Origin of the sequence: Lederbergia galactosidilytica, assembly GCF_017873565.1 — a bacterium.
Classification (GTDB): domain Bacteria; phylum Bacillota; class Bacilli; order Bacillales; family Bacillaceae_C; genus Lederbergia; species Lederbergia galactosidilytica.
Map to the genome: position 1 here is coordinate 1 of NZ_JAGGKH010000001.1, position 461,373 is coordinate 461,373.

The window sequence follows — 461,373 nt, forward strand, 5'->3', positions numbered from 1 at the left end:
TTTGAGATAGTTTTCCTTCTCAATTGCTGGCAATGGTCTATGACCATTTATCCATGATTTATTGACGTTCGTTTCGTTCAGTTTTCAAAGATCAAGTTCTTGTCCGCCGTCTCAGCAGCGACTTTCTTATCATAACATCGTTCGTTTTCGAAGTCAAGGTTTTTTTAAACTTTTTTTTCGAATGTTGTCCTTATTTGTTTTTCTTTGTCTCTTAAGGACGTTTTATACTATACCATGGATTTTTTTGATATGCAACCTATTTTATAAAAAAACTTTTAGTTTTTTATTATTCATCAATAGGCTTTTCTTTAAAACTACGAATTTCTTCACTATTCTTCCTTATTATAATAGATTCTCTAAATCTTTATTCATATTTATCGTGCGAATTACATATATATTATTAATCCATTTTTAGTAGGTGAAATGATGCTATCCTATGTTGGTCTTTACACTGCAATTATTACAGCTGTATATTTATTTGCTTATTCTTATATTGAAGCATTACGAATATCAAATGCGGAAGAGAAAGTCTATGGAGGTACTTTTATCTTTTCTTCTATTATGGCGTTTGTTTTTTCTCGCTTTACATATCTTTTCATCTAACTAAAACAAACTATATATACGAGATTTTCCCCTATCTCTTCGTTCAAGAGGAGATGGGGATTCTTTTTGTCATTTCAATTCCTTGCTTTTTCTTAATATTAATATGATAATATCGAATTACATTGAAAACGTTATGCTTACATTAGAAAAATAGAGGAGAGGTTTATTTGTTGGATCTTATTGATTCGGAACTTTTGATTAAGTTAGTAATATCTGCCTTACTAGGTTTAGTGATTGGATTAGAACGGGAGCTTAAAAGTAAGCCACTTGGATTGAAGACTAGTCTCGTGATTTCCATCATTAGTTGTTTATTAACAATCGTATCAATTGAATCAGCTTATCTACTACCTGGAAGAGACGATATAATGATACGTATGGATCCGCTTCGTTTAGCTGCTCAAATTGTTTCAGGAATCGGTTTTCTAGGTGCTGGAGTAATTCTGAGGAGGGGTAATGATCATATTTCCGGATTAACTACCGCGGCGATGGTGTGGGGTGCTGCTGGAATCGGTATTGCTGTAGGTGCAGGTTTTTATACCGAAGCTGTAGCCGGGGTAATTCTTCTTATTATCAGTGTGGAACTTATACCTTTTGCCCTCGCAAAGCTGGGACCTAAGAGTTTAACAAAAAGAGATTTAATTATAAAGATCACTGTCTCTCAACAAGAAAGTATCGAGAAAATTGTTAAAAAAATTCAAGAGGATAAAATTTCAGTCACACATATACGTATTAAAGACATTAAGGATAGCTCCATGCATATGTTAGAGTTAAAAACTAGAGTAAATGGCAAACGACCTGTCACTGATATCTATTATACAATCGCTAAGATGAAAGATGTTTATGCAATTGAAATTGTAAGTTAGGACTTGATTTTTTTGTAAAACTTACTATAATAAGTATTGGAGTTACCAATTGGGGCATTAGCTCAGCTGGGAGAGTGTCACACTGGCAGTGTGAAGGTCAGCGGTTCGAACCCGCTATGCTCCATAAGTTTTTAAGCTTGCCAGAGTGAAGGTGAGTGAAAAACAAGTGACAAGCTCGTCACTAATAGAGGATTTTTGAGAAGGCCTGTTCTAAACAGGTCTTTTTCTATGCATTTTTTAAGATGCTCTTATATCAACACGTCTTTATATTAAATGATACAGATTTGATTATTTTATTACTCACCGGGCCCACCTCAAATCCTTGTCGGGATTATTTTTATTCTGCCAGCTCTATATTTGAAGTTACGTCAAATTTAACATAATCAACATCAATCTAATCTAGATCTATGCGGACTCTTTAAAGCTGCGGATCAATATTGTGGACCCAGCCTTTAACGTCTTCAAAGAAGCCATCTTTCCAAATTGTAAATTTTACTCTTTGGTTGTTTGCTATGGCTTCCTGGATAGTTTGGCCGAATTCTTCCCATTGTTGCTCATCAATAATAGGTTTCTTTTCTTCATCAAGGCTTTTCCGCCAATCTAAAATACATTCCACGTGTTCCGGCAACATCATGCGACTGGATTCCCACATTAGGTTGTGGCCGGCTGTTAGCATTAAAAGACAAGTGATCCATCGTGCAGGACTAAAGATGCCACGGGGATATGGTGCAGTGAAGAATCCTAAAAAAGCTATGTATAACAAGGTTTATACTACTTCAAAGATTTTAGGTTCTAGATTACATAATGTTTTTAAAACTACATAGTAACTCAACTAAAAATTATTTGTAGAGTATATGGCATCCTTTTACTGAAAACGACCATTAAATGCCACTGCAATAGCTCCTATGTATATGAATATCCTTACAAATTCAATAGGGAACAAATTATGACTTGCCTTTGCCCAAACCTCCCACCTCCCCAACCAAAGCTGACAGAATTTTATGCTTCGCAGAAAAGCAGTCTCACACGAACTTTTTCGTTGACTTCACATTGCTTAAATCTGTCACAATAAGCTGTTTTATAATGACAATGCAAAGTGCTCAGTCATGATTCGTTCCCCCTTGGAACATGCCTTTAATCTAATTATATCGATTGCAATAATTGTTAGTTTTGTCCTTCGCGTCCCTTCAACCTTATAGCCAGTTCTTTGAAATCATCCACCTTACCTAGTCCAGGATACACCCCCAACTAAACAAGGAAATTGCGTTTGCTCTTTTTTCAGTTCCCGAAAGTTAAGAAAGCGATCGCCAGTGAAAATCACCTCATCTGGCGAAAGTTCCAAGCAGTTCAAAGGTTTACAGCCAGTCTGCAAACGTAGAAATTGTTGCGCTTCTTCGGCAGTCTGTGCAAAAATAAAGGCCCACTTCTGTCTAGCTAGTTTAAGAGAAAAAATTTTAATTTGATTGAAACCCAGATAATTTATTTTCATTAATCTCGCTAACGTCTCTGAATCCGGCTGGACTTGAGATAAAACTACATCATCCTGTTCTAGGCTAATCTTCCTCTCTTGAAGTAAGCAAAAGATAGAATGAGCAAGAAGAGATTCCTCATACTTAATCGCATCTTCATATAAAGCTTTAATCGTGGACATCGCGAATTCCCCCCGTAAATTCATTATAGTTGGCCATCACAGTACCAACAGGACCATTACGATTTTTTGAAATAATCAGTTCCAAATGTTTCTCTTCTGAATCCCGGTCATAATAACGATCTCTATAGAGAAAAATGATCACATCGGCATCTTGCTCGACACTCCCGGATTCACGAATATCCGACATCATCGGCCGTTTATTTTGCCTCTGTTCCACAGCCCGATTTAATTGGGCCAACAATAGCACTGGACAATTCATTTCCTTCGCCATTCCCTTTAACCGCTTCGTAATTTCTGTTACCTGCATATGGGCATTTCCGCCATAATGATGTTCCGGTCGAATCAATGTTAAATAGTCAATCAACACCAATGGTTGTTTGTTTGGATTTTCATGGATCAATTTTCTTATCTTCGCACGCATTTCAGCGACCGTTTGTCCTGCCCCATCAAAAATCTGGATATTCGTTTCCGACACATGTCCAATTAACTCCGGCCATTGCTGTTTTTGAGCTTGGGAGAGATACTGATGCGGATTCCGCAATTTCAAGCGATTAATCGTGCCTGTAGAAGCGATCAGTCTTTGAATCAAGCTCTTATTAGGCATTTCTAGTGAAAAAATAATCGGTAACCCCTCATGCCAGCCTGCTTGTTTGGCAAAATGAAGCATGACATCCGTTTTTCCCATCGAAGGCCTTGCTGCCACGACCGTAAGCTCTCCCGCTTGAAAGCCATTGGTCATTTGGTCCAAGCGCTTTATTCCCGTCAACATTCCTTTGATTTGTTTTTCCTCTTGCCAAGGAGCTTCGTAAAGATCTACTAACCCAGTACTAATTGGCAAATAATCATCGATTTTCGTTTCATTGATTTGGTCTAATGCATGGATCACTTTTTGGATCTCCCAGTCCTCCTCTTTGGCAATGGTTAAAATATTGCTTTTCTCTCTTTCCTTCCATTTTTCCAAGACCAACCATTCATATTCTTCGAATTTCTTCACATTCGTGCAGGATTGTAAGTCATGGAGATAGGAGATGCCGCCACATGGTTCCATATCAACCGTGGTTGAAAGTGTGACAAGGTCAACTAGCTTGCCTTGTTGATGTCTCATCTGCATTTGTTTGTATAAGGCTTGGTGGCGTGGATCGGCAAAATGTTCAGCTTTGATCATCGTGTCCCCGATTAAGTAATTTTCTTTCATCATGCAGCCAAGTAAAGCTTTTTCAGCAGTCATCCACTTCTTCCCCTTCCGAAGGATTATGTTGATAAGGCGTTGGATAATCCGGCTTCCACGCCTGTTTGCCTGAATATTCCCTTTGTTGCTCATACTCTCTGTCTAGAGCGATCACATCCTCGATTGTTTTCACATTGTGATAACGCCATTTCTTTAAAATCCCGTATGTATAACGCCAACTTCGATTACCACTAGCTAAGGAAATTTTCATGGCCTTAATCACAAGTCTCTCTCCGAAATTCTCGATCGCATCTATCAGTTCCTCAGCCATATAAGGACTTAACATGCCAAAGTTCTGTTGATAAAAATCAACCACATTTTCACCACCACCATGATCTATCCTTTTCCATTCTAGTTCTTGTTCTTGTTCTTTATCTTGTTCTTCTTCTTCTTCTTTTTCTTGTCCCCGCAACGTGCCCGTATCGGCGTACGACTCGTACAATTCGCGAATTCGGTCTTGTTTCACATGCTCTCCAACAAAGGTGATTAGACTTCGATCCTTAACCTTACTCAATTCACTCATTACACAGTCTTCCACAGGCTTACCACCGCGGTTAAAGTTGTATTTTCCCCAATTTCTGATCGCCAGCTCCCTTGTTTTCGGATTATACTTCATCAATTTATGCCGCTGAATCAAACGTTCAAAAATATTATTCACTGCCTCCATAGAATAGCCTGTATCAAATGCCATCTGCTTCTTTGTAATGGAGTAGATACCGATTTGCGTTGTATTAGCATTTGTCAATAAATATAGAAATAAATATTTATCTTCCGGTGTCATCTCCTCCACCACTTTCGGATCATCCCAAAATCCAATATTAATCATGCGAAATTTCGCCATCATCACTCTTCCTTTCCATCTAACTATAAATTTATGTAACAACAACCTAGAAGGCTAAAGTCGCAACTTCCTGTTGTCCTCAATATGCATATATAGTGTTTGATCATAATTGGACACCTTTTTGCAAAAAAATTGATTAAATTCCTGCGTTTCTCATGGGACCATATCTTCGAAAACAAATTGCGGACTATAAGGAAGATTATTTAAATAAAAATGTTTGGCGGAAAAGTTTTTTATTATCAGCTTTAGCTTTTGATAATTAGTCTATTTTCAAAGCCTTCACACTAGGCCGATATTGTTTTGTCCTTCGCCTTTGGCCCGGGCGGTGTACTAAATAAGAGAAGCTTGCATTTTCTCCTATTAAAACGAAAAAACGACCATCCGCAATAGGGAGGTCGCTTTTAAACTCAATTGCCTGTTCGTATTTTTCTAAGAATATTTTTGTAAACTTTAATTAAGAATCCCATTATATCCCAGTCAAACTAGTAGAAGTCCATTGATATCGGGAGTTCTGGGGAATTATAGAAAATGATTAAGATGCCTATTCATTGGTAATGACACTCTGACATAAGTCATCCAAATAAAAACTGAATACCCTCTAGTAACCTATAATGTCATGATTCACTTGTTAATCAATGAAGAGATGTAAGTTGGTTTGCATTTTGGGAATGAACCCGAAGAGACAAATCATGCCTCAGCTAATCAAAATTTTCATTTTACATATTTACATTTTCTATACAAGGGAGAATTAATAAATAATGTTTCTCATCCTTGATTATCATCATATTTTTGTTAATTGCTTTTTCATTGTAAACCGATTTTTATCTCAGTTTATAAAAAGTACCCTATAGGTAGACTTTTTAGCCTACTCTATAGGGTCAATTTTAATGGACTCACAGGATTTTAAATAACATTATGCTCTGTTTTTCGTTGTCCCATGCAGGATTGCACTTAGAATAAGGACAACGACAATGGCTCCTATAATAGCAGGGATAATGGCAAAGTCAGCTATAATAGGTCCCCATGAACCAAGAAGTAGTGTACCTAACCACGAACCAACAATACCTGCTACGATATTACCAATTATCCCACCTGGTACATTACGTCCAACGATTAATCCGGCTAACCACCCGATGACACCACCAACAATAAGCGTCCATAGAATACTCATTATTTTTTCCTCCTTCATTTGCTTAGTATTGTCATATTTATTTTTTTACCCTTTTCTTGAAAAACAAAACAAAACGGACTTGAAGGTCAACTGGGTAACAAGACAAAAGTTTATGAAAATGGTGTATATATAAAGTATACATTTTGATCCAATGGGGATAATAAATGGTCATAAAATTGATCTGAAGAGTAGAATAAGAAATTATGAGTCCAATAATGATAAACAGCTTATTCTCATCAAATATTTTTGGAAAAGTGTGTCTAACCCCGGGAATGTTATCCAGCATGTATTCGATCTACCGTTGACTTATGTTTGCCTTTCCACCCAGCTAATTGCTGTTGAGGAATTTATCTTTTTAATTTCTTTCCTAAAATACCCTCTTATCAACTCTTTCTCTATAAAAAATGAAGCCTCCTAAAGGTTTATACAACCTAAGAGAAGGCTTCATCATAACCGTGCTAAGCGCCAAAATAATTCTGAACTTTAACTATATTCTTTGGAAATAATATGCAGAAAATAGGTTTACGATCACTATTTACTGCCCCCAAAGAGTGCTTTTATCCCAAGGAAAATCAAGATAAAGCCAAATACGAGTAATGCTATAGCGCCTATATACTCTAATATATTTACTATCGGACCTCCTAAAAAGGAAAATCCACCTGAGTCAGCTACGAGAAACAAAGCTAACCCTGACACCATCGCTGCGAAATACAGTAATGCCCGATGCATGTTTATTCCTCCATTCCATAAAGTTACTAAAGTGTTGCCCAAAATTTATAAGTAGCCCTAATATTTCGTTGGATTATTCCGGTATTCTTTACCTTCCTTTCGTTTAGTTCGATTATCTATCCTCTACTATAATTAATTCAAAATTGTTCTAAAACGTACGGGATAATGCCTATCTTTTGGAAAGTGTGCTTCTAACCTAATTCGTTTATACTTTAACTACCTCTACTAAAGCAGGTGGATTTAACATAATGGTTAGCGACTAAAGGATGCTATTCAGGTTACAGCCTTCTCAAAGCTCCTAAGTTGAAGCATGCCAAATTTAGCTAAATAGACTTTATCATTTTAAGAGATTTGACCTATTTTGTGCCCTATAAAAAGCAAAGTATCCAGAGTTTAGCAGTGCAAACAACTTTGCTATTATATGATTGCTCATAAAAAGCCCAGTGCTAGCCGGGCTTTTATTGTTACCTCACTCTTAACTTTTGGCCAATATAAATTTTATCTATATCCTTGAGGTTATTCCAGGATTTTATTTGATTTTGGTTGCTGCCATATTGAATGGCTAGTTTAGACACAGTATCTCCTGGTTTCACAGTATAATAGATGACTTTTGATTTTGCAGAGGGAGATCCGGGTAATTGAATCGTTTGACTAACTTGAATCAGATTGGGATTTTTAATCCCGTTGAGTTCAGCAAGTTTTTTTATTGTAGTTCCGTATTTGTGTGCAATCTTACTTAGGGTATCCCCTGCTTGTACAGTGTAAGTGTGTGTAGTATCTTCGGATTTACTCACCGGCTTTTTAGTAGCGTGTGGATCCTTTTTTGGCAAGAAATCAAAATAAGCTTCATTCATATCGACATGGCCCGAAATACCGACAACTTGTCCTATATTACTGTATTGCCACATCTGATATGAACCTTTATACGTGCATCTCGACGCCCACTGTGCCACCCACTTATCAAACCGATCTAATTTTCCACTTTTGAGGGAACCATTTAACCAGCTTAAACTGGCGTACAGTGATACGTAATACCCTGCATCCTCAATAGCTTTTAGCCATGTATAACAAAGATCGATCAGTGTCTCATTCGAAGGCATGCCCCGTTTGCGTTTATAATTATCCGCGTCTTCCATGTCAAAAGCGATTGGATATGTTGGATTTTTCCCTTTCAATAACCGCAAAGCATGAGCAACTTCACTCTTTGCTTCATTTATATCCATCGCATAGCTATAAAGATAGGCTCCCCACGGAAGGCCGATACGCTCACATTCCTTCACATTGCGCTCAAAATATCGATCATCTTGACTTCGTAAGTCATTGCCAAATCCCATCCGGAGCATCGCAAATTCAATTCCATCCTCCTTTACTTTGTCCCAATCAATCTTTCCTTGGTGTGCAGATACATCAATCCCTCTTTTAACCAATTTTCCGTCTCCTCTTATTGTTTATTTTATGCATTATCACTTACCTTCTAAATATAAAAAGGGCCCTGAAAAGGACTCTTTTATCAAAGTTGTTTATTTAAACATTCAGCATCCAGATCTATTCAAGGCTATTTATTCCCCTACCATTCTTGAAAGATGTTTAGAATCGATTCAGGACATTCCGGATAAGATCATTATTGTAGATACAGTTCGAAGGATCGGACAAAAGAAATCGCACAGGAATGGACTCCTCATGTTTTTGACTACAAATGGATAGATGATTTCTCCCCAACTCGTAACTACTCCTTTGACCAAGCCACCATGGACTATATCATGTGGCTAGATGCAGATGATATTCTTTTAGCAGAGGATCGCCAAAAAATTCTTGAATTAAAACAATCCCTTGATCCATCCGTTGATGCGGTTTTGATGATCTATCATACTTTGTTCGATGAGAATCATAACGTTATATCAAGTGTCCGACGGTTCCGATTGGTGAAACGTGGCAAACCATTCAGGTGGTATGGGTACGTCACAAGGATTTAAAAACAAAGGTACATGGATAGCGATATCGTCGTGACACATAAGATAGATGGACAAGATACGCTATCAGAGCGAAACCTTAAAATCTATGAAAAAATGATCCATAAAGCAAAAAATGCTCCTTAGTGATGTCTTTCATTATGCACGAGAGTTACAAATGCATCACAAGTTTGAGAAAGCGATCAAGTTTTACCATCAGGTTTTGGCATGGAAAGAAATTGAAGTAAAACCACGGTTATGTTTGTGTATAATCAATTGGCAACTTGTTACGACCATGTTGCCAAGCGAGACAAAGAAAGGGAGATGACGTTAAAACGTTTGAATATGATGTGCCTCGTCCGGAATTTTGTTGTCGTTTGGCGGAACAGTTTACGCAAAAGATCGGTATGCTCAAGCTGCATTCTGGTATAAATTAATCCTAGATGTACCACTAAACAATCCCTGGGCCATCTCAAATAAACCATTTCGGACATGGCTTCCTCATAAACAACTCGGTCTTTGTTATTTCAAATTAGGGGACTACAAACAATCCCTGCAGCATAACAAAATGACGCTTACTTACAAGCCCAACGACAAAGATATCCAGCAGAATATTCGGTTACTTGAGGGATTATAAAGGAAGTTGATAAACAGTCAAAAAATCAAAAAAAGTGAAGTAGAAAAGAAAGTGATGAGCATTGGCGATTGGGTTTTACAAGAGTCTGGGAGCTGAATTTATTAGACATCTACGAATGATATTAGATAATTGTAATGTATGTTGTTTACCTCCATGCCTTCAAACTTTTATCCTTTAACAACTACTCTCCCGTTTCAAATTGTGAGAGTATTTATACTAAAATTGTGGTTTTTGGAGTGATTTATCCCGCATTAACGGGCAGTTATCCCCCCACTTCAATGGCTTAAGAGAAGACGGAGAAGCATAGGTGGGGGATAAACTGTCCGTAAAAGCCCGATTGGTTCAGGCCTGCAGGAAGTGGGTCACAAAGATGGTGCAACAGGATGGTGCCAACTTAGCCTTTGATCCTTATTAATCAGTGGAGGATGTAAGAAAACCCCCACTGATTGAAGCTTCATTTTATGTCATGGTTTTCAAATATATGCTACTCCCCTGTTGTAAAAGCTCATACATATGAATTTCCTTCAGAATAGACTGATTAAGAAAGAAGGTGTAAGAATGAACGGTTACAATTATTGTTTACCTTGCAATTCCAATCATTGCAGCTATCCAATTGGTAAGTTTGCCTTTGCAACATCGGAGGAGCTTGAAACTTTTAATTTAGAAGATGGTGGAGGTGATTTTACAATCCTCTCTATCCCCGAATTCTTTGCTGCTAGGGAGATTATTAAGTTAGATGCATTTGTACAATTGAATTTGGAAAACTCAACAACTCCACCTGGTGAAGACAGTGTTTACAATATAGCATTATTATTAAAAAGGAATGATGATGTGATAGCGTTTTCCCGTGAGCTTGATAGAAGTTTCACAAGTCCTGATCTTTTTTTAGCGCTTTCGTGGGTTGATACTCCACCTCCTGGACCTCAAAAATATGAGCTTGAATTATCGATTGTTGGTACACAGTATGAAGTTATTAGAGCTCAAAATCGCTCCCTAACAGCTACTCTCTATACTCCTAGAAATGTACTGCCTTCGATAAATAATTAGAACTCTTTTATATACTTGGATGTTGCTAGAGACATAAAATAAGAATTTTTATCAGGTTTTATTATCTTATGTTATTAACTCTAATGGAAGCTTCGTAACTTTTTTATATACGTTGCGACTTTATTTTAAATCCACAGCAGGATGATAAATACTCACTAAACTTTTTAGAAAAATGTGAGTTTACACCAGTCTGAATGTCCAATCCAAATAACATACTTTTTAATCTATTATGATTGAAAGCTGGCCAGCTTTCATATGACTTAAGAAGCGAGTGTGTGTATGTGTAATTCGAAGATGAATATTTTCAAGAACCGGATAGCATTTGATCTTTCTTTCTTCGTGGAGTAGTCTGTAAATTTTGTGCCTTCCAACTCATAATTTAAAGACACTATGCAAACCATACTGGCCCTTCCCTGTTGTAACTGTAGCTGCACTTTTGCAGTAGGGACACTTTTTTATTGATTGTAAAAATTCAAACGCTTCTTTTAATCGCTATCAGTGGTTAATTAAAGCTTTACCATGGGGCTTGGAAAGGTTTCTTCTTTTTATTTAGAAGCCGCAACTCTGCTTCCTATAAAAAAGATTATCACCTACTTAACAAAAGTTGCCAAAGCGGTAATAATCTTACATTCACTTTTATCAAGCATTTAATGTTCACGCAATTTTGTTACAGATTTGCTATCCTTTCTTTTATTTTTATAAAAACCCAATACTAATACAAGGACGATTAAAAAAACAAGGACTATATATTCAAAGGACTCTTCCATCCCTATTAGTTGATCCTTCATCAGCATTTCACCTGCGACCCATGCGAGAATAGCGGACCCGATATAACTGATCCATGTGTACTTGTCCATTATTTTTACAATCAGCTTAGAATAGAATATCATTACTGGAATACTAATGGCCACTCCTAAGACAAGGATAAAAGTTTGTCCATCTGCAGCCCCTGCAATAGCCACAACATTATCTAAACTCATCACAGCATCAGCTAGTATGATCGTGCCAATTGCTTTCAGTAAACTCGTTTGCGTAGAGATCTGGTTATTTTTCTGGTCATCCCCCACTAACACTTTATAGGCAATCCATAGAAGTAATGTCCCAGCGATGATATGCACAAATGGGATTTCCAGTAATTGGACAATGATTATCGCAAAGAGAATACGTAGCACCACAGCGCCAACAATTCCCCCATAAATAGCTTTATTCTGTTGCTCTTTAGACAGTTTTCTCGTTGCCATCGCAATCACAATCGCATTGTCGCCAGAAAGGATAATATCAATCGCGATAATTTTTAATAAAGCAATCCACGCTGCAGCTGTGAAGGTTACTTGCAGCATCGTAAGTCCATTGTCAATCATTGGGACCCTTCTCTCTTAAAGATTTTCTTAAGGCCTATCCTATACACATTACTAAATTATTATATCATACCTATTTGAAAATCTAGATTTATCTAAGTAAAGCATAAGCTCCTTGGATATGGATGCGGTTAAAGGCGCGACATCCTGTCTCAGCGTCATCCTCCCACGCCTCCTGCGAGCCTTCGACAAGCAAATGATTTGCGGCAAAGAAAATCTGGTTTTGACTTTAATTGTCTCTGGTAATGTGGCCTCCTGTTGCTAGGCGCTAGATCTGGACCCAACTCTAGCCAATTTTATATCATATCTTTTTAAAAAATGTGAGTTTGCCCCAGATAGTATGTCCAATCCAATTGCCATGCTATTTAATATATTATATGGAAAGCTGGCCGGCTTTACTTTAAGAAAAGGAGCGGATGTGTCCGTGTATTTTGAAGATGAATATTTCCAAGGGCCAGAAACTCGTAGAAGAAATCCAAGAAGACGGAGACCAGTTCGTTTAGAATGTGAATGCCAAGCTGTTTCCTCTAATGAGGACCAATGGGGATATGGGTGTGGATGCGAGCGGAAGTGCAAGGATAAAAATCGACATGAATGTGATCACTGTTCATGCAAAAATAGCCACCATAAATCAAGGGAATGTCATTGTAAGGATGACCACCATAAATCAAAGGAATGCCATTGCAAGGATGACCACCATAAATCAAAGGAATGCCATGGCCAAGACAAACACGATAAATGCGAAGGGTGTGTTTGTAAACAATTGAAGCATTTATCTCCGCAGACATTCGTAAATGTATATACACCTGCTTATAGCTTTTACTGTGTTAGATTCATTAGTTTTGATCAAAAAACATGTTGCGCTTACTTTGACAATAATGGTACTACCCTAGTAGTTGATTGCCAAGATATAAATGCACTTGAATTTCCAAATTATTGTTATGGCGTTGGTAATCCACCTCCAAACGGTCCTGCTCAACAAAATCGTGGAAATCCACAGTAATCTTTGAAGGGAGTATATGAAGAGGCTGGGACAAAACCCCTTCTGAGATGAAAAAGCTGGTGAAATTTTACGACGAGTAAAATTTCATCAGCTTTGATTATTTTTTGAATAAAAATTAGGACCACTTCTGATAAATAAAGTTGATGACATCCTTTCGAATCGTAAACGAGAAGCTTTAATTACGTACGGGATGTATATAAAGGAACAAAAGAAGAAATACCAACAGAACAAGTTTAATTCAGCAAACTGGCAGTATGATGAGGAAAATGATGTGTATACATGTCCAAATCTGCAACGTCCCCTATTCAAATATCCCTCAGTCTGCACAGATAAAACTGGCTTCACGTGTGAATTTAAGGTATATGAATGCGAAAACTGTTCAGGATGCCCATTTCGTTCATCGTGCACGAAAGTGAAAGAAGAAAACCATCGAAAGCTAATTGTGAACAAGAAATGGAAACAACAAAAAAAATATGTCAGAACAAAGCTTTCAGATAAAAAAACAGGCTCTATTTATCGTCAACGAAAAATAGACGTAGAACCAGTTTTTGGATTTTGAAGGCGAATTTGCGTTTTACTCGATTTTCCGTTCGAGGGGAAATCGAAGGTTGAAAACGAAATGGGCTTTGCATTAACGGCAGTGAATTTAAGAAAATTCACTGCCAACCACCATGATTTAGATGCAAAAATAGAGAAAGGTGAATTTGAGCGTACTAAAAATCATCTTTCTCATTATTTGAAGCTAGTTATGTCCCAACCTTTTAAAATAATGCATGTTCAAGAAAATGGTAAAAAAGGACCCAGCGACGCCTACGATAATGGTCTGCCAACAATGCTAACATTAGTAGGCCTGTACATCCCATGATACATGAGAACAAGGGAAAGCTTCCCTGAATCCGCACCGCACGAAAGAAAAGCAATATTTTTTCTAAAGAGCGAAGAAACACCCCAACGAACTTGCGCGTGCTGTAGTCGACGCTCGACACATGATGTGTCGGTACTTAATCGGAGACCATTTATCCAGATATGTCATTTTTTACGTTGGCCAACAGGACGCAGGTCTTTGATCATAGTTTTCGAACATCCTCTTATAAGATGTAATTATCATCGTTTTCACTAGACTCTTTGTCCAAGCAATCTGTGATTTTTTTCATACATTATTAACAAAGACTGGCCAGCTTTATATTTTATAAATGGAGTGATAAATATATGTGTTTTGATGATGATATCATGGAAGAAGCCGAATGTAATTCCTGTGCCAAATGGAAAGACAAAAAGGGCAAAAATGATCGCGCATGCAAAGGGTGTGCTTGTAACCAATTAAAGCGCCTATCCCCACAGACATTCGTAAATGTATTTACACCTGCTAATTATTGGTACTGTCTCAGATTCATTAGCTTTGACAAAAAATCATGTTGCGCTTACTTTGATTATTATGGTAGTAGCCTAGTAGTTGATTGCCAAGATATAAATGCACTTGAATTTCCAAATTATTGTTCCTTTTATCCTACTCAACCACCAATGAGTCCGCCTCAAGAAAATCGTGGAAAACCACAGTAACCTAGGAATTTTTTTAAAAAATTCTTCCCTAGCGGAGAAACTTTTTTGGAAAAGGGGCAGAGTTACGACAGTAGATTTCTATTTATAACATAACTCATGATTGATTTTTGAACTGCCCCCTGTCAAGTAGACAGTGGAAATAATAAAAACTAATCTAAGCGGCTTTAGCTCTGTATTCCATGGGACTATGGCCGTTTAGTCGTTTTTGATATCTTTCGTGGTTATAGAAATAGATGTAGTCATTTACGGCTTGAGAAAGTTCTTCAAACGTCTCAAATTTATGTAAATAATACTTCTCTGATTTTATCGTTTCCCAAAAAGATTCCATGGGCCCATTATCAATACATCTGCCTACCCGTGACATACTTTGGGTCATCTCTGCTTTATCTATTCTTCGTCTAAATCCATTTGAGGTGTACTGGAACCCACGGTCACTATGGATAAGTGGATGTTCATCCATGTAAAAAGTTAGTGGCTTGGTCAAGCGTATCAAATACAAATTTATTGTTATTAGAATGTCCAAAAATATAACTGACAATGGAACCATCATAAAGATCTCGAATCGCGCTTAAATAAGCTTTCTCTGATAAACCATATTTAAATTCAGTGACCCACTTTTCATTTGGGTTATCAGCTGTAAATTCCCAACTCAACACATTTTCGGCGACGTGTTGAAGGTTAGAACGCTGATATTGTTTTTTCTTCACTCTAATAACAGAATGTAAACTAACAACTTTCATTAAGCGATAAAAATCCTCTTGTGATTGAGTGGCTCCTTAAACTTTCGATTCATTTGGAGTGTCATCTGATGATAACCGAAAGATGCCATCCGTTTTTCAAGGAGGTCTATCATCGCTTCGATAACGGCTTCATTAAGAACGTCTTGGAAGTAGGGGTTCGATTTAACCACTTATAGTAAGCCGCTCTTGAGATACCAGCGATTTTACACAGTAAGAGAATGCTTAGGTCTCCCTCCACATGAAGCTCCTGAATAGCGACATACCTATCCTCGAATCGGATTCGGCTTACCTTCGCCTCCTTTCGATCTCCTCTAACTTTTTTAAAAATAAATTCTCAGCACATAAACGTTCATTTTCTCGTGCTAACCTCTTCATCTCACGTTGAATTTTTTCATCAGGTGTGAGCTGATCTTCCTCTTTATTCCTACCACGTCACTTTTGGAGGACAAAACGGCATGATATTTCATACTTTTTGACAACCTCAAGAGTATTTACTAGAAAGATAATCATTGATGGCTGAAAGTTCTAATTCTTTGGTGCACTTTTTCCAAGTTGAAGATTCCTTAAGACCTTCAGAACCATATGTATCAAATTGGTATTTCCATTTTCTTATTGTAACCTCACTCACCTTATACTTTTTAACAATCTAGATAAGGTAGAAGTACCTGCTTCCCACATTTTTATGACTTCTAATTTTATTTCTGGAGGAAACGCTCTTTTGGACATAAAAATACTCCCCATTCGGTAGTCAGATTTTTATTTTTTAATCTGTCTACCTTAAGGGGAGCATATCACCTTGAGAAGCCCCCTTTATGCCATTTCTGGACATTTCCATGTCCATCTAGGAAGCTTTTTAAGATTCATTGCAGGAAAGTTAACATCGCCTGCTTGGACAATTCTTTAATGCCTCTTTACGTTGTCCAACGCATACCATGCTTTACTTTCGCATCGGCAAAGACTCTATCAATCGTTTCTTTGCGTCAAGCATAGATTTCTTTCACATCCTTTTGGTGACGGAGATGATCTGCCTCTTCTACATAGCCTTCCCTAATATGACGCTGAATTAGTTTTTGATGGTTTTGACTCTACGTACACTGTAAGAGCAATGGACAGCTTACGCATTGAGAAGGATTTGATTTGTTTTGGCAATATCCCTCTTTCATAGTTGTCGAATAGGATAATACCTGTCCTTGCGGACAGATATAGCAGTCATAATATTCATCATATGTATATTCATTTTACGTATATATTCTTTCTTTGTTTTAGGATGTGTAAGGAAGGGCAGCGTGATCTCATATTCTATTAGGTAGTGTTTTACAGGCTGCATCTGCAGCGACAGCAGTATGCTTTCGTACTTTTTCAATAATCTTTTCCACTAACGGCTTAAGGATATGGCTGTCATGAACATTACTAGGTGTAACGATGACTCCTAAGATAAATCCCTTTTTGTCAGTACGCGAATTGTTTGGTTCGCTCATCCTTCACATAATGGCGCCTTCGGGGTCATCTTAATGAGAACGACCGGGTCAATACTTGGACGGCCTAATGAGGAATAAAGACCTCCGACCAATGGATAAACGAAGTAGAAATCAATTGCAGCGTCCAATTTGCGAACTAAATGGTCTTGAGGAACAAATTGTTCAATCGTAAGGATTTCTAATTAGTCGCGTTCATGAATTTGATTTCTAGTCATCATTTTTCTATCACCTTAAGTTTAATGTTACTTTCCATCATAGAAATGAATGTGTACTTAGAAAGGAAAAATTTAATACTTTATTGGCATGGAGAAACATCCGCTCACCACGCGGAAAGCGAGCGGTAAGCTTCGGAAAACCTGCTCTATCCAATATAAAAATAAAAAGACTGTAAACAACTCGTTATTTTAGAGTTTGTCTACAGTCTGAGAGCTCCTGAACATACAGGAGCCCCTCATGAGTTAACTAAATAACGCTGTTTTTTGTGATAAGACAAATAGATTATTAGGGGGTAGGGGGACTAACCTCAATTCCAATTATTTTATTACAAGAAACGATAAATATACTATCGTCAGTAATAGTTGGATTTGAAAACGTCGCCAAGCAGGTGTCACTGTCTAAAGATAAAAGTCTTCCGCCATTTAAACTATTATTATCCGTTCCTTCAATAAAAATATCATCTATTAGTGAATTTGGCTGTAAAGAACGCAATACATCACAGAACAGTCCATCACATTTACTGCATCTCTTATAACTCATTTTGTCCCTCCCTTCTATTCAGTTACTCTATTATATGTATCTTTAAAGCCATCGTGTGGGTAGGGGCTTTAGTTCCACACTTGTCTTAGCCCTATGATAGTCAAACTCAAAATTGTTAAGATTAGGTCCAATCAGGAAAAAAGGCTACAATCATTCTTTATTAAAAATCAACATTCATGATAGATCCTTCACTTAAAAAATAGGAGTTTGCACCAGACTGTCTGTCCAATCAATTGACATGCTTTTTAATATACTATAGTAGAAAGCCGTCCAGCTTTATTAAGCACTAGGTAACACCCTTTCGTTAGAAGAAACTCCTTATCATCTAAGATCCATTTTCGTTCGGCTAATGATAGGTACCTGCCCATGTAGGTGCCTTTTTTAAAAATTAAACTCAGGATTTTCCTCAACCTATTCCATTTAACAAATCAAAACCTTTTTCAATGCATTTCCGCTTTTCTTCTAAAATAAAAAATGTGGAAAGATTTTCACTCCGAATTTTCAGAACGTTTTCTTGATGCCTCTAAACAACCGCCTTCAGCTTTTCGTATAAAAATGGGAGTTTACACCAGACTGTATGTCCAATCCAAATGAAGGGTTCTTCAATATATTATTATTGGAAGCTGACCCAGTTTCACTATAGAAAAGGAGCGATGTATCATGTATTACGAAGATGAATATTTCCAAGGGGCTGAGACTTGCAGACGAAGAAGAAGAAATCCTGAAGTGGACTTTTTTGAATGTGAATGCCAAGACGTTTCTCCTTCTTGGGATTATGATCCACATTGTGGATGTTATAGTGAAGATGCTGAACATTGCGGAAATTGTTATAAAAAAGAATGTAGATGCGGCAAAAATAAGGATACTATGAACAACAGTGATTTAAAACAATTTGTATTTAGTGAGCCTCTTAATAGGCCAGTTGATAATCCTATACAAATTCGTAGAGGAGAAGAAGAAGTTTTAGCAAAGATTGAGGTTTGTCCGAAACATGACAAACATTATTGCAGTAAATTTCGCAATTTAGTTTGGTTGGCGGCTACAGTAGGGTGGAGAGGCAACTTTAATAATGAAGATTTGACAATAGAGTTCCGGATTCGAAGAGGATCTAGATTTGGAGAAATTATATTTGCAACAAGAGATGGCGTCGGTGTAGACATTGGTGAACTTCGAGGACAAACGACGAGCTTTAATCACGTAGACCGTGGTAGAAAAACTTGCGAGTATCATGATACCGAATATTTCTTGACCGCAGAATTAATTAGAAGTGAAGAAGCTAACGATAGAGCACGCATTATTGGCCCTATCGTCTTCACAGGAGCAGTAATCGACTAAAGTATATTTGCTTATAGTAAGCTTCTCATACCAGCAAGGACATATTTCCTATTTCTCAAATAGGTCTGGTAATCGTTTAAATATATTTTTCGTTGGGAAATGCTGGATAACCATTCATATTGAATTTAATCTTCCATCTCCCAATAAACACTATATTTTGGATGTAACGGATAAAAGTTAGAACATAACTTTTGTATGTCTCATAAACATTGTCTATGGATAATCATTACAGCTTTACCGCGGATGGGTATGGAAAAGGTTTCTTCTTTTGGAGAAACCTTCTTTTTTTAAAGAGAGCAGTCCCATTTAGAACTTCCCTTTCGATATGAGAGCAATGACGATCAAATAGAAATATGGACGACTTAAAACTTGCAATTGTGAATTTATTATTCATAGGGACTATTTTATCCCTAATTCATGATTTTCAATCAACCTTTAACGTATGGCTTGTCCCTTTTGTAGGAAGTGCTCCTATTATGTAAAATTTTTGACTGGACTAGTTGGATTCGAACCAACGATCACGAAGTCAAAGTCTGTTACCATACCACTTGTTTATAGTCCAACAATTCCCCTTTAAAGGGGATAAGTATTATTGATAACGGTTTTGTCGATTTTGTTGTTGAGATGAATTTTGTTGTACTTGAGATGTAGCTTGTGCTTGCTGAACTTGTTGTTGAGCCTGTTGAATCTGCTGTTGGGCTTGTTTAAAATATCACCATGCTTAACCTTTGCAAATTCAGAGTAATTTATACAAAAATAATTCTTCTTGTTTGTAATAAAAACCGCAAGAAATTCCAAACTAAATATAAAACTTTCCTAAAATAAAAATTTGATAAGTAGATATTGAAATTTTTATAATTGATCAAGGTAATTGATGAATGTAGTAATAGCATTGATTTCTCTTCTCTTTCATACTTTGCATATTCATCATTGATTCCATACAGAGTAAATATATGTTTTTATCAAGCACATTTCCCCAACCCTTTTTTATTTAATAAATACTTGAATCAATTTCATAATTGCTCTTTTTAAAAATACAAACAAGGGCAGAATTCGCAATTTGTATTTCAAAAAACAGAAATTATGCAGCTTGAATTTGGTTCAAACGAGCACCGATTCGATCGGCAGCGAGTTTTGAAGCATTGTAAACTAACACTAGTAAGTCGAAGTGAACTTTCGCGCGTTTCCCTGTCCGATAACGGACGTTGTTCAGTTGAAAGAACCCTTTTAGATAAGCATTAACGCGTTCCACTGCGGTCCTGCGATTGAAAAGGTTCTTCCATGCTTTTGAACCGCGGGCCGGTGCACTTATTTCCGTAAATCTGTGGTGACTTTGACTTTGTACACTTTTTGGCAGACGCCTTCGTTCGCGAGCGGAAATCTACGCACTCCTTTGGCCGTGTATATTTTAACGTTTCATACTTGGCATCATAGTTATCGTAACGATAAGAATGCTCACGGAAACAAGTTGGAGCGAAATGTTCATCAAACCCGATGGGCTCAGGTTCATTCCGCTTATTATAAGCGATGATAGATCGGTGTCCCATACGATGTACTTGTTCGTAGATTGCTTCAAAATCGTAACCGGCGTCCATCGTATACATCAGCTTGATAAGTGGAAGTCTGTCTTTGATTCCCTTCAACAGCGGGATGGCTGCCTTTCCGTCATTCAGGCTTCCGGAAGAAAATAGGGACTGCAGAATATATTGGCTGGACGTACCCACTGCCAAATGCCCTTTATAGCCAAACCAGAACACGTTCTGACCCTCACTGTTTTTCTTGACACCCCATTTGGGGTTTTGCGGAACTTCAGCACGAAGCCGGGCAAGTGGTTCATCCAACTGTGCTTCGATTTTCTTTTCGTATAGTGGGAGATTTGCTTCCTGTTCTGCCTGTTCGATCAGCCATTGTTCGCGTTCTTCCTTCTTTTTACGACTGCGTTTCTTGGGTCCTTCCTTTGTTTTTTCCTGTTTCGCCGGCGCTTTATCACGCGCTTCGAAGTGAGTGGCGTCAATCGCCACTGTATCATCTTCGATAAATCCTTCCGAGATGGCGTCCAGGATAATCGTCTCTTGGACTTTTTCCAAAACATCAGTTTCACTGAGCTTTTGTCCATCTTGAACGAAAGGTCGTTGTTCAATTGCTTGATGAGATCTTTGATTGTCGGAATGCGCTCGATGTAACGCGCAAAAATACTAACAACCATTGCGCCGTAATTCAATTCAGTAGGCGCACCCAAGTGTGATTTCTTGTTGATTTCGTAGAAGATTGCATCCAAATCGATGGCAGCCATAATCTCTTCATATTTTTGGGTAGGTTCCATCTCGTATAATTCTTCGATGCTAAATAGACTTTGTTGCCGTATAATGGTCATAGGGAATACTCCTCCAGTCTTTTTGGGATGTTTTGGTCGACTACCATTATACAAGACTTGGGGAGGTACTTCCTTTTTTGTGTCTATAAACCCTTGGGGGACAAGGGCTAGGAATTATGAAATTCATTCACTTTGTTGATTTTGTTCGAATCAACCATAAATAGCATTTACAACTTAGAAATGATTAATATTAAATTAATATTGGCAATTTGTGTTCCCTGAACCCTACCACGTATTAATGTTGAGAGAAATACAAAAAAAGAAAAAGCCATTCCCCTTGGATTTGTCATAATATATTAGTTATTTGCAAAGAATAAGAGCAAGCAAATAAGGAATGTGGCGGTTGATTGGAAACAAACTCGTAAAGCTCTAATTAACCAAAATTAGTTATATCAATAATCGAGGTGAATGGATAAGAGGAAGTCTAAAGAAAGCTTTGAAAAGTTGATAGAACTTTAGAGCACATCATAGGTACGAGTCGGAGCATATGGATCAATCTTTTGAAAATCTTATCATACATAAGGAGATACTCTGTGACGAGGTTTATGTTCCATTAAATCTGGAAAGGGTATGGAATCAGATACGCTAGAAATATTCTACAATTCTTCATAACGATCTTCATTGATCGGGCACTTTTCTTGCATAAAAAGGCGCCTATTCTCTATTTGTTTTTCGGAAGATCTCTTAATCAATCTTTTTGGGGAATCAAGACTAAAATGAAAAGTTTATAGAAGAAATAAGGCTTCTTATTTTGTTTATTTGAACACAAAGTGGAAACGACAATTGCGGCGCCCTTATGTACAGTATGATTTTTGACCGTAGTCATCGTTAATAGAGAAACAAAAATAGCCTATTTTCTATCTTCGTTTACTTATTATCTTCATTCACTGTAAACAACGATAGGACTTGGATAGGCTTAAACCTTAGCTTCAGCCTTTCAAGAAAAATCGTACCCACATAGGCTCCAAGTCAAATCCCTAAGTTTCAATTATATTACAAAGTGATTAAATACTACTCCACTTAACCTAACATTCTTCTTATAATGATAGGTAAGCTTTTAAAGTATCGTCGGCCTTTATTTGAAAACGCTAGCATGAAGTGTGTTTTTTACTAGAGTCTTCCAGAACCAGTTCACACAGGCTGCCACGTTGTTGGCGTGAATTTAGGCCAACAGGGCGTTGGTCAGAACAGCATCGCGACGTAAAGGTCGGACCAGGCGAAGGAACTGTACATTGATCACAAAGGCTTTGCGACCGGATATCGTGCATTTAGATTTGATCCATATCTATTGAACCCTCTAGTATATGTTTAATTTGATTCAAAATGGTTATGTTGATAATAATCTTTGAACGATTGGGGTTAAAAGCGCAGTGAATTTTTTAAATTTGACCATTGAATTGATTATTGGCTTTATCATGTTATTTATTCTCGTGAAGATACTTGGTAAAACCATTATCAATCAAATTACACCTTTTACCTTTATCGGTGCCATTGTTTTTGGGGAGTTATTAGGAAATGCCCTATACGACGAAAAAGTGGGAATCCAATATGTCGTTTTTTCGATGATTCTATGGGCATCTATGTTGTTATTCTTTGAAGTACTTAGCCAAAAGTCCTTAAAAATCCGTCTTATCTCTGAGGATAAGCCATCTGTATTAATCCAGAATGGAATCATCAATCGAGAGCAGTTAAAGAAAAATCGCATGAATCTCAATCAACTTCAAAGTTTATTAAGACAGTCAGAAACTTTTTCCATTCGAGAAGTCGCTTACTGCTATTTGGAGTCCAATGGTGCGATCAGTATTTTGAAAAAATCACAGAAGCAGAAGGTGCAGCAAAAGGACCTTAACCTTCCACCCCAACCTATTTTTGTTCCCGTTACATTAATTAGAGATGGGGAATTATTGGTAGATGAATTAGTGGAAATCGGCAAAAGTAAACAATGGCTCACAACTCAACTGAAAACAAACGGAATTCATGATTCTCGCCATGTATTTATTGCGGAGTGGTTAGAAGGCGATGGTTTATTTGTCCAAACATTTGAGCAGGTAAACGGTACGAACGAATAGTCCTGCCTTCATCCATCTCTTTGTTATCAGCTGAATCATGTTCTATATTAGCATCATTGTGGGTTTCGTCATTTCCCCCGCATGCTGTTCATACAACAGCAATGAATAACGCGATAATACCTAAAAATTAATTTCTTATTCATCCTTTCCCTCCTGCCGCAAAGGGGTTCGCCAAAATATTCACCCGGCCGCCCACCATAGATTTTGAATCATTTTTCTGCAATTTTTTGAAAAAGATTGATCCAAACGGGATCATTGCGATAAAGGATTACAGATCCATTTTGGGCGGTTCCTCAAGCCATCCCTTGGACATCATGAGAATAACACCTTCTAGTGTGTATTCAAATACATCCTTTGCCTGTACCCCTGTTTTTGCTATCAAATCATTTCGCCACAACAAGGCACCACTAAAGCCTTGGCCGCCCAGATTCATACCGCCTAAAAGATAATTACAAAACATCATGAGTCTATCTGAAAATGGAGCGATCGTTGAATTGGTGACTGTTCCTCCCGGTGTAGCCGGGGGTTGAATTTTGCAGTAGGATATCCCCATCTTCTTTTAAAATTTCTTTAGAAAGTTCCATGCCTTTTGTAAAATATTTTTGCACTTCCTTATCTTTCGCACATTGTGCAAAGCCTTTCAGTAATTGCATCCCCATAATATTGGACTCAAACGATCGATATAGTACGCCAAACTCAACGATATTTAATGGTCGCCTATTCCCCAGAATATTGGTGCCTTTCATGTATTGTTTATCCGTTATGAAATCCATTGCCTTTGGCATGGTGACATAATTCGGACGTGGTAGTATCGACTTTTTCAGAAGATATTGTGTAAACAGATTATAATACGTTTCTGTTATTTCAGTAAGTTGTTGATAAAAATGAATGATGTCTTCTCGATAAGATATTGTTAAATGAAGTGCGTACAACCCCGTACTAATTTCCTTCAGAACTCTGCTCAACATTATATCAAAACCATTTTCCCATAACTTTGACGCCCCTAGATTGACATCCTCTTTGGCGAAGCCTTCCGGACATGCCGCCCCTTCATTTTCAAACATAGACTTCATTTCGATAACCTTTGGATGAAGTTGTTCCAACAAGCCTGACATAAGATTTTTGACTTCCTCATCATCGGCTTTCTCAATGAAATATTCCAACATTCGTAAAATAAGTGTTTTTTTATTGTATGTCAACCATAGTGAACCAAGTTCAGCGGCACTCATTTTGGGTTGATTCGTCAATATATAAACCTCCAAATATTTTAAATTCGTGTTCAAAAAGGAGGATAAAAAGGACCAAGAAGTTCGAGGCGGCGCAGCCTTCGAGCAGCGGAATGTACGCATTTAGGTACATGAGCAGCGGAGAAGCAAGCCAACGAAGAAATTCGCAGTGTCATTTTTACCGGACTTTTTGAACATCCTCTTTTAAACGTATTTTTACCGGCACACCGACATTTATTCACTTTTCAAGGGGATCGTCCTTTATCCAGTAACCTTGCCGTTCCAGCATCTCAAAATGCTTGAGTTTTCCTTATATCACACCGTCCTTATTGCCAAAAAGTGAAACATTTTTCACTTCTTTTTAAAAATAAAGGTTCTAAAAGGAAAGGTTTAGGACTTGACATATTTTCGGAAGCAGTAATGTCTTTGGTAATTGAAATTGTCCATAATCTATTCGATTGAGGATCGAATCTATACAATGGAAAGTGCCCTCGCCAAATAGTGGCAGGGTTTCTTAATGGAATCATTTTATTTTAAAACTATTCTGAACTCCTTCTTTTCAAGTAGGCAGCAGAAATAATAATAAAAAAATACCATATAATCACCCGTATGATCAATAACCTTTCTTCCATATGGGAGACTTAGGTATGGTTGAACAATAACTTCTTCTATATCAAAAAAATTACTGATACAATTATCGACTTGATCAAACATTATAACATCTCCAATTATAAAATACTTTTTTACCCTACCCCAAAACACATAAGGCGAAACTCCAATCCGTGAAATTTCTCTTCCATCCCCACTAATTAAAGGAGCAGAGGATAAGATCTAACATGACAATGGCAACAGCTTTCTGATCTATGCCTCGCAGGACGGCCATTACTCAAAAAATGCAGAAGGGGCTTGCTTAACGGGATAATAGAATGAACTGCTAAGTTCGCCCCCTCTCGGCGCAGCGCTTTTCTGACCAACATGCTGTTGTCCTAAATTGAGAGTTTCTGACTGGATAAAGGAAAAAGGCGGCTATTTATGAGCGACAGCCCTCTTCCCTCTATAAGTAGACAACATGATGTCAAAGGACGCTATCATTGTACTATACACATACAGATACTTTTAATTTAATCCCTCATGAGGGTAGTAATCTCCCAGCTCAAGGCTTTAAGAATACGGAGGCACATTGGTGTGAGTTCATCTGCGCAAAATTACCCTTTTCTGCGCCAAAGAGAATAACCAAGTTTTTTCATATTCAATGTTGTCAGAAGCAAGCTAAGATATTTACCATTCATTTAAATTAAAGATTATATAATAATGATTATCCTTATCAATTAAGATATTCCTTTTAATCATGATTATCATTATCAATTAGAAAATGATTTTCTCATTTACAATTGACTCACCGACCATTTTCCAGTACCATTTATATTGTAATAATTATCAAAAAATAAAATTTGTAAAATGCATTTTTTAAAGAGAAATGGAGGCTGACACAAATATGAAGACAGAAGCAGCACAAGCATTGAAGAGTCATAAACCACTCTTAAGGGCAAAACTTTGGGATAGGATGAAAGTGAATGCAGAACTAATTGCAGCGATTGTATGTGGAGTATTCATTTTTCTCGGATGGTTACTTCAACGTGACGGTTTTGAAGTGTCGTCTATCCTATTATTTCTACTCGCTTTTATCATCGGTGGCTTCGCAAAAGCGAAGGAAGGTATTGAAGCAACGATTGCCAATAAAGAGCTTAATGTTGAGATGCTGATGATTCTAGCGGCCATTGGATCCTCTATTATTGGTTATTGGACTGAAGGGGCCATCTTAATCTTTATCTTTGCTTTAAGTGGAGCACTAGAGACGTATACAATGAACAAAAGTCATAAGGAAATTTCCTCATTAATGGAGCTTCAACCTGAAGAGGCATTACGCGTTACGAATGGAATAGAGGAACATGTGAATACCTCAGAATTAATGATTGGTGACTTGATTTTGGTCAAACCAGGAGAACGAGTGCCTTCCGATGGAAAAATTATCAAGGGAATGACGACCATTGATGAAGCGGCCATTACAGGGGAGTCCATTCCTGTTTCAAAAGGTAAGCAGGATGAGGTGTTTGCTGGAACAGTCAATTTAAACGGCTCGATCACCGTTCAAATTACAAAACCAGCGAATGAAACTTTATTCCAAAAGATTATTGAGTTAGTTCAATCTGCCCAGAGCGAAAAAGCTCCATCTCAGCTATTTATCGAAAGATTTGAAGGGACTTATGTAAAGGTTGTCCTAGTTGTAGTAGCCATGATGATGTTCCTTCCCCATTATCTATTGAATTGGAGCTGGGTGGAAACCTTTTACCGTGCGATGGTTTTACTAGTAGTGGCATCTCCTTGTGCCCTTGTCGCCTCCATTATGCCCGCAACCTTATCGGCGATTTCCAATGGTGCTCGGCACGGAATTCTTTTTAAAGGTGGCGTTCATTTAGAAAATTTAAGCCATTTACAAGCCATTGCCTTTGACAAAACAGGCACGCTGACAAATGGAAAGCCAGAGGTGACAGATTTTATCGTCCAAAAAGGGTTTTTAAACGAAGATGTCCTACGAATCGTTGCATCGATTGAAAGCCATTCCAATCACCCACTTGCCAAAGCTATAGTCGTATATGCACAGGAAAAATTGGAGAATAATCTTATTCATCCAGAAAGTATTGAGGATTTACCTGGCTGGGGGGTTAAAGCAATCATTGATCAAGTAGAGTGGAAAATTGGCAAAGCCGGGTTTGTGAAAGAAGAAGATGCTAAACAATCTGCTGAGAAGCTAGCTGGTGAGGGGAAAACCGTTGTCTTCGTACAAAAAGCTGAAAAGTTAGTGGCATGTATTGGCCTGATGGATCAGGTTAGGAAGGACACCCCGCTGGCTGTTGATCGTTTAAAAACGCAAGGGATTTATACGATCATGTTGACTGGTGATAGCACCAAAACAGCCAAAGTTATTTCCGATGCTAGTCATGTAAATGAATACATCGCCGAATGTTTACCAGAAAACAAGGTAGAACATGTAAAGCAACTGAAAGCAAAGCATGGAAATGTTGCGATGGTTGGCGATGGGATCAATGATGCCCCTGCACTTGCAACCGCAAATTTAGGCATCGCTATGGGAGGCGGAACCGATGTAGCACTTGAGACAGCAGATATTGTCCTAATGACAAATGATTTACCGAAAATTTCTGGAGCCATTCACCTATCCAAAAGGATGAATAGAATTATCAAACAGAACATCATTTTTTCAATCAGTATCATTATCCTTCTTATTACCTCGAATTTCTTACAAGTAGTGGATTTACCGTTAGGTGTCATCGGTCATGAAGGTAGTACCATTTTAGTCATTTTAAATAGTCTAAGGCTACTAAAATAAGCAATACAAAACTGATTGGGGAGTACTCCTTAATCAGTTTTTGTGTTAATACAAGTCCCTTTTTACTTCTTAGTGACCACAAACTTAGCAGCCTCGGATTCTACTATTATCCTTACGGCCTATTATTTTTTAACAGTTTTTGAACATTACCATGCGTAGCCTATACAACCTATGTGATAACTCCTGTTTTCCGATTACAATTAATTTTTGGTCTATCACTGAATCATCCTCCCTTTCACAGCCCTTATATTACAGAAAGGAAAGATTGGCCATACAGGTTTTAAATTTAATCTTGCCCGAAACTAAAAGCATTTGAAAGCCAATAATAACTAAATTTTTGGACATGATAATTTTTTGAGGAGGTTATAGAATGAATAAAAAGATTCATCTTACTTCGGGTGAAATTGCTTCTTTATGGACAGGCTATATGAATGATAGTATGTCCAAATGTATTTTAAGTTTTATGCTAAAGTACATTGAAGATCCTGATATAAAACCTGTCGTGCAATATGCTTATGATATTTCAAGCAATCATCTAGAGCAATTGGTCACTATTTTTGAAAACGAGCAATACGCCATTCCCAATGGTTTTACCGAACAAGACGTTAAGATAAGCGCCCCTTGGCTATTTACGGACTTGTTTTGTTTAACCTATGTGAATCATATGGCTAAAGTAGGAATGCTAGCATATAGTGGTTTTGTTTCTATGAGTTATCGGGAAGATATCTGTCATTATTTTTCACAGGGCTTAAGCGAAATCAATCATCTTTATACTGAATCATTAAAAATTGCTCTTTCCAAAGGGGTTAGCGCCAGACATCCATATATTGAAGTTCCAAAGGAAACGGATTATGTTGACAGTAAGCGGTATTTGAGTGGTTTAAATCCCTTTAGTGGAAAACGATCCTTAAACTCCGTTGAAATTAGCCATTTGTATATGAATATCCTTACCAATTCAATGGGAATTAAATTATGCCTTGCCTTTGCCCAAACCTCCCCATCTAAGGATGTACAGGATTTTATGCTTCGTGGGAAAGAAATTTCACAAAAACATATTAAAATTTTTGTGGACACCCTTTTGAAAGATAATATCGAAGCTCCACAGGTACCTGATGTCAGTGTAAGTGATTCAACAGCACAAACATTTTCGGACAAATTGATGATGTTTCATATGTCTCTAATAAGTGCGTCAGGAATAGGAAACTATGCAACGGCCGCGGCTGCAAGTCAGAGAACCGATTTAATCTTAAATTACGAACGTTTGTCATTAGAAATTGCCAAACTAGCTAAAAACGGGGCAGATATTATGATTCAACATAATTGGCTGGAACAGCCTCCCGGGACTACAGATCGGGAAAAATTGGCGAGGAGTAAGGAAAAAAGCTGATCCTATTGGTCAGCTTTTTGTTAGTATTCCCACCAATAAACCTAAAGAGGTCTTAATATCGGAAGACTATTACGTTCAGAAAGCGTGCAAATCATTGTTAATTTTGATGATAAGTGTTCCGCGGTTAGCCAGTCTTCCCAAGTACCTATAAGCTTGAGACAATGTCTGGATGGCCGATATTTAATGAATACGCAAGTGGATAAAATTCCTAACTTCCCATTCCCCCATATCCTAATATACGAATCAAGGTTATATACAGGCCAACTATTTAACCATGACTGAGTTTCTTTCCGAATTATGGTTCTCCGAATTAAGCAATGCAGAATATAGAAGCCCTCTCATACACCTTCCTATCGCATAAACTGCCAGTAAAAACCCTCATTCCCATGCATCATCATAAATTGTAGGTTATATTGTCCCTCCATTTTATTTTCACTACTCACATGCGTATCCCAGATTTCCAATTCGCACTCTAACATGGCGTCATTTCCCTTATATGTTCTAATTCACGTAAAGTTACGTCTAATATTTATATACCATGAAAAAATTCTTTTGTAACCCGCGTGTCTATGTAGTATTTCATTAATTTTATTAATGTTTTTAACAGAAGAGTGATATCTTAAATGTATGCTCCGGGAAACATCAAATAATAAATAGACAATAGGCTAATTGTAGTCTTTCCGATTCTTTTGTATGACGAAGAAGAGGATTTTGGCAGAAGACGTAGACCGAATAGAAATGTCGCCTTAGAGTGTAGTTGCTATGTTTTAGGTGATACTATGCGTAATCCAGAATGTGGTTGCGGACGTGAGGATCCCGACAGAATTGAAAAGCATATTTATCATCACATTGTAGGGGATAACCAACAACACCATAAACAAGTCCCAGATAAAAAGGGGGCGGTAAAGGCTGTGCATGTCACCAATTGAAAAATACTGCTCTTAATACTGAAGTGGTTATTTTTCTAGAAGGTACCACTGGTCCTATTACGGGTGTGTTATTTATTAGTTATGATCCAACAACTGACTGCGCTACCTTTAGTCTACCTGGTGGACCGGGAATACCGGGACCGGGACCGGGACTGGGACCAACACCAACAGCAAACACTTTAGTAGTTGATTGCAAGAAGATCGCAGCTCTTCTTTACCACTAGCGTTACTTCTGCTTTATTTGGGTATTAAAATAAATCCTTCGCCAGCTAAAAGGCTTCTTCCTTAGGAGAAGCCTTCTTTTTGTATAAAAGACTTTGCCAAGCCTTTCATGATATGTTACACTAAATCCCAATAGGCCTATTATTAAATTTAAATACTATGTAAGTTTTTTTAGAAGGAGTCTGTCACCAAGGGGAAATTATGTTCTTTGGTAGATAGACTCTTTTTGTGTTTTTTCATTTTTATTGAGAGGGAGGCCTGGTATCCAACGAAAAAGCTACTTTTTAATGTATATGTAGAACAAATAAAATGATCCTAATTAGATCAATTCGTCACCATTTTTGAAAAGAAGGGGGAAATCTTTGTGATCATTGGGTTTTAACGATCATCTTGTTATTAGTTCTCTTGCTTCCTTTTACGAAGTTCGTAGAACGCAATCTCGAAGTATTCTTGTTTATTATGGGAGTCCTATCTGTCTTAGTCAGCCAAGTAATGGATTGGCCGCTCATTAAGGAAGCATTACTCCATCCAATCAACATTACAATCGCCGTATTAGTTGCAGGACTTCTGTTCCACTGGTTTAAAGCCCCGCTTGAAAAAGGAATCCTTGGGATGAGCAATGCGAAGCCATATCGTTTGTTTATTGCCTTACTTGTCATTATCCTCGGACTGCTTTCAAGCCTAATTACAGCGATTGTTGCTGCTGTAATTCTTGTATCAGTCATTAGCGTACTCAAGCTGGATCGAAAATCGGAAATTAGACTTGTCATCCTCGCCTGCTATGCAATAGGAATGGGGGCTGTATTAACACCCATTGGTGAACCATTATCAACCATTGTTGTAGGGAGTTTATATGAAAGCTTTCTTTATTTGTTTAAATTAGTTGGGGTCTATGTGATCCCAGGTGTTATTGTTTTCGGGATCTTAGCCGCGTTTATGATCAAGCCCAAAGGGAAATCAACCAAAAATAAGAACCAGGCTCATGGTGAAACAGAAACGAATGATGAGTCTGTATCTGAACAAGAGTCCTATATGGAAATTGTTGTCCGCAGTTTAAAGATTTATATTTTCGTTATGGCCTTGACGTTTTTGGGGGCAGTTTCCAGCCTTTTATCGAGAAATTCCTGCTTGATTTAAGTCCACTTGCCCTATACTGGATTAATATGATTTCTGCTGTCCTAGACAATGCTACCTTAGCTGCAGCTGAAATAAGTCCAGCCATGAGTGAACCAACCATTAAGGCCATATTGCTCGGGCTTCTTGTTAGCGGAGGAATGCTTATTCCAGGAAATATTCCGAATATCATCGCCGCCGGAAAGCTGAAAATTACAAGTTTGCAATATGCAAAATTTGCTTTCCCTGTTCGTTTGATTGCCATGGCAGCTTACTTCATTGTAATCCTGATAACCGGTTAATTAATTCTTGGATCTGTAGATGCCTAGGAGTTGCTGTTTTAGCAGAGGCTCCTAGGCATCTTTGTTCATTTTATAGATAAGATTAAAGGATTGAATATAGCTTGCCAGTTATTAGTTTAGTTTTATAAAGAGATTGGCTTGGAAAAACTTCTATCAGCCTGGATAAGCTATTAGCTCAAATAAAAAAACAGCCCCCAAAGGAGACTGTTCATAAATTCTTATAATCTCTTTTCAAGTTCAGCCTTTTTATCTTCAAAACCTGGCTTTCCAAGCAAAGCAAACATATTCACTTTGTAGGCTTCAACTCCTGGTTGGTCAAAAGGATTAACACCAAGCAGGTAGCCACTAATCGCACAAGCTTTTTCAAAGAAGTAAGCAAGATAACCGAAAGTATAGGCATCCATTTCCGGAATTTCAACAACTAGATTCGGCACTCCACCATCTGTATGAGCAAGCAAAGTTCCTTCGAATGCTTTATCATTCACAAAATCAATTGTTTTGCCTTCTAGATAATTCAAACCATCTAGATCAATTTCTTCGCCTTCAATTATAAGTTCGTGGCGAGCATTTTTTACTTTAATGACGGTCTCAAATATGTCACGACGCCCTTCTTGTACATATTGACCAAGAGAGTGAAGATCTGTTGAGAAATTAGCAGAAGAAGGATAAATACCTTTTTGATCTTTCCCTTCACTTTCGCCGAATAATTGTTTCCACCATTCTGCGAAATATTGCAGACCAGGCTCATAATTGATTAACATCTCAATTGTTTTCCCTTTATTGTATAAAACATTGCGGATTGCAGCATATTGGTAAGCTGCGTTTTCTTTTAGATTAGGCGAGCTAAATGCCTCACGAGCGTCTGCTGCCCCTTTCATCATCGCTTCAATATCCGCTCCACTTACAGCAATCGGCAATAAACCAACAGCCGTTAGAACAGAATAACGTCCACCTACATCATCAGGAATCACGAAAGTTTCATAACCTTCTTCATTCGCTAATGTTTTCAGTGCTCCTTTTTCACGATCAGTTGTAGCGAAGATACGAGTTTTCGCTTCTTCCGCTCCATATTTTGCTTCTAATAATTTCCGGAAAACCCGAAAAGCGATTGCTGGTTCTGTAGTTGTTCCAGATTTTGAAATGACATTAATGGAAAAATCTTTCCCATCCAATAAATCCATTACATCACGCATATATGTAGAGCTAATGCTATTTCCTACAAATAATACTTGCGGTGTTTCTCTTTTTTCTTTAGGCAGTTCATTGTAAAAACTATGGTTGAGCATTTCAATCGCAGCACGTGCCCCAAGATAGGATCCACCAATTCCAATGACTAGCAGAACATCACTATCTTCTTTTATTTTTGCGGCTGCTTTTTGAATCCGGGCGAATTCTTCACGATCATAATCAACAGGCAAATCAATCCATCCTAGAAAATCAGAGCCTGCACCTGTTTTATCCTGTAGCTGTGTATGGGCTGTTTCCACCGCCGCTTGCAAATAATCGACCTCATGTTGTCCAAAAAATGCAAGGGCCTTGGAATAATCAAAATGAATATGTCCCATGCTAAAACCCCTCCCTATAGATACATTATTCCTTAACTTTAGCCGAATAAAGAGTAATTTTCAAGTATCTTGACGAAAAACAGCAACTTGATCATTAAAAAAGCTATTTTATCAAATTAATGCCCCTATCCGGGAAAATTCAATCTATAGAGGAATTGGAGCCTCATGATTTTCTTCTTAACGGGCTAGGAGCGTTAAGGGCTGGAACTTTCCCCCTGCAATTTTTAGATGGCGGACGTTAGAGTCGAAAGCCGTTCCCTTGCGAATTTCTTCTTAACCAACTAGTAACGTTTGGCTCAAAGCTTGCGTTCTCCTCATTTTCTATCAAGATTAAAAAGTAAAACCCCAAACTCAGTAAATGAATGTTCATGCTCACTGGGTTTGAGGTTTCTCCTCTGATTAGAATTTAAATCATACTTCCTTCTTTGGTTCAGGAACATTTAGCCAACAGAATGTAGCTCAGAACGTCGTTGCACAAGGACGGCGTGTTCTGTTCTTCCGCTTAATAGCCTAAGCGGCCGTCTTTCGCTTTTCTTTAGACCCAGCCTCTGAATCTTGAGGCTTCGGCGGTGTTACGTAGTCCGACCATATAAGCTGCTAAGCGCATGTTGATTTTCCGGGTTTCTGCTGTGTGGTATACATTTTCGAAGGCTTCAATGAGTTTGGAAGTTAGTTTTTCATTGACTTCTTCTTCTGTCCAATAATATCCTTGGTTGTTTTGTACCCATTCAAAGTAAGAAACAGTGACACCACCTGCACTCGCCAATACATCTGGCACGAGTAGTACACCTTTTTCAGTCAAAATACGGGTTGCCTCTTCAGTTGTCGGCCCGTTCGCCGCTTCCACAACGATTGATGCTTTAATATTCGGCGCATTTTCCGCTGTGATTTGATTAGCAACAGCCGCCGGTACAATAATATCGCAATCCAATTCAAATAGTTCTTTATTGGAAATTGTATTTTCAAATAAGGTTGTGACTGTCCCGAAACTATCACGACGATCTAGTAAATAATCGATATCTAGTCCATCTGGGTCATGCAAGGCTCCATACGCATCGGAAATCCCCACAATTTTCGCTCCAGCATCATAAAGGAATTTCGAAAGGAAACTACCTGCATTACCAAATCCTTGAATGACGATACGGGCATCTTGTAATTTTAAACCTCGTTTTCTTGCTGCCTCTTCAATACAAATTGTTACACCTTGGGCTGTTGCCTTTTCTCTTCCTTGTGAACCCCCGAGTACAATCGGTTTACCTGTAATAAAGCCAGGAGAGTCATTTTCACGCAAATGACTATATTCATCCATCATCCATGCCATAATTTGTGAGTTTGTAAATACATCTGGCGCTGGAATGTCTTTTGTTGGACCAACAATTTGACTAATAGCTCGAACATATCCGCGACTTAGGCGCTCAATTTCACTCATCGACATTGTCCGTGGATCACAAACGATTCCACCTTTTCCTCCACCATATGGAAGATTTACAATCCCGCATTTGATTGTCATCCACATCGACATTGCTTTTACTTCTTCTTCATTTACATCTGGATGAAAGCGGACGCCCCCTTTAGTGGGACCAACAGAATCATTGTGTTGGGCACGAAACCCTGTAAACACTTTGATAGACCCGTCATCCATACGAACCGGAATTCTCACAGTCATCATTCTCATTGGTTCTTTTAACAGTTCATACATTTCTTCGCCAAAGCCAAGTTTGTGGAGACCATCTTTGATAACCTCTTGAGTTGATGTAAATAAGTTAAGATTTTCCACCATCGTTTTATTTCGCCTCTTTATTCATTAATCAATTTATCTTACATTCAAACACGACTGTCATATCATTTCATCATTATGATTACATAAAAACATTTGTATTTCTAATTATTAGGGGTACGACATTTTCATTTTTACATAAAAGATGGAATAGGTCCAAGCGAACGCTTCCAATGCTTTTTCGTTTTTAAAAATATCATGATAGGTTGGATACTTAAGAAAATCCTCGATCGTTTACAGAAATATCTTTTCTCATCTGTTTAATAAGAACTCTATTTTTCCCCTCTCTGCGACGATTTTTATGAAGTTAGCCAGTGATATATTTCCTTATTCCATCCTATTTGTATGCGATGACCCCTCCCCATTCATTCATAATTCCATGCCTCTTCATATTACCATATTCTCCTCGCATTGGAATAGGTCTATTCAATAGGAACAAAAAGAAATATGCATGTTGTTGATCTGTGATTCATCACCCGGGCAACAGGCACCGCTGCTAGGAGAAAGATAACTCTGAAAGGGAGATTAATTGTTGAATTACGCAATGTTTCTGGAGGCAACGACTTAGCTACCACCACTATTACGATGCGATTATTTTTAGGTTCATAGACCATTTCTAAAAAATACCTTTACAGGAACTAGACAATGTTTTGCTTCATAGAACTCTCTATGAATACACTATTTCAGAAGCCGCAAGATTTTGACTCTATAAACTCCAACGAGCTGCTTTCATTGCGGACAATAGCAAGCAAAGAATCTTTCTCGCTTTGGATAAAAATTAAGTTAGCCTGTCACTATAAATTTATAATAGGCATTATCCGAAAAGGAGGATGTCCTATTGATCAGACATCCTCCATCATTCACTTATTTCTTTAGTAAATCTTTATTATCAGATTGCTTAATCCATTCTTGCAGTTTATCTTTTAATGTATTGAATCCTTCGCCACTTGTTTCAGCTGTGGAAACATTTGCAGGTTTACTTGGCTTCACTACTTTTGGCTTAGCTGGCGGCTCCTCTGTTGCTTTAATAGAGAGGCTAATTTTGCCATTGTCTGCGTTCACTTCTAAAACTTTCACATTCACTTCATCCCCAACAGATAGAAATTCGTGAATATCTTTTACAAAGCCATGTTTAATTTCTGAAATATGGACAAGCCCTTGTGTTTGGTCATCTAAGGCCACAAAAGCACCATAAGGTTGAATACCTGTTACTTTTCCTGTCAATACTGTGCCTGGTTCATATTTTGTCGTCATGGAAACACTCCCAATTTTCATATAATATCTTCTATTTTACGCAATTTTATATTTTAACATAGATTTTTATCCAAATCAAAATATACGCTTCGCCACTATTTTCTTTTCCCGTTATTTCCTTGCTTAAACCTCGTTTAAAAATTTTAGTTCGGGTAAACTAAGAAAAGCAGAAATGTCTCTCTGGCTGATTCAATATGAGGATAAGAATGGAGGTGAGTGGATGACAACCCTGTTCTCTAAACATTCCGCCCATATAAATAATATTGATCTCTACTATGAATCTTATCACCAGCAGCACGCACATGAAGTTCCAACCATTTTATTAATTCATGGGTTTCTCTCTTCAACTTTTAGTTTTCGCAAATTAGCTCCACTTCTGGCTAATGATTTTCATGTTATCACCGTCGATTTTCCTCCGTTTGGGAAAAGTGGGAGACCTTCTTCTTTTCATTATTCTTATCAAAATATCGCCCATACTCTTTGGCTCTTATTAGATCAGTTCGATTATTCATCTTTAATTGGCATCGGCCACTCCATGGGCGGTCAATTAATCTTTAATATGATGCATCAAAGACCGAATCGTATCCAAAAAGGGATTTTTCTTTGTAGCTCTGGATATTTATCAAGAATAAAGCCACCATACACTTATTTATCGTACTTACCTTTTTTTGAAAAGGTCATTAAACGTCAGCTCGGAAAAACTGGCGTATTAGGCAACTTACATCAGGTCGTATATGACAAAAATATGATTGATGATGAGATGATCCGTGGCTATTCCGAACCTTTTGAAGATGATAAAATGTTTCGTGCCTTTAAAAAAATGATGCGGCACTGGGAGGGGGACTTGCCTTCTGAAATTTTGCAAACCATTCAAGTACCTTGCTTGTTTATTTGGGGAGAAAATGATCGTGTCGTTCCAATGAAGACAGGGAAGCGGCTAGCGCAAGACCTACCCAACTCTCAGTTTATTTCTTTGCCACACACTGGCCACCTGCTTCCCGAAGAAAAGCCGTGGGAAGTATATCAGCATATAAAAGATTTTATCGATATTGCTGATAGGAAGCGGTGACATGTAAAAAGGAAGATCAATCGGACTTTTGAAACAATCTCTTTCAAAATAAATTAAAAATCGCTAGAATAGAAAGAGACATAAGTGTGCTGAGGAGGAAAAGCAATGTACAAGTTAAATGAAAAAGCCGACAGAATCAATACCTCCTCCCTAAAATGGGATGGAATGAAACCGGCCTTCGGAAATAATGAACTTCTACCAATGTGGGTAGCGGATATGGATTTTAGTCCACCTATAGCTGTAATTGAAAAGTTAAAAGAAAGAATCGACCACGGAGTATTTGGCTACACAATTGCCAATGAAAATACAGCTCAGGCCATCGTAGATTGGACAAGCAAACGACATGGCTGGGAGATCCAACCGGAATGGATTTTATACAGTCCTGGTGTTGTCCCTTCCATTGGGATGGCCATTCAAGCTTTTACCGAAGTAGGGGATAAAGTTTTATTACAATCCCCTGTATACACACCTTTTTTCAACATGATTGAGAATAATATGAGAGAAGTTGTCAACTCTCCTTTAAAATTAGTAAATGGCCGTTATGAAATAGATTTTGCTGATTTTGAGGAAAAATTAAAATCTGGTGTAAAACTCTTTTTATTATGTAGTCCCCATAATCCTGGCGGTCGTGTATGGAGCAAAGAGGAATTAACAAAAATTGCTGAGCTTTGTAAGCAGTATGGCGTATTGATTGCGGCGGATGAAATTCATGCTGATATTACCTTTGCGCCACATCAGCATTTTCCATTAACATCGCTAGATCCGTCTTATCAAGATTTTGTAGTAACATTTATGGCACCAAGCAAAACCTTCAATCTTGCTGGTTTACAAGCATCATTCCTCGTTGTTCCAAATCAGGAGATGCGCAAAAAACTCATATTGATTCAACAAACAGTGAATCTTACAAGCTTAAACACATTCGGAATGATCGCCATGGAAGCAGCTTATCGTGATGGAGAAGAATGGTTAAATGAATGTATCGATTATATTGAAGAAAATATAAATCTTATTGATGAAGTCATTTCCCAATCCATCCCAGAGCTTGAAGTAATGAGACCAGAAGGAAGCTATTTAGTTTGGATTGATTGTCGTAAAACTGGTTTAAATGATAAACAATTACGAGATACCCTTTTAGAAAAAGCCAAATTAGCCGTAAACTTTGGTGCTTCTTATGGAAAAGGTGGAGAAGGTTTCATTCGCTTAAACCCTGCCTGCCACCGCTCGATTGTGGAAGAAGGATTAAATCGATTAAAATTAGCGTTTGAATCATGATTATCATCTTGTCATAGTAAAATTCCATGAAAATCACTAGTCCTTTTAGAAAATCAAAGCACCCAATTCATTATGTGGGTGCTTTTTCATACTTTCGCTTGTGAATACTTTTTAAATGACATGACCATAGGACAAGGTCGAGCATATGGCCTGGTGTATCCCGCGACAGGAACATGTTAGAACGGTGAAGACATGAGGTCCTAGCGTCTCTAGTCATTCCTCATACACCCGCTTGTACCTCTGTTTTATCATTCTTTTTCCGTCGCAGGTTGCTTATCTTTTGTGATTTCCCCACAAGCAATTCGTTCGCCCGAATTTCCTGCTGGCTGGCTCATCCCGTCGTCTGCGTCTTCATGAATCACGATCGATGTACCATCCACTGTATAGAGGGAGCCATTCCCTTCTTTAAATTTAATTCCTTCGGCTACAAAGTCTACTTTTGCTTTTCCATCTTCATCTACCATTAAGTTAGGAAGATCCCCTGCATGTGGACCTTTCGGGTTCAATAATCCATGCTCTTTATCATCTGGATTAAAATGATCCCCGGCTGAAAGAAAATTCGGAGGTTCGCATTTCCATTGATCATGAATATGCATCGCATGTTCACCAGGTGGGAGTCCTTCTAAATCAACCTTGATCTTTATCCCACCCGCTTGATCATCCAATGTCACTTTTCCTAAACTATCACCATCCCGATTAATTACATCCACTTCCAACTTTTTCGGTGGTGTGCCACTTTCACAAGCAATAAGCAGAAAACAAAATAGAAAAGGGAAAATTTTTTTCACGTATACCCCTCCAAAAAAAGAAGTCATTGTTCGTCATTATTGCCATCGTAAAAATGAAATATCCTTTTCGGAGAGAAGTTCTTACGATTACTTAAAAAATAGCACCACCAAATGTTTTAATTAAAGTCTTATTATAATGTCACCCAGTAACATAGGGTGAAAGAAAAGGATAAATACACAGGGGATATACCTCCTAAGTTTCTTCAACTAAATCTCCCGTTCGTGCAATACATTAGCTTTTGTTTTTCTGGAGTAAATCTATTATGTAAAAAAGTTGGGTTACAATAAATGAACCAATGAGAATTAAAAGTAATCCTATAACCATATCGACTTCACCAGCTGAATCAGGACCGATTAATGATGGGATAATAAAGATGAATGATACTATACCTATCATTATAGCTAGCAAAAAAATACTTATATAACGTCCCAATACTTCCCCTCCCGTATATAAAAAATCGTCTCCACTTATCGTAGAATGACCCATTTGCTTAATCAATACATATCTCTAATTTCGGAACTAACTCTTTTTAGTTATGGAAAAAATCTTTGATTGCCAAACAACGTAATATGAAGAGAATTGAGCAACTGTTCGTCTTCAGCACTTGCATCAGCTTGGGAGGAATACCCGCTCTGGATGTTTCTGTTTAATTGTCCCACATATACTTGTTGCAATTAAAGTAATTTTCACTTAATAGTCGTGGTAAAAAAATGAGGTCAATAAGAGATCAAATCAATAAAAAAGTACACCACTACTATTTAAGTGATGTACCGATTTTATTATTGGGACGAAACATTAAAGACAAATTACTGCTCTCATCATAAAAATTTACACTCACTTGTCTTTAATTTTACACATAGGGGCAGTTTTTTATGAATGTTGATTTTTCTGTTCTTCCTTCAACCGCTCTTCTAATTCCTTCGCCTTTGCTTCTTGTTTCTTGGAAATCTTTTTGAAAAAGAAAACAACTAAGCCCGCCACGATAACGACAAGGACTAATTGGATAAAAGCAGGAATATATTCAGTTTTATCCTCCGGAAAATACATTGGGATAATATTCAACACAAAAAAGTGAAAGATTGATAACAAAGGAAACATCCTTTCTCATTGCTTAGGAAAATATCAGATCCTAGCTTGTGGATTATAAATAGTAGGTATTTCAGTGTTCAGCGCCTGCAAACTTTCGGGCCCTCCTGTGATACTTCAACATCCATCTGCTTTAAACTCATGCTGTTTCCTATATCTCGTCCAAGCCCCTCTAAAGTTTGTACGCCGCTAATGGCCACCATATGCTTTTGTTATAAGTATGACTCTATTTATTATATCAAAGCAGTCCACCAAGAACCAATGATCATCTTCGACAAATATGTGAAAACCGCCATATTGCTATGGCGGTTACTGTTAACAAACATTTTTTTAAAACAAAAAAGATTTAGTCCTTAATAATATCAATACTTTCAATCACAACATCTTCCACTGGCTTGTCACCAGGTTGTGTTTCAACGTTTGCAATTTTATCTACGACATCCATACCTTCAATTACCTGACCAAATACAGTATGACGGTGATCTAAATGAGGTGTACCACCTTTTTCCATATAGGCATTAATAATTTCCTCTGGAAAACCAGCTTTCTCCAGTTGTGGTTTAAAGCCAGGATCCATATGATTATTTTGGACAATAAAGAATTGGCTTCCGTTTGTATTTGGGCCAGCATTCGCCATGGAAAGCGCTCCGCGAAGATTAAACAGATCTAATGTGAATTCATCTTCAAAAGAGTCTCCATAAATACTTTCTCCACCCATTCCAGTACCTGTCGGGTCGCCCCCTTGGATCATAAAGTCAGGAATGACACGATGGAAAATAATGCCATTATAATACCCGTCTTTCGCATGGGTCACAAAGTTTTCAACTGTTTTTGGCGCTTGTTTCGGGAAAAGTTTTATCTTAATAGAGCCCTGATTCGTATTCATTTGCACGACTTTCTCATCTTCTGCTACTTCTACTGATAATTGTGGATATACTTGTTGATCTGTCATCTCTTCATCTCCTTATATTCGAACCCTGTTCATATGTATATTTCCTTCAAGATGTTACTTTACAGGATTTCCCATTAAATCGCAACAAGTGCGCTATATTGATCGAAATTCAAATATTTTTAGATAGAAAACGGCAAAAGAAGATTTTCTCATGTTTTTACTAAAGCAAATTAAGAAAAATGAAAACCTCCTCAAATTATGTTACTTTACAAATGGGAGGAGAATTCAAATGAGTGAACAACAATTAAGAGGAAAAACGGCGATCGTAACGGGAGCAAGCAGTGGAATCGGAGCTGCGATTGCTAAGGAACTGATGAAAGCTGGGGCCAATGTTGTCCTTGCTGCAAGAAACGAGCAAAAGCTTGCGGAAATAACGGCGGAGATTGAACAAAAAGAAAAGTTTCTCTGTATAAAGGCAGACATGACGAAGCAACAAGATGTCGATGCCCTAGCAGAACGCACGAAAGCAAAATTCGGAAAAGTCGATATCCTTGTCAATAATGCCGGGATGATGGGATCAAGCTCTGTTGTCAATGGTGCGGTTGCTGATTGGGAGCAAATGATTGATATTAATATTAAAGGTGTTCTTTATGGTATTCATTCTGTGCTACCTGAAATGGTAGAGAGAGGAAATGGCCATATCGTGAATATCGGTTCTGAATCAGGCTTTGAGGTTGAGAAGAGGCTTACAGTATACTGTGCCACGAAGTTTGCTGTACGTGCGCTTTCTACAGGCTTGGAAAAAGAACTGGCTAAAACAGGTGTACGTGTGACCAATATCTCTCCAGGTATGGTGGAAACACCACTAAGCTCTATGAGTCCCTTTGAAGAGGACAGAAAAAAACTGAAAGCAACGGACATTGCTCAAGCGGTTATTTATGCCGTGACCCAACCAGATTATGTGAATGTAAATGAAATTACGGTTAGACCAGTGTAATAGCTTTTTATTTGGGCTACTGGTCACATTAGAACCAGCTCCATTGAACTTTCACAAAAATTTAGCCCGCTTTCTTTTTATCCCAGAATCTTTCATAATAGAATAAGTAGGAAACAGGAAGGAGATTGGCTATGAATCTTGGTGATATTATCGTAACTAATAAAAAAACGGGGAAATATATCGGGGAAATTACGGCTATTCAAGGAGATATGTTAACAGTCCGAATTTTAGCGGTACTGAATCATCCTCGCCAAGGGGATCTACATAATCCGCTGCAAGCAGATGTCCCCTTTTTTCATGAACGCAAAGCTTTGGCATATCGTGAACAAACAAATATACAAGCGCGGATTGCTAAGGCTTATGAAGGAGAAATTCCCGACTACAAAGACTCTTTAAAAAAAGCCTTCCAAGCTTATAAAGAGAAGCTTGAAACGGAACCAGAAGAGGCTTATAACAAACTAGCTTTACAAGCATTAGATAGTATCGCTAAAGAATATACATTGATGTATTCCATCACATTTGATTAATGCCCAGTATTGGGCATTTTTTCGTTGGAAACAGAAATAACAGGAGTCGAGTATTCGAATGATCATGTAGAAAATATGAAATGATACTCCTGCAAGAGAATAAGATAAGGCCTCGATGAGACCACCCCAGTGCGCAATGAAGGATCAAATGCTAAGTAAGTTTGTGACCTACAACCTATAGGTCTAGCCCGTAAAAAACGAGCATACTTCATTTCGCGGCATTCAAAAACAATTTCTCGTCCCACATTTTTTCCCATTCCCCCAGGAATCAACATCAAAAAGAAAGGCAAGGCTTATTGAATTATTTTATCATTGTACTATAATATTATTTAGTGTTACGAAATAAATATTATCAGGAAGGTGTTAATATTAGTATTGCAAAGCGAAATTTGCTGATCATGTGGTTTTGTAACTTTTTAGTTGCGGCAAGCATGACGATGGTCGTCCCATTTATTTCTTTATATATTGAAACTTTCGGAGATTTTAGTGATGAGTATGTGCAAAGATGGGCGGGTTTAGTTTTTGGGGTAACATTTATAAGTGCTTTTCTTTTTTCTCCTCTTTGGGGGAAAATTGGTGATAAATACGGATTTAAGCCGATTCTCCTCATTACAGGATTTGGAATTGCTTTATCCGTTTTTATTATGGGAATTGTAAGTAATGTGATTGGACTCTTCATCCTACGAATGTTCATGGGGATTGTAACTGGCTTTATCCCTACGTCCATTGCATTGATTTCGAAGCAGACGCCCAAAAGTGAAGCTGGTAAAACACTTGGGACATTACAAATGGGGAATGTTTCAGGTAGCCTTTTTGGTCCTTTGCTTGGAGGTTTAATGGCGGATACCTTTGGTTTTCAATATACATTCATCCTAACCTCAATTGGTGTGGCGATTGCTTCAACTGTTGTTCTTTTTGGAATACGAGAGATTAAGCAAACAGAAGAAGAACTTAAAAATATAAAACCACATACAAGTAAAGATGTAATAAAATTGATCTTTAATCGAAAATTGCTGATTATGGTGATGCTTGTTGCCTTGCTCATTCAAATCGGTAATTTCAGCATTCAACCGCTTTTAGCCTTGTATGTCAGTGATCTGACAAAAGCAACCAGTGTCGCATTTCTATCGGGTATGGCCTTTTCCGCCACTGGTTTTGGAAACTTACTTCTTACCCGCCAATGGGGAAAATTAGGAGACTCTATCGGCTTTGAAAAAGTTTTACTCATTCTACTGGTACTCGCGTCAATCTTAATTGTTCCTCAAGCATTCGTCTCTGAACTTTGGCAGCTTGTCCTCTTAAGATTTTTATATGGTATGGCTGTTGGCGGTATGCTCCCTTGTATTACAGCTTATATTCGTCTTGAAGCGCCGCTCGATATGCAAGGAGAAGTGCTAGGTTATAATCAAAGTTTCCGTTTTTTAGGCAATGTAATTGGCCCAGCATTGGGAGGTTTTGTCGCAGGCTTCGGAGGAATTTCCAGCGTCTTTTATGTAACAGGCAGTTTATTTCTCGTTGGCTTTGTTCTGCTATTCGTTAGCTTAAAACATACCGAGCAAAAGAATTTAAGTGAGAGTTTTTAATACTTCCTATCTAAACAAAAAATTTGCTCTCCCTGTAGCACATGGACAGTTTACTTTTTTGATCGCCCGCAGTTTATGTTTGAAACCTCAACAGGATAGCAAACAATTGTTTTTCGGCTCGTACTTCCAGGATTACATGGAAGTATTTTTTGTATGTTGAAAAACACGTTTATCCTGATTTCCCTACTAGTAATTATGAACATTTTGTGAATAATACAATTATACAATTTGTTTCTACCTATTTAATAACTAAATATAAGTTTTTGCTTTCCTAAGTTTATTTTGTGAAAGAAAACCAATTCTACGTTATACTCACATTAAATGCTTTGGATCGAAGCCGTGAAAAGGAGGATTTTATTTTGTCATTATTGCATTTTTCGATCATCGCACCACTCATCCTTGCAATTTTTATTCCTTTTTTCTATAAGAAGGTAAAAGCAATACATACTGGGTGGTTGATTGTTTGGCTACCAGCCCTATTATTTATTTACTTTATCCAATTCCTTCCCCAAATTCAAAACGAAGGGGCCATTAAGAAAACTGTTGAATGGATTCCCTCATTAGGAATTAATTTTACTGCCTATGTGGATGGGCTTGGGTTATTATTCGCCCTTTTAATTACCGGGATTGGTACGCTGGTTGTCCTATATTCTGTTTTCTATCTCGATAAGAAAAAGGAGAATTTAGGGCATTTTTATGTGTATCTCTTGATGTTTATGGCGGCTATGCTGGGTGTTGTCCTCAGCGATAATTTAATTGTGCTCTATGTATTTTGGGAGTTGACTTCTTTTTCTTCTTTCCTCTTAATTGGCTTTTGGAATCATAAGGAACGTTCCCGCTATGGCGCGCAAAAATCCATGCTGCTCACTGTATTTGGCGGGCTTTCGATGCTTGGTGGTTTCACGATTCTTTCTCTACTAACGGAATCATTCAGTATTCGTGAAATTATAAGTCAAGCAGGCTCCATTTCAACAGAACCACTCTTTATTGTTGCATTAATACTCGTTCTACTAGGAGCTTTTACCAAATCGGCTCAGTTTCCATTTCATATTTGGTTACCAGATGCCATGGAAGCCCCCACACCTGTCAGTGCTTACTTGCATTCTGCAACAATGGTTAAAGCCGGCATTTATCTTGTCGCGAGAATGAGTCCTGTCTTTGCAGAGCAAGGAATCTGGTTATGGTTAGTCGGTGGAATTGGATTAGTCACCCTCTTTTGGGGTTCTTTTAACGCCGTCAAACAAACGGATTTAAAAGCGATTCTTGCATTCTCGACGATCAGTCAACTAGGTATGATTATGTCTATGTTAGGAGTAGGGGCTGCTGCTCTACATTATGACTTTTTACGTGAAAATTTTTATATGGGAGCCACGGTTGCGGCTGTCTTCCACTTGATTAATCATGCGACGTTTAAAGGTAGTTTGTTTATGGTTGCGGGAATTGTGGATCATGAAACAGGCACACGCGATATTCGTAAATTGGGTGGGCTTATGCAGCTTATGCCGATCACAGCTACAATCGCCTTTATAGGAACTTTTTCAATGGCTGGTCTTCCGCCTTTCAATGGATTCCTAAGTAAAGAGATGTTTTTTACAAGTATGATCAATGTCTTACACTTGGATATTTTCAACCTTGAGACTTGGGGCGTTCTCTTCCCTGTCATTGCCTGGATTGCTAGTATTTTTACTTTTATTTATAGTATGATGCTCTTTTTCAAAACTTTTACTGGAAAGCGAAAAGAAGAACATTTGAAGAAAAAGCCACATGAGGCCCCGATTGGAATGTTGATTCCTCCAATCATTCTAGCCGCACTCGTGATTTTCTTTGGTTTTTTTCCAAATGTCCTGTCACAATCTTTGCTAGGACCGGTCGCATCCTCGATCTTACCAAGCTTAATGGATGCCGGACATGAGATGGATATTCATATTCAATTTTGGCATGGATTTAAACCGGAATTATTTATGACCATTGGTGTTATATTCTTCGGCATTATTTTATATAAAACGATGGAAAAATGGACACCTATATATGGAAAAATCCCTTCTTTTTTCGCCTTAAATTATGTGTATGATGCTGGTTTAAAACAATCGGAAAAGGGAGCGAATAGACTTACAAATTTCTATATGAATGGTTCGATCCGTCATTACATGATCTATATTTTCATCTCCTTTATCGGGTTATTAACCTATGCGATTGTAAGAAACCAAGCCTTTTTGCTTGATACGGCCGATCTTGCGCCGATTGGCATATATGAACTCGTTTTGAGCTTGATTATTGTTGCGGCTTCCATCACGATTTTAATCGCAAAATCAAGACTTACTTCGATCATCGCTCTAGGGGCTGTAGGCTATACGGTTGCCCTTTTCTTCCTGTTATTTAGAGCACCTGATCTTGTGTTAACACAATTGGTGATTGAGACAGTTTCGGTCGCATTATTTCTACTGGCTTTCTATCACTTACCAAAATTAAACAGGAAGGAAGAACGAATGAGCTTTAAGTTAACGAATGCGATTGTCGCGCTTGGTGTAGGTGTCATCGTCACGTTGATTGCTTTATCAGCCCATAGCCAGAAATTGTTTGACTCAATTTCAAAATATTACATTGAAAACACAGCGGAAAAAGCCGGAGGCGGGAATATGGTCAATGTCATTCTCGTCGATTTCCGTGGCTTTGATACGATGTTTGAAATTGCCGTTTTAGGTATTGCCGCATTAGGAATATATGGCATGATTAAATTACGTCTTTCAAGGAGGAGAAATGAATGAAGACGAATGACCTTATTCTACAAACAACGACGAAAATAGCCGTTTTTATCATTTTGCTCTTTTCCCTCCATATCTTTTTCGCAGGTCATTATTATCCAGGTGGAGGATTTGTCGGCGGCTTATTAACTTCTGGCGCCCTTGTCTTGCTCCTGCTTGCGTTTGATATCAAAACAGTGGCAAATAGTTTGCCCTTCAATTTCCGGATTATGATTGCAACCGGCTTGCTTTTTGCCATCGGGACAGGAGCAGGCGCCCTATTTTTTAACGTCCCTTTTCTTACACATGCTTTTGACTATTTCAACCTGCCTTTACTTGGGAAGACTTCGTTACACACAGCCGTACTTTTTGATATCGGGGTTTACCTATGTGTTGTGGGAGCAACGATGACCATTATTCAAACGATTGGGGGAAGTGAATAATGGAGATTTTAATGGCGATTTTGATCGGTTTGCTTTTTGCTAGTGCCGTTTACTTAATGCTTTCTAAAAGCTTGCTGCGCATTATTATTGGAACAGGCCTTTTAAGTCATGGCGCTCACCTGTTACTGCTGACGATGGCGGGTTTAAAGCGAGGAAGTGTGCCATTATTAGGGGAACAGGCGGAATCCTATGCAGATCCGATTCCCCAAGCCCTTATATTAACGGCGATTGTTATTAGTTTTGGGGTGACGGCCTTTTTCCTCGTTCTCGCCTATCGGGCCTACCAAGAACTAGGTACAGATAATATTGATGAGATGAGAGGTTCTAAAAACAATGATTAATTTATTAATACTACCGATAATCATCCCATTATTGACGGCTGCGATTTTGCTTTTCTTTGCCAAAAAAATTGCTATACAGCGTTGGATTTCCACCATCTCCTTGATGGCTACGCTTGTCGTATCGCTATTTTTAATTCATAAGATTGATCAAAATGGTATTCAGACCTTAGACATTGGCAGCTGGCCAGCTCCATTTGGGATTACCCTTGTCTCAGATATGCTCTCAGCATTACTCGTCACAACGGCTACCTTGGTCGCTCTAGGCTGTGTTCTTTATTCGTTCTACTCGATTGGAAAAGGACGAGAAAATTACTACTATTATGCGATCGTCCAATTTCTATTAGTTGGGGTCAATGGAGCCTTTACAACCGGCGATATTTTTAATATGTTTGTCTTTTTCGAAGTGATGCTTATGGCATCTTATGTGCTACTTGTGATTGGCGGAACAAAAATTCAGTTACGGGAATCGATTAAATATATTTTAGTGAATGTCACATCTTCTGCCCTATTCGTCATTACGGTTGGCTATCTGTATTCAATCGTAGGGACTTTGAATATGGCGCATATTTCTGAAAGAATTGCTGAGGTGAATCAACCCGGTATTTTAACTGTAATTGCCATTCTTTTTCTAATTGTCTTTGGCTTAAAAGGAGCGATTTTTCCGCTATTCTTTTGGCTTCCAGGGTCATACTATGCACCACCTGCACCGATTATGGCTTTGTTTGGCGCATTATTAACAAAGGTTGGCGTGTATTCAATCTTACGTACCTATACGTTATTCTTCTACCATGATACAGGCTTTACACATCAACTATTAGCCGTCTTATCCATTTTGACCGTTATCCTAGGATCGATTGCTGCTATTGCCTTTAAGGATATGAAAAAAATCGTTATCTACAATATTATTGTGGCGATTGGCGTCATTACATACGGAATTGCGATGATGAATGCAGATGGTTTATCAGGTGCCGTTTTTTATGTAATACATGATATGATCATTAAAGCTGTGCTTTTCCTATTAGTCGGGATTATCATCAAAATAACGGGCTCAGTCGACTATCGCAAATTTACAGGCCTGATCAATCATTACCCTTTGCTTGGCTGGACATTTTTTATCGCCGTCTTAGCCTTGGCCGGGATCCCACCACTTAGTGGCTTTGTTGGAAAGCTCTTGATCGCACGTAGCGGCTTTGCAACTGGAGATGTGTTTGGGGCGATCGTGATTCTACTATCAAGCCTGTTGGTGCTTTATTCACTCATGAGAGTCTTTCTAAATGGTTTTTGGGGAGACCCAAGCGGCAGTAGCAAAAAGCCAGAAGTGGCAGTTGGCAAGCTCCTTGTTCCGGCCATCGGCCTCACCATTGTCGCTATCTGTTTCGGAATCTTTTCAGAAGGGGTCTACCATTATATTAGTCAAGCCACAGAGGTTTTAATGAATCCAGATATCTATATTCAAGCCGTTTTAGGAAAAAGCTAAACGCCCATAAAGACTGCTTATGGGCGATATTGATTAGACGAACCTTCTGTCGGCGTTGCCGTAGTACGATCGCTTTCTAAACTAGGTTCAAAGGAGGTTTTTTAGTGGCATTTCAAATTTTATTAAATTTTTTCATGGCATTTCTCTGGATGTTTTTTGAAAGCTCCTTCCAATTAAACACCTTTTTAATTGGCTATTTACTCGGACTCCTCATTATATTTATTATGAGACGGTTCTTTCCAGGCAGATTTTATTTAGCCAAAGTGTTTGCGATTATAAAATTGGTCCTTATTTTTATAAGAGAATTACTCCTTTCCAATATAGCTGTTTTAAAGGTTGTATTAAGTCCTAAGCTATCGATACGTCCAGGGATTTTCGCTTTACAAACAGAGCTCCGATCTGATTGGGAGATCACATTGCTTTCCCATTTGATCACATTAACACCGGGGACATTGGTCGTGAAATTGTCAGAGGACAACAAAACTTTGTACATTCATGCGATTGATATCGAGGAAGTGGATGATGCGATCAATAGTATTAAACAATCCTTTGAGAAGGCTATTATGGAGGTGAGTCGCTAATGTTAGATATCGTCTTAAAAATTGGATTAATTGGTTGTAGCTTATCTTCTGCTATCCTGCTTATACGTGTGATCAAGGGGCCGTCTGTACCTGATAGAGTGGTCTCACTGGATGCAATGGGAATCAATTTAGCGGCCATTACCGCACTTGCCTCGATGATTTACCATACAACGGCGTTTCTTGATGCCATTCTTTTGTTTGGAATCCTCTCCTTTATTGGGACAGTGGCATTCTCGAAGTTTCTTGAGAAAGGAGAGATTATTGAAAATGAACGTCGTCATTGAATGGATTATTGCTATTTTCGTCCTACTTGGGACCTTCCTGAGCTTGGTCTCTGCTTTTGGGGTATTACGCCTTCCCGATGTATATACGCGAAATCACGCTGCCTCTAAATCGACGACATTAGGAGTACTTTGTACACTTCTAGGGACACTGATTTTCTTTTATACAAGTGATGGAGTTATTCAATCTCGTGTTTTACTTGGTATCCTCTTTATTTTCATTACCTCTCCTGTTGCTGGCCACTTAATCAGCCGTGCCGCTTACGAAACAGGTGTTGATTTATCAAACTATAGTGTACGAGATGATATAGCGAGAGATAAGAAAAAATAATTTAGGAAGTGCTCTTGGAAAACGATGAAGCGTTCGTTCCTGACGACCATTTCATCGTTTTTTTTCAATTGTTTGCATAGCTTTTAATAGGAGTGAGAAGACTTGCTCTCATTACATTCATTTCTTCGGCATAATCGCAATTGTACATCTCGAAACACAAATGAGTTTATCTTCCTCATTGCGAATTTTCACATCCCAGACCATCGTACTTTTTCCTTGATGAAGCACCTCAGCGGTGGCTATAACTTGTCCACTTTGCTTTGCCCGAATATGGTTTGCATTAATTTCTAAGCCGAAGCAAACTTCCTTTTCTAGATCAATGAGCTGAGCAGCTCCATAACTTGCAACCGTTTCTGCCAGTGCCACAGACGCTCCTCCATGCAAATAACCAAAAGGTTGAATTGTCCGTTCATCAACTGGCATTGTCGCAACGATTTTCCCTTTGCCTACTTCTAGGAAATGGATCCCTAAGTTTTCAATCATTGTTTGTTTTTCCATTCTCAATCACCTCTCTACTCATTGTACTTTTTTTCCGCAAAATAAAAACCCCCAAGGTTTTTGGGGGAATACCTATCGAATTGATTCTTATTAATATCCGTATGGACCACCGCCACCATATGGGCCATAACCCGGAGCACCGCCATACGGAACACCAGGCCCATATCCATATGGTACAGGGCGCGGCGGATAAGGTGGTGGATAAGGATAATATGGACGCGGTCGGAGAAAAGCACTGGCAAGGCCGCCACCAAGAAGACCACCAACAAACCCACCAATAAGAGGACCGCCAAAGAAAAAACGTTGGTCTTGATAAGGTGCTGGCATTCTATAATAATTTCTCATTATTTTAGCTACCTCCTTTGTCTATAAAGAACGAATCTATTCAGCGAGGTCTTCATCTTTTTAAAATAGAGCGGAGACTGAATGGACTCCTTCTCTTCTTTATATGCGACAAAAGCGGAGGTGGACTGGGCATTGCCCTATCTATAAAATTATCGCAGCTAGCCAGCCAAATAAAATAAGCGGAATATTATAGTGTAGAAAAGTAGGTACACAAGAATCCCAAATATGATTATGTTGTAAATCCGCATTTAATCCAGCTGTTGGACCTAATGTACTGTCAGAAGCAGGTGAACCAGCGTCTCCTAAAGCTGCAGCTGTTCCGACAATACAAATGGTCGCCATCGGACTGAACCCTAACTCAAGCGATAATGGGACAAAAATCGATGCTATAATCGGGATCGTTGAAAATGAAGAACCAATTCCCATCGTCACAATTAAACCAACGACAAGCATAAGCAAAGCACCAATCGATTTATGGTTGCCGATTAGGTTGGACGCATTCTGCACAAGACTTTCGACATGCCCAGTCTGTTCCAATACTTCCGCAAACCCAGAGGCCGCAATCATTGTAAATCCAATGAATGCCATCATTTGCATTCCCTTTGTAAATAAAACATCTGATTGGCTCCAAGAAATGGAACGACTTAAGTACAGAACGGTTATACCTGAAATAGCACCAAAAACCATCGAATCTGTGACAATTTGGACAACCATCGTAACTATAATCGCGACAAAGGAAAAAATGACTCCCCACGTTTGATATTCTTCTCCTTCATCCTCTGTTGAGATGGCAGAGGATTGATATTGCCGAGGTTTTCGATAAGAAATAAAAACCGCAAAAAGCAGGCCAAAAACCATCCCAATTACAGGAATAAGCATCGGCATAGCAATATCAGCGATTTGAACATCCAATCCATTTTTGGCAATATTATCAACTAATATTTGTTGAAACAATTGGCCGAACCCTACTGGTAGTAATATATATGGTGCTGTTAACCCAAAAGTAAGCACACAAGCAATTAACCGCCGATCCAATTGCAATTCATTCATAATATGAAGCAAAGGCGGGATGAGCAACGGAATAAAAGCAATATGGATGGGAATAAGATTTTGTGAGAAACATGCAATGATGAAAATCACAAAAACAATTAAAGTCTTCGACAAAGCTTTTCTCCGAGAATCGCCTTCTTTTCCCACTACTTTTAATACCTTTTCCACAAGCCATTTTGGTAATCCAGCATGGGAAATCGCCACAGCAAATCCACCTAATAAGGCATAGCTAAGAGCAATATTCGCCCCTCCGCCTACTCCAGCTGTAAAGGCACCGACGGTTTCGTTCACCCCTAATCCCCCGACAATCCCTCCAGTAAAAGCGCCGATAACCAGCGCGAATACTACATTGACCCTACATAAACTTAAAACTAGCATCACTGTGACAGCAATAATAACAGCATTCATAAAACAACCTTCTTTATCTTTTTTCTTTAGTCTGCTAAATTGGTAGAGTAATAAAATACAAAACTAAGATTACCCTTTTTCATTCATTTTGTCAATGGAAAAAGCCGGATGCTTCTATTTTAAAATAGGTGTAAGGTAATTGAATACGTTGATTTCCTTTACAGGCAATATTGGGAGTCCCGTTCTAGGAGCTGCCTTTCTTCCCCCTCCCCATTCAAAAAGGTCGTAAGAAAGGAAGGACATTTCGCCAAACTATTCTTACGACCTGATCTTTTCATAGGGGAAAGAGTTAATTTCACCGCTAGTATTAAGTTAGTTATTCTCTATATTATGATTTTCAACAAGCAGGGCAAGAGTACGGACCATAACACCAGTAGCACCTGCAGGGCCTAGTGAATGAGCTTTATTAGTAGTCGCTGTTCCCGCAATATCAAGATGAACCCATGGTGTCCCTTCAGCAAATTCACCAATAAAGGCGCCCCCCATAATGGCATGGCCTTCTCTTCCAGGCGAATTATTTAAATCCGCAATTGTGCTTGAACGCACCCGTTTTTTATCTTGTTCTGTATAAGGCAGACGCCAAATGAATTCCCTAGTCTCTTTGGAAGCAACCAATACTTCTTCAAATAATGCTTCATGATTCGTTAAAGCACCTGTTTTATCTAATCCTAAAGCGACAATAACTCCTCCTGTTAATGTTGCAACATCAATTAGATAATTAGCTCCATGTTGCTTGGCATAAGTCATGGCATCCGCTAAAACCAGTCTACCTTCCGCATCTGTATTTAATACTTCAATCGTTTTACCATTCATAGAGGTAATCACATCATCAGGCTTCATAGCGTTACCACTAATCATATTATCTGTAGCTGGAATAACGGCCACAACATTCTGCTTTGGACGAACTTTCCCGATCGCTTCCATTGCTCCTAAAACGGCAGCCGCTCCTCCCATATCTGTTTTCATCCCGACAATACCTGTTTTAGGTTTCAAAGAGTAGCCTCCTGTATCAAAGGTCACTCCTTTGCCCACTAAACCAATCACATCTTCCCACTCTTGCTTACCTTGATATTTCAACACAATCATATGAGGTGGCTCAACTGATCCTTGATTGACGGCAAGAAGCGCTCCCATCCCTAGCTTCTCAATTTCTTCCTTCTCTAATATTTCTACTTCCAACTCCACCTCTTCAGCTAAATTCCTCGCGTAAGTAGCTAAATCAGCAGCTGTTAATAAATTTCCTGGTGTATTGACTAGTGTTCTCGCAGAATTGGTCGCTTCCCCATAAATCTGTCCAACATTTAAATAAGACTCTATTTCTGTCGATGGATCTTCTGCGTACACATTAATATTTTCAATTTCTACTTCAGGTTCATTAGATTGCTGCTTATACCCTTTAAACGCATAAGTGGATAATGAATAAGCCTCACCAAAAGCTAGGGCAGCTTCATTCACATCGATTTTCGAACTTGTAAACGAATCTAAATCAATCCCAAAAGAATAAATACGCAAATCCTGAATTTTTTTACTAGCTAGACCAATAGCAGTTTTCATATCTTCATCCGCTTTGGGCTTTCCCAATCCAACAAATAATAGACGCTTAACCGCGATTTTTCCAAATGTATGTATAAGTGAAAGAACCTCATGTTTCGCTGATATATCACCAGATTTCACTAGATCTGTTAATTGACCATTCAATGACTCATCAAGCGCTTTAAGCTTTCCTGCAAATTTCTCTGGCTGATCCCAAAGCCCAATCACCAAACACTCCTGCTGACTAACAAACGGATCTTCATGTTTTACTGTAAACATCTCTACCTACCTCCTTTATATTTCATTATACCGAAGGATTGGATCAGGTTGAATTAGAAACTCTTACTACCAATAAGAATTCCCTGAACTATGCTATTACGGTTCTTTTTGCTTGATCGAGACAGCTACACAACTCGCCGTCCGGTTTTCTTTCAATTTCGGGGACAGCCTCCCACTTCGCTCACTCCGTTTTTCTTCCCCCGTTGGATTTCAGGCTATGCGCCATTACGTTTTTTCCACGACTCTCCGTTATCATTACGAGCGGGCTCCTAACCCTTGCTGTTTTGACTAATCCCCCTCATTATCGTTACGAGCGAGCATAGGACTCTTGCACTTTTCCCACCACTCCCAATTAACGCAACGGTCTAAGATTTCACTTGTTACAGCTAATCATGTATTAGAACCTTGCTATTTTTCTACAAAATATACTACCTCTTATCCCCCTCAGCATTTATAATTCTTTCTGGGAATATTTTATGGTATGATAAGTAAAACTTCATTTAGCAGGTTTTCTTTTAGCTCCGAGCAATCCGAGGCAAATTTAGCTATTTTCCTCACCTTATTCGTACCGTGTAACCAATTGTTAGGCCGTCTGATTAAATGGACTGCCACTTATAATTCTTGGTTGTTCCTAGAGTTCTTGAAGTAAGATTTTACTTAGGATTCGGGATAGATTGAAACCGCCTACTGTGTTCATTTTTGGAAAGGATGTCATGGATGAGTCTCCTTAATAATTATCCACTTTGGATTGCGATTTCTGCCATTTTTTTCGCGCAGTTTGTCAAGGTCCCATTACAATTTATTATGACTAGAAAACTAAATTGGAAATTACTTACTTCCACTGGGGGAATGCCTAGTTCCCATTCCGCGGGAGTGACGGCTTTAACGACTAGTGTGGCAATTGATTCTGGCCTTGATTCCACCTTGTTTGCCATTTCTGCCGTTTTCGCCACAATTGTTATGTACGACGCGACAGGTGTTCGCCGACAAGCTGGTGAACAAGCAGCAGTCATTAATCGTTTACGAATTGATTTTCAAAAGATGATTTCTGATGTACATGCTTGGCAAGGTAGAACGGCTAAGCAGAAACAGGAGGAATTTCAACATTTAAAGGAATTACTTGGCCATAAACCAGTGGAAGTATTCTTTGGTGGATTAACGGGGATTATATGGGCTATCGCCATTTATAATCTGTTTGAGTTATTATAAAATAAAAAAATATCACTTGTAAAAGACATTACTGGAAATTATCGTACTCTTCAGACGCTCGTTTTCCCTACACTGCCTAAATCACCTACTATAGTTTTACTAAAAAAGGATCTGTCTTCCCCCTTTTTACGGGAAATGACAGATCCTTTTGCATATGAATTTTATTTATATTTTTTTAAGAAATTTTGGCGGAATACTTGAATCGCTTCTTCTTCATTCAAGGATTTTAAGGTTTCTTCCGTCAATTTCCCATCGCCTTCTTCAACAATAAATACTTCTACTGTTTGCTTTCCCCATTCATTATAAACGTCATCTACTGTCTGATAATACAAATCAATTTTATTGCCCTTGATTTTTGACCCTGTATCCGCCACCACTCCATAGCCATAACCTGGAATAAATAAAATGGTCCCAAGTGGAAAGACATCTGTATCAGCCGCAATTGTAGAGTAGACATCTCTTTTTACCTGAACACCAGAATACGTAATACCATACGAAGGATGATCTGGCTCTTTTCCTGTCGATTCTACCCCGGCCGTATAACCAGTTGCGACCACTTCTTTACTCGGATATTTCGACCAATCTTGCTTATCAAGGTCTTCTAACTGATGCAAATCCCTAAGAATATTTCCATGATATGTATCAGGTTCTTCACTTTCCTCTTCAATTTCATCTTCTATTTCTCTCATTGCTGACATCGATTGCCCTCTGTATTCTTCAGGGCTAGGCGCTGATTGGGTTGTCCACATCATCGCTAATGATTTCATTTGTAAACCAGTTAAGAATTCAATTGTCGTGATCAGTGCTAATGAAAATAAAAGCACCATACATATTCTCTTAATAAATAATTTCATCTTTATTTCATAACACTCCTCTCAAACTATATCATTTCCCAGTTTGAGAGGTTTTAATCATAATATGGACAAAAGATGCAGTTCTAAAAATTGGTAAAAAACGCTAGAGCATTGTCTCAGCCCTTATTCGCACCGTTGAGTGAAGATTCTTTAGCTAGTAAAATCGTCATTTTTGTTCCCTTGCCAACAGAGGATTCTACCTGTATATCTCCACCATGCAACTCCACAATTCCCTTTGCAATACTCATTCCCAATCCAAGTCCATCTTTTTTATCATTCGTATTAGTTCCACGATAATAACGATCAAATAAATTCTCAACGAATTCTTCATCCATCCCTTTCCCATCATCTTCTACTTGAATACGAACCAATTCATTATCAGACAAAATCCTGACCGTAACATGAGTATGCGGAGGATTATGTTTAATCGCATTATAAATCAGATTGTCTAACACTCTTGTAAACCACTTTGGATCCAATTTAATAAAGAGTTCTCGGCCGGTTCCTATAAAATTCAGGGAAAAGCGCGCAAGTGTGAGATCTTCTTTGAATTTCCTCGTGGTTTTCTTCACATATTGATTTAACTCAATCTTTTGTTTCTCCAAATGGATTCCACTATTTTTCAGTTGAAAGACCAAAGAAAAATCATTGACTAACTGGAGGATATAGTCGCCTTTGTCACGAATCACTTTCCCGATTTCTTCCAGTTCCTGCGCAGAGAATTCGTATTTATTGCTTTCTAACATATGCCCATAACCTTGGATCGTTGAGAGGGGCGTACGCAGATCATGGGAAATTCCTGCCATCCATTCTTCTCTTGTCTGCTCAAGCCTATTCCTTTCCACCTCTGCTTGATTCAATTTTTCGGCCATCCGATAAAAGGATTGAAAAACCTCTTGATATAAGCGATAGCGGTATTTCGTTTTTCCTTTTTTCTTGAACAAACGTTTCTTTTCTTTCTCTGTCAATACTTCATGATATTGTTGTTTTTCCATTCGTTCTAACCAATTGACAAACAAGATTAAAGGTCGTCCATAACGATACCCATTCCAAACTGAAATAAGAATCGTGACAAGCAAGCTAACTAAAATAGAGATGATTAAAATTTGCATATCTTGATCGGAAAATAACCAAACCGGCTTCTGTCCTTCTTTACCAGGTAAATGCAGGACCCATGACACACCAGTAGCTGAATCATTATACACTTTTACATGTGTGGAATGCTTCCCGGGTTCATAGATGCGCCCCATTAATTCCAAAGGATTCAATTTTTGATCTTCTTGCTTCCCGATCAGCTGAACCGATTCTCCCTTTTCAAAGATTTGCAAATATCCGTCCAATTTCTGTAGCTCTGCTTTTAAAGCAGGTAAAGCATTTTCTGCCACTTTGCCATCTTGGCCAAACTTCGTAAACCATTCTTTTAACAATTCCTTATCATTGTGCTGGAAGCCAAAAAGATAATAATGTTTCCCATAATACCAAGAATCATAATAGGTTCGAACCGGATAATGCTCAATTTCTCGCGTTTCTTCAATAAAAAGTAGCTCATTCACCGTATAAGACGTTGGTAAGGTTTTGGGTGCATGATCAGAATAAATGACATGGCCGTCCTTATTAATAATTTGCACCCACATATCGTTTTCCGCTAATAAATCAGACCATTTTCGGTCTAGTTTGACTGTACCCTCTTCAAACACAGCAACAGTTGGAATCGCCTCGACAATACCATCAGCTGTATTCGTATTTAATTCATCTTTTGTTATTAAGTTAGCAACTAAAATAAGTAAAAAAACAAATAAAAAAAAGACCAAGATTAATAAAACGATAAACTGAAGTGAAAAATGAAAGGCAATTCTTCTTTGTAGCTTCATGATTGAGTTTCCTTCACCAGTTTATAACCGAGCCCTCGAACAGTGAGGAGGAAGATTGGATTGCTAGGGTCTGGTTCAATCCGCTCACGAATTCTGCGAATATGAACCATCACTGTATTATCATCAGCCATATGCTCATAACCCCACACCGCTGTAAAAAGTTGTTCCTTTGATAAAACTCGGTTTGGATGTTTACAAAAATAAAGTAATAATAAATAAACTTGTGCTGGACATGGCACGACCTTCCCATTGACAATTAGATCCCCTGTTTCTTCATCCAAGATAAAATGGCCAAAATCATGTCGCTTTTTATGATGCCGAATAGGAGAGGTACGTGCATCTAGTTTTCTTCTTAATTGGGCTTTAATGCGAGCAACAATTTCCAGCGGATTAAATGGCTTTGTCACATAATCATCTCCGCCTTTATCAAATCCTGTTAAAACATCAAAATCTGTTACCCTTGCCGTTAAAAATAAAATATATGCATCAGAATACTCGCGAATCTTTTCACATAAATCAAAACCATTTGCATCAGGAAGCATGACATCAAGCACAATAAAATCGATTGCTTCTTTGCGCACCCACCCCATTGCTTCCTCGCCTGTCTCTGCTTTATATATATGGGTAAATCCTTCTTTTCTTAATACCATTTCAACCATCTGCATGATTGCGACTTCATCATCCACTAATAAAATCGAACTATCCTTCATAAGCCTCACTCCTCTTTCCAATCGTAGCATAAGAACCTTTCTAACAGTTAAACAAGTTATCGGGAAAATTAAGGCAATCGTAAGGTTTAGGTTGCTTCCTAGTTAATTCCTTTTTATATAATAAAACCATCATCAAACATCAAGGGAGATTTATCATGGAAAATAAAAAGATCAGGGTTCAAGCTATTGATGGGATTCGTGGATTTAGCTTGTTAGGGATTTTATTAGCAAATTTGCTTATTTTTCAGTATGGCTTTTGGGGAAAAGATGAAATGGCATTCTTCTCTCTTTCCTCTGCGGATTCCTTTATGAATTCCTTTTTACGAATTTTCGTGGAAGAAAGTTTTATGCCAATTTTCACCTTTCTATTTGGCTACTCAATGATTATGCTGAAAGATAGTTTGGAAGCAAAAGGGCTTAAGGTAAAAAGATATTTTGTCCGCAGAGCTATATTTTTGCTTGTGCTAGGTGGCTTACATGCAACATTTTTATGGGAAGGGGATATTTTAACTTTTTATGGGATGATGAGTTTTTTCCTTTTACTATTTCTTAAACGAAAGCAAACAACGATTCTTGTATGGGGGATTCTGCTTTCTAGTTTATTAGTCTTAATTTTAGGAGCTAGTGCTATTGTTGGTGACGAGGAAGTAGAACTTATTTCTCCACAAAACTTAGCTACATATATTGAAAAAACAAATGATATTTACGGTACAGGCACCTATCAAGAAATCACATACCACCGTAATAATGAAGACCCTTTAGGGGATGAAGCTTACCTCTTTATCGTTGCAGTTTTATTTTCGCCAATTTTCACTGCACCAATGTTTCTATTTGGCATGTATGCAGCAAAACGAAAACTCTTTTTCAATCCATTAAGGGAAAAAAAGCTTTACCAATATGCGGCAGCCATTTTGATTCCTATTGGGCTCGCCTTAAAAACGATTAATCACCTCTTCCCAGAATCAAGCTGGGCTGAATTAGCGATTACTGTTGGCGGACCATTGCTTGCAGTCGGCTATATTTTCGGTATGGCACTTCTATACTGTCAAAATGGGTCAAAAGAGCTTCGCAAGCTATTTGAAAGTGTCGGAAAATTGTCTATGACGAATTATATTTTGCAAACAGTGATTTGTACGACCATTTTCTATGGCTATGGTCTTGGACAATTTACTAAAATGGGGATCGGCTTTAGTATCCTTGTTGGTCTTGCCATTTTCGGCTTGCAAATGTGTATAAGTCGCTATTATTTAACCCATTTCCGTTCTGGTCCACTCGAAAAAGTGAATCGCATTTGGACTTATTTTTCTTGGAGCGGGAGACCGAGGAAACGTAAAAAGAAAATGAAAGCCGCTTAAAATACAAGGGATAACGTCATTGTGGAAAAACAGAAAAATTTCTAATCAGGATGGGACTTCCCAAAAGTCAAAATCGCCTGCATGATCTACAGGACGTAGGTCATGCAGGCATTATGTCGTACAGGATCTTTTTGTTGTGAGCCTGCCGCTGGATAAGCGCATTTAACTTGACCTTATGCTCCAACCTTAGGCTAACATAAAATTGGTCATAAAGGTGTTAGGATGTGCAAGGTTGTATTAGTCCAGATGCCACAACAGGACATTGCGCTTTGAGCCTGCCGCTTGATGAGCGCGAACGACCTTTAAGCCTTCTTGAGGTCTTCAGCCATTATTACTTCTCGTTGGCCCGTTGCTTTTTGGTTATGTAAAATCTTATTGGACAACATCCTATTAATGAAATTGTTTATTATTTAAGAGGGAGATGAATAGGTGAATACTGACTCTATATCTATAAGAAAAATGAAGCATAGTGATTTTGGAATAATGGCGCAATGGTTGAGTACAAAAGAGGTGAAGAATTTTATGGAGATATAAATTCCCCTTTTACATTGCAACAGGTTAAGGATAAATATGAACCAAGAGGAACTGGAGCAATTCCCGTTATTCCATATATCGCCGAGTTAGATCACACCCCTATAGGTTTTATGCAACAGTATCGGTTAAGTGAGGTAGAACAAGAAGAATTTGGCTATCGCGCAAATCTCACTATATATGGAATTGATCAATTTATTGGTTTTCCTAAACTAAACTTTTTAACAGAGGAATTGGAACACTAATGGTGAAGAAATTTATTAATTATATAGCACAACAGCCAAATGTCGATCTTATTATTTTAGATACCGATGTGTCTAATATTAGAGCTATAAAATGTTATGAAAAATGTGGGTTTATTAAAAAGAAGAAAATTAATAAGGGGGCCAATTGGTTAATGGAATATAAAATTAGTTAAAATAAAAAACGGGGCCGCTATTGCCATTGCAGCCTAGCCTACATTTGATAAAGCCTTTTGCTCCCCCATTCACATCAAAAAATAGGATTTTAAAAGGATCAATTAGCCCTTTGCAGTCCGTTTATTTGCTTATCCAACTGCGATCTAAGCGTTAGTCAAATTCTTACTCGTCGGCTATTCTCTAGCTATCTTATAATCTCAAGTGCTAGAAAAATACTAGTAGCTGGTTTATGAATGAACGGATGTAGGCATAACAATAAATCGCTATACCATCCTGACCATCAGTTTAATAGGCCTCCGTTCATTCATAATATTAAAACATTCGGTAGCCTTTTGCCCTGAGTATCCGCATCGTAAAACCGGATAAAATCGCCCCAACAAGTCCAGCACAAAGTATCGTAATATCAGCTGGTGCTAGATTTGCCAAATTCTTCCCTAATTGTGAGAAAGCTGTTTTACTATTAGTGAAATATTGACTAATTGGCAATGTATTTATAATCAATAAGGCGATAATCGGATAGACAAGGGCCATTACCCACGTCATACGCAAAAGCATATTTAGGATAAATCCAATCCCAAAAAAGAGAACAAAGAAAAGTAACATTGAAATAATTAACACTGGCAAACTCATGGATGGCACAGATATTTCCCCCTTATTTTACACTATATTTCAGTTTACTGAATCTAGCAAAACGCGTCAATTGGAATTACTTCCAAAATCGCATAAGCGAAAAATATCGTACGATTTTGGTCACAGGATAGAGGATTTTTTGGAATGGCTTAATAGAATGGAATAAAGGATAGTGATTTTAACAAAGAAAAGGCAGAAGCACGCTAGCATTCTGCCCTTTTCCTTTTTGCTTATTTAAATACGTTAAATTTACCTTTTTTCATTGTTAGTGGTACTCCACCAATCATCAGCAATGCACGGTTATCAATCATCTTCTTCATGAAAGAAGCTTTTGTTCCAGTTACCTTTTTACCAAAGACAACACCAATTGCATCATCATCACCAAGAGAGCATACTGTTCCTTTGTTATCGAAGCTGAATGACTGAAGATCTGAATTCCCGCTGATCAGTTTTGCCAGATTGCTTGCTAACAATTCTCCCTGTTGCATTGAGATTTGCGCAGTTGGTGGGAATGGACGATTAATTTCTTCGTTGATAATCAAAGCACAGTCACCAATGATAAAGATATCTTCATATCCTGGTGCACGCAAATACGGATCTACTTTGACACGGCCACGCATATTTTCAAATCCAGATTCTTCAATAATCGGATTTCCTCGAACCCCGGCAGCCCATACAACTGTTTGAGCTTTAATTTCTTCTGTCTCGTCCTCACCTTTTGCTACGATGATTCCTTCTGGTGTCGCTTCTTTAATGGCTGTTCCAATACGGAATTCAACACCTTTTTTCTGTAGGTTTGCCATCGCATATTGGACAAGCTCTGGATCAAATCCTGGTAAAGCAGATGGAGCAGCTTCTACACAAATGATTTTGACTAGTTTTTGATCAATATCATATTCTTTGCAAAGCTCAGGAATACGATTACCAAGTTCACCCAAAAACTCAATTCCTGTAAACCCTGCGCCACCGACTACGATCGTTAAGCGTTCTGGGTCTTTTTCTCCCTCTACTTTATACGTCGCAAATTGGTATTCAATATGCTCGCGAATTTGTCTAGCTGCATTCACGTTCACAATTGAAAAAGCATATTTGTCTAAGCCTTGAATACCGAATGTTTCAGGAGCCGCACCAAGAGCGACAACTAAATAATCATAAGAAAGTTCTTCATCTTCTAGGATCACTTTTTTCGCTTCGGGCTCAATTTTAGTTACAGTCTTTTGGATAAAATTTACTTTCCCTGGATTAATCACGTTTGAAATATCATAGCGCACTCGATCATGATGAAGTGTTCCAGCAGAAGCTTCATGAAGCCATGTTGTTTCATAATGATAGTCATTCTTGTTTACTAATACGATATCCGCATCGTTATTTCCAAGCTGCTTTTGCAATCGAGTTACGGTCATAAGTCCACCGTATCCGGCACCTAACACTACAATTTTTGGCCTGTTCATATTATATCCCTTCCTCTTTTACATCTTATTAATGGGACGTTCAAAAAGTTTGGTAAAAATGACACTGCGAATTTCTTTTTTGCATGTTTCAACATTAATGTCTCAGAACTACAAAAAACTCCATTCATCCTGTACAAATTTTATTGCTTGAAACAGCATTCTTTCTGAAATTCTCACTTCTTTTTAATCTTCTTTTTGAACACTCACTAGAGCATGTACGAAATATATGTGATTCTATTCACGTACCACACTAGAAGCCCAGAATGTTGTCACAAATTATTAACATTAGTCTCAATTACATTATATGCTTTTATTCACCTTTTTCAAGCAGTTATTTTTATCCAGCCATTTTTTTATTATTTCGACTCTATCTATTGTACTATCTAGCTAATTCGATATTATGTAACACTAGCAACATGTGGTATGATAGGAAAGATGAATTTTCTTAAGTTTACAGGAGGGATTTTCTGTGAAAGAAGATCAACAAATATATGATATTACGATTTTAGGTGGTGGACCAGCAGGCATGTTCACTGCATTTTATGCCGGCTTACGTGATTCGAGCGTGAAGGTGATTGAAAGCTTACCACAATTAGGTGGACAGCTTTCGACGCTTTACCCTGAAAAATATATATACGATGTTGCAGGCTTTCCTAAAATTAAAGCTCATGATCTTGTGCAAAATCTTAAAGAACAAATGGCCATGTTTTCTCCAACTGTGTGTCTCAGTCAATCAGTTTCAAATCTTGAAAAATTAGAAGATGGAACTTTTAAATTAACAACTGACGAAGAGATTCATTATTCCAAATCCGTGATTATCACTGCGGGAATTGGCGCTTTCCAACCACGTCGTCTGGAATTTGACAGTGCCATCCCATTTGAGGGTAAGAACCTGCATTATTTCGTCGATGATATGCAACAATTTAAAGGGCAACGTGTAGCCATTTTAGGTGGCGGTGACTCTGCAGTTGACTGGGCCTTAATGCTTGAACCAATTGCTGAAAAAGTTAGCCTAATTCACCGGAGAGATAAATTCCGTGCCCATGAAAGTAGTGTAACCCAGTTACAAAACTCCAAAGTCGAAATATTAACACCTTTCGTGGCATCTGATCTTATTTGTGATGAAATCGCCATCCGCGGACTTGAGCTTGAGGAGGTTAGGGGCGATCGTAAGCATACGCTTGAATTCGATTCACTTATCTGTAATTATGGCTTTATTTCTTCCTTGGGCCCAATCAAAGAATGGGGATTAGAAATCGAAAAAAACTCGATTGTTGTGAACAGTCGAATGGAAACAAATATTCCAGGCATCTATGCTGCTGGCGATATTACTACTTATCCTGGTAAAGTAAAACTAATTGCTACTGGTTTCGGAGAAGCCCCAACAGCCGTTAGCAATGCCAAAGCTTATATTGATCCAAAAGCTCGTCTGCAACCTATGCATAGTACGTCTTTATTTGAATAGAAAAAAGGATTGCTTCTATCCCAAGCTAGAAGCAATCCTTTTTTATCATTTTCCGACAAAAGACTCCCTCTTCAATTTTGTGCAGGGCATAGCCCAAAAATATTTGGGAGATGAATGTCGGTTGGGGTAGCCAGAACGCACGTTTGCGTGGTACAATATTCCTGTAAGTTGTTCTTTAAAAACTGAAGATATGAGGTTGTGACAGGAAAAACGTCTGTCACGTAAAATCTTCAACGTTCTATCGCCTCCACGCATTCCGAAGTTGCGAAAACCAAGCTAAAGTAGGGTGCGTGGCGAGTCAACGTACAGGATATATAAAGCTTTCACCGTAGGGACTACGGGTAGAGCCTGCTAAAATAACCGAGGGATGCCTTGGTGTTCGCAGGAATCTCCCACTTCAAATTTCGTTAGAAATTAAGTGGTGAGTAGTTCAATATATGTATTTATAAATAAATTCCTCAAAGAGATTCATTTCAGAAACCGCTTGGAACTCGAAATGGATATTGAACAAACATCAAGGCTAACCCCAAAAGAATATAAAAAACCATTCATTTCCAATCCTGTTGATCATTGGTCCTGATCCTCCCAACATCGCTTCATGTTTGTCACTGCATTTATTCTGCTTCTTTAAATCATTTAATCGCCTCTACAGCAAAAAACACCTCTTAATGGCTTCAATCCATCAAGAGGTGAATAATATTAAGTCAATATTTGCAAATTATACATTATCCATCAAGGACAGCGTGCCATCCTTTTAACACTTCTCTGGAGTTCCTTCGACTTTAGCTGTGCGGAAAGATGAACCACAACCACAAGAAACTAGAGCATTCGGATTTTCGATAGTGAAGCCGCCGCCCATCATGGACTGCTTATAATCAATCACAGTTCCCGTCACAATTGGCGCACTTTCTTCATCAACTACGACTGGGATATCATGAGCAACAAAGAAATGATCTGACTCAACCTTCTCATGGTCTAAGCTCATTCCATAAGAAAGGCCGCTACATCCACCACCATTGATGGAAAAGCGAAAATAAGCATCTTCTTCCCCATTATGCTTCATCATATCTTTAATTTGCAATGCCGCCGCTTCAGTAAGCTTAATAATTTCACTCATTATTTGCACCCCCATCTCCGTCTGTTTGTGCTTCTGATCCTTTAAGTATATACCTCTTAATCCATATTCTCAACCAATGCAATTGGTTTAAAACATCGGATTTTCTTCAATATATTGGTAAATAGCTTTAACAAGCGATTCTGGAGAATCTCCTGTTACCACCTCTCCATTTACGAGCGCATACAAAGATTCGGCACATAAATCGCAATGATCTAGGCAGCCATATTCAATAATATCTAGATTGGGATCTTCCTCTAAAATTTGTAAAGCCTCATAACTTCCCATCCCAAGATTACTAATACAGAATTCAATAATCGGATTCACACTATCACCTCATCCACATTATTATCGTACTCGCATTCGTCCCATTAGTCAAAAATCTAACTAAGATTTAATCAGTTCAACTGTAAAGAAAGTTTTAGGATAACCATTATCTAGAAAAAATACACTTCCTCCATAAATAGAAGCAAAAAACAATTCGCTCTTTTCCCCTTTCCCTATTTATTAAAACGGTTTATTTTTCTTGAGAAACTCAAGATGGATGGTTGTATATCCCTGCTGAATTCGGTATACTTTACCATGGGATTAACCATGCATATCGAACTATTTTTCCTTTAAAACTTCATTTATGAAAAGCCTTTATTACGAAAAAAATCTAAAGCGTTTTATGATGAAGCATACTACATCAGCCTTCATCTATCTTTCTTCAAAAATGGATATATTTTACTCACAAGTAGCTGGCAAAAGGAGATATTTTTATGAAAAAATTAGTACTGCTCGGTGGAGGATATGGAAATATGCGCATGCTTCGGGAGCTTCTGCCTAACCATCTCCCCGAAGATTGGACGATAACTTTAATTGACAAAGTCCCTTACCATTCTTTAAAAACCGAATATTACGCCCTCGCAGCTGGAACTGTGTCAGATCATGATGTACGCGTCCCTTTCCCTAATGAGTCGAAGTTAAATTTGCATTACGGAGAGGTAACCAAAATTGATTTGGAAGCAAAGTTAGTACACTTGGCTAATTCGGAACCGGTTTCTTATGACCAATTAGTTATTGGGCTTGGCTGTGAAGATAAATATCATAATATCCCTGGGGCAGATCTCTACACATATAGTATTCAATCAATTGGAAAAGCTCGTGATACATACCAAAAATTGAATAATTTATCAGCCAATTCCATTGTAAGCATTGTCGGTGGGGGATTAAGTGGCATTGAGCTTGCAAGTGAACTAAGGGAAAGCCGTCCAGATCTAGCGATTAAGCTTTTTGACCGTGGTAAAACTGTTCTTTCCTCCTTTCCAGAAAGGATTAGTCTCTATGTACAAAATTGGTTTGCATCAAATGGGGTTGAAGTGATCAATGAAGCGAATATTACAAAGGTAGAAGAAGGCGTTCTCTACAATAATGATCAACCTGTTTCAACAGATGTGATTGTTTGGACAGCTGGAATCCAACCAAATAAAATTGTGCAGACCATGGATATCGAAAAAGACCGGCAAGGACGAGCAATCCTCACACCATATCATAATCTTCTCCAACACGAAGATGTTTATGTAGTTGGCGATTGTGCCAGTCTTCCTCATGCACCAAGTGCACAACTTGCCGAGGGACAAGCAGAACAAATTGTAGAGGTCATGCGAAAAAGATGGAATGGACAAGCATTACCAGAAGAAATGCCTTCGATCAAATTAAAAGGCACACTTGGCTCTTTAGGTAAGAAAAAAGGATTTGGGATGATGGCAGATAGACCGATCACAGGAAGAATTGCCCGGATTTTAAAATCAGGCGTTCTCTGGATGTATAAATTTCATAAGGGATAAAGAGGCTGGGACAAAAGTGTTTTCGCTTGAGGAAAGTCCGAACTATTAGCGCGAAAATAACCCACTCCGGAAATATACTTCGCTTCCGAAGGCCTACAGGATGTGGGTCATGCAGGCGTTTAGTGGAGGTGAAGCAACAGGAAGTTGCGCTTTGAGCCTGCCGCCAGGACGGCGCGAACTTAGCCTGCTTTCCCTGTGTCAAGCCTCCTTAGGCTTCCTTCCGGGGGCTTGTCGAACTCTTACTTCCCGCAGGAGTCTACGTATATTTCCTCCGCTAAGGTAATGCAATATTCGCTTTTGAGGCTTAGCATTTTAGTTATGTCCTAGCCTCTTCCCTTTCTTTCCTTATATGGCGAAATAAGGTGGCATATTTTTTGCTGCTTCGATAACCTAATTCCTGATTTGAAACTTTATTATCCTTAATCCCTATCCCTCTCATCATCATTCACTTCTCTTAGTTCCATTCCCTAGATTTTTTCTCTAAATCTGATTATAATGATAGATAGGAAAGGAGTCGATCACAATGAACGAAGATACAATGTTAGATCAAGTTCAAGTAGTCTTAGATAAATTACGCCCTTTTCTCCTTCGAGATGGTGGCGATTGTGAACTCGTTGATGTAGATGAAGGGATTGTAAAACTCCGTTTGCTAGGTGCATGTGGAACATGTCCAAGTTCGACAATCACTCTAAAAGCTGGTATTGAGCGTGCTTTAATTGAAGAAGTACCTGGTGTATTAGAAGTGGAGCAAGTATTTTAACAAAAAGCCCTAAAAATATCTGCTTAGTATGGATAAACGGCTTACTACAGATTGTCTAGTTGTAACGCCGTCCTGATCTACGGCCGTTTTAGGCATATTAGCGTTTTTCCACAAGCGAACATTTATAAAGCTAGCAATAGTAAAAAAGCTTTTCGCGCTGACGTATACTTTTGCTTGTCAGCGCCAAGCTTATTCAACGATCATTCTTTTATAAACCGGCCATAATGGTCCGGTTTTTTTAATTTTTCCTAACTTGCCTCTTAAGTGAAATAACTTAAGACAAAAAAATTAGATCTAGGATTTTTGGCTTAGATTATTTTCAAAGCGCTCGTTACTTATAATCTATTATATATTCAGCCATTCAATCGGAGGCATTTCACCAGTTTGTTGATTGGCTAGATGAAAAAACTCTCTTAAAAAAACTTCATATTCTTGGGCATTGCGAATATAGCGATCAAGCTTTTCTTCTAACTGCTTTTTTGAGGCTTCTGAAGGACTTAAAAAGTAATTCTCTACACTTAGAAAATAAGGTAGTGGAAATAACAAACGCCCATAGATCATCCTCCATGAGAACTTAGATAAAGGAGCGATTGATTGATATCCTTGCAAAAACTTTGTTATCAATGGCTTATAAGAGCGTTGATGCAGAAAATAACATTCACGAATCCATTCTGCAATATCCCTTGCCCTGTGGTCGACTACCCAATCAAAAGGATTCCGTATCGCTATTTGGCTAGAATCCCAAGTACTTTCCCCAAAGCTTTGGTGGCAAATTGTTCGTTGATCTGATTGCCCAAATGATTCATCAAGCTCCGTATCTTTTACATATTGAATGGCATTTTCACAAATTCCTAAGTAATAAGGAAATGATTCAACAAATAGTTGATTAAATCGTTCCTCACTTGGTTCTCGAACAAGTCCTGACCACACTTTTTCCATTTGTTCTAAACGCTGGATCCAAAACTCTTTCCATTGTCCCTCACGGTTTAATTGGGTAATCGGGCTTTGCAAATATCTCCCACGTTCATGAAATCTTGCCAATTGCCTTCCCCGATTTTTTCGATTGGAACTATTGACATAATGGTTATGCAACACGACATAATCCTGTTCATTAAGTGTAATCAAAAATTTTTGATCATTTGCCGGTACGAATGTTGAAACTTTTTTATCCCCAATCTTTGCCATATGCTCTGACATCTCATATAATTCTAATAACGCTTCTTCTTGCCACTGGGTAACTTGAACCGTGCTATATACAGAACCTTCAACAAGGTAATACATTTGATCGCCTATTCGTCTGGAGGTTTCGGGGTGAATATCGAAATAATTTCGCAAAATGTCTTCTGACATGCTACATCCCTCTTTTTACCTGATCTAACTTATTTATATGTGCGATAACCTCATTTTATGGGTGTAAGAATAAAGTGATATTAAACTTAATCGCAAATCAACATTCCGATCTTTTGGGGTAAAAATGTGTGAACTCTTTTTTAATCATCTTATTCAGAATAGAAAGGATGCTAAATCATGGACCAAACTAGAAAAGTTGGAAAAACCGAAGAGACTGCACGTCGTTTATTAGCAGAAAGAGGAGTAAAGATTAAGGATATTGCCGAATTAGTGATGTATCTTCAAAAAAAATATCATCCCGATCTTCAATTAGAGGATTGTATTGAAAATATTGAACGTGTTCTTCAAAAACGGGAAGTACAAAATGCGGTATTAACAGGAATACAATTGGATAAATTGGCAGAAAAGGGACTATTAGATGAACCCTTACAACAAATTATCGCTGATGATGAAAGTTTATATGGGGTGGATGAAATCTTAGCCTTCTCGATTGTCAATGTCTATGGTTCAATTGGTTTTACAAATTACGGCTATATTGACAAGCAAAAACCAGGCATTTTAGAAAGATTAAATGATCATTCTACTGGTGAATGTCATACTTTCCTTGATGATATTGTCGGAGCTATCGCTGCAGCTGCTTCTAGTCGCTTAGCTCATAGTAGTAAAGGTGAACAATAGGAAAAAATGCAAGGTAAGTAAAAAAATAAAGGATAAACGGCTAAGGCTACCACATTCTACGGTAATGCCGTATTATTCCTCAGCTAATACTATAGTTATCTTATATAGGCTCTATAATAAATAACGTTGGTGAAAGAAAATCACCTTCTCAGAAATTCTGGGAAGGTGATGGAAATTCACGAAGACACCTGTGGGAAGTAGAGTGAAGGTGAATTCCCGCAGTGGCGTAGTCAAAAGATGAGGATCAAAGGCTAAAGAGCTCGCCGTCCTGGCGAAACGCCTTTGTGACTCACATCCTGTGAGCCTCACCCACTCCCCACGGTAAGCGAAGTGAATTTCTGTAGCGATATATAGGAATGGCCCTTCCATTAAAAAGAAAAAAAGACTGTTTAGAGAGAATGATGTTCTTCTCTAACCAGTCAGATCGCCTTCATTCAATTCGGCTAAAATTCTTCACCAACGTTATTTGACAAATAAAGGTCGAAAACAGGTTGTTTTCTGTTTTCGACTTTTTTTCTATTTATTCAATTTCCAATCTGCTAATGAATCGAGCACATATGTAGGCTGTACCATTTTTTCAATCAACATATCTCTTGTCGTTACACCTGTGTGAACGAGAAGCGTATCCAAGCCTGCTTGGATACCTGCCAAAATATCTGTATCATAATTGTCCCCCACCATTAAAGTGCCTTCCTTGCTTGTCCCAAGTTCCGTGAGCGCCTGCTCGACGATAATGGAATGTGGCTTACCAATAAAAATCGGCTCTGTTTGCGTTGACACTGAAATAACAGAAGTTAAGGCACCATTTCCAGGAAGCAAGCCTCTTTCTGATGGCAATGCGATGTCACCGTTAGTAGAGATGAACATTGCACCATTTCGTACAGCTAAACATGCTTTCGCTAATTTCTCATAGGTAATCTCGCGATCAAGGCCAATTACAACCGCATCTGCCTTTTCCTCAACTAATTGGAAGCCTTTTTCTGTTAGTGCTGAATGTAGTCCTTCTCCGCCAATTGCGTATACAGAAGCTCCTGGCTTTTTTTCATGTAGAAAATTAGCTGTTGCCATCGAGGTGGTAAATACTTGCTCAGCACTCGTAGCCAATCCAAAGTCTTCTAGCACTTGAGCGAATTGTTCAGGACGCTTCGAAGAATTATTTGTTACAAACAAATAAGGGATCCCATGCTCCTTTAATTTTTCAACAAACTGTAAAGCTTCTTCAATTTTCTCTAAACCACGATACATCGTACCGTCAAGATCAATCAAATATCCTTCATAATGTTTCAAATTGAAAACTCCTTTTCTCCCTGTCCCTAATCATTTTTTAAAAGCAGAAATTGGCCCTAATTCATGAACTAAATAATTTCTTATTGCATGAGGAAAAGTCGCTAATTGCTCCCCTTGCCTAACAATATTTTCAATGAGCGTAGTATGATCAACAGCTTCATATTGTTGAACAAGTATTTTGCGGCAAGCAATCACTTGTTTAAGAATATCAGAGAAGTTGGCAGTAATTACCTGCTCATCCGTTAAAATATCAACGATATCTTCATAACTACCTGGATCCCTCATAATAAAGCCATCAATCATGGCATTCCCTGTATCTAATATGGCTTCAATGATTGTATGAGCAATTCGCTCTAATGCCGCTTTTTCAAGATCTGTTTCCCAATGTTGTTGAGTTTTCAACAATTCCAATTGCTTTTCCATAAATAGCAAACGTTCCTCTATTTTTTCACGATCAACAAAATACATCCCTTTTTCCCTCCTGATTGTACTCCTCTTACATTTAGCTAGTATTACCCAAGAATCGGTGTTATGACTGGTATGTACTTTTAGCCGGTCTCTTTTAAAAATATAAAGGCTGGTTCTTACTCCAGCATCTTCAGCCTGAGGTGCCACCACACCAATGCTATTGGCCAACATATTGATAAGAACAGCGTTGCTGCAACTAGCCCAGGCGGACGCTTTGCGTACTTCTTAATTTTAGCAGATGAAAGATGGAATGGTCCAATCGATGCATGCTCCCAAAACATCAGGGAAACCTATTTTAAAATACATGGAAAGGCGGTTGGAAAATTTGGCATCGAAGGATCGGGAAAAAGATGAACTCACAGGTATCCCTTATAAGGATGTCTCGAATGTCGAGACACAGCAAAATTTCCTTACAGCGGAAGAATTCCCTGAAGGGGGATACGGAGCAGCAGAAGGTAAAAATACACCTGTCGAAAACAAATCAACCCCTTGGAAAAAAGGGCAACGTAAATATAGTGCTTTTAACTATGAATTTAAATCAATGCACCAAAATCTCCCACGGCAATTCCCGGGCGCCCATCCAACTCATGATGATCCTGATACAGACACACAAACACCATATGAAGATAGTTAATTTAAAATAGTGAGGACTGTATGTTGGAATTAGCTTTAGGAATATCAACTCAAGGTAAATAACCTGAACCAATGAAAGGAAAATACACCTTTCTTTGGTTCGGAATATTTGCTTGTCGCAGTCCAACAGGATGGTGGTCAGAACGGCGTCACGAGTACATGGATCTATTAATTAGTGCAGACAAAGCGACTGGACGTCGCGCTTTGAGTCTGCCGCCAAGGACGCGTAGCTTTAACCGGTTATCATACAAGACGCTGGCACTTTTCTTATTTATCAACTTTTTTCAAGACAAAATAAGCACAACCAAAATTACAATACTCATAAAGATATTCGTCCAAGGAACCAATTTTACTTTCATGCGCTGCCTTTTGGTTGCGGTCAGAGAAGAAGCCTTTTAATCGCAACTGGCCATATCCCCAGTCTCCAACAATAAAATCATATTTCGCTAATATATCACTAAACCGCTCTTTAAAGGCCTCTTCTTGAAACCCGTCACGGAATTCACTAATCAACTCATATTTCCGATTATTAATTATTAACACACTATGTCCCTCCACAATTTAGAACTGTCTATCTTGATTATAGCTTAATCCCCAACAATTACTAAGAAAAAAATATATTTTCTGAGCACGCTAATAGAAGAGGTTCAAAAAGTGGATCAAATTGATGAACAGTTGGTTAAGTTCGTGCTCTTCTAACCAAGCCTTTATAACCTAGATTTACAAGCACCATAAAAGTGTATTTCTAAGATGGAACCGCTGCTGATTACCAAAATGGCCGATGTAAAAGTCACTACGATGCAAAACCGTTCATGGAAAAAAAGCGACTTTCCAGTGTGCGAAACGAATTTAAAGAAACTACGCTGTCTCGAATTTTCGTCATACAAGGATCTATTGCATTGCTAACAGGGCATCGCGTTTTTAGCTCAACTGGTCCTTTTCATCCCCCTTTTTGAACATACAACTAATAAATGAGGAGGTGTTGAAATGAAAGCAAAATGGCCGCTTCTCCTTTTAACTGCTACTCTTGCTGCATGTGGCAATAATATTGCAGAAAAAGATGATTTTTATCCAAAAAGTGGCAATAACATTAATGCAGAGGAACAAACAGATATTTATAATGAGGAGGCCTCTGATGAACAATTTGGCTTTGTCCGTCAAGTGAAAAGCCCAACCCCTGCTAATCCAAACGATGCGAAAACAATTCAATGGATGGACCGAGAGAAGGCAGCACTCCATATTAGCGAGTTACTTGTTGTCTTACCTCATGTATCAGATGCAAGTGTCGTTGTGACAGATCAAGAAGTCTTGGTTGCTTATACAACAGACACTGAAGATGAAAAGGGGCGCTTTGAAACAGCTGATCAGGTGAAAAAATCCGTTTTAAATTATGTCCCAAGATGGTATCACGTTTATGTAACGGATGATCCAGCTTTACGGCAGGATGTAGAAAATATTGGTTCTATGACAACACAATCACCTACTAAAGATCGCTCAGTTAAATTGGTGGTCGAAAGCATGCTTGAACGTTCTCCTCAAGGTCGAGCTATGGGTGAAGGTGAAAATGCCAATGGTGAAAAAAGTGGCGAAACAAATAATCATTTAGAGAAAACAAAATACAATCAACAATCCAATGATCATAAATAAGTATCATGGATTTTAATCTAGGGGGGCTTTTCCCCCCTAGTAATAAAGTTGAAAGGAGGGGATCATGTGAAAAAGATATTTCCCTGGATCATCATCTTCTTTTGTTTTTTGGGCATCGAAGAAGTTAAGGCAAAGGAACTGAATCAGGAAGAAATCTATCAACAAAGAATGAACTTATACAAAAAGACCGAAGCCCTTACCTCTATACCATGGTATTATCTAGCTGCCGTTGACCAATTTGAAAGAAGTATTCGGGATGTACGGGACGATTTACCTGACCCTCCAGCAATCATTGGTTACTATCTACCGCCTGAACAGTGGGCTGGCCCTCTTAATCCTAATCCACAAGATACCAATCCAATTACAATCGAACTTTTCAGTGGCGTAGGAAAAGACGGGAATGGAGATGGTAAAATTGAGCAAACCAATGAAGAAGATTTGCTCTATACATTAGCCCATTTTTTACGTTCTTATGGAGTGGATGATCAATCTTTTCGATTGGCACTTTGGGATTACTACAAAAGAGATCAAACTGTTCGGTCCATTATGACGAACGCAAAAATTTACCGAACCTTCGGCAAAGTAGATTTGCGTGAAAAAGCTTTTCCTCTGCCCAAAGGCTATAACTACACATATAAAAACACATGGGGTGACCGCCGCGGTTGGGGCGGACGAAGAATCCATGAGGGCACAGATATTTTTGCTGGATATGGCACACCAGTGCGGGCCATTGCTTATGGAGTAGTAGAATTAAAAGGCTGGAATAAATATGGAGGCTGGCGTGTAGGAATCCGTGATGTAAATAATACGTATCATTACTACGCTCATTTAAATGGCTTTTCCAAAGATTTAAAAATTGGTGATGTTGTCAAACCAGGTGATGTGATTGGAAGTGTTGGTAGCTCAGGTTATGGACCACCGGGAACTTCCGGAAAATTCCCTCCTCATCTTCATTTCGGAATGTATAAAGATAATGGCATTCGGGAATGGTCCTTTGACCCTTTCCCCCATTTAAAAATATGGGAACGTTACTAAAAAATGCAAGGCACCTGTCTATCGGCGACATGCAAATGTTCTGAACCAAGGAAAGGTGTTTTTCCTTTCAGGGGTTCAGGTTATGAAGCAGAACATCGGCTAAGTTTGCGCCCTCGTGGCGCAACGCCGATGGACTCGCTCCTACGAGCCTCAAGCCGATGGCACCTAGAGCTAGACATTAGAAAAGCGAAAGGCGCCTGTTTAAATGACGAACGGCTAATGGCGTTCCTTCCTGGTGGCAGTCTCAAATCGCGCTGTCCTGTTGCACCGTCTGCACTAGTACATCCTGCGTCACAACGTCGTTTTGGCCCATATCCTTTTGAGACAAATGAAAAGAGGAGTTTGGACATTCCTATCCAACTCCCCTATTTGTAAAAACCCCTTATATTTGTGCCCTTTTTTTTCGCCGATCGAGCATAAAAAAGAAAAGAAAAACACAGATGCCAACAGTGAGCAATCCAAATATTGTTTTTTCTGTCCATCCAATGACGATATATCCCAAACAAGAAATGATTGCTGCAGATATTGCATAAGGTAACTGAGTTAATACATGATCCATTAAGTTACATCCTGCGCCTGTAGCCGATAAAATCGTTGTATCGGAAATCGGTGAACAATGATCACCCATTACAGCCCCAGCTAAGACGGCAGCCAATCCTGGTAAGAAGAGAGCCATATCTGTGACCGCAATAATTTGTCCAGCTATTGGCAGCAAAATCCCAAATGCTCCCCATGATGTGCCTGTTGCAAACGCCATAACAGCTGCACCTAAAAATAAGATTACCGGTAGGAAAATAGGATTTAAATTCGATCTTTCAACCAAACCACCCAAATATAAGCCTGTTCCTAATTGTTCAATTAAATCAATAATCACCCATGCAAATAATAAAATCATCACCGCCGATAACATTGACTGTACACCTGATTTAAAGGCTTTAACCATCCAATTAGCCTGAAGAGCATTATGTTTAAACACTTGCCGGTAAAAGGAAAGCATTCCAACAACTAATCCCAATAGACCGCCAACAACTAACGCAAGGGCTACATCCGCATTACCGAAAATATCCATCAAGCTTGCTTTTCCGGTAGTTTCATGTAAGCCACTAATAATAATCGCAGAAAGGGTTCCAACAAAAAGAGCAATAATCGGCCAGATCAAGTCACGCACTTTTCCTTTATCACTTACTGGTAAATTTTCTTTCACTTCACCGGAAATGACTTTGTCTGGATCATATAAAACTCCCGTCGCAATCGCTCGTTCCTCATGCTTTTTCATACTTCCATAATCCAAGCCGCGAATGGCAATAATAAACACAAAAAGCAGGCTTGTCCACACATATAAATTCATAGGGATCATCTCGATAAAAGCAGTAAAAGCAGATATATCATCCAGCCCATGTGAAGCTAATACAGTAGCAATGATTCCAATAATAAAGGCGCCCCAACTCGAAATTGGTGAGATGACACAAATTGGAGCAGATGTTGAGTCAATAATATAGGCAAGCTTAGTTCTTGATATTTGATGTCGATCTGTAATTGGACGAGCAACTTGTCCAACGGCCAATGCATTGAAATAGTCATCAATGAAAATAATAACACCTAGAAAAGCTGCTAATAATTGCGCCCCTGCTCGTGATTTCACTTTCGTTGTTGCCCATTCTCCAAAAGCTCGGCTCCCCCCTGTCATATTAATCAAGGAGGTAATTACTCCTAGTAACAATAAGAATAAAATTAGGTTAATATTCCATGAGTTTAAGCCCTCTGCCTCAAGAAAAACTCCTTTTACAGCGGACCAAAAAATCAAGAAGGTTTCACTGATACTTCCTTTCCCTAATAATAAAGCTGATGCTATAATTCCTGTACCTAAGGAAAGCAATACCCTTTTCGTTAAAATCACCATTACAATCGCAAGGATTGGTGGGATAATTGATAAAATAGAATGTTCCATTTATGTTCTCCTCTTCTTCAAATCTTTATGGGAAACCCAATTACAGTTTCTACCACTATAATAAACAACCACACACCTTTATAAAGGTAATGTCAATGAAGCAAGAGCTAGGATCATATTTAATTGAATTGTTGAATGGAGTATCATTTATTCAAACAATCCCTGGCGTTGGAGCTTCTTCCCATTTCTGAAAACAAAATAAAAAGAGCAATGATAGAGGACTACCATTACTCTTGTATTGGGTAACTCCATCGTGATCTGTAGCTCCCCATATTCAGCGAAATAGGATGTTCAAAAAGGCTAATAAAAAGTGAACACACACTAAAAAACGCTAAAATATGAGAGTGTTACTTTTTTTCAAAGCAACACCAATCAAAACTTGGTTGACACAAGTTCGACTTCGGCAAAAGACCCTTTCACATATGTTCATCGTTGTCATCCTCAAATATGTTACTGATGCCTTTTGCGCCTCTACCTCATCCGACTTGATAAGGTTCTATTTAATTATCTTTTTAATAGTATATCACTATAGCATTGTCCTTGGCAAACGTAATCCCAATTACAGAACAAACTAATATTTACCATTATTCTACTCCGTTGGTTGTGATTTTGGTAACTCAATCGAAGGATTTAACCCTTGCCCCTCATTATAAAACTGTGGGACATCACCTGGATAGTATCCCATCGCAATTGGTACATCTTGTTTTACAACAGCCGTTTCCGTTCCAAAGGGGATAATGATTTGCACATTTACCTCTACAGCCACTATGACTGTAATAAAAATATTATTAATAGGATAATGCTCAACCTTATGTTCAGCATTTGTCTGCACATTCCCTACAGAGGAGAAACGAATAGGAATTTTCGGACCCAAATTACCTAATAAAGCATTATTAGTTGCTTGCCCAAGTGGGAAAGAATAGGAAATCCCTTCTTCCTCATTTAATTTATCATAATCAATTTCAATTCCCGTTTCCATTTCCAGTGGCTCCAAATTGCCCCTTTCCGCTTCATTCAAATTTAATTGAATCTCTTTTGACAATTCTGCTTGAATCTCGTTAATCACATCTGTCCGATATTGTACGGTTGTCCGACCATTTCCATCTGGAACCATTTCCGTCACTTCTGAAAGATCCTTTACCTCAGGAAGAACATCTTTCACCGCTTTGGTAACTACCATCGGCGCAATTTTCCCTGTTTGTGACTCCGCATAACTGATTAAAGTTGGTTTAATTCCCTTATTCACAATCCATAATCCCAATACTGTTGAAAAAACAAAAAAAACAAAAGATAGCAATAGTACATATCGAAAGGGTAATGGACCCCGTTGCCTATGTTTTGCACGAAATCGAGCCAAAAGAATCCCTCCTCTCGTCAATATATGCACAAGAGAAAGGATTTAGCGCAAATCCATCTAATTTTCCAATCTATTTTTTGCCATTTAACTCATTTTTAATAAGGCATCCTTTCCAATCATTCCCACTGTAATCCCTAATGTTTCCGCTTCCACTGTCACTGATTCTAATGGGGCATGCAGTAATTGATCAATCGTTTTGACTCCGACTGCACGCCCAGCAATTATTTTTCGATCCACTAACTTATTATTTAACAAACCAACATCAAGTGCCCCACACATGATATAGCCCTTATCATTAGAAATCGTCAGCAATGTTGTTTTGGGCAGCGAGACAGATGTAGCTATAAAAGTCTTGCCAGCAATTATTAAAGGCTCAATCGACACCATCTTTATCACCCCTTCTCATAGTTATATGTATGAGAAATGCGTGAATTAGTTGAACCCAAAATACCTGCTCAACCTATAGGCGATAACTCTCCATAGCTAAATCCAATCACCGAGAAATCTTCTTTAATTTCCAAGCCATAATATCACGCAAAAATTCTGGCATAAAATATGTTTTATCAGGTGAACGTTTAATACCAGGGAAGTATTTTCCAAATGTAAATAAGTCCACAGTGCCTAGCTTATACAACCGCTCGGGATTAATCGGTGCCCCATTAATGAGTACTTGTAATTCTTCCTTATCCACTTCAATTCCTCGGTAGACAAATTTTCCCATAACCTTGCCGCGAAATCCTAGTCCAATCACTTCAACCTCTGGCCAATCTTCTCTTTCTGCTTCGAGAATGATCTCCTTTAACTCAGCTCCAGAAATTTCAACTGTACAAGGATTAATCGGATGGGGGAGCATCTGATGCAAATGGAATTTTGTCACTCTTCCCTTTTGTAAATCTGTTAAAACCAAACCAGAATTAATGATTGTGCATTCTGCATCACACCACTCATGAACAGCATCACAAAGTAATGACGCAAGCTCTGATGGTTCGGTCCATGAATATACAAGTGGTTTATTGATTATTGTCACAGTCTCATCTAACTGTGTTTTGCCAATATCCATATAATGCTGGATGATTTTTTCTTCGTTTTGCACAGCTGACAAAAACCGGGATTCAAATAGCTGCGCTTTTATCAATGGGCGAGTTTGTTGTAGGAGATCTACTTGTAGTTGCGCGTAGCCAACAAATCGGCCGTGTTTCCCAGCTGCCGCCATCATCGTCTGATTTACCTTTTCCCCTTCCATAAAATAATGATGGGTATGTGAGCCTAAAATTAAATCAATTTGTGGAAATAATTCCGACAGTTTATTATCATCATGAATACCTAAATGTGATAAAACGATCAAAACGTCTGTTTCTTCCTTCATCCGATTTAATTGGATTTCAAGTTCTGTGAAGGGCTCAGTCAACTCCCAACCAAGTAAGTTGTATAACTGTTGATAATAAGTTGTCACAGCCGTTACACCCATTTTTGTTCCTTTTCTTGTTTCATAAATTTTATAGGGCAGACACCATTCAGGACGAACTTGCTCAGCTTCGTACAAATTAGCGACCAGCACGTCAAATTCAGCTTCTTTATATAATTCTGCTAGATCTTCATGCCCGAACGTAATCCCTTCGTTATTGCCAATTGTCACGGCATGATATCCAGTCTCATTTAACAACTCTGTATTTCCTTTTCCCTTTGTTCCTTCTGTGAAGGGATGCCAGCGATCAGAGAAATCGCCAATATCAAATAGGAAAACTTCCTCTCCAGCCGCCTTATGTAATTGTTGCTTCTCTAGCAAAAACGATTGGATTCTTGGCCAATATTCAAAATGGCTATGTACATCATTCGTATGGTAAATATGAATCCTTTCAATCATTCGTCCACTTCCTAGCTAGCTTAAAAATAATTAATAAAAACTATAGCAAATATCAACATAAATTGAAAGACAAGTCTTTTTAAATAAAAGCATGTCGCCTTTATAGGCCAAAGGCACTTCGTGTTGTTTCTAACGCCGTTTTGAATCCTTTTACGAGATATAATCGCCCTTGTCAAACTCAACTCTGTTCTATCACTACCATTTGCACTGATCCTTCCTTATACATTATAACATCGATGAACTTGTCTCTACGAATCTCTCATTTTTAACACTTAGAACTATAATCTGAATATGAATTGATGGTGGAAATGTTCTAACTATCTTAGATTGCCAATAGACTATAACAATAGGTTGGAAAAAGTTGGTGAGAAAAATTTATGGAAGAAACCAAATATTTCTCTGTTACAGGTATGCACTGTGCTGCATGTGCAACGAGAATTGAAAAGACCATCTCTAAGATAGATGGTGTAAAAGATATTCATGTTAATCTTGCAACAGAAAAAGGACGAGTTACCTTTTACAAAAAGCGGACAAACCTTAAAGAAATCTTCGACAAAATTCGCAAAATTGGCTTTGAGGCCAAAGCCATCGCAAAACTCTCTACAGAAGGCAATCCATACAAAGAAATTAAAAAACTACAACAGAGATTTTTCTTATCTGCTCTACTGACTATCCCGCTTGCTTGGGCAATGTTTGATCATTTTACATGGGCTTCATTCATCCAAGTTCCCGCTCTTCTAACAGAGCCTTTATTGCAATTAATCCTTACCATTCCGATTCAGTTTATCATTGGTTTTCCGTTTTATGAACGCGCATGGAAGGCGGTAAAAAGCGGACATGCTAATATGGATGTACTAGTTGTCCTAAGTACTTCCGCCGCCTTTTTCTATAGTCATTATCTAACGTTTACAACATTACAATCAACCATGCCGCCCCCTGTTTTATATTTTGAAACAAGTGCTTTTATCATTACTTTTATATTATTAGGAAAGTTACTTGAAGCGAAGACAAAATTAAAAACAACGGAAGCACTCAAAAACCTTTATCAATTACAAACGAAAACAGCTACTCTTTATGAAAATGGTAGAGAATTCCCTTCACCGGTTCAACAACTGGTCCCTGGTGATATTTTAATTATTAAAGCCGGGGAAAAAATACCGATTGATGGGGAAGTCATCTTCGGCTCAACCATGGTGAATGAGTCTTTATTAACGGGAGAAAGTATTCCTGTTGAGAAAGCCATGGGTTCCCCTGTCTATGCAGGAACAATCAATCACCATGGCTTATTAAGAGTGAAAGTAACGACGAAAGAAAGTGAAACAACATTATCGCAAATTATTCAAATTGTCGAAGAGGCCCAAAACTCCAAAGCTCCGATCCAACAGACTGCTGACCAAATAACAGCGATCTTTGTGCCCATTGTGCTTATTATTGCAACGATGACATTCTTAATATGGTATTTATCTTTACAACCGGATCAATTGGGGACTGCTTTGGAGAAGACGATTGCTGTATTGATTATTGCTTGCCCATGCGCACTTGGCTTAGCTACACCTACCTCTGTTATGGTTGGCAGTGGACGGGCTGCCCAAATGGGAATTTTATTTAAAGAAGGAAAAAACCTAGAAGTATTAGGGAAATGCCGCACAATTATTTTAGATAAAACAGGCACTCTGACGGAAGGGAAGCCACATGTAACAAATATCCAGATTGATTCTCAACAACAGGAAGAAGTATTAAAGCTAGTAGGAGCTGTAGAACAAGGGTTTAATCATCCAATCGCAAAAGCGATCGTTAGCCATGTACAATCCATTCTCCCCTCCCTGCCAACTGCTGAACAAGTACAAACGATTCCTGGGCATGGCGTAGAAGCAAAAGTGCTTGGAAAAAAAGTAGTCATTGCTAACCCTTCCTATCAACTTCATTCTTTATCGAATAACCAAAAGCAACAAGTGAAAAAGCTGGAGTCAGCAGGAAAAACTGTGATGATTATTTGGATTGATACTCATTTCGCTGGGATTATTGCTGTGGCTGATCAATTAAGAAATTCTTCTGCGCCAGCTGTCGCACGTTTAAAACGATTAGGACTAAAACCAATATTATTAACAGGTGACAATCCATACACCGGTATGGCAGTTGCCAAACAAGTAGGCATCCAAAAACTGCAAACAGGTTTAAGTCCCATCGATAAAGCGCACATTATCCAGAGCTTACAGAAGAAGGGCGAAAAAGTCATTATGGTTGGAGACGGCATGAACGATGCACCTGCTCTCGCTGTTGCTGATATTGGGATTGCCATTGGTAGTGGCTCAGATATCGCTATCGAATCCGGAGATGTCACCATCATTCAAGGGGACCTCCACCGTCTCGTTGATGCCATTCAAATCAGTAAAAAAACGATGACCAATATCAAGCAAAACTTTCTTTGGGCTTTTCTCTATAATCTCGTCATGATCCCCTTTGCCATGCTTGGTCTTTTAGCTCCTTGGCTCGCCGGAGCTGCTATGGCATTTAGCTCCGTGTCTGTCGTTTTAAATGCGTTAAGATTGAAAAAGCTTAAGCTTCATTGAGGAAACTTTTTCCATTCATTCGTAAAAACAGTCTGCCTGGATTAATTCAGACAGACTATTTTTTTAATGACCCACAATTAAAGGGGTTAGCTCAAAAGTCGAAAATCGCCGAAAAGATTCCCTTGCAGTGGGCCTACAGGACATAGGTCATGCAGGCGTTGCGCTAGGATAGCGCGCATTTAGTCTGCGTACTTAGAGCTTCAGCCTCAGACCAACACGGAATTGGTCATAAAGGCATGTACAAGGATGTATTTTGACGGAGCAACACGTTGTTCTCCTCCCTCTTTTTCGTGACGGTCATCAGTAGGACCCTTAGATGTTGCGCTTTAAGCCTGCCGCTAGAGAAGCTGATACTATTTTCCCGTTGGCATGTCGCCATTTGTGGCGATTTTCTAGAAATGTATTCCTTAATAGAAAATGAATTGAAACTCATTCATTTTCCTTGCTTTTTTGGTTAGGTAGAATCCCTTCTTAATATAATCAGCTCTCTGTATTTATTTTCCTTTGTATGTAATTTTATTTATAATGGCCACCAATTTTTGCGGCCCTCTCACTCGCCTGTCCAGCAGCTGTTAAAGATGAGGCTCTAAATAAAGCCGTACGTCCATATTTATCCCACACAGTGTCAAACGCATTGTTTAAGCTTTCTTTTAACAAATAATTATTGAATAGGTCAAATTGATAATTGTTTGATGGTTGCAGATTTGAAAGACTAACTCCAAGACTCCTTATTGGCTCATTGTCCCAAAACTGTTGTAAAAGATTAAAGGCAGCCTTAAAAATGTCTAGATCATAATCAGTGGCAAAGGGCAAAGTGGTCTGCCGATGAAATCCCGTAGGATAGTCAAAATTAGCTCCCCTCACTCCACAAGTTATTGTAGTGCCCATATATCCCTTTAATCGGCACCTCCTAGCTACCTCTGTACAAAGCTCCAATAATACTACTTTAATTTCATCTAAATCGTTATAATCTCTCGGCAATGTCATATGATGGCCGACAGCCTTTTGCTGATCATGTGTTTTTACAGTGACAGGCGAATAATCTATCCCGTTGGCCGATCTCCATAATACTTCCCCGTTAATCCCCCATCGCTTTCTTAATAGTTTAACCGGGAAATTAGCTAACCCACCAATTGTAGTGATCCCCATCCCATTTAGATGTCTCTTCATCTTACTACCGACCCCAAACATCTTTCCGACAGAAAGTTTCCAAAGTTTATCGATATTATTTTGATCTAATCGAAAAATCCCATCCTTATTCTTTTTGGCGAAATTATCACAAGCCATTTTAGCAAGAATTTTATTGGGTCCTATTCCTACCCTTGCATAAATGCCTGTGTCCATCATTATTTTTGCTTGCACCTTTTTAGCTATTTCAAACTGATCACCAAATAACGCCCGGCTACCTGTTACATCCATAAATTGTTCATCAATACTAAAAGGCTCAACAAGATCAGTAAACTGTTCCATGATTTTGCTAATTTGTATCGATACATCGATATAAAGTTGCATATGCGGACGCACTACTTGAACTTCAGGACATTTATATAAAGCTGATCCTAAAGTTTCTGCAGTCGTGATGCCATGCTTCTTTGCTAACGGACATGCGGCCAGTACAATTCCACTTCGACGTTCTGGATCTCCCGCTACAATCACAGGTTGATGTTGCAGAGAACTATCCCTTACCTTTTCCACGGAGGCATAAAATGATTGCATATCCACAAGGAAAATTATTCTTTGCATCATACAGCCTTCTTTCCAACTGATAAGATGTTTTCCATTTTAAAAGTGCGAAATTGCCTTTTGCTATAGCAATACGCTTTTATAAACGTATTTGTAATGGCCAAAACCTTGATAGTCCGTTGAGATAAGTGATTTTGACTATCTATATAGATAATTTGTATTGGAGTTTTATGATTACATGCTCTTTTCAATAGATTATTCATGAGCGACAACCCCCGAACGTTTGTTTTTATATATTATACACAAACATGCGTTCTTTATTCAATGGAAAAATATCCCAGAATATTTCAAATCACGATGCTGAAATGAAGCAGATCTTCGTTCCATCCAGCATTAATCTAAAAGATGAGATGTAACGGTTCTAAATTAGCGAGAATAATGGGAAAGGTTAAAAATAGAAAAGACGGCTTTGCTGGTTATAGACGTTCAAAATGCTATGTTTGCCAAAACCAACCCAAAATACGAGGGAGAAAGCCTCCTTAAAAATCTTCAGGACGTAATGAATAAGACACATCCTGATAATATGCCCGTCTTTTTTATTCAACATAATGATGAAGAATTCATAAGTGGAACACCGCTTTGGGAAATTCATTCTTTAATTGTTCCCCATGAAGGAGATATTGTCATCCAAAAGCATACATCTGATTCCTTTCATAAAACCGAGCTTCTGGAAAAACTTGTATCAAAGCAAAGCCAAAATCTTATTGTCGTTGGAAATCAGAATGAATATTATACCGATGCTACGATTCTCCATGCATTTAGTCTTGGCGATCATGTTACACTTATCAAAGATGTCCACCGAACATGGAATTCAAATATCTTAGCTGCTCAATAGATCATTGATCATCACAATCAGGTGTTGGGTAATGAAAGATATGCAATTTCCTGACTAAAGAATAGTCGCCAAAAACGGTGACACCCTTTCAGAAAGCATGCCACCGTTTTTGGCGATTTTCTGAGCATTTATTCAACAATAGAAAAAGTAGTGAGGTTTATTCATTTTTCTTGCTTTGTTATTGAAAACTGATTGGACAATTCTTTTTATTTATCCACGCATTTTCTTAAGCAACTGATTATTTTGTGAGGCTGTACCTGTATAATTCTTAATCCCATACTTAGCTGCTAACTTTTTACGATTCGCAAAAGAAGCATCGACCTTGATGGAATTGAGATAATCGACAATACTGCTAGTCTTTTGGTCTCCTTTAGGTTTGCTTGTAGGTTTAGGAGCAGCTCCATTCCGCATTTTATTAAGAAGCTGTGTGTTTTGCGCTGAAGTTCCTGTATAATTTTTGATCCCATATTGATTAGCTAACTTTTTACGATTTGCAAAAGATGCATCGTCCTTGATGGAATTGAGATAATCGACAATACTGCTAGTCTTTTGGTCTCCTTTAGGTTTGCTTGTAGGTTTAGGAGCAGCTCCATTCCGCATTTTATTAAGAAGCTGTGTGTTTTGCGCTGAAGTTCCTGTATAATTTTTGATCCCATATTGATTAGCTAACTTTTTACGATTTGCAAAAGATGCATCGATTTTCTTACTGTTAAGATAGTCCACAATACTGTTACCTTTATATTCGTTCGTCTTTGGCTTTTCTGGACTAGGTGTTGGTGTAGATGTAGCTGGCTTTTTACCATTTCGCATAGCATTTAATAGTTCAAGATTTTTAGCGATAGATAAGTCATACCCAGATATCCCATATTCCTTGGCAAGCTTTTTTCGATTCGTGGTACTTGAATCAATTCCTTTACTGTTAAGATAGTCTACAATCGAGTTTCCTTTGTATTCAGTCGATGATGGTTTTGTCACGACAACCGACCCTACCTCTTGTGTAGGAACATGAACGCCTGTGCTCCCTTTCACCAATCCGATAAAGTCATTCCAATCAATCCCCTTGGAACCATGTCTAAGGTTCTGTGGACAATCCTTTCCACTCCAACGATTATGTTGTACTACATTTCCAATAGGGATGCTATGTTGCTTCATAAGATACTTAACAAGCTCAGCCGCATTTTTGACTGCCTTTTTAAAATTACCATCCGAATTCACACAGATTTCAATCGCAATCGATTCCATATTCCCTTTTCCTTGACCATCCCCTGCATGCCAACACTGCACATTATCAAGAAACGATTGAATAATCTCCTTATCATCGACTTGGTAATGCCATGATGCCAGGCGACTATTTCCTTTAGACTGTAAATTAGCATGGGATTGAGCATTAGCTCCTTTTACCGTATTAGCTGTTTCGTGGATAGTGATGTAGTTACATGGATTTCCGACTCCTGATGTAAGGGAGCGAACGGCTACTAATTGTTTCTTAATTGAAACCATCAATATCCTCTCCTTTCTTTATAAGATGCGGTTTAAGTATCATTCGTACAGGCTTATAACCTGTAAAATTGAAAAAAGAGCAAGGCCTATTTAAGCCTTGCTCATTAAGTAAGATTGTTGTACTTACCTTTTTGTTTTCGATCTATCTATAGCATGTATACTCGGAACGCGACACTAATTCCTTCAATCGCAATTAATGATCTTACTTCTTTAATTTATCGATATGGTCAAAAATGGCATAGAAAAAGTCGCCAAGGCTGCTAGCGACTTTCCTTTTTTCATGATTTAAGCAATCCAACAGATCGTTATGATTTCATTTAATCTAAAGCTACGAGTCTTCCTCTTTCCTCAAAAATACGTATCAGATTGGGAAGTCATTAATCTATTAATACAACCGCGGTATGTTTAGACATCATAGAAAAGACGAACTTCAAAAGTTCGCCTCCTCCACTAAAGAAAATCTGCCTTGCATAAATTTGTATTAACCAATCGAACCTTCCATTTCAAACTTGATTAGACGGTTCATTTCAACAGCATATTCCATTGGTAGTTCTTTTGTAAATGGTTCAATGAAGCCCATAACGATCATTTCAGTTGCTTCTTGTTCGCTAATTCCACGGCTCATGAGATAGAAAAGCTGTTCTTCAGAAACTTTCGATACTTTCGCCTCATGCTCCAATGAAATATTGTCATTCAAGATTTCATTGTATGGAATTGTATCTGAAGTAGATTTGTCATCCATGATGATCGTATCACACTCAATTGTTGAACGAGCACCATCCGCTTTACGGCCAAAATGGACAATCCCACGGTATGATACTTTTCCACCATGTTGAGAGATAGATTTAGAAACAATGGAAGAAGATGTATTTGGCGCTAAATGCATCATTTTCGCACCAGCATCTTGGTGTTGGCCTTTACCAGCCATTGCGATCGAAAGTGTCATACCACGTGCACCTTCTCCCATCAATAGCACGGATGGATATTTCATAGTTAATTTAGAACCGATATTACCATCGATCCATTCCATTGTCGCATTTTCATGACAAACTGCACGCTTTGTAACTAGGTTATACACGTTATTTGCCCAGTTTTGAATAGTCGTATAACGGCAATAACCACCTTTTTTCACAATGATCTCTACAACAGCACTATGAAGGGAGTTCGTTGTGTAAACAGGCGCTGTACAACCTTCTACATAGTGGACAGATGCCCCTTCATCCACGATGATCAGTGTACGCTCAAATTGCCCCATGTTTTCCGAGTTAATACGGAAATAAGCTTGAAGTGGTGTATCTACTTTTACACCTGGTGGAACATAAATGAAAGATCCCCCAGACCAAACAGCAGAATTCAATGCAGAGAATTTGTTATCTGCTGGTGGAATAACTGTTGCCCAGTGCTCACGGAAAATATCCTCATTTTCCTTAAGCGCGGAATCGGTATCCTTAAAGACAATTCCCATCTCTTCAAGGTCTTCTTTCATATTGTGGTATACAACTTCTGATTCATATTGAGCAGAAACCCCAGCCAAATATTTTTGCTCGGCTTCCGGAATTCCTAGCTTATCAAAAGTTTGCTTGATTTCTTCAGGAACTTCATCCCAAGACCGTTCAGTATGTTCAGATGGTTTTACATAATACGTAATTTCATCAAAATTCAACCCACTTAAATCTCCGCCCCATTGAGGCATTGGCTTTTGGTAAAATTGCTCAAGAGATTTTAAGCGAAATTCTAACATCCACTCTGGCTCTTCTTTCATTCTGGAGATTTCTTCTACGATCTCTTTCGTTAATCCCCGTTCTGAACGAAAAATGGAAACGTCTTTGTCACGGAAACCATATTTATAATCGCCAATCAACGGTGCTTTTTTCGCCATTCTTCATTCCTCCATTCTAGAAATTAGACCTGCAAAATACAGGTTCAAAGGCTTTGAGAATTACAGGTAGTCATAATGCAAGTGGAGCGATGGATCATCGTAATTTGCCATGCCACAAACATTACGAACCTAGCCTCTACTATTTAGCAAGAAAAACTTACTGAATATTTATTCATTTAATCCTTTTTCCATTGCCTTCCACGCAAGTGTGGCACATTTAATTCGGGCCGGAAACTTGGAGACGCCTTGCAAGGCCTCCATATCGCCAAGATCAAGATCTTCTTCATCATATTCCTTGCCCTGAATCATTTCAGAAAAAACATGGGAGAGCTTATAAGCTGTTTCCACATCTTTTCCAATAATCGTTTGCGTCATCATGGAGGCAGATGCCATTGAAATGGAACAGCCTTCCCCTTCAAACTTGGCATCTGTCACCTTGCCATCCTCAACCTTCATGGTAAGATGAATTCGATCTCCACATGTTGGATTATTCATGTCAATAGTGAGATTTCCATCCTCTAGGCTGCCTTTATTACGCGGATTTTTGTAATGATCCATTATGACTTGTCGGTAGAGTTGATCAAGATTACTAAAAGACATTCGTGAAATACTCCTTTGTTTTGACTAAGCCATCTACAAGCCTGTCAATGTCTTGTTCCGTGTTATATAAATAAAAGCTCGCTCTTGCTGTTGCTGAAACATCTAACCATTTCATCAAGGGTTGTGCACAATGATGACCTGCTCGAACTGCAATTCCTTCCGCATCTAGAACAGTAGCTACATCATGAGGGTGAACATCATCCAAATTGAAAGTGATCACTCCAGCACGTTGTTCAGCTTGTTCTGGTCCATAGATTTTTAATCCTGCTACAGAAGACATTTTTTCCATACCATAGGCAGCTAAACGATGCTCATACGCGAGAATTTCATCTGGACCAATCTCATTAAGAAAGTCGATTGCTGCTCCAAGCCCAATCGCGCCCGCAATAATCGGTGTTCCTGCTTCAAATTTCCATGGAAGCTCCTTCCATGTTGACTCTTGAAGCCCAACAAAGTCAATCATCTCACCACCGAATTCCACCGGCTCCATATCCTCTAGCAATTCTTTTTTGCCGTACAATACACCAATGCCTGTAGGACCGCACATTTTATGAGCAGAGAAGGCAAAGAAGTCGCAGTTTAAATCCTGTACATCTATTTTCATATGAGGAGCGCTTTGCGCACCATCCACTACCATAATCGCTCCATTTTGATGAGCAATGGCAGCCAATTCTTTAATCGGATTAATTGTCCCTAATACATTGGAAACATGCATAATTGAAACAATTTTTGTCTTCGATGTGATGGTATTCTGCGCATCCTCAAGATCAATTGTCCCATCTTTTTGTAAGGGAATATATTTTAAAACTGCTTTTTTCTCTTTCGCAACCTGTTGCCATGGAATAATGTTACTGTGATGCTCCATATAGGAAATCACAATTTCATCACCTTCTTCAAGATTCGCTCTACCGAAACTTGCTGCAACAGTATTTAAAGAAGTCGTTGTTCCCCTTGTAAAAATAACTTCTTCAGTCGATGGGGCATTGATAAATTTCCGAACCTTTTCTCGTGCTCCCTCATATTGATCGGTTGCACGGGTGCCCAATGTATGGACTCCCCGATGCACATTCGAATTATACTCACGGTAATAACGATCCAGTGCTTCAATCACTTGCACCGGTTTTTGTGAGGTCGCAGCACTATCCAGGTACACAAGCGGGTGTCCGTTGACTTCTTGATCGAGAATCGGGAAGTATTGGCGAACCTCTGAATATTTCATTACTTAACTTTCCTCTCGATGATCGCTGTTAATTGATTTTTAACAGATTCAATAGGCAATTTCTCCACCACAGGTGCAAGGAAACCATGAATGATCAAGCGTTCCGCATCTGCTTTAGAGATTCCGCGACTCATAAGATAGTAAAGTTGCATTTCATCTACACGGCCAACGGAAGCAGCATGTCCCGCCATTACATCATCTTCATCAATCAGAAGAATTGGGTTTGCATCTCCACGGGCTTTTTCACTTAGCATTAAAACACGTGATTCTTGCTCCGCATTAGCGCCTGATGCACCTTTTTCAATTTTTCCAATTCCATTAAAGATAGAAGATGAAGAATCCTTCATCACACCGTGCTTCAGAATGAAACCTTCTGTCTCTTTTCCGTGGTGAACAATACTTGTAGTAAAGTTTTGTGTTTGCTTACCTGTTCCTACTACAACGGTTTTCGCGTTACTATTGGAACCATCCCCAATTAGGTCTGTTATATTCTCAAAGATGGTATCTCCATCATTCATCATCCCTAATGCCCAATCTAGTGTTGCGTCACGTCCTGTAATACCACGACGGTTCACATAAGTTGTGGAACCTTTTGCAAGTGTATCAACAGCACCATAAACGACTTTGGCATTGTTTCCAGCTACAACTTCAGAGATGATATTGAAAATACCGTTCGTCTCATCTGTAACAGAAAGATAGTTTTCGACATAGGTAACCGAACTATTATCATCCGCTACAACAAGCACATGATTAAACATAGCCGCTTCCTGATCATCAAAAATAAACACAGATTGAATCGGTTCTTTTACTTCGACATTTTTAGGAACATAAAGGAATGCTCCACCATTCATTAGAGCCGCATGAAGAGCTGTTAATTTATGTTCGTCGACCTTTACAGCATCCTTCATATAATATTTTTGCAAAAGCTCGCCATGTTCTTTGGCAGCAGTCTCGATATCTGTGAAAATAACACCTTGATCCTTCAATTCATCAGAAAGAGTCAAATAGGAAGCTGTTTGATTATGTTGAACATATAAATTTTTATTCGCATTTTCGACATGAACAACATTTTTTGCAATTTCAGGCAGGTCATTTAAAGATTGAATTACTTTTCCCTCTGCCTGATGCTTATTAAAATCCGTAAGATTCCATTTAGTGATTCTTGTTTTATCGGGTCTTGGCATCGGTATTTCATCCGCAAGCGCCAATGCTTTTAATCTAAGATCTGTTAACCAAGCAGGCTCGCCTTTTTCAGTCGAGAAGGAGCGGATGTAGTCTTGATCGATTGCCATTTTCGTATCAATTGTCATTATGATCCTCCTAACACTTATGCTTCTTGACCAACTGTTTCGTCTTCAATTCCTAGTTCTTCTTTAATCCAATCGTAACCTTGTGCTTCTAGTTTTTGTGCAAGTTCTGGACCACCAGATTTTACAACACGACCTTGCATCATTACATGCACTTTGTCAGGAGTGATATAATTTAGAAGACGTTGATAGTGAGTAATGATCATGCAGCCGAAATCACTTGAGCGCATTTCATTAATCCCTTTAGAAACAATTTTTAATGCGTCAATATCAAGACCAGAATCAATCTCATCAAGGATCGCAATGGCCGGTTGAATCATCATTAATTGTAGGATTTCATTACGTTTCTTTTCCCCACCAGAGAATCCTTCATTTAAATAGCGTTGCGCCATATCAGGATCCATCTCTAGTAATTCCATCTTGCTATCCATTTCTTTAATAAACTTCATTAAGGAAATTTCGTTTCCTTCTTCACGACGTGCATTAATGGAAGAACGAAGGAAATCGGCATTCGTTACACCGCTGATTTCACTTGGGTATTGCATTGCTAAGAAAAGTCCCGCAAGCGCACGCTCATCAACTTCCATTTCTAATACATCTTTTCCGTCTAAATGTATAGATCCTTTTGTTACCTCATATTTTGGATGGCCCATAATTGCGGATGCCAATGTTGATTTTCCTGTCCCGTTAGGACCCATAACTGCGTGAATTTCTCCACCCTTTATTTCTAGGTTTACCCCTTTTAAAATCTCTTTACCTTCGATCTCCACATGAAGATCTTTAATTACTAATGTTGAAGCCATGATCATACCTCCGTATCGAGATTGTGATTTTCTTATTTGAATGAGTATTTCTTCTCTTTTACTCCTATCCCATCTTAAACCATTTTAAAATTATTATCAACTAGGGGAGTTTTTCCTTCCGTTTTACTTTCCATAAAAAAAGCAGATAAAAAAGGTTGGCAAATAAAATGCCAACCTTATTAATCTAGGTTTATACGTTTATTTTGTTCATTTAGATGGTTTCTTAAACATGAATTTTCCGTTCTAAATCCGATGCTACTCTTTGAGAACGCAAGTAGTCTTTTTCTCGTTTTTTCTCAATCGTCATACGAATGTCATGTTTTCTTTTGTAAATTTCGTAGCCAACTCCATGCGCCGCATGCATCGCTTTTTCCATACCATCTGTGTACTCAAACTTTAAGGGATTAATTAGGAACCAATCCTTTCATTTTTTGACCTTCATAAAGTAAGTTCAAAAAGGGGCAAAAATCGAACTGGATCTGCTAAGTTTTTGACTTCCGCGATCCCCTTAAGGAGTTTGCGGTTAGGTAAAAAATCTTATCCTATAAAACAGACTTATAAGTAATGACTCCTATTCGCCATAGGATATGTCGCAACTTAGCCAAGATTTTACCTTCCAGTAATTTCCAATTTTACCGGACTTTTTGAACGACCCTATAAGGTCATTTTTTAATTACCCTTTTCACGTTCCCTATTATAAACGAAAAAAAACAAATAATAAAATAGAAAATACTAAAATGTTCAAGCCGTTTCCCGTATGCCATCAAGGTTAAACCACATTTTTGTGCAAAAATGTTCATTTACCAAACTCTACCGAAAGCACTAGATAAAAGAACAAAAAGTCCCGAATGACTTGAGGACTTTTTGACTTGGATAAAATTATTTTAATTTTTCGTAAAGATAAGGTACAGAGTGAAAAGCATAAATTTTGTTTTGAACTTCTCCTTCGTTCAGTTGAATCAGACAAGGAACACTTTCAATTGAAAATCGTTTAGCTATTTCCGGCAAATAGTTCAAATCTGCTTTTTTAAATGGCGGTTCCTTTATCATTTGTTCTACAATTCCCAACATTTTCCCAGCCACTTGGCAAGTTCCGCATAAAGGGGTGTAAAAATATAAGATCACTGATTCTCTTTTTTCTATTGCTTTGATTATTTCATCCTTTGTACATTCTTTCATGAAATCATCCTTTTGGAGAATGGCACACTCGTGTTTGAAAGATAAGTACCTTCTCTTTTAAAAAATATAAAGAGGCTAGGGCATAAGTGTTTTACCAAAGAAAAAACCGAACTACCATCGTGGAAATAACCCGCTGCAAAAATTCCCTTCGCTAGGTAGTGCAGTGTTCGTCTTTAGAGTTAAACATTTTCATTATGTCCCAGCCTCTTATAACGGTATGCGATCAATTAAGAAAGGCAAACCCTGCTTTGAAGGGCTGACTTTTTATTCTTCACTCGTCATTTCCGCATATTTTTCTGCGGTCATAAGTTTGTCCATTTCACTTTTATCTGATGGTTCAATGACAATCATCCATGCTTTTTCATACGGTGATTCGTTCACAAATTCAGGATTATCATCTAGCTCCGTGTTGACTTCAAGCACTTTCCCACTGAGCGGTGAATAAAGCTCAGAAACGGTTTTAACCGATTCTACACTTCCAAATGGTTCATTCGCTGTTACCTCGTCTCCTACTTCAGGAAGTTCTACAAATACGATATCACCTAATTCATCTTGAGCAAATTCCGTAATACCGATTCTTACTCGTTCGCCTTCTTCTTTTACCCATTCATGTTCATCTGAATAGCGTAATTCCTTTGGTATATTCATCTCGATCCCTCCAAGTGCTATCGCTAATAATAGTAATGTACAAAAAGACGTTTATGAAATCAAGAAGATCTGTTTGATCAAGCTGATTTCAATCCATCTGTTCTACGAAAAAACCGTTCATTTACTTGGCCCAAGTATTGTTGAATTCCTCTTCTTTAAATCCAACAGTCACAGACTGACCATCTGTTACAATCGGCCTTTTGATTAACATGCCATCACTAGAAAGTATTTTCAGTAATTCATCTTGTGAAGCTGTTCCAACCTTGTCTTTCAACCCAAGCTCCCGATATTTTTTCCCACTTGTATTAAAAAACTTTTTTAATGGTAAACCACTTGTTTGATATAATTGCGCTAATTCATCCTGGGATGGAGTTTGCTCGACAATATGTATTTCTTCATATTCTAATCCATGCTCATCTAGCCATTTTTTAGCATTTCGGCATGTCCCACATTTTGGATACCAATAAAAACGTAAGGCCACTCATATCTCTCCAATCCAAATATAATTGCACTGATTATAACATACAATTGTGATTCATACAGAATGTAAGCTTTTGAGTAATCACTTAGAAGAATGCTTCAAGAATTTAGTCAAAGTCAGACTAAGTAAAGGAGGGGTGGGACAACAGTGTTTTTTCGTAACCTACACATGGAAAATGATAAAACAGGTTCCCGCTTATACTAGGCGGTGAGTGACGGCACTTCGGTTTCATGATGAAGTGTGCTTCCCTTCTTTTTTACTCATAATGTGATGGATAGAAATCTTTTAGCTAGGCTCTACCCCTTTTCCACAAAAAAAACGAACTACTAATTGCATATAATCCTTGCCGTAAGTACATTTCGGTATGATAATACACCGTCCGTCTTTGATGCTTACCATTTAAAAATGTCCCAACTCTTAAAAAAACACCAAGATGAGGATACTCTCCAAACGGATAAGTACACTCATCTTCGTGCTGTTTTCAAAATTATACAATATAACGTTCAGCAGCAATTAAATGATCAGCCGCTTCTCGTTTCTTGGCAATGCTATTAATGGGTGTATGACGAATTAATTTGCGCAAGGCAGAATTCATCATTCGGAAAGTATCCCCTTCCTCAATAGCCGCTAAACTTTCCCTAGCCAATTGCTCGACCTTCGCAATTGCATTTTGGCAAAAGATTTCAGTGTAAAGAAGTTTCTGCTTATTTTTTTCCACACCTGTCTTTGTGATCGCTTTTTCAGTCCGAACGACAACTGATTCCATTGCATAGGCCAATGAAACAACATCTGCCATTTTACTTAAAATCTCCTGCTCTTGCTCCAGTTTAGGACCAAATTTTTGAGCACCTAATCCGGCAATCATTAAAGCAACCTTTTTTGTTCCAGTAACGAAGTATCTTTCCTGCTCCAATGGTTCATCCCCAGGCTCTTCAGGCATTAACATCATTAGTTCCTCCTGTAAGTTTTGGGCCTTTTCCAATAAAGGGAGCTCCCCTTTAAAAGCCATTTTTAAAAATGTTCCTGGAACAAGTAAGCGGTTAATCTCGTTGGTTCCTTCAAATATTCGATTGATCCGCGAATCTCGATAAGCTCTTTCAATCTCGTACTCTTCCATATAGCCATAGCCTCCGTGAATTTGCACCCCTTCATCCACGACATGATCCAATACTTCTGAAGCGAAAAATTTATTTAAGGAACATTCAATCGCATATTCGCGAATCGCTTCTGCCACTTTACTACCGTCCTTCACTTCTTCCTCTGTTAATTGACTCATTTTTTCCTCAAACAAGCCAACCGTTCGATAAACAGAGCTTTCTGCTGCATAAAGTTCCGCACCCAATGTTCCAAATTTCTCTTTTGTTAAGTTAAATTGGGAGATCGGTGTTTGAAATTGTTTTCGTTGATTAGCATATTTTAATGTAATTTCTAGAGCACGCTTAGAGCCACCAACAGCCCCGACCCCAAGCTTATACCGACCAATATTTAAGATATTAAAAGCAATCCGGTGCCCCTTCCCTGCTTCACCTAAAAGATTCTCTACAGGCACCTCGGCATCTTCTAAGATCAATGTTCGTGTAGATGAACTTTTTATCCCCATTTTCTTTTCTTCCGGCCCAGTAGATACACCCGAAAAATCACGTTCAACGATAAAAGCGGAGAAATGCTCTCCATCAATTTTGGCATAGACAATAAAGACATCAGCAAAGGCAGAATTGGTAATCCATTGCTTTTCGCCATTTAAAAGATAATGAGTTCCAGCTTCGTTCAATCTTGCCGTTGTTTTCGCCCCTAACGCGTCTGAACCTGAGCCTGGTTCTGTTAAAGCATAAGCCGCTAATTTCTCACCTGTCGCAAGTGCTGGTAGATAGGCTTGTTTTTGCTCTTCATTACCAAACAAAACGATCGGTAATGAGCCAATCCCAACATGGGCACCATGTGAAATCGAAAATCCACCAGCTTGTGACATCGCTTCGGCAATTAAAGAAGAACTGATTTTATCTAATCCTAAGCCACCATAATCCTCAGGAACATCAGCTCCTAAAAGGCCGAGTTCCCCTGCTTTTTTTAGCAATTGAACTGAACGATCAAACTCATGTTTCTCTAAATATTCGACTTGTGGCAAAACCTCTTTCTTAACAAAATCATCGCTTGTTTTATAAATCATTTTATGTTCATCTGTATAATCTTCTGGAGTAAATAATTGTTCAGGAGTCAGTTCTTCGATTAGAAAGGCTCCGCCTTTCACGATTTTTTCAACTTTATTTCCCATGCCATTTCCTCCTTAGATAAGTAAAACTTTTTATCAGCTATTCTCAGCCGGTGTGCCAATTTGCTTTTCTAGGTTTCTCACTATTCGTTAATTGGGGATTAGTTCAAACACGCCTGCTGCACCCATCCCTCCGCCAATGCACATTGTTACGACGCCAAATTGAACATTACGTCGTTTCATTTCATGGATAAGCGATAAAGTTAATTTTGCTCCTGTACACCCCAGTGGATGCCCGAGAGCAATCGCACCACCATTCACGTTGACAATTTGTTCATCTATTCCTAAACCACGAATGACCTGGATTGCTTGTGAGGCAAAGGCTTCATTTAATTCAAATAATCCAATATCCGCTAATTCTAGTCCAGCCAGTTTCAACGCTTTTGGAACAGCTTCAATCGGTCCAATCCCCATCACTTCTGGTGGGACCCCCGCCACTGCAAAGGAACGAAATTTAGCGAGCGGTTGTAATTCAAGTGCTTTCGCTTTTTCATAATCCATAACCATCACTGCCGCAGCGCCATCACTCATTTGTGAAGAATTTCCAGCTGTCACCGTTCCTTTGACAGAAAACGCTGGACGGAGGGTCGCTAGCACCTCTAAATTCGTATCTGCTCGAACTCCCTCATCCTCAGTGAATAAAATTGTTTTTTCTTGAAGCTTATAATTTGCATCGACCGTTCGTGAAGTCACTTCAACCGGAATAATTTCTTCCGCAAATTTCCCTTCTTCTATCGCTTTCGCTGCTTTTTGATGACTTTGAACGGCAAAAGCATCCTGCTCCTCTCGAGTAATTCCGTATTGATTTGCGACTTCCTCTGCTGTATGCCCCATGCTCATATAATATTCGGGAGCCGTTTCGGCAATTTTGCGATTTGGTCGTACGACATGCCCCATCATTGGTACTAGACTCATTGATTCAGCCCCACCAGCAATGATCGTGTCAGCATGCCCTAACATAATCCTTTCAGCAGCATAGGCAATAGATTGTAGACCTGATGAACAATAGCGATTAATTGTAATCGCTGGAACTGTTTCAGGTAAACCTGCCAATGCTCCAATATATCTGGCCATATTCATCCCTTGTTCTGCTTCAGGCATCGCACAACCAATAATCAAATCATCAATCTTCCCATCATAATTACCTGCTCGTTTCAATGTTTCTTTTACAACTAAAGCACCGAGATCATCTGGACGCGTAGACATTAGGGTCCCTTTTTTTGCCCTCCCCACCGGAGTTCTGGCCCCGGCAACAATCACAGCCTCTTGCATATTATTCCTCCTCATATCTCAATAAAATGGAGCAAATTCGCCTAGCAAATGCTTTATGGGTTTCGTAAAGTCACTACCTATGAATCTATCAATTTCTTAGTGGCTTTCCCTTCATTAACATATGTTGCATTCGCTGTTGAGACTTTGGCTCTGACACAAGTTGGATGAAAGCTTCCCTTTCAATATTTAATAAATATTGTTCATCCACCATTGTCCCGTACGGAAGATTCCCTCCTGCAATGACATATGCTAGTTTTTTGGCGATTTTCATATCATGTTCTGAAATATATCCAGATAGCCTCATCGCTTCCGCCCCCACTAGTAAGGCTGCATAACCTGTTTCGCCTGTAACAGGTATTTTCTCTGGTTCGGACGGTCGATAGCCTTGTTCATATAAAGCCAACACTCTTTGTTTGGCATCCCATAGCAAATGATCATTATTTACACTAATGCCATCCATTTGTGACAAAAAGTTATTTTCAATTGCTTCTTCCGCTGACGTTGAGACTTTCGCCATCGCGATCGTTTCAAAAACGCGATTTGCGACTGCTTGTAAGTCCACCTCAACTCCCTTAGGAATGTTTCTTAATATTTTCAGGTATAACTCCTTATTGCCACCGCCCCCTGGAATTAGACCGACGCCAGTTTCCACTAGGCCAATATACGTTTCCATCGAGGCCTGAATATGTGCAGCAGGTAGACTCACTTCAGCTCCACCACCAAGTGTCATGCCAAATGGGGCGATAACGACCGGTTTTTCACTATATTTAATCCGCAGCATTGCTTCTTGAAATTTCCGCACAACAAGGTCGACTTCAAACACATCGTCATCTTGAGCCGCCATTAAAATCATCGCAAGATTAGCACCTACACAAAAGTTTTTACCTTGATTACCAATCACGAGACCTTTATAATTTTTCTCCACTTCATCAATGGCAGAATGAATCATTTGAATAATATCGAAGCCAATCGCATTATTGGGAGATTGAAACTCCAACAACAGGACTTCGTCTCCAATATCCATTAAATTAGCGCCGCTGTTTTTCTTCATGATCTTTCCTTGCTGTTTTAGCAAGCGTAAATCAATTTCTTTCGGATTCTTTGCAATGGCTCGATATTCGCCCTGTTTATAAAAGCTACGTTCTCCTTGTTCTTCACGATAAAAAGAGGAATGTCCTGCTGCCAACATTGTTTGAATCCATTGCGGAACAGGGATCTTTTCCTTCTCCATTTTTTTCGCTGCTCTTTCGACCCCAATCGCGTCCCATAATTCAAAGGGACCGCTCTTCCAACCAAACCCCCATTTCATTGCCTGATCGATCGCCACCAAATCATCAGCAATCTCTCCAACCAATTCAGCAGAAATAGCTAGAACAGGCGCGATAATTTTCCAGAGAAATTGTCCTGCAGGGTCATCAGAATAAAGCAAGGCTTTTAAGCGGTTCTCAAGCCCCTTTGCTTGTTTCGCCATTTCTAATCCAGTTGTTCTTAATTTTTTACGTGGCTCATATTGAAATGTTTCCGGATTTAACTCCAAAATCTCTTTCCCTTTTTTCCAATAAAATCCTTTCCCTGCCTTACTCCCAATTAAATCGTGTTTTTGCATTTCCTTCATAAATTCCGGCACGGTAAAGACTTGTTTTTCCGCCCCTTCAACCTGGTCATAAACATTTTGCGCAACATGGATAAATGTATCAAGCCCGACCACATCAAGGGTTCGGAAAGTAGCACTTTTTGGCCGCCCAATCAATGTCCCTGTAATGGAATCTACTTCTCCGATACTTAACCCTGCTGCGCGCATTTCTCGGACAGTTACAAGCAAACCATAGGTGCCAATTCGATTGGCGATAAAATTCGGGGTATCCTTCGCTTCCACGACCCCTTTGCCAAGAATATCCTCCCCGAAGCATTTTATAAAATTCAGGACATCCTGATTTGTATCCCTAGTGGGAATCACTTCAAGCAATTTCAAATAACGCGGAGGGTTAAAAAAATGAGTACCTAAGAAATGCGCACGAAAATCATCAGAACGCCCATCTGTCATTGCTTCAACCGAAATTCCTGATGTATTGGAACTGACAATACTTCCCGTACAGCGATGTTTGTCAACCAAAGCTAATACCTGTTTTTTTACTTCTAGGTTTTCAACAACCACTTCAATAATCCAATCGACTTCCGCTAATTTTTCGAGATCATCTTCCATATTTCCAGGAGTAATGAATGACAATCGTTTCTTATGGGTAAGAGGAGCTGGCTTTTCCTTTAATAATCTCTTCAATGCCGTATTAGCCAGCTGATTACGATCCCCATTCTCCTCTTTAGGCACAATATCTAATAATAAAGTGGGTATCCCCACATTTGCCAAATGAGCTGCAATTCCCGCCCCCATTACACCTGAACCAATGACAGCCGCCTTATTAATTCGGTAGGTCAAAAAACATTCCTCCTTATTTTTGAATGAATGGTCATTCATTATTTAGCCAAAAAAATAAAAAGAATGATGATCTAGTTGATACTATCAATATAGCGAAAATTGTATCCGCTTGCAACAGGAATTTATTATTCTATTTCCGTTAGATCTATTCGACTCTTTATGACTAATTGGGAAAATCTAACACTCCCCTAGTTTAGATCTACAATAGATAGAAAAATTCTTTAATCCCATATATATGCCGATTGCGTAACGCCATAGTACTATTACCCGACTTACAGATTAGATTATAGCTATATTACTTAATTTTAAAACTCTCCTCTATTTAATACATAATTATGCAAATAGCAAGACAAACTATATATGTCAAAATAAAGGAGGCAAAAGATCATGATGCAAAATCAACCAATGAACCAGCAAAACCAGCAACCAATAATGCCCCAGCCACCTCATGTCATTACCACAAAAGATTTTTCCTATATCAATGACATGCTTGCTTGGAATTTGCTTGCTATGAAAAAAGCTCATCATGCGGCATCCCATTGCCAGGATCAGAAAATCAAAAATAAGTTAGAAGCTTGTGGGCAGATGCATCAACGTCATTATATGAAAATTTTAAGCCACTTAGAAGAAAAACAACAAAATAATTCTATTACCCAATAGAAAGGCCAAGCACGCGTTTAACGACGCATAAACTTTCAAGTGCGATGAATCCAAAAGGTGAATCGCTGTTAACTTATCGGAAAGAAGCACCGAAAATTTGGTGGGCACTGAGGCTAGATCCAACACTAGCTAACCTTTGTAATTTTTTAGCTTTTAAAAACAGAAAGGAGTTTCCTTCATGCAAAATCAAAATATGCAGCAAATCAAAAATCCAAGTACTGAAGTTCCTAAAACACCGCAAATGAATGAACGTGATTTTTTAAATGATATTTTAAGTCAAGAAAAATATATGACAAATGCTTATTCGGTTGCTTTAAATGAGGCTAGTCACCAACATCTTTATGGAGATTTATTAGAAATTTTTAATGAAACACAAAATATGCAACATGACTTGTTTAATTTAATGTTTGAAAAAGGTTGGTATAAATTAGAAGCTGAACAAGCACAAAAAATCCAGCAATCCTTTCAGCAACATCAAGGATACACAAATCAATTTCCTTACCAAGGGAATATTCAATAACAGCTTATAATAGGACAGACTTAATAAAAGGTCTGTTCTTTTTTTGCCCAAAATGTTAACTAGACTTTACATATAGTGAAATTTACTTTACAATAACAATAATGATGTTAAGTTTATTTAACATAAGGAGGAACAGTTTGTGTCCATGGAAAATCGTGTAAAGGAGTTGCGTGCCAGATTCAACTACTCGCAAACAGACCTAGCCAAACGTGTAGGAGTAACACGCCAAACCATCGCGGCCATTGAAAAGGGTGATTATGCGCCTTCATTACTATTAGGTTTATCAATTTGTAAAGTTTTTAATTTGCCAATGGAAGAAGTCTTCTGGCTAAAAGAAAAGGAGGAATCTAAATGAGGTCATCCACTTTATCGATGTTTTTAAGCTTACTTATGCTATTTTTTGCTGGATGGGTGCTCGCAGTGTTGTATGATGCTTATGCTCAGTTTGCCAAAATTATAAACGAGGATATCGCACCACCTTGGGAAGTGTCTGTATCTGTTTGGCCATTTTTATTATTCTTACTCTATAGTCTCGCATTATTCTTCTTTTATCGCTATAAAAAGAATAAAAAAGAGAAAATTTCTTTATGGTTCCCTTTGCAGTTTTCAGAAGAAGATGAGCGTGAACAAGCTATCTCAGGTATAGCTTGTCGAAAAGCTTTTATTTCCACCTGGATTTCTGCACCAATTGCTGCTTCTGCTCTCGTATTCTATCCATTATTCGAAGAACAGTTTCGCTATTACCCGATCTTGATTGTACTGCTAATCCCTACGATTCAAATACTGACCTACTTTTTTCATATTCGAAAAATTTAAGGTAGTACTTAGTAAACTAGTCATATATTAAATGAAACTGAATGATAAAAGGTGGTTATCCATTTGTTTAAAAATCAAAACGAGCAAATCCGCTCAGGCTGGATTATCCTTATCGGACTTATCGCGATGTATATTTTTCAAAGTATTTTTTCCATTCCTGGGATTATTCTATTGGCGGTAACGGAACTTACCAATCAGTCCGCTACGATTACGGTCGATATTATGACAGCGTATGAGAATCGGCCATGGATCTTGTTACTCACCCAAGGTGGCGGAACAATCGGAGGCATCATTGCCACACTATTATTATGGAAATTTCTGAATCGGCAACCGATAAAAGAGCTAGGATTTAAAGGGTCATGGAAAGACTTTATTTTTGGCCTTTTCCTTGGAGCCATTTCTATTACACTAATTTTCTTTCTATTAATGGCAACAGGTGATATAAAACTTTTGAATTTAATATCACAGCCAGACTTTAATTCTTTTACAATGAGTTTTCTTATCATGTTTATCCTAGTTGGATTTTTTGAAGAAATGTTCTTTCGAGGATACGTCATTAAGACGATGGCCTCACGTCAAAATAAAAAATGGGTCATCTATCTTGTCTCAGCTGTTGTCTTTAGTATTGCCCATGGGGCCAATCCTAATGTAAGTATCATTGGTTTACTCAATATTGTCGTTGTCGGTCTATTATTTGCCTATATGTATGAACGTACCAATAGTTTATGGTTGCCGATCGGGTACCATATCACATGGAATTATTTCCAGGGAAGTGTTTTTGGCTTTGCGGTTAGCGGTATTTCCCCTCATGGTATCTACCAAATCGATGTTACAGATGGGAACCCACTCTTAACAGGTGGTGCCTTTGGGCTTGAAGGCGGACTGCTTGCCACAATCTTTATTCTTGTAGGTTTTGTCATTACTTGGTTATATACAAAAAACCGCCACATAGAAACGAAGAAACATAGACTATAGAAAAAAGCTGTCTAATAAGTCCTTGCAGACTTACTAGACAGCTTTTTTAGGCTAGCTAAACTTTCGGTGTCTGCTTGCGTAAGTCAACATCGATTCACCCTTCGGTGTCTAGCTATAGGCGGTAGGGGCTCGTGGTCAAATAACCTGGAATTCCGGAAGGGAAAGAACACCCTTCCAGGATTCCAGAACATTTGCTTGTCGCCCCTAAGCAACCGCCTTCCGCTTTTCTCTGTCTAGCTATAGGCGGTAGGGGCTCGTGGTCAAATAACCTGGAATTCCGGAAGGGAAGAACACCCTTCCAGGATTCCAGAACAGTTGCTTGTCGCCCCTAAGCAACCGCCCTTCGCTTTTCGTAGTTCATCGTGTTTCCTTTGTCTCAGGCCAACAGGATGTTGGTCAGAACGGCGTTGCGACGTACAGGACGTACTAGTGCAGGCGAAACGACAGGACGTCGTGCTTTGAGTCTGCCGCCAGGACGGCGCGCCTTTAGCCGTTCAACCTTATTATCCAAGTTTGTACGTCGCTAAACGGGCGCTTGCGCTTTTCCATTATTCTTCATCAGATGCAAACATATATCGCTTATAATGGTACCGTACAGACAGCACAATCCCAATTACCATCATATTCGCCAATAACCCACTTCCTCCATAACTAATAAATGGAAGCGGAATTCCGGTGATCGGCATTAAGCCAATTGTCATGCCAATATTTTGGAATACGTGAAAAGCGATCATGGCTACAACACCCGCACAAATATACGAGTAAAATGGATTTTTTGTATCTAATCCCGTTTTGGTAATTTGGTAAATTAACAAGAAAAAGAGACTAATCACGATACTTGCCCCAACAAAGCCGAATTCTTCTCCAATCGTAGTAAAAATAAAATCAGAATGACTTTCAGGCATGTACACTTCCCCGTTATAAAACCCTTTTCCGACCGTCATTCCAGAACCAATCGACTGTAAAGCATTCACAAGCTGATATCCTTCATCTGTGCGAAAATTCCACGGGTCTAACCAAGAATATATGCGCTTATATTGGTGTGGCTCCAATATCCCTTGTAAAAGTTCATGATAATAAACCGCAATATACAAGAGGGCACTTCCAATTACCCCAGAAACGGCGAACAACGGAACTAAAATCTTCCAAGAGATCCCCGACACTAAAATTACCGCCAATAAAATCGCAATAAACACAAGCGCTGTTCCTAAGTCAGGTTGTTTCAGAATTAATAAGGCTGGAACACCTGTCACCGCGCCCAACTTGATTAATAGCCAGAAATCGGACTTAAGCGTTTTGTGGACAAATTTCACATGATGACCAGATGTTACTTTGGCCAATACCATAATTAAAAAGATTTTCATAAATTCAGCAGGTTGAATTAAACCAGCACCCGGGATCTGATACCAGCTACGTGCACCGTTTCTTTCCGGAGCTAAAAAGAACTCCTTTGATAACCCTAAGGCATCAATGGCCAAAAGACCAAATAAGGAAAATGCGCAGATCCCATAAGCATACCAAGAGATTTTCTTCATCTGATCGGAGTCTAATCTCATCACAATATAAGCCGCGACAGATCCTAACACATACCATTGAATTTGTTTAGGCACGAAATTCACTTTATACTGCCCTGTTTTTTGTGCACTATAAATGGCAATTAGACTAACTAACGCCATAAGCATTAATGTTAAAATAATACCGTAATCTATTTTAGGAATCACTTTTTTTGATGATGTCATAATCTCTTCCTCTTTTTTCTAGTTCAGAACTCCATCTTATCATTATACTGAAAAACAAGCGATTAAAAAAGGAACAAATTTTGGACTTTTTGTTTCTGAGTCGAGATATTTGAATTATAAGGGCCACCATACGTACAATATAGAAAAGCAGAAGCGCCTGTTTAGCGACAAACTGGAGGTTAAATGATAACGGCTAATTTGCGACATCCTATCGCTTCGTCTGCACTAGTACATCTTTGTACGTAGCACTGTTCAGACCAACATTTTGTACACCATGAGCTTGGAAAGCGGATGAATATTGACTTCGCACTCAGAAACCGAAAGTTTGCTAGTCGCTAGGCACTGAAGCTAGATATATATTTCTTATCTTTTAGAAAATTGGAGGTTATCTGAATGGAAAATATACAAAGTCAGGAAAAGTTTGAACTAGTTATTTCAAGTGAAAAACCCGTTATTGTTAAATTTGAAGCTGGCTGGTGTCCAGATTGCAAACGACTGGATATGTTTATTGGCGATATCATCGAAGAAAACCAGCAATTCACTTGGTATCAAATCGATCGTGATCAATTCCCAGAGCTAGCAGATCAATATCAGGTAATGGGAATTCCGAGTCTATTGATTTTCCAAAATGGTGAAAAGCTTGCTCACTTACACAGTGCCAATGCTAAGACACCTGAAGAGGTTACAGCATTCTTAGAAGAAAATAAATAATTTCAGCCTTTCCTACTTTAAAGGAGAAGCTGGGACAAAAGTGTTTTTATTAATAAAAAAACGAACTACTAAAGCCCCTTTTTCGTGGAAAAGGGGCTTTAGAGTGTAGACAAAAGGGTTGGAAATCAAAATGAATTCCAACCCTTTTGCTATTCATACAGGATCATTCTATGAAAAAGAACCATAAATGCTCTCCTTATGGTTTCTATTACGCCATGGTTGGCGTAATCCAAGTCCAGCTGGCCAGCTTCTTAAGATGTAAGGCAGCAAAAGTCAGCATCGCCTGCATGGGCATTTTTTTAAGTCCCCTAAGGGTTGTCCATCGCATGCCATGCTTTTCTTTTGCATCGGCAAAGACACGCTCAATCGTCTTTTTACGAACAACCTTCTTCTCAAACTTTCTTTTATTCGCGCTGGCTTTCGCATGGGTCGAATCAATAAAGACATGGTCGGGGCTGAGAAGCCCGCGGAAAGCGTCCGCTCGCAGCGGAAATCAACCTTTCTAGTTTTATCTCTATTTTAAAAGAAAAAAGACGCCAAGGATTTCTATTCATTACATGAGTATATAGATGCGGAGAACATTTCACTCATGAAACCGAAGTGTCTCGCTCACACCGCCTTTTTCTTTTTCCATGCTTAGGTTGTGAGTATTCTCTCATGCTAATTTTTTATTGCCCTTTCCTCCTCCTGTTTGAGTGTGGAAATTTAGGGTAAATTAGGAGAAAGACATAAAAAAGGAAAGGAGCTTCCTTATGCTTTGGACAATCATTGGCCTTCTCGTCATCCTCTGGGTTTTGGGATTGGTCACGAAGGTTGGCGGTGCCCTTATTCACATTTTACTTGTGCTTGCCGTCATTGTATTTGTCATTAATCTATTTAGAGGACGAGCGAGTTAGCTTCATTGCCTAGTTAAGGAAAGTTCCAATCGTGAGTTGGGACTTTCCTTTTTTGTGGAAAGGTGCGAAGCTACGCTAAAAGATTTAGATTTCTATTCATTACTAAGGAGTAATTAGATGGGAAGTCCACTTTATCATGATATCGAAGGCGGCCCGCCTATGTACAAGCGAACCTATCTTATCTTTTCCATGCTTAGGTTGTGGAATTCTCTCATGCTAATTTTTTATATTTATAAAATGATCTTCCTTTTATTTTTTTGAGCAATAATTCGCCAAAAACAGTATATTTGTATAATATTAAAATTAAGAAAAATACAAAATATTACATTTTTGCGTATTCTTTTTTCGTCATTTCTTCCTAAAATTCTTCTAATTTTATCTTTACCACTTTAACGTTGTAACGCTTTTCACCACTCTCGAAAAAAATGTAAACTTTATATATTTGTAACTTTTGTGAAATAAAAAAAGTTATTGTAATACAATCTATTCTATTATAGAATACTTAGTAATAAACTTATGAAAAAGAATATTTTGATATATTTCTTTTTAAAGAGAATGTTCAAAGAATTTGGTAAAAAAGTGGCACTTGCCCGAAGATGATCATAACGACACTCTTTGTCGAACGCCGGAGTTAATGCATTTGCAGATATGCTCCTTTTTACTTTTTTTGAACTAGCATCTAAAGAGACATCCATCTCAAATTGTCTGAATTTATAGATTGGAAAGAAAAAATAATAAAATATTTGAAGGTGTGTATGAAATGAATATGCTCGAAGTGAAAAACCTAAAGACAGGGTTTGATATAGACGGAAAAATCTACAATGCTGTTGATGATGTCTCATTTTCCGTGAAACCTCGACAAATTGTTGGGATTGTCGGTGAATCGGGTTGCGGAAAAAGCGTCATGTCCCTTTCTATCATGAATTTACTTCCGAAAGGCATTGGGCAAATTACAGGTGGAGAGATTATTTTTGATGGAAAAAATATTGAAGGTTTAGCCGACAATCAGATGAATTCGATTAGAGGAAAAGACATCAGTATGATTTTCCAAGAACCAATGACATCCTTGAATCCAGTGTTCACCATTGGATTTCAAATAGAAGAAATATTATTAAATCACCAAAAAGTAACGAAAAGCGAAGCACGGACAAAGGCAATTGAGTTATTAAAAAAGGTTGGGATTCCGAGAGCTGAGACGGTTGTTGATGAATTCCCACACCAGCTTTCAGGTGGAATGCGGCAAAGGGTAATGATTGCCATCGCCATCGCCTGTCAACCGAAGCTTTTGATTGCAGACGAACCAACGACAGCTCTTGATGTTACAGTACAAGCCCAAATTCTTGATTTGCTAAGTGGCATTCAAGAAGAAAATGATATGTCGATTATTTTAATTACACATGACCTAGGTGTTGTCGCGGAAATGTGTGATGAAGTAATTGTTATGTATGCAGGTAAAATTGTTGAGCGGACAGATGCTGATCGCCTCTTCTATAACCCTCAGCATCCATATACGAAATTATTAATGGCCGCTATTCCGCGAATCGAAGAGGAAGTTGAAGAGCTTGCGACAATTAAAGGAATCGTCCCTTCCTTAAAAAATATGCCACAGTCGGGCTGCCGTTTTGTTGATAGATGCCCATTTGCAAAACCTGATTGTAAAACGATCTCCCCTCAACTTGCAGAGGTGGAGCAAGGACATGAGGTTTCTTGCTTATTATATGAAAGTAGCTATCCAAAAGAGAGTGTGAGGTAATCATATGAGCCATACATCGAACAAGCAAGATAAGAAAAATCTATTAGAAGTAGAAAATTTAAAAACCTACTACCCTATTAAAGGTGGCTTTTTTAGAAAAACAGTTGGAAATGTCAAAGCAGTAGACAATGTTTCTTTTACAATCCGAAACGGTGAAACACTTGGATTAGTTGGGGAATCAGGTTGCGGAAAATCCACCACAGGTCGTACGATTTTAAGACTTTTAAATCCAACCGATGGCAAGATAATCTTTAACGGTCAGGATATTACGACTTTAGGCGGTAAATCATTAAGAGAAATACGAAAAGATATTCAAATGGTGTTCCAAGATCCATACGCGACATTGAATCCAATGCAAATGATTGGAAATGTTATATCTGAACCGATTATGAACTACACAAATAAATCCCAAAAAGCTCTGAAAAATGAAGTGTTAGAATTATTAAACAAAGTGGGACTACCTGAGGATGCCTATTACAAATACGCCCATGAATTTTCCGGTGGACAAAGGCAGCGGATTGGAATCGCCAGAGCTCTAGCTCTTAGACCAAAATTAATCATTGCCGATGAGCCTGTTTCCGCATTAGACGTATCCGTGCAATCTCAAGTTCTGAATCTTTTGAAAGAACTACAAGAAGAATTCGATTTAACCTTCTTATTTATTGCCCATGATTTAAGTGTCATCAAACATATGAGTGATCGAATTGGGGTCATGTACTTAGGGAATATAATAGAAATTGGTGATAAAGACAGTGTCTATGCTGAGCCACTTCACCCTTACACACAGGCATTAATCTCAGCTATTCCTTCACCCGATCCTCGAAAAAAGAAAGAGCGTATCATTTTACAAGGGGATGTACCAAGTCCGGCGAATCCTCCAAAAGGTTGCCCATTCCATCCGAGATGCCCGAAAGCATTCGCGGAATGTGCCTTAACCAAACCAGCATTAAAGGAGGTGAAGCCAGGGCATCGAGTAGCCTGCCACTTATATAATTAATTATTACTTTACAATTCTATGAAAATAAAAATTAATGGAGGGGAATCTCATGAGAAAGTCCGTATTATGGTCTTTAGTCGTATTATTGACCATGTCCTTATTTTTGGCAGCATGTGGTGGCCAAACAGAAGGAAAAAAAGAAGAAACGAACAATGAGGGTAATAGTGATAAGCAAGCGGAAGAAAGTTCAGAACCTAAAGAAGGCGGAGTCGTCACATTTGGGACCGACCAAGCTGCGGAAGGTATCTATGATCCAGCCTACTCAAAGAGTATCGTAGATAGCTATATTCAAGAGTTTATGATAGATAAAATCTTTAAGGTGACTGATGAATTAGAATATGTACCAAATTTTGCTAACTGGGAGATTAGTGATGATAAGCTTACTTATACGTTTACGTTTGAAAAAGGCATAAAATGGCATAATGGGGAAGAATTAACTGTTGATGACTGGGTGTTTGCACTTGAAACAATGGCAGACCCTGAATATACTGGTGAACGTTTTAACTATGTAGAGGGCGTTAAGGGAGCAAAAGCGAAAAAAGAAGGAAAAGCTGACTCCATTGAAGGAATCGAAGTAGTAGACCCATACACAGTCAAAATCACTTTTGAAGAAGTGAAAATTAACAACTTAGAAAACCTTTGGCCTACTCCAATGCCAAAGAAACATTATGAAGGTATTGCTATCAAAGATTTACAAGAGTCCAAACAAGTGCGTGAAGAACCCGTTGGCTTAGGGCCATTCAAAGTGAAAAAAGTTGTTGAGGGCGAATACACCGAATTAGAACGCTTTGATGAATATTGGCAAGGCAAGCCATTACTTGATGGTGTGGTTGTAAAAACGATTGATCCATCCCTAGCAACTGGTGCGTTTGAAAATGGCGAAATTGATATCATGGATATTCGACCACAAGATGTCGAAGACCTATCTAAATTAGAGAATGTCCGAATTGAAGAAACAAAAGGTGTCGGCTATTCCTATATTGGCCTTCGCTTTGGCCATCGTGATAATGAAACACGTAAAAATATCGATGATGTCGATAAATTTAAATCTAAAGAATTGCGTCAAGCTTTAGTGCATGCCATTGACCGCCAAGCGATGATTGATGCCTTCTTAGCAGGGAAAGCCACAGTATCAAATACGGTTATTCCAAGTGTATTCTGGACGGCTGCTGATGAATCAGAATTAAATCAATATGAATATGACCCTGAAAAAGCAAAAGAACTTTTAGATAAAGCAGGTTATAAGGATGTTGATGGCGATGGATTTGTCGAAGATCCAGATGGTGAGCCATTTAAGATTTCATTTGGGCATTATGCTGGACCAGCCGCTTTTGAAGGTCGTTCACAAGCGATCATGCAAGCATGGAATGATATTGGGGTCAAAACAGAACTTGCAACAGGCTCTCTGATTGAGTTTAACCTATACAATGAAATGAAGCGAAATGATGATGAAGTATTAGATGCCTTCTTCGGCTCCTGGAGCATGGGTACTGACCCAGATCCATCTGGTTTATGGGGGATTGATGCAGAATGGAACTTCAATCGTTGGGTAGATGACGAAAACCAAAAATTATTGGATGAAGCCTTAAGTGAAAAAGCATTCGATCAAGAATACCGCAAACAAGTGTATATCGATTGGCAAAAACATTTCAATGAAGAAGTCCCAACTGTTCCATTATGGGAAAACCTAGATCTTTATGGAATTAACGAACGCCTCCAAGGTGTTCATATAAATGCGGAAGGCTTCCAAACTGACACTCATAAATGGTATACAACGGAATAGATTTGACTTGTTAGAGATTCATTCAAAGATTATGGGTTCCCAATTGGGGACCCGATCTTTGTTAAACTTTATAGATAAGGAGAAAGTCACATGCTTCAATACTCACTTCGCCGAATACTTGCCATGATCCCATTATTGCTCCTTATTTCGTTCGTGGTGTTCACCTTGGCATTAATGATGCCGGGAGATCCATTTTCTGGCGAAATTGATCCTTCGAATACTAACCCACAATATATTGAGGAAATGAAAGAAAAATTAGGTTATAATGATCCCATTTACGTACAATACGGCCGATGGATCTCGAATTTAGTACAGGGAGATTTGGGAAAATCATTCATATATAAAAAGCCCGTGGCTGAAGTAATTGCCCAGCGAATCCCGAACACTTTATTTTTAGCCATTACTTCTTTAATTTTTACGTATATTTTTGCTTTTGCAATGGGGTTATTCGCCGGGAGAAAGCCATATACATTAGGAGATAATTTGGTTGCTACGTATAATTATTTAGGATTGGCCATTCCATCGTTTGTCGCAGGTATAGTGGCCATTTACTTTTTCTCCTTTAAACTAGGCTGGTTCCCCTTCAGCGGTTCAGTGGCCGTTGGTCTGGAATCGGGAACATGGAACTATTATTTAAGTAAGATTCATCACGTCTTATTACCTGCACTCGTCTTAGGTTTAATGGGAACAGCCTCCTATACACAATTTTTGCGAAATGACATTATCGAGAATAGTCGCAAAGATTATGTCAGAACTGCAAGAGCAAAAGGAACAAAAGAATCGAAAATTTACAATCAACACATTCTAAGAAATTCAATTATTCCACTTGTCACCTTTTTAGGTTTCGATATCGCCACTTTAATTGGTGGTGCCGTCATTACAGAAACCATTTTTACGTATCCTGGGGTGGGGCAACTTTTCTTGGAATCTGTGGAAAGAAGAGATTATGCCGTGATGATGTCGATCACCATGCTGCTTTCATTTTTAACCCTGTTTGGGAATTTAATCGCCGATCTACTTTATGGTATTGTCGATCCGCGGATTAGGTTAGATTGAGGAGGGGAAACATATGGAAATCGTAACAAATACAAATAATAATAATATCATTACACCGAAAAAAAGCCCCTCCCCTTGGGCCATTGCAAGAAAAAAGTTCATAAAAAATAAATTAGCCATGATCAGCTTAATTTTTTTAGTATTGGTGATCATTGTTTCCTTTTCAGCACCATTACTAACAACCCAGGATATTGTCCGGATTGATTACATGAAGATCAGCCAACCCCCATCTAGTGAAAACTGGCTTGGCACAGATACAAATGGACGTGATATGTTTGCCAGAATGCTTTATGCAGGGCGAGCCTCGCTAATAGTCGGATTAAGTTGTATGTTTTTAATTACCTTTGTTGGAACTGTCATTGGCTCCATTGCGGGGTATTTCGGTGGCATCATCGACACCATTTTAATGCGGTTTACTGACTTTGTTCTAACCTTTCCATTTATGATTTTTGTGATTGTATTGAACTCCATCTTTATTGGAAAAATTAACGGTTTATGGACATTGATTCTCGTTATTTCCGCTTTGAGTTGGGGTGGGGTTGCCCGGATTGTTCGCAGTCGTGTCCTTGCTGAAAAAGAAAATGAATATATTCTAGCTTCTGAATCGATCGGTGGTAAGCCATCTAAAGTGATTATCAAGCACTTGCTCCCGAATGTCGCTTCCACCATTATTGTCCAAGCTACATTATTAATGGCCACCACAATCGTAGCCGAGTCCGGACTGAGTTTCTTAGGCTTTGGTGTTCCGCCTGATACTCCGAGCTGGGGAAATATGTTAGCAGAAGCACGAAATTCTGATGTTCTTCGCAATCGACCTTGGATGTGGGTTCCACCTGCAACAATGATTACATTAGTGATTCTATCAATCAATTTTATCGGAGAAGGGCTCAAAGATGCTTTGAATCCGAAATCAAGAAGATAAACAAATGAGCTTTCACAGGTCAGCATCACTCCTGTAAAAGCTCATTTTTCTTCTTTTATTTGTTATTTATTAGCATCCAGGATGAAGTCTCCTTACCCGCCCATCCCCTGAAAGTATGGGTATTTCCTTTATCTCATGAAAAAATTTAAATTTATACTTTTTTAAATAGGCATTTTCGCCTTTATTCACCCGGTGGCTCCGACAAATTGACTTTGATATAGGTCAGCGTAAAATCCATTCTGTGCAATTAATTCATCATGGGTTCCTTTTTCAATAATGTCCCCTTCATTCATGACCAAAATTAAATCTGCATCACGAATTGTAGAAAGGCGATGAGCAATAACGAAACTTGTTCTTCCTTCCATCAAGCGATTCATTGCTTTTTGGATATTCATCTCTGTCCGGGTGTCGACACTACTTGTCGCCTCATCTAAGATTAAAATTTTCGGATCAGCTAATATGGCACGCGCAATCGTGATAAGTTGTCTCTGTCCTTGCGAAATATTGGAGGCATCTTCTCCAAGTACTGTGTCATATCCATCAGGTAAAGTACGAATAAACTCATCAGCATAAGCACTTTGCGCCGCTTGTACGACCGCTTTTTCAGTCGCCCCTTCTCGACCATAGGCAATATTTTCATGAATGGTCCCTTTAAATAGCCAAGTATCCTGTAGAACCATGGCAAATAATGATCTTGCTTGTTCTCTTGATAACTCTGCAATATCCTTCCCATCAATGAGGATTTTCCCTTGGTCAATTTCATAAAAACGCATCAACAAATTAATAATCGTTGTTTTTCCTGCTCCCGTCGGTCCTACAATGGCAATGGTTTGGCCCGATTCAACTTCTAACGTCAAATCTTGGATAATCGTTTTCTCTTGCTCATAACCGAATTGCACATGTTCAAAGCTGATTCGTCCTTCTAACGCAGCAAGATTCACCTTAGCTGGTTCTTCTTGTCTTTCCTCTTCCTCATCTAAAAGATTGAAAATCCGCTCAGCTGAAGCAAGGGCAGTCTGAATCATATTGGCAATTCCGGCCGCCTGTGCCATCGGTTGTGATAACTGTTGAGAATATTGGATAAATGCTTGCACATCCCCTACTTGAATATTCCCACTTAACACGCGAATTCCACCAACAATACTGACAAACACATAACCGAGATTACCGACAAAAGTCATTAGTGGCATCATAATCCCACTAATAAACTGTGCCTTCCATCCAGATTCGTATAGCCGGTCATTCATTTGCTCAAAATCGCGGATTGCCTTTTGTTCATAACCAAAACCTTTAACAACTTGATGACCGGAAAACATCTCTTCAATATGACCATTTACATTGCCGAGCTCTGTTTGCTGTTGAACAAAATGCTTTTGTGAGCGAGAAGCAATCATTTGAACAACTAAAGCACTTAATGGAAATGTAATCAGTACAACTAAAGTAAGTAACGGACTGATCACTAACATCATAATAATCGTTCCGATGATCATAATCGCGGAAGTAATCAGTTGTGATAATGCCTGTTGAATCGAATTATTAATATTATCGATATCATTAATTGCGCGGCTCAACACATCTCCATGGGGATGCTGATCATAATATCTAAGTGGCAAACGGGTTAATTTTTCATTCACTTCTTTTCGCAATTCTGCCGTTGTCTTCTGTGAGATACCAGCCATCATAAACTGTTGAAAATAAGAAAAAATGGCAGATAATATATACAGCCCTAGTAAAATAAATACTAACTTTGCAATAAATGGAAAATCAACGCCAACTCCATTTTTTATGCTAGCAAAAATGGAGGATGTTGCGTCACCAAGAAACTTGGGACTTATTACATTAAATAATGTGGCAAATATAGCCGCAATTGCTACAAAAATAATTTGAACTTTTCGTGGCTTTAAATAAGCACTTAATCGAAACAGTGTTTTTTTAAATTCTTTCGGCTTTTCTCCATGCATTCCTTGCCTATGTGCTGGTCCCCGTTTTCGCATAGATGTTGGACGATCACTTTTTTCACTCATGCCCCTTCCACCCCGATTCCTTGTGATGCAGCAATTTCCCGATAAATATGGTTTTGTACTATTAACTCATCATGAGTTCCAACACCTGCTATTTTTCCATCATTCAAAACGATGATTTGATCCGCTTGAATAACAGTGCTCACTCTTTGCGCTACCATAATAATCGTACTTTCCCCTTGCATCTGACTTAATCCAGCTCTCAATTTTGCATCTGTTTTATAATCTAATGCTGAAAAACTATCATCGAATAAATAAATTTCCGGCTTGCGAATGAAAGCACGGGCAATAGACAATCGCTGTTTCTGTCCTCCAGAAAAATTTGCCCCACCCTGTTCCACTTTCGCATGCAGCCCATCTTCTTGTTTAAAAACAAAATCTGCGGCCTGTGCAATTTCAAGAGCTTCTTTCATTTCCTGCTCTGTTGCCTTTTCCTTACCGAACTGAAGATTCTCTGCAATCGAGCCACTAAATAAGGTTGCTTGCTGGGGAACATAGCCTATTTTTTGCCGTAGCTCTGCTTGTGACATCTCTCTCACATCTACGCCATCAATAACAATCTCTCCTCCTTCTGCATCATAAAATCGGGGGATTAATTTAAGCAAAGTTGATTTCCCAGCTCCTGTACTGCCGATAATCGCGGTTGTTTCTCCTGGTTTCGCTTGAAAGGAGACATGGCTTAAAACAGGTTTCTCAGCTCCTTCATAACGAAAGCTAACATTTCGGAATTCTACATATCCATGTGATTCCGTGCTTTTTGCTGATTGGGGATCTTCAATTTCTTTCTCCATCGCAAGCACTTCATTAATTCTCTTCACTGAGGCTTGAGCACGTGGGATCATGATAAAACCCATCGAAAGCATAACAAGTGACATAAGAATCATCATTGCATATTGTAAGAAAGCCATTAAGTTACCTACTTGCATCATGCCTTCATCAATCCGAATCGCACCAAACCACACAATGGCGATATTAGTAAAGTTCATAATAATCATCATAACTGGAAATAAAACGGCCATCATTTGATTTACTTTAATTCCCGTATCACGAAAGTCTTCATTCGCTTGATTGAATCTGCTTTTTTCGAAATTTACTTTATTAAAAGCACGCACAACCCGAATCCCAGTTAAATTTTCCCGCACGATCAAGTTAAGACGATCTGTTTTCTTCTGCAAGGAGACAAATAAAGGAATCGCCTTTTTTGAAATAACAAGAATCACGATCACTAAGATAGGGAGTGCACCTAAAAAAACGAGTGATAAGCCTGGATCTCTTGTCACCGCTAAAATGATTCCCCCTACAAGCATGAGTGGAGCTCGCGTCATCATGCGCAACACCATATTTAACACATCTTGTACTTGTTTTACATCATTTGTCGATCTTGTGATTAAGGAAGCTGGTCCAATTTTATCAAAGGCCTGTAAAGAAAAATCCTCTACTTGGACAAATAAACTTCTTCTCACATCTCGACCAAAGCCTTGGGCTGTCTGTGATGCGAAATATGACACGCCGACTGTAATCAGAACAGCTATTAAGGCAGCGACAATCATCAATAGACCAATTTTGATAATATAAGAAATATCCCCTTTAACAATTCCAATATCAACTACATTAGCCATTAAAGTTGGTAATAGTAATTCTAGTAGAATGCCAACTAATGTTAAAAATATGACCGCACTAATCTGCCATTTATAAGATTTCAAATGCCTGAACACGTTTACAATCACTTCCTTAAAATAATCTATTTTTATCGTATGGTTTCTATAGCCTTTGGTCAATGATTTTGTTACTCTCTCGGCAAAATTAGAATAAACAAAAAGACTAGCAGCCATGTAGAAGATATCTGAAAGTGAATAATCAGAAAGAGAAGCTGAGGAATTTCGTTGATTTGCTTAAGGCGGACACATTTCGCGCGGGTATATGGTCACTTTAGACGACTTTAAAGTCAACCAACTGTTACTATTCATAATTCATTACAGTTCTTCCATTCAAGCGGTGAAACTCTTAGGGATATACAATGGTAGAGATCTATGCCCTATCAGATGGAGCAAGATTGACTCAAAGCTAGCAACGAGTGAAACTTTATTTGGACAAGTATTTCCTTAGTAAACAAAAATGAGGCTGAGATAAAAATGTTTTCTCCAAAGAAAAAACGAACGATTAAGTGCATATAACCCGCTTCGGAAATGCATCGCTCGTCTTTGCTGCTTAAACATTTTAATTATTTCTCAGCCTCTTTTTCTTATGCCTCCATAGCGGCACAAGATGAACGAATAATCAATTGATGGGGAATAATAATTCTTTTTACAGGTTCTTTTGAGTTTTCTATTTTTTCAATTAGGCTTTTGGCAGCTTCATAGCCTAATGAAAATATATTAATATCGACTGAAGTTAGCGGCGGTTGAGTCATTCGTGCTAGAAATACATTATTAAAACTTACGATCGATATTTCTTTCGTCACCGCAATGCCTAAATCCTCCAACATGTGTAATACACCTAATGTCATCAAATCATCAGTGACAACTAAAGCAGTTGGACGGTTTTTTAATTTTAATAAAGCATCAATCGCTTCTTGTCCCCCCTCTTTCAGAAACTCCCCATGAACAATATAAGAATCTATTGGTTCTATCCCCGCCTCTTTCAATGCTGCTTTATAGCCAAGCAAACGGTCAACTGTAACAACTAAATCCTGGTTTCCACCAATAAAAGCAATCCTTTTATGGTGAAGCCCTAATAAATATTCAGTTACCTCTTTGGCTGCTTGAAAATTATCATTATCAATATGTGTAACACGGTCTTCCAATTGATAGGGCTTACCAATTACGACAAACGGAAAGCCATAATCCATTAGATAGCTCATTAATCTATCTTCAACATGAGAGTTTAATAGAACTAATCCATCTACTCTCTTTCCTTGGACCATTTGCACAACTTCTTGGAATATTTCATCTTTCGTCTTTCCAGTCGTCATTTGTAAAGCGTATGTCTTATTATGCGCACCTTCACTTAATCCTTGAAGCACGCTTGAAAAAAATGGATTTTGAAAAATAACATCTACTGATTCAGGCATCACAAGCCCTAGAACATGAGTTGATTGATTTGCCAGACTTCTTGCAATTAAATTAGGATGATATCCAAGTTCATCCATTGCTCTATTGACCCTTTTCTTTGTCTCTATACTAATTCTCGGACTATCGGCAATGACTCTAGAAACAGTTGATGGAGCAACATTTGCATGCTTGGCTACATCTTTGATTGTAATAGGCATATTCTACCCACTTTCGACTTGCGCAATCGCTTGCACGGTTTTATATATAATTATATCGCTTTTGCCTGGACTGTCAATATTCAACTAAATTTAACTTCCCGTATTCCTTGTGACAGTTAAGTTTGGCCCATGGTGTCGAATCCACCCATATCAAAAGCTTTGGATAAGGTGGAGGTCGTATAGTAGAGGTTGATCTCCTTTCTGTTTGGGGAACCATGAGTCATTTCAGCATGTATGTAGTTTTTCATGAATCATTGTTTTGGTCTCCCCTGATAGCTGAAAGGAAATCTCATTTAGCGGTTTGATAAATCCTTTAAGTGTTGGGGATCAAAGCCAAGAAGCTTATAAGGAAACAACATCCCTAAAAAAAGAGGAGCCTCCACAAAAGCCAATTCATTGGCCTTAGCGGATAGCTCCTTATTTTAGGAATCATATTCTTATTTTTTAGTACTTAATGATGAATGTGCCTTTCCTTCTAACCGTTCACAAGATGAGCGGATAACCAATTGATGAGGAATGATAATTCTCTTTACAGGTTCTTTTGGATCTTCAATTTTAAGGATTAGGTTTTTCGCCGCTTCATAACCTAATGAAAAAATATTAATATCAACAGATGTTAAAGGCGGTTGGGTCATCTGGGCAAGAAACACATTATTAAAGCTAACAATTGACATTTGCTCTGCTACAGAAATTTCCATTTTATCAAGCATATGCAGGACACCCAGTGTCATTAAATCATCGGTGACAACTAAGGCAGTAGGGGGTTCTGCTAATTTGAGCAATTCATCAATTGCCTCTTCGCCCCCTTCCTTTAAGAACTCAGCATGGACAATATATGAATCGCGTAGCTCGATACTAGCCTCACGTAATGCCTTTTCATATCCAAGCAAACGATCAACGGTCACAACCAAATCACGATGTCCCCCTATAAACGCTATTCTTTCATGGTTTAAACCTAGTAGATATTCTGTGACCTCCTTGGCAGCCCGGAAATTATCATTATCAATATGTGTAATTTGTTCCTCATGCTTATATGGTTTTCCTATTACAACAAAAGGAAAATCACAATTCATTAAATAGGACATTAACCTGTCTTCTACATGGGAGTTTAGTAGAATTAGCCCATCAACTCGTCTCCCTTGCACCATTTGGACAACCTCTTGAAAAATTTCGTCCTTCGTTTTTCCTGTTGTCATTTGTAAGGCGAAACTCTTTTCGTAAGCCCTTGCACTAAGTCCCTGGAGAACACTAGAAAAGAAAGGATTTTGAAAAATAACATCAGCCGATTCAGGCATCACGAGACCAATTACACTAGTTGATTTACTCGCAAGGCTCCTCGCAATGAGGTTAGGATGATACCCAAGTTCCTTCATTGCTTTTCTTACCCTTTTTTTTGTTTTCTCACTAATTCTTGGATGATCAGCGATGACTCTAGAAACAGTCGATGGAGCAACATTTGCATGCTTAGCAACATCTTTAATGGTTATAGCCATGCTACCCCTACTTTCATTTTCTTTCTAAATATATAATACAATAACCACCTTCCCAAGTCTCATATTTTTTTCTATCCTTTATTGGCTCCTGCTTTCAATCCTTCTACTAAATGATTTTGGAAAATAAAAAACAGAATAGTTATTGGTAAAGCAACTAAGACAGCACCAGCAGCGAATGTTGTAAATTCTGTATTTCCTCTCCCTGTTACCATTTCAAAAAGACCAATAGCCAATGTCTTTTTGCTACTTGTACGGAGAACAAGCCGTGCGAAAATAAAATCCATCCAAGGACCAATAAAATTATTTACAGCAATAAAAACAAGAATTGGTTTTGATAAAGGCATCATAATTTTATAAAAAATTGTTACATGACTTGCTCCATCAATTTTTGCTGCTTCTTCCAAACTACGTGGTAAACCGTCAAAATACCCCTTCACTAACCAGGCCCCAAAAGGTATCGACCCCCCGGCATAAACTAAAATTAATCCCCAATGATTATCAAGTAGATCCAACTGCAAGAGCAATATATAAATGGCAATCATCCCCATAAACCCAGGAAACATTTGGAGCACAAGCATCATCATTAAGCCTTGCCTTCTTCCTGGAAAACGGAACCTTGAAAAAGCATAAGCAGCTGTTACAACTAATACAGTAGAAATAACCATATTCCAAAAAGCAATTTTTAAAGTATTCTTATACCAGATCAGATAATCTGTTTCCTGGAATAAATAAGTGTAATGTCTAAAGGACAATGATTCTGGGATCAATTTCGTAGAAAAAAGTGAATCCCCGGGATTCATCGACCCAGTTATCACCCAAACAACTGGATACAAAACAAATATAGCGGTAATGATTAAAATAGAATAAATGAAACCACTCGTTAATTTCTTTCTTAAGGACATGTTGATCATGACATCATATCCTCCTCTTTAAATGCTCTAGTGTTTCTAAAATTAATAATAGAGAAGGTTGCAATCACAATAAAGATTAAGATCGATACAGCCGATGCAACGGCAAATTGATTATTATCAAGGGTTAGTTTATAAATCCAACTAATTAAAATATCTGTTGAACCAGCATATGTATAATTCATATTGACTGGTCCTCCTTCCGTCATCAGATAAATTAAGTTGAAGTTATTAAAATTACCGGCAAATTGCATAATCGCAAGTGGAGCCGTTGAAAACATAATTAACGGCATTGTAATTTTCCAAAACTTCTGGAATGAAGAGGCTCCATCTACTTCCGCTGCCTCATATAATTCCTTATCAATATTAGTCATAACTCCACTCATTAATATCATCCAGAACGGAAAACCAAACCACATATTAACAACAACCAATGTGATCTTAGCTAGCATGGGGTCAGACAACCACGGTATCGCTGAATCGATGATGCCTATATCCATTAACATCCGGTTAATCGGTCCAAATTGGCCGTTAAAAATATTCCGCATAATTAAGATCGATACAAATTGCGGGATCGCCCACGGTAAAATAAAAATACTCCTCCAAAATTTCTTGAATCTAATATTTTTTTGACTAATCAGGACTGCGAAAATTAGGCCAATAAAAAAGGTCGTTATTGTAGCTAAAATCGCCCAAACAATTGTCCAACCAAACACACCATAAAAGGTTGTACTCCAAGTCTTCATTTGAAACAGTTTCACGAAGGTCCCAAAGCCAACCCAATCAACTAAATGTTTTGGCGGCAAATGATTAGGAGCAGAATAATTCGTAAAGGCAATTAAAATCCCAAATAATAAAGGCAATATCGTTAGGAATGAAGTAAATAGTACTGATGGTGTTAATAACAAGTATGGGAAGCCATTTTCCCAAATATTTTTAAACATCTCTTTAGCGTTATTGGGCTTAATCCCTAATTCCTTTTTCTTGGCCACCTTATAGGCGTCACGGATATTTAAATAGTAAAACCAGATTAGCAGTAAAAAAGAAATCAAGAACAAAATTCCTTCGATTAAAAGAAAAATAGAATGGTCGCCTTGAACAATCTCAAAACCTTCTCGTGATTGTGGCGTATCTCCTAAAGTTGTTAACCCCCACATTGCCCATTGAAATGGAACAGTCCAAAAAATTAATAAATAAGCTTCGATCGCTAAAAATGCTAACCCTTTTACAAACTGTCGATTGTAGATCTGTCCCAAGCCCATAAATAAAGTAGATAATAAGACCGCTCTGATAGGTTTGGTAAAGTATCGCTTTTTGTCAGGAAAATTAGGGTTAGTTTGGTTTTCAGACTGTCTTTCTTCATTCATTTGTTGCAGTAAGGCACTCATACTTATCCCTCATTTCAATACTGAGACTGGGACGTAAATGTTTTCTCCAAAGACAAACCGAACGACTATATCCATATAACTTACTCGGGAAATATATTTCGTTTTCCTCGGGCGGCTGGTGAGCCTCCACGTGCTAGCGCACCCCGAGAGCTCACCGCTGCCTTTTCGAGAAACATGAGGTTCTACTGTCGGCGTTGGTCATAAGACGTGACCAATGCCGATCCCCACAGGAGTCTACGTATATTTCCTACGCTATGATAATACTTCGTTCATCTTTGCTGTTTAGCATTTTAATTATGGCCCAGCCTCGCTATTTTCTTTCATTATTTTTGTGAATCAATACCATCCTTGATTTGTTGAACCCCTTTATCTAAGGCTGCTTGTATCTCAGCTTCACCATTCCATATAGCTGTGAATGCCACTTCCATAGCCCCCCATACATGTTGCATTTCAGGAATATTCGGCATGGAAACAGAATATTGTGCTTGTTCCAGAAATGCCAGCATATTAGGATCTTCCTTTATCTTTTCGTTTTCTAGCAACTCATTGGAAGGCGGTAATTGACTTGTCATTTCAAAACGCTTTAACAACATTTCATCACTTGTTGCATAGTGAGCGAATAATGTGGCAGCTTTTGGATACTCACTATATGAGTTGACAAAGAAAGCTTTAATACCCGAAAAAGTTGTTGGTACTTCTCCATTCTCTAATGTCGGCATTGTCTTTACCCCAAAATTCACTCCCGAATCAAGATGCCCTTTCAATGCCCAAGGACCTGAAATATAATACAAGAGCTTACCTTCATCGAAAAAGGAAGTCATCACATCTCCTGTAATATCCTCTTTTTTCAACGGCAAAAGATCATCATGAATCTGTGTGAGTAATTCAGCAGCTTTTACAGCCCCCTCATTATTTAGGCCTATATCTTCCGGATTTGTATTATCATTTCCAAAAACATATCCACCGTTTCCACCAACAAATCCATACATAAAGTAAAAATCACTTGGGGGGAACATAAAACCATAAGAACCTTCATGTTCTTTCATAAATTCATTTGATTGCTCTATTAATTCCTCCATAGTTTCCGCTGGTTTAAAACCCATTTCATCTAAAAGATCTTTGTTATAATAAAGAGCTGTCGTTTCAATTGCGAGTGGATAGCCGAAAGTCGTCATTTCACCATCAGACATAGCAGAAACCCCATTAAAGGCTCCTTCCATAAATCTCTCTTTATATTCGTCAGCAAAATAATTATCATAAATCAGTCCTGCTGTATTCATATTTCCCACATGGTCATGGGCTCCCATAAATACATCGCCACCTAAACCAGCCGGTCCATCTGTCTGCAATTTACCTGGAGCATCTGTATGGGATACATCTTCATATGTTATGGGAATATCAAACTCTTTCGTAAATTCCTCCGCGACATATTCAATCCATTCGCCCTCTTCATCGCCATTCCCCCAAACAATTAATTCTGCTCCTTCTTCTGGCTCTAACTCAGCTATTTCTGTTGTTGTATTTTCTTCTGTTTCTTCTTGCTTACTCGTATTTTGAGTATTTTCTTCCTTTGTACTACCTGGTTTGCTACACGCAGCAAGCACGATCACAAACATAGCCATAACAGCCAGATAAATAAATTTTTTCATGATATTTTCACCCTTTTTTATATTTTTTATATAAACGAATCAATTTCATAATAGAGATTTTAGTAAATTCGAACGACGTTGATTTACACTTCGGGCCGACGCTTTCCCGAGGAGTGTGCTGAGCTCCCCTGCTATATGCTCCTGCGCAATCTCACCAATCCGCCAATTCCCCAAGAGTCGCCACCTTCCGCTCCAATCAACTGAGTTAAGGGAAATACATTAGCTAACAATTTAGGCCCCTTTAATAAAACCGTTCGTGTGTTTACAATCCATTTTGAAACTGATTCAAACATCAGATAGGTGTAGATCGATCTAGATATTTAATCCCTTTTTAATTTTCATCTAAAATAATGGTTGAGTATGGTGGTAACATTATTTTCACTGTCTTCCGACCCTTTTTAATCTCTACCTGATCATCTGATTGGTAAAATAAGCTTGAGAAACCGTTTTCCTTTTCATGCAATGAAAAACTTTGATTTTCTTTCGTTAGATTATGAAGAACAAGGACGGAATCCTTTTCCGTGCTACGTTTAAATACAACCAGACCAGCTTGTTTAGTAAAAGCTCTCTCGATTTCGCCACTGATTAATGCTGGCTCTGTCCGACGTGCTTGAATCATATTTCGATAATGATTGTACATCGAATTCGGATCTTCAATTTGCGCTTCAACTGCTTTTTTCTCAAAATCTTTATTATGTTTTAGAGCTCTCCAACTCGTTTGCTCGGGAACATCCTGTTCATTAGACCAAATGAACGGTTCTCTAATTTCTTCATCTGGCTTCGACCCTTCAAGTCCTGTCTCTTCCCCATAATAAATAAATGGATTACCGGGAAGCGTTAACAATAAAGATGCAGCCATTTTTGCTTGATCTTGATTACCTTTTACCTCTGTCATTACTCGAGGCATATCATGATTTGTAATAAAAGTAGAATCAATATATTCACCAGCAGATATTTCCCGAAAGAATTCTCTTGTTCTTACTAGTGAAGATACAATTCCAACATCTTTTTCGGCTTGAACAGATTCCAATATTTTCTCAGCTAAGTCAAAATTAAAGGCAGATGTTAAGCCACCATCCAAATATGGTGCAACAACTGTCGCATTATCCCAAACCTCACCGACTAACACAACTTCAGGATTAATTTGTTCTAACTCTTGGCGAAATTCGCGCCACCATTCATGATTTTTTTCTTCAGCTTGGTCACTATCAGAGGGCGAATAAATATGCTTAGCAGCATCCAATCTAAATCCATCTACTCCGATTTCCTCTAACCAAAATGTAGCAATCTCTTTGATCTCCTTTCGCACTGCTGGAGAATCAAAATTCAGGTCTGGCATACCATCCCAGAAGATTCCTTCATATTTTTCTTCCGCACCATGCCATACTTGCTGGCCCCATTCTCCTTTTTCAAGAAGATTTGTATTTTCATCTGCCCAAACATAGTAATCTCGATATTTTGCATCACCTGTTAATGCCTTTTGAAACCATGGGTGCTGATTGCTAGTATGATTGATGACTAAATCAATGATGACATTGATATCCCTTTTATGTGCTTGAGCAACAAATTGCTTCATATCTGCTAAACTCCCATAGTCAGGATGTATGTCTATGTAATCTGTTACATCGTAACCATGATAACTAGGTGATGGTTGGACAGGCATCAACCAAATCCCCTCAATCCCTAAATCAGCTAAGTAATCTAATTTTTCTGTGGCCCCCTTCAGATCACCTATCCCATCTGAATTGGAGTCCGCAAAAGATCTCACAAAAATTTCATAGTAGATCCCATAGGGCTTGATATTTAGCCATTCTTTCTTTTCTTGCTGAAAAGTCGTTTTCTCTTTTTCGGTGCAACCGCTCATAAAGATAACGGTAAAAATAACGGTGAACAAAGCCACTTTTCTTAAGGGGAGAAAGATCAACTTACCAACTCCTTTTTCAAGAGATTACGTAAGGTCAATTGGGAAAAAGCTTGCGCAAACGCTTCCATCAATTTCACTTTAATTATATTTCATTCGTAAATTCTGTCAATAGATTTTTAGAAAATTTCTATTTTTTCGTTGACAACCACTTTAAATATAGTCTAGATTATAGGTAAATAGACAGTTATTTATCAAAGGGGGAGAGATTTTGAATAAGCAAGCTATTATACATAGACCAACAGATCAACATGCATACGTTTGCGCTGATAACAGTGTAAATATTATGATCCAAACGCAAAAAGGAGATTGTAAGGGGATTCATTTTATTCACGGGGATCCTTATGACTGGGAAGAGAAGAAATGGAAAAATAAAAAGATAGCGATGCGAAAGACAGGGACAGATCAACTTTATGATTATTGGCAAGTTACAATCAAACCAGCTTCCCATCGGTTACGATATGGTTTTAAACTAAATGATGGAGAAAATCCACTCTACTTTGGCGAAGGCGGCTTTTCAGCTCAAGAACCGAATGATATTGCCTTTTATTTTTGTATACCATATGTTCATGTCTCTGATGCCTTCCAAGCGCCGGCATGGGTAAAAAATACAGTTTGGTATCAAATTTTTCCTGAGCGATTTGCTAACGGAAATACTGAAAACGATCCCAAAGATACTCTTGCTTGGGGAAGCAGTGAACCAACAGCGGACAATTTCTTTGGCGGGGATTTACAAGGAGTCATTGAGCAAATTTCCTATTTAAAAGAGCTAGGTATTACAGGGCTTTATTTTACGCCAATCTTTAAAGCTTATTCGAATCATAAGTATGACACAATCGATTATCTAGAAATCGATCCACAATTTGGTGACAAGGAAACTCTTAAACAATTAATAAAAGTTTGCCATGATAATGGCATAAAAGTAATGCTTGATGCCGTTTTTAACCATTCTGGATTTTATTTTCCGTTATTTCAAGATGTCGTTGAAAAAGGGGAGAAATCTAAATATAAGGATTGGTTCCATATCCATGATTTTCCATTAATCTTTGAACCAAAACCAAATTATGATACCTTTGCTTTTACCCCTTTTATGCCCAAGTTAAATACTCAAAATGAGGAGGTTAGAAACTATTTATTAAATGTTGGGCGTTATTGGGTAGAAGAATTTGATATTGATGGTTGGAGACTTGATGTAGCAAACGAAGTAGATCATGGATTTTGGCGAGATTTTCATAAAGTAGTAAAAGGAATTAAACCGGATTTATACATTTTAGGTGAAATTTGGCATGATGCCATGCCTTGGCTACGCGGGGATCAGTTTGATGCTGTCATGAATTATCCATTCACTCGAAACATACTCGATTTATTCGCTAAAGAAAGCATTGATCGTAAAACTTTTGCTGAAAACATGACAGCCGTTATCCATATGTATCCTGCTAGTATCCATACAAACGCCTTTAATTTAGTCGGCAGTCATGATACACCTCGTATTTTGCATGAATGTTCTGGTGACAAACGGAAGGTTCAGCAAATTTTTACTTTCCTGTTAACTTTCATTGGAACACCGTGTATTTACTATGGCGATGAAATCGGAATTGATGGTGATGGAGATCCTGGTTGTAGAAAATGTATGATATGGGATGAGGAGCAACAAGATCGGCATATGCTTGAACATGTACGAAAATTGATTACACTGCGTAAAAATCATCCTTTACTTGCTAACGAAGGGAATCTCTCATTTTTACCTGTGGAAATGAACTCACACTGCTTTGCCTTTATGAAGGAAAAGCAAGACAAAACAATTATTGTCATTTTTAATCTATCTGATCAAGAGGAGCAATTCACACTACCTGCTCATCAAAATCGGCAAATGCCGATTGATTTATGGACTGGAAATAAAGTAAAAGATAAGAAAATCCCTCTCGAAGCAAGAGGCTTTTCTATTTTGGAATTTTAGCTCTATAGCAATTCAGATAAAAGAAAAACCTCCTTTCAGAGAGTTCTCTAGAAAGGAGGTGTCTTTATTTATTATTCGGCTTTTAACAACTCATCTGCCTGCTCTGTAGATATATCCTTAATAATGCTGATTTCACTAACTAAAGCTTTATGCGCATCACTTAATAATTGCTTTTCTGTTGAATTAAGCGGCTTTTCTTTTTGTCGATATAAGAGGTCTTGGACGACTTGGGCAGAATTTTGCATTTCTCCCGATTTTAACAATTCCATATTCCGCTTATATCGCTCTTTCCATGGCAATTCACCAAGTGGTTGTTCATGATGGAAATTCTTCATGATTGTTCTAGCTGTCTGAAGATCAACCACAGATCGGATACCAACTTTAGCTAAATTCGCTCGTGGCAACATAATGTTCAAATTCATGATTGGAATAGAAATAGCACAATATTCCACCATGTGACCCTGTATTTCTTTCATTTCAATCCCTTGAATAACCCCAGCCCCATGCATCGGATAAAATACCTTGTCACCAATATCAAACAAAATGATCCACTCCTGTATTTGTTCTATTTATATTATATCATCAATCAAACAAATACGCAAATTTACTATTTTAACACGAATATTTTACACAAGTCAATAGTTTTCACTTACTTTTCTAAACAAAAATAGACGAATGTGCATTCGCCTATTTTTACTCATACGCGGTTATCGAATATTTCATCATATACGAGGGTTTATCTTCGAATTCCCCAAAAATCCCTGTTAAACGGGCACCAATTTATGCTTCAGAGTATAATTGAAGGGGAGCCGTCTGCCCGACTGTATTAGAATAAAAACAAATGGGGAGTTATTAGCTTGCCCCTTTTTCATCTTTAATCCTAATCTCTTCCATTTCTCTAAGTTCTCGCAAATAGGAATTAACATCTAAACCTGATTCAATGAAATTTGTTCCCATATGTTCAATTTGTTGAATAGCACCAACATCAAATTCTGAGCGGGATTCAGGACCGCCTGGAGCCTCTAATTTATATAGCGCTTGCAAATTTTTCCCTTTGAACTTTTCCAATCTTTCTCCCGATAACATCTCATCAATATCCTGATCTACAAATAAATGGTTAAATGGGGCATGGATAGGTGATTCCCCTAAAATACCAATATACTCATCAGAATATAAGAATTTCAAGACCTCCATCGCCTCCTCTTTATGCTCGCTTGGCTCTGTAATGCCAAATGCCCATCCTCCAGCTAACGGACCAATATTGGGGGCAGCTTCCCATTGAGGATATGTGACCAAATCAAAATTCAAATCTTCTGGTGTTGCCATATCAATCCATAACGCTCTCATTGCCAATGTTCTTGATTCAATCCACGGGTCCTCTCCCTCAGGAATTTCATTTCCTGGTGTATGATAAACTTTATCTACCATTTCTAGCCATTGCTTCACATAAGGATTTTCCGTCCATAATACCTCTTCTGTTTCAGGATCAATTAATTGTGTCCTTCCAATGATTTGGCTCATAGGCAAATGCCCGTTTCCGGTAATATCAAGCCCTTGATATTGAACTCCATTCCTTTCACCTGTTACTTGATTAGCAAGGGAGATAACTTCCTCCCAAGTCATCCCATCAGTAGGATACTCAACCCCAAATAAATCAAAAATATCTTTATTATATTGCAATGCATAACGATCTGCCATAAAAGGTAATAGCCAAATCTCTCCATTTGCCCACGATTTCCACTCATCTAAATGACCTGGATCATAGCGTGATAAATCAAAGTCATGTTTTTCCAGTAAATCGGTCATATCATAATTCAATTCATATTCCTTCAAAAGAGCAACATGGTATTGTCGATGGGCAAAGATAATATCAGGAACAGTTTGAGCAGTCAGAGCTTCTTCAATCCATTCTTTATTGCCTGTATCCCCACCGATATTTTTCACAGTAATATGGGGAAATTGCTTTTCCACCTTCTCTTTAATATTAGCAAAACCTTGGCCCCAATCATCCCACATCATAAACGTCAAAGTGACCTCCTCATTGTTAGCGCCTTCATTTGAATTAGAAATAGGTTTTTTCTCACTATTTTTATTACATCCAACTAATATAAATAGGATCATTACAAAAAATATAGCAGGCTTCAAAATTTGTTTTTCTCTTAACATTTTTGTCCCCTCCATATTCACAACTGCCTAAGTATTTTATTCTACTCCCATTCTTAGAAGAAGGTTCTTAAAAAACCCCCACTTTCAATTCCTTTAGCTCATAAAAGTCTTGAAGTGAGGGTTTTATTGAATCTTATTTATGATAACCTGAGACATATTACTAATTTGACCTAGTTTTTATGCAGAACAGTTTCAGTAATCTTACTTATATTTTGGTAGCCAATCTCCATGCGCTTCAATTAAATCATCACAAAGTGCGACAATATCATCAATCGATAATTCTGCTGAAGTATGTGGATCTAGCATCGCAGCTTGGTAAATATGTTCTTTTTTCTGAGTGATAGCGGCTTCAATGGTCAATAACTGTGTATTGATATTCGTTCTATTTAAAGCTGCCAATTGTTCTGGCAAATCCCCTACATATGTCGGTGTAACGCCACTACGATCTACGAGACACGGAACTTCTACTACTGCTTTTTCAGGTAAGTTACTAATTAAGCGACCAGTATTTAGAACATTCCCGCCAATTTTATAAGGAACATTCGTCTCCATTGCTTCTATAATATAAGAACCATATTCATGTGTTCTCTCATGCTGTAATTGTTTATCATGCACAAGATCATCACGCATATTTTTCCAACCTTCGATTTGATTCACACAACGGCGTGGATATTCATCAAGTGGAATATTAAATTTCTCAATTAATTCTGGGTAACGCTCTTTAATAAAATATGGATGGTATTCCGCATTATGTTCGGATGATTCGGTTATATAGTAACCAAATTGCTTCATCAACTCAAACCGAACCATATCATCATGTTTTGACTGTTGTTTTTCGGCAGCTCGTTTTTTAATTTCTGGATAAAGATCTTCGCCATTACGAGTAATTTCTAATAACCAAGCCATATGATTAATTCCGGCAATTTTCCATTGTATATTGTCTGTTGGCATATCTAAAGACTTTAGAAGTCCTGGTGCACAAACTTGAACACTATGACAAAGCCCGACAGTTTTAATGCCACCATAACGTAGCATTGTCCCTGTTAGGACAGCCATTGGATTCGTGTAATTAAGGAACCATGCATCTGGACAAACTTCCTGCATATCCTCTGCAAAATCAAGCATAACAGGAATCGTTCTTAAATTTCTAAAGATCCCGCCAATCCCAACAGTGTCCGCAATGGTTTGACGAAGACCATATTTTTTCGGCACCTCAAAGTCTGTAATCGTACAAGGATCATAACCACCAACCTGAATCGCATTTATGACATATTTAGCACCTCGAAGCGCCTCTTTTCTGTCTGTATACGCTTTTATTTCGACTGTGGAATTTGTTGTATTCTTTAAATTATTCAACATTGCCTCTGAATCTTTTAATCTCGCTTCATCGATATCAAATAGAGCAAACTCAAACCCTTGAATACTCGGAACCAACATACAATCCCCAAGAACATTTTTCGCAAAAACAGTACTTCCTGCACCTAAAAAAGTAATTTTCGACATATTCTGCATGCCTCCTTATGATATAAAACAGCAACTTATTGCTACATCGATACATATGATTAAAAGCGCCTTCATATGATTACTTATATCATAGATTGGATTACATAAACTTACAATGGTAAAAAGAGACGAATTACGGGTAAAATATTGCTCGATAATTCAATAAGTATTTTAAACGCAATGTATAAATACATGACTTCTTCAAAAAATAGAAGGAAAATAAAATGGGAGTGACTATAATGGATGTAAAAAGAGTGAAACAAATATTGTCCTCTTCCGCTGAAATTGACGTAGAGTATAATGGAGTGTCTGTTTGGATTGATAGTCTCAATGAAGAAGATCAAACCGCAATGGTTCATTTACAGGGCCCACTTGAAGAAACATCAACTGTAGAGATTACTGAATTAAAAGAGGTATGATCGATTTGCGACTAGGACAAAAATACGAACAAGTGTGTAGCATTTTCGCTACACTAGCCTATTTGCATGTTTTCGTTCAGTCCCAGTCGCAATAGATTAATCTTGAAGAAACTCCTGAATATCATTCGGTAAGATAGCAGTCTCTAATGGATACCAATAATAAGTGTTCCCATCAAATAGGAGACTATATTTGTAAGCAATCGGGCTCTCCCCTATATAAAAGACCATTTCATAATAATCTGGATCACCTTTTTCTGTATTTGGTTCGAAATTCGGCTGATCTTGACTGTTTGTTAATAACTGTATAAGTCGCTCAACTTCCACCTTATTCTTCCATTCTGCTCTTTGGATGATCCCTTCAGGAGTATACAGTTGGTAAATCTCGACTCTTCGTACTTGATCAATTGGTAATTGTTTAAAATCCCACCGATCGGCAACTTCCTCCCCCATCCCGTATAATTGATATCCATTGATCTCCTCACTTACTTTGACAGCTATAATATTGGGGTTCTCTTTAACTGCGAATACCTCTGTCCCTTTCTCATGGAAAGCAGCATCTCCATCTTTACTTTTATAATTTGGATTATTCACATTGTCTGCAATTTTGAATTTTACTGTACCTAGTTTTTCACCTATATAGGATTCATCCGCTAAAACCCCAGAATAATTTCTATCATAATGTACTCCATCCCATTTAATAAAATCGGCCCAATCAATAATAGTCTCCCTCGTTAATGGATCATGGCGACAGCCCACTAAGAAAAGGATGAAAATAATCAATATCCATAATCCCCCACGTTTCATTTGAAGCCCCCCTTTCTTAATTAGCGTATTGTCAAATAATCTATAGTAAAAAGTTAATAACCCCTTGATTTATAGGGGAATGAATGCAAAAAACTTGCCACCCCCTGAATTTTAAGGTTTGATGAGGTTACCACACGACACCAAAATCCCTAAAATAGGAAGTGACAAGTTGTACCCTCAATTATTAACTTATTTACTCGAATTTATCAAGTATCAAGATCAAATGATTCGTACTTTACAAACTCTTCTTATTGCAACAGTTCTAGTAAAGCTACATATGGATAGGCAGTCCCACGGAATTTATACACTTTCAATCCAAACCAAAGTTATTTGCAATCCACCCATGATGCCGCCGTATTGAATAAATTCCAATCCTCTCCATTTTTCAATGGTATGATATTGTATTTATGACTTGTTATTGCTATATTCATCATAAGATTTGCTAATAAATTAAGAGAGGTGGGTGAATCTTTGGTACTTGAACATGTCGGAAAAAAACACGAATCATTTGGTTTTCGCTTTCAAGGGGATCATCAAAATGAAATAGTTGGCATTCATACACTTGGCTGGGAAAATGTCAAATCGACTGACTATCATTGGGATGGAATTACTCGGAGAGAGGTAGGGAAATATGTATTCCAATACACCTTATCAGGCCGGGGCATGATCGAAATGGATGGAAAACTCTATCCTTTAACTTCCGGAAAAGCTTTTCTAGTGGCATTACCAAGTCGGCATCGTTATTTCTTACCTAATGACAGTGAGCATTGGGAATTTATTTATATTACCTTATATGGAAAAGAAGCCGAAAAGGCATTTCGATTTATCCACGAGGAAAAAGGCCGAGTAATCAACTTTCCGCCTGAATCAGAACTTATCCAATTATTATTATCCATTTATCAAAAAGCCGTAGACAAGGACATAACGGATGCCTTTCAAGCTTCTGCATTAAGTTATGCTTTTATGATGGAACTTTATCGCTTTGCTCGTAATTTAGGTGCACCTGTTCAGCAATGGCCTGAACAAATTGTCAAAGCTGCTTTATTTGCCCAGAACCATTATGACAAACCCATTGGGCTGGATGATTTAGTGGAAGCATCTGGATTATCCAAATATCATTTTACCCGGCTTTTTCATAAAACCACCTCCATGACACCGTTAAACTATCTAACAAAAATTCGCCTTGATAAGGCGATGGGATGGCTTCGCAGCTCTGATAAGTCTATTCAAGAGATTGCTAGATTGGTTGGCTACTCCAACGGCAACTATTTCAGCAAAGTGTTTCATAAACGCATTGGAATGTCTCCCGGTCAATTTCGCGAAAGCAAATATACTGTTCCTGTTGATCATATTGTTGTAGATTAACTTTTTCAATAGACAAAACAAATTGAGGTGAAACATGAAAACAAAACCAATTTATGTTGCAGTCCCCATCAAGTCAAAATTGGAGCATTTATGGACAGCGTCCCAAGATCCAAAGAAGCATGAGCAATGGGATTTGCGCTTTAGTTCTATTACTTATTTGCCTAAAAAGGATGATGAACCTCAGTATTTTACATACGAAACAAAAATTGGATTTGGGATACGGATTGCCGGTTGGGGAAAAAGCACGGGCGAGGTCCAGAGCAAGGATGGATCACGGACTTCAGCTTTACATTTCGGTACAGATCAAGCGATTAGTATCATTCGAGAAGGCCGCGGATATTGGAAATATCAACCAAATCAAGATTCTATCGACTTTATTACTCAATATGATTATAAAGTAAATGGTGGAACATTAGGAAAAGGATTTGATCGATTTATTTTTCGTCCTTTGATGGGATGGGCAACTGCCTTAAGCTTTGATGTGCTAAAGAGATGGTTAGAAAAGGAAGAAACACCTTCTTCTCAATATTTACGCTTTTTTTCCGGGTGGATCATCACATTTCTATTCTTTTTTATTTGGATGTACCACGGATTAGTGCCAAAAATGATCCACATCCATCCAGAAGAGATTAGCATGATGACGAATATAATCCCGCTCCGTACTGAAGTTGCCAAGACACTGACAGCGATGATTGGGATAGGTGAGGTTATCTTTGGCTTTTGTTTGCTCATTGCCCGCCAAAAAAGATTATGGTACAGCCTGCAAATGATTGCTTTTCCGATTTTAGCCATCTCTGCCATTATAGCCAATCCGGATTATTTAGCACATCCTTTTAGCCCTCTCACCTTTCATCTTGCATTAGTTACTTTATCTGTGCTCGGTTTTCTCTTACATAAGGATTTTCCTACGGCTAAAAGTTGCAAACGTACAAAATGAGGTGTCTACATGTCAATTTATAAACATGTCGTTGGCGATGACTTTCAGTATTTACATCCCATGCTGCAAAAACGATATCAAATTCCTTTCGAGGCAAGAGGAATCATGGGCCATATCCAAGGCGGTCCTAAATGGTTATTCCCATTATTTTGGCTCGGAATCAAATACAAATTGCTGTTTCCAGAACGCGGTGAAAACATCCCTTTTTCAATCAAAAATACCCGATTGAAGGGTCCTCATGGTGAGGAACAAATTCATTGGGAACGCATTTTCCATTTTGGCTCTAAAAAAAGATTTTTTAATGCAACAATGAGCCTTGACGAAGAACGAATGATTATTAAGGATTATCTTGGAGAACCTAGCTTATTTTACTCTGATCTAGCGTTCACTGTTTCGAAAGACGGCAGTTTACAAATCAAATCACAAAATCAAAAACTGATCTTAGGTAAATTCGAGATACCACTACCAAAAATGTTTCAAGCTTTAGCGATTGTTAAGGAAAGTTATTTAGATGATCAAGAGATTTTTCATATTTCAGTTACGGTGACTAACACGCTAATCGGAACGGTATTCGCTTATGAAGGAGATTTCAACACTCATGAAGATACGCCCATTTATCCTTATTCATAGTCTTTTATTTCTTTTGATCACCATTTTTAGTATACAACCATGGCCTTCCCTCATGTTGACAATTGCCCAAATTCTATATGTTCCAATTTTATTGCAATTTATCAGCACTCGTCATGATTGGTTTAACAAGCGATATTATTATTTTGCAATTCCAACGTATGCGGCTGTGGCCATCCTACAATGGACAGACCAAACGGCATGGGATGGTTGGCTAGCAGCTATTTATTTTCTCTTTACAATCATCGTTGCAATCTATGGGATAAGTCGATTTTTAAAAAGAGGCTTCATTCATTTAGAAGAGTTTTCCATCGATTTGGGACTGGTTTATTTGGCAATGGGGGGAGGATGGTTTTTGGCCTATGAAGCGGGATGGGACACAGGCTTTTCAGCCATCCTCACTTGGCTAACTGCCATTCATTTCCACTATTCCGCCTTCCTATTGCCCATCTTTATCGGCTTCTTAGGAAGAAAATCAAAGCAAAAGGTCTATCCTTGGATTTGCTTGATCTTATTAGCTTCACCACTTATCGTAGCCATCGGAATCACTTTTTCGCGTTGGATTGAGCTTGTTTCAGTCATTCTTTATATCGTTGGCATTTTCGGCGTGATCTACCTATCTTTTAAATGTGAATTTCAAAACATTTGGCAAAAATGGCTTGTAGGTATTTCTTTTCTTTCACTAGCCGTTACGATTAGTTTTTCTCTAATATATGCTTATGGGAATTTATCCCAGTGGTTCATTATTGATATTGATTTTATGCTTCGTTTCCATGGTTTTCTGAACTGCTTTGTGTTTGCTCTGCTTGGGCTAATCGGATGGTCGCTCCATGTTCCAGAACCGAGAACAAGGCCATTATCTTTTCCGATTAGCCAGATACGCGGAGGATTGGTGATTGGGGAACAACTCCTTGAAAAAGTTAAACAAGCTGGAAAAACTCCGAACTACTATGGGCTTGTCGAAGATATGAGTGTCTATGAGCTGAATAAACAAACAATTCCTCCTCCAATTATTCATTTTTATGAACGCACAATGGATTATCAATTATCTGCAACAATTAAATGGGCGAGCTGGTTTAAACCATGTGCTGCACTCTACCGAATAGGGAGTCAATTGATGCAACAAATTAATTTGCCACTTCATCAGCAGGAAGTAAATATGACAGGAGGAATTTGGGGAATTCAGCAAGAATTAGATGGTCGAACCGCTCCCCGCGCTTGGGTACGAAAAATCGAAGACAATATCGTATTTGTTGCTCTTTATTCTGAGCATAGAACAAATGAAAAAAACTATATGAATATTGCGCTTCCCTTGCCGTGGTCTACTATGATCGGAATATTAGATGTAAGGCAACTCGGGACAAAACTACAATTAACAAGCAAAAGAGCGCAAAGCCAGTCTGATGCCGGTATTTATCTTGCTTGGAAAAAGCATTTATTTAAATTGCCTTTAGAAGAGGAGTTTCATATCGGCGAAAGTAAAAAGGGAAAATTGCGAGCCCATCATAAAATGTGGTTTTTGGGACTTCCATTCCTAACAATAAATTATCGTATTATGAAAAAAAATGAGGGTTAACCCAAGGGGCCCTCATTTTTTTATGAACGAATATTTTCTTCCATTTCATGATGGATTCTTTTCATTTCCTTGATAAACTCATTTTTCTTCACATTTCTGTTTTTGGCAATCTCATAAAACTTCTTCCCCATCTTCTGTTCGTTCACAATATCTACCAAGGCGCTATTACTCAATTTTGCTATAATCGCAGCTCTCATGAGTTGCTGTGTTTTCAAACTGTTGTCTTGCTGAATCTTTTTCAGCTCTTCGATTGAAAGCGAGGAATAGCCAGCAATAAATATTAAAATCTCCTCTTCATTTTCCTTATAAAACTTTTTTATTTTCTCATGCTTGGCTTTCATTTTTTTATGCTTAGCCTTCATTTTCTTCAGATCAACGCCAAAATGACTAGCTGTTTTCTCCCAAGATCCGCTTTTTTGATAGTGATTCAGCACATCTTCAATATCTTTTTTGGCAAAATATGCAATCCCTTTTGCATGATAAATATCTTTTTTCGCATATCCTTTATCAATTAAAGTCTGAAATTCCCCTTTATCCATTTTAAAATGGCTCGATCCATGGGCAAGAACCCCCCCAGCCGTTGTAGTCATTGCAACAGAAAGGCAAAGCACCATCACCAAAGTTTTTAACTTTAACAAATCCGAACACTCCCTTTTTATCATTTCGCCTGTTAGTGTAACCAAAAAAGGGAAATTCATGATCGACTTTGATTGATTTGGCTTAAAGTGTTCCCTGCCCCGGACCATATTAGAACAATATAATGGGCGTTTATTAATTTTTGCTACCAAACAGCTTCATAGCTGTTCATCAGATGACCTAAAATCAATCCCCGCCATTATGTATGGGATAGCCAATTTGATAAATTCCTCTGGCGGTTGCTTAGAAGCTCTTCTCCATTCTACAGAAGCTCCATACATTCCCCAACTTAGCATGACAGCAGTAATTTTTAAAGCCCCATTCTCTTCATTATGGTGCCGTTTCAACAGCATTTTATAAAAAATAATTTCAAGCTGTTCTCTAATAATCCGAGCAATCGTATCTTCATAACCGCGATGACAGCGATTAGATAAGGATTTTTGAAAATCCGTGATTGCTTTGAAAATGTTAACAAGCGCTTCTTCATTCAATTCTTTATTTTGATAAGCATCACAATCTAAATTAACTAATAATACCTCTGATAGTGCCTTTTCTAACAAATCATATATATCATCAAAATGATAATAGAAAGTGGCACGATTAATCATAGCTTCTACGGTAATATCCTTAACAGTAATATCTTTAAATTCCTTTTCTCCTGAAAGTTCAATGAAAGAATCCATAATTAATTTGCGCGTCCGCAGAACTCTAGGATCGGTTTTTGATTGAGTCATTTAGTTACCACCCCTACTTTTTAAACAATTTCTTCTTTCTGTTGTATAAACAACAAATCCATAGAACTATTGGTGTTACTCCTATTTATTATGGCTTACAATTCAGTTGTAAGGCAAATAGGATGGCATAACTTTGCTAGAACGAATGAAATAATGCAATTTTTTTAGATATTGTAGGAGGAATAAAGATGATTAAAATAGGTATCATTACTGGAAGTACAAGAGATTCTAGAGTAAATATCCAAGTTGCAGAATGGGTAAAATCCATTGCAGAGCAAAGAACGGACGCTGAATTTGAGTTGGTAGATATTAAAGATTACAACCTGCCAAAATTTAATGAACCCATACCTGCCATTATGTCCCAAGATTATCAAGCCCCTGAAGCGAAAGTTTGGTCGAAAAAGATTCAAGAACTTGATGGTTTTGTTTTTGTTACTCCAGAATACAACAAAGCTATTACTTCAGGCTTAAAAGATGCTATCGATTACCTATATGTTGAATGGAATCATAAAGCGGCCGGGATTGTAAGTTATGGTTCTACACTTGGAGTTACAGCAGCGAATAATTTACGATTAATATTAACTGTACCAAAAGTTGCCACAGTAGGCACCCAACCAGCACTTAGTCTTTTTACTGACTTTGAAGAAATGACAACCTTTAAACCAGCGCCCTTCCATGAAGAAACTGTTCAGACCATGTTGAATGAAGTTGTAGCCTGGTCCACAGCATTAAAAACAATTAGATCATAATTAAGAAATGTAGAGCGAGGTATTTCCTCGCTTATCTTATAAAGGAGGAGAAATGCATTGAACAACCATAATAATATGATGTGCGATGTAGAAACAGGTGTCTGTGGAGTAGCTGGGGAAGAGGAAATGGAAATGATTGATTTTAATCAACGAGAAAAATCGATTCATCTTTATTATGTAACAGATCCGATCTGTTCACATTGTTGGGCGATTGAACCGGTTCTTCGCCGTTTTGTCGAACAGTATGGTGATTATTTTAATTTTCATACAGTCATGGGTGGCTTGCTGGAAAAATGGCATGATGGACCCATCGATCCTGCCAACGGCATTTTTAAGCCAGCCGATGTTGCTGGTCACTGGAGAGAAGTTGGGGAGCACTCAAGAATGCCGATTGACGGTTCTTTAATGATTGATAATCCCGTTCAATCTTCCTACCCACCCTCACGTGTATTTAAGGTGATTCAAAAAAATCATCATGATGCCAAGGCATACGAATATTTACGCCGGGCAAGAGAAGCACTCTTTGCATTCAATCAAAATATTGCCGAAACATCCGTGCTGATTGAAATCGTCAATAAACTTGGTCTTGATGGAGAAGCGATCGTCAATGAAGCTGAACTACCTATTGGCCAGCAACTATTAAACGAAGATTTTAATTTAGCTAGAAGCTTAGGTGTCAGAGGCTTTCCTAGCATTATTATGATCAATAGTGAAAATAAAGGTGTAAAAATAGTAGGTGGTCGTCCACTTGAATACTATGTTGATGGGCTAAAACAGGTTCTTAAGACAGGGGAATTGCCGGCAAAACCACAACCTTCTCTTTCTAGCTTGCTTGAAAAAGAAAAGCTGCTTTTTTCTAAAGAAATTGAAGTAATGTACGATATAGAACGAGCAGATGTGAATTCCTTTATTGAAAAAGAACTTTCATTAGATCATTATCAAGCGAAGGAAATTCTGGGTGAGGCTTATTTTACAACTACTAAATAAATACAAAAGCAATCTAGCCCCTGTGTTTTCAGGGGCTAGACATTAAACCTTGTTATTTCATTTAATCATTTAACTGCTTCAAGTTTTCAATCCGGAATGTTGTTGCACCTATCCATTTAGTAAATGGAAAAAATTCCATTTTTGATTCCCCATCCTCATCCATACTAAATCCTGGATCCATATGATCAATTTCGATAACGGTATTCCCGTCCTCTATATCCACACTTTTAATCCTATAACCATGAGTTTTCCCATTTGGATGTGTAATGACTATAGTATTCCCTAGCGCATCATCTGGTACGGAAGCTTCGGTAATAAATGCATTCTTAGAATCACCTGCCGCCTGGCGTTTAACACCCATAATTGTCCCATTAACAGGTCCCTCATCTGTTATTGCGACATTGCCTTTTTTAAGCGATGTACCGCCAACGAGGTACATGTCTTGTACCTCTCCGTCTTTTAAACGAATCATTCCCATTTTACCTTTCAAGGTTATATCATCGACAATAAACTCTTGATTGGAATCAGGTAAACTGACGATAATATCCGTTATATCTCCGTAAGTCACTTTCACGGCGATAGCTCCTTCACTAGCTTGATCTGGCGCCAATTTTTCTATGTTTTCGATACGCGGATTGGCTCCGTCTGCATAAGGTTCCATCGCCGTAACAAAGTGGCTGGTCAAATCGTTCCCTTCCCGTCTAAGCACCATTTTAGGCATCATATATTTGACAGCTTGGTTATTCGTATCCATGGTAGTTCCGTGTAATCGTGTTGCTCTTAATGACGGAGACTTCCCAAGAAACAATTGGTTTTCTCCTGGTTCGACTATTCCAGTAATCTTCATATTTGCCTTTGTCTGCCCCTCTTCTTCTGTTACTAACGTTACATCATACCTTCCATCTGTTAAATCAGCCTGTTTGACATCACGTACGTAAATATATCCATAGTAATGCCCCTCTGCATTTCCTTTGTCCATTTCCGTTTCAGGTTCATGTACCTCAACATCCTCCGGCAATAGATAGGGGCCATAGTCCCTTAATGAAATGTCCGTTTCAAATTCAGCATCATGGTTCGCATCGCCTTGTAAAGTGTACTCATGGCGATCGCCTCCAGAAACACGGAATAGATCAAGTACATAGCCTTCATTATTTTCAACGCCTGGAAATTGAATAAACCATGGCTCCCGGCTAAATTCATCTGTTTGTGAGTAGGCTGTATCATAATTAGCCCGCATAATCTGTACCTGATCGTTCTCAGCTGCAAAAACATCTATATTCCCACCGTGTTCCGCTTGACCAGATGTATTTGCATCTTCACTATCCACTACTACCGTATTATGGGCCAAAGTAGAGTTCGTCCATTGCCGATAAAACGTATGGGTATAACCAATATCTGGCAACAGCTCCTGCCCCTTAGCAAAAAGGGTAAGATTTAGAGGGTCATAATGATGATGACCGTAATTCGGTTGAAATGTGAGATACAATTGTGCTGGATTTTCTTCAGAAACACGCGCTAACCTTGTGATCCCAGATGCAGGCAATAAAAATGATGTTGAATCTAGCTGCGGATTGGTTGATTTCGCAAAAGCCCAAGTATCTTGTGTAGGGAAGTATTTACCGTTGGGATAGACGAGCAATTCTGAAATTTCCTTTGAATTCATTAACGCAGGGTATTTCTCCCTCATATCCAAATTTATTAATCTCTCTCCCAAACGTGGAGAAATATACCCTTTCGGATCAGTCCACCCTTCGAGTTCATCAATCACTTGGTTAATCCCTTCTGTAGACTGATCATGATATGAGAGGGTTGTTTCTTTGAAAAATCCATCAAATAAATACGTATTCATTACAAAGTTTTCAGACCATTCTACCGCTTCATGAATATAATTGGGACTATTTAATGCCTTGCCTAAAGTAGTTAACCCTAATGCGTTTTGATATTCCATATTGTGAGATAGAACCGGGAAAGTACGATAAAACTCAATAGACGGTTCAAACATATCCTTTATTAGTTTAGCTTCTACATCCTCCCCAACTTCCTTACTTAATACTTGAAAGGCATTTGTTTTATTAACAATCTCATACGCATTGACTAATGGACGAAAATTACTTAATTCAGCTGCCGCCCACCGATACCATGTTCCTCCCCACCAATGATACGGGGGACCAACATTAGGATCGACGGGTTGGGTTTGCCAAGGATAATCGTTTGTCGGTACATATCCTTCATAAACTTGTGCAAATCTGTATAGTAATCGGGCCGCCCCAAGTGGATCTTCCTTCGCCACTTTCTCTAGTTGACCAAGAACATAATCCTTTCGCTGATACCAAAGATGTGCAGAAATGAAGTAACGTTTACCACTCTTATCTTCATAGTAAGGGTATTCTATTGTTTCTCCCTTTTTATTGGTGACAGTTATTACTTGGTCTTCTAGATATTGCTCATTCGGGTAAGTTAGATCTGAATAAGACGACGTTAACTGATCAGGTTTATTAGCATTCCATTTATATAATTTATCAGGGTGTAACTCGGGATGATCAGGTAATCCGGCAAACCTAAATCCAGTCTTATCTGGAATAATATCTAATAGTTTCTTAACTTTTTCTGTGGGCTGCTCCGATGATACTTTCGTTTTTTCGCCCTCAGTAGGTTTGTCTGTTTGAAATAAAGTTTCACCCGCGCTAATTAAGCTATGACGGTCAAAGCTTACAATCATATACCTTGTTTTCTTTCCTTCTCGATTGATAACCATTTGTAATTGATACAATCCGTTCTCCACTGGTTTCGGATGTTGAAAGGCTACCTTTAACAACTCTTTTTCCATGTCTATCTGAAAGTCATGGATCTGTTGCCACCTTGATGAGGGAGACTTCCAGTTTAATTGAATGGTTGTCTTTTTCGGATTTAAATCCTTTCGTTTAAAAGACAATACTTTATCAGTTATGCCTTTGTATTTAAGAGAAAACTGTTGGGGCTCCCATAAAATAGGCGAATCCGACTCTCTCTCATTATTAGGGAGACTTCCCATATACATGCTTCCTAGTCGATCTTCATCAGTCACATTGGCATAAAAAGTTGCATTATTATTACCTGTGTAATGGATACTGGATGTTCGAATCGGCACCCAAGAACTAAGGGGTTTTGTTCCCATTTCATGCTGCACAATTGCATTAAAACGCCATTCATCTCCTGAAGTTACTTTCTCAACTCCTAGTGAATTAAGGGGAACAGTAATTTCAGCAGTCATATTTCTATCTGTTGACTGGATTTTGGTTTGAATATCTTGAGGAATTTCCAAATTAGGTCCCCAATTATTTACATATTCCGGAGTTATATTTCTTACTTTAAGAGGGATACGAAAATATTGCTCACCTGTAGCAGAAGGGCTTAAGATCACATCAAAGTTGACAAGAGAAGTCACCTTATCCTTACTTGTATAATCAAGGCCAATATACAACCTTTCCTCATCATAAGCAAATTTCACTTTTGTATCTGCCTCTACAGATTCATTATGATAGATAGTTACAAATCCGGATAAACTATTTATTGTTTTCCATACCGCATCATCCAAACTCCCATCAATCTTCGGACCTTGGCTAATTTTAGGAATGACTCCCCATTTATTTAAATGACTTGAAATCACTTCCCCTTTTTCTTTAGTATTAGCCATTACACTATTTGAAGCTTGGCCGGCTCCACCTAAAAAGACAGTTAGGAAACACATGAAAACAATCATCAAAAAAATTTGCTTACGTTTCCTATACAATGCTCTCCCACCTTCAACGTATTTTTTCAACGAAGATCTGTACTATCTAAGGTGAAGTTAAAATTGAATAGTCTTTACAATTCTCTTTCTAAGATTGGCACTTCAAATGCAGTATATTTTTTTACTCGCTCATCAGCCTCGATGGTTGCTTTGGTCGCTGCTAAAATATCTTGATGTGTGATCCCAATCTGTTCCCCTTTGATTCGTCGTAAAAAGTCTTCCGTTATTTTTTCCTTTACAATATCCAGTTCCACACGTTTAGCCTGGTTTTCATGAGTTACTAAGAACATAAGATTTTCGTTAGTAATCAATGGATCTCCTGATAGACGCAACTCAGCATATCCTTTCGTACCGACAACAAAGACACGACCATCTCCATAAGTTTCACTCGCTTCCGGTGTATGCCAATCTGCATAAAGCTGTGCGAGGATATTTCCTTTAAGCAATACTTGCACGCTGGCGGTATCATAAAAACTAGGGTACTCCGGTAAAATATTTTTGCTTATTATTCCATCTAAATCAACGACTTCCACACCGGTTAACCAGCGCAGTAAATCGAAATCATGTACAAAAAGATCAATCACTAATCCCCCACACTGTTCCTTGGAAAAATGCCATTCTGGACGGGTTGAAGGTCTTAATTTATGGGGTTTGCGTATGCCAATGTTCACAATCTGTCCTAACTCTCCATTCTCCAAATACCTTTTTAATGTGCGCAAGGCCGGTTGATAGCGTTCCGTTAAAAGCATACCAACTTCAATATTAGTTTGATTTATGATCGCTTGTAATCGCTTATAGTCTTGCCTGTTCGTAACAGCAGGTTTATCAACCATAATATGTTTTCCGCGCTCTGCACAGAGTTCAATAATATCGATTTTTTGGTTATTAATTGCAGAACTTCCCACAATAGCAACTCGTTGGTCGAGTAGGGTTTCTTTATCTTCTACAATAGGTAGATTGTATTTATTCGCCACGGATGCAAGCAATGCTTTATTTTCTTTTTCATAAATACCAACACATTCATACCCAAGTCCCAACATTTCCTCAATAAAGATACCAATATGTTCATGTTGACACCCAATGATTGAAAAAGCTCTTTTATCCATTTTGATCTCCTCACATATTATTTTTGTTAATAAGATCGGCAAGGTATATCTGCTAAAAAGTTTTGTGGAAGAGATGTTTCTCTCACACAAAGAAATAAGTTATCAAGCGGAATAAACTAATGTTCCAGCTTTATAGGTTTGTAGTATCTTCACTTGCTTCTCCTTCCATTTGAAAACAACTAAATCAGCAGGTGTTCCTTTTACAAGACCAGCTTGGGTGGGAAGCTTCATAAATGTAGCAGGGCGAATAGACGCCATCTCCCATGCTTCTTTTAAAGTACATAGTTTAGCTCTAGTAAGATGTGTAATTCCATCTTTTAACATTTTTACTGAACCAGCCAATAGATTAGGGTTTTCTTGCAAATAAAGCTTGCCCTCAGAAGTTAGCACGACCTTTCCACCAATATGTGTTTCATACTCACCAGGTTCCAGTCCACTTAGGTAGACTGCATCACTAACTAATAAAGACTGAACACCTTTTGTTCGTAACACTACTTTGAGGAAGGAGTCTGGTAGGTGGAATCCATCGGCAATAATACATGTCCAAAGATCATCCTGTGCCAATTGCTCCCATATATAATTTGGGTGACGTGGGAGCATAACATGGGCACCATTACCTAAATGTGTTGAAAGCTTTGCTCCAGCTCTAACCGCTTTTTGTATTTGTTCGATAGTTGCGGCTGTATGCCCAATCGAAACAGTAACATCATTTTCTACACATTTTGCGATAAATTCAATGGAACTTGGCCATTCAGGTGAAATAGTAATCATTTTAATCATCCCGTTAGCAGCTTTTTGCCATGTCTGAAAAAGCTGCCAGTTAGGAGGTTTAATATATTCCTTCCCATGTGCGCCCCTTGGCCCGTCTTCTGGGGAAATAAACGGCCCTTCAAGATGGATTCCCGCTAGACAATCATTTACGTGTTGATTGTCTTTACTCGCCTTTGCAATAACTTCTACTGCCCTTTGGATAGCATTATCACTATTCGTGATAATCGTAGGAGTATATGTTGTGATCCCCTCCTTCCAAAGGGAACTCGTAATCTGTTCAACAAGTTTTTCTGAAATTGGTAGAGTATTAAAATCATCACCACCATGGCCATTAATTTGTAAATCAACAAGTCCTGGAGCAATATACGGAAGCGAAACCTCCTCTTGTTTCGGTATAGAATGGATTTCACTAATTTTCCCTGCTTCTAATGTTACTAATATCCGTTCATCCGTAGCATAATGGATTCCTTCGATCACTGTTTTCACTTTACCGTCAGTCGCTTCCATAGGCATCCACATCCAAATAAAGCACACAATTTGCATGACGACGCAAAATGGTTGCCGGATTTTCAGTTGAAATGGGGTTGTGTAATGTTGCTTGCACTGCATTCCTCTTCGTTTCTCCAGGAACGATGCAATATAAAAAACTTCCTGCCATTAATGTAGGTATCGTTAAAGTAAGTGCATGTGTCGGCACATCCTCTAATGTTGAGAAACACCCATCATTTACTTGTTGCTGACGTGAAATCTCATCCAACCGCACCGCTTTAATGGATTGCGAATCCGCAAAGTCTGCTACAGGTGGATCATTGAAAGCAATATGTCCATTCTCACCAATGCCTAGGCAAACAATATCGACTGGAGCTTCTCTTAAAAGTTCACTATACCTTTCGCATTCTTTTGTTACTTCATTGGAACTATCAATTAAATGGATTGTCCCTGGTTTAACAATGTCGAAAAGCTGATCTGTTAAAAATCTACTAAATCTTTGTGGTGCTTCGGTTGATAAGCCAATATATTCATCCATATGAAAAACTGTAACACGACTCCAATCAATATCTGGAGCTTTTCTTAATGTTTCAAGAAATTCATTTTGAGACGGAGCTGATGCGAATATCAACCGAATGATGTCTTTCACTTGTAAAAGTTCTTTCATTTTAGCTATAACATCAACTGCTGCAGCCCGCCCCATTGTTTTTCTATTTTCATATACCTTGACGATTAAATTTTCAGCTTTTTCCTTTCTAATAGGATAGATAGGTAAATTCAATGTTTAGATAACTCCTTTCTCTCTTGTTTTTAAATACTGCTTTTATCCGATCAACTGGTAGTTCTTTCCCCCATTTCATGATTGCCAGGTAAAATAAGAACGGTAAGCGGGGGATTAATTGCCAATACATCTCCCATTTATTCAATGGAGAAATTCCCTTCCCTAAAATCAAGTTAACATTCGCTTTATAAAGTGATCGTTTTTCCACTTAAACGACTTGCATTTGCCGCTTCCAAAAATCTCGTAATTTCCAATGTTTCCTCATAAGAAATAGCTGATTTTCCAGTATTAAAAAATGAGATAATTTGCTCCAAAAGGGTGGCATAATATGGTTTTTCATAAGCCGATATATCAACAAACTCTGTCCCCTCTTCCGTATGGATCAATGCGCCAAATGAGTTATTCCCCTTACGATTTCCCCGAACAGATCCAATTTTTCCATCTGCCCATTCGCCAATAATTAAATCGTGGTCTGTGCTCGTTATTACGGTTACTTTTTGACAACCGCTGCCAAATACACGATAAAGCATTTCCACAGTATGAATGCCATACCAGAATAGACCATGATGAGGTTCAATGGCTAACGGACCATAACAATCCATCCCGATCCAATTTTTCCCCTTAGTTTTCTCAAGCACAGCTGAGAGGCCTGCAGCATAGCGAAGAGCCGAGCAACTCATGATGGGGGTTTGATATTGTTTCGCTAATTGCTGAATCTCTCTTGCCTCCTCTGTTGTTGTCGCAAATGGCTTATCAATAAATGTTGGCTTTTTGAAGCTGACAATTTTTCTAAACTGTTCTAAGTGAACTCTTCCATCCACAGATTCTAGTAATATCGCATCACTTTTATCTGCAACTTCCTCTGGGGTTTGGACTATTTCAATCCCGTAATCATCTCGCAATTCATTTGTAAATCCTTCCACACGGGTATAGCTTAACTCCATATCTGAAGATCCACCGGGATAAGCCACAGCCACTTCTCCTCCTGGGACATGAAAAACATTCTTAGAATCATTCAATAGTTTAGTAAAAGCAATAACATGTGAGGTATCTAGTCCAATCATGCCAATCTTAATCGTATTCATGCAGCTATTCCTCCTTAAATGATTTCGATGGAATTACTTCCTTTATGACTTACCTTCACTTCTTTTCCGGTCCTTGCCGACTCATATATAGCTAAAATTAGATCGACAGCTTTACGTGCTTCCTCACCAGAAACAAGCGGATCACGATTTTCGTTTACTGCTTGGATCATATCATCGACATAGATGTAATGCCCTTGACTGGAAATCGCTTTTGGATCATTGCTTCCACCTTCGGTATTACTCACTTGTGGTATTGATTCATTATTATCCATAAAATCCCACTGTTTAAAACCACTATCCGCAAAGGTAATAGAACCTTTTTCACCATGCACTTCGAACCGAGTTTCTTGCCCCGGATAAACAGACGTCGTTCCTTGGATGACGCCAAAAGCGCCGTTTTTATATTTCACCGCCACTACCGCAGTATCTTCTACTTCAATATTACGAATTAATGGAGCGGAATAAGCAAAAACAGATTCTACATCGCCCACCATCCATTGAATAAGATCGACGCCATGTACACCTTGATTCATTAATGCTCCACCACCATCTAATTCCCAAGTCCCTCTCCAGCCAGCACTCTCGTAATATTCTGGGCTACGATAATATTTTAGATAGGCATCAGCGAGTACGAGCTTGCCAAGCTTTCCTTCTTGAATGGCTTTCTTAGTTTTAATAGCTGCCTCTAACGTTCTTCTTTGATAAACAGCCCCTAATTTTACGTTAAAATTTTTACAAGCTTCAATCATTTTCGTCATTTTTTCTCGAGTTATATCCAGCGGTTTCTCGCATAATACATGAATCCCAGCCTTTGCAGCTGCAATAGTCACATCTGCATGCATTCCACTTGGCACACAGACAGATACGATATCAATGTCTACATCTGCAAACATCTTTTCATAGTCTGTATACGTCTGGTCGACATTATACTCACTCGCCAACTTAACTGCCTGTTCTTGATCGATATCACAAATAGCTACTAGTTTCGCGTCAGTATGTGCCGCAATCGCCCTGGCATGAGAGGTCGAGATCACCCCTGCACCTACAATCGCAAAGTTTGTTTTATTCTTCATTTTCATCACCCTTTATTTAATGATTAAAATCACTTGATCCCTCTAGAAAGCAGAGGGATCTTAACCTTACTGCAATTAATTTAACTCTGCTTCTTGCATTCTATTGTAAGCCTCTTCATATATGTCTATTAATTCTTGTACACCTAAATCTTCTATTTCTTGCACATAGGCATCCCATTCACTTAAATCTCGTTTTCCAATGATAAATTTAGCAATTTCTTCATCACGATGCTTCGTAATGGCTTCTCCTTGAATGGCTATGACCTTTTGTTCTTCCTCTGAAAACGCAGGAACTGGGACAATCGGTGCATCGTATTGTGGATTTTCTTTATACGCTTGTTTTACTTCATCACTAAACAGGACCATATGAGAATCATAATCAAACCATGAATAGGTTGAATATAAGGATATCCCTGTCTCTGTACGTAGTTCTGATGGGCTTGGATAGTCTTCAATCCACTTTTTCTCCCCATCTTCTTCTACATATGTTTCCCCTTCAATTCCCCAGCTTAAAGCATCTTTCCCTTCCTCAGAAAAGGTCCAGTCAATAAATTGAATAACTGTATCTGTATGTTCAGAATTTACTGCAATGGAATATCCTCTTTGTTGCGTATGTGCTGAATAATCTAATTGTGGGCCTTCAGAGAAACCGGCTGGAGGTGGCATATTAACTAACGTATAGTCTTCATTTTCTTTACGGTTTGCGACATTAAACATATCAATTCTTGAAATATAGTCTTGTGTAATAAAGGATGTGTTGGTAGACATTAATTCTTGCCATCCCGCTACATCTAGCGATAAGAAGTCTTGAGGTATTAAACCTTCTTGATAAAACTTATTAAGATACTCTAGCATGACACGATAATTTTCCTCGAGAGGTCCGTAACGCCACTCATCTTTTTTGCTATCATAGTAGTAATTCCAATCTGTTCCAAAGTTTGCTGCGAAGTTTCGGATCTTGTCTGTGCCATTACGGAAACCGAGTGGATAACTTTCTGGATAGATTTTCTTCAATTCTTGTAAAACGGTGTGAAGCTCATCCCAATTATTAGGTATCTCTAAATCATGCTCAGCAAAAATATCTTTCCGGTACAACCAAAGCATTCGATTCGTTTCCCCAATCCCAATATTAGGTGAAACATACATTTTTCCATCGTGGGAAAGAGCTGCTCTAGCTGCATCTGGAAATTGATCCATCCAAGCTTGTAAATTAGGCATGTTCTTAATATGATCCAATAAATTGACTAAAGCTCCTTGTGAACCGTATTTATTCCCTGTCGCGTAATCTGGCATACCGATTAAGTCTGGCAATTCCCCTGAAGCAATTACAAGATTTAAAGACTCATTATAAGGTTCTGCAGCGATGGTAATATCCATATTCATATTACCGCCATCTTCCATTAAGTCCCATACCAGCCAATCTTCATCAGTCGGCCAGCTTGGGTGTTCATTCGTATAAAATGTAATCGTTGGCCTATCTTTATTTGAAGCCAATTCAGTAGTAGATGAATCATCTGAGCAACCTATCATTAGGCCAGGAACAAACACCATCATAATTATAAAAGAAATCACCTTTTTCATTGGTTAAGCTCCTTTAAAATGTAAATTCACTTGCAGTGAACCGATTTTAGCATCAAATCCGAACAGCGTTGATTTTACGCTTCAGGTCGACGCTTCCCGAGAGGCCAGCAGGGTGCAAGCCACACAGGCAATGCAACGTACAGGAAGTATAAGTGCAGCAGGCGAAGCAACAGAGTGTTACGCTTTGAGCCTGTCGCCAGATGAGCGCGTATTGAGCCTGTGTTCTTTGACGGTGAGCTTCCTCGTCGCTATATGTTCCTGTAGGAACCTCAACTGTCACGCTAATCCCCCAGGATTCGCCATCATCCGCTTCATTTTTGTGTATCTTTATTCGATATTCCATCCACTTAAGAACTTAATTCCAAGTAATTTCTTTCTCCTTTCGTTAGCTCTCTAAGAGGTAGAGAGGGCTAAGCTGTAACTAGTTTAACTCCACTTCTTGCATTCTCTTATAAGCCCCTTCATATATTTCTATTAATTCTTGCACACCTAAATCTTCTATTTCCTTCACATACGCATCCCATTCTCCCAAATCCCGTTTACCAATGATAAATTTAGCAATTTCTTGATCTCGATGCTTTTTAATCGCTTCCCCTTTAATCGCCATGATTTCCTGCTCTTCCGGGGTAAAGGATGGTACAGGCACGATTGGTGCATCATATTGAGGAGATTCCTCATAAGCCTGCTTTACATCATCACTAAATAAAATCATATGGGCATCATAATCAAACCAAGAATAAGTTGAATATGTGGACAACCCGGTATCAATTCGTAGCTCCGCTGGGCTTGTATAATCCTTCATCCACTTCTTTTCACCATTTTCTTCGGTGTAAGTTTCCCCTTCAATGCCCCAACTCAACTTACCTCTTCCATCTTCGGAAAATGTCCAATCAATGAATTCGATCGCTTTATCGATATGTTTAGAGTTTACCGCCACCGAGAATCCGCCATCATTTGTATGGGCAGAATAGTTTAATTGTTCCTCACCAGGAGAACCAGCCGGTGGTGCCATATGTTTGATCGTATAATCAGGATTGGATTCACGATTAGTAATGTTAAATTCATCAATTCTGCCAATATAATCTTGTGTAATAAATGATGTATCAGTAGATATCAATTCCTGCCATCCCGCTGTATCTGTTGATAAGAAATCTGGTGGTATTAATTTCTCTTGATAAAACTTATTGAAATACTCGATCATTCCGCGATAGCTCTCTTCCATTGGCCCATATCGCCATTCATCCTTCGCTTCATCATAATAATAATCCCAATTCGTCCCAAAATTAGATGCGAAGTTAACCAATTTGTCTGTGCCATTACGGAAACCGAATGGATAGCTTTCTGGATAGATTGATTTTAACTCCTGTAAAACTTTGTAAAGTTCATCCCAGTTATTAGGTGTTTTTAAACCATGTTCCTCGAAAACATCCTGACGATACATCCACAACATCCGATTGGTTTCCCCAATTCCAGTATTAGGTGATACATACATCTTTCCATCATGTGAAAGTGCCCTTCTTGCCTCATCTGGAAATTGTTCCATCCATGCTTGTAAGTTAGGCATTTTATCAATATGGTCTAATAAATTTACTAAAGCCCCATCAGCCCCATATTCATTAGGCGTTCCATAATTCGTCATTCGCATAATATCAGGTAAATCCCCAGAAGCTATTACAAGATTTAAAGACTCTCCATAAGGTTCCGCAGCAATCGTCAGTTCAAGATCCATATTGACTTCATCCTCTATGATGTCCCATACGATCCAATCTTCATTTGTCGGCCAACTTGGGTGTTCATTCGTATATAATTTTATCGTCGGTCTATCTTCAGCAGCTCCAGAATCGGCAGTTTTATCTGCGGACGAATTCGCATCACCAGATGAATTGCTTGAGCAGGCTACTAACATCGTGAACACAAACAACAATATTACGAAATAAGAAATCAATTTATTCATCCGTGAATCCCCTTTCAATTTCCTTTGCTTTAAAAACTAATAATATCTGTTGTTCTTAAGCATCTTTCATATACCATGCCAAATGCTTCCTTCCAATCATTTCATCTAAACCAAACATGACTCTATTAATCTTTTAATGAACCAATCATCACTCCTTTAACAAAGTATTTTTGGAGAAATGGATATAATAAAAGGATTGGAAGCGTTGAAACAAGGATCGTTGCATATTGAATAGATTCTTGAATCACCACTGCATCTGTTCCTGACACTGAAGCCATTTCTTCCACAAGCACCATATTTCTCAGGATGATTTGCAATGGATAAAGGGCATTATCCCTTAGGTATAAAAGTGGCAGCATAAAGTTATTCCAAATGCCCACTGCATAAAACAAACCAATTGTTGCTAACACTGGCTTAGATAATGGTAAAACAATCCGAATAAAGATCCCGATATCATTTAACCCATCGATTTTAGCGGATTCCTCTAGTTCACTCGGTATTGTGGCCGAAAAGAAGGTTCTCATAATAATTAGATTCCAGGTAGATACGGCTCCTGGCAGTACCATCGCCCAAACCGTATCCATTAAACCTAAATTTTTAACGATAAGAAAAGTTGGAATCATTCCACCGCTAAATAAAATGGTAAAGACAATCATAAGCATAAAACCCTTACGAAAAATCATTCTTTTCTTTGATAATGCATAGGCTCCCATTGCCGTAATAATTAACGATATGACTGTTCCTAACGTTACATAAATAAGCGTATTTAAGTATCCTGTACCAATTCTGGAGTCACTTAAGACATGTACATAGTTTTTTAATGTTAAATCCTTTGGGATTAAATTAACATCTCCTCTCATAACATGAACATCTCCACTTAATGAGACAGCAATCATATGAAGGAATGGATAAATTGTAACCAAGGCAACTCCTAATAAAATAATGACATTCACTATGGTAAACGTCGTGATTTTTCTTCTACTTTTCATTTATAACCCCTCCTTACCAGAGACTTTCTTGGCCAGATTTCTTTGAAAAATAATTGGCAGCAAATAAGAAAATAAAACTTATAACACCTAGAAATAAACCGATTGCTGTAGCATAGCTGTAATTCCCATGAACTAATCCAACACGATAAACGTAGGTAGAAATAATATCTGCCGTCTCATAGGTAACCGGGTTGTAAAGTAAAAAGACCTTTTCAAACCCTATTTCTAATACTTGACCAATATTTAAAATTCCCACTATGAAAATCGCAGGTAATATCCCAGGAATCGTAATATACCTTAATTTTGCAAATCTACCTGCACCATCTATTTCAGCTGCCTCATATAATTGAGGGTTAATCCCTGTTAATGCAGCTAAAAAAATAATCGTTTCCCAGCCCATATGCTGCCAAATTTCCGATGAGACAAAAATGGTACGAAATAATTCAGGGGTAATCATCCAATTGATTGAATCGATCCCTAAATGAGAGATCATTCGATTGACTACTCCATCCGCAGAAAGAAAAACAACAATCATACTTGCAACAACAACATTGGAGATAAAATGAGGTAAGTAGCTAACGGTTTGGACAAAGCGTTTAAAAAACATATTTTTCACTTCATTCAATAAAAGAGCAAAGATAATTGGAATGGGGAATCCAAAAATAAATTTATAAAGCCCTAATAAAAAAGTGTTGCGTAATAAAACGAAAAAATCCGGACTCTCAAAAAACATCTTGAAATATTTTAGTCCAACCCATTCACTATTCCACACACCAGTAAATAGGTTATAATCTTTAAATGAAATAATAATCCCGAACATCGGTGCATAATGGAAAATTAAGTAGTAAAGTAAGCAAGGCGCAAAGAGAATTAATAAATATTTACTATCATTTAGCTTTTTCATAAAAGATTTTCGCTTTTTCACTTTGACTTTTGCCTTCACAGCCAGCTTATTTGTTTCTACAGTGCCTAAGCCCTTCATAAACCTCTACCTCCTTTTATAATTATAAAAATTTAACTTTCGACAGAAAACGCTTTCAATTGAACTAACCTACTATGAGCTTAGTAATCGATTACTATATATTTTAATAGTAATCGATTACTAAAAAGGCGGGTATTATGTTGATTTAGTTATTTGAAAAGAAATACTTTATCTAAAACTTTTGTAGATTGACGCTCGATCACTTTCGGTTGTAAGATAATATCCACTTGTTTAGTTTCTTCTCCATCTAATTGATCCAGTAGAAGATTACATGCCATCCTTCCCATCTCATAATCTGGTTGTTGGATTGTTGTTAAAGGAGGTGTCATCATCTGGGAAAATTCAATGTTATCAAAGCCGATAACAGACATTTGCTGAGGAACCTTTATCCCTTGGTTAGCTAATTCATTCATCACGCCAAATGCAGTCATATCATTACAAACAAATATAGCTGTCGGTAAATCAGAACATTGTAATAATTTTTTAGTTAGGTCAATACCATTTTTAAACTCATAGTTTCTTTCAGATATTTCCTCTTCCCTTGAAGCAATTTGAATCCATTCCCTTTCGACTTCAATTTCGTATTTTTCCAACGCCTGCTGGTAACCTTCATATATACTAAGTCGACTTGGCCTGGTTAATGGGGAACTTATAAACGCAATTTTTCTATGGCCTTTTTCTATTAAATGCTCTGTTGCCAAAAAACCCCCTTTTCTAAAATCAAATTGAATTTGACTACTTTCCAATCCCTCAATTGTTTGGTCAAATGCTACAACATTTAGCCCTTTTTGAACTAAAGCTTCAACCAATTCTTTATTAGAAGAAATGGATGAAACAATTAACCCCCTTACCTGTTTTTCAAATAGTGTTTTTAAATATTCCTCTTCCAGTTCTGAGCTGCGATGAGAGTTACATAAAAGCACATGATAACCTCTACTCCTAGCAATATCTTCAATTCCTAAAACAATGGAAGAATAAAAAGGATTAGTAATCGAGGGGATGATTACACCTATAGTCATGCTATTATTTGTTTTCAATTGTCTGCCAATCATATTAGGTATATAATTTAATTCCTTTGCTACTTCCTTTATTCTCTCTTTTAACTCGTTACTAACTGGATAGTTACTATTGCTTAAAACACGTGAAACCGTAGCTGTCGAAGTTTTTGCTTTTCTAGCTATATCATAAATGGTTGTCTGTTTTTTCATTTCTTCCTCACCTTAAAAGTAATCGATTTCTGTAAACATTTCTAATCCCTATTTGAAACTTAGAATATTCTTCGGAATTAAACAATCTGAGTAATATAAACCCCTTAACGTTTTTCCTTCTGTTCATCAAATAACAAATTCGGTTTGAGAACAAAGAAATCCCAATAACATTCATGCTGTAACAACAAAGTCAATTTAAAATATCTAGTTCATATCTCGCTCCATTTAACTAAATTAACACAAGGTTCTGATATCTTCAAAAATAGCTTCTCTATTCTTACCACAATTTCTCTGTGTTATTAATTTACTGGAGGAACTTCTAGAAGACAAGTCTTTTAAATGTCTTTTTATGACCTTTAACTGTCTTTTAATCACTGAACTTTTGAAAAGTTAGTTTATTAATAGTCTACTTAGCTTTGTTTACTGCTATTTATCAGGATTTGTTTATTGAGGTCATTTGCAAGCAATCTCCATCTTTGGTTTCTTCATGTTAATTCAAGGATGAAAATCGATGTCTACGTTTTTTCAAAGTGTCTAAGATCTCTGACACTTGATTTAGAGCAAAAAATAAAGCATAAAGTTTCCAAACGGAAATTTTATGCTTAGATTCTTATAAAAATATAAAAAAAACCACCAAAATATGTATTTGGTGGAGACGGAGGGAGTCGAACCCTCGTCCAGAAATATCGCCACTTAAGCGTCTACGAGTGTAGTCGATATATTATTGTTTCGCAACTTCTTCAGCCTATCGACAGGCTTCCAAAGTGCTAGCCTGATTCATCTCTTCCTTGGCCCCCAGGCGGAGAGCTTCCGGCGTATCCCACTAAGAGTGAGTCCCTTACCCTACCACATGGGCGATGGAGGGAGGAACCGCATTAGGCCTTAATTAGGCAGCTAGTGCGAAGTTATTGTTTTCTTTGCCAGTTATTATTGGCGTTGACGTTTTGACGAGGCCGATCCCCTCGACTCGCAACCTAAGCTCAAACTATCCCTGTCGAATCCGTAACGTCCCCATTATAATATGGAATGAGGAGATAATCTCCGGCTCCAATCCAAGCGGGAACTCGAAATAGATAAAGCCAATTGCTTACGTTTCTTATTATAACACATCAACACAAAACATCAAGGATTCACGATTGCCAATATTTGCTGCCTACGAATCAGCTCACTTAAAGATCTGCTCAAGCTCAAATGTTACATGATCGAAAAGAAAGGATTGGACAATCTCAGGATGTTTATAAGTATTTGTTTCAGTTACTTCATTTTCTTCAAAATAGTCAATCGTAATGTCACGATTGAATCGATTGACAATCATGCTATTTCACCTTATAGCGATATTAGCTAATGAACCACAAATTGACAAACATATAATCCTTTATAGATCTACTCCCTCAGAATCAGCTTTCACTTTGTATTTCGCGTCTTTTCGGATCCACATCCACAAAAGACTGAAACCAACAGCACCGAACATTGCGATCCCTGTGCTTACTTGATACATCATTTGCGGCCCAAATGTTCCAAACAACCAGCCACCAAAAAATCCGGCAATAATCCCTGAAATGCCTCCCCATGTAAGGGCATAGACGGCTTGTCCACTTGCCCGTAATTCAACAGGGATCAATTCAGCCGTTAATGTCGTTCCTATGTAATAATAACCACCAAAACTAATACTATGAAGCATTTGAATAAAGATAATTTGCACTGGTGATACCGCAATCGACATAAGGTACCAGCGAAACACAAATAATAAACTGACAACAATCAAACAGCCAATCATAACTGGGATATTTCGTTTTAAATAGCGATCAAACAATAGAAATACAGGCACTTCAAAAATAGCGGTCAAAAAGGCGGCCCAACCAATTAGAACAACAGATCCTCCTAATTGGTCAATATATAAAGAATTGAAAGTTTGATTCATCGAATTTGGCACTGAAATCAAAACCCCTAATAAAACAAACACTAGAAAGTATTTATTTCCAAATAAAGCTTGTCCATATCCGCCTTTTGCTATTTTCTTTGTCCCTTCTACTTTTCCAGTTGGCAGCTTAATCGTAAACAAAATCGTTAGAAACAACATGGCACTATAAACGATCCAAAGATTATCAATCCCAATCCAATCAATTAATGGACTAACTGCAACAGCCAATAGTGCCCAGCCTAGGGAGCCCCATAGTCGAAACGAGCCAAATTTATAGCTTGTCCCTTCAATTGTGTTCAAGATCAAACTATTGCTTTGTGAAAATAATGGAGTTTGGAAAAGAAAAAAACAAAGCATTGCAATAAACGCCCATACCATTGAATCAAATTGAAAAACAAATTGCACTATAATTAAGTTACCTATCAGCATAATCACTAAAATACGGCGAATATTCTGTAGGCGATCACTCCAATATCCCCAGAAAGGATTGGCAAAGATTGAAACGAACGGTCCACCGGCCATAAGCATGCCAATGGCCATTTTATTAAACCCTGCACTTTGAAAATAAAGTGGAAAAAAAGAAAGTAAAATTGAAATAGAACCGTAAAGAAAAAAATTAAACAGTTTAACATGATTTAGAGTACTTTTGTTTACTACATTTACATGAGCCAAGCAAATGTTCCTTTCCAAATTGGAATTATTTTGCAGCCAGTAGCCCCTTAAAGAGAAGCTACCAGCTTATCTTATAATGAAATAGCGGTCGACATTGATTTTTCCATTACTTCTGCTGCGGAAACTTCTTCCCCTCGTCGATCTGATAGATAAATGGCTTCACTTATTAACATTGTTTGCAAGGCAATATTTGCCGTTGGTAAAAGCTTTACTCTTCCCTGCAGTGCTGCGATCCAATGCTGCTGCGATGAATCATAGGCATCTTCATTTTCTCTTAGACGATGGCGGCGAATATCCATCGCGTTAAGGTCAACAGTACTATTCAAATCAAGATCGCTTACTGTCGAGAAAAAACTAAATGGTGTTGCTTCTCCTCCAGCTCTCATGGAAGGCAAACGAATACCACCTAAAGAACCTAAAACACTAGATGCTTCAAAATCCCCCATATGAGCTGACCATGCTTCCCTTATATCAAGGGTTAACCCATCTGCAAATTTCACGAACCCTAGCGCTAATTCCTCCACATCAAATTGACTTTCCGCTCTTCTCACTGGATCCATTTCCATTTCTTGATAAACCTTCCCGGAAATTCTAGTCGGTATCGGGCTATCTAACAAATATAACATTTGTGCAATATGGTACACGCCCATATCAATTAGCGCCCCACCAGTTGCCGTTGCTTTATTCGTAAAAAACTTAGTCCCATACCCATCCACAAATGGTCGTCCTCTTCTTCGAAAACCATTAGAACGTGCATGATAAAGTTTTCCTAGTTTTCCATCATCAATTAAAGCTTTCGCTGCCTTTGTTTCTTTTTGATAAAGCGTTCCCAATTGAATATGCAACATTTTTCCGGTTTCTTTTGCTGTTTCTACCATTGCATTTCCATCAAAATAAGTGCCAGCGATCGGCTTTTCACAGTAAACATGCTTACCAGCCTTTAATGCAGCGATCGAAATCGGTGCATGAAAATTATTATGCAGGCAAACATCCACAGCTTCAATATCATCTCTTGCTAATAGATCGCGGAAGTCTGTATACACATGTTTAATTTTATATTTAGCGGCAACTCTTCTTGCTTCTTGCTCATTTTGGTCACATATTGCAACGACCTCTACATCTTCTATCGCCTCATATAACGCCAAATGTCTTTTACCAATTTGCCCTACTCCGATGATGCCAATTCGAATCTCCCGCATAGTCCCCCTCCATTTTCCATTATGCTTCATGCTACTCTTCCGTTTTTTTAATCAATCGTTTCACTGCACCTAATAACCATTCGATTTCGATATATTGATGTTTCTCTGCATTATGTTCAACACTCCAATATCCATCATATCCACAATCTTTTAACATCCTAATTATACTTTCTCCATTTTCGGCTGTAGCTGTTCTCGCATCAAAATGTGTATGACAAACCCATGGAGCAATCATTTCATCTCCAATACTCTCATCCTCTTGCCAGCGCCCAATATGTAATAAAATGCCAAAATTTGGATGATGAACAGCTTCAGCGATTTTCTTTAAGTTTTTCGGACTTAATGAAGGACCTGTATGATTTTCTGGGCCAATCTTATAACCTAGATTAGCTGCCCGATCACAGAATTCCTTGTAGCGTTTTACAATATATTCAAATTGCTCTTCTTCCATCCCCATTGCAAAATCTGGATGTGAGCCGAAATGTCCCCCTGTATCAATCCGAATTGTTTTAGCTCCAAGTATTTCACCGACTTTTAAATGTTTCAGGGCATTTTGATAAAGAATTTCGCGTTTTGCTTGATCTGGATCCCATATATGTGCCCCATCAATTGCATAATTTGCTAAAGTCATTTCTCTCTCATCTAATGCTTCACGAACCTTTTTTATATACTCTTCCTCGGGAACCTCAAAACTACGATTGGCAAACTGCCCATTCCAAAAATCAACTGTATCCAAACCATATCGATATTTAACCGCTTCCAAATATCCGAAAATATCCATTTTCCCTTCATACATCGTATTTCTAAATGAATATCCCCCAATGGATAATTTCATAGATAAATAGCCTCCCTTGTCAGTTAATGCTAATCTTATTTTACCATTATTTTCAAACTACTCCATATTTTTGTTTTATTCTCCATAAATGCATTAAGCCGCTATTGGCTGAAGTTTGCATAATTGTAACTTAAGAGATAGATTCAACAAAAAAAGTTGTCCAGCATTAGTTTATGCGCTGTCCAACTTTTTCATCACTAAAAAAACTTTAATTTTCCCATCAAGGTTGAGAGGGAAGGGAGAAATCCTTATCCTCCCTATTTACACATCTTGCACATTTATGGGCTTATCATTACATTTTTTGCCGTTCGCGAAAAGCCCTTTCGATATCTCGTTTCGCTTCTTTTCGTTTTAAATCTTCGCGTTTATCATATTTCTTTTTCCCTTTGGCGAGTCCAATTAATACTTTTGCATAGCCATTTTTTATATAAATTTTTAGCGGGATGATCGAGTAGCCTTGTTCTTTTGACTCTCCAATTAATTTACTGATTTCTTTACGATGCAATAATAATTTTCTTGTACGCAAAGGGTCATGATTATAGCGATTCCCTTGTTCATATGGACTAATATGGACATTATGTAAGAATAATTCACCATTATGAATCCGTGCAAAGGAGTCTTTTAAATTGACCCTCCCAGCCCGAATGGATTTAATTTCTGTCCCCTGTAAAACCATTCCAGCTTCGTAAGTTTCCTCAATAAAATAATCATGGCGCGCCTTTTTATTTTGCGCAATTAGTTTTCCTTCCCCTTTAGGCATTATCTCCCCCCCTTTAGAATGTGTGTATTTGTTTCTTTATTATACACGAAGAAGAAAAAGGGTAGAAGTCACTCCCCCTACATCGCTATCGACTCTTCTTGCCTGCTTTTTTGCTTTTATTACGATAAGCTTTTTTCTTCTTTTTCCGTGGCGGTCTTGTAGACCATTCTTCATCAGATTGGCTTCCCTGTGGCCCCTTAGATTTATTTCCCTTTTTCAATTTAAGGATTTGTGGTTTTGTTTCACCATCCTGCTTAGGTCGCCTCTGTTTCATTCCCACAATTTCAAAATCAATATCATGTTCATCTTTATTAACTTTGATTACCCGGACAGTAATCTCATCACCAATGCGGTAGACACTTCCTGTTCTTTCCCCTATCATGGCTAAATGTCGTTCATCATAATGATAGTAATCATCTGTCATATAACTTACATGAACAAGACCTTCAATTGTATTAGGCAACTCGACAAATAAACCGAAGTTGGTAATGGAACTAATAATTCCATCAAATTCTTCCCCAATCTTGTCTTCCATATATTCTGCTTTTTTCATTTCATCTGTATCTCGTTCCGCCTCAACGGCACGACGTTCTCTCTTAGATGTATGATCCGCAATATCTGAAAGCTCTGCATTCCATTTTTCTCGTGTTTGCTCATCCAATTTTCCTTCAAATAAATACGTTCGGATCAAACGGTGAACGATTAAATCAGGATAACGGCGGATAGGCGATGTAAAATGAGTGTAGAACTTCGTTGATAAACCGAAATGGCCAATGCTTTCTGGATCATATTTCGCTTGTTGCATCGAGCGTAGCATAACTGTGGAAATCACCATTTCTTCTGGTTTCCCTTTAACTGTCTCAATGATTTCTTGAAGAGCACGTGGGTGTACAGAATTTGCCGTTCCACGGACAATCAATCCAAAATTTGTAATAAACTCAAAGAATCTTTGCAGTTTATCTTCTTTTGGATCTTCATGAATCCGATAAATAAATGGAACATCCATCCAATGGAAACGCTCTGCCACTGTTTCATTAGCAATTAACATAAATTCTTCAATGATCCGTTCTCCAATCGATCGTTCACGTATCACTACATCAGTCGGTTTTCCATCCTCATCCACTAAAACCTTAGCCTCTTTAAAATCAAAATCAATGGCTCCGCGCTTCATTCGTTTCTTTTGTAAAACACCTTGAAGCTCTTCCATCAACTCAAACATCGGGACAAGGGGTTCATATTTCTCCCGTAATTCTTCATCTTTCTCGATTAAAATACGGTTCACAGCTTCGTAGGTCATTCGCTCTGTCGTCTTAATTAATCCGGGAAAGATCTCATGGCTCACTACTTCCCCCTGACCATCAATTTCCATTTCACAAGAGATTGTAAAGCGGTCGACTTGTGGATTTAGTGAACAAATACCATTAGATAAACGATGGGGAATCATTGGAATCACACGATCTACTAAATAAACACTTGTACCGCGCTCATAAGCTTCCCGATCAATCGCGTCTCCCTCACGAACATAGTAACTCACATCAGCAATATGCACACCTAATTTATAATGACCATTTTCTAAACGGGTTAAGGTGACTGCATCATCTAAATCCTTAGCATCTGCTCCATCAATTGTCACAATCGCTTGATCCCGTAAATCGCGCCGATTGGGAATATCCTCTTCATCAACAACATCCGGTATTTGGTTAGCTTGTTCCATGACCTCTTCTGGGAAAGCCAGCGGGAGTTCATGCTGGTGGATAATCGATAAGATATCAATACCCGGATCATTTTTATGCCCAAGAATTTCAGTGATTTCTCCTTCAGCATTTTTCCGATCTTCAGGGAATGTTGTAATATGGACAACAACCTTATGACCATCGATCGCCCCCATGCTCTTATTTTTTGGAATAAAAATATCGTCGGCAATCTTTTTATCATCGGGAATCACAAAGCCAAAATATTTAGATTCAGAGTATGTTCCGACAACTTTTTCAGAACCACGTTTTAAAATTCGAACGACTGTACCTTCCCGTCGTGTTCCTTTGCTTTCGTTTGCAATCCGGACCAAAACATGATCCCCATGCATAGCACCATTCTTCTCATGAGGTGGAATGAAGACATCATCAAGGCTTTTATCATCTGGAACTAAAAAAGCAAAACCTTTCGAATGCCCTGACAAAGTTCCCCGCATCAAATTCATCTTTTCTGGTAAACCATAGCGATTACTTCTTGTTCTCACTACCATACCTTGCTCTTCCATATAAACAAGGGCCTTTACAAGACTTTTAAAATCTTCAGCCTCTGTAACTTGTAAATCCTCTTCGATCTCACTAACAGTGAGCGGTTTTGCTTTTTCCTGCAGATAATCTAATACTTTATCTATAAAAATCTGTCTATTCTCATCCATTTCCAAGCCCTCCTTGGTCACCTACTCCGTCCAATCTAAGCTTTCGAGAAATTGATAAATATCCTCATGAAGGATTTCCTTTTCCGGACCTAAAGTAATCACATGTCCAGATTTTTCATACCATTTAATATCTTTCTGGGATGATTCCACCTCATCGTAAATGATATTGGCACTTTCTGGATTAATCATTTGGTCATTTCTTGCTTGTACGACAAACATGGGATTATAAATCATATCTACAGATCCTCGAACATCCGCAATCAATTCCTGTAAAGCTTTTAAAGTGTTCATGGGTGTTTTTTTAAATTCAATCATTTCTTGTTCAATTTGTTCCGCTGATTTTCCTTCAAATTGTTTATATTCTTTTGCATACTGTACAACTCCGTCATACATTGCTTCCTCTGTTTTAAAAAATACGGGGGCACACATGGGAATTATTCCCTTTACAGGTACAGTGTATCCCAGTTTCAAAGAAAAAACACCACCAAGCGAAAGTCCGGCAACAGCGATTTCCTCATGTCCCAAATCTTTTAAGTGTTGGTAACCATTCATCACGTCCTGCCACCAATCCTCTGGACCTGTATGAAGCAACTCTTCGGGCGGAACACCATGTCCTTTATAGATAGGTGCATGACTTGTATAACCTTTCTTTTCAAGAAAACGTGCTAGCATCCGAACATCCGCACTATTTCCTGTAAATCCATGTAATAATAAGACAGCTCTCTTACCTGCTTTAAATGTAAATGGCTGTGGTGCTTTAATCTTCATTTTTCAAAACTCCATTTCTTTATATCTATCCGGTGGACCTCTTAGTTTAGTTTAAACAAAGATCGAGCGAACAATCCAGAAAAATGATCGTTATTCTGCTAATTTCTCTATAACTAAGTGGTAGAACTTATCGAACTAAAATAGCCAAAAAAATAAAAAACCTGGCCAATATTGACCAGGTTTCGAATTCAAGTATTTATTCAAACATAACCACGGCAATAGCAAATATAAAAAACAAAACTGAAAGGATTACCGTCGTACGTTGAAGTATCAAATCCATTCCTCGCGCTTTTTGCTTTCCAAATAATTGCTCAGCGCCTCCAGAAATAGCTCCAGAGAGTCCAGCACTCTTTCCAGATTGAAGTAAAACAACACCTATAAGTGCGATAGAATCAATCAATAATAAAACAATGAGCAGTGTGTGCACCAAATTCCCTCCCTAAAACGAACATAAAACGTTAACATAAATGTAACATAAACGAGATAAATGAACAAGTTATATTTTTTATCAACATACTTGCATATGTATTCTATAATATAATCACCCGAAAGAAGCTAGCTTGTTAATAATGAAAAACCAGCTTCAAATTGAAGCTGGATCATAGGCCATTTTAAAAGCCACATTTGCCGTATCTAACTTAAAGAAGTTTTATACACCACTTGACTAAGTGGGTGTTTGCAGAAACCTTCCTGCTTGTCCTCCATGTCTTATAGACAGAGATTTGTCATTTCAGTTTCAATGTAAAACTCCCTAAATTCTAACTAGGTGAAAAACTTAATTAAAGGTACGAACAATGTAGCCTTTAAATGTATATTACTCTTTTTCGAAAGAGATATCAATAGAAATTACTTACATAATATTTTTTTCAGTGGAAAAGGGGGCGGAACTACGCCAAAGAATATCTATTCATCACTCATGAGTAAATAAATGGGAAGTACACTTCATTTATGAAACTGAAGTGGCTTCGCTCACACCGCCTTATGGACAAGGGACCTGCTATATCTTTTGCCATGCTTAGTTGTGAGCATTCTCTCATGCTTGTTTTTAGGGTAAAACTTGCTTTATTTGTCTTTGGATCTGCTGTCCTAACAACAACAGCATCTATATTTTTACCGTTTTTTCTATAACCAAGCATGGAGACCTTCGTGCTTTATTTTCCACTCCCCATCATTTGGAAAACCTGGGCCATGCGCATTTGGTGCAGCTTTCCAACCACATGCCATCATCGCTACCGCTGTCAATAAGCCGCCATTTCCCGGTAAATAAGCTGTTAAGCCTGGGCGTTGATAGTTATGACCATTCGCTAAATAAGTATTTTTAGTCGCTTCCATTAATAAAAAATCTACAGCTAATTTCTTTTCTCCCAATCGAGCGGCTGTCATCGCACACATCGGAAAATCCCAGCCCCAAGCACTTTCCCAATCCCACTCTTTATAAACTTTTATGAGTGTATTTCTCATCATTTCATTATCTATTAATGTTCCCGATAAAATGCCCAAAGCCCCTACCATAGATGGATGATCATGATTTTTCTCAGTATAGGTCTGTTCACAATTCTCATGCGCAAGATAGACTCCTTCTTTAACAGGTGGCGTGGAAATCAATTGGGCTACTTTCGTCCACGCAGGATTCGCCTTTACAGTTAATCTTTCTGCCCATTTTATTGCAATGTCTAATCCATATTTCCAATACTCTAATTCATACGGCGGATTCATACTTTCTTCCATTCGGTGACATTCTTGAGCAGGGATTAGTGGGGGGCCAAGTACATAGGCGCCTTTTTCTTCATCCCATTGTGCATAAGAAGCCATGAAATCCGCTGATGTAAAAACCATCTCCTTATATTTTTCCAACAATTCCTCCGTTGGATTAGCCTCATAAAGCAATTCTGCTAGTGCAATTGGATGCGGTTGTTGCCAGATCAATCCTGGAGCGACTGGAGAAGGACTTTGTTTACCATCAATTCCCACCATTTTCGGCCATCTTGCGCCCTCATATCCTTGACTTGTTGCTAAATCCTTTGCCAATGGAAGGATTGTATTATACCAAGCTAAACTCTTCTCAAGAATATGAGCGCGTCCCCATAATGGAAAATGAGCGGCATGCCACCAATGCATTTCTAAATGGAATTTTCCAAACCAACTGTTATACATATACCCTGTCTCTTGCGGTGGCAATGCTCCTCCACTGTGAATCGCACATAAGTATTGTGAAAGAACTATCCTTCTCTCTAATTCAACTGCCCTTGGGTCAGTGCTCCCTGAAAAATCAATCGCTCCACCTGTTTGCCAAAAATCTGCCCAGTGTTTTTGACTTGCTGAAAAGACAGCCTTTCTCTCTACATAAGCAGGATCTTCAGAAGCGAATGATATGGTAAAAGATAGTTCGGGAGACACTCCGTCCGAAGATAAGGTAAATTCATGTCGATCGGTTTGCTTCCAGTTTCCTTGTTCCCAGTGCCAAGACACTTGATAGGAATCATCATCAAGAACTCTTTTTAAGAGAACAGATTGTTCATCCTTTTCGACAATCTCGGTATGATGTCGATCATCTGCCTCCCAATCGGGAAAAGTGGCTTTCGCCCATGCATTGTCCGTAACATCAGGAGCAGGGAATAAAAGTCTCACTTGAATTCTCTGATATTTTAATAAGGAGGATATTATTTTTAGACTAATAATATCTTCATCAGGATGACAAGCTGTATATACCTTAACAGGCACCCCATCAACGGTATATTGACTTTCCACAATCCCTGTCCATAAATGATGCTCTTGATGGATATGCTCAATATTCTCAACGGGAATTTCCTGATGATCTTCAGTTAAAAACCGAAATGCGATTCTTCCTAGCTGTAGGCGATGAGGATTTTGTCTTAACCAATGATAAGCTTCTTCACGATCCTCTGGCTTCATCGGATATTGTACCTGCCTCCCATATGTAGCAAAACTTTGGTAACGGATATCCTCTTCAGTATATAAGTCTTTCCCCCCTGTATAATGCCAGCCCCAATTGGATTGCGTTCCAAGTGGACTTTCATATGCCTCTGGATACGTCTGCAACCCTGTAAAATCAAAACTAAAACCAAACTCCCCATTGCCAACCGATAATGGTGCAAGTGGCTCGATCTTATTAATGTTCGGATTATGTCGTTCAACTAAACATTTTCTATCCATAATTACACCCCTTTATTTATAATTAAGCTCATTCAGCTAAAGGTCGCTTTTTATTTCTTAACATTTCACGGTATTTACCAGGTGTCGTATTTTTATATTTGCGAAAGACGCGAATAAAGCTATTCTCATGTTGATATCCCACATCAAAAGCAATGGTGCCGACTTTTTTATCTGTATTCAACAATAATTCCTCAGCCTTCTCAATTCTTAATCTAGTTAAATAACCATAAATCGTATCGTCCATTTTCTCTTTAAAAATTTGGCTTGCCAAGCTAACACTTATCCCAATCGATTCAGCAATTTCTGTAATTCCGATCGCTTCAGCTAAGTGGTTTTCCATATAGGTAATCATCTTCTCGCACAGAATACTCTCTTTGTTTTCTGCTTGCTTTTTCCACTTTTGGCTTTCTTGTCTAACCTCTTCCTTTAAAAAAGCCCTGATATCATCTAAATAACTAGTAGCTACATGATCTAGTACTGTTCTAGTGGATTCGGCTTGAATTTCTGTTTGCTTTTTACCCCAAATGACAGCCATTATATCGTTTAATTTAGCTTGAACACTCGTTGGGAAGTATTGCTTATTGCGAAATTCTTGAATCATTTCTTCCACAATCTTCTCTCCCTGAGTTTCATCGCCTCCAATAATTGCTTCAGCCAATTGTGCTAACATAGGTTCCATTTTAATTGTTAGATGAGGGCTCTTCACATTGCATTTATGACTATCGATAACACTTCCATATCCTTTATAGAGTCGATATCCAAGCGCTAACTCCGCTTCTAAAACAGCCTCTTTAATGTCTTCTACTTTTTGCTTCGAATGACTAATCCCCACAGATACACTAAAACCTAATAACCGTTCAGTGGTAGATACCGCTTTCATAAAACTATTTACTAGATTATCCGGTGGTCCATCATATTGGAATAAGACAGCCATTTTCCCTTGACCAAAATCCACACATTTATTATAGAATTGTTCTGTAAGAATTTCTGAAATAATATTTTGCAAGGCAAATTTTAATAGAGAATGATCTGTACTCGGAAATTTCTTTAACCATAACGGATAATTATCAATAGAAATAATCGCCACAACTAAACGATGATTATGCCAGTCTCTGAAATAATCATTCCACTTTTCTTTTATTTCCTCGCTTGATTTTACTTCTCCTTGATAAATATCAAGAAGAAATTTTGAAGATGCCTCAAGTTTGATCGTATTTAAGGTTTTAGCTAAATGAGCATGATCATGGATTAATTGACCAGCTACAATCTCTAATTCGTTTAAACCTTGTTTCGAAATATCGCGCTCCTTCCTTATAAATAACTGTTTCATGCGAAAAACTGGCCGGAAGACCTTTATATTTATATAAAGCACAGCAATCATTCCAATAAAAAGAGCAATGAATGATACTAAAAATACAATATGACCAACCTTCCAAGACTTCTCTAGGATACTTTCCTGGGTAACAAGCGAAACATACTGCCAACCTGTAACCGGAGATTGCACTTGACTGGCCAATAGAGTTTCATCTTTAAAAATAAATTCTCCTAATCTTTCCTTTTTAAGATTGGTAATACTATTCTCAAGGCTCTGCTGATCAACTGAATAATTTGATACGGAATAAAGAATTTCATTTTGTTCATCGAGAATAAAGCGGGTACTTTCCAAACCCGTTAGCTGCGGTGGATTGATTTTAGCGAATAATTTTTCTTGCTTTAAATTAACAGCGACTAAGCCTTTAAATTCACCATGGATCAAAATTTTTCGAAATAAGGTAATTTCTGATCCACTACTTTTAGCCCCTTCTGGTACCTCTCTTTTTTTCACAATCATCATCTTATCTTTCAATTCATCAGCTACATCGATCCATTCAGAATCCACAAAAGTCTTTTTCGTTGCACTATAGCCATGGGGGATCGTTACAAAACTCCCATTATTCATATCGTATACATAGATACTCTTAATATTGGAAGAGTTGTTTATCGAAGAGGATAACATTTTATAAATGCTTGTAATCGTCTCATAAGAGTTCTGCTCATTACTTGTAAGGAATTCGTAGACATGGCCATCTAATGCGACTTCCGTTGCAATCCTGTTACTTTCATTGATTACTTCATCAATAAAATTCATACTGATCTGTAACATTTGTTGTTGAGGATCATTTAGTTGTTCTTGAAGAACAGATTTAGATGTAATATACGATGTAATACTGACGATTAGAATAATAAGAAAAATCGTGATCGTTAAAAATAATATGAGGCCCATCTGACTTTTCAGTAAGTTGTATTTAAACCATTTTTGAAATAAATTAGGCATGTATTCCCCCCTCTTTTTTATAGTATACTACATGCCTAATTATAGAATCCTTAGTTGTTTTCTTAATTTTCCCATTAGTCGAGCAAGGAGATAAGAAATTTTTACTCAGCTTTCCATTTACTAATCATGGCATTTGCATATGACTTGAGAATGTTATATAGATGAATAGGAAGTACTTGGCCATCCTTATGCTTTTTTGCCAATTGCTTGAAACTCTCCATATGTTTTACAACCTTTTCCTTTTTATTTTGTTTTTCATAAATTTCAACTGCAGATAAATGAAGGGTGAGGGCATGAGTTGATTTCTCATCATTCCATTCTCCCGTTTCTTTGAACTGTTCCACGAAAGCTCTCATACTGGCAGTGTTAACTTGCTTTGGGGTGATCGTTACCTTATTGGATGCCTCCGATTCTCCCCTCGCATTTTCTGCTTTAAGATAATAGGTATACTCAACCCCTGGCTCAACCGTTCGATCGTAAAAAGTCTCAACTTTTGCATAGCCAACATTTTCTACTTTACCGTTTGCTTCTCGATAAATATTAAATTGATTTCCCCCACCACCTGATGTCCAAATTAGTCCGACAAATGTTTCTCCGACTAATCCAACTTTTAATTCTATCGGGACTTGGGGTAGCGGCATAGCAATCACTAACTCCTTCGAATGGTCTGTTTCGCCTATTTCGTTTAAGGCTGAAATTTTGTAAATGTATCCAGATTGATTGTTACTAACACTTTTATCTACGTAACTAGTTGAACTTGTATTGGCAATCAACGAAAAGTTTTTTTCTTCATTTGCCTTTCTGTAGATATTATAACTTTCTGCCATGCCGACCTCTTCCCAGAATATTTCAAAAGTTGTAGTGGAGATTTTTCCTGCCGTTAACCCGGATGGAATATCTGGGAGAACAACTGGTGGACCGGTTTTAGCACTGACACTATTTGACTTTTTCGACTCACCACCTACTCCAGTTGCCGATACTTTATAATAATACTTTGTATCAGGAGTAAGTTGCTCATCCGTATATTCTGCCATCACCGTATGAGCTATTTTTTTATAAGTACCTTGTTCCCCGTTCGCTCTATATATCGAATAGCCGGTAACATCCTCAACAGCTTCCCAACTTAATTCAACTGACATACTTTTTGCTTTTAAAATTTCTAACTCTTTAGGTGTGGCTGGAGCAGGCTGTGATCGATCGTAAACAGCAAGTTCTATCTCATTTGAACTAGGGGACTCCCCAGCCGCATTTAGAGCGGCTACTTTATAATAGTAAGTGTATCCCAGCTCAACTGAACTATCGACAAAGTTTGCCGACTTAGAAGTGGCCATCGCCTTCAACCGCTCCTTTGAAGTGGAACGATAAATTAAATAGGTGTCTGAATCATTTATAGAAAACCATTTTAAAGACGCAGTAGCATCATCCAAAATTTCCCCTTCTAATTCAGTCGGGGCCATTGTAGGGGGTCGCTCATCTGATTTTGTTGGTTTAAGAACAATAAAATAATTCATTTGCTTGGTGTTATTATTATTGCCCATTACAACAAACGAACCAGCAGGATAATGTTTTTTATAAAGTTTAAAACTAACGGGTTGGTCGTCCTCTATAAATTCCCCCGTTTCCTCATAAGATGTTAGCCAGCCAGGTATTGAGCCTATTCGAGAATCATGGGCAACATATACGTCTGTATCTGCCACTAAGTAAAAAGAGACTAGATCATCATTAGAGGCACTTCTTGAATTAACAGCTGAACGAATCCATTCCATCCCTTTAAGCTCATCTGGTATCGTTGTAAATCGGTAAATGCTGCTACCTGTCAATCGATCTCCTGCAACAAAATCCCCGACTTGCAAATTCTTCTCAATCGACCATTTTTTGGCATTATCGATTCCATTCTTACTATTATCCTTGATCAATACATTTCTGAGCCATTCTCCATCCATTCCTAGTAAAGTTTCAGATGAGGATTCTTCTGGATCGGGTTCGGGAGTAGGTTCTGTTGGTGGTGTAAACGGTGGTCCTGCCCACTCTGGTGGTGAAGTAGGGTAATCTACTGGAAAGCTTGCTTGCGCCAGTTCATTTAAATAATATTCAAGATTTGTATAACCTTCTCCATGCATATCTTCATTTCGATCTGCTGGATCATGAGGATCTAGCCCATTTGCGTTTTCCCATTCATCAGGCATTCCATCACCATCTGAATCAATAGAAGGTGTCCCCTTTTGCAGTTTTGGATAGCCACCTACATCATCCTCATGTCCAATGATCACACCTGTTTGATCTCTTACACTATCAATCACACGTTTATCTACATCATCTCGAGATAATGATGCACCTGCATGATCTAATATAAATTCATAAGCTTCTTCAGGTTCTTGTGTATGCACCAATGGATATGCAAACCGTTTTGGAACGATTACACTTGGCCTTTCAACCTCCACCATATCAGTCTCTCTGTCTGTCCCATCAAGAATGCCATTTTTATTATGATCAAGCCGATTATTCTCCAGAAATACTTGATAGTTTTCATTTCCTCTCACAATTGCATATTCAGGATCTTTAGAATTTAAACCCGCAATAAAATAATTGCCAACCACATTTCCATAACCTTTCGTGCCTGATTCCCCTCCTGCTACATATGGATATTGGCCCCAATTATAGACAATATTGTTCACAAAATCGATTTGTCCCTTGGTTTTGGGATTTCGATCATTATTATGTGCATAGACATTATGATGCATCGTAATCGTATTCATTTCAATTAATCCACCCATTGAATGGGTTAGAAGGCCTTCTGACATAATCGACCATTGAACTGTAATATTTTTTGATTTAGGCTCCTCATAGTTTTTGCTTTTAATCGATAACACTTCATCCGTAGCCCAGGAAAATGTACAGTGATCAATAATAACATTCTGACTATCTTCAATATACATCGCATCATCATTAAAATCCGTTTGTGCCCCCATACGAAAACGAACAAACCTAATAATAATATCATGCGAATTAATGAAACGAAGTGTATTCCCACGTATGGTAATCCCGTCTCCTGGTGCGGTTTGTCCGGCAATTGTAATATTGGATTTATTGTTTACTACAGTCTTTGGAATCGTAATTTCACCTGATATATCAAATACAATTGTTCGCGGAACATCTCCAGCTGTCATAAGTGCATCATGGAAAGTACCTGGACCTGTAAGCTCATGACTTGTTACATGATAGACTTCCCCACCGCGCCCTCCTACTGAAGCATAGCCAAATCCTTCCGCTCCCGGAAATGCTGGTAGTTTACTATTATCTGCTTTCGCCGGAGTACTAAATAAAGGGAAGATAATTAGACAGAACATAATCGATAATATCAGCGTCAATGTTCTCAATTATGATACCTCCTCTAAAGGTTTTCCATATCTTAATATTGGCAAATGATCTTAACAACGATTTCATATCACAGGATCAAAATCCATTTGCAAACATTTTGCACCTTTTCTGATTGCTGCCTCAAAACAATCCGTCAGAAGATGGATTAAAAGCTTTTATTCCATTGGTCCTCTCTGTCCTTTCAAATTCAGCAATCATATGAATTGTTCTCCGCTTCTCTACTGCCACTGAACCACTTTCATTCTCCTGCATAGTAAATCCAGCCCCCCATTTAGATAATATCAACCTTTTGCAAGATCTTATTATCCAAATTACAACATACTATGGGCTTGTCTTTCTCCACCTTATTTGTGCAAATACGTAAAACCCAACATACTTTGTTAACCTTTTTCTATTCAAAACACTATTACTTTATGTAAATTTCTTATCTAGCAAACGCTTTGCTTTTTAAAACAGGCAAACCTGTATCAAGATAAAGCCTCAAAAGTTTTACCTACATGAGGCTTTATCCTTTAGCCTCTCAATCTACATTCCAATTTTCATCAATAATGATTTAGTCTTAAGGTGTCTACGAGTATTATTAATTAACCTTGTCATACCATTCTTGAACCCGTTCAGTTACAGTATCACCACCAGATGCTTTCCATCTCTCCACAAATTCATCAAATTTTTCTATCGGCCATTGACCAATGACTATTTTTGTTAAATATTCTTGGAATAATTTATGTGATTGAATATCAGGAAAACCGTCGTATACAGTACTTGGCAAGCCATCTCCAGCAATTCTTCTTGCATCTTGCGTACTAACGGAAAAGATATCTTTTACCATTGTTTGCTGATCTTCTGGAAATGTTTCCTCAATTCTTTTTTCCATATCTTCTTCTGTAGTTAAATTTCTCATCCCTAATGCAATCGGTGTTTCATCTGTAGCTGGTATTAATACCTTTTTACCATCTTCCATTTTATGCTGTGCTCCTTCTATCCCAAACCTTACGAACTCTTCATTTTCGTCAGCATAAAAAAAATCTAGTAATTTTAAAGCTGCTACCGCCTTATCTTCTGACGCAAGCGGGATCATCCACTCTGCTTCTCCCATACTTTTTTGAGTTACAAATCCTTTAAATCCGTCCACTTTAGGTAAAGGCATTCCAACGACATAAGCATCTGGTGCTCCCGCCTTCATGGCTTCATAACGGTCATGTAAATTTGCTGGCAAATGATACCAACTACCTACTAAGTTAGTATTAATTTTCGCCGTCCATACCTCACCCTTATTCAAAAATGTTTCATTGTCTAATAATTTTTCTTCATATAACTCGCGAATAAATGCAATGGCAGCCTTCATATTTTCTGAAGTGCCTGCGTAATTAATCTGGCCGTCATAAATATCCCATTCAGGATTACCCTCCCACATTGCTACACCATACATGGCGAAGAGATGATCCATCCATTTGCCAAATTCTCTTCCTGATGTGGGCAATTCATCTTTTTCTCCATTCCCATTTGGATCTTCATCGCGAAAAGCAATAAGTATTTCTTTATATTCTTCCACGGTTTTCGGCATTTCTAAATCAACCGCATCAAGCCAGTCTTGCCGTATTAATGGCGCTCTTTCCGGGACAAGGAATACTTTAGGGATATAATAGATCTTTCCATCCTCTGAAGCACTCCTAACGACATCCCATGCTTCTTCAGGTATGTTTTTCCATACATTTGGGGCATATTCAGGTAATAAATCATCAAGTGCTAAAGCTCCTCCTTGGGTGATCAAGGTTTGTTCAACACCGCCAATTGGACGTAAAATATCTGGTAATTCATCTGAGGCAATCATATAATTTAATTGTTCCGCCGGATCGGAACCTGCAGGAGTCGTTATTAACTCATATTCAACACCTGTTTTTTCAGCGATGTATTGGACATGTGCATCATCACTATTGGGAATTGTTCCTTTCCCTAAATGACTTTTGTAAACTTTAACTTTTACAATATCGTCCTCAACGCTTTCACCATTCTCTGATTGATTCACTTCTTTATTGTCGTTACATGCAGCTAGTACTATTAAAACTATAAACAATAAAATGCCTAATCCCCAAAGCTTTCTACCTTTTTTATTCATGAGTCATCCCCCACCTACATTTTATAGTATTTCGTTACTCTTTCAGTGAGCCTAATACCGCACCCTTTACAAAATATTTTTGTAAATAAGGGTAAACAAGTACAATCGGTATTGTCGCAAAGATGATCGTGGCTGCTTTTAGTGTTGTCGTATTAAAATCAAAATCCCCGACAATGAGATTGACAGCTGCTAACTCTTCTGGAGCCACGAAATATTCTCTCAGTCTTAACTGCAGTGGATATAAATTTGGATCACGTATGAAGAGAATGGCTCTCATAAAAGTATTCCAATAACCGACAGCATAAAACAAGCTGACTGTAGCAAGGACAGGCTTTGAGAGTGGTAAATATATTTGAAACAAAAGCCGAAAATCATGACAGCCATCCATTTTTGCGGCATCATCCAAATCACTTGGAATTCCCATAAAAAATGTCCGAATGATTACCATATTAAAAGTGCTTATCAAGCCTGGAATAATGAGAGCCCATAAAGAGTTCATCATACCCAACTCTCTTACAGTTAGGAAAAAAGGTATCATTGGCGCGTTAAATATCATTGTAATTACGATTCCCAGCATAATTGGCTTTTTTAATAAAAATTCTCTACGTGATAATGGGAAGGCTGTCAAAACAGAAAACAACATACTAAGAAGTGTACCAACTACCGTAATATACACGGTGACACCAAAAGATCTCCATAACACAGTATTTTGCAGGATATGCTCCCATGTGCCAGTTGTAAATTCGACTGGCCAAAGAAATACTTTCTTAGAATCAGCTGCGATCGGTGAACTGAACGACACTGCCAATAATTGCAGTAACGGCGCAATCATGGTCGAAGCAGCCAATATAAGAATCAGATAATTAAAGATCTGAAATGTTCTCTCTCCTGTTGATATTTTCATTACCACAACCCCTGATCTGTTTTTCTTGCTAAGCGATTAAATATCCATAGTAAAGCAAAGCCAATAACGGATTGGAATAGTCCAATAGCGGTTGTCATGCTATATTGACCTTGTAACACACCTGCCCGATACACATATGTTTCAATAATATCCCCTACCGAATAGGTCATCGGCGTTAATAAATTAAAAATCTGATCGAACCCTAATTCAAGAAAGTTGCCAATATTAAGTAGGAATAATACTAGTATAGTAGGAAATAACATTGGGATCGTAATATGGATCGTCTGTTTCCATCTACTCGCCCCATCTACTAAAGCTGCCTCATATAAATTGGGATTAATCCCTGCGATGGCAGCTAAATAGATAATTGTCCCCCAACCGATTTCTTTCCAAATACCAGAAAGTACAACAATGGTTCGAAAATACTTTTCTTCCTGCATAAATAAAATTGGTTCTATATCAAAAAACCCTAAGATAGCGTTTACAATACCTTGAGTAGATAATAGCTCAAATACAATTCCACCTACCACAACCCATGATAAAAAATGCGGTAAGTAAAACAAACTTTGAAGTGTCTTTTTAGCGAGAAGTATGCGTACCTCATTAAACAGTAACGCTAAAATAATCGGTGCAGGAAAACTAAACACTAATTGATAAAACGCAATCGTCGCGGTATTTCTTAATACAAGAAAAAAATCTTGGTAAGAAAATAAAAAGCGAAAATTCTCTAATCCTACCCATGGGCTGCCCCATATTCCCTTAAATATTTGATAGTCTTGGAAGGCAATGACACTACCAAATAAAGGAATATATTTAAATACAACATAAAAAATTATCCCCGGTAGGATCATGACATATAACATCCAATGCTTCTTAATATTTTCTAAATAGCGATTCTTTTTCTTTTCTAGCTTCAGCTCCTTTTTCGGATCCATTTTTAGATAACTCTGTACTGATGACTCTGTCAACTTTTCGCTCCCCCCTTTTTATAGAGTAATAATCATCGTTATTATAGCGGGAGGCCATCGAAGCAAACAATCGACTAATCTTCCAGTTTATGCACATTTATCTTGATTGAACGAATGTAGAGGATTTGTGCATCTTATCAGAGATTTGTGCACGAGTAGAAGGTAACTATATCTGTTTATCTAAAAACAAAAAAGTACAGGGAGATTCCTGTACTTTTTAAAAGTAAATGATAAATAACTAAATCTTACTCTGCTATCCTTTCGCCCCAGAGATGACAATCCCTTGGATAAAGTATTTTTGCGCAAAGAAAAATAAAAGTAAAGGTGGAAGCACAGCTATTACAGAACCAGCCATTAGTAAATTCCATGGGGTCTGTGCATAAGTCGCGGTAAAATTAGCCAATCCAAGTGATAAAGGATACAGATCAGAATTATTCAGATAAATTAATGGTCCCATCAAATCGTTCCAGCGAAACATAAATTCCATAATCGCTGCGGTTGCCATCGCAGGTATTGAAAGTGGTAAGATAACACGAAAAAATAAAACAGCGTAACTACCACCATCGATTTTTACTGCATCATCTAATTCTCGTGATATCCCTGTATAGAACTGTCTTAATAAGAAAATTAGAAAGGCACTACCGCCAAATGCCGGTATAATAAGGGGTAAATAGGAATCCACCCATCCTAATTTGTTAAAAATTAAATACTGTGGAATCATTGTCACTTGTTGCGGCAGCATCATCGTACTCAAAACAATGGCAAATAGAACAAGACTCCCCCTCGCTCGTAAACGAGCAAAACCAAAGGCAACCATCGCAGAGGTAAATACTGTCGCAAAAACAGAAATTGCCGTATACCAAACTGTATTCCATATATATTTTCCAAATGGATGGTCAGAAAACACATCTAAGTAATTTTTCCATTGTAAAGGATATGGAAACCATTCAGGTGGCAATTTAAATACCGCTCCTTGCGTTTTGAAAGAAGTTGTCACCATCCAAAATAAGGGGAACATAAAGAGTAGTAGCCCAAGTAAAATAAGAAAATAGACTAAAATTTTCCCTGCTACTGATAATTCGCCAGGTGCATAACTTCTCTGTCTTTTTCGTTTCACTTTTTCTACCTCCTTGTTTCGGATTCATAATAGACATAACGTTTAGAAACGAGTAGTGATAACATCGTTAAGATAAAAATAATAATAAACAAAATCCATGCTTGAGCAGACGCGTATCCAATTTTAAAATCAGCAAAAGCAGTATCAAATAGATAGTACACATAAAAATAAGACATCCAATTGGGCCCGCCCTTAGTCACAACATATGCTTGCGTAAATATTTGAAAAGAACTAATGATCGCGATGATCGAATTAAATAAGATAACAGGAGAAATTAATGGGATAGTGATATTAAAGAATCTTCTTAATGGCCCTGCTCCATCCATAGAAGCGGATTCATATAATTCATTAGGCAAACTTTGCAAACTTGCTAAAAAGATAATCATCGTTCCACCTAATGCCGTTAATTGCATTAATACAAAGGAAGGGATCACCGTCTTTGCGTCTGTAAACCACCCGGGTCCATCTATACCAAATACTGAATATAAAACAGAATTCACAACTCCGAAGTCAGGATTTAACAACCACGCCCATAAAAAGGCAATAGAAACACCAGAAACCACAGTTGGAGCATAAAACATCGTTCTAAAAAAGGCTTGCCCTTTAATTTTTTGATTTAATAATAGGGCTAATAACAGCCCAGCACAAATAGTAAACGGAACAGCCAATGCAGCATAATAAACAGTTACACCAAGGGATTTATAAAACAATTCATCAGTAAATAATATTTTATAGTTTCTTAGACCGACAAATTCAATTGCATCCGTAATATTATATTTTGTGAAGCTAAGAAAAAGAGAGGCAATGATCGGACCGCCAATAAAGAAGATAAAACCAAGTACCCATGGTGATATAAATAACCAAAAGGCAACTTCTTCTCGTTTTTGTTGGTTTTTAAAAGTGGAGAAAGTCTTTTTATTCTTTTTCATTCAAATCCCTCCTTATATGAGGTTCTTTATCCATTCGCATGTTCAATTGAGACGCGACCGCCATCCTTCGGCTCTTTGTCATTGGGCAACGGTCACCGTCCCGTTTCCCCTTCTCTATTTATCGCCAGCAGCTCGTAATTGCGTATCCAAATCCTCTAGACCTTCATCAATATCCTTTGTACCATCATATATCGCATTAACATTTTGATTAATTGTATTTAAGATCGTTGAAAAATTCCGTATTAAGTGGTTATCTGCTTCAAATCCATATTTAATAGCACCTTCATGAAGCTCTTTTAGCTGCTCGTTTGTCATGCCTGCCTGTTCGGCAACATGATCTAGCCATAGATCCATTAGCTGGCTATTAGCAGGAGTTTCGTTCGTCATTTCAACTAATGCCTTCGCTCCTTTTTCCGGATCAGTCAAAAATTTGATAAACTCCCACGCTTCATCTGGATGCTTACTTTTGGCACTAATATTCCACGGGTCGACATACATTGGAATTCTTCGCTCATCAACAGTGTAAGGAACTGGTGCAATTCCCCATTGAAATTCTGCAGGCTGATAACTCCGGACGCCCCAGCCGCCGTTAATCGTCATCGCCACTCGACCAGTTAAGAATGGATCACCTATTTGTGAAACAGCATCTAACTGTGATTGTGTCGGGGAAACTTTATGCTTGTGGATTAAATCATAATGAGCTTGAATAGCCTGTCTATTAGCTGGTTCTTCTAATACATTTGGTTCCCCAATATCTCCAGTTTCATAGGCCTCTGCTTTGAAAAGATCTCCTCCCCAAAGCCAAGCATCGCGATTTCCGTGGTTCGTGTTTAATAAGCCAAAAACTTGATTGTTTTTATCACCAATATTTTTAGTTAATTTTTTAGCGTATTCAACCATTGTATCGTAATTCCATGATTCATCATCCCAGTTTGTAGGAGGATATTCTAATCCAGCTTCATCGAATAACTCTTTGTTATAAAAGACATAGGAACCCATCGCTAAAATCGGAACCCCATACTTCTTCCCATCAATCGTATAAATATCAATTAGCTTCTCATCTATCCCTTCAACAGCATCAGGATCTTTTTCTATATACGGACTTAAATCTAGTAAAGCACCTAACCCTTGATATGTGGCAAATCCAGAGTCCGCCCAATTAGCTGACCAAACATCTGGTACATTTCCACCGGCTATCATTGTTTGTAACTTTTGGTCAATTTGCTCTTGTGGAATTTCTTGCAGCTTAATTTTAATATCTGGATGTTCTGCCTCAAACTCCTTCACCATCTTCTCTTCCCAAGGCTTTAATACTGGATCACTACGAACTAACCATGTCAGCTCCACTTTTCCTTTCCCACCTTTGTCGCCAGAACTACATGCCGATAATCCAAAGACTGACACTAAAATCAAACAGATGGTAAATACTCGAAGCGATACCTTTCTAGTCATCTCGCAACCCTCCTGATTTTTAGTGAAAATAAGGATGACTTGTCCCTTAACAGAAAATCATCCTTAAATTAACAATATTCATGTAAAAATAGAAATATTCTTAAACGATATTTATCCAGTCCATCGTAAACAGAAGTAAAAAATTCAGTAAATCTTTGTGGAAGAGGAAAATGCTCTACCATTCCATAAAGACTAGGGCATAGTTGAGGAATAATTAGAGAGGATGGTTTAAATAATAGCTAAGTTGCTGACAGAATACATTCTCGCTATCTCACAGGCGGTTCTTTTGTTTTTCCTACTTAAATAGGAGGGCACCAAGCTTATAATCGAGTAAAGTAGGCACCCGCACATATTTTAGAGGCTTTCATTATTAGGAGAAGTTTATATCTTTCGCTATAACCCTTTTTACAAGCTTCCTCATTTTGGGACAACCACTTTCTTCGCAGTACTCCTTTTCCTAACTTGCTTTGGAGTCACCACATATTTAGCAAGTTTACATCCTTCTTTCTAGACATAAAAAAAGAGGATGTCCAAAATGGACATCCCGGTAAACGTAAAGCTCTTATTTATTAATATTATAAAAAGTTTTTGCACCCAAGTACTGTGCTGTTTCACCCAAATTATCTTCGATGCGAAGCAATTGGTTATATTTTGCAACACGGTCTGTACGGGAAGGAGCACCTGTTTTGATTTGTCCAGCATTTGTAGCTACAGCAATATCAGCAATTGTGCTATCCTCTGTTTCACCAGAACGGTGAGAAATTACAGCTGTATAACCGGCACGCTTAGCCATTTCAATTGCATCAAAAGTTTCAGTAAGTGTACCGATTTGGTTCACTTTAATCAAGATGGAGTTACCAACACCTTCTTGAATACCACGTTCTAGTTTTTTCGTGTTCGTTACAAATAGGTCATCTCCAACAAGTTGGACAGTTTTCCCAATGCGATCTGTTAGAAGTTTATGACCTTCCCAGTCGTTTTCATCTAGACCATCTTCAATCGATACGATAGGGTATTTATTCACCATCTCTTCGTACCAATCAACCATTTCTTCGGAAGTACGAACAATGCCTTCGCCTTTTAGATTGTACTTACCATCTTCATAAATTTCGGAAGAAGCAACATCCATCGCTAATTTTACTTCTTCGCCTGGTTTATAACCCGCTTTTTCGATAGCTTCCATAATTGTTTCTAAAGCTTCTTCATTTGATTTTAGGTTTGGTGCAAATCCACCTTCATCACCAACACCTGTGTTATAGCCTTTTTCTTTCAGTACTGATTTTAGGCTATGGAAAATTTCTGCTCCCATACGAAGAGCTTCTTTAAAGTTAGGTGCCCCAACAGGCATTACCATGAATTCTTGAATATCTACGTTATTATCAGCATGCTCTCCACCGTTAAGGATGTTCATCATTGGTACTGGAAGTTGTTTGGAGTTGAATCCACCTAGGTACTCATATAGTTCAAGACCAAGGAAATCTGCAGCCGCACGTGCAGCAGCCATGGATACGCCAAGAATTGCGTTCGCTCCAAGCTTACCTTTGTTTTCTGTTCCATCTAGTGCGATCATCGTTTGGTCAATGCCAACTTGATCTGTAACATCAAGGCCAATAATTTCATCGGCAATGACTTCATTCACATTATGAACTGCCTTTTCTACACCTTTACCAAGGTAACGGCCTTTATCGCCATCACGTAGTTCTACAGCTTCATATTCACCTGTAGAAGCTCCACTTGGAACAAGTGCTCTACCAAAAGCACCAGATTCTGTATAAACTTCAACTTCAACTGTTGGATTACCGCGGGAGTCTAGTACTTCGCGTGCATAAACATGAGATATAAATGGCATAATCAATCTCTCCTTAAAATTAATTTTTAATATTTTATTTACGATTTATTAATGTTTGTCCTGTCATTTCTTCTGGCTTATCAATACCAAGAAGGTCTAACATTGTTGGAGCTAAATCAGCTAAGATTCCTTCATCTCTAACAGTTATTCCTTTTTCTGTCACGATCACTGGTACTGGATTAGTTGTATGAGCTGTCATTGGTTTTCCTTCAAGTGTTACGACTTCATCAGAATTCCCATGATCAGCCGTAATTATCGCTTTTCCACCTTTTTCTAAAATCAAGTCGACGATTTCACCAAGGCATTCATCAACAGTTTCAATGGCTTTAACGGTCGGCTCCAGCATCCCGGAGTGTCCCACCATATCTGGATTAGCGAAGTTTAAAATAATACCATCAAATTTATCCGCCTTGATCGCTTCAACTAAGGCATCTTTTACCTCATATGCGCTCATTTCTGGCTTCAAATCATAGGTAGCTACTTTAGGCGAATTAATTAAAATTCTTTCTTCACCCGGGAATGTTTCTTCCCTACCACCACTCATAAAGAATGTAACATGTGGATATTTCTCCGTTTCAGCGATTCTCAGCTGTGTCATTCCATTATCGGCAATCACTTCTCCAACGGTCTTATCCAAGTTCACAGATTTAAAAGCAACATAGCCTTTCACTGTTTCAGAAAAATGAGTCATACAAACGAAATCAAGGTTTTTCGGACGTTCTTTGCCACGATCAAATCCAGAAAACTCTTCATTTGTGAACACATTAGAAATTTGAATGGCACGATCTGGTCGGAAATTATAGAAGATCACTGAATCTTCGTCATCAATCGTTGCGACTGGTTTTCCATCACCATCTGTTATGACTGATGGAATCACGAACTCATCAAAGATTCCATGCTCATAAGAGTCCTCAAGCATTTCTAATGGGTTAGGGTAAACAGGTCCATCCCCGTAAGCCATTGCCCGATATGCTTTCTCTACTCGGTCCCAACGCTTGTCTCGATCCATGGAGTAAAAACGTCCCGAAATCGTCGCAAATTTTCCAACTCCGTACTCATCCATTTTTGCTTGTGTTTCTTTAATATACTTTTCTGCTGTTTGTGGGCCGACATCGCGTCCGTCTAAAATCCCATGGACATAGACTTCTTTAACACCTTGATCTGCTGCAAGTTTTAAAAGAGCAAAAAGGTGATGAATATGACTATGCACTCCACCATCAGATAGAAGACCCATTAAATGCAATTTTTTACCCGTTTTCTTTACATGATCAATCGTTTGTTGAAAAGTTTCGTTTTTGAAAAACTCCCCATTACGAATAGCCACATTGACACGAGTTAAACTTTGGTAAACAATTCGTCCTGCACCAATGTTTAAGTGACCGACTTCAGAATTTCCCATTTGCCCTTCAGGTAATCCCACAGCCTCCCCACAAGCTGTCAATTGATTATGTGGGAAAGTGTTCCAATAGCGATCAAAGTTTGGTTTTTTTGCATGTTTTACTGCATTCCCTTTTTCTTCATTACGGATACCGAATCCGTCGAGAATGATCAGTGCAACAGGTGCTGTTTTACTCATTGGCTGCCGCCTCCAATAATTGAAGGAAAGATGCCGCTTCTAGACTCGCACCGCCTACAAGTGCTCCATCAATATCTGGTTGATTCATATATTCTTTAATATTTTCAGGTTTTACACTACCACCATACTGAATTCTGAGCGCATCTGCTGCACTTTCTGATACATGCTCTTTCACAACTTGGCGAATATGAGCACATACTTCATTGGCATCTGTAGCTGTAGAAGATTTACCTGTTCCAATTGCCCAAATTGGTTCATAAGCAATGACTGCTTGTTTCACTTGGTCTTCTGATAAGCCCTCTAGAGCCTTAACTACTTGTCCTTCAACAAGCTCTTTCGTTTCATTATTTTCACGTTGTTCTAGCGTCTCACCAACGCAAATGATCGGAACAAGTCCATGTTTATAAGCAGCATGTGCTTTCTTATTCACGCCTTCGTCTGTTTCATTGAACATTTCTCTACGTTCTGAGTGGCCAAGAATCACATAACTTGCACCAATATCTTCTAGAGCAACAGGACTGATTTCACCTGTAAAAGCTCCATTTTCCTCAAAGTGCATGTTTTGAGCTCCAATTTTAACATCTGTTCCTTTGACAGCATCCACTAACTGACCTAAGAACAATGCTGGGGAACAAATCACCGCATCTGCATGCTCAGCAGCAGGTACCTGTCCCTTTACTTCATTCGCAAAATGCACTGCTTCTTGAAGTGTTTTATTCATTTTCCAATTTCCTGCAATAATCGGTTTCCGCATGTTAACCACCCTTTCGTAGATAGTCATTTACAATCGAAACGATAATAAACTTAAAATCTTTATCGTTTTTCCTCGATTGTTTTTTCTAGTTCCACCGTCTAGCAACTAGTAAACTTTTGGTTTCTGCTTGTGTAAGTCAACAACGATTCCGCTTGCGGACTTACAGAGTCTTGGCCCATAGGATGCGGGCAAAACAGTATTGCTACAGGACACGGCGAATTTTGCCATTCATCCTTTAACTTCCAATTTGCATAGTCACTAAACGGGCGCTATTACGTTTTTATTTTTTATCGTCTAGTGCTGCGACGCCTGGTAATACTTTCCCTTCCATAAACTCAAGAGAAGCTCCACCACCGGTTGAAATATGGCTCATACGATCTGCCAAGCCGAATTTTTCAACTGCAGCTGCCGAATCTCCACCACCAATGACGGAATATGTATCTGTAGCTTCTGCAAGTGCTTCTGCAACGGCTTTTGTCCCGCCAGCAAATGCATTCAATTCAAATACACCCATTGGTCCATTCCAGATTACCAATTTCGATTCTTGAATCACTTTATGATAAGTTTCCCTCGTTTTAGGTCCAATATCCAAAGCTTCCCAATCAGCTGGAATTTCTTCAATGGAAACAACTTTTTTATTAGCATTTTCAGAGAAATCGTCTGCGACAATAACATCCTGAGGCATATAAAATTTAACGCCCTTTTCCTTAGCTTTATCCATGAATTGACGAGCAAGATCGATTTTATCTTCTTCTAAAAGAGATTTTCCAACTTCATGGCCAAGTGCCTTCACAAATGTATAAGCAAGTCCACCACCAATAATTAGATTATCTACTTTATCTATTAGATGATCAATTACACCGATCTTATCTTTTACTTTCGCCCCACCAATAATCGCTGTAAATGGACGTTCTGGATTAGATAGTGCTTTTCCTAGAACAGAAAGTTCTTTATCCATTAAGAATCCAGCTGCAGATGGCAAATATTTTGCAATGCCTTCAGTGGAAGCATGTGCTCTATGTGCAGCTCCAAATGCATCATTCACATAAACATCCGCTAATTCAGCAAAGGCTTTTGCTAGTTCAGGATCATTTTTTTCTTCTCCAGGGTAGAAACGGACGTTTTCTAGTAGAAGGATATCTCCCTCACCTAGTTTAGAAACTTGTTCTTTTACAGCATCACCATAAGCTTCGTCTGCTTTGGCCACATCTTTCCCTATCAATTCACTTAAACGGTGAGCAACAGGTGTAAGGCGAAGTTCCTCTTTCACCTCTCCCTTTGGTCGGCCTAAATGACTTGCTAGAAGGATAATTGCTCCTTGCTCTGAGAGATATTGAATTGTTGGCAAAGCGGCACGAATGCGCGTGTCATCCGTAATTTTTCCTTCTTCCATTGGCACGTTGAAGTCTACTCGGCAAAAAACCTTTTTCCCTTTCAAGTCAAGGTCTCTTATTGATTTCTTCTCCATAATAGTACCTCCTTCTAAGTAAAAGATAAAGGGGAAGGGGTCTAATGCCCACTCCCCCAAATAAGGTATTTCAATTTTATATGAAATTTCTACTTAATATTATAAATTATAGACCTTGTTTCGCAACATAAGCTGCAAGATCTACTACACGGTTAGAATAACCTGTTTCATTGTCATACCAAGATAGAACTTTTACCATATTGCCTTCCATTACCATTGTAGATAGTCCATCAACAGTAGAAGAATGAGCATCACCATTGTAGTCAGTAGATACTAATGGCTCATCTGTGTATGCAAGGATTCCTTTAAGTTCACCTTCAGCTGCTTCTTTAAGAGCTGCATTCACTTCTTCAGCTGTAACTGATTTATCAAGTTCAGCTACAAGATCCACAACAGATACATTAGGAGTAGGAACGCGCATAGCCATTCCGTTTAGTTTACCTTTTAGTTCAGGTAAAACTAGTGCTACAGCTTTAGCAGCACCTGTAGATGTAGGGATAATGTTTTCAGCTGCTGCACGAGCACGACGATAGTCTTTATGTGGCAAATCTAGGATTTGTTGATCATTTGTATAAGAGTGAACAGTTGTCATCATTCCGCGAACAATGCCAAATTTGTCATTCAAAACTTTAGCAAATGGAGCTAAGCAGTTTGTTGTACAAGATGCATTTGAAAGAACATGATGGTTTGCTGCATCATATTTGTCTTCGTTAACACCCATAACAATTGTGATATCTTCACCATTAGCAGGAGCTGAGATAATAACTTTCTTTGCGCCAGCTTCAAGGTGTTTTGCTGCGTCTTCACGTTTTGTGAAGCGGCCAGTAGATTCAACAACAACCTCAACACCAAGATCTCCCCAGCCAAGAGCTGCTGGATCACGTTCAGCAAGAACTTTAATGCGGTGGTCACCTACTACGATTGTATCTCCGTCTACAGATACTTGTTGATCAAGTTTACCATGAACTGTATCGTACTGTAATAGATGTGCAAGCATATTTGCATCTGTTAAATCATTTACAGCTACAATCTCAACTTCTGGATTATTAAGTGCTGCACGAAAAACATTTCTTCCGATACGTCCGAAACCATTAATACCAACTTTTACTGCCATATCAAACATCCTCCTTTAATATCATGGATAATAATAAAATTTATCTTTAAAAGAAATACCTATTTAAGATATATCTTTTAAAATCGACTTTGCGGCCCCTTCATCCGTAATTAAAATAGTAGATTCAGGTGCACTTTTAAAATAAGACTTGATCGCTTTGGCTTTTGACTTTCCACCGGCTGCTGCAATGACATACGATTTATCAAATAGATCTGATATTCGTAGACCAATGGTAGGTACTTTATGTACTATTTCCCCTTTTTCATCAAAATAATAGCCAAAAGCTTCACCAACTGCCTTTTCTCCTATTATTTTTTTCATGACATTTTGTTCAGTAGCTCTTCTATTCGCCATTGTGATCGCCTCACCAATACCATGTACAACGATATCAGCTGATTTGATTTTTTCCACAACTTCCATAATAGCAGGTTCTTTTAGAAGAGATTGCTGAACCTCTTGGCTAACTTGATCTGGCACATATAAGACACGGTGTACTCCATTTGTCTTTTCAGCCATTGTTGCACAGATGACATTGGCTTGATTTTTCAAATCTTCCCCAAGTCCCCCGCGTGCTGGCACAAACAACAAATGTTTACCTTGCCCCATTTCTGCTGTAAGCATTTCTGCTGTACAAGCCATCGTTGTTCCACCTGTTACGGCAATTGTTTGTTGATCTTCGAAACAACGATTAAGTACTTCTGCACAAGCTTTCCCTAATTCTTCTTTTACAATCAAAGATTCATCACTATCACCTGGAACGATCACTACTTTCTTAATGCCTAACTTGGCCTTTAATGCTAGTTCCGTCTCACTAATGCCGGTTAATTCTCTCATTACTTCTTCTAAACCTACGAGAAGCTTTTTACCTTTGTCTGTAACAGACATACCAGCATTATTAATACGAATTAATTGACCTGACTTAAGAAATTCTGCCTCACTTCTTAAAATCCGTTCAGTCGTTCCTAGCATATGGGCGAGCGTACGCCTGCCAACAGGTTCCGTTAAACTAATCGAACGAAGGATCTGATAGCGATTCTGCATAACAGATAACATATCTGGTACTAATTTTGATTGAAGCTTTAAGAGATTGTGCATTTTTTTGCTCCTTTACCAGAAGGTCGCCATTTGTCCCGTTAAGACATATTACGTCCCAACCGTACTACAAAAATAGGATAGCAGCTAATTTTATTGTATCATTGGGTCTTTTACGAATCAATTTTAACGGTGGGCGTTTTTTGTCCCGCGTAGACATATTATGACCCATTTACAACACAATAAAACCATCTAAGGTAATTTTACCATTAGTCATTTTTCAAAGCAATTTAGATTTGATTTTTTCTTCTAAAACAAATAAATCAACCAAGCCTGATTGAATGATCTCTCCATCAATTTCAATTACCGGGATCATCAATCCGTATTTTTCAGTCCATTCTTCGTTTGTATCAATATCCTTTTCCACGATATTGATCGGATAGTCGTTCTGTAGTATTTCCAATATATTTTTCGCATCCACACAAAGGCTACACTTCTTCCTTGTGTAAAAAACAATATCCATATTTTATCATCCTCTTATATGAAAAAATCAATTCATTACTTGAATCAATTTCATAATAAAGATTTTAGCATTCACATCCGAACAATGTTGATTTACGCTTCAGGTGGACGCCTTCCGCTCCAATCAACTAAGTTAAGGAAATACACTAACTAACAATTCAATCTCCTTTAACAAAAACGTTCGTGTATTGATCATTAATAAACCATTATGAAATTGACTCATTTATCATACCATTTACATAAAATTATTTCCCATTCCATCATTTACTGGATTGCAACATATATCTGTCCTATTTAATTACAAAAAACATGAGAGAATTCTCATAACCTAAGCAAGATGGAAGATAAGCCGAGTTCTCTTGTATATCAGGCGATGTGAGTAAAGCCTTCGGTCTTATGAATGAAGTGTGCTTCCCATCTTTTTGTTCATGATGTGATGATTAGAAATCCTTTAGCACCGCCTTTTTCACAGAAAAAAAGACTACTAACCATTTGCTAGTAGTCTCGTCATTAATATGAAACGCCCTCGGCAGGAATCGAACCCACATTTTAAGAACCGGAATCTGTCTCGAAGTTTTTACGACTTCCTAGACGGACTTTTATGCGATAGTCTTACCGTTAAACTAACGTCTCTTTCCTTAGTTGCTTCGATTATATCGCAAGAACTGCGGACAAGCAAGCACTATTTAGCGTTTAACGTACAATTATCCGATAAGCTGAAACTAATTCGCTCTAAATCGCCCCTAGCGACATATAAGGACCCCGACATCGCAAGCCGGACTGATGAAACTATCCTCGCCTGCTACTCGCTCATTTACTTTCCGCGCCAACTCCGCTATGCTGTCCGGGCTTGTTTCTTCGAGCTTGCCGAGTTCTTCTTCGATGAAAGGCGTTGGGTCTACATTCGCATAGATGAGGCGCCAGTCAATGCGGCCGGCCTCTACGTTGATTACTGTCGGCTCATAGTCGTTATCATGCGTTAGCTCGATAATTGCCGGCTTTCCTTTGGCGTCTAGCCCTCCGATTAGTATGCGCTGCTGCGTGTCCGTCTTAGCTCTCCGATTGAGCCAGCGTCTGCATATGCGGGCTATTTCGGCGGGACTGGCCGTCTTTAAGTCCTTTTTATCGAGGTAGGCTTGCAGCTTTAGCGAGATAGCATAATCGCCCGTATATCCGATCAGCACGCTGTCATTTATTTGGAATAGTTTCCGGGCATCGTCAAAGTATTCGCTGTTATCCTCGATATGAACCCGCCTATAATCGCCAGTCATAACGATAAAATGCTCCGTAATATAGGCTGTAACCATCGACATTATACGTCCACACCTCCTCGCGACTGCATAAAGAATTGCGTCATAAGTTGCGCATTAATACGGCCGAGGTCGTTTGGAGTGATTTCGACCGTATGCCAGCCGCGTTTAACTCTGTTCTCCGAATCTAATTCGAGATAGGGTATTAAGTCGATAGAATCTCCGCTAGGAGCTGTATGAGGAACGGTATTACCATCGACTTTAATTGTTACCTTAGTGGGCGTACGATCAAGTTTAAAGATTCCGTGTTCTACCTCATGAACATGTTCCGGGATGTTTATTTCGGGAATAGTAACCTCGAAATCGTGGGCATGTGGCGATAAGTTTATTTCATGGGTATGAGGATTCAGCGAAATAGAGTGGCTGTGGTCTTTAACCGTAAAACTATGGGTATGTGAAGGTACTTGGGTAGTATGGGTATGACTGCCGATTGATACCGTATGACTATGATTTAACTGGTTCGTAATCTCGATCGCGTGCTGATGGTCTTTGTATTCCGGCAAGCCTCCGACATTGTAAGGAACGGACGACAACTTATAAAAGCCCGGCGCACTAAATCCGCTAGTAGTCGAAGTACCTCCGCCCGCGCTCGATGTCTGCGTACTGCCTCCGCCTGCGGCTGTCGATGTGCTCGTACCGCCTCCCGCGCTACTTGTCACGGTTGTACCTCCGCCAGCTCCCGAAGATTTAACGACTCCTCCGCCCGACTTAGTGCTTTTCGACTGAACCGTACTCGATTTTATAAAGGCTCCTCCGCCCTTGGTAGCCCGTGAGTATATCCTAAAATCTATCGTTATCATGCTATAATCCTCCTTAGTATATTGACGGGGACAGCGTGCCGGACCGCCCCGTCTGCTCGAACTCGTAGTTTGCATTGCGCACGGTTACGCGCCTTGTCCTCTCCGGCCGTCAGCTTGCCATCATCGAGGGATAAACGCTCCTTTACCTTTCAAATGTTCCTCGTAGAACTCGCGGTCAATTCCTCCATCACGCATTGCGCCAGGCTCTCTGACTACGCGCTTAGCTATATCCTCTATGCGTTGCATAGTGAGAACGGAATGCGGCAACTGTTCCGCAACTTTAGCCGCGAGCAAGTCGCTATTTCGAATATCTTGCACGGCGCTGATGATCGCTTGCTTATGCGTTGCATTGCCTTCGATTCCTCCGATTAGGCCCGCAATTTCGCCCTGTAAAGCTACTCGCTGGCCATCCGTGAGCAGTCTTATTTCGTTTTTAATCTCCGTTAGGGCATCGCCTTTCTCGACGGCTGCAGCCAGTTTAAGGCTCGCGCGATTCTTGAATTGCTCCGCGACTAGCTTGTCATTATCGGAGACTTTAATCGTAGCTTGGGCCGCGCGCACTTTGGATTCTTCGATCTGGGCAGCTCGCCATTCCTTATACTCGGCCTCCACTTCCGCCGACTGCGCGCGGTATTCTTGCTCGAGACGATCGAGTTCGTATTTCCTAACTTCCGGATTTTTCATTAACGGATTATCCGAGCTTTTAATCCGTTCAACTTCCTTTTTATAATTCGCGTGTATCTCGTCCGCCTTGTTTTCATAGCTGGTCAACCTAGGGATATCTAATTCTACTGCCTGCCCCGAACGGATTAATTCATCTGCTTGCATATCGTCACTTATTTCTTCGACTCTTTTATTCTCATAGTTGAAAATTCTCATATCTCATCTTCTCCTTTTATTTTGAATGGATTCCAAACTTTTTTATCATCACAGTAAGCATCGCCAAAGTTGCTTTTCTGCTCAATATCTGCCACTAGCTCCGCGGCCTGCTTCTCGATCTCGCTCGACTTATCAGCCGATAAATACTTGATATAAGTATCTATTTCGCCATAATCGACGCCGGCCTCTAGTAGCTTCAAGCGCCTTAACTTGTCGGTATATTCCGATTTCAATTCGTTTAGTTGTTCGCTCATAACGTCGCACCTCCGCCCCATATTTTGTGCTTAATCCGTTCGTATACTGACTTGCCGAGTTCGCCCGGGTCTGCGTGCGTCGGCTTTTGCTTGGCTCCGTTCATAGCGGAAGGATCGCCGTAGGGATCGACTGGCGTAATGTCCATCGAAAGTTTAAGTACCGACGCCTTAATCTCGTCCACTGTCTCGCCTTCGATGTGGCTTAAATAACGCTCGATCTGGTCGTCATTATAGTGAACTTCCCGCATGGCCTTCCGCTTGGCCGCCGCAATGCTTTCCGACTTGAAGCCGGCGAGCTGTTCATCTAGCTTAGCGATTTTAGATTGATAGGATTCGATTTCTCGCTCAATTTCGAGGAGGGCGTCCGTTTGATCCTCGACTGCTTCGGCTTCTTCGGATTGCTCCGTTTGTGTTTCGACATCTTCCGGCTTGTTCTGCGCGGTCATTCCGTCATATAGCTGTTCAGTTTCCGTCCGTTTTTCGCTCATAGTCCGCCAGCTCCTTATCAAGTTTTAATATTATTAATTCGAGTTCCAACTCTTGGACGCGCTCATTTAGCTTGTTTACTCGCTGCCTTACGATTTGGCTGACTTCTTCTCTTGTAAACGTTTCTTTTTCCATTCCGATTCATTCCTTTCAGTAATTCCGATTGTTTTTCTCCGATAATTTCCGATAGAGTAAATCCTCGCTTGATGGGTCTGCGCGGCTTGCGTTTAGGTTTATTCATTTAATCGCTCCCTTAATCGTTTCCTCTCAACTTTCCGCCATCTTTTACGGCGTTCATTCATTACGACTAACTCCATCGCTCGATGGGCAGCGTGTTCGGTAATGCGCGGCGAAAACTCATAGCTAAACAACGGCTCGTCCTCATACTTATATTTCATAATCGCGGCGTCCGGCATTCGTTCGAATGTTATCTTAGGCAATGCGCATCCCCCTTATTTATTAAGTTTGTTCGAATATATGATGCGCGGAGGCCTCTCTGATTCAACCGGAATGCCATTCTTATTTTTCGGCAATTTATCTATCCATGACATATCTTTATTTTTCCGTTTTCTCCTAGCCATTTAATCAATCTCCTTCAATATCGGCTTAAATAGCCTAATTTGATTACGCTCCATTACGCCCTCAACGGCGATGATCCGCCCGTCATCGTCGGTTGTCGTTCTGCTTATCTGACCGCGTTCTTTTAGCTGGCGTATGTGCGGAGGATAAGACGAAGATACTCGCCAATGGCCCGCGGCTGCGTCGTATAAAAGGACGCTCTCTTGTTCAGCCTTCGAATAGAAACTCAATTAACTTACTCCCTTACCTTTATATTTACGCTCCCTACAATCGCGCTGCTGCAATTCTAAGAGTTCTGCAACTTCCCCGCGATCTACGCCCATCCGATAGGCTATCCGGTCAATAAGCGCATTAAGTAACTCGATGTCAAAGGGATTGGTTTGTATATGCGTCATAATCGCCTCGTCGCGCTTTTTTAAATTGCAGGCTGCGCAGGCGGTCGTAATATTAGCCAGCGTATTATGTCCTCCCGTCGACAGTGAAAATATGTGCTCTAGCTGTAAATCATCGCCGAAATATTCTCCGCAATAATTACAGCAACCTTCCGCGATCCTAAACGTATAAAGCACATCGTCGAGTGTAAGATCGTCGAATACCCCGTATTTTGCCGCAGCCCTTTTGCTGTCTCGCAGCGCTAATTTAGCCCGGCCTTGAAACGTTGCATTATGCTTTCTCATACGCTCGCGCGCTGTCTCACGCTCACATTCGATACAATACGACCTCTTGGCTCCGTAGTATTCCGAGAGTGACTTCGTCTGCTGGCAACGTGGGCAGGTTTTAGTAGTCATCGGCGCTCACCTGCCCGCATACCTTCGATTCTTGCGTCGATCCTGTTTAGTCTTCGATAAATTTCAATTAATACTTTCATTCTCTCGATCTCTCCCTCGATTTAATTTTTTAATTGTTCATCTACTTTTTTTAGTATCTCGTTAATTTCTAGCGTTACATGGTGGCCGGCCTTTTTAAGCTCCGCCAACGCTCGAAGATACGCAATTAACGTATCTAGCCTTTTTTCATCCATTCCGTTCCTCCTCTTGACACTTCGCGTGTTTTGCGTTATGATTATTTTGGATAACTATGGAGTTTTACAAAATTGCATTTTAAAAAGAATCGCTAAATAGTTGTAAAGTAATAACACTGTGATCCTCTCTTTTACGTGTGATTACGTAAGGATTAATTAGAACAACCGTTTCACGTCCATCCCCATCGCTTGCTTGCGGTACGATTCCACTCTTCCGCTGAATTGTAGCAATAGCACCTGATGAGACTAACTTCCGTAAAGTATCATTTAATTTCTGCCTCGACAATCCGACTTTTTCGGCGATTTCCGACGTGTTTAGGAAACGTACTTTCTTTGGATCGTCTTCGAATGGATTCTCACAAACTAGATTACTCTCGTAATGGATATACGGAAGTAATTTATATAGTACGCCCAATTCGGCCGGATTCACTTTAATTTTTTTCAACGTAGTATGGAACGTTTTTACTAACATGTACGTATCCTCCCTCGATCTACCTCTGAAATGGTATCGCTCATTTACCTTGTAATATCCTTCTCTTGTTTCCGTGATTACTCCGATTTCCTTCAATTCGGTAATTATTCCACTGACGTACCTCTTGTTTATCCCGAATACTTCGGCTAAGTCTTTATCAGTTAGAGGTATTTGATTCTCCTTGCGACCGGGACTAACCAAAATATTAGTTCTATATTGGATATACGGAAATAGCATCAGCATATAACCTGCGTGCTTATTCGATAACTTGGAGGCCGTATCGACCATTTCCTGCATTCGTGAGAATGAGAATATACGTTTATCACGCTTCATATAGCCACGTCGTCGTTTTTCTTCTTGAGCTTCAAAGGACTGTAGTTTAAATATTCGTCCTAGCTCGTCCTTTGCGTGTCCGTTACCTATTGGCGTTAGATTGCCGACCGGTTCGCCCGATCGTATTTGCTGCATCCTACTTTTATGCGTCATAGTTTCCTCCTACATACTTAGTTTTTTATTTCGTTCCATGAACTCGAGAAATTCCGCATCTACCGAAAACTTACGGGCGACTCGGGCGCGAACTTGATCCGAAATAGGTCGATTCCCCGCCTCAATTCCGGCAACTGTGGAATTAGCAACTCCGAGAAACTCCGCAAACTCCTGTTGGTTTTTCTCGAGATATAATCGAATTGCTTTGAATGTTTCTACATTCATCGTTTTATACTCCTTTCCTTCTTTTTAGTGAATTAAAAATAGTGGGCTTAATTGCCCTTCTATTATATAATGGGCTTTTTAAGACTTAAATACTGAATTTTCATAATATTCCATATTAAAATTATGTTTGTCGATAATCTCACACATTGAACGCTCCGACCGCTTGCCCTCCGAATCTATTCCGTGCTGTTGATCGCATACTTGGCGCCTCATATCGTGAGCATAGAAGCCACTTCCGCACACTCGACACTCTTTAACACGTTCGAGCTTTAGCGCCTTGATCCGTTTCAGAGTTTCCGCCTCGTCATAGCCGTATTTCTTCGATAATGTGGCCGCCCAATATTCCGGGAACTCCAATATATTTTTTAATTCCTCCCTATATTTTTTGACGTCCAATGATTCCGTTAAGAATACGGCACATTCGACCGGAGATTCTGTATTAAAGCGATATTCATCAACTGAATATGGAGGCTTACGGTACGCTATTCCCTTCTCCTTAGCTTCTGCTACTGCCTTATCGTATTCACTCTGCAAAAGGATCGATAATTCCCTTTTTTGGCGTTCCATTCTATCTTGTATACTGATCTCTTGATTCTTAATTGGATACTCTTCTTTTCTCTCGTCGAAATGATTTACCCGAAGAATGAAGTCCGCAAGAACTTCTTGCACTGTACAAGTGCGCTGTTTTATTTTCTTCTTGGTTTCCGGATGAACAATGAAAGTTTTATCTATTTTAATTTTTGTAGGATCGAGCCATTTGTCCGCGAAGTCTTCCGCTAATTGATTCCGCTTTTCTTGCGATAGCGGCTTTCGATAGTATTCATACCAAAAACGGTATAGCGCGCGTTGTACTGCGTTTTCTTCTTTCGTTGGCTGCATAGTTTAGTAGCTCCTTTTCCGCTAGATTTCTTATTGACTATCCTTCATTTGTGTGCTAGTAAAAAAAATACGTAACCTTTTTATCACGTTTCAGCCGAGATACGTAACCTTTTTATCACGTTGACCAAAACGTCTGTATCCGTTGGGGCGCAAGGCTTTCGGGCGTTTTATATCTCATTATTAGAGAAATTGTATCTTTATCTTCTTATACTCCGTAAACCTAAAACCTCCGAAAAATATATAACTAGGACGCCTGTTTCCGTAGATTGTTTACAATCATTAAAACCTACCGCCAGTTTCGGGAATAAAAACCATTCCCTCAACTGTCGGAATCTACGTTTCTTAAAACCTTCGAAAAATTATATAATCCGATAATATCGAAGGTACTTGACTCGATCCGGGAGGACTTGTCCGACCGGTATGTTTTAAGGTCTTAATCTCTTGAATTGTCGACAATTCCCGTTATAGGCTCGCTCATAATCTCGTCCAGCGCTGCGTTCAACTCGTCCGATTCTCGGAATATAAAGACGATGAAGCCGGGCGATTTGCGGGCAGGTTCTGCGTCGATTGGACGGAAGCCACGGCGCATGAGTTCGCGGGCGATACGTAACGAGCGGATACATTTTTGATTCATCGTTCCGACCTCCCTAATTTATCCTTTCAACTTCGGAAATAGTTTCGTTCATAAAGTCCATCATCCAATCTCGGAAATCTTTCTCATGGTTTTCTAGCAATCCGGACAATTCATTTCGGATTCTTTCAAGTTCTTGAAGAGAGGATTCCTTCGAATAAAGTCCGGATTCAAGATATTCAGTACACTTTACGAAGTCACCAGCCATTAATAACATTGGTTTTAGTGTAGGTTCTAAAGCGAAAATAGCTTCTGGAATTCCGAGTTTCTCCATAGTGGCTCTAATTATTTTTTCTGTAGTTTTTCTGTTAATACTAACAATAGACATAATTCAACATCTCCTTTTCATATTTTAGTAGGGTGAGAGCCGACCAGTGCCGACCCGTTATGCGTTAACTAGCTCGTCCTCTAATTCGTCAAGTTCATAGTCGAGGTCATCATCATCGAAGTCCAAATCATCGTCATCTTCGTCGATTTCCTTGTACTCAGCCAGTTCTTGTCTTACCTCGGAAAGGTATTCCGATAGAAACCCATTACTCCATTTAAGGAACCCGTTTTCTTGCTTGAGCTTTGCAATTTCTGTTTCTGGCTCCTCGGCAACTGTTACCATATCAACCGGCACGTAGCATAATCCGCGCATATCGGTCGCCACTAAGTAAGCCGGCTGTCGAGTAGTTTTCGTCACTACTTGTCCGTTATGATCGAGATAATGAATACGGCTGCCTACGATGCTACGGATACCAGTAATAATTCCGTGCTTTTCAACTTCGAAACTCTCAACACGATACTTCTCGCTGGCTTCCGGTTGGCCAGTCACTTTGATGCGTGCCTCTACTTCGTCCACTTCCGTATGACTGACCGGATTGATTACGTATCTGCCTTTGATTACTACCTCTTGACCTAGTACGAATTGTTTTTTCACTTTTCATCTTCTCCTTTTAGTTTCTAAATTTTAGTTACGAAAAAAGTCTTCCTATTTATGTAGGATACGACCACACCATCAGATGGGGCATCCTAATTTTTACCAATTCCCCGAAACCCTTGACGCCCAACGACTCACGCTTATAAAAAAGATTTTTCGACAAACGTTATTTCTGCTGTCTTACGAGGTTATTTTCGGACGAATCATCACCTCTTTTCCAAGCCCTCTTACTTATGATGCCTTCGAGTGACATCGCTAATGGGACAATTCCGCATCTTTTACTGGTAAGTTTTTCGCCCTCTTACTACTTATAACCAAAACAATTTCTGTTTTTGGGACATTTCCGCGAAAATATTTTTAATTCCGCCCTCACATTCTTATATACAAACAAAAAGCAATCCGCACACTTTCACGAGTAAGTTTTTCGCCCTATACTACTTATAACCAAAATCTAAGGCAAAATTGCACCACAAAACCCCGAACACGTAATATTCCGATAATTGAAAAGGCGACCGTGCCACCGATCGCCCCAACTTTATCGCTCTGCCGTCGCCAACCGGCCGTTGCCGCACGCCTTTAACTCCGATTATAACGCGGGCCAAATCCCTATCGACTGGCAATCGACAGGCCGCGTCCTCTTACGCTTGTCCTCCGCGCCGCCAAAAAGGAAAAGCGTTGCCATTACGCCAGTTTCCGCGCATCATCAGACTACCTTACTTATACAACTACCCGATAATTCCGAATTAAACCTAATAAATCGATGGCTTTCATCTCTCCCAACTTTTCGAGCATATTTCGAGTCTCTGCCGACCAATTGAACGGCATTTCAACCTTTTCCGATCCGCCTTCGATAACTAGCTCCGCTTCTTTCCGATCATATACCTTTAGCGTAATGCCCTCCGCCAGTTTTGCCGTTTCAATTAAAATGTCATAGCCTTCCTCAACGTTTAATAGTTCGATATGATTAAAGTTCATCCTAATTACCTCCGATATTTTTATATAATACTGAATAATGTCGTTATCATGCGGCCGTATGCCCGCTGCTCGAGGATATTGACCGCCTCAACTAGCGCTATGCAATCGCGCTTGATTTCGTCGTCGTCGAGATTAGTTCGTAGCTGATCGGCCCTGGCGTATAAATGCTGTTTAAGCTCGTTTATGATTTCGTCCATTACTTGCCGGCCTCCTTAGTGTTAGCAAAGCCTGCGAATAGTCCGATTGCAAAACTGCCGAGCATTGCGTAAAGTACCGTTATGAGTTCCATTTTCGATGACCTCCTTTTAAGGTATAACTTTTAACGTTAAACATAGTATATAACGTATTACGGGAAACGTCAAGCGGTTTACGAAACTTTTTTTATGACGTATAATTGACGTCAATATGACGAAGGTTTTGCGAGGTGAGTATATGAAGGCAAACGTAAAAATAACTCTCGATGATACGATCAGCAAACATAACGGATTATCTAGGAATGCGATAGCTGTCGAGGGCAAGATTAGGCCGGCGACGATTGGCGAGCTATGCAAAGGCGAAAGCAAGGCGATCAGTTTCGAGACCTTGCGCAAGATAGTGGACGCGCTCAACACGCTTACTGGCGATAAGCATACGATTGAGGACGTATTGACGATTGAATATATCGGCGAATGATAGGCGATAGGCAGGCTTATCATTAAAACAGGGGGCATACGCCCCTTTTTCCGTGTTATATGACGTTTGCTACCGAATACACCCACAAGGCATTCCGTTATTGAAAAAGGCGGGCATACCCCCGATATTTTACATATAGAAACGAAGCTGTGCGAGATGGCTCCGACTTAACCCCCGAAGTGAAAAATTTTTGTCCGCAATTAAGACCCGCCTGGCGAATAAGTTGTCAGAATATTACCCCGGGGGCACACAATTCAGACAATTCCGTTAGTCGCGTTTTGTATATCGACGCATATCGTATTCATTTCTACTTTACATAATAAAACTTTTCGGAAGTTGATACGTTCCACAAACGTTGATCTAACGCGGTTTCACAATCTCCGCTTTTATTCGTTTATGCAACGTTTTATACATCGTTGATATGACGCGGTTTAGCTCGCTTGCCTCCGATTGTGAAACGCCACTATTTCCCGAGATAATGAATAAACTTACTATTCGGAAATCGTTCGGAGGGTCGCGCGGCAGCGTCATTAGGCTGGCAAAACGTCGATATATCGGAACTATTCGGCAATAATACGTTAGCCTGCTAAAGCATTCCTTCATTATAGCGGACATATAGGCGCTGATTTCCGATATTAAGCAGACCCCTCGAGTTTTCAAAGGCCTTCCGCGGCGAGCGCAAAAGCTGATGATCGAACTATATCGAAATCATATCCGTTGCATTATGTCGCTGCATCTCGCTAAAGCAGTAACGCATTCCTTCTTATATAGCGTCAAATTCAGCGACTTTACAGACGATGCAACAACCGAACTATCAATGAGCGAACAACAAAACGAATCCTAAAACTCCACGACCTCATCCCGCAACTCCAGCGCCTAGTATCCGCAGGCAAGCTCGGAACAACGGCAGGCGGCGCATCGTGGCAAACGAAATCAAAGGCGGTGGTCAATCGCAAGTATTCGATTATAAGCAAGTGGACGGACAGACGGCGGACTTCCTTCGGAGGAAAGAATCGAACATGCGAGAGATTGTCGGAAAGGCTTATACGGAGTTAGGGAGAGAGTTAAAGGAAGCACAGACGGAGTTGGCGAAACAAGGAAGTAAGTACGAAGGAGTATTCGAAAAGTGGTACACATATCTCGGATGGAAAAAGCGGACGGTCTATAACCTTATCGACCGATTCGACCTTGTGCTAAATTTGCACGAAGTTTCCGAGATTGAGAGGATCGAAGACCTTCCCGTATCCCTTACGTACGAAATCGCCAAGCCCTCCGCAGAATCCTCGCCCGAAAAGGCGCAAGCCAAGTCGGAAGTCCTTGCAGGTAATATCGATACTCTAAAGGAATATCGGGATCGCATTGCGGAGCTTGAAGGAAGGGCGAAGCAAGCAGAACGCCAAGCGGACATCGAGCGGAGCCAGCGCCTCAAGCACGTAAAAGAAAACGATTTGGCGCACGGAGAGTGGACGGAGTTTTGTAAGTCCGTAAGAATGGACGTTAGGCAGGCGAATAAGTTCATTCGAGTTGTTGACGAATTGAGCGGAAAGTGGTCGACGTCTACCACTTTAGGAATGGAGGCGCTCTACCAAATAGCCACCCTACCGCCCGAACAGCGCGAAGCCGAGCATTTGCCACCCTCATATACGTAGTATAGTCGCACTTAGCTGGAACATCGGAGTACAAGCTTAAACGTAGTAATGACGCCATGTTCCGATATACCAACCGATATTCCAGGGTGGAATTGAGTTGGCATAGACGCTGGAATACGGCTTGGAACATCGGTTGGCATACCGCCTAGCCTATATACGTTCTTCTCTTTCGGCCGCATCGCACGCAAACGTCGGTAAAATAATCATACTTATGATTCCGTTTTAACTTACAAATTATTCGAAATATTAACACGCTAATCCCTCCTTTATAATCCGCCCAGTTCGCCCATTTCTCCGAAGTATAGCTTGTCCAGCATACGATCTAATATGCCGTTAAAATAGCCCGCAAGGTTCTTTATACGCTTGTTTTTCGTAGCCATGACCGCTGTTTTAAGCGCTTGAAATCCGATATGCTCCACTGATCCCTTATCGAAGGCATTGCCGGCTAATAACGGCTTGCTGTGGCTTAAATAGACGCCATATAGGCGCGATATTATGCGCTGACTATCCTTGCCTATCGTTGAGCCTATAAACGCCTTAAATCGAGCATAAAACGGTTTATAATACGTATTAATATAATTAATATTATTTAGCTTATTAGACGGAGTTTTATGGCGTGACATGTCCGGTGTGACTTCGGCTGATTCGGACATTTTGTCCTTATCGGAGGACGTCCTCCGTTTTGTGCCACGTGGCATACTTCCCGACGTCGGGCATTTCGCTTGGGACGACATCGTCTCAACTTCGTGCGACAGGCGCACATACTCCGAACTGTGACACGTGTCACCGACTTGCGAAATTCGCAAAGGTAAAACAACGATAACATTCGTTGACTGCCTACGATCCCCTCCATCGCGCTTAGTCTCGTATTGCTTGATGATGCCGAGCGCCTCTAAACGATTGCACGCCCGAATAACAGTACGTCTTACTCGACCGACTGCCTCTGCGATATTATTCTTCGATAAATAGCATACACCGACGTATTTACACGCGTAACGGCTGATTAACTCGAGGACAGCGCGCTCGGTTGCGCTTAGTTGATTATTCGTTCTATGTATTTTGATAGCTTCGTTTAATTCTTCGACTGATTCAAACGTAGATAGGCTACGATAGGTTGCTTCGTTTGCTAGTAACATTTTCGATAGGCTCCTTTAATGGGCGCCCTCTCGACAGGAATATACGTTCGATAGACAATTCACACTTAAATAAACGTTGCATTCGCGGATTTTTTGCGATATACTAACGGTAATTAGTTCTTTTTATGTACCCCGTTGTCGCGGGTGTGCGATCTTGTCTTCCTACGTATGTATGGAGGGCTTTTTTATTTTTATAGATTTTGTAGCGGACTATATTTCCGATGTTTGTTCAATATATCTGTATCGAATAAACGCACGTAGCGCTTCGTCATATCCATCGTGGTATGTCCCATGATCTGCATGAGGCTGAAAGCGTCTCCGCCGTTCAATATATAAAACTTAGCGAAAGTATGCCGAAATGTATGCGGACTACACCTGACGTTCTTCACTCCGGCCAGCTTTCCATATTTATTTACGATTATTCGGAAGCTGTTCTTGTCAATCGGTTTTCCCCGCAGATTTACAAATACATAATCGCTCATGTCGCCATGTATCTTTAAAAATTGCCGTAGTTCCTGCTTTAATCTATCCGAGATAGGTACATATCGAGAAATATCCGTTTTAGTATTTCGGAGATAGACTCGACCTTCTGCAAATAGAATATCGTCAATTTTCACGCTGAGCGCCTCTGATATGCGAGCGCCTGTATCGAGTAGGAATAGCATGAGCACATAATCGCGTAATCCAGTAAACTTTCGCCTATCAGTCTGCTTTAGTAGCGCGCTAATCTGCTGCATAGTAAACGTATTGATCTCCGGCTCTTTGGTACGTATCTGTTTCCAGTCCTTAGCGGGATTGTTATGTAAGTATCCGGCTTCCTCGCAATAAAATAAGAATGTCCTTATTGCCCTTATCTTGGCGTTGATTCCTCCGACACTATTTCCGCGTTCATCTCGCAGATAATCAGTAAATCTATACAGCAATTCTTTATCGATGTCGGCTACCGCGATAAGTTCATCTTTTTCCCGGATAATATAACGCCTTAATACGTTAATCTCGCGCCGATAATATTCGATCGTGCTTTCACGTAGCCCTATCCGTTTTCTATCGATGCAAAAATCTTCTAATGCGGCATCGAAATGAACGCTTTTGACGCCAACGTAGTTTTTTATTGATTGGACTTCTTCGAAATCTAATCTATTTTTGCGCACAAAAAAAAGACGCCCCTTTCCGTTTTGGAAAGAGACGTCATAATCTCGTAGACTTTTAACGCTTAGTCTTACGCTATAAACTAACGTAAGCCCTTATACAGCGTGCATAAACGCCCTCGGCAGGAATCGAACCCACATTTTAAGAACCGGAATCTCACGTGTTATCCGTTACACCACGAGGGCAATGTAAGAAGCGTACGATATGAAATTATAGATGAATTTTCTATAGAATGCAAGCATATTTTGTTTAAAATCATCTAAAATGGAGAATATGGTATGTTATAGGAACAAATTTCCAAAAGTCAAATGTCTAGTTTGATTATTTGACCTTCACTGACCATTGGTGTATGATAAGAATACATAAAGTTTTCAACACTTTAGGGAATCTGTTTTTTATAAAAAAAGGAGGAGAAATAATGAATTTAATTCCTACAGTTATTGAACAAACAAGCAGAGGGGAACGAGCTTATGATATTTATTCTCGTTTGCTAAAAGACCGTATTATTATGCTTGGAAGCGGGATTGATGATAATGTTTCCAACTCTATTGTAGCACAGCTGCTATTCTTGGAAGCTGAAAACCCTGAAAAGGATATTACTATTTTCATTAACAGTCCTGGCGGAAGCATTACAGCTGGTATGGCGATCTACGATACTATGCAATATATTAAACCAGATGTTTCCACAATTTGTACTGGTATGGCTGCTTCAATGGGAGCTTTCCTACTTGCTGCTGGTAAAAAAGGAAAAAGATTTGCCTTACCTAACAGTGAAGTGATGATTCACCAACCACTTGGTGGCGCACAAGGGCAAGCAACCGAAATTGAAATTGCTGCTAAACGAATTTTATTCTTGCGTGAAAAGTTAAATCAAATTCTCTCTGATCGTACAGGTCAACCGCTTGAAGTTATTCAACGTGACACAGACCGTGATAACTTTATGACAGCTGAAAAAGCGAAAGAATATGGGCTGATCGATCGAATCATTGAACGTAAAGAAGAAATAGACGCAGGAAAATAATATATTGAAAGTCGTTAGAAATAACTAGCTAAAATTTAGAGACTGGGACAAAATTACTTTCACCAAAGACAAAACGGAACTACTAGGGTTAATAATGCGCTACGGAAATATACTTCGCTTTCCGCGGGCGGCTGGTGAGCTTCCTTGTGCTATCGCACTCCGGGATCTCACCGATGCCTTTACTCCCGCTGGAATCTACGTATATTTCCTTCGGCCTCAGGTAGTTCATTGTTCGTCCTTGGGATTTAACAGTTATGTCCCAGTCTATTTTCATGCAATTTATTATCAGACAATGTACTTACTAAATTCACTAGCATGAAAAGTAAATTGATGAGGGATCGCCTGATACCCTCCTATAAGCGCGATAGAGATCCCATACATAAGAGCCATCCTATGAACATAAAAACTGCGTAGGCAACTTGATTAGTGTGCTTAGCAGCCCCCCTATACACAAAAACTACCTAGCTGCATCATTTTGTAGGCTTAGATCCCCTATAGGAGGATACGTTGATCGCTTACCTTGTGTACACAGCCATCTATGTCCTAATCCTATTTTACATTAAGGATTTACAATTTTTATGAGCCAATTTCTTGGAACTGAATATTATGCAGTCTTGCGAAGAGGCCGTTTTGTCGGACTAGTTCGGTATAAGTACCATCTTCTTCAATACCATTTTCAGTTACGACCAATACACGGTCTGCATCTCGAATTGTTGCCAGGCGATGCGCGATGACCAAGGTTGTACGATTCACAGCTAGTTCATTCAAGGCTAACTGAATAATTTTTTCTGTTTCTGTATCAAGAGCTGAGGTAGCTTCATCTAAAATAAGGATCGGTGGGTTCTTTAAAAACATGCGCGCAATCGCTAGGCGTTGCTTTTGCCCTCCGGATAATTTTAACCCTCGCTCACCGACTTGAGTTTCATAGCCTTCAGGAAGTGAAGCTATAAAGTCTTCTAAATGAGCTTTCCTAGCTGCTTCACGTATTTCCTCTTCACTGGCATCCTGCTTCCCATAAGCAATATTTTCTCGAATTGTTCCGGTAAACAAAAAGACGTCCTGCTGAACAATCCCAATTTGTGAACGGAGCGAATGTTTCGTCATATCTCGAATATCCATTCCATCGATCATAATCGATCCTTTCTCCACATCATAGAAACGCGGGATCAAAGAACAAATTGTCGTTTTTCCCGCACCAGATGGTCCCACGAAGGCAACAGTTTCCCCTGCGCGAATATTTAAATCGATCCCTTTTAACACCTGTTTATGGTCATCATATTGAAAGTGGACATCCTCAAAGTGAATATTCCCCATTAGGTGATCAACTGCTAAAGCATTAGGACGATCTTGAATTTCTGGGTCTTGGTTAATAAGATCTAGGAAACGTTTAAATCCAGCCATTCCTTTCGGATATAATTCAAGTAAAGCACTAATTTTATCTACTGGTTTGATCAAAACATTTACATAAAGCACAAAACTAACCAATTCTCCATATGTTAATTTTCCATTAAAACTAAACCAAGCACCCACAACGAGCACTAATAATGTGACAAGTCTAGTCATCATATAAATACTGGAATGCGTCCCAGCCATAACTTTGTATGCAGCAAGCTTTGCGGTCCGAAATAGACCATTATCTTTTTTGAATCGCTTAATTTCAAAATTCTCATTTGTAAAAGATTGCACAACTCGAGCGCCAGAAACACTGTCTTCTACTCTCGCATTGACATCCGCAATCCGGCCGTACATATTTTTCCACGCATGATTCATTTTAATATTACAATAAGTGACCAACCAAATGAGGAATGGCACCATAATAAATGTGATCACCGCTAAACTCGGATTTATATGGAACATAATCGAAAAAGCACCGACAAATGTCATAATCGCAATAAAGAAATCTTCTGGTCCGTGATGGGCAAGTTCACCAATATCAAATAAATCATTCGAGATCCGACTCATAATATGCCCTGTCTTCGTATTATCAAAAAAACGAAACGATTGGCGTTGAACATGGGTAAATAATTGCTCCCGCATATCTGTTTCAATATTAATCCCTAACTTATGGCCTAAATAACTGACAATATATTGAAGCACTGTGCTCAATAAATACACAATCAGTAAAAGTATCCCCACTGTGAATATTTTATTCCAATCGCCTTCTGGTAATAGTTTATCAATAAACCATTGGACTGCGACTGGAAAGGCCAATTCCAAAATAGCTACAATTACAGCACTTGAAAAGTCAATAATAAACAATCGTCTATGTGGTTTATAATACGAAAAAAATTGTTTTAGCATCGCCTTACTCCTTCAATGATTAAATCTCACTACGTCAACACGTAAATGGCACTCCATCCATTTACGAATAATATATTTTTATCATTTTCAAGTATGTATACCAGATCCTAGCCTATCTCTTCTCCATAGAAAAAGAGTGTTTCAACAATTGTTTCAACACTCTTTCTCCAAGCATTAATTGTTATTTTCAATAAAGTTAGCCAACTGCGCAACAGCTTCTTCTTCATCGCTACCTGTAGCAGAAAGTGTCACTACTTCATTTGGGCCAATCGCAAGACTCATTAAACCCATAATACTTTTTGCATTGACATTTCTACCGCTTTTTTCAAGAAAGACATCTGCGGCGAAGTTGCTTGCCTCTTGAACAAATTCTGCTGCATGACGAGATTGTAATCCAGCTGGCAATTTTACTTCTATCTCTTTAACCACCATAGTTCCTCACCCCTTTACTTATTTATATGTGTTGCTTGTTTCACCTTTGCGTAATTTATCTGCAATTTCATCGATTTTTCTTAATCGATGATTAATGCCCGATTTACTAATTGGATTTCCAGAAACCATTTCACCTAATTCCTTCAAGGTTAAATCTTGATGTTCCATTCGTAAAATAGCAATTTCTCGAAGTTTCTCAGGTAAGATGTCTAAGCCCTCTGTTTCCTGAATATAGCGGATATTTTCCACTTGCCTTAATGAAGCGCCAATCGTTTTATTCAAATTAGCTGTTTCACAATTGACAAGCCGGTTTACAGAATTACGCATGTCCCGCACAATCCGAACATCCTCAAATTTTAGTAATGCATTATGAGCTCCGATCACTCCAAGAAAATCAGCAATTTTCTCGGCTTCTTTTAGATAGGTAATATACCCATTTTTTCGCTCTAAAAACTTGCTATTCAAGGAAAATTCATTCATAAGCTCACAAAGTGCCTCATTATGTTCTTTGTATAAAGAAGCAATTTCAAGATGATAGGAAGATGTCTCTGGATTATTTACTGAACCGCCTGCTAGAAAAGCCCCTCGTAAATACGAACGTTTGCAGCATTCATTCTCAATTAAATCTTGTTCAATATCATGGACAAAGGTAAAACCTTCCCCTAAAATCTTTAAATCTCGCAAAATTGATTCCGCCTGTTTTTTTAGACGGACAATATAAACATTATTTTTTTTGAGGCGCATTTTCTTCCTAACTAATAATTCTACCTCGGTTGCGTAAATCCTTTTTATTAAAACATAAATCCTTCTAGCAATGGCTGCATTTTCAGTTTGCACATTGACAACAAGTATGCGATTAGAAAAAGAAAGGGAACCATTCATTCTAATAAGGGCAGATAATTCGGCCTTTGCACAGCAATCTGCAGATTCTAATGTTGTTAATTCTTTTTTTGTGTCTGAAGCAAACGACACATCTGCCACCTCCTAAAAAAAAGCGCAAGCGCCCATAATATACGGCTAAGAGTACAATATCCTCTAAGCAAATTCATGAATCAATAGTTTTTTCCGGTTCATCTGCACTAGGAATTATGTACATTAAACAACCAATGAGCTGTGAACTCTTTCTTCTTGGCTGGAACCCAAGATAAGCTTCAATAAGTGGTTGCTAGTCGAATGGAATGCGGGCCAGATTCGTAGCAAAACGATCAATTTACTTCGTAATCCCATTACCTTTCAATAAGTGAGTACAAAATCTGAGCAACTTTTTCAGTATTATGCCGCACAAGCCCTTTATCTAAGCTAATAATTTCTTCCGCAATAACTTCAATTCCCAATTTTGCAAGGTTTTCTACATCAAATACAACCGGCCTTGCTTGCTCTTCTTGGTAGCGATATTTCAAATGGGATGGTATTGGTTCATTATTCACTAAGATAAGATCAATAAAAGAACAATCCATATGGGAATATAAAGCTTGGATATGATCACTCGCGGAGAAATTCAATGTCTCGCCAGGCTGTGTCATCAAATTGCAAATATATACTTTTTTCGCTTTTGCTTTACATATTTCTTCACCAATACCAGGAACTAATAGATTCGGTAAAATACTCGTGTATAAACTTCCAGGCCCCAATACGATCAAATCAGCTTCTCGAATGACCTGTATGGATTCCTCTAATGGTTTGATTGGCTCAGGTGTTAAAAAGACCCTTTTAACAGTTTTCCCCGCTTCAGGAATTTTCGATTCACCAATTACAATAGAACCATCTTCCATTTCAGCATTCAATACAACACATTGATTGGCTGCGGGAAGAACATGACCACGTACATTTAATACCCGGCTCATCTCTTGGATAGCATGAACAAAATTGCCAGTGATGGATGTGAGTGCCGCGAGAATTAAATTTCCTAGAGAATGGCCAGAAAGCTCACTATTTGAATTAAAACGATGCTGAAACATTTCAATGATTAAAGGTTCTTGATCTGATAAAGCAGCAATGACATTCCTTACATCCCCTGGTGGCGGTATTTCCATTTCTTCTCTTAATCTCCCTGAGCTACCTCCATCATCTGCCACTGTTACTATGGCGGATAACTCAACCGGAAGATTCTTCAAACCGCGCAAAAGAACGGGTAATCCTGTCCCCCCTCCTACGACAGCAATCTTGGGACTTGATGTTTCTGTCATAATGTTTTTCCCTTTCTTTTTTCAATATCTCGATGTGTAATCGATACATGATAATCATTTTCATAAAATTCACCAATATATTCAGAAAGAGCAACAGAACGATGTTGTCCACCCGTACAGCCAATCGCAATCACAAGCTGGCTTTTCCCTTCCCGCTTATAAAGAGGTAACATAAACGTCAGTAAATCTGTCGTTTTGGCCAGAAATTTCTGCGTGTCACTCCACTTTAATACATACTGATATACTTCCTCTTCCATTCCTGTTTTCGGGCGCATATGATCAATATAATGGGGATTCGGTAAGAAACGGACATCAAATACTAAATCCGCATCAATCGGAATTCCGTGTTTAAATCCAAATGACATGACATTAACTGTAAAAGTGGTCTTTTTATTCGCGGAAAAATCCTCGATAATTTTTTCGCGCAATTCTTTCGGTTGCATATTAGATGTATCATAAATTAATTGGGCGCGGCCTTTTAATTCATCTAATATATGGCGTTCTCGTCTGATTCCTTCAAGAGGTAACCCATCGGTTGCAAGCGGGTGAGAGCGACGAGTTTCTTTATATCGTCTAACAAGTGCTGCATCATTTGAGTCAAGAAAAAGAATTTGGGGTGTCATCCACGTTGAATCCGAAAGTTCATCCAAAACACGTAATAAAGTATCAAAAAATTCTCGCCCACGTAAATCCATTACAAGAGCTACTTTATTCATCTTATTTCCAGATTCCTTCATTAATTCCAGAAATTTAGGCATTAAAGCTGGTGGTAAGTTGTCCACACAAAAGAAACCTAAATCTTCAAAGCTGTGAACAGCAACTGTCTTTCCTGCCCCTGACATTCCCGTAATAATAACTAACTGTATCTCATCAGAAACTGCGTTCATTTATCCCACTCCTGTTTCCTTTTATCCTACGCAAACGGACAATAAGACCCATAGACAAATATATGGGATCCATTACAGACAAAATTCATTTCCTTCAAATTTAGCAGGAAGATCATAAAAACATCACATTTGATACCTATGTTTCAGCCTTTGTTCCTTATGAATATGAAAATGACTGAGCCTGATTTTAGCTTGCTATTATTATACTATTAACAGACTTGAAATGACAGTACTTCCATCATGGCAAATTTTTTACTGTTCTCCACTTTTCTCCCATTGACTCTTAGTATTATGATCTCCATTAATCCTTCCTTTCCGGGATGCCATTCATCAATGGCCAAGTGGGTATATTTATTTCTTTTTTAAACATAAAAAAAGAAGCACAAGCCTAAGGCTTATGCTTTTAAAAAAGGGATATTGTATAAAAAGGGGGTCAATATCTCATGTATATAATGTACCCGAAAATCATTTCACTACTGTTACAAACACATTAATTCAGTGTAACTTTTTTACTTATATAGGATGTTGCTCAAAACGGTGTTGTTATAGAATGATGACCCACACGAAGTGGGACAAAACGGTGTTGCCACAGGACGGTGCGAACTTAGCCATTCATCCTTTGTTCATCACGTTTTGAACATCCTCTTTAATTTGGAATCCCTATTTTATCCTTTAAATTTTCAATGTAGATTTGCGCACTTTGAGCCGCAATACTTCCGTCACCTGTAGCAGTTACAATTTGACGAAGTAGTTTGTCACGAACATCTCCAGCTGCAAAAACACCTGGGATTTTTGTTTCCATATCTTCATTTGTTTCGATATATCCTTGAGAGTTTGTAATCCCTAAGTTTTCAAATGGTTTTGTTAAAGGATCCATTCCAATGTAGACAAATACACCGTCAGTTTTGAAGTTAGATTCCTCACCAGTCTCTGTTGAAACAAGAGTAACAGACTCTACTTTACCATTTTCCCCATTAACTTCCTTTACAGTGTGATTCCAAATAAATTCAATTTTATCATTGGCAAAAGCGCGGTCTTGAAGAATTTTCTGGGCCCGCAATTCATCACGGCGATGTACGATTGTCACTTTGCTAGCAAAGCGAGTAAGGTAAACACCCTCTTCAACAGCAGAGTCTCCACCACCTACAACAACAAGCTCTCTATTCTTAAAGAAAGCCCCGTCACAAACAGCACAGTAAGAAACACCGCGTCCTGTCAATTCTTCTTCACCAGGAATACCAATCTTACGATACTCGGCACCTGTTGTAATAATGACAGCACGTGCTTTATATTCCTTATTACCTGCGTTTACCAATTTATATGTTTCTTTATCCACAACTTCTTTGATATCCCCATAGGCATATTCTGCTCCAAACTTTTTCGCATGGTCCATCATTTTCGTGGACAATTCTGGCCCAAGAATATTTTCAAAACCTGGATAGTTTTCGACATCCTCTGTATTAGCCATTTGACCGCCTGGAATACCGCGTTCAATCATTAAGGTTGAAAGATTGGATCTAGATGTATAAACAGCCGCTGTCATTCCAGCTGGTCCCGCTCCGATAATAATCACATCATATATTTTTTCGTCTGACATGCTGTACACTCCTTTTTGTCTATTTACACACGGCAATCGGAAAATAATGTGGGGGAGAGATCATTTTATTCCCTCGTTTTCCACATAATAAATCCGCATACCGTTTTTATAGTTAATGATCTACTACTATCGTATTAAACAGCGTCAGTTTCGTCTATTTATCTGCTCATTCCAATTCATTTTCCAAAATACGGACATACTTTCGTAAAGTGGAAGTGGAAATGGCATACTCCTCTGCTATTTCTAATTGTGTTTTTTTATTATGACGAGTTTTTAACCAAATATACTCAACTGCTCCCGCAAATGCGAAGGGATTTTTTATTACAGTTTGGTTTTCAATCAATTTTAAAAATGCTCGAAACCATAATAAGAGCAAGCTACGTCGTTCCCACGCTTGTACTTGGTACTTCTCGAATAATACCATAGCAACTTCATGGCCTTGTTTAATTTCTTCATAAGAAGAAAACTCAGGCTTTAATTCCGATTGTAAAATATAGGTTAAATATCTTTTTTCAAAGTAAGTGAATTGGTCTAAATCCATTTGCTCTATTTGTTTATAGATCTTTGATTTAGAAGTGGATACAGAAACTAAAAAGATCCCATAAAGCCGATTTTCTACATGCTCACTATTCAACCATCTCATAATCGTAGCATCCTCATTTTCAAAATGAGTGATCGCTTCTTCTGTGACCTTCCATGGTTCCTTTTGGGCAAGCGAAGAATTTAAATCGATTAATTTTTCCCAAGCATCTGAAGCTATTTTATAATTCCCAGAAAAATAAGCAGATTTAGCTAACCAATAATAATAAGAATAATCCCCTTCATAGCCATACTTTTGTAAATGACGCAGCCAATAATAAGCCTGATGATATTTTCCTGCCAAAGCAAAAGTTGCACCTAATTTATAACGATGTTCAAAATGAATCGGCTGAACCTTATCGAGTGCTTGCAGTAATTCCTCTAGCTCCTCTATTCTCTCTTCATAATATAGAAATACAGCTAAATTGCATAAAGCATGTAAATTTCCCGGACTTTGTTCCAATACACTTTGGATGATTTCAAAGGCTTGTTCAGTTTTTCCTTCATAAAAATACGCCAAGGCCAAATTATTATATGCTGGCCAAAGTTCCGGATAATCCTGCACCGTTTGTTCAAGTATTTCGATTGCTTGAGAAAATGAACCTTCTTGGAGCAAACTTCTTGCTTTGTCAAGATGGTCAATCATTTCATCTTGTTTAACAAGTTCAGAAAAATTTTCCTCATCTTCGATACCAATTAAATCTAATAACTCCTTTGCTTCCTCTGCAAATTCTCCAACTTTATCCAATTCAAGATAGAGGTGCGCATTCTTGTAAGCTTCTGTAAACATACCTAAATGCGCGAAATTATTAGCCAAAAAATAATAACACTCCGTTAAATTTTCATCTAACTCTGTCAAAACCTTTTTTAAAAGATCATTAGACTCCTCATATTCTCCCATTTCCGTATGAACAATCGCTAATTGACAGGCAATAATGGGTTCCAAAGGTTCTAATTCAAAAGCCCTTTTTAAATATTTTTTTGCTTGTTTCATATCAAAGCGATCATAAGCTTTAATACCTCTATTAAAATAGTATTCTCCTGTTGGGATAAAAGAGAATATTTTTGCTTTATCTAATTTCCCTTTCGAGTTGTTAAACATCAAGATCCTCCGTTGCTGTATTCCTTTGTCGCTTTTTGTAGTATATCATACGAGACCCATGCTGACACACCGCGAATATTGGAAACTTTTCTACTTTTATACCAATTTTTATTTAAAAATATCTAAACTAGGTAAATTTTCATATGTAGCGGCATTCTCCTTATTAAGTCCAGGCATTGACAAGACTTAATAAAAAAGACATAAATAAAACACCTATATTATTTAGGTGTTTTACTCGTACCATAGATAGGATCGTCCTTCCAACGCTCTTCACGTTCTTCCTTAGTATAAATCACTTTCATTGGGTTTCCCCCTACAAACGTCCCTGCAGGTACATCTTTATGAACAAGAGTACCTGCCGACACAATAGCATTATCACCGATTGTAATGCCAGGTAAAATCGTCGTATTTGCTCCAATCATAACATCGTCACCAATATCCACTGTCCCTAACCGATATTCCTTAATTAAGTATTCATGGGCTAGTATTGTAGTATTATAACCGATCACAGTATTTTCGCCAATCTTAATTTTCTCCGGAAACATTACGTCCAGCATGACCATTAACGCAAAAGCTGTTTTTGCACCGATCTCCATTTTTAAGAAGCGGCGATACATCCAACTTTTCATCCCTAAAAAAGGCGTGTATCTTGCTGTTTGAATGACAATAAAGTTTTTCACTACTTTCCAAAATGGAACAGTTTTATATACATGCCAAAGAGAATTCGCTCCCTCTACCGGAAAGCGCTCTGTTCGTCTCATTGAGGTTTGACTCCAATAATATTCAGTAAATCAGACATATGATCAAGCATAAAATCGGGATGATAGCTTTGTAAATGATCTTTCCCTTTCAAAGACCAAGCAACCCCACAAGTAGCAGTACCAGCATTTTTCCCACCAAGAATGTCATGATGATTATCACCAATCATCATTGTTTCCTCTGGTTGTGAATCCAATAGGTTCATGGCCTTGTTTAAAGGTTCAGGATCTGGCTTAACATTTTCGACTTCATCCATCGTGATCACAACTTTAAAAAATGATTCTAAATGAGTTAATTTCAAACCTTTCAAAACTGTATCTCTTTTCTTTGTTGAAACAATCGCTAGTTTATAGTTATTTTCATATAAAGTCCGGATTGTTTCAAATACGCCGTCAAACTCTTTTACAAGTAAATCATGTTGAGCAAGATTATGTTTACGATACACTTGGATCATTTCTTCCGCCTTCTCAGGATCTAAGCCATGGAACACATCGAATAAGGACGGCCCCATAAATGGAAGCACGTCTTCACGTTGATACTTTCCAGGGAAATATTGCTCCAATGTATGTAAATAAGAAGAAATGATTAATTCATTCGTGTCAATTAACGTTCCATCAAGATCGAACAATAAAGTTGTAATATTCTTTGTCATTTCAATACCCCTTCCTGTCATTTCTATCTAGTGAGGTGTGGTATTCAAAAAAGGTTAAAAAGAATCTTGCCGACTAAAGACTGTCGTCAAGCACCTAGGCTTTGACTAATCATTCGCAGTTCATGCGCCAACAAAATATATACTCACAACTCTCAACATACGTGAAAAATGGAGTTGGGCAATTTGTCTTCAACTGTGATGTTTTTCAGGCGTAGCGGTAAGGAATTTCCCTCACAACAAAAATCTTTCCCACATCGTTTTACCAATTTTTTGAATATCCGCTTCTAAGGTGTTCAGGAATCTTGATCCTTATATTTTTGTTTGGCCATTCCTGTATAACGACGATAAAACCAAATGGCCGCAGCGATTAAAATCAATACAAGTGAAATAACTTGAGCCATTCTTAAGGAATCTAGCATTAAGCTATCTGTTCGTAACCCTTCCACAAAAAACCGACCAATCGAGTACCAAATGATATAGCTTAAGAAAAGCTCCCCACGTCGTAATGAACTTTTTCTTAAAGCAATTAGTAAAATAAAACCGACAATATTCCAGACAGATTCATATAAAAATGTTGGGTGATAATATTCCCCATTTATGTACATTTGATCAATAATAAACTGTGGAAGATGAAGATTCTCTAAGAACGTTCTTGAAACAGCCTCTCCATGTGCTTCTTGGTTAATGAAATTGCCCCAGCGGCCAATTGCTTGTCCTAAAATAATGCTTGGAGCTGCAATATCGGCCAGCTTCCAAAAGGAAATTCCTTTTTTGCGACAAAAGATCACAGCGGTAATAACGGCTCCGATGAGCGCACCATGAATGGCAATACCGCCTTCCCAGATTTTAATAATCTTTTCTGGATGTTGAGAATAAAATCCCCATTCAAATATGACATAATAAAGCCGCGCACAAATTATCGAAATCGGAATCGCCCAGATCAGCAGGTCTGTAAATGTATCTTTAGGGAGACCTTTCTTATCCGATTCACGTACAGCCACAATAAGAGCTAGTGCGATTCCTAAACCAATAATAATGCCATACCAGCGAATTGCAAAAGGTCCTAATTCAATCGCTACTGGGTTAATTGGTTCAATTCCCATTCTCCCTCTCCTTTCTCATTATCATGTAATTGTATCTTGGTCACTCCCATTTTGAATGACTTCAGCCAGTCTTTCTGTAAATTGCTTCGCAGCATTAACTCCCATATTCTTCAAGCGGAAATTCATCGCAGCTACTTCAATAATAACAGCAAGGTTACGTCCAGGTCTTACAGGAATCGTTAATTTAGGAATTTCTGTATTAATGATCTTAACCTTATCCTCATCAAGCCCTACCCGGTCATAATGTTTTTGCTCGTCCCAAAGTTCTAAATGAACAGATAAGGTTATTTTTTTACTTGATCGAACTGCTCCTGCCCCAAATAAGGTCATCACATTGATGATCCCCAAGCCACGAATTTCTAAAAGTTGCTTTAATAATGGAGGTGGGCTTCCTACAAGCATATTTTCCTCAATTTCACTAATTTCCACACAATCATCGGCTACAAGCTGATGACCACGCTTAATTAAAGCCAATGCTGTCTCACTTTTACCAACACCACTTTGTCCTGTGAGCAATACACCAATACCATAAATATCAATTAAGACACCATGTACAGCTGTTGTTGGAGCTAATTCACTCTCTAAGTAGTTCGTCAACTTACTGGAAAAACGAGTGGTCTTCATCGATGTTCTTAATAAAGGAACACTGTTACGTTCCGATGATTCAATTAATTCTTTCGGGATTTCCAATCCTCTAGAAATAACAATAGCGGGTGTGATATCATTGCAAAGTAATTCCATTCGTTCTTTTCTTTCACTTTTCAATAATCTCCCACTAAAATCAATTTCTGTTCTGCCTAATAACTGCACACGTTCTGCAGGATAATAATTAAAGAAACCTGCTAACTCTAGGGCCGGACGAGAAATGTCTGTTGTTGTTATCGGTTTATGAACACCTTCTTCTCCACTTATAAGCTCTAAATCGAAACTCTTTATGATATCTTCTGTCCGAACTTTGGACAAGTCCATCACTCCTTGCCGTTTTTAAGTAATTATCCTTATGATGAGGTAACTAGACATCATTGTCTTATTTTATCATTACAGACTATATAAAAACCACTATTCGAATTAAGTTTTCTCTCGGTCAGTATTTTTATATACCCATTCTCTCTCTAGTTATGATAATTTCGCTGTAAAACGATAAAATCCAGTCAAGGGAATATTAGGATATTCACCAAGCCTAAAAATAGGTTGCATTACTCATCCATAACTTTGGCGATCATACTAAAAAAGCACTAGAGGTAGTAAACCTCTAGCACTTACTGGAAATTATTAGGCTCCGGTAAAATTTGTTCCAGTCTTCTTTTACCTGTGAGAATTGCTTTATGAATATCAATCTCTTCTACGCGGTTCGATAATGATTTTTTGAATCAAAACATTAATAATTGACATAATCACAGCAAGCAGCAAGGCTAAGCCAAATCCCGAAATCTCAAATAAGCTTCCCATTAAAGCATCTGTCATTAATAATGTACAAGCATTGATCACAAATAAAAATAATCCTAAGGTTAGTAAGGTAACGGGTAAGGTGAAAATAATCAGCAATGGGCGTACAAGCATATTTAATATAGATAAGATAATGCTAGCCCCAATGGCAGACCATATACTTGATACTTCCACTCCTTCAAAATAACCCGCAAAGGCGAGAAAGAGAAGGGCATTCACGATAATCCCTATACTCCACTTCATCTTACTGACCTTCTGTTTCCCGGATATAAATAGAGCCTGTCTTCGTGTTCGCCAATAAATGAACTCTTTCGTCACCTGTACCTGTCCGTTTGAATTTCACTTGCTTTTGAATAATCTCATTCTTTTCATGCATGATATCAATATCATTTAATTGGAGTTTATAATTTCCTACATTGGATTGAGCGTCTCCATCAATGGCGACTCCATACGGAAGTGTAATATGAATATTTCCTGTCACCGATTTTGTTTCCATGATACTTGGCGCTTGCTTCGTGACTATACAGTCGATATTGCCATTTAGGGATTGAAGGCCAAGATCTTTGAAAACACCTTCCGTTTTAATCGTACCATTGACTGTTTCAGCCTCTACCTTTTCAAGCTCTGATTCAACAAGCACTACTTGACCATTGACAGTGTCTAAATCAAGCTTTTCTCCTTGAAGATTTGTCAGATCTGCTTTTCCATTTGTCGTTTTAATGACGAAAGATTCTGCTTGTAAATTTGTTCCTCTTACACCGCCATTAAAGACACGAATGGAGATTTTCTTATACATTTTTTCAGGTATATAAACGACTGCTTCTACCTTCATCAGTTTAGATTGAGTGCCAAAGATTAATAGACCATTTTCAAATTTAAACATGCTATGATCTAGAAAATAGGTTCTTGCTTCTTCACGATCTTCTGTACGATAGACCTTTGCCTGGCATTCAATTCTTATTTCCGGTTGATCCCAAGTCTTGATTCTTACTGGACCGTTCGCTACATCAATATCGAGGCGATCGACCTGTTCACCAGCTTGTTGAAAAGTATGGGGGATTTCAACTGTTTGATTAAATTGAAAATCAAGATCCTTCATTTTATTAAATGTATTTTGAACAAAATCGAAGAGCCTTTCACCAGCAGCCTCTAACTGAGAATAGATCGTTTCGGTCGAATCCACTGTTTCCTTTTCTTTCTTTTCATCTGTTTGTTTCTCTTGGTGGGAAGTCTGTTCCTCTTGCTTATCGGTTTGAAAAGATGTACTTGGTTCTTCTTTCTGTTCTTTCGTATCAGAAGCAGAAGAATCCTCCTTAACAGCTCCCTCTTCAAGTGCTTCCAATAGAATAATCGCTTCTTGTGCTGAGAGCTTACCATTTTGTACCAATTCGAGTATGCGTTTCTTTTCTTCGTTCAAGTCAGCTTCCTCCTTTTAGGTTCTAACAGAATTTACGGATATAGACCTTTATAAGTTTCAAAAAAAGCAAATTTACATATAAAATTAATATTTGCTCTTAAGTGGGTGGATGGACTTTATCGTTCCTACGAACTGGCAAAGGACTTCTAGCTTCTCATTTGGAAAGCTATGGATACATCAAGAGCGCTCTCTTGATCTGCTGTGGCCAGGTATTCTCCTGTATTGATCCATCAAGAAGCGCTCTATCATTATGCTTTCGCAGTTATTTCCATTTTTTCCGCAATGCTTTGAGCCATCCGCTTTCTATCCCGTTCCAAAATAGGTTTCAAATATCGGCCTGTATAAGATTCTGCTGATTGGACAACTTTTTCAGGGGTACCTTTGGCAACAATGGTTCCGCCTTTATCGCCACCTTCAGGTCCTAAATCAATGAGATAATCAGCTGTTTTGATCACATCTAAGTTATGCTCAATAACTAAAACGGTGTCTCCGTTCTCCACAAGCCTTTGTAAAACACCTAATAAACGAGCAATATCATCTACATGCAATCCAGTTGTTGGCTCATCTAATATATATAAGGAGCGACCATTAGAACGACGATGCAGCTCAGAAGCCAGCTTCACCCTTTGTGCTTCCCCTCCTGAGAGAGTTGTGGCCGGTTGCCCCAGTTTCATATACCCAAGACCAACATCAACAATAGTTTGGAGTTTGCGCTTGATTTTTGGGATATTGGCAAAAAATTCTAACCCATCTTCAATAGTCATCTCTAAAACATCCGCAATATTTTTCCCTTTATATTTTACTTCCAATGTTTCCCGGTTATACCTACTACCGTGACAAACTTCACATGGAACATAAACATCAGGAAGAAAATGCATTTCAATTTTAATAATTCCATCTCCCCTGCAAGCTTCGCAGCGTCCACCTTTCACATTAAAGCTAAACCGGCCTTTTTTATAGCCTCTTACTTTTGCTTCATTTGTTGAGGCAAACACATCGCGCACATCATCAAATACACCTGTATACGTAGCAGGATTGGATCGTGGTGTTCTACCTATTGGGGATTGATCAATATCAATCACTTTTTCGAGCTCATCAATACCTTTTATCTCTCTGAATGCACCAGGTCTTGCTTTTGCTCTATGAAGCTTCTGAGCCAAGGTTTTATAGAGTACTTCATTGACTAAAGTACTTTTTCCAGAGCCCGATACGCCTGTAACAGCAACAAATAAACCAAGCGGGATTTTCACTTGCACATTTTTTAAATTATTTTCTTTTGCTCCCTTAATTTCAAGATAGCGACCATCTGGTTTACGACGTTCAATTGGTAGTGGTATAAACCTTTCACCTGATAAATATTGACCTGTCAAGGAAGCTTTGTTTGCGGCAACTTCTTCAGGTGTTCCTTGAGCGATGATTTCACCGCCGTGGACACCAGCACCTGGGCCAATATCAATTAAATAATCAGCAGCGAGCATTGTATCTTCGTCATGCTCAACCACAATTAAAGTATTGCCGATATCCCTCATGTTTTTTAAAGTGGCAATTAACCGATCATTATCTCGTTGATGCAAGCCAATCGATGGTTCATCTAATATATAGAGAACTCCTGTTAATCTTGACCCAATTTGCGTTGCTAAACGAATACGTTGAGCTTCCCCACCTGATAATGTACCAGCAGCTCTGTTTAGTGTTAAATATTCTAGGCCTACATTTACTAGAAAACCTAGTCTCTCTCCAACTTCCCGTAAAATTAATTTCGCAATTTGCATATCTTTCTCTGATAATGCTAGTTCATGAAAAAACTGATTAGCATCATTCACTGAGAGCTCTGTCAATTCACTAATATGATGACCAGCTATTTTCACCGCTAAACTTTCCTCTTTCAATCGATGTCCCTTACAGCGTGGACATGACTGCTGTGCCATATATTTCTCCATTTGTTCGCGTATATAATCAGAACTTGTTTCCCGATAGCGACGTTCCACATTATGAAGCACACCTTCAAAACGGACCCGGCTTTCACGCATTCGTCCAAAATCATTTTTATAGCGGAATGTAAATACTTCATCAGTCGCTCCATACAGAAGAAGTTTTACCTCTTCTTTTGGTAGCTCCTCTATCGGGGTATCCATATTAATTTTAAAATGGCTACAAACCGTTTTTAAAAGCTGTGGATAATACTGTGAGCTTACAGGAACCCAAGGTGCAATTGCATTTTCATTCAATGTTAACGAACGATCAGGGATCACAAGATCGGGATCTACTTCTAATGTTGACCCAAGTCCATCACAGTCAGGGCAAGCACCGAAAGGACTATTAAAAGAAAACATTCTTGGCTCTAATTTATCAATCGAAAATCCACATTCAGGGCAAGCATGATTCTCACTAAAAAGCAATTCCTCTTGTCCAATGATATCGATGATTACTTTTCCTTCACCTAAGCCAAGAGCTGTCTCTAATGAATCAGCTAATCGTGCTTCTACGCCTTCTTTAATAACAATTCGGTCAATAATCACTTCAATTGAATGTTTCTTATTTTTTTCAAGTGTGATTTCTTCTGAGAGATCTTCGACTTCTCCATCGATTCGAACTCGGACAAAACCTTGCTTCTTTATTCCTTCTAATACTTTAACATGGGCCCCTTTTCGCCCTGAAACGATTGGAGCAAGCACTTGTAATCTTGTCCGTTCTGGATAAGTCATAATCCGATCGACCATTTGTTCAATCGTTTGCGAACTGATTTCAATCCCATGGATGGGACAGATTGGCTTTCCTACTCGGGCAAAAAGTAAGCGAAGATAATCATAAATTTCTGTGACTGTTCCCACGGTTGAACGCGGATTTCGACTCGTCGTTTTTTGGTCAATCGAAATGGCTGGAGAAAGACCTTCAATAGTATCTACATCAGGTTTATCCATTTGACCTAAAAATTGCCGTGCATAAGCTGATAGAGATTCTACATATCTTCTTTGCCCTTCTGCATAAATGGTATCAAAGGCTAGGGAGGATTTTCCTGACCCTGATAAGCCCGTCAATACAACGAGCTTATCCCTTGGTATCGTAACATCAATATTTTTTAAATTATGAGCTCTTGCTCCTTGGATTATAATCTGATCTTGTGCCATGGTTTGCTCATCCTTCCGCTTTCAATTCCAATAAGGCATCACGTAATTGTGCTGCACGTTCAAAGTCTAAAGCTTTAGCAGCTTCCTTCATTTCCATTTCCATCGTTTCAATAAATTCTTCTCTTTCCTGTTTAGACATTTTTTTCAATTTGCCTTTAGCTGTATATTCTTCTGGGTCCTCAGCCGCAACCGTAGCACGAATGACATCACGAATATCCTTCTGAATCGTCATTGGCGTAATACCGTGTTCTTGATTATATTTTTCTTGAATAGAACGACGTCTCTCTGTTTCATGAATCGCTTTTTCCATGGAGTCTGTCACCCGATCAGCATACATGATGACGTGTCCGTCCGCATTTCTTGCCGCACGTCCAATCGTCTGTATGAGGGAACGTTCTGAACGCAAAAATCCTTCCTTATCGGCATCCAATATCGCAACAAGAGAAACTTCCGGTATATCCAATCCTTCTCTTAGCAGGTTAATACCTACTAAAACATCAAAGGTTCCCATTCGTAAATCGCGAATGATTTCAATCCGTTCTAATGTTTTAATTTCGGAATGCAAGTATTGCACCTTAACACCAATTTCTTTTAGGTAATCCGTTAAATCCTCTGACATCTTTTTCGTTAAAGTTGTGATAAGGACTCGTTCATTTCGTTCTACCCGTAATTGAATTTCACTAATCAAATCATCGATTTGCCCCTCAATCGGACGAACTTCAATTTTCGGATCCAGTAACCCTGTTGGTCGAATAATTTGTTCTACCATTTCCGGTGTATGTTCTAATTCAAATGGACCTGGAGTCGCCGAGACAAAAACAATCTGATTAATATGTTTTTCGAATTCATCAAACTTCAAGGGGCGATTGTCCAAAGCGGATGGTAAGCGGAAACCATGATCAACTAACACTTGCTTCCGTGCTTGGTCACCATTATACATTCCACGAATTTGCGGAAGCGTCACATGGGACTCATCGACAACAATTTGGAAATCATCAGGAAAATAATCAAGCAATGTATAAGGGGTAGCTCCTGCAGGTCTTAATGTTAAGTGACGTGAATAATTCTCAATTCCTGAACAAAAGCCCATTTCACGCATCATTTCTAAGTCATACCTTGTACGCTGTTCTAATCGCTGTGCCTCTAATAATTTGTCATTTTCCTTTAATATTGCCAATTGTTCTTCCAATTCTTTTTCAATATTCTCTATCGCTACCTTCATCTTATCTTCCCCAGTAACAAAGTGAGATGCTGGGAAAACTGCAGCATGATCTCGATCCCCCAGGACTTCACCAGTAATGACATCTACTTCCCGAATCCGATCGATCTCATCTCCAAAAAACTCAATTCGTATACAATGCTCATCCCGAGAGACCGGAAAGATTTCCACTACATCCCCACGAACACGAAAAGTTCCCCGTTGAAAGTCAATATCATTACGAGCGTACTGAATATCAACTAAACGACGCAATAATTGATTTCGTTCAATTTCCATTCCCGTTCTCATTGATAAAACATGATCACGATATTCGGATGGTGACCCCAAACCATAAATACAAGAAACACTGGCAATAATAATCACATCTTTACGTTCAAACAGGGCTGATGTCGCTGAATGTCGCAATTTATCAATTTCATCATTAATACTGGCATCTTTCTCTATATACGTATCTGTTTGGGGCACGTAGGCTTCTGGTTGATAGTAATCATAATAACTGACAAAATACTCAACAGCATTATTTGGAAAAAATTCTTTGAACTCACTATAAAGCTGTCCTGCAAGTGTCTTATTATGAGCGATAACCAATGTCGGCTTATTTACATCCCGAATCATATTAGAGATAGTAAAAGTCTTCCCAGTTCCGGTCGCTCCTAGTAAAGTTTGGTACCTTTTGCGATTATGAATTCCTTCAACAAGCTGTTCAATTGCTTTCGGTTGATCACCCGATGGCTTGTATCTTGATACTAATTCAAATGCCTGATCCAATAAGGTTTCCTCCTAACGAATTATTTTTTCTATATTATTTGAGTCCATTTCATATTGCAAATCCACTTGTATGAATATAGGCTAACTTTGATTTTCTGAAACTGTTGATTTCCGCTACAAGAAACAGTCTTCACCGGCGTAAAAGCGGTGTAATCTAATACCTCGAACAGCGCATTGTCTTCAAACCTTATAACACTAGTTAGTACCTGTAGATCACATTTTCTCCAAGTCATTCCATCAGCACCAACTAACCAGACTGTTTTCTGTATTGACAAACATTAAATATCACTCAGCATATTATCCAGATAAAAATTCAAGTAGCATATAAAATTGACTTATCTTGTTGTTATCTGTTCACTATTACATGTATTACATTTTACCACATTTCCAGTAAGGATAACCAGCAAAAAGCGAACGTATTTTCGTTGTAAAATTCAATAGAAACTCACAGCTATCATAATAGAAAAAAACAGGACCTTCTTGCGGGCCTGCCTCCATAAATTTATGCTTATTTACTTCTATCATCTATTTTCATTTGCTTTTTAGGCTTTTTCGATTTTACCATGCGATCTGTAACAAAAAGACCTAATGTTAATGATGCAGCCTCAATTGCAATCAATCCCCATCCATAAATATAGCCTTTATAAGCAGAAACAATAATTAAAGCTAATGTTAAGATAAAACTAACACTTCTTTTATATGTAACTCTTGTAAATAGGATCATCAATAAGGCTGGAATAAAAATTGCTGACAAAATTTTATCCATTGTCTCACCACTCCATTTTAAAACTTCACTGTAAACGTGGATTTAAAAAGATGGATAAAAAGACCAAGTTGACGAACTACTTTGGCGTCCTGTCAGTAATACTGACAACAGTACATCCTATCCTGTTGCTCGAATTTCCCGGTGCGAAAGCTTGCACAATACACTTCAATGTTCCCCATACAAAATAGTGTTTTTGCAGGGTATCCTTTTTCCAAAACGTAGCAACGAAAAAGCAAGCTAACAGAAAGTGATGACCTCAATATTCGGCACAGGATCTGTCGGTATTTTGTCAAAGACCCTCTCTCGAATTGTCATTTTTATCAAGCCAGCAGGACGCGGGTCCCAAAGGCGTGACGATTGGTGTCGCGAATTCAGGCCAACAGGACGTTGGTCAGAACAGCGTTGCGTCAGGACGGCGCGAACTTAGCCGTTCATCCACTTGATCCTTACTTTTTAAACATCTCCTATTAGTTTTTCTCATCTACTGAAAAAATGCAAGTTTTAGCTTTCTCTAGTTAATTTTTATTTGCAAGAAATTATACAGAGTGTTTGAAACATATGAGATAAAAAATGATTTAGGCAGTAGAAAATGAGTGCATTGCATAGCTGCACTCTGATCATAGGAAGTAATTTTTTATTTTTTCATCCAAATTCTCCCATAATATATTGTTTTGTTTTTTCATGACGTGGATTCGAAAAAATACTTTGCGTTGCCCCATATTCTACAATTTCACCATTTAGAAAAAAGGCCGTTTGATCAGAAATCCGCGCAGCTTGTTGCATATTATGAGTAACAATGACAATCGTAAATTTTTCCTTTAATTTCAAAATAAGACTTTCTAGTTTTTTGGTTGAAATGGGATCTAAGGCTGATGTGGGTTCATCCATTAAAATCACATCTGGTTGAATGGCAAGAACTCTAGCAATCACTAAACGTTGTTGTTGTCCGCCTGATAAGCTTGTAGCAGGAGCATGTAAATCATCCTTCACTTCCTCCCATAGAGCAGCGGAGCGAAGACAAGATTCTACTGTTTGATTCAAAAATGCTTTATCCTTTCGTCCATGAATTCTTGGGCCATAGGCAACATTATCATAGATCGATACAGGGAATGGATTGGCTTGCTGAAATACCATTCCAACCTTTTTCCTTAAGTCAACGACATCCACATTAGGGTTGGTGATCTCGAGATTATGCAAGTAGATTTTTCCTTCGGTGCGACTTTCCGGAATAAAATCATTCATGCGATTGATTGTGCGCAGGAAGGTTGATTTTCCACAACCAGAGGGACCAATTAAAGCAGTAATTTTATTTTTTTCGATCTCAAGCTGAATATTTTTAAGGGCTTGGAATGTCCCATAATAAAATTGAAGATTTTCCGCTTTAATGGCGATATCTTTATTATGCTGTTGATGTAATGTGAGAACCATAGATTCCACTCCTTAACCAAAGTTTCCAGCAATATATCCTGCTGTCCGTTCATCTTGCGGGGTAGTGAATATTTCTTCTGTTGCCCCAAACTCTACTAAATTCCCCATATAAAAGAAGGCTGTGTAATCAGATATTCGGGCAGCTTGCTGCATATTATGTGTTACAACAATAATTGTATATTCCTTTTTTAATTCACACATTAACTCTTCTATCTTTCTAGTTGAAATAGGATCTAATGCAGAGGCAGGTTCATCTAATAATAACACCTGTGGCTTTAATGCAATCGCCCTAGCAATACATAAACGTTGCTGTTGTCCCCCTGAGAGACTTAAAGCTGATGAGTGAAGTTTATCTTTTACTTCATCCCATAATGCTGCTTTTCTTAGCGCTGTTTCAACAATTTCGTCTAACTCTTTTTTCTTTTTTACTCCATGATGTGCTGGCCCATAAGCAACATTTTTATAGATTGATTTAGCAAATGGATTAGGCTTTTGAAAAACCATCCCAATTTGCTTACGTAATTCAAATGCGTTTACTTCTGGAGAATGAATTTCAATATCGCGATAATGGATCTTTCCAGTTATTTGGCAATGAGCAATACTATCATTCATTCGATTCAGGCAACGCAGGAAGGTTGATTTTCCACAACCAGAAGGACCAATTAAAGCTGTAATCGCCTGATCTGGAAATTTGAGATTAATATTTTGAACGGCTAATTTATCGCCATAAGCAACAGTAACTCCTTCAGCAGATAGAATAGAATGTGTGGGGAGAAAAACCACATTTTTTTTCGGAACAAAACTTTCCCTTTGAACACTTCGATTTACTTCCTTTGCAATAGCCATTTTCATGTACCACCTTTCTTGAGGTTATTCAAAAAGTTGCTTAAGTCGTCGTCATTTTTCTAAATACTAGATGACCAATCCAACGCGCAAACCCATTAAATAGCAAGATAGCCAATAATAAAAGTGCGGACGCACCACTTGAAATGGCTACTGCATCAGGCATAATTCCTTCTCCATTGATTTTCCAAATATGCACAGCTAGCGTTTCTGCTGGCCTTAATGGATTGAGTGGAGATGTAGCCGAGAATGGATTCCAATTGGAAAAGTCAAGTTGCGGTGTACTCATTCCTGCCGTGTAAATCAGTGCGGCTGCTTCTCCAAAAACCCGTCCTGCAACAAGAATGATCCCTGTAATCAAGCCTGGTAAAGCTGCTGGTAAAATAATCGTTGTGATTGTCTCCCATTTAGAGACCCCTAGTGCTAATCCCGCTTTTCTTTGTTCTTCCGATACATTTTGCAACGAATCTTCTACTACTCGAACCATTAGCGGTAAGTTAAATACGGTTAATACACATGCCCCTGACAAAATTGAGAAGCCCCAGCCCATATAAATGACGAAGAACAGAAAACCAAAAAGTCCTACAACGATAGATGGGAGAGAGGATAAAACTTCAATCATTGACCGGATTAGGTCTGTCACTTTATTTTTAGGAGCGTATTCCGATAGATAAATCCCAGCACCCAAAGAAATCGGAATTGTCATTATGATTGTTAAAACTAATAAATAGAAGGAATTAAATATTTGTGGGCCAATCCCTCCACCCTCTTCAAAAATTTGCGGTGAAGACGTGATAAATTCCCAACCTAGTTTAGGTATACCTTGGATAAAGATGTAACTAAATAAACCAATAAGAAGCCCAAGAATGAGAAAAGCAATCCCGTAAAAGAAGATTGTTGCCAATCGGTCTATTCGTTTCGCATTCATGCCCTTCGCTCCTTTCTACCAATCCATCGAACAAGAATAATAAATAGAAATGACATCATTAATAAGACTAGAGCTAAAGACCAAAGAGCATTATTTTCCGCCTGCCCCAATACGGTGTAGCCCATTCCCATTGTTAAAATACTTGTGAGTGTAGAAGCTGGTTCCATTAGTGATGTCGGCATAACAGGTGAATTCCCTATTACCATTTGTACAGCTAATGCTTCCCCAAAGGCACGAGCCATTCCGAAAATAACGGCTGTCAATAGTCCAGATTTAGCTGTTTTTAGAATCACTCGATAGATCGTTTGCCAACGTGTCGCACCTAATGAATAGGACGCTTCTCGTAATGAACGAGGAACTGAAGCAATCGCATCAATGGATAAACTTGTAATTGTCGGTAAAATCATTACAGACAGAACAATTGTACCGGCTGCAATTCCAAAGCCACTGCCTGAAAAGGACTCTCTCAATAACGGAACCACTACGGAAAGACCAATGAAACCATAAACAACTGAAGGTATCCCTACTAATAGCTCCATAACAGGTTGCAATACCTTTTTTCCAAAGCGGGGCGAAATTTCCGTCATAAACACTGCTGCTCCAAACGCAATCGGCGTACAAATGAGCGCGGAGAGAAGTGTGACAATAAAGGAGCCAGTGATCAATGGTAGCGCACCGATAATCGGTTTCCCCATTTCGCTTAATGTTCCTGGATTCCACTTTAAACCTGTGAAAAATTCTACAATACTCCCTTTATTAAAAAGGAAGATAGAGACTCCTTTTGAGACAACAAGGGCTAAAATCATAACCGTCAGTAAAATAGTGATTCCTACTGCAATAAAAGTAATCCCTTTGCCCATCTTCTCTAATCGCATTTTCTTATTCGGCTTCGTGATATCCATATATATTTCACTTTCTGCTTTAGCCATGATGATCAACTCCTTTAAGCATTGTTTGATTAGAGAGGTTCAACCCTTTAATAAAATTCAAGAAGATAGAGGCATATAGTGTGTCAATAGCCTCTATAAAAAAGCGCAAGCGCCTTGCCGCAGCGCCGGACAAGCTTATTATGAGTCTCTCCGAACTAGGCGCTGAAGCTAGGCCCTATCCCAATGTTTAATAATTCCTTAGCTTGCAAGTTTATTTTATTGTTTGGTTACCACACCATTCGCATCGCGATCAACTTTCATGCTTGTTACTGGCAGGTAATCCATTTTCGGAAGCAATTTAGTTTGCACCTCGTCTGTAAGCATATAATCAATGAACTCTTTCGTAATATCTACGGCTTCACCATTCGTATACATATGTTGGTAGGCCCAGATTTTCCATGTATCTGTTTCTACATTTTCAGCAGTTGGCTCAGCACCATCTATTTTTAGAGCTTGGATTGATTCGTCGATATAAGAGAAAGCTAGATAACTAATAGCACCCGGAGTTTCACTAACAATCTTTCGAACCGTACCTGATGAATCTTGTTCTTGTGCTTCAATCGGCTCTTGTCCATTTAAACCAAAAGTTTCAAATGTAGCTCTTGTTCCTGAACCTTGGGCTCGATTGACAACAATAATTTCTTGATCAGCGCCACCAAGTTCTTTCCAATTTTTTACTTTTCCTGTAAATATATCAATCAACTGGTCTTGGGTAATATCTTCCACTCCAACCTCTGAATGGACAACAGGTGCCATACCAACTACTGCCACTTTATAGTCCGTTAGTTTATCAGCTGGAATTCCCTCTTTTTCTTCTGCGAATACATCAGAGTTTCCAATATCAACGGCACCTTCACTAATCTTACTTAGCCCAGTTCCACTTCCTCCACCTTGTACATTGACTGTCACCTCAGGGTGTTGTTGCATAAATTGCTGAGCAGCCGCTTCAACTAAAGGTTGCATTGCACTCGATCCAACTACAGTAATGGAACCTGCTAGTTCATCACTCTCTGTTGAATTCTCTTGATTTGTTTCTGAACTAGTTTTACTAGTTTCTGATGCAGAATTTTGAGAACCTGCCTCGGTATTACTACATGCTGCTAGAATCATAGTAAACATGAAGAGACATGCAACATATGCGATCCATTTCTTTTTCATGAGTGAGCCACCCTTTTCTATTTGTTTTGCAATCCTTGATTGCTTATCTATACAGTAAACTATCTCTTTTAAGCGCCCATAAATAGTTTGTGAAGTTTATGTAAAGCTTTGTTTGGAATTTGTAAACACGAAAAGCAGATTGCAGTTGTTTAGGGGTGACAAGCAAATATTTTGGAAACTGGAAGTGTTTTTTCCTTCCAGAATTCCAGGTTATTTGACCTCGAGCCACTGCCTGTAGCTAGACAAAAAGGCGATAATTGAGTCGATGTTGACTTATCGTAAGAAAAAGCCGAAATGTTTGCTGTATAGAGCATCATTTTATGATTTCCATAAAGAAAAAAGGGGATGTAAAATGATAGCATTATCATTATTTACAGTGGCTAAGCTTATATTTTCCATATAAAAAAAACTCGCTTATGATAGCGAGGTTTCAGACTGTAGATAAACACCATGAATTTTGGTGTTTGCCTACAGTCTTTTTCCTTTTAAAATAGAGATAAAGCTAGAAAGGCTGATTTCCGCTGCGGGCGGACGCTTTCCGCGGGCACGGCTTCAGCCGCTTCCCTCGCTGCGCTCAGTCCAGGGTCTTCAGCTCGCGCTGTTCCCGCTGGAGTCGCCGCTCTCCACTCCAATCAACGGTGTTTCCTATTAACTGAATAAGGTGATGGATATGATGACGAAGAATCAAATTAATGAACGCGAACAGCTGGAAATGCTGACAATATAGCAGTTGGTTCCTCAAGAGCATCTGGTGCGCAAACTGGATGCGACTATTGATTTCTCCTTTATCTATCCATTAGTCGGGGATCTTTACTCAACCATTGGGAGACCCAGCATAGATCCTGTCGTACTGATCAAGATGACATTCATTCAGTATACCTTTGGCATCCATTCCATGGGCCAGACAATCAAGGAAATTGAAACAAATGTGGCATATCGCTGCTTCCTTGGCTTTCATACAGGGGTTCCTCACTTTTCCACGTTCGGAAAAAACTATGTGCGTCGATTTGCAGATACAGACCTATTCGAGCAGATCTTCAATAAAGTTCTAAACGAGGTGACAAACCGCGGGCTCCTCAGCCCCGACCATGTCTTTATTGATTCGACCCATGTGAAAGCCAGCGCGAATAAAAGAAAGTTTGAGAAGAAGGTTGTTCGTAAAGAGACGATTGAGCGTGTCTTTGCCGATGCAAAAGAAAGGCATGGCATGTGATGGACAACCCTTAGGGGACTTAAAAAAATGTCCATGCAGACGATGCTGACTTTTGCAGCTCTAAATCTTAAGAAGCTGGCCAGCTGGACATGGAAAACGCCAACCATGGCGTAATAGAAACCATAAGGAGAGCATTTATGGTCTTTTTCATAGAATGATCCTGTATGAATAGCAAAAGGGTTGGAAATCATTTTGATTTCCAACCCTTTTGTCTACACTCTGAAACCTCGCTCATGATAGCGAGGTTTTATCATTTGTTTCATGTGTCTTTGGTAATGCAACAATAAAGGTTGTTCCTTTTCCTTCTTCACTTTTCACTTCGATTTTCCCATGATGGGATTCCGTTAAATGCTTTACAATCGCTAGCCCAAGACCAGTGCCACCTGAACGACGAGAACGGGCTTTTTCTACACGATAAAAACGTTCAAATATTCTCGGTAGTTCAGACGCAGGGATACCTATTCCTGTATCAGAAATACTAAGCTTTACCTGGTCGTTCTCCTCCCAAAGCTCCACGCAAATTTTTCCTCCTTCTGGTGTATAGGCGATCGCATTTGAGAGAAGATTTAAGACAATTTGGTGGATTCTATCTTTCTCTCCTTCCAGCCATATATCATTCGTCTGTTCAGGGAGATTGAGAGTTAAATTTTTCTTTTTCGCTTCTTTCTGAATCGTATTGGCTATATTTAACACAGCTTCTGTCATATTCATTTGCTCTAATTTCAAAGGAATATGATGCTGTTCAATTCTAGATAAATACAATAGTTCACTAATTAATCGATGGAGTCGCTCACTCTCCCGATAAATAATACTAAGAAACTCACGGCAGATAGCTTCATCATGCATCGCTCCATCTAATAATGTCTCAGCAAAGCCTTTTACTGATGTAATCGGCGTTTTCAACTCATGTGAGACATTAGCAACGAAATCCGTTCTCATCTTTTCTAATCTGCGCACTTCAGTGACATCATGTAAAACAGCGATAATTCCCTTTCGTTCCTGATTTTCGCGAACATATGGTGCAAGATGGACATCCATAATCCGTTCCCTCGGATAAAAAAAGGTGATTTCTTTTCTTAATTCTTGTCCAGTTTTTAAACATTCAGCCATCAAGGAACTGAATTCTAAGTTTCGGCTAGCATCCATATGCATTTTCCCTGTAAATGATTGTGGATCTTCTCCGAAAAATTGCGCCATCGCCTTATTTGCTAATAAAATTCTACCACGCATATCAACTAACAACACGCCGCTCGTCATATTCGCTAATACACCTGAAAGCTGTTGCTCATTTTCTTGAATAGTTTCCATTTGATTTTTCAAACTTGAGGCCAGCATATTAATAGATGTTGCTAATTGTCCTAATTCACCTCTAGGTTGTTGATTGACTCTGGCGGAAAAGTCTTTATCCTTTAGTCTTGCCGAAACACCAATCATTTCCTCAATCGGTTTAGAAATGCTTTTAGCCAGTCTCATCCCAATTAAACCAGTAAGAATAAAAACAGATAACAAAGAAATACTAATACTAATCCATAATTTGCGTAAAGCTAGGTCAATTTTCTTCAGGGAATAAGCCACTCTAATGACTCCAGCTGCCTCGTCTCCTTCAATCACAGGAACAGCCACATACATCATATGGAAACCAAGTGTTTTGCTAAAGCGAATGGAAAGTCCCGAAGATGCTTGCTTTTCCAGTACCTCTTTTACTTCTGGCCGATTTGCATGATTTTCCATCTCCGCCGGCGCATCCTCTGAATCAGCTAACACATTTCCTGCTTCGTCCAAAACGGTTACTCTTGATTGGATCGAGTTAGCCACAAGATCCATCTCATCCTGAAGTTCTCGAGGATTAGATAGCAAATTTTCCCTCTCAATCACATTCAACACCAATTTTGATGTTTGTAGTAAATGTGTTTCTTTTAAATCATAATATGTATCTTTCATCATCCTTGATAAAAACAAGCCAGAAAGGACTAATAAAACTGAAATCAAAATTAAAAAGGAAGATGTAATCCGCACCCATAATTTATGCATCACGGTTGCCCCAATTTATAACCGAATCCTCGAACTGTTTTAATATACAGTGGTTGCTTCGTATCTTTTTCAATTTTTTCACGTAAATGGCTAATATGAACATCCACAATCCGTGAATCTCCAACAAATTCATAATTCCAAACGGCATCCAGTAATTGATGGCGATTAAGCACTTTGCCTTGGTGATTAGCTAAATATAAAAGTAATTCAAACTCCTTTGGAGTCAAATCAAGTTTCTCACCAGCAAGTTCAGCCTCATATTGATCAGGATAAATATTAAGATCGCCAATCCGGATCGTTTCTGCCTCCTGCTTAGGTGTATCTGGAGTTTCATTCATTTGTGAGCGTCTTAAAATCGCCTTTACTCTTGCAATGACTTCACGAGGACTAAATGGCTTAGTTAAATAATCATCTGCACCGAGTTCGAGTCCTAATACTTTATCAAATTCATCGTCCTTAGCTGTAAGCATTAAAATAGGTGTTTTTAGTTTTTCCTGGCGAAGGGTTTTACAGACATCCATGCCGTCCATTCCAGGGAGCATTAAATCTAGAATAATTAAGCTAGGATCCTCTTCCATTGCTTTCTGTAGTCCTGTATTTCCATCTCCTGCAGTAATCACTGCAAAGCCTGCCTTTTCTAAATTAAATTGTAATAATGTTACGATAGAAGGCTCATCATCAATCACAAGAACTTTCTCCATTTCATTCTTCCCCCTTTATAAGGTTGTTAAAAAAGTCCGATAAAAATGACACGTCAAGCTGGAGGAGCTTCGATTAAATGCCGTTACGTCCTAGGTCGAACGCCGAATTTAGCATAACACACGCAAGTCCATCTCAAATTTTCGATGCATAAGACGTGCACATGTCGAACGTTCGCGATTGACGTCAGCTTCTTTAAGCGACTTGGTCCTTTTTAGCTTCCTTTTTTAACAGGCATTTCATGTAAAAAGAAGACTGTCTCGTTTATTTTTTGAGACAGCCCTATGGATCTTATGATTTTAATGTACGTTTTTCAATCAAAACAGTCAAGCTTATTAATGTAACAAGCACGGTTGCCCCCATATCAGATAGGATGGCAATCCATAGAGTGAGTAAGCCTGGAATGGTGAGGAGCAAGGCGATTAATTTTAGCCCAAGTGCTAAACCAATATTAAGTTTAATAATTGCATTGACTTTTTTGCCAACTTTAATGGCTGATGGAAGTTTACCTAGATGATCTTGCATAAGAACAACATCTGCCGTTTCAATCGCACTATCAGTTCCTTTTCCCATCGCAATGCCTAAATTAGCGGTGGCCAAAGCAGGAGCATCATTAATTCCATCCCCAACCATGGCGGTAAGACCATCACTAGTTAATTCTTTAATCTTTTCAACCTTTTGATCTGGCAATAATCCTGCATGAAAATCCGTGAGACCAATACTTTTTGCGACTTTTTCAGCTGTTTGTTGATGATCCCCTGTTAACATCGTCGTTCTTTTAATCCCTGCTTTATATAACTCTTTGATAATTTCTTTACTTTCCGGGCGTACTTCATCGGTAACTCCAAAGAAACCTAATACCCTTTTTTGGTCGGAAACGGCTACTAATGTCAAACCTTCCGCTTTTAAGGTATCCAGATCATTTTGGATAGCTGTTGTAATAGCTGCAGATGGAATGCTTTTTTCATTTCCTAATGTATAGGTCAAACCATCAATAACAGCTTCCACCCCTTGACCGGCAATTGTTTCAACATGGGAAGGTTCCTGAACAGTAGCATTAAATTCTTCAACTTTTTTCATTACAGCTTTCGCTAATGGATGTGAAGAACTGTTTTCAATTGAGCCAGCAATCGATAGGAAATGATTCTTATCATAAACAATCATTTTCTCAACATGGGGTTCACCCTTAGTTAATGTCCCAGTTTTATCAAAAGCAATTGTATCTACTTTCCCTAATTGCTCAAGAAAGACACCACCTTTGATTAAAATACCATGTCTGGCATTTCGAGTGATCCCTGAAATTAAGGCAATCGGTGAAGATATGATTAATGCACAAGGACACCCAACTATTAATACGGCAAGGCCTTGATAAAACCACTCTCCCCAGTTTCCAGCAAAAAGTGGTGGCACAAGCATTACAATGGCTGCGATCACCATAATAGCCGGGGTGTAATATTTGGCAAACTGATTAATAAACTTTTCAGTTGGTGTTTTTGTTTCCTGTGCTTCTTCAACAAGATGGAGAATTTTAGCGAGGGAAGAGTCCTCGTAAGCCTTCGTAATTTCTACTCGAAGAACTCCCTCATTATTAATACTTCCACCAAAAACAGCTTCTCCTCCCTCTTTTTCAACAGGCATAGATTCACCGGTAATAGCTGCCTCATTCACAGAGCTTTTCCCGTCCTTAACAACACCATCAGAGGGGATTTTTGCGCCTGATTTAACGAGGACAACATCCCCTACTTGTAAAGCCGAAATAGGGACAATTTCTTCCCCATTGCCTCCAATCCGTATCGCTTCTTTCGGGGCAACTTCTAATAATGTTTCCATTGATTTGCGCGCTTTTTGCATGCCAAGGCCTTCTAAATATTCATTAATTCCAAACAAAATCGCTACTAATGTTCCTTCTTTCCACTCTCCAATGCCAAACGCCCCAATTAACGCAATCGTCATTAATGTATCAATATTAAACTTCAATGCAAAAAGATTCTTTAACCCTTTTACGAATGTTGTATAGCCACTTAGAGCAGCAGCCACAAGATATAGAATAACGGCAACCCAGTTATAGCCAATATGTTCGACGATCATGGCGCTGACAAATATTAAAACCGAAATCCCAATTAATAACATTAGATGTTGAATAGAATTATGGGCATGGGCATGATCATGATCGTGTCCATCACTTGCTTCCTGCTTAATAAGGGCGGCTCCATCACTTGCTAATATCTTTTCTACCTTTTGCAGTTCGATCTCATCTGAAACGATTAGTTTACTGGAGTTAAAAAGGAGCCTTGCATCCTTCCCATGTTCCAACTTTTGGATATCTTCTTCCATCTCCCTCGCACAGTTGGCACAAGACAATCCCTTTAATTTATATTCTGCCATTTTAAATCAACCCTTTTCGTTCTAAAATGCATGCTCAAAAAGGAGAATAAAAAGGACCAAGTCGGCGACTATGCTGACGTTAAACGTGAACACCCCTCTAATGTACATCCTGTAAAGTTTCAGGTGGCGCTAAGAATGTTTCCCTGAATTCGTATCGCATAATGGAAAGTGGATTTCCTTTCATGTGATACGAACTTGCGCGTGTGTGATGACTTCGACGTTCGCCACAGGACATGTCGGCATTTAGTTACAGATCCTTTATCTCACAATGTCATTATTACCGAACTGTTTGAACATCTACTCTTAGGTATGTCTAGCATGATCAATGGTTTGTTCCAACACATTCATCACATGTTCATCATCATGTGAATAATAAAATGTCGTTCCTTCTCGTCTATATTTAACAAGTCGTAGATTTTTCAAAAAACGCAATTGATGTGATACAGTTGATTGCAAAAGTGATAACTTTTCCGCAATTTGGTTAACTGAGTATTCTCGCTCAGCTAATAGATGTAAAATGCGGATCCTTGTTGGCTCTGATAAAGCTTTAAAGGTCTGTGAAACGATGAAGAGTGTCTCCTCATCTAATTCATCTGGAGTAGATAGTTTTTGCTGATTTTCCATTATTTACTCTCCCTCTCCTATATATGCATATATATTCATACATTAACCTCATTATATTTCATTCTTTAGTTTTGTCAACAATTTCTAAAAAGGATTTGTGACAATATGCAGAAAACTGTGCCGTTTGTTTTAGAGAGTGCCTTTGTCCAATTGAAAATAAGAAGGAGATTTGCTATATTTGTATTATAGGCCTGTAAGTTACAGGTCATAAAGGCATTATGACGTACAGCAAGTACTTATGTAAGGGAAGCGACACGACATCGTGTTTTAACCTTGCTAGCAGAATGTTGTACATATTTAGCCTTTGATTCTTATTTAATCAGTGGAGATTTCCCAATGATTGAATTCTCACTTTATCATAAGATACTATATTAAAGGTGGTTTTTTTACATGTCCTACGTTATCACGGCACCATGCATAGGAGAAAAATTCGGCGAATGTGTCGAAGTTTGCCCTGTCGATTGTATTCTAGAGGGGGATGAGATGTTTTTCATCGATCCTGACCTTTGTATAGACTGTGGAGCTTGTCAAGCTGTTTGTCCTGTCGAAGCTATTTATCATGAGGAAGACCTTCTTCCTGAAGATGAAAAATACTTCGATAAAGCAAAAGAATTCTTTGCAGCTGCTGAGTAATTCCCTTTTAGAAAAAGGTGGACTTGCCTAAGTCCACCTTTTTTCTATTAATAGGAAGGAACAACCGCCTAAGCATTATTATTTTTGCCCCTACCATTCATTAGACCTTTATCGAACGCTCTTATCCTTTTGTTGCTTGTATGACAATATAACCAATATTATCTGCATACTCGATTAATAAAAGACTTTGTTCCACTAATATTTCCTCCACCTCTTCACTATATATGACTGTCCCAGCATTATCCACGATTTTTTCTTCATTTGTATAGTCCGATAATTCTTCAGCCATCTTTCTATCTTCAACAACGGTAAGGTTTTGAAATCCTACATTTTTTAACTTCGTTAACCATCCTTCTTTCGTTAAAATTTCCTGGATTTGATACAGGCTGTTAAATTTACTCAGCTCAGCAGGCTCGAATGGCTCCTGCAAACACATTTCATTACAAATGAAAATGCCGTCTTTTTTGAGAACCCTTTTTACCTCATATAGCGATTGGGCCAGCTTTGTAAAAGCGAGTACAGATTCCGATAAAATCAAATCAAATTGTTCATCCGCAAACGGAAGCTTTTCGATATCTGCTTCAACAATCTCGATTGGTAAAGCTTGTACGTCTGGATGTTGCCGAAAATTTTCGATCATCTTAGGATGCTTGTCAACCGCAACAACATGACATCCTATTGTTTCGGCCAAATATAAAGATGTTTGCCCCATTCCGCAACCTATATCAAGCACTTTCATCTCCTTTTTTAACTTTACATCCTTAAGTAACTTTTTAGTCAAATAAAAACCACCTGGATGGGCTCCTTTAACTCTTCCCTTTGCTAATGCATCATGATAATCGAATGTCATTTTTTTCATCCCTCCTATACATATTTTTAAGATAGGATATGATAATTGTTTTTGAACGTGAGATCATTATTTCCGCTTAACGACTGATTTGTTTGTCCATTCAAAAACTTAGAAAAGCACATAGTTTAATAAAGGATGGAGTAAAGACAAGGAGGTGTTCAGATTTGTCAGCGAATCATTATTATCATGCTTGTCGTGGTGGAGTTGGCCGTCCTGTTATGATTAGAACAAAAGATGGTCAGGTGCACCGGGGAATTATTGACCGAGTCTCACCAAATAGAGTTTATCTTCGACCTTTAGGCAGATCCAATTATGGAGGATATGGCTATGGCTGGGGATGGGGTTGGGGATTTGGCTTGGGAGTTGCCTTAGGCGCTATCGCTACCTTAGCTTTCATCCCTTTCTTTTAAAAGCCAAATGCAGTTTTTTATAAACCTCTATCCTTATAGAAAAAAGGCTGGGACATATCTAAAATGATAAGAAGCAAAGATGAACAATCTACTATTGCCCAAGAAGAAATATACGTAGACTTTGCCGGAGGTCGGCTAGTTGAGCGTCACGTCCTGTTACCAAAGCCGACTCTAGAACATCATGTTCATTGACCGGCTTAAGGATTAAAGATGTGAGGTTAAAACAGCGGCATCCTGCCGGCCGTATGAAAGCTTCGCCTGGACTAGTACGTCCTTTTACGTCGTAATACCTTTATGTCCAACATCATGTTGGCCTAAAGCTCACTAGCCGGCCGCGGAAAAGTAAAATATATTACACCAAGTCGTTCGTTTTTATGTGAAACACTTTGATTCCAGCTTTTTAAATCATTTTCTCTACTTTTCATACCCCTAAAGAGGGAAACTTTAAGCAGTATAGTCCTATCTGCTTAAAGTTTCCTCTATTTTCTATATTTTTGCCTATACACCTCCCTCAAACCTGAATAGGATAAAGCGAATCGGTTTTTAGAAAGGAGGATGGACATGTCTCACGAAAAGAAGCCAAAAGAAATCCATGTGGAAAACCTCGTTATTCACGCTAAGAATGTCGAGATTAAAGAAGAACACAGAACTAGACCCCCGCAAAGGGATCCTTGGGGTTTCTTCTGGGGAAGAAACCAGGAGGATACTGAAGAGGAATATTCAGAGGATAATGAGGATTAATTTATCAGACCTATATTTTACACTAAATGGAAAACTCGGTTATAAATAACGGCTAACGATAAAAAGCGAGAAGTCCTCAGACTTCCCGCTTTTCCTAGGTCATTCAATGGAACTTAATTCTTCGTTCTACGTAACAACAACATGAAGACTGTAATGAATGTGAAAGCAATAAGGGCTAGGAAAGGAATAGTGATGAAACCTAACCAATTAATATATTGGCCATTACAGGGAACTCCCCCAACACATGGTTTCACTGAAGCTAATCCAGGGACCTTCTGAATTAAGTAATGATAAAAAGAAACGCCCATGCCAATAATTGAAAATGGTAAAACATATTTTTTAATATTTTTATTCTGCTCAAATACGGCAATACCAATTATCACAACTAGAGGATACATCAGGATTCTTTGATACCAGCAAAACTCACAGGGGATAAACCCTTTAATCTCACTAAAATAGAGACTACCTAGTGTAGCAACTAACGATACAATCCAAGCAATATAAAGAATATAATCCTGAAAAGTTGATTTGGTATTTTTCATCCTTTTACTTCAATTCCTTTTCAATTAGTTTAGAAACAACTTTATAATCAAATGGATCGTTGACAAGAATACCATTAATAATGACAGTCGGAGTTGATTCAATATTATGCTTTATTCTCAACTGATTATCAAGGTTGACTTCTGGTGATTCTAATGGCTGCTCCTCTTTATACTTTTCAATCTCTTTGTCAAATTGATCTATATCTAAATTAACATCAGGTGCTGTTTCTTGAGCAATTTCTACTAATGTTTCATTTGTCACCCATTGTTCATCATGTTGTTCAGTTGTAGGCTGTGCTTGAAACAAAGCTTCATGGAATGCCCAGAAGTTTTCAGGATCTTGTTTGAAAACAGCCTCTGAAGCTAATGCTGCGCGAACAGATTCCTCTCCGTGGAATAGAACATTGATATAAGAAAGTTTCGCTTTTCCAGTGTCAATATAATCCTTCTCAAGTTCAGGTAATACTCTCTCTGACCATGCTTTACAAGCAGGGCATTTATAATCACCAAATTCCACAATTGAAACTGGTGCATCCTCCTCACCCATCGTAGGTTGATTTTCAATCACTGGGTGGTCTACGATGACATTCTCCTGATCTGCTTGGTTAATTTGTTTGTTCAAAATAACAATAGCAATAACGGCAACTACCACGATCGCGATCGTAATAATCATTAACTTTTTATTATTCATTCGGCATCTCTCCAGGTATTTTCTAGTAGAGATAATCTCTGCTCTTTCATTCCATGTCCTATGCTAGGTTTCTCCTATATAAGTTTGAAATAAAACGGAGATTTCTCAGTAAAAAGTCCCCTACCAATGAGCTACCAGTGAAAAGAGGGATGCTCACTGATTAGACTAATATCATTTTCCTTTGTTTATCCTACCATACCTCTGGAAGGTAGGTAAACTGTCATCTCAGTAGAAAATGGTGTCTTATTAGTGAACATTTTCTATTTAAAATTACGGATGAATTAGTTAATATTGATGTATCAGGTCATTGCTTATTGCTACGCTATTATTCCTAAATCACCTTATTAGATTGACTTACTTCATGATTTTCTATGAAAAGAATCCCTAATTCATGATGATCTCCCTCATATAAGGCACCTTGGACAATTCGGATCTCATTATTATTATCAAATACTTCTAATTTACAATATGCGCGATTTTTCGAAAGAGCATGATACATTTCGTCCTGATTATTTACTTCCACTTTATTACATGTTTGAATAATTTCTCCTGTTTTCAGTCCCATTTTATCCGCTGGAGAGTTTGGTAATACATCTAAAACCATGACACCCGAATTTCTTGGAGCAAAATAATATGGATTGTTGTTTTCCCTTACGCGATGGCGATAAGCAAGCCAAATTCTTCCTATAAGAGCAAGTACCGAGGTCATAATCGCTGCATAAATAGGTAAAAGAAGACTACTCATAATACTTACTGCTAAAACAAGCAAACCGAGGAGCAATACATTTTTCCCCATTCTTTTTACAGCCGCTTCTGCTAGTTCAGTCTGAATTTGCTGTTGAAAACCAAGTAAAAATGGCAATAACACTAAAGAATAACCCTCTTGGCCAAATGAAATGACTGGCCACCAATCGAATGGCAGGCTCAACACCCCTGAAGGAAGAAAAAGAAAAGTAGGAAGCAGCCAAAATCTTTTTGTTTGTAAAGCACCTACTGTTAACCCTCTGCGGCTTGTCCGCAATTTAGGTGAGACATCCTGTACCCCATTGTTTATCATCAGAAACCCTTCCGCAACCAGTAATAGCCCTAACATAACAGTAGCGCCAAGCAAATAATTCGAGTCCATCTGGTCAAGGAAGTCCCATTCAAAGGAAAATAGAGAAAAAGAGCTTAATAGTAACAAAGGTATGCCAACGGTGAAAGCCGCTGATAGCAATCTAGCATTCCCAATTACGGTTAATACAATCGTGACAACGGCTAAAATCACTAATAGTTTTAGCGGGATTGTCAAGCCCAACACAATGGATACAATCGATAGAACAATTCCAACAAGTATACCCGCAGGGAATAAATGGCGAAGTTCTAGATAAATAGTATGTACTCTTACATGAAAATCATGGCGTTCTCGTTTTATTCTCCAAAAACCTGCCAATAGCACCCAGATCATTGAGAAATAGAAAACAGGATGAAGCAACATTCTTCCTAACCCTTTCACAATCTCTACGGTCCATTCCAAGTCCCTCCACATCCCTTCTGAACGTTAATATATCTTTTATTTTACCAGACATTAGCAGAAATAGAACAAAAATATGGCTAGACAACTTAATTTTTCAAGAATGTCTAACCTCCTCTTTTGTTTTGCGTATTCGAATGTGTATGGGTAATAATTATTAAGAGGACTCTCAAGCTATGAATAGCTGAGAATCCTCTGGGACAGTGTCATTTACAAATGCAGAAACTTTGGTCAATCCTGAGAAAGTAAGGCGATAACCCGTTAATTTTAATTGAACTAAAAAATCTTCCAATTACCATGATTGTCATTCAGCAAACAAAGATTGCTCGTTTGCTTTATTAAAAAATCAGTTGTTTTTTTGTAAAGATTTGAGTGCTACCTGCAACTGAATATCATTTTTCTCATCTTTGATAAAATCGGCAATTTTGCCTTCTAATTTCGCTACTGTCTTTTCATCTATTTCACCTGTGATAGGAAGTTCCTCAATTGATTGGAAGGCTCTAACCGCTTTCTCTGTTTGTTCATCAAAATAACCATCTATTCGCCCTGGAGAAAAACCTAATCCCTTCAACATCTCTTGGGCAAACTTAATATTTTCATCATTCATATTTAATTTTAACGGTTCCTTGTACTCGATTGCATGGGCATTAAAATAGGCTGGTTGTTGAACCTCAATCGTAGGATCGATCCCTTTACCATGGATCCAGTTTCCATCAGGTGTAAGCCATTTTGCCATCGTTAATTTTAAATTGCCGCCAGCTTCCAATGGAATTGGTTGTTGCACCGTTCCCTTTCCAAAGGTCTTTGTCCCAATCAAAGTTGTGCCATTGATTTCATTTAACGCCGCTACTAAAATTTCTGAAGCTGAAGCACTTCCCTCATCGATCAATACAGTAATCGGGTAGCCTTTTTCCTTTTCCAATTCCGAATAATAGGTTTGCTTTTTACCTGAGCGCTCTTCGATTTGAACATAAGGTTTTTCCCCTGTCACTAATTGAGCTAGAATCTCTTGAACACTGATTAACATTCCACCCGGATTGCCACGGACATCAATCACAAGTCCTTCAATATTTTCCGCTTCCAGCTCCTTTAATTCTGCCTCAAAGTCTTTTGCTGTTCCTTCAGCAAAAGAAGTGATTTCCACATAGCCAAATTTCTTTCCACCACTTTCTTTTAGCTCAGAGAAAACAGTCAAAATCGGAACTTCATCTCTGACAATTTCATAATTGAGTGATTTAGATACACCGCTTCTCATAATATCCAATGTCACTGCTGTCCCTTTTTTCCCACGAATTTTACTCGATGCCTCATACAAATCCAAACCATCAACCGAATCCCCATCAATTTTAATAATTTGATCCTTTGCTTTGAGACCTGCCTTTTCAGCAGGAGAGTTTTTTATAGGGGAAATAATGACCAGTTTGCCTTCTTGAATGGCAATTTGAGCACCGATTCCATTAAAGCTGGAATCCATACTCTCATTAAATCTTTCTGCGGTCTCTTCATCCATATACACCGAATAGGGATCTTGTAATGTAGCAACCATTCCTTGAATGGCTCCTTGAATTAATTTCTTCGTATCCACTTCTTCGACATAAGCATGCTGGATTAAATCATAGGCCTCTGCTACTTTTTCCATAGTTGGTAGTATTTGCACTGTTCCTGATTCCTGATTACTTTGTGGATCTTGCCAATTCGGGAAAATCCACATCATACTAGCATATATACCGCCCGCTCCCAAAAGAAAAGAACAAACGGAAATGATTACCAGCCATCTTTTTTTCATATTTTTCCTCCTCACCGCAATTAGGGCAACAGGATGTTGGTCAAAACGGCGAAGTCATGCGGACGTGGCGACTTCAGCCGTTTATCCCTTTGATTTCCTTTTGAACATCCTCCATAAATCCTATGCGATGAGGGGACAAGTTATAACTAGAGTTAGTTAACTTAAAACAGCAGCTTTACTGTCTTGGAAAATATGAATAAAGTCTTCTAACATAGCACTTGCTGTAGGTTTACTACCAGCTCCTGGTCCTTGAATCATAATCGCTCCAGCCAATGATGTTTCTAGCACAACCGCATTATCCACACCTTCTACAGAATAAAGGGGATGTTGCTCATCGACTATGATAGGGCGGACAGTTGCCTGAATACGATCTCCTACTTTTTCCAACTCCGCAATATGCTTATAACGGCCATCAGAATGGTAAATCTTATCTTCCGGAACACTTGCTATCCCTTTTAGTTCAACTGTATTCCACTCTGGTTGCTCCCCATAAATCAACTGACTTAAGATCATGATTTTATAAAAAGCATCTATTCCCTCGACATCATTTGTTGGATCAGCCTCCGCAAAACCAAGGGATTGGGCTGTTTTTAAAACTTTTGCAAACGGAAGTTGCTTTTTCCTCATTTCAGTTAAAATAAAATTAGAAGTTCCATTGAGCAATGCTTGAACGCGCCCTATTTTATTAAGTTGTAATTGTTGCTGAATGGTACGGATAACTGGAACACCTGCTGCAACGGTTGCCTCAAAACCAATTTGAACATCATTTTCCAAAGCCTTTTCCAGTAAAGCCTCACCATGCTTAGCAAACATTTCCTTATTCGCTGTAATGATATGGCATCCATACTCGATAGCTTCATCTAGGTAGCGATTAGTCGGCTCTGCTCCAACAATCGATTCAAAGATTACATCGAGATCAGGAATCGCTAAAATTTCTTGAATATTATTTGTCACTAAGACATCTTTCTCCACTTCACGCTCTTTATCTGTATCTTGGATCAGTACAGCTACCACTTGGACTTTGGCGCCGACAAGTTCTTTCAATTTTTCTTGTTGATTACGGATAACCTCGTAAACACCAGCTCCCACAGTACCAAGACCCAATAGTGCCGCTTTAATGATTGGCATTTTTATCTCCCCCATTCATGGATGTCATTAAGAAAAGCGCATGCTCCCGTTTAGCCGACGTACAAACTTGGATAAAAAGGTTCAAAGGCGAAATACGCGATGTCTTGTCGCTTCATCTACAGTACATCCTGTAAGTCGCAACGCCTTTGTGACCAGCATCCTGTTGACTTACGCAAGCAGGCACCGAAAGTTTGCTAGTCGCTGGGCACTGGAGCTAGATCCAGTATTAGCCAAAATTTATACTTTCCTATTTTGTAAAAAAGGAGACTGAAACGCATAGCGCCCAGTCCCCCTAGATTGTTTGTCCTTACTTCACAGACACTATTTCTACAGCTTTGTCGATTGCTTGACCAAGATCAGCTATAATATCCTCGACTGCCTCAAGACCTACGGAAACGCGAATTAATTCTTCGGTTACTCCTACAAGTTTTAACTCCTCTGCACTCAATTGTTGATGAGTTGTTGAGGCAGGGTGGATAATTAATGATTTTGCATCCCCGACATTCGCAACATGGGACCATAATTTCACATGATCAATCGTTTGCCTTCCAGCTTCTCTTCCACCTTTAATACCAAAAACAATGATCGAGCCTGCACCTTTAGGGAAATATTTATGTGCTAATTCATATGATGGGTGATTTTCTAATCCAGGATAAGATACCCACTCAATCGCATCATGATTCACTAAAAATTCCGCTACAGCTTTGGCATTTTCTATATGTTTATCAATTCTTAAATGAAGAGTTTCTAGACCCTGCAATAATTGGAAAGCATTATCTGGGCTTAAGCATGGTCCAAAATCACGTAATAATTGTACACGCAATTTAGTAGCAAAAGCCGCATTCGGTACATCGATACCATAACGAAGCCCATGATATGTCTCATCAGGTTCGACAAAGTCAGGAAATTTTTCATTATCCCAATCAAATTTTCCAGCATCGACTACAACTCCACCGATTACCGTTCCATGGCCACCAATCCATTTTGTTGCAGAATGGACAACAATATCTGCTCCCCAATCAATCGGCTTGCAAAGATATGGTGTTGCAAAGGTGCTATCAACAATAAGTGGGATCTCATTTTCATGGGCGATGTTCGCAACAGCTTCCACATCCAATATATGCAAGCTTGGATTCCCAATTATTTCTCCAAAAAGGGCTTTTGTTTTAGGTGTGATCGCTTTGCGGAAATTTTCAGGATCTTTTGGATCTACGAACTTCACATTAATTCCGTATTTAGGCAAAGTCACTGCAAATAGATTATATGTGCCTCCATATAGATCTGTTGCAGCAACAATTTCATCCCCCGCACGGGTAATATTCAAAATTGAAAAGGCAATGGCAGCCATTCCAGAGGATAGTCCAACTGCGGCTGTTCCTCCTTCCAGTAAAGCCACTCTTTTTTCAAACACATCAACCGTTGGATTTGTAATCCGTGTATAAATATTTCCCGGCACTTCTAATCCAAATACTTTTTGCGCATATTCTGAATCCTTAAATACATAAGATGTTGTTCTATGTATCGGAACAGCTCGTGCCCCTGTTTCATCTGGCTCTTGTCCCCCGTGCAATAATAAAGTTTCTGGTTTATATTGTTCTTCTGACATATTCTTTCGTCCTCCCCAATTGTTTACTCTATCGCTGTATTAGTCAAAGACCCCCTTCCGATAAGAAGGGGGTCTTTGACTTCCACTCCTTATCTCTCAGACTAATCTGTCTGTAGGAATTAGCACCTTTTCAGAGTTCTATCTGAAGGTTGCTGGGCATCGCAGGGCCTATCCCTCCGCCGCTCTTGATAAGAGTCTTACTATTCATTGTTGTTATTAAAACCAAGTATAGTCTATTTTCCGCAAAAAAGTCAACCTTATTTTTAAATAATATCCATTATTTGCTGTTTACTGTCTATTTTAAATCTTTCACAAGATTTCCCATCATTTCTTCGTCCATCGGACCGACAATTCTCTTTTCAAGTAAGCCGTTCGAATTGATAAAATAAGTAGTTGGAATACCGATCACCTGATATTTATCCCCTGCCATTCCCTCTTCATCTAATAATACTGGAAAAGTTAGATTATATTCATCGACAAATTCCTTCACTTTATCTTTTTTATTCTTTACTTTCTCTGCTGAAGTGAGATTAACCGCTAAAATCTCCAGATCATATTTTTCAGCCTTTTCTTTATAAAATTTTTCCATGTGAGGCATTTCAGCTTTACATGGAGGACACCATGTTGCCCAAAAATTTAACAATACTTTCTTTCCATTCAGATCAGATAATTTGATTGTTTCACCAGTTATCGTCTCTAATTCAAAATCAGGCGGGATATCCCCTGTAGATAATCCCTCCACCATGCCCCCTACAGTCGTTTCAGCTGCTGCCTCTATCCTTTGCTGAAGGATTTGTTCTTGATTTTCTTCTATCGCTTTCTTTGCTTGCGTTTCTTGGATAATATTAATAACTAAAACCCCCGCTAAAATCGCTAAGAGGCTAAAACCAAATATTTTCTTCGTCATTCTGAAACCTCCCACTTCCGCATAGCGCTAACTAGAAATATCGCCATAAGCAAATAAGTTACCATGGGGATGGATAATAAAGTGTCATGAACTGAATACAATATGGCTTGTACACCTGTATAAAGAATTAGTAATTGTTCTTTCCATATGAACTGATTTTTCTTTGACACGAATACTAAAAATAAAATACCGATGAACATTTGAATTCCTGTCCACAGAAATGAACCATAATTCAAAATTGCATATAGTATCTCATAGAAAATCATTGAGTATATCCAAGTTTGATAAATATCTGATACCCGTAAGCTCTGATATTTGATCTTATACAGTGCATACAATCCCGTTACGAATAAGCCAAGCCAATAGCCTTTTATCCCTCCATCAAAATATAAAATAGTTAAAGGCTGGGCTAAGATCAGCGGAAATTGGAAAAGTAAGACAGTAAATTTCCATGTTAACAGCCAAATAAAAATTGCATTCCCATACCAATCTGCTAGTGACTTCTTTTTTAAAATATATAAACCGATAGTTGTAAGTAGGCATGCCCCCACAATAGCGATCCAAGAAGCGGGAATGCTTAATGAACCAATTGTATACCACTTGATGAATGATCACTCACTTTCCAGTGCCAAGCTGTTTCTCCCCATAACCATTCGAGCTCCCCTTCAAAGGCCCTCATTTTCAGCTTGCTCGACTAGATAGACAAAGTTTCGGCATTTCCCGAACGAAATCCCTTTACTTTTGCTTAAAGCTGGAAACATATTTTGAACTCTCTTAAATTGGCATCTCCTTTTGTACATTTCCACTATAAGATCGGCGATAATAGACGAGAAAATGATTCCTTAAAACGAATATAAAGGGGACGATTTTGATATTCCTGCAAAGTTAATTCATGGGACAATTTGACATCATCATGGAAAATATCGACTAATTGCTGAACAAGCGTACGATCATATAAAAAAGCATTCACTTCAAAGTTTAATTTAAAGCTGCGAACATCAATATTGGCCGTTCCAACTGTGGCAATTTTACCATCAGCAATAATCGTTTTTGCATGGATAAATCCATTATCGTAAATATAAACTTTTGCCCCTGTCTTTAATAATTCCCCTACATTCGAATAGGTTGCCCAATAAACAAAGGGATGATCCGGTTTATTGGGAATCATTAATCTTACATCTACTCCTGAAAGAGCAGCTATTTTGATTGCATCCAGTACACTTGCATCGGGAATAAAATAAGGTGTTTGAATGTAAATATATTTTTTCGCTGAAGAAATAAGCTTCAAAATCCCATATTTAATCTGTTCCCATTCAGAGTCAGGTCCACTGGAAACAATTTGAACATCTGTATCTCCTTTAGCACTAATTTCGGGAAATAATCGATCTTCATACCTGATTTTTATTCTAGAAGCTTGGTTCCAATCCAAAATAAAGCGCGTCTGCATACCGAAGACAGCTTTTCCGGAAATTTTCAGATGAGTATCTCGCCAATAACCGAATTTTTTATTTAGACCTAAATACTCATCCCCAATATTAAAACCGCCAATATAACCACTTTCACCATCAATAATGACTAGTTTACGGTGATTACGGAAATTTACTTGTAAATTCAAGTGAGGAATTAAAGAAGGAAAAAAAGCACTTACCTTTCCACCAGCTTCGATCAATGGTCTAAAAAACTTCTTTGGTAATCTTCTTGAGCCCATTGCATCATATAAAAACTTTACATCAACGCCTTCTTTTGCCTTTTTAACAAGCATCTGCAATAACTCATTGCCAAGCTTATCATTCCTTACAATGTAATATTCTATGTGGATATGATCTTTTGCTTGATCTAAATCATTTAATAACGAGCGAAACTTTTCATTTCCATCAATAAAAATTTCCACTTTGTTATCTTGAGTTAAAATGGAACGATCATTGACTAGTAACATATAAATGAGATCTTTGTATTCAACTGTTTTAGTATCGTGGAAGGGAAAGTCACCATTTTGTAACAGTTCAATTTGATTTTTAGTTATTTCCATAATGCCAATTTTATTCGTATCTTTCCATTCAAAAATCTTTTTCCGACTTAAATTCTGTCCAAAGATGAGATACAAAATAAAGCCAGCTATCGGGACAAAGAACAGCACTAAAAGCCAAGCCCAAGTTGAACCTGGATCTCTCCTCTCCAAAAATACTACAAAGACAGCCAAGATAATATTTAAAATAAGTGTTATACTAACCAAAGCTGCACTAATCGCTGTAAAAGTCATATAAGCTCCCCACATCATTTATTTTCTTTTTATTCTCTGAAAGGAGAGCCCCTCCTTAAAGGATTAAGAGGCATTTCCTTAACCATGCAATCCCATTTGTCATATAAATCATTATATTTTCACCATAAACGCTCCTCTATATCTTAGCACACTCTCTAAGCGAAAACACGAGGATTGAGGGGGGGAATTCATCTTTTATCCCCACTACATAGTATCTGGGCCTAGACCCTATTATATGATGAATGAGCACAAATGCTATCTCCTTCCACTTCACTAAATCCTTTTAACGTAAGAACTCATATTTTGAAAAATTTTAACTATAAATATACAAAACAAACCGCATCAATTAGATGCGGTTTGTTGTATATTGTTCTTGATATTAATTTAAGTAGTTTAATGGGTTTACGGCATTTGATTTAGAGCCATTCCATAAACCACCTGCATGAATTTCGAAATGCAAATGTTGGCCAAAAGATTGTCCTGTATTTCCCATAACTCCAAGTTTTTGACCTTTTTTGACTGTTTGTCCTTCTGAAACACTGCGACTTCTCATATGCGCATATACTGTTTCATAAGTTTTACCGTTAATGTGATGAATGACGAACACAACTTCACCATAGCTGGAAGAGCGATATGATCTATGTACGACACCATCTGCAGCTGCTACGATTGGTACAGCATTAGAATTTGCAATATCAATCCCAAAGTGTGTTGATCCCCATCTTCCACCAAAGCCAGATGAGAGTGTTCCGACAGCCGGCCAAGAGAACACCCCAGAGCTTACAGGCGGAGTAGCCGAACTTGTAGGAGTTGAACTACTAGAACTGCTGGAACTAGAACTACTAGAACTGCTGGAACTAGAACTGCTAGAGCTGCTAGAACTATTGGAGCTATTTGATTTCGGAGCAGATGCTTGAGTTTTTTCTGCAGCAGCTGCCGCTTCACGTGCTCGAGCTTCCTCTGCCTTTCTAGCTTCTTCTGCTTTTCTAGCCTCTTCGGCTTTTCTCTCTTCTTCTGCAATTCTATCTTTTTCCAATTGTATCGCTTTTTGTAAAGCTGACTCTTGTGTTCTTAATAATTCCTCTTCTTCTTCAAGAGACATTTTTTCACTTTCAACATGTTTTTTCTGAGCGGCTAGTTCTTTCATTAATTCTTTCTTTTCATCGTTCTGTGATTTCAAGTCCGCTTTCAGGCCTTCTAATTCTTTTAACATTTTATTTAAACTTTCAAGCTTCTCTTCAACTTTTTTCTGATCAGCTTCTAATTTTTCCATGTCTGCCTGTTGTTCTTCTAGAATCTTTTTATCGGCACTAACCAATGTAGAGACTGCTGATACACGGTCTACTAAATCTCCGAAACTATTAGCTCCTAAAACAACATCAATAAATTTAACCGAACCACCGTTTTGTTGAATATTTCTCGCCCGTTCTCTGAGAACTTCATTTCTTGCTTCAATTCTTTCTTTTAATTCCTTAATTTCTGCTTTTAATGTTTCTATTTCTTCTTTTGTATCATTGATCTGCTTTTCTTTTTCTTTTAGTTTTTGGTCAGTATTAGCAATTTTATTCTCTAATTTTTCAATTTCATCTTCTACCGAACTTTGTTGATTTAAGATATTAGAAATTTCTCCATCTTTTTGATTAATCGATTCATTTACGTTCGATCTTTTATTATGAATATCGGACTGCTGCTGCTCTAAATCATTAAGTTTAGAAGCATGAGCTTCCCCCGTATGCGCAAATACCCCACCAAAAGTTAATGTTGCTGCCAGTGTTACAGATAGTACAGAACTTCTTTTCAAGAATAGTTTCCCCTTTCTCCCCTTGAATTTCTCTCTGTTTAAGCTCCATTCTTATCCAGAGTTTTCATTCAAAAATTCCTTACACTTTTAAAAAGCGTCGAACAGATATAAAACTTCCCCATGCTCCGATTATGACTCCAATAAGTAGTAGTAAAAGACTTACCTGATAGACGAACGGAGTATATTCGAGTGGAGACATAAAATAATCATTTGGAATACGTTTTGACAAGAAATCATAAGCATAGTTATAAGCCGTTGCAATGGCTGCAATCGGTATAATGGCGCCTAATAATCCAAGCCAAATACCTTCAAAGACAAAGGGCCAGCGTATAAACCAATTCGTTGCTCCTACCAGTTTCATAATTTCTATTTCTCTTCTTCTAGCAAAAATAGTAATTTTAATAGTATTTGAGATTAGAAACATTGCAGTAAACAAAAGACCGATTACGAGAACAACCCCAACATTTCGGCTTGTCCTAAGTAAGCTGAACAGGTTTTCGACCTTTTTTTCTCCATATTCTGCAGAGTGAACATATTCTAAGGCCCGTATTTTTTGTGCCACTACAGGAGTTTCAGATGGTGTCTTCGTTTTGACAATAAAAACATCATGAAGTGGGTTTTCGTCATCTCCAATGAGAGTCCATTCTTTCCCCATTGTTTGAATAAGATGGTTAAGTTCGTCCTCTTTGGAAGAATACTCAACTGATTCAATTTGGGAGATTTTTTTGATGTTTTTCTCTAAATCCTTTTGTTCATCTTGATTAGCTGTCAACTCAATATGTACGCGGATTTCCACATCATTCTCTATGTCTGTAGCAAATTTATTCATATTCATCATAATGACAAGAAAGACACCAACCAACAGTAAAGTCACTGTTACGGCACTTATTGATGCAAATGTCATCCAACCATTACGGCGCAGACTCTTGAAGCTTTCCCTTAGATGGCGACCGATGGTTCTAGTTTTCATAACCGTATTCCCCCCGTTGCTCATCCCGGACAATTCTTCCGTTTTCAATGGCAATAACCCGATGTTTTATAGTGTTTACTATCTCTTTATTATGGGTGGCCATTATAACGGTTGTTCCATTTAGATTAATTTCTTCTAATATACTCATGATTTCCCATGCCGTATCTGGATCCAAATTCCCTGTAGGTTCATCGGCAATAATCATTTTTGGTTTATTAATAATGGATCTTGCAATCGAAACACGTTGCTGTTCTCCACCCGATAACTCTGAGGGAAGCATACGCATTTTATGTTTCAGTCCTACCATGGAAAGTACATCCATCACTCTATTTTTTATATCTTTTGCTCGGTGCTCCGTTACTTCCAAAGCAAAAGCCACATTTTCGAAAACAGTCAATGTGGGTAGTAATTTAAAGTCTTGGAAGACTACGCCAATATTACGTCTTAAAAAAGGAACCTTACTATTTTTTAAAGTAGTTAAATCAATCCCGTTTACGAGTATTTTTCCAGATGTTGGTTTTTCTTCTCTATAGACCATTTTGATAAAAGTGGATTTCCCAGCCCCACTTGGACCAACAATATATATAAATTCGCCTTGTTGTATATCAACATTAAAACGATTTGCGGCTATAATACCGTTCGGGTATTTTTTCACAATATCCTGCATTTTAATCATTTTCTCACCCGACCTTAAAAATTTCGCCTTTAAACTTAAAAAGTTGAAGATTCATTAGAATGTCAAATAAAGATAATTACCGTCAATCCATGACGAAATTTAATAACATGCCCATTATAACATCCCTATTTGGGCTTTTATATTACAGTTATATTTCATTTTTAGAGCTTTAGTGCTAATTTTTTACAAATGGCATCATTTCTCGCTAAATTATAATTTTTAACAAGATATCAAGTTAATTTTATTTGAATTTTTCCAATTATTGTAAGTTACACTAGGAGTAATGATCTATATATCAATCTTATCTATATAGGAAAATGTGTGCTTAGTTTGGAAGCGTTTTTGTCATAAACATGACATTTGTCTGAGGATCAAATAGAACGAAGGGATTATTACGAATCAATTATAACAGAAGAAACGACAGCATCTTATCTCACTGTCGTTTTAGATACTACTTATTTTTTCTCAGATAACCATTGAGCGACCTTGTCAGCATCATCACCTGTAATAATGTTAGGAGGCATCCCGGTTCGGCCATTTTCAATTACATCTAAAATTTCATCTTTAGATAATTCCGCACCAATATGTGCTAATTCTGGACCGTTTCTACCTTCTAGATTTTCTCCATGACAAGAAATACAATTGTTTTTTACAATTTCTTCTGCATCATTTGTTGCGGTTTCGCCACCAGTGTTGTTGTCGGTATTATTGTTATCAGCATTATCTCCACCACCACAAGCCGCCAGACCAATCGCTAGCATAAGGCCTAGAGATAACCCCATCCATTTTTTTCTCATGGGAACAACTCCTTTTCTAGATTGATCTATTTTAGTATACCAATAATGCACTTTAAATAAACGTAAAAAGGAAGCTTGGAAATAGGTATAATTTTACAAAAAGCTGATCTATTCCAGTAGTAGCATAGTCTTGCATAAATTAGCACAAGTTTGTGAATAGAAAAGGTGATGTTAAACATAAAAGAATCGCCCCATCTAGTAAAGTGAGTAAGCAAACCTCACCCATGTATAGGACGATTTTTTAAGTGCGATCATTTAAATCCCTTAGAAGGTTTGAAATTTTAAACTCGTGAACGTAGGTAGGCGTTGATAAAAGCATCGATGTCTCCATCTGTCACTGCTTGAACATTTCCAGTTTCTTCATTCGTACGATGATCTTTCACCATGGAATATGGGTGAAAAACATAGGAGCGGATTTGGCTTCCCCAGCCAATTTCCTTTTGTTCTCCACGGATTTCTGCTAATTGCTTTTCTTTCTCTTCCAACTCTCGTTGATAAAGCTTTGCTTTTAGCATATTCATCGCTTTTTCACGGTTTTTAATTTGCGATCTTTCATTTTGACATGTTACAACCGTACCTGTTGGTATATGGGTAATTCGAACGGCGGAATCTGTTGTATTAACGTGCTGTCCACCTGCTCCACTTGAGCGATAGGTATCTATTTTTAAATCTTCTTGTTTGATATCAACTTCAACATCATCTGTAAACTCAGGCATCACATCACAGGAAACAAAGGATGTGTGACGACGCCCCGAAGAATCAAACGGAGAAATTCTTACTAAACGATGAACCCCTTTTTCTGCTTTTAAATAGCCGTAAGCGTTATGTCCTTTTATTAACATTGTCACACTTTTGATTCCAGCCTCATCTCCAGGTAAGTAAGAGAGGATTTCTGTTTTAAAATCTTTCTTTTCGGCCCAGCGTGTATACATTCGCAAGAGAATCGATCCCCAATCTTGCGACTCTGTTCCACCTGCTCCTGGGTGAAGTTCAATAATAGCATTGTTTTTATCATAAGGATCGCTTAGTAATAATTGTAGTTCAAAGTCATGAAGTCGTTGAATAAGTTCCTTCAACTCCCCTTCAAGCTCTGATTCAAGGTCTGGGTCACTTTCCTCTTTAACAAGTTCATGGGTTAATTCTAAATTTTCATGGATCTCTAGTAGTTCTTTATATTCATTGACGATGTCTTTTAGGCTGTTCGCCTCATTAATGACGGTTTGAGCTGATTGTTGATCATCCCAAAAACCAGGCTCAAGCATCCTTTCGTCTAGCTCAGCGATTCTTGTTTCCTTCTCTTCTAAGTCAAAGAGACCCCCTAAAGTCAGCTAATCGCTCAGCCGATTTTTCAAGTTCTGTTCTTACTTCAAATAATTCCATCACAAGCACCTCTATTATGTCTAAATTTATTTCATTTTCGAAAACAATCCGGTTTTTCACTCGAATTAAGTTAAGCGACCGTGACATTGTTTGTATTTCTTACCACTTCCACATGGGCATGGATCATTTCGACCAACTTTTTCACTTTTGCGGATTGGCTTTCTCTTGACCTCTCCCCCGTCTTCTTTTGGGTTCACCGCTTGCCCTTTTGCCACTTCTTCACGTTCCAAGTTATTTCTTATCTCAGCTTTCATAACGTATTTAGCCGTGTCTTCCTCAATGGCTTCAACCATACTTTCAAACATGGCAAATCCTTCGCTTTGATACTCTCGAAGGGGGTCAATTTGTCCATATGCACGTAAATGTATGCCTTGACGCAGTTGATCCATTGCATCAATATGATCAATCCACTTCGTATCAACAGAACGGAGTAAAATAACTTTTTCAAATTCACGCATTTGTTCTTGTGTTAAATATTCTTCTTTCTCATCATAATGCTGTATTACTTTTTCAAAGATGATTTCCTTCATTTCTTCAGGTTCTCTTCGGTGCAAATCTTCAACAGCCAAGTCACCTTCAAAAAGAACTGTCGCATTTAAGTAATCAATTAATCCTTGAATATTCCATTGCTCTTCTTCTGGTTCCGCCGTGTAACTAGCTACCGCGCGATCAATGACAGACTGGATCATTTTTTCCACGATATCGCGTAGATCTTCAGAGCTCATTACATCATCACGCTGCTGATAAATGATTTCCCTTTGTTGACGAAGGACATCATCATATTGTAGAAGCTGCTTCCGAGCATCAAAGTTATTTCCTTCTACACGTTTCTGTGCTGATTCAACCGCTTTGGAAACCATTTTACTTTGGATCGGTTGTGAATCATCCATTCCCAACTTTTCCATCATTGATTTCATATTTTCTGATCCAAATCGGCGCATTAGTTCATCTTCCATCGAAAGATAAAACTGAGTAACCCCTGGATCCCCTTGACGTCCGGAACGTCCTCTTAACTGATTATCAATTCGGCGTGATTCATGACGTTCTGTTCCAATGACAGCTAGACCACCTAGCTCTTTTACACCTTCACCCAATTTGATGTCCGTACCACGACCAGCCATATTCGTCGCGATTGTCACCGCTCCTTGTTGTCCGGCTTCAGTAATAATCTCGGCTTCTCTCTCGTGGTTTTTCGCGTTTAACACATTATGCTTAACACCTTTTTTAGTTAATAGCGAGGAAATTAACTCTGATGTTTCAATGGCCACTGTCCCGACAAGGATCGGTTGGCCTTTTTGGTGTCTCTCATATATATCTTCTACCACCGCACGGAATTTACCATTCATTGAAGAATAAATTAAATCAGAACGGTCATCACGAGCAATCGGGACGTTTGTCGGAATCGAAATGACCCGCATATTATAAATATTGCGGAATTCTTCCTCTTCCGTTTTCGCCGTACCAGTCATCCCAGCCAATTTTTCATACATTCGGAAATAGTTCTGGAATGTAATGGTAGCCATTGTCATAGATTCACTTTGAATTTCGACGCCTTCTTTTGCCTCAATCGCTTGATGAAGTCCGTCACTAAAACGTCTCCCTTTCATCATCCGGCCTGTAAATTGGTCAACAATAACTATCTCGCCTTCTTGAACAACATAATCCACATCATGTTGCATACTAACATGTGCTTTTAAAGCTTGATTAATATGATGGTTGAGGACAACTTGGGAAAGATCGAATAAATTATCGATTTTGAAGAAACGTTCAGCTTTATTGATTCCTTCTTCTGTTAATTGAACACCTTTTGTTTTTTCATCATACGTATAATCTTCTTCTCGCTTCAATATCTCAGCAAAGGCATTTGCCTGTAAATACATTTGAGTAGATTTTTGGGCTTGTCCTGAGATAATTAATGGTGTTCGTGCCTCATCAATTAAAATGGAGTCAACTTCGTCAATAACGGCAAAGTGAAGTGGGCGTTGAACCTTTTGTTCCTCATATAACACCATATTGTCACGGAGATAATCAAAGCCAAACTCATTATTTGTTCCATAGGTGATATCTGCAGCATAAGCTTCTTTCTTTTCTTCCTTCGACATACTGTTTAAGTTAAGCCCAACAGTTAAACCAAGAAATTGGTAGAGCTCACCCATTTCTGTCGCATCCCGACTAGCCAAATATTCGTTCACGGTAACAACGTGGACACCTTTTCCCGTAATCGCGTTTAAATAAACAGGCATTGTCGCGGTTAATGTTTTACCTTCACCTGTTTTCATCTCAGCGATGTTACCTTCGTGTAATGCCACGCCCCCCATAAGTTGAACCGGATATGGATAAAGGCCTAGCACGCGACGAGAACCTTCTCGAACCAACGCGAATGCTTCTTCCAACATATGGTCTAAAGCTTCTCCATTTTGATATCTGGCTTTTAATTCATCTGTTTTTTGGCGAATTTCTTCATCTGATAACTTCTCCATGTCTGGGGCTAGTTGATCAATTTTCTCCGCCATCTTTTCTAGACGTTTTAGATCACGTTTATTGGGATCAAATAATTTATTAAGAAAAGCTACCATATTAAAACGCTCCCCTATCTATTGAATGTGCATTACTTCTCAATTTATTTTTCATAAGTAAAAGATTTTGATCTATTACTGAAAAGCGTTGTTCACATTATTCATATAAAAATCCAGGTTAAAACTAAAACCTTTTACCTAATTATCTATCATATCACTATCGGTTTTCTCTGACAACATAGGAAAACCCGGCAAAAGCTTCAAAGCAGAAGTGCCCCATAAATCAGAGCTCCAGTGATAACGAGTGCAGGATGAACTTTCCATTTTGTTAATAAGAAGTAACTCATAAGGCCGATAAATATTGTATGTGAAAAACCAGAGCTATTCACAGAACCCGCAAAAAAGCTAAAGGTCATCAAGCCCAACAGGACGGCAATGGTAGGACGAACCAATTGAGTCATCCTTTTAACTTTTAAAGAATCTTTATGTTTAAGAAGAAGCCCCAATAAAGGGATCATCAGGACTAAAGAAGGTGCGACTGTAGCGAATAATGCAATGAGGGCACCTAAGACTCCACCTTGTTGATAACCAATATATCCTGCCATTTTCGTCGCAATAGGCCCTGGCAATGCATTACCTAAAGCTAATACTTCGCTAAACTCTTGAACAGAAAGCCATTCATAATGCTCCACTACTTCATGCTCAATTAGAGGGACAGAGGAAGGTCCACCGCCGTAACCAAGAATACCTGGGATAAAAAAGGCAATAAAAATCTGCCAATAAATCATAGTGAGCTCCTTTCTTTCTCTTTGTTTTCAGAAAGGCTCTTCTTATTTTTTCGCGCTGAAAGGGCAATGATTAATAAAATGGCGATTATGATGGCGGGATGTAATCCTAGTAACTGCATACTAATAAAACTGCCGAATACTAAGAGTAGAGTATAAATCCAACCGAGAGATTGGCTAGACTTTTTTATAAAGTCCCATGTAAGGATCCCCATTAAAACACCAGCTACAGGCAGAACAGCCTGGGACATTCCCGTAACCCATGGTTTATCTTTATAAGCACTTAATAAGACCAAAAAAATAATCATTAATGTAACGGTTGGCACAACCGTGGCAAAAATCGCATTTAACATTCCGATAATGCCTCCGACTCGCCAACCAATATATCCTGCCATTTTTGTGTTGATTGGACCTGGTAAGGCATTGGCAAGTGCTAACACATCTGCAAACTCATCATCATTCATCCATTTATACACGCGAACCACTTCATGCTGTACTAATGGGATTGCTGAGGGGCCGCCTCCAAATCCAAGCATACCTGAGCGAAAAAAAGCGATAAAAATATGTACCTGTTTCAAGCAAGTCACCATCCTTTAGAACACTTACAAGAATAACAAATGGTAGTGACACCGAAAAGAAGTCTTTCCTATCATTTATCATTGAAAAGTAGCTTCATTAAACCAAAAAGCACGCCACCGATCAGGCAGCGTGCTCCAGAATGATTATTTTTTAAGCGTTGTTCGAAATGTCCGGTAAAAATGACACTACAGGATAAAGGATCTTTGACTAAGTGCCGACACATCCTATGTCGAACGTCGAAGTCACCACAACACGCAAGTTTGTTGGCTTGTTTCTGTGCTCCTCGGAAAAGAAAACCACTTTTCCTTCGTGCGATGTGGATTCAGGGAAGCTTTCCTTGTGCTCATGGTATCAGGAATAGGATATCCGCTAAAACCGCCCATCCACGTCCTGTGGGCAACACGGAAGTCAGTACATCCTGTACAAGTCCGCTGCTCGAAACTCTGCCGCCTCGAACTTTCGACGTACAGGATGTACTAGTGTCGGACGTTAGCGATTGACGTCAGCGCCTTTAGCCGACTTGTTCCTTTTTATCCTCCTATTTGAACTCACACTTTAATTTGTTTCAATCAATCCATACTTTCCATCTTTACGGCGGTACACGATGTTTGTCGCATTGGTTTCAGCATCCGTAAAGATAAAGAAGCTATGCCCCAACATGTTCATTTGCAAAACTGCTTCTTCACTATCCATAGGTTTAAGACTAAATTGCTTCGTGCGGACGATTTTAAGTTCATCTTCATCCTCTTGTTCCTGATTAGCTGGCAAGTCGTTTCCATTCATTTTGAAGAATTCTTTGGCACTACCTTGATCTCTAAATTTACGATTAACCTTTGTTTTATGCTTACGAATTTGTCGCTCTAATTTATCGACAATTAAGTCAACGGCTGCATACATATCATCATGTACTTCTTCAGCTCGAAGAACTAGTTGTGGAAGTGGAATCGTTATTTCAACTTTTGCTTTTTTATTTGGATTTACTTTTAAATTAACATGAACATTTGCTTCAGGAGTTTCATTAAAATATCTTTCCAGTTTACCGACTTTCTTTTCAATGTGATCACGTATTGCATCTGTAATGTTGATGTTTTCACCGCGAATATTATATTTTAGCATTTTAACTCCTCCTTATTTAATGCTATGTATATATACTTCTACATACCCTTGTAAAATCCTGCTTAATCTGATAAAAAATTTGTCGAATTTGTGATTTTTTTAACAATGTAGTTGGCAGACAGACCTATCTAGGTCTTAATCTGCTTTAAAGTATAATAAATTTATAATCCAAATGAATGAAGTTGAATGTCTAATTTCCTAACTGCTATGAATCAATTTCATAATAGAGATCTTAGCATTCATCCGAACAACGTTGATTTACGCTTCAGGTGGACGCTTTTCGGGGGCGTGCGGTGAGCTTCCCCCAATCATACTAGGTTAAGGAAATACATTGACTAACAATTCAATCTCCTTTAACAATAACGTTCGTGTATTGATCATCAATAAGCTATGATGAAATTGCCTCACTATTATAAATTATTGTCGTTTATCGTAAAACATTCCATCCAAGCTATTTGCTGCCGCATAAGGATTAGAATATAAGTTAATAGATTTCTTTTTTCGGTCTAATGTTTCGATATCTTTCTGAATAATTTTTAAATACTGATTTAATAAAGTATTCATTTCTTGATCACGAGCAAGTAGTTTTTTTCCTATCTCTTTCTCTTCATCTGAGTAGGGAGCTTGAAGTTGCGCAAAAAAAGTCGAGCGTTGTTGTAGTAAACCTTCTATTTTTTCTATAGTTATATCTCTTTGATCATCACTGGTCGTTCGGGCCAATACGATGATTTCTTCTGTAAGAGCTAAACATTTTTGTAGATCATTCATTAAATGCCACTGCTTCCTGCTGCATGTTGATGTTGACGATTTAATTGGATCGCTTGCTTCCAAGTATCGCGAAATTCCTTAATCATTTCTTCCACTTCAGTGAGAATGTCAATATCATTTTTAATATTCGCCTCCATTAAGCGGCGATTCAGATAATCATAAAGAGACATCATATTCTTTGATATCGGTAATTCCATATTCAACGTGACCATTAGCTCATTAACAATATTTTGTGCCTTTTGGATATTCGTATTCTTTTCTTCGATTTTATTTTTTTCCAAGCCTACTTTAGCCAAATTTATAAATTTTAAACAACCATTGTATAACATTAATGTTAACTCACCTGGAGCAGCCGTTGTTACGGCATTTTGCTGGTAAGTTTGATATGGGTTTGCACTAGCCATTTTTACACTCCTCTAAAAATCAAAAATTGATCCTTAATAACCACCAAATTGCTGCATAAGATACGCTGATTGTTGATTTGCCTGTTGAATGGCTCTTTCCATAGCGGTAAATTGACGCCAATAACGCTCTTCCGTTAATTTCAGTTTATCTTCAAAGCGATCGATACTTTTATCAACACTTATCAATTCCCGACCAAGTGTGAACTGTTGATTCGTTGAAGTAGCACGACCAGCTTTTTCCTGTAACTTTTTCATTGAAGCATCGACTGTATCGTAGAGCCTATGAACAATTCCTTTTCCTGCCTCAGAGTCATTGCCACGGAATAAATTTTCAACCGATTCTGGATCCTCTTCTAAAGCTGCTTTTAATTTCGCCTCATCGATCTCTAATTTTCCACCTTCAAGATAATTCGCTGTCGTTTTAATACCAATACTTGCCAATTGCTTAAAAATACCATTTGTTTCAACTGTGCTATACATATCCATTCTCATACTGGACAATACACCGGATAGCACCATATCCCCTTTTAAGAGACCGCTGCGCGCCATTTCTTCCCATTTTTCCTGTTGCTTTTCGGAAAGCTCTTCCCGTTCATCATCAGTCAATGGCTTATAATCACGGTATAAAGGTTCATTTATTTTATCGCTGATTTCTTTAATTAATGCGTTATAATCTTCGACAAACTGTTTAATATTTTCAAAAACCTGCTCTGTATCATTTCCAACAGAAATCGTTGCAGCCTGCTGATTTGAATCTGCGCCAAATGTTTGCTTTAACGTAATGGTTACACCACTCATATCGAAAGTGTTGGAACTACGTTCGGTTTCAAGGCCGTTGATCGTGAACTTGGCGTTTTGGCCGTCATCGACTATCTGATTATCAAAGTTTAGGATATTGGTCATGAAATCACCATTTACCTGAATATCCTTTTCTCCATCGCCAAATTTCCCTGTTTCTTTACGGGTTAATGTCACTTGATCTGTGAAGGAATCATAGAACATCGTGACTCCTGCAGAGGACTCATTAACTTTACGGATGACACTGTTTAAGGTGTCTGTGCCCGTCATAAAGATCGTTTCATTTACTTCACCTTTTGAGGTATGGGTGTTAATGCCGAAGGAAGCATAGTCTTGTGTGAAGGTGGCTGTAATTTCGGTATCCTTAATCTCTTTTTCTTCCGCAAAAGTGATCACACCTGTATCAAGATTTATTTCACCGAGGACATCGTCACCACTCTTCAGCTTATTACCTTCTGTAACACTATATGTTTGTCCATTATATTCAATTTTAACCGAACCTGTATTTAATGCCCCTTTTCCCAAACTCCATGTTTTGATAGGGTCTTCTCCAACGGTCTTCGATGTCGTTTTTTCATTTACAACATAATTAATTTTAACTACACTGCCATTTGCTGGTTTGACATTTTCACCAAATACTAGCGTACCATCACTTTTAACAAGAACCTCATCCGCTTTATGGTTAGTTTCATCAGTTGTTATTTTCACAGCACGTCCATTTACAATAACATTTACTTCCTTTAAATCACCATCAAATTTAAATTCAGGCACGTTCCCATCCTTATCAACTGTTAATGTTTGTGATTCTACAACACCTTGTTCCCATTTGAATCCATCAGGTAGTTGGTCCTTCAGACTCTTTGTCGGGTCAAACTTTCCATCTTTCCCAGTTATTCCCCCACCATTCACCATCGTTGCCGCTTTAGCAAGATTCTTCACTTCTGTAATCGAATACGATGCCTGTGCTGCACCACTAGAAACAGTAGCTGTAACAAATTGCTCATTCGATGATGAGACTGTTCTTGAACGGTAATTGGTTGTTAGTTTTAGTTGTGCAAGTTTGTCTCGAAAGCTAAGTAGTTCGGTGTTGAGTGCGCGGCAATCATCTCTTTGCCACTCTAAAATTTGTTTCTTTTGTTTCAGTTTGTCGAGCGGTATGCTTTCTGCTCTCATTAAATCTTTCACAATTGAATCTATGTCCATTCCACTTGCCAAACCGGCAATTCTCATCTATCTCACTCCATCTAAACTTTATATTTTCTTATCGACCATAATGCCTATATACTCGGTCATCGCCGCAAACATATCTAATAATTTCTTAGGCGGTATTTCTCTCACCACTTCATTTGTTACTTCATCAACAAGGGTGACATAATATTCATTTAATTGATCATGAAATTCAAATTTCAAATGAGTTTGTGGTGAAGCTTTAAGGAATTCATTCATTCCATTCACAACATTTGTTAAATCTTCTTTTGATAAGGAAGAATGAACTTTCATCGCTTGGTCCTTTGCACCTAATTTTTCTGTTATTTGACTTGTTAGTGCTGTTTCTTCAAGTTTCCCGATCATACTCCCACTATGTGTTGATGTGGATGAGAGACTTGTCCCTATTTGTCCTGACATCACTTTACTCCCTTTCACACATTGGTTTATTTACACGTTATATCGGCATAAAACGCCTTTTGTTTATAGATCATCTTTACTAAGTTTTATGACTATCGCCTATTTTCGCCTCGTTTTTGTGCCTTTCTTTTAGGCAAGCATACTATGCAATGGGAGATATTTGGGTATTTCTCTCCATTTAAATTCAAATAAATAGGAGGTTCCCTTATGAATCACTTGCAATATCCTGTTGAATATCATGATTACTTTAGTAATGCGGACGATCGATTAATAGGCCGTCCATTTGGATTTGGTAGGCCCTACGGTTTTAGGCCAGGGTTTGGACGACCATTTGGATTTGGCGCTCCATTTCTTGGAGGCTTTATAGGTGGTTTAGCACTAGGTTCCTTAGCACAGCCATACGCTTATCCTTATTACCCTGTTTATCCATATGGGGGCTATTATTGGTAATCACCTGTGAAGATAAGCAAAGATTTCCCGGGAAATGGCAGATTTTGTTGAAGCTTGTAAATTATTCTCCATATAATTTACAATATAGGTGAAATTACGTTTGGAATAATTTATTTGTGAATGGGTATACCAAGAGGGAAGGAGAATTTCATAAAAAGGAGTGACCTTCATGAAAGGTAAAGCGATTATGGCTACTGTTGCTCTTGGTGCTGCTTATCTACTCAGAAATGAAAAATCACGCAATAAACTCATGAATCAAGTTAAGAATATGGCTTCAGGTATGAAATAATGTTTAGCATATCCGTCTATTTTTTGTCTGACGGATATGCTACATTTTTTGTCTCCTCCCACCAATGACAAACATCTTGGTAACGCATTGGTTTTGAAAAATAATACCCTTGTAAGATCGGCGTTCCGATCTGTTGCAAAATTTCACATTGCTCCGCAGTTTCTACTCCTTCACAAACCACTTTCAATTTCAACATATTGGCAAGATCGATAATGGACTTGGCAATTCTCATGCTTACTTCATTTTGTGTAATATCTTGAATAAATTGTCGATCTATCTTAATTTCTTGAACAGGAAAATGCTGGAGATAATGAAAAGCTGAGAAGCCAGTACCAAAATCATCAATACTTACCTGAAAACCATATGTTCGTAAGGCTAAAATTCGCTTCTTCGCTACTTCTAAATCTTCTATCGCTACATCTTCAGTAATTTCAATAATTAATTGCTCAGCTTTTACATCATATTTCTGTAAACATCTTTCCAAAAACGGTTGGAAAGATGGGGCTAGAAAGTGTCTAGATGAAATATTAATCGAAATAGTTAAGGTATCTTCACCTTGTTTTTTCCAATTCTCTAATTGATTAAATGCTTGTTCGATTACCCATTCTCCAATTGGAAAAATAAGACCTGTGGATTCGGCCAATTCAAGAAAAGATCCTGGCATTTTCACCCCTTCCTCTGGATGATGCCAGCGTATTAGTCCTTCCAAACCTATTAACTTTCCAGTAACTGAGTCCACCTGTGGTTGGTAATATAATTCGAACTGTTCTTGCTCAAGCCCTTTTCTTAAACTCATTTCTGTAAGGAAATTTTCTTTCATTTTCTGCGTCATTTTATTGTTATATTCAATCTTTAGATCACGAATCAATATTTTATTTTCTTGAGTAAGTGCGACTTTTGCTTTTTCTAGACAATCTTCTACTGTTTTACCATGATCTGGAAAGGTACAAATCCCATAGCTGCAAGTAATATAAATCCCCTGATTATATGCATTAGTTGAAAGATTTAGAGCTTGAGTCAATTCTTCCATAAACTTATGTATTGGTTGTTTCAAAAGCTTATCTAATAGAAACAAGCTAAAAAAACCATCGTCATTATGACATGCCATACCTATTTTACTAACAGTCATTTGCAAGCGCTGTCTCACGATGTTTAGTAATTGTTCTGCTTGGTTAACTCCGAGCACATCTCTCATTTCAATAAATTGATCTAGTTGAAGATAAATTAAATAGGCCTTTTCATTTCTTTGTAAATCTCTTCCCGTACGGTTAGCTAATCCAAGGAAGTCGACATAAGGATACAAACCCGTTACATAATTAGCTTTTCCCGTCTTTTCGTTGTGAACGGTTTTGATCTGAGTTAAATCCATATAAAACACATCCTTATTCAGTACTTCCTACCTTATATCGGTAAAATTTCGACAAATTTTACCTAGTTTCTAGAGAATTTTAGAAAACGCTCACTTCTTTACTGTTACTCGATGAATGATGTGCTATACTAAACATGAAATATAGCAAAGGAGTTGAGCTTTTGGAGAAATTACGATGGGGAATTTTGGGAACAGCCAGTATCGGCAAACGTTCAGTTATTCCTGGAATTCAAGAATCGACAAGCAATGAAGTAGTCGCTGTCGCTAGTCGGTCAATGGAAAAAGCAAGTGATTTTGCTAAAGAGGTTGGAATTCCACATGCTTATGGAAGCTATGAAGAGTTATTAGCGGACCCTGAAATTGATGCCGTTTACATCCCACTCCCAAATCATTTACATAAACCTTGGACCATCAAAGCTGCGCAAGCTGGCAAACATATCTTATGTGAAAAACCAATTGCTCTTAATGCTGATGAAGCTAAGGAAATGGTTACTGTTTGTAAAGAGGAAAATGTTTTATTAGCTGAGGCCTATATGTATCGGCATCAGCCTCGCTATGAGGATATCAAAAGTCGTATCCAGGCGGGGGAAATTGGCGATATCCGCGGTATTCATGGTGTCTTTACTTTTAACAATGCAACAGATTTTGAAAACATCCGTTATACGAAAGAATGGGGTGGCGGTTCAATCTATGATGTTGGCTGTTACCCAATTAGTGCCGCGCGGTTATTATTAGATGAAGAACCACTTGCTGTCACAACCCAAGCTTTTTTCTCGCAGAAACATGGTGGAGTCGATATGATGGCCTCAGGTTTAATGGAGTTCTCCAATGGAGTGGCTTTAACTTTTGATTGTTCTATGTGGGCTTCTGGTCGCAATGAGCTTGAAATTTTAGGCTCTGATGGCCGAATCATTTTGAAAAACGCCTTTCTTGGAGATCAAACGTATCAAATTGTAAAAGGCGATAAAATCGAAACGATTCAACAAGAAAACAAAAACCCTTATGCTTTACAAGCAGATGACTTTGCTGCTTCTGTCTTGAATGGAAAACCATTAAAATTTTCGTATGAAAACCTTATCGCTGGAATAAAATCTGTTAAGGCAGCACTAGATTCCGCTGAAAAAAATGAAAGAATTATTTTGTCATAGAAAGGAAGACAGCTTTATGAAAAACATTCGTGTCAATGGGATAGACAAAGAGATATCCAGTCTAGTAATGGGATCAGACTATTTCGCTCCAGAAAAAATGGAACAAGTAACTGAAGTTTTAAATGACTATCTTGAAATCGGTGGCAATACAATTGATACCGCTTTTATCTATGCTGGTGGGAAAAGTGAAGAAGCGATTGGTATTTGGATGGAAGAAAATAAGCGTCGCGATGATGTGATCATTTTAACTAAAGGTGGCCACCCCAATGCGAAAGGACCACAAATCAATAAACAAGCGATTGATAATGAATTAAAGATTAGTTTAGAGAGATTGCGTACTGATTATGTAGAATTATACGCTCTCCATCGTGATGATCCCAACGTACCTGTTGGTGAAATTTTAGAAATTCTTAATGCTCACGTAGAAGCAGGACGTATTGGGGCATTCGGTGGATCGAACTGGTCTTTTGAGCGTCTTCAAGAAGCAAATGATTATGCTGAAAAACATGGATTAGTTGGCTTTAGCTTTAGCAGTCCTAACCTCAGCCTAGCTAAAGCACAGGAACCTTATTGGGCTGGCTGTGTTTCAGTAGATGATCAAATTATGTCATGGCATGAAAATAGTCATATGCCACTATTTTCATGGTCATCACAAGCACGTGGATTTTTCACTGGACGTTTTACACCAGAAGACCGTTCAAATGAAGATTTAGTTCGTGTTTTCTATAACGATGAAAACTGGGAGCGTTATCGCCGTGCTGAACAGCTAGCAAAAGAAAAGGGAGTTGAAACGATTCAAATTAGCCTTGCTTATGTATTGAATCAAGGATTCCCAACAGCCGCTATTATTGGACCACAAAACAAACAAGAAATGGTTTCTTGTCGTCAAGCTGCCGATATCCGTCTTACAAAGGATGAAATTGAGTGGCTTGACTTGAGAAAATAATAATTAAATTTGAGTTTCAATAGACCAACGTGTTATCCGTCTCAAAAGAAAGAAGCTAATGACCTACTAGGAAAGAGGAAATTAGCTTCTTTTTAATGAAATTGATTTGGTTAACGCTTTTTTCTCGTCTCCGACTTTTCAGTTCCTTTCCATTCAATATGAACGGGTTGCCATTCTCCATTTTCGTAATACCACTCTGTTTCAACAATCCCAAGTTGATCCGCATGGTAGGCTCCACTAATCTGTCGATAGCCTTTAAGCCCGTAACCATCTTTCCCCTCTATTTTGATTACTTCGAAAAAAGCAATCGGATCAATCATTAATTCTGTTGGTTCATTTAGCTGACCATTTTTTTGATATAAACCAATCGAAATATAATCCTTCCTTCTGTTCCATAAATCCAGTATTATCGGCTTCTCTAATCCTGGAATTTCGATAACAGCGACAAAATCTTGATCAAACTGGCCTTGGATTGCTAATGGAGTTGGAAGAGGAATTTCTTTTATCTCTCCTCCCTTTGCCGTGTGCAAAGCATAATTATAAAGCCCTCCACTTCCTCCTGTCGCACTGGAATATAATATATCTTTCACACCATCATGATTGAGATCCGCAAAATCTAACTTTGGCTCGTAACCACCTTCATAATCAATTTTGAGTTTCTTCCCTTCGGAAGTGGTAATTTCTGCCCAGACCTTTTCATAATAAGGCGAATCTCCTTTAAACGGAAGGCCATAAACCATGATTTCATCCAGTTTTCCATCTCCTGTTACATCATACTTATATTCTAAGATGGCCTTGGATTGCTCGGCTGCACTAGTCGTGAAGGAAAAAGTAAAGAGACCGACAAACATTACAAGAACACATACCAATTGCTTTTTCAAAAAAATCCCTCCAATCAATGGGTCCTATTAATAGATTTCCCTAATTAGAAAGATTTATGAAGAGCAACACGACCAGTATGCAACCAAGTTTTGATTACATACATTTATTAAGGATTGGACAAAAAGCAAACTTTCGGACTCTTGAATGATTGCAAAACTGGCTCCATTCGGAAGGCCAGACAAACTAAAAGGGATCCGACAAAACGGACCCCTTACCCATTTTTTATCCTAGTTACTCCATAACTCAACTGTATCTTGAATGATTTTGGTGAATTCCTCTTCCGCTTCTTCTACTCCTGCTTTTTCTAGGTCTTTCATAAATGTCTCCCAAATAGTATCAAAATCATCTGGATTCGCAAGAATGGCTTCTGGAATTCGTTTAAATGTTACATCTAACATTCTTTGATTTTTCACTTCAAGATCAGAACCACCAGGGATTGGAATATTATATGCTGCTCCCCATGGTTTTTCATCAAATTCATCCATTTGTGGATATAAATCTTTCCATAATTCTACACCATACGCTTTCAGTACTTCTTTTTCGACATCTGTTTGATTTTTGATTTGTTGTTCACGTGTAGCTACTGTATATGTTTGGCCTGTTGAGTCTAAAACACCATCCCCATAACGAGGTGCAAGTCCCGCAAAATTATAGCCAATTCCTGTTTCCTTGGCAAAGTTTTTATTATTATTGCGATATTCCCATACATCCTCTGGAATCACTCGTTTTCCATCGACAATTTCATAATGCTCTCCTTCAAGACCCCAGTTCAACATAATTTGGGTTTCTTCTGAAACTAAATAATCGATGAATTTAATGGCACGAACTGGATCTTCACAATCAACGGAAATACCGATTCCCCAACCTGCTTGGAATCCTGGACTTTGGTATACATGGGATTGATATTCTTCACTCAAGGTAATTGGATACATGCCATACATTCTATCTAATTTTCCCTCATCACGTAGAGCATTTTGAGCTTGCCCAACCATATAGTCTGGAGCAATAGTAGCTAATGCACGACCTGTGGATAGTTTAGATAAAAATTGATCATCCTTTTGGACAAAAGATTCTGGATCTAGTAGGCCTTCAGCATTCATATGGTTATACCAACGGAATACTTCCTTTTCAATTGGACGACGATAATGAAGGGTTGCTTCATAAGTATCAGGATCTATATAATACTCCCCATCATCTCCAGCACCTGTCATCATAAAGCCACTGTTAAGAGTTGATGCTTGAAAACGCCAACCATCTGATTGTAAGGTTAATGGAATGGTTGGTTGTCCATCAATCTCAGGATGTTTTTTGGAATATTCGCGAAGCACATTTTCTAAATCTTCAAGTGTTTTTAATTCAGGATAACCTAATTCTTTTACAACTGCATGTTGAACAAGTGCTCCATAGCCTGGATACATTGCTTGGTTATCAACCGCAGCGTTCGGAATAATATAAATCGATGAATCATCCTTACTCCATTTTAATCGATTCATATTATCGCCAATCATTTTCTTCAAGTTTGGTGCATGTTCTTCAATAAGTTCAGTAAGATCTATCAATGCACCTGCATCTACTAATGTTCCAGCCTCACCCTTTGGTAGAATCATATCTGGGTATTCTCCGCTTGCTGCCATAAGTGCAATTTTTTGTTGCCCACCATCAATATCAAATTCTGGTTTCAATGTTACGCCAGTATCTTCTTTTATCTTTTGACCAACTGGGCTTTCCATCTTTTCCCAATCCGCATTTGCATCAGAGCCAAACAGCGTTAAGGTAATTGGTGCATCCTCATCTCCTGATGATGAATTGGACTTTTTTGAAGTTCCTTGCTCTGAATTAGAACATGCTGCTATAAAGAACATGAAACTGACAATAAATAACAAACTAAAAGTCTTCTTAAAAGAACTCATCCCTTTTTTCCTCCCCTTTTATATATTGTATCAACAGATAAATCTGTTTTTACCTCATTCATTACTGCTTAACAGCTCCTAAAGTCATCCCTTGAATAAAGTATTTTTGTAAAAATGGATAGACTAAAACAATCGGCACAACGGTCACCATCGTGATCGCCATTTTGATTGAATCTGGTGACACCATTTGCGACTGTTGGGCCGCATTCGGGCGCATTTGATTAGCGTTCGCATTTCCACTCATAGTTGTATTTTCAAGAATTTTCATCAATTCATATTGTAGAGTCGTTAAATTTTCATTCATACTGTTATATAAATACGTATCAAACCAACTATTCCATTGTCCAACCGCAACAAATAATGCAATTGTCGCTAAAACAGGTTTACATAAAGGTAAAATAATTCGGTAGAAAATTGTAAAGTCATTAGCGCCATCCATTTTCGCCGATTCCTGTAAGGAAAACGGCAATCCATCCATAAAGGAACGAATAATAATAATATTGAAAGCACTTACTAATCCTGGCAAGATATACACCCAAAAGGTGTTCATAAGGTGCAAGTCACGGATTAACATATAGCCAGGAATTAAACCACCGGAAAAATACATTGTTAAAACGATTACAGTTGAAACAAATCGACGTCCCTGAAAATCAGTGCGACTTAATGTAAAAGCCACCATTGCTTGAATAAAAACACCAAACAGGGTTCCCACAACTGTACGGAGCACTGAATTTCCAAAACCAGTTACTAAATTTTCGTACTTAGCAATTTCTAGGTAATTATTGAACGTAAATTCTCGTGGCCATATATAAATTCCACCTCGAATCGTGTCAGTTGATTCATTTAATGAAATAGCTAACACATTTAAGAAGGGATATAGCGTGACGATCATTAAAATAATTAGAAATAAATAGTTGAAAATATCGAATATATAATCTTTATAAGTTGATTTATTTAACACTCTTTTCGTCGCCATGATTTCCCCTCCCTACATGACACTTTGATTGGAGTATCGCTTAAAGATCCCGTTCGCAAGGAATAAAAGGAAAATACTTACAACCGAGTTAAAAATGCCAATCGCTGTACCATAAGAAAATTGCCCTAATCCAATCCCATAATTCAGTGCATACAACTCCAACACTTCGGAATAATCCACAACGAGCGAATTTCCTAACAGCATTTGTTTCTCAAAACCAATACTCACTAAATGTCCTATATTCAAAATCAAAACTACTAAGATGGTAGGTCGAATTCCTGGTAAAGTAATATGCCACATTTGCCTTAATCTACTTGCTCCATCGACTTTTGCCGCTTCATATAGTTGAGAATCTAGGCCGGCAATTGCCGCCAAAAAGATAATGGCATTCCAACCCATTTCTTTCCATAAATCGGCCGCCGTAACAATCCCCCAAAACCAAGTCCCTTCTGCCATAAATTGGAAGGGTTTATCAATAAAGCCAAAATTTAAAAGCAAGTCATTGACAATCCCACCATCAGTAGAAAGCATTTTTGTTACAATTCCGGCTACAACGACCCATGAAACAAAATGCGGTAAATACGTAATTGTTTGCACTGTTCGCTTAAATAAACTATGACGAACTTCATTCAATAGCACCGCAAAAATGATGGGAACAACAAAACCGATCGTCAAACCTAGCAAACTCATAGCTAATGTATTTCTTAATGCTAAATAAAACCTTTCATCACTTAATAGCGCAATAAAATGTTTCAATCCAACCCATTCTTGTTCGGAAAAAGCACGGCCAGGTCGAAAGTTTTGAAAAGCCATTGTCCATCCCCAAACAGGCAGATAATTAAAAACAAATACCCATAAGACAAAGGGAAGTGACATCAGATATAATATTTTTTGTGAGAAAAACCTCTTCCAGAAATGGCGGTTTTTTTCTTTTTTATTCACCTTTGAATACGCTTTCCCTTTTACCGTTTCCATTTGAACCCCCTCCTAATCGGTAACTTTATTTTACCTTTTTTATAAAGCTAAAAGTACCGTCATAATTAAAGTAAAAATCATATAAAAATGTCAGATCCTAATCTTGGGATAAAAAAATAATCATCCGCAGATGATTATTTCCCAATCAATTTCCTTTTTCGATATTCTGATGGAGGAATGCCAACATACTTCTTAAATTTACTATGAAAATAATCTACATTCGCATAGCCAACTCTTTCGGCCACTTGATAAATCTTTAAATCCTCCAATAATAGCTTTTTACTATTTTCAATCCTTATCTTATCTAAATACGTATTAAAATATTCTCCTGTATAATCTTTGAATAACTTTCCTAAGTAAGCCCGATGATAATGGAAGGTTTCCGCTAAAGTATCGAGTTTAATATTGGTATGGTAATGCCTTTCTATTAAATGGATCATTTTTTTGACAATTAAATCTGAATCTTGCTGATCCATCTGTCCGATTATTTCTGAAAAAATTGAATCGATATAAGTGATTAATTGTTTTATGGTCGATTGCTTCTCAATTTCGATTACTTTCTCCATTAGATTGGTGAATGTATCAGTCAACTCTTGGTAGTCGGAGATTAATTTATTAATTAGCGTAGAAATCAGCTGAATAAAATTCTTTTTAATTGATTCCTCGGATGGATTTTCTTGCATCCACTCCTCCACCATTTCTAGGCAAATCTTCTGGACGGCCTGCTGATCACCCAATTCAATCGAATAAAATAGTACCTCCACTTGCATTTTGAGTGATTTCTGTTCTTTTTGTTTCTTTTCTTCGATTGTCAATAGAGGTTTTGATTGTATGGTTAAGATTTGGTCTTGCTCATAAAAAAATCTATTAGCGAGTAGTTGTTTAGTTATTTGGTATGCTTTCGCTATCTCTTCTAAACTTTCAACTGGTTCAGATAATGCCGCCGTATATTGATTTGACTGATGAAATACCGACTTTTGCAGCTCGTTATGCAAATCATCTTGGCATGAATCCCCATCAAATACAGCAAGTAAAAATTGTTGATAGGTACTTACAATTGCGGATTGTCCGTTGGAAAAATAGACTTTTAATAATTGCTTTTTGCTTGGTAAATCTATAACATTTTCTAAAGTAATTAGTAAGATACGGTAATTTGACCACCGAAGTTTCTCAAAGAATTTGTATATCCCCGCGTCAATCTCTCCCCTTAAGAGACTTTCTATCATTCTTTCTTTGTTTTCATCTTCCAATCTATCTTTCAGCTGTTGATAAAGCTGAGCTTGTTCCCATTTTAATTTTAACCTAGCTAAATAATCCATTAATTCCTCTTCTAGAATTGGCTTTAATAAATAGCCTTCCACCCCAACAGAAATGGCACTTTTGGCATATTCAAATTCCGCATAGCCACTTAAGATAATAAAATGAACAAGGGGATCTTTTCTTCTTATTCTTTCTATTAATTCAATCCCTGTCATTCCAGGCATTTTGATATCGACAATCATAAGATCAGGTGATAGCATCTCATGCAACTGGAGCGCCTCTTCTCCATTTTTTGCCGTTTCCACCTGGCTAATCCGATATTCTTCCCACGGAATAAGAGCGGCCAAACCTTCTCGTATCGTTGGCTCGTCATCCACAATCAATACCTTAAACAATTTCTTTTCCCCTTTCCAATGGGATTAAAAATGATATTGTGGTCCCTTTATCTAAAACACTTTCAATTTCCAAGCCAGCTGACTCACCATAAGTTAGTAAGAGGCGCTGATGTACATTTCGGAGGCCAATCCGAATACCTTCTTTTTCCTCATTCTCCGCTAACATTTGTTTGATTTTCTTCAATCTCTCCTCATCAATTCCTTTCCCACTATCCATAACAGCAATATATACTCCCACCGAAGTCCATTTGCTAGTAACAGATATTTCTCCTCCTGTTGCTACGTCCTCTATTCCATGTATGACCGCATTTTCCACAAGTGGTTGAATAATTAATGGCGGTATTTCCAAATCATTTGTTCGTGGATCAATATGAAGGGTGTAATGAATCCGTTCCCTATATCGGAATTTCTGAATTTCAAGATAAGATTGGATGACGCTAATTTCACTGCTTAGCTTGACTTTACCTGTGCCAACTTCAATACTATTTCTCATTAGTTTCCCCAATAATTTTACAACTTGGGCAATTTCCCTTTCGCCATTCAAACTAGCCCTCATTCGTATGGATTCTAGGGCATTAAATAAGAAGTGGGGGTTAATCTGACTGGCCATCATTTTAAACTTGATATGATTTTGTTTCTGTTCCATCAGGCTTTTCTGTTTATTCGATTCTTCTATTTCTTGGAGAAGTTGTTTCGTGTTCTTTGCCATCATATTTAATTGTTTTGAGAGTTGTCCAATCTCATCTTTTCCATCCACCAAAATAGTGTGATCAAAATTTCCCTTTCCCACTTCATTAATCTGTTTGCTCAACGTCAATATTCGCTCTGATAACCATTTGGAGAAATAGTAGATTAAACATAAAGCAATCAAAACACTAATGGTGACAACGAATAAGCCCATTCTTCCTAGATGATTTGCATTTTCAACGATCTCTTTGTTCGGAATAACTGAAACAACCCTCAGCCCATTCGAACTATGATCTGGCGATATTTCTTCTATAAAAATATAGGATGGTTCTCCGTTAACTTTTCCTCGGAATGTTCCGATTGGCTCTTCTAGCTTTTGTTTCGAGTCAATCATTTTGCTAAAGGATTTTGTTGTAAACTCAGAATGATTCGTGGCAATAATATTATTTTTATCGTCAATAAGCATCATGGGAGATGATTCCTGAGATAATATCAGATCTAAATGATCTGGGTTGACGCTGATAACTAACATCCCATATGTCTTAAAATCTAAAAAATCAATGCGGCGAACTAAACTAATATATTTTCTATTTTGCTTGGTTTCATCTTCAATATATGTCCAATTTGCCAATCCTTTTCCTTTCTTTGCATTGGTATACCAAACTGATTTCACCATTTTTTCCGTGATCGGGATAATTTGCCAATTATTTAAAAGAGTAGGATTTTCCATATAAAAACGAATACTCGAGATTTCCTGTGGGTAAGTTTTCAAATAATGATCAAAGGTAGAATAATTTTTATATGCTGCTACAACATCATACGTATACTGATATTCCGTGTTAACGATTTCCTTTAAGCGCTGATCATATAAAATATTATTGGATAAATACAATGGGATTTTTAACGTTTCCAAGGTTCTTTTTCTGACACGATCAAGATTAGCTGTTTCTTGTTTGACAGCATCTGTTAGAGCCAACTGTTTTAATTCATTTGTTAAATAGCCCCCCACAATCATGACAGGGACAAAGACAACAAATACAAAAGAGAAAAATAGCTTATTTCGTAATTTCATATCGTTTAACATCTTCTTAATAGCTAGAAGCTTCATCGATCTTCCTCACATTTCCTTTGGTGTCTAATGATGATTTCTCGCAATATGAAAAAAGCCTTACATGATATTTTCCTAGATAACCATTCTTGATAACGCTATCATTTTTTTGTTACTTAAAGCATAACCTTATCATCTCCTTTTAATTAAGTGTAAGCTATTTTTGGTAAAAAAGTAACAGGGTTTATGCTTCTTTTTAAAATAAAAACGTAAAGATCAGGGGCTGAAGGGCAAGCGCGAAATTCAAGTAAGCTTCACTTAATACCATCATTCTTTCAAGAATCAGCCATCCACCTAAAGAATGTTTGCGACATTAGCGCTATAATAAGAGTAAGCTCAATTGACCGAAAGGAATGAAATAATATGGGGTATGTCGAGGATTTAAGAAAAATAGTCGGGCATCGGCCTTTAATCCTTACAGGCTCAATTGTGATTATTTTAAATAACGAGCATGATGTTCTTTTACAACAGCGAAAATATCCTTATGGTGTCTGGGGATTGCCTGGTGGATTAATGGAATTAGGCGAATCAACAGAAGAGTGTGCACGGAGAGAGGTTTGGGAAGAAACAGGCCTCACGATTGGGGAGTTAGAATTAATTAATGTTTCCTCTGGACGAAATCATTATGTGAAAGCACAAAATGGGGATGAGTTTTATGTAGTAACGATCGTGTATATAACAACAGACATCATTCAAGGAACACCTCAAGTTCATGACGACGAATCACTACAGATTAAATATTTTTCCCTTCACCGTTTACCAGATAATATGGTCGGCAGTCATCGCAGAGCTATTAAACATTATCTTGATCACAGTTAAAGCGGTTAGAGCAATTCAATCCAGCGATTGAATTGCTCTTTTTTAATTTGAAAGACTGCGGCAAGGAGCGGTTTGCTTTAATAAACGGATCGGTCTCAAACGCTAAATTCTTTTCTAGTCTTTTTTCCGAATTTTTTCTACTTCATCGGCAACGAATTGTACCTGAGTGCCAACGATGACCTGAATATTATGAGGACCCACGATGTTAATTCCAGGAACTCCGGTTGATTTTATTTTGGTTTGGTCGACAGCGTCCATATCTTTTACTTCGACACGTAAGCGCGTTGTACAATTTTCAACAGCTGTGACGTTTTCGTCGCCACCAAGTCCATCGTAAATCACTGTGGCCATTTTAGAAAAACGATCTTCTCCTTTACTAGAAGCTGTTTCTTTTTCAGGCATTTCCGTTGTTTCCTCTTCTCGTCCAGGGGTTTTTAAATCAAATTTCGTAATTAAGAAACGGAATAAGAAATAATAAATGACTCCAAAGACCAAGCCTTGCAACAACAGCATATACGGCTGATTAGCAAGCGGGATACGTAAACTTAAAATGTAATCGACAAGCCCAGCGCTGAAACCAAAACCAGATGTCCAATGGAAAAAGGCAGCGATACCGAGTGATAATCCCGTAAGAACGGCATGAACTACATAAAGAGCTGGTGCTAGAAACATGAATGAAAATTCAAGTGGTTCCGTAACCCCAGTAAAAAATGAAGCAAATCCTGCAGCCATCATAAGTGAAGCAGCTTGTTTCTTTCGCTTTGATTTTGCCGTATGATACATAGCAAGTGCGGCCGCTGGCAAGCCAAACATCATAATTGGGAAAAATCCAGCTTGGTACATTCCGGTAATGCCTTTAACTCCTGTACCATCGCGGAATTTACCAATATCATCAATCCCAATGGTGTCAAACCAGAAAACGGCGTTTAAAGCATGATGAAGTCCAGTTGGAATTAATAAGCGATTGAAGAATCCGTACAAACCAGCTCCAACAAATCCTAATTTACTAATCGCTGTTCCAAAAGCAACTAACCATGAATATACAACAGGCCAGATGAAAAACAAAGCAGCTGTCACGACCAACATAGCAACAGAAGTCATAATGGGCACTAGTCTTTTACCACTAAAAAACGCGAAGGCATCTGGCAATTGGACATGACTGAAACGGTTATACATCTGAGAAGCTACAATCCCTGAAAGAATACCAATAAATGCATTTTCAATATTTTCAAACGCAGGATCGACAGCTTCTTCCTCCACCCCTTGAAATAATGCTACCGATTCAGGAGAGAGCAAGGTTTTCACAACAAGGAATGCAACTAATCCACTTAATGCTGCTGAACCATCCTTTTCCTTCGACATCCCCAAAGCCACACCAACAGCAAATAAGATGGGGATATTATTAATAAGTGATTCACCAGCTTTCACCAAAAAAGCTGCAATGACATTTCCTGATCCCCATCCAGTCGGATCGATCCAATAGCCAATTCCCATCAAGATCGCAGCGGCAGGCAGCACAGCAACGGGTAACATAAGAGAACGCCCAAGGTTTTGCAGATATTTCATCACATCTTTAACCTCCTCACATTTATAGATTCTCCTGTAACCGTGGCACTATTAGCAAAATCGCGTAAAAAACTATTACTTATATGATTTATGATTCAGAAGTTGTTAATATAACCGTTTCTCCTGCAATGGCTTTCCCTTTGCCGACAGGCTTATATCCATCCCCATCTTCATTAGCTTTTGTCATAATAATTGGCGTCACACTACTTTTGGTATGTGAGGCAATATAATCCCAATCAACTTCTAAGAGTGGTTGTCCTACGGTAATCACTTCATCCATTTTTGTTAAGACCGTAAAACCTTCTCCTTTTAAAGACACAGTCTCCAAACCTACATGAATCAAAATCTCTGTGCCATCTTTCGCTGCAATGCCGAGTGCATGCTTCGTTTCCGCAATTAATATAATCTTGCCATCTACCGGTGCGACAATTTGTCCTCCTGATGGTTGGATTGCGATCCCTTCCCCCATCATCTTCTGGCTGAAAACTGGATCAGGTACTTCTTCTAATGGGATTATCTCTCCGGCAATAGGTGCAACAATTTCCCTTTTCTCTTTAGCCTCTTTTTTAAATAACTTTTTAAACATGGTATGAGTCTCTCCTATCTTCCTACTTTATTCTTTCTATTCCGCAACAGATGGAATTAATCCTTTCTTAATATGCTTCCGGATGATTTTTTTACCCTTTCTTTATCAGAAACTACCGCGAAAATTACTAATAAAATCATTGATCCAAACAATTCCTATTGAGATAATCCACAGAACAGCTGGAATAGCAAAACTCTTTACTGCTAGCAACCAATGAAAATTTTTCTTTTGTTTTAGTAAAATTCGATCCGTAACAAAAAACAAGAGTGCAGCAGCTAAACTAAATGGCAGAAGAACAAGCCCAAAAACAATATGTAAAATGCCAGAAACGACTATTTCTTTTATCTTATGGCTGCTTTTTTTCGCAATAAACTCCGCTATTTTATCACTTACAATCGAAGTTAATACACCATAAAACAAAATGACAGGAAAGCTATATATTAAATAAACATTTATGATCGTAAGAGCCGAATAAAAATAAGGATGAACTTGCTCGCCAAAGGGATTTGGCGAAACAAATCCTAATAATATGGCAAATACAGCTCCCGATATTGTCGCCGCAATTATTTTCCTCACGAACATTTTCTCGAACATTTTCTTTCCCTCCTTTCATTATATTTTATTATAAACCGCATACTTAAATTTAGAGTTAACTAAAAAAGCAACCGCCGCTTAACTAACGGCCGGTCGCTTTTAACTTGAACCATATTTGGAAAATGATAAAAAGAAGTATGTTTGGCGAATGGACGAATTGCCAATTCCCAAGGTGACATTTCTTGAGGTGTTAAGGTGGATTGTTTGTAGCGCCACTATGTATGAAAAAAGCCTTTACGATGAATCTTCGTTATAATTCTTTCCACAAGTTTATATGTAGTAAAGAAAAGTCCAATTCTATTACACAGTTAATCTCTTTCTTGTTTTTCAGAAACCAAATAAAGAATTTAAGATCTTTCACGACTTCACTGAAGGTAAGGATCCTGAAGTGATTTTTCGCATGATATTGTAAGTATTGAATGAGTACTTCCTCGCGAATAAAAGATAAGTATAATAGATCTGTATATTCATATAAAAAATGAAATAGCCGATCTAATATTTTTTGTTTTTCTGGTGGAATTCCCAAATCATCAACTCTAAATTGCGACTGTAAAACATCAAATCTTGATAGCTCTTGCAATGACACTTTTCACCCCTATGTCCGTATGTTCAAACAATAATCATTTTAAATATACATATTTTTCCAACTATAAACATTATCATCATACGCTAAGAATCTTCATTTTTCAACTTATCTTCCCTAGAGAATAATGTTTTATTTTTTCTGCGGAAAAGAGGCGAAGCTACACAAAAAGATTTTCACCATAATTATTTTTGTGTAATTACTCTGATTTTTTAATATGGTTCCGATCCATCCACCTAAACATCCCCATTCATTAAAAGTTTAAAGAAAGAATAACAGGACATTTATCATTATAATCTACGACCTATAGTATTGTGCCTAGTGAATGATTGGAAAATTAAAAACAAATAGTAATAGCAAAAAAATCGAGGAAATTAGTAATGTTACTACCAATTTCCTCGATTTCATAAATCAGCCTTTAAGATCAATGTTACCACCTAAATGTGGTTCGGCAGCATGTTGAACCGCCGAAACATTTGTCGATTGCAATAATGTTTTCAATGCCTCTCCTTGTTGCCCCATCATTTCCATCGATTTCTTGGTGAGCAAAATTGAGGCCTGTTGCTTAAGCTGTGTCTGGTTTAAAGCCATTGATAAGCCCGCAATGTCCAAACTCTCTCCTCCTTTCTACTAATTAAAATGGATTATCGATCGAAGTTTTTTCCCAGTGAACTGGCTTCCTCGTACGTTTGTTGAACATAATCTACGATAGTACCTTGTTCATCACTTAATTGCGTCAAGGATGCATGCAACTCTTCTACAGCTGCTGTGCTTTCTTCCACGATCGAGGCAAAATCATTGGTACGTTCTTGAATCGCTTCACTATTATTTGCCACAAATTCCACTTCTTGTAAAAGTTGCTCTAGTTTTCTTTGTAAATTATTCATAGAACCTGTGATCTCTTTAAATGCGGTATCTGATTCATTCGTCAATTCCACTTGAGTATGAAGTTGCTTCATCCCATCATGTAATTTAGTTACAGCCATTTCATTCGAGCGATTGACCGCATCCAAATTAGAATCAATTTTTTCCAATGTTTTATCTGTTAATCCAGCAAGCTTGCGAATTTCTTCAGCTACAACGGCAAATCCTTTTCCATGCTCTCCAGCTCTTGCAGCTTCAATGGATGCATTTAAGGACAGCATATTCGTTTGTACGGTAATTTCCCGAATCGACTCAGCAAAGGAATTGGTTTCAGCAATTTTTTCTGTTAAGTCTTGGAAGGTAGCCATTAGTTGATTAAAAAATTGAGAAAATGCTTCAAATTGCTCTTTCATGATCTTCATTTTTTCAACTCCATCACTAGCCGTCGTTCCACCCTCATCTGCTTCAGTAACAAGCAGCTTAACATTACCTTGCATTTTTTTGACCAAATCATTCGTAGCCTCTGTAGTCCCGGCAATTTCTACAATGTGATCAGCTTGACTTCGGCTTCCTATACTAACTTCCTCTAAAGCCGTCAACATTTCTTTCTGCGAAGCCACCGAAGTATTGGCATTCCCTTGGATTTGTTGCAGATTCCCAGTAATCTTGATGAATGCTTGATTTAACTTCGTTGACCAGTTTTCTTCAAATCGCATCTTCTCTTCCGCTTCAGCTACTAACACTCCCAATTGCTTTGACAATTTCCTACTTTGATGAACCGTTGCAGCAAACATAACAGAAGCTAAAAAGTGAATTAATAGTAAATTCCCCGCTTGGTTATCTGTTAATTGGAAATAGGCCATTCCGATCGTTACTGAGCTCATTAGATAACCGTAAATAAATACACCAAAGGAACCTGGTATACTCGCAAAAATTAATATTAGAAAGGATAAAGCAATCGTAGCGACACTTATTCCTCCTAGAAAAATGGTCGCAAGCACCATAGAAGAAATTAAAGTCACAACGATATAAGGGAAAATTTGTTTGATCATATCAACTCGTTGACTTAAGAAAAACAATCCAATTAATAGAATCAAAGGAATGGCAAGCGATAACACAATGACTAAATACGTATCAAGGAATATTTGTCCAATCAGTCCTACTCCTAAGATTAACCCACAGGCAATGCCCATGATCGTATTTTTCCTATTGCGGTCCGCTATACGAACTTGTTCTAAATTCATAATTAATCGTTCCTCTCGGATATTTGCATCTTTCTACAGATAATATCGGATTGGAAAGCGATTTGTTTAGACCCGGAAAGTGTTAATAAAATAGCCTCTAGCAAAGTAGAAGATTTTGTTCATAAAAACAATGATGGGACTGGTATGAAGCAACGTCCCTTGTCCATCCGAAGTGAGCGAAGCCTGCCAGTTTTATGACTGAAGTATGCTTCTATCATTGCTCTAGTACAGCTCCACCTTTTTTCCATACAAAACACCCCAAAAGTAGATTTTTAACTCTAACTTTTAGGGTGCAGCACCTAATTGCACTCTTTTTGCAAGAGAATGTCCTCATTTTTTATTGTTCATTCTTCTTTTTAATGGTCTCCGTAATTTTCTCATTCCCTTCTTCCACAAACTCCCAATACTTCTCGTTGCCACTATTAATGCTTTCCCAATATGCGTCACTACCAATATCGATCGCAAACCAATATTTGGCACCACTATAATCGATGGACTTAAAATACAAATCATTTCCAATCGATGAGTTCTCCGTCTCTTCCAAGCGCGATTTTAAATATTGTGAAGCTTGTTTCATCCGTTCTTTTTCTTGATTACTTTTCTTTTTCATACTCTCTTTTGTCTCATTTGCGAGCTTTTTCTTTTCTTCCTTTAATTCATGGGCCTGTTTTTGACCAGCTCGTTTCCATTCCTGCCATGCCTTTTGAATTTCTTCATACTGTGCTTTTAAATATTTTTTCAGATCTTGCTCAGAATCGACATAAGTAAATTCGCCATTCCCTGCAGTAGCCACTTCTTTTAACAGTTTCTGCCCTTCATTATCCACATCAAAGCCAATAATATTAACAACCGTTTCGATATCAGCTGACACTAAATCCTCAGCCGCTTTGACTGGGTCCCCCCCACAGGTTTCAATGCCATCACTCACCACATATACAATCACGTCATCCGTGTTTTCTGGAATATCTTCTTTCACAGTTTCTAAGGCAAGCCCAATCGGCGTCCAACCAGCTGGCTTGATTTTATCTAGTGCCTTCTTAAATTTACCATTGTCAAAATTTCCATTATAAAAGTTCTCTGTACTTGTGCATGATAATTCTTGATCTGCATCACTTCCAGAACCTTTATGACCATAAACCCTCATGGAAATGGTCGCATTTTCTGGAATTTGTTCGGCAAACTCGAAGACAGCCTCTTTAGCTGCATCCATACGATTTTTGTTTCCAACCATAGCTTTCATACTGCCGCTAGCATCAATCAAGATCGCATAATGCGCTGTTTTGATACCTGGATTCTCAACTGTTTCATCGGGACGGGCAATATCTACTTCAACATTAGGATCAAAACGAAGTAACGTTTCTAATTCTTCATGATAATCCTCTGTTAATAAATATTTCAGTTCATCAAAGTATTGTTCGGCCGTCAAATCATCCGGCAATTGGTCGATCGCTTCATTCACTTTCACTTCATCATAATCATCCCCACTATAAATCCCTGGGTAACGCAGCATTTCATTTTCAAGTTCAGATAATTCGCGCCCAAGATTTTCAATTTCATAATACTCCACCTCTTTAGGCACATACTCCTTGGATTCAGTTCGTCCACCGGTTTCCTCTTCATCCTCTTTCGCTACCTCTTCAGTAGCAACATTCTTTTTCGGCTCCGCGGATTCCGCATCCTTTCCCGCACAAGCTGTCAAAAGTAAAATGGCCATCAACCATATAAAATAAGATTTCTTCACACCAAAAACCCCTTTTTAAAATCAATCCTCCCTGTATCATATCGAAAACCTTCATATGCATGAAGTGACTGATTAACTAGTCACTTATGACTACCTCGCAGGTTGCGAATCTGTCATGGGGGATTTCGGGGCTTCCTCTCTGGATTGCACGACTTTCATGTCGTATTGCGCAACTTCCCCTCTGGACTGCGCGACTTTCATGTCGTATTGCGCAAACTCCCCTCTGGATTGCGCGACTTTCATATGACATTGCGCAACTTCTCCTCTGAATCGCGCGACTTTCACTTGGTATTGCGCAACTTTTATGCGCAATTGCGCGACTTCTCCTCTGAATTGCGCGACTTTCACTTGGCATTGCGCAACTCCTCCCTTATTGCGCAACTTTTATGCGGTATTGCGCAACTTCTCCTCTGGATTGCGCGACTTTCATATGACATTGCGCAACTTCTCCTCTGGATTGCGCGACTTTCACTTGGCATTGCGCAACTCCTTCCTTATTGCGCAACTTTTATGCGGTATTGCGCGACTTCTCCTCTGAATTGCGCGACTTTCATATGACATTGCGCAACTTCTCCTCTGAATCGCGCGACTTTCACTTGGTATTGCGGAACTCCTCCCTTATTGCGCAACTTTTATGCGGTATTGCGCAACTTCCCCTCTGAATTGCGCGACTTTCACTTGCCATTGCGCAACTCCTCCCTTATTGCGCAACTTTTATGCGGTTTTGCGCAACTTCCCCTCTGAATTGCGCGACTTTCATATGACATTGCGCAACTCCTCCCTTATTGCGCAACTTTTATGCGGTATTGCGCAACTTTCCCTCTGAATTGCGCGACTTTCACTTGGCATTGCGCAACTCCTCCCTTATTGCGGAACTTTTATGCGGAATTGTGCAACTTTTCCTCTGTATTGCGCGACTTTCATATGGCATTGCGCAACTTTCATATGGCATTGCGCAACTTTCATATGGCATTGCGCAACTTCCCCTCTGAATTGCGCGACTTTCACTTGGCATTGCGCAACTCCTCCCTTATTGCGCGACTTTTATGCGGAATTGCGCGACTTCTCCTCTGGATTGCGCGACTTTCACTTGGTATCGAGGAACTTCTCCCTTATTGCGCAACTTTTATGCGGAATTGCGCGACTTCTCCTCCGAATTGCGCGACTTTCATATGGCATTGCGCAACTTCTCCCCTATTGCGCGACTTTCATATGGCATTGCGCGACTTCTCCTCCGAATTGCGCGACTTTCATATGGTATTTCGCAACTTCCCCTCTGGATTGCGCGACTTTCATGTCGTATTGCGCAACTCTCTAAAATATGGAATTAAAAAACCATCCAAGTGGTTCGGATGGTTAGAATGGTTTCAAGATCATTAAGGTGATAATGATGAGAAAGATTAGATTTTCAATATTTTCATAGATGTCTAGTTTTTTAGAGAGGCGAAAGTATTCCTCGGGTATTTCTTCTCCTTGGTGATGGTTGACAATTTCTTTTACGGGAATCGATACAGGTTTTAAAACGAATGGCCCCATGGCTAAAGCAATTAAGAAAAGAGTCATACTTACTAGATACCATCCCATTCGGAAAAGATATGGATGGATCAGCCCCATTAATAGACCAGTGACCAATAATAATGTACCACCAATCATCACTAAAATATGGAGTTGATGTTTTATTTTATAAGCATGACGTAGTTCTGTCATCGTTTTAGCTGTTTTTGGGATGATGCTTAAGATAAAACCAGGTCCCATTCCTAGAATGGCGGAAAAGATATGGATAAAAACAAGTATCGTGTAAAATGTATTCAATCATATTCCTCATTTCTCGCAAATGGATCCCCACTAGCTTTGGGGATCCTCAGTTTCTTCACTATTAACCATAATTGCCGCAACTTGGGTAAGACGTTGAAAGAAAAACTCCCCAGCTGGATGGTCACTTAATCCTACTTCATCAAAAGCTTCCTTCATGCATTTCAACCAATTTTCAGCCCGAATCGGGGTAATTTCAAATGGTAGATGGCGTCTCCTCATCGCAGGCGGACCATGTACTTGGCTATATAAAGGAGGTCCTCCAAGAAACTGTGTAAGAAACAAGCGCTGTTTCTCCATAATTTCCTCCATATCTCCCTCAAAAAGTGGACTAATTACCGGATTTGCGTATACCTTTGGATAAAAGGTTTGGACTAACTCTTCTATCATTTCTGCACCAATTTGGCTATATAATGTTTGTAAGCGGGGTTCGGTCACTTCAATCCCTCCTTATACAGTTATATTTTATCATATCCTATCGAAAGAAAAATTAATGTGATTTATGTCACATATAATTTAACAGTAATAAAGATCATTCACGCCAAAAATCATTAGGTATTTCATACCGAAAAGTAATAAATTTCCAATTATATATTGCTTAATTTCTGGGTTTATGTTTATTGGTAAAGGGCATAATTTTTCCGCCTCAACTTGTATAGTCATTTAGCTGTAATATTCACCCAATTAAATTTAACCCACTAATTACTTCGCTAGATATTTAGCCCCAAGATTAACCATAATCCCCATTTCTATACATTTAAGTAAAAAACTGTGGTTCCCCTCAGGAAGAAAGTATTCTTTTTTTATTTGATGTTAGTCATTATTTTTACACCAATGACTGTGTTCGCACATGTGAAGTGGTTTACCGATGTAAATCCAGAGAGGGTTGAGATCGATAGTATTCTCTCGCCATTTTTCTTTTGTATGGCAATATTAACAGCGATTTGTCTCGGCCTACTTAGTTTATATATACCTGAATTTGAGAAGGTTGCAAAAATACGACAGCTTCAACAAAAAGCAGAATATTTCTCCTTTCCCGATGCTTATTTAAAATATGGAACAGCCCTAGCTCTAATCATTCAGATCCAAGCGGGAACTTTATTTGCACCTGAATTTTTTCTCCATAATTCTAGTTCACTCATTCTAGTTTGGGCAATCATTGGTTTACTAGTTATTCCCAATCTCTATTCCACTAAACTAGCAGCACTTATCTTGTTAGGTTTCTATATTTCCTTCACCTTTCATCATGGAATATTTCATATGTTGGATTATTCATTTTATCTTGGTATCATTTCTTACTACTTGTTGATCCAAACAAAATGGGAGCGTTTCAAATTCTATCTATTATATATGTTAACCGGTTTCTCCCTCTGTTGGCTGGCAATTGAAAAATGGGTCTATCCTAGCATGACATTAAATATTATCGAGCAATTCGCAGTCCCAACCTTTGGTTTTGATCCTGCTCTCTTTACAATAATGGCCGCTTTCATAGAGTTTGGGATTGGCTACTGTTGGATAATGGGCATTTTAAATCGACTTTTCAGTATCATTTTTATTGTCATAATCACATTAACCACATTATTATTTGGCTACACTGAATTCATTGGTCATTTTTTGCTCTATATTATTATGATTCTATTCCTTGTCGACAATCCGGTAAAATATAGCCCGATGAACTTAAATTATTTCAAGACTAAACATGGACAATTTCTTTTTATTATATTCAATTTTTTTCTAATCCTGTCTACATTTTTCCTTGTCTACTACAGGTTCGCCTAGCCTCCACAATGTGCTATCCCATACATTAATAGAGCAGTTCAAACAACTCGATTGCAATGACAACTGGAATTAGATCGATAGTTAAGGAGATTAGCAAGATCTCGATGTTAAAAATATTCCATGGGGAGCTATGAGAGATTCTGAGATAAAAAAAGCAGTAATCTTGACTAAGAGATTACTGCTCTACTTTCTATTATTTTATTGTTTGCTTTCTTCTTTGATAAAGAAATATTCCGATTCCTGAAAGACTGGCTAATATCCCGACCATTAATAAGTTAAATAGATTTGTTGCGGTATTTGGAAGAACGTTGCCAAGTTTAGGATTTTTACTTGGAGGTTGGTTATGGTGATTCGTTCCATCCCCACCTTTAGTACTGTTGATTCCATTATTTCCATTACTACCGTTTTGATCATCATCACTATCGTCGTTTTTACCATTATTCATAGTGCCATTTCCCTTGGCTCCATTTCCATCCCCATCCTGCTGCTGATCATCCCCGTCAATCCCATCATCTTTAGAGCCTGTCCCATCGTCTTTTCCCTTTCCATCATCATTTGGGCCATCTTGCGGATCTTCTGTCTCATCATTTCCATTTCCTTGATCGACCTCTTCATCCTCTGCAAAAACACCATATGTTGAGAAATGCGCCACAGTAGTCATGATTTTTCCATCGATGACTTCCTCACTAACTTTTTCCCATTCTTCCTTTTGACTATTAAAATAATAGATTGCTGGGTTTTTAGCCTCTGGATCAACAGGGAACGTTAATCCAAATCCTTCTTCACTAGTGAATCCTTCTCCCTCTAGGTATTCAAAGTTAAATGTATACACTGGGCCAGCTGCTTTAAATCCAGATAGCTTATCCATGCCCTCCTGCGCTTTTACCACATCTAATTTCGTTCCCTCTGGTAAATCCGCAGGTATTTGTATTTGGACACCAGTCTCTTTGCCAGCTTCCAATATCTTTATTAGACTACCTGCACTTACTGGTGCTAACCCATCAGAAATACCGATTTCAACTTCTGGCATAGGATCTGGTGCTGGAGCATCATTAGAGACACCTAATCCGTGAGAAACTGTTTTTAACAAATTATAATCCGCATCATCGCCGGCTAGATCCCAAACCATAGCCCCTGCTAGACCTTGATCTTTAATAAAATTTACTTTATAACCAAGTGACTCAACATTGTCGTAAGATATAAATTCTCCTTTTTTCTCATTATAAAGATAAGGTACTTTTGAAACATTATCAAAAAAGTAATTATAACCATCTTGGTTGATAAGTGATTTCACAATATTATAATTGACTGTACCACCATCTATTCCTGGAGCTTCCCAACCAGCTGCACATTGCTGATATGGTCCTTTTTCCATCACCATTTTTCCATTGTCTTCTGTATTACATCCTGCCCAAGAATGCCCATAAAATGGTAAACCTAATAATAGTTTGTGTTTCGGAACCGCTCCATAGACATTCATCGTGCTATCAACACCAAAATTCCAGCCTCTTATTTCCGCTTCTAAAGGATCTGCATGCAATGGCGCATTATGTCCAGTTACACCACTCCATGTACCATTGATGTCATAAGCCATAATCGCGATATAATCAACAACTTCAGCGATTTTCCCTAACTCATTATTTTCAGCGTAAGCCCATGTAGCAGCACCTGCGATTGTTACTAAGTACTCCTTTCCATCTTCTTTTCCCGCTTCTGTAAAAGCATCACGAACTGCTTGTAATAATAAAGTGTGATTTTGTTTATCACTTGGATCTCGGTGATTTGTTTCCATTCCTGCCGCAACTGGATATTCCCAATCTAAGTCTAATCCATCTAAATCAAATTCACGGACAAAATCAACAGCCGATTGAGCGAAAGTCTCGCGTGTTTCTTCCGTTCTTGTCACTAAGGAAAGATTATTGGACAATGTCCATCCTCCCACTGAAATCAGCGTTTTTAAGTTTTTATTCTGATTTTTCAAAGCAGCTAGTTTTGATAGTTCTACTAAATCAACCTCTGGATCATATAAAACAATCGTTCCATTTTCTAGCTCCTTCGCTTCATTTCCCTGTAAATCTTTACATGTCCATGTTTTTGGTTCCCCTTCAGCAATTTCTTCATTGTTAGGGTTTCCATGAATCCCATCCCAACAAACATCTGCAAAGGCATAGTTAATATGTGTTAGTTTGCTAGCGTCGAGATTTTGTGGTGGATTCCAAGAAGTATAATACCCTAGAACAATATTTCCTTCATTCGCTTTCACAACATTTAGCGATTGCAAGAAAAAACTTGGGAAAAATAAGGATAACACGAGTAAAAAACTTGAAATCAAAACAATAGAACCTTTCTTCTTACCTGACAATTCCCTCAACTGCAAGGTAATTCCCCCTTTTTCAGATAATGAAAGACATCTTTATCGATTCATCGGATAACCATATCGATCGTAGGCAATCACAAATAACACTAGACGTACAGATGTCTATACATTAATATAGTTTCCTCTCCACTAACTGTCAATCTATTGTGATATTTGTAATTATTCTGTAATATAGTGATAGATTATGTAAACTTTTATAGATTTTTAAAATTCACGGTAGGATTTCCAATAGAAAAAGAACGAAAGATGAATTGATCTCTCGTTCTAGTACGATTATGGAGCAAAACTATCTTCACTTATATTTCTTTTCTTAATCAGAACCTTTTGCCTCTTTAATCAGTGTTTCTGCCTCTTCTTGAGTTTCTCGAATGGCGGTATTGATATCAACATCTTCATAAATAATTCTATTAGCCGTTTTGCCAAATAACCATCTTCCTGTTACTTGATGCTCAGAGGCTCTGCCGTCAGGAACATTTAATGGATGGCGTGTAAAAGCCTCCATATTTTTGTCTTTCAGGATATCCATATTGTAATCAAGTGGATCACTGTCGTTAATCCATTCGTCTGAAATTAAATATTCAATCACTTCAAAGGCTTCATCGGGATATTCTGAATATGGTGAAATGGCATAGAAAGTCCCGTCAGTATATGGTTGGGTTGGATGGTCTTTATCTACTAGTGGCCAACTAACAAAGTCAAAGTTAAGATCACTTTCCTCAGCCGATTCTGCTAGCCCTTTAGCGATATAACGGGCATGAAGGGCCATCGCCACATTTCGCTCATTGTATATACCGTAGCTCCATGGATCAAAGAAATCCTCCTTGTCATTATCTGGGATATTACCAGGAATAGCTGCCACTTCTTCTATTAAAGAGAGGACTCTTTTTACATCATCACGATTTTCAAAATGCACTTCATCATCTTCATCAACTAGCCAGCCATCAAGCATTCCTACCATTTGCGGGTCTAGCGCTATGTCTAATCCGCGGTATTGTACGCCATCTCGCTCACCTGTTACTTGACGTGCAAGATCAATGACTTCTTCCCATGTCATATCATCTGTCGGATAGGCTACACCGAATTTATCGAACACTTCTTTATTGTATGCCAGTCCATGGTATGTTAACTGACCAGGCAATGAATAAATTCCATCATCATCAGGTTTATGGGCATGCATCGCTTTTACTCGATATTCTGGCCAATCACTCATATCTAGTTCATGCTTTTCAATTAATGGTGTTAAGTCAAACAGCATCTCATATCCTTTTAAAACACTTAAACTATAATCTGTTAAAACCATAATATCTGGAAGTTTCTGTTTCGAAATTTCCTCTTCAATTGTTTCCTTATACGCGTTTACGACCTGAATATTCTCCCATTCAAAAGTAATATGTGGAAAAACTTCTTTCAAACGTTCCTCCACTGCATCAGGCTCACCTGGATACCAGAAACGCATCGTGATTTCCTCTTTTGGTTCATCTTCTGAACTACTTCCTTCATCTGACGAATTATTTTCATTCGCATTGCTTGTATTATCTGTGTCACTCGCGCTTCCTTTTTCTGATGAATCTGAGCATGCACCTAATAACATTATACTTAATAAAAGACCTAAAATAAGTGGTAGGCGTTTTCTATACAACGGTTATTCTCCCCCTTTTAGTTTTTTCAGCCAACTTTTTGTACGTTTCGGCTCTATTTATATTGTATTATAATATTCTGATAATTATTTATCTGTAAAGGAGAGAATAAAGCAAGCATTTGCCTGAAAAGGAAGGAATTGCCCGATAAGTTTTTTTCTAATAAAAAGAAGGGAAAAAATCAGATCTGACTGCTATTAAAAAATAAACTTTTAAGGAATTCGGTAAAAATAGCGACACGACTGTGTGGAATAGTATCAAATAGAAGAATCCTGCAGTGAAGCGAATAAGTAAGGCCGAATACGTACTTGTCTAGTGACAGATGCCTAACGCAACGCCCTGTTGCTTTGCGTCAACCTTAGTAGATCCTTATACGTCAAATAACGCTACGTGACCTACATTCCGTAGGCCTGTGACAAGGTAGCGTTTTTCAACTTTTGCCATAGCCCCTTTCAGTGATTTTGCTGGGGTGTGATTCTTTCACGCCTGAACTGCGATGGGGGTACCCCCGTTTTTTCACTGAAGTAGCGACTAAAATGGGCACCATTCTTAAACCCTACTTCTAGAGCAATATCAGATATCTGTTTATTCGGTTTGATTTCAAGCAAAATTTTGGCATGATCAATGCGGCAGCGCATGACATATTCCATAACCGTCATTCCTAGAGAATCTCTAAATAGCTGGGTAATATGCCGTTTAGATATATGGAATTCCTTGGACATTTGATCCAATGTTAACTGTTTCATATGATTCTTCATAATCCAAGCAATCATTTTTTCTATTAATGTATCCTTTTCATTTTTGTTAGAGATAATTTCGGCTAGAGGGGTGTGGGCGAGATGATTGATTTCAAATAAAAGATCGATAATAATATTTTTCACTTGCCCTTCAACAAGTGAATGAATGGTTTGATGATTATCTCTACGGCTTATCAATTGATCTAGCCTTGCAATACAATCTTTAAAATATACTAAATTTGCTTGGTCTTTCATTCGAATAATCGAATTATTCAACGCTAAAAAGCCATCAAATAATTCCATCGATTTCATAGATTTTAATATTGGGGCAATAAACTCTGGTAAAAATTCTACCGTTGTTCGGACATAAGGATGTGGAGGCATTGTATAGGTATGATGCGGCGTTAATCCATTTAGTAAAACAATATCACCAGGTAGTAACTCAAAAATATGATGTTGAATAATAATTTTTGCTTTTCCCTCATGAAAATAAAAAATTTCAAATTCACGATGTGAATGGTAATTCATCAAATGATGGTTATTTTTCTTAAAATCAAAACGAAACCAACGATGTTTCAAGCTACTCCCCCCTCTTTTGTTGTGTCTTTACCACGTCTATTAAAACTCCATTACGCTAAGACATTCCTGTAGTTATTTTCGACAAAAGTAAGGGAAATCCTGTTGGTACAGCTGTATATTTAGATTACTCAGTTTTTTAGACTCAAAGGACAACTCATATTTACTACAAGATAAACTTTTTGAACTACTCACCACTTAATTTCTAACGAAAATTTGAGTGGGAGATTCCTGCGAACACCAAGGCATCCCTCGGTTATTTTAGCAGGCTCTACCCGTAGTCCCTACGGTGAAAGCTTTATATATCCTGTACGTTGACTCGCCACGCACCCTACTTTAGCTTGGTTTTCGCGACTTCGGAATGCGTGGAGGCGATAGAACATTGAAGATTTTACGTGACAGACGTTTTTCCTGACACAACCTCATATCTTCAGTTTTCAAAGAACAACTTACAGGAATATCGCACCGTACAAACATGCGTTCTATCTACCCCAACCGACATTCATCTCCCACTTATTTTTGGGCTATGCCCTGCGCAAAATTGAAGAAGGAGTCTTTTGTCGGAAAATGATAAAGAACAACTGAAACATATCGATTAGATTACTATCCGAAAAAGTTATCCTCGAAATCCTTTATGAAAAGTTTGCGGACAAATCGATGATCACGCACATCCGGAAAAAAAACCCTTCTAGTATTCCTTAAAAAATGGGGCGATTCAGTTGCTTGAACAGCTGATCAGGGTAGAGGATAGTACTATGGAGAGGACAGCCATATTACCACCACCTTCTTTATGTAATGGTGTCATTGCTTTATTGGGGATCTGTACAGATTAGCATATATTTACAATGTGAATAGGCGCTTTTAAAGAGAAGATATTTCTCTTAAGTTTTGAGGTAATTACAAAAACATCCCAAGGCATTCTTCTGCCTGGGATGATTTTTGTATACTTAATTCATTTTTACTTTTCTGCGATTGAATATGATAAAGGCGATCCCACCAATTACAACTAGCATTAGACCGATAAATAATAGGTTAAATGTGTGGTAGCTGTATTTGGCAAGCTATACCATGTTCTTCTTGTTTATCAGCTTTCACTGTTGGTTCAGCTGAACAAATAAAAAGACCTCTCCAGATTAACACTCTGAAAAGGCCTTAATTCTATAGCTATCTTAAAAGTCGAAATCCCCAAAAAGGCTTCCTTCGCTGTGGGGTCTTGAGCTGATGCTATTCCCGCAGGCGTGTCGCCATTTTTGGGGATTTTCTTAGAGTCGTTCTCTTAAAACCAAGGACTTATTAGACAGCTCCTGATTCATTAAACCGCAGTGTATCCACCATCAACCATTACGGTTGTGCCTGTTACAAATTCGTTTTCTGCTAAAAAGATTATGGCATGGGCAATTTCTTCTGGGTGTCCTAGTCGACCAATTGGGTGTTTCTCTACTAACCCATCATAGAAATCACCAAGCGCCTCTTTATTGACCGCTCCTGATTCAACAAATCCCGGTGCAACTGCATTAACACGGATATTTCGATCAGCATATTCAACTGCAAGAGATTTCGTCATTGTCACGACGGCTCCTTTGGCAGCATTATAAGGTAGGGCACCTACTTGAGCGACAAACCCAAGGATTGAAGCCGTGTTGATAATCGAACCGCCACCTGTTTTGAGCATTTCTTGAATCGCATATTTCGAGCCTAAGAAGATGCCCCCTTGGTTTACATTGACGATCTTAAGATAATCTTCATAAGAACGCTCATGAGATGGTTTCATGTTACCAAATCCAGCATTATTGACCAAAACATCTACTTGTCCGAAGGCTTTCACTGTTTCTGCTACCATATTTTGCACAGATTGTTCATCAGAAACATCAACCTTAACAAATAATACGTCTTTTCCTTCATTTTTTAATTGTTTTTCAGCTTCTTTTCCGCCTTGCTCATTAAAATCTGCAATGACCACTTTTGCGCCTTTTGCAACAAACGCTTTGACTGTTGCTAAACCGATGCCTGAAGCACCACCTGTTACAATAACCGCTTTTCCTTCAAGATTTTGCATATAAATTCCTCCTGTTTATAGATTATCCATTATTGGAAAGGCTTAATAATGATTACAATTTAATGATAACGAATACTTTGTAGATTGTCGACAATTTAACCTCAGGAAAGACCGACCTCCCTGTTTAATCTAATGTTCTTAATAATAACTCTGGCACGAGCTCTTTAGCTTTTTCAAATTCGTTTTGTTTGATCATTTGGATGATTTCTTCCATTCTTGGATGGTAAAATTTCATCGTTTCCATTGTCCATTTCACTTGGGCAAATACATTGAGAATATAGACAGACTCGAAGAAAAACTTCGATAAAGCCTTATTAGCAGCAACTTCGAGGAGATAGACTAATAATTGGGTGGCTTTTTGTTGGTAAGCAATTAATTCCCCTGCCATAAACTGTTCTGTCGCTTCTTCCATTCTTTGTTCTAAACTTGCTAACTGCTCCTCATTCCACTTCCCTTTTGTGAAATCTATTGCCATCTGAATCAACCCAACCATCACTTCCGTATACTCGCGTACCTCTTCATTCGTAAATGACTTCACTATCGTTCCTTTACGAGGGATGCGTTCCACAATATCATCAACTTGCAAAAGATATAATGCCTCACGAACAGGAGCCCGACTAGTATTTAACTCGGAAGCCACATACTCCTCCACGATCTTATCTCCAGGCACTAATTCGCCTTTCATAATCTTCTTTAAAATATATTTTGCAATCTGCTCTGGTAACGATTCACCAAAACGATTTTCATCACTATTCATAAATGATTTGTTCAGCAAATTCTTCACTCCAAAGTTTTTACCTGTTATAAGAGTTATTTTAGCATAATTATAACCGATAATATTCATGTCGTAAGAATCAATTTCGTCTCAGTCTGCTACTGTCCGAAAATTTCCTGCCTATTTCAGTTGCAAAGATAAAAATCCCGTAAATGAACGATAGGTTACCAGGTTAATTTATGGAAGAACTTTTTCACTATTTTATATACGATTGTTTCTATTTACTTCTCCTAAAGAAAGGGTAATTTTAAAATGGCAAGCACTTAATTGGTGTATAAGAATCGTCTCCAATAGACAGATAACATAAACCCTAAAGATATTTTGCAATAAAAAACCCGGTAAAATAACAATGGCTGTTACTCTCCGGGAGAAGGTGATTCGATAGATTTTCACTAAACCTTTTTGTGACTAGAACTTAAATGTCTCAGTTCCTCTAAAAAGGTGACTACTAAAACAGGCGTTCTATTATTCTTAATAATCAAACATCATTATGCTATAATAGATTCAAGCAATAAGACCGACTTCTCAAGGGAGGATGGCTCACTTTCCGTTACTCGTCATGGTCAAGTCATAACGGGGAAGGAGGTGATGTCCACCATGTCCACTTTTCAAGTGCTTACTTTACTATTCGCATTTGGGATGCTTGTGGCATTCATTATGTCCGAAAGGGATAAATGAGACCTCCCCACTGAGTTGGACGCTCCTTTGGGAGGTCTCGCCTAAAGAGAGCCGCCCCCTTTGACGGGGTTCGGTCTGTTGCTGACCGTCGATATAACCCTATCGACGGTCTTTCATATTATATGCGTTAGCGCACTTTATATTTATAGTATACCACGAAATGGTGATTGATACACATCTATTCTTCTAGGTCAAGCAAAAAGTGATAAGAATCATTTTTTATTTATGGATTAGATCTTAGTGTACTCGGTTATTTCTTACTTAATCCGCTTTAAGTCACGTAAATCCGTTTCTTGCTCAAGCGATCTTAAGGCTAATGATTCAAGTATTTTATCCTGTCGAGCTTGTCCTTCTTTAAGAGAGGTTAGTTCACCACGAAGCTTATGGACATCCATAGCAAGATTTTCAACCTTTGCATCGATTTCTTCTTGACGATGATGGATAGCCTTCGTTAATTCTGTATTTTCGTGAAGTTGAGATTTCATCTGACAGAGATCTTTCTTGACTACTTGAATCTCACCTTTAACTCCTTGGATTTCATCTTTAACCCCTTGAACGTCATCTTGGATACTTTGGATTTCTTTCAACAATCGCTTGAACATCTGCTCTGTATCCATTATTCACCCACCTTTTCACTTAAAAATATCTTAAGCAAAAATCTATTTCAGCACGGCTCTATCATTAGCAATTAAATCCCAAAAGGACGGTAATCCTATTCTATCGTTCGTTTATTTTAAATTATAGTATACTACGAAATGTTCGTTGATACACGAGCATTTTGAATCCTTTATTTGGCTTTTATAACTGATTGTTTTCTCTTTAGACAGCAATAGATTCATTAATAGCAAGCGTTTGTCGATATTCCTCCGCTAACATAGTCGTCACAAATTCCGCGGTTGGATCAATATCCTCCACCATGTTTTTCAGTGAGTCAATATCCGTTTTAAAGAATTCTTTCCTAAAGTTAACTTTATTTACTCTACTATCATTTAATTCTTTATGCAATTTTTGCTCTAAACCTACGGCATCATCACTGAAGATCATCGCATGGACATCAAATTTAAATGGTACTGATGCACTACCTAACTCATCCACTCGATCTTGAGGAACCATTCTTCTCGTCATCCCAATTTTGAACATATTGTCCCCAAAAGAACCAAGGTTCGAGATAATGTAGACGTAGCCAGCTTTTCCTAGTGTAAGACTAGCAATCTCCTCTTTCTTTTCCTCTATATTCATCATTTGGAGTTCCAATTCTTTTAGGCGATCCTGCAATTGAGTAATTTTATCTGCATCGGTTTCTTTTGAAAGCAGTTCTTTATTTCTATCCATTTCCACTTTAAATTTACGTTCCTCATTATTGAGTTTCTTTTGTTCTTCAGCAAGGAGTTTTCTTTCTGCTGCTTCCTGCTTCATTTGTTCCTTAATCATTCTTTGTTCTTCTTTTTCTTGCTCTCTATATACATAGTACTTATATTCAATTTGAATTAATTCCAAATATAACGGCTCTATTTCAGTTAAAAACTTAGTAATTGTTGAGAGAATATTACGGTTACCTTCACCGCAAATCGCCAAATACTTAGTGAAAATATCTTTTACAGCTTGAATGGATTCTTCCAATTTATTATATTTTAATTGAAATAATAGGATTTGCAATTCAGCTTGAAGTCCTATAATCATTAAACTATAGATTGTTTTATTCGCCTTTGTTGTATACCGATCTTCATATTTAGCTAGTACATTCTTAATTTCTTTATTTGTTTCATTTGATAATTTCCTTAGTTCTTTTGAATGATCTGAATGAAGATGCAGTCTCATAACTGTACCAAGAACCGTGTCTTCCGATAATTCATTTTGAAGGTCTTCAATTTTCTTTTCAACATCATCAAATAGAATTGTATGTGGAAATCGTTCATCAAAATTCTTCAGCCCAACAATTTCTGATTTATATTTTCTAGCTTGGTTCTTATATCTGTTTACCTCTCGAACTAAGCTTTCGTGCTCCTCAGTTAGAGACTCTATATTTGTATTGTACTCTAGCGTTTTTTCAACTACTTCTTGCAAAGCATCCTCGGCTTCCATTGTTATACGCTTTGCCTCCTGTTTAGCATGTTCAATAATTTCTTCTTTCTCCGTGTTCGTATTTTCATCAAATTCTTTTCTAAACTGAGCAAGGAGTCCCTCTTTATCCTCTAAAATCTTACTTTTTTCTTCAATTCCTTCATCTAATTTCGCAAGAATTTCTCTTTTCTCTTTAATAGGTGTCCTGATTAATTCATCTTCGGCAAGATAATCGTAGAATTCCTTTCTTTTTACCATTTGAATGATTAAAAAGACTAATGCTAATATCGCTGGTACCACTAGAATGCTAAACAAGGCCAACCCAAAAATCATGGGCGTAGAATACCACCATTTGTCTTTATAAGTCGACATACAACCGCCTCCCACTTAGTTATTTTTACCTAATTCCATTTTACCAAAATACCATACTTTTAAAAGTCCATTTTCCAAAAATAGAAGGCTTTTCCAGATTAATAACCTGCAATCAAAATCTTTTTTTAAATAAATTGACCATCGTCGTTTTATGAGGGTTCAAGATACTGAAACAATAGAAGCACACTTCTAAATCTTTTCAATAAAAATAACCCCATTCTTTATAAAATGGGGTTATTTTATTCAATTTCCCTTCAACAACTGTAAAATCCCTTGAGGTATTTGCTGAGATTGTGCGACCATTGCTTGGGCAGATTGCGCTAGAATATTATTTTTTGTATACTTAGTCATTTCCAGAGCCATATCGGCATCTTTAATACGCAACAAAGCTGAATTAAGATTTTCGGATGTATTGGTTACATTATTGTAAATGTGTTCTAATGCGTTTTGATAGGCTCCCCATTTAGAACGTTCACCCGATATTTGCCCAATTGCCTTATCCAATGTTCGAATTGCCCGTTCTGCCCCCCTCTGAGTTGAGATATCGATACGATCAATAGCTAAACTTTCTGTTCTCGCATCTGTTAGTTGAATTTTATAAAGATCCCCTTCGTTTGCCCCCACTTGTAAAATAACATCATACGGGCCTTCTTGATCCGCATTATTCGGATTCTCAATGGTTGGCGGAACCGCAAGCCCGTAGTAAGTATTCACTTCAAATGAATCATCGGTCCCTATTTCTCGCTCTTTCCACCATATACTGTAGGCACTATCCCCAAAACCGCCACTAGGTATCCAGTCCCATTTATCCACCATAGTCCACTGTCCAATTCCAAACTGATGGGGTTCTTCAATAATGGGGAATTCATCCGTATTTTTCAAAATACCGTGTGCCTGCAACTCCGGATTAGTCCCATTATTGTTATAGACAACGAATGAATTAGGGATATTTTCGCCTTGGTACCTTGTTTCATTTCGAATCGGCGCATCATTAACAATAAAAGGTGCTGAGTCATCACTGCCAAGCTGTGTATCAATATTGAATAAGAAACCGATCTCTAGATTCTTTTCCGATTGATTTTCAATGCTATATCTAATCTGATACTTATCTTTCACAATATTAACAAACTGACTGACTTTCACATCAACTCCCTCATCTATAACTTGATAGACGACTTTATATTGACCATTTTCCTCAGCCAATGGCTCTAAAACAGAAACATTCGATGATATATTCGTATGTAATCCATACACATTCGCTCCTATTTTTATCGATGGATAAGAAGTTGAGCCCGAACCATAAACAAGTGGTTGATTATTATCATTTTCGGTTGTGGGATAGCCTAAGTTGGTTCCAAATTGAAACATCCCATTACTTGAAACTGGTGGTAAAGCTAATACATTTTCATATTGATAAGAGCCTCCCCCTCCTCCAATCGAGGATGTATATGGATTCGAACCATCCAATAAATGAATCTGATTAAAAGTAGTAGAGGTGGCAATATCATCAACCGTATTTTTCAACTGGATGATTTCCTGTTGGATGACTATCCGATCACTATCAGTCAATGTATCATTGGCAGACTGGACAGACAATTCTCTCATACGCTGCAAAGCGCTGTGAATCGCATCCAGCCCACCATCCGCCACCTGGACAAGTGAAACACCATCTAATATATTTCGATCTGCTTGGGACAAACCGCGCGTTTGTGCCCGCATCTTCTCCGATATATTTATACCTGCTGCATCGTCAGCCGCTCGATTAATTCGCATTCCAGACACCAACTTTTCCATCACTCTCGATGTTTGTGCCACATTTCGTTGCTGGTGATTGTATGCATTAAGAGCGGAAATATTGTGATTAATTCTCATGTTGAGTCTCCTCATGAAAAGATAAAATCTATTTATTATATCGGATGGAAAGAGGGAAAGCTGAAATAAAAAATCTAAGATGACCTAAAGCTGAGCTTTAAAAGAAAAACAGCACAAACTAGTTGTGCTGTGAAGGTTTTATAGAGTTTAACGAAATCGTATGCGTTGACTAGTTGGACAAAATAGGTGAATAGACTAACCCAATTGCTTAAAAACATGTATGAATTTAGATATGCTTGGTTTATGTATCAAAGATTTAAATCCAGTTACAAAACTCATCGATTGATTTTTAAAATACCTGCCCAGTACAATTGTAATAAAACCTGCAACTGCTATTAAATTGCTTAGTAAAATATAAAACTTTGTTTTTAATACACCGACAATCACATTTTGATAGTTTGGGTCTGAATAAACATAGCTACTCCCTATTCCCAGCGCATTTTTGTTGCCGAAGAAAAGAAAGATTATATATAACAGATGTAAAGTTAAAGTAGCGATCAAAAGAATACTTGTAACGAAGGTAATTTTTACAATTAACTTCGAAACCTTCATATTCTTAAAAAGCGCAGAGATAATGATCACTCCAATTATGTAACCGATAGGTAATAAAACAAAAAAACTAAACGAACTGCCTTCATAATCATCAATAATTATACCAGTGACTTTTTGCCAGTTAAAAGATAATATAAATTCAACCATATAAAAAGATACTGAAAACATGACAAATAAAATTAACAATACTATATTCACAATTGTTTTTTTAGATGAATTACTTAAAGATAATATCTCCCCTTTTTCAGTATTTTTTTTTGAATCATTATGTACCTTATGCCCACATGAAGGACAAAAATTGTTATTCTTGTTTAATTGCGAACCACAATTTCCACAAAAACTAGACATCCCTTTCCTCACCTTTCTACTCATCTACCATATTGCTTAAAAAATAACCTAATTTATTCAAACCTCATTCATCTTATCGACTATATTTCCTATGTCTTTAGTATCTTACAGTGGACTAATTCTGTGAAAATTAGTGAGATATCACAGGGAAAGAAGCTAAACATTCTAGTATATTTACCGAAAAAACGTATAGACGAGTATAATTAAATGATTGCTAACAAAGGAGTTAATTATGACAGAAAGAACAACATTAAAAAAGACACTTAAACCTCATTGGGTTTGGGCAATCGCATTAGGATCTTCAATCGGTTGGGGCGCATTTGTTCAACCAACGAATTGGATGGCAACAGCTGGCCCGTGGGGTGTTATCATCGGGTTTATTATCGGAGCCCTACTTATGATGCTCATTGCGGTAAGCTATGGCTATTTGATTAAGAGTTTTCCTGTTTCAGGAGGAGAATTTGCTTATGCCTTTATTGGTTTAGGGAGAACGCATGCGTTTATTTGTGGTTGGTTCCTCACACTTGGATATATATGTATTGTTGCCTTAAATGCCTCAGCCTTCGCTTTAATGTTTAAGTTCGTTTTTCCGAAATTCGTCCAACACTTTCATATGTATCAATTAGCGGGATGGGATGTATATTTTGTCGAAGTGATTATTGCCACTCTTGCTCTAGTTATTTTTGCTTACCTTAATATAAAAGGAACAGGGTTATCTGGGAGTATGCAATTTATTTTTTGCATAGTGATGTTATTAGCTGTTATTGTACTTACGGCTTTAATCGGAATCTCTCCTTTAGGCGGAATGGAAAATGTACAGCCTGCCTTTAAACCAGGAATATCAACATTTGCGGCTATTATTTCTATTGTCGCCATCGCCCCATGGGCATATGTTGGCTTTGATAATGTTCCACAGGCCGCCGAAGAATTCAATTTTTCTTCTAAAAAGGCTTTTGGACTCATTATCTTTGCTTTAATTGCAGCTGCACTCCTATATAGTTTCATGATTTTGGCTACAGCTATGGCTGCTCCTTGGACGGAAATGGTCGCAGAGCAACATTTATGGGGAACAGGTGTCGCAATTCAAAATATATTAGGGACTACAGGCTTAGTCATCCTCGTATTGGCTTTAAGTATGGGAATATTTACGGGCTTGAATGGCTTTATTCTCTCTTCCAGCCGTCTACTATTTGCGATGTCTCGAGCAAAAATATTACCTGAGTCTTTTTCTAAACTACATCCTAAATATAAAACTCCTTATGTTGGTATTATTTTTACCTCCGCAATCGCTTTGCTAGCTCCATGGTTTGGCCGTGAAGTATTACTATGGATTGTAGACATGTCTTCAATTGGAGTGTCAATCGCCTATTTTTACACATGTTTCACAGCATTTCTATTGTATAAATGGTCAGATAAGGGTGTAAAAGATTTATCCCACGATACTGTTGCACCAAAGAAAAAATTAATTTCTTTAATTGGTACCATCTCTAGCGTGGTATTCATTGCACTATTGCTTATACCAGGTTCTCCAGCGTTCCTCGGCCGAGAGTCGAGAATTGCGTTGGCTGTTTGGATTCTTATAGGTCTTATTTTCTATCTTTTAAAACGAAAAGAATATAATCAAATTTCGGAGGAAGAGTTGAGGTATTTAATTTTAGGTAAGAAAAATTAAATTCAGATAAAGATTCTTTTCATATTGTATCGCTCAGGACTGTTTAATTCTTGGGCGATTTTTAATTTGATATTTAAGATCCACCTTACGTTACTGATAGTTTCCTCTAAAAATTCAAAAGGTTATTACTAAATTCCTTTTTCTTCCAAAACTTCATTCTGCCCTTTTTCTACCGATACAATAAATAGAATCTATATTTCGTGATAGGAGTGTTCACATATTGTCAAATCTTAATCAAAAACAACAGCAACAAATTATTAATATAATGGATACCTTACTTGAAGCTGCAGATCATTTTCATTCTCTCGTCAAACAAAAAGAACTCAATCAAAGTATTTTTATCTTTAGTTCTATTGTAGAAGGATTTAACGTCATAAGTAATACACTAGAAACAACAAATATGTTTAGTGAACATCAATTTAAAGAAAAAATCGAGCGATTTTTACTACAAATTGCCCAGTATATGGAAATGGGGAACTTTACCAAAATAGCCGAAATGAATCAGTTTTCTTTACTTCCCCAACTAAAAAAACTACATCAAACGATAAGCGAAGAGTTTGGTCAAACGAATGCAAATAAAATCGTTAAGATTGGAGTGTTTGCGGAACATAATCCATTAAAGTTTTATCCACAACCGCGAGTCGATGCGATGGTGGCAGAAAGTGAAAAACAACAGGCAAAACTTTTCTTTTTTGGCAGCGAAGATGTTGATTTTACCAACGAGCAAATTGAAGCAGATGTTTGTGAGAATGGAGAGTGGAAACGTATAAAGGCTCCATTCCCTGATGTCATTAATAATGTTTCAGTTGGTAGAAATTCACGAGTAGAAAGAAAACTACGCAGAAAACTCCCTTTTACTAGTTTCCATGTTGGGAATAAGTTCACACTCCCTAAGCGTTTAGTCGAAAATAAAGTGCTTGTAGAATTGCTCGTTCCCTTTCGTGTGTGCACGGACAAAGACATTATTTTAGACTTTTTGAAAGAGAATGACAAAGTCGTATTTAAATATTTACAAAGTAATCGCGGAGAAAATATTTATTTTATTACCCAAAAAGGGAATCGCTATATTCTGCTCGATCAAAAAAAGGAGACAATTCTTTCACAACAAGCTTTTCATAATTGGTTGGAACAAGTAATCCTACGTGAAAAAAGCAGCTTTATTGTGCAAAGGTATATTCATACTCGTACAAAAAATGATGAACCTTATCATATTCGAGCACATGTACAGAAAAACGGTGAAGGCCAATGGCAGTTAACCCATATCTATCCTCGGCTTGGTAACAAGAAAAGTAATCTAAGTAATATCAGTACAGAAGGTCGAGTGGAAGATTTCCATGCTTTCCTCCTGAATGAATATGGAGAAAAGGGAGAAGGGTACGCTAGCTATATTTTAGATCTATCCGTAGAAGTTGCTTGGCAACTTGATAAATTATACGGTCTTGCCTTAGATGAACTTGGGATTGACTTTGCAATTGATGAAACTGGACGTTGTTGGATGCATGAAGCAAATAACGGACCGCAGACTGCTTTTCACGAAGAAAAGAGAGCTGTACGAACGATCGCTTATGCAAAATATATTGCCGAAAAAGGGATTGTCCATACTTTATCTTCCACTCGCCCTGAAGCTACAAAAAGGGGATTTGTATCAAGAAATTCTTCTCTCTCCTTTGCCCAGGACCATGATAAAAAACGTATGGGCATATTTGTTGGAACCATTAGTGATGATGAGCTAACAATGGCTTGTGTGAAGGCAGCTAAGCACCAAGGGATCGAACTATTTCAATTTCGTCCCGAAGACATCGATTATGAAGAAATGTTAATACGCGGATATTTTTATGAGGTTAATGAATGGAAAGCTTTTATTACCCCTTATCCAGACGTGGTGTTTGATCGAGTAAAATTAAGAGGTACGAGGAAAGCTCAACTTTATTATGAGGAATTAGAAGATATACCATTTACAAATGCATGGGAACGTAGCCTTCATCCTCGCTCAGAAATTTACCAAAATCTCATGACAAATACCAATTTAAAAGAGGCAATGCCTGATTTTAAGCTAGTCACTCGTCCAAGAGATATTATTCATTTTCTTGAGACCTATTCACATGCACTAATAAAATCGGAATTTAAATCTGGAAACCAATCAATCTCCGCTACTGACCAACGCAGATTCCGCTTATCTAATGGGGTTCAAGAAACAGAGTATAGTGAGTTTCGATTAAGCCAAATGCTTAAGAAACAATTGGAAGAGGATCGATATATCGTCCAAGCTGACCCTACTAAAGGAGGAAATGTCCAAATCCATGTTCATCTTATAAAAAATGAACATAATGGCTGGGATGTTATTAGCCATTTTGCTACTTTCATAACTGTTGATAGCTCGAAGTTAAAAAAAGTTAATATTAGCTCTTATCTCGCAGATAAATACGATGAAGAACATTCAAGTAGAATTGAAGAGGAAATGCAACAGCATGCTCTAAATGCAGCTCTAACACTTCAAGAGACATATTCAGACGTGCCAATTAGTGAAGTTGCTGTCGTCATGGTGATGGATACAGATAGGCAAATAAGCTTATTAGATGCAGATCCAAATGGTCCAACTCAATATAATGATGTGGTTCGTTATGCAGAGAAAATCATAAAATTGGGAGGGTTTTTAGCAGAAGATACCCATTTCACAAGGTAAAATTTATTAATTCATCCCTATAGAGAGAGTTGGCAGAAGGTAAAATTACCGACTGCCAACTCTTTTATTATAAATACCATGTCATCAGACATTTCTAGGTACGTATATGAATTATTCCTAGATTATATCGCTCAGCCAATGGACATACAGAATATAACAAAGAAACTCTAGCAATAATGCTAGAGTCCCTTCAAATACTATTAAAATTAACGAAGCAATTGTAATACTCCTTGAGGAGCTTGGTTTGCTTGTGCAAGCATTGCTTGAGAAGCTTGTGCAAGAATAGAATTCTTTGTTTGCTCCATCATTTCCTTCGCCATATCAACATCACGAATACGAGATTCTGCAGCTGTTAGGTTTTCAGAAGATGTGTTTAGATTGTTAATTGTATGCTCAAGACGATTTTGAACAGCACCTAGTTTAGAACGTTCACCAGAAACTGTATCAATTGCTGATTGAATGCTTTCAATAGCTTCGTCAGCACCTTCTTGTGTGCTAATATCTGCCGTATTAATAGCAAGCTCCTCAGAATCCATTTTCCCTATTTCTAGGTTAATACTTTGACCTTCATTAGCCCCAATATGGAATGTGAATCCTTCTTCTACAGAGCCATCAAGAAGTTTTTGTGTATTAAATTCAGTTTGTTCAGAAATACGATCAATTTCGTCATTTAACTGCTTTAATTCTTTTTGTAATTCTGCACGGTCGTCATCAGTGTTTGTATCATTTGCTGATTGTACAGCCAATTCACGCATACGTTGAAGAATTGAATGTGTTTCATTCAATGCACCTTCAGCTGTTTGGATTAAAGAAATGCCATCTTGAGCATTTTTAGCGGCCATATCAAGACCTTTTACTTGCGCACGCATTTTCTCAGAAATCGCTAGGCCTGCTGCGTCATCACCAGCACGGTTAATACGCATACCCGAAGACAATTTTTCCATAGATTTAGATTGTGCGTTTGTAGCAGCACCTAGTTGACGGTGGGTGTTCAACGCTGCAATATTGTGATTGATAATCATAATGTGTTTTCCTCCTTGAATGTGCCAGCCACGTCCTTGTGGTTGGTTGTTCTTTTGTTTTTACGGATAAGAAGACCGGCCGCGTTCCTCTCATCCGCTTCACTTATAATATCGTCATGGTTCGGGAAAGTTTAATGGTTTTTGCTAATTTTTTCTTCTTTTTTTTAAAAGTTTAGGAAATCATCGAATCTTTGTTAGAACAGCATAAAGTGAAACTTTAATCAGTCGGGGGATTTTCTTCTATCTCCATTGATTTCAGTGGATCAAAGGCTAAGATCGCAACATCCTGTTGCTACGCCTTTGTGACCTGCTTCCTGCTGGCCTGAACCAAAAGGACTTTTACTATATCCCCTATGCTCCCCTGGATTCTCTAAAGCCTTAAGTTGAGGATATTACTGCCCGTTAATGCAAAGTAAAAAAACTGCCAATGATTATCATTAACAGTTTCATTTCATGACTATTCTTTTTTTGCCTTCGCCAAGACACTAAACAAATCTCCCACACCAGCAGATGCCGCAGCATTTTCCTGCTGGATTTCTACCCAGATTTCTTTTCTATGGATTTCTACATTTTTTGGAGCGTTGATGCCAATTTTGACTTGATCCCCTTTGACTTGGGTGATGGTGATTTCGATATCATCGCCGATCTGAATCGATTCACCTTTTTTTCTTGTCAATACAAGCATCGAATCACCCCTTTACCGTTTGCCCAAAGAGCGGCGTTTTGGTTTTGTAGTTTTCCTGATTAAGAATCACTTGTTTAGCATGATTTGTCTTCACATTGACAATGATCGGTGCCTGCAAGTTGGCCGTCGTTTTTTCAAATGGATCCTGCACCGTTAAAATGACAAAAGCACTAACATCTTGATCACTTTCTATATTCAGAAGTTCCACTGTATTCTCATCTAAAGAAAAAGTATAATCTTTAAAAAAGCTGTAAGGATCAGCAATAACAAAGGCAAGTTCTGGTGTTTCAATCGATTGTAAAACTGAAACTGAGTCCATATCTGGCAATGGCAATAAAGTAAATTGATTTTCTTCTTGGAAACCGGGGATCCCTTTTTCGAAAGTAAGAATGGTATCGGTCTGGATGTCGATTTCGCCATGGTATTTCGTTTGGATGTTCATCATTCACACTCCTATTTTATCAGATCAATTTTCAGGTGGTTACGTTGGGCTAGTTGAATTTGTACATCTCCCGGTGCATATTGAATAACTGGTTTTCTTACTGTTGCATCAATGCTAGGCTTTCTCGGTTGAAATTGAATATCGACATGACCTGGTTGGTAATGGGTTTTAACCGAAAATGGCGATGGAATCCACGTAATATTTGTCTCTGGCATTGGTGGATTGGCTTGGCGTTTCGCGTGCTCAACATAGGCGTTTTGCCCATTCTGGATCTCGATCATTTCATCGCCTTCCTGAGCCACACGGGCAATGCCTTCCATTACTTTTTGATTTCCCTTTACAGCATTTTCTTTCACTGCTTTAAATGTACTCTTTACATTCATTTCTTCCCAAGCTTGCGACTGATCAATCGTTAATTTTCCCGGTGTTGTACGCATCTTCATCACAGCTTTTGGTTGTTCAATTCTAAGATCCGCTTGTGGTTGTTGAATCGATTGTCTTGCATTCATCGTTTGCATCGAGATTTTTGCTTGCTGTGATTCCATTTGAATCTGTGGAATTCGCACCAGTCCCCCTCCTTTTCAAAAAAAGGGAAGACCTTGAGAAGGCCATCCCGAATCTATATTCATGGTTTATTTATAGAGATTAGTTACTATAAAATTGCACAAACTATCAGTGGAAACAAACGAAATGCCTAATTCCGTAGAATTTTTTATTATCGGCGTCCCTTCCAAGTAGACCATTTCATTTTCTAAAAATCACCTATATCATCTCAGAAAGTCCATCAAAGTGGGCTGGATGATCCGCGCCCCAATCGACATCGCTGCCCGATGGACTGCCTCTTGTGCTTTAAAGTCCATAATGACTTTTTCAAATTCCACATCTTCATTATCAGACATAATTCGCTTGGCAATAACTTCTTGGTTATCGATGCGGTCTTCCATAAAATCCAAGCGATTCGTCCGGGCTCCTAATTCAGCTCTACCGGAAAGCATTTTATCGCTACTTGCATCAAGATCATCCAAAAAGCCATTTAAATCCGTATCCCCTGATTTTAAAGCAGTTTCCAAACGATCCAATACCGCAAATACGCTTGAGTCACCTGTTCCAAATACCGCTTCCCCTTGCATATTAACAGGAACTTTGATCCCTTTTGCTAGTTCAAATTCCACATCATCTGAATTAAATTCAATCGTATCACCATTGATCGGCGCAGTTAAAGTGTCTGTTCCATTGAAAATATATTTGTCGCCCACTTTAGAATTGGCAATGGTTTTTATATGATCTTTTAACTGGGCAACTTCTTCAGCCACAGCCTTGAGCTGACTTTCATCATACGTATCATTGCTGACTTGGACGGTTAATTCTCGAATCCGTTCCATTGCTTTACTCGCCTCAGCAATGGCGGAATCCGTCGTCTCTACCCAGTTTCGTGCTTCAGAAAAATTCCGTTTAAATTGCTCAATCTCGGCTACATTGGTCCGATAGAACATTCCCTTCATTGCCACAACCGGGTCATCGGATGGACGAGAAATCTTCTTTTGAGTTTGTGCTTGTTCAAACAATTTATCTAAACGTGCATAACTTTGATTAATATTATACATAACATTATTGGCAATCATGCCATCTGTTACACGCATTCAATACCCTCCTTATCTACCTACCATACCCATGCCATTAATAATTTTATCTAGCATTTCATCGATCGCCGAAATCATTCTGGCGGATGCTGAGTAGGCATGTTGGAACTGAATTAAGTTCGAGAACTCTTCATCTAGAGAAACCTCACTAACAGAACGGCGATTCTTATCAATCGATTGTAATAAAACAGTAGAATTATATTCCATGCGATTGGCCTGTTGGCCTTTTACCGCCATTTCCCCAATCACACCTTCATAGAATGATTGCAGTGTACCGGATTTAATTTCTAAATTAGCGAGCTCTGGTAATTCTTCCATACTGCCTTCACGAATCACCCAATTTTTTAGGTCTGCAAGTTTTAACGCATTTTCGCCGTTACCAGTCTCTTTCCCCGCTAAGGCAGCCGCCACTTGGTCGGGATCACTTAATAGAACTTTAATCCTTCCAGCAGCACCTTCATAACTATCGCCAACATCAAAAAAGGCTTCTCCTGCTTCCCCATTTAAGTCGACTCCACTTTTATGAACTTCATTAAATACTTTCGCATATGTAAAGGCATATTGATCAAGCTTTTCAAGCATAACAGGGTAATCTTCGCTGTATGCTTTAAATAAAGCCGATAATTCTCCGTTTCCCTCTCCAAGTGTGTTGTAGGAAATTTCCTTCTCTCCTAGGTATAGTTCACCTGTTTCTTCTTTCCATTCCAATGAACGAGCCCCTTGGTCATCGACAAGTAAGGTCTTTTCACCATTAATCATTGCATAGACCTTCTGTCCACCTTCGGCAATCGCTAGGGTATTCCCGCCATTCGGCATTGCTTCCGTTGATATAGGAAGATACGTTGCTAGCTCATCAATTAATTGATCTCTTGCATCATATAAATCATTCGGTAAATAGCCATGTGGTTCCACCTGACTGATTTGCTCATTAATCGATGCAATATCTTGAGCAAGTGCGTTAATTCTCGTAACGGTTAAATCCATCTCTTTTTTAAGATCATTTTGCACCGTCGTCAGAGAAGAATGTAAATATTGAAATGTTTCAGCCACTGAACGAGCCCGTTGTAAAACAACTCTTCTTGCTCCCTCATTCTCCGCATTGGTACTCAAATCTTGTAAAGATTGCCAGAAGTCTGTCATTGCGGCTGCAAGACCATTTTCACTTGGTTCATTCATAATATCTTCCATTTGTTTGATCGAATTAGACATTGACTCATAGTAACCCAATTGATTTTTCTCGCCACGATATTGACTATCAATAAATGTATCGCGAATCCGCTGAATTGAACCATCTTGCACACCTGTCCCTAGTTGCCCCGGGATTTGTGGGCGATTCAATGATGCTGCTGGATATGGCGTCGTCTGTTCAAAATTCACACGTTGGCGTGAATAGCCTGGGGTATTCTTATTCGCAATATTATGCCCTGTCACATAAATAGCACTTTGCTGCGAATACATACCACTTTTAGCTGTTTCAAGCCCCATAAAAGTAGAACGCATTGTCATCCTCCTATAAATCTCTAAATATTGTTTTGAATAATGATCATTTTTTAAAAAGATAAGGGAGTAAACGGCTTGGCAAAACTTAGCCATTCACCTCTACGTCGCTTATGCTTTTTCAATCAAGCTTGTGAATCAAACATTGACCGTTTCTGCTCGGAATAAGGATTTGTCGTTCCTTGTTCTTTTGTATAATTAGGGAGTTCTTGTTCAGGTGCCAACAAATCGAGATTCATGTTTACGAATTGTAAGGAGTATTGCAATAGCTGCTGGTTTAAAGCATTTGCCTCTTGCAACTCACCTAGCACTTGAATCAGTGCTATTTGTAATTCAGATAATCTTTCCTGTTGAGCATCTTCTAATTCTTTTAAAATATCGGAAACTGTCGCTTCTTTTTGATTTGTGATAAGTAAGGAGGCTTTCTCCCTTTTTTGTTCTGCAACTTGAATCGCAGTTAAAACCTTTTGTTCTTCACGAATCATTTTCGACAAAGTTTCTATATCATTCTTTTGTAAAACCTCTGTCTTCTCGATCGTCATCGCAAGTAATTGCTGATGGAGATCAAGCAATGTTTCCATAGCTTCAATAAGTGTCTGGGACGACATCAGTGGGGTCACTCCCTATTTTAAGTGTAGATATTGATGAGTAAACCTTCAATTTCTCCGACAAGGCTTAGAATATTAAGTCCAGATTTTTCCTTATCAAGGACAGTATTTGCCAAATCGATTAGCTTCTTGTCCACTTCTTTCACAATTTTATAGACTTTCGTCCGGCCGCGCCAATCAAGGCCACGTTGTTCCTTTAACTGAAGGCCATTGCTCACCGCATCCTCCATGAAAGATTTCACAAGCTGCTTATACTTTTTAAAATCCTCAATTGTTTGCGATTTGGCAAGTTTCTGCCCTTGAGCTTCGATATCTTGAAGCATCTGATCCATACGCTCATAGACAATCTGTTCCCGCCCCTTCGTCATTACTTCTGAAAAGCGCACAGACTCTGTTGCTTGATTAGCCTTCTTCTGAACTTGATGGATCCCCGTCTTTTCAACTCTGCGTACATCCATGAATATCACTCCACGTTTTAATTAAAATCCTGTTGAGGATGGGTTTCTTCCATGAGTTATGGGTTTCTTCCATGAGTTATGGGTTTCTTCCATGAGTTATGGGTTTCTTCCATGAGTTATGGGTTTCTTCCATGAGTTATGGGTTTGCGATCGGTCAGTCCTTCCGATCGCAAACCAACTAACTATTTTTCTATTGCAATAACTGCAAGATTCCTTGCGGTAATTGATTCGCTTGTGCAAGCATCGCTTGACCAGCTTGGTTCAAAATATTATTACGAGTAAAGTTGGTCATTTCCATTGCCATATCAAGGTCACGAATCCGTGATTCTGCTGCCGTTAGGTTTTCATTTGCTGTTTGTAGGTTTGTCACTGTGTGTTCTAGGCGGTTTTGATAAGCACCAAGTGATGCACGTTGTTTGGATACTTCACCAATCGCTTTATCTAATGCGGTTATTGCATTTTGTGCAGTTTCACTTGTGGAAATATCGATATCATTAACTTCCAACGCGCCCGCATCCATCGCATCAAACTTTACATTAAGTTGATCATCGTTATTGGGACCAATTTGAAAGTCAAAACCATCGGTTGTTTCTCCATCCAACAGTTTCATTCCATTAAATTCAGTTTTTTCAGCAATTCGATCAACTTCCTTGATCAATTCATCAATTTCTAATTGAACAGCTTCTCTATCACTATCATCCAGCGTCCCATTCGCCGCCTGTACACTCAATTCTCTCATTCTTTGTAAGATCGAATGTGTTTCATTTAGAGCACCTTCAGCCGTTTGGATTAAGGAAACAGCGTCCAATGCATTGCGTTCTGCCATGCCAAGTCCGCGGATTTGTGAGCGCATTTTTTCAGAAATAGCAAGACCCGCAGCGTCATCAGCAGCACGGTTGATGCGTAGTCCTGATGATAGTTTTTCTAGACTTTTCGATGTGCTCGCCATAGTTTGTGATAGGTTACGATAGGCGTTTAAAGCTTGGATATTATGATTAATTCTCATTGATTTTTTCCCCTTCCGTATGGTTATTCCCCTTGTTGGATGACTCTAACGTTTTTCTCATAGGCGTTCGTTTGCTTAAAGCGTTCACGCTGCCCGGTTTTGACTTCCATATTCATCGCTTCTGTCCAAGCTGAGCTTAGTTGCTCCATGATTGTTAGGACTTCTTGAAGTAGCTGGACATCTTTTTTCAAGTTGCCTGTGACAACTTGATTAGCCATATAATTATATAAAGTATCGAGCTGATTGGCGATGGTACCTGCTTCATAATTGAGCCCAGCGCCAAGCCGTTCGATAATATCATTTACTTTTTGCAATTTTTGATTGGCTTCAGCCCATTGTTGATCCTCTATGCAGGCAATGGCGGCTTGCAATTGCTGAATTCCTGCTTCATAAAGGAAGGCCGTGAGTTGTTGTGATGATTTTTGGTAAACCAATTCTTTTGATAAAAAGTCCAAGTGCTTAGCCTCCATTCATATAGAATATCGGATTATTTCCCGTATTATTTAGTCATTCGATCTATTTCTTCAATCATTAATAAAATTTCTGCGATCACGGAATAAAGTTGCGGTGGAACATTGTTACCAAGATCGATATCCATGAGCTGTCCTACAAGACTCGCATCCTCTTGCATATGAATCCCATGTTCTTTCGCCATTTCCATAAGTTTGACCGCCATCGCTCCTGTTCCTTGCGCGACAACTTGGGGTGCCTGCTGGCTATCTGACTCATCATAACGAAGCACCGCTGCAGAAGGGCCGTTTTTTAAACGGCGCATTTTTTGATTGTAATATTGTGCCATATTTACAAACTCACTTTCTTTAAAAATCAAACAGAATAATCATACCCACGATCTGACAAGATTGGTTGGCCTTTTACAGGAGTCTCCCTTTTGTTCTCCTCTGCTTTTAATGAAGAGAACTGAATTTGTCCAACTTGATAACCGATCTCCTGCAGGCGTTCCTTCGTCGTTTCTACTAATGGGCTCATTTTCTGTTCGAACCCAGCTGAGTCATTTTTTAATGTGACGGACAATACTCGATCTGTTGCCGACAATAAGATTCCGACGTCCCCTACCTGCTTCGTTTCCAGTAGGAAGTAGAGACTACAATTCTCCCAATCCATTTTTTGTCCTGATTGTTTTGATTGTAGAAAAACTTTTACATTTTCCACTTGTTCTCGCAAGATGAGCGGAAGGCTAAACATCATCGTTTGTAATCCAGATGGATCTGGTTTACTAAGCAGTTGTTGACCTGTGACATTTTGCAAGGCCTGGTCAGCTTTTTGGCCTGTGCCATGGCTCTCTGCTAATTTCATGAGCACTTGCTTTAAAGAGCGGTCTGCGTCATTGGCTTTTAACAGGCTGTGGGCAAAATCGGTTTCACGGGTTATTCCTAATTGGCGCAAGTACTCAAGCGCATGTCTTGCCGTAGGTTCTTGGCGTAAAGCCTGTTGTGGCTCCTCAATCGTCCGCCATAGTTGCCTTTCCAATGGTTCCTCCTGTAGATCAGCCCATTGTTTCGCCACAAAATGCTTGACCCTTTGATCTGATGGTTGAAAGATGATTTTATCCACAGTGGATCTCACTTGCTGAACAATCTCACTTGCCTTCCCACTCTCGCCTGCTGCCAACCACTTTTTCGCCTCATGCAATTGCGAACTAGCTTGCAATAACTTTTTCTCTGTCGTCATATCCGTATAAAGCATAAAATCACTTTTCAAAATCGCTTGGTCAAGCTGTTTGATCGCTGTCTCTAATGATGGTCTAGCAAGTACAGGTGATTGTTGGACCATTTTCTCCGCTGTATAGAGGGCATTCGAAATATCTCGTTGCACAGCTTTAAAATCAAGGGCAGCTTGTGACATTTTCTTTGTGATTGTTGTGACAAGCAGATCTCGCGATGAAGCAGGTATTGCCGCTAAAAATTCTTCACTTAATTGATAAGCTGGATTCGCCCCGGCATCCACTTGCTGTGGTTCCCCAGTTTCTAATGCTGTTAATCCTTCGGCAAGTGCTTGGCGTGCTGCTAATTCTTTGCCATTCGCCAATAGTTGTTCCGCTTTTTCAAGTGTCTCAGCTAAAGCCTGTTGCTGCTGGATTGGTAAAGTATCCATCCCCTTTTGAATCGTCGCAAAAAGCTTCTCAAGTTGCGGTTGCTTTTTCACCTGTGAAAGGGCAGTTTCAATAAAAAATTTCTGCGGGGATATGCTTGATATTTCTTGTTCTCCATCTATTTGTGAAATGATCGCCGCTGGAAAAACTGTGCGCAAATTCGCAATCACTTTTGCTAGATCAGGATTTGCCTTTAGCTCTCCCGCAAATTCAGCTTCGATCATTTTCAGTGCCTGACTCTCACTTCCACCTGTTTGTAAAAAGCGAATGATTTCTTGGGCCAGGCGGGCTTTTTCTGGGGCAACTTGTTTTCCTAAACCTTTTAACATATCGACTAAACGGATCAGCTCTCGGGATTCTCCACTTGTCGCGGCTGCGGTACCCTTCATTTCTTTTGGCACAAGTTCATTCAACACTTCTCCCAATTTTGTTCCATGTAAAGTCTCATGGACGGCCTTCAACTGGCTTGGTGTAAAATCTAAGTTTTTTTTGGCCATTTGTTGAATCGTGGCCAGCTTTTGATCGACCGTTCCATCCGCTTTATCCATATATTTCTGTACCGTTTGTAACATTTCGCGTGTCATCGGGATTTGCTGTTGATTTAAAATTTGAATGGCTTGCTTTGTCCCTTCTGGAAGTGTTGAGGCCTTCTGAGGCGTTGTTAGCGGATTATTCGGAAGCACCTTCACTGTCGGGGGATCTGTTTTCAAATCAGTTACTTGCAGTCGCACATTTCCAGAGTCTGGAAGCTTCCCTTCATACTGTACCTTCATTTCTTGGCCTTTCACCTGAATAAGCGCTTCTTTTCCCGCTAGCTTTCCCTTCACATTAGCGGAATAGGTTCCACCTTGCTTGATCGTATCTGTTCCATTTGTTTGTGGCAAAATGGCGGTCTGGCCTTCATTTTGTACTTGCATTTTGTTTCACATCCCTTTTCCTCTCACTAGCTAAAACTATCTAAATGGATTCCATATATTTATTGTGTAATCTTTATTTTCTCAATAAAAAAGGGAATTCGCCTCTTCCCGCTGGTTGCGGAAATACCCAGATGACTGGTGCAAATTCCCTGACCTCCGGATAACGGCATGGCTATGCAAAGGGATACATAGAAGCCAACTGACATCACTTCTATGAGAATCCCCCTGTTATTCGCTCTTCCTTGAGCCATCTTCGAATCCGTTCGGTACTTAATTCATTTAATTGTCTTGCACCAGGCACACATCATCTCCATCCTAGAGATCAAAAAACTTTGCGATGCCTTTTGCAACTTCTTGAGGATCAACTTCGTAATTTCCAGCTTGCACTTGTTTTTTTAATTCAGCAACACGTAATTCTCTTTCCTTCACAATCGATGGAGTATTTTGCATTTTTTGGGCTTCGGAGGAAATTTCAACTTTATCTGTCTTTTGACCAGATTCTGATCCTTCTTTTTTATGGACTTGTCTTTGATATGGATTATTATCGACATGCCTGAAAGGATTAATTTTCATTTTATTCCCTCCCTCTTTTCTTTGTCTGTATCATTAATATCGGTAAATTCCCCAATATATTTAGGTTATTTTCATAGGCGAAATTCACTATTTTTCTCTGTTACTTTTTTCGCTGATCTTGTGAATAATAAACGACCTTACTTAGTTCTTCATGCCGTTCTTTTTCCTTTTCAAACTGGGTTAGCTCCTCCTTAAGTCCTGTCGAGCATGAGTCACATAACTTTCCCTCTTTGATCAGTTTCCCACAACGGTCACAAGGATAACCGAGGTTTGGAAATTGCGCGGCATGCAAACGCCCTTTTCTCAACCATTTATATAATAATTCTACTTCAACACCAGTTACCTCGGCGATTGTCTCAATTGTAGCTGCACGATTTTCTCTTTTCCGTAAAAAGCGATATACTTCATCATAAGCTGTTTCTTCTTTCTGATAACATTCATTACAGACATCTCGCATGAAATGATTCACATAAATCTTCCCGCAAGTTGGACAATTTAATAAGTCCATGAAAATCCCCCGCTCCATTACTTTTTATCTTATATTAAAAAGCAGTTAAAAATCGATTTACGTATTTTCCTATGTTACAAATTTAGTTTCTTATTAGCAAGGATAAATCCTCACCTTTGTTCTTGCAAGTCATCTATTTTTTATATCGGCATGTAATGGGGCTTGTTTACCTTAGGTTTTGAAATCTAGATATTTAGTCCAACGCTATATCATTAAGGCTAAATTTTATTTATAGTTACCGTATTTCCATGGGGCTGGATTCGCCCCTACTGTGCCCATTAGTACTTATTTTGGGTATGCCATAGAATGTACTTTTCGTACACTTTGAAAAAGGTGATTTCCGTTCTAGCTGAACGTGCCTTGAGCCGCTGCGTTCCTCACTCCAGCAGGATCTCGAGCTGCATGCTAATCCGCAGAAGTCGCCAGCCGCCACTCCCTCCAATCAACGCATTTCAAAACACGCAACTCCCAACGAAACAATCTTGTTCTTTGCTAAACGTTCAAAAAGGGCATGAAAAAGGCTCCTATTTTTTTTGGGGGATTTATTGCAGATAAAATCTTACATATCTATGGAATCTTTTTCTAGTTACGTATATTAGGCATGCAAAAAGTCCACTTTTAACGGAACTTTTGTATGCTTTTTTATTTAAAGACCATAGCTTATATTTCGGGTAAACTTCCGTTAACAATATAATACAATTTGCTATTAGTGGTATTAATATAGATAGTGAATAATAATATTTATTTTCATCTAGGTTGATCTTTACGAGAACAATTCATCTATTGTATTGCATATAGCTATAGCTTACGAACACTTTTTCAATTTTCCACAACAAGTTCGTGTACATAGCAACACTTTGGAGCACTTTCCAACTTTTTACAGTAAGTTCGCGTAAAATTTGAATTGTAATAGTTGGAGACTTTTGCAGGTAGAGAGGTAATTACCCCCTTGCTACTGTGATGGCCTGAATTTCCTTAGCCCCTGCCTGCTGTAAGACCTGAGCTGCCTGTCTTAATGTAACTCCAGTTGTATAAATATCGTCGATTAAGACGATGTTTTTCCCTTTAATCTCCGCTGAATTTCCTTGGAACTGGAAAATCTGCTTTTGTTTTAGTCTCTCATCACGTGTTTTTTTCGATTGTTTTTCTGTATGAATTCTTTTTAAATAAGCTTTCGTTTCCTGCCCAGCCATTCGAGCTAGGGCTTCTGCTTGGTTAAATCCCCTTTCTTTCAAGCGTTCATCACTTAAAGGAATCGCCACGATCAAATCGAATGAGAGCTTTTTCAATTGCCTAGATAAAGATTGAGCAAAAATTTCAGCTAAAATATAATCCCCACGAAATTTAAAGAGGGCCATAATTTCTTTTAAAAATTCATTATAATGATAGAGCGAGATGTTTTGTTTGAGACAATGATTCCAATGGGGATCTTGTTCCCAACGAACGCAATCCAGACATACATCTGCTTGGACGAACTTCTTATTCAATGTAGCTAGAGAACGAGAACAGATTCGACAACGTTCACCTGTAATCAATTGGAGTTTCGCTTCACATATGGAGCATATGGGAGAATGGATAGTTGGAAAAATAAAGGATGTCCATGTTAATTCCCTTTTCAGATGATTATCACAGACCAAACAATAGTCATTCATGAATCAATCAACCCTTCCTTTCTCGCTGCTTGATTCATTTGGTCGATATGAGTCAGTGCCCGAATCATCGCTTTTGTCCGCCCATAATGGAAAAATGTAATATTTCCTTTTGGAAAATCGATACTTCTTCCAACCCGACCAGAAATTTGCACGAGTGCAGCCTCCGTGAAAATCTCATCTTCCGCTCCCACCACAGCAACATCAATATTTGGAAAGGTAACGCCTCTTTCTAAGATCGTTGTCGTTAGTAGGATCGGTATTTCTTTATTTCTCATCTTTTCAACTCTCTGTTTCCGCTGAGGATCTTCGGCATGAACAGAATCAATTTTTGGATCTAATCGTTGAAATAGAGGTAAAGCCTTTTCCATTAAATGAATATTAGGCAGGAAAACGAGTGCTTGCTTATTTTCTTCTAACCTGATTTTGACCCATGTTTTAACAATGGAAGGAATTTTCTCTTTGGCAAATGCTTTTGACCAATTTCCACACCATTTAAATATTGGGACAGGAAGGGGGTAGCGGTGATAACGTGCAGGGATTTTAATATGGGGGCGTTTTCCATATTTACATTCCACTTGCCATTTTTCCGAGGGTGTCGCTGTTAAAAAGATGCGAGCTGATTGAGGCTTGGCTGCTTTTTGAACAGCCGCTTGTAAGCTTTGATCATATGAAAATGGGAAAGCATCCACCTCATCAACGATGATAACGTCAAAAGCTTGTGCAAATCGAAACAATTGATGGGTAGTCGAGATTGTTAATGGTGCAAACAGATGCCGATCTTCACTACCACCATAAAGAGCCGCGACTGAAATTTTCGGAAAAACCTTTCGAAACCGTGGTGCTAATTCAAGGACAACATCTGTCCTCGGTGTTGCCACACATACGCGCTGTTTTCTTTTTAACGCTGCATGAATACCAGCAAAAAGAACTTCCGTTTTTCCAGCTCCACATACGGCCCAACAAAGGAATTCGGTATGAGAATGTACCGCTTCGACTACAGCTAATGAAGCTTGCTTTTGTCCTTGGGAAAGACTTCCCTCCCATTCTAAATAGGTTTCGACCTTTGGCAAATAGTTGTCCCATTCGACAGGTGGACCAATCCAGCTATAAAGCACTGTGCATGTGGATACTCGTCCCATCTGTATACAATTGCGACAATAATGACTCACCTTTCCACAACAAGCACACGGAAATGATGCAAATAAACGTTGCGTGCGATTATGACAGCGTTGGCATTGCAATGCCCCCTTTTTACCTAAAATACCGGGTGTCTTTTTCAAAAATCCGTGTTGGAGATGTTCGTTAATGATCGATTCTGCAAAGGGGATTTCTTGATGTAGTAAGGAGCGACCAGAGAGGAATTCTTGCAATTGTGGAGAAAATTTTTCCAATTCATCACCTCAATGAGTGTACTATAGAGACGATTATGAAGACGCTCTCGCCTCCATAGTTCTATTCTAGCTGAGTCTGAATGATTTGGAAAGTCTTTCACAGGCATGTTTTCATGAACAGTTTCTTGCTCCATATTAATTTTCGCAAATGCGCGATACATTGCCATAGCTTCTGATGATGAAGTACAGTGACCACTTAACCGGCAATATTAGTTATCTTAATCCTCATCTTTTTTAACCATCTTCTTAAGTGTATTATTGATGTTTATAAGCGCGATTAAGATTAAACCTAGCATGATAAAGGTTACGATTTCACCGGTAAAAAATGCGACAACACCTAAAACGAGGGCATATAGCGTATACAGCCAATTATTCATACAGAACCTCCCTTTTTCCCCAATTCTCCTATATTTTAAAAAAGATGCAACATCTTCTTTCTAATTCTAACACGCTGAGCCGACGTCATGATCCCAACAACCGGTAGACTTGAAGGTTGAGCGGAAAGTAATGGGCGAGTGTCAAATCTCCTCAAGCTCTACCTTCAGGGGCCTTGAAGTTCTCTTACTTCCCGCAGGTGTCTCGCCTATTCCATTTGCTTGGATGGCTTATCGATTCATATTTTCTTGAGGTTAATACGAATAACCTTTATATACAATGCAACTGTATTGTCTGATGACGATTTACATTTGGTAATTCCAATTATACTAAACAAAGCTTTGCTATAAACGAATAGCAAAGCGCTGTGTTCTGATTTCCTTCAAATCACTGAACGGAAGCTAGGACATAACAAAATAGCAAAATAGGAAGCTAAAAAATGAAGACCAATGCATTACTTTAGCGGTGGAACGTCCTTGAGCAAAGCCAACACTAGAACGTCATGAAGCCCGAAGCTCACTAATAGCTTGCAGAAAGCGAAGTTTCTTTCCAAAGCAGGTTATACGTACAATAGCTGAAAACTCTGTTGTTCTAGTCACTTTATTTACCGGACTTTTTGTATGTCTTCTTCTAAAGATCGCTTCTGTGAATAGATTGCCTGCTTTTTATTGATTTTTTCAAATGCCCGATGGGCTGGCATCATGATTACAACGGCCAATACGCTCATACTAAAGAAGATCGCTAATCCTTGAAATTTCCATAAAATAGCACTAATGCCAAAAGTACCAATAAGCATTGTCAGAGTTGGTAGAGGGTTAATGATCATCACGAAAAAGGAACTTTTAATAACTCGAAAGATCTTTTGATCATAGTGGACAAAGCTTGGAAAGACATAAAACAATGTTAAAACATAAATAAACCCTATAACGAGAAAAGGGATCGTCAGGATTGCCGTCATATTACTTGGGGATACCGTAAGAAATACAAAATCCAAATACAGAATATAGCCGATCAATAACAATATATAGCCAAGCATATTACTTTTCACAAGCTCTTTTTTGTATGATGCCCAAAATGTTTTAAAAACAGCTACATCCGTTTGTCCCATGGCCCATTTCCGTGCAACAGCAAATGTGGCCGCAGTAGCCGGAAAAAGACCTACCACAATCAAGCCAGCAGCTGAAAAAGCGATCCACAATATATTTAAATAAGCTAATCTTGTGATCCATTCTAATGCTGTATTTATTGCTCTCATTTGTCACTCACCCTTATTTCATGTGAATTTTTATGGAAGGAAACTCTAGTGATTTGGCAAAATAGGGCGACTTACTATAAAGGTACACAGATTATCATCTGTTCGCCTAATGCATCCGCAATTTCTGCACAAGCAATATGTTATAGGAAGCCTACAGCGAAAATCGATCACTAGAGTCTGGCATATTTATCCCTTTAACCCACTCGTACTAATGCCATCCACAACATAGCGTTGGAAAATAAAGAAGATCACAAATACTGGAATCAGTGTGACAACAGACATGGCGAACATCGCACCCCAATTTGATACTGTTTCATTACTTAGGAACATATTAAGCGCCATGGAAACTGTATATTTACTAGGACTATTCAAATAAAGTACTGGGCCAAGCAAATTATCCCAAGTCCAGTAAAAAGTGAAAATAGCGGTAGTTGCTAATGCTGGAGTAATCAAGGGTAAAATAATCCGTCGATAAATACCAAATGTATTACACCCATCAATAGTCGCTGCCTCATCCAATTCCCTTGGAATCGTACGAATAAATTGGACCAAGAGGAAGATGAAAAATGGATGACCAAAATAGGCAGGTATAACAAGTGGCTTTAATGAATTTAACCAATCAAGCTTTGCAAAAATAATGTATTGCGGAATCATGACGACTTCATAAGGTAACATAAGCGTAACAAGCATGATCGCAAACCAAAAGCCTCTTCCCGCAAACTTCAGTCTAGCAAACCCGAACGCAATTAATGAACAGGATACTAAATGACCAATTAACACTAATAGAACAAATATTAGAGTGTTTTTAATAAATACACCAAAGGAGTGTCCACCAAACCCTTGCCAACCTTGTCCGAAATTATCGAGAATAAACGGCTTAGGTATTAAAGATTCGGCTGTAATGAAGATTTGATCACTTACTTTAAAAGAACTCATGATCAGCCATATTACTGGATATAGCAGTAATATCGCAAAACCACCAACTAAAACATGATATAAAATATATTTTGGCTTCAACTTAGAAGGCCGGCGTTTGCCGATGCTTTTTTTCGTACCATGATGCATAATTTCTTCAGATTTTAATTCCTGCACAGTTACCTGCCTCCTTCTGATTCATAATGCACCCAAAATTTCGATGTCGCAAAGATAATTGAAGTTAAGATCGCAATAATGATAAGCATCACCCAAGCCATTGCTGATGCATAACCCATATTAAAGAATTCAAATCCTTGTTTGAATAGATACAATGAATAAAGAAGTGTTCCGTCGAGCGGCCCCCCTGTACCTTTCGAAATAATAAAAGCTGGAACAAATGTCATAAAAGCACCAATCGTTTGCATAATAGCGTTGAATAACATGACAGGGCTAAGCATAGGAATCGTAATTTTTACAAACTTTTGCATAAAATTTGCTCCATCAACACTAGCTGCCTCATAGTAACTTTGGGGGATCGATTTTAAACCAGCTAAAAAGATCAGCATTGAAGAACCAAATTGCCAGATTGATAGGAATATAAGCATCCACAGGGCTGCTGTTGGATTCCCAAACCAGCGAATCGCATCAACACCGAAGAACTGAAGCAAGATATTAATAATTCCTTCATCCCCAAAAATATTACGCCACATAATCGCGACAGCGACACTCCCACCAATAAGGGATGGTAAATAATACATCGTTCGATAAAGACCAACTGCTCGTGAAGCGGTGTTAAGCAACATGGCGACTAATAAAGCGAATGCTAACCGCAATGGTACCCCGCCAAACACATAAATAAAGGTAACTTTTAATGATTGCAAATATCGTGGATCATCTGTAAACATTTTTTTGAAATTATCTAATCCGATCCATTTAGGCGCTGAAAACAAATCGTATGAAGTAAATGAAAAGTATAGAGAGGAAACGATTGGGATTAAGGTAAATGCTAAAAAACCAATAATAAATGGCCCGATAAAAAAGTAACCCCATAAGTTATCCCGTAAGCGCACACTCATACACTCATCCCCTTTCTAATGATGTTTGAAAGCTTGATGGAGCTGTCTCTCAAAATTCGAAAATGAAAATAGATCCATTCATTTTTCCGTCTTTTGCTTGTTGAAAACTTACTGGACAACTCCATCATTTGCTCATTAATTTCCTAATATACTTTCCGCTTGTTGTCTAAAGTTCTTAGCCGCATCCTTAGGACTAATTTGCCCGTAATTCATTTGCTCTGATAAGCTGTCTAATAGTTCAATAATTTGTCCGGCTGCGGCAGGATCTGGTGCTCCCATTGGTGTGCTGTTTTCTTCAGCCCATTCTACGTAATCAAATACTTGCGCTTGGGCTTCTGATACCTCAGATTTAAGCGCTTCTTTTATTTCTGATGATACTGGTACACCACGTTCACCTAAAATTAATTTATTTGCCTCTTCATCATTGATAAAGAAATTGATAAACTCAGCTGCTGCTTCTTTATGTTTAGAGTTTTCTGATACAGAGAAGAACATACTTGGCTTTAGGAATAAACCTTCTTTCGCTCCAGGCCCAGGCATTGGTCCTATTTCCATTGGGCGATCTGCTACTTGTTGTAAGCCGACAAATTGATTTGACCATTGCCATACACCTACACCTTCTTGCTTCACAACTGGGTCATCTTCAATGCCTGTTAGTTGTGCTAGAAAGTCTGGTGTTGGTGTTACACCATTATCGACTTGTTCCTTCGCCATCGTAAAGAAATCGGTAAATAGTTGATCATCATCATACCCTAATCCTGAACCATCTTCAGCATAGAGTCGTTTCCCTTGCGTACGAAGATAGTAATTGAAAAACACATCCGCCTTCATTCCAGTATCAAAATAAATACCAGCATCTTTAGCTTTTGCAGATATTTCTTTATAGTCATCCCATGTCCAATCTTCAGGAATAGCATCTACACCAATTTCCTTTAACATTTCCGGATCATAATTAAAACCAAGCGCATTAACTCCTAAATTAAATCCATAGACACCATCACCAACTTCTCCACCTGAAATAATCGTGTCAGCAATATTGGAGGTATCAATTTGTTCACCAAAGAACGGGTTTAAATCAGCTAATTGATTATTTTTCGCATATTGAGAGATATAAGAAAGGTCCATTTGAATAATATCTGGTAGTTCATTGGCTGCAGCCTGTGGAGCAAGCTTCTGCCAGTAATCATCCCAACTAGCATATTCGGCCTCAACTTTTACATTGGGATTTTTCTCTTCAAAGAGTTTAATCACTTCATTTGTGTAATCATGTCTTGTCTGGTCACCCCACCAGGCAATACGCAAAGTAACTTCTCCTTCTCCACCATTTGCATTATCTTTATTTCCATCTGATCCATTATCGTTTCCTGTAGAAGTGTTATCACTACTACACGCGGCTAACCAAAAGACCATCATAATGCCAAAAAGTAAAATTAGACTTTTTCTCACCTTCATCTTCCTCCCCTTTTCACTTCCTGTAAGCGATTGCAATTATAGTATAACAAAAGAACTGTTTCATCGATGATAGAAAAAACAGTTCTAATTGTTTAAAAAAGAGAGAATGGTAGACACTTCATAATGAGGATCTTTGTACTGAATCAGTTTAAACCTTTTTGTATTCTGAAGGGGTAAAACCTGTTTGTTTCTTAAACACTTGGCTGAAATACTGAGAATCTGTAAAGCCAAGCTTTTCTGCCACTTCAAAGATTTTGACATCCTTTTCTTGATCAATTAGCTGTATCGCCTGTTCCATCCGCCTTTTCGTAATATAAGTAGAAAAGCGCTCTCCCATTTCTTTTTTAAACAGCTTTCCTAAATAATCTGGGCTCATAAACATTCTTTCATTAGCAATGAAATTAAGGGAGAGATGCTGATTTCCCAATTCATTCTCAATGATTTCCAAAACCTTTTGAATGATTGCTGAATGTTTACTGCGATTTTGCTCATAAAACTGAAGAGTGATTTCCTCGGCAATCTCTGAAAAAAATACATGCATACTATGAATTGTGTCTAATTCCAGTAACTCTGGCATCACTCGTAAGTATTCCTTCATTTGTTCCGGAGAGCAGATGCGAATCATTCCATTAAAAAGTTGGATGACATAGGATTTTGTTGTTTGGATATCTAAACGAAGCTGAACTAATTGCTGAAAAAATTGTTCTAACTCTCTGTTCGCATCATCCCATCGTCCAGACTTCACTAATAAACAAAACTTTTGCTCATCAAATTGTAAGTGGTTTTCTCGGATTGGTTGAGTTGTAATATCAGTTTGCGTAATAATGCTCCCTTCCCCTAAATAAAAGCGATGCTGTAGACATTCCAATGTTTGTTGATAAAGCTGTCTAGCTGAAACCATTTTGCCTTCTTCACTAATGGCAATGGTAATATCTCTTTGATAATATTGATGAAATTGTTCGCGAACTTGTTCAATTTGCTCAAGTAGATGATCCGTTTGCGCTGAATTATCGATCATGAGTAGAAAATGTTGGCCAACTGTACAACTTAGAATGATATTATTAAAAATATTTTCGGTAATATTTTTGATGACAAATAAAAGCTCATACTCGATTAACTCTTCAATTTGGAATAGGATCAGTTTGACAAGCGGATCTTGTAGCTCAATATGAAAGAGTTGTTGATAATACTCTAATTCTTTGCTTCCAGAACTATCCTTAGTGACAAATTCCTTTAATAACTGTTCTTTTGCATATGGAAGCATTTTCTCTATTCGCTGCTTCATCTCCAGAATAAATTGATCTTTAGATTGTACTTCTTCGATCTCTTCAATACATTCTGTTAAGGCTTGGATAATACTGTTTTCATTACATGGCTTAAGCAAATAATGTTTGACTCCATATTCCATCGCCTGTTTTGCATAATCAAACTCTGCAAAACCTGAAAGCATAATAAAGCGGATATCAGGATATTTTTCATGGACTTTTTTTACCAATTCTACCCCATTCATGCCAGGCATCTTTATATCGGTAATGACAATATCGGGTCCTTTCGCTTCAATCATTCGATAAGCTTCTACCCCATTCTTGGCTGTTCCTACTAAAGCTGCTTGATAGCTTTCCCAGTTAATAAAATTTGAAATCCCTTCCAAAATTATTCTCTCATCATCGACAAGCAATACTTTATACATCTCTTTGATCCCACCCTTTTTCGTAAGGTAAAAGAATAATAACACTCGTCCCTATCCCTTGTTCACTTTCTATCCTTAAGCCATATTGCTCACCAAATAGCCGTTTAATCCGTCCGTCGATATTTTTCAGCCCAATCCCTTGACCTTTCGTTTGGACATGATAATTCCGCACTCGTTCTAAAAGTTCTTCATCCATTCCAGGCCCATTATCTTTAACAATTAACTCGATTGTCTTTTCTCTCTTCACAGAAGTTATCGTAATCCAGCATGGTTCGATCATTGGCTCTAAAGCATAATGAATCGCATTTTCAATTATTGGTTGTAAGGTTAATTTTGGAATTTTATAAGGGTATAAACTTGTATCTACCTCAATGTGAAATTGTAGTCTTTCCTCAAAACGATACTTCTGAATCGTCACGTAATTTTCGACAATTTTCAATTCTTCTTCTATCGAAACTAAGGGCTCTTTCCAAGTGATTGAGTTTCGTAATAAGTAACCAAGTGATTCAACCATATGAGAAATCTGCATTTGCTGATTACTTTTGGCTAACCAGTTAATCGATTCCAATGTATTGTATAAAAAATGGGGATTAATTTGCGCTTGTAATGCCTTGAATTCCGTTTCTTTGATCATAATTTGCTTCGAGTAATTGGCATGAATAAGATCATCAATTTGTTGAGTCATCGCTAAAAAGTTTTTATGTAATTCTCCCACCTCATCTTTATGAAGCTTTGACATATATAAAATCTCACTTTTTGCTTTGCTAAAATTCCCGTTTTGAATATATTTCATCCCTGCTGCTAAGTTTTCCAAAGGATTGGTAATACTTTGGGCAAATTTGATGCCAATCACTAAAACAATCACAAACATCACAATAAATAAAATGGGGATAGCCGTTTTAACTAAAAGGATTTGGCGGAATATCTCGTTAAAAGGAATAATGTTAAAATAATGCCAATTAGAAAAATCTGATTCCATCTGGACGATAAAATACTTGCGCTGATTGATCGTTTCAAATCGATAACCTGATTCATCCTTGCTCGTAAAGGTCAGTTTCCCTATTCCTTCTTCTTCTAAAGGATAGATTCTTTCTCCATTATGGTTCTGAATTAAAAAATAACCCTCTGTTTTTTTAGAGCTATCCATAAAATGCCGAATTAATTTATCTGTATCCACCCGAATAATAACATTCCCCAGATGTTCAAAACTTAAATCTTGATATCTTCTAATCTCTCTTGAAGAAACAAGGGGAATATCATTTTCCAATTGATCCATCCATATATGACTTCCGCTTGCTTCATTTGAATGAAAGACTATATTCTCTCGAATGGCGGTTGAAATATGTTGTGGTCTCTTTCCAACAATATGGACCTCTCCATGGGTATCCACAATATGTACAGCCTCAATATATGCCTCAGACTTGATGAGATTTAATACTTTATCTGCAAGTTTGGAACGAATAGAGAATTTTTCATATTCCGTCTCTGCCTCCTTTAAGGTCGTCAAATATTGTTGAATAAGTGGATCCGTTGTAATCGAATAAGAAACGGTTTCGATATTTTTCAATTCATGTTCAATATTATTTGCAGACATATTCAATACTTCGGAGGATTTTACATAAATTTGCTCATCATAGCTATAAAAAGCATATTGTAATCCTGCAACCGTTACCATTAAAGAAATGATCATAATACAAGTGATTAAAATAATTAATTTCCTTTTAATAGGCTGATTAAAATAGATTTTTTTCATCAAGTATTCGCGTTTTGTCATTATGAGTAAGATTCCCCCTAACCATGGTGTTAAGCGCTTTTCTTAGAAGCTCCGACTCCATTCACATTATTATTCTCCATTACAAAGAACCCCCAGAGCAAAACAAGCCAGCCGTACAACCAATCAATATTGTACCGGTTCTATACTTTCAGCTTTTCTGGAGGTCGAATATATCTGAGTCAATTTCATCATTGCTTATTAATGATCAATACACGAACGTTATTGTTAAAGAAGATTGAATTCTTAGTCAATGTATTTCCTTAACTTAGTTGATTGGAGCGGAAATCAACGTTGTTCGGATTTGAATGCTAAAATCTCTTTTTGAAATTGATTTAGCTATCAAAAATTATTTAATTGTCCAACAAAGCCCCATGGACCCTTCACCTAAATGAGTGCCAATGACAGGACCGAAATAACTAATACTAAATTCTACATGGGGATATTGCTTAGTTAATTCTGCTTTCCATTGTACTGCTTCATCTAAACGATTACCGTGAATAATCGTCGCTTGCAGACTTTTCCCTTTTTTTACATCCTCATCTAAAAGATCAACGATTCGTTTCAATGCCTTTTTACGAGAACGAATTTTTTCAAAGGGAACAATTACTTTATCCTGAAAATGGAGGAGTGGCTTTATACTTAACAAACTTCCAATTATCGCCTGCGCACTTGTCAATCTCCCACCACGTTGGAGATGAGCAAGATCATCTACCATGAAATAGGCACGCATATGCTTCTTCATCTCATCTAGCTCAGCAAGAATTTCGCTGGGTTCTTTTCCTTCCTTGGCCATTGTTGCCGCTTTGATCGCATAAAAACCTTGTGCCATACAACTAAGCTCTGAATCATAAGCATAGACTTTCGCACCAGCAATCGTATCACCTGCCGCAACCGCTCCTTGATACGTTCCACTTATACCACTGGAAAGATGAACACTAATAATCGCATCAAACTCTTTCGCAAGTTCAGTAAATAGCTTTTCAAATTCCCCAATTGGTGGTTGAGTTGTTGTTGGAAGCTTGTCTCCATTTCTCACTTCATCATAGAAATCTTTCATTGTTATATCAATCTCTTCTCGATACGTTTCTCCCTTAATGACAACACTAAGCGGAATCATATGAATATCAAGAGTTTCGCGAACATGCTTTGGTATATATGAAGTACTATCTGTCACAACAGCTGTCTTCATTGCTATCAACCTCATTTTTATATTTACTTTGTTCTCATCATTCTATCGAATAAACCTTCCTTTGAAAAGACAAATTGAAAGGATTATAAAATGCTTCCCATATCAGCCGTGGAGAAAGCTAGTTCAAAAGAATGTAACCCATTCCTAAGCAGAGAAACCAATTTAAAAGCAAGCCCCAAAAAAAAAGAATCTGTTAAATTTTTTAACAGATTCCTTTTCCATTTAGCGAACTTCTACCCAGCCGTTTTTAATTGCGGTGACAACGGCTTGTGTCCGGTCATTGACATTCATTTTTTGAAGTATATTACTCACATGGTTTTTAACCGTTTTTTCGCTTATATACAGAGTTTCTCCGATCGCGCGGTTACTTTTTCCATCTGCTAGTAATTGTAATACCTCACATTCTCTACTTGTGAGCAAATGAAGTGGTATTTGTACTTCTGGTTGTTGATATCCATGACCATCGTTTTGTTGGTTAGCAAGGCGACGGTATTCATTAACAAGCTTATGAGTAATTTTCGGATGGATATATGATCCTCCGTCTGCTACCACTTTTACAGCTTCAATTAATTCGTCGGAATCCATCTCCTTAAGCATATAACCAGATGCTCCTGTTTTTAAAGCATGTGTCACATATGCCTCATCATCATGAATCGACAAGATCATTGCTTTTGTATCAGGATAAGATTCAATCAATTGGCGTGTAGCTTCAATACCATTTGTATCCTTCATATTAATGTCTAGTAACACGACATCTGGATGGTGTTCTTCTACTAAGCCAATTACATCAGAACCGTCGTCCCCTTCCGCTACAACTGAAAAAGATTTTTCGAATTCTAGAATTCGTTTTACTCCTTCGCGAAACAATTGGTGATCATCGATAATAACTATCTTTGTGGTCATTTTTTCTCCCCCTACATATCTATCGGCAGTTTTTCTCATTTATTTATTTATTCTAATACTGGTACCTTTATATTGATCAATGTACCTTTATTAGGTGCGGATTCAATCTTTAAATCCCCTTCTAAAATAGCAATCCGCTCCTTCATACCTATTAAACCAAATGATCCATTTTTATTCACAGATGGATCAAAGCCTTTTCCATCATCTCTTATTACAACAGATACTCGCTCATTGCAAACTTGTAATTTCACTTTAATTTCTTTTGCATTCGCATGTTTAAGTGCATTATTAAGAGATTCCTGAATCAAGCGAAATAAAGCTACTTCATATTTGGAAGGCAAGCGCTTATCTTCTCCCAAATTAACAAATTGAATATATACAGATGGATGGTATTCACCCATAGTCGAAATATATTTTTTAAGAGTTGGAATTAAACCTAAATCATCCAAAGCCATCGGTCGTAAATCATAAATAATCCGTCGCACTTCATAAAGAGCATCACGAATCATTTCCTTTAAACTCTGGATTTCTTTAAATGCTTCATCAGGTCCTTGTTCAATATGTACTTTCTCTGCTATATCAGAACGGATTAATACATTAGCTAAAAGCTGTGCAGGTCCGTCATGGATTTCTCGAGATATTCGCTTTCTTTCTTCTTCTTGTGCCTCAATGATCCGTAATCCAAAATCTTGTTTCATCTTGGCGTCTTCTAAAGCGATCCCAATATCTTTAATATCACTTATAAGGTAATTTGAAATGACCGTGATTTGTGATACGAGTAATTCTGAACGGTCAATGGTTTCTTGTAGTCCTAGTAATCTTCTTTCTAAATCATCTCGTCTCTGTCTAAGTTGCTTTTCTAATTGTTCATTGACAATATACTGTGTGTGCAAATTATGAGCAAATTCATATACTTTTCGGACTTGTTCCTCGGAATAAGTCTTAAAGTTTCGGCTCACTTCTGAAAGGCGTTTTCTTGCATAACGCGATTTTTCTTCAAGTTCATCACTCTCAGCGATCACTTGCCCAACCTTTGTTTTGATCTCTCTTAATTCCGCAACAAGAGAATCATGATCTTTTCGACATTGTTCTCCAATCCGAAATATCTCATTTTTACTTTTGTCAACAGTATCTATCATTTGTTCTACAATAAAATCCAGTGCTTTTACATCAAGTTTTCTTAGTGGCATCTTCCCTTTGAAGGATACCCTCCTTTCTGGATTAAATTTATTTTACATTATTACGTAATATCCAACTATTTTTATGTCGTATTTTAAATAAAATCCATCTTAAAGGCTAATAACCCACAACTTACTTCACCCTAAAAGACCCATGTCAAAGGCTAATAGACCTATAAGCAAAAACTTGGATTCTATCTATTTTTACTTATAAACGGCTTCATATCTATTTCAATATTATATCACGGAATTTCGTCATAAATATTAAGTTTAGCTTACAATTATTTCGAAATAGATAGATGTGTTGCTTCTGTCCTAGTTTTTGCTCCGAACATAGAATCGTAATTCAAAAGTCAAAATTATGCAAGGTACTCTTCAGCTTACCTTGAACTACCCACCACTTAGCAATCTTACGAGTAGCTTGAAGTGGGGGATTCCTAAGTACAGAATCCGATCGGATTCTAATTGATTAGGCTATCCCCGTAGTCCCTACGGTTTGAAGTCTTATCGCTTCATCTCTTAGATTTTGTCCTGCGTTAATATCTCTGTCGTGATGTGTGCCACAAGAAGGGCAATCCCACTTACGAAGATTTAGATTCTTAACGTCTTTATTTTGATAGCCACAGCAAGAACATAGTTGAGAACTTGCAAAGGTTTTAGATACAGCAATTACTTCCTTGCCATACCATTTCGCTTTGTACTCAAGCATGGTTCTAAATTGTGACCAAGATACTTCACTAATGGCTTTGGCTAACTTGTGGTTCTTCAGCATATTTGATACTTGCAAATCTTCAATTCCTACAACATCGTGGTTTTTAATGATGTAAGTTGAGATTTTTTGTAAGTAGTCTGTTCTTGCATTGGTGATACGTTCGTGGATTCTTGCAACCTTGACACGTTGTTTATTCCAATTGAAAGAACCTTCCACACGTCTGGAAAGGATTCGTTGTGCGTTTGCTAATTTTTCTTCAAGTTTGCGTAGCCATTTTGGATTGGAGAATACTTTTCCCGTATTCAAAATAGCGAAGTCTTTTAACCCTAAGTCAACACCAACAGGGGAACCTGTTTTTTCTAATGGTTGTACTTCTGTTTCTGCAAGAATAGACACGAAGTATTTCCCACTAGGATTTCGTCTAATTGTAGCATTAAGAATACGCCCTTCTACTTCACGACTTTTGGAAAAGCAAACAAGACCAAGTTTAGGTAACTTAATTCTATTGCCTACAATAGCGATATTCCCGTTCGTGTGCTTGGTTGTGTAAGATTGCACTGCGTTCTTTTTAGACTTGAAGCGTGGTGCCTTATTTTGCTTTTTAAAAAATCGAGAATATGAATCAGCAAGGTTTTTAAGTGATGATTCAATAGCAATGCTATCAACTTCTTTTAACCACACTAACTCTTTTTTTAGTTGTGTTAATTGAGAAGAACAAGCGTTGTAAGTTAATCCTTTGCCTGTATCTTTGTAAGTATCATTCCATTGTGCTAGAAAATGATTGAATACAAAACGAGAACAGCCTATTGTTTTTGCAATTAGGATTTGTTGTTCCTTATTTGGATATATACGAAACTTATATGCCTTGTTGACTAACATTTATTTCACCTCATCTTTACGGAACATTCGTTCTAATTATACCATATGGAAGGACTTTAGCTACCGCCAACCGACATTCATCTCCCCCTTATCGTTGGGCTTTGCCCTTCACACGATTGAAGAGGGAGTCTTCTGTCGAAAAATGATAAAATTTTCGGAAACCTGATTAAACCTAATTGAAAACACGACTTTTATGATTTATCAACAAAAAAGGCAATTGGCCAACAAGACCTTTTGCCTCTTTCTTACTCAATCTTTTACCGCCCCAGCAGCAATCCCAGAAATAAATTGGCGACTAACAAATAAAAACATGATGATTAAAGGAAGTGTCGCCAAAAGGGTGCCAGCCATTATCATGCCATAATCGGTATCGTAAATCCCATTTAATTGGGACAAAGTAACTTGTAATGTGTATTTTGCAGGATCATTCAGCACAATGAGTGGCCAGAGATAATCATTCCAGACACCAATGAATGAAAAAATCCCGAGAAAAGCTAAAGCGGGTCGTAATATTGGCAAAGCAATATTCCAATACAATCTGAAATAATTACAACCATCTAAGCGGCCAGCATCAAGAAGACTATCATTAATGGATTCTTGCGAGAATTGTCTGATCCAAAATATCCCAAAAGCGTTGGCAATCCCTGGTACAATCAATGCTTTATACGTCCCAACCCAGCCGATCTTCGTAATCAAAATATAAGATGGAATAAACGATAGTTGAGAAGGGATCATCAGTGTGACAAGTAGCAGTCCGAACAACCAATTTTTTCCTGGAAAATCGAACTTTGCAAACGTAAAACCTGCGAGTGAACAGAAGAAGAGGACACATAAAGCTGAGACGACAGTTACAAACAACGTATTTAAGAAGGATTGGAAAAAATCAACATTATCTAAGACATTTTGTATATTGGTCAGTAATTCTGTTCCGAACACGAGCCTAGGGGGAAAACGTAAAATATCACTTGTTTGATTCGTCGCCATCACAGTTAACCAATAAAATGGAAAGACGGAAATGAACACTCCAACCATCAGTAAAAAATGCAAGCCTAGCGTTTTTAGGAGATTTTGAGTTTTATTCACAATAGCACTCCTTTCTTCCTTCACTTAGCTCCTGTTTTTTGCACGACCTTCCAGTTAATCAGTGAAAATAAAGCAATCAGGATAAACAAGGCCCAGGATACAACCGAGGCATAACCAAATTGATGATCAACAAATCCTTGTTTATACATATACAAAGTAATGGTGAGTCCTGCTCCACCAACTCCACCAGAATTTCCAAGTAAGACTTGCGGCTCTGTAAACAATTGCATGGAACCAATCGTAGTCATTAAGACAGTAAATAAAATAATTGGTCTTAATAAAGGAATAGTAATATAGAAGAATTGTTGAAAAATATTCGCCCCATCGATTTTAGCTGCTTCATACAAATCATTGGGAATCGCTTGTAACCCAGCTAAATAAATAATTGCATTATATCCTGTCCACCTCCAGACGACCATGGAGGCAATCACAAGCTTGATTAAAAAGCTTGAATCCAACCATTGCACAGGCTCAAAGCCTATAGTAGTGATTAAATAATTAAGTAAACCGTAGTGATTCCCAAAAATGGATTTAAATATTATTGTAACAGCTACAATGGAAGTGACATTGGTGACAAAATAGGCAGCACGGTAAAAACCTTTCATTTTGACAAATGTAGCATTTAATAAGAAAGCAATGACTAATGCGCCAAAAAGCATTGGAATGGTTGAAATAAACCAAATAATGAACGTATTACTAACCGCTTGCCAAAAAAGCTGATCTGTTAGTAGGTATTTGAATTGTTTTAATCCAACAAATTGCATTTCTCCAATGCCATCCCATTTTTGAAAAGATAAATATAATGAAAATAAGATAGGAAAGAGACCAAAAATGAGAAACAGTATATAAAATGGTGAAATGAACAAATAGAGAACTTTCTTTTCATATATTTCTTTCCAAACACTTTTCTTAGACGTATTTGTTATTCCTTGTTCAAGGCTATCCATTTCAACGCCTCCCTTATTCGTTGGCATTAGCACGATCAGGATAAAAAGAGAGTAATGGGACAAGAGTATAATGTGACGTTTCAAACCTTTCACCTTAGTGAAAAAATCCGTAGATTCCTGCGAGAAGTCGCTAAAGACGGTTACGTCCTGTGACCAATACCGACCACCGGAACATCTTGTTCATCGGATAAGCATCGATGAGTTCCCAAGTGCACATAAGGATCGAAGGTAAATACATGCCATCCAGGCGACAAGTTCTAAGCACAATGTCTTTGTTGGCTCATCTGCACTTCCTAACGCCTTTGTGACTGCCCTGCATCCTTGTTGCCCAGAGGAAACTCACCGCCGTCCACGGAAAGCGAAGTATATTTCCGGATTATTGTATCTTAATCATTCGCATTTTTCTTTAGTAAAAATCCTTCTGTCCCAATCTCTCCTTTATCAAGTTAGCGAGAAAGTTCTTTTTCCACTTGTTCGAGAACCTCTTGCCAGGCTTTATCAGGGTCTTTCCCTTGTTTGGCAATATCGGTTAAAGCGTCACTAAAAATTGTATTAACGCGAGAGTAATCAACCCCAAAGTACATTGGTTGAACATTTTTTGCTGATTCCGAAAATATTTGTGTTGTGTCTTGCCCACCGAAAAACTCCTCTGTTGAGCTCATTTTCTCGTCTTCAAACACACTTGGAGTGGATGGAAATAAATCCATTGTTACATAGGATTCTAATTGATTTTCGGGATTCATCATCCATTCAATTACCTTATAGGCTTCATCTGGATGTTTCGAGCTTTTTAAAATGCCAATAAAGGAACCTCCTTGATTTCCATCTCCACCAGGAGCCCTAGCAATTCTCCATTTTCCTGCAGTATCTGGTGCCGCATCTTTTAAAATATTTTTCACCCAAACGGCACCAATGAAGGAAGCTACTTGCCCATTATTCATGCTAGCATTCCATTCTGGGCCGTCGACTTCTGTATTGGCACTCAAGCCTTTCTCGTTAATTTCTACCGCACGATCCCAAGCTTCCTTAATGGTGCCCCCATCTCCAATAAACTGATCATTTTCATCAAAATAGCTCGTATCACTTTGACTTATAGATTGCGTGAACACACGATTAATCGTATCGAACATTTTTACCCCTGTGGCCGCTTCTACCTTCTCCCCAGCCGCAATATAATCATCCCATGTAGCAATTTCTGCAGAAACCTCTTCAGGATCTGTTGGCAAACCTGCTTTCGCAAAGATGTCTTCACGGTAATATAAGGCAGTTGGGGCTGTATCCATTGGTAAGGCAATTAAATTTTTACCATCAGGGGTCTGCGCATAATTCCATTTCCATTCTAAATAATCACCTTTAATCTCATCTGCCCCATAGTCTAATAAATTAACAAACTTATCATGATTCGGGAGAAACTCTGTTACCCAGTCATTTAAGGCGACAATATCAGGAGCACCTGTACTACTCGTTAAAGAGGTTTGTAATTTTGTCTTATATTCTCCACCATCAATTTTTTGTGCATTAATTTTAATATCAGGGAATTCCTCACTCACTCTTTTTATAAGATTATCATCAATCGAACGATTCCAATACCACAGGTTCAACGTTACTTTCCCATCCTTGTCTCCATCATCATTACCACCGCTACTACAGCCGACAAGTGTGAAAACAAATAATCCTAATAACAAGATCACTAAAAATGGTCCCCTTTTCATCCCATTCACCTCTACTATTATTTGAATTCCTATCCACGAGCTGAAACACATTCATAAAAAATCACATATCAGAATGGCCGGCCTCTTGTGAGAGGGATCTCGTTCGTTTCTTCCTCCTTCCCTAAAAGGAAAATCTATTTCAGAATATTGTATGGGCTTTCATTTAATATATGTCATGCATCTATTGTTATAAAAACATTTCAATTTCCGCTTTTTTGTCGATAACATGTACTTGATTCGAATTTCCCTTAAAAGAATATAAGTCTATGGATAATAGTTTTAAGTCTATTGGACAGATTTGTCGATACTCTTAATCATTTCTCATTATGTGGAGAAGTCTGATGGGAACTCTCGTTTACTCACTTGGTAGATGTTTGAAGAGCAAAAAGAAAACCAGCTGATCATTAAATGACCGGGCTGGTGTTTTTATCATTTTATTTTAGGGGAAGTGGAAATGAATGTGACTTAAATGGGAAAGTATCCCTTTTTTTCACAAATCTCGATTGCTTTGCAGAGACCGCTGAATAACTATTCCTTGATACAAAGCAGCCTCCATATAGGGAAGCCTCCTACGGAATTGATAATGCCTTCCTGAAGCGAGCCTGATGAGATTTAACCCCCACCCGCGTAAAGCAAAGGATATATGGACTGCGGTAGAGCCATAAGTTATTTTTAACAGCGCCCTTTTGCTTCCTGCAAAATAACCTTATTTCGCTGCAGCCGGACGTTCTTTTGCTTTATCCGCTTCCCCGGCATTTTTATTCGCGGCCTCCCGATCTTCGGCCATTTCTGCTACAGATTTCACCTTGATCCGTGCGGCACCTTTGTAATCAGGATTAGTTGGCAACAACTTTTCCGTAGCAAGGCGTTTTTTCGCTGCAGTCATTGCTTCCTCATATTGGGGTAACCATTGTTCTTGGGCTACAAGTAGTTCATCAACCATTTGCCAGATTTCCTGCGGGTTACAAACCGCTCCTGTTAGGGGATCCATCATCATCGCTTGACGAAGCAAGATATCATTTCCATGAACAGCTGCTTCAACGGCCAATCTTTGCACAGAAATACTTACATTACAAACAGCTGCACAACCTAATGGCAGATCACCTACTTGCGGCATATTAATACCATTTCGATCAACATATCCTGGTGCCTCTATGATCGCATCTGCTGGTAAATTAGCAATCACTCCATTATTTACCATATTAAAATGTCCTCTATATACCCGTCCTGTCTCTAGTCCCTCAATAATATAGGAACCATGTTCTTCACTACGGTTATCTGCAATAAACTCCATTGGTTTTTCTTTTAACCAGTTTGGAAAATCTGTTTCAAACCAATTTCTGCCCTCTGTACAGACCCGTAAGTAGCCACCGGTTTCCCCATTAATCCATGATCCTAAGTCAATCCAATCTTTGATTTCATTTGGGCGCTTACGATACCACGGAACATACTCACTTAAATGTCCATTGGATTCCGTGCTATAGTAGCCAAACCTGCGCAACATATCGATTCGAACTTTCTCTGTTTTACTAAATTCAGGATGTTGTTCAAAAGCTTCCAATAATTTCCCTGTTAAATCCTCACCCTTATGCTTGATACTGATATACCAAGTTTGATGATTAATCCCAGCACAAATAATGTCTACTTCTTTTTTCGGTAACCCAAAGGCTTCCGCAATCTGCCAATGACCACCTTGGACACCGTGGCAGAGACCGATTGTATTGACACCACCATAATGATTACAAGCCCAGGTCATCATAGCCATTGGATTGGCGTAATTAAGTAGTAAACAATCAGGGGCAGCGGTTTCACGAATATCCTTACAAATAGCGAGCATCTCAGCAATCCCGCGTTGCCCATACATAATCCCACCTGCACATAGCGTATCCCCGACACATTGATCAATTCCATATTTTAACGGAATATCAATATCGGTTTGAAAAGCTTCAAGTCCACCAATTCTCACGACGGAGAAAATGTATTTCGCATCTTTAAATGCCTCTCGCCGATCTGTCGTAGACTTGATTTTGATTTGCAAGCCATTCTCATCAATATCCCGCTGGCAGAGCTGTGTCACCATCTCAAGATTACGTTCATTAATATCCGTAAAAGCAATTTCAATATCATGAAATTCTGGCACTGTTAATAAATCGCGCATTAGCCCCCTTGTAAATCCAATACTACCTGCTCCAATAAAAGCTACTTTAAATGACATTGGACCACTCCCTTAAATTAAGTATTACCGAAAGTTTACCAATCTTTAAGTTTAGGTGCTTGTATCTTCATCACTTTCTTTAAGTATACTTGTTTAAAATTCTAACCTTTATTCCATTTTTCTATCGTACGGATAGAAGAACGCCTATAGGCCACTGGAGTGTTGCCAGTATATTTTTTAAACACTTGACTAAAATATTGACTACTATTAATCCCAACATATTGGGAAATTTCAATGATCGGAATTTCTGTGTCACCCAATAACATTTTCGCTTTTTCCATTCGAAAAGAATTTACGTAATCCATCAGCGAAGTCTGCATTATCCTTCTAAAAATACGATGTAGGTAACCAGGATGAAGATTAACCTCCTCCGCAATATCCTTTACCTGAATGTCTTGATCATAGTGTTGGTGAATAAATGCTAATACCTGATTGATGTATAGATTTGTTTGCTGATCCTCTTCCTTGCTTTCTAGCGCCATTCTCGCTAATTGAATTAATAATTGAGATAACAGAAGATGAACCATCAAATCTTGTTTTTTGTCACTTTCAAGTACGATATTTTTAAGAGTATGATAAATTTGATCAGAATCTTTTAAAACGAGATATGCTTTATTCAAAGTTAAAAATTTAGCAAATACCTCGTTTTTCTTTATTAGATCCCGAACACTTGGAAGCCGATCCGCTTTCTTCATAAATGTAAACTCAATATTTAACATTCTACATCGAGCATTTGCTCCAACAATTAAACGATGTGGTACATGCGCATCAAGTAAAATAAAGTCACCCTTTTTTAAGAGATGCCCCTCTTTTTTTAGTTCGACTATGCATTTTCCATCGATTACATACATAATTTCTACTTCTTTATGAGAGTGAAAATCCATTTCATACTCAGACCATTGTTTAAAATAATAAGCATTTATTTTGGGTACGAAATCCCTTTCACTCAATTGAGAATTAAATAGACTTGTCATCTACAGCATAGCCCCCTTGTCTTAGGCTTTCATTCATATCTATGGTATAGTTAATCTATATGGACAATTTCAAAACCATTCTATTAAATGGGATTATTCCTAGTAGGTGAACAGAGGATTTGTGCAAGAAATTTCACGATTGTCCACTATACCTTACTATAATTACTTTATCATAAATATGGAGGCCAGAATGAAAACTATTCCATCCTATTTTACAGTCAAGCAGCGTGGCGAACATGAAATCGTCATTCAAAAATCAAGATTTATTGCCCATTTTGCTAGAGTGGAAACGGAGGAAGAAGCTCAAGATTTTATTCAAGAAATTAAGAAACAACATTGGAGTGCAACCCATAATTGTTCCGCCTATCTGATTGGGGAGCAAGACCAAATTCAAAAGGCAAATGATGATGGAGAACCAAGTGGGACTGCTGGCGTTCCGATGTTAGAAGTATTAAAAAAGCGCGAATTAAAAGATACAGTTGTTGTCGTAACAAGATATTTTGGTGGAATCAAACTTGGGGCTGGTGGTCTCATCCGTGCCTATGGAGGGGCAACTTCTGAAGGATTAAACGCGGTTGGAGTTGTGGAAAGAAAACGAACTACGATTATGCATGTAAAAGTTGATTATACTTGGCTCGGCAAGCTTGAAAATGAATTACGGGGTTCCATCTATCCCCTAAAAGAAATTCACTACGCTGACACCGTCACCTTTGATGTCTATGTAAAAGATGCTGATGTACCTGCTTTTACCGACTGGATCACCGACATGACCAATGCCCAGGCAGACATTTTAGAAGGAGAAAAGCTATATTTAGAAACCGACATGCCACCACGTTAAGAAAGAACCTCATTTGAGAAATGGGGTTCTTTGCTTTTGGCATTCGGAGCACGATTTAGGAATGGAGCCTCGCATGAGTATGGGGGTGTTCATTTCAAATATCGGGTTCTCATCTTAGGTATGGGTTCTCGGCACGAATATGAGCTTCTAAGCCAAAGTATGGGTTTCCTTATTCGAAGTATGGGGTTCTCGGCACAAGTATGGGCTTCTCAGGATTTAAATGAAGTTCTTCTCCTAATTATGGGTTTCCCAAACCTAGTATGGGGTTCTCCACCAAGTTATGGGCTTCCTGGCATAAGTATGGGGTTCTCCACCAAGTTATGGGTTTCCTAGCACAAGTATGGGCTTCTTCGCTCATACGCAATCATTTATGATTTCCTATCTAAAAAGGATAGAACTTAAAGTCCTATCCCTTTCCCAAAAGTAAAACATTAATTTTCTAACGCACGTTTAGCAAGCATAAGCGCACCTGTAATGCCGGCATCGTCGCCAAGTCCAGGTGGAACAATGTATTGATCAATATTTCCCAAAATTTGCGGGACCGCTACATATCCGTTTAATAATTCTTGGACTTTTCCTTGAATGAGTGGGAATAGTTGCTTTTGCTTCATGACGCCGCCACCCATAATAATTTTTTTCGGAGAAACAATTAAGATGAACTGCATCAAGGCTTGGGCTAAATAATAAGATTCCAGTTCCCAAACTCTCTGCTCGTCTTGAAGTTCCACACCCTTTTTCCCCCAGCGCTTTTCAATGGCTGGTCCTGCTGCCATGCCTTCCAAGCAATCACCATGGTAAGGGCAGAATCCCTCATACTGATCATCAGCATGCCTTCTCACTAAGATATGCCCCATTTCTGGATGGGAGAGCCCTTGCAAAAGTTCACCTTGTACAACCGCACCAGCACCAATACCTGTGCCGACCGTTATGTATAAACAACTATCCACATCTTGCGCAGCTCCTAACATCACTTCACCTAGGGCAGCCGCATTCACATCCGTGTTAAATTCCATTGGCACGTGTAGAGCGTCCTTTAGTGTTTGTAGAAAGGGATAATCCTTCCATCCCGGTTTCGGGGTTGAAGTGATATTCCCGTATGTCGCACTATTTTTGTCAATATCGACTGGTCCAAAGGAACCAACACCCAATGCTTCAATTTCATGTTTTTTAAAAAACTCAATCACATGAGGTATCGTATTTTCCGGAGTCAATGTATCAAGTTGAATCCGTTCAATTAATGTGCCATCCTCTTTCCCTACTGCACAAACAAATTTTGTACCGCCTGCTTCAATAGCTCCAAGCATATGCTAACACTCCGTCTCAAATGTATTTATAGAGGTTGTTCAAATAGTTCGCCATGTATCACAACTCAAGGCAGAAGAGTTTGTCTAAATTCCGCAAACATCCTTAGTTAATGCAAAAGTTAGCGATCTCACTATGGCCTATCACCGCAAGACAAGTGATTTCTTCTACTCTCCTATTTGAACATGCATTAATATGATTACACCTATATTAACATAAATATAGGGTTAAAAATCAGCACTCATTCATTTTTTGATAATGATAAAGAGCACCTATTAGGCCTGCTTTATTCTTTTGCTTACATTCTTGTATTTTCATTTTAGTGGCGATCGCGGTTGGCACTTTGGCAATCTGCTTTTTCACATAAGGAATTAGCTCAGGGCGACTACTAATTCCCCCACCAATGACAATCTTTTCAGGAGCGAAAATATGCATCAAATTGATAATACCAATGGAAAGTCGATCATAAAAAGAATGAATGATTTCCATCACCTCTGCATTCTGCTCATCATACAATTCAAACCATTCTTCTCCTGTTTTCTCCTCACCAAAATGCTTATTTAAGCGGGCAACCATATTCCAAGTGGAAGAATAGCGGCTGAAATTACGTTGCTCTAATAATTCTGGGATATCCGCATGTGTATCCAGCATCATCAAGCCAAATTCTCCTGCCATCCCTTCTACCCCATGGACAATTTCATTGCGACTAAAAATCGCTCCACCGATTCCTGTTCCAATTGTGACACAAAGGAAGTTCTCACAATCTTGGGCATTTCCTTTCCATTTCTCTGCTAGGGCCGCACAATTTGCATCATTCTCTACCTCGACTGGCACACCAAGATCAGCTAGCTCCTCTTTTATCTTTACACCAATCACATCCAGTACAGCGCCAGCATATGACACATATCCAGTTTCCACATCTACCGCTCCAGGAATACTTAAAGCGAGCCCACTGAGTTCAGGATAAATTTCCTTCTGTTTAAAGAAAATCTCGCGGATTACTTTGAATATGGCCCCATCTCCTGTAGCAGGTGTTGGGAGTTTTTTCTCTGATAATATTTCAGCCCGCTCATTCATGACCGCAGTCTTGATCGAGGTCCCACCTATATCTAAAACTAAAAATTTCCTCATATTCAATACACCTCATTGCCGGCATTTAGTCTTCTCCGGATTTTGTTGCATCCTCTATTCCTCAAACCCACTTTGCTCAGAGACGGAACGATACCATTCGCCGCTTTTTTTGATCGTGCGTTTGAAGTTATTGTTTAGATCTAGTGAAATAAGACCATAACGATTTTTATAAGCATTTAACCATGACCAGTTATCGATAAATGTCCAAACATGGTAGCCTTTAACATTTGTTCCTTCTTCAAGAGCTTTATGAACCCATTTAAGATGGCTCTTATAAAATTCGATTCGATAATCATCTTGAATTTGGCCGTTTTCATCGATAAAACGTCCTTCATCTTCCACACCCATACCATTTTCGGAAATAAAGCAGGGAATATTACCGTAATTTTCGCGAACATTCACTAAAATATCGTAAATACCTTTTTCATAGATTTCCCAGCCGCGATACTTATTCATTTTCCGTCCATGCATCTCATGGAAATAATCAAAAAATCTTTCCGGTAAAAACGGGGCCTGTAAATTTGGCATATTTTCTTTTGCTTTAATTCGGCGTGGTTGGTAATAGTTAATTCCTAGTAGATCAACTGTATTATTAGCGATCAGTTCCAAATCACCTTCCAATACCTCAGGCGTAAATCCTTCCTCATCTAAAAGCTTAACTAGATCTTCTGGAAATTCTCCTTTTACAAATGGATCTAGAAATGAACGATTGAAGAAAAGATCCGCAATATGGGCAGCTTTTAAGTCTTCTGGATGTTGGCTACGTGGATAAGATGGTGTAAGATTTAAAATCACACCAATTTCCCCTGCATACCCACCATCACGAAACGCTTGAACTGCTTTTGCCCCAGCTAAAACAGCATGAAAACCTGCCTGTACCCCTTTCTTAAAATCAAGCTCAGCAGGATAATGAAAACCATATAAATATTGACCTTCAACTGGTACAACTGGCTCATTATGTGTAAACCATTTTGTCACTAAATCCCCGAATTGTTCAAAACAAATTTTTGCATAACGCACATATGCCTCTACGACCTCACGGCTTGTCCAGCCACCTTTTTCTTGCATCGACATCGGCATATCGAAATGATATAGGTTAATAAAAGGCTCAATCCCATTTTCCCGCATCGTTTGGAAAGCATCGCGATAAAATCTTACAGCCTCTTGATTGACTTCTCCATCTCCAGTAGGAATTAATCTTGACCAAGAAATCGATGGTCGAAAACTATTATGGCCAAGCTCTTTCATTAATTGAATATCCTCTTTATATTGGTGATAAAAATTAGATGTGTTTTCTGGTCCTACCTCATCGAAGAAACGATTTGGCTCTTCTTTATACCAATGATCCCAAATGTTTTCACCTTTTCCCCCTTCATGTGCCGCACCTTCCATTTGTGTCGCCGAGGAAGCAGATCCCCACCAAAAATCTTTTGGAAATTGATAGAATTGTTTTGTCATTTTTAAAGACCTCCTATTTTCACATAGAATCCCTTTTCTATGTTCTTGTACTTAAAGTACATCGTTCTCAACCACCATAAATACGGTTACTACTTTTTAAATGAATTACCAATGTATGCGGTTCCGATAAACTACATAATAATTTTCCTAGTATATTTTTAAAATGTTTCTATTTCTAGAAACTTATTGATTCAATCTAATTATATCCCACCCTCTAAATGAAAAGAAACTGGAGAAAAATAACTTTACCTGAAAAAATAAAAGCTTTAATAAAAAAACATAAAATCTTAATAAAGTTCCATAGCAATATAAGCGGATAAAACCTATAATAGCTTCGAGATCCTTTTTAAAAGTAATTCATCCATTCTCGGTCAGTAGGAAAACTCAAAAGTCTACTCTACTAAATAGAATAGACCCCAACTTGTTCTATCATTTTTGTAAAGCCCTTTCAAATACATAAAAAAAGGAGTCATGACCAGTGTATAATATTAACCACTTACTTAGTCGCCTAAGTGAATTTCAGACAAGAGATTCTATTTCAATAGAAAACTGGCAAACAAAGCGTGCAGAATATACGGAACCAGTAAAATACAAATTTAAAAATACAGAAACAGAAACTATCAATGTTGGTGACCATCTCATTGTTTCTGGTGAGACAATGTTTCTTGAAAATACGATTACCGTTCCAACTGAATGGATCAATCAAGAGATCGGATTGGAATTTCTTGTTGGCCAACCCAATGTAAAAACGAATCATGAAGCTTTATTATCCATTGATGGTAAGCCCTATCATGGAATTGATCGCAATCGTAGTTTTGTCCCCTTTCCCAAAAAACAAGACAGGCTTACGTATCAAGTACAAATCGAATTATTTAACCCTGTTGCCCAAGTTGTTGATCGTTTAAATTTTCAAAATGAACCTGCTGAACATAGTCCTGCACCATTATCACTATTACAAAGTAGACTGGTCTGGATGAATACAGCTGTAGAAGATCTGCTCATCACAGTAAAAACCTATTTTGAAACAGCCCAGTTATTACCAGAGGGCGATCTGAGAAAAGATAAAATTATAAAGGCTTTGACATCTTTAGCAGAACAAGTTCTTCATGAGCCTGGAGAGCAATTACATAACCAAGAATGGGTCCGTACAAAAGAAGAAAACTTGCTGAAGGAATTGAAAATGTCAGCAGATCCTGCAGCCGGAAAAATTCATATGGTTGGTCAATCTCATATTGACCTTGCTTGGCTATGGCCAGCAAAAGAAGCTGTCCGAAAATGTAGTCGAACCTTTTCTACTATGAGTACATTACTGGATCAGTTTCCTGAATTCGGCTATGTGCAAAGTCAGCCCCAAGCTTTTGATTTCATAAAGGAACATTACCCTTCTATTTACGAGCGGGTCAAAGAGCATATTACTTCAGGGAGATGGGAACTTGTTGGCGGTATGTGGGTGGAACCAGACTTGAATATTCCTTCTGGTGAATCCCTTGTTAGGCAATTACTCTATGGCATGACATTTTACCAAGAGGAATTTGGCATTAAGCCGCGGATCGAATGGCTTCCCGATACATTTGGTTATTGTGCTTCCTTGCCCCAATTATTAAAAAAGGCCGGACTGGAATATTTCATGACTACTAAAATGAATTGGAATGATACGAACCTATTTCCTTATGACCTCTTTCATTGGGTGGGAATCGACGGAACTAGTATTATCTCCTATTTAAATCACGGTGTGAACGAATATACACATCCGAAAGAAATTAAAGAACACTGGGATAGTTATAAGCAAAAAGCGGTACATCCCGAGCAGATGCTACTTTATGGCCATGGTGATGGTGGTGGCGGTGTAACGAGAGAAATGGTCCAATACGTTGAACGCTCTGAAAATCTCCCAGGCTTACCAAGTAGCACATTTAGTACAGCTCATGCGTTTTTTGATGGAATTAAGGAAGCTAATCCTGCCCTTCCATCTTGGAGTGGAGATATGTATCTTGAGCTCCATCGTGGCACCTACACCACCCAGGCCCATAATAAACGATGGAATCGTCAAGCTGAGGTGTTATACCGCGAAGCGGAAATTTGGGGAAGCTTTGCAACATACTTTAACCAAAACCAACAATTAGCAGATTTACATGATGGTTGGAAACTACTATTATTCAATCAGTTCCATGATATTATTCCAGGAACTTCAATTCCAGAAGTATATGAAAAATCGGAAGCTGATTATGAGGAAATTTTCCATATCGGTCATCATGCAAAAGACCAAGCACTGCAAATATTGGAAAAACAAATTGATACAAATGGAGACGGTACTCCGATTGTCATCTTTAATAGTTTGTCATGGACAAGAGCGGAAACAGTAGCGGTCAAAGGTGGAAATGAGCTATTCACAATGAGCGCTTATGATGAGCAAGGGAATTTGTTAGAATGTGATCTTCGTTCTATAGATGAAAAACAAGCGGAAATGTCTATCCATGTCCCAATGATCCCAGAAATGGGCTATTGCACCATTTGGTTGAAAGAAACTAATAGTGATCATCAACTTGAAAAGCCGACATTCACTGGGCACTGGGAAACTGAAATTTATCAAGTAGAATGGAATGCCAATGGAGAAATCACTCGTTTATATGATAAACAAGAAGATAGAGAAGTAGTGAAGCCTGGAGAAACAGCTAATCAGCTGCAATTTTTCCATGACCGTCCACCTTTATGGGATGCCTGGGACATCGATCCTCGCTTTGAAAGCCAAGTGGCTGACCACGTGAAATTACAGTCTGTTGAAGTCATGCAAAAAGGACGCACAAAAGATATTTTACGTTTCAAATGGTCTGTTTCCAACTCTTTTATCGAACAAGATGTTATTTTCCATCACCATTCAAAACGGATCGATTTTGAAACAAATGTAGAATGGCAAGAAGAACATAAATTATTAAAAGTTGCTTTCCCTGTTGATATTATAACGGATAAAGCTACTTTTGAAATTCCTTTTGGAACTGTTGAGAGAGCGACTCATAATAATACAAGTTGGGAAACAGCCCAATATGAAGTGTGTGGTCATCGGTTTGCCGATTTATCTGAAGGAAATTATGGGGTTAGTTTATTAAATGATTGTAAGTATGGATATGATGTGAAAAATCATTTATTAAGATTGTCATTATTGCGTGCACCAAAATGGCCTGACTCACAAGCCGATATAGGATCACATCAATTCACCTATTCTTTGTACCCACATCGCGGCAATTGGCGTGATGCGAATATTACAAGGAAAGGGTATGAGTTAAATCATCCTGTTACTGTCATCAAAACAGATCATCATGAAGGGAATTTACCAAGCCATCATAGCTTTGTAAAATCCCAAGCCAAGCATGTTGTATTGGATACAATTAAACCTGCTGAAGATGATAATGGGCTCATTATAAGACTTTATGAATCTACCGGTGGCAGAGAAGAAGCAAATCTACAATTACAGATTCCAATTAATGCGGTAGAAGAAACGAACTTATTAGAAGAGCATATGGCAAATATGCCTGTCATCAACGGACAAGTCCGAAACAAATACAAACCTTATGAAGTGAAGACGATGCGTTTGCAGAAATAGCTTTTAGTTGAGTCAATTTCATAATTGCTTATTAATGATCAATACACGAACTTTTTTGTTAGATGGCATTGAATTGCTAGTCAATGTATTTCCTTAACTTAGTTAATTGGAGCGGAAGGTGGCTACTCCAGGGGGATTAGCGTGACAGCTCACATAGCGAAGCTCACCGCCCCCCCCCCGGAAAGCGTCCACCTCAAGCGTAAATCAACGTTGTTCGGATTTGAATGCTAAAATCTCTATTATGAAATTGATATTTAAAATAAATATAAATGGATGTGAAATACGTGAAATATAAAGATCGCTCACTCCCGATAGAAGAACGGATAGAGGATTTATTATCCAGAATGACATTAAAAGAAAAAGTCGGCCAACTGAATCAAAAAATGTACGGCTGGGAGGCATATCAAAAAACAGAAGACGGGATTGAATTAACAGAATCATTTAAAGAAGAAGTAGCATTTGGTGATGGAATGGGCGCTTTGTACGGCTTATTTCGGTCAGATCCCTGGTCAGCAGTAACCTATGAAAATGGTATCCCAACTGATGAAAATGCCAAATGGGCTAATAAGGTCCAGCAATATATTATTGAGAATACTCGTTTAGGCATTCCAGTTCTATTATCAGAAGAGTGTCCACATGGCCATCAGGCTTTAGATGGAACTCTGATCCCGACAAATATCGGAGCTGGTAGTACATGGAATCCCGAACTAATGGAAGAAGCATATAGTTATGTTGCAGCTGAAGTCCGTTCAAGGGGAGCTCATTTAGGCTTAATTTCTACCTTAGATATTTTACGGGAACCTAGATGGGGACGAGCTGAAGAGTGTTATAGTGAAGATCCTTATCTAGCTGCAGAAATGACGAGTGCCGCAGTAAAAGGACTGCAAGGCGAGCGTACAGAACTAGCCCAACAGAATAAAATCATTGCGGTGTTGAAGCATTTTAGTGGGCAAGGTGAAGGTCAAGGTGGCCATAATGCCGGTCCTGCGAATATTGGTGAAAGAGAATTACGCGAAATCCATTTACCCGGAATGAAAGCTGGCGTAGAAGCTGGAGCCCTTGGATGTATGGCTGCTTATAATGAAATTGATGGAATTCCTTGTCATGCAAATGCAAAACTGCTGACAGGTATTCTTCGTGATGAATGGGGATATGAAGGTATTGTTATGGCAGATGGGGTTGCGGTCGATCGCTTAACCCAACTTGCTGGAGATTATGAATCTGCGGCTGCAATGGCCCTTTCAGCTGGTGTTGATTTAAGTCTATGGGATACTTCTTTCACCACTTTAGAAAAGGCTGTCGAAAGAGGACTAGTCCCAGAAGCAATCATTGATCGAGCTGTACGAAGAGTCTTACACTTAAAATTCTCCCTAGGTTTATTCGAACAACCTTATACAGCGGAAAACCTTTCTACACAAATTGTAGGGAGTGAATCTTTCAGACAGACGAACCTTCAAGTTGCAAGAGAATCAGCTGTCTTACTTAAAAATCAAGATAACCTCTTACCATTAAGTAAACAAACGAAAAGAATCGCCGTAATCGGACCGAATGCAGATCAAATTTACAATCAGCTTGGAGATTATACTGCCATTCAACGGGATGGCAAAGGCAGAACTATTCTTCAAGGCATACAAGAGATTGCTGAAGGTGAAGTTGTTTATGCAAAAGGTTGTTCTGTCCGCGGAAATTCCACAGAAGGATTTGCGGAAGCAATAAACGCTGCTAAAAAATCCGATGTTGTTATTCTTGCTTTAGGTGGTAGCAGTATGCGCAACTTTGATCTTGAATTTGATTCTAACGGCGCTGCAATTGTTTCGGGTAATCCAACAGATATGGATTGTGGAGAAGGAGTTGACCTTGCTGATCTAAGACTAGGTGGTGTCCAAGAATTATTAGTCAAGGAAATCGCCGCAACTGGAAAACCAATTGTAACGGTCTTAATTCAGGGTCGTCCACACGCGATTACAAACATTGTTGACGATTGCTCTGCCATTCTTTGTGGATGGTATCCTGGACAAGAAGGTGGACAAGCTCTTGCCGAAATCATATTTGGTGCTGTCAATCCAAGTGGAAAATTATCGGTATCCTTACCACGGTCATCCATGCAATTACCAGTTTATTACAATCAAAAAGACCAAGGGAGAGAACTTCAGTATATAGATTCACCTGCCTCTCCTTTATATTCATTTGGATATGGTCTAAGCTATACACAATTTGAAGTGAGTAATATTCAGATCAGTCCTTCCACTATTACACTTGATCAAATCAACGCCGGTGCTGTCATTGATGTACAGGTGGATGTGAAAAATATAGGATCAGTAGCAGGCGCGGAAGTTGTCCAACTATATATTAAAGATATGGAAGCAAGTATTACCAGAAGGGTAAAAGAATTAAAAGGCTTCCGGAAAATTTGGTTGGAGGCGAATGAACAAAAAACCGTGACACTGCAATTAAAGAAAGATGATCTTGCTATTTGGAATTATGAAATGAAGTTTGTTGTGGAACCAGGCCATATAAAAATAATGGTAGGAAATGATTCTATCAATCTCAAGGAAACCATTCTAACAATAAAATAATCTTCGTTGGAAAGGCAAAGCAACACTGAAACTTTACAGGTGGACAAATAAAAAAATGAACTAAGGGCTTAGTGGGAGTCCTTAGTTCATATCCTAGCGCTAGCCCAAGTTGCTACAATCCGTTATTTGAGCTGGGGCCGAGAAACGCGTAGTGTAACTTGCTTTGATAAAAATACATTTGTTCTTGTCTCTTATTTATCATCCTAAATTTCGCCATTCTGTTGGTGTTGCACCGATATGTTTTTTAAATTGCTTATAAAAATAAGCAGTATCCGAATAGCCAACCATTTTGCCAATTTCACCCGCACGTAGATGGGTTGTTTTTAATAATTCTTTCGCTTTTTCTAAGCGAAAATGGTTGATGTATTCCGAAAAAACAACACCAATTTCTTTTTGAAATAATTGACCAAGATAAATAGGATTAATGTGAAATCGTTGACTCAAAGTTTTCAACGATAACTCTTCATTATAATTGGCATGCATATAATCCAAGACATTTTGGACAATCGGACTTCTCGAATCTTGTTGATTCTCAATTGCTGCCACCAATTCCTGGCAATAGTCTAATAAAATGCTTTTGATTTGTTGTAAATCTGTCGCATATACTAATTTCTCAATAGCTGCGGTATGATTATAATGTTTTACATCTTGAATGGAATGATGGATATAGGCAATCAGATCAATCGTATATTTTCTGGCAACAGCAGGTGCAAGAAATTTGGTGTGCTGCGTTAAAGTTTGAAAAAATTGTTCGATTCCTTCTTCTACTTTTTCATCTGAATCAAGAATTCTTTTTACAATATCCGCTTTATAGGTTTGTTGGTTTTTTAATAATGTTTGCCGATCCACGTGGACTTGGCTAGAAATGACTGTGTTAGGTTCAAGACAAATTTGGTATAGTGAATATTCACGTGCTTGGAAATAACTTTCTCCTAATCCTTCCATTGAATCTACTGGATCCCCCATTGATAAATAAAAAGTACCAATTTCAGGGCAATTTTCATGCAGATAATGAGCTAGTTCCTGGTTTGTTTGATAAAGGTCTGCAGGAGCCTTTCCATCCAAAATAATCAATAATTCTTGATCAGGACTTAATAAGCAGTGTGCAGAAAAATCGTTTTCAATATTCTTTCGCAGTTCAACACTTATTTCTGTATCAGCTATATTGGCGAATTCCAATGTCGATACATTATAAAATGGGCGTAAACTACTCATTCCATATAAAGACAAGCGTTGTTCCCATTCATTTTTATTGATTTCACCATTCAATAAACGCCATAATGTATTATCTTTTAAAGTATGGAAAGCAACGTCTTCGGTTGCCTCTCGAGCAGCCGCTAACTTTTCACTTACAGTCTGAACGGTTTTCAACAATTCATCTTCATCAACAGGCTTCACTAGATAGTTCTCAATGCCTAGTATCATACCTTTTTTAACATAATCAAATTCTTCATAACCTGATAAAACTATACATTTAATTTGTGGCCGGATTTTCTTCGCTTCTTCAAATAGCGACAGGCCTGTACGCTTCGGCATGATAATATCCGTTACGATAAGATCAATCGGGTTTTCTCGAATAAATGCTAAAGCATCTTCTCCATCCTCCGAAATATGCTTAATCTCAAATCCATAATCTTCCCAATCAATAAGCGCCCCTAATCCCCTTGTAATTAAAGGTTCATCATCTGCCAATAAGACTTTATACAATTTCATCCCCTCCTCTTGGGATGATAAGGGTGATGTTCGTCCCCTGATTTTCTCTACTTTCAATAGTTAGGCCATACCCTTTACCATGTTTTAATTTTAAACGCTGATGAACATTCTTCATACCAATTGAATTCATGTTCTCCCCTTCTTCATCATTAATATGTTCAAGAATTGTGTTCAGCCTATCTTCTTGAATGCCTTTTCCATTGTCCTGAATCACTATCTGAATATGATCTATTTCTTGTTTTGCGATGATTTCTAATCGATTATCTTTTCGATCCTTTTGAAATCCATGGACAATATAGTTCTCTACGATCGGTTGGAGTACCAATTTTTGAATCGGGGTTCTCTCGATTTCCCTAGGGATATCAAAGAGAACCGTTAATTTATCAGGATGTTGCAGTTGAACAAGCTGTAAATATTGTTGGACATTTTCCATCTCTACTTGTAAAGGAACCATATCTTTCGATTCAAGAGAATAGCGCAATAATCTTGATAGATGGTAAATCATTTTACTCGATGTTTTCGAGCCGTCTACAACCGCTGTCATCCGAATCACTTCTAAAGTATTAAATAAAAAATGTGGATTAATTTGTGATTGTAAAGCTTTTAACTCTGCTTGCTTCTGTTTCAAATTTAAAACATAGACTCTCTCGATATATTCATTTAATTCGTCTAACATCGCATTAAAGCTGGAAGCAATAGTTGCCAATTCATCCTCTTTTTTCGATTCCGGAATTCGAATCGCTAAATTTCCCTTTTGCACTTCTTGGATAGAGGCATCAATTCTTCTTATGCGCGCCGAATAATTACGCATAAAAGAGTAAGTGAGTATAATGGCAATCGTAATAAACGGAATAATTAACAGCCACATCGTTCCTTTTACAACCGTTAATTTATTCATTTCTTTATGAGGAATAACTGTAAAAGCCGTATATTGACCAATACCTTTAATGGAATTGACATAATAGGTATCGCCTTGCCATTTCACTTGATTCTCGTAATTTGCATTCGGAAGATTTTCAACGAATTTTTCTGGGATTTTTTGATTATTAGCATAAACTAATTGTCCATCTTCTTTAAATAAGAAAAAAGATGATTTAACTTCTGCATTTTCTCGCTGAACAATTTTATCTAAACCTTCAGTGGAATAATAGATGACAAGTTCGCCCATTTTTTGCAATGTCGCCGGGTTATTTATGGCAATATGCTTGATAAATGTATCTTCTATCCGATCTTCTGGGATAATGCTTTCATTTTCGATTGATTCTTCATTTTCCTTAGCAATACTTTGATTCCAACGTCCATAATTATAGATAAATAAATAGCTAATGTCAGAAAAATCCTCTGACAATAAACTAACTGCATTAATATCATCATCTTGACTAAAATATCCATAGAAATAGGTATCAATATTACTTGGAATAAACGAAGGATGACCTGTAAATTTATCGAGCCGATACTTTAGGTAATCTTCATAATCATTATGAAGTGCGTAAGAAATATCATCGATTAGACTTCCTTTTTCATAAAGTGTCCGAGTGATCCCATTCCAATCTGCTTCTTTATTTATAAAATAATCTTCTACTCTTTCAAGCGTTCTAATATTTAAATCCATTTCTCTTTTAATAATGAGATCTGAATAATAATTTGAAATTACCACAATCAATACAACCACTGTAGCAATGATTGTTAAAGAGGACGTCAGCAACAACCGATTAAATATATGATGCTTGATCCGTTTAATAAATTTCATTAGCATAATGCTAGCCCCCGTCCACTGTTTTGCTATTCGGGCTAGGGAAGAATTATTCCCTTAAGTATATTTTCGAAAAGTTTTCCTGAAAAAGCAAGGTTATTGACGTTTTTCAGTAAAAGCCAATATTCATCATAATGACTTTTGCATAGGAAATTTACAACGTTTACTAAATGAGCATCTTAGAATTGCGATTTGAAAGATTTCCTGTGGATGATTAATATTAACTAGTCGTTACAGTATACATCTCACTATCCAGTGATGGTATATCTTTATGACTAAGTTTCCGTCGACCTAATTAACTTGCTCACTACAACAAGTATATTCCATTTACGACCTTTATGAAAAATATAAAGTGATCAGCTAGCTGATATTTCGAAGTGTACATAGTACAAGGCTCTTCATTAGCCGCCGACGGTAAGGAAGCATAGTCAATTTCCGATCTTTAAAAACTATATCTCATTTCCTACTTTTTCCGATTACTCTTAAAATGAAAAATCAAGCTGGACTTTTCATCCAGCTTGATATCTTTTATTTGTTTTCAGCTTTCCATTCGTCATATTGACTTTGAATTTCATCCATTACTTTGTCAAGACCTGCATCTTTCAATTTTTGATTGAATTTAGGCAAGTACTCTTCTGGATCAACTGAACCAGTTGCCAAAGCATCGTAAAACTCATTTGAAACATTGGTAATGGAAGCAACTTCAGTTCTCACTGGGTCACTATTGAAATGGAAACCTAAGGTTGGAGCATTTGTTGCACTTTCATTAAACTCTTTGAATTTTTCCCATTTATCTGCTGGATCGTCTTCATATAGATATAGAACAAAATGGTTTCCTAGAGAATAAGAAGGCATATTATAATTTTCTATACGTGCTGGAAGATCCTTAATTGTATCATCATCATTCTTTTCATAATGGACACCTTCGATTCCTTTGTCCACTAAGTTACGTAGGTAAGGATCTGTGTTAAGCAAGTTTAGGAATTCCATAACTTTTTCAGGATTAGCTGAAGTAGATGAAATCGCTTGGATAGAACCTGTTACAGATGTATTCACAGTAACTGGGTCTTCTGCAGGTACTGAAACAACCTCATATTTAGCTGAACGAGTCCATAGTAAGTCAGCATATGGTTGTGATCCACCTGTACGAACGAACCAGTTCTCTACATCCATTGGCCAGCTATCCTTACTTGTAGCTGCATCTGATTTTAAATAACCAGCTTTAAAATATTTATGCATTGTTTTATAGATGTCTTTTGTTATATCTGTATCAAAAGCATTAATAACCTTGTCTGTATCTCCTTCAAATGGCACAGCAAATGGAAGCTCTTCAGACATGATAAAGTCAAATGGAAGCAATGCCTTAAAGGTTGCAATTGGTGTAATATCAGGTTCATTTTCTTTAATTTCTTTTAGCATTGGCTCTAAATCTTCCAAATTCTTCACTTTAGAAATATCAAAATTATATTTATCAACTAAACGCTTATTAAATGTATAAACAGTTTGTCTAGCTGCTTCTTTGTTAGCAGGAATCCCATATAATGTACCATCAACTTGGGCACCTTCTATTAATGCAGGATCTAATGTTTCCTTTAATTCTTTTCCATGAGAATCTAATAGATCATTAACAGGTTCAAATGCTCCTTTTTGAGCATATTGCACATAGTTAGCTCCATCAATATAAGCTAAATCAAATGGTTCTCCGGAAGAAATAATAACCTGCATTTTTTGGTTATAATCTCCCCAATCAATTTGTGTCAATTTGACAGTCGCATTGATCTTTTCCTTCGTATATTTGTTGACTTCTTCGAATACTTTTTCAGCATCCTTTTGTGGTGTACCAATAGTATACCATTTAATTTCATAAGGTTTCTCACTATCAGAACCCTTACTTGAGCCTTCCTTGTTACCGCCTCCACATGCAGCTAGAACAGTACCAAGGCTAAGAAGCAAAACTAATAGTAGCACAAGCTTCTTCTTCATTTTGAACTCCCCTTTTCTTTTTGATTTATTTAGGTATGCGATTCAAGTGTGGAAAAGCGATAAGTGATCCTAGCAGATGGAATAGACGCGACCCCCTGCGGGAAGTAAGGAGCGGCAAGGCCCGGGAAGGCATAGCCAAGGGAGACTTGACACTCGCCCGCGGAAGGGCATATTCCATTTGTGCTATTCAAAAGCTATATCATATTCCACATTATTTTCTCGATACCCATTTATTCTTTAACGCCGCCAACAGTCAATCCCCCAACAAAATACTTTTGGAAAAATGGATAGGAAACTGCTATTGGCAATGTGGCGATTACCACCATAGCCATTTTTGCAGCATCAGCAGGAATGGTATCAAATAAGCTTGATTGCATAGCGCTGATCTCTACGTTTTGCCTCATAAATTCGAGGTTGGCTTCAATTTTCATCAATAGGGATTGCAATGGAACTAAGTTTGGCTGGTCTATATAAAGTAAGGCGTTAAACCAGTCATTCCAATACCCTAATGTACTAAATAAAGCAATTGTTGCGATTCCGGGTAAAGATAGCGGAAACACAATTTGGAAAAACGATCTCAATTCACTTGCTCCATCAATTCTCGCTGATTCCAAAATCGCTTCTGGAACAGATCTTATGAAGAAGGTTCTCATAATGATGATGTAGAATGCGTTCATCGCAAGCGGTAAGATCAAAGCCCATATCGTATTTTTAATTCCCAAAAATTGAGTTGCTACGATATAAGTTGGAACCATTCCACCACTAAATAGCATTGTGAATAAAGCTAAAAATGTGAAAAACTTTCTGTATTTAAATTGTGGCCTAGAAATAGCATAGGAATAAAAAGTGATCATCATTACACTGATAACAGTACCTACAATTGTAACAACTATCGTAATCCAATAAGATTGAAGTAATTGATCTTTAACACTCCATAGGAATTTATAAGCATCAAGGCTCCAAGCCTCTGGGATCAATTGGAATCCATTCCTGACAATACTTTCTTCACTTGTAAACGATATAATAATAACGTAAGCGAAAGGGAACAGACACATGGTCGTAAAGATCCCTAAGATAATAGCCATAATAGTATTTGTAACCGGATGGAAATTGTGATAATCGCGGTGCTTCTTCCGCTTCTTTATAACGTTTCCATTTAAATTCACTTGATCCATTTGTGCAACCTGACTAATAGATTGTTCATTATTATTTTTACTCATAATCTCGACCTTCCTCCTTTCATCAAATCATAGCTTAGAACAGAGCACTTTCTTCGTCAATTTTTCTTACAATATAGTTCGCAATGATGACGAGAATAAAGCCTACAGCTGATTGATAAAGGCCAGCAGCCGTACTCATTCCAATATCTCCTAATGACATCAAACCTCTATAAACAAACGTATCAATTGTGTTTGTAACAGAATAAAGTGCACCTGAATCTCGTGGAACTTGGAAGAATAAACCAAAGTCAGAATTGAAAATTTTACCGATATCCATAATGAGTAGGACGACAATAAGTGGCTTAATCATTGGCAATGTAACATGCTTCACTTGTTGCCATTTTGTTGCTCCATCAATCATGGCTGCCTCATAATAAGTTTTGTCAATCCCAACTATTGAAGCGAGATAAACAATACTACCGTATCCGATCCCTTTCCAAAGGCTCATAAATATAAGAATGACTGGCCAATACTTCGGATCACTGTACCAAGAAATCGGTTCAATATTAAACCAGCCTAAAATATTGTTCAATAATCCTTGGTCAGGACTTAAAAAGGTAAAGACGAAATAGCTTACAATTACCCATGAAAGAAAATGGGGAAAAAGCATTCCTGTTTGATAAAACTTCGCTAGCTTTTTTTGTGTTAGTTCATTTAATAGAATCGCTGTTGTGACAGCCGCTAAAAGACCTAAAATAATAAAAGCTAAATTATATAATATTGTGTTCCTAGTAATTAAAAAGGCACTATCAGTACTAAACAAGTACTTAAAGTTGTCCCATCCAATCCACTCACTGTTCATTATGCTAGCAAAAAAGCCGTCTCTATCTATTCGAAACTTTTTAAAAGCAATAATGTTACCAAACATCGGCAAGTAAGCAAAAAGTAATAACCAAATTGTGCCAGGTAAAACCATAAGAAGCCATACACGGTTTTTATAAATGTCTTTGATAAAATTCACTTTTTCACTAACCTCCTTACTTTTGAAACCACTTTCATACTCTTATTATAAAATTTACTATAATAGAATAGTAGTTGATTTTATTGATATTCACTGTACTAACTAAACAATCTTATTAACTAGAATTCTTTCTTTATTTACTTTTGGAAACGACAAATGAGCAGTATCCAATTGGATCTGCTCATTTGTACATCAAATACTTTATACCTATTTGACTTGCAGTCTAAATGTCTTAATTTCATATGGCTTAATCTTAAATTCAATTGTTGAACCTTGTTGCTCTTCTCCAATCGATTCTTCCATTAGATTAGTTTCTATCCAATTCTCGACTGGCTTATGAATTTGCACAGTTGCTTTTCCTCTCCGTCCTTCATATTCATGAACCCGCACAATCACACCTTTGCCATCTTGAGCAGGCTTCACTGCATCCACCCATACATGGTCAGAGTGTAAATCTAAGAAGGAGTTTTCATCTTTCCATTCACCTTGGAGGACCATTACAGGGTCATTCAAATCCCATGCTTTTTCTACTGTTTTTGCTTCACGCCAATCACCAGTATGAGGATAAAGGGAATACGTAAATGTATGATGCCCTTGATCAGCATGTGGGTCAGGATGTGTTGCAGCCTTTAGTAGAGTTAGACGCATCCGGTGCTCTTTAATATCATAGCCATATTTGGAATCATTCAAAAGACTGACCCCAAAACCAGCTTCAGATAAATCAGCCCATTGGTGTCCCACCGATTCAAAGCGTGCCATATCCCAGCTTGTGTTCCAATGATTTGGACGTTTCACATTCCCATATTGGACATCATATGTCGCTTCAGTCGCACGAATATCCACAGGGAATGCAGTTTTTAGTAATTTATGTTTCTCATGCCAGTCAGCCTCTGTTTTGAAATCAATCCGGCGCTCATTTGCATAGAAAGTAATCTTCTGGGTAAATTCTGATTTATGATAATGCCATTTCGCTTGAATTTCAATCGCAAGCGAACCATTTTCTACGACCTCGAATTCGACTAACTGACGAATTTCTTCCATTTTCTCTTGATAGAAGATATCAATATCCCATGCATCATGGGCAAGTGGCTTGTCTTCAAAGATTTGTAAGACATTTCCATTTTCTCCTTCCGCTAGGATGGAGCGTTCCGCTTCTTTATCATAGAGGCGTGAAATTTGACCGTATTGATTAAATTCCACTGTATAGAAAGGTGTTTCAAGTTTCTTATCTTTATATTGGAAAGGTGATGTTTCCTTTGACTTAGCATCAGCCTCAAAATAAAGAGTTTTCGCACCAAAGGCTGGAAGAGAGTCCACTTCCACAAGCCAACCACTTGCTTGCTTTTGTGCAGGCAACATCATTCCGTCCGCTGTTTTCCAAATACCATTTTCTTCTACATGCTCAGGGATCCATACATTTCTTGCTTCTTTCATATGGGATGCATTATAAAGTGTGACAGCTTGACCAATCCTCTGTAACAGCGGAGATAAGATCTCTGCTTCAACTTGATCGACAATAGCAAAAGCATCCTCATATTCCTTTCTTGCATCTTCGTATACCTCTGTAATCGAAGAGCCCGGAATAATATCGTGGAATTGATTGCGCAAAATGATTTTCCAACCTTCTTTTAATGCCTCATTTCCTTGCCATTCTCCTGTTTGCGATAGCCAACTAGTTAGGATTTCAGCGCGCCGATATTGTAACTCTAATTGGCGATTCATCTGTTTCATAAAGGCTTGGCTTGTATAAGTTCCACGGTGATACTCAAGATACAATTCACCATCCCATTTATGAATATAACCATCCGATTCTTTCACATTCGCATGAAGCTTTTCGAAAAATTCTCCTGCTGTAGATGTTTTTACATTTGGCATACCAGGAAGCTTATCAAAACGGCGTCTCATTTCTAACATATGCCGATTGACACCACCGCCACCATCACCATAGCCATAGGAAACCAGGAGATCATTTGTCAATTCTTTATCTCTGTAACCTTCCCAAGCTCCTTTAACGGTTTTCGCTGTAATAAAGCCATTATACGTATAGAACCAAGAATCTGGTCCATTCCAAGGTTCAGGAGTCGTAATAAAATGAGTCAAAATTTCCGAACCATCGATCCCTTTCCAATAGAACGTATCATGTGGCATCCGGTTATATTGGTTCCAACTAATTTTTGTTGTCATCATTGTTTTAATCCCAGATTTTTTCAAAATCTGTGGTAAGGCCCAACTATAGCCAAAGACATCTGGCAACCAGAGGTATGGGCTATCTGCATTAAATTCTTTTTTGAAAAATTCCTTACCATACAGAATTTGACGTACAAGTGACTCTCCACTTGGGATATTACAGTCCGCCTCAAGCCACATCGCACCAGCAGCTTCCCATTTTCCATCCGCAATCTTAGCTTTCATTTGTTCATAGATTTCCGGATAATCGGCTTTGATATATTCATACAATTGTGGTTGCGTTTGTAAAAACAAATACTCTGGAAATCGTTTCATTAAGTTCAAGACTGTTGAAAATGAACGAGCCGATTTTTCCCGAGTGTTTTTCAATCTCCATAACCAAGCAACATCGATATGCGTGTGGCCGACAGCATGGATCGTGATTTCGGAGGAAGGATCGATTGCTTCAACAGCCTGCATAAGTTGATCTTCCGCTTCATAACATGACTGGTAAAACTCTTCACTCCCTGGTTCTGTCCAATCAATCAACTTAAGTGCAGCACTGATCAGCTTGCTTAACGTAATGTGAGCAGGGTCTGCTTCTGTTGTCTCTTTAAGAATTTCAAAGGCAGCATAAAGTGTATAAAATAAATTATCGACTTTTGAATCAAGCCAAGCAATTTCTGCTTTTTCCAGCTTATATTCTTGTTCACGCGGGACGCCGCCCCCTTCCATTCCCGACCAAAGACGAAAGTCAAGGCGTAATGGACCTTGTGCATAGGCTTCGTCAAATAAAACTTCCTCATGATTGGAATCCACCCCTTGATAAGGCTTACCATTTACAAATAGTAATGACTCAAACCCAGAGTTGTTTCCACCACCTGTACGACCAAAAGAGAAAAGGCCAACTAATTGCTTTCCCGCTAATCGCTGATGAGCTACCACAGTAGTATGAAGCCATAAATAGCGGTCTCGTCCTTTCCAATAATCACCTAAACTCATTTTTTGTTGAGGATCGTATTGTCCAGGGGGATAGGCACCAATTTCCCCATCATCTTCTTGAATCATAAAGTCTTTGATCGAGATTCTGTCTCGATAACGAAAATCAGCTAATTCGCGAATACGATTTTCAAATTTATTTTCTGTAAGAAACAAACTAATCACTCCTTAAGTTTTATTGTTTTTTCCATTTTACGGAAGCGTTTCATACAAATTGTCATAATCCAATAACTTGGAAGGACTCCCCCTAGAAACGGAATTAACCCTGGAACTTTTGCTAGGAGATAAACGATGAAGGCAAGCCCAAGCAAAAGAATAATAATATCTTTTATACTCGCAATCGCATGGAATAAGGATTGCTTAATATACTCTTTAATCGTAAATGTATACTGTACATAAAGTGGGAAAAAGAATGCCAATGTTAAGATGTAAATCATAAATAAAACGAGAAAAAAGACATATAAAAAAAGCGAGAAAAAACCTGTCATCTGCTCAGAAAAACTGAGATCTAGAAAAAGAAAGCCACCAATCAACGCAAAGATAACGCCAATCAAATTGCTCTTTTTCCATTCTTTAAAATATGTAGTTTTGAATAACGACCATATTGGAGTATCAAAGTCTTTCATAGTCCATCTGCGAACAACTGTAAACATTGCCACAGTGGCGGGCATGATTCCGAAAATACCTAGTCCGAGAAGTGTAAATCCAATCCATAAGAGGTTGGTCCATATCAAACGGAGCAGCCACTCACTTACAATTTGAAATAATTTCATTTCTGACCAACCTCCATATATTTTCTTACATTGTTTACTATATATTCTGCCCCTAAAATCAACAACTCAAGTTGTAGATCTTTAGGGGCGGAATTTATGACTCGCCTTTGCGCCAACAAAACCCAGAGTCGAACTATTGTCACTAGATTTCAAATCGATTACGACAGAGCGCAAGCCTTAGAGCATAGGATCGAGCCATTCACCCTTGAGTCGAGCCGTCCGTCATGCTCGAGACATTAGAGACTTGACGGGGGACCGTTATCGTGAGGGTCGTGTCGTTAAACCAAGACCCTGATCAAGCTATCTTATCCAGTTATTTTTTCTCGTTTAAAGGACTTCCTTGAACGGTTTTTCCAATATAACTAAGAACAAATTCACTAAACATTGTATTGGACCAAGCAAACCATTCGCGTGTAAATTCTTCCGGATTAGAGGCATTAAATCCTTCATGCATGAACCCTGTGCCACCATCTGTATTTAAGAGTGTACGAAGTAACGCCTCTTTTTCTTTCTGATCAATGCTTGTCATACCTTGTACTGAAAGAGCAATATGCCAAATATAATGGTCTGGTGTGTGGGGACTGCCGATTCCGCTCGCTGCCTTTCCTTCATAATAGTATGGATTATCCCGACTTAAGATAAAGTTACGTGTATTTTGATAGATTTCATCGTCAAAATCACAATATCCTAGATAAGGAGCGGACATAAGACTTGGCACATTGGCATCATCCATTAGTTGGTAACCACCTGCTCCATCAACTTCATAAGCATAAATTTTCCCGTACATCGGGTGATCGATAACCGCATGAGTTTCAATGCCATCACGGATTTCTTGTCCCAATGCTGCACATTCTTTGCCTAGCTCTTCATCCTGTAAAACAGTCTGACAGATTTCCGCAGCATAGCCCATAACAACTGAAGCAAACATATTAGCTGGAACTAAATAACCGTATGTGCATGCATCATCACTTGGGCGGAATGCACTCCATGTCATCCCAGTTGGTACAACTTTTGATCCTTTTCCATCACGGATCAATGTATCCTGTGGGCGATCTTCTGTACGTTCAAAACGATAGGAGGAGTTTTGCTCATGATCTTGTTCAATCTTCCATACCTTTACAATCGTTCGAATCGCTTCATGGAAATCTGCATTTAAATGGCTTGTATCACCTGTCGATTTCCAAAGCAAATAGGCTAATTGAATCGGATAGCAAAGAGAATCGACTTCATATTTACGTTCCCAAATCCACGGAGTCATCTCTGTTTGGTCGGTTTGATGCCCTTTTCCATTTGCTGAATCATTAAAAGCATTCGCATATGGATCATGTAAAACAAATTGAATTTGTCGATTGACAACCCCTAGCAACATTTCTTTAATCGCTGGGTCATCATTAGCTGCCATTAAATAAGGACGAACTTGGGCTGCAGAATCTCGTAGCCACATGGCAGGAATATCTCCTGTTATAACGAATGTTGTCCCATCATCTAGATGTTTCAATGTCGTTGAATATGTGTTAACAAAGCATTGTGCAAACATCTCATGCAGTTTCTCTTCTCCAGGAAAAGCTGTTTTTACTTGGTCAATAATTGCTTGTAATGAAGCTGGAATATTTGTCATGATTTAGTTAGCCCCTTCCATACCCACAGTTATAATTTTATAAGCTCCGACTGGTCGTTCTTGATATTTTTCGCCAATCATGTTTAGTTTTTCTTCGATCAAATTACTATCGTAATAGTTCACATCATTAGGATGCTGAATGGTAAGTAATTTTTCTTCGTTTGAAGGATTGTAGACTCGGAAGAAAAGATCCTTGCTTGTTTCTCCTCTTTTTACGCTTGTTAGCACAAGTCCATTACTTTCCCATTGAATAAATTGGCCGTTTGTTGTTAATTCTCCATCATGTATGTCTGTTTGTACACAGACAGCAGGAATTTGAAAATCATATGCTGCTTCATAAGCTTTAGCGGAAATTGCATCTCCTGCATGTGGGATCACATACCATTCAGCTGTTTGGTTACCTAAGCATTGTGCTTCAGGTGTTGGGAAATAACCCCAATCCCCTAGTTCAGAGACGGCACGTAACACTGTAATAGCAAGTGTTGTATTATCTTCTACTATCTCATATTCTTGCAAACCTTTTGTCGCAACTGTTAAACCATTTTGCCCATCTGATAACGATGCAAATGAATGTTGGTGATGATCAAAGCTTGGATTACTCCATTCAACTTCCGGTTTATTCGGTCTTTTCACAATCTCAAAAGCACTTTCAGCTAAATGGTGATCTGTTGTAAATCCGGTTGGGTAAACAACGCGCAAGCGATGGTCTTTAGCTGTATTATTAAATGCTAATTTTACAGCAAGCCCTTTTGCATGTTTATCTAGTGTCAATGTCGTTTTCAATTCAAGAGTGGTCATTTCCTCAGAACGTCTTGCTTCACGATCTTTATGCCATACAAGTCGATCTTTCAACGCCTCCAACTCTTCATGGGCTGAAACTGGAATTTTGAATTGATGAATAATCTCGATACTTCCTCTTGATGAGTTATTTTCTGTGACTCTTATATCTGCTTGTAAACCCTTTGTTGTATATGGTTTTTCTCCTGTTGCTTTTTTAAACATATATTCATTGCCAATGTCACTAGTATCTTCATAGCTTCCAACACTTTTTAGTTCATGTCCTGTTACTTTATCTAGCACATTGTATGTCCCATCCTCATGAACACTTACACGAAGATAGTCATTCTCCAGAATATTTCCCGCTTGAGAGATTTTTTGCGGAGAAACCATTGGCTCTTTTTCTACTAAATAGTAAGTGGCATAACCGAATTCTGGTAATTCATCTGTTGTAAACATCACTTTTACCTTTTTAGCATAATGTGGCTGTCTAAATTTATCATCTGGCAGATCATAGCCGAATTCCACTCCATGCTCTTCAATGGTTGCAGGAATTTCCTCCCCATTTGCGTTGACTACCGTTAATTTTGGTAATGATTTATCTGTTAAATGGCCATGTATTTCTGGAAAAGGCATTTCACTAAAATATATTTTTTCCAAGTCTACTACTTTTTCAATTGTAGTATGACGTTTATAACCTGTTGTATTCATGACAATCAGTGGAATTGCGTTATCAAACTCAGCAGGCGCAGTCGTATTCATTTTCGCAGTTAATTTTTCCGTTTGCTCTTCAATAAGCTTGTCTGCCATTTGATCTACTTTCTTAAAGCGAGTCACCATTTCTTCATGGACTTCATCAATCGAACAACCACAAATACTGTCATGAGGATGGTTTTGCATCAATTGTTTCCAAGCAAAACGAAGATAATCCTCTGGATATTCTTCACCATTCATATAAGCAAATGTAGCAAGTGGTTCAATTAAACGCTCAAGTTTATTTTGCGCAGATTGGTTCATTTGTTTTAAATAAATGCGTGCGGAAGCTGTATTCACCAAAGTAGACCAACCATCTGTACGCTGATTACGTAATTCTCCTGTCACTGTCTGAAGCTTTTCAGGAAGACTATTTTTCACCTCTTCCATATACTCTTCAAAACTAGAGTGTTTGAATTCGATATCAGGATACATTTCATTCGCTAATTTAATCGCTTCCGGGAGATCCTTCTGCAATGGCTGATGGTCACAGCCATTCATATAAAGCAAATGTGGTGTAGAAGCATATTTTTTAGCATCTGCTAGCTTCTGCTCCCAGAATTTTTCCGCTTCTTCTTTGGAGGAAGGGATTTCATTCCCATTTGAATACCAATTGGCAAATAGTACACCTAGCACACTCGAACCATCAGGCGATTGCCACTCTAGTTCCGAATATGGAGATTCAAAATTCTCGGAATCACTAACCATATTATTAAAGCCTGTTGGCTTTACGCCGCGTCCAAATGCGGCTGTATCAATTCCAGCCTGTTTTAATATTTGCGGTGCCTGTCCATAAATCCCAAATGTATCTGGGAAATAACCAAGTTTGGAATATTGTCCATATTTTTTCGATTCATTCATTCCAATAACTAAATTACGCACATTTGCTTCAGCGCTTGTTAAGAAAGCATCTTGTAAAATATACCAAGGTCCGATAATAATTCTCTTTTCTTGGATGTATTTTTTAACTAAATCATATTTTTCAGGTCGAACCTCAAAATAATCATCCAAAGCAATGGTTTGTCCATCTAAATGAAAACTTTTGTACTCAGGATCATTTTCTAGCTTTTCTAGTAAAGCATCCATTAATTTCACTAAATAAAAACGATGTTTCTCAAAAGGCAGATACCACTCACGATCCCAATGTGAATGGGAAATAATATGTGCTGTTGTTTTCGCCATGTTGCTCACAGTCCTTTCTAGTAATCACTTACATACTTTTTAATGTCACTCATGGAAACCGCTGTCAAATATTCTTAGACGATCCCTATATTTATCTCTTAACCTTATTTCATTGCTAATCTTACATCTATACCTTAGTAATCTAGAAAAACAATGTCAATCCCTCTAGATCGTTCCATATTATTTTTTCAGTTTTTCTAAATATAATCAACAAAACAAAGTATTTTATTTTGAGTAATCGGAAAATAGTATGGAATGAGATCTAGCTTTTGAATACCATAAATTGGACATCTCCTTTTTCTCGGGCGGCTTTTGCTTTTTCGGTCATGTAACAACTTAAGATGTCTCAAATCCCGCGGTAGTCGCCGCCTTCTGCGTCAATCTCGCACTTAAAATATAGCCGTTTCTTTTAAGAACTATCTCTAAAAGCACAGAAAAAATCGTCCAATCTAGTAAAAAAAGTTACAAAACTTCATTTTCAGAAAGGACGATTTTTTTATGAATCTATGTTGACTGAATCATTTTCCTGATAGAGATTTTAGCCTTCAAATCCGAACAACGTTGATTTACGCTTCAGGTGACGCTTTCCGGGGGGCAGCTCATATGCTCCTGCGGGATCTCATTTGTCACGCTAATCCCCCAGGAGTTACCACCTTCCGCTCCAATCAACTAAGTTAAGGAAATACATGGACTAGCAATTCAATCTCCTTTAACAATAAAGTTCGTGTAATGACATTAATAAGCAATTAGGAAATTGACTCGACTATTAAAAATGCAAGAAATTCTTCTTAGTTGAAAAAAATAAACCTCTAAAAATTAGTTAGCTTTTTACGAAATTGTCTCGATAAATTTTTTGAAGGCTGCTTTTCCTTCTTTTGTTCGTTTGAACACACCAGCATGTTCTAATACCGTTGAGAATACATGGCCAACTTCTTTGTGCAAAATATCCAAAACATTCTCTTCGCTCAAATTTGGATACTCAGCTTTGATATGACATGCCCATTCAGCATGCTTTTCTGTCAGCTGATCTGCTTTTAATTTTGATTCATAATCAGGCAGAAGAAGATATTCACCGACAAGTTGAAGCTCATCCTTCAATCGTCCAGGCAGCACAGCTAAGCCCATCACTTCAATTAAGCCAATGTTTTCCTTTTTGATATGATGAACTTCCGCATGCGGATGAAAGATTCCCAGTGGGTGTTGTTCATTCGTGCGGTTATTTCTTAAGACAAGATCAAATTCATAAAATTCTCCAGAGCGGCGCACAATTGGTGTAATCGTATTATGAGGAACACCATCTGTTGAAGCCATTATTTCCACTGTTGGGTCACTGTAAGCTTGCCAACGTTTCAAAACATAGTCAGCCAATTCCGCTATTTGCTGACGGTTTTTTCCTCTTAAACGAATGACAGACATAGGCCAGTGCACAATTCCCGCTTCTATCCCTTCATAGTCGTTAAAGGAAAAAGTGTATTCCATTTCTGCCTTTGCCATTGGAAAGATATGGTTTCCTCCTTGGAAGTGGTCATGACTTAAGATTGAGCCACCAACAATTGGCAAATCAGCATTGGAACCAACAAAATAGTGGGGGAATTGTTCCACAAATGCTAATAAACGGTTAAAACCTCTCTTTGATATTTTCATAGGAACATGTTCACCGGAGAATACAATCGCATGCTCATTATAATAAACATATGGGGAAAACTGCAAATACCATCGTTCCCCTTCCAAATCGACTGGGATTATGCGGTGATTTTGCCGCGCGGGATGGTCCACCCTACCTGAATAGCCCATGTTTTCTTTACATAATAAACATTTTGGATAACTGAATGTCTTTTTTGACTTTTCTGCTGAAATCGCAATCGGATCCTTTTCAGGCTTGGATAAATTAATCGTAATTTCCAAATCACCATAAGGGGTTGGCGAAAACCAATGTTGATTTTTGGCAATTCGGTCTGTTCGGATATAATGAGAATCTTTTGCCATTTGATAAAAATATTCAGTTGCTTTTTGTGGCCCTTCTTCTTTATAGATTGAGTAGAAGTTGTGGATAATGGTTGAAGGTCTTGCGATTAAAGTTCCCATTAATTTAGTATCTAATAAATCTCGAAAAGTAACCGTATTATGCTCTAATTTGCCATTTTCCGCTGCCCAATCCAAAATATTAGCCAATATATTGACCGGTGATTCCTCATTCAAATCCGCTTCTGTTGTTACTGATAAATCCCAATCCTCCAATTCTAAGGCCTGCAGTAACTGATTTCGTACAAAATCAATGTCCCATTTTTCAATCAGCTTTTTCTGTAAACCATATTGGATAAGCTGCTCTAATGCGGAATAGATATTCATTATGTTGCCTCCTCGTAATTCCTTCATTTCAAACTACGGTTAAGATCAAACCTCTTCCTATATGAAGTATGATTACTTCTATCATTAAGAGGAATCAGGTGAAATGTTCTCACCTGATTCTTAAATTTTGTTCATCAATCGTTTATTTATCATAGCCATTTGGATGTTGAACAAACCAATCCCATGCACTTTGAATCATGGATTCTAACGACTCATGCTGTGGCTTCCACCCAAGCTCTTTTTTCGCTTTTTCAGAAGATGCAACAAGTTTAGCTGGATCACCGGCACGTCTAGGAGCAACAACAGCTGGAATTTCTTTTTCCGTCACTTTTCGCGCTGCTTCAATCACTTCTTTTACGCTAAAGCCATTTCCATTTCCTAAATTATAAATGCCACTTTTTCCGGTTTTGCGTAATTTTTCGATGGCTAGAAGATGAGCATCTACAAGGTCCATAACATGAATATAATCCCGGATACATGTGCCATCTGGTGTATCATAATCTTCACCGAAAATAGATATTTCCTTACGTTTTCCTAAAGCAACTTGCAAAATAATTGGAATCAAATGAGTCTCAGGGTCATGGTCTTCTCCAACGATACCATTTGGATGAGCGCCTGCTACGTTAAAGTAACGCAAGACAACATGGTGAATTCCATGAGCTTCTTCTGTCCATTTCAACATTTTCTCTATTGCCAACTTTGTTTCACCATAAGGATTAGTTGGATCTGTAATCGCAGTTTCAGGAATCGGAATCTCTGTCGGCTCCCCAAAAACCGCGGCTGTAGAGGAGAAAACAATTTTGTCAACCTCATGCTTTTTCATCGCTTGTAATAAGGAAAGCGCTCCGCCAACATTATTATCATAATACTCTAGCGGAATTTGTACACTTTCACCCACAAGTGAATTGGCTGCAAAATGCATGACAGCTTCAATTTCATTTTCCGTAAAAACTTTATCTAAAAAGGTCGTATCTCTTATATCCCCATTATAAAACTTAGCTCCATCAAGCAAAGCTTCTTTATGACCCTTCTGTAAATTATCAACTACAACGACTTCTTCATTCCGTGAAAGCAATTCCGCCACCGCGTGACTTCCTATATATCCTGCACCACCACATACTAAAATCGCCATTTATTTCTCCTCCTCACTAAAGTGAAACTCACCAGTGTTTTCTCATCCCTCAAGCTAATACACCGCTTCCTAAGGCTTCGTCTGAGTGACCAATATTCTGTTGGCTTAAACCAATTGGGCTTTTAGGGGATAGTTGCCCCACCTCTGTACTGCCTTGAAGTGGGAATTTTGCTGCTCTTAATGCGGGTAAAATTTATCGTTCTTCCAACAAAGGTATCAACGTATTTCTTTAGCGCCATCCCCAATGGCAACAGTGTAGAAGTCTGCCTTAATTCCTGTTGCTTCTTCATAACTCGCCCCAACATTTTTAATGAATGTATCAAGATGAGTTTTCTTAACAAGATTGATCGTACACCCGCCAAATCCTGCCCCGGTCATTCTTGCGCCTAAAGCATCTTCGTTCCAAGCGGCCTCCACGAGCGTGTCCAATTCATTTCCAGTCACTTCATAATCATCACGTAATGAGAGATGGGAAGCACTCATTAATTTTCCAAAGGCCGCAAGATCACCTTCTTTTAATTTATCAACAGCTACTAAGGTCCGAGCATTTTCTGAAACAGCATGTTTTGCCCGTTTGCGATCTGTTTCATTGTCAATCAAATATTTGTTAGCTTCAAATTCATCTACGGTTAAATCCCCTAGAGATTGGATATCCAACTCTTTTTGCAGTTGCTTTAGAGCGCGCTCACATTCCGCACGACGCTCATTATATTTCGAGTCAGCTAAACCGCGGCTTTTATTAGTATTAGCAATGACTAAAGCATAATCCTCCAATTGGATAGGAGTATAATGATATTCAAGTGTCTGACAATCCAAAAGCATCGCATGGTCTTTCTTTCCCATTCCACTTGCAAACTGGTCCATAATTCCGCAATTCACACCGACGAATTCATTTTCCGCCTTTTGTGAGTATTTCACCATATCGAGCATGTCAACTTGAAAACCGAATAATTCATTTATCATAACAGATGTCACAAGTTCAAGAGATGCAGAAGATGAAAGACCAGCACCGTTCGGAATATTACCAAAATATAATACATCTAATCCACTTGTAAGTTTATGACCCGCTTTCTGGAAGACATCAATCACACCTTTTGGATAATTAACCCAATTATCACTTTCCTTATAAACAAGTTCATCCAAGTTCACTTCTACAATGCCTTTTTCAACAAAGTTCATTGAGTAAAATCTTATAAGGTGATCCTCTCTTGTTTTAACTAAAGCGGTTGTCCCAACATCTAAAGCACAAGGAAAAACATGGCCTCCATTATAATCTGTATGTTCTCCAATTAAATTAACTCGTCCTGGCGCAAAGAAAACGCGCACATTTTTGCTATCACCATATATCTTTTCAAATTCCTGCTTTAACATCTCTAGATTTTCCAAAATGGTCACCTCTTTATTTTTTCGTGTTTGCTTTCCTGAAAACTTTATTAATTAATTTAACTTACTTTATATGTTATTATAAAAATAATATTTTTGCAACGACTAATTACTTCATGAAGCTAAAGAATTGAGCTAGATTACAATCAATCAACACGCTTAATTTTTATCGATTGATTTCTAGTATCTCCTAACATAGAAGAAAGGATTTGTCGCAATGAAAAAAGGTAGCTTTAAATGGATGAAATCGTTAAATCGAACGATTATTTTAAATAAAATTCGTACAGATGGTCCTATTTCTCGGGCCACCATTGCGAAACAAACAAAATTAACTCCTCCAACAGTGAGTAGTCTTGTGAATGAATTAATTGCTTCAGGTCTAGTCATTGAAAGTGAGCAAGGCGAATCTGTCGGTGGCAGAAAGCCAACACTATTAGTAATTGATCAGGCTCACTATCATATTATTGGCCTGGATGTTGGGACAATAATGATTCGAGCTGTGCTTGTAGATTTATCAGGGGCTATCATTGAAAAGGTAGAAGCTCCTATCCCTTTATCTATTTCCAAAGATTCTTTACTTAAACTGATTGAAAATACGATCAACGAATTGGCTCATCAACATCAAGAAAAAGAGTTAATTGGCATCGGAATTGGTATGCATGGAGTGGTGGATGTTGCATCGGGTATTAGTGTCTATGCACCTGGACTAAATTTGCATGAGATCCCTCTGAAAGATGAACTTGAAAGAAGATTTGACCTACATGTCAAAGTAGATAATGATGTACGTGCAATGGCTTTTGGAGAATATTGGTTCTCAAATGGAAAAAATCATGACAATATGGCCGTACTTAATATAGGCCGTGGAGTCGGGGCTGGGATTATTCTAAATGGTAAGCTTTTTCATGGGGAACATGATCTTGCCGGGGAAATTGGCCATATGACGATTGATATTCATGGAAAACAATGCTCTTGTGGGAATCATGGATGTTGGGAAACTCTTATTTCTGGTCCAGCGATTGGCGTTGAGGCTGAACAACAGATTATTCAGGGCCGGGATTCGATTATAAGATCATTAGTAACAAACAATGACGAAAAATTAGATGGAAAGTTAGTGTATGAAGCAGCTCTGATGAAGGATCCATTAGCTCTGGAGATTCTGGAAAAGACGGGGGTCTATATTGGAATTGGCTTAACTAATCTAATTCATATTTTAAATCCAACTAAAATTATTATCGGTGGTGGAGTTGCCCAAGCTGAACCATTTATTTTGCCCATGATTAAAGAAACAATCGCAAATAAAGCATTAACCGAGCAAGCTAAAGATACGGAAATCTTTTGTTCCAAACAAGGAATTTTCGCCACAGCGAATGGAGCAGCTGCCTTAGTATTAGGAGAAATATTTGAGGGAGAGTTTTCATTGGAAAACGAATAGAAACAATGATAGAGAGTAAAAGAAACGAAGGTAGACTTCAATCATGAAAGGAAGTAGCTTCGCTCACACCGCCTTATGTACAAGGGACAAAGCTTCAACCTTTTTCTGTTAAGGTTGTGAGCTTCCACTTATGATTGTGTGTCGGTGGAAAAGGGCGGGGCTTCGCTGAACGTTTTCTATGCATAAGAATAATTCTATCCCTTTTTTATATACAGGATATTATTATCCGAATTAGGTCAGTAGTTTCCAAAACTTTCAGTCATGTTTTATAATCAGTACCATACATCTAATATGATGAATGTTTTTTGGAGGGAAGCCTTATGAAAATACAAGTTCGATCAGAAGATACGCTCGAATATTATGGACAATTATTTGCAGTTCCGCTTGTGCTTATCATTGATGCTAATTTAGATAGTAATCCGGAACAACTCCAAGTAGGTCAAACAATATATATTCCCGGCTATAAAACGAGCACATATTCTATTCGTCACGGGGAGACAATAGCGGATCTCACAAATTTTTACCAACTTGAAAAAGATGCTTTACTCCTTTTAAATCAAACAACCGACTTCGATAACCTTTCAACAGGTGAAGACATTCTTATTCCTTCACGAATCACCCATAATATCGTTAATCCAAAAGCACATTATGATTATTCACAACTTCAATTAGACCTTAAAGCTCTAGTGGACTATTATCCATTTATTCAAAAACGTCAAGTTGGGGATAGTGTCTTAAAAAAATCCTTAGATGAACTACAGATTGGAATGGGAGAAAGAAAAGTACAGATTAACGCCTCTTTCCATGCGAATGAATGGATCACAACTTGTATATTCATGCAGTTTTTAAATGATTATTTACGGGCACTCGTTGATAGAGATAAGATCAGCGGTGTTCAAGCCCTTACCCTTTACGAACAATCACAGCTTTTCGCTATTCCGATGGTAAATCCAGATGGTGTAGATCTTGTGTTAAACGGTCCACCTATTGATTTGCATCAACATTTAATTAGCTTAAATAAAGGCAACATGGACTTTTCTGGATGGAAAGCGAATATTCGTGGAGTGGATTTGAATAAACAATTCCCTGCTAATTGGGAATTTGAAAAGAAACGAAAACCTTCGAAACCTGGTCCACGTGATTTTCTAGGCTATACTCCGATTAGTGAACCGGAAACAAAAGCGATGGCTCAGCTAGCTTTACAAGATGACTATGATCGTCTTCTCTCTTTACACACACAAGGAAAAGAAATTTACTGGGGATATGAAGGATTGGAGCCTCCTGAATCAGCTATACTTGCTCAAGATTTTGCTGTAGCAAGTGGTTATGAAGCTGTCCAATATGTTGATAGTTTTGTTGGTTACAAAGATTGGTTTATCCAAGAATTTCGCAAACCGGGTTTTACGATCGAATTAGGCATTGGCCAAAACCCGCTCCCGATATCACAATTTGATGAAATTTATGCAGACATGCAGCCACTGCTAGTAAGGGCATTAAGATAGGTACGGAGTGTTATAAGAGTGGCACTCCACTCCAATCCACCCTTTAAATAAAAGGTGAAGGTTTTCCTTATCGAAGAAAACAAAAAATCGCCCAATCTAGTAAATGTAGTTCCCATACAACATTTACAGAGAGGGTGATTTTTTATAAGCAATCAAATGATTACTAGTAAGCGACAAATCCTTTTGTGATAAGCCTATTACACATGTGAAACAATCAGTTTAGCCCGTCCATCTAACTCAATAGCCTCTATTTCAGCAGGTAAAATAAAGTGGTCACCTTTTTGAATCGGATAAAATTTACCAGCAACCATCATATCTGCTTCACCATCAATGACACTAACAAGTACAAATGGCTTCTCTTGAGCAAAAGTAGCTTTTCCATCAAGTTCCCATTTATAAACTGTGAAATACTCCGCTTCTACGAAAGTTGTAATTTCAGCTCCAGGAACTTTACTAATCGCTTCTTGAACATCAGCATTTTTATGTGGGATCGTTGCAACAGCAATCGATTGATCAATATGTAGTTCACGTGTCTTTCCATCTTGCCCAACACGGCCATAATCATATAAACGATACGTCGTATCTGAGCTTTGCTGTGTTTCAAGTACAAGTGTCCCTTCTCCTAAAGCATGAATTGTGCCACTTGGAACGTAGAAGAAATCCCCAGGTTTAATTTTCACGCGACGAAGCAATTGATCCCATTCATCTTTCTCAATCATACGCGCAAAGTCTTCTTTTGTTTTTGCTGTATGTCCATAAATGAGCTCTGCTCCCTCTTTACAATCAATAATATACCAGCATTCCGTTTTTCCAAGTTCACCATTTTCGTGCTCATTGGCATATTCATCATCTGGATGAACCTGTACAGATAAATCTGTATTCGCATCTAAAATTTTTGTTAAGAGTGGAAAAGCCTTTGTTGGATGGTTTCCAAATAGTTCAGGTTGTTCTTCCCAAAGTTCAATCAATGTCTTCCCGGCGAACGGACCATTTTTAACAATAGAAGGGCCATTTGGATGGGCCGAAATAGCCCAGCACTCTCCTGTATGGTTAGAAGGGATATCATAACCAAATTGTGTTTTGAGAGCCGTACCTCCCCAAATTCTTTCCTGAAAAACAGGCTGTAAAAATAACGGTTCCATCATGCTGTCATCCTTTCTTTCGTCTCACTACATATTTTTGCAAAAATTGAAGAGCCAATAAGGCGAGTAATGCACCAAGCGAATCCAAGCCAACATCCCAAAATGATCCTGTTCTATTAGGAATGAATGCTTGGTGAAGTTCATCTGTTGCCGCATAAATCGTTGTAATGATCCATGCCCGTAAGAATCTATTTTTCTCAAAACTATTGTAGAATAAAATGGCGAGAAAGCCAAATGCTGTCAAGTGAACTATTTTCCGAAATAGAAAATTTACATTCGCTGCTACTTCCTCTGATAAAGGAAGAAACTGTAAAATTAGCAATTTTGTATGCCCACCTGTTGATACTGGTAAAGCTGTTGTTACGAAGATTGCAATACAAACTAGAAGAGCGGCTCCAAGCCAAATATATTTCCTTTTCATATACTAATTCCTTTGACTACTGTTTTTTCCTTCAAATGAAAGAAAATTAATCCAATACTACCCATTAAAGCGAATACAGCCATTATGTAGTATAATGCTGAACCACCAAATGTGTCAAAAACAATCCCGCCAGCCAATGAACCAATAATTCCTGTCATCCCAAAGACAACGAGCATAAAAGCCATATGACCAGTAGCTTGCATCTCCTCAGGCACTAACTTATATAAGTATTCAATCGCCCCCATAAATAAGATTGCATAGCATACTCCATGTAATACTTGGATCGCTAATAAAAACAGAGGGTCTGAAATATATCCAACAATCAGCCAGCGAATGAAATAAAGAAAACCTGCAAGTATCACATAATGAATCGGTTTCTGTGGGCGAAACCAGATCGCACTTGTGTAAAACATGATGGCCTCACTCAAAACGCCAATAAACCATAGCCACCCTACTAATGTCTCGTCTCCCCCTATATCTATTAAATATAAACTAATATAATTATCGTTTATTCGATGTGTAAGGGCTAGAAAAGAAGTGACCGCAAAGAAAAATAATAAAGTTGGACTGCGGAAAAATTTCCCCATTGCTCTCAGATTGATTTTCTTTGTCCCTGTTGGCGCATCTGTAAGCCTAGTTGCCAGGATAAAAGCGAGGATTGCAAATAGTAACACAGGATAAAGTAAATATTGAATCCCAAGCTTTGCAAAGAAAAAACCACTTACTAATGTAATAAAAGCGAATCCCCAAGCAGCCCATGATCGAAGTGTACCAAAAGACAATTGGTGTTCGGTCGCTATCCGCTTCGTCAAATTTTCAGATAGTGGAAAAACCGATGTATAAAAAAGATAGAAAAAGGATGCAGCCACAAAAATCCAAGTCAAAGTAGATACTTGAAATATCCAGATAATGCCTATTATGCTTCCAACTAATACGAACATAATTAGCTTTTTAACGGTTTGGAATTTATCACTTAATATTCCCCATAATGGTTGTCCTAAAAGACCAACTGCCCCTCCCAAAGCCAAAACGCTACCAATTTCTGAAGTAGTCAACCCCATGTATTTAAAATAGATAGGATAATAACTGACAACAAAAGTATTAATTGAGCCCATCATAAATAAATATAACTTCAAAGTCCATTGAAATTGGTTCATCCCCATAATTCTTCTTCCTTTAAAAATGAAATAGATTGCATACAAAACATTGTTGAGATGAATTTTACAACCTAAGCAGGGAAATGTATGAAGCAGTGTCCGTTGAAGTTAAGGCTGTGCAAGCGTAGCAACTTGGTTTCATGACCGGATGTATTTCCCATTTTTACTCATTATGTGATGAATAGAAATCCTTTAGCGTAGCTCCGCCCCTTTTCCACAGAAAAAAGCAGGGACCACCTATATACCTCTTTTCTCTCAATCCAACTAAATCATTCCCAGATTGAGACATTAGGATAGCCCCTCCCTTATTCACTAATGACAATTAATATCAATCTTCTTCTCTCAATCCCACTACTTAAAATAAGTCTTCACAAGCTTTCAACCAAGATTTAGCCATTAACATATCTCCAGCTGAGTTCATATGAACGCCGTCAGTCGTTAATTTATGACGATTTCCTGCAAGAAGATAATTTTGAAAGTCTTGATGGGTTGGTACAAGGATGGCATTGTAATGTTTGGCTAGCCTTCGCACAATTTCAACATAGTCTACTAGTTTTTGATTTCCTTCAGATTCTATATCTTCTTCAATAATTGTCGGCTCCATTAAAATAAGTTGTGCTTTCGTCTTTTCACATAATTCCCGATAAATTTTTTCATATTGTTCGGGATATACTTGTTCCATTTGCGGCTGGTCTAACTGACGCCAAACATCATTAATTCCAATCGAAATGGATACATAATCGGGTTGTTCATTTATAACATCCTCTTCCCATCTTGCTTGCAAATCGGTAATGCGATCTCCACCAATTCCTTTGTTTAATATTTCTATTTTCTTGTCAGGATTCATTACTAATAGCTCATCATGAATAAGACGTACATAACCAAAACCGAGCTTTTCAGGATCTTCCCTTCTTCCTGAATCTGTAATACTATCTCCAATTAAGACGATACGAAATTGTTTATCCATTCCCATTCCTCCAATTTCTTCCTACACTAAGGCGATTTTTTAAACATAATACTGTTTCTAGTAACCGATTATTTTATATACTTATAAATAGTTTGTAGGGTTTGCACTTCTATATCCTGTTCACCATATCTAACTTGTTCATAAGTATCTCTTAATAAATCTAAGTTTTGCTCATTGCTTAGTTTCCTAAGCACTTCACGCGGTGTCATAGAATGATGAATGTCCATTCCTTTTGCCTGTTGTTCTACAAGCTTTCGATAAATAAACCTTGCTTTTTCTTGATTTGAAAGAGATTCATAACGCACTTCTCGATTAAATAAATGGCCCATTAACTGCTTTACTTTTGCCTGTTGTTCCCCTCGCCATGCTTGCCAATCAAAAATATTTTCCTTCTCATCTATGTATTGCTCCATTTCCCTCCCCATTGATGAGCGGCCAAAGATTTCCTTGACCTTGGCAATGAATTTACGAAATAGCTTAAGTAGATGTTGCCGTACTTTTTTGACCAACAATAATAAAGCTAAAATGAGAATGACTACTACAACAACATAGGCGATATATGTCATTACCATATCTAGGAACTCAGCGAAAGCAGACTTTTCTCCAGTTGGAAGCTCAGGCATCATCGGTGAGGATGATGCACCCTCTTCCATCATTGGCTCCAGTTCTTTATCGGATGATTCTCTAAATATAAAACCCATTAGCGCCCTAAAACTATCCCAGAGCCATTCCCGAATTTTCCCAAAGTTAGAGATGGCGATGATAACTAGGAATGTTCCAATCAAAAATAAACGATTTTGCCTTTGGATCGTGCGATTAATAACAGGGCTTTGCTCTTGAGATAATGTCGATGCTTTTAATGTTTCATCATTCGAAATGAATAGTATGATGCCAATTAAGATAATACCGCAAAGCGAAAATACAGATAAATACGGCTGAAAGAGTGAATGATAGCGAAACAGAAAATAACTAGCAAAATAAATAAGTAAACCGCTATACCACATAAAAAGAAGCGGAAGCGCAGATGAATTACCTAGATAAGTCAATCCTCTAAAAACAAACACCATTTGGATAATCGCTAGCAGTATTTGGATATACCATATATCTGAAAAAAGCCATGTAGGAAAAAGTTCTAGGCAAATAGCTAGCAATATATAAAACCACCATTTTTTCTGTGGCCATAAAAAACGCAATATTGTTCCGATAAAAAATAGGCCCCATAAACTAAAAAGCCAGCCCCACAGTCTTTCAGTTCCCACGAGGAGTACACCTGCCATCAAGACAAGTGGAAAGGTAAGTAATAACTCAATTATTCCATGGTAAAAGGAGGACCTTAATTGCTTCATCACATTTATCCCCTCTCCCTTATTAATTTGCTTGTCTTAATGGTTGAACTAATTCTAATTCAAGTATTTCCACGGAATTCCCCCGTGCTTCTAGTTGCTTAATATATTCACTCATCTTCTCAGTCACGATTGCAGTAATGATTAAAATATCTGTCCCCTCGACCTCTCGCTCCACTTCATCCTTTAGAAAAAAGTCAAAATAGGTACTTGAACCAATCTTTAATTTCGCCATTGTTTCTAGTAGATATTGTAAGTGTTGCGCACCAGTGGCTGGGTCAATACGTATTGGCTGTTTATCCATTTCATCAAAATAACTATTACATCCAAAACCTGTATCAATCCCATTATCAAGTGCATATTGAGCAATTGTAGCCGCGTAGGATATGGCCGTTTCCATTAAAGTTTCATCAACGATCGGTCTCCAGATATCTTCTGTTTGATTAAAATTTACGTAAATCATTAAATGGTGATCTGCCGAGAAATCCTTTTGACTGACCTGCAATGCCTGCGCCCTTGCAGTTGCCTTCCAATTAATTGTATTCAATGGATCCCCTGCACTATACTCTCGAACTCCTGCCGTTAAAAATGGATCCTCCATAATCCATCGACGCACCACTACATCTCCTAACCAACTATGGGTAGGCAAAGGGATTTCATCCATTGAAACTAAACGAGGATACACAATAATTTCCGCTTTAGAAGGAACACTCTTAAATACTTGACCAAATCCAAAAATATCTCCAGTCGTTAAAGAAACCGTTTGGAAACGGTAATAGCCTCTCTTCTGACATGTTAATGTTTGTCTTCTTCTTACTTTTTGATAAGGCATAAGACTAAAAAGTGTGCGATGAAAGTCTCCGCCAGCATGCACATCATTATCTAACTGTGAGCGTTTCTGAAATTCAAGATTGGCAGCAATTTTCGACTCTAGCCGCAACCATGGTACAGGTAATAATTTTTTATTCGAGATTTCATCGACCATCTCGATGCTTTCCCCCGTAAAAACTGCCTCCTTACTAAACGAACGCCTGTAGTAAATTTTTGTAAGGCCCCAACGATCAAATACAAAAACTTGTCCGATTATAACGATTATGGTCATCACGATAAACCAGGCAATATTCATTTGGAGACAAGGCCTTTTCCTAGATTTTCCTCTGTTGGTACAGCGATTTCTCGTAAAATATCATCCAAAATTTGATAGGCTTGATTTTCTCCAACTCGCTTCATCTGGGTTAATATAAGGCGATGTCCTAAGACAGGCTTAACTACTGACTTTACATCATCAGGGATCACATATTCTCTACCCTTAATAGCTGCATATGCTTGTACCGCCTTCAGTAAAGCTTGACTCCCACGGGGACTCACCCCTAAGGCAATATGCTCATGTGATCTAGTTTTTTCAATAATATCCACGATATAATGATAAAGGTCTTCACTTACATGGACTTGATGATAGCGGCGCTGCGCTTCTAAAATCATATTTCGGTCTGCGACAGCCTCAATCTCTTCAACTGGATTTCTCTCTTTAAATCGCTTTAAAATAGCGAGCCCCTCTTCTTTAGTTGGATACCCCAAATGAATCTTTAAAAGAAATCGATCCAATTGGGCTTCTGGCAGTGGGAAAGTCCCTTGGCTTTCTAGCGGATTTTGCGTAGCGATCACCATAAAAGGTCGATCCAAAAGATGAGTTTCCCCATCAATGGTGGTTTGCCTTTCTTCCATACACTCTAGTAAACTAGATTGTGTTCTTGGTGTGGCACGATTGATTTCATCTGCCAAAACAATATTTGTAAAAATAGGACCGGGGCGAAATTCAAACTCTCCAAGTTTCTGATTATAGAAGTGGATCCCTGTTACATCAGAGGGTAATAAATCGGGAGTAAACTGGATTCTTTTAAATGAACAAGACAAGGACTTAGCCAATGTTTTAGCCATTAATGTCTTCCCAGTTCCTGGTACATCTTCTAACAAAACATGGCCTGATGAAATAAGAGCAACCAAAAGCAATTCAATTGTCTCATCTTTCCCAACAATGACCTTTTGGACGTTCTCCTTCAATTGATTAGCTAGCTCTTTAATAGTGAGTAATTCCATTCGTTCTCCTCCTCATCAGAAGCGCATTTATATAGTGAACGATCGCAGATTTCTAGAATTTAAAAATGATGCTAACCCACCCAATCAACAGATTCGTTATAAAATTATGTATTTTCTAAACGTTCCAACTCTCTTCTGTAAGCGGAAACATTTATTGTCGAAAGGGAAACCACTCATTAGCGGTTTCAACAATATAATACTATTTATTCATCAAGTTGACCAAAGTAATATTTCGTCACAGATGAAAATGGTTTATTTTTCTCTAAAACCCAGGACGGGAACTCAGGTTGATTTATAGCATCTGGAAGTCCTTGTGTTTCTAGACAAATTCCCAAATGCTTCCGGGCTGGAACACCTAAAATCTCTCCTTTTTCCTCCAATTGATTAGCTGTATAAACGACAACCCCTACCTCATCTGTTTCTACTGTAAGCGTGCGTCCACTTTCAGGGTCTGCAAGAATGATCTCATCACAATGATTATTTTTCAGCAGAAATGGATGATCATACCCCCCACCAACAAGTTGATTTTGTGGATGAGCAGATACTAGTCCATTTTTTATAGGTTGTCCTTCACGAAAGTCAAAAGCTGTCCCCTCAACGTCAATGAATGTACCGGTTGGTAGTAACTCTTCATCTAATTCCAAAAATTGGTCGCTTTTCATCGTAAGCGAGTGATCGAGAATATCTCTCTTTAAGTCTCCACTTAAATTAAAATATGAGTGGTTTGTAACATTGAGAACCGTTTTCGCATCTGCTTTACCAGAATAATGGATCATAAACTCATTATCATTAGTAAGAGTATATGTGACTCTCATTGCAAGGTTTCCTGGATATCCTTCTTCTCCATCACGGCTAAAATAAGCAAAATGCACTTTAGCTTGATTAATATCTTCTTCATAGGAAGAATTCCAAAGGACCTTTCCGAAACCCTTTTCACCACCATGAAGGTGATTGCTATTTTCATTTTTAGCAAGATTGTACGTCTTCTCATCTAAAGAAAAAGTACCCTCTTTTATCCTTCCTGCAACACGTCCTACTACACAACCAAAGTTAGCAGTATCTTGGACATATCCTTCAAGCTGATTATATCCGAGAACAATATTCTCTAAGCGCCCTTCACGATCCGGCGTTACCATTTTGGTAATGATACAACCATAATCAATGCAAGTGACTTCCACGCCATGCATATTTTTCATGGTGTAGGAATATACGGGTGTGTCTCCTAAATAACCGTATATACTTTTTGTTACCTCCATATCCATCCGCCTTTCCTGAGTTATACATATTAAATGATAGACCTACTTGAGCAAACAGTCAATTTGAAATGCAAAAACAGCGTAACTTTTTGATATTATTTGCCAAAAAAAGGAGAATAAAGGGAAAATTTAGTTTTATTTCCATCAAAAGCAAGCAGCTTGAATTGTCATTTCAATTCTTATTAGGGTCTTATATAAAATAGCTCCCTATCATACATAGCTGGTTGGTGGAATCAACTCAGTTCTACATACATAGGGAGCTATTAAATACAATGACATTCTATCCTTTTGACTTAGATTATAAAGCCGAAGCCATCAAAACAGCGATCTTGAACTACTCTAAATACCATTGATCAAAAGTTTCAAAATGGTACTTAATGGAAAAGTCGTGAAACAATTTGTTTAGAAATAATATTAGCTAAGATCATCATTTATACTGATCAGCCAAATCTCCTATAACAGGAATTTTAAAGGTTTGTTTCTGATAAGCTTTTACCATACAAACAATCCACAATGCCAACACAAGACCATTCACCAATAGAACAAGTAACCAACCGATAAATGGAATATAGCCTAACACATATTTAACAATTAACCATGCTACCGTTAAAATAATCGATTGTATGGCATGGAATCGAATAAATTTATTCTCCTTTTCTAAGAAGAAAAAGATAATTCCTGTCACAAATCCACCAATATATGAAATCAAAGCCGCAATATTTTCATCTAAACCTGATGATGTCTTCGCATGACTTTCTGATTGTTGTGTTGACTCGCTTACAGTAAGTTTCGTTTCTGGCGAATTTTGGTTATTTTCTACTTTGCTTTTTTCTTCAACATGATTCTCTTTCTCTTCATCATGAATACTTTCATTTTCGTTCAACTGATTACCATTGATTGACCCCTGATCTTCTGGATTCTCTTCTCCCTCATTTGGGTTTATCGGATCCACCTGACTCATACTAATCCCTCCTTTTACTAAAATATTGAATATTCACCTTATTATCAAAGTGCATTACTCTTATTCTATTAAAGATCAAATTAAATTTCCCGTCACAAAAGACCTATGTCTGGAACTACCTCTATTTTCCTAATTTCCCTTTACCTGAGTTTAATAAATACCATGTATATTCTACGGGTTATACCAGAATTCAACTTTCTAGAAATATCATTTATAATGAGCTAATAGTTTCTCATATTCTTCTTTCGTAATGGCTAATACACTACCATGGCGTTTTTTCGTAATTCCAAAATCGTATTCATCTTTCGGCTTTTCCACAAAATCCTTCTTACCCAATTGAGATGTTTCTAAAATCATATATCCTAAATTTTTAGCAAACTGGTCAACGATTAAATACCATGTACCATCTGCAACTTGATACATTTGTGGACCTTCAACACCAGCTAAATCAGCTAAGATAAGGGATTGAATTTCTTTATATTCCCCAACAAGCTCATCAGAGTATTCCATAATGATACGACTAGAAGTTTCATCTTTCGTTAAACGATAATAGTTCCCATCACTATAAGAAATTGTCGTATCAATTACATCTCGATCTTTCTCAACGAAAATAAATGGTTCATCAAATGAGACAAAATCCTTCGTATATGATGCATAGATTTTATGTTTCCCTTCAACCTTCGATGCCCAGAAAACAAGGAAAGCTTCCTTTTTCTTATCATATACTGCTTCAGGGGCCCAAACATTCCCTGCTCCAGCAACACCTACAGTTACCGCACGAGGCCCTTGCCAATTTAATAAATCATTTGTTTCCCAAATGATAATGTCACGACTACCCTTTTCCTGAGCATGCTGCCAGCCCGAGCCCTTATGAATTTGTAAATCCGTAGCAATGATGTAGACTTTATTCGTTTTTGGGTCACGAATTAAAAAAGGATCACGAGCCCCTTTTTCACCAATATTAGATATTAGTATCGGGTTTCCAGCGTTCAAATCATAAAAATGATTTCCATCTTTACTAATACTAAAATAAACTTGTTCTCCTAATCTACTCTCCCCAATAAAATGCGCAAACAGAAAATTAGTCATAAGTATTCCCCTTATTCATAAAGATAAATTTTGCTTCAATAAGAAACTACTATTATGGCAACTTGAAATAAAAATAACAGAGCTGGATAAAAATAGACGCCTTATTATCTGGCTTTTTTCTTATGAACTGAGTACCGTCCCGAAGAATATAAACTTAAAAGCTTCGATACACCTATATATCCCAATAAAAGCAATTAACAGAGCGCTACAATAAAATGATATTATGTCCAAATTCAGTCACAATGATGTGCAATCTAAATAAATGACCAACCATAGAAATACGATAACAAGCAAACAAATGTACTTTAAATTGGAACTATTGTACCTGAATATTCGAGTTCCCCTCTCTTTTACAAATAAACAAGCCGACTTTTAGAAGGATCTTTTTTAAAATTTGTGGATAACATGTTTGTTTTTAAATAAGTAGGTAACATATCCTTATGGATGAGGGGCTTACACATTTCAAGGCCTAGTTGTATTTTTTAAAATTGATTCTTATCTTGAGGAACTCGAAGGAAATATTCGTATTTTTCCGCTTTCCAGCTATCTTTTCTTTTTGCACCTAACCATTCCCCCTAAACCGATTAAAATTAGGATTTCCTAACTAAATCATCCTATAATTTATAAAGTCTAGGGGGGTTTTTCAAATTAAATTTATTCTGTAATAATTAACTCATCAGTATCCCGGTTTATCAGTTAAGTAAATCTCATCTCGATAAACCCCTTCTGTTTCAAACAAAACGATTTCGTTCATTCCTTTTTTTAATAATGGTCCCGGAATATAGAGCTTTGTCTGTGGCCCGATTTCCCAAAAGCGACCAATGTTAAAACCATTTACAAATGCTACGCCTTTTCCCCAACCTTGAAAATCTAAAAAGGTATCACCGATCTCTTCAATCTCAAATTGAAATTGGTGAAAGGCGGCGCTTCCTTCTTTAAAATCTTTATTAAAATCAACCATTTCGATATTGTCTAAAGGGAGTGAATAATGTTGCCATTCACTCTGATATGCTCCATTTATGACAACGCCATTTTTGATCCCTTTTCGTTGTTCTTCCATTTTAATCGAGTAATTTACTCTTCCCATATTTTCAACAAGTATATCTAATATATTTTCTTCAGCCGTTAATTCAAAGGACTCCTTCACAGGTAGCTCCAGATCGTATTTTGTAAATGTAAGTTCTTGGTTAATATAGATATGGGCACGATCATTTGCATGGATGAGTCGAAAATCCTCAATTTCTCTCTTCTTTCCGATATTCGTTCTATATAGTACATAACCATAATTTTGATCTAGCTTTTCCATTGGCATTGTATAATCAGAGTAAATCGACTCTGCCATGGAATCCAGCGTCGCAAATAAAGATACCCGGTTCTTATAAAGAATCTTTCCATAATCCTTCTTTATAATTTCAGTAGAAAAATTAACTTTTGGGAGCTTGCTTGTTTGCGAAATAACTTGTTTAAAAGCCTCATATTTAGGTGTTGTATCTCCCCATTCAGTTAGGGGGGCATCATAATCATATGAAGTTGTGTCAGGTAATAACTTTTCGTAATAATTCGCGCCACTCATGAAACCGAAATTAGTGCCACCATGGAACATATAAAAATTCACATGACCTAACTCTAGAATATCTTTTAACTCTTGTGCCGCACTCTTTTCATCCCTGGTATGATGTTCAGTATCTCCCCAGGCATCAAACCAACCAATCCAAAACTCCATCACCATTAAGGGGCCTGTCCCGTTATTTAATTCCTTTAGTTTCTTAAAATGGGCTTTTAGATTAGAGCCACAGTTTACTGTAGGAAAAGCGAGTTCTGGTATGGATCCATTTTCTAACATATCATGCCAAGGACCATCTGAGGTCACTAATGGCACAACACAGCCCTTTTCCAACATCATATTAGCAATAGCACGCAAATATTTTTTATCATTTCCATATCCACCATACTCGTTTTCCACTTGCATCATGATAATCGGGCCACCGTGATTCACTTGCAATGGAACTAACTGTTCGAATAAAACTTGAAAATAGTCGTCCACATGACGTAAAAACGGTTCATAATGACAGCGAATACGCATATTCTCATCTTTCAATAACCAGGCAGGTAATCCACCAAATTCCCATTCTGCACAAATATATGGGGAAGGGCGAACAATCACCCATAAATCCAAATCCTGAGCAATGGAGATGAACTCAGCGATATTGTAGATTCCCTGAAAGTTAAACTTTCCCTTTTTAGGTTCATGACCATTCCACGGTACATATGTCTCAACTGTATTACAGCCCATAGCTTTCAACTTTTCGAGCCGATCGCGCCAATATTCAGGAACAACTCTAAAATAATGAAGTGCTCCGGAGATAATTTTGACGGGCTCACCATCTAATAAAAACTCATCTTTAATCGCAAATTCACTCATCTTAGTCAGTCATCCTTTAACATCTAGTAGTCTAAATCATTCATTACTTTTTTCATTTTTCAATTAAAAGCATTTATTATTTAATGGATTGACATGATTCTCTAATAATTAATTTTGTATCAATTAAAAGTTCTTTTTCAGAATCCTTTTTCTCAATAATTTTCTTGATCACTTCAATAATTTCAGAAGTTAGAATTTCATAATTATGGTTGACTGTGGTCAAACTCGGATAGACAATATCCGATGGAAAAATATCGTCAAAGCCAACAAATGAAAATTCATTGATAGGTACATTTTGTTCTCGACACTCTTTAAGGGCCCCATATATCACCATATCATTTATACCGATTATAGCTGTAGGCTTCTTGGAAACTTTAAGTAATTTTTCCATTGCTGCCCGGCCGTCCTCAACCCCGAAGCCCGAATAAATTTGCCATTCTTTGTGGAATTGCAAACCATTCTTTTTCAAAGCATCTTGGTAGGCTAAGACTTTGAGATCGACTGTTGTGACTCCCTTAATCCCCCCGATTAAACTGATTTCTTTATGACCTAGGGTTACAAGATGATCGATAATTGAGCGCACTCCTTCTTCTTCATCTGTTCGGATCGTATAGCAATCGACACCTTGCATCATGCCATTCACCATGATAAGGGGAACTCGTTTCGAAACTTCATTCATTTCTGCTGTTTCCTTTTCTGTTGGCTTCGATTTATTAATTCGTCCCCCCATAAAAACAATACATTCTACTCTTCTTTCCACAAATTCACGTAAATGAGCTGACTCCATTTCACTACTATTCATGGAATTTCTTAATAAAATTGTATAACCCTTTTCAAACGCTTTTCTTTCCACATTAATATAAGTTTGTGAGAAAAAGGGATTGGTAATATCAGGTAAAATAAAGCCGATCATATTTGTTTGTTTTTTTGTTAAGCTTCTCGCAGCTTCATTTGGGGTAAACTCCAGCTCTTCCATTTTTTCAAGCACTCGTCTTCTAGTACTTTCTTTCACTAATGGATTTCCTGTAAGCACCCTTGATACGGTTGTAGGTGAAACATTTGCCACCTTTGCAATATCGTAAATAGTAATATTTTTCTTTTTCATATATGTTTTCTACCTCATCTTCATTGGAAGCGCATTCCATTTTTACCTATAGAATATCACAGTTTATTGTTATAGTTTTCATTAGCTTTCCCTTTTTTCCCAATCGATTTTCCTTCCGGTAAAAGTCGATAAAGATAGCCTGATAAAAACATTATTTAATTCCCGCTGAACCCGCGTTAATATTGGCTTGAAACATATATTTTTGCCCAAAGAAAAATACAATGATCATTGGACCTGTTAATAATAAAGAAGCAACCATTACAATATTCCAATCTGGAATAGCGTTTGTACTAAATGTTGCACTAATAATTTGCACCCCTAAGGCAAGAGGCATTTTCGCTACATCATTAATATAAATGAGTGGCTCCATGAACATTCCCCAATTGGTATTAAAAGTAAAGATACCAATCGCAATCAGTATTGGCGTTAAAAGAGGCATAATGATCCGCCAATAAATTCCAAAATAGCCAAGCCCATCAATTTTGGCTGCTTCATCCAATTCCCTTGGAATACCTGATATAAATTGCCTTAATAAAAATACATTAAAAGCATTGGCAAAGAAATTAGGTACAATAAGTGGTAAAAGTGTATTCACCCAACCAAGTTTTGAAAAAATAATAAATTGTGGGATCATCATTACTTGTCCAGGGATCATCATCGTCCCAAGTAAAATGATAAAAAGAATATTCTTTCCACGCCCATGTAAACGAGAAAAACCATAAGCTACAAAGGAACTGGATAACACTTGACCAATAATAGCAAATACTACGAGAATGACACTATTTTTAAAATAAGTGAGGATTTCTTTATTTTGATAAACTTGTAAAAAGTTTTTCCAGTGAAATTCCCGCGGGAAAATTGTAAAGTCCATCTTCACCGTTGTCGCCGGTGTAGTTAGAGCGATTGAAATCATATATATAAAAGGGATGATTAAGGCAAAACCGATTACACATAACAAAAGATACAATATGGGCTTTTCTACTGAACTCGCTTTATCGAACATTATTTTTTAACCTCGCTTTCGTAATAAACCCACATTGAGGAAGATTTAAAAACAATAACGGTAAAGATTATAATAATAAGAAATAGAACCCATGCAATACTTGAAGCATAGCCCATTTTGTAAAATTCGAATGCATTAGAAAATAGGTACGGTACCATCATATTACTTGCGTTATTAGGACCACCGCCAGTCAAAATATAAATTTGCGAGAAGGCCTGCAAACTCCCAATGATTCCCATAATTAGATTGAAAAAAATAACCGGTGATATGATAGGGATTGTAATATGGATAAACTTTTTAAATTTCGATGCACCATCCATATCCGCAGATTCATATAATTCTTCAGGCACTCCTTGAATTGCCGCTAGTAATAAAACCATGTTAGCTCCAACTCCCCAAATGGCTAGGAAGATAAAACTCATTTTCACCCATGTGGGATCAAGTAGCCAAGCGGGACCATCAATGCCAAAAAAAGCTAAAAAGCGATTGATTACACCGGTATCTGGAGCAAGAATGAATTTAAAAATCATCGAAGATGCAACAATTGGTACTAAGGCTGGTAAATAAAAGATAGTTCTGAAAAAGGACATTCCGCGCATTTTATGTGCTAATAAATAAGCCATTCCTAGGGATAAAATCATCGTTAATGGGACTGATATGAGTGCAAAATAAAAAGTATTGTAAACTGTTTTCCAGAAGATTTTATCTTGCATAAGGTTTTGATAATTCTCTAACCCAACCCATTTAGCTGGAGTAAATAAATCCCAGTTAGTAAAACTCAGAAAAAAGGAGGCAATAATCGGACCTAATATGAAACAGAGAAAGCCAATAATCCAGGGGGAGATAAAGAGATAAAACCATCTTTCTTCCGTTCTTTTACTACTCATTTTTTTTATCTTGGTTGGTCTATTTTTCTGCATCTCTAACGTTTGGTTTGTCATAGCACACCCTCCTTAGGAGGACTGGAACATAAGTTTTTTCATAATGATGTCCATCGGAACATACTTCGCTCTTTGTGGACGAGTGTCAAGCATTTTTAACTTTTCCCAGGAGTCAAAATATACTTTTCCTTCATTAAATAAGCACATTGCCCTTTGTGAAAAATTGGATATTTTCTTATGTTCCAGCCATCTTTTCACTTATTTTTTTAATAATTTCTCTAAATCCTGTTGCGTTTTATTTAAAGCATCTTCAACTGAACCATTATTTGTCCATACATCAGCAAAATTATCTGTAAATAACTTCTGCATCTCATTCCATTCTGGGATTAATGGCATTTCAATGATCATTTCGGCAGATTTGGCAAATGTATCCGTATTAATTGGATGCTTAGCAAAATCCTTCTCTAGGAAAGTATCACTTTCTAATACTGCCACATTAGCTGGTGCATCCTGGTTATTTTCGACAATTGGAAGTTGTCCCTCTTCACCTGTTAAAAATTCAATAATTTTAAAAGCTTCTTCTTTATGTTTTGATTGGTTAGTAATTGCCAACCCACTACCGAATGGGATCGTGCCCTTTTCCTTATTTTTCCATAATGGGGCAATATCCCAATTTAAATCTTCTACTTCACTTGCCCCGCCGATATTCCAAAATCCTGTATAATCAATCGCAAGCTTCCCTTGTGCAAATAACTGGTCTGCACCGATATCCCCCATATTCGCGTAATCTTTATTGGAAGGAGCTACTTGATATTTATGGATAAGATCTACGGCAAACTGCATCGCTTCAATGTTTTCAGGGGAATTAATGATCGGATTCCCATCCTCATCTAATATTCCACCACCATTTTGGTACATAAAGGACATCCATAATGGCCACCAATCGCCTACTCCAACTCCCCACTGAACGATTTTATCTCCATCTTTTTTCGTCAATTTTTGCGAAGCAGTTAATAGATCATCCCAAGTCCAATCCTCTGTCGGATACTCGACTCCTGCTTCATCAAATAAATCCTTATTGTAGTAAACGATTATCGAGCCCCCCCGATCGGGAAGGGCATATACATTTCCTTCACGCGAGTAATTATTATAAACAGATCCAAATCGGGCATCTAAATCAATCTCTGCGGATTCAATAAACTCATTTAATGGGGCTAATTGGTTTTTACTTGAATAAATATGCACTTCTTCTGCCAACTGCATAATATCTGGAGCTGTATTCCCTGCAATCATGGTTTGTACCTTTTGGGCATACTCCTTTGGAATATAAATTAACTCAACATCGATATCTGGAAATTTCTCTTTCGCTAAATCAAGTCGTTCTTGGTACGTCTCCTTATCCGATTCACCACCCCACATTGTAAATGTCAATTTCGTTTTTCCATCATCAGACTTTGAGTTTGCATCAGATGAACAAGCTGTTAACATAACACCTAGAAATAGCATGATCGTTAGTAGAAAAATATTAGCCTTTTTCAAAATAGGTCACTCCTTTTATAGTTGTCTTTTTATTGGTACCGGTTTCATTTATACTCAAAAAAATTATTTCATTTCTACATTTGGAATTACAATTGTGGTAACAGACTGCTCATCAAGCGTAATTTTAAAGCCATTCTTATAAATGGAAAGCTCTGATCGTTTTAAGTCCTTTTGTAAAGTTGTTTCATATACTTCTGCCAATCTAGTCTCAAACTGAAAAGCATCTAGATCATACTCAAATTCTTGTTGTGAATATTCATTTCTAACTACAATTGTTAGCTGCTTCTTCTTTTGATCATATGCGGCAATTGACCGCCCGTGATTTGTGTGTATAATACTACTTCCTGGTCGGATAAAGCGACTAAAATTCGCCATCGCATAGTATTGCTTAGTCAACTCATAACTTTCTTTTCCTCGAAAATCTGAGTGAATAAAGCCCCAATTATTTTTCGCACCTTCATCTTCAACAGCTTGCCAATAAACCCATGCAGCAGGTCGAAGCATGTGTAAATCAAAGATGATTCGTTCTGCTAATTCCATTACACTTGTCATATCATTATGATTATGTGACTCAGTTCCACCTGTACCATATTCAGACATCCATAATCTTTTATCTTTTTCCACCGCAAATTTGCGAAGTTCTTCTAGTTGACTGCCATTATAGGAATGTGTGTTAATCTGAGCCAAGTTATCAATCGTCCCCTCATCATAACCACGTAACATTTCCACGGTCTCATCAATACTATTTTCATCAGGAGCACTGATTGTTGTATCTTGTAAACCTTTTTTCTGTAAAGATTGAGCTACCTTGTCGATGATCTCCATCTGTTTATCAAGACTAAAATGAGCTCCTTCTTGTATATTTCCTTTTATCCACCAAGCAGAAGCAGGTTCATTCAAGGGATTCAAGGTGCGGAAGGTCACTCCATGTTTCTCCTTATAAAACCTAACAACTTCAGTTAAATAATCAGCAAATCCTGCATAGTATTCATCCTTTAGGTTATTTCCACCATCCTCTGCTCCGGTAACTGAACCACTTTTTGTCATCCAGTAGGGAGGAGAATTAGAAAAAGCTTCTGCAATGGTTACCCCATGTTCGAAACTAGCTAATAAAACTTTTCTTTGGCCTTTATCTGCTTCCCAATCCCATTTCCCTTTCTCAGGTTGGAACCCAGGAACATCACCACCAGGACGTAATGTGTTCGGGACAATTTGCGGATTTTCTCCCCCACCAATATTGTAGCGCACGATATTGAGTCCAAGTCCCTTTCTTTCGTCAAAAATAAGCTCGATTACCTCATTCATTTTCTCTTCATCTTTCCATTGACCGATAATATGTGCCCACCATGCGAGTGATGTTCCCCAACCTTCAAAATTATCATAACGATCATGGGGATCAATCAAAATAGGATCACCTTTAAATACTAATTGCTCATCTCGCCCCTTAGAGTTACTCATTATCATGCCTCCGATTAATAAGATCGTGATCATTACTACGAATAATAAAATTGTCTTTGATTGGGATATCCTTATCAGCCCTCCTTAGAAGTAATTCCTCTTATCACCTCTCATAAAACGGAATTTTCTATTTATTGCAACCGGTGTCAATCAACTTCATAAAAATAAACCGATTCTCAAAGATCTTGATTGAAACCGATTTCAATAAAATAAATATACTTTTAAATTTAAATATTGTCAATAGAAGAATAAATTAAATAATCGTTTTTTGCTGTAAAAACTGAACATTAATGAAATGAGCAATATAATAGTTTACAAGCTAAAGTTTGCACTAACTATTATATTGCTCAGATTTATTTTGTTGTCCCAGCCTTTAAGTTAAATTACTTACAGCCAAGCAGAAATAATAACTTCTGCTTTTCCTTTGAAAATCCGGTATATATCTTCAGAAATTAATTCCTTGTCTTTTTGGTGATTCAATAATTCTAAAAAACTATTCATATGCTTCACGATCTTCTCCCCTTGCTCTTGCTGTTCATAGTGTTGAACCGCGGTAAGATGCACATGTATAGAATGATAGACCGATTCTGGTAATTCTGATTGATACTTTGTCAAAGTTTCTAATAACGATGAGACATTCACATCCTGTTTCTGTTCATTTCCGACAATCATGATCCAACTGATTTGCGGATCTGGAGAATTTGTTTTACGAATGGTCACATCCAAAAGGTTATCCGTGATTTCCACCTCTCCTCCAACCACATCATAGGCATCGGTGAAGACATAATCCTTCGTATGGACTTCTCCGTTGAATAAAATATCTGCTTTTCGACTTCCTTTTGTGGAACTATACCATGGGTCATATAGTCCGAGATAAACGGTATACTTGTCATTATCAAGGTTAAATTTATACGAAAGATCGGTACCAGAATTGGGTGTGAGATATCGTAAGGCGGAGAATAGGTCTCCATCTTCACTTCCTGCCGGACTTGTACGATCACCAATATATCCCCAACTTTGGCCATTTTCTGGATCATATTGTTGATCAATCCTATCCTTATTCACAAGTGTTTCTTGCATATAGGAGGTCCATAACTTGTAATCTTCTGTTTCAGCGCCACCCGCATGAACAAAATATTGCACATTATTAGGGAGGACAAGGATCTTAATCCTTATCACCTTCTCTGCTAGTTCAAGAAGTGTCCCAGCCACCGTCACTATTCCAGGATTTGAAAAATCTTCGGGATTCATTTCCCAGGTAACCGATGTATCCATTTGTTTTCCTTCTGAATTGGTTATATTAATCGTATCCGGTAAATTCGGTATTTCACCTAAACTTACTTTTTCAGGTAGTTCTGTATGAATAGTAACTTTTCCCATTTTATTAAGAGTCGTCAAATCCCATTCATCAAACCATTCTAAGGCCATTTCATCGTCTTGACCAAATTCAAGTGGAAGCCAAACATAAGAGGAGTTTTTTAAGTCCTCTTTCTTCCAGCGATCTCCCATATAAATGAATTTTCCTTTCTCAGGGTCAACAGGGATGACATACGTACTTTGTGAACCATGAGTTGTTGCTGCCCCTTCACCGATAGTTGGATTGCCCATATCCTTCCATTCACCTAATACCGATTCTGCCACATGATATTTAGCGGGATTGGGGTCCCACCCTGTAGCACCAGATGTAATGAGATAGTATTTGCCATCATATTTAAACATGGCAGGTGCTTCACGATGTCCATCATAAATGGCCCGAGTAAAATCTTTTCCATACTCCTCCCCAGCTATTGCGGTATATTCCTCATTTAATTTTGAAATGTATAAAGAGTAATTTTCTTCACTAGCATAGATAATATACGCTGTTCCATCATCATCTACGAAAAGAGTCATATCCCTTGCCATACCTGTATTCTTCACTTTGAACTCATAGCCATCTGGCATTTTATTGAGGCGATTGCTTTCTAAATATTCAAAAGGGCCTGTTGGTGAATCACTAACGGCAACGCCAGCTTTTGCTTTTGCATAATTCGAATCTGATCCTTCATATGGTCCATCCACATGTAACCATAATACATACTTATCTGTTTTTTCGTTATAAATCACTTTAGGACGCTCTAACACTCCTCGAGCGCTATTAATATCACTAAAGATGACATCTTTTTCTTCTGTTGTGCGATTTTTATACAGTTCCACAAAGTACGGATCTGTATCCATATCTTCTCTGTTTTCTATCGCCTTCATCACAACCCCTTCATCTTTCCAATTATATAAATCCTTTGATGAATAGGCATGTACTCCAGTAGCAGGAAGATATCCGTTTGTCTTATCCTCACCATACCAATAATATGTCGCTGTTTTCTCATCATACATGATCCCGCCACCATGAGCTTGGATCGGCTTCCCATCTGTATCCTTCCACATTTGCCCCGGTTTAAAGGATTTGTTTTCTTTATACAACTCTAACCCCTCTATAGCAGTATCTAAATCTTGAATGGCCATATGAATATCCTCCTGAACCTCTCTCGCTTCTACTTCCAAGCCTTCATCTATAATGCTATTAAGTAAATCCTCTGCCTGATCAATTACTTTTTGCAGTTGTTGAACACTATAATCTGTGTACGTATTTTCCCCAGCGATTTTCCCTCTTCCCTCGAGGATTTTCTCTTCCAAATTTGAAAGAGAAAGTAGTACGCTCTCTGTAATAGAAATATAGTTAACTAGTGGATCATTATGATTGGTTAGTTCCGCATTTTCGGGTCCTTGTATCTTCAAAGATAATTCCCCAGCTTCAATTGATAGCTGCCGATAAGCGAATTCCTTTTCCATACCATACTCACCAATGTCATAATCTCCGTTAGATAAGTTTTGCTCATTGGCATGGATATTCACACTTCTCCCACTCCACTTATTTTTAAAGCCAAGTGTAATATCATATGTTCCTTTCGGTAATTCGAATTTATACTCAATCGCTTTATCACGTTTTTGTGGACCATTATAATATCTTAATGTAGAATATTTGCCAGCTTCTTCATCAACGACACTCATTGCTGTCGTTTCAGTCACTAGTCCCCATTTCTTCCCTGTTTTATCATCCATTCCATACTTCTGTTCTGTTTTACTATTATATAAACCTAATTGTTCTCCCTCTTCTATCGTTTCTGGTGTCGGGTCACCAGCTTTAACAAAATAATAAATATTCCCCGCCTCTTGCAAATTTTTATCGGCCGCTTTTGTTTTTAAAGGAGTGTTGATGGTCATCATATTGGAAAACAGCATCAGAATCGTTAATAATAAACAAGTCCTTTTATTCTTACTCAAGATATACACCTCCAAGTAATATTCCTCGAAACTAACTAGGAACCAACTTATTTACGTTACTATTGTTCAAGTATTATTTTTTTGATTTTTCTTCTTCAATCCGAACTAACTCTTCTTCATATTTTTCTCTTAACAGAGTATTTAAATCAAGCTGATCTTCATGGACAAATTCATATAAAGCATTATAAACAATATCCTCATCTTGAAATTCTGAAACTGTTTCAAGTGGTTCTGCTACTGGTAGTGAGAAAAGCGCCTCCATATTCCGATTCTCCCATATATCTCCATCAAGCTCTTGAGCTTTTTCTATCGCGGAACCATTTTCATATAAATGAGCATATGGTAAGGAAAGTGGTCCTCCTATAAAAGTATTGTTCATTAACTGTTCATCTGAATACCAGAAATCAAAGACTTTCATTACCTCATCTTTATATTCACTTGTTGAACTAACTCCCATCGCCCATCCTCCAGCTGGAACGCCATTCTCGGGCTCCGGATATGTTGCAATATCCCAATTTACATTTGCTTCTTCATTTGGCGGCATAAACCAATGTGGAGCCATTGCTAATTTCCCTTGGGCAAACAATTCAGCCCATCCCCCCTCTTCCCAATGTTCAGGAATATATGGGTTTCCTGGAATGGAATAAGCCTCTTTATATAATTCAAAGTATTCTCTAACTACATCATTTTCTGTCCAAAGTGGTTCATCTGTTTCAGGATCAAGTAGATTACCTGCTGTCCAAGCAATCGGAGATCCCGACTTAGGCATATACAATCCTTGATAATCAACACCATTTCTTTCACCAGTCACATCCCTTGCTAAATCAACAACTTCTCCCCATGTCATCCCATCTGTAGGATACTCTACGCCGAACAGGTCAAAAATATCCTTGTTATACATTAATGCAAAGCGATCAGAGCTCATGGGTAAAACCCATAATTCTTCACCAGAAAACTTCTGCCATTCCGCTAACTGATTAGGATTAAAACGCGAAATATCAAAGCCTGTTTCTTCAATTAACTCGCGCATATCATAAGTCATCTCAAGTTCACTTGCATGTTCAAGCCAACCTTGGTCCCAAAACCACAAAATATCTGGTGCCTTCTTCCCGGCAATCAATTCCTCTAAATCTCCATCAACATGTTCAAATGTTATATAGGGAAATTTTTCTTCTGCTGGTTTGATAAATGCATCGATAAATGCCTCATCCTTACCAAAATGGACCTTTAATGTTATCGGTACTGGCTCACCATTATCTGCGGAATCAGTCTTCGTTTTCGATATGCAGCCTGTTGTGATAGCAATACTGAAAAATAATATACTAAAGAGCAGTAAAGTGCGGAATCTTAAGATTAACTTCATTACTGATCAATCCCCCCGTAAATGATGTTCTTCTTGGCACAGCAAATGTCATTGCACCTCCTCTTTTGTAACCGGTTCCAAAATAATGAAAAACGTTTAGTATTATGATAGTGAATCATAAACTTGCCTTCTATCTGTTTTTTCAGTATATTGGAACCGGTACCAATTTTATGTGTGTAAGACCGTCTCACTTAAATATAGTAAGATAACTGCTGAGTTAGTTAAAGCTTACGATGATTTGGCAATTTTTGTCAATAGCGATAAATGTCATATTTTGCTAGTTACTTTAGAAAGGGGATTGACTATGATTCTTCATCCAACCGCTGATAAGCTCACGAATGAAATTCTCGAAGAAGCAGCCAAATATCGTGTTAAAAACAATGTTGAACCACTTGATTTGTTAGGTTATAAAAAATTTCTCGAAACAGGTGAGCGTTTAACATTTGAGCAGCAATATTTTGCCCGAAGAAAACAATTAGATATATTGGCTCTAGATATTTTTATAAGAAAAAGCACAGAAAGCATTCCCCTATTGGAAGAAGTTATTTTCCAAATCTGTAATGAATACTCTTGGGCATTGCCTGCACATATGCCAATTAGAGATCGCTGCTACAGTGAGGAAGGAAGAGAAATAATAGACTTATTTGCAGCGGAAACTGCTCAAAGCCTTGCTGAAATTGGCGAGATTATTGGCGATCAACTCTCTAACTTTATTAAACAGCGAATTTCCGAAGAAATTGATCGCCGTGTCTTTACTCCATTCGAGAAGCAAGACTGGCATTGGGAACGTTTAGAAAACAACTGGAGTTCTGTCATTGCCGGCAGTATTGGTTTAGCCGCTTTATCCGCCTTGCCCCTACGCTCAGAAAGACAAAGACAAATTTTAAATCGTCTCGAATCATCGTTTGCTTATTATTTAAAGAGTTTTGCGGAGGATGGAGTATGTGCGGAAGGTGTCGGTTATTGGGCCTATGGATTTGGATATTACTGTTACTTTGCGGAAAAATATACCCATTTATACGGGGATGACCGATATATCAATCATCCAAAAGTAAAAAACATTGCTGAGTTCCCATTTTATGCGATGATTTCTAAAGATCATTATCTTCCTTATTCCGATTCTAGTAATCAATTAGCCTTACCAAGCGGCTTACTTAGTTACTGTGAAAGGACTTTTAGAGTGGCCATCCCACCAGTAGCAGAACCAAGTTCACTTTATGATGATCACTGTTATCGCTGGGCTCCCCTTTTTAGAAATTTAATCTGGACTAGGGAAACAAATAGCAACGAGATGGTCTCCTGTAAACATTATTTTCCTGATGCACAATGGGCTGTTATTCGTAATGTAGAGAAACAATTTATTTTTTCCGCTAAAGGCGGGACAAATCGAGAGAGCCATAATCATAATGATATTGGTCATTTTATCATTGGCGATCATCATGAGTTATTTTTAACAGATTTAGGAGCTGGAGAATACACAAGAGACTACTTTAGTAATAAGCGCTATACATTTTTACCTAATCGAGCGCTCGGACATTCTATTCCATTCATCCAGGGAACCGAACAAAAAGAAGGAGATTTTCGGGCACGTAACACTCAGTTTCATATACAAAATGAACAAATTTCTGAATTCTCCTTTGAGTTAGCGGAGACATACCCTGAAGTGGTCGGCTTGGAGTCTTTCAAACGACAATGGCTCGTGAACGATGAAGCAAAACATATAATATTGGAAGATACCATTCAATTTACTAGAGATGAACAGGCTACTGTAATTGAAAACTTTGTCAGCCTTTTAAAACCATCTATACAAGACAATCAGATTGTTTGGCAAGGGAAGTACAATAAATTAATTTTAGAATTCGACCAAAATATGGATACACCTAAACTCAACGAGGAGACTTATTCCGATCATCATGGCGTACAAACAAATGTATATTTGACACAACTTGAAAACAAGCAGAAAAGCAAGCTTTACACCCGGCGTTATACATTTAGACTAAAAAAATTGCGCTGAAAAGAAAAATCCCTTCTTCATAAAAGTAAAAAAGAAATCTACCAAGTTAGTAGAAAGAGGATTTGACTAAAGCGTGTTTACCAAAGAAAAAATCGAACTACTTGGTGCAAAGTTTGCTTCGGAAATATGCTTCACCGTGGGATAGTTCGTCTTAGATTTAAACACCTAAGTTAGGATCCAACCTCTTTCTATTAACATGGTAAAATCGTCACTTATATCTTTTTTAGCTAAAATGAAAAGATCATTTCTTTTCTAAAAGAAACTTTACTTTTTCCCTTTTAAATCTGCAACAATACTAGTGATTTTTTCCTCTGTTTCTCTAATAAAGGTGTTGACATCAAGATCTGATTTCACAAGATCAACAAAGATACCATTACGGTTAATCTCATTTTCAAATTCAGATCTTGCAATGGGAGCAGCAAATTCCTGCGCAAATAAGATATCATAATCCACATTCTCAAAAATCGGATCAGGTTCAACTTCTTCTCTTAAACTAGGACTATCCAATGGAAACCTTGAAATATCTCCAAAGATACTGTAATATTTCACAAGCTGTTCATCTGCCAGCAAAAATTTTAATACTTCAAAGGCAGCCTCCTTATGTTCACTTGTGTTCGAAATACCGTATGTCCATGCCCCTCCGCCTGCCACTCCTGGATAATCTTCAAATTCTGGTATTGTCGTAATCCCCCAATTTGTAAATGCCTCATTTGCTTCCTTTAAAGCATCTGAGCTAAATGGATGGGGTGTCATTGCAACCACTTGATCTTTAACAAAGGCATCCCAGTTGGAATACCATTGAACCTCTCGCCACTTACCGCCCTTTCGGGCTGGTTGAAGTGGGAGATTCCTAAGAACACCGGCGTAACCGCCAGTTACTTTATTAGGCGATCCCCACAGTTCCTGCGGTTCGTCGTATTGCTTCTTGACAAAGATTCCTACTAGCGTTGAGATCCCGATCATGATGTACGTAACATTTTTTGCAAATCCAGTCACGTACGGCGAGATTCTTCACCTCTTTGTTTTGGTGCCCACAATTGGAACATAGCTGACTAGACGGGAAATTCCTTGCAACAATCACCAATTGTTTTCCATACCACTTGGCTTTGTATTCAAGCACGGAACGAAATTGTGACCAGCTCACTTCACTAATGGCCTTTGCTAATCTTTCATTCTTCAACATATTTGTCACCTGCAAATCTTCTATACCGATGATATCGTGGTTTTTGATCATCATCGTGGAGATTTTATGTAGGTAGTCATGACGTGCATTGACCATTTTTTCATAGATTCGTGATACCTTTTTTCGTTGCTTTTGGTAGTTTTTAGCCTCAGTTAGTTTGCATTTTCTTTTAACAGCTAGTTCCTTTCGGCGGGAAAGTTTCTTCTGTTCTTTCGCTAATTTCTTTTCCAAGGTCCTGAAAAATTTAGGATTGGGAAATCTCAGTCCGTTGGAAAGAACAGCAAAATCGTTTAGACCGACATCCACCCCAACAGCGGAGTCTGTTTTGCGGAAAGGCTGCACTTCCGTTTCCGCCAGAATGGAAACATAATATTTCCCACTTGGAGTTTCCTTAACTGTAGCGCTTACAATTCGGCCGTGTATTATACGACTTCTAGCAAACTTGACGAGTCCTAATTTAGGTAATTTTAACTTATTTCCTACAACAGCAATATTACCATTGGTCTGTTTCGTGGTGTATGATTGAATTTGATTCATTTTCGTTTTGAATCGTGGGGCTTTATTTTGCTTTTGGAAGAAACGTGAGTAAGCATCTGCGAGGTTTTTCAAAGATGATTGAAGAGCGATACTATCGACTTCTTTTAGCCAGGTAAGCCCTCTTTTTAATTGGGTTAATTGAGTTGAACAAGAACCGTATGTTAATCCTTTTCCTGTTTCCCTGTAGGCTGTATTCCATTGATCCAAGAAATAATTGAAGACAAAACGGCTACATCCGATCGTTTTCGCAATCATAATTTTCTGTCCTTTATTTGGATAAAGACGGAATTTATACGCTTTATGAACAAGCATGACATTCACCTCACTCAATTAGGAATATACGTTCCTAATTATAACATACGTTCGTTCTTTTGGCTACCGCCAACCGCCATTCATCCCCCCACCTACTCATTGAGTTGTGCTCTTCACATTCCTAGAGGTGGGGGTTTTCTGTCGGGAATGATAAATTGGCCTAAAAATGCATCGCCAATATCAAGTCCCCTATATTGAACACCATCACGCTCAATTGTTAATTTCCTAGCTAATTCAACGGCTTCGGGCCAAGTCAAACCTACCTCAGGATATGGTTCTCCAACCATATCAAATATATCTTTATTGTAATACATTACATTGCGAGGAGATTGAAATGGAAGGGCTTGTATGCCATTATTGATAGAAAACATTTGTATATGGTCAATATTTCCCTCCATAAAACGAGTTAGATCATAACTTGATTCTTCTAAAAGACTAGTTAAATCATAAGCTAACTCAAGTTCCGTAAATAGACTAAACTCATTTGTTGTTAATGAAAGAATATCTGGAATCTTGCCACCCAAGATCCACTCTTCCAGGTTTTCTCGGTCACGAGGTTGCCCATCAACTCTTTCGATTGTAATATGAGGAAACTCCTCACCTAAATCTTGGACAAATTCATCCCAATATTCATCCCCTTGATACCAGCCAATCGATAAAGTAATAGGTTCATCATTTACGACTGTATTTTTATTAGCTTCATCTGTAAGATGATCCTCTTTTAATACTTTTTCATTCGTTTTATTGCATGCGTATAACAAGAAAGTAGCGGCAATAATCAAGCCAATCCAGACTAACGAACTCCATTGTTTTTCTTCTCTCCCATCCCCCATTCTTAATTTACCCCCTCCTAATAGGTGTATTCTTCTGAAAACAGTCTCTATTTAAGTTGGTGAAAGGCCTTAGCCATTTACTCATTTTTTTCCTTTTTCATCCTTAATACGATTCTGTTCTGCTTCATATTTTTCCCTTAAGAGAGTATTCAAATCAATTTGGTCCTCGGTGACCAATTCATATAACGCCCCATCAATTGCCCCCATTGCGCCTTCATTATAATCCGATGTCTCTTGTGGAGGATCGGCAACAGGAAGGGAATATAGGGCATCCATATTACGGTTTTCCCAGATCTCTCCATCCCTCTCTATAGCTTTTTCTAATGCTGATCCATCTTCATATAGATGGAGATACGGAACATATAATGGCCCTCTTATAAAGGTATTATTTAATAGCTGCTCATCAGAAAACCAAAGGTCAAACACTTTCATAATATCTTCCTTATGTTTACTGGTTGCGCTTATCCCTAACGCCCAGCCCCTAGAAGGAACACCATTCTCAGGCTCTGGATAAGTAGCAATATCCCAATTTATATTTGCTTCCGGATTCGGCGCTCCGAAAAACTGTGCCGCCATTGCTAATTTTCCTTGTTCAAATAACTCAACCCAGCCACCTTCTTCCCAGTGTTCTGGAATATAGGGGTTACCCGGAATAGAATAAGCCCGTTTATATAAGCTGAAATATTCCCTAATCTGCTCATCCTCTGGCCAAATCGGTTGATCCGTTTCTGGATCAACAAGATTTCCTACCGTCCAAAAAATCGGTGCTTCATGTTTTGGCATATAAAGCCCCTGATACTCCGTACCATTTCTTTCGCCTGTCACCTTTTCTGCCAAATCTACTACTTCTTCCCAATTCATTCCGTCTTTAGGATATTCAACACCAAATAAGTCAAAAATATCCTTATTATACATAAGTGCAAAGCGGCTAGTCATAATCGGCAGTGCCCATGTTTCCCCATTGGCTGCAGCTTGCCATTCTGCCAAGTGATTGGGATCAAATCGAGAAATATCAAAACCAGACTGTTCAATTAGATCTGTCATATCATACGCTAATTCGTACTCCTCCACATCAGCTAATCCCCCTTTATTCCAGTGGAACAATATATCAGGAGTACTCCCAGCCGCATTTAATTCTTCATAACTGCCTTCTACATGCTCGAAAGTAATATGGGGATATTTTTCTTCCGCAGGTTTGATAAATGATTGAATAAAATTCTCATCTTCTCCAAAATGGATCTTTAAGGTTATTGGTTCTGGCTCACCATCATTCGAAACCTCTTCCTTCTCTTTCGAGGTACATCCAGAAAAAACGAACAAACAGCAGAGAAATAAACTAAACAACAGAGAAATACGACTGTTTAATATAAATTTCAGCATAACTCCCTCCTTAAATAATCGAAGTATTTTCCCTATTATGAAATCGGTTTCAAAAAATACAATAATTGATTATGTCATTCTAATCACTCCTATCGCAAATCAATTTTTATGATATGTATGCGGCTCTTGACTCGTTTATGAATTTACATAGAATTCTATCTTCAAGTCTAAATACGCAATTATGAACTTAAGTATTGTCAAGGTTCCATTTCCACCCAAGCAAAAACGTTGTGAGAATATGATTCCCCACAACGTAAAATTGTTTTATTGTTATTTTATTGATAATTGAAAATGTAAATTTAATGGTCGACATTATAACTCTTTAACATTGTAAAACGCTGATCCCTTAATAAATATGCTTCCTTTAAACTTCTTTCTAAAAGATCCGCTTCAATCCCTAATTGTTCAGGAACGGTTGGTCCCCCCAATTGTTCCATGATTCCAGTAAGATCATTAACATGAGGTAATGCTTCAATGATGTTTTGTACTTCATTGGTCAGCTCTGAATCGCTCGGAAGAAGCTTTCCTTCTTGGTACCAACTGGAATAAAGAGTAGTTAATAAAATTGTACTAACACCAACTTTCGCTCCATGTAAAACTTGGCGTCTATTCTTCTGAAGGAACTCCATTTCCCAGTAATGGGATAAATGATGTTCTCCACCAGATGCTGGATGAGATTGCCCAAACATTAACATCGCTAATCCGGATTGAATAAGGGCATTCATTAAAATTTCTAATCCCTCTTCTTCCTCTCTAGCAATTTTATCTACTGCCAACATACAGTCATCTAATGCATTTTTTGTAATTTCTACAGCCAGAGGACAGTATGGTTCTCCTTGCATAAGATGACCAAATTTCCAATCCGCTAAAGATGTAAATTTAGCCATCATATCGCCAACACCAGCTGCTGTCATTGTTTTTGGGGCAGCCGCTAACACCTCAATATCGGCAAATAAAGCAATTGGTGAGGCAGTTGGGAAGGTTTTCTTCACACCTTTAATAATAAGTGGAGCGCCAAGCGAAGTAAAACCATCAACAGAAGCCGCTGTTGGTATCGAAATAAACGGTTTCCCTGTCTTCGCACCACAAAATCTTGTAATATCATGAAGCGTTCCGGAACCAACAGCTAACAAACAGTCAACCTCATTATGAATCTCTAATAAAGCCTGAACAATTGCTTGTTCATCTGCGACCACATCCCCAATTTCATTAGGCTCAATTAAACAAATTCTATAGGATAGAGCTAATTCCTCTAGGTATGTGACAACTTTCTTTCCTGTGGCAGCGAATGTCTTTTTATCCGCAATCAATAAAAGATTTTTATACTTTTTTTCGGTTAAAAACGAAGATAATTGTTCGTAAGCATTCTGCTTTACAGTAATTTGCTCAATTGTAACTGGGTGATGTTCATGGGAGCAGGAACAGCTTTGCCCGGCGTGATTGACTAACTCGATTACTTTTTCTGTATCCATTGTTGTCATCCCTTTTTTCTAGTTTCATATTTTTCATAGTAACAAGAGTACAAGAAGAGCATAGAGAAGTGCGCAACAACAGGTTCATACCATTTGAATCACCCTTTTGTTGGCCTTCGTATAAATAACCATATTATACCACTTATCAACAGCAACACACCAATTCCCATGCCAGAATACATAAAAGTGGCTGTATTAGGTAACACTTTCCCTTCCCCTATTTTTACATCTTCCAGTGCTAGCTCTTTATTTGGCTGATTTTTATTTTTGACGGGAATAACTGTTTTCTCCTCATTTTTCTCTAGCTCCTCCTGCTCCTTTTCAACTAGCTTCAATCCATTTATCTTAGTCTCTAAAGATTGAACGGCTTTCTGCAAATCTTCTTCTGATTCGATAGTTTGCAGAGAAGATTCGGCTTCCTTAATTGCTTCTTGGAGAGCTTGAAAGGATTCTGTTGTATATTGCCTATCCTCATTAGAATATTGTTTAGCTGTCTCAATTAATTTTTCCAATTCTGATATATCCATTGTGATCGTTTGTAATGGGATTTCTCCTGTCTCAACATAAGTAGCTATTTCCTCCGCTGACAATGCAATGCCATTGTAAATCAATAGTTCATCCATTAATCCTTTATATGCTTGGTCCCAATAGTTTATCCCTAAACTAAATATAGATTTTTTGGATGTAAAAACATTGGGAAACCCGCTATCAGAGAATTTCCTTTCCCCATTAATGTAGACATTCAATTTTCCCTCTTCAACTGTGAAAGCGAGATGGGTCCAATCATCAGTAGGTATGGTCATTCCTGTATTCCCATCAAACCACTCTTCCCCTGACCAAACCATTGTGTCCCCATTTACGGGTCCTTGTGGTACAAGACTAACCCATTGTTTCTCTGTTTGGGCACCGAAAAAGGTTGTTGTGAATTCCGTTAATTCCTCAGGGTTGAGCCATACACTTACGGAATAAGCATGATCATAAATCAGCCCCTGTGGCAGTAAAATTCCAGAGGAACCATCAAATTGAGCTGCCTGACCGAATTTTCCATCACTAAATGTGATGGTTCCCCCAGGAAGATTGATTTGTCTGCCCACCACTTTTCCAGCCTCTACCTGATCTGTATAATCTTTTAAATCACCATCAAATGAGTAATGAGCAACTAACTTCCCTTCCATCTCAGCTAATACTGTCACGGTAAAGCTTTTAGTTGCTTTTGCCTCTCCTTTGGCAATGGTTGCGGTTAAAGTCACTTCTTGGTCTTTCTCCCCTGCAGCAGGGCGCTTCACTTCCCCTTCCGTTGAGATAATTTTCGGATGGGAGGATTCCCAAGAAATTTTCGCTCCAGAGATCCCTTCTGTCTGTAATAAAAGATTAGAAGTGACTTCGCTTATATCCCCAAGGTCTAGCTCATTTTTGATCCGCTCAACAATTTCTTTATCATTCTGATCTATATTTCGTATTCCCCAAATCGATTTTCCCTCATTAGATAGAGCGGTGAACACCATTTCTTTCGATCCAGCTATTGAATTCCACTGTTTTAAAAACACACCATTATACTCTTTTCCTGCAATTTTTAAAGTGGCTGTATAATCTGCCTTTATTTCCCAGCCGCCTTTTACGGCTCCTGAAACTGTTCCATCCTCCTGTAAAGTGATTGTTATTGCTTTTTTGAGCTGTTTGGAATTGTCTTTTTCATGGTTAATAAATTGATAATTACCCACGATTTCTTGCCGATCAATTTTCTCCAACGTTTCCCCTGTATAGCGGTAAGGGGCGACAACTGGCCAGCCATTATCAGTCATGAACATTTGATGAATACGTAATTCATGTTCTTCGCCTCTTTGAGGGAATCGTGTATGAAAGGTTAAAAACTGCTGACCCGTATCTGGATCAAGATATACAGAATTATGCCCTGACGATATATACCCATAGCCAATACCTGATCCAGGATCACCTGTCCTTCTTTCAAAAAGAAAATGTCCTATCAACTTATTACCAATTTCAGCGTGATCCTGATTTCCTTGTAGTACAGCATTTTGTCCCTTCACATCTTCATAAGGACCTTGCGGATTTTTCGAGCGAAAGACTCGCATATTATATTCACCATCACTGGCTAACCACCCATAGGTGACATACAAGTAATAATAGTCTGTGCTAGGATTATACAAAACATATGGGCCTTCCCCCGATTTACCGTACCCCCCTGATATTTTTGTACCAAAATATTGATCCACCAGTCGACCATCCTTCGTTTGTCCATCTTGTTCCGGATAGATCACCTTACCAGTCTTTTTATCAATCTCAAGGATAAATATGCCACCAGACCAAGAACCATATGTCATCCATAACTTCTTGTTTTTATCAAAAAACAAATTCGCATCAATTGCATTGGGATATATTTGGTTATTGTAAGAGCCATCCTGATGGAACCATTCGGGATTCTCATTAGACAAAATATTTTGTTCGATCAATGTATTGATGTTCGTATTCGTCCATTTTTTATTCACAGTACTATCAGTGTCATAGGCCTCCTCTTTCGTAAAACCAGAATAGATAAGCGTATCCACATATGTATAAGGCCCTTCAATATTTTTTGCGACCGCATAACCTATTGCTGAACGTATATAGGTAGATGAAACACTATAGTACATCATATAGGCACCCTTCGATCCATCCTCATTCACATAGTATTCATTCCAAAAAATTTCCGGGGCCCAAACAGAAAAGCCTCCTTTACTATCGGAATCATCCTCACCAGCCCACTTAAATGATTCCGCTAAATTGGCGGAAAGATCACCATATAAAACATTTCCTGGGGTTGTATATCCATTTGTGAAAGGCGTCCAGTTTAATAAATCAGATGATTTTGCTGCCTCAATATGGGAACCAAACACATAATACATATCTTCAACTTTAATAATCGAAGGGTCATGGACAGAGACATTTTGGAATTCCGGATCATCTTCAGCCTGTATGACGACTGGAAAATGGAACAACAATGTAAACAAAAGTCCACAAAACAATAAGCTTGTTATCTTATTTTTCAATACCATGGTTTTCCTCCTGGATTCATTTATATCTTTGGAAGTGATCGCAAGGATGAAGTTTTACTAGAAGGTGTTAAATAAGTGGATTTTCTTATAAGCTATCAAATTCCCAAAGAAAGAGAGAGGAGCATATCCTCTCTCTTTTTTTGGAAAAGGGGCAAAGCTATGCTAGAAGGTTGCTATTCATAACATAATGAGTAAAATTGATCGGAAGTCCACCACAATCACGAAACTAAATAGCTTCGCTCACACCGCCTTATATACAAGAGACACGGCTTCTTACTTTTCCATGTTTGGATTATGACTTTCTTTCATGACTGTTTTTTATGCCTTCTTCAGACGAATGACGTTCCAAGACAATTTCGGCAAGGTGGCTGAAATTTGACCGTTATCTAGAGTTGCATCTCCGTTGGTATGTGGTGTAACAGCTTGTTTTGCCGCTGTATTGACTTGCTTCAGCTCTTCGTTTTCAAGCACAATATGCTCAACAATCTTATATCCTGCAAAATTACGAATATCACAATCAAGTTGCAGACGATCTTCAAGGTCACGGTTCACGGCAAAGATTGTTAATTCTTCTTCTTCCTCATTATAGACAGCCGTTGTATCTAATACAGGAACATCTGTAAAATCTTTACTATCATATTTTGGACTTGAGACAATTGGATTTAAGACTGTGCCCCTTCCATATTTAGAAGCATGCATATAAGGATAAAAAATCGTTTGTTTCCAAGCCGATCCACCATTTTCTGTCATAATCGGTGCAATGACATTAACAAGCTGTGCCATACAAGCAATCTTCACGCGGTCAGCATGTTTTAAGAGCGTAATCAACATTGACCCTACTAATAAGGCATCTTCAAAATTATAAATATCCTCCAATTGCGGTGGTGCAATCGACCATGGCTCGATCTTCTGATCAGCCTCATTAGAATGGTACCAAACATTCCATTCATCAAAAGATAGATTGATTGTTTTTTTGCTACGCTTTTTTGCTTTAATATAATCAGCAATCGAAATAACTGATTGGATAAAGTCTTCCATTTCTAAAGTTCTTGCTAAATAATTGGCAACATCATTATCCCGATTTCCATAGTATTGGTGGAGCGAGATGAAATCGACTTGATCATAAGATAGGTCTAGGACGGTTGCTTCCCAATCCGCAAATGTTGGCATTGTCCGACTGGAACTTCCACAAGCAACTAGTTCAATTGTTGGGTCTACAAGCTTCATCACTTTTCCAGCCTCGTTTGCAATCCGCCCATACTCTACTGCTGTTTTTTGACCCATTTGCCATGGTCCGTCCATTTCATTTCCCAAACACCATGTTTTAATATTATGAGGATCCTGATAACCATGTGAACGCCGTAAATCACTATAATATGTACCTGATGGATGGTTACAGTATTCTACAAGATTACGAGCAGCATCAGCGCCCCTTGTTCCGAGATTTACAGCCATATTTACATCAGCGTTAACGAGCTTGGCCCAATCCATAAATTCGTTCGTGCCAATTTCATTCGTTTCAATTGTCCTCCAAGCAAGTTCAAGCCGACGAGGACGATCCTTTTTCGGACCTACGCCATCTTCCCAATTGTAACCGGAAACAAAATTCCCTCCTGGATATCGAACGAGAGGAACATCCAATTCCTTGACAAGTTCAATAACATCTTGTCGAAAGCCTTGTTCATTTGCAGTCGGATGGTCTGGCTCATAAATACCGCCATAAACTGCCCGCCCAAGATGTTCAACAAATGATCCATAAATTCGCTTATCCACTTCTGAGACTTTAAAGTCTTTCTCCACAATCATTTTTGCTTTTTTGCTACCCATTGCTTCTCTCCCTTTCTATATTCAAATTGTTGGTCTACTCTTAGATAGGGTTGATTTTCCGGGCGTGTGGAACGCCCGAAAAATCAAGCCTTATTATGCTCCTATCCATTTAGACCCTGCTGGACAAGGGCAAGTGCCACCTAGCATTTTTGCTTTGTATTGAACAAGACCCCCACTGTACTTACAAGTTGTTCCATACTGAAGTGCCGGGCAAGTTTCACATTGTCGTAATCTATCTTTATAGCTTTTCTTCGAGACCATTTTTAGGCCTTTCTTTTTGGCATCCAGCAACATATCCTCCACTAATTCATTGGGAACGATGACACTTTCCGTACAACCTTTACAAAGTAATTTCACTAACATCGTTCTCCTATTCCAATGTTAAAATGGCCACAGACATAGCTGGCAGTTTTGCCGCAAGGCTTTGCTTTTCAATCTTTACATCTGTCCATTCAACTGGTTTCACGTTTTCAGGCTGTTCAAAAGTGTTATGGGCGTCCATTTCACTAGCAGTAAGGATTTTCCCACTTACTTTGCTTGCGGATAGTTCTAAACCACGTAGCTCAAGATTAAGGTCTGCTTCATTCTTATGATCCAAGTTACATAGACTGATATGAACTTTGCCATCCTTATCTTTTGAAGCAGAAACGCTTACTTGCGGCAACGATTTTTCACCAAATTGGTACTGTTCAAATTGACCGTCTACTTGAAGTAAGCTAGCATCATGGTGCACTTTAAACATATCAAACACATGATAAGTTGGAGTAAGGAGCATCTTCTCACCTTCTGTTAAGATCATCGCTTGCAACACATTAACTGTTTGGGCAATATTGGTCATTTGCACACGATCAGCATGCTCATGGAAAATATTGAAATGTAAACCAGCCACAAGTGCATCACGAATGGTATTTTGTTGGTATAAGAACCCTGGATTTGTACCTGGCTCTGGATCAAACCAAGTTCCCCACTCATCAATGATCATGCCAATTCTCTTTTCTGGATCATACTGATCCATGATGGCACTGTGTCGCGTAATCAGCGTATTCATATGAAGTGCTCTTTGTAAGGTTATGAACCACTCTTCTTCAGGAAAATCAGTTGCTGAACCTTTACCTGTCCAGAATTCACCAGGCATTGTGTAGTAGTGAAGACTTAATCCATCCATCAGCCAATGAGCATTTTTCATCAATACTTCTGTCCAGCGATAATCATCGACATTTGCACCACCAGCAATTTTGTACAGCTTATTATCCCCATAATTCCGGACATACGTTTGATAACGACGATAGAGATCAGCGTAATATTCAGGACGCATATTTCCGCCACATCCCCAGTTTTCATTCCCTACTCCAAAATATTTTAATTTCCATGGTTCAGGTTGGCCATTTTCTTTTCTCCAATTTGCCATCGGAGATTCACCATCAAAGGTCATGTATTCAACCCATTCCGACATTTCTTGGACGGTACCGCTTCCAACATTCCCACAAATATAAGGCTCTGCACCTAGCATCTCACAAAGCATCATAAACTCGTGTGTGCCAAAATGGTTATTCTCCACAACACCACCCCAGTGGGTATTCACCATTCTTTTTCTTTCTTCTCGTGGACCAATCCCATCTTTCCAATGATATTCATCCGCAAAGCATCCTCCTGGCCAACGTAGTACAGGGACTTGGATATTTTTCAATGCTTCAAGTACATCATTCCTAATTCCATTGGTGTTAGGTATAGGAGAATCTTCTCCAACCCAAATTCCTTCATATATACCACGGCCTAGATGCTCTGCAAAATGACCATATATATTTTTATTAATCTTTGTTTTTTCAACATCAGTATTAATGACAACTTTGTTATTCATATCTCTTCTCTCCCTTTTTTACTATTTGAATCAATTTCATAATAGAGATTTTAGCCTGCGGGATCTCACCTGTCACGCTAATGTATTGATCATTTATAAGCAATTATGAAATTGACTCTATTAATTAAAGATTTTTATATGTTATAGAATGAATCTATACAACTAGTCTGCCTACAACTTTTAACAATCAACTGTATACCCATAATGGTAAGCGCTCTAATAATAATTGTAGTAGAGGCAGGGACATAACTAAAATGTTTTCAATTCCAAAGACAAATAATGTACTCCCTTAGCTGCGGGAGGTGGCTTGTGACCAAGGTCGTATTGACCCAAGGCTGCCAGCCACCCGCGAAAATCGAAGGATATTTCCATAGTGGATTATATACACGAATAGTAGTTCGCTATTTCCTTTAGTGAAAAAGACTTTGTCCCAGCTTCATTTAAGCTATCGCTCTTACCATTATGAATTCCTAATGAGCGGCTAAGCTTTATTTATAAAAAAGTTCATTCAAGCGTAGTTCATTTTCAAAAGCAGGTGTTTTCGTGTCATTATTAATGAGGACCGATTCGATTCCTAATAAATCCGCGAAATCCTTTAATTGCTCAGTTGTCACCCGATAGGAAAAGCAAGAATGGTGAGCACCACCAGCCATAAGCCAATTCTCAGCTCCTTGTGACATCGATGGTTGAAGTTTCCAAAGCACACGGGCTACAGGCAACTTCGGCATATCTTTTTCAATTTTCACAGCATCTACTTCATTAATGACTAAGCGGAAACGATGGCCAAGATCAATAATAGAAGCATTTAAAGCGGCTCCTTCATGTCCATTAAAGACGAGTCTTGCCGGATCTTCCTTCCCACCAATCCCTAATGGATGCACCTCAATTCTAGGTTTTGCTTCAGCAATGGTTGGACAAACTTCAAGCATATGTGAACCAAGTACCATTTCATTACCAGGCTCAAAGTGATACGTATAATCTTCCATAAAAGATGTATCTTTTCCGTCAGCAATGATTTTCATAAGACGAACTAAAGCAGCTGTTTTCCAGTCGCCTTCACCCCCATAGCCATACCCCTGCTCCATTAGGCGCTGTGTAGCAAGCCCTGGAAGTTGATGCATCCCATGTAAATCTTCAAATGTATTGGAGAATGCTGTATAACCACCCTCTTCTAAAAAGGCCTTTAAAGCTATTTCCAATTTGGCTTGATAACGAATAGACTCCTTCACCGCACCATCTTGGAGGCCTTCTGGTACAATCGTATACTTTTCCGCATATTCATCCATAAGTCGATTAATGTCTTGTTCAGATACTGCTTCTATTCTTTCGACTAGATCACCAACACCATATCCATCGACGGTCCAGCCAAGTTTGATTTGCGCTTCTACCTTATCACCTTCCGTGACAGCTACATTGCGCATATTGTCACCAAAACGTGCTATCTTTAAAGTATGACTTTCGGAAACAGCAACTGCTGTACGCATCCAGCTCCCGATTCGCCCACGTATCACTTCGTTCTCCCAATGTCCTACAATGACTTTTCGCTTAATATTCATTCTACTGCCGATAAAACCAAATTCACGGTCACCATGAGCAGATTGGTTTAAGTTCATGAAGTCCATATCAATGCTATCCCATGGAATATCCCGATTAAACTGTGTATGTAGATGTAAGAGCGGCTTTTTTAGGGCATTTAAGCCGGCAATCCACATTTTTGCTGGGGAAAAAGTATGCATCCACGTTATAATTCCCGCACAATTTTCATCTGCATTCGCTTCAAGAAACAATCTACGAATAGAATCTGCTTCCTTTACAACTGACTTAAATACCAATTTATATGTTACAGCTGGATCCTCATCAAGACCAGCAACCATTTTTCTAGAATGCTCCTCAACTTGTCTTATAACATCTTCACCGTACAAATCTTGACTACCTGTAACAAACCAGAATTCATAATCCTTTACCTTCAACATAATCATTCACTCTCCTGTTCCTATTCGCTATATTCTAGACGTGCAGAAGCCCATTTATTTTTGCCCATAATAGGCATTAGGGCCATGTTTACGTAAGTAATGTTTATCTAATAAGTATTGATCCAATGGCTCGACATTTGGGTTGAGTTGGAATGAATGTAAGGCCATTTTAGCGACTTCTTCTAACACCACCGCATTATGGACAGCCTCATGAGCATCCTTCCCCCAATTAAATGGAGCATGCCCTCCAACAAGGACACCTGGCATCGCTTTCGGATCTAAATTCAGTTTTTCAAACGTTTCAATAATGACATTCCCTGTTTCAAGCTCATAAGCTAGTTCAATTTCCTGTTGAGATAAGGCGCGTGTCACGGGAATTTCTCCATAATAATAATCGGCATGTGTGGTTCCCAGAGCTGGTATTGACCTTTTCGCTTGTGCCCAACTTGTCGCCCATGGTGAATGCGTATGAACAACCCCACCAATATCTTTAAAAGCTTTATAGAGTGCTAGATGTGTAGGTGTATCAGAAGAAGGCCGTAAATCCCCTTCCACAATAGTTCCATCTAAATCCAAAACGACTAAGTCATCAGCCTTCAATTCTGAATAAGCAACACCACTCGGTTTAATAACAACAAGTCTTTTTTCACGATCAATCCCACTAACATTTCCCCATGTAAAAGTAACAAGCCCATATTCGGGTAATTGTAAGTTCGCTTCTAATACTTTCTGCTTTAATTCCTCAAGCATGCTATCTCCTCCAATCTATTAAAATATCTCTTTTAAAAAGGAGATTGAAGGGACGAACCAACTAAGATGTGACATATTAGGACATACAAGTAGAAATAACACAAGCAAAGCAACAGAATGTTGTGCTTAGGACTCCCGTCAAGATGTCACGAACTTAGCTGTTCATCCATTTACACCTTAATTTGAACCTTTTTAATTAGATATTCTGCTTTTTAAGATTTTTTAGTCGTTTCATTACATCGTTTTCGCCCCGACCAAAATAGTTGTATAAGGTTTCATATTCCGCATAAAGCTGGTTATAAATTTTTGCACTAGCGGAATTTGGTTTAAATGTTTCTTCTTTTACGCGGCCCATTTCCTCAGCTGCATCAGTAATACTGTCATAACCACCACGCTCTTTCCCAGCAGCGACTGCACCAAACATGGCTGATCCTAGTGCAGGGGTTTGCGAAGAGGCTGAAATTTTAATTTCTGAATTTAAGACATCAGAATAAATTTGCATCATGAGCGCGTTTTTCTCTGCAATCCCACCACATGCATAAATTTCGTTTACAGGAACACCGCTATTGCGGAAAGCCTCCACAATTGTTCGCGTTCCATAGGCAGTCGCTTCAATAAGGGCCCGATAGATTTCCTCTGGTTTTGTAAGCAAGGTTGCTCCAAGCAATACACCTGTTAAATCTACATCTACGAGGGTGGAGCGATTTCCATTCCACCAATCTAATGCTAGTAGACCGCTTTCACCAGGTTGTAGTTTGCTAGCCTTTTCTGTTAATAATTGGTGAATATTCATTCCTTTTTCTTTCGCTTCTTCTTCATAAGCGGCAGGGACACAATTTTCAGTAAACCATTCAAAATGGTCACCTACACAGGATTGTCCTGCTTCATATCCCATTAATCCAGGTAACACACCATCTTCTACGACCCCACACATGCCAGGAACAATCTTTTCTTCTTCCCCTAGTAAAATATGGCATGTACTTGTTCCCATAATCATCAGTAATTTACCAGGTTCCGTAATACCAACAGCAGGAATGGAAACATGTGCATCAACATTCGCTACTGCAACGGCAGTTCCTTGCTTAAGACCGGTTAGAGCAGCTGCTTCAGCCGTAATTTCTCCAGCTTTAGAGCCGATTGAATGGATTTCATTAGATAATTTCTCTTCGACTACATTTTCTAATCGTGGATCCAATGCTTTAAAGAATTCTTTAGATGGATACCCTTTCTGTTTATGCCAAATTGCTTTATATCCCGCTGTACAACTATTTCGTCTGATTTCACCTGTCAACTGAGAAATCACCCAATCAGTTGCCTCTACAATCTGATCTGCTTCCTGATAAATTGCTGGAGCCTCATTCAAAATCTGCCAAACCTTCGGAAACATCCATTCTGAAGAGATTTTGCCACCATACCGCTTTAGAAAGTCTTCTCCACGTTCCTCAGCGAGCTCATTTAAACGATTTGCTTCATCCTGTGCTGCATGATGTTTCCATAATTTTACATAACTATGTGGTTCATCTTTATATTGATCAATCATACATAGCGGTGTACCATCATTTTTCACTGGCAGGACCGTACAAGCCGTAAAATCAATCCCAATGCCAATCACATCTTCTGCCGACACATTCGCTTTCGTTAAGACAGATGGGATCGTCACTTGCAGCACTTCTAAATAATCATTAGGATGTTGTAATGCCCAATCATCCTCAAGTTTTTTCTTTCCCCCTGGTAAATACTCATCCATTACACCATGGGTATATTCTTTAACCGAAGTCGCAATCTCGCGACCAGAACCAATTTCCACTAGAACCGCTCGACCAGATTGGGTTCCATAATCTACACCAATCGAATATTTTGCCAATCTTCTCACCCTTACATTTAAAATTATGTTTCTCTAAATATAGTACGATAAATTGTTTTCATTCATATCTTATAACACTTGTACGTATAACTCACTTTACATTCTATCATGTCTCGATTTTTTTTCAATACAAAAACAAAAATTTTGCTTAATCTCTTATACATGTACGGATCAGGCAATATATTAGCTTTCCTTTTTTGTTTATTTATGATACTTTTATTTCATATAGATAGTAACCCCCTTCGCATTTCCTTCAATAGTGCAAGGATTTTTCATTATAAATTGTCAGTACAATCTAGATGAAATGATTGTAATATATCGTTTCCCGCTGGGAAAGAACGGAAGAACAGCTTGGAGGCAAGGATTTTATGGGACAACCTGCAAAATATATTATAGTGATAAATAAAATTAAAGAATGGATAGAAACTGGAGAAGTCAAACCTGGAGATAAAATTTATTCAGAGAATGAACTTTCTAAAATGTTTCAAGTGAGTCGACATACAATTAGACAAGCCATTGGGGAGCTTGTTCATGAAGGTTTACTATATAGAGAGCAGGGAGCAGGAACATTTATTGCAAAACCAGCTAAGACTCTTTCTCCAACCATAGCTAAGCCAACAATTTCTGGTAAAAATATTGGGATTATTACAACCTATATTTCTGACTATATTTTTCCAGCGATTATAAGGGGAATGGAATCTTATCTTACATCAAAAGGCTATTCATTATTCATTTCTAGCACAAATAATGAGGTTGAAAAAGAAAGACAATGCTTAGAAGCAATGTTGGACCGAAATGTCGATGGACTTATCATTGAACCAACAAAAAGTAGTGGTTATAACCCCAATATTCCATATTATTTGGAGTTGGAACAAAGAAACATTCCTTATTTAATGATCAATCAATATTATTCTCAATTGAATCCTCCCTATATTTTAATGGACGATGAAAAAGGAGGATTATTAGCAACAGAACATTTGATTGAGCTTGGCCATGACAAGATCATTGGGATTTTTAAAACAGATGACTTACAAGGGATTTATCGTATGAAAGGGTTTATCAATGCTTTTCGAAACCATCGGATACCATTCCAAAATGAAACGGTTATTTCCTATACAACTGAAGAATTACCGAATGTTTTGCAAGAAAAAATTGAAAAGTTATTGGCCGATCCAGAACAAACTCCAACAGGAATTGTTTGTTATAATGATGAAATTGCCTTAAAGATCATTCATATTCTTAAGGGTAAAGGCTATCGAGTTCCTGATGACATTTCCATTATTGGATATGATAATTCAGCTCTTGCTGAAGCATCAGAGATCAAAATTACGTCTATTAATCATCCGAAAGTCCAATTAGGTATAGATGCCGCCAAGTGGATAGTTGAAGCAATTGAACAGCCTGATACATTTGAAAAACCAAATGTAACTTACGAACCTGAATTAGTTATTCGTGAGTCAACACGTTCGCTTCGTACAAGAAACTAGTAAAAAAATAGCCTGAGAACCCAATCTCAAGGCTATTTTCCATTCTTTTCTTATTTACAATTTAGAACTCTTCACCGTACGCCTTTAGCACTATTCCCTTTACTTGATATAATTTCACTTCTAGCTTTTCTTTATTTTTAGTAATTTCATAGGGAAATTCATACATAACATCAAACAAAAGTTCAGATTTGCGTTATCCCATCTATCAATTTTTCGTAATGGAAAAAATCGAAATCTGCGTAACCACCCGTTTCCTGACTTGCATAATTAAACAAACCAATGCGATACCCCATAAAATGATCTAGTGTATACTTCATTTCCAAAGTGCATCCTATTTTGCTCCATGTTTCTCCATCTATAGAGTAAAAAAAGTTAGCTGTATCTAGACTGTTTTCAAAATTAAATTCTATTTTTAAATCAATCCAATTGTATACGTACGGAATTTTTTCTATCTTTTGCTCGAAGCCTTCACCATTATTTACACACATTATAACGTTCTTTTCGCCATTCGAATTTACCTGAATACCAACTGTACCAAACGTGTTTTGTAAGGCAAGTAAACCTGCGTGATCACCTGGCTTCATATTAGATAGATCGATACGCACACACCCTTTACATGCTGGTCCTTCTGTACGCTGTGTTAGCGTATTACGTGCCTCTAGCACATTATTCACGACATTCCCTGTTGTTAACCTTAAAAATCCCTCTCTAACGGTAACTGACCAAAAGCGGTGGTCAGGATTATGATTCCACTGCCAATTTAAAGCTAATTGATTTTCCCTGTAATCAAAATCATCACTAATCACCAGTGGATTTGATGGCGTATAAGGTAGATCAACCTCAAAATGTTCAGGTACTTTTCCATCTATTCCCATCATAGGCCAGTCATTTACCCATCTTACGGGTACGACAAATGGTATCCTTCCAACAGCATCGTGATCTTGGAATAATAAGGCATACCAACTCTGATCTGTGGTATCAATAATTCCTCCTTGCGCCACACCATGATTACAATAATCCATATTATCATCTAGCACAATTTTACGTTCATAGGGGCCTAGCAACTCTGTGGAACGGTAGCAAACCTCTCTTCTCCTTTGATTTCCACCTAAGGGCCATTCTATAAAAAGCAAGTAATAATACCCGTTTATCTTATAAGCATGGCAACCTTCACAACGCAAGCCGATTCCTTCTCCTTCTGTTTCTAAAAGTAAGTGATTTATTCCTTCTGGTTTAATTCTCGTTACATCCGCTGTCAGTTCTGTAATAAAAATTTCTCCATTCCCATAAATAACAAAAACACGTTCTTCATCAAAAAGTAAGCTAGGATCATGAAATACCCCATTAATTACCGAACGTTGCCACTTACCTTTTTCAATATCATCTGTTTTAAAAATATAAAAACGCTGCATATCATTGCTGGAAAAACAAACATAGTATAACCCCTTATGTTCTCTCAGGCTTGCAGCCCAAGAACCTTTTCCATATATATCTTTTCCATTCATTAAGTTATGCGCATCATTATCCTCTAGAGTGTGATAGACATAATTAACAATTTCCCAATTAAGTAAATCCTTTGACTTCATAATCGGGCAGCCCGGCATAACATGCATACTTGTACTCACCATATAATAAGTATCTCCAACACGGATTGGATCTACATCTGGTATGTCCGCCCAGAGTATTGGATTGTTGATTCTTGTTTTACTCAATTTATTATCTCCTAACAAAAGTTCTAGTTCTTCATAAATTAATAAATGAAACTATCAGTACTTTTTATTCGTCTCTATTTTTCTAATAGCTACTAAACCGTTGTATCCGTAACCCTCTGCATTATCCTACAATTCCCGTTCTTTCAATACTCTCAACAAAGTATCTTTGGACAAATAGGTAAATGATAATTAAAGGCAAAATGGATAGTAATATTCCAGTATCTTGAACCATGCTTAGATAAAATGGGTCCACCCCAGATGTGTCATCTTCTAATCGGATGGCCAAATTGTAAGGTAAAGACGATAGTTGTGTTGACATTACCTTACTGGAAGTTAAATAAGTTGTGGTGTAAAAGCTGTCATTCCATTGCCAAACAAAGGAAAATAAAGTCGTCGTAATCACTGCCGGCAGGGCGTTTGGTATCATAATTCTAGTAAAGGTTTTCCCAATTCCTGCGCCATCAATATAGGCAGCCTCCTCAATTTCTTTGGGAATACCTCTAAAAAATTGGCGAAATATAAAAATATACAAACCAGCTTTTAAGGAGTTCCCAGTTATCGATGTCAGAATAAACGGCCAATATGAATCTAACAAGTTTACTGACTTACCCGTAATGAGCGGAATGATTCCCATTAAAGTAAAATCTTTTAAATTCATATATATGGGTATAAGGATTGTCGTTGGTGGTACAAGGATCGTGAGTATGACCCCGCCGAATAATATGTTACTTCCTCTGAATTTTAATCTAGCAAAGCCATACCCAGCCAAAGCACAAGAAATTACGGTTAAAATTGTGGTAATGGAAGATAATGAAACTGTGTTCCATAATGTTGCCCCATAATCCATAACTCTCGTAACTTCTTTAAAATTATCAATTGAAAATTTTTCTGGAATCCATATCACATTTGGTGAATAAAGATCACTTTTATGCTTGAAAGCAGTTGATATCTTTTGGAGAACTGGATACAAAATGATAAAGGATAATCCAAGTATTAAAACAAAACGAATTGTCGCCCATAACCATTTTTTCCAATGATCTATTGAAGTAAAATTATTATAGTTCATGTTTCACACTCCTGGGATTACTCATAATAAAATACCCGTTTCGAAATAATGTAACTGCTTATAACTAGAATAATCGAAATGCATAAAAAATATATCCAGGCCATTGCAGAACCGAGTCCAAAATTAAATGATTTAAAACCCGTTTCACGAATAAGCGTCGTTAGGTTATTACGCGAGAACGAATCAATAACTGTATAAACGAGGTTGACAAGAATTAGCGGACTCACCATCGGAAATGTAATCTTCCAAAAGGCTTCATAGCCTGTAGCACCTTCTATTTTTGACGCTTCATATAATTGAGGAGAAATAGTTTGAATACCAGCTAAAAAAATCAAAATCTGCACACCCGACATACTTATAATTTCGTAGATACGATCTACTGCACCAGTTAAATAAAGCACGATCGTCTTACTTACTCCTGCCTCTAGCATCATCTTCTGAAGTTCAAAACTGCCGAATGCATTAACTGCTCCCGAATTTCCTACATTTTGCTCATTAACAGCTTGAATTAAGCTAGTACTTTCCAATGAAAAGATTACTCCAGAAGCTAAAATGACAGGGAGGAAAAAAATGGCCCGCGCTAATGACCTCCCAAAAAATCTTTGATTCAATAATACCGCAAGAAATAAACTGAATATCACAATCAATGGAACATTGACAAGGACATCGATAATAGATTCAACTAAAGTTCGGTTGAAACTAGTATTGACAGTTAGTGCTTGGATGTAATTCTCTAGACCAATAAACTTAATACTCATTCCATTTGCAGTTGCTTCAATGGAACTAAAACTATATCTTAATGAATTTAGTAAAGGGACCAAAAAGAAAGCAATGAATCCTAATAGCCACGGCAAAACAAAAATAAATCCCCAAAATGCTTTTCGTTGGTTGTAGGTTTTTGGAATAAAATTAAATCGTTTTGCTATTTTCATATTTGGTCACCGCCTATTATATATCCCTCTGGCTTAATCGTTTTTCCATCGATCTCAACCTCTTCAGCATTATAATTTACTATTACATATAACCCGTTAGAATAAGTTGATTGATAGACGTTATCTGCAAGCTTTTCATGCTTTATTAGACCTTCACCTTGTACTTCCTTTAAGAAATCATTCACTTCCTGATACAATTCTATCGATTGGTCAAGCCATAATTCATAATTTACAGCGAAGAGATTATTATGTTCTGTGTCTTTTAGTAAATAGTTTGGTTTATAGATCCATTTAAAATGGACACCCGCCCCGTATTCCAAACATTTCAATACATATTGGCGATCATTGGTATACGGCGATAAATTATATGGACTTCCTGTATAATCCACATATCCTCTTAATACCATCTGATAGAACGGAATGCTTTCATCCTCAATTTTAAATCCGCTATTTGACATTGGTGCATTTTTTATAAGCGAAACATATGGTAGGGCGTATGCATTTGCATCATTAGCCATAATCTTATAGTCTAGATCTTTCAAAAGTGAAATGGACTCAATCATTATCTGTTCAGATTCAATTCGGTCAATATTTCGCTTTTTATTAAAATCGCTGTTGACCATGTTAGTTAAGTCTTCCAATGCAATCCCTTGTAATGCGTATGATTCTACTCCATTTAAAAATGAAGCAGTATATTCTTTTACAGAATCAGGTTTAACTAGATACGATGGTTTTTTTTCTACATCTCTTTTATCTAATGCTAAGTCCCTAGGATATAAGGCAGCAGGAATCTCTCGTAGGTTGCGTGCTGCTTCATTTTTCTTGTTAAAGCCTTTTGTGGAATGGGCTTGAGTCAGTGATACTCCCGGATAAAATTCAATATTCTTTTCATCCGTGTATTTAATAAAATCTTTGAAGCTTTTGCTGCCGCCTATAACTTTATCTACCTTCACATTATCGGGAATTTTTTGATCTAGCCCACCATTAAACCAACCGGAATAATTCAGTTTTATATTCCGAATATTCTTATCTTCTAAGTTATCAATCATCTCTTCTGCTTGCTTAAAAGTAGTCAAGGACTCAAGTGCATTGTAAGGCACACCAAGTATATGCTTTTGAAGCGTAATCCCTCCAACTAAATCTAAATAAAATGGGCTATTTTCTTGCTCTTGGAACTTTGTAGAAAGTAATTTATTATGTTCTAGTAAATAACTTTGATAAGCATGCGCTAAACCTTGATAAGAAGCTTGTTCAGACGGTAAAAATTTGTAGCGAATGACAAAATCCGAACTCATTTTTTCTTGTTGAAATTTAGGTAAAGAACGACGTTGTCCATTGGCATCTAGGATTACTTCATCCTTTTTGACAACATAAAAGCTTGGATGAACATAATTATAGCTATTTAATCGACCACTAATATCTGCATTAATCGTTGCAGCTGCCGCCCCTTCTTCAATTACACCTAAGAAGGCTGCTTCTTCATAAATCATCCCGAAAACCGGGAGTCTAATATTTTGCTCATCATTTCCAGGATTAGTTGTTTCCATCGTCTGATCTACACCATATACATCTTGTTTATAAGCGGGATAATTTATTTTCCCACTATTGAAATGGATAAGTGCTCCTGAACCGTCAGGTATGAATATAGATCCCTCCTCCTTTACACCTGCCGCCCCAAAGAAGCTAAGCGGAGTGATCTTATTTATCGGATAGTTTTCTGGAAACTGAATAGAGTCCTTTGGAATACGTACAACTAAACTATCCTTATCTAGTACATATTCAATAGATACTAGGAAAGCGCGTGTACCAGTCTCTTCTTTCGTAATATTATGTTCTTCAGTATCTATTAATAAATCTTCTTCCGTATAACCAATTGATTCAAAAGCTTGTAGAGCACGATCAAGCTGCAATCCCTTTAAAGCATCATCATTTCTGATATAAACCTTTTTCTCTTTGTCTTCTTTGTAACCAATCATAAGGGCACGTTGTCCTGTTTTATCCATTTGGCTAGTTATTTCCTTGTATCGCTCATAACTTAGCATCATTGGTAAATCCTCTGCAGGATTTTTATCATTTCCAAATTTATAATTAACGCGAATACCTTTTTCGATACTTTGCATACTAATTTGCTCATAAGCAACACTGTCTGTAAAAGAATTAATATTGCTTAACTGACCGTACTGATTGTAGTAATCTAAGTTTAATTGTGCCGATAATACCTCTGCATTTATACCACTTGCTACCTTATCGAGAGTACGCTCTGGTGGATTCGTATAATATGTTTTCCCTGTTGACTTATCCATCACAGCTACATCCCCCGTCTCCTCTCCTACAAATAAACGTAAGGAATCTGACTCTGCAATCCCTTTCATATCAGGAAGTTTTTTTTCCATAAATAGAGAGGATAGAGATTCGCCTTCTGCTAATTCAAAGCTCTCTTGTTGACGATCACCTGTTGAACTGGCTGCCAAAGAACAACCTGCCGTAATAAACAGCATTCCGATAAGTAGTAACCATTTTTTTATTTGCATTCAGAATATCCTCCTTTCCTAAGATCTCATGGTAATCTCCTGATAGATTACGGATACAAAGGAAATCATCTGTTGTATTAAGCTAAAAAAGAGTAGGCATAAAAACGCCATAAACCCCATAGCTACTATTGTCAAAGCCATAGTTAGAATTGTTTTTGCCGGTGTAAATTGATGTACAGTCATATTTCCTATAAACATTAAATAGACAAACCAGCAAATTGCAAAACTAGTTGTAAAATAATAAAATGTAGCTTCTTCGATAGAAATGACATTACTCAACCATATCCATGGAAAGTGAAGAAGTACCAACGGAATAAGAGCAAAACATGTAGAATTAAATATCTCTACAAATCTGCCTTTTCCATCTAACAATGTTGTTAACGACCAATTAGCAATACACCAAAATAATACCGGGATCACGACGTATGCTATTTCCATAATGCTATTCATATCTTTCTCATTATAGATATTAATCACAAATCCACTATATTGATTGTGCAAAATATTTGTTAAGGCTAATAATATTAAAGTAATAATTGAGATTAAAAGGTTTAATCTGTTATTCCGTTCAAATTTCAATTCCCAATAACCATTAAAAGGATGGAGTATGACATAAATGGGATACTTCAATACTTCTTTACTCCACAATGTCAATGCTGTTTCCTCCTCTCAGCCTTCTCACTTTTCTAATTCTCCCCAATATAACCCATAATAGAACAAGTATGAGAATACTGGTCATACCAACTGGAAAATATGCTCTCAATATTTCTTTACGCTGCAATATAAAAGCTTTAGAGTAGTTTTTTTGATCTTTCCCTTCTTTAAAAAAATTCATCGCTTCGTTATACTGGCCTTGTCGATATAACGCTTTTCCAATCCCTATATAGGCAAAATCTAAATTAGCATTCATATTAATCGTTTCCTGATAAAGATGGTAAGCTTTTTCCTCATCCCCACTGTAATAGCTTTTTACAGCTTCATTCAGTGTTCTTCCATAGTTCGTTTCCTCAAACACCGTAATTTCTGCTAACGATTTATCCAACACAAGAAAGTGGTTTCCAATCCTTTCAATAGCTATGGGAGTAACGAATTCGCCCATCGTATTGCCTATGCCGCCAAATACATACATTAAATGCCCATCCCCATTGTAGGTAAAGATCCGTCCCTTTTTAGAATCCAATACAGAGTAAATTTCACTGTCCCAAACATCAAGGTCAATTAGACGGGATGGTCCATCCTTTTGACTGTATCGTTCATCACCACGAGGACTAAAATATCCTTCTCTCCTTAAAATATCTGTCCCTTGTGCATTTAATTTCTTAATTGTATCTCCCCATTCATCACCATTGGTTGCATAAATAAAACCTTCGTCATTAATATCCAGATTAGTAAATTCAGTTGGAATAAATTGAACCATTCGACTGCGTTGTGCCTTTGTCGATAATCTTTTCCACAATAACTCTATTGGACTAACTCTTACTCGGTTTGCACCGATAAAAGTAGTGAATTCTCCATCGGCATTGAATTCCATAAATCCATCAAATACTCCACTTGCCATGACGTAAATTCTTTGAGCCTTATCTACTACCAAGTGCACAGGGGTAAATTCGAAATCCTCCTTCAACACTTCTAATTGTGGCGAATCCACAACCTTCATGAGTTCATAATTCTCATTCAAATGGACCACTCGCTTATTCCCTGTATCTGCAATATATATATGGTTAAGTTCATCTACAAAAATACCTTGCGGATTGTTGAACCCCTCCTTTTTCTCTTGATTCATAAACGTATCAATCACGTGAACCAATTCTAGTTGTTCATTCAAAACAACAATACGATTGTTGCCCGTATCTACAACGTAAACTTCTCCTTCCTCATTTACAAAAATATCACTCGGCTCGTTCAGCGCCCCAATCCGCAAATCTTCTCCATCGACGATTAACGTAGCCTTATAGGCAGCAGGGGAGTCTACAGTTGTTCCTGAGTAGGAGTAGTTATACGTATCTGACACTCCCTGAGCAGCTACTTGTTCTACATGTATACTGCATAACACTAACCCGACAATTAATAGGCAAAGAAAGCTCCGTACTGATCTCCTCCAAATCCTCATCATGCGATCTCCTTTCTAATCCTTCAACCCAGAAGTCGCCATGGTTTGCATGACACTACTTTGAGAGATAATAAAGAGTGTAATCGGTACAATCATTAATAACAGTGCTACTGCTGCACCAACTCCTGCCCTCGCAATCCCGCCTTCTGAAATCTGACCAAGTGCATAGTGTAGCGTTTTCAAATTCTCACTGTAAATAAAGCTGCCTCCATCTGTTCCCCATAGGGCGGGAAATTGCAAAATTAAAAGTGTTAGCCATGCAGGTCTTACATTCGGCATAACAATACTCCAAAAAATCCGATATTCACTTGCTCCGTCTATTTTTGCCGCCTCTAATATTGAATCGGGAATCTGCTCCATAAATTGTTTCATCAGAAACAGGCCTAATGGAAATGCCAAAGATGGAACAATAATCGAAGCATGTGTATTTATCCAGCCTAACCAGGACATCACCATGTAGTTAGGTATTGCTGTTACGTGTCCAGAAAACATCAGTGCTAAGATAACAATATTAAATAATGTTTTTGATCCATAGAAACGATATTTCGCTAATGGATATGCTGCGGCAGAAGCTAATAATATATGACCAATAGTTCCGACTAAAGTAATTAATAAAGTATTCACGATATAGCGGGATAACGGTACCCAAGAATCCCCCATTAAGGCGAAGAGATCAAAAAAATTATCTAAAGTTGGATTTTTGACGAAGAAACGTGGCGGAAATATAAATATCTCATCCAATGGCTTAAACGCATTATTCACAGCATAAATCAATGGTAAAGCCATAAAGGAGCCGAATAACGCTAAAAGTACAAACAGGAAAAAGCTAACGGCAAAAGAGCGATTCAACTTTTTCTGCTTGATGAAAAATCTTCGTAACTTTATCACCAACCTCACTCACCAATCTTTCTTAATAATTTCTGTGTTAGTAGGTTTGTTCCGATCATAAGGCTGAATAATACTGTAGCTATGGCGGATGAGTATCCCATTTCAAAGCGAATTGTCCCGTAGTCCATCAAATGTGTGACGATTGTATGAGCAGCATAGTTTACACTTGGAAAACCAGCTAATGCAATCGCGATATCGGCCACCGCAAAGGATTGCGTAATTTGCAACACAGCACCAAACATTAATTGCGGACGCATAGATGGCAATGTAATAAACCATAGTTCTTGCCATCTATTTTTAATCCCATCCACTGCACCAGCTTCTATAAGTGTCTTATCAATTGTTTGCAGCCCTGCAATAAAGGCTAAAAAGCTCGTTCCTAGACTTAACCAAAGTTGGACAATGATCACGATAGTTAATATATATTTCTCATCACTTAACCATTGTATCGGCTCGAGTATAAAACCAAGCTTCATTAATATTCCATTTAAATAGCCGTAACTATCACCAGAAAATACAATTAACCAAATGAAAAATATATTCCCGGATATGGAAGGTGCATAGAATATAAGTGTCATAAATGCACGGATCTTCGGAGAGAGTTCATTTATAATCCAAGCAAATATGAAACAGGCAATATAACTAACTGGTCCAGTAATGGCGGCAAATAAGAAAGTGTTTTTTAACGAAATTAAAAAGATATCGTCATTTAAAAATAGTCTCGAATAATTTTGCCAACCAACAAATCTGGGAAATTCAAGCATATTAAAATAAAAGAAACTTAAACCAAGTGAAATGACAACAGGGATAACCGTAAAGGCAAAGAATATTATCATATATGGCGCCATTAAAATATAATAATGTTTATCTCGCTTAACCTTTGATACGACATGAGCCCATCTCGATTTTTTCCTCGGTTTGATAGAGCCTTGTATGGGTTGGGTTGTCGATTCAGCATGCATCGGCTTCTACCTCCAATTAGTAGGATAAATTAAACTCTTTGCGTTTAATTTCTATCTCATCATTAATATAGATAATATAATCATTTAACGCTTCACGCGGATTCTCATTGTTATTGACAACTTTTCTAAAAGCATTATCCAAATGGCGACCGGTAAAATACCCACCTGGCACTTGTGGGATACCATCTACCCATTGCCATTGTCTTTTTAATTTTTGATAGTCCGTTACTGGCCAAGGCAGTTCCTCCAAAGCCTCCATGTTAGCGGTTGGATAACGAGCGGCTTCCCCCATTAGACCTTCCATTTCACGTCCATATTGAATTTGCGTTTCCTTAGAAGTCCACCATTTCATATATTCCCATGCTAACTCCTTGCTCTCCGAGTTTTCCAACATCACAACAGCAGATGTAGAACTTGCCACTTGATGGTTTACACTACCGTCTTCTTCCTCCGTTCCCGGAACAACAGTAAAATCCCATTGTTTACGTATTTCGGGAGCCATTACAGTCAATAAATTATATGTTGTATAATCAGCAATTCCAATTGGCATTTCCCCTACCCGAAAACGATTGGCGAAATCTGCTTGAAGGGGAAATTTATAATTAGTATAGAATTGTGTCCAAGTCTTAAATACATCCATCGCAATCTCCGAATCAAGTGCACTTTTCGTGTCCTGATCGCGATAGAATTTACCATTGTTTTGATAAAGCAGCATAGCAAACGTTGGATTCGGCTCTAACGTTACATTATCTGCTCCACTTTCTAACGGTAAATAAAACTCCATATTGTGTTTTTGTAGAACTGAAATCATATTGTATACTTCCTGCCATGTTTCAGGCGGAGTTAATTCTAACTCTTCTAAAATGTCTTTGCGGTAGAATAGCATAGGAAAGGTTTGCTGTTCTGGTAAGGCATATACTCCGTTATTATAGCGATATGGTACAAGGGCACTGTCTCGAAAACGCGTGCTCACTTCTTCATAATCTGCAAACTGAGTTAAATCTGCTGCTGCATTCCGCATCGCATAATTTATTGGTACATCCTCACCTATTTGCATAGCTACATCTGGTCCCTCATTGGCCAAAGTAGCAGGCAAAAGAATATCCCCTGGAACTAGTCGCAAATTAACAGAGATTCCTGTTTGCCTTGTAAATGAATCATCAATAAGTCGTTTCATAACCTGCGCCTGGTCTCTTCCTGTTGTAATCCAGACAGTGATGAATTGGTCATTTTCTTCCACATTACCAATACTGTCATAATCTTCAGTATAAGAGGCAAAGAGCCCTCCGACCTCATGTTTCATCTTCGCAATAATATTTGCCTGGGGCTTAGGCAATTGGACATCAGGTGATGATATGATTAAATAATCTAAAGTTAACGGTTGCTCTTTCACTGTTAATATCCACGTACCAAGACCGCCCACATTAACCTTAAATGTATCTAAACGGTTGGCAATCGTATCGGGACGTTTTACCATGTCTCTTAGTTGTCGGACAATCGAGTGAAGAGCTGCTACTTTATCACTGCGTTCTCCCGTCATTTCTTCCATATACTTAGCGACACTCTCAATTATTTCAGCCTGCTCTGCAAAATTATCAATTAAATTTGGAATACGCTTCTCTAATTGATAATCACGATAAGGATCAGGTGAATTTGAGGTAATCATTAATATTTGGCGATACATTTCATTCAACTGAAGCACACTGGACTCAATTGTTCTTAATAAAGGGGCGATTTCTCCCATTGTCACTTGCATTCGGATAGTATGCTTGCCTTCACTTAAATGAAAAAGATATGGATCATCATTACCTAGCACATCCATTTGCCAATCTATACTATAGTTAAACCGCAAGCGTTTCATCTCTTCAAATGGATACTTTCCATCTATCATAAGATCGCGCGTTGCATACACGCCCCTTAATTGATCTTGTTTATGTTTTAATGCAATTTGGTAGAGACCTTCTTCCTCCACCTCGAATTCCCATTCAATCCATTGTCCAGGTATTTTCCAATTTACCCCACCAATGGTATTCACTCTAAGCTTAGATACGTGATAAGGCTCAACTGTTGGACTAGAACGATCCTGCAATGGATAAAGGGTAGGAGAAGATTTATACGTCGCTTCTTCAGCTTGAATAAGGATGGATTGCCCGGTAGTAGTCTTATACTCTTCTTTATACTGGTTACTTACTTCTTCGTAAGTCTGTAGCTCTTGTTCTTGATATAATTCAATATAATCAATCGCCATAGGCTCACGTAAAGCTTTAAACGTAAGCTCCTGCTCACCACTTTCAAAAAAGAACAAATATGGATCCTCATAGTAACCGTCACTACTTACAAAAGAAGCTGTTTGCCAAAAGGGCTTCTCTACCTGTCTTGGCGTCATATCATTGCCTCGATCATCGCGCAAGATTTCGTCTTCAGCATTCCCCCATGTTCGATCAAAAAGTAAAAGGTCTGCTCCATCAAAAGGTATCTCTTGATTAATATAGAACTCTCTCTGGATCGCCGAGCTTTTCCCTTCTATTGGGTAATAATGTATTCGTATGTTATAAAGTCCTGTTTCCGGGATCTCAGCCTTCCAAGTTATAGAACCTGATTCCGGTGTAATGATTGATTCACCTTCTAATCCCTCTAGTTGTTTAACAACTTCAAAACCATCGCCTTCAACATGACTAAAATTTTCCCCTTCAACGCGAATTGTCTTATTAGGCCTTCCCTTAGACGCATACATCTCTACATAATGTTCATAATCACCTTCATTATTTTGGTTCGTGACAGCTTCAAAGTTATTCCCTGCATATGCTCTATTAGATCCCAAGGAGTTTAGTAGAGTTGAGGCTAAGATGAATAATAAGATTACAATCAGACCTAAGAAAAGACTTATACTTGTTCCTTTTACACTTCTCACTTGTTCTTCCCTCCTTGCAAATCAAGAGTTTAATCATGAACAGTCACCATAAATACCAACTGGTGACTGTTCCATTTAAGCCTATTGGCCATAAATTTCATCAATTGCTGTCTGAAATGGTGTCTTATATTTTTCAATAACAGTTGATATAGATGTTCCATTATTCAACTCATCTAGCAATTCATAGTAAGGTAAAGACGGGAATGTATTATGATCCAGTACCACCATACCGTCACTAGCCATTACAGCATTTTCAATATCAGATTCATTTGTCAGGTTACTTTCCAAGGTCGCCTGTAATGAATAATCATACATGGATTCAATATCGTTAATTTTTTCCCATATATACAATAATTGTTCAGGATTTTCAGTAGCTTTTGGAATTGTTAATGCTTGAAACAGAGCTTCGCCAGTATGATATGCTGTTGCGCTAGGCCCCTTCGGGAATGGCAAGAAACCGATATCATAATCTTCCATATCTGTTTTAATGTCTCCATATTCATAGAATGCGCCAACATACATCAATGTGTTCCCTTGGCGGAAAAATTGAGCCGGCTCAGTCCAATCTCCTCCCTCATTTGGGCGGAAGATTTCCTCTGTAGCTAATTTCGAAACAAAATTTAACGCCTCTTTTGTTTTTGAATCTTCCAAGTTTTGTTGATTACCCTTCGTCAATTCTGCTTCATTAGAATATAAAGCTTGTTCTAGTAAACCACCTTGTGCAAGCCCCCAAACATCTAACTTGCCATCATTATTTGTATCTCTATTCGCTTCTTTTGCTACTTTCATAAAGGTATCCCAGTTCCAGCTATCATCGTCTACATAATCCTGCGGATCCTGCATACCGAGCTGATCCATAAGCGTACGATTATACATTATACCGGCAACAAAGTTAGATTGATCTTCAGTAAATCCATATCCTTTTCCCTCATATTGCATAAATTCATTGGTTACCTTTTGATTAAAAGCATTAGGATTCTTTGTATATTCATCGATTGGCCATAGTAAATCTTGCTTTACTAATACAGGTATACTATATGTTTTACCTAGACGAACAATATCTCCAATTGGCTCACCAGCTGTTAAAGAAGCAACAACTTTTTCTTCATATTCACCATAGTCAATAAACACATACTCAATATCGAAGTTATGTTTTTCCATTAAGGCATCTAGGTTTTCCTTTTTTTGAATATTATCTGGATTATCTTCAGGTATTGTCATATCCCACCAAGATACAACTTTAATTGTCCTGCCTCCCATGTCAAAATCCATTTCAGGTGTTTGATAATAGTCGGCGCTTTCAGACACAACATTTTCATCCCCATCATTGTTCTCGTTTACAGATTGACCTTCTTCTTTTGAGGCATTTTCTGCCCTTCCATTACAGGCAGCCAATAACAGAAGAAGTAAAACGGTTAACATAGTGGGCAATATTTTTTTAAATTGCACTCTTTTTCCCCCTTTTCATATTGATACTCCAGTAAGTATAGCGCTTTCACAAATACCCCAACAACCTGTCTATATGTAGTTTTATACCTGCTAAATTATAGATGTCTCTATATTTTGACAATTCCCTCTGTTTGATAACATCATAGATTTAAAAAATATTGCTGTATAATAAAAATTACTTCATGACAAAACCCCTTTACATATACTTGTAAAGGGGTACATAAATACATACCTATTTTTCGAATCTCCAATAATCAATTTTAAATAATTCCTTATCTGTTGCTCCCCTAAACACAAAATACAAATCTTGAATATCCGTTGCATCTGTTACTGTTTGTTCAAATTCAATGTATTCATTCAACTTTGAATGCCCCCGCGCTGGTATAACTAATTGGCCAATTAACACTCCTTCTGGACTATTGAGACGCAGCTCAATATAGCCTTCTACATTACCTGGCAGAACGGAAATTTTAAAGTTTCGCGCACCATCGCTTCCAAAATCAACTTGCGATATAGCAACCCAATCTCCATCATGCAGTTCGGATAGCACTCTATTTGCTAATGAATTTATTGCCATTTCATTGGGTGCTAACGGCTCTGTAGTAACTCCTGCCTGCCATCCAATTGTTTCTGCTTCGACACGCTTATAAGGGCTTAATGCATGGATTTGTGAAACACCTTTATAATCTGCAACTATTTCCTTAATAGTACCATCTTCATTTAAAAATACGTTATTTAAATGTGTAGATCGATAGCCATTCGCTATATTCATTGATTTTGCCAATGTTTGTGCATGATAGGCAATATATAGTTGGTTGTAAAATTCAAAAATAACATGATGATTATTGCCCCCGATGCCAAAAAAATGACCCGGATTTTTTAAAATCGTCCCCATATATTTCCAAGGCCCGATTGGTGTATCACTAACCATATATGCAATTTCACCTGCCGGAGGGCTTCCTTCAGGACGCTCCCCGTTAAAAAAGTTGGAACAATAGGTATAGTAATATTTACCATTCAACCTATTGATTCCAGCATTTTCAAACATGAACGGAGCAGGAATGATGGCAGGCTCTCCAACCAAGCTGATCATATCCTCACCTAGTTCAATAACACGGGAGGTATTTGGCATTTCGTCTCGTCCATCTGGTACACCGCCTCCATAGTAAAGGTAACCCTTTCCATCAGCATCTACGAGCACAGCGGGATCAAACAACCAAGTAACCCCTTCCGCTTCTTTGTCTGTTCTATCAATTAATGCTCGCCCAATGGGGTCCACCCAAGGCCCTAATGGACTATCACTTGTTAGTACACCTATTCCACTTGCGTTATTAGCAAAATATAAAAAGAATTTATCTTTACCATTTATTTTTTTATGTGTTACTGCTGGTGCCCATGATTGTGTAGCCCATTTTGCAACCCCCTCTGGACCAGCAACATTAATAAATCCATGATCTGTCCAATTCATTAAATCGGCCGATGAAATAACAGATAACTTATTAATGGAGCCGTACGTATTATCTAGAACATTCCCTTCCTCATCATGTTCTAGTTCATCAGCAGTCATGTACAAATACACACGATTTTCAAATACGAGTGCATATGGGTCTGCGCCAAATTTATGTGATACAAGGGGATTTCCATTCGAAACTTCTTTTCCAATTGCAGCTGTTGGCAAGGTGTTCTTTACCGTAGGTTCTTTTACTTCATTATTCATCTTATTGCTCAACTCCTGTTTTTGTCCTTCTGTATCAGGCGATATACTATTATTAATTATTAAAAATAGTATCACTAGCAATATCCCTGTTATAAAATAAAAGCTGGTTAGATTTCTTCTTATTTTGCATCACCTCTTTAAATTCTCTATTAGTAAAGAGGTTAACGCCTCTATACGAGACCTTAAGCTAGCCGCTAGATGAGCGTTGAGTTGGCCATTAAACTTTTACTCACATCTTCCGGGCTTTTGCCGCCTCTTATTTATTATTGGAAACTTCAATTATGTGTTTGCTTAATATTCACAAAAATTAAATACTTAAAATTCTTAGTTAGCTGCCTTAAAAAAGATCTAAAGGGCACTTTTTACTATTATAGACTATTGCTTCCATACCTCATCAATGGCAGATTGGAATGGCTCTTTGTATTTTTCAACAACAGTCGTAACAGAAGTGCCTTCTAGAATCTCGCCCTGAAAATCGTAGAAAGGCAAGTTTGGATATGCATCCTCTTTATCTATGACATTTATAGTCTCTCCAGCCATTTTTGCATTCTCAATATCCTCTTCATTACTGAAAAGCGTTTCAAATGTATTTTGTTGTGGATAGTCATAAATCGATTCGATATCATTCATTTTTTCGTAGATGTAAAGCAATTGCTCAGGATGTTCAACAGTTTTAGGTATTGTTAAGTAATTTGGGATTGTGTTATGCGAGGAATATCCTTTTGCACTTGGACCTTTTGGAAATGGTAGAAATCCAATATCATAGTCTGGCATATCCTCGTTAAAAGAATTCATCTCATAATCACTACCAGCGTACATCAACGTATTGCCTTCACGAAAAAATTGTGCAGGTTCAGTCCAATCTCCGCCTTCCGTAGGTCTAGCAACGTCCTCTGTTGCGAGTTGAGATAAAAAGTTCAAAGCTTCAATCGTTTTTTGATCCTCAAGATTTTGCTTATTCTCAACAGCTAGATTTGCGTCATTCGCAGCCAAAGCTTGAACTAGAAGCGAAGCAGTAGCAAGCCCCCATGTATCGAGTTTACCATCATTATTTGTATCTTTATTCGCCTTCTTAGCTACTTCAATAAATGTCTCCCAATTCCAATTATCCTCGTTCACATACCCCTGTATAGGGCTTATACCCAAACTATCCATCAAGGTACGATTATAGAAAATACCAGATGAGGCTCCCAAAATACCAGCTCGAAATCCATAGCCTTTACCTTCAAACTGAGAATAATTATCTGTATACTGTTGTAAGAATACATGATCATTATCCGTATATTCATCGACTGACCAAAATAAGTCTTGCTTAGTTAATGTTGGAATCATCCATGGTCTAGCGAGTCGGATAATATCACCAATTGGCTGTCCCGCTAATAATGAAGACGTTACTTTATCTGCATACTCAGCATAATCGACAATGACGTATTCAATTTGAAAATTGTGTTTCTCCATTAATGCATCAAGTTTTTCTTTCTTTTGGATGCTATCGGGATTATCTTCCTGAATGGCTTCATCATACCAAGAAACCCATTTGATTGTTTTCCCACCCATATCAAAATCCATTTCAGGTGTTTGATAGTAATCCTTTTGCTGTTCTGTCTCATTATCTTGATCCTCTCCACTATCAGCAGCTCCATTGTTAGGATTGCTATTTACAGTACCATTACTGCATGCTGCAAAAACAAACAATAAAAAACATAACAGCAAAAATAAAAATTTACTTTTTTTCAATTATTTCCCCCCCTATAATACTACGATCAACCATAATGTTAACGCTCTCATCGAATACTAACAACCTGTCTATATCTAGAATTTCACCTGTTTAACTATAGACTTACTTATTGTCGTATTGCTTTAATTCCTCAACGGTTTTAAGGGGACTTATCATCAATAATTGATAAATTACAATTTACACAACAGTCATTTTTCTTTCCAAATATTGCTTTCGTCCTTTGTTTTAAATAAAATAAGCAGACCCGCTAACGGCAATTTCGTGATCCTTTAAAAAATTAAATTTAAAGATATTTTTACCAAGGACCCTTTATTTCACGAGACAAAAGAAAAAAAGCTGTCACCAACCAATATGGTATAACAACAGCTTATTTTTATAATGAATCAATTTCATAATAGAGATTTTAGCATTTAAATCCGAACAACGTTGATTTACGCTTCAGGTGGACGCTTTCCGGGGGGGCGTGCGGTGAGCTTCCTCGTCGCTATTTGAGCTGCGGGATCTCACCTGTCACGCTAATCCCCCAGGAGTCGCCACCTTCCGCTCCAATCAACTAAGTTAAGGAAATACATTGACTAACAATTCAATCTTCCTTAACAATAATGTTCGTGTATTGATCATTAATAAGCAATTATGAAATGGACTCAATTAATAACATAAAAGACTTCCTATAACTTACATATATATTTTCCCCATAAAATTATGGATCTACTTCAATATCTTGGACACAAACAAGTTCAATCCTTTCAGGATATCATCCATTTGGTCAGAATACAGGAGAGATATAACTCATGGATTTCGTTTACTTAATAAATAGCTCTTTTTAATTTAGTTTCTACCTGTTTATTTCGATATTCATTAGGACTGAGCCGTGTATACTCTTTAAACTTTTTGTAAAACCAATCTATCTCTGTATACCCAACTTTATTAGCAATTTCGTAAATCTTCATATCTGTATGTGCTAAGAGATCCTTAGCTTTTTCCACTCTTTTTTGTATAAGGTATTCCTTAAAAGATATATTTTCGTGTTGCTTAAATTTCTGCCCCAAATAAGCACTGTTGAAATGTAATAAGGTTGATATTTTTTTTAATGTAATGTTTTGGTGCATTTCAGCGTCTATATACTGCTTTACTTTGTCAATTATGGACGGAGATGATTCATACGTATTTTTTAGTTGTTTTGGATTTATGCAAAAGCAATGAGGTTCGCACGAGGAGGTTTTAATTTTATACTCCAGTGTCTTTTTAACAGTTAATAAACTTTTTTTTAATTCACAAGTTTGTACAGGGCCTGTCAAATAATCGCTAACCTGATAGGTTAAAGCCTTTCTAACAATACGGAAATCGCTCTTCCCACCAATCAAAATAATTGGTATTTGGCTTTTTTGCCGAATGTGATTGACTAACAACACACCGCTTGAATTATAGTTCTTTATATTAATAACAAGAAGGGAAAAGTCCAATTTTTCTAATAAAGGTACCACCTCGGTAAAATTATTCGTAGTAGCTTTGATATAGAAACTCACAGATTCCCAATCAAGACATTTTTTTGTACTATTCAAAGAATGCGTATTTTGATCGACGAGTAATAATTTATGCACGGATTACTCCCCCTTTATATCACAAGCACTTTAATTAAAGGTTTGTATTTACGACAAAATAATGTATGCGCTTTAATTAATTGACCTGTATAACAACATATTCGCAATCTGCAAATGTACTTTTAGTGCATCTGTTTACTTCATGTATTATCTACTTAATTAAATTCTATTTTATAGTATGCCTGAGTTAATATCCTTGTGGTTATTGCTTAATACATTGCTAATATTGTTTTATCTATATTATTTTTTAGTGTTTTTAAAGGGAGAATTTTTGGAGACCATGTATGTAAATTTCAAAGAAGGTTATTTTAAATTATTACTAATCTTAGCACGGCCCCAATGTTGTATTTTATTCTTAATTATTGGAATCAATATCATAATAGAGATTTTAGCATTCAAATCCGAACAACGTTGATTTACGCTTTAGGTGGACGCTCCAATCAACTAAGTTAAGGAAATACATTGACTACAATTCAATCTCCTTTAACAATAACGTTCGTGTATTGATCATCAATAAACAATTATGAAATTGACTCATTGTATTGTTTTATTCATAAATGTTAATTGTTTAGGGGACTCCCATACCTTTTGATTAATTCAGGCATTATCTAGAAACATTGCTTCGGTGGATGTAATATAAGTTATTGAACCGATCTTTTTATAATTAGTCCAAGTTCAAAACTATGCTTTGACTATCATTCTCCTTTTCAAATTTCCTCTTTCCTGTTGAACTTTTCTTTAGTGATAGCTTTTTTACGCGTAAATTAAATCCCTTGATGAACTGCCCTCATAATCTTTAATACTTTTATTATCGTCCATCCTCTTTGGTTAGATCATTGGCCTATTATAGAGTTTCCACTAGTTCTCTTTCATTCTAGTTATAGCTACTCTATTTGATCGATATCGTTTAATATATTCTTTAACGTTTGAACAGCAACCGCAAATCTTTTAGCTCCCCCCTCTGGTAGGTCTAAACCAGGTGAATCTGCCTCAAGTAAGGAAAAGTCTGAGTAATCCCACAGATGTGGCTCGAGAGATAAAAAACCTACGTAACCTCTATTTTTTAGTTCCATAAGTATTTCTCTTATATTTCCTTCACCCTTCCCAGCCGGGACTACGTGATGATCATGGTATACAGCATCTTTGATATGAATATAGTCAATATGATCTTGAAGCAACTCAAAGGCATCTGGATAATTCTTTACATCACACTGGACAAAATTGGCAAAGTCGAAAATCCCTTTAACATAATCACAATTTAGCGACTGAAAAAGATCTAGACATCTTTCTGGAATATCTCCATAAATTCCAGATTCATTCTCATGAAGAAGGACAACCCCACTTCCTTCCGCGGCCTTTATAAAACTCTTCCATCTCCTAATCACTTCGTCTCGGTAGTGTAATGGCTCCTCTCCATGAGGAATAAAGAAGCTAAACATCCGTATATATTTACATTCCATAATTTTAGCAATCTCTAATGTATGCTTAAAAAGCTCCAAATGGGGTTCGAAGTCATCCGTGATTTTAATCTTTCCTAATGGAGATCCAATTGCTGAAATTTTAAAGCCTCCCTCATCAAGTTGTTTCTTTATTTCTTTTACTTCTCCCAAAGAATAATAAACAAGTAATTTACCATTGACGCCTCTCATTTCGATATACTTGATACCATGCTGATCCAGGACATCCATTTGTGTGTTTAAATCGGAATTAATTTCATCTCCAAATGCTGATAATTTAAATTCCCCCATACATTAGCACCTCTTTTTAAGCTTTTTATCTTACCTCTCGCTACTTTCTATTTTATAAAAGTTTGCATTCACAATCATGGGGTTTATTGCTAGATATATTGCAAATATTGCTTTTTCGGTTTATACTCATAATAAGTATATTAACTATTTCGAATAGTCAAAAGGTGATATCGTGGATAAACAAATCTTACAATACAGTAGTAATCACTTTTTTATGAATCATATGGTATCTGATCCACCTTATGACGTTGCGACTCACATCCATGATTTTTATGAGTTGTTTTACTTTGTCTCAGGAGATCTCACCTACTATATCGAGGGACAGGCATACAAACTCTATCCGAATGATTTGATCATCACGAATTCTAAAGAGTTGCATAGAATTGTGTTTAACTCCGCCTCACGCTACGAAAGAAAATATATTCATTTTCAACCTGAGTACATTTCCTCTTATCAAACGGATGAATATAATATGCTCTCTTATATTGAAAATAGAAAGTTAGGAAATTTTAATAGGATACCAGCAAAGAATGTTATTGAAGATGGGATATTTGAGCTGTGGAATCATATTGATGAGACTTCCCAGGAAAATTCTCCCGAAAGTAAAATAATGGTGAAAACATATTTTATCCAAATGCTTATTGCCATTAATAAGGTCCTTTCAAAATATAATCAATCCTATATAAGCAATCATAAATATAGTCAAAAAATTGTCTCCATTTTAGATTTTATAAATAAAAACTTAAGTGAAAAAATCACCTTGAATATACTAGAAGATAGGTTTTACGTAAGCAAGTATTACTTATGTCATGTATTTAAAAAAAATACAGGTTTTACTGTTATGGAGTACGTGACCTATAAAAGAGTTATGAAAGCGATAGAACTTCTAATCTCTGGAAATCCAGCATTAGACGTTGCTCATACTGTTGGATTTGGAGATTATTCAACCTTCTATAAAGCCTTTAAAAAGATTACGGGTTTTTCTCCTAATCAATATTTTAAGGCTACTAAATAATCAGACATGCTGTTTAAATTGATGTATAAAATAGCCCCCTTCCTAGTGGAACTGCACTAAAAAGGGGCTACCCATAAACTAATTGCTTATTAACCTATCTGTTGCACATAGATGCTTCAAGTAAAAGAAAGTCGCTTTATTAGTTTTTCAGCAATTAGGCTAGTTAGAAATTTCCTATTGCTGAACTCTAATTTTCCACTTTCTTCCAAGCTCATCTGAATTTTTCATTTTCTTTAAAACAAGGAATACAATTATTTATTTTCCACCTTTAATAAATATTCTTGCTTCGTTCTGTGATCAGGTGCATAAATTGTGATTGGATGGGAACCGTCCGCTAATGGACGTGGTTTTGTTTCATCGATTAAGATATTGTCGACATAGACTAAACTACTCTCATTTTCTAAATGAAAAATCACTCCACCATTTTGTAATAAAGTAATTTCATATTCGTTAGTAGAAAAGTCTGTATGGGTAATATGACCAGACGTTACTTCAATTTGTTTCAACTTAATTTCGTTTTCAAAACTCAAGCTTTTTAAAAAGGTAATCCCAAAAACTCTCGGTGTTTCCCTTTCACTCGCCTTAAATGTTAATTTAATCGTCCCTTCATTCAAAAGGGCTTTATTCACTAAGTGTTGTTGGGATATAAATTCCCCTTCCCCACTATCACTGACAATAATCGTTTGTGTTTCTTGCTCATTTAAAATTAAGTCCAAACGTTTGCCTGCGTCTTCACGATGGAAATCTAGCTGCAAGTAAACATTAGCTTTACTATGAACAGAAAATTCATAACTAAACCACCCATTTTCAAAAGCTTTACGGTAACGCTTACCCCAAAATGCACCTACCTCAGACAGATTGTAAGCAAGATTTTTAGCGTATTCACTATTATTTTCATCAAAATTGTGTAATTCAGCTAAAATCAGCTCTTGTTCCCGCACCCATTCTTTTTTCTTTTTAATTGCTTCTTGGGCTGTTTCAGAATCTGCATTTACTAATTTAAAATAAATCCCGTAACGTTCACCATGCATTTCATAATACGGAGTAAAAATAATTTGCTCATCAATATGGTCCGCCTGAAAGGCTATAAGTTTATCTTCCCGTTCAATAGGTCGCATATATTTTGTAAAGTTTTCCCGCCAATCAGCAGTAGTCATCGTTAAGGTATCGGGTAATAGGCGTTCCTTCGTACCGACGCGAACCATAATCCCATTTGGATTATCAGCAGAAATATTTTTCGTGCCAAGACCACCTGCCAATACATATGGACCATATTCAAACGCTATAAAATTAGGATTATCTTTTGTTGATACCATTTTCAAGTAAGGAGTAAACTTAATCAAAATGGTTTCATTTTCTCCAACAGGCTGTTTCAGATAGATAAAACCATTCTTTAATTCATAATCTGCCTTTACTTCATTACGGAATACTTCAAATGTAGCGGTCCAGGTAGGATTCCGCAATGCTAGATAAATAGGCTTCACTTCATCCCCGCTTATCGAACTTATTGTAAAAGTAGCGATATTATTTTTCCGATCAGAATTTTGTACAAGCTGAATATTTTTATTGGCGATCCTCACTTCATTTGAGAAATAAAGATTGACTAAAATATGCTCATTCTCTTGAAAATAATAAGTATCAGCCAACTTAGCAAAGCTTTCTACTCCCGTTCCTGTACAACACCAAAATTCATCATATGGGCGATTATATACTTTATTATATCCTGCCCCCATCGGTTGAAAGTACATCATCATCCCATCTAGCGGATTTTGCGAAGCTAAAATGGCATTTATATACGTTCTTTCATAGTAATCTAAATATCTCGCATCTTTAGTGAGAAGATACAAATTGCGTGTTAACTTTAGCATATTATGAGTATTACAAGTTTCACATGTACAGTCTCCATTCCGAATTTCTGCATCATAATAAAGCGAATTTGGTTCATGGAAATGTTCGCTTTGGCTATTTCCCCCTGTACAATATGTATGATTTTGCACGACAATATCCCAAAAATTCTTTGCTGCCGCAAAATAGACTGTAAGTTTTTCTTTTTCCTTATCAGATAGGAATGAACGGAATTCATCGTCTTGAAAAACTTGATATCTCTTTAATGCACCGATTAATTTGGGAATCTGTGTATTAGCATGTTTTCCTGGGAGGATATTCTCATGCTTGGCTAATTGCTTAAATAACTCATCCTCATCAAAATAGGTTGCCGCAATTAGATGCTCTTTCTTTTTCGTCAATGCAAATAAATGATAGAGCGCATCATTCATTCCACCGTATTCGATTTGTAGCATTTTATTTTTATCTGCTAATTTCATCATCCGATTGTAAATGTAATCGCCAAATTGACTAGCGACCTTTAATGCCTCTTGGCTTGTCTTTATTTCTATTGCTTTTAACGATTCATGAATATCTAATAAACCCGCTAAAATTTTATGCAAATTATACCAAGGTACAAGAACATTCTCTTTATCCTTGGCTGAAATCTCTTTTCCTTCTACTTCATCAAGCGCTGACTCCCGAAAAGCAGAAATATAACCAGCACTTTCAGGGTAATGTAAAGCATAGTTTTCCTGCGCTTGAGCGAAGCCTGCTACTGCAACCCGCATTTGTTCCAACAATTGCTTTTTTAAGTAATGATCTTTCTCGGCATGATAAGCCAGGGCTAAAGCAGACATATAATGCCCAAAGAAATGCCCTCTGAAATTAATTTGATTACTTCTTTCCCAGCCTTGATACCCTTCCTTTGTCAAAGGTTTAAGCTTAGCAACTTTAAAAACCTCAAATAAAAACTTTTCCGATTTCATACTCAAAAGATATTGGACAAGATTATCTTGAGCTCTTTTTACATATGAATCAGTAATTGTAATCGCTTTTGTTTTAATTGTGTTCATCTTCAAACTCCTTTGGAACGTAATCAATATATCTGTAAGTACTTTAAAATCGAATAAGTAGTGCACCGTGGCTAGCAATTTTATTATTATGCAAAGTAATTTCTTGTTGGCGCCATAAATCCTTAACCTTTTCCTCTGGTTGAACAAGTTCTGACCATAATTCTTCTGGTAATTCCAACTCATGCTCGCTCACATTAAAAAATGCAACATAATTGCTTTGCCCATTACTAGCATGCCAAACAATCCAAGTATCATCTCGATAATATTGACGGCGATCAGTCAATGTTTGATACATGTCTATTACATCACGATTCGTGAATAAGCTTAATGTAAATTCATCAATATCTGGTAAAGTCCCCCCATACATTAATGGTGATTGGAAAATTGTCCATAAAGTCATCAAGAGATATTGCTCAGCTTTCGTAAAACGTGTCCAGTTGTCTCCCCCTCCACCATCTACAGCGCGAATCCCGATGTGTCCGAGTGGTAGCATATCACAATCAGGCCAATTTCCTTGGCGAACAAACGGTGCCCATCTTTCAGTTCTGTCAAACATATGATAAAGTGCTGGCCAGTGGTCCCAAAAATCATCCGTTAAGCGCCACATATTGGCATGTTCCTGTAAAAATGATCCATCCTCAAGTTGTGCAGGGCCTGGAGATAAAGATAAAACGATCGGACGAGAAATTTTGTCTATAGCTTTACGTATCGCCACAATTTCTTTACGATGAGCCCCACCATATAAATATGAATTCGCAATATCATCGACTTTGATAAAATCAACACCCCACTCTGCATACAACTCCAACAGGGAATCATAATATAATTGGCCTTCCGGGATATCGACATTTACTCCATACATATCTGAATTCCATGGACAGATATTATTTAAAGCGATGTCTCGAGCACGTTTATCTGTTCCTTTAATAGCCGTATTTTGATGAACCGCCTGTCGCGGGATTCCTCGCATAATATGGATACCAAACTTTAAACCAAGACTGTGAATATAATCACCTAAAGCTTTAAAGCCACGCCCACCATTAGCACTTGGAAAACGATTATCAGCAGGAATTAATCGTGAGAATTCATCCATTTCTAGTGGATAAAAAGCATTATAACGAGTCGAACTCGCTTGTGGCTCAGACCATTGAATATCAACAACAATATACTCCCAGCCAAATTCTTTTAAATGTTTTGCCATAAAATCAGCATGTGCCTTTACTTCGTCTTCTCGTACAGAAGCACCATAACAATCCCAACTATTCCACCCCATTGGTGGGGTTTTAGCGAATTCTAAATGTGACACTTTGTTCATCCTCTTTCTATTATTAGAATCTATCTAGCGATTTTTTTTAATCTAAAGAAGCTTCATTTGGAAAGTTTATTAATCATCAATCTCTTAACCCTTAACTGAGCCAATCATGACACCCTTTTCAAAATACTTCTGCATGAATGGATAAAGGACCAAAATAGGTAATGATGAAACAATAATAACCCCGTACTTAATCTGATCAGCGTATCTTTGGGCATACCCCCCACCAGTTCCTCCACTACCTGCTCCTTCTTGGAATACTTGATTGGATAGGAGAATATCTCTTAACACTATTTGAAGGGGTTGCAAGCTATAGTCTCGAATATAGATCAACCCTGTAAAGAAATCGTTCCAATGCCAAACTAAGTAATAAAGACCAATAACCGAGATGACAGCCTTACTTAAAGGTAAAACAATTGAAACAAAAAACTTAAAGTGAGAACACCCATCGATCGTAGCCGCCTCAAACATTTCCTTTGGAATGGTTGTTTCAAAAAATGTGCGCGTAATAATTAAATTAAATACATTTACTGTTACAGGATTAAAGATAAATACCCACATCGTATCAATCATACTTAAATCCTTCATCAACAAATACGTCGGGATTAATCCACCACTAAAGAACATCGTAAATATAAAGAAAAACATTAAAATACGTCTTGCCCTGAACTCTTCTCTAGATAATACATATGCAGCTGGTAATGTGAAGAGCAGGTTAATCAATGTACCACCAATTGCATAAATTAAAGTATTTCGATAACCAATCCAAATTCTAGAGTCTTGGAAAATTTCTTGATACCCGAATAGACTAAAGCCTTTGGGAAACAACAAAACCTTACCAGTTGAAACAAGGGTGGAATCACTGACAGATGCTATAATAATAAAATAGATTGGATAGGCGACAATAAAAAATACTAGAATACAAATTAAATAGAGTACAAAGTCAAAAATCAGATCCGATTTCTTCCTCAATTTTAACCTTTGCAAAACTGCAGTCATTTTTTATCTCCTTTCGATTCCATCAATGAGATTAATAGATAAAAATTCTTAAGATTCCATTATTGAAGTAGAGATTTACCATAGACTTATTTTTGATGCGCGTTTTGCAATATAGTTCATTATTAATAATAATGAAAAATTGATTAGTGTATTAAATAACCCAATGGCGGCCGCATAACTAAATTGATTTGAAATAATCCCAATCTTATACACATACGTTTCAATTACTTCAGAGATTGGTAGATTTAATGAATTTTGCATTAAGAAAATCTTCTCAAAACCAGTACTAATGATTGAGCCCATATTAAGGATTAAAAGAATAATGATAGTAGGGATAATCGCTGGAATTTCTACATTTTTTATAATTTGCCATCTATTTGCTCCATCGACTTTAGCAGAGTCATAGAGTTGTGGATCTACACTTGATAAGGCGGCTAAATAAATAATGCTATTCCAACCTACATGTTGCCAAACATCCGAGAGAACGTACACTGGAACGAAGGCCTTTACAGACGCAAGTAGATTTGAACTTTCAAAACCTAAAGCACTAATTAAAAGGCCAATAATTCCAGTATTAGGAGAAAGCAAAACATTTAATAACCCTACTAGTACAACAATTGAAATGAAATGTGGTAAATAAACGGTTGTTTGAAGGATCTTCTTTCCTTTTTTCCACTTAATTTGATTTACCAGTAATGCTAGAGCAATCGGTGCTGGAAATCCTATGACTATTGTTGTGATACTAATGACAAGGGTATTTCTAATTAAATCCCAGAACATATGACTATTCACAAACTGGGAAAAATACTTTAATCCAACCCATTCACCACCTGTAAGCCCTGCGGTAAAGTCATATTCCCGAAATGCTAATTGAATGCCATACATCGGTATATAGTTAAATATAAGTACACAAACGATTGCCGGAAAAATTAATAACCAGAGCTGATAATCACGTTTAAAAGTGTTCATAATTGTCGGCTTTTTTCTTTTTGCCGTAATTAATAATTCAGATGATGAATGTTTCTCAGTTCGGGATGTTATAAGTGCCATAACATGTCCTCCTTTATTTGGAAGAGACTGGGACAAAGTTTTTTATCACCAAAGAAAATTGAACTACTTGATGGAGAAACTTGCTCCGGAAATATATTTCGTTAAGGTAATACATTATTAGTCTTTGGATCTTACCATTTCTCCCAGCCTCTAAAGACGTATTGAATGTAATTAATACCTGAATCAATTTCATAATAGAGAATTTAACATCAAGTTGATTGACGCTTCAGGTAGACGCTTTCCGTGGGGCGTGTGAGGTGCATCCTTGTCGTTATTCAACTGAGTTAGGGAAATACCTCGGCTAACACTTAGGTTTTCTTTATGAAAATTATTCGTGTATTGGTTATTAATAGCAATTATGAAATTGCTTCCCTTTATTGGTTACTTTTATATTCATCATAATACTTTTGGATTATTTCCATATTTGATTTCAGCCCAATTTTTTCCATTTCCTCTACATATTTATCCCATTGCTCTTCAATTCCGCCTTTTGTTATCCATTCACCAAACTTAGACATACTTAAATTCATTAAATCAGTATTGATTAAAGCCATTTGATTATTGTCTTCTGTACTATATTTTAAAAACATTCCTGGGAACACATTATCCTCAATATTTAAAGACTCAAAGGTTTTCGTAAATGGTTCTTGTTGATCCCCAACCGCCTTCATATCTTCTCCAAGTTCTAATTCAATAGAATCAGCTATATACATCGGTCCATTATCTGCCCATGTTGAAGTCCATTTCCACGTTCCAGGGTCCATACTTTCATCCTCTGGAGGTAATACTTTATATGTCCCATCATTATTATCCTGAATATTAGGACCAATTGATCCAAATAGGATCTGCATACTTACTTCTGGGTCATATAATTCATTAATAAACTTCATTGCCGCTTCTTTATCTTTTGTCTGTGAAGACATTTGAATAAAATTAACTCCATAATTTAATTCGTTATAATCATATGTCCAAGAAATTTCCCCTGAGTAATCGGCAGATTTTTTCATTGGAGCAAAGGATTCATATTGTTCGGCAATTTCCAAACCAAATCGATCTGTTGCTTCCCAGCCGAATGTATATCCAACTTTTGCTACCTCACCTTCGCCGCGGGCAACGGATTGGTACTTCGTATAGTCTTGAGTAAATACTTCTTCATTTATTAACCCATTTTTATACAGCTTATTTAAAAAGCTAACAACTTCTTTATAACGCTCATCAACAAAGAAATTCTTAATCTCACCCTCTTCAAGAAAATACCCTTGTCCGCCACCACCTGTAATTGTCATACCGGTACTACCCAATAAAACAGTTGGTTGAAAATATCCAAAACCTCCAGTACCAACTGGTGCAAAATCCATTGGAATCTCATCATTAGGATCGCCATTTCCATTTGCATCCTGCTCTTTAAACGCCATTAATACATCAAATAATTCATCCCAATTCGTTGGCACTTCAAGATTTAAGTTATCAAGCCACTCCTTGTTAATAAACTGCATAGTGGCTGTTTCAGGCCAAAATCTTTGATACTTAGGTAATCCGTATATTTCTCCTCCTGCCTGAGTAGATAACTCTTTCGTAAGTGGCTTTTGCTCAAACATTTCTTGAATATTGGGCCCCTGCTCTTCAATTAATCCTGACATATCTTCAAATAAACCAGTGAATTTCGCAAAATCTGCATCTGTAATCGCATTTGGACCAATGATTAAATCTGGTATATCCCCACCAGCTAGCATTGCTCCTTTTTTCTGATCCCAATCTGCGGAAACTTCCTCCCATTTAATCTTTACTCCAGCACGTTCCTCAACCTCTTGTAACCATTCCATATCTTTAACACTTTTAGTTAATGGATGTTTTGTAATTAAAGCTGTCAGTACAACCTTTCCATCATCAGTTACTGAACTTTTTTCTTCTTTATTGCACGCAACTAATAAAATGATCCCTAGGCAAAGTATAAGTATTATTACAGCACGTCTTTTCATCTTTTTCCCTCCTATATTGTCATTTTTTACAAGCCAGATGCGACTAATAGAGCCTCCTCCCTTAAGGATAACGCTTTCAAATATAATGTCGTACCACCTTACCTCTTGTACGAACATTATTTTTTACCTATTGTTTATCTTCGGTGAAGTTGTACGTATGAAATTGTTTTTTATTATAGTTGACTCGTCTGTACTTTTCAATACTATAAATTGGATAATATAATAATAATAAAATATACTTATATCTTAAGTACTAGTTAACTTTCTTTGAGAATTCGAAGATTTTGGTTTTCATGTCTTTGTCTATATAAGCTAGGTGAACATATTGTTAGAATGCTATTAATTGACCGATTACATAAACACTTTGGATTTTTTTAGTCATCTTTTAATGACTTAAGCTTTGAGTATTCATGCCTTAAATATCTTATTAAAACACTTCATTTTGCTTTTTTTCCAATAAAAACTTGCCCATTCGGATCCATTCCCATAAATACAGTCGTTTCTTTTTTTCGCGCCCAATCCCAAGCAGGCATGATCGTGCATTCCACCCACTGGTTCCTATCATCTATCGATAGGAGGAATTGCTCATTCGTTAGGCGTTTCCAATTCTCTCCTTCAGGAGTAATTGTTAAATAACGCGCCACATTTTGTTCATTTTGGTCTTTATCGACAAATAGATAAGTCCATTCTCCCAAAATTTCTTCGCTTTTAATTGTTCTTTGCTTTTCTCCAGCAAATCTTTCCGGTGAAACTAGCGGCCAACCAGCTTGAGTCCAAACCACTTTTCTTATATGTAGATAATGATATTTTTTATTTTTTTCAGCCCGCATATGATGGACAACATAATAATCTTCTCCATCCTTAAGGACGGAATTATGTCCAGGTGCAACCCATCCTTCCCCATCATTAAAGGTGTACCCACCCAAAATTTTTAGCCCGACATCATTTGGAGGAAGACTAGTATCCGTCATCTCCTGTCCATGAAAATCAAGATAAGGACCATCAATTGTTTTGGAACGGGCTACTCTAATATTGTAATTTGAAAATAAAGAATCATAGGATACAAACAGGTAAAAATAATCGAATTCTGGATTATAAATAATATAAGGGCCTTCAATCGCAGCTTCTACATTATGATGTCTTTTAGCAATTAACTTTCCTTTTCCATAATTTAATAACTTACCATTTTTAGGATTAATTTTAGTTAAATAAATTCCACCGAAAAAGGAGCCATACACCATCCATGGATGACCATAACGGTCAAATGTAATATTGGCATCAATTGCATTTGGCTCATCTACACCCTGTTTCGTTTTAAATACCTCTCCTTGATCTAGCCATGGACCTTCGATATTTTTACTCGTTGCTACCCCGATAAAGGATTGATTCTTCCCAAATTGTGAAGCTGAATAGTACATAAAGTAGGTATCAGCAATTTTTACAATTTCTGGAGCCCAATTGGGCTGAAAGTGAAACCTTCTGGGCACCAGATGTCATTCAATTAGGAGATGGGCGTTACTATATGTACTACAATTCATCAAGAGGAGATTCCCCTAGATCTGCTATAGGGGTTGCTGTTGCAGATGATATCGAGGGACCTTATAAAGATTTAGGTGTGATTCTTAAATCTGGGATGATTGAGGAACCGAGTGAAGATGGCACTCCTTATGACGCCACAGTGCACCCTAATGTCGTGGATCCACATGTCTTTTTCGATCAAGATAACAAGCTTTGGATGGTATATGGCTCTTACTCAGGTGGTCTTTATATATTAAAAATAGACCCTGATACAGCCAAGCCGTATCCCGAACAAGGTTACGGAAAGAAACTACTAGGCGCTAACCATAGCCGGATTGAAGGTCCATATATTCAATATAGTCAAGAAACAGGATACTACTATCTTTTCTTATCATTTGGTGGATTAGCTGCAGATGGCGGCTATAATTTAAGAGTTGCTCGTTCTAAAAATCCGGATGGTCCTTACTATGACAGTGAAGGTAACAATATGATCGATGCCCATGGACCAAAGGGTTCTTTTTTTGAAGATAATGCTATTAAACGCTATGGCGCTAAACTTATCGGTAATTTTATGTTTTTACGCACTGAAAATGAGGTCTCGAGTGGAACAGATGGCTATGTATCCCCCGGGCATAATTCTACTTTTTATGATGAAGATACTGGTAAATATTTTGTAATTTTTCATACCCGTTTTCCTAATAGAGGGGAACAACATGAAATAAGAGTCCATCAAATGTTTATGAATGAAGCTGACTGGCCAGTGATCGCACCAAATCGATATGCAGGGGAAACGATTGAAGCATATAGTAAAAAACAAGTAATAGGAGAATATAAATTAATCAATCATGGAAAAGATATCTCGAAGGTAAATAAAAAGTCTGTGATCATTCATTTGGAAAAGGATGGGAGTATTTCCGGGAATGTAAGCGGAAATTGGAAACAAACTGGTGATACAACCGTGAATATTATCTTAAATAATATCACGTACAGAGGGATTTTTCTAAATCAATGGGATGAAACTATTGCTAATAATATCATGACTTTTACTGCTTTATCTGATGAAGGGATTGCGATTTGGGGTAAGCAGGTTTTAACCGAGTAACGAAGATAATGCTGCTTTATTTTCCATTAACTGAAAGATTATGAACGGGACTGGGACAAAGATGTTTTAACCAAAGAAAAAACGAACTACTTGATGCAATAACTGGCTTCGGGAATCTACTTTACTTTCTGCAGGCGGCTGGTGAGCTTTCTTGCTCTATCGCTACTTCATAATCTCTGGAGCCTTTCTCACTAACACGACTTTCAGGTGGCAAGTTGGTCAAAGAACGTGATCATTCCCAGTAGGAGTCTACGTATATTTCCTACGACATTGTTCGTTTTTGGAGCTTAACATGTTTTATATCCCAGCCTCGTTTCTCATTTTCCAACTTCTATTAGCATTTACTTTTTTATAAATAATACATCTTAAATACAATATCTTGATCGTGATTCCCAAACTTTTTCCCGAAAATGGTTGCACCGCCAACATGTTTGGCATCCTCTTTCACTTCAATACGTAATGTCCAACGATCACAATCGGTTTCTAAGTCTCCTATTACTACATCGGATAGTGGATCTCCGTCAATATACGTGCCATGGTCGGTAATTCTAATCGTCTTCAAAAGCCCATATTGGTTAATATTGCTTGGCCACCAATCAGGCGTGAATTTTCCTCTTGTATCAGCAAAATCACCAGGACTTGTCCAAGTCCCCAATTCCATGCCATTTAGTGAAAAGGTAATATCAGACGGCCATACATCATTGGCAAATGGAAATTCGGATGATATTTCCAAACTAATTTCAAATTGCTGTACCTGTTCTCCTTTCTTAAGAAAGTTAGCCACATTATATTGGACGAACCCTTGGGTAAACCATAATATTTCTGCATCCACCCTCTTAGGATCCATAAAATATTTAGGATCATCCACTGGGCCGATAAAATCCTTTTCTGTTGCTATTCCACAGGTTGGTTTGAAGTCAAAATCAGTGTAATGTCCTATTGGAACAGATGTCTCATAAGAAGCAAACGAATGATAGATTTTTTTGGGAAAATTAATCTCGATGTGATCCACTTTTAAAATAGAAATCTTTTGTCTTCCTGATTTGCCAGGAACCTTCTCCGTTCGAATAAGTCCAGCATCCTCTAATTTCTGAATATGCTTCGTTACAATCGGGCTACTAATCTTCAACTCCTCCGATAGTTCTTTAATATTCATCTTGTTTTTAGACAATAACTGAATAATTCTAAGTCGCACATCACTTGCCAATGCTTGATAAACAATAAGTGAGGACTGATCTATTTCTAATTGCACAGAATTCCCCCTCTTTCATTTTTAAAAATAAAATTAGATCATTCGCTTTTTGCAAACATTTAAATAATAAGTACTTATATATCATAATATAATCATTCAATAAAAGTAAACACAACATCCCTTCCTTTTATTTTAATTAACAATATTGTTAACTATATATAATATATATCAAATTAAATTTACAAAAATATTATTGACAGCGTTTCATCACAGCTATATACTAAATCCAAGTTAATTATTTACAAGATTTATAGTTTTGTGAATAACTACTTAGTAATTTAAACTCAAGGAGAGGGTAAAATGAGAAAGAGCATTATCTCAATGCTATTGGCTGCTACATTCATGTTATTAGTCGCTGGATGCAGTAATGATGATAAAAATACAATTACTTTCTGGACACCTTTAACGGGGGATGATGGAGCTTATATGGATGAAATTGTAAAGGAATACAATGCGACAGACCCTGAAATTAAAGTGAAACATGTCATTACGTCTGATATGTATACGAAATTATCCACAGTCTTAAATTCTGGTAAAGGAATTCCAGATTTAACGATTATTCATGCTGACCGTGTTCCCTCATATGTAAAGCAAGGGGTTTTAGAACCCATGACAAATGTCGTTGCAGAGCAATCAGAATTAAAAGAAGAAAATTATTTACCGCAAGCTTGGTCAGTTGGAAATATTGATGATACTCAATATACGATCCCTCTTGATATTCATAGTAATGCCATGTACTATAACGAAGATTTACTGAAAAAATATAATGTTGAAAACTTTCTTGATGATGATGTCGTAACATTTGATGAAATGTTGTCCTTGCAAGGAAAATTAGATGAAGGCGATTACGTCCTGAATGATGCCTTATTAAGCTGGGTTATTTTAGCACAAGTGCAAAATCTTGGCGGCGATATTCAAGAAAATGGAGAACCAGCAGTAAACACAGATGTAATGAGACAAGCCATCGAGGCTGTGAAAGAACTAAGTGATGCTGGCTTAATGACGCCTTATGGTGAAGACGGTTACTTAATGTTCCAATCTGGAAACGTTCTATTTTCTACTGATGGTACTTGGAGTTCAACTGCCCATGCCGATGTGGAAGGCTTGAATTTTGGTGTCACAAATATTTACGCCTTTGAACCTGATAAATATACTAATAGGGCTTCATCCCATTTATTTTCAATGTTAAAAAGTGACTCAAGAACAGAAGAAAAAGAAAAAGGAATTGCTCAATTTTTAGATTTTATCCGTCAAAATTCAATGGAATGGGCAGAGGCTGGGCAAATTGTGGCAAGTAAAGAAGTGAATGAAAGTCCGGAATACGAACAATATATGCAATCCTTCTTCACTTCTAATGAAAAGGAAACTGAATCCCTTTACATTTATACGTATGAATATTATGCGTACGTACAAGAGGCATTAGATAAGTATATACTAGATATTGCGCATGGGGAAATGGACATAGATGAAGGTCTTGAAACAATGGAGAAATTTGTTATAGATAAAATTAATGAAAGCGACAACGGTGAAGAGAAAGCTGAATAAGTTCTCTCCATACTTACATGGTAAGTATCAAATTCGGTTCCAAAAATTTATACGTACATCTAATATATGAATTTCAATCAGTGAGGGTTTATCCTACCCTTGCTGATTGATCTTTAAACCGTAACCGTTTGGTCTCCTACTCTTTTGGAAGTATGAAATTTCTTAAAACTGAAAATTGCTCTGTTTTCTTCGGGACAGTTAGACACGAGGAGGAATCTCGATGAATAAAAAATTAAATTGGTCACCTCTTTTCTTTGTAGGTCCCCATGTCATTTTATTTGCTGTTTTTATTCTTTTACCAACCATTTATGGAATATATGCATCCTTTACGAAATGGAATTTAATCAATGATCCAGTTTGGGTTGGTTTACAAAACTATAAAACTATTTTAACTAATACCGATTCTACTTTTCATTTTCAATTTACAAATGGATTAAAAAACACTCTTATTTTCGTTGTCCTCAGTGTTCCATTATTAATTGTGATTCCTTTAATGGTCGCTGTTGCCCTTGAACATAAACAAGTAAAATTGAAAAGTTTTATTCAATCTATTATTTATATTCCCGGCCTTATTTCCATTTCTGCTGCGGCATTGATTTGGTCCTTAATATTTAATAAGCAGCTAGGAATTACAGGTAATGTCTTTGGCTCCGAGACCGTTTGGGCTTCTACTCAACCTTATGCTTGGTTAATCATTATTGTCATCACCGTCTGGGGCGGTGTTGGAGGAAATATGATTATTTATCGTGCATCAATTAATGGTGTTGGCCGAGATTTATATGAATCTGCTGAAATAGATGGGGCTGGAGCGATTCGCAAGTTTTTTAGTATTACATTGCCATCTATACGTTTTCCATTAATTTATACATTTGTAATGACAACCGCAGGAGCCTTTAATGTATTTGGCCAGCCACTGATGATGACAGATGGTGGTCCAAAACAAAGCACAACCGTGTTAATGATGTATATACGTCAACTCGCCTTTAGTCACGGAGAATCTATTGCTGGAATGGCTTCGGCTATGGCAGTTTTACTAGGATTAATCATTTTAGTTATTTCTGCTTTGCAATACTATGTCATGAATCGAAATACTTAATGAAACGAATAAATGGAAACGGAAAGGTGTGAGAAGATGTCAAAGAGTAGAAATTTCTCGAAATATATTGCTTATGCATTTCTGATTATTGTCTGTTTAATATGGGCTATCCCTATCTTATTTGGGATTACCACTTCATTCCGCTCACAGGCAGAAGTTGTCTCAAGTGGTTTTAGATTATTACCTGTTAACTGGATTGTTGATAACTATATTACCATTCTCGAAAATACATCAACTGCTCCAATCTTGCGTTGGCTAATGAATTCTATTTTCATCGCAACTACACATACACTTTTAGTTATCGTCGTTATCTCAATTACAGGGTATGGTTACTCAAGATTGAAATTTAAAGGAAGAGACGCTCTATTCTTCATATTGCTTGGAATTTCCTTTTTCCCTGCGGTCGTCAATCTAATTCCATCCTATAAAATCATTGATGCTCTCGGATGGGTGAATACGGCATGGGCGATGGTCATTCCTGGTTTAGCAGGGATGGGAAATATCTTTCTTGTACGCCAATTCATGAAGGGGATCCCAACAGAATTAGATGAATCAGCACGTGTAGATGGAGCAAGTGATTTTCGTATCTTTATTTCGGTTATCCTTCCGCTTATAAAACCAGTTCTAATTGTATGTGGGTTGTTTTCCTTTACTGGATCATGGAATGATTTCCTTTGGCCCGTTATCGTCTATACAGATGTTGATAAAATGCCAGTTACGGCTGGACTATTATTATTGCAAGATATTTATGGGAATTATCGGATGATTGGCCAATTGATGGGCTCTGCGATACTAGCGATTATTCCGACCTTACTATTATTCTTATTTGCTCAAAAATATTTCGTTCAATCGATTAACTTAAACTCAGGGATTAAAGGATAATTATAGTTTTAATGGAGGTATCTGCCATGAACAGAAGAGCAGAAAGAAAATTATTAATAGCTGGTTCTGTATGGAATATGTTAACTGCCCTGATCACAATTTTTGGCTATTCAATCTGGTTTAAGAAAACAGGTGTGAAAGGTTTAGAAGAAACAACACTTGATCATGTTTTTGCGACAACAACTGTGCTTGATCATGTTACAAAGCTCATTGTCATGTTTGGCCTACTCATCTTTGTCGGCGCAATTATTAACTTTATCATTTCTAAAAAAATAAGAGATGGTGAAATTCAACCAAAAATACTCATTTGGATCGCTTGTTGGGGAATTTTTCTCCTTTTCACAATGGACATTATTGGCTTTGTCATCTATTTAATTACATTTGTTCTTTATTTAGCCAAAAACAAAGCGATTAAGCTATCCGAAGAAAGAATAGAAAGTCTAACACAGTAAGAATTATTCTATAGAAAATATATAGGAGTTGACATCATGTCTACATTCAAAGCAAAAAATCCATTAATCGAGCAACGTGCGGATCCTTGGATCTATAAACATACTGATGGTTATTATTATTTCACTGGTTCAGTACCCGAATATGACCGCATTATTTTACGCCGCTCTAAAACCATTCATGGACTAACAAACGCGGAAGAAAAAGCAATTTGGCGGAAACATGAAACTGGCCCGATGAGTGCCAATATTTGGGCGCCAGAAATACATTATATTGCTGGAAAATGGTATATTTACTTTGCTGCTGCTCATACTTCTGAAACTAATGAGGGATTATTTGATCACCGCATGTTTGTTTTGGAAAATGCA

General features: G+C 38.0%; 375 protein-coding genes, 3 tRNA genes, 2 other RNA genes, 7 pseudogenes and 2 riboswitches (1 of these 389 only partly in view). Of the genes and pseudogenes, 88 read left to right on the forward strand and 299 right to left on the reverse strand.

The features are described from left to right. The first annotated feature begins 426 nt into the window (after positions 1 to 426). The 3 genes from J2Z23_RS00005 (at position 427) to J2Z23_RS00015 (ending at position 1,590) form a co-directional block, all read left to right on the forward strand. The gene (locus J2Z23_RS00005; RefSeq protein WP_165589590.1) at positions 427 to 603 is read left to right on the forward strand and encodes a hypothetical protein; all 177 of its coding nucleotides are present in this window, start codon (positions 427 to 429) and stop codon (positions 601 to 603) included. A gap of 170 nt (positions 604 to 773) precedes the next feature. Next, complete coding sequence (locus tag J2Z23_RS00010; RefSeq protein ID WP_128747511.1) at positions 774 to 1,466, forward strand: MgtC/SapB family protein; 693 nt, start codon at positions 774 to 776, stop codon at positions 1,464 to 1,466. A gap of 51 nt (positions 1,467 to 1,517) precedes the next feature. Continuing rightward, positions 1,518 to 1,590 (forward strand) — tRNA-Ala (locus J2Z23_RS00015). Between the two features lie 294 nt (positions 1,591 to 1,884). Here the strand turns inward: J2Z23_RS00015 and J2Z23_RS00020 are convergent. The 7 genes from J2Z23_RS00020 to J2Z23_RS00050 form a co-directional block, all read right to left on the reverse strand. Then, positions 1,885 to 2,142 carry a YolD-like family protein gene (locus J2Z23_RS00020; protein ID WP_128747506.1) on the reverse strand — a complete coding sequence of 86 codons (258 nt, stop codon included), beginning with the start codon at positions 2,140 to 2,142 and terminating at the stop codon, positions 1,885 to 1,887. 546 nt (positions 2,143 to 2,688) lie between these two features. Then, positions 2,689 to 3,117: a hypothetical protein gene (locus J2Z23_RS00025; protein WP_057984314.1), complete on the reverse strand. Its 429-nt coding sequence runs from the start codon at positions 3,115 to 3,117 to the stop codon at positions 2,689 to 2,691. Beyond that, on the reverse strand, positions 3,104 to 4,345 hold the full coding sequence (locus J2Z23_RS00030; protein ID WP_209972862.1) for a replicative DNA helicase: 1,242 nt from the start codon (positions 4,343 to 4,345) through the stop codon (positions 3,104 to 3,106). Before J2Z23_RS00030 ends, J2Z23_RS00025 begins: the two co-directional genes overlap by 14 nt. Further along, positions 4,335 to 5,186 (reverse strand): DnaD domain-containing protein, encoded by an 852-nt coding sequence (locus tag J2Z23_RS00035; RefSeq protein WP_209972864.1) that lies wholly within the window; start codon positions 5,184 to 5,186, stop codon positions 4,335 to 4,337. Before J2Z23_RS00035 ends, J2Z23_RS00030 begins: the two co-directional genes overlap by 11 nt. A gap of 913 nt (positions 5,187 to 6,099) precedes the next feature. Beyond that, positions 6,100 to 6,357 carry a GlsB/YeaQ/YmgE family stress response membrane protein gene (locus tag J2Z23_RS00040; RefSeq protein WP_209972865.1) on the reverse strand — a complete coding sequence of 86 codons (258 nt, stop codon included), beginning with the start codon at positions 6,355 to 6,357 and terminating at the stop codon, positions 6,100 to 6,102. Positions 6,358 to 6,888: 531 nt separating this feature from the next. Beyond that, the gene (locus tag J2Z23_RS00045; RefSeq protein ID WP_209972867.1) at positions 6,889 to 7,086 is read right to left on the reverse strand and encodes a hypothetical protein; all 198 of its coding nucleotides are present in this window, start codon (positions 7,084 to 7,086) and stop codon (positions 6,889 to 6,891) included. A gap of 464 nt (positions 7,087 to 7,550) precedes the next feature. Next, positions 7,551 to 8,513 carry a glycoside hydrolase family 25 protein gene (locus J2Z23_RS00050; RefSeq protein WP_209972869.1) on the reverse strand — a complete coding sequence of 321 codons (963 nt, stop codon included), beginning with the start codon at positions 8,511 to 8,513 and terminating at the stop codon, positions 7,551 to 7,553. 231 nt (positions 8,514 to 8,744) lie between these two features. Here J2Z23_RS00050 and J2Z23_RS22120 point away from each other — a divergent pair, with 231 nt between their 5' ends. Both J2Z23_RS22120 and J2Z23_RS00060 read left to right on the forward strand, forming a co-directional pair. Beyond that, positions 8,745 to 9,059, forward strand: a complete 315-nt coding sequence (locus J2Z23_RS22120; RefSeq protein ID WP_338018405.1) for a glycosyltransferase — start codon at positions 8,745 to 8,747, stop codon at positions 9,057 to 9,059. A gap of 1,171 nt (positions 9,060 to 10,230) precedes the next feature. Beyond that, positions 10,231 to 10,719 (forward strand): hypothetical protein, encoded by a 489-nt coding sequence (locus J2Z23_RS00060; protein WP_209972871.1) that lies wholly within the window; start codon positions 10,231 to 10,233, stop codon positions 10,717 to 10,719. Between the two features lie 647 nt (positions 10,720 to 11,366). Here J2Z23_RS00060 and J2Z23_RS00065 read toward each other — a convergent pair. Then, positions 11,367 to 12,080, reverse strand: coding sequence for a TerC family protein (locus tag J2Z23_RS00065; protein WP_209972873.1), 714 nt, complete (start codon positions 12,078 to 12,080; stop codon positions 11,367 to 11,369). 503 nt (positions 12,081 to 12,583) lie between these two features. On the opposite strand from J2Z23_RS00065, the gene J2Z23_RS00070 reads away from it, so the two are divergent. Further along, the gene (locus J2Z23_RS00070; protein ID WP_209972875.1) at positions 12,584 to 12,844 is read left to right on the forward strand and encodes a hypothetical protein; all 261 of its coding nucleotides are present in this window, start codon (positions 12,584 to 12,586) and stop codon (positions 12,842 to 12,844) included. A 378-nt stretch (positions 12,845 to 13,222) separates the two neighbouring features. Further along, positions 13,223 to 13,945 (forward strand): annotated as a pseudogene (locus J2Z23_RS00075) (transposase); the annotation flags it as partial. A gap of 849 nt (positions 13,946 to 14,794) precedes the next feature. Here J2Z23_RS00075 and J2Z23_RS00080 read toward each other — a convergent pair. The 3 genes and pseudogenes from J2Z23_RS00080 to J2Z23_RS00090 form a co-directional block, all read right to left on the reverse strand. Continuing rightward, positions 14,795 to 16,106 (reverse strand): annotated as a pseudogene (locus J2Z23_RS00080) (IS3 family transposase). Between the two features lie 84 nt (positions 16,107 to 16,190). Beyond that, positions 16,191 to 17,034: pseudogene (locus J2Z23_RS00085) on the reverse strand (transposase). Positions 17,035 to 17,359: 325 nt separating this feature from the next. After that, complete coding sequence (locus J2Z23_RS00090) at positions 17,360 to 17,614, reverse strand: hypothetical protein (protein WP_209972877.1); 255 nt, start codon at positions 17,612 to 17,614, stop codon at positions 17,360 to 17,362. Positions 17,615 to 18,274: 660 nt separating this feature from the next. On the opposite strand from J2Z23_RS00090, the gene J2Z23_RS00095 reads away from it, so the two are divergent. After that, on the forward strand, positions 18,275 to 18,949 hold the full coding sequence (locus tag J2Z23_RS00095; protein WP_209972880.1) for a hypothetical protein: 675 nt from the start codon (positions 18,275 to 18,277) through the stop codon (positions 18,947 to 18,949). Between the two features lie 491 nt (positions 18,950 to 19,440). Here J2Z23_RS00095 and J2Z23_RS00100 read toward each other — a convergent pair. Further along, positions 19,441 to 19,511: transfer RNA gene (locus tag J2Z23_RS00100), tRNA-Gln, on the reverse strand. A gap of 519 nt (positions 19,512 to 20,030) precedes the next feature. Then, a pseudogene (locus J2Z23_RS00105) lies at positions 20,031 to 21,323 on the reverse strand (transposase). Between the two features lie 1,370 nt (positions 21,324 to 22,693). Between J2Z23_RS00105 and J2Z23_RS00110 the strand changes: the two are divergent. Further along, complete coding sequence (locus J2Z23_RS00110; protein WP_209972882.1) at positions 22,694 to 23,392, forward strand: DUF421 domain-containing protein; 699 nt, start codon at positions 22,694 to 22,696, stop codon at positions 23,390 to 23,392. 268 nt (positions 23,393 to 23,660) lie between these two features. Here the strand turns inward: J2Z23_RS00110 and J2Z23_RS22685 are convergent, their stop codons facing one another. Both J2Z23_RS22685 and J2Z23_RS00115 read right to left on the reverse strand, forming a co-directional pair. Next, positions 23,661 to 23,945 carry a DUF3231 family protein gene (locus J2Z23_RS22685; protein ID WP_338018399.1) on the reverse strand — a complete coding sequence of 95 codons (285 nt, stop codon included), beginning with the start codon at positions 23,943 to 23,945 and terminating at the stop codon, positions 23,661 to 23,663. Beyond that, a complete protein-coding gene (locus tag J2Z23_RS00115; RefSeq protein WP_338018400.1) occupies positions 23,860 to 24,639 on the reverse strand; it encodes a DUF3231 family protein in 780 nt (259 codons plus the stop codon). The genes J2Z23_RS22685 and J2Z23_RS00115 overlap by 86 nt, the downstream gene beginning before the upstream one ends. A 1,474-nt stretch (positions 24,640 to 26,113) precedes the next feature. Between J2Z23_RS00115 and J2Z23_RS00120 the strand changes: the two genes are divergently transcribed. The 5 genes and pseudogenes from J2Z23_RS00120 (at position 26,114) to J2Z23_RS00140 (ending at position 31,977) form a co-directional block, all read left to right on the forward strand. Then, a complete protein-coding gene (locus J2Z23_RS00120; RefSeq protein ID WP_209972884.1) occupies positions 26,114 to 28,024 on the forward strand; it encodes a heavy metal translocating P-type ATPase in 1,911 nt (636 codons plus the stop codon). 370 nt (positions 28,025 to 28,394) lie between these two features. Then, positions 28,395 to 29,411, forward strand: coding sequence for a DUF3231 family protein (locus J2Z23_RS00125; protein WP_209972886.1), 1,017 nt, complete (start codon positions 28,395 to 28,397; stop codon positions 29,409 to 29,411). A gap of 689 nt (positions 29,412 to 30,100) precedes the next feature. After that, the gene (locus J2Z23_RS00130) at positions 30,101 to 30,340 is read left to right on the forward strand and encodes a hypothetical protein (protein WP_209972887.1); all 240 of its coding nucleotides are present in this window, start codon (positions 30,101 to 30,103) and stop codon (positions 30,338 to 30,340) included. After that, positions 30,337 to 30,564, forward strand: a complete 228-nt coding sequence (locus J2Z23_RS00135; protein WP_209972889.1) for a hypothetical protein — start codon at positions 30,337 to 30,339, stop codon at positions 30,562 to 30,564. The genes J2Z23_RS00130 and J2Z23_RS00135 overlap by 4 nt, the downstream gene beginning before the upstream one ends. A 403-nt stretch (positions 30,565 to 30,967) precedes the next feature. Further along, a pseudogene (locus J2Z23_RS00140) lies at positions 30,968 to 31,977 on the forward strand (DUF1646 family protein). Between the two features lie 218 nt (positions 31,978 to 32,195). Here J2Z23_RS00140 and J2Z23_RS00145 read toward each other — a convergent pair. From J2Z23_RS00145 to yugI, 3 genes are all read right to left on the reverse strand, one after another. Continuing rightward, positions 32,196 to 33,542: a glucose-6-phosphate isomerase gene (locus J2Z23_RS00145; RefSeq protein ID WP_057984282.1), complete on the reverse strand. Its 1,347-nt coding sequence runs from the start codon at positions 33,540 to 33,542 to the stop codon at positions 32,196 to 32,198. Positions 33,543 to 34,077: 535 nt separating this feature from the next. After that, positions 34,078 to 35,322 carry a Glu/Leu/Phe/Val family dehydrogenase gene (locus tag J2Z23_RS00150; RefSeq protein WP_057984280.1) on the reverse strand — a complete coding sequence of 415 codons (1,245 nt, stop codon included), beginning with the start codon at positions 35,320 to 35,322 and terminating at the stop codon, positions 34,078 to 34,080. Between the two features lie 861 nt (positions 35,323 to 36,183). Further along, the gene (gene yugI / locus J2Z23_RS00155; RefSeq protein WP_209972890.1) at positions 36,184 to 36,573 is read right to left on the reverse strand and encodes a S1 domain-containing post-transcriptional regulator GSP13; all 390 of its coding nucleotides are present in this window, start codon (positions 36,571 to 36,573) and stop codon (positions 36,184 to 36,186) included. Between the two features lie 220 nt (positions 36,574 to 36,793). On the opposite strand from yugI, the gene J2Z23_RS00160 reads away from it, so the two are divergent. After that, positions 36,794 to 37,642, forward strand: a complete 849-nt coding sequence (locus tag J2Z23_RS00160) for an alpha/beta fold hydrolase (protein WP_057984278.1) — start codon at positions 36,794 to 36,796, stop codon at positions 37,640 to 37,642. A gap of 105 nt (positions 37,643 to 37,747) precedes the next feature. Beyond that, on the forward strand, positions 37,748 to 38,914 hold the full coding sequence (locus J2Z23_RS00165; RefSeq protein WP_209972892.1) for a MalY/PatB family protein: 1,167 nt from the start codon (positions 37,748 to 37,750) through the stop codon (positions 38,912 to 38,914). A 248-nt stretch (positions 38,915 to 39,162) separates the two neighbouring features. Here the strand turns inward: J2Z23_RS00165 and J2Z23_RS00170 are convergent, their stop codons facing one another. The 4 genes from J2Z23_RS00170 to J2Z23_RS00185 form a co-directional block, all read right to left on the reverse strand. Then, entirely contained in the window at positions 39,163 to 39,702 is a 540-nt protein-coding gene (locus J2Z23_RS00170; RefSeq protein ID WP_057984274.1) for a superoxide dismutase family protein, read from the reverse strand. Between the two features lie 232 nt (positions 39,703 to 39,934). Next, on the reverse strand, positions 39,935 to 40,135 hold the full coding sequence (locus J2Z23_RS00175) for a hypothetical protein (RefSeq protein WP_209972893.1): 201 nt from the start codon (positions 40,133 to 40,135) through the stop codon (positions 39,935 to 39,937). A 438-nt stretch (positions 40,136 to 40,573) separates the two neighbouring features. Beyond that, a complete protein-coding gene (locus tag J2Z23_RS00180; protein WP_238456197.1) occupies positions 40,574 to 40,792 on the reverse strand; it encodes a hypothetical protein in 219 nt (72 codons plus the stop codon). 343 nt (positions 40,793 to 41,135) lie between these two features. Further along, complete coding sequence (locus J2Z23_RS00185) at positions 41,136 to 41,741, reverse strand: peptidylprolyl isomerase (RefSeq protein ID WP_057984270.1); 606 nt, start codon at positions 41,739 to 41,741, stop codon at positions 41,136 to 41,138. Between the two features lie 229 nt (positions 41,742 to 41,970). Here J2Z23_RS00185 and J2Z23_RS00190 point away from each other — a divergent pair, with 229 nt between their 5' ends. The 10 genes from J2Z23_RS00190 (at position 41,971) to mnhG (ending at position 50,983) form a co-directional block, all read left to right on the forward strand. Beyond that, complete coding sequence (locus J2Z23_RS00190; protein ID WP_057984268.1) at positions 41,971 to 42,678, forward strand: SDR family oxidoreductase; 708 nt, start codon at positions 41,971 to 41,973, stop codon at positions 42,676 to 42,678. A 131-nt stretch (positions 42,679 to 42,809) separates the two neighbouring features. After that, on the forward strand, positions 42,810 to 43,205 hold the full coding sequence (kapB, locus tag J2Z23_RS00195) for a kinase-associated lipoprotein KapB (protein ID WP_057994882.1): 396 nt from the start codon (positions 42,810 to 42,812) through the stop codon (positions 43,203 to 43,205). A gap of 368 nt (positions 43,206 to 43,573) precedes the next feature. Beyond that, positions 43,574 to 44,788, forward strand: a complete 1,215-nt coding sequence (locus tag J2Z23_RS00200) for an MFS transporter (protein WP_057984360.1) — start codon at positions 43,574 to 43,576, stop codon at positions 44,786 to 44,788. Between the two features lie 359 nt (positions 44,789 to 45,147). Next, positions 45,148 to 47,553 (forward strand): Na+/H+ antiporter subunit A, encoded by a 2,406-nt coding sequence (locus tag J2Z23_RS00205; RefSeq protein WP_064468593.1) that lies wholly within the window; start codon positions 45,148 to 45,150, stop codon positions 47,551 to 47,553. Further along, entirely contained in the window at positions 47,550 to 47,972 is a 423-nt protein-coding gene (locus J2Z23_RS00210) for a Na(+)/H(+) antiporter subunit B (RefSeq protein ID WP_209972894.1), read from the forward strand. The genes J2Z23_RS00205 and J2Z23_RS00210 overlap by 4 nt, the downstream gene beginning before the upstream one ends. Then, on the forward strand, positions 47,972 to 48,313 hold the full coding sequence (locus J2Z23_RS00215) for a Na(+)/H(+) antiporter subunit C (protein WP_057984261.1): 342 nt from the start codon (positions 47,972 to 47,974) through the stop codon (positions 48,311 to 48,313). The genes J2Z23_RS00210 and J2Z23_RS00215 overlap by 1 nt, the downstream gene beginning before the upstream one ends. After that, complete coding sequence (locus tag J2Z23_RS00220) at positions 48,306 to 49,790, forward strand: Na+/H+ antiporter subunit D (RefSeq protein ID WP_057984260.1); 1,485 nt, start codon at positions 48,306 to 48,308, stop codon at positions 49,788 to 49,790. Before J2Z23_RS00215 ends, J2Z23_RS00220 begins: the two co-directional genes overlap by 8 nt. Positions 49,791 to 49,894: 104 nt before the next feature. Continuing rightward, on the forward strand, positions 49,895 to 50,371 hold the full coding sequence (locus tag J2Z23_RS00225; RefSeq protein WP_057984259.1) for a Na+/H+ antiporter subunit E: 477 nt from the start codon (positions 49,895 to 49,897) through the stop codon (positions 50,369 to 50,371). Beyond that, entirely contained in the window at positions 50,371 to 50,655 is a 285-nt protein-coding gene (locus tag J2Z23_RS00230; RefSeq protein WP_057984258.1) for a Na(+)/H(+) antiporter subunit F1, read from the forward strand. Before J2Z23_RS00225 ends, J2Z23_RS00230 begins: the two co-directional genes overlap by 1 nt. After that, a complete protein-coding gene (gene mnhG / locus J2Z23_RS00235; RefSeq protein ID WP_064468594.1) occupies positions 50,639 to 50,983 on the forward strand; it encodes a monovalent cation/H(+) antiporter subunit G in 345 nt (114 codons plus the stop codon). Before J2Z23_RS00230 ends, mnhG begins: the two co-directional genes overlap by 17 nt. Before the next feature lie 117 nt (positions 50,984 to 51,100). Here mnhG and J2Z23_RS00240 read toward each other — a convergent pair whose 3' ends face one another. The 4 genes from J2Z23_RS00240 to J2Z23_RS00255 form a co-directional block, all read right to left on the reverse strand. Then, a complete protein-coding gene (locus tag J2Z23_RS00240) occupies positions 51,101 to 51,481 on the reverse strand; it encodes a hotdog fold thioesterase (RefSeq protein ID WP_057984254.1) in 381 nt (126 codons plus the stop codon). Between the two features lie 90 nt (positions 51,482 to 51,571). Then, on the reverse strand, positions 51,572 to 51,826 hold the full coding sequence (locus tag J2Z23_RS00245; protein WP_057984253.1) for a hypothetical protein: 255 nt from the start codon (positions 51,824 to 51,826) through the stop codon (positions 51,572 to 51,574). A gap of 141 nt (positions 51,827 to 51,967) precedes the next feature. After that, a complete protein-coding gene (locus J2Z23_RS00250) occupies positions 51,968 to 53,284 on the reverse strand; it encodes a Na+/H+ antiporter family protein (protein ID WP_064468595.1) in 1,317 nt (438 codons plus the stop codon). Positions 53,285 to 53,596: 312 nt separating this feature from the next. After that, positions 53,597 to 55,096: a leucyl aminopeptidase gene (locus J2Z23_RS00255; RefSeq protein ID WP_209972896.1), complete on the reverse strand. Its 1,500-nt coding sequence runs from the start codon at positions 55,094 to 55,096 to the stop codon at positions 53,597 to 53,599. A 717-nt stretch (positions 55,097 to 55,813) separates the two neighbouring features. Here J2Z23_RS00255 and J2Z23_RS00260 point away from each other — a divergent pair. Further along, complete coding sequence (locus J2Z23_RS00260; protein ID WP_057984246.1) at positions 55,814 to 56,305, forward strand: divergent PAP2 family protein; 492 nt, start codon at positions 55,814 to 55,816, stop codon at positions 56,303 to 56,305. A gap of 161 nt (positions 56,306 to 56,466) precedes the next feature. On the opposite strand, the gene J2Z23_RS00265 is transcribed toward J2Z23_RS00260, so the two are convergent. The 3 genes from J2Z23_RS00265 to J2Z23_RS00275 form a co-directional block, all read right to left on the reverse strand. Next, positions 56,467 to 57,159: a 3D domain-containing protein gene (locus J2Z23_RS00265; protein WP_057984244.1), complete on the reverse strand. Its 693-nt coding sequence runs from the start codon at positions 57,157 to 57,159 to the stop codon at positions 56,467 to 56,469. Positions 57,160 to 57,275: 116 nt separating this feature from the next. Beyond that, a complete protein-coding gene (locus J2Z23_RS00270) occupies positions 57,276 to 59,030 on the reverse strand; it encodes a sensor histidine kinase (RefSeq protein WP_209972898.1) in 1,755 nt (584 codons plus the stop codon). After that, positions 59,027 to 59,740, reverse strand: a complete 714-nt coding sequence (locus tag J2Z23_RS00275; RefSeq protein WP_057984240.1) for a response regulator transcription factor — start codon at positions 59,738 to 59,740, stop codon at positions 59,027 to 59,029. The genes J2Z23_RS00270 and J2Z23_RS00275 overlap by 4 nt, the downstream gene beginning before the upstream one ends. A gap of 155 nt (positions 59,741 to 59,895) precedes the next feature. Between J2Z23_RS00275 and J2Z23_RS00280 the strand changes: the two genes are divergently transcribed. The 3 genes from J2Z23_RS00280 to J2Z23_RS22130 all read left to right on the forward strand — a co-directional run bounded on the left by J2Z23_RS00280 (position 59,896) and on the right by J2Z23_RS22130 (position 62,044). Then, positions 59,896 to 61,095 carry a DUF418 domain-containing protein gene (locus J2Z23_RS00280; RefSeq protein ID WP_057984238.1) on the forward strand — a complete coding sequence of 400 codons (1,200 nt, stop codon included), beginning with the start codon at positions 59,896 to 59,898 and terminating at the stop codon, positions 61,093 to 61,095. 491 nt (positions 61,096 to 61,586) lie between these two features. After that, on the forward strand, positions 61,587 to 61,871 hold the full coding sequence (locus J2Z23_RS22125) for an acetyltransferase (RefSeq protein ID WP_238482541.1): 285 nt from the start codon (positions 61,587 to 61,589) through the stop codon (positions 61,869 to 61,871). Next, positions 61,871 to 62,044 carry a GNAT family N-acetyltransferase gene (locus J2Z23_RS22130; protein ID WP_238482542.1) on the forward strand — a complete coding sequence of 58 codons (174 nt, stop codon included), beginning with the start codon at positions 61,871 to 61,873 and terminating at the stop codon, positions 62,042 to 62,044. Before J2Z23_RS22125 ends, J2Z23_RS22130 begins: the two co-directional genes overlap by 1 nt. Before the next feature lie 313 nt (positions 62,045 to 62,357). Here the strand turns inward: J2Z23_RS22130 and J2Z23_RS00290 are convergent, their stop codons facing one another. Both J2Z23_RS00290 and J2Z23_RS00295 read right to left on the reverse strand, forming a co-directional pair. Beyond that, positions 62,358 to 62,675, reverse strand: coding sequence for a YuiB family protein (locus J2Z23_RS00290; protein ID WP_057984358.1), 318 nt, complete (start codon positions 62,673 to 62,675; stop codon positions 62,358 to 62,360). A 230-nt stretch (positions 62,676 to 62,905) separates the two neighbouring features. After that, positions 62,906 to 64,126: an NAD(P)/FAD-dependent oxidoreductase gene (locus J2Z23_RS00295; protein ID WP_057984236.1), complete on the reverse strand. Its 1,221-nt coding sequence runs from the start codon at positions 64,124 to 64,126 to the stop codon at positions 62,906 to 62,908. Positions 64,127 to 64,595: 469 nt separating this feature from the next. On the opposite strand from J2Z23_RS00295, the gene J2Z23_RS00300 reads away from it, so the two are divergent. Beyond that, positions 64,596 to 65,591: an NAD(P)/FAD-dependent oxidoreductase gene (locus J2Z23_RS00300; RefSeq protein ID WP_057984234.1), complete on the forward strand. Its 996-nt coding sequence runs from the start codon at positions 64,596 to 64,598 to the stop codon at positions 65,589 to 65,591. A gap of 754 nt (positions 65,592 to 66,345) precedes the next feature. Here the strand turns inward: J2Z23_RS00300 and J2Z23_RS00305 are convergent. Beyond that, on the reverse strand, positions 66,346 to 66,708 hold the full coding sequence (locus J2Z23_RS00305) for a HesB/IscA family protein (protein ID WP_057984232.1): 363 nt from the start codon (positions 66,706 to 66,708) through the stop codon (positions 66,346 to 66,348). An 87-nt stretch (positions 66,709 to 66,795) separates the two neighbouring features. Continuing rightward, positions 66,796 to 67,032 (reverse strand): YuzB family protein, encoded by a 237-nt coding sequence (locus tag J2Z23_RS00310; RefSeq protein WP_057984231.1) that lies wholly within the window; start codon positions 67,030 to 67,032, stop codon positions 66,796 to 66,798. A 434-nt stretch (positions 67,033 to 67,466) separates the two neighbouring features. Between J2Z23_RS00310 and J2Z23_RS00315 the strand changes: the two genes are divergently transcribed. Continuing rightward, positions 67,467 to 68,534: an NAD(P)/FAD-dependent oxidoreductase gene (locus J2Z23_RS00315; protein ID WP_057984229.1), complete on the forward strand. Its 1,068-nt coding sequence runs from the start codon at positions 67,467 to 67,469 to the stop codon at positions 68,532 to 68,534. Positions 68,535 to 69,057: 523 nt separating this feature from the next. After that, entirely contained in the window at positions 69,058 to 69,294 is a 237-nt protein-coding gene (locus tag J2Z23_RS00320; protein ID WP_057984227.1) for a NifU family protein, read from the forward strand. Between the two features lie 345 nt (positions 69,295 to 69,639). Here J2Z23_RS00320 and yutH read toward each other — a convergent pair whose 3' ends face one another. After that, entirely contained in the window at positions 69,640 to 70,644 is a 1,005-nt protein-coding gene (gene yutH / locus J2Z23_RS00325) for a spore coat putative kinase YutH (protein WP_209972901.1), read from the reverse strand. A gap of 177 nt (positions 70,645 to 70,821) precedes the next feature. Here yutH and J2Z23_RS00330 point away from each other — a divergent pair, with 177 nt between their 5' ends. After that, positions 70,822 to 71,322 carry a phosphatidylglycerophosphatase A family protein gene (locus tag J2Z23_RS00330; RefSeq protein WP_057984223.1) on the forward strand — a complete coding sequence of 167 codons (501 nt, stop codon included), beginning with the start codon at positions 70,822 to 70,824 and terminating at the stop codon, positions 71,320 to 71,322. A gap of 516 nt (positions 71,323 to 71,838) precedes the next feature. Here J2Z23_RS00330 and J2Z23_RS00335 read toward each other — a convergent pair. Then, on the reverse strand, positions 71,839 to 72,609 hold the full coding sequence (locus tag J2Z23_RS00335) for a TIGR01457 family HAD-type hydrolase (RefSeq protein WP_057984221.1): 771 nt from the start codon (positions 72,607 to 72,609) through the stop codon (positions 71,839 to 71,841). Between the two features lie 30 nt (positions 72,610 to 72,639). Then, positions 72,640 to 73,077, reverse strand: coding sequence for a DUF86 domain-containing protein (locus J2Z23_RS00340; protein WP_057984219.1), 438 nt, complete (start codon positions 73,075 to 73,077; stop codon positions 72,640 to 72,642). 304 nt (positions 73,078 to 73,381) lie between these two features. Between J2Z23_RS00340 and J2Z23_RS00345 the strand changes: the two genes are divergently transcribed. After that, positions 73,382 to 73,711 (forward strand): cytosolic protein, encoded by a 330-nt coding sequence (locus J2Z23_RS00345; protein WP_238482559.1) that lies wholly within the window; start codon positions 73,382 to 73,384, stop codon positions 73,709 to 73,711. A 266-nt stretch (positions 73,712 to 73,977) separates the two neighbouring features. Here J2Z23_RS00345 and J2Z23_RS00350 read toward each other — a convergent pair whose 3' ends face one another. Next, positions 73,978 to 74,253 (reverse strand): YutD family protein, encoded by a 276-nt coding sequence (locus J2Z23_RS00350; protein WP_057984217.1) that lies wholly within the window; start codon positions 74,251 to 74,253, stop codon positions 73,978 to 73,980. Between the two features lie 444 nt (positions 74,254 to 74,697). On the opposite strand from J2Z23_RS00350, the gene J2Z23_RS00355 reads away from it, so the two are divergent. Then, positions 74,698 to 75,357 carry a YhcN/YlaJ family sporulation lipoprotein gene (locus tag J2Z23_RS00355; RefSeq protein ID WP_057984215.1) on the forward strand — a complete coding sequence of 220 codons (660 nt, stop codon included), beginning with the start codon at positions 74,698 to 74,700 and terminating at the stop codon, positions 75,355 to 75,357. Between the two features lie 66 nt (positions 75,358 to 75,423). Continuing rightward, positions 75,424 to 76,392: a M23 family metallopeptidase gene (locus tag J2Z23_RS00360; RefSeq protein WP_057984213.1), complete on the forward strand. Its 969-nt coding sequence runs from the start codon at positions 75,424 to 75,426 to the stop codon at positions 76,390 to 76,392. 382 nt (positions 76,393 to 76,774) lie between these two features. On the opposite strand, the gene J2Z23_RS00365 is transcribed toward J2Z23_RS00360, so the two are convergent. The 4 genes from J2Z23_RS00365 to J2Z23_RS00380 form a co-directional block, all read right to left on the reverse strand. Then, the gene (locus tag J2Z23_RS00365) at positions 76,775 to 78,340 is read right to left on the reverse strand and encodes a Na+/H+ antiporter NhaC family protein (protein ID WP_057984211.1); all 1,566 of its coding nucleotides are present in this window, start codon (positions 78,338 to 78,340) and stop codon (positions 76,775 to 76,777) included. Between the two features lie 253 nt (positions 78,341 to 78,593). Next, a riboswitch (Lysine riboswitch) is annotated at positions 78,594 to 78,822 on the reverse strand. Positions 78,823 to 78,929: 107 nt separating this feature from the next. Next, a complete protein-coding gene (gene yunB, locus J2Z23_RS00370; protein WP_057984209.1) occupies positions 78,930 to 79,697 on the reverse strand; it encodes a sporulation protein YunB in 768 nt (255 codons plus the stop codon). 84 nt (positions 79,698 to 79,781) lie between these two features. After that, positions 79,782 to 80,084 carry a YunC family protein gene (locus J2Z23_RS00375; protein ID WP_057984207.1) on the reverse strand — a complete coding sequence of 101 codons (303 nt, stop codon included), beginning with the start codon at positions 80,082 to 80,084 and terminating at the stop codon, positions 79,782 to 79,784. Between the two features lie 106 nt (positions 80,085 to 80,190). Continuing rightward, positions 80,191 to 81,561, reverse strand: coding sequence for a bifunctional metallophosphatase/5'-nucleotidase (locus J2Z23_RS00380; RefSeq protein ID WP_057984205.1), 1,371 nt, complete (start codon positions 81,559 to 81,561; stop codon positions 80,191 to 80,193). Positions 81,562 to 81,938: 377 nt separating this feature from the next. Here J2Z23_RS00380 and J2Z23_RS00385 point away from each other — a divergent pair, with 377 nt between their 5' ends. After that, positions 81,939 to 84,131 (forward strand): heavy metal translocating P-type ATPase, encoded by a 2,193-nt coding sequence (locus tag J2Z23_RS00385; protein WP_209972903.1) that lies wholly within the window; start codon positions 81,939 to 81,941, stop codon positions 84,129 to 84,131. Between the two features lie 516 nt (positions 84,132 to 84,647). On the opposite strand, the gene J2Z23_RS00390 is transcribed toward J2Z23_RS00385, so the two are convergent. Beyond that, positions 84,648 to 85,877: a DNA polymerase IV gene (locus J2Z23_RS00390; protein ID WP_064468598.1), complete on the reverse strand. Its 1,230-nt coding sequence runs from the start codon at positions 85,875 to 85,877 to the stop codon at positions 84,648 to 84,650. Positions 85,878 to 86,283: 406 nt separating this feature from the next. Between J2Z23_RS00390 and J2Z23_RS00395 the strand changes: the two genes are divergently transcribed. Then, complete coding sequence (locus J2Z23_RS00395) at positions 86,284 to 86,709, forward strand: isochorismatase family protein (protein ID WP_083492353.1); 426 nt, start codon at positions 86,284 to 86,286, stop codon at positions 86,707 to 86,709. A 210-nt stretch (positions 86,710 to 86,919) separates the two neighbouring features. Here J2Z23_RS00395 and J2Z23_RS00400 read toward each other — a convergent pair whose 3' ends face one another. The 13 genes from J2Z23_RS00400 to J2Z23_RS00460 form a co-directional block, all read right to left on the reverse strand. Further along, positions 86,920 to 88,209: an N-acetylmuramoyl-L-alanine amidase gene (locus tag J2Z23_RS00400; RefSeq protein ID WP_238482543.1), complete on the reverse strand. Its 1,290-nt coding sequence runs from the start codon at positions 88,207 to 88,209 to the stop codon at positions 86,920 to 86,922. A 481-nt stretch (positions 88,210 to 88,690) separates the two neighbouring features. Beyond that, positions 88,691 to 90,088 carry a Fe-S cluster assembly protein SufB gene (gene sufB / locus J2Z23_RS00405; RefSeq protein WP_057984197.1) on the reverse strand — a complete coding sequence of 466 codons (1,398 nt, stop codon included), beginning with the start codon at positions 90,086 to 90,088 and terminating at the stop codon, positions 88,691 to 88,693. A 168-nt stretch (positions 90,089 to 90,256) separates the two neighbouring features. Next, a complete protein-coding gene (gene sufU / locus J2Z23_RS00410) occupies positions 90,257 to 90,688 on the reverse strand; it encodes a Fe-S cluster assembly sulfur transfer protein SufU (protein ID WP_057984195.1) in 432 nt (143 codons plus the stop codon). Continuing rightward, positions 90,678 to 91,907, reverse strand: a complete 1,230-nt coding sequence (locus tag J2Z23_RS00415) for a cysteine desulfurase (RefSeq protein ID WP_209972909.1) — start codon at positions 91,905 to 91,907, stop codon at positions 90,678 to 90,680. Before J2Z23_RS00415 ends, sufU begins: the two co-directional genes overlap by 11 nt. Next, the gene (sufD, locus tag J2Z23_RS00420) at positions 91,907 to 93,217 is read right to left on the reverse strand and encodes a Fe-S cluster assembly protein SufD (RefSeq protein WP_057984190.1); all 1,311 of its coding nucleotides are present in this window, start codon (positions 93,215 to 93,217) and stop codon (positions 91,907 to 91,909) included. Before sufD ends, J2Z23_RS00415 begins: the two co-directional genes overlap by 1 nt. A gap of 17 nt (positions 93,218 to 93,234) precedes the next feature. Further along, the gene (sufC, locus tag J2Z23_RS00425; RefSeq protein WP_174517072.1) at positions 93,235 to 94,020 is read right to left on the reverse strand and encodes a Fe-S cluster assembly ATPase SufC; all 786 of its coding nucleotides are present in this window, start codon (positions 94,018 to 94,020) and stop codon (positions 93,235 to 93,237) included. A gap of 220 nt (positions 94,021 to 94,240) precedes the next feature. Beyond that, positions 94,241 to 94,393 (reverse strand): YuzK family famiily protein, encoded by a 153-nt coding sequence (locus J2Z23_RS00430; protein ID WP_191967478.1) that lies wholly within the window; start codon positions 94,391 to 94,393, stop codon positions 94,241 to 94,243. A 503-nt stretch (positions 94,394 to 94,896) separates the two neighbouring features. Further along, positions 94,897 to 95,196: a thioredoxin family protein gene (locus tag J2Z23_RS00435; protein ID WP_057984186.1), complete on the reverse strand. Its 300-nt coding sequence runs from the start codon at positions 95,194 to 95,196 to the stop codon at positions 94,897 to 94,899. 264 nt (positions 95,197 to 95,460) lie between these two features. Then, on the reverse strand, positions 95,461 to 95,844 hold the full coding sequence (gene gcvH / locus J2Z23_RS00440) for a glycine cleavage system protein GcvH (RefSeq protein ID WP_057994869.1): 384 nt from the start codon (positions 95,842 to 95,844) through the stop codon (positions 95,461 to 95,463). Between the two features lie 121 nt (positions 95,845 to 95,965). Next, entirely contained in the window at positions 95,966 to 96,325 is a 360-nt protein-coding gene (locus tag J2Z23_RS00445) for an arsenate reductase family protein (protein WP_057984181.1), read from the reverse strand. A 487-nt stretch (positions 96,326 to 96,812) separates the two neighbouring features. Next, positions 96,813 to 98,597, reverse strand: a complete 1,785-nt coding sequence (locus J2Z23_RS00450; protein ID WP_064468601.1) for an acyl-CoA dehydrogenase family protein — start codon at positions 98,595 to 98,597, stop codon at positions 96,813 to 96,815. Positions 98,598 to 98,684: 87 nt separating this feature from the next. Next, entirely contained in the window at positions 98,685 to 99,866 is a 1,182-nt protein-coding gene (locus J2Z23_RS00455; protein WP_064468602.1) for an acetyl-CoA C-acetyltransferase, read from the reverse strand. Between the two features lie 88 nt (positions 99,867 to 99,954). Next, positions 99,955 to 102,300 (reverse strand): 3-hydroxyacyl-CoA dehydrogenase/enoyl-CoA hydratase family protein, encoded by a 2,346-nt coding sequence (locus J2Z23_RS00460; RefSeq protein ID WP_209972911.1) that lies wholly within the window; start codon positions 102,298 to 102,300, stop codon positions 99,955 to 99,957. 390 nt (positions 102,301 to 102,690) lie between these two features. Here J2Z23_RS00460 and J2Z23_RS00465 point away from each other — a divergent pair, with 390 nt between their 5' ends. The 5 genes from J2Z23_RS00465 (at position 102,691) to J2Z23_RS00485 (ending at position 105,271) form a co-directional block, all read left to right on the forward strand. Beyond that, a complete protein-coding gene (locus tag J2Z23_RS00465; RefSeq protein WP_057984355.1) occupies positions 102,691 to 102,960 on the forward strand; it encodes a hypothetical protein in 270 nt (89 codons plus the stop codon). A gap of 178 nt (positions 102,961 to 103,138) precedes the next feature. After that, complete coding sequence (locus tag J2Z23_RS00470; RefSeq protein WP_209972914.1) at positions 103,139 to 103,480, forward strand: spore coat protein; 342 nt, start codon at positions 103,139 to 103,141, stop codon at positions 103,478 to 103,480. 145 nt (positions 103,481 to 103,625) lie between these two features. Further along, entirely contained in the window at positions 103,626 to 103,835 is a 210-nt protein-coding gene (locus J2Z23_RS00475) for a helix-turn-helix transcriptional regulator (RefSeq protein ID WP_209973091.1), read from the forward strand. Continuing rightward, a complete protein-coding gene (locus J2Z23_RS00480; RefSeq protein ID WP_209972915.1) occupies positions 103,832 to 104,296 on the forward strand; it encodes a hypothetical protein in 465 nt (154 codons plus the stop codon). The genes J2Z23_RS00475 and J2Z23_RS00480 overlap by 4 nt, the downstream gene beginning before the upstream one ends. 63 nt (positions 104,297 to 104,359) lie before the next feature. Further along, on the forward strand, positions 104,360 to 105,271 hold the full coding sequence (locus J2Z23_RS00485) for a CPBP family intramembrane glutamic endopeptidase (protein WP_064468604.1): 912 nt from the start codon (positions 104,360 to 104,362) through the stop codon (positions 105,269 to 105,271). A gap of 548 nt (positions 105,272 to 105,819) precedes the next feature. On the opposite strand, the gene J2Z23_RS00490 is transcribed toward J2Z23_RS00485, so the two are convergent. Next, entirely contained in the window at positions 105,820 to 107,010 is a 1,191-nt protein-coding gene (locus J2Z23_RS00490) for an FtsW/RodA/SpoVE family cell cycle protein (protein ID WP_057984168.1), read from the reverse strand. 393 nt (positions 107,011 to 107,403) lie between these two features. On the opposite strand from J2Z23_RS00490, the gene J2Z23_RS00495 reads away from it, so the two are divergent. Then, positions 107,404 to 107,721, forward strand: a complete 318-nt coding sequence (locus J2Z23_RS00495; RefSeq protein ID WP_057984166.1) for a thioredoxin family protein — start codon at positions 107,404 to 107,406, stop codon at positions 107,719 to 107,721. 208 nt (positions 107,722 to 107,929) lie between these two features. Here J2Z23_RS00495 and J2Z23_RS00500 read toward each other — a convergent pair whose 3' ends face one another. Beyond that, positions 107,930 to 108,208 (reverse strand): transposase, encoded by a 279-nt coding sequence (locus J2Z23_RS00500; protein ID WP_476629901.1) that lies wholly within the window; start codon positions 108,206 to 108,208, stop codon positions 107,930 to 107,932. Positions 108,209 to 108,473: 265 nt separating this feature from the next. Between J2Z23_RS00500 and J2Z23_RS00505 the strand changes: the two genes are divergently transcribed. The 6 genes from J2Z23_RS00505 to opp4C all read left to right on the forward strand — a co-directional run bounded on the left by J2Z23_RS00505 (position 108,474) and on the right by opp4C (position 115,128). After that, a complete protein-coding gene (locus J2Z23_RS00505) occupies positions 108,474 to 108,617 on the forward strand; it encodes a lmo0937 family membrane protein (protein WP_128738640.1) in 144 nt (47 codons plus the stop codon). Positions 108,618 to 109,377: 760 nt separating this feature from the next. Continuing rightward, a complete protein-coding gene (locus J2Z23_RS00510; protein WP_209973093.1) occupies positions 109,378 to 110,370 on the forward strand; it encodes an ABC transporter ATP-binding protein in 993 nt (330 codons plus the stop codon). A 4-nt stretch (positions 110,371 to 110,374) separates the two neighbouring features. Next, on the forward strand, positions 110,375 to 111,367 hold the full coding sequence (locus J2Z23_RS00515; protein WP_064468605.1) for an ABC transporter ATP-binding protein: 993 nt from the start codon (positions 110,375 to 110,377) through the stop codon (positions 111,365 to 111,367). Between the two features lie 49 nt (positions 111,368 to 111,416). Then, positions 111,417 to 113,150, forward strand: coding sequence for an oligopeptide ABC transporter substrate-binding protein (gene opp4A, locus J2Z23_RS00520; protein WP_209972917.1), 1,734 nt, complete (start codon positions 111,417 to 111,419; stop codon positions 113,148 to 113,150). A 90-nt stretch (positions 113,151 to 113,240) separates the two neighbouring features. Then, positions 113,241 to 114,206, forward strand: a complete 966-nt coding sequence (gene opp4B / locus J2Z23_RS00525; RefSeq protein WP_064468607.1) for an oligopeptide ABC transporter permease — start codon at positions 113,241 to 113,243, stop codon at positions 114,204 to 114,206. A 13-nt stretch (positions 114,207 to 114,219) separates the two neighbouring features. Next, on the forward strand, positions 114,220 to 115,128 hold the full coding sequence (gene opp4C / locus J2Z23_RS00530; RefSeq protein WP_064468608.1) for an oligopeptide ABC transporter permease: 909 nt from the start codon (positions 114,220 to 114,222) through the stop codon (positions 115,126 to 115,128). Positions 115,129 to 115,313: 185 nt separating this feature from the next. On the opposite strand, the gene J2Z23_RS00535 is transcribed toward opp4C, so the two are convergent. The 8 genes from J2Z23_RS00535 to J2Z23_RS00570 form a co-directional block, all read right to left on the reverse strand. Further along, positions 115,314 to 117,152, reverse strand: a complete 1,839-nt coding sequence (locus tag J2Z23_RS00535; RefSeq protein WP_083492351.1) for an ABC transporter ATP-binding protein — start codon at positions 117,150 to 117,152, stop codon at positions 115,314 to 115,316. Further along, positions 117,149 to 118,873, reverse strand: coding sequence for an ABC transporter ATP-binding protein (locus J2Z23_RS00540; protein WP_209973095.1), 1,725 nt, complete (start codon positions 118,871 to 118,873; stop codon positions 117,149 to 117,151). The genes J2Z23_RS00535 and J2Z23_RS00540 overlap by 4 nt, the downstream gene beginning before the upstream one ends. Before the next feature lie 518 nt (positions 118,874 to 119,391). Next, positions 119,392 to 120,417 carry a LacI family DNA-binding transcriptional regulator gene (locus tag J2Z23_RS00545; RefSeq protein WP_057984154.1) on the reverse strand — a complete coding sequence of 342 codons (1,026 nt, stop codon included), beginning with the start codon at positions 120,415 to 120,417 and terminating at the stop codon, positions 119,392 to 119,394. Between the two features lie 437 nt (positions 120,418 to 120,854). Beyond that, the gene (locus J2Z23_RS00550) at positions 120,855 to 121,910 is read right to left on the reverse strand and encodes a LacI family DNA-binding transcriptional regulator (protein WP_057984152.1); all 1,056 of its coding nucleotides are present in this window, start codon (positions 121,908 to 121,910) and stop codon (positions 120,855 to 120,857) included. 71 nt (positions 121,911 to 121,981) lie between these two features. Further along, a complete protein-coding gene (locus J2Z23_RS00555; protein ID WP_128738642.1) occupies positions 121,982 to 122,821 on the reverse strand; it encodes a sugar ABC transporter permease in 840 nt (279 codons plus the stop codon). Then, positions 122,818 to 124,080 carry a carbohydrate ABC transporter permease gene (locus tag J2Z23_RS00560; RefSeq protein WP_057984350.1) on the reverse strand — a complete coding sequence of 421 codons (1,263 nt, stop codon included), beginning with the start codon at positions 124,078 to 124,080 and terminating at the stop codon, positions 122,818 to 122,820. Before J2Z23_RS00560 ends, J2Z23_RS00555 begins: the two co-directional genes overlap by 4 nt. Before the next feature lie 449 nt (positions 124,081 to 124,529). After that, a complete protein-coding gene (locus tag J2Z23_RS00565; RefSeq protein WP_064468609.1) occupies positions 124,530 to 125,855 on the reverse strand; it encodes a sugar ABC transporter substrate-binding protein in 1,326 nt (441 codons plus the stop codon). A gap of 331 nt (positions 125,856 to 126,186) precedes the next feature. Then, a complete protein-coding gene (locus J2Z23_RS00570) occupies positions 126,187 to 127,779 on the reverse strand; it encodes an alpha-amylase family glycosyl hydrolase (RefSeq protein WP_209972919.1) in 1,593 nt (530 codons plus the stop codon). Between the two features lie 208 nt (positions 127,780 to 127,987). On the opposite strand from J2Z23_RS00570, the gene J2Z23_RS00575 reads away from it, so the two are divergent. Continuing rightward, a complete protein-coding gene (locus tag J2Z23_RS00575; RefSeq protein WP_057984147.1) occupies positions 127,988 to 129,733 on the forward strand; it encodes an alpha-glycosidase in 1,746 nt (581 codons plus the stop codon). Between the two features lie 71 nt (positions 129,734 to 129,804). Here J2Z23_RS00575 and J2Z23_RS00580 read toward each other — a convergent pair whose 3' ends face one another. From J2Z23_RS00580 to melA (J2Z23_RS00590), 3 genes are all read right to left on the reverse strand, one after another. Then, positions 129,805 to 130,275, reverse strand: a complete 471-nt coding sequence (locus tag J2Z23_RS00580) for a CarD family transcriptional regulator (protein ID WP_057984145.1) — start codon at positions 130,273 to 130,275, stop codon at positions 129,805 to 129,807. A 310-nt stretch (positions 130,276 to 130,585) separates the two neighbouring features. Beyond that, positions 130,586 to 131,899, reverse strand: coding sequence for an ABC transporter substrate-binding protein (locus tag J2Z23_RS00585; protein ID WP_057984143.1), 1,314 nt, complete (start codon positions 131,897 to 131,899; stop codon positions 130,586 to 130,588). A gap of 201 nt (positions 131,900 to 132,100) precedes the next feature. After that, complete coding sequence (gene melA / locus J2Z23_RS00590) at positions 132,101 to 133,402, reverse strand: alpha-glucosidase/alpha-galactosidase (RefSeq protein WP_209972921.1); 1,302 nt, start codon at positions 133,400 to 133,402, stop codon at positions 132,101 to 132,103. 239 nt (positions 133,403 to 133,641) lie between these two features. Between melA (J2Z23_RS00590) and J2Z23_RS00595 the strand changes: the two genes are divergently transcribed. After that, positions 133,642 to 133,821, forward strand: a complete 180-nt coding sequence (locus tag J2Z23_RS00595; protein WP_209972923.1) for an H-type small acid-soluble spore protein — start codon at positions 133,642 to 133,644, stop codon at positions 133,819 to 133,821. 96 nt (positions 133,822 to 133,917) lie between these two features. On the opposite strand, the gene J2Z23_RS00600 is transcribed toward J2Z23_RS00595, so the two are convergent. Beyond that, positions 133,918 to 134,625, reverse strand: coding sequence for a hypothetical protein (locus J2Z23_RS00600; RefSeq protein ID WP_209972925.1), 708 nt, complete (start codon positions 134,623 to 134,625; stop codon positions 133,918 to 133,920). 471 nt (positions 134,626 to 135,096) lie between these two features. Here J2Z23_RS00600 and J2Z23_RS00605 point away from each other — a divergent pair, with 471 nt between their 5' ends. Genes J2Z23_RS00605 through J2Z23_RS00620 form a run of 4 tightly spaced genes read left to right on the forward strand, consistent with a single transcriptional unit; the run spans position 135,097 to position 139,130 of the window. After that, entirely contained in the window at positions 135,097 to 135,990 is an 894-nt protein-coding gene (locus J2Z23_RS00605; RefSeq protein WP_064468678.1) for a helix-turn-helix domain-containing protein, read from the forward strand. Positions 135,991 to 136,024: 34 nt separating this feature from the next. Continuing rightward, positions 136,025 to 136,927: a DoxX-like family protein gene (locus J2Z23_RS00610; protein ID WP_209972927.1), complete on the forward strand. Its 903-nt coding sequence runs from the start codon at positions 136,025 to 136,027 to the stop codon at positions 136,925 to 136,927. Between the two features lie 9 nt (positions 136,928 to 136,936). Beyond that, positions 136,937 to 137,557 (forward strand): DUF4166 domain-containing protein, encoded by a 621-nt coding sequence (locus tag J2Z23_RS00615; RefSeq protein WP_057984127.1) that lies wholly within the window; start codon positions 136,937 to 136,939, stop codon positions 137,555 to 137,557. Then, positions 137,526 to 139,130 (forward strand): YndJ family protein, encoded by a 1,605-nt coding sequence (locus tag J2Z23_RS00620; protein WP_057984125.1) that lies wholly within the window; start codon positions 137,526 to 137,528, stop codon positions 139,128 to 139,130. The genes J2Z23_RS00615 and J2Z23_RS00620 overlap by 32 nt, the downstream gene beginning before the upstream one ends. 20 nt (positions 139,131 to 139,150) lie before the next feature. Here J2Z23_RS00620 and J2Z23_RS00625 read toward each other — a convergent pair whose 3' ends face one another. Beyond that, a complete protein-coding gene (locus J2Z23_RS00625; protein WP_057984123.1) occupies positions 139,151 to 139,768 on the reverse strand; it encodes a hypothetical protein in 618 nt (205 codons plus the stop codon). Positions 139,769 to 139,924: 156 nt separating this feature from the next. Further along, entirely contained in the window at positions 139,925 to 140,500 is a 576-nt protein-coding gene (locus J2Z23_RS00630) for a TetR/AcrR family transcriptional regulator (RefSeq protein WP_057984121.1), read from the reverse strand. 188 nt (positions 140,501 to 140,688) lie between these two features. Here J2Z23_RS00630 and J2Z23_RS00635 point away from each other — a divergent pair, with 188 nt between their 5' ends. Together J2Z23_RS00635 and J2Z23_RS00640 are read left to right on the forward strand one after the other, a co-directional pair. Next, a complete protein-coding gene (locus J2Z23_RS00635) occupies positions 140,689 to 141,249 on the forward strand; it encodes an NADPH-dependent FMN reductase (protein ID WP_057984119.1) in 561 nt (186 codons plus the stop codon). 75 nt (positions 141,250 to 141,324) lie between these two features. Beyond that, positions 141,325 to 142,236, forward strand: coding sequence for a DsbA family protein (locus J2Z23_RS00640; protein ID WP_057984348.1), 912 nt, complete (start codon positions 141,325 to 141,327; stop codon positions 142,234 to 142,236). Positions 142,237 to 142,297: 61 nt separating this feature from the next. Here the strand turns inward: J2Z23_RS00640 and J2Z23_RS00645 are convergent, their stop codons facing one another. The 54 genes from J2Z23_RS00645 to J2Z23_RS00895 form a co-directional block, all read right to left on the reverse strand. Then, the gene (locus J2Z23_RS00645) at positions 142,298 to 146,005 is read right to left on the reverse strand and encodes a heparinase II/III domain-containing protein (RefSeq protein WP_209972928.1); all 3,708 of its coding nucleotides are present in this window, start codon (positions 146,003 to 146,005) and stop codon (positions 142,298 to 142,300) included. Positions 146,006 to 146,079: 74 nt separating this feature from the next. Continuing rightward, the gene (locus tag J2Z23_RS00650) at positions 146,080 to 147,111 is read right to left on the reverse strand and encodes a Gfo/Idh/MocA family protein (RefSeq protein WP_057984115.1); all 1,032 of its coding nucleotides are present in this window, start codon (positions 147,109 to 147,111) and stop codon (positions 146,080 to 146,082) included. A gap of 102 nt (positions 147,112 to 147,213) precedes the next feature. Next, on the reverse strand, positions 147,214 to 148,389 hold the full coding sequence (gene nagA / locus J2Z23_RS00655; RefSeq protein ID WP_209972930.1) for an N-acetylglucosamine-6-phosphate deacetylase: 1,176 nt from the start codon (positions 148,387 to 148,389) through the stop codon (positions 147,214 to 147,216). After that, a complete protein-coding gene (locus J2Z23_RS00660; protein WP_064468617.1) occupies positions 148,376 to 149,152 on the reverse strand; it encodes a glucosamine-6-phosphate deaminase in 777 nt (258 codons plus the stop codon). Before J2Z23_RS00660 ends, nagA begins: the two co-directional genes overlap by 14 nt. Before the next feature lie 185 nt (positions 149,153 to 149,337). Next, entirely contained in the window at positions 149,338 to 150,237 is a 900-nt protein-coding gene (locus tag J2Z23_RS00665) for a Gfo/Idh/MocA family protein (protein ID WP_209972932.1), read from the reverse strand. Between the two features lie 14 nt (positions 150,238 to 150,251). Beyond that, complete coding sequence (locus J2Z23_RS00670) at positions 150,252 to 151,310, reverse strand: Gfo/Idh/MocA family protein (RefSeq protein ID WP_209972934.1); 1,059 nt, start codon at positions 151,308 to 151,310, stop codon at positions 150,252 to 150,254. Between the two features lie 75 nt (positions 151,311 to 151,385). Then, positions 151,386 to 152,891 carry an extracellular solute-binding protein gene (locus J2Z23_RS00675; protein WP_209972936.1) on the reverse strand — a complete coding sequence of 502 codons (1,506 nt, stop codon included), beginning with the start codon at positions 152,889 to 152,891 and terminating at the stop codon, positions 151,386 to 151,388. Between the two features lie 421 nt (positions 152,892 to 153,312). Beyond that, complete coding sequence (locus tag J2Z23_RS00680) at positions 153,313 to 154,845, reverse strand: extracellular solute-binding protein (RefSeq protein ID WP_209972938.1); 1,533 nt, start codon at positions 154,843 to 154,845, stop codon at positions 153,313 to 153,315. A 125-nt stretch (positions 154,846 to 154,970) separates the two neighbouring features. Further along, positions 154,971 to 155,834 (reverse strand): carbohydrate ABC transporter permease, encoded by an 864-nt coding sequence (locus tag J2Z23_RS00685; RefSeq protein ID WP_057984089.1) that lies wholly within the window; start codon positions 155,832 to 155,834, stop codon positions 154,971 to 154,973. Positions 155,835 to 155,847: 13 nt separating this feature from the next. Then, positions 155,848 to 156,816 carry an ABC transporter permease gene (locus J2Z23_RS00690; RefSeq protein WP_082881423.1) on the reverse strand — a complete coding sequence of 323 codons (969 nt, stop codon included), beginning with the start codon at positions 156,814 to 156,816 and terminating at the stop codon, positions 155,848 to 155,850. Positions 156,817 to 156,965: 149 nt separating this feature from the next. Beyond that, on the reverse strand, positions 156,966 to 158,024 hold the full coding sequence (locus tag J2Z23_RS00695; RefSeq protein ID WP_057984087.1) for a LacI family DNA-binding transcriptional regulator: 1,059 nt from the start codon (positions 158,022 to 158,024) through the stop codon (positions 156,966 to 156,968). Between the two features lie 647 nt (positions 158,025 to 158,671). Beyond that, positions 158,672 to 159,037: a transfer-messenger RNA gene (ssrA, locus tag J2Z23_RS00700) on the reverse strand. Between the two features lie 152 nt (positions 159,038 to 159,189). Further along, entirely contained in the window at positions 159,190 to 159,339 is a 150-nt protein-coding gene (locus J2Z23_RS00705; RefSeq protein WP_165589589.1) for a hypothetical protein, read from the reverse strand. 60 nt (positions 159,340 to 159,399) lie between these two features. Beyond that, positions 159,400 to 160,635 (reverse strand): MFS transporter, encoded by a 1,236-nt coding sequence (locus tag J2Z23_RS00710; RefSeq protein ID WP_338011599.1) that lies wholly within the window; start codon positions 160,633 to 160,635, stop codon positions 159,400 to 159,402. 53 nt (positions 160,636 to 160,688) lie between these two features. After that, positions 160,689 to 161,816: a Gfo/Idh/MocA family protein gene (locus J2Z23_RS00715; RefSeq protein WP_057984082.1), complete on the reverse strand. Its 1,128-nt coding sequence runs from the start codon at positions 161,814 to 161,816 to the stop codon at positions 160,689 to 160,691. A gap of 31 nt (positions 161,817 to 161,847) precedes the next feature. Continuing rightward, on the reverse strand, positions 161,848 to 162,651 hold the full coding sequence (locus J2Z23_RS00720; RefSeq protein ID WP_057984081.1) for a sugar phosphate isomerase/epimerase family protein: 804 nt from the start codon (positions 162,649 to 162,651) through the stop codon (positions 161,848 to 161,850). Between the two features lie 292 nt (positions 162,652 to 162,943). Continuing rightward, on the reverse strand, positions 162,944 to 163,411 hold the full coding sequence (gene smpB, locus J2Z23_RS00725; RefSeq protein ID WP_057984079.1) for an SsrA-binding protein SmpB: 468 nt from the start codon (positions 163,409 to 163,411) through the stop codon (positions 162,944 to 162,946). Positions 163,412 to 163,496: 85 nt separating this feature from the next. Beyond that, on the reverse strand, positions 163,497 to 165,815 hold the full coding sequence (gene rnr, locus J2Z23_RS00730; protein WP_057984077.1) for a ribonuclease R: 2,319 nt from the start codon (positions 165,813 to 165,815) through the stop codon (positions 163,497 to 163,499). Positions 165,816 to 165,836: 21 nt separating this feature from the next. After that, positions 165,837 to 166,583 carry an alpha/beta hydrolase gene (locus tag J2Z23_RS00735; RefSeq protein WP_057984074.1) on the reverse strand — a complete coding sequence of 249 codons (747 nt, stop codon included), beginning with the start codon at positions 166,581 to 166,583 and terminating at the stop codon, positions 165,837 to 165,839. Positions 166,584 to 166,779: 196 nt separating this feature from the next. Continuing rightward, complete coding sequence (secG, locus tag J2Z23_RS00740) at positions 166,780 to 167,010, reverse strand: preprotein translocase subunit SecG (protein WP_057984073.1); 231 nt, start codon at positions 167,008 to 167,010, stop codon at positions 166,780 to 166,782. A 184-nt stretch (positions 167,011 to 167,194) separates the two neighbouring features. Then, positions 167,195 to 167,389: non-coding RNA, 6S RNA (gene ssrS, locus J2Z23_RS22865), on the reverse strand. 316 nt (positions 167,390 to 167,705) lie between these two features. Beyond that, the gene (locus J2Z23_RS00745; protein ID WP_057984068.1) at positions 167,706 to 169,757 is read right to left on the reverse strand and encodes a hypothetical protein; all 2,052 of its coding nucleotides are present in this window, start codon (positions 169,755 to 169,757) and stop codon (positions 167,706 to 167,708) included. Positions 169,758 to 169,785: 28 nt separating this feature from the next. Further along, on the reverse strand, positions 169,786 to 172,071 hold the full coding sequence (locus J2Z23_RS00750; protein ID WP_209972941.1) for an AraC family transcriptional regulator: 2,286 nt from the start codon (positions 172,069 to 172,071) through the stop codon (positions 169,786 to 169,788). A gap of 101 nt (positions 172,072 to 172,172) precedes the next feature. Continuing rightward, positions 172,173 to 175,448, reverse strand: coding sequence for a fibronectin type III domain-containing protein (locus J2Z23_RS00755; protein WP_238482546.1), 3,276 nt, complete (start codon positions 175,446 to 175,448; stop codon positions 172,173 to 172,175). Positions 175,449 to 175,569: 121 nt separating this feature from the next. Then, positions 175,570 to 175,701, reverse strand: a complete 132-nt coding sequence (locus J2Z23_RS22500) for a hypothetical protein (RefSeq protein WP_274380133.1) — start codon at positions 175,699 to 175,701, stop codon at positions 175,570 to 175,572. A 328-nt stretch (positions 175,702 to 176,029) separates the two neighbouring features. Next, positions 176,030 to 177,565: an extracellular solute-binding protein gene (locus J2Z23_RS00760; protein ID WP_209972943.1), complete on the reverse strand. Its 1,536-nt coding sequence runs from the start codon at positions 177,563 to 177,565 to the stop codon at positions 176,030 to 176,032. Positions 177,566 to 177,599: 34 nt separating this feature from the next. Further along, positions 177,600 to 178,469 carry a carbohydrate ABC transporter permease gene (locus tag J2Z23_RS00765; protein ID WP_057984063.1) on the reverse strand — a complete coding sequence of 290 codons (870 nt, stop codon included), beginning with the start codon at positions 178,467 to 178,469 and terminating at the stop codon, positions 177,600 to 177,602. After that, entirely contained in the window at positions 178,469 to 179,404 is a 936-nt protein-coding gene (locus J2Z23_RS00770; protein ID WP_209973100.1) for an ABC transporter permease, read from the reverse strand. The genes J2Z23_RS00765 and J2Z23_RS00770 overlap by 1 nt, the downstream gene beginning before the upstream one ends. Before the next feature lie 286 nt (positions 179,405 to 179,690). Beyond that, positions 179,691 to 180,554: a carbohydrate ABC transporter permease gene (locus tag J2Z23_RS22135; RefSeq protein WP_238456198.1), complete on the reverse strand. Its 864-nt coding sequence runs from the start codon at positions 180,552 to 180,554 to the stop codon at positions 179,691 to 179,693. 5 nt (positions 180,555 to 180,559) lie between these two features. Further along, the gene (locus tag J2Z23_RS00780) at positions 180,560 to 181,483 is read right to left on the reverse strand and encodes a carbohydrate ABC transporter permease (protein ID WP_083492348.1); all 924 of its coding nucleotides are present in this window, start codon (positions 181,481 to 181,483) and stop codon (positions 180,560 to 180,562) included. Between the two features lie 114 nt (positions 181,484 to 181,597). Beyond that, on the reverse strand, positions 181,598 to 182,935 hold the full coding sequence (locus tag J2Z23_RS00785; RefSeq protein ID WP_057984059.1) for an ABC transporter substrate-binding protein: 1,338 nt from the start codon (positions 182,933 to 182,935) through the stop codon (positions 181,598 to 181,600). 562 nt (positions 182,936 to 183,497) lie between these two features. Next, entirely contained in the window at positions 183,498 to 184,784 is a 1,287-nt protein-coding gene (eno, locus tag J2Z23_RS00790) for a phosphopyruvate hydratase (RefSeq protein ID WP_057984057.1), read from the reverse strand. 34 nt (positions 184,785 to 184,818) lie between these two features. Then, positions 184,819 to 186,360, reverse strand: a complete 1,542-nt coding sequence (gene gpmI / locus J2Z23_RS00795; protein WP_057984055.1) for a 2,3-bisphosphoglycerate-independent phosphoglycerate mutase — start codon at positions 186,358 to 186,360, stop codon at positions 184,819 to 184,821. Continuing rightward, the gene (gene tpiA / locus J2Z23_RS00800) at positions 186,353 to 187,114 is read right to left on the reverse strand and encodes a triose-phosphate isomerase (protein ID WP_057984053.1); all 762 of its coding nucleotides are present in this window, start codon (positions 187,112 to 187,114) and stop codon (positions 186,353 to 186,355) included. The genes gpmI and tpiA overlap by 8 nt, the downstream gene beginning before the upstream one ends. A gap of 280 nt (positions 187,115 to 187,394) precedes the next feature. Further along, positions 187,395 to 188,582, reverse strand: coding sequence for a phosphoglycerate kinase (locus J2Z23_RS00805; RefSeq protein WP_057984051.1), 1,188 nt, complete (start codon positions 188,580 to 188,582; stop codon positions 187,395 to 187,397). Positions 188,583 to 188,688: 106 nt separating this feature from the next. Further along, entirely contained in the window at positions 188,689 to 189,696 is a 1,008-nt protein-coding gene (gap, locus tag J2Z23_RS00810) for a type I glyceraldehyde-3-phosphate dehydrogenase (RefSeq protein ID WP_057984049.1), read from the reverse strand. Positions 189,697 to 189,759: 63 nt separating this feature from the next. Beyond that, the gene (locus J2Z23_RS00815; RefSeq protein ID WP_057984047.1) at positions 189,760 to 190,791 is read right to left on the reverse strand and encodes a sugar-binding transcriptional regulator; all 1,032 of its coding nucleotides are present in this window, start codon (positions 190,789 to 190,791) and stop codon (positions 189,760 to 189,762) included. A gap of 217 nt (positions 190,792 to 191,008) precedes the next feature. Then, entirely contained in the window at positions 191,009 to 191,251 is a 243-nt protein-coding gene (locus J2Z23_RS00820; RefSeq protein WP_057984045.1) for a glutaredoxin family protein, read from the reverse strand. 742 nt (positions 191,252 to 191,993) lie between these two features. Then, complete coding sequence (locus J2Z23_RS00825) at positions 191,994 to 192,563, reverse strand: Ntn hydrolase family protein (protein WP_209972944.1); 570 nt, start codon at positions 192,561 to 192,563, stop codon at positions 191,994 to 191,996. After that, on the reverse strand, positions 192,563 to 193,360 hold the full coding sequence (locus J2Z23_RS00830; protein ID WP_209972946.1) for a hypothetical protein: 798 nt from the start codon (positions 193,358 to 193,360) through the stop codon (positions 192,563 to 192,565). The genes J2Z23_RS00825 and J2Z23_RS00830 overlap by 1 nt, the downstream gene beginning before the upstream one ends. 120 nt (positions 193,361 to 193,480) lie before the next feature. Next, entirely contained in the window at positions 193,481 to 194,239 is a 759-nt protein-coding gene (locus J2Z23_RS00835) for a hypothetical protein (RefSeq protein ID WP_209972948.1), read from the reverse strand. Further along, positions 194,236 to 194,493 (reverse strand): hypothetical protein, encoded by a 258-nt coding sequence (locus J2Z23_RS00840; protein ID WP_209972950.1) that lies wholly within the window; start codon positions 194,491 to 194,493, stop codon positions 194,236 to 194,238. The genes J2Z23_RS00835 and J2Z23_RS00840 overlap by 4 nt, the downstream gene beginning before the upstream one ends. Further along, positions 194,490 to 194,981 carry an ATP synthase subunit B family protein gene (locus J2Z23_RS00845; protein WP_209972952.1) on the reverse strand — a complete coding sequence of 164 codons (492 nt, stop codon included), beginning with the start codon at positions 194,979 to 194,981 and terminating at the stop codon, positions 194,490 to 194,492. The genes J2Z23_RS00840 and J2Z23_RS00845 overlap by 4 nt, the downstream gene beginning before the upstream one ends. A 62-nt stretch (positions 194,982 to 195,043) precedes the next feature. After that, positions 195,044 to 195,220, reverse strand: coding sequence for a hypothetical protein (locus J2Z23_RS00850; RefSeq protein ID WP_209972954.1), 177 nt, complete (start codon positions 195,218 to 195,220; stop codon positions 195,044 to 195,046). Then, on the reverse strand, positions 195,213 to 195,419 hold the full coding sequence (locus tag J2Z23_RS00855) for a hypothetical protein (RefSeq protein WP_209972956.1): 207 nt from the start codon (positions 195,417 to 195,419) through the stop codon (positions 195,213 to 195,215). Before J2Z23_RS00855 ends, J2Z23_RS00850 begins: the two co-directional genes overlap by 8 nt. Positions 195,420 to 195,788: 369 nt before the next feature. Beyond that, positions 195,789 to 196,235, reverse strand: a complete 447-nt coding sequence (locus J2Z23_RS00860) for an HNH endonuclease (RefSeq protein WP_209972957.1) — start codon at positions 196,233 to 196,235, stop codon at positions 195,789 to 195,791. 212 nt (positions 196,236 to 196,447) lie between these two features. Then, a complete protein-coding gene (locus tag J2Z23_RS22505) occupies positions 196,448 to 196,579 on the reverse strand; it encodes a hypothetical protein (protein ID WP_274387250.1) in 132 nt (43 codons plus the stop codon). 79 nt (positions 196,580 to 196,658) lie between these two features. Continuing rightward, the gene (locus J2Z23_RS00865; protein ID WP_209972959.1) at positions 196,659 to 197,537 is read right to left on the reverse strand and encodes a hypothetical protein; all 879 of its coding nucleotides are present in this window, start codon (positions 197,535 to 197,537) and stop codon (positions 196,659 to 196,661) included. A gap of 9 nt (positions 197,538 to 197,546) precedes the next feature. Next, positions 197,547 to 197,762 carry a helix-turn-helix domain-containing protein gene (locus tag J2Z23_RS00870; RefSeq protein WP_209972961.1) on the reverse strand — a complete coding sequence of 72 codons (216 nt, stop codon included), beginning with the start codon at positions 197,760 to 197,762 and terminating at the stop codon, positions 197,547 to 197,549. Positions 197,763 to 197,840: 78 nt separating this feature from the next. Then, positions 197,841 to 198,641 carry a hypothetical protein gene (locus tag J2Z23_RS00875; RefSeq protein ID WP_209972963.1) on the reverse strand — a complete coding sequence of 267 codons (801 nt, stop codon included), beginning with the start codon at positions 198,639 to 198,641 and terminating at the stop codon, positions 197,841 to 197,843. A 433-nt stretch (positions 198,642 to 199,074) separates the two neighbouring features. Then, entirely contained in the window at positions 199,075 to 199,275 is a 201-nt protein-coding gene (locus J2Z23_RS00880; protein WP_209972965.1) for a hypothetical protein, read from the reverse strand. A 13-nt stretch (positions 199,276 to 199,288) separates the two neighbouring features. After that, entirely contained in the window at positions 199,289 to 199,600 is a 312-nt protein-coding gene (locus J2Z23_RS00885; RefSeq protein WP_209972967.1) for a hypothetical protein, read from the reverse strand. A 57-nt stretch (positions 199,601 to 199,657) separates the two neighbouring features. Beyond that, entirely contained in the window at positions 199,658 to 200,194 is a 537-nt protein-coding gene (locus J2Z23_RS00890) for a hypothetical protein (RefSeq protein ID WP_209972969.1), read from the reverse strand. Between the two features lie 717 nt (positions 200,195 to 200,911). After that, positions 200,912 to 201,169 (reverse strand): hypothetical protein, encoded by a 258-nt coding sequence (locus tag J2Z23_RS00895; RefSeq protein ID WP_209972970.1) that lies wholly within the window; start codon positions 201,167 to 201,169, stop codon positions 200,912 to 200,914. 432 nt (positions 201,170 to 201,601) lie between these two features. Between J2Z23_RS00895 and J2Z23_RS00900 the strand changes: the two genes are divergently transcribed. Together J2Z23_RS00900 and J2Z23_RS22140 are read left to right on the forward strand one after the other, a co-directional pair. Next, entirely contained in the window at positions 201,602 to 201,841 is a 240-nt protein-coding gene (locus tag J2Z23_RS00900; protein WP_209972971.1) for a helix-turn-helix domain-containing protein, read from the forward strand. Positions 201,842 to 202,761: 920 nt separating this feature from the next. Further along, complete coding sequence (locus J2Z23_RS22140; RefSeq protein ID WP_238482547.1) at positions 202,762 to 203,490, forward strand: hypothetical protein; 729 nt, start codon at positions 202,762 to 202,764, stop codon at positions 203,488 to 203,490. Positions 203,491 to 203,756: 266 nt separating this feature from the next. On the opposite strand, the gene J2Z23_RS00910 is transcribed toward J2Z23_RS22140, so the two are convergent. From J2Z23_RS00910 to J2Z23_RS00920, 3 genes are all read right to left on the reverse strand, one after another. Beyond that, positions 203,757 to 204,626, reverse strand: a complete 870-nt coding sequence (locus J2Z23_RS00910) for a helix-turn-helix domain-containing protein (protein WP_209972973.1) — start codon at positions 204,624 to 204,626, stop codon at positions 203,757 to 203,759. Between the two features lie 191 nt (positions 204,627 to 204,817). Further along, the gene (locus tag J2Z23_RS22690) at positions 204,818 to 205,777 is read right to left on the reverse strand and encodes a tyrosine-type recombinase/integrase (protein ID WP_209972976.1); all 960 of its coding nucleotides are present in this window, start codon (positions 205,775 to 205,777) and stop codon (positions 204,818 to 204,820) included. 111 nt (positions 205,778 to 205,888) lie between these two features. Then, a tRNA-Arg gene (locus tag J2Z23_RS00920) sits at positions 205,889 to 205,960 on the reverse strand. A 233-nt stretch (positions 205,961 to 206,193) separates the two neighbouring features. Between J2Z23_RS00920 and clpP the strand changes: the two genes are divergently transcribed. Continuing rightward, positions 206,194 to 206,796, forward strand: a complete 603-nt coding sequence (clpP, locus tag J2Z23_RS00925; RefSeq protein ID WP_057984043.1) for an ATP-dependent Clp endopeptidase proteolytic subunit ClpP — start codon at positions 206,194 to 206,196, stop codon at positions 206,794 to 206,796. A 576-nt stretch (positions 206,797 to 207,372) separates the two neighbouring features. Here clpP and J2Z23_RS00930 read toward each other — a convergent pair. From J2Z23_RS00930 to J2Z23_RS01030, 21 genes are all read right to left on the reverse strand, one after another. Further along, the gene (locus tag J2Z23_RS00930; RefSeq protein WP_057984042.1) at positions 207,373 to 209,097 is read right to left on the reverse strand and encodes an ABC transporter ATP-binding protein; all 1,725 of its coding nucleotides are present in this window, start codon (positions 209,095 to 209,097) and stop codon (positions 207,373 to 207,375) included. A 174-nt stretch (positions 209,098 to 209,271) separates the two neighbouring features. Continuing rightward, on the reverse strand, positions 209,272 to 209,529 hold the full coding sequence (locus J2Z23_RS00935; RefSeq protein ID WP_057984040.1) for an HPr family phosphocarrier protein: 258 nt from the start codon (positions 209,527 to 209,529) through the stop codon (positions 209,272 to 209,274). Between the two features lie 18 nt (positions 209,530 to 209,547). Then, a complete protein-coding gene (gene whiA / locus J2Z23_RS00940) occupies positions 209,548 to 210,501 on the reverse strand; it encodes a DNA-binding protein WhiA (RefSeq protein WP_209972978.1) in 954 nt (317 codons plus the stop codon). A 254-nt stretch (positions 210,502 to 210,755) separates the two neighbouring features. Further along, entirely contained in the window at positions 210,756 to 211,715 is a 960-nt protein-coding gene (locus J2Z23_RS00945; RefSeq protein WP_057984037.1) for a gluconeogenesis factor YvcK family protein, read from the reverse strand. Beyond that, positions 211,712 to 212,602 carry an RNase adapter RapZ gene (gene rapZ, locus J2Z23_RS00950; RefSeq protein ID WP_064468631.1) on the reverse strand — a complete coding sequence of 297 codons (891 nt, stop codon included), beginning with the start codon at positions 212,600 to 212,602 and terminating at the stop codon, positions 211,712 to 211,714. Before rapZ ends, J2Z23_RS00945 begins: the two co-directional genes overlap by 4 nt. Before the next feature lie 646 nt (positions 212,603 to 213,248). Next, positions 213,249 to 214,199, reverse strand: coding sequence for a thioredoxin-disulfide reductase (gene trxB, locus J2Z23_RS00955; protein ID WP_064468632.1), 951 nt, complete (start codon positions 214,197 to 214,199; stop codon positions 213,249 to 213,251). A gap of 166 nt (positions 214,200 to 214,365) precedes the next feature. Further along, positions 214,366 to 215,880 carry a tetratricopeptide repeat protein gene (locus J2Z23_RS00960; protein WP_057984026.1) on the reverse strand — a complete coding sequence of 505 codons (1,515 nt, stop codon included), beginning with the start codon at positions 215,878 to 215,880 and terminating at the stop codon, positions 214,366 to 214,368. 218 nt (positions 215,881 to 216,098) lie between these two features. Continuing rightward, on the reverse strand, positions 216,099 to 216,641 hold the full coding sequence (locus J2Z23_RS00965; RefSeq protein ID WP_057984024.1) for an acyltransferase: 543 nt from the start codon (positions 216,639 to 216,641) through the stop codon (positions 216,099 to 216,101). Continuing rightward, on the reverse strand, positions 216,638 to 217,291 hold the full coding sequence (gene ppaX / locus J2Z23_RS00970) for a pyrophosphatase PpaX (RefSeq protein WP_057984022.1): 654 nt from the start codon (positions 217,289 to 217,291) through the stop codon (positions 216,638 to 216,640). Before ppaX ends, J2Z23_RS00965 begins: the two co-directional genes overlap by 4 nt. A gap of 293 nt (positions 217,292 to 217,584) precedes the next feature. Then, positions 217,585 to 218,394, reverse strand: a complete 810-nt coding sequence (lgt, locus tag J2Z23_RS00975) for a prolipoprotein diacylglyceryl transferase (RefSeq protein ID WP_057984020.1) — start codon at positions 218,392 to 218,394, stop codon at positions 217,585 to 217,587. A gap of 21 nt (positions 218,395 to 218,415) precedes the next feature. Continuing rightward, positions 218,416 to 219,357 carry an HPr(Ser) kinase/phosphatase gene (gene hprK, locus J2Z23_RS00980; RefSeq protein ID WP_057984018.1) on the reverse strand — a complete coding sequence of 314 codons (942 nt, stop codon included), beginning with the start codon at positions 219,355 to 219,357 and terminating at the stop codon, positions 218,416 to 218,418. Positions 219,358 to 219,726: 369 nt separating this feature from the next. Beyond that, the gene (locus J2Z23_RS00985; protein WP_057984016.1) at positions 219,727 to 220,083 is read right to left on the reverse strand and encodes a phage holin family protein; all 357 of its coding nucleotides are present in this window, start codon (positions 220,081 to 220,083) and stop codon (positions 219,727 to 219,729) included. Position 220,084: 1 nt separating this feature from the next. Then, positions 220,085 to 221,257, reverse strand: coding sequence for a DUF4097 family beta strand repeat-containing protein (locus J2Z23_RS00990; protein WP_064468634.1), 1,173 nt, complete (start codon positions 221,255 to 221,257; stop codon positions 220,085 to 220,087). 248 nt (positions 221,258 to 221,505) lie between these two features. Next, complete coding sequence (uvrA, locus tag J2Z23_RS00995; protein WP_209972980.1) at positions 221,506 to 224,385, reverse strand: excinuclease ABC subunit UvrA; 2,880 nt, start codon at positions 224,383 to 224,385, stop codon at positions 221,506 to 221,508. Between the two features lie 7 nt (positions 224,386 to 224,392). Beyond that, the gene (gene uvrB / locus J2Z23_RS01000; protein WP_057984010.1) at positions 224,393 to 226,372 is read right to left on the reverse strand and encodes an excinuclease ABC subunit UvrB; all 1,980 of its coding nucleotides are present in this window, start codon (positions 226,370 to 226,372) and stop codon (positions 224,393 to 224,395) included. Positions 226,373 to 226,880: 508 nt separating this feature from the next. Next, positions 226,881 to 227,138 carry a DUF2198 family protein gene (locus tag J2Z23_RS01005; RefSeq protein WP_057984005.1) on the reverse strand — a complete coding sequence of 86 codons (258 nt, stop codon included), beginning with the start codon at positions 227,136 to 227,138 and terminating at the stop codon, positions 226,881 to 226,883. 642 nt (positions 227,139 to 227,780) lie between these two features. Continuing rightward, on the reverse strand, positions 227,781 to 228,566 hold the full coding sequence (gene pstB / locus J2Z23_RS01010) for a phosphate ABC transporter ATP-binding protein PstB (protein WP_057984003.1): 786 nt from the start codon (positions 228,564 to 228,566) through the stop codon (positions 227,781 to 227,783). A 12-nt stretch (positions 228,567 to 228,578) separates the two neighbouring features. After that, positions 228,579 to 229,412, reverse strand: a complete 834-nt coding sequence (gene pstB / locus J2Z23_RS01015) for a phosphate ABC transporter ATP-binding protein PstB (protein ID WP_082881425.1) — start codon at positions 229,410 to 229,412, stop codon at positions 228,579 to 228,581. 40 nt (positions 229,413 to 229,452) lie between these two features. Further along, positions 229,453 to 230,337: a phosphate ABC transporter permease PstA gene (pstA, locus tag J2Z23_RS01020; protein WP_057984002.1), complete on the reverse strand. Its 885-nt coding sequence runs from the start codon at positions 230,335 to 230,337 to the stop codon at positions 229,453 to 229,455. Continuing rightward, positions 230,334 to 231,266: a phosphate ABC transporter permease subunit PstC gene (gene pstC / locus J2Z23_RS01025; protein ID WP_057984000.1), complete on the reverse strand. Its 933-nt coding sequence runs from the start codon at positions 231,264 to 231,266 to the stop codon at positions 230,334 to 230,336. The genes pstA and pstC overlap by 4 nt, the downstream gene beginning before the upstream one ends. A 216-nt stretch (positions 231,267 to 231,482) precedes the next feature. Beyond that, positions 231,483 to 232,424: a phosphate ABC transporter substrate-binding protein gene (locus tag J2Z23_RS01030; RefSeq protein WP_057983998.1), complete on the reverse strand. Its 942-nt coding sequence runs from the start codon at positions 232,422 to 232,424 to the stop codon at positions 231,483 to 231,485. Between the two features lie 730 nt (positions 232,425 to 233,154). On the opposite strand from J2Z23_RS01030, the pseudogene J2Z23_RS01035 reads away from it, so the two are divergent. Next, positions 233,155 to 233,592, forward strand: a pseudogene (locus tag J2Z23_RS01035) (transposase); the annotation flags it as partial. 276 nt (positions 233,593 to 233,868) lie between these two features. Here J2Z23_RS01035 and pnpS read toward each other — a convergent pair. From pnpS to J2Z23_RS01055, 4 genes are all read right to left on the reverse strand, one after another. Next, entirely contained in the window at positions 233,869 to 235,668 is a 1,800-nt protein-coding gene (gene pnpS / locus J2Z23_RS01040; RefSeq protein WP_209972983.1) for a two-component system histidine kinase PnpS, read from the reverse strand. Then, positions 235,668 to 236,369 (reverse strand): response regulator transcription factor, encoded by a 702-nt coding sequence (locus tag J2Z23_RS01045; protein WP_057983993.1) that lies wholly within the window; start codon positions 236,367 to 236,369, stop codon positions 235,668 to 235,670. Before J2Z23_RS01045 ends, pnpS begins: the two co-directional genes overlap by 1 nt. A 289-nt stretch (positions 236,370 to 236,658) precedes the next feature. Next, entirely contained in the window at positions 236,659 to 238,752 is a 2,094-nt protein-coding gene (locus tag J2Z23_RS01050) for a heavy metal translocating P-type ATPase (protein WP_209972985.1), read from the reverse strand. A 303-nt stretch (positions 238,753 to 239,055) separates the two neighbouring features. Further along, positions 239,056 to 239,376 carry an ArsR/SmtB family transcription factor gene (locus J2Z23_RS01055; RefSeq protein ID WP_057983991.1) on the reverse strand — a complete coding sequence of 107 codons (321 nt, stop codon included), beginning with the start codon at positions 239,374 to 239,376 and terminating at the stop codon, positions 239,056 to 239,058. 390 nt (positions 239,377 to 239,766) lie between these two features. Here J2Z23_RS01055 and J2Z23_RS01060 point away from each other — a divergent pair, with 390 nt between their 5' ends. Next, entirely contained in the window at positions 239,767 to 240,009 is a 243-nt protein-coding gene (locus J2Z23_RS01060) for an indolepyruvate ferredoxin oxidoreductase subunit alpha (RefSeq protein WP_057983990.1), read from the forward strand. A 121-nt stretch (positions 240,010 to 240,130) separates the two neighbouring features. Here the strand turns inward: J2Z23_RS01060 and J2Z23_RS01065 are convergent, their stop codons facing one another. Then, the gene (locus J2Z23_RS01065) at positions 240,131 to 240,859 is read right to left on the reverse strand and encodes a class I SAM-dependent methyltransferase (protein WP_209972987.1); all 729 of its coding nucleotides are present in this window, start codon (positions 240,857 to 240,859) and stop codon (positions 240,131 to 240,133) included. Positions 240,860 to 241,077: 218 nt separating this feature from the next. Here J2Z23_RS01065 and J2Z23_RS01070 point away from each other — a divergent pair, with 218 nt between their 5' ends. The 3 genes from J2Z23_RS01070 (at position 241,078) to J2Z23_RS01075 (ending at position 242,010) form a co-directional block, all read left to right on the forward strand. After that, complete coding sequence (locus J2Z23_RS01070) at positions 241,078 to 241,269, forward strand: hypothetical protein (protein ID WP_209973102.1); 192 nt, start codon at positions 241,078 to 241,080, stop codon at positions 241,267 to 241,269. A gap of 63 nt (positions 241,270 to 241,332) precedes the next feature. After that, positions 241,333 to 241,461: a hypothetical protein gene (locus tag J2Z23_RS22515; protein WP_274380134.1), complete on the forward strand. Its 129-nt coding sequence runs from the start codon at positions 241,333 to 241,335 to the stop codon at positions 241,459 to 241,461. A gap of 369 nt (positions 241,462 to 241,830) precedes the next feature. Further along, complete coding sequence (locus J2Z23_RS01075; RefSeq protein WP_209972989.1) at positions 241,831 to 242,010, forward strand: hypothetical protein; 180 nt, start codon at positions 241,831 to 241,833, stop codon at positions 242,008 to 242,010. 113 nt (positions 242,011 to 242,123) lie between these two features. Here J2Z23_RS01075 and J2Z23_RS01080 read toward each other — a convergent pair whose 3' ends face one another. From J2Z23_RS01080 to flaG, 22 genes are all read right to left on the reverse strand, one after another. Then, entirely contained in the window at positions 242,124 to 242,552 is a 429-nt protein-coding gene (locus J2Z23_RS01080) for a disulfide oxidoreductase (RefSeq protein WP_064468638.1), read from the reverse strand. A gap of 4 nt (positions 242,553 to 242,556) precedes the next feature. Then, the gene (locus J2Z23_RS01085) at positions 242,557 to 243,243 is read right to left on the reverse strand and encodes a DsbA family protein (protein WP_209972991.1); all 687 of its coding nucleotides are present in this window, start codon (positions 243,241 to 243,243) and stop codon (positions 242,557 to 242,559) included. 331 nt (positions 243,244 to 243,574) lie between these two features. After that, positions 243,575 to 244,759 (reverse strand): PDZ domain-containing protein, encoded by a 1,185-nt coding sequence (locus tag J2Z23_RS01090; protein ID WP_238482549.1) that lies wholly within the window; start codon positions 244,757 to 244,759, stop codon positions 243,575 to 243,577. A gap of 343 nt (positions 244,760 to 245,102) precedes the next feature. Then, positions 245,103 to 246,542 carry a S41 family peptidase gene (locus tag J2Z23_RS01095; RefSeq protein WP_209972995.1) on the reverse strand — a complete coding sequence of 480 codons (1,440 nt, stop codon included), beginning with the start codon at positions 246,540 to 246,542 and terminating at the stop codon, positions 245,103 to 245,105. Between the two features lie 156 nt (positions 246,543 to 246,698). Then, positions 246,699 to 247,670, reverse strand: a complete 972-nt coding sequence (locus J2Z23_RS01100) for a homoserine dehydrogenase (protein ID WP_209972996.1) — start codon at positions 247,668 to 247,670, stop codon at positions 246,699 to 246,701. Between the two features lie 307 nt (positions 247,671 to 247,977). Continuing rightward, positions 247,978 to 249,276, reverse strand: a complete 1,299-nt coding sequence (locus tag J2Z23_RS01105) for an O-acetylhomoserine aminocarboxypropyltransferase/cysteine synthase family protein (protein ID WP_064468643.1) — start codon at positions 249,274 to 249,276, stop codon at positions 247,978 to 247,980. 86 nt (positions 249,277 to 249,362) lie between these two features. Next, positions 249,363 to 249,471, reverse strand: a riboswitch (SAM riboswitch). A 100-nt stretch (positions 249,472 to 249,571) separates the two neighbouring features. Beyond that, positions 249,572 to 250,183, reverse strand: coding sequence for a peroxiredoxin family protein (locus J2Z23_RS01110; RefSeq protein ID WP_209972998.1), 612 nt, complete (start codon positions 250,181 to 250,183; stop codon positions 249,572 to 249,574). Continuing rightward, positions 250,180 to 250,734 carry a hypothetical protein gene (locus J2Z23_RS01115; RefSeq protein WP_057983970.1) on the reverse strand — a complete coding sequence of 185 codons (555 nt, stop codon included), beginning with the start codon at positions 250,732 to 250,734 and terminating at the stop codon, positions 250,180 to 250,182. The genes J2Z23_RS01110 and J2Z23_RS01115 overlap by 4 nt, the downstream gene beginning before the upstream one ends. 254 nt (positions 250,735 to 250,988) lie before the next feature. Continuing rightward, positions 250,989 to 252,458 carry a cardiolipin synthase gene (gene cls, locus J2Z23_RS01120; protein WP_238482564.1) on the reverse strand — a complete coding sequence of 490 codons (1,470 nt, stop codon included), beginning with the start codon at positions 252,456 to 252,458 and terminating at the stop codon, positions 250,989 to 250,991. A gap of 364 nt (positions 252,459 to 252,822) precedes the next feature. Further along, positions 252,823 to 254,244 (reverse strand): murein hydrolase activator EnvC family protein, encoded by a 1,422-nt coding sequence (locus J2Z23_RS01125; RefSeq protein ID WP_209973000.1) that lies wholly within the window; start codon positions 254,242 to 254,244, stop codon positions 252,823 to 252,825. 79 nt (positions 254,245 to 254,323) lie between these two features. Beyond that, on the reverse strand, positions 254,324 to 255,214 hold the full coding sequence (ftsX, locus tag J2Z23_RS01130) for a permease-like cell division protein FtsX (RefSeq protein WP_057994438.1): 891 nt from the start codon (positions 255,212 to 255,214) through the stop codon (positions 254,324 to 254,326). Beyond that, on the reverse strand, positions 255,204 to 255,890 hold the full coding sequence (ftsE, locus tag J2Z23_RS01135; RefSeq protein ID WP_057983964.1) for a cell division ATP-binding protein FtsE: 687 nt from the start codon (positions 255,888 to 255,890) through the stop codon (positions 255,204 to 255,206). Before ftsE ends, ftsX begins: the two co-directional genes overlap by 11 nt. Before the next feature lie 455 nt (positions 255,891 to 256,345). Continuing rightward, positions 256,346 to 256,687: a cytochrome c551 gene (cccB, locus tag J2Z23_RS01140; protein WP_057994437.1), complete on the reverse strand. Its 342-nt coding sequence runs from the start codon at positions 256,685 to 256,687 to the stop codon at positions 256,346 to 256,348. 281 nt (positions 256,688 to 256,968) lie between these two features. Continuing rightward, positions 256,969 to 258,067, reverse strand: a protein-coding gene (gene prfB, locus J2Z23_RS01145; protein WP_128738646.1) for a peptide chain release factor 2 whose coding sequence is annotated in 2 segments (ribosomal slippage) — positions 256,969 to 257,994 and positions 257,996 to 258,067 — 1,098 coding nt in all. Because the reading frame shifts where the segments join, the coding sequence is not laid out codon by codon here. Between the two features lie 65 nt (positions 258,068 to 258,132). Then, positions 258,133 to 260,643, reverse strand: a complete 2,511-nt coding sequence (gene secA / locus J2Z23_RS01150; RefSeq protein WP_057983957.1) for a preprotein translocase subunit SecA — start codon at positions 260,641 to 260,643, stop codon at positions 258,133 to 258,135. Positions 260,644 to 260,843: 200 nt separating this feature from the next. Then, complete coding sequence (locus tag J2Z23_RS01155; RefSeq protein ID WP_057983955.1) at positions 260,844 to 261,371, reverse strand: chromate transporter; 528 nt, start codon at positions 261,369 to 261,371, stop codon at positions 260,844 to 260,846. Continuing rightward, complete coding sequence (locus J2Z23_RS01160) at positions 261,368 to 261,946, reverse strand: chromate transporter (protein WP_209973002.1); 579 nt, start codon at positions 261,944 to 261,946, stop codon at positions 261,368 to 261,370. The genes J2Z23_RS01155 and J2Z23_RS01160 overlap by 4 nt, the downstream gene beginning before the upstream one ends. A gap of 556 nt (positions 261,947 to 262,502) precedes the next feature. After that, the gene (gene hpf / locus J2Z23_RS01165; RefSeq protein WP_057994436.1) at positions 262,503 to 263,063 is read right to left on the reverse strand and encodes a ribosome hibernation-promoting factor, HPF/YfiA family; all 561 of its coding nucleotides are present in this window, start codon (positions 263,061 to 263,063) and stop codon (positions 262,503 to 262,505) included. A 417-nt stretch (positions 263,064 to 263,480) separates the two neighbouring features. Further along, complete coding sequence (fliT, locus tag J2Z23_RS01170; protein ID WP_057983948.1) at positions 263,481 to 263,831, reverse strand: flagellar protein FliT; 351 nt, start codon at positions 263,829 to 263,831, stop codon at positions 263,481 to 263,483. Then, complete coding sequence (gene fliS / locus J2Z23_RS01175; RefSeq protein ID WP_057983946.1) at positions 263,831 to 264,235, reverse strand: flagellar export chaperone FliS; 405 nt, start codon at positions 264,233 to 264,235, stop codon at positions 263,831 to 263,833. Before fliS (J2Z23_RS01175) ends, fliT begins: the two co-directional genes overlap by 1 nt. Before the next feature lie 33 nt (positions 264,236 to 264,268). After that, a complete protein-coding gene (gene fliD, locus J2Z23_RS01180) occupies positions 264,269 to 266,263 on the reverse strand; it encodes a flagellar filament capping protein FliD (RefSeq protein ID WP_209973004.1) in 1,995 nt (664 codons plus the stop codon). A gap of 21 nt (positions 266,264 to 266,284) precedes the next feature. Next, entirely contained in the window at positions 266,285 to 266,659 is a 375-nt protein-coding gene (flaG, locus tag J2Z23_RS01185; protein ID WP_057994432.1) for a flagellar protein FlaG, read from the reverse strand. Between the two features lie 207 nt (positions 266,660 to 266,866). Here flaG and J2Z23_RS01190 point away from each other — a divergent pair, with 207 nt between their 5' ends. Beyond that, on the forward strand, positions 266,867 to 267,109 hold the full coding sequence (locus J2Z23_RS01190; protein ID WP_057983940.1) for a hypothetical protein: 243 nt from the start codon (positions 266,867 to 266,869) through the stop codon (positions 267,107 to 267,109). Between the two features lie 305 nt (positions 267,110 to 267,414). Here J2Z23_RS01190 and J2Z23_RS01195 read toward each other — a convergent pair whose 3' ends face one another. Next, positions 267,415 to 268,767, reverse strand: a complete 1,353-nt coding sequence (locus J2Z23_RS01195) for a putative bifunctional diguanylate cyclase/phosphodiesterase (protein ID WP_057983938.1) — start codon at positions 268,765 to 268,767, stop codon at positions 267,415 to 267,417. Positions 268,768 to 268,928: 161 nt separating this feature from the next. On the opposite strand from J2Z23_RS01195, the gene J2Z23_RS01200 reads away from it, so the two are divergent. Together J2Z23_RS01200 and J2Z23_RS01205 are read left to right on the forward strand one after the other, a co-directional pair. Continuing rightward, entirely contained in the window at positions 268,929 to 269,915 is a 987-nt protein-coding gene (locus J2Z23_RS01200; protein WP_238482550.1) for a Gfo/Idh/MocA family protein, read from the forward strand. Between the two features lie 16 nt (positions 269,916 to 269,931). Then, complete coding sequence (locus J2Z23_RS01205; protein WP_064468651.1) at positions 269,932 to 270,861, forward strand: aldo/keto reductase; 930 nt, start codon at positions 269,932 to 269,934, stop codon at positions 270,859 to 270,861. A 110-nt stretch (positions 270,862 to 270,971) separates the two neighbouring features. On the opposite strand, the gene J2Z23_RS01210 is transcribed toward J2Z23_RS01205, so the two are convergent. From J2Z23_RS01210 to J2Z23_RS01235, 6 genes are all read right to left on the reverse strand, one after another. Next, complete coding sequence (locus J2Z23_RS01210) at positions 270,972 to 271,742, reverse strand: hypothetical protein (RefSeq protein ID WP_057983932.1); 771 nt, start codon at positions 271,740 to 271,742, stop codon at positions 270,972 to 270,974. A 228-nt stretch (positions 271,743 to 271,970) separates the two neighbouring features. Next, positions 271,971 to 273,653 (reverse strand): ABC transporter substrate-binding protein, encoded by a 1,683-nt coding sequence (locus J2Z23_RS01215; protein WP_057983930.1) that lies wholly within the window; start codon positions 273,651 to 273,653, stop codon positions 271,971 to 271,973. A 61-nt stretch (positions 273,654 to 273,714) separates the two neighbouring features. Continuing rightward, the gene (locus J2Z23_RS01220; RefSeq protein ID WP_057983928.1) at positions 273,715 to 274,629 is read right to left on the reverse strand and encodes a carbohydrate ABC transporter permease; all 915 of its coding nucleotides are present in this window, start codon (positions 274,627 to 274,629) and stop codon (positions 273,715 to 273,717) included. Positions 274,630 to 274,641: 12 nt separating this feature from the next. Next, complete coding sequence (locus tag J2Z23_RS01225; protein ID WP_057983927.1) at positions 274,642 to 275,604, reverse strand: ABC transporter permease; 963 nt, start codon at positions 275,602 to 275,604, stop codon at positions 274,642 to 274,644. A 134-nt stretch (positions 275,605 to 275,738) separates the two neighbouring features. Then, complete coding sequence (locus J2Z23_RS01230) at positions 275,739 to 277,259, reverse strand: response regulator transcription factor (protein WP_057983926.1); 1,521 nt, start codon at positions 277,257 to 277,259, stop codon at positions 275,739 to 275,741. Beyond that, entirely contained in the window at positions 277,252 to 279,054 is a 1,803-nt protein-coding gene (locus J2Z23_RS01235) for a sensor histidine kinase (RefSeq protein WP_209973006.1), read from the reverse strand. Before J2Z23_RS01235 ends, J2Z23_RS01230 begins: the two co-directional genes overlap by 8 nt. 363 nt (positions 279,055 to 279,417) lie before the next feature. Here J2Z23_RS01235 and J2Z23_RS01240 point away from each other — a divergent pair, with 363 nt between their 5' ends. After that, entirely contained in the window at positions 279,418 to 279,873 is a 456-nt protein-coding gene (locus J2Z23_RS01240) for an NUDIX hydrolase (protein ID WP_209973007.1), read from the forward strand. A 114-nt stretch (positions 279,874 to 279,987) separates the two neighbouring features. Here J2Z23_RS01240 and nagE read toward each other — a convergent pair whose 3' ends face one another. The 9 genes from nagE to J2Z23_RS01285 all read right to left on the reverse strand — a co-directional run bounded on the left by nagE (position 279,988) and on the right by J2Z23_RS01285 (position 289,301). Then, on the reverse strand, positions 279,988 to 281,442 hold the full coding sequence (gene nagE / locus J2Z23_RS01245) for an N-acetylglucosamine-specific PTS transporter subunit IIBC (RefSeq protein WP_209973009.1): 1,455 nt from the start codon (positions 281,440 to 281,442) through the stop codon (positions 279,988 to 279,990). An 85-nt stretch (positions 281,443 to 281,527) separates the two neighbouring features. Next, entirely contained in the window at positions 281,528 to 282,025 is a 498-nt protein-coding gene (locus J2Z23_RS01250) for a PTS sugar transporter subunit IIA (protein WP_057983918.1), read from the reverse strand. Positions 282,026 to 282,130: 105 nt separating this feature from the next. Next, positions 282,131 to 282,619: a hypothetical protein gene (locus J2Z23_RS01255; protein ID WP_209973011.1), complete on the reverse strand. Its 489-nt coding sequence runs from the start codon at positions 282,617 to 282,619 to the stop codon at positions 282,131 to 282,133. Positions 282,620 to 282,869: 250 nt separating this feature from the next. Further along, positions 282,870 to 283,205: a hypothetical protein gene (locus J2Z23_RS01260; RefSeq protein ID WP_209973013.1), complete on the reverse strand. Its 336-nt coding sequence runs from the start codon at positions 283,203 to 283,205 to the stop codon at positions 282,870 to 282,872. 408 nt (positions 283,206 to 283,613) lie between these two features. Continuing rightward, complete coding sequence (locus J2Z23_RS01265) at positions 283,614 to 283,814, reverse strand: YjfB family protein (RefSeq protein WP_209973014.1); 201 nt, start codon at positions 283,812 to 283,814, stop codon at positions 283,614 to 283,616. Positions 283,815 to 283,846: 32 nt separating this feature from the next. Beyond that, on the reverse strand, positions 283,847 to 285,310 hold the full coding sequence (locus J2Z23_RS01270) for a methyl-accepting chemotaxis protein (protein WP_209973015.1): 1,464 nt from the start codon (positions 285,308 to 285,310) through the stop codon (positions 283,847 to 283,849). Positions 285,311 to 285,647: 337 nt separating this feature from the next. Continuing rightward, positions 285,648 to 287,051 (reverse strand): VWA domain-containing protein, encoded by a 1,404-nt coding sequence (locus J2Z23_RS01275; protein ID WP_057983909.1) that lies wholly within the window; start codon positions 287,049 to 287,051, stop codon positions 285,648 to 285,650. 1,356 nt (positions 287,052 to 288,407) lie between these two features. Next, on the reverse strand, positions 288,408 to 288,863 hold the full coding sequence (locus J2Z23_RS01280) for a DUF2269 family protein (protein WP_082881427.1): 456 nt from the start codon (positions 288,861 to 288,863) through the stop codon (positions 288,408 to 288,410). A gap of 33 nt (positions 288,864 to 288,896) precedes the next feature. Further along, positions 288,897 to 289,301, reverse strand: a complete 405-nt coding sequence (locus J2Z23_RS01285) for a globin domain-containing protein (protein ID WP_274380135.1) — start codon at positions 289,299 to 289,301, stop codon at positions 288,897 to 288,899. A gap of 372 nt (positions 289,302 to 289,673) precedes the next feature. Here J2Z23_RS01285 and J2Z23_RS01290 point away from each other — a divergent pair, with 372 nt between their 5' ends. Beyond that, positions 289,674 to 290,642 carry a hypothetical protein gene (locus tag J2Z23_RS01290; protein WP_209973016.1) on the forward strand — a complete coding sequence of 323 codons (969 nt, stop codon included), beginning with the start codon at positions 289,674 to 289,676 and terminating at the stop codon, positions 290,640 to 290,642. Between the two features lie 193 nt (positions 290,643 to 290,835). Here J2Z23_RS01290 and J2Z23_RS01295 read toward each other — a convergent pair whose 3' ends face one another. The 9 genes from J2Z23_RS01295 to J2Z23_RS01340 form a co-directional block, all read right to left on the reverse strand. Then, positions 290,836 to 293,019, reverse strand: coding sequence for a glycoside hydrolase family 18 protein (locus J2Z23_RS01295; RefSeq protein ID WP_057983903.1), 2,184 nt, complete (start codon positions 293,017 to 293,019; stop codon positions 290,836 to 290,838). Between the two features lie 310 nt (positions 293,020 to 293,329). Continuing rightward, positions 293,330 to 294,658: an ABC transporter substrate-binding protein gene (locus J2Z23_RS01300; protein ID WP_057983901.1), complete on the reverse strand. Its 1,329-nt coding sequence runs from the start codon at positions 294,656 to 294,658 to the stop codon at positions 293,330 to 293,332. A gap of 450 nt (positions 294,659 to 295,108) precedes the next feature. Then, a complete protein-coding gene (locus J2Z23_RS01305; RefSeq protein WP_057983899.1) occupies positions 295,109 to 295,972 on the reverse strand; it encodes a helix-turn-helix transcriptional regulator in 864 nt (287 codons plus the stop codon). Positions 295,973 to 297,281: 1,309 nt separating this feature from the next. After that, a complete protein-coding gene (locus J2Z23_RS01310; RefSeq protein WP_057994411.1) occupies positions 297,282 to 298,025 on the reverse strand; it encodes an SDR family NAD(P)-dependent oxidoreductase in 744 nt (247 codons plus the stop codon). A gap of 124 nt (positions 298,026 to 298,149) precedes the next feature. Next, positions 298,150 to 298,869 carry a GntR family transcriptional regulator gene (locus J2Z23_RS01315; protein ID WP_082881428.1) on the reverse strand — a complete coding sequence of 240 codons (720 nt, stop codon included), beginning with the start codon at positions 298,867 to 298,869 and terminating at the stop codon, positions 298,150 to 298,152. 866 nt (positions 298,870 to 299,735) lie between these two features. Further along, positions 299,736 to 300,095 carry a hypothetical protein gene (locus J2Z23_RS01320; RefSeq protein ID WP_057994407.1) on the reverse strand — a complete coding sequence of 120 codons (360 nt, stop codon included), beginning with the start codon at positions 300,093 to 300,095 and terminating at the stop codon, positions 299,736 to 299,738. Between the two features lie 202 nt (positions 300,096 to 300,297). Continuing rightward, positions 300,298 to 301,911: a GIY-YIG nuclease family protein gene (locus tag J2Z23_RS01325; protein ID WP_209973017.1), complete on the reverse strand. Its 1,614-nt coding sequence runs from the start codon at positions 301,909 to 301,911 to the stop codon at positions 300,298 to 300,300. A gap of 243 nt (positions 301,912 to 302,154) precedes the next feature. After that, positions 302,155 to 303,783 carry a flagellin N-terminal helical domain-containing protein gene (locus tag J2Z23_RS01330; protein WP_238482551.1) on the reverse strand — a complete coding sequence of 543 codons (1,629 nt, stop codon included), beginning with the start codon at positions 303,781 to 303,783 and terminating at the stop codon, positions 302,155 to 302,157. Between the two features lie 195 nt (positions 303,784 to 303,978). Next, positions 303,979 to 304,683 (reverse strand): zinc-ribbon domain-containing protein, encoded by a 705-nt coding sequence (locus J2Z23_RS01340; protein WP_209973018.1) that lies wholly within the window; start codon positions 304,681 to 304,683, stop codon positions 303,979 to 303,981. 232 nt (positions 304,684 to 304,915) lie between these two features. Between J2Z23_RS01340 and J2Z23_RS01345 the strand changes: the two genes are divergently transcribed. Together J2Z23_RS01345 and J2Z23_RS01350 are read left to right on the forward strand one after the other, a co-directional pair. Then, positions 304,916 to 306,355 (forward strand): APC family permease, encoded by a 1,440-nt coding sequence (locus J2Z23_RS01345; protein WP_209973019.1) that lies wholly within the window; start codon positions 304,916 to 304,918, stop codon positions 306,353 to 306,355. A gap of 220 nt (positions 306,356 to 306,575) precedes the next feature. Continuing rightward, positions 306,576 to 309,038, forward strand: a complete 2,463-nt coding sequence (locus J2Z23_RS01350; protein ID WP_209973021.1) for a YheC/YheD family protein — start codon at positions 306,576 to 306,578, stop codon at positions 309,036 to 309,038. A gap of 206 nt (positions 309,039 to 309,244) precedes the next feature. On the opposite strand, the gene J2Z23_RS01355 is transcribed toward J2Z23_RS01350, so the two are convergent. The 32 genes from J2Z23_RS01355 to J2Z23_RS01510 all read right to left on the reverse strand — a co-directional run bounded on the left by J2Z23_RS01355 (position 309,245) and on the right by J2Z23_RS01510 (position 343,876). Then, on the reverse strand, positions 309,245 to 310,060 hold the full coding sequence (locus J2Z23_RS01355; RefSeq protein ID WP_209973024.1) for a flagellin N-terminal helical domain-containing protein: 816 nt from the start codon (positions 310,058 to 310,060) through the stop codon (positions 309,245 to 309,247). Between the two features lie 457 nt (positions 310,061 to 310,517). Next, positions 310,518 to 310,745: a carbon storage regulator CsrA gene (gene csrA, locus J2Z23_RS01360; RefSeq protein WP_064468669.1), complete on the reverse strand. Its 228-nt coding sequence runs from the start codon at positions 310,743 to 310,745 to the stop codon at positions 310,518 to 310,520. Positions 310,746 to 310,749: 4 nt separating this feature from the next. Beyond that, positions 310,750 to 311,187, reverse strand: a complete 438-nt coding sequence (gene fliW / locus J2Z23_RS01365) for a flagellar assembly protein FliW (RefSeq protein WP_209973026.1) — start codon at positions 311,185 to 311,187, stop codon at positions 310,750 to 310,752. An 11-nt stretch (positions 311,188 to 311,198) separates the two neighbouring features. Then, a complete protein-coding gene (locus J2Z23_RS01370; protein WP_209973027.1) occupies positions 311,199 to 311,753 on the reverse strand; it encodes a DUF6470 family protein in 555 nt (184 codons plus the stop codon). 201 nt (positions 311,754 to 311,954) lie between these two features. Continuing rightward, positions 311,955 to 312,827 carry a flagellar hook-associated protein FlgL gene (gene flgL / locus J2Z23_RS01375; protein WP_209973029.1) on the reverse strand — a complete coding sequence of 291 codons (873 nt, stop codon included), beginning with the start codon at positions 312,825 to 312,827 and terminating at the stop codon, positions 311,955 to 311,957. Between the two features lie 12 nt (positions 312,828 to 312,839). Next, positions 312,840 to 314,327: a flagellar hook-associated protein FlgK gene (gene flgK, locus J2Z23_RS01380; protein WP_209973032.1), complete on the reverse strand. Its 1,488-nt coding sequence runs from the start codon at positions 314,325 to 314,327 to the stop codon at positions 312,840 to 312,842. Positions 314,328 to 314,449: 122 nt separating this feature from the next. Continuing rightward, complete coding sequence (locus J2Z23_RS01385; protein WP_209973033.1) at positions 314,450 to 314,932, reverse strand: flagellar protein FlgN; 483 nt, start codon at positions 314,930 to 314,932, stop codon at positions 314,450 to 314,452. A gap of 20 nt (positions 314,933 to 314,952) precedes the next feature. Then, on the reverse strand, positions 314,953 to 315,390 hold the full coding sequence (locus tag J2Z23_RS01390) for a YaaR family protein (RefSeq protein ID WP_209973034.1): 438 nt from the start codon (positions 315,388 to 315,390) through the stop codon (positions 314,953 to 314,955). Between the two features lie 190 nt (positions 315,391 to 315,580). Then, a complete protein-coding gene (locus J2Z23_RS01395; protein ID WP_057983866.1) occupies positions 315,581 to 316,396 on the reverse strand; it encodes a flagellin N-terminal helical domain-containing protein in 816 nt (271 codons plus the stop codon). A 23-nt stretch (positions 316,397 to 316,419) separates the two neighbouring features. After that, on the reverse strand, positions 316,420 to 316,851 hold the full coding sequence (fliS, locus tag J2Z23_RS01400; protein WP_209973035.1) for a flagellar export chaperone FliS: 432 nt from the start codon (positions 316,849 to 316,851) through the stop codon (positions 316,420 to 316,422). Between the two features lie 44 nt (positions 316,852 to 316,895). Next, complete coding sequence (locus tag J2Z23_RS01405) at positions 316,896 to 317,195, reverse strand: EscU/YscU/HrcU family type III secretion system export apparatus switch protein (protein WP_057984334.1); 300 nt, start codon at positions 317,193 to 317,195, stop codon at positions 316,896 to 316,898. A 26-nt stretch (positions 317,196 to 317,221) separates the two neighbouring features. Beyond that, on the reverse strand, positions 317,222 to 319,423 hold the full coding sequence (locus tag J2Z23_RS01410; RefSeq protein WP_209973036.1) for a hypothetical protein: 2,202 nt from the start codon (positions 319,421 to 319,423) through the stop codon (positions 317,222 to 317,224). A gap of 315 nt (positions 319,424 to 319,738) precedes the next feature. Beyond that, positions 319,739 to 319,996, reverse strand: coding sequence for a flagellar biosynthesis anti-sigma factor FlgM (gene flgM / locus J2Z23_RS01415; protein ID WP_057983861.1), 258 nt, complete (start codon positions 319,994 to 319,996; stop codon positions 319,739 to 319,741). Between the two features lie 100 nt (positions 319,997 to 320,096). After that, complete coding sequence (locus tag J2Z23_RS01420; RefSeq protein WP_209973037.1) at positions 320,097 to 320,504, reverse strand: TIGR03826 family flagellar region protein; 408 nt, start codon at positions 320,502 to 320,504, stop codon at positions 320,097 to 320,099. A 941-nt stretch (positions 320,505 to 321,445) separates the two neighbouring features. Continuing rightward, a complete protein-coding gene (locus tag J2Z23_RS01425) occupies positions 321,446 to 322,156 on the reverse strand; it encodes a ComF family protein (protein ID WP_209973038.1) in 711 nt (236 codons plus the stop codon). Then, positions 322,153 to 323,547 (reverse strand): ATP-dependent helicase ComFA, encoded by a 1,395-nt coding sequence (locus J2Z23_RS01430; protein WP_209973039.1) that lies wholly within the window; start codon positions 323,545 to 323,547, stop codon positions 322,153 to 322,155. Before J2Z23_RS01430 ends, J2Z23_RS01425 begins: the two co-directional genes overlap by 4 nt. Before the next feature lie 218 nt (positions 323,548 to 323,765). Next, positions 323,766 to 323,924: a hypothetical protein gene (locus tag J2Z23_RS01435; RefSeq protein ID WP_165589587.1), complete on the reverse strand. Its 159-nt coding sequence runs from the start codon at positions 323,922 to 323,924 to the stop codon at positions 323,766 to 323,768. Between the two features lie 602 nt (positions 323,925 to 324,526). Then, the gene (locus tag J2Z23_RS01440; RefSeq protein ID WP_209973041.1) at positions 324,527 to 325,177 is read right to left on the reverse strand and encodes a YesL family protein; all 651 of its coding nucleotides are present in this window, start codon (positions 325,175 to 325,177) and stop codon (positions 324,527 to 324,529) included. Positions 325,178 to 325,363: 186 nt separating this feature from the next. Beyond that, complete coding sequence (locus J2Z23_RS01445; RefSeq protein WP_057984330.1) at positions 325,364 to 326,242, reverse strand: carbohydrate ABC transporter permease; 879 nt, start codon at positions 326,240 to 326,242, stop codon at positions 325,364 to 325,366. 29 nt (positions 326,243 to 326,271) lie between these two features. Beyond that, the gene (locus tag J2Z23_RS01450; protein ID WP_057983848.1) at positions 326,272 to 327,168 is read right to left on the reverse strand and encodes a carbohydrate ABC transporter permease; all 897 of its coding nucleotides are present in this window, start codon (positions 327,166 to 327,168) and stop codon (positions 326,272 to 326,274) included. A 135-nt stretch (positions 327,169 to 327,303) separates the two neighbouring features. After that, positions 327,304 to 328,614 carry an ABC transporter substrate-binding protein gene (locus J2Z23_RS01455; protein WP_128747500.1) on the reverse strand — a complete coding sequence of 437 codons (1,311 nt, stop codon included), beginning with the start codon at positions 328,612 to 328,614 and terminating at the stop codon, positions 327,304 to 327,306. A 154-nt stretch (positions 328,615 to 328,768) separates the two neighbouring features. Further along, a complete protein-coding gene (locus tag J2Z23_RS01460; RefSeq protein WP_209973043.1) occupies positions 328,769 to 330,310 on the reverse strand; it encodes a response regulator in 1,542 nt (513 codons plus the stop codon). Then, complete coding sequence (locus J2Z23_RS01465) at positions 330,303 to 332,084, reverse strand: cache domain-containing sensor histidine kinase (RefSeq protein WP_209973045.1); 1,782 nt, start codon at positions 332,082 to 332,084, stop codon at positions 330,303 to 330,305. Before J2Z23_RS01465 ends, J2Z23_RS01460 begins: the two co-directional genes overlap by 8 nt. 346 nt (positions 332,085 to 332,430) lie before the next feature. After that, a complete protein-coding gene (locus J2Z23_RS01470) occupies positions 332,431 to 333,273 on the reverse strand; it encodes a DegV family protein (protein WP_209973047.1) in 843 nt (280 codons plus the stop codon). A 222-nt stretch (positions 333,274 to 333,495) separates the two neighbouring features. After that, positions 333,496 to 334,176: a response regulator gene (locus J2Z23_RS01475; RefSeq protein WP_064467969.1), complete on the reverse strand. Its 681-nt coding sequence runs from the start codon at positions 334,174 to 334,176 to the stop codon at positions 333,496 to 333,498. Between the two features lie 47 nt (positions 334,177 to 334,223). Beyond that, positions 334,224 to 335,366 (reverse strand): sensor histidine kinase, encoded by a 1,143-nt coding sequence (locus tag J2Z23_RS01480; protein ID WP_064467968.1) that lies wholly within the window; start codon positions 335,364 to 335,366, stop codon positions 334,224 to 334,226. Positions 335,367 to 335,823: 457 nt separating this feature from the next. Continuing rightward, complete coding sequence (tnpB, locus tag J2Z23_RS01485) at positions 335,824 to 336,945, reverse strand: IS200/IS605 family element RNA-guided endonuclease TnpB (protein WP_209973048.1); 1,122 nt, start codon at positions 336,943 to 336,945, stop codon at positions 335,824 to 335,826. Positions 336,946 to 337,194: 249 nt separating this feature from the next. After that, positions 337,195 to 337,977 carry a carbohydrate ABC transporter permease gene (locus J2Z23_RS01490; protein WP_209973104.1) on the reverse strand — a complete coding sequence of 261 codons (783 nt, stop codon included), beginning with the start codon at positions 337,975 to 337,977 and terminating at the stop codon, positions 337,195 to 337,197. Positions 337,978 to 338,048: 71 nt separating this feature from the next. Next, the gene (locus J2Z23_RS01495; protein ID WP_057983832.1) at positions 338,049 to 338,975 is read right to left on the reverse strand and encodes a carbohydrate ABC transporter permease; all 927 of its coding nucleotides are present in this window, start codon (positions 338,973 to 338,975) and stop codon (positions 338,049 to 338,051) included. Between the two features lie 446 nt (positions 338,976 to 339,421). Next, positions 339,422 to 340,666, reverse strand: coding sequence for an ABC transporter substrate-binding protein (locus tag J2Z23_RS01500; RefSeq protein ID WP_338018403.1), 1,245 nt, complete (start codon positions 340,664 to 340,666; stop codon positions 339,422 to 339,424). 727 nt (positions 340,667 to 341,393) lie between these two features. After that, positions 341,394 to 342,902, reverse strand: a complete 1,509-nt coding sequence (melA, locus tag J2Z23_RS01505; protein ID WP_158320805.1) for an alpha-glucosidase/alpha-galactosidase — start codon at positions 342,900 to 342,902, stop codon at positions 341,394 to 341,396. Between the two features lie 101 nt (positions 342,903 to 343,003). Next, a complete protein-coding gene (locus tag J2Z23_RS01510; protein WP_191967345.1) occupies positions 343,004 to 343,876 on the reverse strand; it encodes an AraC family transcriptional regulator in 873 nt (290 codons plus the stop codon). A 190-nt stretch (positions 343,877 to 344,066) separates the two neighbouring features. Here J2Z23_RS01510 and J2Z23_RS01515 point away from each other — a divergent pair, with 190 nt between their 5' ends. Next, positions 344,067 to 344,714 carry a YigZ family protein gene (locus J2Z23_RS01515; protein ID WP_064467965.1) on the forward strand — a complete coding sequence of 216 codons (648 nt, stop codon included), beginning with the start codon at positions 344,067 to 344,069 and terminating at the stop codon, positions 344,712 to 344,714. A gap of 431 nt (positions 344,715 to 345,145) precedes the next feature. Here J2Z23_RS01515 and J2Z23_RS01520 read toward each other — a convergent pair whose 3' ends face one another. The 3 genes from J2Z23_RS01520 to J2Z23_RS01530 all read right to left on the reverse strand — a co-directional run bounded on the left by J2Z23_RS01520 (position 345,146) and on the right by J2Z23_RS01530 (position 348,605). Next, complete coding sequence (locus J2Z23_RS01520; protein WP_057983818.1) at positions 345,146 to 346,018, reverse strand: ROK family protein; 873 nt, start codon at positions 346,016 to 346,018, stop codon at positions 345,146 to 345,148. Positions 346,019 to 346,250: 232 nt separating this feature from the next. After that, positions 346,251 to 347,147 carry an ROK family protein gene (locus tag J2Z23_RS01525; RefSeq protein ID WP_057983816.1) on the reverse strand — a complete coding sequence of 299 codons (897 nt, stop codon included), beginning with the start codon at positions 347,145 to 347,147 and terminating at the stop codon, positions 346,251 to 346,253. A gap of 54 nt (positions 347,148 to 347,201) precedes the next feature. Further along, entirely contained in the window at positions 347,202 to 348,605 is a 1,404-nt protein-coding gene (locus J2Z23_RS01530; RefSeq protein WP_158320803.1) for a glycoside hydrolase family 1 protein, read from the reverse strand. A gap of 478 nt (positions 348,606 to 349,083) precedes the next feature. Here J2Z23_RS01530 and J2Z23_RS01535 point away from each other — a divergent pair, with 478 nt between their 5' ends. Next, positions 349,084 to 352,203: an alpha-mannosidase gene (locus J2Z23_RS01535; protein ID WP_209973051.1), complete on the forward strand. Its 3,120-nt coding sequence runs from the start codon at positions 349,084 to 349,086 to the stop codon at positions 352,201 to 352,203. Between the two features lie 269 nt (positions 352,204 to 352,472). Continuing rightward, positions 352,473 to 354,779 carry a glycoside hydrolase family 3 N-terminal domain-containing protein gene (locus tag J2Z23_RS01540; protein ID WP_209973053.1) on the forward strand — a complete coding sequence of 769 codons (2,307 nt, stop codon included), beginning with the start codon at positions 352,473 to 352,475 and terminating at the stop codon, positions 354,777 to 354,779. 198 nt (positions 354,780 to 354,977) lie between these two features. Here the strand turns inward: J2Z23_RS01540 and J2Z23_RS01545 are convergent, their stop codons facing one another. The 12 genes from J2Z23_RS01545 to J2Z23_RS01600 all read right to left on the reverse strand — a co-directional run bounded on the left by J2Z23_RS01545 (position 354,978) and on the right by J2Z23_RS01600 (position 375,529). Next, on the reverse strand, positions 354,978 to 356,486 hold the full coding sequence (locus J2Z23_RS01545; protein ID WP_191967344.1) for a response regulator transcription factor: 1,509 nt from the start codon (positions 356,484 to 356,486) through the stop codon (positions 354,978 to 354,980). After that, positions 356,479 to 358,248: a sensor histidine kinase gene (locus tag J2Z23_RS01550; protein ID WP_057983806.1), complete on the reverse strand. Its 1,770-nt coding sequence runs from the start codon at positions 358,246 to 358,248 to the stop codon at positions 356,479 to 356,481. Before J2Z23_RS01550 ends, J2Z23_RS01545 begins: the two co-directional genes overlap by 8 nt. A 525-nt stretch (positions 358,249 to 358,773) precedes the next feature. Then, entirely contained in the window at positions 358,774 to 360,228 is a 1,455-nt protein-coding gene (locus tag J2Z23_RS01555) for an ABC transporter substrate-binding protein (RefSeq protein WP_057983804.1), read from the reverse strand. A gap of 230 nt (positions 360,229 to 360,458) precedes the next feature. Beyond that, positions 360,459 to 361,403: a carbohydrate ABC transporter permease gene (locus J2Z23_RS01560; RefSeq protein WP_057984326.1), complete on the reverse strand. Its 945-nt coding sequence runs from the start codon at positions 361,401 to 361,403 to the stop codon at positions 360,459 to 360,461. A 79-nt stretch (positions 361,404 to 361,482) separates the two neighbouring features. Then, positions 361,483 to 362,364, reverse strand: coding sequence for an ABC transporter permease (locus J2Z23_RS01565; protein ID WP_057984324.1), 882 nt, complete (start codon positions 362,362 to 362,364; stop codon positions 361,483 to 361,485). Positions 362,365 to 362,616: 252 nt separating this feature from the next. Continuing rightward, on the reverse strand, positions 362,617 to 365,730 hold the full coding sequence (locus J2Z23_RS01570; RefSeq protein WP_064468093.1) for an alpha-mannosidase: 3,114 nt from the start codon (positions 365,728 to 365,730) through the stop codon (positions 362,617 to 362,619). 5 nt (positions 365,731 to 365,735) lie between these two features. Then, positions 365,736 to 366,347: a YesL family protein gene (locus J2Z23_RS01575; RefSeq protein ID WP_057983801.1), complete on the reverse strand. Its 612-nt coding sequence runs from the start codon at positions 366,345 to 366,347 to the stop codon at positions 365,736 to 365,738. Between the two features lie 313 nt (positions 366,348 to 366,660). Then, positions 366,661 to 367,965, reverse strand: coding sequence for a glycoside hydrolase family 125 protein (locus J2Z23_RS01580; protein ID WP_064468092.1), 1,305 nt, complete (start codon positions 367,963 to 367,965; stop codon positions 366,661 to 366,663). A gap of 3 nt (positions 367,966 to 367,968) precedes the next feature. Further along, entirely contained in the window at positions 367,969 to 370,677 is a 2,709-nt protein-coding gene (locus J2Z23_RS01585) for an alpha-mannosidase (protein ID WP_064468091.1), read from the reverse strand. Positions 370,678 to 371,505: 828 nt separating this feature from the next. Continuing rightward, positions 371,506 to 373,026, reverse strand: coding sequence for a UDP-glucose--hexose-1-phosphate uridylyltransferase (galT, locus tag J2Z23_RS01590; protein ID WP_064468090.1), 1,521 nt, complete (start codon positions 373,024 to 373,026; stop codon positions 371,506 to 371,508). 142 nt (positions 373,027 to 373,168) lie between these two features. Further along, the gene (gene galE, locus J2Z23_RS01595; protein ID WP_057983793.1) at positions 373,169 to 374,158 is read right to left on the reverse strand and encodes a UDP-glucose 4-epimerase GalE; all 990 of its coding nucleotides are present in this window, start codon (positions 374,156 to 374,158) and stop codon (positions 373,169 to 373,171) included. A gap of 216 nt (positions 374,159 to 374,374) precedes the next feature. Further along, positions 374,375 to 375,529, reverse strand: coding sequence for a galactokinase (locus J2Z23_RS01600; protein WP_064468103.1), 1,155 nt, complete (start codon positions 375,527 to 375,529; stop codon positions 374,375 to 374,377). 229 nt (positions 375,530 to 375,758) lie between these two features. Between J2Z23_RS01600 and J2Z23_RS01605 the strand changes: the two genes are divergently transcribed. Further along, entirely contained in the window at positions 375,759 to 376,973 is a 1,215-nt protein-coding gene (locus J2Z23_RS01605; protein ID WP_209973055.1) for an ROK family transcriptional regulator, read from the forward strand. Between the two features lie 320 nt (positions 376,974 to 377,293). Then, the gene (locus J2Z23_RS01610) at positions 377,294 to 378,475 is read left to right on the forward strand and encodes a M14 family metallopeptidase (protein ID WP_209973057.1); all 1,182 of its coding nucleotides are present in this window, start codon (positions 377,294 to 377,296) and stop codon (positions 378,473 to 378,475) included. Positions 378,476 to 378,672: 197 nt separating this feature from the next. On the opposite strand, the gene manA is transcribed toward J2Z23_RS01610, so the two are convergent. From manA to J2Z23_RS01700, 18 genes are all read right to left on the reverse strand, one after another. After that, positions 378,673 to 379,620: a mannose-6-phosphate isomerase, class I gene (gene manA, locus J2Z23_RS01615; RefSeq protein WP_057983787.1), complete on the reverse strand. Its 948-nt coding sequence runs from the start codon at positions 379,618 to 379,620 to the stop codon at positions 378,673 to 378,675. Positions 379,621 to 379,624: 4 nt separating this feature from the next. After that, positions 379,625 to 380,038 (reverse strand): VanZ family protein, encoded by a 414-nt coding sequence (locus J2Z23_RS01620; protein ID WP_057983785.1) that lies wholly within the window; start codon positions 380,036 to 380,038, stop codon positions 379,625 to 379,627. Then, a complete protein-coding gene (locus tag J2Z23_RS01625) occupies positions 380,035 to 381,201 on the reverse strand; it encodes an MFS transporter (protein WP_057983783.1) in 1,167 nt (388 codons plus the stop codon). The genes J2Z23_RS01620 and J2Z23_RS01625 overlap by 4 nt, the downstream gene beginning before the upstream one ends. Positions 381,202 to 381,550: 349 nt before the next feature. Then, positions 381,551 to 382,168, reverse strand: coding sequence for an SGNH/GDSL hydrolase family protein (locus J2Z23_RS01630; RefSeq protein WP_057983781.1), 618 nt, complete (start codon positions 382,166 to 382,168; stop codon positions 381,551 to 381,553). A 62-nt stretch (positions 382,169 to 382,230) separates the two neighbouring features. After that, complete coding sequence (locus tag J2Z23_RS01635) at positions 382,231 to 383,508, reverse strand: DUF4129 domain-containing protein (RefSeq protein WP_057983779.1); 1,278 nt, start codon at positions 383,506 to 383,508, stop codon at positions 382,231 to 382,233. A 22-nt stretch (positions 383,509 to 383,530) separates the two neighbouring features. Then, positions 383,531 to 384,631, reverse strand: coding sequence for a DUF58 domain-containing protein (locus tag J2Z23_RS01640; protein WP_064468086.1), 1,101 nt, complete (start codon positions 384,629 to 384,631; stop codon positions 383,531 to 383,533). Continuing rightward, entirely contained in the window at positions 384,628 to 385,602 is a 975-nt protein-coding gene (locus tag J2Z23_RS01645) for an AAA family ATPase (RefSeq protein WP_057983775.1), read from the reverse strand. The genes J2Z23_RS01640 and J2Z23_RS01645 overlap by 4 nt, the downstream gene beginning before the upstream one ends. Before the next feature lie 203 nt (positions 385,603 to 385,805). Then, complete coding sequence (locus tag J2Z23_RS01650) at positions 385,806 to 386,858, reverse strand: aldose epimerase family protein (protein ID WP_057983773.1); 1,053 nt, start codon at positions 386,856 to 386,858, stop codon at positions 385,806 to 385,808. 427 nt (positions 386,859 to 387,285) lie between these two features. Next, complete coding sequence (locus tag J2Z23_RS01655; RefSeq protein WP_209973058.1) at positions 387,286 to 387,819, reverse strand: DUF4870 domain-containing protein; 534 nt, start codon at positions 387,817 to 387,819, stop codon at positions 387,286 to 387,288. Positions 387,820 to 388,026: 207 nt separating this feature from the next. After that, on the reverse strand, positions 388,027 to 388,908 hold the full coding sequence (locus J2Z23_RS01660; protein WP_209973060.1) for a glycoside hydrolase family 43 protein: 882 nt from the start codon (positions 388,906 to 388,908) through the stop codon (positions 388,027 to 388,029). Between the two features lie 676 nt (positions 388,909 to 389,584). Further along, positions 389,585 to 391,330: a glycoside hydrolase family 35 protein gene (locus tag J2Z23_RS01665; RefSeq protein WP_209973062.1), complete on the reverse strand. Its 1,746-nt coding sequence runs from the start codon at positions 391,328 to 391,330 to the stop codon at positions 389,585 to 389,587. Between the two features lie 76 nt (positions 391,331 to 391,406). Next, entirely contained in the window at positions 391,407 to 392,435 is a 1,029-nt protein-coding gene (locus J2Z23_RS01670; RefSeq protein WP_064468082.1) for a LacI family DNA-binding transcriptional regulator, read from the reverse strand. Positions 392,436 to 392,586: 151 nt separating this feature from the next. Next, positions 392,587 to 393,402, reverse strand: coding sequence for a carbohydrate ABC transporter permease (locus J2Z23_RS01675; protein ID WP_238482552.1), 816 nt, complete (start codon positions 393,400 to 393,402; stop codon positions 392,587 to 392,589). A 35-nt stretch (positions 393,403 to 393,437) separates the two neighbouring features. Continuing rightward, entirely contained in the window at positions 393,438 to 394,379 is a 942-nt protein-coding gene (locus J2Z23_RS01680; RefSeq protein WP_238456136.1) for a carbohydrate ABC transporter permease, read from the reverse strand. 198 nt (positions 394,380 to 394,577) lie between these two features. Then, on the reverse strand, positions 394,578 to 395,858 hold the full coding sequence (locus tag J2Z23_RS01685) for an ABC transporter substrate-binding protein (RefSeq protein ID WP_064468080.1): 1,281 nt from the start codon (positions 395,856 to 395,858) through the stop codon (positions 394,578 to 394,580). A gap of 63 nt (positions 395,859 to 395,921) precedes the next feature. Next, positions 395,922 to 397,316 (reverse strand): glycoside hydrolase family 30 protein, encoded by a 1,395-nt coding sequence (locus tag J2Z23_RS01690; protein ID WP_064468079.1) that lies wholly within the window; start codon positions 397,314 to 397,316, stop codon positions 395,922 to 395,924. A 387-nt stretch (positions 397,317 to 397,703) separates the two neighbouring features. After that, positions 397,704 to 400,634, reverse strand: a complete 2,931-nt coding sequence (locus tag J2Z23_RS01695) for a family 43 glycosylhydrolase (RefSeq protein WP_064468078.1) — start codon at positions 400,632 to 400,634, stop codon at positions 397,704 to 397,706. 73 nt (positions 400,635 to 400,707) lie between these two features. After that, positions 400,708 to 401,997 carry an ABC transporter substrate-binding protein gene (locus J2Z23_RS01700; RefSeq protein WP_209973064.1) on the reverse strand — a complete coding sequence of 430 codons (1,290 nt, stop codon included), beginning with the start codon at positions 401,995 to 401,997 and terminating at the stop codon, positions 400,708 to 400,710. A gap of 304 nt (positions 401,998 to 402,301) precedes the next feature. Here J2Z23_RS01700 and J2Z23_RS01705 point away from each other — a divergent pair, with 304 nt between their 5' ends. Then, positions 402,302 to 404,011, forward strand: coding sequence for a heparinase II/III family protein (locus J2Z23_RS01705; RefSeq protein WP_057989424.1), 1,710 nt, complete (start codon positions 402,302 to 402,304; stop codon positions 404,009 to 404,011). A 264-nt stretch (positions 404,012 to 404,275) separates the two neighbouring features. Here the strand turns inward: J2Z23_RS01705 and J2Z23_RS01710 are convergent, their stop codons facing one another. The 12 genes from J2Z23_RS01710 to araB form a co-directional block, all read right to left on the reverse strand. Further along, on the reverse strand, positions 404,276 to 404,974 hold the full coding sequence (locus tag J2Z23_RS01710; protein WP_209973066.1) for an extracellular solute-binding protein: 699 nt from the start codon (positions 404,972 to 404,974) through the stop codon (positions 404,276 to 404,278). Next, positions 404,895 to 406,043, reverse strand: coding sequence for an IS200/IS605 family element RNA-guided endonuclease TnpB (tnpB, locus tag J2Z23_RS01715; RefSeq protein ID WP_209973105.1), 1,149 nt, complete (start codon positions 406,041 to 406,043; stop codon positions 404,895 to 404,897). The genes J2Z23_RS01710 and tnpB (J2Z23_RS01715) overlap by 80 nt, the downstream gene beginning before the upstream one ends. A 113-nt stretch (positions 406,044 to 406,156) precedes the next feature. Beyond that, positions 406,157 to 406,876, reverse strand: coding sequence for an ABC transporter substrate-binding protein (locus J2Z23_RS01720; RefSeq protein ID WP_209973068.1), 720 nt, complete (start codon positions 406,874 to 406,876; stop codon positions 406,157 to 406,159). Between the two features lie 81 nt (positions 406,877 to 406,957). Then, positions 406,958 to 408,256 (reverse strand): ABC transporter substrate-binding protein, encoded by a 1,299-nt coding sequence (locus J2Z23_RS01725; protein ID WP_209973071.1) that lies wholly within the window; start codon positions 408,254 to 408,256, stop codon positions 406,958 to 406,960. A 299-nt stretch (positions 408,257 to 408,555) separates the two neighbouring features. Further along, entirely contained in the window at positions 408,556 to 409,728 is a 1,173-nt protein-coding gene (locus J2Z23_RS01730; RefSeq protein ID WP_209973072.1) for a sn-glycerol-1-phosphate dehydrogenase, read from the reverse strand. 98 nt (positions 409,729 to 409,826) lie between these two features. Beyond that, complete coding sequence (locus J2Z23_RS01735) at positions 409,827 to 412,781, reverse strand: lipocalin-like domain-containing protein (RefSeq protein WP_064468074.1); 2,955 nt, start codon at positions 412,779 to 412,781, stop codon at positions 409,827 to 409,829. Between the two features lie 318 nt (positions 412,782 to 413,099). Beyond that, positions 413,100 to 414,608 carry an arabinosylfuranosidase ArfA gene (gene arfA, locus J2Z23_RS01740; RefSeq protein WP_064468073.1) on the reverse strand — a complete coding sequence of 503 codons (1,509 nt, stop codon included), beginning with the start codon at positions 414,606 to 414,608 and terminating at the stop codon, positions 413,100 to 413,102. A 93-nt stretch (positions 414,609 to 414,701) separates the two neighbouring features. Beyond that, entirely contained in the window at positions 414,702 to 414,965 is a 264-nt protein-coding gene (locus tag J2Z23_RS01745; protein WP_057989416.1) for a hypothetical protein, read from the reverse strand. A 13-nt stretch (positions 414,966 to 414,978) separates the two neighbouring features. Then, positions 414,979 to 416,466, reverse strand: a complete 1,488-nt coding sequence (locus J2Z23_RS01750) for an alpha-N-arabinofuranosidase (RefSeq protein ID WP_057989414.1) — start codon at positions 416,464 to 416,466, stop codon at positions 414,979 to 414,981. Positions 416,467 to 416,954: 488 nt separating this feature from the next. Then, the gene (gene araA / locus J2Z23_RS01755; protein ID WP_057989412.1) at positions 416,955 to 418,439 is read right to left on the reverse strand and encodes an L-arabinose isomerase; all 1,485 of its coding nucleotides are present in this window, start codon (positions 418,437 to 418,439) and stop codon (positions 416,955 to 416,957) included. 54 nt (positions 418,440 to 418,493) lie between these two features. After that, the gene (gene araD / locus J2Z23_RS01760) at positions 418,494 to 419,189 is read right to left on the reverse strand and encodes an L-ribulose-5-phosphate 4-epimerase (RefSeq protein ID WP_209973075.1); all 696 of its coding nucleotides are present in this window, start codon (positions 419,187 to 419,189) and stop codon (positions 418,494 to 418,496) included. A gap of 196 nt (positions 419,190 to 419,385) precedes the next feature. Then, positions 419,386 to 421,053 carry a ribulokinase gene (gene araB / locus J2Z23_RS01765; RefSeq protein ID WP_057989407.1) on the reverse strand — a complete coding sequence of 556 codons (1,668 nt, stop codon included), beginning with the start codon at positions 421,051 to 421,053 and terminating at the stop codon, positions 419,386 to 419,388. 368 nt (positions 421,054 to 421,421) lie between these two features. On the opposite strand from araB, the gene J2Z23_RS01770 reads away from it, so the two are divergent. Then, the gene (locus J2Z23_RS01770) at positions 421,422 to 422,540 is read left to right on the forward strand and encodes a GntR family transcriptional regulator (protein WP_057989405.1); all 1,119 of its coding nucleotides are present in this window, start codon (positions 421,422 to 421,424) and stop codon (positions 422,538 to 422,540) included. A 182-nt stretch (positions 422,541 to 422,722) separates the two neighbouring features. On the opposite strand, the gene J2Z23_RS01775 is transcribed toward J2Z23_RS01770, so the two are convergent. From J2Z23_RS01775 to J2Z23_RS01840, 14 genes are all read right to left on the reverse strand, one after another. After that, complete coding sequence (locus tag J2Z23_RS01775) at positions 422,723 to 424,252, reverse strand: glycoside hydrolase family 43 protein (protein ID WP_209973077.1); 1,530 nt, start codon at positions 424,250 to 424,252, stop codon at positions 422,723 to 422,725. Between the two features lie 121 nt (positions 424,253 to 424,373). Continuing rightward, positions 424,374 to 425,318, reverse strand: a complete 945-nt coding sequence (locus J2Z23_RS01780; protein ID WP_057989402.1) for a carbohydrate ABC transporter permease — start codon at positions 425,316 to 425,318, stop codon at positions 424,374 to 424,376. Positions 425,319 to 425,335: 17 nt separating this feature from the next. After that, positions 425,336 to 426,250 carry a carbohydrate ABC transporter permease gene (locus J2Z23_RS01785; RefSeq protein WP_057989400.1) on the reverse strand — a complete coding sequence of 305 codons (915 nt, stop codon included), beginning with the start codon at positions 426,248 to 426,250 and terminating at the stop codon, positions 425,336 to 425,338. Next, a complete protein-coding gene (locus J2Z23_RS01790; protein WP_209973079.1) occupies positions 426,247 to 428,781 on the reverse strand; it encodes a DUF5696 domain-containing protein in 2,535 nt (844 codons plus the stop codon). The genes J2Z23_RS01785 and J2Z23_RS01790 overlap by 4 nt, the downstream gene beginning before the upstream one ends. Positions 428,782 to 428,799: 18 nt before the next feature. Further along, complete coding sequence (locus J2Z23_RS01795) at positions 428,800 to 429,435, reverse strand: YIP1 family protein (RefSeq protein ID WP_082881302.1); 636 nt, start codon at positions 429,433 to 429,435, stop codon at positions 428,800 to 428,802. Further along, on the reverse strand, positions 429,419 to 430,891 hold the full coding sequence (locus J2Z23_RS01800; protein WP_082881301.1) for a hypothetical protein: 1,473 nt from the start codon (positions 430,889 to 430,891) through the stop codon (positions 429,419 to 429,421). Before J2Z23_RS01800 ends, J2Z23_RS01795 begins: the two co-directional genes overlap by 17 nt. Before the next feature lie 15 nt (positions 430,892 to 430,906). After that, positions 430,907 to 431,776 (reverse strand): carbohydrate ABC transporter permease, encoded by an 870-nt coding sequence (locus J2Z23_RS01805; protein WP_064468099.1) that lies wholly within the window; start codon positions 431,774 to 431,776, stop codon positions 430,907 to 430,909. Between the two features lie 8 nt (positions 431,777 to 431,784). Then, a complete protein-coding gene (locus J2Z23_RS01810) occupies positions 431,785 to 432,741 on the reverse strand; it encodes a carbohydrate ABC transporter permease (protein WP_057989394.1) in 957 nt (318 codons plus the stop codon). A 16-nt stretch (positions 432,742 to 432,757) separates the two neighbouring features. Then, positions 432,758 to 435,652, reverse strand: a complete 2,895-nt coding sequence (locus tag J2Z23_RS01815) for an extracellular solute-binding protein (protein ID WP_420798601.1) — start codon at positions 435,650 to 435,652, stop codon at positions 432,758 to 432,760. An 81-nt stretch (positions 435,653 to 435,733) separates the two neighbouring features. Then, positions 435,734 to 437,101 carry an ABC transporter substrate-binding protein gene (locus J2Z23_RS01820; protein WP_338018404.1) on the reverse strand — a complete coding sequence of 456 codons (1,368 nt, stop codon included), beginning with the start codon at positions 437,099 to 437,101 and terminating at the stop codon, positions 435,734 to 435,736. A 232-nt stretch (positions 437,102 to 437,333) separates the two neighbouring features. Beyond that, entirely contained in the window at positions 437,334 to 438,818 is a 1,485-nt protein-coding gene (locus tag J2Z23_RS01825) for a glycoside hydrolase family 43 protein (protein WP_209973081.1), read from the reverse strand. 375 nt (positions 438,819 to 439,193) lie between these two features. Then, positions 439,194 to 440,555 carry an ABC transporter substrate-binding protein gene (locus J2Z23_RS01830; protein ID WP_209973084.1) on the reverse strand — a complete coding sequence of 454 codons (1,362 nt, stop codon included), beginning with the start codon at positions 440,553 to 440,555 and terminating at the stop codon, positions 439,194 to 439,196. 807 nt (positions 440,556 to 441,362) lie between these two features. Continuing rightward, positions 441,363 to 442,157: a response regulator transcription factor gene (locus J2Z23_RS22695; protein ID WP_057989386.1), complete on the reverse strand. Its 795-nt coding sequence runs from the start codon at positions 442,155 to 442,157 to the stop codon at positions 441,363 to 441,365. Positions 442,158 to 443,041: 884 nt separating this feature from the next. Further along, entirely contained in the window at positions 443,042 to 443,905 is an 864-nt protein-coding gene (locus J2Z23_RS01840) for a sugar phosphate isomerase/epimerase family protein (protein ID WP_057989105.1), read from the reverse strand. A 172-nt stretch (positions 443,906 to 444,077) separates the two neighbouring features. On the opposite strand from J2Z23_RS01840, the gene J2Z23_RS01845 reads away from it, so the two are divergent. After that, complete coding sequence (locus tag J2Z23_RS01845) at positions 444,078 to 444,920, forward strand: AraC family transcriptional regulator (RefSeq protein WP_057989103.1); 843 nt, start codon at positions 444,078 to 444,080, stop codon at positions 444,918 to 444,920. A 251-nt stretch (positions 444,921 to 445,171) separates the two neighbouring features. Here J2Z23_RS01845 and J2Z23_RS01850 read toward each other — a convergent pair whose 3' ends face one another. The 6 genes from J2Z23_RS01850 to J2Z23_RS01875 form a co-directional block, all read right to left on the reverse strand. Then, positions 445,172 to 447,820 (reverse strand): glycoside hydrolase family 127 protein, encoded by a 2,649-nt coding sequence (locus J2Z23_RS01850; RefSeq protein ID WP_209973086.1) that lies wholly within the window; start codon positions 447,818 to 447,820, stop codon positions 445,172 to 445,174. A 43-nt stretch (positions 447,821 to 447,863) separates the two neighbouring features. Then, entirely contained in the window at positions 447,864 to 449,126 is a 1,263-nt protein-coding gene (locus tag J2Z23_RS01855; RefSeq protein ID WP_209973108.1) for a glycoside hydrolase family 27 protein, read from the reverse strand. A 93-nt stretch (positions 449,127 to 449,219) separates the two neighbouring features. Continuing rightward, positions 449,220 to 450,131 (reverse strand): carbohydrate ABC transporter permease, encoded by a 912-nt coding sequence (locus J2Z23_RS01860; protein ID WP_064468064.1) that lies wholly within the window; start codon positions 450,129 to 450,131, stop codon positions 449,220 to 449,222. Positions 450,132 to 450,206: 75 nt separating this feature from the next. Continuing rightward, positions 450,207 to 451,100 carry an ABC transporter permease gene (locus J2Z23_RS01865; RefSeq protein WP_064468098.1) on the reverse strand — a complete coding sequence of 298 codons (894 nt, stop codon included), beginning with the start codon at positions 451,098 to 451,100 and terminating at the stop codon, positions 450,207 to 450,209. Positions 451,101 to 451,555: 455 nt separating this feature from the next. After that, entirely contained in the window at positions 451,556 to 453,160 is a 1,605-nt protein-coding gene (locus J2Z23_RS01870; protein ID WP_057995278.1) for an extracellular solute-binding protein, read from the reverse strand. 437 nt (positions 453,161 to 453,597) lie between these two features. After that, entirely contained in the window at positions 453,598 to 454,578 is a 981-nt protein-coding gene (locus J2Z23_RS01875; RefSeq protein ID WP_238456137.1) for an arabinan endo-1,5-alpha-L-arabinosidase, read from the reverse strand. A gap of 38 nt (positions 454,579 to 454,616) precedes the next feature. On the opposite strand from J2Z23_RS01875, the pseudogene J2Z23_RS01880 reads away from it, so the two are divergent. Beyond that, positions 454,617 to 455,780: pseudogene (locus J2Z23_RS01880) on the forward strand (glycoside hydrolase family 43 protein); the annotation flags it as partial. Between the two features lie 349 nt (positions 455,781 to 456,129). Here the strand turns inward: J2Z23_RS01880 and J2Z23_RS01885 are convergent. Further along, the gene (locus J2Z23_RS01885) at positions 456,130 to 457,032 is read right to left on the reverse strand and encodes an ArsR/SmtB family transcription factor (RefSeq protein ID WP_057988780.1); all 903 of its coding nucleotides are present in this window, start codon (positions 457,030 to 457,032) and stop codon (positions 456,130 to 456,132) included. A 300-nt stretch (positions 457,033 to 457,332) separates the two neighbouring features. Between J2Z23_RS01885 and J2Z23_RS01890 the strand changes: the two genes are divergently transcribed. The 5 genes from J2Z23_RS01890 to J2Z23_RS01910 form a co-directional block, all read left to right on the forward strand. Beyond that, positions 457,333 to 458,577: an extracellular solute-binding protein gene (locus tag J2Z23_RS01890; RefSeq protein ID WP_057988778.1), complete on the forward strand. Its 1,245-nt coding sequence runs from the start codon at positions 457,333 to 457,335 to the stop codon at positions 458,575 to 458,577. Positions 458,578 to 458,797: 220 nt separating this feature from the next. Continuing rightward, positions 458,798 to 459,673: a carbohydrate ABC transporter permease gene (locus tag J2Z23_RS01895; protein WP_064468061.1), complete on the forward strand. Its 876-nt coding sequence runs from the start codon at positions 458,798 to 458,800 to the stop codon at positions 459,671 to 459,673. A gap of 36 nt (positions 459,674 to 459,709) precedes the next feature. Then, entirely contained in the window at positions 459,710 to 460,555 is an 846-nt protein-coding gene (locus tag J2Z23_RS01900) for a carbohydrate ABC transporter permease (protein WP_174517105.1), read from the forward strand. A 26-nt stretch (positions 460,556 to 460,581) separates the two neighbouring features. Beyond that, positions 460,582 to 461,007: a hypothetical protein gene (locus J2Z23_RS01905; RefSeq protein ID WP_057988771.1), complete on the forward strand. Its 426-nt coding sequence runs from the start codon at positions 460,582 to 460,584 to the stop codon at positions 461,005 to 461,007. Positions 461,008 to 461,043: 36 nt separating this feature from the next. Next, positions 461,044 to 461,373 carry the 5' portion of a glycoside hydrolase family 43 protein gene (locus tag J2Z23_RS01910; RefSeq protein ID WP_209973089.1) on the forward strand. 633 nt of this gene lie beyond the right edge of the window, so the window shows 330 of its 963 coding nt (coding positions 1-330); it begins with the start codon at positions 461,044 to 461,046; the stop codon falls past the right edge of the window.

Coding starts and splice junctions, on each gene's coding strand:
- J2Z23_RS00005 (WP_165589590.1), top strand. CDS start 427: ATGCTATCCTATGTTGGTCTTTACACTGCAATTATTACAGCTGTATAT.
- J2Z23_RS00020 (WP_128747506.1), bottom strand. CDS start 2,142: ATGCTAACAGCCGGCCACAACCTAATGTGGGAATCCAGTCGCATGATG.
- J2Z23_RS00025 (WP_057984314.1), bottom strand. CDS start 3,117: ATGTCCACGATTAAAGCTTTATATGAAGATGCGATTAAGTATGAGGAA.
- J2Z23_RS00030 (WP_209972862.1), bottom strand. CDS start 4,345: ATGACTGCTGAAAAAGCTTTACTTGGCTGCATGATGAAAGAAAATTAC.
- J2Z23_RS00035 (WP_209972864.1), bottom strand. CDS start 5,186: ATGGCGAAATTTCGCATGATTAATATTGGATTTTGGGATGATCCGAAA.
- J2Z23_RS00040 (WP_209972865.1), bottom strand. CDS start 6,357: ATGAGTATTCTATGGACGCTTATTGTTGGTGGTGTCATCGGGTGGTTA.
- J2Z23_RS00045 (WP_209972867.1), bottom strand. CDS start 7,086: ATGCATCGGGCATTACTGTATTTCGCAGCGATGGTGTCAGGGTTAGCT.
- J2Z23_RS00060 (WP_209972871.1), top strand. CDS start 10,231: ATGAACGGTTACAATTATTGTTTACCTTGCAATTCCAATCATTGCAGC.
- J2Z23_RS00065 (WP_209972873.1), bottom strand. CDS start 12,080: ATGATTGACAATGGACTTACGATGCTGCAAGTAACCTTCACAGCTGCA.
- J2Z23_RS00090 (WP_209972877.1), bottom strand. CDS start 17,614: ATGAGTTATAAGAGATGCAGTAAATGTGATGGACTGTTCTGTGATGTA.
- J2Z23_RS00095 (WP_209972880.1), top strand. CDS start 18,275: ATGTATTACGAAGATGAATATTTCCAAGGGGCTGAGACTTGCAGACGA.
- J2Z23_RS22685 (WP_338018399.1), bottom strand. CDS start 23,945: ATGGGGATATCCTACTGCAAAATTCAACCCCCGGCTACACCGGGAGGA.
- J2Z23_RS00120 (WP_209972884.1), top strand. CDS start 26,114: ATGAAGACAGAAGCAGCACAAGCATTGAAGAGTCATAAACCACTCTTA.
- J2Z23_RS00125 (WP_209972886.1), top strand. CDS start 28,395: ATGAATAAAAAGATTCATCTTACTTCGGGTGAAATTGCTTCTTTATGG.
- J2Z23_RS00145 (WP_057984282.1), bottom strand. CDS start 33,542: ATGGGACATATTCATTTTGATTATTCCAAGGCCCTTGCATTTTTTGGA.
- J2Z23_RS00150 (WP_057984280.1), bottom strand. CDS start 35,322: ATGGTGGAAAATCTTAACTTATTTACATCAACTCAAGAGGTTATCAAA.
- yugI (WP_209972890.1), bottom strand. CDS start 36,573: ATGACGACAAAATATGAACCAGGCACAGTATTGACAGGAAAAGTAACA.
- J2Z23_RS00160 (WP_057984278.1), top strand. CDS start 36,794: ATGACAACCCTGTTCTCTAAACATTCCGCCCATATAAATAATATTGAT.
- J2Z23_RS00165 (WP_209972892.1), top strand. CDS start 37,748: ATGTACAAGTTAAATGAAAAAGCCGACAGAATCAATACCTCCTCCCTA.
- J2Z23_RS00185 (WP_057984270.1), bottom strand. CDS start 41,741: ATGACAGATCAACAAGTATATCCACAATTATCAGTAGAAGTAGCAGAA.
- J2Z23_RS00190 (WP_057984268.1), top strand. CDS start 41,971: ATGAGTGAACAACAATTAAGAGGAAAAACGGCGATCGTAACGGGAGCA.
- kapB (WP_057994882.1), top strand. CDS start 42,810: ATGAATCTTGGTGATATTATCGTAACTAATAAAAAAACGGGGAAATAT.
- J2Z23_RS00210 (WP_209972894.1), top strand. CDS start 47,550: ATGAAGACGAATGACCTTATTCTACAAACAACGACGAAAATAGCCGTT.
- J2Z23_RS00215 (WP_057984261.1), top strand. CDS start 47,972: ATGGAGATTTTAATGGCGATTTTGATCGGTTTGCTTTTTGCTAGTGCC.
- J2Z23_RS00220 (WP_057984260.1), top strand. CDS start 48,306: ATGATTAATTTATTAATACTACCGATAATCATCCCATTATTGACGGCT.
- J2Z23_RS00230 (WP_057984258.1), top strand. CDS start 50,371: ATGTTAGATATCGTCTTAAAAATTGGATTAATTGGTTGTAGCTTATCT.
- mnhG (WP_064468594.1), top strand. CDS start 50,639: ATGAACGTCGTCATTGAATGGATTATTGCTATTTTCGTCCTACTTGGG.
- J2Z23_RS00240 (WP_057984254.1), bottom strand. CDS start 51,481: ATGGAAAAACAAACAATGATTGAAAACTTAGGGATCCATTTCCTAGAA.
- J2Z23_RS00245 (WP_057984253.1), bottom strand. CDS start 51,826: ATGAGAAATTATTATAGAATGCCAGCACCTTATCAAGACCAACGTTTT.
- J2Z23_RS00250 (WP_064468595.1), bottom strand. CDS start 53,284: ATGAATGCTGTTATTATTGCTGTCACAGTGATGCTAGTTTTAAGTTTA.
- J2Z23_RS00255 (WP_209972896.1), bottom strand. CDS start 55,096: ATGTTTACAGTAAAACATGAAGATCCGTTTGTTAGTCAGCAGGAGTGT.
- J2Z23_RS00260 (WP_057984246.1), top strand. CDS start 55,814: ATGAGTCTCCTTAATAATTATCCACTTTGGATTGCGATTTCTGCCATT.
- J2Z23_RS00265 (WP_057984244.1), bottom strand. CDS start 57,159: ATGAAATTATTTATTAAGAGAATATGTATGGTGCTTTTATTTTCATTA.
- J2Z23_RS00270 (WP_209972898.1), bottom strand. CDS start 59,030: ATGAAGCTACAAAGAAGAATTGCCTTTCATTTTTCACTTCAGTTTATC.
- J2Z23_RS00275 (WP_057984240.1), bottom strand. CDS start 59,740: ATGAAGGATAGTTCGATTTTATTAGTGGATGATGAAGTCGCAATCATG.
- J2Z23_RS00280 (WP_057984238.1), top strand. CDS start 59,896: ATGGAAAATAAAAAGATCAGGGTTCAAGCTATTGATGGGATTCGTGGA.
- J2Z23_RS22125 (WP_238482541.1), top strand. CDS start 61,587: ATGGTTGAGTACAAAAGAGGTGAAGAATTTTATGGAGATATAAATTCC.
- J2Z23_RS22130 (WP_238482542.1), top strand. CDS start 61,871: ATGGTGAAGAAATTTATTAATTATATAGCACAACAGCCAAATGTCGAT.
- J2Z23_RS00290 (WP_057984358.1), bottom strand. CDS start 62,675: ATGAGTTTGCCAGTGTTAATTATTTCAATGTTACTTTTCTTTGTTCTC.
- J2Z23_RS00295 (WP_057984236.1), bottom strand. CDS start 64,126: ATGAACAGGCCAAAAATTGTAGTGTTAGGTGCCGGATACGGTGGACTT.
- J2Z23_RS00305 (WP_057984232.1), bottom strand. CDS start 66,708: ATGAGTGAAATTATTAAGCTTACTGAAGCGGCGGCATTGCAAATTAAA.
- J2Z23_RS00315 (WP_057984229.1), top strand. CDS start 67,467: ATGAAAAAATTAGTACTGCTCGGTGGAGGATATGGAAATATGCGCATG.
- J2Z23_RS00320 (WP_057984227.1), top strand. CDS start 69,058: ATGAACGAAGATACAATGTTAGATCAAGTTCAAGTAGTCTTAGATAAA.
- yutH (WP_209972901.1), bottom strand. CDS start 70,644: ATGTCAGAAGACATTTTGCGAAATTATTTCGATATTCACCCCGAAACC.
- J2Z23_RS00330 (WP_057984223.1), top strand. CDS start 70,822: ATGGACCAAACTAGAAAAGTTGGAAAAACCGAAGAGACTGCACGTCGT.
- J2Z23_RS00340 (WP_057984219.1), bottom strand. CDS start 73,077: ATGTATTTTGTTGATCGTGAAAAAATAGAGGAACGTTTGCTATTTATG.
- J2Z23_RS00345 (WP_238482559.1), top strand. CDS start 73,382: ATGGAAAGGCGGTTGGAAAATTTGGCATCGAAGGATCGGGAAAAAGAT.
- J2Z23_RS00355 (WP_057984215.1), top strand. CDS start 74,698: ATGAAAGCAAAATGGCCGCTTCTCCTTTTAACTGCTACTCTTGCTGCA.
- J2Z23_RS00365 (WP_057984211.1), bottom strand. CDS start 78,340: ATGGAACATTCTATTTTATCAATTATCCCACCAATCCTTGCGATTGTA.
- J2Z23_RS00375 (WP_057984207.1), bottom strand. CDS start 80,084: ATGGTGTCGATTGAGCCTTTAATAATTGCTGGCAAGACTTTTATAGCT.
- J2Z23_RS00380 (WP_057984205.1), bottom strand. CDS start 81,561: ATGATTGAAAGGATTCATATTTACCATACGAATGATGTACATAGCCAT.
- J2Z23_RS00385 (WP_209972903.1), top strand. CDS start 81,939: ATGGAAGAAACCAAATATTTCTCTGTTACAGGTATGCACTGTGCTGCA.
- J2Z23_RS00390 (WP_064468598.1), bottom strand. CDS start 85,877: ATGATGCAAAGAATAATTTTCCTTGTGGATATGCAATCATTTTATGCC.
- J2Z23_RS00400 (WP_238482543.1), bottom strand. CDS start 88,209: ATGGTTTCAATTAAGAAACAATTAGTAGCCGTTCGCTCCCTTACATCA.
- sufB (WP_057984197.1), bottom strand. CDS start 90,088: ATGGCGAAAAAAGCACCGTTGATTGGCGATTATAAATATGGTTTCCGT.
- sufU (WP_057984195.1), bottom strand. CDS start 90,688: ATGTCTTTTAGTAATCTTGATCAACTCTACCGACAAGTCATAATGGAT.
- J2Z23_RS00415 (WP_209972909.1), bottom strand. CDS start 91,907: ATGAAATATTCAGAGGTTCGCCAATACTTCCCGATTCTCGATCAAGAA.
- sufD (WP_057984190.1), bottom strand. CDS start 93,217: ATGACAATTGATACGAAAATGGCAATCGATCAAGACTACATCCGCTCC.
- J2Z23_RS00430 (WP_191967478.1), bottom strand. CDS start 94,393: ATGGAAAAAGCGATGCATGCGGCGCATGGAGTTGGCTACGAAATTTAC.
- J2Z23_RS00435 (WP_057984186.1), bottom strand. CDS start 95,196: ATGAAAGAATGTACAAAGGATGAAATAATCAAAGCAATAGAAAAAAGA.
- gcvH (WP_057994869.1), bottom strand. CDS start 95,844: ATGAATATACCAAAGGAATTACGCTATTCAGATGAACATGAATGGGTA.
- J2Z23_RS00450 (WP_064468601.1), bottom strand. CDS start 98,597: ATGGGAAATAAAGTTGAAAAAATCGTGAAAGGCGGAGCCTTTCTAATC.
- J2Z23_RS00455 (WP_064468602.1), bottom strand. CDS start 99,866: ATGCAAGAGGCTGTGATTGTTGCCGGGGCCAGAACTCCGGTGGGGAGG.
- J2Z23_RS00465 (WP_057984355.1), top strand. CDS start 102,691: ATGCAAAATCAACCAATGAACCAGCAAAACCAGCAACCAATAATGCCC.
- J2Z23_RS00470 (WP_209972914.1), top strand. CDS start 103,139: ATGCAAAATCAAAATATGCAGCAAATCAAAAATCCAAGTACTGAAGTT.
- J2Z23_RS00475 (WP_209973091.1), top strand. CDS start 103,626: ATGGAAAATCGTGTAAAGGAGTTGCGTGCCAGATTCAACTACTCGCAA.
- J2Z23_RS00480 (WP_209972915.1), top strand. CDS start 103,832: ATGAGGTCATCCACTTTATCGATGTTTTTAAGCTTACTTATGCTATTT.
- J2Z23_RS00490 (WP_057984168.1), bottom strand. CDS start 107,010: ATGACATCATCAAAAAAAGTGATTCCTAAAATAGATTACGGTATTATT.
- J2Z23_RS00495 (WP_057984166.1), top strand. CDS start 107,404: ATGGAAAATATACAAAGTCAGGAAAAGTTTGAACTAGTTATTTCAAGT.
- J2Z23_RS00505 (WP_128738640.1), top strand. CDS start 108,474: ATGCTTTGGACAATCATTGGCCTTCTCGTCATCCTCTGGGTTTTGGGA.
- J2Z23_RS00510 (WP_209973093.1), top strand. CDS start 109,378: ATGAATATGCTCGAAGTGAAAAACCTAAAGACAGGGTTTGATATAGAC.
- J2Z23_RS00515 (WP_064468605.1), top strand. CDS start 110,375: ATGAGCCATACATCGAACAAGCAAGATAAGAAAAATCTATTAGAAGTA.
- opp4A (WP_209972917.1), top strand. CDS start 111,417: ATGAGAAAGTCCGTATTATGGTCTTTAGTCGTATTATTGACCATGTCC.
- opp4B (WP_064468607.1), top strand. CDS start 113,241: ATGCTTCAATACTCACTTCGCCGAATACTTGCCATGATCCCATTATTG.
- opp4C (WP_064468608.1), top strand. CDS start 114,220: ATGGAAATCGTAACAAATACAAATAATAATAATATCATTACACCGAAA.
- J2Z23_RS00535 (WP_083492351.1), bottom strand. CDS start 117,152: ATGAGTGAAAAAAGTGATCGTCCAACATCTATGCGAAAACGGGGACCA.
- J2Z23_RS00545 (WP_057984154.1), bottom strand. CDS start 120,417: ATGCCTATTACAATCAAAGATGTAGCCAAGCATGCAAATGTTGCTCCA.
- J2Z23_RS00550 (WP_057984152.1), bottom strand. CDS start 121,910: ATGGCTATAACCATTAAAGATGTTGCTAAGCATGCAAATGTTGCTCCA.
- J2Z23_RS00555 (WP_128738642.1), bottom strand. CDS start 122,821: ATGATCAACATGTCCTTAAGAAAGAAATTAACGAGTGGTTTCATTTAT.
- J2Z23_RS00560 (WP_057984350.1), bottom strand. CDS start 124,080: ATGGGCTTGGGACAGATCTACAATCGACAGTTTGTAAAAGGGTTAGCA.
- J2Z23_RS00565 (WP_064468609.1), bottom strand. CDS start 125,855: ATGAAAAAATTTATTTATCTGGCTGTTATGGCTATGTTTGTGATCGTG.
- J2Z23_RS00585 (WP_057984143.1), bottom strand. CDS start 131,899: ATGTTAAGAGAAAAACAAATTTTGAAGCCTGCTATATTTTTTGTAATG.
- melA (WP_209972921.1), bottom strand. CDS start 133,402: ATGTCGAAAATTACTTTTTTAGGTGCAGGAAGTACTGTTTTTGCGAAA.
- J2Z23_RS00595 (WP_209972923.1), top strand. CDS start 133,642: ATGGATGTAAAAAGAGTGAAACAAATATTGTCCTCTTCCGCTGAAATT.
- J2Z23_RS00600 (WP_209972925.1), bottom strand. CDS start 134,625: ATGAAACGTGGGGGATTATGGATATTGATTATTTTCATCCTTTTCTTA.
- J2Z23_RS00610 (WP_209972927.1), top strand. CDS start 136,025: ATGAAAACAAAACCAATTTATGTTGCAGTCCCCATCAAGTCAAAATTG.
- J2Z23_RS00615 (WP_057984127.1), top strand. CDS start 136,937: ATGTCAATTTATAAACATGTCGTTGGCGATGACTTTCAGTATTTACAT.
- J2Z23_RS00620 (WP_057984125.1), top strand. CDS start 137,526: ATGAAGATACGCCCATTTATCCTTATTCATAGTCTTTTATTTCTTTTG.
- J2Z23_RS00630 (WP_057984121.1), bottom strand. CDS start 140,500: ATGACTCAATCAAAAACCGATCCTAGAGTTCTGCGGACGCGCAAATTA.
- J2Z23_RS00635 (WP_057984119.1), top strand. CDS start 140,689: ATGATTAAAATAGGTATCATTACTGGAAGTACAAGAGATTCTAGAGTA.
- J2Z23_RS00640 (WP_057984348.1), top strand. CDS start 141,325: ATGATGTGCGATGTAGAAACAGGTGTCTGTGGAGTAGCTGGGGAAGAG.
- J2Z23_RS00650 (WP_057984115.1), bottom strand. CDS start 147,111: ATGGATAAAAGAGCTTTTTCAATCATTGGGTGTCAACATGAACATATT.
- nagA (WP_209972930.1), bottom strand. CDS start 148,389: ATGGAAGCGACTGACGGTAAAGTGAAAACAGTGATCGAAGGAATCCAT.
- J2Z23_RS00665 (WP_209972932.1), bottom strand. CDS start 150,237: ATGAATACGATTAAGATTGGCATGATTGGACTAGATACCTCACATGTT.
- J2Z23_RS00670 (WP_209972934.1), bottom strand. CDS start 151,310: ATGAAGAATAAAACAAACTTTGCGATTGTAGGTGCAGGGGTGATCTCG.
- J2Z23_RS00675 (WP_209972936.1), bottom strand. CDS start 152,891: ATGAAAAAGGTGATTTCTTTTATAATTATGATGGTGTTTGTTCCTGGC.
- J2Z23_RS00680 (WP_209972938.1), bottom strand. CDS start 154,845: ATGAATAAATTGATTTCTTATTTCGTAATATTGTTGTTTGTGTTCACG.
- J2Z23_RS00685 (WP_057984089.1), bottom strand. CDS start 155,834: ATGAAAAGTAGAAGAAAAATCACGACGTTTACCATAGTGAATGTCATT.
- J2Z23_RS00690 (WP_082881423.1), bottom strand. CDS start 156,816: ATGAAGGGCTTAGGCACTGTAGAAACAAATAAGCTGGCTGTGAAGGCA.
- J2Z23_RS00695 (WP_057984087.1), bottom strand. CDS start 158,024: ATGAAAAAACAGACAACCATTTATGATATAGCTAGAAAAGCAAAAACT.
- J2Z23_RS00705 (WP_165589589.1), bottom strand. CDS start 159,339: ATGATTGTCAATCGATTCAATCGTGACATTACGATTGACTATTTTGAA.
- J2Z23_RS00715 (WP_057984082.1), bottom strand. CDS start 161,816: ATGCGGGAGATTCGAATTGGCATCATCGGAGTAGGGCAAATTGGTAAA.
- J2Z23_RS00720 (WP_057984081.1), bottom strand. CDS start 162,651: ATGAAATTATCCATTGGGGGATATTCATTTAGAAATACGATGTATGAA.
- smpB (WP_057984079.1), bottom strand. CDS start 163,411: ATGCCTAAAGGGGAAGGAAAACTAATTGCGCAAAATAAAAAGGCGCGC.
- rnr (WP_057984077.1), bottom strand. CDS start 165,815: ATGGATGAGAATAGACAGATTTTTATAGATAAAGTATTAGATTATCTG.
- J2Z23_RS00735 (WP_057984074.1), bottom strand. CDS start 166,583: ATGAAGATTAAAGCACCACAGCCATTTACATTTAAAGCAGGTAAGAGA.
- J2Z23_RS00745 (WP_057984068.1), bottom strand. CDS start 169,757: ATGGATAGAAAATGTTTAGTTGAACGACATAATCCGAACATTAATAAG.
- J2Z23_RS00750 (WP_209972941.1), bottom strand. CDS start 172,071: ATGCCTAATTTATTTCAAAAATGGTTTAAATACAACTTACTGAAAAGT.
- J2Z23_RS22500 (WP_274380133.1), bottom strand. CDS start 175,701: ATGCAGGAGAATGAAAGTGGTTCAGTGGCAGTAGAGAAGCGGAGAACA.
- J2Z23_RS00760 (WP_209972943.1), bottom strand. CDS start 177,565: ATGAATAAAAAAGGTAGAAAGCTTTGGGGATTAGGCATTTTATTGTTT.
- J2Z23_RS00765 (WP_057984063.1), bottom strand. CDS start 178,469: ATGAAAATATCAACAGGAGAGAGAACATTTCAGATCTTTAATTATCTG.
- J2Z23_RS00770 (WP_209973100.1), bottom strand. CDS start 179,404: ATGGATCCGAAAAAGGAGCTGAAGCTAGAAAAGAAAAAGAATCGCTAT.
- J2Z23_RS00780 (WP_083492348.1), bottom strand. CDS start 181,483: ATGAAAAAGAATAAAAAGACTTTCTCCACTTTTAAAAACCAACAAAAA.
- J2Z23_RS00785 (WP_057984059.1), bottom strand. CDS start 182,935: ATGACTAGAAAGGTATCGCTTCGAGTATTTACCATCTGTTTGATTTTA.
- eno (WP_057984057.1), bottom strand. CDS start 184,784: ATGCCATTTATATCTCATGTTTATGCACGCGAAGTACTAGACTCCCGC.
- gpmI (WP_057984055.1), bottom strand. CDS start 186,360: ATGAGTAAAACAGCACCTGTTGCACTGATCATTCTCGACGGATTCGGT.
- tpiA (WP_057984053.1), bottom strand. CDS start 187,114: ATGCGGAAACCGATTATTGCAGGAAATTGGAAAATGAATAAAACACTT.
- J2Z23_RS00805 (WP_057984051.1), bottom strand. CDS start 188,582: ATGGAGAAGAAATCAATAAGAGACCTTGACTTGAAAGGGAAAAAGGTT.
- gap (WP_057984049.1), bottom strand. CDS start 189,696: ATGGCAGTAAAAGTTGGTATTAATGGTTTCGGACGTATCGGAAGAAAT.
- J2Z23_RS00815 (WP_057984047.1), bottom strand. CDS start 190,791: ATGCACAATCTCTTAAAGCTTCAATCAAAATTAGTACCAGATATGTTA.
- J2Z23_RS00820 (WP_057984045.1), bottom strand. CDS start 191,251: ATGGATATTGTTTTTTACACAAGGAAGAAGTGTAGCCTTTGTGTGGAT.
- J2Z23_RS00825 (WP_209972944.1), bottom strand. CDS start 192,563: ATGTCGATGGTTACAGCCTATATTACGGAGCATTTTATCGTTATGACT.
- J2Z23_RS00830 (WP_209972946.1), bottom strand. CDS start 193,360: ATGATAACGATAGATTTTAGGATATACTCACGGGCTACCAAGGGCGGA.
- J2Z23_RS00835 (WP_209972948.1), bottom strand. CDS start 194,239: ATGAGAATTTTCAACTATGAGAATAAAAGAGTCGAAGAAATAAGTGAC.
- J2Z23_RS00840 (WP_209972950.1), bottom strand. CDS start 194,493: ATGAGCGAACAACTAAACGAATTGAAATCGGAATATACCGACAAGTTA.
- J2Z23_RS00845 (WP_209972952.1), bottom strand. CDS start 194,981: ATGAGCGAAAAACGGACGGAAACTGAACAGCTATATGACGGAATGACC.
- J2Z23_RS00850 (WP_209972954.1), bottom strand. CDS start 195,220: ATGAATAAACCTAAACGCAAGCCGCGCAGACCCATCAAGCGAGGATTT.
- J2Z23_RS00860 (WP_209972957.1), bottom strand. CDS start 196,235: ATGAGAAAGCATAATGCAACGTTTCAAGGCCGGGCTAAATTAGCGCTG.
- J2Z23_RS22505 (WP_274387250.1), bottom strand. CDS start 196,579: ATGGATGAAAAAAGGCTAGATACGTTAATTGCGTATCTTCGAGCGTTG.
- J2Z23_RS00865 (WP_209972959.1), bottom strand. CDS start 197,537: ATGACGCATAAAAGTAGGATGCAGCAAATACGATCGGGCGAACCGGTC.
- J2Z23_RS00870 (WP_209972961.1), bottom strand. CDS start 197,762: ATGAATGTAGAAACATTCAAAGCAATTCGATTATATCTCGAGAAAAAC.
- J2Z23_RS00875 (WP_209972963.1), bottom strand. CDS start 198,641: ATGCAGCCAACGAAAGAAGAAAACGCAGTACAACGCGCGCTATACCGT.
- J2Z23_RS00880 (WP_209972965.1), bottom strand. CDS start 199,275: ATGAATCAAAAATGTATCCGCTCGTTACGTATCGCCCGCGAACTCATG.
- J2Z23_RS00885 (WP_209972967.1), bottom strand. CDS start 199,600: ATGTCTATTGTTAGTATTAACAGAAAAACTACAGAAAAAATAATTAGA.
- J2Z23_RS00895 (WP_209972970.1), bottom strand. CDS start 201,169: ATGAACTTTAATCATATCGAACTATTAAACGTTGAGGAAGGCTATGAC.
- J2Z23_RS00900 (WP_209972971.1), top strand. CDS start 201,602: ATGAAGGCAAACGTAAAAATAACTCTCGATGATACGATCAGCAAACAT.
- J2Z23_RS00910 (WP_209972973.1), bottom strand. CDS start 204,626: ATGTTACTAGCAAACGAAGCAACCTATCGTAGCCTATCTACGTTTGAA.
- clpP (WP_057984043.1), top strand. CDS start 206,194: ATGAATTTAATTCCTACAGTTATTGAACAAACAAGCAGAGGGGAACGA.
- J2Z23_RS00930 (WP_057984042.1), bottom strand. CDS start 209,097: ATGCTAAAACAATTTTTTTCGTATTATAAACCACATAGACGATTGTTT.
- J2Z23_RS00935 (WP_057984040.1), bottom strand. CDS start 209,529: ATGGTGGTTAAAGAGATAGAAGTAAAATTGCCAGCTGGATTACAATCT.
- J2Z23_RS00945 (WP_057984037.1), bottom strand. CDS start 211,715: ATGACAGAAACATCAAGTCCCAAGATTGCTGTCGTAGGAGGGGGGACA.
- rapZ (WP_064468631.1), bottom strand. CDS start 212,602: ATGAACGCAGTTTCTGATGAGATACAGTTAGTTATTATTACGGGAATG.
- trxB (WP_064468632.1), bottom strand. CDS start 214,199: ATGTCAGACGAAAAAATATATGATGTGATTATTATCGGAGCGGGACCA.
- J2Z23_RS00960 (WP_057984026.1), bottom strand. CDS start 215,880: ATGTTTAACAACTCGAAAGGGAAATTAGATAAAGCAAAAATATTCTCT.
- J2Z23_RS00965 (WP_057984024.1), bottom strand. CDS start 216,641: ATGAGACGAACAGAGCGCTTTCCGGTAGAGGGAGCGAATTCTCTTTGG.
- ppaX (WP_057984022.1), bottom strand. CDS start 217,291: ATGACAAAGAATATTACAACTTTATTGTTCGATCTTGATGGAACGTTA.
- lgt (WP_057984020.1), bottom strand. CDS start 218,394: ATGGGAATTGAACCAATTAACCCAGTAGCGATTGAATTAGGACCTTTT.
- J2Z23_RS00985 (WP_057984016.1), bottom strand. CDS start 220,083: ATGAAGTGGAGTATAGGGATTATCGTGAATGCCCTTCTCTTTCTCGCC.
- uvrA (WP_209972980.1), bottom strand. CDS start 224,385: ATGGCACAAGATCAGATTATAATCCAAGGAGCAAGAGCTCATAATTTA.
- J2Z23_RS01005 (WP_057984005.1), bottom strand. CDS start 227,138: ATGGATAAAATTTTGTCAGCAATTTTTATTCCAGCCTTATTGATGATC.
- pstB (WP_057984003.1), bottom strand. CDS start 228,566: ATGGTTCTCACATTACATCAACAGCATAATAAAGATATCGCCATTAAA.
- pstB (WP_082881425.1), bottom strand. CDS start 229,412: ATGGCTATTGCAAAGGAAGTAAATCGAAGTGTTCAAAGGGAAAGTTTT.
- pstA (WP_057984002.1), bottom strand. CDS start 230,337: ATGAATGCGAAACGAATAGACCGATTGGCAACAATCTTCTTTTACGGG.
- pstC (WP_057984000.1), bottom strand. CDS start 231,266: ATGGCTAAAGCAGAAAGTGAAATATATATGGATATCACGAAGCCGAAT.
- J2Z23_RS01030 (WP_057983998.1), bottom strand. CDS start 232,424: ATGAAAAAGAAATGGATCGCATATGTTGCATGTCTCTTCATGTTTACT.
- pnpS (WP_209972983.1), bottom strand. CDS start 235,668: ATGCATAAATTATGGGTGCGGATTACATCTTCCTTTTTAATTTTGATT.
- J2Z23_RS01045 (WP_057983993.1), bottom strand. CDS start 236,369: ATGGAGAAAGTTCTTGTGATTGATGATGAGCCTTCTATCGTAACATTA.
- J2Z23_RS01050 (WP_209972985.1), bottom strand. CDS start 238,752: ATGGCAGAATATAAATTAAAGGGATTGTCTTGTGCCAACTGTGCGAGG.
- J2Z23_RS01055 (WP_057983991.1), bottom strand. CDS start 239,376: ATGGAAAATCAGCAAAAACTATCTACTCCAGATGAATTAGATGAGGAG.
- J2Z23_RS01060 (WP_057983990.1), top strand. CDS start 239,767: ATGTCCTACGTTATCACGGCACCATGCATAGGAGAAAAATTCGGCGAA.
- J2Z23_RS01065 (WP_209972987.1), bottom strand. CDS start 240,859: ATGACATTCGATTATCATGATGCATTAGCAAAGGGAAGAGTTAAAGGA.
- J2Z23_RS01070 (WP_209973102.1), top strand. CDS start 241,078: ATGATTAGAACAAAAGATGGTCAGGTGCACCGGGGAATTATTGACCGA.
- J2Z23_RS22515 (WP_274380134.1), top strand. CDS start 241,333: ATGATAAGAAGCAAAGATGAACAATCTACTATTGCCCAAGAAGAAATA.
- J2Z23_RS01075 (WP_209972989.1), top strand. CDS start 241,831: ATGTCTCACGAAAAGAAGCCAAAAGAAATCCATGTGGAAAACCTCGTT.
- J2Z23_RS01080 (WP_064468638.1), bottom strand. CDS start 242,552: ATGAAAAATACCAAATCAACTTTTCAGGATTATATTCTTTATATTGCT.
- J2Z23_RS01085 (WP_209972991.1), bottom strand. CDS start 243,243: ATGAATAATAAAAAGTTAATGATTATTACGATCGCGATCGTGGTAGTT.
- J2Z23_RS01095 (WP_209972995.1), bottom strand. CDS start 246,542: ATGAAAAAAAGATGGCTGGTAATCATTTCCGTTTGTTCTTTTCTTTTG.
- J2Z23_RS01100 (WP_209972996.1), bottom strand. CDS start 247,670: ATGCCAATCATTAAAGCGGCACTATTGGGTCTTGGTACTGTGGGAGCT.
- J2Z23_RS01105 (WP_064468643.1), bottom strand. CDS start 249,276: ATGTCAGAAGAACAATATAAACCAGAAACTTTATTATTGCACGGGGGA.
- J2Z23_RS01110 (WP_209972998.1), bottom strand. CDS start 250,183: ATGACGAAGAAAATATTTGGTTTTAGCCTCTTAGCGATTTTAGCGGGG.
- cls (WP_238482564.1), bottom strand. CDS start 252,458: ATGTGGGGAGCTTATATGACTTTTACAGCGATTAGTGCAGCTTTGGTT.
- ftsX (WP_057994438.1), bottom strand. CDS start 255,214: ATGAAAACTAGAACCATCGGTCGCCATCTAAGGGAAAGCTTCAAGAGT.
- ftsE (WP_057983964.1), bottom strand. CDS start 255,890: ATGATTAAAATGCAGGATATTGTGAAAAAATACCCGAACGGTATTATA.
- cccB (WP_057994437.1), bottom strand. CDS start 256,687: ATGAGAAAAAAATGGATGGGGTTATCTCTAGGCCTTATGCTAGCGATT.
- secA (WP_057983957.1), bottom strand. CDS start 260,643: ATGGTAGCTTTTCTTAATAAATTATTTGATCCCAATAAACGTGATCTA.
- J2Z23_RS01155 (WP_057983955.1), bottom strand. CDS start 261,371: ATGATTTATTGGCAGATTTTTATTGCCTTTTTTATCCCAGGTATTCTT.
- hpf (WP_057994436.1), bottom strand. CDS start 263,063: ATGCTAAAATATAATATTCGCGGTGAAAACATCAACATTACAGATGCA.
- fliT (WP_057983948.1), bottom strand. CDS start 263,831: ATGAATGATCTACAAAAATGTTTAGCTCTTACAGAAGAAATCATCGTA.
- fliS (WP_057983946.1), bottom strand. CDS start 264,235: ATGGCTAGTGCAAACCCATATCAAACTTACCAGCAAAATGCCGTAACA.
- fliD (WP_209973004.1), bottom strand. CDS start 266,263: ATGAGAATTGCCGGTTTGGCAAGTGGAATGGACATAGATTCAATTGTG.
- flaG (WP_057994432.1), bottom strand. CDS start 266,659: ATGTCAGGACAAATAGGGACAAGTCTCTCATCCACATCAACACATAGT.
- J2Z23_RS01190 (WP_057983940.1), top strand. CDS start 266,867: ATGAATCACTTGCAATATCCTGTTGAATATCATGATTACTTTAGTAAT.
- J2Z23_RS01195 (WP_057983938.1), bottom strand. CDS start 268,767: ATGGATTTAACTCAGATCAAAACCGTTCACAACGAAAAGACGGGAAAA.
- J2Z23_RS01205 (WP_064468651.1), top strand. CDS start 269,932: ATGAAAAACATTCGTGTCAATGGGATAGACAAAGAGATATCCAGTCTA.
- J2Z23_RS01215 (WP_057983930.1), bottom strand. CDS start 273,653: ATGAGTTCTTTTAAGAAGACTTTTAGTTTGTTATTTATTGTCAGTTTC.
- J2Z23_RS01220 (WP_057983928.1), bottom strand. CDS start 274,629: ATGGCGACGAAAAGAGTGTTAAATAAATCAACTTATAAAGATTATATA.
- J2Z23_RS01225 (WP_057983927.1), bottom strand. CDS start 275,604: ATGGAAACGGTAAAAGGGAAAGCGTATTCAAAGGTGAATAAAAAAGAA.
- J2Z23_RS01235 (WP_209973006.1), bottom strand. CDS start 279,054: ATGAAGCTTCTAGCTATTAAGAAGATGTTAAACGATATGAAATTACGA.
- J2Z23_RS01240 (WP_209973007.1), top strand. CDS start 279,418: ATGGGGTATGTCGAGGATTTAAGAAAAATAGTCGGGCATCGGCCTTTA.
- J2Z23_RS01250 (WP_057983918.1), bottom strand. CDS start 282,025: ATGTTTAAAAAGTTATTTAAAAAAGAGGCTAAAGAGAAAAGGGAAATT.
- J2Z23_RS01255 (WP_209973011.1), bottom strand. CDS start 282,619: ATGTTCGAGAAAATGTTCGTGAGGAAAATAATTGCGGCGACAATATCG.
- J2Z23_RS01270 (WP_209973015.1), bottom strand. CDS start 285,310: ATGAATTTAGAACAAGTTCGTATAGCGGACCGCAATAGGAAAAATACG.
- J2Z23_RS01290 (WP_209973016.1), top strand. CDS start 289,674: ATGTTAGTCATTATTTTTACACCAATGACTGTGTTCGCACATGTGAAG.
- J2Z23_RS01310 (WP_057994411.1), bottom strand. CDS start 298,025: ATGCAAAATCTTGAAGGAAAAGCGGTTATTGTAACAGGTGGTGCTTCA.
- J2Z23_RS01315 (WP_082881428.1), bottom strand. CDS start 298,869: ATGAATATTATCGGTTATAATTATGCTAAAATAACTCTTATAACAGGT.
- J2Z23_RS01320 (WP_057994407.1), bottom strand. CDS start 300,095: ATGGATACAGAGCAGATGTTCAAGCGATTGTTGAAAGAAATCCAAAGT.
- J2Z23_RS01325 (WP_209973017.1), bottom strand. CDS start 301,911: ATGTCGACTTATAAAGACAAATGGTGGTATTCTACGCCCATGATTTTT.
- J2Z23_RS01330 (WP_238482551.1), bottom strand. CDS start 303,783: ATGAGAATTAATCACAATATTTCCGCTCTTAATGCATACAATCACCAG.
- J2Z23_RS01340 (WP_209973018.1), bottom strand. CDS start 304,683: ATGTCTAGTTTTTGTGGAAATTGTGGTTCGCAATTAAACAAGAATAAC.
- J2Z23_RS01345 (WP_209973019.1), top strand. CDS start 304,916: ATGACAGAAAGAACAACATTAAAAAAGACACTTAAACCTCATTGGGTT.
- J2Z23_RS01355 (WP_209973024.1), bottom strand. CDS start 310,060: ATGATTATCAATCACAATATTGCAGCGTTGAACACCCACCGTCAACTA.
- csrA (WP_064468669.1), bottom strand. CDS start 310,745: ATGCTTGTATTGACAAGAAAAAAAGGTGAATCGATTCAGATCGGCGAT.
- fliW (WP_209973026.1), bottom strand. CDS start 311,187: ATGAACATCCAAACGAAATACCATGGCGAAATCGACATCCAGACCGAT.
- flgL (WP_209973029.1), bottom strand. CDS start 312,827: ATGCGTGTAACAGATGGCATGATTGCCAATAATGTTATGTATAATATT.
- flgK (WP_209973032.1), bottom strand. CDS start 314,327: ATGCGTTCTACTTTTATGGGGCTTGAAACAGCTAAAAGTGGTATGTAT.
- J2Z23_RS01385 (WP_209973033.1), bottom strand. CDS start 314,932: ATGTCGTCCCAGACACTTATTGAAGCTATGGAAACATTGCTTGATCTC.
- J2Z23_RS01390 (WP_209973034.1), bottom strand. CDS start 315,390: ATGGATGTACGCAGAGTTGAAAAGACGGGGATCCATCAAGTTCAGAAG.
- J2Z23_RS01395 (WP_057983866.1), bottom strand. CDS start 316,396: ATGAGAATTAATCATAATATCCAAGCTTTAAACGCCTATCGTAACCTA.
- J2Z23_RS01405 (WP_057984334.1), bottom strand. CDS start 317,195: ATGGCACAATATTACAATCAAAAAATGCGCCGTTTAAAAAACGGCCCT.
- J2Z23_RS01410 (WP_209973036.1), bottom strand. CDS start 319,423: ATGCAAGTACAAAATGAAGGCCAGACCGCCATTTTGCCACAAACAAAT.
- flgM (WP_057983861.1), bottom strand. CDS start 319,996: ATGAAAATTAATCCTTTCAGGCATGTCGATAATAATCCATATCAAAGA.
- J2Z23_RS01420 (WP_209973037.1), bottom strand. CDS start 320,504: ATGGACTTATTAAATTGTCCAACTTGCGGGAAGATTTATGTGAATCAT.
- J2Z23_RS01425 (WP_209973038.1), bottom strand. CDS start 322,156: ATGAATGACTATTGTTTGGTCTGTGATAATCATCTGAAAAGGGAATTA.
- J2Z23_RS01435 (WP_165589587.1), bottom strand. CDS start 323,924: ATGAATAATTGGCTGTATACGCTATATGCCCTCGTTTTAGGTGTTGTC.
- J2Z23_RS01440 (WP_209973041.1), bottom strand. CDS start 325,177: ATGAGAGCAATAAATACAGCATTAGAATGGATCACAAGATTAGCTTAT.
- J2Z23_RS01445 (WP_057984330.1), bottom strand. CDS start 326,242: ATGCATCATGGTACGAAAAAAAGCATCGGCAAACGCCGGCCTTCTAAG.
- J2Z23_RS01450 (WP_057983848.1), bottom strand. CDS start 327,168: ATGAGTGTGCGCTTACGGGATAACTTATGGGGTTACTTTTTTATCGGG.
- J2Z23_RS01460 (WP_209973043.1), bottom strand. CDS start 330,310: ATGTATAAAGTATTGCTTGTCGATGATGAGAGAATAATTTTGGAAGGG.
- J2Z23_RS01465 (WP_209973045.1), bottom strand. CDS start 332,084: ATGACAAAACGCGAATACTTGATGAAAAAAATCTATTTTAATCAGCCT.
- J2Z23_RS01470 (WP_209973047.1), bottom strand. CDS start 333,273: ATGAAGACAGCTGTTGTGACAGATAGTACTTCATATATACCAAAGCAT.
- J2Z23_RS01475 (WP_064467969.1), bottom strand. CDS start 334,176: ATGACCACAAAGATAGTTATTATCGATGATCACCAATTGTTTCGCGAA.
- J2Z23_RS01480 (WP_064467968.1), bottom strand. CDS start 335,366: ATGCCACTAAGAAAACTTGATGTAAAAGCACTGGATTTTATTGTAGAA.
- tnpB (WP_209973048.1), bottom strand. CDS start 336,945: ATGTTAGTCAACAAGGCATATAAGTTTCGTATATATCCAAATAAGGAA.
- J2Z23_RS01490 (WP_209973104.1), bottom strand. CDS start 337,977: ATGGTTGGAGTGTTCATTTCCGTCTTTCCATTTTATTGGTTAACTGTG.
- J2Z23_RS01495 (WP_057983832.1), bottom strand. CDS start 338,975: ATGGATAGCCTTGAACAAGGAATAACAAATACGTCTAAGAAAAGTGTT.
- melA (WP_158320805.1), bottom strand. CDS start 342,902: ATGTCATTTAAAGTAGCTTTTATTGGAGCAGGTAGTATTGGATTTACA.
- J2Z23_RS01510 (WP_191967345.1), bottom strand. CDS start 343,876: ATGACAAGTCTATTTAATTCTCAATTGAGTGAAAGGGATTTCGTACCC.
- J2Z23_RS01515 (WP_064467965.1), top strand. CDS start 344,067: ATGAAAACTATTCCATCCTATTTTACAGTCAAGCAGCGTGGCGAACAT.
- J2Z23_RS01520 (WP_057983818.1), bottom strand. CDS start 346,018: ATGCTTGGAGCTATTGAAGCAGGCGGTACAAAATTTGTTTGTGCAGTA.
- J2Z23_RS01525 (WP_057983816.1), bottom strand. CDS start 347,147: ATGAGGAAATTTTTAGTTTTAGATATAGGTGGGACCTCGATCAAGACT.
- J2Z23_RS01530 (WP_158320803.1), bottom strand. CDS start 348,605: ATGACAAAACAATTCTATCAATTTCCAAAAGATTTTTGGTGGGGATCT.
- J2Z23_RS01540 (WP_209973053.1), top strand. CDS start 352,473: ATGGATGTGAAATACGTGAAATATAAAGATCGCTCACTCCCGATAGAA.
- J2Z23_RS01550 (WP_057983806.1), bottom strand. CDS start 358,248: ATGCTAATGAAATTTATTAAACGGATCAAGCATCATATATTTAATCGG.
- J2Z23_RS01555 (WP_057983804.1), bottom strand. CDS start 360,228: ATGAAGAAGAAGCTTGTGCTACTATTAGTTTTGCTTCTTAGCCTTGGT.
- J2Z23_RS01560 (WP_057984326.1), bottom strand. CDS start 361,403: ATGGATCAAGTGAATTTAAATGGAAACGTTATAAAGAAGCGGAAGAAG.
- J2Z23_RS01565 (WP_057984324.1), bottom strand. CDS start 362,364: ATGGTTTTACCTGGCACAATTTGGTTATTACTTTTTGCTTACTTGCCG.
- J2Z23_RS01575 (WP_057983801.1), bottom strand. CDS start 366,347: ATGAAATTATTTCAAATTGTAAGTGAGTGGCTGCTCCGTTTGATATGG.
- J2Z23_RS01580 (WP_064468092.1), bottom strand. CDS start 367,965: ATGACAAATATTCCAGCTTCATTACAAGCAATTATTGACCAAGTAAAA.
- J2Z23_RS01585 (WP_064468091.1), bottom strand. CDS start 370,677: ATGGCGAAAACAACAGCACATATTATTTCCCATTCACATTGGGATCGT.
- galT (WP_064468090.1), bottom strand. CDS start 373,026: ATGAATATCTATTCCGCATTAGAGCAGCTTATCCAATATGGTTTACAG.
- galE (WP_057983793.1), bottom strand. CDS start 374,158: ATGGCGATTTTAGTATGTGGTGGTGCAGGATATATAGGAAGTCACGCG.
- J2Z23_RS01600 (WP_064468103.1), bottom strand. CDS start 375,529: ATGTTAAAGCAGGAATTTGAAAAGATATATGGTGATAGCAAAAATGTG.
- J2Z23_RS01605 (WP_209973055.1), top strand. CDS start 375,759: ATGAAAAAAGGTAGCTTTAAATGGATGAAATCGTTAAATCGAACGATT.
- J2Z23_RS01610 (WP_209973057.1), top strand. CDS start 377,294: ATGAAAATACAAGTTCGATCAGAAGATACGCTCGAATATTATGGACAA.
- manA (WP_057983787.1), bottom strand. CDS start 379,620: ATGATGGAACCGTTATTTTTACAGCCTGTTTTTCAGGAAAGAATTTGG.
- J2Z23_RS01620 (WP_057983785.1), bottom strand. CDS start 380,038: ATGAAAAGGAAATATATTTGGCTTGGAGCCGCTCTTCTAGTTTGTATT.
- J2Z23_RS01625 (WP_057983783.1), bottom strand. CDS start 381,201: ATGGGGATGAACCAATTTCAATGGACTTTGAAGTTATATTTATTTATG.
- J2Z23_RS01630 (WP_057983781.1), bottom strand. CDS start 382,168: ATGGGAATGGATAAACAATTTCGTATCGTCTTAATTGGAGATAGTATT.
- J2Z23_RS01635 (WP_057983779.1), bottom strand. CDS start 383,508: ATGAAGCAATTAAGGTCCTCCTTTTACCATGGAATAATTGAGTTATTA.
- J2Z23_RS01640 (WP_064468086.1), bottom strand. CDS start 384,631: ATGAATATTGCCTGGTTTATCGTGATGACCATAATCGTTATAATCGGA.
- J2Z23_RS01645 (WP_057983775.1), bottom strand. CDS start 385,602: ATGGAATTACTCACTATTAAAGAGCTAGCTAATCAATTGAAGGAGAAC.
- J2Z23_RS01650 (WP_057983773.1), bottom strand. CDS start 386,858: ATGGAGGTAACAAAAAGTATATACGGTTATTTAGGAGACACACCCGTA.
- J2Z23_RS01655 (WP_209973058.1), bottom strand. CDS start 387,819: ATGAGTCAGGTGGATCCGATAAACCCAAATGAGGGAGAAGAGAATCCA.
- J2Z23_RS01660 (WP_209973060.1), bottom strand. CDS start 388,908: ATGACTAATTTTCTGTTTGCGCATTTTATTGGGGAGAGTAGATTAGGA.
- J2Z23_RS01665 (WP_209973062.1), bottom strand. CDS start 391,330: ATGAGTGAATTTGCGATTAAAGATGAGTTTTTATTAGATGGTGAGCCC.
- J2Z23_RS01670 (WP_064468082.1), bottom strand. CDS start 392,435: ATGAAAAAGAAAAATATTACTATTTACGATATTGCAAAGGTGGCAAAT.
- J2Z23_RS01680 (WP_238456136.1), bottom strand. CDS start 394,379: ATGACAAACCAAACGTTAGAGATGCAGAAAAATAGACCAACCAAGATA.
- J2Z23_RS01690 (WP_064468079.1), bottom strand. CDS start 397,316: ATGAGTAACTCTAAGGGGCGAGATGAGCAATTAGTATTTAAAGGTGAT.
- J2Z23_RS01700 (WP_209973064.1), bottom strand. CDS start 401,997: ATGAAGTTAATCTTAAGATTCCGCACTTTACTGCTCTTTAGTATATTA.
- J2Z23_RS01705 (WP_057989424.1), top strand. CDS start 402,302: ATGATTCTTCATCCAACCGCTGATAAGCTCACGAATGAAATTCTCGAA.
- J2Z23_RS01710 (WP_209973066.1), bottom strand. CDS start 404,974: ATGATCGGGATCTCAACGCTAGTAGGAATCTTTGTCAAGAAGCAATAC.
- tnpB (WP_209973105.1), bottom strand. CDS start 406,043: ATGCTTGTTCATAAAGCGTATAAATTCCGTCTTTATCCAAATAAAGGA.
- J2Z23_RS01720 (WP_209973068.1), bottom strand. CDS start 406,876: ATGGGGGATGGGAGAGAAGAAAAACAATGGAGTTCGTTAGTCTGGATT.
- J2Z23_RS01725 (WP_209973071.1), bottom strand. CDS start 408,256: ATGCTGAAATTTATATTAAACAGTCGTATTTCTCTGTTGTTTAGTTTA.
- J2Z23_RS01730 (WP_209973072.1), bottom strand. CDS start 409,728: ATGGATACAGAAAAAGTAATCGAGTTAGTCAATCACGCCGGGCAAAGC.
- J2Z23_RS01735 (WP_064468074.1), bottom strand. CDS start 412,781: ATGGTATTGAAAAATAAGATAACAAGCTTATTGTTTTGTGGACTTTTG.
- arfA (WP_064468073.1), bottom strand. CDS start 414,608: ATGGGTAGCAAAAAAGCAAAAATGATTGTGGAGAAAGACTTTAAAGTC.
- J2Z23_RS01750 (WP_057989414.1), bottom strand. CDS start 416,466: ATGAATAACAAAGTTGTCATTAATACTGATGTTGAAAAAACAAAGATT.
- araA (WP_057989412.1), bottom strand. CDS start 418,439: ATGTTGAAGGTAAAGGATTATGAATTCTGGTTTGTTACAGGTAGTCAA.
- araD (WP_209973075.1), bottom strand. CDS start 419,189: ATGCTTGAGGAATTAAAGCAGAAAGTATTAGAAGCGAACTTACAATTA.
- J2Z23_RS01770 (WP_057989405.1), top strand. CDS start 421,422: ATGGGACAACCTGCAAAATATATTATAGTGATAAATAAAATTAAAGAA.
- J2Z23_RS01780 (WP_057989402.1), bottom strand. CDS start 425,318: ATGAACTATAATAATTTTACTTCAATAGATCATTGGAAAAAATGGTTA.
- J2Z23_RS01785 (WP_057989400.1), bottom strand. CDS start 426,250: ATGAAAATAGCAAAACGATTTAATTTTATTCCAAAAACCTACAACCAA.
- J2Z23_RS01790 (WP_209973079.1), bottom strand. CDS start 428,781: ATGCAAATAAAAAAATGGTTACTACTTATCGGAATGCTGTTTATTACG.
- J2Z23_RS01800 (WP_082881301.1), bottom strand. CDS start 430,891: ATGAGGATTTGGAGGAGATCAGTACGGAGCTTTCTTTGCCTATTAATT.
- J2Z23_RS01810 (WP_057989394.1), bottom strand. CDS start 432,741: ATGCATGCTGAATCGACAACCCAACCCATACAAGGCTCTATCAAACCG.
- J2Z23_RS01825 (WP_209973081.1), bottom strand. CDS start 438,818: ATGAATAATGAAGTAAAAGAACCTACGGTAAAGAACACCTTGCCAACA.
- J2Z23_RS01840 (WP_057989105.1), bottom strand. CDS start 443,905: ATGGGGGAATTTAAATTATCAGCATTTGGAGATGAAATTAATTCCGAT.
- J2Z23_RS01850 (WP_209973086.1), bottom strand. CDS start 447,820: ATGAACACAATTAAAACAAAAGCGATTACAATTACTGATTCATATGTA.
- J2Z23_RS01860 (WP_064468064.1), bottom strand. CDS start 450,131: ATGACTGCAGTTTTGCAAAGGTTAAAATTGAGGAAGAAATCGGATCTG.
- J2Z23_RS01865 (WP_064468098.1), bottom strand. CDS start 451,100: ATGAACACTTTTAAACGTGATTATCAGCTCTGGTTATTAATTTTTCCG.
- J2Z23_RS01870 (WP_057995278.1), bottom strand. CDS start 453,160: ATGAAAAGACGTGCTGTAATAATACTTATACTTTGCCTAGGGATCATT.
- J2Z23_RS01875 (WP_238456137.1), bottom strand. CDS start 454,578: ATGTACTATTCAGCTTCACAATTTGGGAAGAATCAATCCTTTATCGGG.
- J2Z23_RS01890 (WP_057988778.1), top strand. CDS start 457,333: ATGAGAAAGAGCATTATCTCAATGCTATTGGCTGCTACATTCATGTTA.
- J2Z23_RS01895 (WP_064468061.1), top strand. CDS start 458,798: ATGAATAAAAAATTAAATTGGTCACCTCTTTTCTTTGTAGGTCCCCAT.
- J2Z23_RS01900 (WP_174517105.1), top strand. CDS start 459,710: ATGTCAAAGAGTAGAAATTTCTCGAAATATATTGCTTATGCATTTCTG.
- J2Z23_RS01905 (WP_057988771.1), top strand. CDS start 460,582: ATGAACAGAAGAGCAGAAAGAAAATTATTAATAGCTGGTTCTGTATGG.